At 73.9% G+C, this 459,782-nt stretch carries 417 protein-coding genes, 1 tRNA gene, 3 pseudogenes and 1 riboswitch (2 of these 422 cut by a window edge); of the genes and pseudogenes, 259 read left to right on the forward strand and 162 right to left on the reverse strand.

Annotated features, from left to right (window positions below; translation table 11 throughout):
* From pstC to FE634_RS21295, 13 genes are all read left to right on the forward strand, one after another.
* Positions 1-215, forward strand: the final stretch of a protein-coding gene (gene pstC, locus FE634_RS05445) for a phosphate ABC transporter permease subunit PstC (protein ID WP_246060970.1). It extends 811 nt beyond the left edge of the window; only the last 215 of its 1,026 coding nucleotides appear in the window; its start codon lies beyond the left edge, outside the window; the stop codon is at positions 213-215.
* On the forward strand, positions 215-1,432 hold the full coding sequence (pstA, locus tag FE634_RS05450) for a phosphate ABC transporter permease PstA (protein WP_148240404.1): 1,218 nt from the start codon (positions 215-217) through the stop codon (positions 1,430-1,432). Before pstC ends, pstA begins: the two co-directional genes overlap by 1 nt.
* Entirely contained in the window at positions 1,429-3,168 is a 1,740-nt protein-coding gene (locus FE634_RS05455) for a phosphate ABC transporter substrate-binding protein PstS (protein WP_148240405.1), read from the forward strand. The genes pstA and FE634_RS05455 overlap by 4 nt, the downstream gene beginning before the upstream one ends.
* A complete protein-coding gene (locus tag FE634_RS05460; RefSeq protein WP_148240406.1) occupies positions 3,165-5,798 on the forward strand; it encodes a hypothetical protein in 2,634 nt (877 codons plus the stop codon). The genes FE634_RS05455 and FE634_RS05460 overlap by 4 nt, the downstream gene beginning before the upstream one ends.
* A 2-nt stretch (positions 5,799-5,800) precedes the next feature.
* A complete protein-coding gene (locus tag FE634_RS05465) occupies positions 5,801-6,754 on the forward strand; it encodes a sortase domain-containing protein (protein WP_138875307.1) in 954 nt (317 codons plus the stop codon).
* Between the two features lie 94 nt (positions 6,755-6,848).
* Positions 6,849-8,420: a PstS family phosphate ABC transporter substrate-binding protein gene (locus FE634_RS05470; protein WP_148240407.1), complete on the forward strand. Its 1,572-nt coding sequence runs from the start codon at positions 6,849-6,851 to the stop codon at positions 8,418-8,420.
* Positions 8,421-8,517: 97 nt separating this feature from the next.
* Positions 8,518-9,345: a phosphate ABC transporter ATP-binding protein gene (locus FE634_RS05475; RefSeq protein WP_212721737.1), complete on the forward strand. Its 828-nt coding sequence runs from the start codon at positions 8,518-8,520 to the stop codon at positions 9,343-9,345.
* A 96-nt stretch (positions 9,346-9,441) separates the two neighbouring features.
* Entirely contained in the window at positions 9,442-10,167 is a 726-nt protein-coding gene (locus FE634_RS05480) for a siderophore-interacting protein (protein WP_262347587.1), read from the forward strand.
* A 205-nt stretch (positions 10,168-10,372) separates the two neighbouring features.
* Positions 10,373-11,830, forward strand: a complete 1,458-nt coding sequence (locus FE634_RS05485; protein WP_262347588.1) for a sugar transferase — start codon at positions 10,373-10,375, stop codon at positions 11,828-11,830.
* On the forward strand, positions 11,830-12,792 hold the full coding sequence (locus FE634_RS05490) for a glycosyltransferase family 4 protein (RefSeq protein ID WP_138875309.1): 963 nt from the start codon (positions 11,830-11,832) through the stop codon (positions 12,790-12,792). Before FE634_RS05485 ends, FE634_RS05490 begins: the two co-directional genes overlap by 1 nt.
* A gap of 139 nt (positions 12,793-12,931) precedes the next feature.
* Positions 12,932-16,504: a transcription-repair coupling factor gene (mfd, locus tag FE634_RS05495; protein WP_138877077.1), complete on the forward strand. Its 3,573-nt coding sequence runs from the start codon at positions 12,932-12,934 to the stop codon at positions 16,502-16,504.
* Positions 16,501-17,241 (forward strand): hypothetical protein, encoded by a 741-nt coding sequence (locus FE634_RS05500; protein ID WP_137294188.1) that lies wholly within the window; start codon positions 16,501-16,503, stop codon positions 17,239-17,241. The genes mfd and FE634_RS05500 overlap by 4 nt, the downstream gene beginning before the upstream one ends.
* A gap of 2 nt (positions 17,242-17,243) precedes the next feature.
* On the forward strand, positions 17,244-18,509 hold the full coding sequence (locus FE634_RS21295; RefSeq protein ID WP_262347589.1) for a MazG nucleotide pyrophosphohydrolase domain-containing protein: 1,266 nt from the start codon (positions 17,244-17,246) through the stop codon (positions 18,507-18,509).
* Positions 18,510-18,531: 22 nt separating this feature from the next.
* On the opposite strand, the gene FE634_RS05515 is transcribed toward FE634_RS21295, so the two are convergent.
* On the reverse strand, positions 18,532-19,785 hold the full coding sequence (locus FE634_RS05515; protein ID WP_138875310.1) for an APC family permease: 1,254 nt from the start codon (positions 19,783-19,785) through the stop codon (positions 18,532-18,534).
* 133 nt (positions 19,786-19,918) lie between these two features.
* Positions 19,919-20,776: a M12 family metallo-peptidase gene (locus tag FE634_RS05520; protein WP_138875311.1), complete on the reverse strand. Its 858-nt coding sequence runs from the start codon at positions 20,774-20,776 to the stop codon at positions 19,919-19,921.
* A gap of 234 nt (positions 20,777-21,010) precedes the next feature.
* Here FE634_RS05520 and eno point away from each other — a divergent pair, with 234 nt between their 5' ends.
* The 10 genes from eno to FE634_RS05570 all read left to right on the forward strand — a co-directional run bounded on the left by eno (position 21,011) and on the right by FE634_RS05570 (position 27,987).
* Positions 21,011-22,288, forward strand: coding sequence for a phosphopyruvate hydratase (gene eno / locus FE634_RS05525; RefSeq protein ID WP_138875312.1), 1,278 nt, complete (start codon positions 21,011-21,013; stop codon positions 22,286-22,288).
* A 31-nt stretch (positions 22,289-22,319) separates the two neighbouring features.
* Positions 22,320-22,964, forward strand: coding sequence for an FtsB family cell division protein (locus FE634_RS05530; RefSeq protein ID WP_138875313.1), 645 nt, complete (start codon positions 22,320-22,322; stop codon positions 22,962-22,964).
* Positions 22,961-23,458 carry a DUF501 domain-containing protein gene (locus FE634_RS05535; RefSeq protein ID WP_137294184.1) on the forward strand — a complete coding sequence of 166 codons (498 nt, stop codon included), beginning with the start codon at positions 22,961-22,963 and terminating at the stop codon, positions 23,456-23,458. The genes FE634_RS05530 and FE634_RS05535 overlap by 4 nt, the downstream gene beginning before the upstream one ends.
* Complete coding sequence (locus FE634_RS05540; RefSeq protein ID WP_138875314.1) at positions 23,451-24,380, forward strand: Ppx/GppA phosphatase family protein; 930 nt, start codon at positions 23,451-23,453, stop codon at positions 24,378-24,380. The genes FE634_RS05535 and FE634_RS05540 overlap by 8 nt, the downstream gene beginning before the upstream one ends.
* Positions 24,365-25,081, forward strand: coding sequence for a uracil-DNA glycosylase (locus tag FE634_RS05545; protein WP_262347590.1), 717 nt, complete (start codon positions 24,365-24,367; stop codon positions 25,079-25,081). Before FE634_RS05540 ends, FE634_RS05545 begins: the two co-directional genes overlap by 16 nt.
* Positions 25,078-25,608 carry a glycine cleavage system transcriptional repressor gene (locus tag FE634_RS05550; RefSeq protein WP_138875315.1) on the forward strand — a complete coding sequence of 177 codons (531 nt, stop codon included), beginning with the start codon at positions 25,078-25,080 and terminating at the stop codon, positions 25,606-25,608. The genes FE634_RS05545 and FE634_RS05550 overlap by 4 nt, the downstream gene beginning before the upstream one ends.
* Positions 25,605-26,195 (forward strand): peptide deformylase, encoded by a 591-nt coding sequence (locus tag FE634_RS05555; RefSeq protein WP_262347591.1) that lies wholly within the window; start codon positions 25,605-25,607, stop codon positions 26,193-26,195. Before FE634_RS05550 ends, FE634_RS05555 begins: the two co-directional genes overlap by 4 nt.
* Before the next feature lie 7 nt (positions 26,196-26,202).
* Positions 26,203-26,276: transfer RNA gene (locus FE634_RS05560), tRNA-Leu, on the forward strand.
* Between the two features lie 66 nt (positions 26,277-26,342).
* Complete coding sequence (locus FE634_RS05565; protein ID WP_137294181.1) at positions 26,343-26,975, forward strand: class I SAM-dependent methyltransferase; 633 nt, start codon at positions 26,343-26,345, stop codon at positions 26,973-26,975.
* A 154-nt stretch (positions 26,976-27,129) separates the two neighbouring features.
* Complete coding sequence (locus FE634_RS05570) at positions 27,130-27,987, forward strand: Bax inhibitor-1/YccA family protein (protein ID WP_138875316.1); 858 nt, start codon at positions 27,130-27,132, stop codon at positions 27,985-27,987.
* A 101-nt stretch (positions 27,988-28,088) separates the two neighbouring features.
* On the opposite strand, the gene FE634_RS05575 is transcribed toward FE634_RS05570, so the two are convergent.
* Positions 28,089-29,117, reverse strand: coding sequence for an SGNH/GDSL hydrolase family protein (locus FE634_RS05575; RefSeq protein WP_137294179.1), 1,029 nt, complete (start codon positions 29,115-29,117; stop codon positions 28,089-28,091).
* A gap of 44 nt (positions 29,118-29,161) precedes the next feature.
* Between FE634_RS05575 and FE634_RS05580 the strand changes: the two genes are divergently transcribed.
* The 7 genes from FE634_RS05580 to FE634_RS05610 all read left to right on the forward strand — a co-directional run bounded on the left by FE634_RS05580 (position 29,162) and on the right by FE634_RS05610 (position 36,019).
* Positions 29,162-30,568, forward strand: coding sequence for a cystathionine beta-synthase (locus tag FE634_RS05580; protein WP_137294178.1), 1,407 nt, complete (start codon positions 29,162-29,164; stop codon positions 30,566-30,568).
* A 113-nt stretch (positions 30,569-30,681) separates the two neighbouring features.
* Positions 30,682-31,323: an ABC transporter permease gene (locus FE634_RS05585; protein WP_137294177.1), complete on the forward strand. Its 642-nt coding sequence runs from the start codon at positions 30,682-30,684 to the stop codon at positions 31,321-31,323.
* On the forward strand, positions 31,320-32,507 hold the full coding sequence (locus FE634_RS05590; protein ID WP_137294176.1) for an ABC transporter ATP-binding protein: 1,188 nt from the start codon (positions 31,320-31,322) through the stop codon (positions 32,505-32,507). The genes FE634_RS05585 and FE634_RS05590 overlap by 4 nt, the downstream gene beginning before the upstream one ends.
* The gene (locus FE634_RS05595; protein ID WP_262347592.1) at positions 32,500-33,318 is read left to right on the forward strand and encodes an ABC transporter permease; all 819 of its coding nucleotides are present in this window, start codon (positions 32,500-32,502) and stop codon (positions 33,316-33,318) included. The genes FE634_RS05590 and FE634_RS05595 overlap by 8 nt, the downstream gene beginning before the upstream one ends.
* Complete coding sequence (locus FE634_RS05600) at positions 33,318-34,310, forward strand: glycine betaine ABC transporter substrate-binding protein (RefSeq protein WP_137294175.1); 993 nt, start codon at positions 33,318-33,320, stop codon at positions 34,308-34,310. Before FE634_RS05595 ends, FE634_RS05600 begins: the two co-directional genes overlap by 1 nt.
* Before the next feature lie 51 nt (positions 34,311-34,361).
* Positions 34,362-35,153, forward strand: coding sequence for an aminoglycoside phosphotransferase (locus FE634_RS05605; protein ID WP_138875318.1), 792 nt, complete (start codon positions 34,362-34,364; stop codon positions 35,151-35,153).
* A gap of 527 nt (positions 35,154-35,680) precedes the next feature.
* A complete protein-coding gene (locus FE634_RS05610; protein ID WP_138875319.1) occupies positions 35,681-36,019 on the forward strand; it encodes a GIY-YIG nuclease family protein in 339 nt (112 codons plus the stop codon).
* A gap of 318 nt (positions 36,020-36,337) precedes the next feature.
* Here the strand turns inward: FE634_RS05610 and FE634_RS05615 are convergent, their stop codons facing one another.
* The gene (locus tag FE634_RS05615; protein ID WP_316043824.1) at positions 36,338-36,715 is read right to left on the reverse strand and encodes a YchJ family protein; all 378 of its coding nucleotides are present in this window, start codon (positions 36,713-36,715) and stop codon (positions 36,338-36,340) included.
* Between the two features lie 109 nt (positions 36,716-36,824).
* Here FE634_RS05615 and FE634_RS05620 point away from each other — a divergent pair, with 109 nt between their 5' ends.
* Complete coding sequence (locus tag FE634_RS05620; RefSeq protein WP_148240408.1) at positions 36,825-38,213, forward strand: sigma 54-interacting transcriptional regulator; 1,389 nt, start codon at positions 36,825-36,827, stop codon at positions 38,211-38,213.
* Entirely contained in the window at positions 38,206-40,260 is a 2,055-nt protein-coding gene (locus tag FE634_RS05625) for a vWA domain-containing protein (RefSeq protein WP_137294171.1), read from the forward strand. The genes FE634_RS05620 and FE634_RS05625 overlap by 8 nt, the downstream gene beginning before the upstream one ends.
* A 103-nt stretch (positions 40,261-40,363) precedes the next feature.
* Here FE634_RS05625 and FE634_RS05630 read toward each other — a convergent pair whose 3' ends face one another.
* Positions 40,364-40,795, reverse strand: a complete 432-nt coding sequence (locus FE634_RS05630; protein WP_138875320.1) for a hypothetical protein — start codon at positions 40,793-40,795, stop codon at positions 40,364-40,366.
* A gap of 60 nt (positions 40,796-40,855) precedes the next feature.
* Positions 40,856-41,737 (reverse strand): cobalamin-binding protein, encoded by an 882-nt coding sequence (locus FE634_RS05635; RefSeq protein ID WP_138875321.1) that lies wholly within the window; start codon positions 41,735-41,737, stop codon positions 40,856-40,858.
* 35 nt (positions 41,738-41,772) lie between these two features.
* On the opposite strand from FE634_RS05635, the gene FE634_RS05640 reads away from it, so the two are divergent.
* From FE634_RS05640 to FE634_RS05660, 5 genes are all read left to right on the forward strand, one after another.
* Positions 41,773-42,552, forward strand: a complete 780-nt coding sequence (locus tag FE634_RS05640; RefSeq protein ID WP_138875322.1) for a sulfite exporter TauE/SafE family protein — start codon at positions 41,773-41,775, stop codon at positions 42,550-42,552.
* Positions 42,549-43,187, forward strand: coding sequence for a YigZ family protein (locus FE634_RS05645; RefSeq protein WP_137294167.1), 639 nt, complete (start codon positions 42,549-42,551; stop codon positions 43,185-43,187). The genes FE634_RS05640 and FE634_RS05645 overlap by 4 nt, the downstream gene beginning before the upstream one ends.
* Before the next feature lie 4 nt (positions 43,188-43,191).
* Entirely contained in the window at positions 43,192-43,992 is an 801-nt protein-coding gene (locus FE634_RS05650) for a VOC family protein (protein WP_138875323.1), read from the forward strand.
* Between the two features lie 40 nt (positions 43,993-44,032).
* Positions 44,033-44,674, forward strand: coding sequence for a DUF6518 family protein (locus tag FE634_RS05655; RefSeq protein WP_148240409.1), 642 nt, complete (start codon positions 44,033-44,035; stop codon positions 44,672-44,674).
* A gap of 118 nt (positions 44,675-44,792) precedes the next feature.
* Positions 44,793-45,293 carry a GNAT family N-acetyltransferase gene (locus FE634_RS05660; RefSeq protein ID WP_262347593.1) on the forward strand — a complete coding sequence of 167 codons (501 nt, stop codon included), beginning with the start codon at positions 44,793-44,795 and terminating at the stop codon, positions 45,291-45,293.
* Positions 45,294-45,296: 3 nt separating this feature from the next.
* Here FE634_RS05660 and FE634_RS05665 read toward each other — a convergent pair whose 3' ends face one another.
* Together FE634_RS05665 and msrA are read right to left on the reverse strand one after the other, a co-directional pair.
* Positions 45,297-46,637 (reverse strand): ABC1 kinase family protein, encoded by a 1,341-nt coding sequence (locus FE634_RS05665; protein WP_148240410.1) that lies wholly within the window; start codon positions 46,635-46,637, stop codon positions 45,297-45,299.
* 189 nt (positions 46,638-46,826) lie between these two features.
* Positions 46,827-47,471, reverse strand: coding sequence for a peptide-methionine (S)-S-oxide reductase MsrA (gene msrA, locus FE634_RS05670; protein WP_137294163.1), 645 nt, complete (start codon positions 47,469-47,471; stop codon positions 46,827-46,829).
* Positions 47,472-47,561: 90 nt separating this feature from the next.
* Between msrA and FE634_RS05675 the strand changes: the two genes are divergently transcribed.
* Genes FE634_RS05675 through ilvA (FE634_RS21305) form a run of 4 tightly spaced genes read left to right on the forward strand, consistent with a single transcriptional unit; the run spans position 47,562 to position 52,763 of the window.
* Positions 47,562-48,728, forward strand: coding sequence for a cystathionine gamma-synthase (locus FE634_RS05675; protein WP_212721732.1), 1,167 nt, complete (start codon positions 47,562-47,564; stop codon positions 48,726-48,728).
* A complete protein-coding gene (locus tag FE634_RS05680) occupies positions 48,728-50,095 on the forward strand; it encodes a glutamate mutase L (RefSeq protein ID WP_138875326.1) in 1,368 nt (455 codons plus the stop codon). The genes FE634_RS05675 and FE634_RS05680 overlap by 1 nt, the downstream gene beginning before the upstream one ends.
* The gene (locus FE634_RS21300; protein ID WP_262347594.1) at positions 50,092-51,549 is read left to right on the forward strand and encodes an AI-2E family transporter; all 1,458 of its coding nucleotides are present in this window, start codon (positions 50,092-50,094) and stop codon (positions 51,547-51,549) included. Before FE634_RS05680 ends, FE634_RS21300 begins: the two co-directional genes overlap by 4 nt.
* A complete protein-coding gene (gene ilvA, locus FE634_RS21305) occupies positions 51,546-52,763 on the forward strand; it encodes a threonine ammonia-lyase (RefSeq protein ID WP_137294161.1) in 1,218 nt (405 codons plus the stop codon). The genes FE634_RS21300 and ilvA (FE634_RS21305) overlap by 4 nt, the downstream gene beginning before the upstream one ends.
* 43 nt (positions 52,764-52,806) lie before the next feature.
* Here the strand turns inward: ilvA (FE634_RS21305) and greA are convergent, their stop codons facing one another.
* Both greA and FE634_RS05695 read right to left on the reverse strand, forming a co-directional pair.
* Positions 52,807-53,310 (reverse strand): transcription elongation factor GreA, encoded by a 504-nt coding sequence (gene greA, locus FE634_RS05690; RefSeq protein WP_137294160.1) that lies wholly within the window; start codon positions 53,308-53,310, stop codon positions 52,807-52,809.
* 150 nt (positions 53,311-53,460) lie between these two features.
* Positions 53,461-53,862, reverse strand: coding sequence for a DUF4307 domain-containing protein (locus FE634_RS05695; protein WP_138875327.1), 402 nt, complete (start codon positions 53,860-53,862; stop codon positions 53,461-53,463).
* 107 nt (positions 53,863-53,969) lie between these two features.
* Here FE634_RS05695 and mca point away from each other — a divergent pair, with 107 nt between their 5' ends.
* The 4 genes from mca (at position 53,970) to FE634_RS05715 (ending at position 58,439) form a co-directional block, all read left to right on the forward strand.
* Positions 53,970-54,845, forward strand: coding sequence for a mycothiol conjugate amidase Mca (gene mca, locus FE634_RS05700; protein WP_246060739.1), 876 nt, complete (start codon positions 53,970-53,972; stop codon positions 54,843-54,845).
* Position 54,846: 1 nt separating this feature from the next.
* Positions 54,847-55,185, forward strand: a complete 339-nt coding sequence (locus FE634_RS05705) for a hypothetical protein (protein ID WP_138875328.1) — start codon at positions 54,847-54,849, stop codon at positions 55,183-55,185.
* 111 nt (positions 55,186-55,296) lie between these two features.
* A complete protein-coding gene (locus FE634_RS05710) occupies positions 55,297-56,895 on the forward strand; it encodes a GMC family oxidoreductase (RefSeq protein ID WP_148240411.1) in 1,599 nt (532 codons plus the stop codon).
* Positions 56,892-58,439, forward strand: coding sequence for an aldehyde dehydrogenase family protein (locus tag FE634_RS05715; protein ID WP_148240412.1), 1,548 nt, complete (start codon positions 56,892-56,894; stop codon positions 58,437-58,439). The genes FE634_RS05710 and FE634_RS05715 overlap by 4 nt, the downstream gene beginning before the upstream one ends.
* A gap of 27 nt (positions 58,440-58,466) precedes the next feature.
* On the opposite strand, the gene FE634_RS05720 is transcribed toward FE634_RS05715, so the two are convergent.
* Positions 58,467-58,859, reverse strand: coding sequence for a thioredoxin family protein (locus FE634_RS05720; RefSeq protein WP_137294154.1), 393 nt, complete (start codon positions 58,857-58,859; stop codon positions 58,467-58,469).
* A 46-nt stretch (positions 58,860-58,905) separates the two neighbouring features.
* Between FE634_RS05720 and FE634_RS05725 the strand changes: the two genes are divergently transcribed.
* Positions 58,906-59,331 (forward strand): SRPBCC family protein, encoded by a 426-nt coding sequence (locus tag FE634_RS05725; RefSeq protein ID WP_138875330.1) that lies wholly within the window; start codon positions 58,906-58,908, stop codon positions 59,329-59,331.
* A 24-nt stretch (positions 59,332-59,355) separates the two neighbouring features.
* On the opposite strand, the gene trhA is transcribed toward FE634_RS05725, so the two are convergent.
* From trhA to FE634_RS05740, 3 genes are all read right to left on the reverse strand, one after another.
* Complete coding sequence (gene trhA, locus FE634_RS05730) at positions 59,356-60,099, reverse strand: PAQR family membrane homeostasis protein TrhA (protein WP_137294152.1); 744 nt, start codon at positions 60,097-60,099, stop codon at positions 59,356-59,358.
* Positions 60,100-60,185: 86 nt separating this feature from the next.
* Complete coding sequence (locus tag FE634_RS05735; RefSeq protein WP_148240413.1) at positions 60,186-61,115, reverse strand: ATP-binding protein; 930 nt, start codon at positions 61,113-61,115, stop codon at positions 60,186-60,188.
* Positions 61,116-61,204: 89 nt separating this feature from the next.
* On the reverse strand, positions 61,205-62,125 hold the full coding sequence (locus tag FE634_RS05740) for an AIM24 family protein (protein WP_138875332.1): 921 nt from the start codon (positions 62,123-62,125) through the stop codon (positions 61,205-61,207).
* 102 nt (positions 62,126-62,227) lie between these two features.
* On the opposite strand from FE634_RS05740, the gene FE634_RS05745 reads away from it, so the two are divergent.
* The 3 genes from FE634_RS05745 (at position 62,228) to FE634_RS05755 (ending at position 65,675) form a co-directional block, all read left to right on the forward strand.
* The gene (locus tag FE634_RS05745; protein WP_138875333.1) at positions 62,228-63,001 is read left to right on the forward strand and encodes an isoprenyl transferase; all 774 of its coding nucleotides are present in this window, start codon (positions 62,228-62,230) and stop codon (positions 62,999-63,001) included.
* A 344-nt stretch (positions 63,002-63,345) separates the two neighbouring features.
* Complete coding sequence (locus tag FE634_RS05750; protein ID WP_262347595.1) at positions 63,346-64,683, forward strand: PhoH family protein; 1,338 nt, start codon at positions 63,346-63,348, stop codon at positions 64,681-64,683.
* A 239-nt stretch (positions 64,684-64,922) separates the two neighbouring features.
* Positions 64,923-65,675: an aggregation-promoting factor C-terminal-like domain-containing protein gene (locus FE634_RS05755; protein ID WP_262347596.1), complete on the forward strand. Its 753-nt coding sequence runs from the start codon at positions 64,923-64,925 to the stop codon at positions 65,673-65,675.
* Positions 65,676-65,720: 45 nt separating this feature from the next.
* On the opposite strand, the gene FE634_RS05760 is transcribed toward FE634_RS05755, so the two are convergent.
* The 3 genes from FE634_RS05760 to FE634_RS05770 are packed head-to-tail and all read right to left on the reverse strand — an operon-like array spanning position 65,721 to position 68,370.
* Positions 65,721-66,320, reverse strand: a complete 600-nt coding sequence (locus tag FE634_RS05760) for a class I SAM-dependent methyltransferase (RefSeq protein WP_138875335.1) — start codon at positions 66,318-66,320, stop codon at positions 65,721-65,723.
* Positions 66,317-67,015, reverse strand: a complete 699-nt coding sequence (locus tag FE634_RS05765; protein WP_262347657.1) for a class I SAM-dependent methyltransferase — start codon at positions 67,013-67,015, stop codon at positions 66,317-66,319. Before FE634_RS05765 ends, FE634_RS05760 begins: the two co-directional genes overlap by 4 nt.
* 2 nt (positions 67,016-67,017) lie before the next feature.
* Positions 67,018-68,370 (reverse strand): class II fumarate hydratase, encoded by a 1,353-nt coding sequence (locus FE634_RS05770; RefSeq protein WP_137294199.1) that lies wholly within the window; start codon positions 68,368-68,370, stop codon positions 67,018-67,020.
* 107 nt (positions 68,371-68,477) lie between these two features.
* Between FE634_RS05770 and FE634_RS05775 the strand changes: the two genes are divergently transcribed.
* Genes FE634_RS05775 through FE634_RS05785 form a run of 3 tightly spaced genes read left to right on the forward strand, consistent with a single transcriptional unit; the run spans position 68,478 to position 69,956 of the window.
* A complete protein-coding gene (locus FE634_RS05775; protein ID WP_137294143.1) occupies positions 68,478-68,864 on the forward strand; it encodes an ArsR/SmtB family transcription factor in 387 nt (128 codons plus the stop codon).
* On the forward strand, positions 68,861-69,370 hold the full coding sequence (locus FE634_RS05780; protein WP_138875337.1) for an SRPBCC family protein: 510 nt from the start codon (positions 68,861-68,863) through the stop codon (positions 69,368-69,370). Before FE634_RS05775 ends, FE634_RS05780 begins: the two co-directional genes overlap by 4 nt.
* A gap of 22 nt (positions 69,371-69,392) precedes the next feature.
* Positions 69,393-69,956, forward strand: coding sequence for an NAD-glutamate dehydrogenase (locus FE634_RS05785; RefSeq protein WP_137294141.1), 564 nt, complete (start codon positions 69,393-69,395; stop codon positions 69,954-69,956).
* 39 nt (positions 69,957-69,995) lie between these two features.
* Here FE634_RS05785 and FE634_RS05790 read toward each other — a convergent pair whose 3' ends face one another.
* A complete protein-coding gene (locus FE634_RS05790; RefSeq protein ID WP_138875338.1) occupies positions 69,996-70,679 on the reverse strand; it encodes a spermine/spermidine synthase domain-containing protein in 684 nt (227 codons plus the stop codon).
* A gap of 180 nt (positions 70,680-70,859) precedes the next feature.
* Between FE634_RS05790 and FE634_RS05795 the strand changes: the two genes are divergently transcribed.
* Positions 70,860-71,342 carry a DoxX family protein gene (locus tag FE634_RS05795; protein ID WP_262347597.1) on the forward strand — a complete coding sequence of 161 codons (483 nt, stop codon included), beginning with the start codon at positions 70,860-70,862 and terminating at the stop codon, positions 71,340-71,342.
* On the opposite strand, the gene FE634_RS05800 is transcribed toward FE634_RS05795, so the two are convergent.
* On the reverse strand, positions 71,332-71,691 hold the full coding sequence (locus tag FE634_RS05800; protein ID WP_137294139.1) for a winged helix-turn-helix transcriptional regulator: 360 nt from the start codon (positions 71,689-71,691) through the stop codon (positions 71,332-71,334). The two genes, FE634_RS05795 and FE634_RS05800, sit on opposite strands and share 11 nt — an antisense overlap.
* A 95-nt stretch (positions 71,692-71,786) precedes the next feature.
* On the opposite strand from FE634_RS05800, the gene FE634_RS05805 reads away from it, so the two are divergent.
* The gene (locus tag FE634_RS05805; RefSeq protein WP_138875339.1) at positions 71,787-72,641 is read left to right on the forward strand and encodes an SDR family oxidoreductase; all 855 of its coding nucleotides are present in this window, start codon (positions 71,787-71,789) and stop codon (positions 72,639-72,641) included.
* Between the two features lie 53 nt (positions 72,642-72,694).
* Positions 72,695-72,883: a hypothetical protein gene (locus tag FE634_RS05810; RefSeq protein ID WP_137294137.1), complete on the forward strand. Its 189-nt coding sequence runs from the start codon at positions 72,695-72,697 to the stop codon at positions 72,881-72,883.
* Positions 72,884-72,960: 77 nt separating this feature from the next.
* On the opposite strand, the gene FE634_RS05815 is transcribed toward FE634_RS05810, so the two are convergent.
* The gene (locus FE634_RS05815; RefSeq protein WP_138875340.1) at positions 72,961-74,667 is read right to left on the reverse strand and encodes a fumarate hydratase; all 1,707 of its coding nucleotides are present in this window, start codon (positions 74,665-74,667) and stop codon (positions 72,961-72,963) included.
* Positions 74,668-74,735: 68 nt separating this feature from the next.
* Here FE634_RS05815 and FE634_RS05820 point away from each other — a divergent pair, with 68 nt between their 5' ends.
* Positions 74,736-75,368: a DUF1707 SHOCT-like domain-containing protein gene (locus FE634_RS05820; RefSeq protein ID WP_148240415.1), complete on the forward strand. Its 633-nt coding sequence runs from the start codon at positions 74,736-74,738 to the stop codon at positions 75,366-75,368.
* A gap of 72 nt (positions 75,369-75,440) precedes the next feature.
* Here the strand turns inward: FE634_RS05820 and FE634_RS05825 are convergent, their stop codons facing one another.
* From FE634_RS05825 to FE634_RS05845, 5 genes are all read right to left on the reverse strand, one after another.
* The gene (locus FE634_RS05825; protein ID WP_137294134.1) at positions 75,441-76,640 is read right to left on the reverse strand and encodes an ABC transporter ATP-binding protein; all 1,200 of its coding nucleotides are present in this window, start codon (positions 76,638-76,640) and stop codon (positions 75,441-75,443) included.
* A gap of 4 nt (positions 76,641-76,644) precedes the next feature.
* Entirely contained in the window at positions 76,645-77,478 is an 834-nt protein-coding gene (locus FE634_RS05830; protein WP_137294133.1) for a carbohydrate ABC transporter permease, read from the reverse strand.
* Positions 77,478-78,419, reverse strand: coding sequence for a carbohydrate ABC transporter permease (locus FE634_RS05835; RefSeq protein ID WP_246060721.1), 942 nt, complete (start codon positions 78,417-78,419; stop codon positions 77,478-77,480). Before FE634_RS05835 ends, FE634_RS05830 begins: the two co-directional genes overlap by 1 nt.
* Positions 78,416-79,666 (reverse strand): extracellular solute-binding protein, encoded by a 1,251-nt coding sequence (locus tag FE634_RS05840; RefSeq protein WP_170981595.1) that lies wholly within the window; start codon positions 79,664-79,666, stop codon positions 78,416-78,418. The genes FE634_RS05835 and FE634_RS05840 overlap by 4 nt, the downstream gene beginning before the upstream one ends.
* Before the next feature lie 272 nt (positions 79,667-79,938).
* Complete coding sequence (locus tag FE634_RS05845; protein ID WP_138875342.1) at positions 79,939-80,865, reverse strand: alpha/beta fold hydrolase; 927 nt, start codon at positions 80,863-80,865, stop codon at positions 79,939-79,941.
* 75 nt (positions 80,866-80,940) lie between these two features.
* Between FE634_RS05845 and FE634_RS05850 the strand changes: the two genes are divergently transcribed.
* The gene (locus tag FE634_RS05850; RefSeq protein WP_187366835.1) at positions 80,941-81,771 is read left to right on the forward strand and encodes an alpha/beta fold hydrolase; all 831 of its coding nucleotides are present in this window, start codon (positions 80,941-80,943) and stop codon (positions 81,769-81,771) included.
* A 419-nt stretch (positions 81,772-82,190) separates the two neighbouring features.
* On the opposite strand, the gene glpX is transcribed toward FE634_RS05850, so the two are convergent.
* Positions 82,191-83,225 carry a class II fructose-bisphosphatase gene (gene glpX / locus FE634_RS05855; RefSeq protein ID WP_138875344.1) on the reverse strand — a complete coding sequence of 345 codons (1,035 nt, stop codon included), beginning with the start codon at positions 83,223-83,225 and terminating at the stop codon, positions 82,191-82,193.
* A gap of 35 nt (positions 83,226-83,260) precedes the next feature.
* Positions 83,261-84,484, reverse strand: a complete 1,224-nt coding sequence (locus tag FE634_RS05860; protein ID WP_170981593.1) for an SLC13 family permease — start codon at positions 84,482-84,484, stop codon at positions 83,261-83,263.
* A 54-nt stretch (positions 84,485-84,538) separates the two neighbouring features.
* Here FE634_RS05860 and FE634_RS05865 point away from each other — a divergent pair, with 54 nt between their 5' ends.
* A complete protein-coding gene (locus FE634_RS05865) occupies positions 84,539-85,141 on the forward strand; it encodes a DUF4245 family protein (protein WP_187366836.1) in 603 nt (200 codons plus the stop codon).
* Here FE634_RS05865 and FE634_RS05870 read toward each other — a convergent pair.
* Genes FE634_RS05870 through FE634_RS05880 form a run of 3 tightly spaced genes read right to left on the reverse strand, consistent with a single transcriptional unit; the run spans position 85,113 to position 86,963 of the window.
* Positions 85,113-85,325, reverse strand: coding sequence for an exodeoxyribonuclease VII small subunit (locus FE634_RS05870; protein ID WP_137294126.1), 213 nt, complete (start codon positions 85,323-85,325; stop codon positions 85,113-85,115). The two genes, FE634_RS05865 and FE634_RS05870, sit on opposite strands and share 29 nt — an antisense overlap.
* Positions 85,322-86,578 (reverse strand): exodeoxyribonuclease VII large subunit, encoded by a 1,257-nt coding sequence (gene xseA, locus FE634_RS05875; protein ID WP_138875346.1) that lies wholly within the window; start codon positions 86,576-86,578, stop codon positions 85,322-85,324. The genes FE634_RS05870 and xseA overlap by 4 nt, the downstream gene beginning before the upstream one ends.
* Positions 86,579-86,588: 10 nt before the next feature.
* Entirely contained in the window at positions 86,589-86,963 is a 375-nt protein-coding gene (locus FE634_RS05880; RefSeq protein ID WP_246060719.1) for a GntR family transcriptional regulator, read from the reverse strand.
* 64 nt (positions 86,964-87,027) lie between these two features.
* On the opposite strand from FE634_RS05880, the gene FE634_RS05885 reads away from it, so the two are divergent.
* Positions 87,028-87,900 (forward strand): PfkB family carbohydrate kinase, encoded by an 873-nt coding sequence (locus tag FE634_RS05885; RefSeq protein ID WP_138875348.1) that lies wholly within the window; start codon positions 87,028-87,030, stop codon positions 87,898-87,900.
* Between the two features lie 24 nt (positions 87,901-87,924).
* Here the strand turns inward: FE634_RS05885 and FE634_RS05890 are convergent, their stop codons facing one another.
* The 3 genes from FE634_RS05890 to FE634_RS05900 form a co-directional block, all read right to left on the reverse strand.
* Positions 87,925-88,758 carry a helix-turn-helix transcriptional regulator gene (locus FE634_RS05890; RefSeq protein WP_138875349.1) on the reverse strand — a complete coding sequence of 278 codons (834 nt, stop codon included), beginning with the start codon at positions 88,756-88,758 and terminating at the stop codon, positions 87,925-87,927.
* A 32-nt stretch (positions 88,759-88,790) separates the two neighbouring features.
* Positions 88,791-89,579 carry an SDR family NAD(P)-dependent oxidoreductase gene (locus tag FE634_RS05895; protein WP_138875350.1) on the reverse strand — a complete coding sequence of 263 codons (789 nt, stop codon included), beginning with the start codon at positions 89,577-89,579 and terminating at the stop codon, positions 88,791-88,793.
* An 88-nt stretch (positions 89,580-89,667) separates the two neighbouring features.
* On the reverse strand, positions 89,668-91,332 hold the full coding sequence (locus FE634_RS05900) for an NAD(P)/FAD-dependent oxidoreductase (protein WP_137294120.1): 1,665 nt from the start codon (positions 91,330-91,332) through the stop codon (positions 89,668-89,670).
* A 199-nt stretch (positions 91,333-91,531) separates the two neighbouring features.
* On the opposite strand from FE634_RS05900, the gene truA reads away from it, so the two are divergent.
* Genes truA through FE634_RS05915 form a run of 3 tightly spaced genes read left to right on the forward strand, consistent with a single transcriptional unit; the run spans position 91,532 to position 93,498 of the window.
* Entirely contained in the window at positions 91,532-92,350 is an 819-nt protein-coding gene (truA, locus tag FE634_RS05905; RefSeq protein ID WP_138875351.1) for a tRNA pseudouridine(38-40) synthase TruA, read from the forward strand.
* Positions 92,343-93,005, forward strand: a complete 663-nt coding sequence (locus FE634_RS05910) for a class I SAM-dependent methyltransferase (protein WP_262347598.1) — start codon at positions 92,343-92,345, stop codon at positions 93,003-93,005. The genes truA and FE634_RS05910 overlap by 8 nt, the downstream gene beginning before the upstream one ends.
* Before the next feature lie 40 nt (positions 93,006-93,045).
* The gene (locus FE634_RS05915; protein WP_137294117.1) at positions 93,046-93,498 is read left to right on the forward strand and encodes a Clp protease N-terminal domain-containing protein; all 453 of its coding nucleotides are present in this window, start codon (positions 93,046-93,048) and stop codon (positions 93,496-93,498) included.
* A 66-nt stretch (positions 93,499-93,564) separates the two neighbouring features.
* On the opposite strand, the gene FE634_RS05920 is transcribed toward FE634_RS05915, so the two are convergent.
* Genes FE634_RS05920 through FE634_RS05940 form a run of 5 tightly spaced genes read right to left on the reverse strand, consistent with a single transcriptional unit; the run spans position 93,565 to position 98,403 of the window.
* Positions 93,565-94,884, reverse strand: a complete 1,320-nt coding sequence (locus tag FE634_RS05920; protein WP_138875352.1) for an ABC transporter substrate-binding protein — start codon at positions 94,882-94,884, stop codon at positions 93,565-93,567.
* On the reverse strand, positions 94,881-96,029 hold the full coding sequence (locus FE634_RS05925) for a branched-chain amino acid ABC transporter permease (protein ID WP_148240416.1): 1,149 nt from the start codon (positions 96,027-96,029) through the stop codon (positions 94,881-94,883). Before FE634_RS05925 ends, FE634_RS05920 begins: the two co-directional genes overlap by 4 nt.
* Positions 96,029-96,907: a branched-chain amino acid ABC transporter permease gene (locus FE634_RS05930; protein ID WP_148240417.1), complete on the reverse strand. Its 879-nt coding sequence runs from the start codon at positions 96,905-96,907 to the stop codon at positions 96,029-96,031. The genes FE634_RS05925 and FE634_RS05930 overlap by 1 nt, the downstream gene beginning before the upstream one ends.
* 12 nt (positions 96,908-96,919) lie before the next feature.
* The gene (locus FE634_RS05935; protein ID WP_148240418.1) at positions 96,920-97,621 is read right to left on the reverse strand and encodes an ABC transporter ATP-binding protein; all 702 of its coding nucleotides are present in this window, start codon (positions 97,619-97,621) and stop codon (positions 96,920-96,922) included.
* The gene (locus FE634_RS05940) at positions 97,621-98,403 is read right to left on the reverse strand and encodes an ABC transporter ATP-binding protein (protein ID WP_262347599.1); all 783 of its coding nucleotides are present in this window, start codon (positions 98,401-98,403) and stop codon (positions 97,621-97,623) included. Before FE634_RS05940 ends, FE634_RS05935 begins: the two co-directional genes overlap by 1 nt.
* A 160-nt stretch (positions 98,404-98,563) precedes the next feature.
* Here FE634_RS05940 and FE634_RS05945 point away from each other — a divergent pair, with 160 nt between their 5' ends.
* On the forward strand, positions 98,564-99,793 hold the full coding sequence (locus tag FE634_RS05945; RefSeq protein WP_137294111.1) for a PucR family transcriptional regulator: 1,230 nt from the start codon (positions 98,564-98,566) through the stop codon (positions 99,791-99,793).
* On the opposite strand, the gene FE634_RS05950 is transcribed toward FE634_RS05945, so the two are convergent.
* The 6 genes from FE634_RS05950 to FE634_RS05975 all read right to left on the reverse strand — a co-directional run bounded on the left by FE634_RS05950 (position 99,794) and on the right by FE634_RS05975 (position 106,305).
* Positions 99,794-100,951, reverse strand: a complete 1,158-nt coding sequence (locus tag FE634_RS05950) for an acyl-CoA dehydrogenase family protein (protein ID WP_138875355.1) — start codon at positions 100,949-100,951, stop codon at positions 99,794-99,796.
* 167 nt (positions 100,952-101,118) lie between these two features.
* Positions 101,119-101,910 carry an SDR family oxidoreductase gene (locus tag FE634_RS05955; RefSeq protein WP_138875356.1) on the reverse strand — a complete coding sequence of 264 codons (792 nt, stop codon included), beginning with the start codon at positions 101,908-101,910 and terminating at the stop codon, positions 101,119-101,121.
* Positions 101,911-101,923: 13 nt separating this feature from the next.
* A complete protein-coding gene (locus tag FE634_RS05960) occupies positions 101,924-102,676 on the reverse strand; it encodes an SDR family oxidoreductase (RefSeq protein WP_138875357.1) in 753 nt (250 codons plus the stop codon).
* Between the two features lie 10 nt (positions 102,677-102,686).
* Positions 102,687-103,841, reverse strand: a complete 1,155-nt coding sequence (locus FE634_RS05965; RefSeq protein WP_138875358.1) for an acyl-CoA dehydrogenase family protein — start codon at positions 103,839-103,841, stop codon at positions 102,687-102,689.
* Positions 103,842-103,853: 12 nt separating this feature from the next.
* Positions 103,854-105,002 (reverse strand): acyl-CoA dehydrogenase family protein, encoded by a 1,149-nt coding sequence (locus tag FE634_RS05970; protein WP_148240420.1) that lies wholly within the window; start codon positions 105,000-105,002, stop codon positions 103,854-103,856.
* 352 nt (positions 105,003-105,354) lie between these two features.
* Positions 105,355-106,305, reverse strand: coding sequence for an aminoglycoside phosphotransferase family protein (locus FE634_RS05975; protein ID WP_138875359.1), 951 nt, complete (start codon positions 106,303-106,305; stop codon positions 105,355-105,357).
* Positions 106,306-106,458: 153 nt separating this feature from the next.
* Here FE634_RS05975 and FE634_RS05980 point away from each other — a divergent pair, with 153 nt between their 5' ends.
* The 4 genes from FE634_RS05980 to FE634_RS05995 all read left to right on the forward strand — a co-directional run bounded on the left by FE634_RS05980 (position 106,459) and on the right by FE634_RS05995 (position 111,549).
* Entirely contained in the window at positions 106,459-107,007 is a 549-nt protein-coding gene (locus FE634_RS05980; protein ID WP_246060715.1) for a SigE family RNA polymerase sigma factor, read from the forward strand.
* Positions 107,008-107,118: 111 nt separating this feature from the next.
* The gene (locus FE634_RS05985) at positions 107,119-108,759 is read left to right on the forward strand and encodes a hypothetical protein (protein WP_148240421.1); all 1,641 of its coding nucleotides are present in this window, start codon (positions 107,119-107,121) and stop codon (positions 108,757-108,759) included.
* A 55-nt stretch (positions 108,760-108,814) separates the two neighbouring features.
* On the forward strand, positions 108,815-110,530 hold the full coding sequence (locus FE634_RS05990) for an ABC-F family ATP-binding cassette domain-containing protein (protein ID WP_148240422.1): 1,716 nt from the start codon (positions 108,815-108,817) through the stop codon (positions 110,528-110,530).
* Positions 110,527-111,549 carry a GNAT family N-acetyltransferase gene (locus FE634_RS05995; protein ID WP_138875362.1) on the forward strand — a complete coding sequence of 341 codons (1,023 nt, stop codon included), beginning with the start codon at positions 110,527-110,529 and terminating at the stop codon, positions 111,547-111,549. The genes FE634_RS05990 and FE634_RS05995 overlap by 4 nt, the downstream gene beginning before the upstream one ends.
* Positions 111,550-111,657: 108 nt before the next feature.
* Here FE634_RS05995 and FE634_RS06000 read toward each other — a convergent pair whose 3' ends face one another.
* Positions 111,658-112,968, reverse strand: coding sequence for a S1C family serine protease (locus tag FE634_RS06000; protein ID WP_148240423.1), 1,311 nt, complete (start codon positions 112,966-112,968; stop codon positions 111,658-111,660).
* Between the two features lie 124 nt (positions 112,969-113,092).
* Here FE634_RS06000 and FE634_RS06005 point away from each other — a divergent pair, with 124 nt between their 5' ends.
* Together FE634_RS06005 and FE634_RS06010 are read left to right on the forward strand one after the other, a co-directional pair.
* The gene (locus FE634_RS06005) at positions 113,093-114,670 is read left to right on the forward strand and encodes a long-chain-fatty-acid--CoA ligase (protein WP_137294101.1); all 1,578 of its coding nucleotides are present in this window, start codon (positions 113,093-113,095) and stop codon (positions 114,668-114,670) included.
* Between the two features lie 33 nt (positions 114,671-114,703).
* Positions 114,704-115,675 carry a YihY/virulence factor BrkB family protein gene (locus FE634_RS06010; RefSeq protein WP_222847677.1) on the forward strand — a complete coding sequence of 324 codons (972 nt, stop codon included), beginning with the start codon at positions 114,704-114,706 and terminating at the stop codon, positions 115,673-115,675.
* Here the strand turns inward: FE634_RS06010 and FE634_RS06015 are convergent.
* Positions 115,672-116,865 (reverse strand): FAD-dependent oxidoreductase, encoded by a 1,194-nt coding sequence (locus FE634_RS06015; RefSeq protein WP_187366837.1) that lies wholly within the window; start codon positions 116,863-116,865, stop codon positions 115,672-115,674. The genes FE634_RS06010 and FE634_RS06015 overlap by 4 nt on opposite strands.
* Positions 116,866-117,040: 175 nt before the next feature.
* Here FE634_RS06015 and FE634_RS06020 point away from each other — a divergent pair, with 175 nt between their 5' ends.
* The 4 genes from FE634_RS06020 to FE634_RS06035 all read left to right on the forward strand — a co-directional run bounded on the left by FE634_RS06020 (position 117,041) and on the right by FE634_RS06035 (position 123,703).
* Positions 117,041-117,508 (forward strand): EVE domain-containing protein, encoded by a 468-nt coding sequence (locus tag FE634_RS06020; protein ID WP_222847678.1) that lies wholly within the window; start codon positions 117,041-117,043, stop codon positions 117,506-117,508.
* Positions 117,505-118,395 (forward strand): alpha/beta hydrolase, encoded by an 891-nt coding sequence (locus tag FE634_RS06025; RefSeq protein WP_148240425.1) that lies wholly within the window; start codon positions 117,505-117,507, stop codon positions 118,393-118,395. Before FE634_RS06020 ends, FE634_RS06025 begins: the two co-directional genes overlap by 4 nt.
* Positions 118,396-118,481: 86 nt before the next feature.
* Positions 118,482-122,405 (forward strand): Pls/PosA family non-ribosomal peptide synthetase, encoded by a 3,924-nt coding sequence (locus tag FE634_RS06030; protein WP_222847679.1) that lies wholly within the window; start codon positions 118,482-118,484, stop codon positions 122,403-122,405.
* Entirely contained in the window at positions 122,402-123,703 is a 1,302-nt protein-coding gene (locus FE634_RS06035; RefSeq protein WP_138875365.1) for a M1 family metallopeptidase, read from the forward strand. Before FE634_RS06030 ends, FE634_RS06035 begins: the two co-directional genes overlap by 4 nt.
* A gap of 132 nt (positions 123,704-123,835) precedes the next feature.
* Here the strand turns inward: FE634_RS06035 and FE634_RS06040 are convergent, their stop codons facing one another.
* Positions 123,836-125,125: a citrate synthase gene (locus FE634_RS06040; protein WP_134764769.1), complete on the reverse strand. Its 1,290-nt coding sequence runs from the start codon at positions 125,123-125,125 to the stop codon at positions 123,836-123,838.
* 284 nt (positions 125,126-125,409) lie between these two features.
* Here FE634_RS06040 and rplM point away from each other — a divergent pair, with 284 nt between their 5' ends.
* The 7 genes from rplM (at position 125,410) to FE634_RS06075 (ending at position 131,274) form a co-directional block, all read left to right on the forward strand.
* Positions 125,410-125,853: a 50S ribosomal protein L13 gene (gene rplM, locus FE634_RS06045; RefSeq protein ID WP_134764768.1), complete on the forward strand. Its 444-nt coding sequence runs from the start codon at positions 125,410-125,412 to the stop codon at positions 125,851-125,853.
* A 38-nt stretch (positions 125,854-125,891) separates the two neighbouring features.
* Complete coding sequence (rpsI, locus tag FE634_RS06050; protein WP_134764767.1) at positions 125,892-126,401, forward strand: 30S ribosomal protein S9; 510 nt, start codon at positions 125,892-125,894, stop codon at positions 126,399-126,401.
* A 118-nt stretch (positions 126,402-126,519) separates the two neighbouring features.
* Positions 126,520-127,869, forward strand: a complete 1,350-nt coding sequence (glmM, locus tag FE634_RS06055) for a phosphoglucosamine mutase (RefSeq protein WP_148240426.1) — start codon at positions 126,520-126,522, stop codon at positions 127,867-127,869.
* A gap of 55 nt (positions 127,870-127,924) precedes the next feature.
* On the forward strand, positions 127,925-128,950 hold the full coding sequence (locus FE634_RS06060) for a GNAT family N-acetyltransferase (protein ID WP_138875366.1): 1,026 nt from the start codon (positions 127,925-127,927) through the stop codon (positions 128,948-128,950).
* Positions 128,951-128,981: 31 nt separating this feature from the next.
* Positions 128,982-129,530: an FKBP-type peptidyl-prolyl cis-trans isomerase gene (locus FE634_RS06065; protein WP_138875367.1), complete on the forward strand. Its 549-nt coding sequence runs from the start codon at positions 128,982-128,984 to the stop codon at positions 129,528-129,530.
* Positions 129,530-130,474 carry an ABC transporter ATP-binding protein gene (locus FE634_RS06070; RefSeq protein ID WP_138875368.1) on the forward strand — a complete coding sequence of 315 codons (945 nt, stop codon included), beginning with the start codon at positions 129,530-129,532 and terminating at the stop codon, positions 130,472-130,474. The genes FE634_RS06065 and FE634_RS06070 overlap by 1 nt, the downstream gene beginning before the upstream one ends.
* On the forward strand, positions 130,471-131,274 hold the full coding sequence (locus FE634_RS06075; RefSeq protein WP_138875369.1) for an ABC transporter permease: 804 nt from the start codon (positions 130,471-130,473) through the stop codon (positions 131,272-131,274). Before FE634_RS06070 ends, FE634_RS06075 begins: the two co-directional genes overlap by 4 nt.
* Positions 131,275-131,292: 18 nt before the next feature.
* Here the strand turns inward: FE634_RS06075 and coaA are convergent, their stop codons facing one another.
* Positions 131,293-132,291, reverse strand: a complete 999-nt coding sequence (coaA, locus tag FE634_RS06080) for a type I pantothenate kinase (protein WP_138875370.1) — start codon at positions 132,289-132,291, stop codon at positions 131,293-131,295.
* A gap of 67 nt (positions 132,292-132,358) precedes the next feature.
* Between coaA and glmS the strand changes: the two genes are divergently transcribed.
* The 8 genes from glmS (at position 132,359) to rimI (ending at position 140,408) form a co-directional block, all read left to right on the forward strand.
* Entirely contained in the window at positions 132,359-134,215 is a 1,857-nt protein-coding gene (gene glmS, locus FE634_RS06085; RefSeq protein ID WP_138875371.1) for a glutamine--fructose-6-phosphate transaminase (isomerizing), read from the forward strand.
* 31 nt (positions 134,216-134,246) lie between these two features.
* Positions 134,247-134,600 carry a holo-ACP synthase gene (locus FE634_RS06090; RefSeq protein ID WP_137294088.1) on the forward strand — a complete coding sequence of 118 codons (354 nt, stop codon included), beginning with the start codon at positions 134,247-134,249 and terminating at the stop codon, positions 134,598-134,600.
* 121 nt (positions 134,601-134,721) lie between these two features.
* Positions 134,722-136,125, forward strand: coding sequence for an NAD(P)H-hydrate dehydratase (locus FE634_RS06095; protein ID WP_138875372.1), 1,404 nt, complete (start codon positions 134,722-134,724; stop codon positions 136,123-136,125).
* A complete protein-coding gene (alr, locus tag FE634_RS06100; protein WP_137294086.1) occupies positions 136,122-137,306 on the forward strand; it encodes an alanine racemase in 1,185 nt (394 codons plus the stop codon). The genes FE634_RS06095 and alr (FE634_RS06100) overlap by 4 nt, the downstream gene beginning before the upstream one ends.
* The gene (locus FE634_RS06105) at positions 137,303-138,355 is read left to right on the forward strand and encodes an alpha/beta fold hydrolase (RefSeq protein WP_138875373.1); all 1,053 of its coding nucleotides are present in this window, start codon (positions 137,303-137,305) and stop codon (positions 138,353-138,355) included. Before alr (FE634_RS06100) ends, FE634_RS06105 begins: the two co-directional genes overlap by 4 nt.
* Entirely contained in the window at positions 138,352-139,263 is a 912-nt protein-coding gene (gene tsaE, locus FE634_RS21770) for a tRNA (adenosine(37)-N6)-threonylcarbamoyltransferase complex ATPase subunit type 1 TsaE (protein ID WP_138875374.1), read from the forward strand. The genes FE634_RS06105 and tsaE overlap by 4 nt, the downstream gene beginning before the upstream one ends.
* A 36-nt stretch (positions 139,264-139,299) precedes the next feature.
* Positions 139,300-139,938 (forward strand): tRNA (adenosine(37)-N6)-threonylcarbamoyltransferase complex dimerization subunit type 1 TsaB, encoded by a 639-nt coding sequence (tsaB, locus tag FE634_RS06115; RefSeq protein ID WP_138875375.1) that lies wholly within the window; start codon positions 139,300-139,302, stop codon positions 139,936-139,938.
* The gene (rimI, locus tag FE634_RS06120; RefSeq protein WP_138875376.1) at positions 139,935-140,408 is read left to right on the forward strand and encodes a ribosomal protein S18-alanine N-acetyltransferase; all 474 of its coding nucleotides are present in this window, start codon (positions 139,935-139,937) and stop codon (positions 140,406-140,408) included. Before tsaB ends, rimI begins: the two co-directional genes overlap by 4 nt.
* A gap of 17 nt (positions 140,409-140,425) precedes the next feature.
* Here the strand turns inward: rimI and FE634_RS06125 are convergent, their stop codons facing one another.
* Positions 140,426-141,862: a WXG100 family type VII secretion target gene (locus FE634_RS06125; RefSeq protein WP_148240427.1), complete on the reverse strand. Its 1,437-nt coding sequence runs from the start codon at positions 141,860-141,862 to the stop codon at positions 140,426-140,428.
* Positions 141,862-142,305: a hypothetical protein gene (locus FE634_RS06130; protein WP_148240428.1), complete on the reverse strand. Its 444-nt coding sequence runs from the start codon at positions 142,303-142,305 to the stop codon at positions 141,862-141,864. The genes FE634_RS06125 and FE634_RS06130 overlap by 1 nt, the downstream gene beginning before the upstream one ends.
* 160 nt (positions 142,306-142,465) lie before the next feature.
* Here FE634_RS06130 and FE634_RS06135 point away from each other — a divergent pair, with 160 nt between their 5' ends.
* Positions 142,466-143,089, forward strand: a complete 624-nt coding sequence (locus FE634_RS06135; RefSeq protein WP_138875379.1) for a hypothetical protein — start codon at positions 142,466-142,468, stop codon at positions 143,087-143,089.
* Positions 143,090-143,095: 6 nt separating this feature from the next.
* Here the strand turns inward: FE634_RS06135 and FE634_RS06140 are convergent, their stop codons facing one another.
* The 3 genes from FE634_RS06140 to FE634_RS06150 form a co-directional block, all read right to left on the reverse strand.
* On the reverse strand, positions 143,096-144,283 hold the full coding sequence (locus FE634_RS06140; protein WP_148240429.1) for a hypothetical protein: 1,188 nt from the start codon (positions 144,281-144,283) through the stop codon (positions 143,096-143,098).
* A complete protein-coding gene (locus FE634_RS06145; protein WP_137293131.1) occupies positions 144,280-144,804 on the reverse strand; it encodes a SigE family RNA polymerase sigma factor in 525 nt (174 codons plus the stop codon). Before FE634_RS06145 ends, FE634_RS06140 begins: the two co-directional genes overlap by 4 nt.
* Before the next feature lie 114 nt (positions 144,805-144,918).
* Positions 144,919-145,953: a hypothetical protein gene (locus FE634_RS06150; protein ID WP_138875382.1), complete on the reverse strand. Its 1,035-nt coding sequence runs from the start codon at positions 145,951-145,953 to the stop codon at positions 144,919-144,921.
* A gap of 214 nt (positions 145,954-146,167) precedes the next feature.
* Between FE634_RS06150 and FE634_RS06155 the strand changes: the two genes are divergently transcribed.
* On the forward strand, positions 146,168-147,268 hold the full coding sequence (locus tag FE634_RS06155; protein ID WP_137293133.1) for an S-(hydroxymethyl)mycothiol dehydrogenase: 1,101 nt from the start codon (positions 146,168-146,170) through the stop codon (positions 147,266-147,268).
* Positions 147,265-147,912 (forward strand): MBL fold metallo-hydrolase, encoded by a 648-nt coding sequence (locus FE634_RS06160; RefSeq protein ID WP_137293134.1) that lies wholly within the window; start codon positions 147,265-147,267, stop codon positions 147,910-147,912. The genes FE634_RS06155 and FE634_RS06160 overlap by 4 nt, the downstream gene beginning before the upstream one ends.
* A gap of 23 nt (positions 147,913-147,935) precedes the next feature.
* Here the strand turns inward: FE634_RS06160 and FE634_RS06165 are convergent, their stop codons facing one another.
* Positions 147,936-149,111: a class I SAM-dependent methyltransferase gene (locus tag FE634_RS06165; protein WP_138875383.1), complete on the reverse strand. Its 1,176-nt coding sequence runs from the start codon at positions 149,109-149,111 to the stop codon at positions 147,936-147,938.
* A 228-nt stretch (positions 149,112-149,339) separates the two neighbouring features.
* Here FE634_RS06165 and groES point away from each other — a divergent pair, with 228 nt between their 5' ends.
* From groES to FE634_RS06190, 5 genes are all read left to right on the forward strand, one after another.
* Positions 149,340-149,633, forward strand: coding sequence for a co-chaperone GroES (gene groES, locus FE634_RS06170; RefSeq protein ID WP_134765380.1), 294 nt, complete (start codon positions 149,340-149,342; stop codon positions 149,631-149,633).
* A 139-nt stretch (positions 149,634-149,772) separates the two neighbouring features.
* Positions 149,773-151,395 (forward strand): chaperonin GroEL, encoded by a 1,623-nt coding sequence (gene groL / locus FE634_RS06175; RefSeq protein ID WP_137293136.1) that lies wholly within the window; start codon positions 149,773-149,775, stop codon positions 151,393-151,395.
* 148 nt (positions 151,396-151,543) lie between these two features.
* Positions 151,544-152,098 (forward strand): hypothetical protein, encoded by a 555-nt coding sequence (locus FE634_RS06180; RefSeq protein WP_138875384.1) that lies wholly within the window; start codon positions 151,544-151,546, stop codon positions 152,096-152,098.
* Entirely contained in the window at positions 152,098-152,634 is a 537-nt protein-coding gene (locus tag FE634_RS06185; protein ID WP_137293138.1) for a hypothetical protein, read from the forward strand. Before FE634_RS06180 ends, FE634_RS06185 begins: the two co-directional genes overlap by 1 nt.
* Positions 152,635-152,713: 79 nt before the next feature.
* Positions 152,714-153,598, forward strand: a complete 885-nt coding sequence (locus FE634_RS06190; RefSeq protein WP_138875385.1) for a GNAT family N-acetyltransferase — start codon at positions 152,714-152,716, stop codon at positions 153,596-153,598.
* Positions 153,599-153,667: 69 nt separating this feature from the next.
* Here FE634_RS06190 and FE634_RS06195 read toward each other — a convergent pair whose 3' ends face one another.
* Entirely contained in the window at positions 153,668-155,482 is a 1,815-nt protein-coding gene (locus FE634_RS06195) for a glycoside hydrolase family 15 protein (protein ID WP_222847680.1), read from the reverse strand.
* On the reverse strand, positions 155,479-156,897 hold the full coding sequence (gene zwf / locus FE634_RS06200; protein ID WP_262347600.1) for a glucose-6-phosphate dehydrogenase: 1,419 nt from the start codon (positions 156,895-156,897) through the stop codon (positions 155,479-155,481). Before zwf ends, FE634_RS06195 begins: the two co-directional genes overlap by 4 nt.
* Before the next feature lie 87 nt (positions 156,898-156,984).
* Between zwf and guaB the strand changes: the two genes are divergently transcribed.
* Complete coding sequence (gene guaB, locus FE634_RS06205; RefSeq protein ID WP_137293141.1) at positions 156,985-158,487, forward strand: IMP dehydrogenase; 1,503 nt, start codon at positions 156,985-156,987, stop codon at positions 158,485-158,487.
* Positions 158,488-158,494: 7 nt separating this feature from the next.
* Here guaB and FE634_RS06210 read toward each other — a convergent pair whose 3' ends face one another.
* The gene (locus tag FE634_RS06210; RefSeq protein ID WP_148240431.1) at positions 158,495-159,223 is read right to left on the reverse strand and encodes a hypothetical protein; all 729 of its coding nucleotides are present in this window, start codon (positions 159,221-159,223) and stop codon (positions 158,495-158,497) included.
* 162 nt (positions 159,224-159,385) lie between these two features.
* Between FE634_RS06210 and rnhA the strand changes: the two genes are divergently transcribed.
* From rnhA to FE634_RS06250, 8 genes are all read left to right on the forward strand, one after another.
* Positions 159,386-159,859 (forward strand): ribonuclease HI, encoded by a 474-nt coding sequence (gene rnhA / locus FE634_RS06215; RefSeq protein ID WP_148240432.1) that lies wholly within the window; start codon positions 159,386-159,388, stop codon positions 159,857-159,859.
* Positions 159,860-159,943: 84 nt separating this feature from the next.
* On the forward strand, positions 159,944-160,207 hold the full coding sequence (locus tag FE634_RS06220; protein WP_138875388.1) for a hypothetical protein: 264 nt from the start codon (positions 159,944-159,946) through the stop codon (positions 160,205-160,207).
* A 25-nt stretch (positions 160,208-160,232) separates the two neighbouring features.
* Positions 160,233-161,339: a GuaB3 family IMP dehydrogenase-related protein gene (locus FE634_RS06225; RefSeq protein ID WP_137293295.1), complete on the forward strand. Its 1,107-nt coding sequence runs from the start codon at positions 160,233-160,235 to the stop codon at positions 161,337-161,339.
* Positions 161,340-161,546: 207 nt separating this feature from the next.
* Complete coding sequence (locus tag FE634_RS06230) at positions 161,547-163,481, forward strand: PPC domain-containing protein (RefSeq protein ID WP_148240433.1); 1,935 nt, start codon at positions 161,547-161,549, stop codon at positions 163,479-163,481.
* A 260-nt stretch (positions 163,482-163,741) separates the two neighbouring features.
* Complete coding sequence (locus FE634_RS06235; protein WP_148240434.1) at positions 163,742-164,704, forward strand: DMT family transporter; 963 nt, start codon at positions 163,742-163,744, stop codon at positions 164,702-164,704.
* Positions 164,705-164,714: 10 nt separating this feature from the next.
* Positions 164,715-165,476, forward strand: coding sequence for a serine hydrolase (locus FE634_RS06240; protein ID WP_187366838.1), 762 nt, complete (start codon positions 164,715-164,717; stop codon positions 165,474-165,476).
* Positions 165,473-166,609, forward strand: coding sequence for a dipeptide epimerase (locus FE634_RS06245; RefSeq protein ID WP_262347601.1), 1,137 nt, complete (start codon positions 165,473-165,475; stop codon positions 166,607-166,609). The genes FE634_RS06240 and FE634_RS06245 overlap by 4 nt, the downstream gene beginning before the upstream one ends.
* Entirely contained in the window at positions 166,606-167,175 is a 570-nt protein-coding gene (locus FE634_RS06250) for a C40 family peptidase (RefSeq protein WP_137293147.1), read from the forward strand. Before FE634_RS06245 ends, FE634_RS06250 begins: the two co-directional genes overlap by 4 nt.
* A 21-nt stretch (positions 167,176-167,196) precedes the next feature.
* On the opposite strand, the gene FE634_RS06255 is transcribed toward FE634_RS06250, so the two are convergent.
* Both FE634_RS06255 and FE634_RS06260 read right to left on the reverse strand, forming a co-directional pair.
* The gene (locus tag FE634_RS06255; protein ID WP_138875392.1) at positions 167,197-168,828 is read right to left on the reverse strand and encodes an acyl-CoA dehydrogenase family protein; all 1,632 of its coding nucleotides are present in this window, start codon (positions 168,826-168,828) and stop codon (positions 167,197-167,199) included.
* Between the two features lie 47 nt (positions 168,829-168,875).
* Positions 168,876-170,420 (reverse strand): sulfatase-like hydrolase/transferase, encoded by a 1,545-nt coding sequence (locus tag FE634_RS06260; protein ID WP_148240436.1) that lies wholly within the window; start codon positions 170,418-170,420, stop codon positions 168,876-168,878.
* 206 nt (positions 170,421-170,626) lie between these two features.
* On the opposite strand from FE634_RS06260, the gene FE634_RS06265 reads away from it, so the two are divergent.
* The 3 genes from FE634_RS06265 to guaA all read left to right on the forward strand — a co-directional run bounded on the left by FE634_RS06265 (position 170,627) and on the right by guaA (position 175,796).
* Positions 170,627-172,249, forward strand: a complete 1,623-nt coding sequence (locus FE634_RS06265) for a succinic semialdehyde dehydrogenase (protein ID WP_138875393.1) — start codon at positions 170,627-170,629, stop codon at positions 172,247-172,249.
* A gap of 1 nt (position 172,250) precedes the next feature.
* Positions 172,251-174,005: a GMC family oxidoreductase N-terminal domain-containing protein gene (locus FE634_RS06270; RefSeq protein WP_148240438.1), complete on the forward strand. Its 1,755-nt coding sequence runs from the start codon at positions 172,251-172,253 to the stop codon at positions 174,003-174,005.
* Between the two features lie 228 nt (positions 174,006-174,233).
* Entirely contained in the window at positions 174,234-175,796 is a 1,563-nt protein-coding gene (gene guaA, locus FE634_RS06275) for a glutamine-hydrolyzing GMP synthase (protein WP_138875394.1), read from the forward strand.
* Between the two features lie 22 nt (positions 175,797-175,818).
* Here guaA and FE634_RS06280 read toward each other — a convergent pair whose 3' ends face one another.
* Positions 175,819-177,168, reverse strand: coding sequence for a cation:proton antiporter (locus FE634_RS06280; RefSeq protein ID WP_137293154.1), 1,350 nt, complete (start codon positions 177,166-177,168; stop codon positions 175,819-175,821).
* A 192-nt stretch (positions 177,169-177,360) separates the two neighbouring features.
* Between FE634_RS06280 and FE634_RS21565 the strand changes: the two genes are divergently transcribed.
* Complete coding sequence (locus FE634_RS21565) at positions 177,361-178,596, forward strand: HNH endonuclease signature motif containing protein (RefSeq protein ID WP_137293155.1); 1,236 nt, start codon at positions 177,361-177,363, stop codon at positions 178,594-178,596.
* A gap of 81 nt (positions 178,597-178,677) precedes the next feature.
* Here the strand turns inward: FE634_RS21565 and FE634_RS06290 are convergent, their stop codons facing one another.
* Positions 178,678-179,151, reverse strand: coding sequence for a DUF5709 domain-containing protein (locus FE634_RS06290; RefSeq protein WP_137293156.1), 474 nt, complete (start codon positions 179,149-179,151; stop codon positions 178,678-178,680).
* Positions 179,152-179,172: 21 nt separating this feature from the next.
* On the opposite strand from FE634_RS06290, the gene FE634_RS06295 reads away from it, so the two are divergent.
* The gene (locus tag FE634_RS06295; protein ID WP_138875395.1) at positions 179,173-179,559 is read left to right on the forward strand and encodes a VOC family protein; all 387 of its coding nucleotides are present in this window, start codon (positions 179,173-179,175) and stop codon (positions 179,557-179,559) included.
* A gap of 82 nt (positions 179,560-179,641) precedes the next feature.
* Here the strand turns inward: FE634_RS06295 and FE634_RS20925 are convergent, their stop codons facing one another.
* From FE634_RS20925 to FE634_RS06305, 3 genes are all read right to left on the reverse strand, one after another.
* Positions 179,642-179,803 carry a GPGG-motif small membrane protein gene (locus tag FE634_RS20925; protein ID WP_167736421.1) on the reverse strand — a complete coding sequence of 54 codons (162 nt, stop codon included), beginning with the start codon at positions 179,801-179,803 and terminating at the stop codon, positions 179,642-179,644.
* A 120-nt stretch (positions 179,804-179,923) separates the two neighbouring features.
* Positions 179,924-182,497 (reverse strand): bifunctional FO biosynthesis protein CofGH, encoded by a 2,574-nt coding sequence (locus FE634_RS06300; RefSeq protein WP_138875396.1) that lies wholly within the window; start codon positions 182,495-182,497, stop codon positions 179,924-179,926.
* 67 nt (positions 182,498-182,564) lie between these two features.
* The gene (locus FE634_RS06305) at positions 182,565-184,733 is read right to left on the reverse strand and encodes an MMPL family transporter (protein WP_148240439.1); all 2,169 of its coding nucleotides are present in this window, start codon (positions 184,731-184,733) and stop codon (positions 182,565-182,567) included.
* A gap of 148 nt (positions 184,734-184,881) precedes the next feature.
* On the opposite strand from FE634_RS06305, the gene FE634_RS06310 reads away from it, so the two are divergent.
* Entirely contained in the window at positions 184,882-186,420 is a 1,539-nt protein-coding gene (locus FE634_RS06310; RefSeq protein ID WP_137293160.1) for an acyl-CoA synthetase, read from the forward strand.
* 7 nt (positions 186,421-186,427) lie between these two features.
* Here the strand turns inward: FE634_RS06310 and FE634_RS06315 are convergent, their stop codons facing one another.
* Genes FE634_RS06315 through FE634_RS06325 form a run of 3 tightly spaced genes read right to left on the reverse strand, consistent with a single transcriptional unit; the run spans position 186,428 to position 190,360 of the window.
* On the reverse strand, positions 186,428-187,270 hold the full coding sequence (locus FE634_RS06315; protein ID WP_137293161.1) for a class I SAM-dependent methyltransferase: 843 nt from the start codon (positions 187,268-187,270) through the stop codon (positions 186,428-186,430).
* Between the two features lie 5 nt (positions 187,271-187,275).
* Entirely contained in the window at positions 187,276-189,159 is a 1,884-nt protein-coding gene (locus tag FE634_RS06320) for an AMP-dependent synthetase/ligase (RefSeq protein WP_138875397.1), read from the reverse strand.
* Between the two features lie 52 nt (positions 189,160-189,211).
* Positions 189,212-190,360 carry an acyl-CoA dehydrogenase family protein gene (locus FE634_RS06325; RefSeq protein ID WP_138875398.1) on the reverse strand — a complete coding sequence of 383 codons (1,149 nt, stop codon included), beginning with the start codon at positions 190,358-190,360 and terminating at the stop codon, positions 189,212-189,214.
* A 68-nt stretch (positions 190,361-190,428) separates the two neighbouring features.
* On the opposite strand from FE634_RS06325, the gene FE634_RS06330 reads away from it, so the two are divergent.
* Positions 190,429-191,160, forward strand: a complete 732-nt coding sequence (locus tag FE634_RS06330; protein ID WP_138875399.1) for a MerR family transcriptional regulator — start codon at positions 190,429-190,431, stop codon at positions 191,158-191,160.
* A 78-nt stretch (positions 191,161-191,238) separates the two neighbouring features.
* Here FE634_RS06330 and FE634_RS06335 read toward each other — a convergent pair whose 3' ends face one another.
* Positions 191,239-192,267: an LLM class F420-dependent oxidoreductase gene (locus FE634_RS06335; protein WP_138875400.1), complete on the reverse strand. Its 1,029-nt coding sequence runs from the start codon at positions 192,265-192,267 to the stop codon at positions 191,239-191,241.
* An 80-nt stretch (positions 192,268-192,347) separates the two neighbouring features.
* Between FE634_RS06335 and npdG the strand changes: the two genes are divergently transcribed.
* A complete protein-coding gene (npdG, locus tag FE634_RS06340) occupies positions 192,348-193,025 on the forward strand; it encodes an NADPH-dependent F420 reductase (protein ID WP_138875401.1) in 678 nt (225 codons plus the stop codon).
* Between the two features lie 21 nt (positions 193,026-193,046).
* On the opposite strand, the gene FE634_RS06345 is transcribed toward npdG, so the two are convergent.
* From FE634_RS06345 to FE634_RS06365, 5 genes are all read right to left on the reverse strand, one after another.
* Positions 193,047-194,792: an ABC transporter ATP-binding protein gene (locus FE634_RS06345; protein WP_137293167.1), complete on the reverse strand. Its 1,746-nt coding sequence runs from the start codon at positions 194,790-194,792 to the stop codon at positions 193,047-193,049.
* The gene (locus FE634_RS06350) at positions 194,789-196,513 is read right to left on the reverse strand and encodes an ABC transporter ATP-binding protein (RefSeq protein WP_262347602.1); all 1,725 of its coding nucleotides are present in this window, start codon (positions 196,511-196,513) and stop codon (positions 194,789-194,791) included. Before FE634_RS06350 ends, FE634_RS06345 begins: the two co-directional genes overlap by 4 nt.
* Positions 196,514-196,592: 79 nt before the next feature.
* On the reverse strand, positions 196,593-197,147 hold the full coding sequence (locus tag FE634_RS06355; RefSeq protein ID WP_137293168.1) for a YbaK/EbsC family protein: 555 nt from the start codon (positions 197,145-197,147) through the stop codon (positions 196,593-196,595).
* Positions 197,144-197,443, reverse strand: coding sequence for a hypothetical protein (locus FE634_RS06360; protein ID WP_137293169.1), 300 nt, complete (start codon positions 197,441-197,443; stop codon positions 197,144-197,146). The genes FE634_RS06355 and FE634_RS06360 overlap by 4 nt, the downstream gene beginning before the upstream one ends.
* Positions 197,440-198,729: a PspC domain-containing protein gene (locus FE634_RS06365; protein WP_137293170.1), complete on the reverse strand. Its 1,290-nt coding sequence runs from the start codon at positions 198,727-198,729 to the stop codon at positions 197,440-197,442. Before FE634_RS06365 ends, FE634_RS06360 begins: the two co-directional genes overlap by 4 nt.
* A gap of 146 nt (positions 198,730-198,875) precedes the next feature.
* Between FE634_RS06365 and FE634_RS06370 the strand changes: the two genes are divergently transcribed.
* The 4 genes from FE634_RS06370 (at position 198,876) to pcrA (ending at position 203,868) form a co-directional block, all read left to right on the forward strand.
* Complete coding sequence (locus FE634_RS06370; protein ID WP_137293171.1) at positions 198,876-200,231, forward strand: ATP-binding protein; 1,356 nt, start codon at positions 198,876-198,878, stop codon at positions 200,229-200,231.
* A gap of 1 nt (position 200,232) precedes the next feature.
* Positions 200,233-200,916: a LuxR C-terminal-related transcriptional regulator gene (locus FE634_RS06375; protein WP_212721578.1), complete on the forward strand. Its 684-nt coding sequence runs from the start codon at positions 200,233-200,235 to the stop codon at positions 200,914-200,916.
* Between the two features lie 85 nt (positions 200,917-201,001).
* Positions 201,002-201,358, forward strand: a complete 357-nt coding sequence (locus tag FE634_RS06380) for a hypothetical protein (RefSeq protein ID WP_137293173.1) — start codon at positions 201,002-201,004, stop codon at positions 201,356-201,358.
* Positions 201,359-201,420: 62 nt separating this feature from the next.
* Complete coding sequence (gene pcrA / locus FE634_RS06385; RefSeq protein WP_137293174.1) at positions 201,421-203,868, forward strand: DNA helicase PcrA; 2,448 nt, start codon at positions 201,421-201,423, stop codon at positions 203,866-203,868.
* Positions 203,869-203,917: 49 nt separating this feature from the next.
* Here pcrA and FE634_RS06390 read toward each other — a convergent pair whose 3' ends face one another.
* On the reverse strand, positions 203,918-204,904 hold the full coding sequence (locus FE634_RS06390) for a M23 family metallopeptidase (protein ID WP_138875404.1): 987 nt from the start codon (positions 204,902-204,904) through the stop codon (positions 203,918-203,920).
* A 388-nt stretch (positions 204,905-205,292) separates the two neighbouring features.
* Between FE634_RS06390 and sucC the strand changes: the two genes are divergently transcribed.
* A complete protein-coding gene (gene sucC, locus FE634_RS06395) occupies positions 205,293-206,462 on the forward strand; it encodes an ADP-forming succinate--CoA ligase subunit beta (RefSeq protein ID WP_137293176.1) in 1,170 nt (389 codons plus the stop codon).
* A gap of 18 nt (positions 206,463-206,480) precedes the next feature.
* A complete protein-coding gene (gene sucD / locus FE634_RS06400) occupies positions 206,481-207,362 on the forward strand; it encodes a succinate--CoA ligase subunit alpha (RefSeq protein WP_137293177.1) in 882 nt (293 codons plus the stop codon).
* A gap of 127 nt (positions 207,363-207,489) precedes the next feature.
* On the opposite strand, the gene FE634_RS06405 is transcribed toward sucD, so the two are convergent.
* From FE634_RS06405 to FE634_RS06415, 3 genes are all read right to left on the reverse strand, one after another.
* Complete coding sequence (locus tag FE634_RS06405) at positions 207,490-208,791, reverse strand: hypothetical protein (RefSeq protein ID WP_138875405.1); 1,302 nt, start codon at positions 208,789-208,791, stop codon at positions 207,490-207,492.
* An 89-nt stretch (positions 208,792-208,880) separates the two neighbouring features.
* A complete protein-coding gene (locus FE634_RS06410; protein WP_138875406.1) occupies positions 208,881-209,666 on the reverse strand; it encodes a hypothetical protein in 786 nt (261 codons plus the stop codon).
* A 73-nt stretch (positions 209,667-209,739) separates the two neighbouring features.
* The gene (locus tag FE634_RS06415) at positions 209,740-211,611 is read right to left on the reverse strand and encodes a SigE family RNA polymerase sigma factor (protein WP_138875407.1); all 1,872 of its coding nucleotides are present in this window, start codon (positions 211,609-211,611) and stop codon (positions 209,740-209,742) included.
* 147 nt (positions 211,612-211,758) lie between these two features.
* On the opposite strand from FE634_RS06415, the gene FE634_RS20930 reads away from it, so the two are divergent.
* The 6 genes from FE634_RS20930 (at position 211,759) to FE634_RS06445 (ending at position 217,957) form a co-directional block, all read left to right on the forward strand.
* Positions 211,759-213,036, forward strand: a complete 1,278-nt coding sequence (locus FE634_RS20930; protein WP_187366840.1) for a cell division protein PerM — start codon at positions 211,759-211,761, stop codon at positions 213,034-213,036.
* A 10-nt stretch (positions 213,037-213,046) separates the two neighbouring features.
* Positions 213,047-213,679 (forward strand): phosphoribosylglycinamide formyltransferase, encoded by a 633-nt coding sequence (gene purN, locus FE634_RS06425; protein WP_137293182.1) that lies wholly within the window; start codon positions 213,047-213,049, stop codon positions 213,677-213,679.
* Positions 213,680-213,681: 2 nt separating this feature from the next.
* Positions 213,682-213,759, forward strand: a riboswitch (ZMP/ZTP riboswitch).
* Between the two features lie 26 nt (positions 213,760-213,785).
* The gene (purH, locus tag FE634_RS06430; protein ID WP_138875408.1) at positions 213,786-215,345 is read left to right on the forward strand and encodes a bifunctional phosphoribosylaminoimidazolecarboxamide formyltransferase/IMP cyclohydrolase; all 1,560 of its coding nucleotides are present in this window, start codon (positions 213,786-213,788) and stop codon (positions 215,343-215,345) included.
* A 136-nt stretch (positions 215,346-215,481) separates the two neighbouring features.
* A complete protein-coding gene (locus tag FE634_RS06435; RefSeq protein ID WP_138875409.1) occupies positions 215,482-216,723 on the forward strand; it encodes an MFS transporter in 1,242 nt (413 codons plus the stop codon).
* A 26-nt stretch (positions 216,724-216,749) separates the two neighbouring features.
* A complete protein-coding gene (locus FE634_RS06440) occupies positions 216,750-217,604 on the forward strand; it encodes a bifunctional methylenetetrahydrofolate dehydrogenase/methenyltetrahydrofolate cyclohydrolase (RefSeq protein WP_148240441.1) in 855 nt (284 codons plus the stop codon).
* A 5-nt stretch (positions 217,605-217,609) separates the two neighbouring features.
* Complete coding sequence (locus FE634_RS06445; protein WP_137293186.1) at positions 217,610-217,957, forward strand: DUF3017 domain-containing protein; 348 nt, start codon at positions 217,610-217,612, stop codon at positions 217,955-217,957.
* A gap of 97 nt (positions 217,958-218,054) precedes the next feature.
* Here FE634_RS06445 and FE634_RS06450 read toward each other — a convergent pair whose 3' ends face one another.
* Complete coding sequence (locus FE634_RS06450; protein WP_396954631.1) at positions 218,055-219,059, reverse strand: malate dehydrogenase; 1,005 nt, start codon at positions 219,057-219,059, stop codon at positions 218,055-218,057.
* 138 nt (positions 219,060-219,197) lie between these two features.
* Positions 219,198-220,319: an MIP/aquaporin family protein gene (locus FE634_RS06455; RefSeq protein WP_138875410.1), complete on the reverse strand. Its 1,122-nt coding sequence runs from the start codon at positions 220,317-220,319 to the stop codon at positions 219,198-219,200.
* A gap of 181 nt (positions 220,320-220,500) precedes the next feature.
* Here FE634_RS06455 and FE634_RS06460 point away from each other — a divergent pair, with 181 nt between their 5' ends.
* The 5 genes from FE634_RS06460 (at position 220,501) to FE634_RS06480 (ending at position 228,849) form a co-directional block, all read left to right on the forward strand.
* Entirely contained in the window at positions 220,501-222,699 is a 2,199-nt protein-coding gene (locus FE634_RS06460; protein ID WP_138875411.1) for an NADP-dependent isocitrate dehydrogenase, read from the forward strand.
* A gap of 184 nt (positions 222,700-222,883) precedes the next feature.
* Positions 222,884-226,456: an ATP-binding cassette domain-containing protein gene (locus FE634_RS06465; protein ID WP_148240443.1), complete on the forward strand. Its 3,573-nt coding sequence runs from the start codon at positions 222,884-222,886 to the stop codon at positions 226,454-226,456.
* Positions 226,457-226,538: 82 nt separating this feature from the next.
* A complete protein-coding gene (locus tag FE634_RS06470; protein WP_137293191.1) occupies positions 226,539-226,949 on the forward strand; it encodes a hypothetical protein in 411 nt (136 codons plus the stop codon).
* Between the two features lie 78 nt (positions 226,950-227,027).
* Complete coding sequence (locus FE634_RS06475) at positions 227,028-227,492, forward strand: SRPBCC family protein (protein ID WP_137293192.1); 465 nt, start codon at positions 227,028-227,030, stop codon at positions 227,490-227,492.
* A 103-nt stretch (positions 227,493-227,595) separates the two neighbouring features.
* The gene (locus FE634_RS06480) at positions 227,596-228,849 is read left to right on the forward strand and encodes an MFS transporter (protein ID WP_262347603.1); all 1,254 of its coding nucleotides are present in this window, start codon (positions 227,596-227,598) and stop codon (positions 228,847-228,849) included.
* 97 nt (positions 228,850-228,946) lie between these two features.
* On the opposite strand, the gene FE634_RS06485 is transcribed toward FE634_RS06480, so the two are convergent.
* Together FE634_RS06485 and FE634_RS06490 are read right to left on the reverse strand one after the other, a co-directional pair.
* A complete protein-coding gene (locus FE634_RS06485; protein ID WP_138875412.1) occupies positions 228,947-230,050 on the reverse strand; it encodes a GNAT family N-acetyltransferase in 1,104 nt (367 codons plus the stop codon).
* Between the two features lie 99 nt (positions 230,051-230,149).
* The gene (locus tag FE634_RS06490; protein WP_262347604.1) at positions 230,150-230,896 is read right to left on the reverse strand and encodes a maleylpyruvate isomerase family mycothiol-dependent enzyme; all 747 of its coding nucleotides are present in this window, start codon (positions 230,894-230,896) and stop codon (positions 230,150-230,152) included.
* Positions 230,897-230,934: 38 nt separating this feature from the next.
* On the opposite strand from FE634_RS06490, the gene trpS reads away from it, so the two are divergent.
* The 4 genes from trpS to FE634_RS06510 are packed head-to-tail and all read left to right on the forward strand — an operon-like array spanning position 230,935 to position 233,812.
* A complete protein-coding gene (trpS, locus tag FE634_RS06495; protein WP_137293194.1) occupies positions 230,935-231,996 on the forward strand; it encodes a tryptophan--tRNA ligase in 1,062 nt (353 codons plus the stop codon).
* 9 nt (positions 231,997-232,005) lie between these two features.
* Positions 232,006-232,527 carry a 2'-5' RNA ligase family protein gene (locus FE634_RS06500; RefSeq protein WP_137293195.1) on the forward strand — a complete coding sequence of 174 codons (522 nt, stop codon included), beginning with the start codon at positions 232,006-232,008 and terminating at the stop codon, positions 232,525-232,527.
* A gap of 5 nt (positions 232,528-232,532) precedes the next feature.
* Positions 232,533-233,585, forward strand: a complete 1,053-nt coding sequence (locus tag FE634_RS06505) for a YihY/virulence factor BrkB family protein (protein ID WP_138875413.1) — start codon at positions 232,533-232,535, stop codon at positions 233,583-233,585.
* Complete coding sequence (locus FE634_RS06510) at positions 233,582-233,812, forward strand: SCO4848 family membrane protein (RefSeq protein ID WP_138875414.1); 231 nt, start codon at positions 233,582-233,584, stop codon at positions 233,810-233,812. The genes FE634_RS06505 and FE634_RS06510 overlap by 4 nt, the downstream gene beginning before the upstream one ends.
* A 158-nt stretch (positions 233,813-233,970) precedes the next feature.
* Here FE634_RS06510 and FE634_RS06515 read toward each other — a convergent pair whose 3' ends face one another.
* From FE634_RS06515 to FE634_RS06530, 4 genes are all read right to left on the reverse strand, one after another.
* Complete coding sequence (locus FE634_RS06515; RefSeq protein ID WP_137293198.1) at positions 233,971-234,714, reverse strand: succinate dehydrogenase/fumarate reductase iron-sulfur subunit; 744 nt, start codon at positions 234,712-234,714, stop codon at positions 233,971-233,973.
* 67 nt (positions 234,715-234,781) lie between these two features.
* Complete coding sequence (locus tag FE634_RS06520; RefSeq protein WP_137293199.1) at positions 234,782-236,836, reverse strand: fumarate reductase/succinate dehydrogenase flavoprotein subunit; 2,055 nt, start codon at positions 236,834-236,836, stop codon at positions 234,782-234,784.
* 21 nt (positions 236,837-236,857) lie between these two features.
* Positions 236,858-237,532 (reverse strand): succinate dehydrogenase cytochrome b subunit, encoded by a 675-nt coding sequence (locus FE634_RS06525; protein ID WP_137293200.1) that lies wholly within the window; start codon positions 237,530-237,532, stop codon positions 236,858-236,860.
* A gap of 179 nt (positions 237,533-237,711) precedes the next feature.
* Positions 237,712-238,776 carry a glycosyltransferase gene (locus FE634_RS06530; RefSeq protein ID WP_137293201.1) on the reverse strand — a complete coding sequence of 355 codons (1,065 nt, stop codon included), beginning with the start codon at positions 238,774-238,776 and terminating at the stop codon, positions 237,712-237,714.
* Between the two features lie 166 nt (positions 238,777-238,942).
* Here FE634_RS06530 and FE634_RS06535 point away from each other — a divergent pair, with 166 nt between their 5' ends.
* The 10 genes from FE634_RS06535 (at position 238,943) to FE634_RS06580 (ending at position 252,961) form a co-directional block, all read left to right on the forward strand.
* Complete coding sequence (locus tag FE634_RS06535; RefSeq protein ID WP_187366841.1) at positions 238,943-240,457, forward strand: DUF1800 domain-containing protein; 1,515 nt, start codon at positions 238,943-238,945, stop codon at positions 240,455-240,457.
* Between the two features lie 6 nt (positions 240,458-240,463).
* Positions 240,464-241,729, forward strand: a complete 1,266-nt coding sequence (locus FE634_RS06540) for a DUF1501 domain-containing protein (protein WP_138875416.1) — start codon at positions 240,464-240,466, stop codon at positions 241,727-241,729.
* Between the two features lie 126 nt (positions 241,730-241,855).
* Positions 241,856-242,683: a hypothetical protein gene (locus FE634_RS06545; RefSeq protein ID WP_137293204.1), complete on the forward strand. Its 828-nt coding sequence runs from the start codon at positions 241,856-241,858 to the stop codon at positions 242,681-242,683.
* Position 242,684: 1 nt separating this feature from the next.
* A complete protein-coding gene (locus tag FE634_RS06550; RefSeq protein WP_148240445.1) occupies positions 242,685-244,544 on the forward strand; it encodes a fumarate reductase/succinate dehydrogenase flavoprotein subunit in 1,860 nt (619 codons plus the stop codon).
* A 10-nt stretch (positions 244,545-244,554) separates the two neighbouring features.
* A complete protein-coding gene (locus tag FE634_RS06555) occupies positions 244,555-245,331 on the forward strand; it encodes a succinate dehydrogenase/fumarate reductase iron-sulfur subunit (protein WP_138875417.1) in 777 nt (258 codons plus the stop codon).
* Between the two features lie 123 nt (positions 245,332-245,454).
* On the forward strand, positions 245,455-247,182 hold the full coding sequence (locus tag FE634_RS06560) for a methylmalonyl-CoA mutase family protein (protein WP_187366842.1): 1,728 nt from the start codon (positions 245,455-245,457) through the stop codon (positions 247,180-247,182).
* A complete protein-coding gene (gene scpA / locus FE634_RS06565; RefSeq protein WP_137293208.1) occupies positions 247,179-249,350 on the forward strand; it encodes a methylmalonyl-CoA mutase in 2,172 nt (723 codons plus the stop codon). The genes FE634_RS06560 and scpA overlap by 4 nt, the downstream gene beginning before the upstream one ends.
* 132 nt (positions 249,351-249,482) lie before the next feature.
* Positions 249,483-250,466, forward strand: coding sequence for a methylmalonyl Co-A mutase-associated GTPase MeaB (gene meaB / locus FE634_RS06570; protein WP_137293209.1), 984 nt, complete (start codon positions 249,483-249,485; stop codon positions 250,464-250,466).
* Positions 250,467-250,570: 104 nt separating this feature from the next.
* The gene (locus FE634_RS06575; protein ID WP_148240447.1) at positions 250,571-251,662 is read left to right on the forward strand and encodes a ScyD/ScyE family protein; all 1,092 of its coding nucleotides are present in this window, start codon (positions 250,571-250,573) and stop codon (positions 251,660-251,662) included.
* An 87-nt stretch (positions 251,663-251,749) separates the two neighbouring features.
* Positions 251,750-252,961, forward strand: coding sequence for an amidohydrolase (locus FE634_RS06580; RefSeq protein ID WP_137293211.1), 1,212 nt, complete (start codon positions 251,750-251,752; stop codon positions 252,959-252,961).
* 60 nt (positions 252,962-253,021) lie between these two features.
* Here FE634_RS06580 and FE634_RS06585 read toward each other — a convergent pair whose 3' ends face one another.
* From FE634_RS06585 to FE634_RS06600, 4 genes are all read right to left on the reverse strand, one after another.
* The gene (locus tag FE634_RS06585) at positions 253,022-254,323 is read right to left on the reverse strand and encodes an ABC transporter permease (protein WP_246060610.1); all 1,302 of its coding nucleotides are present in this window, start codon (positions 254,321-254,323) and stop codon (positions 253,022-253,024) included.
* The gene (locus FE634_RS06590; RefSeq protein WP_148240449.1) at positions 254,320-255,630 is read right to left on the reverse strand and encodes an ABC transporter permease; all 1,311 of its coding nucleotides are present in this window, start codon (positions 255,628-255,630) and stop codon (positions 254,320-254,322) included. Before FE634_RS06590 ends, FE634_RS06585 begins: the two co-directional genes overlap by 4 nt.
* Positions 255,627-257,141 carry an ABC transporter ATP-binding protein gene (locus FE634_RS06595; RefSeq protein WP_137293213.1) on the reverse strand — a complete coding sequence of 505 codons (1,515 nt, stop codon included), beginning with the start codon at positions 257,139-257,141 and terminating at the stop codon, positions 255,627-255,629. Before FE634_RS06595 ends, FE634_RS06590 begins: the two co-directional genes overlap by 4 nt.
* 211 nt (positions 257,142-257,352) lie before the next feature.
* Complete coding sequence (locus tag FE634_RS06600) at positions 257,353-258,438, reverse strand: BMP family lipoprotein (RefSeq protein WP_137293214.1); 1,086 nt, start codon at positions 258,436-258,438, stop codon at positions 257,353-257,355.
* A gap of 274 nt (positions 258,439-258,712) precedes the next feature.
* On the opposite strand from FE634_RS06600, the gene FE634_RS06605 reads away from it, so the two are divergent.
* Entirely contained in the window at positions 258,713-259,120 is a 408-nt protein-coding gene (locus tag FE634_RS06605) for a cytidine deaminase (RefSeq protein ID WP_137293215.1), read from the forward strand.
* Between the two features lie 10 nt (positions 259,121-259,130).
* The gene (locus tag FE634_RS06610) at positions 259,131-260,414 is read left to right on the forward strand and encodes a thymidine phosphorylase (RefSeq protein ID WP_137293216.1); all 1,284 of its coding nucleotides are present in this window, start codon (positions 259,131-259,133) and stop codon (positions 260,412-260,414) included.
* 6 nt (positions 260,415-260,420) lie between these two features.
* Here FE634_RS06610 and FE634_RS06615 read toward each other — a convergent pair whose 3' ends face one another.
* Positions 260,421-260,873, reverse strand: a complete 453-nt coding sequence (locus FE634_RS06615; protein WP_138875419.1) for a MaoC family dehydratase — start codon at positions 260,871-260,873, stop codon at positions 260,421-260,423.
* A gap of 56 nt (positions 260,874-260,929) precedes the next feature.
* Here FE634_RS06615 and FE634_RS06620 point away from each other — a divergent pair, with 56 nt between their 5' ends.
* A complete protein-coding gene (locus tag FE634_RS06620; protein WP_138875420.1) occupies positions 260,930-262,003 on the forward strand; it encodes an adenosine deaminase in 1,074 nt (357 codons plus the stop codon).
* On the opposite strand, the gene FE634_RS06625 is transcribed toward FE634_RS06620, so the two are convergent.
* The 5 genes from FE634_RS06625 to deoC all read right to left on the reverse strand — a co-directional run bounded on the left by FE634_RS06625 (position 261,972) and on the right by deoC (position 266,530).
* Positions 261,972-262,493 carry a hypothetical protein gene (locus FE634_RS06625; protein WP_138875421.1) on the reverse strand — a complete coding sequence of 174 codons (522 nt, stop codon included), beginning with the start codon at positions 262,491-262,493 and terminating at the stop codon, positions 261,972-261,974. The two genes, FE634_RS06620 and FE634_RS06625, sit on opposite strands and share 32 nt — an antisense overlap.
* Positions 262,490-263,107 (reverse strand): ATP-binding protein, encoded by a 618-nt coding sequence (locus FE634_RS06630; RefSeq protein ID WP_137293220.1) that lies wholly within the window; start codon positions 263,105-263,107, stop codon positions 262,490-262,492. The genes FE634_RS06625 and FE634_RS06630 overlap by 4 nt, the downstream gene beginning before the upstream one ends.
* A gap of 24 nt (positions 263,108-263,131) precedes the next feature.
* Positions 263,132-264,001, reverse strand: a complete 870-nt coding sequence (locus tag FE634_RS06635) for an aldehyde dehydrogenase family protein (protein ID WP_138875422.1) — start codon at positions 263,999-264,001, stop codon at positions 263,132-263,134.
* Between the two features lie 67 nt (positions 264,002-264,068).
* Positions 264,069-265,559 (reverse strand): aldehyde dehydrogenase family protein, encoded by a 1,491-nt coding sequence (locus FE634_RS06640; RefSeq protein WP_222847681.1) that lies wholly within the window; start codon positions 265,557-265,559, stop codon positions 264,069-264,071.
* An 8-nt stretch (positions 265,560-265,567) separates the two neighbouring features.
* On the reverse strand, positions 265,568-266,530 hold the full coding sequence (gene deoC / locus FE634_RS06645) for a deoxyribose-phosphate aldolase (RefSeq protein WP_148240450.1): 963 nt from the start codon (positions 266,528-266,530) through the stop codon (positions 265,568-265,570).
* 23 nt (positions 266,531-266,553) lie between these two features.
* Between deoC and FE634_RS06650 the strand changes: the two genes are divergently transcribed.
* Positions 266,554-267,156 (forward strand): hypothetical protein, encoded by a 603-nt coding sequence (locus FE634_RS06650; protein ID WP_138875423.1) that lies wholly within the window; start codon positions 266,554-266,556, stop codon positions 267,154-267,156.
* Positions 267,157-267,169: 13 nt separating this feature from the next.
* On the opposite strand, the gene FE634_RS06655 is transcribed toward FE634_RS06650, so the two are convergent.
* Positions 267,170-268,840 carry a phospho-sugar mutase gene (locus FE634_RS06655; RefSeq protein WP_148240451.1) on the reverse strand — a complete coding sequence of 557 codons (1,671 nt, stop codon included), beginning with the start codon at positions 268,838-268,840 and terminating at the stop codon, positions 267,170-267,172.
* An 18-nt stretch (positions 268,841-268,858) separates the two neighbouring features.
* Between FE634_RS06655 and FE634_RS06660 the strand changes: the two genes are divergently transcribed.
* Positions 268,859-269,413: a HEAT repeat domain-containing protein gene (locus FE634_RS06660; RefSeq protein WP_138875424.1), complete on the forward strand. Its 555-nt coding sequence runs from the start codon at positions 268,859-268,861 to the stop codon at positions 269,411-269,413.
* A gap of 39 nt (positions 269,414-269,452) precedes the next feature.
* Here FE634_RS06660 and FE634_RS06665 read toward each other — a convergent pair whose 3' ends face one another.
* The 11 genes from FE634_RS06665 to FE634_RS06715 form a co-directional block, all read right to left on the reverse strand.
* Entirely contained in the window at positions 269,453-270,451 is a 999-nt protein-coding gene (locus FE634_RS06665; RefSeq protein ID WP_148240452.1) for an aldo/keto reductase, read from the reverse strand.
* Positions 270,452-270,484: 33 nt separating this feature from the next.
* Positions 270,485-270,901, reverse strand: coding sequence for a MerR family transcriptional regulator (locus FE634_RS06670; protein WP_187366843.1), 417 nt, complete (start codon positions 270,899-270,901; stop codon positions 270,485-270,487).
* 41 nt (positions 270,902-270,942) lie between these two features.
* Positions 270,943-271,965, reverse strand: coding sequence for a YihY/virulence factor BrkB family protein (locus FE634_RS06675; RefSeq protein WP_137293226.1), 1,023 nt, complete (start codon positions 271,963-271,965; stop codon positions 270,943-270,945).
* 43 nt (positions 271,966-272,008) lie between these two features.
* The gene (locus tag FE634_RS06680; RefSeq protein ID WP_148240453.1) at positions 272,009-272,698 is read right to left on the reverse strand and encodes a biliverdin-producing heme oxygenase; all 690 of its coding nucleotides are present in this window, start codon (positions 272,696-272,698) and stop codon (positions 272,009-272,011) included.
* Between the two features lie 101 nt (positions 272,699-272,799).
* Complete coding sequence (locus FE634_RS06685) at positions 272,800-274,743, reverse strand: Ig-like domain-containing protein (RefSeq protein WP_148240454.1); 1,944 nt, start codon at positions 274,741-274,743, stop codon at positions 272,800-272,802.
* Positions 274,740-276,164 carry a hypothetical protein gene (locus FE634_RS06690; RefSeq protein WP_148240455.1) on the reverse strand — a complete coding sequence of 475 codons (1,425 nt, stop codon included), beginning with the start codon at positions 276,162-276,164 and terminating at the stop codon, positions 274,740-274,742. The genes FE634_RS06685 and FE634_RS06690 overlap by 4 nt, the downstream gene beginning before the upstream one ends.
* Positions 276,161-277,183, reverse strand: coding sequence for a hypothetical protein (locus FE634_RS06695; protein WP_148240456.1), 1,023 nt, complete (start codon positions 277,181-277,183; stop codon positions 276,161-276,163). Before FE634_RS06695 ends, FE634_RS06690 begins: the two co-directional genes overlap by 4 nt.
* Before the next feature lie 159 nt (positions 277,184-277,342).
* Complete coding sequence (locus tag FE634_RS06700) at positions 277,343-278,203, reverse strand: heme ABC transporter ATP-binding protein (protein ID WP_138875430.1); 861 nt, start codon at positions 278,201-278,203, stop codon at positions 277,343-277,345.
* On the reverse strand, positions 278,200-279,312 hold the full coding sequence (locus FE634_RS06705) for a FecCD family ABC transporter permease (RefSeq protein ID WP_137293232.1): 1,113 nt from the start codon (positions 279,310-279,312) through the stop codon (positions 278,200-278,202). Before FE634_RS06705 ends, FE634_RS06700 begins: the two co-directional genes overlap by 4 nt.
* A 9-nt stretch (positions 279,313-279,321) precedes the next feature.
* The gene (locus FE634_RS06710; protein WP_138875431.1) at positions 279,322-280,416 is read right to left on the reverse strand and encodes a heme/hemin ABC transporter substrate-binding protein; all 1,095 of its coding nucleotides are present in this window, start codon (positions 280,414-280,416) and stop codon (positions 279,322-279,324) included.
* Positions 280,417-280,560: 144 nt separating this feature from the next.
* Positions 280,561-281,379 carry a purine-nucleoside phosphorylase gene (locus tag FE634_RS06715; protein ID WP_148240457.1) on the reverse strand — a complete coding sequence of 273 codons (819 nt, stop codon included), beginning with the start codon at positions 281,377-281,379 and terminating at the stop codon, positions 280,561-280,563.
* A gap of 103 nt (positions 281,380-281,482) precedes the next feature.
* Between FE634_RS06715 and FE634_RS06720 the strand changes: the two genes are divergently transcribed.
* The gene (locus tag FE634_RS06720) at positions 281,483-283,111 is read left to right on the forward strand and encodes an NHL repeat-containing protein (protein ID WP_138875432.1); all 1,629 of its coding nucleotides are present in this window, start codon (positions 281,483-281,485) and stop codon (positions 283,109-283,111) included.
* A 17-nt stretch (positions 283,112-283,128) separates the two neighbouring features.
* Here FE634_RS06720 and FE634_RS06725 read toward each other — a convergent pair whose 3' ends face one another.
* Positions 283,129-283,626, reverse strand: coding sequence for a thioesterase family protein (locus FE634_RS06725; protein WP_138875433.1), 498 nt, complete (start codon positions 283,624-283,626; stop codon positions 283,129-283,131).
* 91 nt (positions 283,627-283,717) lie between these two features.
* A complete protein-coding gene (locus tag FE634_RS06730; protein WP_137293237.1) occupies positions 283,718-284,170 on the reverse strand; it encodes a gamma-glutamylcyclotransferase family protein in 453 nt (150 codons plus the stop codon).
* A 114-nt stretch (positions 284,171-284,284) separates the two neighbouring features.
* Here FE634_RS06730 and lpdA point away from each other — a divergent pair, with 114 nt between their 5' ends.
* Positions 284,285-285,682, forward strand: a complete 1,398-nt coding sequence (gene lpdA, locus FE634_RS06735; RefSeq protein ID WP_137293238.1) for a dihydrolipoyl dehydrogenase — start codon at positions 284,285-284,287, stop codon at positions 285,680-285,682.
* 101 nt (positions 285,683-285,783) lie between these two features.
* Entirely contained in the window at positions 285,784-287,166 is a 1,383-nt protein-coding gene (locus FE634_RS06740) for an NAD(P)H-quinone dehydrogenase (RefSeq protein WP_138875434.1), read from the forward strand.
* Between the two features lie 25 nt (positions 287,167-287,191).
* Here FE634_RS06740 and FE634_RS06745 read toward each other — a convergent pair whose 3' ends face one another.
* The gene (locus FE634_RS06745; RefSeq protein ID WP_170981513.1) at positions 287,192-287,695 is read right to left on the reverse strand and encodes a DUF305 domain-containing protein; all 504 of its coding nucleotides are present in this window, start codon (positions 287,693-287,695) and stop codon (positions 287,192-287,194) included.
* Positions 287,696-287,877: 182 nt separating this feature from the next.
* Between FE634_RS06745 and FE634_RS06750 the strand changes: the two genes are divergently transcribed.
* Together FE634_RS06750 and FE634_RS06755 are read left to right on the forward strand one after the other, a co-directional pair.
* The gene (locus tag FE634_RS06750) at positions 287,878-289,323 is read left to right on the forward strand and encodes an LVIVD repeat-containing protein (RefSeq protein WP_246060612.1); all 1,446 of its coding nucleotides are present in this window, start codon (positions 287,878-287,880) and stop codon (positions 289,321-289,323) included.
* 184 nt (positions 289,324-289,507) lie between these two features.
* Positions 289,508-290,734, forward strand: a complete 1,227-nt coding sequence (locus FE634_RS06755) for a SpoIID/LytB domain-containing protein (RefSeq protein WP_138875436.1) — start codon at positions 289,508-289,510, stop codon at positions 290,732-290,734.
* Positions 290,735-290,945: 211 nt separating this feature from the next.
* Here the strand turns inward: FE634_RS06755 and FE634_RS06760 are convergent, their stop codons facing one another.
* From FE634_RS06760 to FE634_RS06775, 4 genes are all read right to left on the reverse strand, one after another.
* A complete protein-coding gene (locus FE634_RS06760; RefSeq protein WP_148240458.1) occupies positions 290,946-294,332 on the reverse strand; it encodes a pyruvate carboxylase in 3,387 nt (1,128 codons plus the stop codon).
* Between the two features lie 87 nt (positions 294,333-294,419).
* Positions 294,420-295,319 carry a homocysteine S-methyltransferase gene (mmuM, locus tag FE634_RS06765; protein WP_138875437.1) on the reverse strand — a complete coding sequence of 300 codons (900 nt, stop codon included), beginning with the start codon at positions 295,317-295,319 and terminating at the stop codon, positions 294,420-294,422.
* On the reverse strand, positions 295,316-296,908 hold the full coding sequence (locus FE634_RS06770) for a PH domain-containing protein (RefSeq protein ID WP_148240459.1): 1,593 nt from the start codon (positions 296,906-296,908) through the stop codon (positions 295,316-295,318). The genes mmuM and FE634_RS06770 overlap by 4 nt, the downstream gene beginning before the upstream one ends.
* Entirely contained in the window at positions 296,905-297,405 is a 501-nt protein-coding gene (locus tag FE634_RS06775; RefSeq protein WP_262347605.1) for a PH domain-containing protein, read from the reverse strand. Before FE634_RS06775 ends, FE634_RS06770 begins: the two co-directional genes overlap by 4 nt.
* An 83-nt stretch (positions 297,406-297,488) precedes the next feature.
* Between FE634_RS06775 and FE634_RS06780 the strand changes: the two genes are divergently transcribed.
* A complete protein-coding gene (locus tag FE634_RS06780; protein ID WP_138875439.1) occupies positions 297,489-297,788 on the forward strand; it encodes a DUF1905 domain-containing protein in 300 nt (99 codons plus the stop codon).
* A gap of 45 nt (positions 297,789-297,833) precedes the next feature.
* Entirely contained in the window at positions 297,834-299,096 is a 1,263-nt protein-coding gene (gene ilvA / locus FE634_RS06785; RefSeq protein ID WP_148240460.1) for a threonine ammonia-lyase IlvA, read from the forward strand.
* 188 nt (positions 299,097-299,284) lie between these two features.
* Here the strand turns inward: ilvA (FE634_RS06785) and FE634_RS06790 are convergent, their stop codons facing one another.
* The 4 genes from FE634_RS06790 to FE634_RS06810 all read right to left on the reverse strand — a co-directional run bounded on the left by FE634_RS06790 (position 299,285) and on the right by FE634_RS06810 (position 303,378).
* The gene (locus tag FE634_RS06790) at positions 299,285-300,232 is read right to left on the reverse strand and encodes a hypothetical protein (RefSeq protein ID WP_187366844.1); all 948 of its coding nucleotides are present in this window, start codon (positions 300,230-300,232) and stop codon (positions 299,285-299,287) included.
* A gap of 88 nt (positions 300,233-300,320) precedes the next feature.
* Positions 300,321-302,003 carry an FAD-binding dehydrogenase gene (locus tag FE634_RS06800; protein WP_262347606.1) on the reverse strand — a complete coding sequence of 561 codons (1,683 nt, stop codon included), beginning with the start codon at positions 302,001-302,003 and terminating at the stop codon, positions 300,321-300,323.
* On the reverse strand, positions 302,000-302,572 hold the full coding sequence (locus FE634_RS06805) for a TetR/AcrR family transcriptional regulator (RefSeq protein ID WP_138875441.1): 573 nt from the start codon (positions 302,570-302,572) through the stop codon (positions 302,000-302,002). The genes FE634_RS06800 and FE634_RS06805 overlap by 4 nt, the downstream gene beginning before the upstream one ends.
* A 32-nt stretch (positions 302,573-302,604) precedes the next feature.
* The gene (locus FE634_RS06810; protein WP_138875442.1) at positions 302,605-303,378 is read right to left on the reverse strand and encodes a GntR family transcriptional regulator; all 774 of its coding nucleotides are present in this window, start codon (positions 303,376-303,378) and stop codon (positions 302,605-302,607) included.
* A 118-nt stretch (positions 303,379-303,496) separates the two neighbouring features.
* Here FE634_RS06810 and FE634_RS06815 point away from each other — a divergent pair, with 118 nt between their 5' ends.
* The 11 genes from FE634_RS06815 to FE634_RS06865 are packed head-to-tail and all read left to right on the forward strand — an operon-like array spanning position 303,497 to position 313,593.
* Positions 303,497-304,291, forward strand: coding sequence for an FAD binding domain-containing protein (locus FE634_RS06815; RefSeq protein ID WP_187366845.1), 795 nt, complete (start codon positions 303,497-303,499; stop codon positions 304,289-304,291).
* 19 nt (positions 304,292-304,310) lie between these two features.
* Positions 304,311-304,871: a (2Fe-2S)-binding protein gene (locus FE634_RS06820; protein ID WP_138875444.1), complete on the forward strand. Its 561-nt coding sequence runs from the start codon at positions 304,311-304,313 to the stop codon at positions 304,869-304,871.
* Positions 304,871-306,250, forward strand: a complete 1,380-nt coding sequence (locus FE634_RS06825; protein WP_137293251.1) for a xanthine dehydrogenase family protein molybdopterin-binding subunit — start codon at positions 304,871-304,873, stop codon at positions 306,248-306,250. The genes FE634_RS06820 and FE634_RS06825 overlap by 1 nt, the downstream gene beginning before the upstream one ends.
* A gap of 2 nt (positions 306,251-306,252) precedes the next feature.
* The gene (locus FE634_RS06830; RefSeq protein ID WP_137293252.1) at positions 306,253-307,272 is read left to right on the forward strand and encodes a xanthine dehydrogenase family protein molybdopterin-binding subunit; all 1,020 of its coding nucleotides are present in this window, start codon (positions 306,253-306,255) and stop codon (positions 307,270-307,272) included.
* Complete coding sequence (locus FE634_RS06835; RefSeq protein WP_138875445.1) at positions 307,272-308,138, forward strand: AAA family ATPase; 867 nt, start codon at positions 307,272-307,274, stop codon at positions 308,136-308,138. The genes FE634_RS06830 and FE634_RS06835 overlap by 1 nt, the downstream gene beginning before the upstream one ends.
* Positions 308,125-309,339 carry a vWA domain-containing protein gene (locus tag FE634_RS06840; RefSeq protein WP_138875446.1) on the forward strand — a complete coding sequence of 405 codons (1,215 nt, stop codon included), beginning with the start codon at positions 308,125-308,127 and terminating at the stop codon, positions 309,337-309,339. The genes FE634_RS06835 and FE634_RS06840 overlap by 14 nt, the downstream gene beginning before the upstream one ends.
* Entirely contained in the window at positions 309,332-310,255 is a 924-nt protein-coding gene (locus FE634_RS06845) for an amidohydrolase family protein (RefSeq protein WP_138875447.1), read from the forward strand. The genes FE634_RS06840 and FE634_RS06845 overlap by 8 nt, the downstream gene beginning before the upstream one ends.
* Positions 310,248-311,351 carry an XdhC family protein gene (locus FE634_RS06850; protein ID WP_148240461.1) on the forward strand — a complete coding sequence of 368 codons (1,104 nt, stop codon included), beginning with the start codon at positions 310,248-310,250 and terminating at the stop codon, positions 311,349-311,351. Before FE634_RS06845 ends, FE634_RS06850 begins: the two co-directional genes overlap by 8 nt.
* Positions 311,352-311,374: 23 nt before the next feature.
* Positions 311,375-312,220 carry a fumarylacetoacetate hydrolase family protein gene (locus tag FE634_RS06855; RefSeq protein WP_138875449.1) on the forward strand — a complete coding sequence of 282 codons (846 nt, stop codon included), beginning with the start codon at positions 311,375-311,377 and terminating at the stop codon, positions 312,218-312,220.
* A gap of 42 nt (positions 312,221-312,262) precedes the next feature.
* Positions 312,263-312,541, forward strand: coding sequence for a YciI family protein (locus FE634_RS06860; protein WP_137293258.1), 279 nt, complete (start codon positions 312,263-312,265; stop codon positions 312,539-312,541).
* Between the two features lie 41 nt (positions 312,542-312,582).
* Positions 312,583-313,593: a glycerate kinase gene (locus FE634_RS06865; RefSeq protein ID WP_222847682.1), complete on the forward strand. Its 1,011-nt coding sequence runs from the start codon at positions 312,583-312,585 to the stop codon at positions 313,591-313,593.
* A gap of 6 nt (positions 313,594-313,599) precedes the next feature.
* Here FE634_RS06865 and FE634_RS06870 read toward each other — a convergent pair whose 3' ends face one another.
* Together FE634_RS06870 and FE634_RS06875 are read right to left on the reverse strand one after the other, a co-directional pair.
* Positions 313,600-314,793, reverse strand: a complete 1,194-nt coding sequence (locus FE634_RS06870; RefSeq protein WP_138875451.1) for a benzoate/H(+) symporter BenE family transporter — start codon at positions 314,791-314,793, stop codon at positions 313,600-313,602.
* Between the two features lie 3 nt (positions 314,794-314,796).
* Positions 314,797-316,572, reverse strand: a complete 1,776-nt coding sequence (locus tag FE634_RS06875; protein WP_138875452.1) for an acetyl/propionyl/methylcrotonyl-CoA carboxylase subunit alpha — start codon at positions 316,570-316,572, stop codon at positions 314,797-314,799.
* 148 nt (positions 316,573-316,720) lie between these two features.
* On the opposite strand from FE634_RS06875, the gene FE634_RS06880 reads away from it, so the two are divergent.
* The 6 genes from FE634_RS06880 to FE634_RS21915 all read left to right on the forward strand — a co-directional run bounded on the left by FE634_RS06880 (position 316,721) and on the right by FE634_RS21915 (position 321,768).
* Entirely contained in the window at positions 316,721-317,392 is a 672-nt protein-coding gene (locus FE634_RS06880; protein WP_138875453.1) for a hypothetical protein, read from the forward strand.
* Positions 317,393-317,411: 19 nt separating this feature from the next.
* Positions 317,412-318,458, forward strand: coding sequence for a DUF695 domain-containing protein (locus FE634_RS06885; RefSeq protein ID WP_138875454.1), 1,047 nt, complete (start codon positions 317,412-317,414; stop codon positions 318,456-318,458).
* 52 nt (positions 318,459-318,510) lie between these two features.
* Entirely contained in the window at positions 318,511-319,683 is a 1,173-nt protein-coding gene (locus tag FE634_RS06890) for an acyl-CoA dehydrogenase family protein (RefSeq protein WP_138875455.1), read from the forward strand.
* Positions 319,684-319,726: 43 nt separating this feature from the next.
* Positions 319,727-320,197 carry a GtrA family protein gene (locus FE634_RS06895; protein WP_167736410.1) on the forward strand — a complete coding sequence of 157 codons (471 nt, stop codon included), beginning with the start codon at positions 319,727-319,729 and terminating at the stop codon, positions 320,195-320,197.
* A gap of 90 nt (positions 320,198-320,287) precedes the next feature.
* The gene (locus FE634_RS06900) at positions 320,288-321,670 is read left to right on the forward strand and encodes an OFA family MFS transporter (protein WP_137293265.1); all 1,383 of its coding nucleotides are present in this window, start codon (positions 320,288-320,290) and stop codon (positions 321,668-321,670) included.
* Positions 321,667-321,768 (forward strand): MFS transporter small subunit, encoded by a 102-nt coding sequence (locus tag FE634_RS21915; RefSeq protein WP_425464712.1) that lies wholly within the window; start codon positions 321,667-321,669, stop codon positions 321,766-321,768. Before FE634_RS06900 ends, FE634_RS21915 begins: the two co-directional genes overlap by 4 nt.
* Here the strand turns inward: FE634_RS21915 and FE634_RS06905 are convergent.
* The 3 genes from FE634_RS06905 to FE634_RS06915 form a co-directional block, all read right to left on the reverse strand.
* Positions 321,758-322,369: a Maf family protein gene (locus FE634_RS06905; protein ID WP_138875456.1), complete on the reverse strand. Its 612-nt coding sequence runs from the start codon at positions 322,367-322,369 to the stop codon at positions 321,758-321,760. The genes FE634_RS21915 and FE634_RS06905 overlap by 11 nt on opposite strands.
* A 1,100-nt stretch (positions 322,370-323,469) precedes the next feature.
* Complete coding sequence (locus FE634_RS06910) at positions 323,470-323,661, reverse strand: acyl-CoA carboxylase subunit epsilon (protein ID WP_212721591.1); 192 nt, start codon at positions 323,659-323,661, stop codon at positions 323,470-323,472.
* A gap of 29 nt (positions 323,662-323,690) precedes the next feature.
* A complete protein-coding gene (locus FE634_RS06915; RefSeq protein ID WP_138877096.1) occupies positions 323,691-325,268 on the reverse strand; it encodes an acyl-CoA carboxylase subunit beta in 1,578 nt (525 codons plus the stop codon).
* 120 nt (positions 325,269-325,388) lie between these two features.
* Here FE634_RS06915 and FE634_RS06920 point away from each other — a divergent pair, with 120 nt between their 5' ends.
* The 9 genes and pseudogenes from FE634_RS06920 to FE634_RS06955 all read left to right on the forward strand — a co-directional run bounded on the left by FE634_RS06920 (position 325,389) and on the right by FE634_RS06955 (position 332,345).
* Entirely contained in the window at positions 325,389-326,201 is an 813-nt protein-coding gene (locus FE634_RS06920) for a biotin--[acetyl-CoA-carboxylase] ligase (RefSeq protein WP_246060615.1), read from the forward strand.
* Positions 326,202-326,254: 53 nt separating this feature from the next.
* Positions 326,255-326,761: a PH domain-containing protein gene (locus FE634_RS06925; protein WP_138875457.1), complete on the forward strand. Its 507-nt coding sequence runs from the start codon at positions 326,255-326,257 to the stop codon at positions 326,759-326,761.
* Positions 326,762-326,913: 152 nt separating this feature from the next.
* Positions 326,914-327,042 (forward strand): annotated as a pseudogene (locus FE634_RS21570) (adenylate/guanylate cyclase domain-containing protein); the annotation flags it as partial.
* A 12-nt stretch (positions 327,043-327,054) separates the two neighbouring features.
* Positions 327,055-327,789 carry an adenylate/guanylate cyclase domain-containing protein gene (locus FE634_RS06930; RefSeq protein ID WP_262347658.1) on the forward strand — a complete coding sequence of 245 codons (735 nt, stop codon included), beginning with the start codon at positions 327,055-327,057 and terminating at the stop codon, positions 327,787-327,789.
* Positions 327,790-327,889: 100 nt separating this feature from the next.
* The gene (locus FE634_RS06935) at positions 327,890-328,207 is read left to right on the forward strand and encodes a winged helix-turn-helix domain-containing protein (RefSeq protein WP_137293269.1); all 318 of its coding nucleotides are present in this window, start codon (positions 327,890-327,892) and stop codon (positions 328,205-328,207) included.
* A gap of 83 nt (positions 328,208-328,290) precedes the next feature.
* Positions 328,291-329,412 (forward strand): 5-(carboxyamino)imidazole ribonucleotide synthase, encoded by a 1,122-nt coding sequence (locus tag FE634_RS06940; RefSeq protein WP_262347659.1) that lies wholly within the window; start codon positions 328,291-328,293, stop codon positions 329,410-329,412.
* 4 nt (positions 329,413-329,416) lie between these two features.
* Entirely contained in the window at positions 329,417-329,956 is a 540-nt protein-coding gene (purE, locus tag FE634_RS06945; RefSeq protein ID WP_137293271.1) for a 5-(carboxyamino)imidazole ribonucleotide mutase, read from the forward strand.
* Positions 329,934-331,088 carry a heparan-alpha-glucosaminide N-acetyltransferase domain-containing protein gene (locus tag FE634_RS06950; RefSeq protein ID WP_148240462.1) on the forward strand — a complete coding sequence of 385 codons (1,155 nt, stop codon included), beginning with the start codon at positions 329,934-329,936 and terminating at the stop codon, positions 331,086-331,088. The genes purE and FE634_RS06950 overlap by 23 nt, the downstream gene beginning before the upstream one ends.
* A 165-nt stretch (positions 331,089-331,253) precedes the next feature.
* Positions 331,254-332,345, forward strand: a complete 1,092-nt coding sequence (locus FE634_RS06955) for an acyltransferase family protein (RefSeq protein ID WP_187366847.1) — start codon at positions 331,254-331,256, stop codon at positions 332,343-332,345.
* Positions 332,346-332,360: 15 nt separating this feature from the next.
* Here FE634_RS06955 and FE634_RS06960 read toward each other — a convergent pair whose 3' ends face one another.
* The 7 genes from FE634_RS06960 to FE634_RS06990 form a co-directional block, all read right to left on the reverse strand.
* A complete protein-coding gene (locus FE634_RS06960) occupies positions 332,361-333,038 on the reverse strand; it encodes a response regulator (RefSeq protein ID WP_138875461.1) in 678 nt (225 codons plus the stop codon).
* A gap of 7 nt (positions 333,039-333,045) precedes the next feature.
* Positions 333,046-334,317 (reverse strand): sensor histidine kinase, encoded by a 1,272-nt coding sequence (locus FE634_RS06965; protein ID WP_138875462.1) that lies wholly within the window; start codon positions 334,315-334,317, stop codon positions 333,046-333,048.
* Between the two features lie 143 nt (positions 334,318-334,460).
* Positions 334,461-335,459 carry a D-alanine--D-alanine ligase family protein gene (locus FE634_RS06970; RefSeq protein WP_262347607.1) on the reverse strand — a complete coding sequence of 333 codons (999 nt, stop codon included), beginning with the start codon at positions 335,457-335,459 and terminating at the stop codon, positions 334,461-334,463.
* Positions 335,456-336,619 carry an alanine racemase gene (gene alr / locus FE634_RS06975; protein WP_137293276.1) on the reverse strand — a complete coding sequence of 388 codons (1,164 nt, stop codon included), beginning with the start codon at positions 336,617-336,619 and terminating at the stop codon, positions 335,456-335,458. The genes FE634_RS06970 and alr (FE634_RS06975) overlap by 4 nt, the downstream gene beginning before the upstream one ends.
* The gene (locus FE634_RS06980; protein ID WP_138875463.1) at positions 336,616-337,308 is read right to left on the reverse strand and encodes a M15 family metallopeptidase; all 693 of its coding nucleotides are present in this window, start codon (positions 337,306-337,308) and stop codon (positions 336,616-336,618) included. The genes alr (FE634_RS06975) and FE634_RS06980 overlap by 4 nt, the downstream gene beginning before the upstream one ends.
* Before the next feature lie 78 nt (positions 337,309-337,386).
* On the reverse strand, positions 337,387-337,809 hold the full coding sequence (gene arfB, locus FE634_RS06985) for an alternative ribosome rescue aminoacyl-tRNA hydrolase ArfB (RefSeq protein ID WP_138875464.1): 423 nt from the start codon (positions 337,807-337,809) through the stop codon (positions 337,387-337,389).
* Positions 337,806-338,231: a CoA-binding protein gene (locus FE634_RS06990; protein ID WP_246060617.1), complete on the reverse strand. Its 426-nt coding sequence runs from the start codon at positions 338,229-338,231 to the stop codon at positions 337,806-337,808. Before FE634_RS06990 ends, arfB begins: the two co-directional genes overlap by 4 nt.
* A gap of 326 nt (positions 338,232-338,557) precedes the next feature.
* Here FE634_RS06990 and FE634_RS06995 point away from each other — a divergent pair, with 326 nt between their 5' ends.
* Positions 338,558-339,277, forward strand: coding sequence for a sigma-70 family RNA polymerase sigma factor (locus tag FE634_RS06995; protein ID WP_246060618.1), 720 nt, complete (start codon positions 338,558-338,560; stop codon positions 339,275-339,277).
* 41 nt (positions 339,278-339,318) lie between these two features.
* Here the strand turns inward: FE634_RS06995 and FE634_RS07000 are convergent, their stop codons facing one another.
* Positions 339,319-340,194 carry a crotonase/enoyl-CoA hydratase family protein gene (locus tag FE634_RS07000; RefSeq protein WP_137293280.1) on the reverse strand — a complete coding sequence of 292 codons (876 nt, stop codon included), beginning with the start codon at positions 340,192-340,194 and terminating at the stop codon, positions 339,319-339,321.
* 88 nt (positions 340,195-340,282) lie between these two features.
* Positions 340,283-341,560, reverse strand: coding sequence for an LCP family protein (locus FE634_RS07005; RefSeq protein WP_137293281.1), 1,278 nt, complete (start codon positions 341,558-341,560; stop codon positions 340,283-340,285).
* 125 nt (positions 341,561-341,685) lie between these two features.
* On the opposite strand from FE634_RS07005, the gene FE634_RS07010 reads away from it, so the two are divergent.
* A complete protein-coding gene (locus FE634_RS07010; RefSeq protein ID WP_138875466.1) occupies positions 341,686-343,110 on the forward strand; it encodes an LCP family protein in 1,425 nt (474 codons plus the stop codon).
* A 243-nt stretch (positions 343,111-343,353) separates the two neighbouring features.
* Positions 343,354-344,352 (forward strand): IS481 family transposase, encoded by a 999-nt coding sequence (locus tag FE634_RS07015; RefSeq protein ID WP_148240464.1) that lies wholly within the window; start codon positions 343,354-343,356, stop codon positions 344,350-344,352.
* Between the two features lie 130 nt (positions 344,353-344,482).
* On the opposite strand, the gene FE634_RS07020 is transcribed toward FE634_RS07015, so the two are convergent.
* Positions 344,483-345,262 (reverse strand): inositol monophosphatase family protein, encoded by a 780-nt coding sequence (locus tag FE634_RS07020; protein ID WP_148240465.1) that lies wholly within the window; start codon positions 345,260-345,262, stop codon positions 344,483-344,485.
* A 49-nt stretch (positions 345,263-345,311) separates the two neighbouring features.
* On the opposite strand from FE634_RS07020, the gene FE634_RS07025 reads away from it, so the two are divergent.
* Both FE634_RS07025 and FE634_RS07030 read left to right on the forward strand, forming a co-directional pair.
* Entirely contained in the window at positions 345,312-346,223 is a 912-nt protein-coding gene (locus FE634_RS07025) for a glycosyltransferase (protein ID WP_138875467.1), read from the forward strand.
* Positions 346,220-347,128: a glycosyltransferase family 2 protein gene (locus FE634_RS07030; protein WP_138875468.1), complete on the forward strand. Its 909-nt coding sequence runs from the start codon at positions 346,220-346,222 to the stop codon at positions 347,126-347,128. The genes FE634_RS07025 and FE634_RS07030 overlap by 4 nt, the downstream gene beginning before the upstream one ends.
* Before the next feature lie 157 nt (positions 347,129-347,285).
* Here the strand turns inward: FE634_RS07030 and FE634_RS07035 are convergent, their stop codons facing one another.
* Positions 347,286-348,362, reverse strand: a complete 1,077-nt coding sequence (locus FE634_RS07035; protein ID WP_138875469.1) for a phosphatase PAP2 family protein — start codon at positions 348,360-348,362, stop codon at positions 347,286-347,288.
* 171 nt (positions 348,363-348,533) lie between these two features.
* Between FE634_RS07035 and glf the strand changes: the two genes are divergently transcribed.
* The 5 genes from glf (at position 348,534) to FE634_RS07060 (ending at position 355,839) form a co-directional block, all read left to right on the forward strand.
* Positions 348,534-349,760, forward strand: coding sequence for a UDP-galactopyranose mutase (gene glf / locus FE634_RS07040; RefSeq protein ID WP_212721594.1), 1,227 nt, complete (start codon positions 348,534-348,536; stop codon positions 349,758-349,760).
* A complete protein-coding gene (locus tag FE634_RS07045; protein WP_148240466.1) occupies positions 349,757-351,823 on the forward strand; it encodes a glycosyltransferase in 2,067 nt (688 codons plus the stop codon). Before glf ends, FE634_RS07045 begins: the two co-directional genes overlap by 4 nt.
* 10 nt (positions 351,824-351,833) lie before the next feature.
* Positions 351,834-352,724, forward strand: coding sequence for an ABC transporter permease (locus FE634_RS07050; RefSeq protein WP_137293289.1), 891 nt, complete (start codon positions 351,834-351,836; stop codon positions 352,722-352,724).
* Between the two features lies 1 nt (position 352,725).
* On the forward strand, positions 352,726-353,505 hold the full coding sequence (locus FE634_RS07055; RefSeq protein ID WP_137293290.1) for an ABC transporter ATP-binding protein: 780 nt from the start codon (positions 352,726-352,728) through the stop codon (positions 353,503-353,505).
* Positions 353,506-353,664: 159 nt separating this feature from the next.
* Positions 353,665-355,839, forward strand: coding sequence for an N-acetylmuramoyl-L-alanine amidase (locus FE634_RS07060; protein WP_148240467.1), 2,175 nt, complete (start codon positions 353,665-353,667; stop codon positions 355,837-355,839).
* Positions 355,840-355,868: 29 nt separating this feature from the next.
* Here the strand turns inward: FE634_RS07060 and FE634_RS07065 are convergent, their stop codons facing one another.
* Complete coding sequence (locus FE634_RS07065) at positions 355,869-356,600, reverse strand: TIGR03089 family protein (RefSeq protein WP_138875471.1); 732 nt, start codon at positions 356,598-356,600, stop codon at positions 355,869-355,871.
* A 44-nt stretch (positions 356,601-356,644) separates the two neighbouring features.
* On the opposite strand from FE634_RS07065, the gene FE634_RS07070 reads away from it, so the two are divergent.
* On the forward strand, positions 356,645-357,739 hold the full coding sequence (locus FE634_RS07070; RefSeq protein WP_138875472.1) for a mannose-1-phosphate guanylyltransferase: 1,095 nt from the start codon (positions 356,645-356,647) through the stop codon (positions 357,737-357,739).
* 510 nt (positions 357,740-358,249) lie between these two features.
* Here FE634_RS07070 and FE634_RS07075 read toward each other — a convergent pair.
* The 3 genes from FE634_RS07075 to cofD are packed head-to-tail and all read right to left on the reverse strand — an operon-like array spanning position 358,250 to position 361,081.
* The gene (locus tag FE634_RS07075) at positions 358,250-359,002 is read right to left on the reverse strand and encodes a DUF3105 domain-containing protein (RefSeq protein ID WP_137294899.1); all 753 of its coding nucleotides are present in this window, start codon (positions 359,000-359,002) and stop codon (positions 358,250-358,252) included.
* Positions 359,003-359,045: 43 nt separating this feature from the next.
* Positions 359,046-360,044: a coenzyme F420-0:L-glutamate ligase gene (locus FE634_RS07080; RefSeq protein ID WP_262347608.1), complete on the reverse strand. Its 999-nt coding sequence runs from the start codon at positions 360,042-360,044 to the stop codon at positions 359,046-359,048.
* 35 nt (positions 360,045-360,079) lie between these two features.
* A complete protein-coding gene (cofD, locus tag FE634_RS07085) occupies positions 360,080-361,081 on the reverse strand; it encodes a 2-phospho-L-lactate transferase (RefSeq protein WP_137294901.1) in 1,002 nt (333 codons plus the stop codon).
* A gap of 247 nt (positions 361,082-361,328) precedes the next feature.
* Between cofD and FE634_RS07090 the strand changes: the two are divergent.
* From FE634_RS07090 to FE634_RS07100, 3 genes and pseudogenes are all read left to right on the forward strand, one after another.
* A pseudogene (locus tag FE634_RS07090) lies at positions 361,329-361,585 on the forward strand (WhiB family transcriptional regulator).
* Between the two features lie 151 nt (positions 361,586-361,736).
* Complete coding sequence (locus tag FE634_RS07095) at positions 361,737-364,640, forward strand: glycosyltransferase (protein ID WP_148240468.1); 2,904 nt, start codon at positions 361,737-361,739, stop codon at positions 364,638-364,640.
* Positions 364,637-366,034 (forward strand): DUF5719 family protein, encoded by a 1,398-nt coding sequence (locus FE634_RS07100; protein ID WP_148240469.1) that lies wholly within the window; start codon positions 364,637-364,639, stop codon positions 366,032-366,034. The genes FE634_RS07095 and FE634_RS07100 overlap by 4 nt, the downstream gene beginning before the upstream one ends.
* Before the next feature lie 34 nt (positions 366,035-366,068).
* Here the strand turns inward: FE634_RS07100 and FE634_RS07105 are convergent, their stop codons facing one another.
* Positions 366,069-366,530: a metallopeptidase family protein gene (locus tag FE634_RS07105; protein WP_246060880.1), complete on the reverse strand. Its 462-nt coding sequence runs from the start codon at positions 366,528-366,530 to the stop codon at positions 366,069-366,071.
* Between the two features lie 49 nt (positions 366,531-366,579).
* Between FE634_RS07105 and FE634_RS07110 the strand changes: the two genes are divergently transcribed.
* From FE634_RS07110 to secA, 15 genes and pseudogenes are all read left to right on the forward strand, one after another.
* A complete protein-coding gene (locus FE634_RS07110) occupies positions 366,580-366,936 on the forward strand; it encodes a DUF3499 domain-containing protein (RefSeq protein WP_134764574.1) in 357 nt (118 codons plus the stop codon).
* Between the two features lie 42 nt (positions 366,937-366,978).
* Positions 366,979-368,349, forward strand: a complete 1,371-nt coding sequence (locus tag FE634_RS07115) for a phosphomannomutase/phosphoglucomutase (protein ID WP_137294905.1) — start codon at positions 366,979-366,981, stop codon at positions 368,347-368,349.
* A complete protein-coding gene (locus FE634_RS07120) occupies positions 368,346-368,585 on the forward strand; it encodes a Trm112 family protein (RefSeq protein ID WP_148240470.1) in 240 nt (79 codons plus the stop codon). The genes FE634_RS07115 and FE634_RS07120 overlap by 4 nt, the downstream gene beginning before the upstream one ends.
* 17 nt (positions 368,586-368,602) lie before the next feature.
* On the forward strand, positions 368,603-369,637 hold the full coding sequence (locus FE634_RS07125) for an SIS domain-containing protein (protein WP_137294907.1): 1,035 nt from the start codon (positions 368,603-368,605) through the stop codon (positions 369,635-369,637).
* Positions 369,638-369,701: 64 nt separating this feature from the next.
* On the forward strand, positions 369,702-370,655 hold the full coding sequence (locus FE634_RS07130; RefSeq protein WP_138875476.1) for a DUF808 domain-containing protein: 954 nt from the start codon (positions 369,702-369,704) through the stop codon (positions 370,653-370,655).
* A gap of 137 nt (positions 370,656-370,792) precedes the next feature.
* Positions 370,793-372,223, forward strand: a complete 1,431-nt coding sequence (gene ahcY, locus FE634_RS07135; RefSeq protein ID WP_137294909.1) for an adenosylhomocysteinase — start codon at positions 370,793-370,795, stop codon at positions 372,221-372,223.
* Positions 372,224-372,456: 233 nt separating this feature from the next.
* On the forward strand, positions 372,457-373,170 hold the full coding sequence (gene mtrA, locus FE634_RS07140; RefSeq protein ID WP_137294910.1) for an MtrAB system response regulator MtrA: 714 nt from the start codon (positions 372,457-372,459) through the stop codon (positions 373,168-373,170).
* 3 nt (positions 373,171-373,173) lie between these two features.
* A complete protein-coding gene (mtrB, locus tag FE634_RS07145; RefSeq protein WP_148240471.1) occupies positions 373,174-374,826 on the forward strand; it encodes an MtrAB system histidine kinase MtrB in 1,653 nt (550 codons plus the stop codon).
* 639 nt (positions 374,827-375,465) lie between these two features.
* Positions 375,466-375,579, forward strand: a pseudogene (locus FE634_RS21850) (hypothetical protein); the annotation flags it as partial.
* An 88-nt stretch (positions 375,580-375,667) separates the two neighbouring features.
* Positions 375,668-376,642, forward strand: a complete 975-nt coding sequence (locus FE634_RS07155) for an LpqB family beta-propeller domain-containing protein (RefSeq protein WP_138875478.1) — start codon at positions 375,668-375,670, stop codon at positions 376,640-376,642.
* A gap of 80 nt (positions 376,643-376,722) precedes the next feature.
* Entirely contained in the window at positions 376,723-377,481 is a 759-nt protein-coding gene (locus FE634_RS07160) for a ComF family protein (protein WP_262347609.1), read from the forward strand.
* A 391-nt stretch (positions 377,482-377,872) separates the two neighbouring features.
* The gene (gene hpf / locus FE634_RS07165) at positions 377,873-378,499 is read left to right on the forward strand and encodes a ribosome hibernation-promoting factor, HPF/YfiA family (RefSeq protein ID WP_137294914.1); all 627 of its coding nucleotides are present in this window, start codon (positions 377,873-377,875) and stop codon (positions 378,497-378,499) included.
* 111 nt (positions 378,500-378,610) lie between these two features.
* Positions 378,611-379,303, forward strand: coding sequence for a response regulator (locus FE634_RS07170; protein ID WP_262347610.1), 693 nt, complete (start codon positions 378,611-378,613; stop codon positions 379,301-379,303).
* 263 nt (positions 379,304-379,566) lie between these two features.
* Positions 379,567-380,769, forward strand: coding sequence for a winged helix-turn-helix domain-containing protein (locus tag FE634_RS07175; protein ID WP_262347611.1), 1,203 nt, complete (start codon positions 379,567-379,569; stop codon positions 380,767-380,769).
* Positions 380,770-380,809: 40 nt separating this feature from the next.
* A complete protein-coding gene (gene secA / locus FE634_RS07180) occupies positions 380,810-383,728 on the forward strand; it encodes a preprotein translocase subunit SecA (protein WP_222847683.1) in 2,919 nt (972 codons plus the stop codon).
* Between the two features lie 426 nt (positions 383,729-384,154).
* Here the strand turns inward: secA and FE634_RS07185 are convergent, their stop codons facing one another.
* Entirely contained in the window at positions 384,155-384,652 is a 498-nt protein-coding gene (locus FE634_RS07185; RefSeq protein ID WP_138875479.1) for an Rv3235 family protein, read from the reverse strand.
* A gap of 12 nt (positions 384,653-384,664) precedes the next feature.
* Positions 384,665-385,285, reverse strand: a complete 621-nt coding sequence (locus FE634_RS07190) for a LysM peptidoglycan-binding domain-containing protein (RefSeq protein ID WP_148240474.1) — start codon at positions 385,283-385,285, stop codon at positions 384,665-384,667.
* A gap of 97 nt (positions 385,286-385,382) precedes the next feature.
* On the opposite strand from FE634_RS07190, the gene FE634_RS07195 reads away from it, so the two are divergent.
* A complete protein-coding gene (locus FE634_RS07195; protein WP_138875481.1) occupies positions 385,383-385,916 on the forward strand; it encodes a hypothetical protein in 534 nt (177 codons plus the stop codon).
* 115 nt (positions 385,917-386,031) lie between these two features.
* Here the strand turns inward: FE634_RS07195 and FE634_RS07200 are convergent, their stop codons facing one another.
* From FE634_RS07200 to FE634_RS07215, 4 genes are read right to left on the reverse strand one after another with little or no spacing between them, the layout of a single operon-like run.
* Complete coding sequence (locus FE634_RS07200) at positions 386,032-386,367, reverse strand: sec-independent translocase (protein ID WP_137294918.1); 336 nt, start codon at positions 386,365-386,367, stop codon at positions 386,032-386,034.
* 9 nt (positions 386,368-386,376) lie between these two features.
* On the reverse strand, positions 386,377-387,540 hold the full coding sequence (locus FE634_RS07205; protein ID WP_137294919.1) for an Mrp/NBP35 family ATP-binding protein: 1,164 nt from the start codon (positions 387,538-387,540) through the stop codon (positions 386,377-386,379).
* Between the two features lie 12 nt (positions 387,541-387,552).
* A complete protein-coding gene (locus FE634_RS07210) occupies positions 387,553-388,221 on the reverse strand; it encodes a DUF1003 domain-containing protein (protein WP_222847684.1) in 669 nt (222 codons plus the stop codon).
* Positions 388,214-389,497 (reverse strand): magnesium transporter MgtE N-terminal domain-containing protein, encoded by a 1,284-nt coding sequence (locus tag FE634_RS07215; protein WP_137294921.1) that lies wholly within the window; start codon positions 389,495-389,497, stop codon positions 388,214-388,216. The genes FE634_RS07210 and FE634_RS07215 overlap by 8 nt, the downstream gene beginning before the upstream one ends.
* Positions 389,498-389,591: 94 nt before the next feature.
* On the opposite strand from FE634_RS07215, the gene FE634_RS07220 reads away from it, so the two are divergent.
* The 5 genes from FE634_RS07220 (at position 389,592) to FE634_RS07240 (ending at position 394,572) form a co-directional block, all read left to right on the forward strand.
* Positions 389,592-390,092 (forward strand): hypothetical protein, encoded by a 501-nt coding sequence (locus FE634_RS07220; RefSeq protein WP_138875482.1) that lies wholly within the window; start codon positions 389,592-389,594, stop codon positions 390,090-390,092.
* Positions 390,093-390,199: 107 nt separating this feature from the next.
* The gene (locus FE634_RS07225; RefSeq protein WP_138875483.1) at positions 390,200-391,603 is read left to right on the forward strand and encodes a phospholipase D-like domain-containing protein; all 1,404 of its coding nucleotides are present in this window, start codon (positions 390,200-390,202) and stop codon (positions 391,601-391,603) included.
* 9 nt (positions 391,604-391,612) lie between these two features.
* Positions 391,613-393,184: an L-histidine N(alpha)-methyltransferase gene (locus tag FE634_RS07230; RefSeq protein WP_138875484.1), complete on the forward strand. Its 1,572-nt coding sequence runs from the start codon at positions 391,613-391,615 to the stop codon at positions 393,182-393,184.
* A gap of 7 nt (positions 393,185-393,191) precedes the next feature.
* Positions 393,192-393,404, forward strand: a complete 213-nt coding sequence (locus tag FE634_RS07235) for a DUF6752 domain-containing protein (protein ID WP_134764552.1) — start codon at positions 393,192-393,194, stop codon at positions 393,402-393,404.
* Between the two features lie 55 nt (positions 393,405-393,459).
* On the forward strand, positions 393,460-394,572 hold the full coding sequence (locus FE634_RS07240) for a hypothetical protein (protein WP_148240475.1): 1,113 nt from the start codon (positions 393,460-393,462) through the stop codon (positions 394,570-394,572).
* Here the strand turns inward: FE634_RS07240 and FE634_RS07245 are convergent.
* A complete protein-coding gene (locus FE634_RS07245; RefSeq protein WP_138875487.1) occupies positions 394,547-395,608 on the reverse strand; it encodes a glycosyltransferase family 2 protein in 1,062 nt (353 codons plus the stop codon). The two genes, FE634_RS07240 and FE634_RS07245, sit on opposite strands and share 26 nt — an antisense overlap.
* A gap of 161 nt (positions 395,609-395,769) precedes the next feature.
* Between FE634_RS07245 and FE634_RS07250 the strand changes: the two genes are divergently transcribed.
* The 5 genes from FE634_RS07250 to FE634_RS07270 all read left to right on the forward strand — a co-directional run bounded on the left by FE634_RS07250 (position 395,770) and on the right by FE634_RS07270 (position 403,125).
* Entirely contained in the window at positions 395,770-396,813 is a 1,044-nt protein-coding gene (locus FE634_RS07250; protein ID WP_148240476.1) for an endonuclease/exonuclease/phosphatase family protein, read from the forward strand.
* Complete coding sequence (locus FE634_RS07255) at positions 396,803-398,953, forward strand: acyltransferase family protein (RefSeq protein WP_138875489.1); 2,151 nt, start codon at positions 396,803-396,805, stop codon at positions 398,951-398,953. The genes FE634_RS07250 and FE634_RS07255 overlap by 11 nt, the downstream gene beginning before the upstream one ends.
* Before the next feature lie 148 nt (positions 398,954-399,101).
* Positions 399,102-400,517, forward strand: a complete 1,416-nt coding sequence (locus FE634_RS20935; protein ID WP_187366848.1) for an endonuclease/exonuclease/phosphatase family protein — start codon at positions 399,102-399,104, stop codon at positions 400,515-400,517.
* Positions 400,518-400,565: 48 nt separating this feature from the next.
* Positions 400,566-401,723, forward strand: a complete 1,158-nt coding sequence (locus tag FE634_RS07265; RefSeq protein ID WP_148240477.1) for a hypothetical protein — start codon at positions 400,566-400,568, stop codon at positions 401,721-401,723.
* A gap of 127 nt (positions 401,724-401,850) precedes the next feature.
* Positions 401,851-403,125 (forward strand): hypothetical protein, encoded by a 1,275-nt coding sequence (locus tag FE634_RS07270; RefSeq protein ID WP_138875492.1) that lies wholly within the window; start codon positions 401,851-401,853, stop codon positions 403,123-403,125.
* Between the two features lie 22 nt (positions 403,126-403,147).
* Here the strand turns inward: FE634_RS07270 and FE634_RS07275 are convergent, their stop codons facing one another.
* The gene (locus FE634_RS07275; protein WP_170981657.1) at positions 403,148-404,194 is read right to left on the reverse strand and encodes an endonuclease/exonuclease/phosphatase family protein; all 1,047 of its coding nucleotides are present in this window, start codon (positions 404,192-404,194) and stop codon (positions 403,148-403,150) included.
* A gap of 141 nt (positions 404,195-404,335) precedes the next feature.
* On the opposite strand from FE634_RS07275, the gene FE634_RS07280 reads away from it, so the two are divergent.
* Positions 404,336-405,565: a hypothetical protein gene (locus FE634_RS07280; protein ID WP_138875494.1), complete on the forward strand. Its 1,230-nt coding sequence runs from the start codon at positions 404,336-404,338 to the stop codon at positions 405,563-405,565.
* A gap of 25 nt (positions 405,566-405,590) precedes the next feature.
* Here FE634_RS07280 and FE634_RS20940 read toward each other — a convergent pair whose 3' ends face one another.
* Positions 405,591-406,694 carry a hypothetical protein gene (locus FE634_RS20940; protein ID WP_187366849.1) on the reverse strand — a complete coding sequence of 368 codons (1,104 nt, stop codon included), beginning with the start codon at positions 406,692-406,694 and terminating at the stop codon, positions 405,591-405,593.
* Between the two features lie 111 nt (positions 406,695-406,805).
* Here FE634_RS20940 and FE634_RS07290 point away from each other — a divergent pair, with 111 nt between their 5' ends.
* From FE634_RS07290 to FE634_RS07315, 6 genes are all read left to right on the forward strand, one after another.
* Positions 406,806-408,011 (forward strand): acyl-CoA dehydrogenase family protein, encoded by a 1,206-nt coding sequence (locus FE634_RS07290; protein ID WP_138875495.1) that lies wholly within the window; start codon positions 406,806-406,808, stop codon positions 408,009-408,011.
* 55 nt (positions 408,012-408,066) lie between these two features.
* On the forward strand, positions 408,067-408,750 hold the full coding sequence (locus FE634_RS07295; RefSeq protein ID WP_138875496.1) for a dienelactone hydrolase family protein: 684 nt from the start codon (positions 408,067-408,069) through the stop codon (positions 408,748-408,750).
* A gap of 33 nt (positions 408,751-408,783) precedes the next feature.
* On the forward strand, positions 408,784-409,878 hold the full coding sequence (locus FE634_RS07300; RefSeq protein ID WP_138875497.1) for a DUF2332 domain-containing protein: 1,095 nt from the start codon (positions 408,784-408,786) through the stop codon (positions 409,876-409,878).
* A 57-nt stretch (positions 409,879-409,935) separates the two neighbouring features.
* Positions 409,936-411,240: a glycosyltransferase family protein gene (locus FE634_RS07305; protein ID WP_138875498.1), complete on the forward strand. Its 1,305-nt coding sequence runs from the start codon at positions 409,936-409,938 to the stop codon at positions 411,238-411,240.
* A 70-nt stretch (positions 411,241-411,310) separates the two neighbouring features.
* Entirely contained in the window at positions 411,311-411,499 is a 189-nt protein-coding gene (locus tag FE634_RS07310; protein WP_137294938.1) for a DUF5302 domain-containing protein, read from the forward strand.
* Between the two features lie 256 nt (positions 411,500-411,755).
* Positions 411,756-412,112, forward strand: a complete 357-nt coding sequence (locus FE634_RS07315) for a MaoC family dehydratase (RefSeq protein WP_262347612.1) — start codon at positions 411,756-411,758, stop codon at positions 412,110-412,112.
* On the opposite strand, the gene FE634_RS07320 is transcribed toward FE634_RS07315, so the two are convergent.
* Together FE634_RS07320 and FE634_RS07325 are read right to left on the reverse strand one after the other, a co-directional pair.
* On the reverse strand, positions 412,100-413,263 hold the full coding sequence (locus FE634_RS07320; protein ID WP_222847685.1) for an MFS transporter: 1,164 nt from the start codon (positions 413,261-413,263) through the stop codon (positions 412,100-412,102). The genes FE634_RS07315 and FE634_RS07320 overlap by 13 nt on opposite strands.
* 77 nt (positions 413,264-413,340) lie before the next feature.
* Positions 413,341-414,522: a right-handed parallel beta-helix repeat-containing protein gene (locus FE634_RS07325; protein ID WP_187366850.1), complete on the reverse strand. Its 1,182-nt coding sequence runs from the start codon at positions 414,520-414,522 to the stop codon at positions 413,341-413,343.
* A gap of 25 nt (positions 414,523-414,547) precedes the next feature.
* Here FE634_RS07325 and FE634_RS07330 point away from each other — a divergent pair, with 25 nt between their 5' ends.
* The 3 genes from FE634_RS07330 to FE634_RS07340 are packed head-to-tail and all read left to right on the forward strand — an operon-like array spanning position 414,548 to position 416,680.
* Positions 414,548-415,111 (forward strand): histidine phosphatase family protein, encoded by a 564-nt coding sequence (locus FE634_RS07330; protein ID WP_138875501.1) that lies wholly within the window; start codon positions 414,548-414,550, stop codon positions 415,109-415,111.
* Positions 415,112-415,143: 32 nt separating this feature from the next.
* A complete protein-coding gene (locus FE634_RS07335; protein ID WP_138875502.1) occupies positions 415,144-415,791 on the forward strand; it encodes a DUF6758 family protein in 648 nt (215 codons plus the stop codon).
* Between the two features lie 16 nt (positions 415,792-415,807).
* Positions 415,808-416,680, forward strand: a complete 873-nt coding sequence (locus FE634_RS07340) for a PHP domain-containing protein (protein WP_148240479.1) — start codon at positions 415,808-415,810, stop codon at positions 416,678-416,680.
* Positions 416,681-417,325: 645 nt separating this feature from the next.
* Here FE634_RS07340 and FE634_RS07345 read toward each other — a convergent pair.
* Positions 417,326-418,078, reverse strand: coding sequence for an SDR family NAD(P)-dependent oxidoreductase (locus FE634_RS07345; RefSeq protein ID WP_138875504.1), 753 nt, complete (start codon positions 418,076-418,078; stop codon positions 417,326-417,328).
* A 114-nt stretch (positions 418,079-418,192) separates the two neighbouring features.
* Between FE634_RS07345 and FE634_RS07350 the strand changes: the two genes are divergently transcribed.
* On the forward strand, positions 418,193-418,972 hold the full coding sequence (locus FE634_RS07350; protein WP_137294944.1) for a ParA family protein: 780 nt from the start codon (positions 418,193-418,195) through the stop codon (positions 418,970-418,972).
* Entirely contained in the window at positions 418,969-419,757 is a 789-nt protein-coding gene (locus FE634_RS07355) for a L,D-transpeptidase family protein (protein WP_137294945.1), read from the forward strand. The genes FE634_RS07350 and FE634_RS07355 overlap by 4 nt, the downstream gene beginning before the upstream one ends.
* Positions 419,758-419,866: 109 nt before the next feature.
* On the opposite strand, the gene FE634_RS07360 is transcribed toward FE634_RS07355, so the two are convergent.
* Positions 419,867-421,405, reverse strand: a complete 1,539-nt coding sequence (locus tag FE634_RS07360) for a DEAD/DEAH box helicase (RefSeq protein WP_396954632.1) — start codon at positions 421,403-421,405, stop codon at positions 419,867-419,869.
* A gap of 199 nt (positions 421,406-421,604) precedes the next feature.
* Here FE634_RS07360 and FE634_RS07365 point away from each other — a divergent pair, with 199 nt between their 5' ends.
* Positions 421,605-422,321, forward strand: a complete 717-nt coding sequence (locus FE634_RS07365) for a ferritin-like fold-containing protein (protein ID WP_137294947.1) — start codon at positions 421,605-421,607, stop codon at positions 422,319-422,321.
* Between the two features lie 108 nt (positions 422,322-422,429).
* Here FE634_RS07365 and FE634_RS07370 read toward each other — a convergent pair whose 3' ends face one another.
* Entirely contained in the window at positions 422,430-422,651 is a 222-nt protein-coding gene (locus FE634_RS07370; RefSeq protein WP_137294948.1) for a DUF3107 domain-containing protein, read from the reverse strand.
* A 33-nt stretch (positions 422,652-422,684) separates the two neighbouring features.
* Positions 422,685-423,317, reverse strand: coding sequence for a TetR/AcrR family transcriptional regulator (locus FE634_RS07375; RefSeq protein WP_170981659.1), 633 nt, complete (start codon positions 423,315-423,317; stop codon positions 422,685-422,687).
* A gap of 152 nt (positions 423,318-423,469) precedes the next feature.
* Here FE634_RS07375 and moeZ point away from each other — a divergent pair, with 152 nt between their 5' ends.
* The 7 genes from moeZ to FE634_RS07410 all read left to right on the forward strand — a co-directional run bounded on the left by moeZ (position 423,470) and on the right by FE634_RS07410 (position 429,243).
* Complete coding sequence (moeZ, locus tag FE634_RS07380) at positions 423,470-424,678, forward strand: adenylyltransferase/sulfurtransferase MoeZ (RefSeq protein WP_138875507.1); 1,209 nt, start codon at positions 423,470-423,472, stop codon at positions 424,676-424,678.
* A 119-nt stretch (positions 424,679-424,797) separates the two neighbouring features.
* A complete protein-coding gene (locus FE634_RS07385) occupies positions 424,798-425,553 on the forward strand; it encodes a DUF4129 domain-containing protein (RefSeq protein WP_138875508.1) in 756 nt (251 codons plus the stop codon).
* Complete coding sequence (locus tag FE634_RS07390) at positions 425,550-426,020, forward strand: hypothetical protein (RefSeq protein WP_137294951.1); 471 nt, start codon at positions 425,550-425,552, stop codon at positions 426,018-426,020. The genes FE634_RS07385 and FE634_RS07390 overlap by 4 nt, the downstream gene beginning before the upstream one ends.
* A gap of 59 nt (positions 426,021-426,079) precedes the next feature.
* Positions 426,080-427,039 (forward strand): AAA family ATPase, encoded by a 960-nt coding sequence (locus tag FE634_RS07395; protein WP_246060886.1) that lies wholly within the window; start codon positions 426,080-426,082, stop codon positions 427,037-427,039.
* On the forward strand, positions 427,036-428,376 hold the full coding sequence (locus FE634_RS07400) for a DUF58 domain-containing protein (RefSeq protein WP_148240481.1): 1,341 nt from the start codon (positions 427,036-427,038) through the stop codon (positions 428,374-428,376). The genes FE634_RS07395 and FE634_RS07400 overlap by 4 nt, the downstream gene beginning before the upstream one ends.
* Positions 428,373-428,906 (forward strand): hypothetical protein, encoded by a 534-nt coding sequence (locus FE634_RS07405; protein WP_138875510.1) that lies wholly within the window; start codon positions 428,373-428,375, stop codon positions 428,904-428,906. Before FE634_RS07400 ends, FE634_RS07405 begins: the two co-directional genes overlap by 4 nt.
* Before the next feature lie 10 nt (positions 428,907-428,916).
* On the forward strand, positions 428,917-429,243 hold the full coding sequence (locus FE634_RS07410) for an MGMT family protein (RefSeq protein ID WP_138875511.1): 327 nt from the start codon (positions 428,917-428,919) through the stop codon (positions 429,241-429,243).
* Here FE634_RS07410 and FE634_RS07415 read toward each other — a convergent pair.
* A complete protein-coding gene (locus FE634_RS07415) occupies positions 429,222-431,693 on the reverse strand; it encodes an SCO7613 C-terminal domain-containing membrane protein (protein ID WP_148240482.1) in 2,472 nt (823 codons plus the stop codon). The genes FE634_RS07410 and FE634_RS07415 overlap by 22 nt on opposite strands.
* Before the next feature lie 121 nt (positions 431,694-431,814).
* Here FE634_RS07415 and FE634_RS07420 point away from each other — a divergent pair, with 121 nt between their 5' ends.
* From FE634_RS07420 to FE634_RS07435, 4 genes are all read left to right on the forward strand, one after another.
* Positions 431,815-432,606 carry a GNAT family N-acetyltransferase gene (locus tag FE634_RS07420; RefSeq protein WP_138875513.1) on the forward strand — a complete coding sequence of 264 codons (792 nt, stop codon included), beginning with the start codon at positions 431,815-431,817 and terminating at the stop codon, positions 432,604-432,606.
* Between the two features lie 68 nt (positions 432,607-432,674).
* Positions 432,675-433,616 (forward strand): peptidoglycan-binding domain-containing protein, encoded by a 942-nt coding sequence (locus FE634_RS07425; RefSeq protein WP_138875514.1) that lies wholly within the window; start codon positions 432,675-432,677, stop codon positions 433,614-433,616.
* A 127-nt stretch (positions 433,617-433,743) separates the two neighbouring features.
* On the forward strand, positions 433,744-434,415 hold the full coding sequence (locus FE634_RS07430) for a lysophospholipid acyltransferase family protein (protein ID WP_246060935.1): 672 nt from the start codon (positions 433,744-433,746) through the stop codon (positions 434,413-434,415).
* Positions 434,416-434,568: 153 nt separating this feature from the next.
* Positions 434,569-437,826, forward strand: coding sequence for a M14 family metallopeptidase (locus FE634_RS07435; protein WP_222847686.1), 3,258 nt, complete (start codon positions 434,569-434,571; stop codon positions 437,824-437,826).
* A gap of 54 nt (positions 437,827-437,880) precedes the next feature.
* Here FE634_RS07435 and FE634_RS07440 read toward each other — a convergent pair whose 3' ends face one another.
* The gene (locus FE634_RS07440; protein WP_138875516.1) at positions 437,881-438,549 is read right to left on the reverse strand and encodes a response regulator; all 669 of its coding nucleotides are present in this window, start codon (positions 438,547-438,549) and stop codon (positions 437,881-437,883) included.
* On the reverse strand, positions 438,546-439,487 hold the full coding sequence (locus tag FE634_RS07445) for a sensor histidine kinase (RefSeq protein ID WP_137295421.1): 942 nt from the start codon (positions 439,485-439,487) through the stop codon (positions 438,546-438,548). The genes FE634_RS07440 and FE634_RS07445 overlap by 4 nt, the downstream gene beginning before the upstream one ends.
* Positions 439,488-439,677: 190 nt before the next feature.
* On the opposite strand from FE634_RS07445, the gene FE634_RS07450 reads away from it, so the two are divergent.
* The 5 genes from FE634_RS07450 (at position 439,678) to FE634_RS07470 (ending at position 449,576) form a co-directional block, all read left to right on the forward strand.
* Positions 439,678-440,238 carry an SPFH domain-containing protein gene (locus tag FE634_RS07450; RefSeq protein WP_137295422.1) on the forward strand — a complete coding sequence of 187 codons (561 nt, stop codon included), beginning with the start codon at positions 439,678-439,680 and terminating at the stop codon, positions 440,236-440,238.
* Positions 440,225-441,733: a potassium/proton antiporter gene (locus FE634_RS07455; RefSeq protein ID WP_148240483.1), complete on the forward strand. Its 1,509-nt coding sequence runs from the start codon at positions 440,225-440,227 to the stop codon at positions 441,731-441,733. The genes FE634_RS07450 and FE634_RS07455 overlap by 14 nt, the downstream gene beginning before the upstream one ends.
* A 64-nt stretch (positions 441,734-441,797) precedes the next feature.
* The gene (locus FE634_RS07460) at positions 441,798-445,058 is read left to right on the forward strand and encodes an ATP-dependent helicase (RefSeq protein WP_148240484.1); all 3,261 of its coding nucleotides are present in this window, start codon (positions 441,798-441,800) and stop codon (positions 445,056-445,058) included.
* A complete protein-coding gene (locus FE634_RS07465) occupies positions 445,055-448,330 on the forward strand; it encodes an ATP-dependent DNA helicase (RefSeq protein WP_262347613.1) in 3,276 nt (1,091 codons plus the stop codon). The genes FE634_RS07460 and FE634_RS07465 overlap by 4 nt, the downstream gene beginning before the upstream one ends.
* Positions 448,331-448,379: 49 nt before the next feature.
* The gene (locus FE634_RS07470) at positions 448,380-449,576 is read left to right on the forward strand and encodes an AAA family ATPase (protein WP_138875518.1); all 1,197 of its coding nucleotides are present in this window, start codon (positions 448,380-448,382) and stop codon (positions 449,574-449,576) included.
* Between the two features lie 12 nt (positions 449,577-449,588).
* On the opposite strand, the gene FE634_RS07475 is transcribed toward FE634_RS07470, so the two are convergent.
* Together FE634_RS07475 and deoD are read right to left on the reverse strand one after the other, a co-directional pair.
* Complete coding sequence (locus FE634_RS07475; protein ID WP_138875519.1) at positions 449,589-450,659, reverse strand: NAD(P)-binding domain-containing protein; 1,071 nt, start codon at positions 450,657-450,659, stop codon at positions 449,589-449,591.
* 28 nt (positions 450,660-450,687) lie between these two features.
* Positions 450,688-451,425, reverse strand: coding sequence for a purine-nucleoside phosphorylase (deoD, locus tag FE634_RS07480; protein ID WP_138875520.1), 738 nt, complete (start codon positions 451,423-451,425; stop codon positions 450,688-450,690).
* Between the two features lie 108 nt (positions 451,426-451,533).
* On the opposite strand from deoD, the gene nudC reads away from it, so the two are divergent.
* A complete protein-coding gene (gene nudC / locus FE634_RS07485; protein ID WP_138875521.1) occupies positions 451,534-452,445 on the forward strand; it encodes an NAD(+) diphosphatase in 912 nt (303 codons plus the stop codon).
* A gap of 155 nt (positions 452,446-452,600) precedes the next feature.
* On the opposite strand, the gene FE634_RS07490 is transcribed toward nudC, so the two are convergent.
* On the reverse strand, positions 452,601-452,870 hold the full coding sequence (locus FE634_RS07490) for a mycoredoxin (protein ID WP_137295428.1): 270 nt from the start codon (positions 452,868-452,870) through the stop codon (positions 452,601-452,603).
* Between the two features lie 80 nt (positions 452,871-452,950).
* Between FE634_RS07490 and FE634_RS07495 the strand changes: the two genes are divergently transcribed.
* From FE634_RS07495 to FE634_RS20945, 5 genes are all read left to right on the forward strand, one after another.
* Positions 452,951-455,005 (forward strand): ATP-dependent DNA helicase UvrD2, encoded by a 2,055-nt coding sequence (locus FE634_RS07495; RefSeq protein WP_138875522.1) that lies wholly within the window; start codon positions 452,951-452,953, stop codon positions 455,003-455,005.
* A 137-nt stretch (positions 455,006-455,142) separates the two neighbouring features.
* The gene (locus tag FE634_RS07500) at positions 455,143-455,391 is read left to right on the forward strand and encodes a hypothetical protein (RefSeq protein WP_138875523.1); all 249 of its coding nucleotides are present in this window, start codon (positions 455,143-455,145) and stop codon (positions 455,389-455,391) included.
* Positions 455,392-455,595: 204 nt separating this feature from the next.
* Positions 455,596-455,931 carry a WhiB family transcriptional regulator gene (locus tag FE634_RS07505; protein ID WP_137295431.1) on the forward strand — a complete coding sequence of 112 codons (336 nt, stop codon included), beginning with the start codon at positions 455,596-455,598 and terminating at the stop codon, positions 455,929-455,931.
* On the forward strand, positions 455,928-456,155 hold the full coding sequence (locus FE634_RS07510) for a hypothetical protein (protein ID WP_138875524.1): 228 nt from the start codon (positions 455,928-455,930) through the stop codon (positions 456,153-456,155). Before FE634_RS07505 ends, FE634_RS07510 begins: the two co-directional genes overlap by 4 nt.
* A 123-nt stretch (positions 456,156-456,278) precedes the next feature.
* The gene (locus FE634_RS20945; RefSeq protein ID WP_187366851.1) at positions 456,279-456,443 is read left to right on the forward strand and encodes a hypothetical protein; all 165 of its coding nucleotides are present in this window, start codon (positions 456,279-456,281) and stop codon (positions 456,441-456,443) included.
* Between the two features lie 22 nt (positions 456,444-456,465).
* Here the strand turns inward: FE634_RS20945 and FE634_RS07515 are convergent, their stop codons facing one another.
* Positions 456,466-457,227, reverse strand: coding sequence for a hypothetical protein (locus tag FE634_RS07515; RefSeq protein ID WP_138875525.1), 762 nt, complete (start codon positions 457,225-457,227; stop codon positions 456,466-456,468).
* A gap of 126 nt (positions 457,228-457,353) precedes the next feature.
* Positions 457,354-457,512 carry a DUF5679 domain-containing protein gene (locus FE634_RS20950; RefSeq protein ID WP_164519638.1) on the reverse strand — a complete coding sequence of 53 codons (159 nt, stop codon included), beginning with the start codon at positions 457,510-457,512 and terminating at the stop codon, positions 457,354-457,356.
* A gap of 160 nt (positions 457,513-457,672) precedes the next feature.
* Between FE634_RS20950 and FE634_RS07520 the strand changes: the two genes are divergently transcribed.
* Complete coding sequence (locus tag FE634_RS07520) at positions 457,673-458,467, forward strand: enoyl-CoA hydratase/isomerase family protein (RefSeq protein WP_138875526.1); 795 nt, start codon at positions 457,673-457,675, stop codon at positions 458,465-458,467.
* 335 nt (positions 458,468-458,802) lie between these two features.
* On the forward strand, positions 458,803-459,782 hold the 5' portion of the coding sequence (locus FE634_RS07525) for a PHP domain-containing protein (RefSeq protein WP_138875527.1). 97 nt of this gene lie beyond the right edge of the window; the window shows 980 of its 1,077 coding nt (coding positions 1-980); it begins with the start codon at positions 458,803-458,805; its stop codon lies off the right edge, out of view.

Consider the following 459,782-nt stretch of genomic DNA (forward strand, 5'->3'; position numbering starts at 1 on the left):
TCTCGCCGGCCTTCGACATCAAGTGGAGCCTGACGGAGGTCGGGTCGAGCAGCGTGAGCGCCCTCATCGCGGGCCGGTTCAGCGACGCCTCCGACGCCCAGCTCTCCGCCCTCCTCGCCGCCGGGTTCGCCCTCTTCCTGCTCACCCTGGCCGTCAACACCGTCGCCGCGCTGATCGTGAACCGGAGTCGTTCCGGCGAGGGGGTGGACGCCTGATGACGCTCGTCGTCCACACCCCGCCCACCACCGGTCCGGCCGCCCCGGCCGCCCCGGCCGGTCCGGCCGACCCGGCGCCGCGGACCCACCTCCCGTCGCACGACGCCGACGCACCGCCCCGCGCGCCGCGGGCCGGCCTCGGGCGGAGGTCGCCCGACGAGCTGTTCGTCCGGTTCGGCGCGTGGTTCTCGGCGCTGGGCCTGGCGTGGCTGATCACCCAGCGCCTCCTGCCCCTCGCGGGCATCCCCTGGTTCGTCGTCGTCTGGTTCGTCGCGGGCGTCGTCGTCACCGCCGTCGCGACGGCGATGACCGGGACGTCGGTCGACGTCAAGGACCGGGTCGCCGCGGTCCTCGTGCACGCCGCGATGGTCGTGGTGCTCGGTGCCCTGGTGAGCGTCGTGGTGTTCATCGTGCTGCAGGGCTGGCGCCCGCTGACCAACGCCAACTTCTTCCTCGACGACATGAGCGGGGTGGGTCCGCGCGACCCGTTCGACAAGGGCGGCGTCGGCCACGCGATCGCGGGCTCGCTCGTGCAGGTCGGGATCGCCGTCGCGATCACGCTGCCGCTCGGCATCGGCACCGCCGTCTTCATGACCGAGGTCGGGGGGCGCTTCGCGCGCATCGTCCGGACCGTCGTGGAGGCGATGACCGCGCTGCCCTCGATCGTGGCGGGGCTGTTCATCTACACGGTCTGGATCATCGCCCTGGGCCAGGAGCGCTCGGGGCTGGCCGCCGGCCTGGCCATCTCGGTGATGATGCTGCCGATCATCGCCCGGGCCGCCGACGTCGTGCTCCGGGTCGTCCCCGGCGGGCTGCGCGAGGCGAGCCTCGCGCTCGGCGCGAGCCGCTGGCGCACGGTGTGGCACGTGGTGCTGCCGACCGCGCGCCCCGGCCTGGCCACCGCACTGATCCTCGGCGTCGCCCGCGGGATCGGCGAGACCAGCCCGGTGCTGCTCACCTCGGGATCGGCGGCCTTCTACAACGCCGACCCGGCCCACGGCTCGATGACCTCGTTGCCGCTGTTCATCTTCGACAGCGTCCGCAGCGGCGACAACGCCCTGATGCAGCGCGGCTACGGCGCCGCCCTGGCCCTGCTGCTCCTCGTCCTCGTCCTCTTCGTCGTGGCGCGCCTCCTCGCGCGGCCCCGCGGCAACCGTCCGACCTTGCGCAGCCGCCTGCGCCGGTCCCCCTCCTCGCGCACCCGGAAGGCCTCATGAACGCCCACCTCCACCGCCGGCGGGCCACCGCGCTCGTGCTGGCCGCGGTCGCGCTGCTCGCCGCGGCCGTCCCGTCGGTCGCCGACGACACCCGCGACCCCGCACCCCGGGCGGCGGCCGGCGCGGGGCCGTCGGCCCCGGCGGCACCCACGTCCGGGCGGGCGGCGTACGCGACTATCGAGGGCACCGGCTCGACGTGGTCGAAGATCATGGTCGACCAGTGGATCGCCGACGTCGACTCCAGCGGCATCCGCGTCGTCTACTCCGGCGGTGGCTCGACGAAGGGCCGCCGCGACTTCGCCCTCAACACCAACGACTTCGCCATCTCCGAGATCCCCTTCCAGGGCACCGACGAGGACGGCAACGCCGACACGAGCAACGGACGCGAGTTCGCCTACCTGCCGATCGTGGCCGGCGGCACCGCGTTCACCTACCAGCTCAAGGTCGGCAACGAGCAGGTCAAGAACCTGCGGCTCTCGGGGGAGACGCTCGCCAAGATCTTCACCAACCAGATCACGACGTGGAACGACCCCGCGATCCAGGCCGACAACAACGGCCGCGGCTTCCCGGCGATCCCGATCACCCCGGTCGTCCGCTCCGACGGCTCCGGGACGACGGCGCAGCTCACCACCTGGCTCGACAAGGCCCACCCCTCGCTCTGGCGCCCGTACTTCGGCAAGTCCGGCCTCACGTCGTACTACCCGCGCAAGGGCCGGATGATCGGTCAGTCGGGCTCCGACCAGGTCATGTCGACGATCAAGGCGGCCACCGGCAACGGCACCATCGGCTACGTCGAGTACTCCTACCCGCGCGAGGCCGGCTACCCCGTGGTGAAGGTGCTCAACAAGGCCGGCTACTACGTCGAGCCGACCGAGTACAACACCGCCGTGGCGTTGACGAAGGCCCGGATCAACACCACCGACAAGAACAACCCGAGCACCTACCTCACCCAGATCCTCGACGGCGTCTACACCAACGCCGACCCGCGGGCCTACCCGATCTCGTCGTACTCCTACATGATCATCCCGACCGGTGCGGGCGACCGGCGGCTCGACTCGACCGCGAAGCGGCAGACCCTCGCCGACTTCATGTACTACTCCTTGTGCGGGGGGCAGGCCAAGGCCGGCGACTACGGCTACTCGCCGCTGCCGCTCAACCTGGTGCAGGCCGGCTTCGAGCAGCTCGCCAAGCTGAAGAAGGCCGACCCGGCCGTCGTGCTCGACAACCGCGACGTCACGACCTGCGCCAACCCGACCTTCGACGGCACGAACCCGAACAAGAACGTCCTCGCGGAGAAGGCGCCGATGCCCGCGGCCTGCGACCAGCAGGGGGCCGGGCCCTGCGGCACCGAGACCGGGACCGGCGAGCCCAGCACCGACGACCCCGCGGCCCCGAGCACCGACGGAGCCGGTAGCGGCGACGGCACGGGCACCGGTGGTGGCGGCGGTGCGCCGGCGCCCGGCGCGGGCCCGGGCGGCGCCACGCCGGACGCGCCCGGAGGCGGCGCCCCGGCACAGGTCGACCCCGAGACCGGGGCCGTCGTCGGCACCGCGGACGCCGGCGGCCCGACGACGGTGGACGAGATCTACGCGACCTCGACGCTCGTCGACGACCGCCCCACGGACGCCCGGACCTTCGGGTGGGTGGCCGTGGTCGAGCTGCTCGCCCTGGTGCTGGTGCCCGGCATCGTGGTCTCGGTGCTGCGTCGCCGCCGCCGCGAGGGGCAGGTCGCGTGATGGGCACCCCGACGCCCCGCTCCCGTCGCCGGCCGCTCGGTGCGCTCGGCGCGCTCGTCCTGGTGGCGCTCCTCCTGGCCGTGCCCAGCGGCGCCGCGGGCCGCTCGGCCCCCGCTGCCCCCGGTGCCCCCGGAGCGCCGGCCGCCGGCTACGAGAAGACCCGCACCCTCACCCGCACCTTCGTCGACGCCCAGGGCCAGCAGGTCGTCGACTCGACCTACGACGTCACCGTGACCGCCGACCAGACCACCGACCTGCGCGGTCGGCAACGGGTGGAGGTGTCGTGGAGCGGCGCCCGGCCCAGCGCGGGCCGCGCCAGCAACCCGTACGGCGTCGGCGGGCTCCAGCAGGAGTACCCGGTCGTCGTCCTCCAGTGCCGCGGGCGCGACGACGCGACCCTGCCCCCCGATCGGCAGCTGCGGCCCGAGACCTGCTGGACCTCGGCCTACGCCCAGCGCTCGCAGGTGCAGAAGTCGATCGCCGTCGAGTCGACCTGGACCAAGGACCTGTACGCCGACCCGGCCGACAAGCAGCGCGTGTCCGGCATGGAGCCGCTGCCCGACGCGACCGCGTGCCCGACCGCGGACACCGACGGCTTCGCGACCCACCTGACCGAGTTCGTGAGCGCCGCGGGCACGGTGTTCCCGGCGTGCGACGCCGAGCAGATGCCTCCGGAGGCCGCCGTCGGCGGTGCCTTCCCGCCCGCCGAGGTGGCGGCCTTCACCGACCTCGACGGCAACGGGTCGGTGCAGTTCGAGGTCCGCAGCAACGTCGAGAACGAGTCGCTCGGCTGCTCCCACGAGGTCGACTGCTCGATCGTCGTCCTCCCGATCGTCGGGCTCAGCTGCGACCAGGAGGCGGCCGAGCCGACCCGCCTGGACCGCGAGTGCCGCTCGTCCGGCGTCTTCGGGGCCGGGTCGAGCAACTTCACCAACCTCGGGGCCGCGCAGGCCGTCAGCCCGTCGCTGTGGTGGTCGGCGTCCAACTGGCGCCACCGGTTCACCATCCCGATCACCTTCGGCCTGCCGCCCAGCGTGTGCGACGTGCTCGACTCCCGCTCGCCGGTGGGCTTCTACGGCTCCGAGCTGCTCGCCCAGGCTGCGCTGCAGTGGGCCCCGGCGTACTGCCTGGACGAGGAGCGGTTCAAGTTCGAGCTCAACCAGATGTCGGACATCGCCGGCTTCAACCTCATGCAGGAGGGCCGGGCCCCGGCGGCGGTGGTCTCCTCCGAGCACGAGCGGACCGGCGGACCGGTCGGCTACGCGCCGACCGCGCTGACCGGCTTCGGCATCGGCTACGTCGTCGACCGGCCCGACAACGCCGGCGAGCTGACCGACCTCCGGCTGACCCCACGCCTGATCGCCAAGCTGCTCACCCAGAGCTACCTCGGCTCCGACCTCGGGCGCGGCCACCCCGGCATGACCGACAACTTGCTCGCGATCGTCGAGGACCCCGAGTTCCAGGCCCTCAACCGCGGCCTCAGCACCAACGCCCAGGAGGCGGCGGCCACCCTGCTCGCGCTCTCCGACGACTCCGACGTGATCCAGCAGCTCACCGAGTACATCGCCCAGGACCGCGCCGCGATGGCGTTCGTCCGGGGCCGGCCCGACGAGTCCGGCATGGTCGTCAACCCCAGCTACCGGGGCATCGAGCTGCCGCGCGCCGAGTGGCCGCTGCTCGACACCTACGTGCCGGAGACCCAGGACGTCTGCCGCACCGACAACCCGGCGGTCTACTTCAACCAGCTCGCCGCTCCCGTGACCCGGCTGCGGCAGGTGGCCGAGGCCGTCCTCGACGGGTGGCCGAACGTGCAGACCCGCTGCGAGCGCGACCCCGCGACCGGCAGGGACAAGACCGGCCGGGTCGACCAGCAGTCCTACGGCTCCCGGTTCATGCTCGGCATCGTCAGCCTCGGCGACGCCGCCCGCTACGGGCTGCGCGTCGCGCGGCTGCGGACCGCACCGGGCACCTTCGTCGCACCGACCGAGCGGGCGCTGGGCGCCGCGATCGGGATCTCCGAGCAGGCCGGGCCGCGCCGCCCGTTCGCGCTCGACCAGGCCGACGTCGTCCGCAACCGCCAGGCCTACCCCGGCACCATGGTCGTCTACACCGCCGCCAGGACCCGCGGTCTCGAGAAGGACGTCGCCGCCGACGTCGCCTCCTTCATCCGCATCGCGACGACCGAGGGACAACGGCAGGGGAGCGGGAACGGCCGGCTGCCGGGCGGCTTCGTGCCGATCCGGGCCACCGGGCCGACCGCCAAGCTGCTCGCCTCGGCCCGCGAGGTCGCCGACGCCGTCGAGGCCCAGACGCCGAGGCCGGCCGAGCCGACCGAGGAGCCGGACGTCGACGACGGCGGCGGCGGTGGGACGCAGCCGCCGGGGGTCACCCCCACCGAGGACGACCTGACGCCGCCGTCGGACCCCGTGCCGAGCGCGGCACCGACGACCACCGCGCCGGAGGTGGTCGCCGAGGTCGACGACGAGGTGGTGCCGACCGCGGCCACGGCCTCGGAGTCGTCGGGGCTGGCCGGCGCGCTCTTCCCGGTGCTGCTCGGGGTGGGCCTGCTCGCCCTGGTGGGCACCGTCGGGTCGCGCTTCTTCGTGCGGCCGCCGCGGAGCCTCTCGTGACGGTGACCAGCGACCAGCCGGCGGGCCCGGTGCCCGTCGAGGAGCCCGTCGACGCGGCGGCCGCGCCCGCGGCGGGCGCTCCGGGCCGTGCGCCGAGGGCGCCGCGGCCGGCCCGGCCGCCCGCCGAGGGCGCGCACGCCGTCGTCCAGACCACCCTGGTGATGGTCGCGATCGTCTGCCTCTGGACCTGCGCCCAGGTGCTCGTGCTCAGCGGGATCTCCCAGGACCGGGAGCAGAGCCTGCTCCACGACCGGTTCCGCACCCAGCTGGCCGACCTGACCGCGCCGATCGGCCCCGTCGTGCCCGCGGGCGACCCGGTCGCGCTGCTCAGCGTCCCCGCCATCGGGCTCGAGGAGGTCGTCGTCGAGGGCACCGCCTCCGGCGACCTCCGGGCCGGGCCCGGACACCGGCGCGACACGGTGCTCCCGGGGCAGGTCGGCGTCTCGCAGGTCTACGGCCGCGCCGGCACCTACGGCGGCCCGTTCCAGCGCCTCACCTCCCTGCAGGTCGGTGACACCGTCGGCCTCGTCACCGCCCAGGGCGAGCGCACCCTGCGGGTCATCGGCGTCCGGTACGACGGCGACCCGCTCCCGCAGCCGCCGGGCGACGGCGTCGCGCGGCTGACCCTCGTCTCCGCGGTCGGCGAGGGCCGGCTCTCGGCCCTGACCCCCGACACCACTGTCTACGTCGACGCCGAGACGACCGACGGCGCGCCTGCGCCGGGCGGGCGTCCCGTCGTCCTGCCGGAGTCGGAGCGGGCGATGGCCACCGACGGCGCCGCCCTGCCCCTGCTCGCCCTCTGGCTCGCCCTCCTGCTGGCGCTGACGCTCGGGGTCGTCGCCGCCCGACAACGCTGGTCGGCCGCCCTGGTCTGGGTGCTCGCGAGTCCGCTCGCGCTCGCCCTGGCCTGGATGACCACGGACACGCTCGTGCGTCTCCTGCCGAACCTGGTCTAACCGGCCAGCGTCGCTCCACCCGCACGACCAGCACCACCGCACCACCACTCCCGCACCACCCCACGCAGCACCATCTCTGAGGAGCTCACTCGTCATGTTCGTACGCAGGTCTCTCGCCGGCGTCCTGTCGGCCACCGTGGTCGGCTCGGCCCTCGTGCTCGTCTCCACCGGCACCGCCCACGCAGCCGTCGACCCCGACGACACCACCTTCACCCCGGTCGCCGCCGACCTCGTCGGCGTCGGCTCCGACACCAGCCAGAACGCGCTGTTCCGGCTGGCGAACGCCTACAACGCCACCACCCCGACCCCGGCCAACCGGCTCGTGACCCTCGCCGCCACCGGTGGGGGCGACATCACCCTGCGCGCCGGCGTCCAGATCGCGCGACCCAACGGCTCCGGCGCCGGCAAGGGCCGGCTGTACGGCGCGAACGACACCGCCGACGTCGACTTCGCCCGCTCCTCCTCCGAGCTCAACGCGGCGGAGGCCAACGCCGGCCTCCAGGCCTTCCCCTTCGCGCTGGACTCCCTGGGCGTCGCGGTGTCCGGCTCCACGGCCTCGAACGCCCCGGCCGGCCTGACCGGCGCGCAGATCCTCGGGATCTACAAGGGCGACCTCACCACCTGGAACCAGGTCGGCGGCACGAGCAGCGCCACCATCAAGCCGCTCATCCCGCAGGACGGGTCGGGCACGCGCTCCTTCTTCCTCAACGAGCTCAAGGCCCTCAACGGCGGCACCACCGTGACCCTCGGCGTGAACGTCGCCGTCGTCCAGGAGAACGACCCGGCCCCGCTCAGGAACGACGCCAACGCGGTCGGCCCGTTCTCCATCGGCCGCGCCGGCCTGCTCGGCGGCCAGCTGCGCATCCCGACCGGCTTCAAGGCCGACCGGGCGCTCTACAACGTCGTCCGCGGCACCGACGCCAGCAAGCCCGAGGTGACCAAGGTCTTCGGCCCGGCCGGCTTCGTCTGCTCCGACGCCGCGCTCCCGCTCATCGAGGCGGCCGGCTTCAAGCAGCTCGCCACGGCCGAGAACGACGGCGTGTGCGGTGAGGCCACCCAGGCCAAGACGACCGACTTCACCACCAACGAGCCGGTCGTCGCGGTCGACACCCGCACGACGGTCGCCGGCGTCAGCACCGCGGCGCGCGCGCTGCGCCTCACCGCCCGCGTCGCCGGTTCGTCGACGCCGGCCGGCAGCGTGCAGTTCCTCGCCAACGGCACCGTCCTCGGCTCCGTCGGCCTCAGCGGCGGCACCGCCGTCCTGAGCCGGACCGGCGTGGCGCCGGGCCGGTACGCCGTCACCGCCCGCTTCGTGCCCGCCAGCGGGTCGGCCTACGTCGCCTCGCAGGGCGCCGGCACGGTCACGGTCAAGGCCGCCTCGTCGGTCAAGGAGTCCTTCCCGGCCGCGGTGGCCAGGAAGGCGAAGGTCGCCAAGGGCGCCGTCACCGTCACGTTCGCCGGGACCTCGGCCAAGCCCAGCGGCAAGGTCACCCTCAAGGAGGGTGCCAAGACCGTCGGCACCGGCGTGCTGCGCAACGGCACCGTGACCATCACGCTGAAGCGGGCCAAGGTCGGCGCCGGCAAGAGCACGCTGAAGGCGGTCTACGGCGGCGACGCCAACGGCTTCGGCTCCTCGAAGAGCTTCACCGTCACCTTCAAGAAGTAGTCCCAGCACCCGGGGCCGGGCGGTCGCACCCCCGCGACCGCCCGGTGCCGGGCAGGACACGAGACAGCCACGAGATCGGACCCCGATGACCAGCCTGATGCCCGCCCAGACCGCGCCCGCCGACCCCGGTCCGGCACCCTCGAGCCCGGCCCTCGCCGAGATCGAGGGCCGTGAGATCAGCGCGTGGTTCGGCGACCGCAAGGTGCTCGACCGGGTGTCCCTGGTGATGCCGGCCGGCGGCGTCACCGCGCTGATCGGCCCGTCCGGCTGCGGCAAGTCGACCTTCCTGCGGATCCTCAACCGGATGCACGAGCTCGTCCCGTCGGCCGCGCTCGCCGGCGAGGTGCTGCTGGACGGCGAGGACATCTACGACCCCGGCAAGCGCCTCATCGACGCCCGCCGGTCGATCGGCATGGTCTTCCAGAAGCCCAACCCGTTCCCGGCGATGTCGATCCGGGAGAACGTGCTGGCCGGGCTGAAGCTCACCGGGACCCGGGCCTCGCGCAGCGAGAAGGACGACCTCGTCGAGTCCTGCCTGGTCAAGGGCGGGCTGTGGAACGAGGTCAAGGACCGGCTCGACGCCCCCGGCGGCGGCCTGTCGGGCGGTCAGCAGCAGCGGCTGTGCATCGCGCGGTCGCTGGCGATCAAGCCGCGCGTGCTGCTGATGGACGAGCCCTGCTCGGCCCTCGACCCCACCTCGACCCGCGTCATCGAGGAGACGATGCTCGACCTGGCCCGCGAGGTCACGATCGTCATCGTCACCCACAACATGCAGCAGGCCGCGCGGGTCTCCGACCAGTGCGCCTTCTTCCTCGCCTCCCACGGCACGCCCGGGGTGATCGTCGAGCACGGCGAGACCCAGGCCATGTTCGGGAGCCCCCGCGACCAGCGCACCAGCGACTACGTCAACGGCCGGTTCGGCTGACCCGGACGTCGGGGCGACCCGCCGTGCGGACGCCGTGCGGACGCCGTGCGGACGCCGTGTGGGCGGCCGTGTGGAGCGGCGGCGTAGGTTCGCGGGGTGCCAGGAACAACGACGCTCGAGGTGACCGCGACGCAACGACTGACCCCGGGGATGGTCCGGGTCAGGTTCCGCAGCGCCGACCTCTCGGCGTTCGCCGACAACGTCTTCACCGACCGCTACGTCAAGCTGGTGCTCGGCACCGAGGACGCGCCCGTGGTGCGCACCTACACCGTGGTGGAGCCCGACGTCGCCAACCGGACGCTGGCCATCGACTTCGTCGTCCACGGCGACGAGGGCGTCGCGGGGCCGTGGGCCGCCGCGGCCCGGCCCGGTGACCGACTCGAGGTCCGGGGTCCGGGCGGCGCCTACGCGCCCGACCCCTCCGCCGACTGGCACCTGCTGGCCGGCGACTCCTCGGCCCTGCCGGCGATCCGTGCCGCGCTCGCCGCGCTGCCGCCGCACGCCGTCGGCGACGTCGTCGTCGAGGTGCCGGGACCCGAGCACGAGCAACCGCTCGACGGTCCCGGTGGCGTGCGGGTCACGTGGGTGCACGGCGACCTCGAGGCCGCCGTCCGGGCGGTGCCGTGGCGCCCGGGCCGCGTGCACGCGTTCGTGCACGGCGAGGCCCGGGCCGTGATGCACGGCGTGCGGCCCTACCTGCTCAAGGAGCGCGAGGTGCCCCGCGCGGACGCCTCCGTCTCGGGGTACTGGCGGGCGGGCCGCACGGAGGAGGGGTTCCGCGCGTGGAAGTCGGAGCTCGCGGCCGCGGAGTCCGGGGGGTAGTGGTGGCCCGGCCCCGGTGCTGTGGATCACACGTAGCCCGACACGGGGTCGTTCGTTAACGTCCTGTGTAACCCGAATTTGGATGATGTATCCGAAGCGGTTGCAGTTCATGCTTCACACGTCTGGCGTCGGCTCGCCAGACGGGCCCCACTCACCGGGGTCTCATCGGGGGATATAGCCGGCAGGTCCTGGGGGGGATCATCAGATGGCTCAGATGTTCGACGTGTCGGAAATCCGCACTCACTTCGCGATCGAGCGCGACCGGACGGCCCACGAGGCCGCCGCGCCGCTCGAGCTCGGACCCGCGCCGCGGCTCGGGGCCCGGGTCACGCACTCGCTGCGGCGCCTGCCGTGGGTCACGCTCCTGGTGGGCTCGCTGGCGGTCGTCCTGACCGCCGTCGCGCTCACCGCGGACGTGCGGGCCGCGCTCGGCGTGCTCCTGCTCCTCTGGGTGCAGGTGCCCGCGGCCCAGCACCGCTCCGGCCCCGCGCCGGCCGCCGTGTCGGCGGCCACCGCACGCCACCTGGCGCTCGGTGCCGCCGTCCTGGTCGTGGCGCTGCACCTGCTCGCCGGGGGCCCGGCCGTCCTCGACGACGCGCTGGCCCTCGGAGCGGTGGGCCTCGTGGTCGCCACCGGCGGGGCCGCGCTGGGTGCCCGTCGGGCCCACCCGCCGCGCGTCCTCCTCGTCGGCGACCTGCCGCAGGTGCGCGGCATGGTCGCCCGCTGGATCGACGACGGCAGCGTGCGGGTGGTCGGCGGGCTCGCCCTCGGCGCCACCCCGGAGCGCGCGGCCACCGGCCTGGGCGACCTCGGGATCGCCGCGATCGCCACGCTCGACGACGTCGTCGAGCACGTCCGCCGCCACGCCACCGACCTCGTGGTCGTCGCGCCCGGGCTCGACGTGACCCCGGCCGACCTGCGGCGCCTGTCGTGGAACCTGCAGTCCACCGAGACCCGCCTGGCCGTCGTCAGCGCCACCGACGACGTCGCCCCGCACCGCATCGTGGTCGCCGCGGTCGGCGGCTCGACCGTCGAGCTCGTCGCCGCCCCGGGCGGCGGCACCACCTACGCCCTCGCGAAGACCGTCGCCGACCGCGTGCTCGCCGCCGCCCTGGTGGTCGTGGCCTCGCCCGTGCTGCTGGTCGCCGCGCTCGCCATCCGCCTCGACTCGGCCGGGCCGGCGCTGTTCCGCCAGGTCCGGGTCGGGCGCGACGGCGTCCCGTTCACGATGTACAAGATGCGCACCATGACCACCGAGGCCGAGCACCTGCGTGCCGAGCTCGAGGGCAACGACGACGGCAACGGCGTGCTGTTCAAGATGCACCGCGACCCGCGCGTCACCCGGGTCGGCCGGCTGCTCCGCAGCTCCTCCCTCGACGAGCTGCCGCAGCTGCTCAACGTCGTCCTGGGCCAGATGTCGCTGGTCGGCCCGCGGCCCGCGCTGCCGAAGGAGGTCGCCTGCTTCACCGACGGCGAGCGACGCCGGCTCGCGGTCAAGCCCGGGATCACCGGACCGTGGCAGGTCAGCGGCCGGTCGCTGCTGAGCCGGGAGCGCTCGATGCAGCTCGACACCGGCTACGTCGACAACGGCCGCGGCGTCGCGGACATCTCGATCCTCCTGCGCACCGTGAGCGCCGTGCTCTCCCGGAGGGGCGCTTTCTGATGCGCGTCCTCCACGTCGGCGGCATCGACCACCGACGGGGACTGCGCGACCGGTACCTCCTCGACCTTCTCGCCGGGCAACGCGCGGCCGGCCACGACGTCGACCACCTCGCCGACCCGACCGCCGCGGCGGTGGGCGTGCTGCGCCGCACCAGGCCCGACGTCGTGCACCTGCACCCCGCGTCGGTGCCGTCGCTCCTGGCGGCCGCGGCGGCGGCCTCCGCGGCGGGAGTGCCGACCGTCCTGGTCCTCGACCCCGACCTCGTGCCGACCCGGACCCCGCCGGTCGACGTGCTGCTCTGCGCGAGCGAGGCCCAGCGCCGCACCCTCGTGCAGCGGGGCCTCGACCCCGCCCGGCTGGTGCACCTCGACCCCGCCATCGACGTCGCTGCCGTCGCGCCGGCGAGCCGGGCGGGGCACGGCGTCCTGTACGTCGGCCGGCTCGGCCACGACGACGGCGTCGACGTGCTGGTCGAGGCAGTCCGCAGCCTGCCGCGCGGCCTGTCCGTGACGATCGCCGGCGACGGTCCCGCCCGTGCGGCCCTCGAGCGCCGGGCCGCCCAGCTGGTGCCCGGTCGCGTCACCTTCCAGCCCCGGCCCGGCGACGCCGCGCGGCACCAGCAGCTGCGCGACGCCGCGGTGGTCGTGGTGCCCGCGCGGGCCGACGAGTGCCGGCCCCGGGTGGCCCTGGAGGCCTTCAGCGCCGCTCGACCGGTGGTCGCCACGACGACGAGCGCCCTGGCCGGGCTGGTCGACGACGGCGTCACCGGCGCCCTCGTCGAGCCCGGCGACCCGCACGCGCTGGCCGAGGCGCTGCGGATCCTCACGATGGACCCGACCGTGGCCTTCCAGCAGGGCCGCGAGGCGCGCCGCCGGGCCGAGGAGCGCTTCGCGCTGGCCGGCCACGTCGCGGCCCTCGACCGGATCTACGTGGCCGCGCGCTCGCGCCGCCACGTCGCCTGACCCCGCGGTCGGCCCCGGTCCGCCCGGAGGTCCCGCGAGCGGGGGACTCGTCGGTGCCACCGCCTATCCTGTGACCAGGTCCCCCTCCCACGTCTGGGCGGGGGCGTTCGTGCTGCTCATCGATCCTCGGAGACCACCCGTGTCGCTGCCCGCCCTGGCCCGCCTCGTCCTGGCGACGCCGCCGTACGCCGCCCTGTCGCAGCGGGCGCGTGCCGCCGCGCCGGGCGACTCGGCCCTCGACCTCACCGGCCCGGCCGCGCTCCGCCCGTTCGTGACGGCGGCGCTGGCCGCCGCCGACCGCACCGTCCTGGTCGTCACCGCGACCACCCGCGAGGCCGAGGAGCTCACCGTCGAGCTCGGCGACCTCGTCGGACCCGAGGTCGTCGCGCACTACCCCAGCTGGGAGACGCTGCCGCACGAGCGGCTGAGCCCGCGCAGCGACACCGTCGGCAAGCGCCTGGCGGTGCTGCGCCGGCTGGTCCACCCCGGTGACGACGCCAGCAACGGCCCGCTCCGGGTCGTCGTCGCCCCGGTCCGGTCGGTGCTCCAGCCGCAGGTGAAGGGGCTGGCCGACCTCGAGCCGGTCGAGCTCTCCGTCGGCGACACCGTCGGCCACGACGCGCTGGTCCGGCGTCTCGCCGACGCCGCCTACTCCCGAGTCGACCTGGTCGAGCGGCGCGGCGAGTTCGCCGTGCGCGGCGGCATCGTCGACGTGTTCCCGCCGACCGAGGAGCACCCGCTGCGCGTGGAGCTCTGGGGCGACGACGTCGAGGAGATCCGCTCGTTCTCGGTGGCCGACCAGCGCACCCTCGACAAGGTCGAGCGCCTGTGGGCGCCGCCGTGCCGCGAGCTGCTGCTGACCGACGAGGTCCGCGCCCGCGCGGCCGAGCTCGGCCGCGCGCACCCCCAGCTCCTCGAGCTGACCGACAAGATCGCCGCCGGCATCGCGACCGAGGGCATGGAGTCGCTGGCCCCGGTGCTGGTCGATGACATGGAGCTGCTCGTCGACCTCCTGCCGGGCGCCACCCACGTGCTGGTCGTCGACCCCGAGCGGGTCCGCAGCCGCGCCCACGACCTCGTCGCGACCAGCGAGGAGTTCCTCGGCGCGAGCTGGGCGGCCGCGGCCAGCGGCGGCACCGCCCCGATCGACCTCGGTGCCGCGTCCTACCGCTCGATCGGCGACGTGCGCGAGCTGACCCTGGCCGCGGGTCGCTCCTGGTGGACCCTGAGCCCGTTCGGGCTCGGCGACGCCGCCGGCGAGGCCGGCGACACCGCGGTCGGCCGGCTCGACAGCGACGTCACCCTGACGGCGTCGCCGGTCCCGCCCTACCACGGCGACGTCGAGCGGGCGATGGACGACCTGGCCCGCTGGAGCGGCGAGGGCTACCACGTCGTCGCCGTCCACCCCGGTCACGGACCGGCCCAGCGGATGGTCGAGGTGCTCGGCGAGCGCGACGTGCCGGCCCGGCTCGTCGAGCCGGCCGACGCCGTCGACGCGGCCGTCGTCTCGGTGACCTGCGGGTCGCTGACCCACGGCTTCGTCGACGACCAGGCCCGGATCGCCATCGTGACCAGCGAGGACGTCTCGGGCCAGAAGGCCTCCACGCGCGACATGCGCAAGATGCCGGCGCGCCGCAAGAAGCAGATCGACCCGCTCGAGCTCAAGGCCGGCGACCACGTCGTCCACGAGCAGCACGGCGTCGGGCGCTTCGTGGAGATGAAGCAGCGCGAGGTGCAGGGTGCCACCCGCGAGTACCTCGTCCTCGAGTACGGCGCGAGCAAGCGTGGCGCCCCGCCCGACCGGCTCTACGTGCCGGCCGACGCCCTCGACCAGGTCACCCGCTACGTCGGCGGCGAGCAGCCCGCCCTCGACCGGCTCGGCGGTGCCGACTGGACCAAGCGCAAGAACCGCGCCCGCAAGGCGGTCCGCGAGATCGCGGCCGAGCTCATCAAGCTCTACGCCGCGCGGCAGGCCACCAAGGGCTACGCCTTCGGGCCCGACACCCCGTGGCAGCGCGAGCTCGAGGACGCCTTCCCCTTCACCGAGACCCCCGACCAGCTGAGCACCGTCGAGGAGGTCAAGTCCGACATGCGCCAGGTCGTGCCGATGGACCGGCTGATCTGCGGCGACGTCGGCTACGGCAAGACTGAGATCGCCGTGCGCGCGGCGTTCAAGGCGGTCCAGGACGGCAAGCAGGTCGCCGTCCTGGTGCCGACGACGCTGCTCGTCACCCAGCACCTGAGCACCTTCAGCGAGCGGATGAGCGGCTTCCCGGTCGTCATCAAGGGCCTGAGCCGGTTCCAGACCGACAAGGAGGCCAAGGAGGTCGCCGCCGGGCTGGCCGAGGGCAGCATCGACATCGTCGTCGGCACCCACCGGCTGCTCAACCCCGACATCCGGATGAAGGACCTCGGGCTGATCATCGTCGACGAGGAGCAGCGCTTCGGGGTCGAGCACAAGGAGCAGATGAAGCGGCTGCGCACGTCGGTCGACGTGCTCAGCATGAGCGCGACTCCGATCCCGCGCACGCTCGAGATGTCGATCACCGGCATCCGCGAGATGTCGACGATCACCACGCCACCGGAGGAGCGGCACCCGGTGCTCACCTACGTCGGTGGCTACGAGGACCGGCAGGTCACCGCCGCCGTCCGGCGCGAGCTGCTGCGCGACGGCCAGGTGTTCTACATCCACAACCGGGTCAGCTCGATCGACAAGGCCGCCAGCCGGATCCGCGAGCTGGTGCCGGAGGCCCGGGTCGCGGTCGCGCACGGGCAGATGAACGAGAAGCTGCTCGAGCAGGTGATGCTCGACTTCTGGGAGAAGACCTTCGACGTCCTGGTCTGCACGACCCTGGTCGAGTCGGGCCTCGACGTGTCGAACGCCAACACCATGATCATCGAGCGGGCCGACACCCTCGGCCTGTCGCAGCTGCACCAGCTGCGCGGCCGGGTCGGGCGCTCGCGCGAGCGCGCCTACGCCTACTTCCTCTACCCGCCCGAGAAGCCGCTCACCGAGACCGCCCACGAGCGGCTCGCGACCCTGGCCCAGCACTCCGACCTCGGCGGCGGCATGGCGATCGCGATGAAGGACCTCGAGATCCGCGGTGCCGGCAACCTGCTCGGCGGCGAGCAGTCGGGGCACATCGCCGACGTCGGGTTCGACCTCTACGTCCGGCTGGTCGGCGAGGCCGTCAACGAGTTCAAGGGCACCCCGGACGCCGACCAAGGACTCAACGAGGTCCGCATCGAGCTGCCCATCGACGCGCACCTCCCGCACGACTACATCGAGAGCGAGCGGCTGCGCCTGGAGATGTACCGCCGCCTCGCCGAGGTCCGCACCGACGACGACGTCGACGTGCTGGCCGAGGAGATGGTCGACCGCTACGGCGAGCCGCCGGTCGAGGTGCTGTCGCTGCAGCTCGTCGCGCGGTTCCGGGCCCGGGCCCGGCAGGCCGGCATCGGCGAGGTCACCATCGCCGGGCGCAACGTGCGGTTCGCGCCGGTCGTGCTGCCGGAGTCGCGCACCGTGCGGCTGGGCCGGCTCTACCCCAAGTCGATCGTCAAGCACGCCGTCGACACCGTCCTGGTGCCGCGACCGGGCACGCCGGGCGCCACCGGACGCCCGCTCGAGGGCATCGCCCTGCTTGAATGGGCGAGGGGCGTCATCGACAGCGTCCTGGACCCGAAGCCCACCCAGGAGTCGTCATCGTGAGTCGCCCGACGCGCCGTACCGGCGTCCGCCCGTCGTTGCTCGCCGTCGCGGCGGGCCTGACCGCCGCCGCCCTGCTCTCCGGGTGCGGTGTCTCCGACGGCGAGCTCCGTCCGGGCGTCGCGGTCTCCGCCGACGGCACCGACGTCTCGCTCACCGACGTCGACGACGCGACCGAGGCGGTCTGCTCCTACCTCGGCTCCGGCGAGGTCCAGCAGTTCACGCCGTTCCCGCGCGTCATCCAGCGGCAGACGACGGCCACCGTGCTGCTGCAGGAGGTGGCCCTGCGCGCGCTCATGGGCGAGCAGGACCTCGCGCTCCCCGACGACTACGGCCGGACGATCTCCGACCTCGAGGCGCAGTTCGCCGACCTCGACGACGACGTCCGCGACGAGGTCGTCGACTACGCCACCACCAACACCTACGTCGGCGCCGCCGCCTCCGCGGTCGGGTTCGCCGAGTTCGAGGCGGAGGACTCGGCCCCCGGCTCCGCCGACATCGCCCAGCAGCGCGGCCTCGCCGCCGCCGCCACCTGGCTCGAGGAGCACGACGCGGTCGTCAACCCGGTGCTGGGGCTGGACCTGACCGAGGCGGGCCCCGTGCCGGCCGACGACGACGTCTCGGTGGCCGCCAGCGACCGCGCCGTCGCCGGCGTCCTCGACCTCGAGGACCCGACGGTCACCGACAAGATCGCCGGGCTGGTGGCCACGCTGCCCGCCGAGCAGGTGTGCGGCGCCTGAGCGTGCCTGACCCCGGGCCGGGCTCGCCGGCGCTGCTCGAGCTCCTCGAGGTGATGCGGCGGCTGCGGGCCGAGTGCCCGTGGAAGGCGGGGCAGACCCACCGCTCCCTGGTGCGCTACCTCGTCGAGGAGCTGCACGAGGCCGTCGACGCGATCGAGTCGGGCACGCCCGACGACCTGCGCGAGGAGCTCGGCGACCTGCTGCTCCAGGTCTACTTCCACGCGGTGATCGCCGAGGAGACCGGCGACTTCACCCTCGACGACGTCGCGGCCGGCATCGTGGCCAAGATGCGCCGGCGCAACCCGCACGTGTTCGCCCCCGACGACGTCGCGACGCCGGCCGACGCGGCCGCCGTCAACGAGCTCTGGGAGTCGGTCAAGGCGGGGGAGAAGCGGCGCGACTCGGTCACCGACGGGCTGGCGCCGACCCTGCCCGCGCTGCTGTACGCCGACAAGGTCGTCGACCGGCTCGGCCGGGCCGGCGCACCCACCGCCCTGCCCGCGCCGGTGCTGCTGCTCGTGCCGAGCCCGCTCCTCGGCCCGGCGACGTGGGCGCCGGTGGCCTGGTGGCTGCGCGGCGCCGGCCACGACGTCGAGGTGGTCGACCTCGGCGACACGCCACGGACGCCGGCGGCCGTGGTCGAGGCGGTGGTGGCGGCGGCGGCCGGCCGACCCGTCGTCCTGGTGCCCCACAGCAACGCCGGCCTGTACGCCCCCCACCTCGCGACGCTGCTCGACGTCCGCGCGACGGTCCACGTCGACGCCGCCCTGCCGACGTCGGCTCCCACCGCGGCGCTCGCGCCGCCGGACCTGCTGGCGATGCTCGCCCCGCTCGCCGACGACGGGCTCCTGCCGGTCTGGACGCAGTGGTGGGACGACGTCGACGCGCTGTTCCCCGACGCGGCGTCGCGCGCCGCGGTGGAGGCCGAGCAGGTGCGCGTGCCGCTGTCCTACCTCCAGGAGCACGTCCCGGTCCCGGCGGGCTGGGCCGAGGCTCCCACCGCCTACCTCGCCCTCGGTGACACCTACGCCGAGGAGCGGAGCCGGGCGCGCGCCTCCGGCTGGCCCGTCCGCACCCTCGACGGCACCCACCTGCACGCGCTGCACGACCCGGCCGCCGTCGGCGCCGCCGTCTCCGGGTTGCTCGCCGACCTGCTCGGTCCCCGCACCGGCGAGCGGCTGCTCGACGTGGTGCGCGCGGGCCACGACGCCGGGGTGGACCCCGAACAGGCGCTCCGCGACGCCGTGCGCCGGCTGCTCCGGCGCTGAGGTCGCACGGCCGGCCTCGGGGTCAGCGCGTCCGCCGGTCGACACGCAGGCGGACGAGGCGGCCGGCGACCCCGACGGCGACCACGGCGAGCCCGGCGACGACGGCCGGCACCGGCAGGGAGGCGCCCAGGACCACGCAGCCCAGGAGCCCCGTGACGTTGACGGCGCGCGGCCACCGCCGTGCGGCGACCGGCTGGCGCAGGGCGGCCAGGTTGGCCACGGCGTAGTAGACGAGGACGCCGAAGGAGGAGAAGCCGATCGCGCCCCGGAGGTCGGCGACCAGCACGAGCCCGACGACCGCCGCGCCGACGACGAGCTGGGCGTGGTGGGGGACCCGGTGCCGGGGGTGGACGGCGGCCAGCCCCGAGGGCAGGTCGCGCTCGCGGGCCATCGCGAGCGACGTGCGTCCGATGCCGGCGAGCAGGGCCAGCAGCGCACCGAGCGAGGCGGCCGCGGCGCCCACCCGGACCACCGGCTCGGCCCAGGGTGCTCCGGCCGCCTCGACGGCCGCGGCCACCGGCTCGCCCGACCCGGCGAGTCCCTCGCCGAGCACGTGCAGCAGGGCCACGGCCACCAGGGCGTAGAGGACGACGACGACCCCGAGCGCCACCAGCACGGCGCGGCCGAGCGTCTCCGGCGTGCGGACCTCCTCGGCGAGGGTCGCGATCCGCGCGTAGCCGGCGAAGGCGAAGAAGAGCAGGCCGGCCGACTGCAGCACCCCGGGGAGGCCGCCGGTCGCCGTCCAGCCGCCGGCCGGCGCAGCCGCGTCGCCGCCCGCCACCACGACGAGGGCGACGACGAGGGTGAGGGCGGTCAGGCCGAGCAGGACCCGGGCGAGCAGGGCGGTGCGGGTGATGCCGCGCACGGTGGCGGCCGTCAGCAGGACCACGGCGGCCACCGCGGCGAGCCGGCGCACCCACTCCTCGCCCGGGACGGCGTACGCGGCGAAGGTCATCGCCATCGCCGCGCACGACGCCGTCTTGCCGACGACGAACCCCCACCCGGCCACGAAGCCCCACCACGGGCCGAGCACCTCGCGACCGAAGAGGTAGGCGCCGCCCGAGGCCGGGTGGGCCGACGCCAGCTGCGCCGAGGCGACGGCGTTGCAGGTGGCGACGACGGCGGCCAGGCCCAGCCCCACCAGCAGCAGCGAGCCGGCCGCCTCGGCCGCCGGGGCGAAGACCGAGAAGACCCCGGCCCCGATCATCGCCGTCAGGCCGACGACGACGGCGTCCCCCGTGCCGAGGCGGCGGGCCAGGACGGGCTGGTCGGTCACGCGCTCATCATGCTCGGCGCCGGCGCCGGCGCCGGCGCCGGCGCCGGCGCCGGCACCCACCCGGACGCACCGGACCCCGGTGAGCGCCGCTCACCGGGGTCCGGGTGGTTCGTGGGTCGCGCGAGGTCGGGGGTCAGTAGACCTCCTTCACGCCCTCGGCGTCGGTCGCGGAGAAGGTGAGGTCCTCCGAGCTCCCGTTGCACTGGGGGTAGTGCATGATCGAGGCCGAGTCGTACGGGGTGAGCGGGCGCCAGTTGTCGTCCTCGAAGCAGGTGCCGGACTCCGGGCGGGTGTGCTCGTGGCGGAAGCCCAGGGTGTGCCCGAGCTCGTGGGCCATGATGTTGGCCGGCGACCAGCCCGAACCGACCAGCGAGTCGGCGTTGACCAGCACGTTCATCTCGTAGTCCGAGGAGCTCGGGAAGAACGCCCGGGCGATGAACGAGGTGTCGGAGGTCGGCTCCACCGAGAACAGCACGTCGTCGTTGCTCGTGGTGCAGTCGGCGTCGGCCGCGGAGTCGTACACGAAGTCGACCGAGGGCGCCTCGGCCTCCCAGGTGGCCGCGCCGGAGCTCATCGCGCTGACCACGGTGGCCTTGTCGGCGCCGAAGTCGTCGCTGACGCAGTAGGTCAGGTTGCCGGCCTCGGAGGCGCTCCACAGGTCGTCGCCGGACGGACCCTGGTTGACGATCAGGCTGGTGGAACCGCCCTGGGCGCCGCCGTCGGCGACCATCCGGTCGTAGTAGGACCGCAGCTCGGCGCGGTCCGACAGCGCCTCGTCGCCGTTGACGATGTAGAGGCCCTTGTCGTCGCGGTGGGTCGTGGCGGCGAACTCCTCGAACGACGGGGGGTTCTCCGCCTTGACCGTTCCGCCGGGTGCCCCGGTCCCGCTGTCGGCACCGGACGCCGTCGGCATCACGCCACCGCCGAGGCCGGCGGCGACGACCGCGGCGGCAGCCAGTGCGATCTGGAAGGGGCGACGAGAGTGCTGCATGGTTGTCTCCTGGTGGGTTCGTCCATGTCGTGGTCGTCCGGGTGCTCCGGACGAGGTGGGTCCACCGTGTCCTCCGGCGCGGGGGCCGGGAACCGGGCTAACCCTTGCGACCTCCCTACGACTCCCGGCCGGACCTCGGACCGGGAGAGCGGGCGTCGGCGCGGACGGATACGGTGAGGTGACCGCCCCTGCGGCCCCACTCGTCATCACGACCCACCAGCACAGGAGCACACCGTGGCAGCCATCGAAGCCGTCGGAGCACGCGAGATCCTCGACTCGCGCGGCAACCCCACCGTCGAGGTCGAGGTCGCCCTCGACGACGGCGCGTTCGCCCGGGCCGCCGTGCCCAGCGGCGCGTCGACCGGAGCCTTCGAGGCGGTCGAGCTGCGCGACGGCGGCGACCGGTACCTCGGCAAGGGCGTCCTGCAGGCCGTCGACGCGGTGATCTCGAAGATCGCCCCGGCTGTCGAGGGCATGACGGTCGACGACCAGCGCCTCATCGACCAGACCATGCTCGACCTCGACGGCACCCCCAACAAGGCCGAGCTCGGCGCCAACGCCATCCTCGGCGTCTCGCTGGCCGTGGCCCGCGCGGCGGCCGACTCCTCCGGGCTCCCGCTGTACCGCTACGTCGGCGGCCCGAACGCCCACGTCCTGCCCGTGCCGATGATGAACATCCTCAACGGCGGGTCGCACGCCGACTCCAACGTCGACGTCCAGGAGTTCATGATCGCCCCGATCGGCGCTCCGACCTTCCGCGAGGCGCTGCGCCAGGGCGCGGAGGTCTACCACGCGCTCAAGTCGGTGCTGAAGAAGAAGGGCCTGGCCACCGGTCTCGGCGACGAGGGCGGCTTCGCGCCCAACCTCGACTCGAACCGCGCCGCGCTCGACCTGATCGCCGAGGCCGTCGAGGCCGCCGGGCTGTCGCTCGGCACCGACATCGCCCTCGCGATGGACGTCGCGGCCAGCGAGTTCCACGACAACGGCACCTACGCCTTCGAGGGCGGCTCCAAGAACAGCGCGGAGATGACCGCCTACTACGCCGAGCTCTGCGAGGCGTTCCCGATCGTCTCGATCGAGGACCCGCTCGACGAGGACGACTGGGACGGCTGGAAGACGATGACCGACCAGCTCGGCTCGAAGATCCAGATCGTCGGCGACGACCTGTTCGTCACCAACGTCGAGCGCCTGCAGCGCGGCATCACCGGTGGCAACGCCAACGCCCTGCTCGTCAAGGTCAACCAGATCGGCTCGCTCACCGAGACCCTCGACTCCGTCGACCTCGCGCACCGCAACGGCTTCCGCTGCATGATGAGCCACCGCTCCGGCGAGACCGAGGACACCACGATCGCCGACCTCGCCGTGGCCACCAACTGCGGCCAGATCAAGACCGGCGCCCCGGCGCGCTCCGAGCGCGTCGCCAAGTACAACCAGCTGCTCCGCATCGAGGAGGAGCTCGGCGACGCCGCGCGCTACGCAGGAGCTTCGGCTTTCCCGCGTTTCGCGCGCTGATCGCGGCCTCCCCCGGGGGAGGATGATCGGCATGTCGCAGTCCGGTGGTCGTCGCACGCCCGCGCGCGGACCCCGCACGACGCCCGGCGGCCGCAAGCCACGCGCCACCGCCCGACCCGCCCCGCGCGGGTCGGGCGGTCGGCCGTCGTCGACCGCGCCCACCAGGCCCACCACGCCGGCCAGGCCCGCCAGGCCCGCCGCCGCCCCGGCGGGGCCGCGTCCGCGGATCACCAGCCGCGCCGCCGTGCTGGTGGTGATCGTGGCGGTGCTGGCGGTCTCCTACGCCTCCTCGCTCAAGGCCTACCTGCAGCAGCGCGACCACATCCAGGACGCCCAGGAGCGGATCGCGGCGAGCGAGGCGACGATCGCCGACCTCGAGAAGGAGAAGCAGAAGTTCGAGGACCCCGCCTACATCGAGCAGCAGGCGCGGGCCCGCTTCGGCTACGTGATGCCCGGGGAGCGGCCCTTCGTCGTGCTGCGCGGCGGCGAGCCGATCGACGTCGAGGGCTCGCTCAGCGACCCCGACAGCATCGACCCGAGCGACCCGCCGCCCTGGTGGGACGACGCCTGGACCACGATGGAGATCGCCGGGGACCCGCCCCGCAAGACCGACCCGCCGCCGCTGACCCTCGTCGACGAGCCCGACGGCGCACCGGACCAGGAGGGCTCCCCGTGATCGACCAGGCCGACGAGGAGGCGATCCGCGCCCAGCTCGGGCGACCGCCGCGGGCGATCGCCGGCGTCGGGCACCGCTGCCCCTGCGGCAACCCCGACGTCGTCACCACCGAGCCGCGGCTGCCGAACGGCGACCCGTTCCCGACCACCTTCTACCTCACCTGCCCGCGCGCGGCGTCCCTCATCGGGACCCTCGAGGGCGGCGGCGTGATGAAGGAGATGCAGGCCCGGCTCGGCGACGACGAGGAGCTCGCCGCGGCCTACCGCGCGGCCCACGAGTCCTACCTGGCCTTCCGGGCCACCCTCGGCGACGTGCCCGAGATCGACGGCGTCTCGGCCGGCGGCATGCCCGACCGCGTGAAGTGCTTGCACGTCCTGGCCGGCCACGCGCTGGCCGCCGGACCCGGCGTCAACCCGCTCGGCGACGAGGTCCTCGAGCGGCTCGGCGACTGGTGGGCCGCGGGCCCCTGCGTCCCCACCGCCCACGATGACTGAGGTCCGGGCCCGGAGCTCCGAGCCGCTGGCCGCGATCGACTGCGGCACCAACACGATCAAGCTGCTGGTGCGCCGCGGTGACCGCGACGTCGTCCGCGTGGCCCGCATGGTCCGCCTCGGCCAGGACGTCGACCGCACCGGACGCCTCGCCGAGGAGGCGCTGGCCCGCACCTTCGCCGCGATCGAGGAGTACGCCGGCCTGCTCCGCGAGCACGGGGTCGGGCGGGTCCGGTTCTGCGCCACCTCGGCCACCCGCGACGCCGCGAACGCCGACGTCTTCCGCGCCGGCGTCCGCGAGCGGCTCGGCGTGGCGCCGGAGGTGCTGTCCGGGGCCGAGGAGGCCGCGCTGGCCTTCGACGGCGCCGTCCGCAACCTCGCCTCCGTCCCGGCGGCACCGGTGCTCGTCGTCGACATCGGCGGCGGCTCGACCGAGCTGGTCCTCGGCCGCACCCCCGGCGCGCCGCCGGACGCCGCGCACTCCATGGACGTCGGGTCGGTCCGCCTCCACGAGCGCCACGTGCGCCACGACCCCCCGACCGCCGCGGAGGTCGCGGCCGTCGTCGCCGACGTCGACGCCGCCCTCGACGGGTGTCTCGTCGACGCGGGCGCCGCGGTGACCGTGGTGGGCGTCGCCGGGACGGTCACCACGGTCGCGGCCGGCGTCCTCGGGCTGCCGGCCTACGACCGGGCGGCGATCGACCAGGCGGTGCTGTCGGTGCCCGACGTCGCCGCGCACGTCGAGGCCCTGGTCGCGATGACCGTCGCCGAGCGCCGCGCGCTGCCGTGGATGCACCCCGGGCGCGCCGACGTCATCGGCGTCGGCGCACTGATCCTCGCGCGGGTGCTGGCCCGCACCGGCGCCGAGCACCTCGTCGTGTCCGAGTCCGACATCCTGGACGGCATCGCGTGGTCGCTCGGCTGAGGTCGCTGTCCACCCTCGAGGCGCTCGACGCCCGCCTCGTCGACTGCCGCCGGTGCCCGCGGCTGGTGCGCTGGCGCGAGAAGGTGGCGGCCGAGAAGCGCGCCGCGTACGCCGACGAGGAGTACTGGGGGCGCCCGGTGCCGGGCTTCGGCGTCAGCGACCCCGCCGTGCTGGTCGTCGGGCTCGCCCCCGCCGCGCACGGCGCCAACCGCACCGGACGGATGTTCACCGGTGACCGCTCCGGCGACTGGCTCTTCGCCTCGATGCACCGCGTCGGGATGGCCAACCAGCCGACCAGCACGCACGCCGACGACGGGCTGCGGCTGCTCGGCACGCGGGTGACCGCGCCCGTGCGGTGCGCGCCACCGGAGAACAAGCCGACCACCGGGGAGAAGGAGCGGTGTGCGCCCTGGCTCGACGCCGAGCTCCGCCTGGTCGCGCCGTCGGTGCGGGTGGTGGTGGCGCTCGGGTCGATCGGCTGGGACTCCGCCCTGCGCGCCGTGCGCCGCGCCGGCTGGAGCGTCCCGACGCCGAAGCCCCGCTTCGGGCACGGCGCCGAGGCGGTGCTGGGCGGGCCGCACGGCGACGTCCTGCTGCTGGGCAGCTACCACCCGAGCCAGCAGAACACCTTCACCGGCCGGCTCACCGAGTCGATGCTGGACGACGTCCTGGGCCGGGCGGCTGCGATGATTCCCCGGTGAGCCAGCCCGCGACCTCCTACGCCATCACCGTCCTGGGCCACGACCGGCCCGGCATCATCGCCGAGACCACCGACCGGATCGCCGGCCTGGGCCTCAACCTCGAGGACTCGACGATGACCCTGCTGCGCGGGCACTTCGCGATGACGCTGGTCTGCGCCGGCGCCGCCTCGGACGCCGAGATCCGCACCGCGCTCGCCCCGCTGACCACCGACGGCACCCTCAGCGTGACCGTGCGCGAGGTGCCCGCCGAGGACGCCGCCGGTGGCCCCGGCGCGCCGTGGGTGCTGACCGTGCACGGCGGCGACCGGCCCGGGATCGTGTCGGCCGTCGTGGCCGAGGTGGCCCGCGTCGGCGGCAACATCACCGACCTCACCACCCGCCTGGCCGGCGACCTGTACCTGCTCGTCGCGGAGATCGACCTGCCCCTCGAGGCCGACGAGGCCGCCCTCGAGGCGGCGATCAAGGGTGCGGCGAGCGCCCTCGGCGTGGGTGCCACGCTGCGTCCCGCCGACGCCGACGAGCTGTGAGCACCCCACCGGCCAGCCCGCCGGCCACCCGACCCGCCTCCGAGCGCCTGCGGGCCTGGACCGAGGCCGAGCTGGGGGTCGAGGGCCGCGTGCTGGACGTCGTCCGCGCGCCTGCCGCGGTGCTCTCGACGCCCGGCGGTGCCGTCGACCCCACCGACCCGGCCGTCGTCCAGCTGGCCGCCGACCTGGTGGCCACCATGCGGGTCAGCCCCGGCTGCGTGGGCCTGGCCGCCCCGCAGGTGGGCCTCGCGGTGACCGTGTTCTGCGTCGACGTCTCGGAGCACCCCAAGACCCGCGAGCACCACGGCACCTTCGTGCTCTGCAACGCCGAGGTCGTCGAGTCCTCCCGCAACGACCGGGGCCGCGAGGGGTGCATGAGCGTCCCCGACCTCACCGGCGACGTGAAGCGGGCCTCCCGCGTCGTGGTCCGGGGCGCGCTGCCCGGCACCGGCGAGGTGGTCGAGGTGGCCGCCACGGCCTTCGAGGCGCGCGCCCTCCAGCACGAGATCGACCACTGCGCCGGCCTGCTCTTCCTGGACCGTGTCGCCGGCGCCCACGCCGTCTACGCTCGCCAGACCTACCTGTAGGCAGCCGGCCCCCGTATCCCAACCGGTAGAGGAAGTCGCCTTAAAAGCGACGAGGTGTGGGTTCGAGTCCCACCGGGGGCACGACGTACGACCGGTTCACCCGCGCGCACTTGTCCTCAGGTCGACCTGAAGTGCGACGGTGGACCCATGACCGATCTCCGCGACATGTTCACCCGTGAGTTCTGGGACGAGCGCTACGCCTCCTCCCACCGCATCTGGTCCGGCGAGCCGAACCGGCGCCTCGTCGACCAGGTCGAGGCGCTGGCGCCCGGCACCGCCCTCGACGTGGGCTGCGGCGAGGGTGCCGACGCCGTCTGGCTGGCCGCCCACGGCTGGACCGTGACCGGCGTGGACGTCTCCGGCGTCGCGCTGGAGCGGGCCGAGGAGCACGCCCGCGAGGCCGGCGTGGGGGAGCGGACGTCGTGGCTGCGCGCCGACGTCTTCGCCGGCGACGCGCTGCCGGTCGGGTTCGACCTGGTGTCGGCGGCGTACGTGCACGTGCCGCCGGAGGACTTCGCGGCCGTCTACACCGCGCTCATCGCCTCGGTCGCCCCGGGCGGCTCGCTGGTCGTGCTGGCCCACCACCCCGACGACGTCCACACCGGCCTGCGCAACACCGAGCTCTCCCACCTGCTCTTCGGCCCCGACGCCGTCACCTCGCTGCTCGACCCGGCGCAGTGGGACGTCGTGGCCGCCGAGACCCCGACCCGCCCGATCACCCACGACGGGCGCGAGCTCGAGGTCACCGACACCGTCGTCCGGGCCGTGCGGCGCGCCTGACCCGCCGGCCCGGCAGGTGCCTGAAGACCTGCTGAGAACGGAACTTTCTGCGCCGCCTCGCGCGTTCAACCAGGTGACCGGCCGTCTAGACTGACGGCAGATCAGAGGGTGAACCGTCACAGGGACGGTCACCACCGGCCTCCAAGGAGAGACCATGCAGAGCAACAACCCGGTTTTCCGTCGCTCGGAGGAGTTCAACCGGGCTGGCGGACAGACTCAGCAGACCTACGCCCAGCAGTCGCCGTCCACCTGGCAGACCAGCCCCGCCGGCGGCGCCTTCGGCTACGACGACGTCCGGCAGACCCCCGCCAACCGCGGCGGCGCCATGTCGATCGACTCGGTGGTCCAGAAGACCGCGATCACCCTGGGCGTGGTGATCCTGACCGCGCTCGCGACCTGGATCCTCACCCCTGACATCGACGGCTTCACCACCTCCTCCGAGCTGGGCACCATCTACGGCGCCGCGATGTTCGGTGCCCTCGGCGCCTTCGCGCTGTCGATGGTGAACTCGTTCAAGCGGGTCGTCAGCCCGGCCCTGGTCCTCGCCTTCGCCGCCCTCGAGGGCGTCGCGCTGGGCGCGATCAGCAAGGCCTTCGACGCCCAGTTCGGCGACGGGGTCGTGTCCGGCGCCGTCATCGGCACCTTCGCCGCCTTCGCCGGCACGCTGACCGCCTACAAGGTGTTCAACATCCAGGTCGGCGCGAAGTTCAAGATGTTCGTGATGGCCGCCGTCTTCGGCATGATCGGGCTCAGCCTGATGGAGCTCGTCCTGAGCCTCTTCGGTGCCCAGATCGGCCTCTTCGGCGTCAGCGGCCTCGGCATGGTGACGGCGTTCGCCGGCCTGGTCCTCGGCGTGTTCATGCTGATCATGGACTTCGACTTCGTCGAGCAGGGCATCCGAAACCAGCTCCCCGAGCGCGAGTCGTGGCGCGCGGCGTTCGCGATGACCGTGAGCCTGGTCTGGATCTACACCAACCTGCTGCGCATCCTGGCGTTCTTCAGCCAGGACTGACCACCCGCACCACCAGCGTCACCGCAGGGCCCCGGACGACGTCCGGGGCCCTGCGTGCGTCGGCGCGTGCGTCGGCACCGCGGGCGGCGCGGGGAGACGGGTCAGCGATCGGACGACGGAGCGCCGTGCTCGGCGTCCTGGGGCGCCTCGCCGCGCGTCTGCGGACGCCGGCGGCGGTGCCGCAGCTCGACCCACAGGCCCCGGACGCCGGCGCGGTTGCCGCCGACCTCGGTCCCGTCGAGCTCGGTGCCGGGCTCGTTGACCGCCTGGATCGCCGCCCGGGCGACCGGCATGACGCCCTCGCCGCGGTGGGTCTCGGGGCGGGCCTCCTCGTCGGGGGCCAGGCCGAGGCCGGCCAGCACCGACGGGAGCAGGATCCGCGCGAGGGCCCGGTAGCCCTCGGCGGAGGGGTGGAACTGGTCGGGCCCGAACAGCAGGGCGGGGGCGGCCAGGAACTCGGGGCCGAGGACCGAGCCGAGCGAGACCGTGCGGCCGCCCTCCTTGATCACCGCGATGGTCTGGGCCGCGGCCAGCCGGCGCGACCAGGCGCGCGCGACCTGCTTCAGCGGCGGGGCGATCGGCTTGATGGTGCCCAGGTCGGGGCAGGTGCCGACGACGACGTGGACGCCGGCCTCCCGCAGCCGCCGCACGCCCTCGGAGAGGTGGCGGACCGACTGCGACGGCATCGTGACGTGGGTGACATCGTTGGCGCCGACCAGGATGACGGCGAGGTGCGGCTCGATGGGCAGGGCCCGGTCGATCTGGCCCGCGAGGTCGGCCGAGACCGCGCCGACCTTGCAGAACTCGCGCAGGTAGACCCGGCGGTCGCCCTGCTCGGCGACACCGCTGCCCAGCAGCGCGCCCGGGACCTCCTCGACGCGGTCGACGCCGTACCCGGCGGCGCTGGAGTCGCCGAAGAGCGCGATCTTCAGCGCCGGACCCGGCCGGCCGCGGCCGTACCACCCGGTGGCGTCGGGGGTGGGGTCGGAGGACGCCTCGCCGATCGTCTTGCGGGCCAGCTTCGCCTCGGCGGTCAGGACGCCGTACAGGCCGGCGCCGAGCAGGGAGAGCCCACCGCCCCCGAACGCCGCCGCGGACGCGAGTTTGCGCGCCGCTCCCGCTTTCCCCACGTGCCGATCCTACGAACCCGACGGATTGGCTCTAGTTTGAGGGGGTGGAGTACGCGAACTCAGTCCTGGACCTCATCGGCAACACCCCGCTCGTCCGGCTGTCCCGGACCCTCGACCTGCCCGGCGCGGGCGACGGGTCCGCCGGCGGGCCCCTCGTGCTGGCCAAGGTCGAGTACCTCAACCCCGGTGGGTCGGTGAAGGACCGCATCGCCACCCGGATGATCGAGGCCGCGGAGGCCTCCGGGGCGCTGCAGCCCGGCGGGACGATCGTCGAGCCGACGTCCGGCAACACCGGCGTGGGTCTGGCGATGGTGGCCCAGCAGAAGGGCTACAGCTGCGTGTTCGTGTGCCCCGACAAGGTGAGCGAGGACAAGCGCAACGTGCTGCGCGCCTACGGTGCGGAGGTCGTGGTCTGCCCGACCGCCGTCGCCCCCGAGCACCCCGACTCCTACTACAACGTCTCCGACCGGCTCGCCTCGCAGCCCGGGGCCTGGAAGCCCGACCAGTACTCCAACCCGCACAACCCGCGCTCGCACTACGAGACGACCGGACCCGAGATCTGGGCGCAGACCGAGGGCCGGATCACCCACTTCGTGGCGGGGATGGGCACCGGCGGCACGATCAGCGGCGTCGGGCGCTACCTCAAGGAGCAGAACCCCGACGTGAAGGTGATCGGCGCCGACCCCGCCGGTTCGGTCTACTCCGGCGGCACCGGCCGCCCGTACCTCGTCGAGGGCGTCGGCGAGGACTTCTGGCCCGAGACCTACGACCGCGGTGTCGCCGACCGGGTCATCGAGGTCAGCGACGCCGACTCCTTCGCCTTCACCCGGCGCCTGGCCCGCGAGGAGGCGCTGCTCGTCGGCGGCTCCTGCGGCATGGCCGCCCACGCCGCCCGCACGCTCGCCCACGAGCTGGCCGGGACCCCCGAGGGCGAGGACGCCGTCATCGTGGTGATCCTGCCCGACTCCGGCCGCGGCTACCTCACCAAGATCTTCAACGACGAGTGGCTCGCCCAGTACGGCTTCTCCAGCGGCAACCAGGTGCCGTCGCAGACGGTCGGCGAGGTGCTGCGCGGCAAGTCGGGTCGCCTGCCCGAGCTCGTGCACACCCACCCGAGCGAGACCGTCGCCGAGGCCGTCGCGATCCTCCAGGAGTACGGCGTCTCGCAGATCCCCGTGGTCCGCGCCGAGCCCCCGATCGTGGCCGCCGAGGTCGCCGGCTCGGTCTCCGACCGCACCCTGCTCGACGCGCTGTTCGCCGGCCACGCCCGGCTGACCGACCCCGTCGAGCAGCACATGTCGCCGGCGCTGCCGACGATCGGCTCCGGCGAGGACGCCGACGCGGCCGTCGCGCTGCTCGAGTCGGCCGACGCCGTCCTGGTGCACGAGGACGGCAAGCCGGTCGGCGTCCTCACCCGCCAGGACCTCCTCGCGCACCTCGCCCGGGCCTGAGACCAACCGCCCGACGTCGGCGCGACACCCGCAGGGGTGACCTGGGCGGCCCGGCTTCGTGATGGGGTCGGTAGTTCCGTTTCGCCGAGGGTTTCGAGGGGTGCACCGAGAGCGTGTGGGACTTCATCGTCGAGCGTCGTGAGGCGCTGCTGTACAACACCTTCCAGCACGCCAACCTCGTCGTCCAGGCGGTGCTCGTCGCGACCGTCGTCGCCGTGCTGCTGGCCGTGCTCATCACCCGCGTCCCGCGGCTCGAGGGGCCGGCCAACGCCCTCAGCGCGATCGGGCTGACCATCCCGTCGTTCGCCCTCGTCAGCCTGCTGCTCACCTTCTTCTCGTTCGGCTCGCTGCCGGCGTTCATCGCGGTGGCGTTCTACGCGGTGCTGCCGGTGCTGCGCAACGCCGTCGTCGGCCTCCAGGGGGTCGACGCGACGCTGCTGGAGTCGGCGCGCGGCATGGGCATGAGCGAGCTGACCACCCTGCTGCGGGTGCGCCTCCCGCTCGCCTGGCCGGTGATCCTGGCCGGCGTCCGGGTCTCCATGCAGATGTCGATGGGCGTCGCGGCGATCGCCGCCTACGTCGGCGGACCCGGTCTCGGCACCTACATCCTCAAGGGCCTCACCCAGATCGGTGGGGCCAACGCCATCAACTACGCCCTGGTCGGCACGATCGGCGTCGTCGTCGTGGCGCTGCTCGCCGACCTCGTGCTGCTGCTCCTGGGCCGCGCGACCATCTCGAAGGGAGTCCGGGCATGACCACCGACCTGACCAAGGAGTCCGAGCCCGGCCCGGCCCCCGAGCAGGGCACCGCGGACATCAGCGGCGCCGAGATCGTCCTCGAGGACGTCGTCAAGAAGTACCCGGGGCAGAAGAACGCGGCCGTCGAGTCGCTGTCGCTGACGATCCCGGCCGGCGAGATCGTGATGTTCATCGGCCCCTCGGGCTGCGGCAAGACGACGTCGCTGAAGATGATCAACCGCCTCATCGAGCCGACCTCGGGCACGATCCGCATCGGCGGCGAGGACATCCGCGGGCAGAGCGAGAACGAGCTGCGCCGCAAGATCGGCTACGTCATCCAGGGCGGCAGCCTCTTCCCGCACATGACCGTGGCCAAGAACATCGCGCTGGTGCCCAAGCTGCTCGGCTGGGACGCCAAGCGGATCAGCACCCGCGTCGAGGAGCTCCTCGAGCTGGTCGGGCTCGACCCGAGCCGCTACCGCGACCGCTACCCGCGCGAGCTCTCCGGCGGTCAGCAGCAGCGCGTCGGCGTCGCCCGCGGCCTCGCGGCCGACCCGCCGGTGATCCTGATGGACGAGCCGTTCGGCGCCGTCGACCCGATCACCCGCCAGCGGCTCCAGGACGAGATGCTCAGCATCCAGCGCGAGCTGCGCAAGACCATCGTCTGCGTCACCCACGACATCGACGAGGCCATCAAGCTCGGCGACCGGATCCTGATCCTCCAGGAGGGTGCGCAGGTCGCCCAGTACGACACCCCCGAGGTCATCCTGGGCGCGCCGGCCAACGAGTTCGTCGAGGACTTCGTCGGCGCCGGCTCCTCGCTGAAGCAGCTCAGCCTGACCCGGGTGAGCGAGGTCGAGCTGCGCCGGCCGACCACCGCCGTGGTGGGGGAGCAGGTCGCGGAGGTCAAGCGCCGGGCCGAGGCCAACGGCGACCGCTCGGTCATCGTGCTCGACAGCCGCAACCGCCCCGTGGGCTGGCCGTGGCTGCGCCAGCTCAAGGGCGACGTCGTCCTCGAGCCGACCGAGGACCTGGTCAACCTCGACCAGCGCGCCACGCTCAACGACGCGCTCGACACCATGCTCAGCTCCAGCCACGGCGGCGCCGTCGTCACCGGTGACCGCGACCAGTACCTCGGCGTGGTCGTCTTCGACGCCGTGACCGACCACATCCGCTCCCTGGAGGAGCAGGCCCGTGGCTGACACCAGGGCCCCGGTGCGCGAGGAGCCCACCGGCATCGTGATGGAGGCCGAGCCGGAGGCCGGCAAGAAGCGGGGTCGCCGGGTCGACCGCGAGACCCTGCTCATGCTCACGGTGCCGCCGGCCCTGGTCCTCATCGCCTTCGCCGCGTTCGTCGTGTGGCGCCAGAGCGCGGAGTTCACCGAGACCGAGCTGCGCCAGCTCGCCTGGACCGAGATCCGCAGCCTGCTGTGGCAGCACGTCAAGCTCACCGTGACCTCGTCGGTGCTCGTCGTCGCGATCGCCGTCCCGCTCGGCATCGCCCTGACCCGCAGCGGGCTGCGCAAGTTCTCCCCGCTCGTCGTCGGCTTCGCCAACATCGGGCAGGGTGCCCCGTCGATCGGCCTCATCGTGCTGCTGGCGATCTGGCTCGGCTACGGCTTCTGGACCTCCGTGCTCGCCCTGACCCTCTACGGGCTGCTGCCCGTGCTGCGCAACACCATCGTCGGCCTGGACGGCGTCGACCCCACCCTGGTCGAGGCCGGGCGCGGGCTCGGCATGTCGGCCGGCTCGGTGCTGCTGCGCGTCGAGCTGCCGCTGGCGCTCTCGGTGATCATGGCCGGCGTCCGCACCTCGCTCGTGCTGGTGGTCGGCACCGCGACCCTGGCGACGTTCATCAATGGCGGGGGTCTCGGCGCGATCATCCAGACCGGGATCTCGCTGTTCCTGCCCAAGCTGATCGTCGCCGGCGCCCTGCTGGTCGCGCTCCTGGCCCTGTTCGTCGAGTGGCTCGGCCGGGTGCTGGAGTTCCTGGCCCGGCCGAAGGGAGTCTGATGAGGACCCGCCTCAGGAACGTCCTGGCCGCCGCGGCCGCCGGGGCCGTCGTCACCACCACCGCCGGCTGCGGGCTGGGCACCGCGGGCGGTTTCGTCCCAGACGCCCAGCTCGCGGGCCCGCTCGCCGACGCCCCGCGCCTCGACGGCGTCCCGATCACCGTCGGGTCGAAGAACTTCTCCGAGAACATCCTGCTCGGCAAGATGGCGCTGATCCTCTTCAAGGCGGCCGGCGCCGACACCGAGGACCTCACCAACATCCCCGGCAGCGCGCCCGCCCGCCAGGCCCACGTCGAGGGCGACGTCGACGCCATGTGGGAGTACACCGGCACCGGGTGGCTGGTCTACCTGGGGCACCCCAAGCCGGTGCAGGGCAAGGAGGAGCAGTACGACGCCGTCCGCGAGGAGGACCTCGAGGTCAACGGCCTCGACTGGCTCCCCCCGGCGCCGATGAACAACACCTACGCCTTCGCGGTCACGAAGGCCAGCCAGGAGAAGTACGGCATCACCAAGCTCTCCGAGATCAAGCAGAAGGTGCCGAAGGCCGAGCGCACGTTCTGCGTGGAGTCGGAGTTCCGCAACCGCGCCGACGGTCTCGAGGGCATGCTCAAGGCCTACGGCATCCCGCTGGGCAACGAGGTCCCGAGCGGCAACCTGCAGACCTACCAGACCGGCGCCATCTACGACGCGACCGCGTCCGGGCAGTGCCTGCTCGGCGAGGTCTTCACGACCGACGGCCGGATCCTGGCCCTCGACCTCCAGGTGCTCGAGGACGACAAGGCCTACTTCCCCAACTACAACGTCTCGCTCGTCGTCCGCTCGGGCCTCCTGGAGGACCACCCCGAGATCGAGGACCTGATGGCACCGGTCACCGAGAAGCTCACCGACGAGGTCATGAAGGAGCTCAACGCCGAGATCGACGTCGACGGCCGCGAGCCCGAGGACGTCGCCTTCGACTGGCTCAAGTCGGAGGGCTTCGTCAGCGACCCGTGAGCGGCGTCGCCTGACCGCGACGTCCGGCCGCACCCCGGTTACGGTCGTGGGGTGAGCTCGCCCCCCACCGAGGTCCTCGACCTCTTCGCCGTGCCCCACGTCGTGGAGCCGCTGCCGGGCGGCTCGGGTCGCAGCGTGCGCGCCGGCGACCTGGTGCTCTCACCCGGGCGCGACGAGGCGACGGCGGCCTGGCTCAACCCGGTGCTGGCCCGGCTCGCCGTGCGGCTCGACGAGAGCCCGACCCGGCGTCCGCGCGACCTGCGCATCGCCATGCCGGTGCCGGCGCGGGACGGGGCGTGGGTGGTCGCGGGGTGGGGCGCCAGCCGCTACGAGCCGGGCACGACCGGCTGCGACGACCTCGACGTCACCCTGGCCGCCGGGCGCCTGCTGCACGCCGAGCTCGCCTCCGTGGTCGGCCGGCCCCCGGCCGCGCTCGCCGCCCGCACCGACCGCGCGGCGCTGGCCGAGCGGGCGGCGTTCGGGGCGGTGGGGGAGCTGTCCGGTCCGGTGGCCGGTCGTGTCGCGCCCCTGCTCGACGACACCCCGCTGGGTCCCGACCAGCTCGTCCACACCGCCCTCCACGGCAACGTGCTCCTCGACGCCGCCGGCGCCCCGGTCGTCCTCGACGTCACCCCGGCCTGGCGCCCGACCCTCTGGGCCGAGGCGCTCGCCGTCCTCGACGCCGTGCTGGCCGCGGACGCCCCGCTGTCCGTGCTCCAGCGGTGGACGACGGCCCGGGAGCGCCAGGCGATGCTTCGCGCCCTGCTCTTCCGCGTCCTCGCCAACGACGTCCAGGCCCTCGCCCCCTACGCACCCGTGCTCGCCGTCCTCACCGGAGGGTGAGCAAGCGAGCCCCCGCGAAACCCACGCCGGAGGTCGAGCAAGCAAGCGCCAGCGAGCGCCGACGAAACCGGTCCCGCGCTGCCGGAGGTTGAGCAAGCGAGCGCCAGCGAGCGCCGACGAAACCGGTCCCACCCCGCCGGAGGTTGAGCAAGCGAGCGCCAGCGAGCGCCGACGAAACCTGCCGAACCGCTCCGTCCACGCCAGCCACCCCGCCGGAGGTTGAGCAAGCGAGCGCCAGCGAGCGCCGACGAAACCTGCCGAACCGCTCCGCCCGCGCCAGCCACCCCGCCGGAGGTTGAGCAAGCGAGCGCCAGCGAGCGCCGACGAAACCGGTCCCACCCCGCCGGAGGTTGAGCAAGCGAGCGCCAGCGAGCGCCGACGAAACCGGTCCCACCCCGCCGAAGGTTGATCAAGCGAGCGCCAGCGAGCGCCGACGAAACCCCGGCCAGCCGCGCGCCCAGCCCCCCCATCCACAGGCACGCACACCTGCAGTTTCAGCCCGCACCCCGACCGGGCACCGGTGACGCATGGCCTGGACCTACCTCCTCGAGTGCGCGGACGGCTCCTACTACGCCGGCAGCACGACCCAACCGCTGGAGACCCGCGAGTCCCAGCACAACCTCGGCCTCGGCTCCCGCTACACCCGCCGTCCTGGACGTCGACCGGTGCGGCTCGTCTGGCACGCCGAGTTCCCGCGGGTCGAGGACGCGTTCCGGTTCGAGAAGCAGATCCAGGGGTGGAGCCGCGCGAAGAAGCAGGCGCTGATCGCCGGCGAGCACGACCAGTTGCCCGGCCTCGCCCGCGGACGAGGTCGCCCTGCGCCGCCGTCCGCGCCTGCTGCGGGTGGGGGTGAGGACGGTGGTTGAGTCGGCGTCCTCGGCCCGGGGGTTTCGTCGGCGCTCGCCGGGGCTCGCTTGCTCAACCTCCGGTGGGAGCGAGGGCGGTGGTTGAGTCGGCGTCCTCGGCCGGGGGTTTCGTCGGCGCTCGCTGGGGCTCGCTTGCTCAACCTCCGGACGTCGGCCGGTTTCGTCGGCGCTCGCTGGGGCTCGCTTGCTCAACCTCCGGTGGTGCCGGTTTCGTCGGCGCTCGCTGGGGCTCGCTTGCTCAACCTCCGGTGGTGCCGGTTTCTCCGGGGCTCGCTTGCTCAACCTCCGGCGGTGCCGGTTTCGGCGGGGGTCGTTGGATCAACCTCGGGTGGGGTCGGGGAGGGCGTCGAGGTAGAACCAGCGGCCGGCGCGGTGCTCGAAGCGGCTGCGCTCGTGGAGGCGGCCGGGGCGGCCGTCCTGCTCGAATGTCGCGGTGAACTCGACCTCGTCGCCCGAGGCGTCCTCGACGACGAGACCGGTCCAGCGCAGGGTCGGGTCGGGGTTCACGTCGAGGGGGCGGGTGCGGGGGTGCCAGGTGCGCCAGACGTAGCCGCCGTCGCCGACGGCGTACGCGGCGTACCGGGAGCGCATCAGCTCCTCCGGCGTCCCGGCCTGGGCGGCACCGCGGTGCAGGCGGCCGCAGCAGGCGTCGTACGTCGCGCCGGTGCCGCAGGGGCAGTCGGGTCGCAGGCTCACGGGCCCCATCATCGCGCCGGCACCCGTCGAACCAGGCGTCCGCCTCGCCGACGGAGCCGCTTCGGAGCCCTGCCGGGGGACCGCGTTCGGACCGCGGGAGTAGCGTGAAATGGTGACTCGACCCACCATCTCCACCCTCGGCGAGCTGCGCGCCGCCGGGCACGTCCAGAAGTCCCTCCGCACCGAGATCCGCGACAACCTGCTGGCCAAGCTGGCCGCCGGGGAGGATCCCTGGCCCGGCCTCCACGGCTTCGAGAACACCGTCGTCCCGCAGCTCGAGCGGGCCCTCATCGCGGGCCACGACATCGTCCTGCTCGGTGAGCGCGGCCAGGGCAAGACCCGGCTGCTGCGCACCATGGTTGGCCTGCTCGACGAGTGGACGCCGGTCCTCGCCGGCTCCGACCTCGGTGAGCACCCCTTCGAGCCGATCACCCACGAGTCCCGTCGCCGCGCGACGGAGGAGGGCGACCGGCTGCCGGTCGAGTGGCGCCACCGCGACGAGCGGTACGCCGAGAAGCTCGCCACCCCCGACACCAGCGTCGCCGACCTGATCGGCGACGTGGACCCGATGAAGGTCGCCGAGGGCCGCTCGCTCGGCGACCCCGAGACCATCCACTTCGGCCTGATCCCGCGCAGCCACCGCGGCATCGTGGCGATCAACGAGCTGCCCGACCTGGCCGAGCGGATCCAGGTGGCGATGCTCAACGTGATGGAGGAGCGCGACATCCAGATCCGCGGGTACGTCGTGCGGCTCCCGCTCGACGTCCTCGTCGTGGCCAGCGCCAACCCCGAGGACTACACCAACCGCGGCCGGATCATCACCCCGCTCAAGGACCGCTTCGGCGCCGAGATCCGCACGCACTACCCGACCGAGCTGGACGCGGAGATCGCCGTCATCCGCCAGGAGGCCGACCTGGTCGCCGACGTCCCCGACTACCTCGTCGAGATCCTGGCCCGCTTCACCCGCCAGCTGCGGGAGTCGTCGTCGGTCGACCAGCGCTCGGGCGTCTCGGCCCGCTTCGCGATCGCCGGCGCCGAGACGATCGCCGCCGCCGCGCTGCACCGCGCGACCGTCCAGCACGAGGACGACGCGGTGGCCCGGGTGGTCGACCTCGAGACCGCCGTCGACGTCCTCGGCGGCAAGATCGAGTTCGAGACCGGCGAGGAGGGGCGCGAGGACGAGGTCCTCACCCACCTGCTCCGCACCGCGACCGCAGAGACCGTCCGGGCGCACTTCCGCGGCCTCGACCTCGGCGTCCTCGTGGCCGCCATCGAGAACGGCGCCATGGTCACCACCGGCGAGCAGGTCACCGCCCGCGACTTCCTCACCGGCCTGCCGGTGCTCGGCGAGTCCGAGCTGTACGACGACATCTGCGACCGTCTCGGCGCCTCCGACGACGGCACCCGCGCCGGCGCCATCGAGCTCGCGCTCGAGGGCCTCTACCTCGCCCGCAAGATCGGCAAGGACTCCGACGGATCCGAGACGGTCTATGGCTAGGACGCGCTCGAACCGGTTCAAGAAGTACGACGGCGGCGACCCGCTCGCCCCGCCGGTCGACCTGGCCGAGGCGCTCGACGCCATCGGCGAGGACGTGATGGCCGGCTACAGCCCCGAGCGCGCGATGCGGGAGTTCCTGCGCCGCGGTGGCCAGGACCAGCGCGGGCTCGACGACCTCGCCCGCCGGGTCGCCGAGCGGCGCCGGGAGCTGCTGGAGCAGCACGACCTCGACGGCACGCTGCAGGAGGTCCGCGAGCTGCTCGACAACGCCGTCCTCGAGGAGCGCAAGCAGCTGGCGCGCGACGCGATGATGGACGACGGCGACCGCGCCCTGCGCGAGATGCAGATGGACAACCTGCCGCCCAACACCGCCGCCGCGGTCAGCGAGCTCGGCGGCTACGACTGGCAGAGCAGCCAGGCCCGCGAGGACTTCGAGAAGATCAAGGACCTCCTCGGTCGTGAGCTGCTCGACCAGCGCTTCGCCGGCATGAAGCAGGCGCTCGAGAACGCCTCGGAGGCCGACCGCGCCGCCGTCCAGGAGATGCTCGGCGACCTCAACGAGCTGCTCGACAAGCACCGGCGCGGCGAGGACACCCAGCAGGACTTCGACGACTTCATGGCCGAGCACGGGGAGTACTTCCCGGAGGGCCCGGAGAACCTCGAGGAGCTGCTGGACACGATGGCCCAGCGGGCCGCGGCCGCCCAGCGGATGCTCAACTCGATGTCGCCCGAGCAGCGCCAGGAGCTGATGGAGCTCAGCGCCCAGGCGTTCGGGTCGCCCGAGCTGATGGACCAGCTCGCGCAGCTCGACTCCAACCTGCAGTCGCTGCGTCCCGGCGAGGACTGGGGCGGCTCGGAGCAGATGGGCGAGGGCGGCGAGGGGGTCGGGCTCGGCGACGGCACCGGGGTCTTCCAGGACCTCGCCGACCTCGACCAGCTCTCGGAGCAGCTCGCCCAGTCCTACGGCGGGGCGCGGCTCGACGACCTCGACCTCGACGCACTGTCCCGCCAGCTCGGTGACGAGGCCGCCGTCGACGCCCGCACCCTCCAGCAGCTGGAGAAGGCGCTGCGCGACGGCGGCACCCTGCGTCGCGGGTCCGACGGCCAGCTCAGCCTGACGCCGAAGGCGATGCGCCAGCTCGGCAAGGCGCTGCTGCGCGACGTCGCGCAGAAGCTCAGCGGCCGGCAGGGCCAGCGCGACCTCGACAGGGCGGGTGCCTCGGGGGAGCGCTCGGGGGCGACCCGCGAGTGGCAGTTCGGCGACACCGAGCCGTGGGACATCCCGCGCTCGGTGCTCAACGGCGTCCGCCGGCGCGCGACCGACCCGACCGACCGGCGCGCGCTGGCCATCGACGACGTCGAGGTGCAGGAGACCGAGGCGCGCACGCAGGCCGCCGTCGCGCTGCTGGTCGACACGTCGTTCTCGATGGCGATGGACGGCCGGTGGGTGCCGATGAAGCGGACCGCGCTGGCGCTGCACACGCTGATCCGCACCCGGTTCCGCGGTGACCACCTCCAGCTCATCGGCTTCGGGCGGCAGGCGGAGGTGATGGACATCGAGCAGCTCACCGCGCTCGACGCGATGTGGGACAAGGGCACCAACCTGCACCACGCCCTGCTGCTGGCCAACCGGCACTTCCGCAAGCACCCGAACGCCCAGCCCGTGCTGCTCGTCGTCACCGACGGCGAGCCGACCTCGCACCTCGAGGCCAGCGGCGAGGTCTACTTCTCCTACCCGCCGCACCCGATGACGATCGCCCACGCCGTCCGCGAGCTCGACAACTCGCGCCGGATGGGGGCGCAGACGACGTTCTTCCGGCTCGGGGACGACCCCGGCCTGGCCCGGTTCATCGAGCAGATGGCCCAGCGGGTCGACGGGCGGGTGGTGAGCCCCGAGCTCGACGACCTCGGCGCCGCCGTCGTCGGCTCCTACCTCGGCTCGCGCGATGCCGGCCGACCCGGGGGATCGGGCGGGATCATGTCCGGCCTCCGGTCGCACTACGGCGACTGGCTCGGGGGCCGCGGCTCCTGGGTCGGCGACGACTGAGCCGGCCCCGGCACGGCACGAGGCCCGCTCCTCCGTCGATCGACGGAGGAACGGGCCTCGGTTACGTGCTGGTCGTGCTGGTCGTGCTGGGCTGTCGCGAACGTCAGCCGGGGATGATGCAGCCGATGACCTTGGCGGTCCGGGCGTTGCGCGGCGTCTTCGCGGCGACGACCTCGAAGCAGTTGCCGATCCGGCCGTCGAAGGCGATGCGGAACTTGCCCTTGCCGTTGGTGCGGGCGGACTTGTAGGCGCGGAACGGCTTGTTCTTGCTGACGGCCTTCCGGAGGAGGACCTTCTTGTTCTTGAACGTGGGGATCTTGCCGAGGGCGGCGAACTTGCCGCCGCCGGTCTCCACCCCGCGGACGCTCTTCATCTTGTGGCGCGGCAGGGCCGCCTTGGCGGCCGGGGCGGCCGACGACGCGGAGAACCGGTCGGCGGACGGGGCGGCGGCGGTCGACGGCGAGGCGACCAGCGAGGTCATCGTGGCGGCCATGACCAGGGCGGCCACGGCAGCGATGGTGCGGAACATGCGCATGCGAAATCCCTTAGAACGAGTGAATGGGGTCGGAAACACCTTAGGCTTCGCGGCCCCGGTCTAAACCTCCTGGGTCCCACGAGCTTCGTCGCGGTGCCGGCGCAGCACCCCGGCCAGCTCCTCGATCCCGTCGACCAGGCGGGGTCCCGGCCGGGCCCACATCGCGTCGGCGTCCACGGCGTGCACGAGGACGCCGTCCGGGAGCGTGCCCGCCGCCACCAGCGCGTCGGCCTGGGCCTGCGCCCCCGCACGGTCGTAGCCGCACGGCGCGACCACGACGACGTCCGGCCGGGCGTCGAGGACGGCCGACCACGGCACCCGGGTCGACTTCTCGCCCGCGACGCCCAGCACGCACTCGCCGCCGGCCAGGGTGACCATCTCCGGGATCCAGTGCCCCGGGGCGTACGGCGGGTCGGTCCACTCCAGGACGACGACCCGCGGCCGGTCCGCGGCCCGCGCGACCCCCTCCCGGACGACGTCCAGGCGCCTGCGCAGGTCGGCCACGAGCCCCTGCGCCGCCGGGAGCCGGCCGGTGGCCTCCCCGAGCCGGAGCACCGAGGCGAGGACGTCGTCGAGGGTGTGCGGGTCGAGGGTGAGCACGTCGGCGGTGCAGCCGAGGTGGGCCAGGGCGTCGTCGACGAGGGTGACGTCGATGGCGCACACCGCGCAGAGGTCCTGGGTGACCACGAGGTCGGCGTCGAGGTCGGCCAGGGCGCCGGCGTCGAGGCGGTAGAGGTCCTCGCCCCGGGCGACGGCCGCGGCCACGTGGGCGTCGATCGCGGCCGGCGTCAGGCCCTCGGGCATCGACGACGTCGACACGATCCGGCGCCGTCGGGCCTCCGGCGGGTGGTTGCACTCGAAGGTGACCCCGACGACGTCGTCGCCGGCGCCGACGGCGAAGAGGATCTCGGTGGTGGAGGGGAGGAGGGAGACGATGCGCACCCGGCCACGCTACGGCCCACCACTACGGTGAGCCGGTGAGCGAGCCGACCCTGACCGTGCTCGCGCTGCTGGCGCTGGCCGGCCTGGTCGCCGGGTACGTCGACGCGGTGGTCGGCGGCGGCGGGCTGGTCCAGCTGCCGGCGCTGCTCCTCGGCCTCCCGGGCGCGAGCCCCGTCGAGGTCCTGGCCACCAACAAGCTCGGCTCGATCTGCGGGACGTCGGTCAGCTCGATCACCTACTACCGACGGGTGCGCCCGGACCCCCGCACGTTCCTGCCGCTGATGGGGTTCGCCTTCACCGGCTCGGTGCTCGGCGCGTTCGTCGCCAGCCACATCCCCCGCAGCGCCTTCGACCCGATCGTCCTGGTGGTGCTGGTGCTGGTCGGCACCTACGTCGTGGTCAAGCCCGACCTCGGCGACGAGACCACGCTGCGCTTCGGCGGCCACCGGCACACGCTGATGGCGGTGCTCACCGGCCTCGGCGTCGGGTTCTACGACGGCGCCCTCGGCCCGGGCACCGGGAGCTTCTTCGTCTTCCTGCTCGTGGGGCTGCTCGGCTACAACTTCCTCGAGGCCAGCGCCAAGGCGCGGCTGGCGAACTGGGCGACCAACCTGGCCGCCCTGTGCGTCTTCGTCCCGCAGGGCGCCGTGCTGTGGCACGTGGGCCTGACCCTCGGCGCGGCCAACCTGGTGGGCGGCTACCTGGGCGCCCGGACCGCCATCGCGAGGGGCGCGGGCTTCGTGCGCGCCTTCTTCATCGTCGTGGTCGCGGGCTTCGCCGTCCGGATCGGCGGCGGGGTCGTCGGCCTGTGGTGAGCGCCGGCTCGTACCTCACGATCGCCCGCGACACCCAGGCCGAGACCGAGGCCCGGCGGTCGCGCTTCCTCTGCACGCTCGAGCGGGTCGAGGACGAGGACGCCGCCCGCGCCGTCGTCGACCGCCTGCGTCGCGCCCACCACGACGCCCGGCACCACTGCTCGGCGTTCGTGCTGGGACCGCCGGGCGGCGGACAGGTGGTGCGCTCCAGCGACGACGGCGAGCCGTCCGGCACCGCGGGGGCGCCGATGCTCGAGGTGCTCCGCGGGCACGGGCTGGCCGACGTCGTCGCGGTGGTCACCCGCTGGTTCGGCGGCACCCTGCTCGGCGCCGGCGGGCTGGTGCGGGCCTACGGCGACGCGGTCCGCGCCGCCGTCGACGAGGCCGGCACCCTGCGTCGCGGGCTGCTCCGTGAGCTCGCGCTCGAGGTCGGGCACGACGTCGCCGGGCGGGTGGAGAGCGACCTGCGGGGCCGGGGGGTCGTCGTCCTCGACACGGCGTACGGCGCCGCGGTGACGCTCCGGCTCGGCGTGCCGCCCGCGGAGGAGGACGCCGTCCACGCGCTCGTCGCCGAGCTCTCCGGCGGCGCGGCCGAGGCGCTCGTGGTGGGGGAGCGGTGGGTCGACCTACGGTGAGGTCATGACGACTGACGCGACGAGCGCCGCGACGCCGACCGGGGCCGGGCCGACCTGGCTGACCGCCTTCCTCGACCTGGCGCCCGACGACTTCGAGCGCGGGGTGGTGTTCTGGGCCGGTGTCACGGGCTGCGAGGTCTCGCCGAGCCGTGGGCGCCACGACGAGTTCGCGACGCTGGTGCCCGCCGACGGCGACGCCCACCTGCGGCTGCAGTGCCTGCGGGCCGGGCGGTCCGACGTCCACCTCGACCTGCACGTCGCCGACCCGTGGGCGGCAGCCGAGCGGGCGGTCCGGCTCGGCGCGAGCGTGGTCGCCGACCGGGGCTACGTGGTCCTGGAGAGCCTCGCCGGCCTGACGTTCTGCCTGGTCCCCGAGCCGGGGTCGGCCCGGCCGGTGCCGGCCACGCCGGGGTCGTGGCCCGGTGGCCGCTCGCAGGTCGACCAGGTCTGCCTCGACGTCGGGCCGGCGGCCCACGACGCCGAGTGCGCGTTCTGGCAGGAGCTGACCGGCTTCGACCCGACCCCGGCGAGCGGCGCGGAGTTCCGCCGGCTCGACGCCCCCGGGATGCCGCTGCGCCTGCTGCTCCAGCGCCTCGACGAAGAGCGGCCGCCGGGGATCCACCTCGACCTGGCCGCCGACGACCGGGCGGCCGAGGTCGAGCGGCACCTCGCGCTCGGAGCCACCCCCGGTCCGACCCCGTCGGGACCCGACCGCGGCTTCACCGTGCTGGTCGACCCGGCCGGGTCGCGGTACTGCATCACCGACCGGGTGCCCGGCACCCGGGGCGCCGGCAGCGGTACCTGAGGTGGAGGTCGGCGGCGTCCGGGCTTCGTAGGTTCGGGGCATGACGCTGCTCCAGCCCGGCCCCCGCACCTCCTCCCCGCTCCGGGCCGACGACCGGTCCGCCGCCTCCGCGCTGTCCCTCGCCGTGGCGCTCGGCATCGCGCTCGGCGTGGTGGACCTCCTGCTCCAGACGACGCTGCCCTACCCGTGGGCGAACCTGGCCAACTCCTCGGCGGTCTGGGCCGTGGCGGCCTTCGCGCTGGCGCGGGTGCTGGCGCCCACGGCGGCCGTCGGCGCGGCCGCGGGCGCGGTGTTCCTCGTCGTGGCGGTCGAGGCCTACTACGTGGCGGCGATCGCGGTCGACCTGGCCTCGCCGTCCTCGCTCGTCGCGGCGTCGTCGCTGGCGTGGGCGTTCTTCGGCGTCGTCGCCGGTGTCGGGTTCGGGGTCGCCGGGGTCTGGTCGCGCGCCGGCGACACCTGGCCGGCGGCCGCGGGTCTCGGGCTCGCCTCGGCGGTCCTCGTCGCCGAGGCGTGGCTGCGGCTCGACACCCCCGGCACCGCCGTCCTCACCGGCACGGCTGGCGTGCTGGTCCTCGCGAGCACCGTCCACCGTCCCGTGCTGCTGCGCCGTGCCGCGTTGTGCGCCGGCGCGCTGGTGGTGCCGTGCCACCTCGCCTTCGGGGTCGCAGGCTTCGGGGGCTGAGGCTGCGCTCGCCGGCGCGGGCTAGCGTCACCCGGGTGAGGCTCCCCGAGCACGTCCGCACCGGCCCGCCCCCCGTCGCCGACCCGACCGCCGTCCGGCGGCACCCGGGGACCGGCGCGTGAGCGGCGGCATCCGGCCGATGACGCCGGACGACTGGCCCCGCGTGTGGCCGTTCTTCCGCGACGTCGTCGCCGCCGGCGAGACCTACGCCTACCCCCTCGACCTCACCAGCGAGCAGGCCCGCGACCTCTGGACGATGCGCCCGCCCGGTCTCACGGTCGTGCTCGAGGACGACGACGAGCCCGGGCGGCTGCTCGGCAGCGCGACGATGGGCCAGAACCGCCCGGGTCGCGGCGCGCACGTCGGCACGGCGTCGTTCATGGTCGCCCCGGACGCGCGTGGGCGCGGCGTCGGTCGCCGCCTCGGCGAGCACGTGGTCGCCTGGCACCGCGAGCAGGGCTTCGCCGCGATCCAGTTCAACGCGGTGGTGGAGACCAACACGGTCGCCGTCCGGCTCTGGGAGAGCCTCGGGTTCCGCGTGATCGGCACCGTGCCGGCGGCGTTCGACTCACGCGCGCACGGCCGGGTCGGCCTGCACGTGATGCACCTCGAGCTGTGAGGCTCAGGCGTCCGGCTCGGAGAACCCCGGGAGGAACTCGTCGAGGATGTCGCGGAACGGCGCCTCGGCGTCGAGCTGGCTCAGCACGCCGATGCCGCCGACCCAGGTGCGGTGGATCAGCAGGTACGACGGCGGCAGGTTGAGCTTGATGGCGATCGTGTAGGCGGGTTCGCGGGGGTTGTTGATGCGCTGGAACTGCGCGCGCATCCACTCCCGGCTGAACCGGAACCGCTCGACCAGGGTCGGCTCGACGAACGGCGCCAGGTAGTCCATCAGCAGCTGGGCGTCGAGCTTGATCTTCTCGCGCACGAAGCCCTCCGCGCGCAGCCCCTCGAGCACCCGGTCGGCGTCACCGGTGGCGCACAGCCGCATCAGGATGCCGATCGACTCGGGGAGCTGCTCGTCGGGCAGCCGCGCCACCGCTCCGTAGTCGAGGACGCCGAGCCGGCCGAGGCCGCCGTCCTCGGCCGGCATGATGCGGAAGTTCCCGGGGTGCGGGTCGGCGTGCAGCATGCCGGTGCGGGTGGGGCCGGAGAAGAGGAAGCGCACGAAGAGCTCGCCGTAGTGGTCGCGCTCCTCCGGGGTGCCCTCGGCGATCACCCTGGCCAGCGACGAGGTGGAGTCGAGCCACTCGGTGATCAGCACGGTCGGGCCGACCTCGACGACCGGCGGGACGACGATCTCGGGGTCGTTGGCGTAGGCCGCGGCGAAGGCGCGCTGCGCGTCGGCCTCGAGGGCGTAGTCGAGCTCGTCCTCGGCGCGGGCCTGCATCTCGTCGATCAGCGGCTTCACGTCGATGCCGGGGAAGAGCGGGCCGATCGTGCGGCCGAGCCGGGCGAGCTGGCGCAGGTCGGAGCGGAGCGCGTCACCGGCGCCGGGGTACTGGACCTTGACCGCGACGTCGCGGCCGTCGTGCCAGCGGCCGCGGTGCACCTGCCCGATCGAGGCGGACGCCGTCGGGCCCCCGTCGAGCCAGACCAGGCGCTGCTTCCAGTCGGCGCCCAGCTCGGCGGCGAGGATCTCGCGCACGGTCTGGGTCGGCATCGGCGGCGCGGAGTCCTGCAGCTTGGTGAGCTGCTCGCGGTAGGGGCCGGCGACCTCCTCGGGCAGCGCGGCCTCGAAGACCGACAGCGCCTGCCCGAACTTCATCGCCCCGCCCTTGAGCTCGCCGAGGGTGCGGAAGAGCTGCTCGGCGGTGCGCTGCTGGATCTCGGTCATCACCGCGTCGGCCGGGGCGCCGCCCATCCGGCGTCCGAGTCCGACCGTCTTGCGACCGGCGTAGCCCAGTGGCAGCGCGGCCAGCCGGGCGGTGCGGCGGACGGCCTTGCGAGGGAGATCGGCCATGTCCCCATCCTCGCGCACCCCACCAACCGGGCGTCTCACCCCACCGTCGTCCGGTCGTCGCCGGGTCGGGGCGGAGAAGCACGTACACGACGGCGCGCACGCGTCAGCCACACCGCGCTGACCTGCGGGAACGCGGGGTCGGCGGGAGCGGCGAGGCCGAGCTGTACGTGCTTCTCCGGCGCGGCAGGGTCAGCCGGGGAACCGCACGCCGGTGTTGGCGTGGCACCGGTAGCCGAAGGGGTTCTTGGCCAGGTACTGCTGGTGGGCTTCCTCGGCGTAGTAGTACGGCGTCTCGGCGGCCGGGCGGATCTCGGTGGTGATGTCGCCGAGGCGGCGCCGGGCGAGCTCGTCGCCGTAGACCTTGGTGAGGTCGCGGGCGACCTGCTCCTGCTCGGGGGAGGTGTAGTAGATCGCCGAGCGGTACTGGGTGCCGACGTCGTTGCCCTGGCGCATGCCCTGCGTGGGGTCGTGGACCTCGAAGAACGCCTTCACCAGGTCGGCGAAGGAGACGACGGCGGGGTCGAAGACGATCCGCACGGCCTCGGTGTGCCCGGTGCGGCCGCTGCAGACCTCCTCGTAGGAGGGGTGGCCGGTGTGGCCGCCGGCGTAGCCGACCGAGGTTGACCAGACGCCCTTCTTCTGCCAGTAGATCTCCTCGGCGCCCCAGAAGCACCCGAGGCCGAAGATCGCGACCTCGAGCCCGTCGGGCACCTCGTCGGTGACCACGGGCGTGCCCAGCACGACGTGCTGGTCGCTGCGCTGGAAGGGGTCGGAGTCGCGCCCGGGCAGGGCGTGCTCGGCGTCGACGAGGGTGGTCTTGGCGCGGGAGAACATGCCTCCATCATCCCAGGTCGGGCAAGTCCCCGCGGGGTGGTCCCCGACCGAGCAGGACACCGTCGCCCGGGGCTGGGTAGCCTCGTCCAGGTGACCCAGAACGAGATCTCCAAGGCCGGGTTCGAGACGCGTGCGATCCACGCCGGATACGAGCCCGACCCGACCACCGGCGCGGTGATCCCGCCGATCTACGCCACCTCGACCTACAAGCAGGACGGCGTCGGCGGGCTCCGTGGCGGCTACGAGTACAGCCGCTCGGCCAACCCGACCCGCACCGCGCTCGAGGGTGCGCTCGCCTCGGTCGAGGAGGGGGAGCGCGGCTTCGTGTTCGCCTCCGGCCTCGCCGGCGAGGACACGCTGGTGCGCTCGACCTGCAGGCCCGGCGACCACGTCGTCCTGCCCGACGACGCCTACGGCGGCACCTACCGCCTCTTCGACAAGGTCGAGCAGGCCTGGGGCGTCGAGCACACCCCGGCCGCCGTCTCCGACGTGGACGCCGTGCGCGCGGCGATCCAGCCCGGCCGCACCAAGCTGGTCTGGCTCGAGACGCCCACGAACCCGCTGCTCAACGTCGGCGACATCGAGGCGCTGGCCGCCGTCGCCCACGAGGCCGGCGCGCTGCTCGTCGTCGACAACACCTTCGCCTCGCCCTACCTCCAGCAGCCGCTGACGCTGGGCGCCGACGTCGTCGTCCACTCCACGACCAAGTACGTCGGCGGCCACTCCGACGTCGTCGGCGGCGCCCTGGTCGTGCGCGACCACGAGCTTGCCGAGCGGATCGCCTTCCACCAGAACTCGATCGGCGCCGTCCCCGGCCCGTTCGACTGCTTCCTGACCCACCGCGGCCTGAAGACGCTCGGCGTCCGCATGGACCGGCACTGCGACAACGCCGAGCGGGTCGTCGACTTCCTCACCGGCCACCCGGCGGTGACGCAGGTGATCTACCCGGGCCTGCCCGAGCACCCCGGCCACGCCGTCGCCAGCCGCCAGATGAAGCGGTTCGGCGGCATGGTCTCCTTCCGCGTCGCCGGCGGTGTCGAGCAGGCGCTCGCCGTGTGCGAGCGGACGAGCGTCTTCACCCTGGGCGAGTCGCTGGGCGGCGTCGAGTCGCTCATCGAGCACCCCGGGCGGATGACCCACGCGAGCGTCGCCGGCACCGAGCTCGAGGTGCCCGACGACCTGGTGCGGCTCTCGGTCGGCATCGAGACCGCCGACGACCTGCTGGCCGACCTCGACCGGGCTCTCGGTCAGAGGTAGTGCCGAGCGACCCCGGGCGCGAGCAGGCCGTCTGCGTCGACTTCGGCTCCACCTACACCAAGGCGACGCTCGTCGACCTCGTCACCGGCGCGGTCGCCGGCCGCACGGAGCACCGCACCACGATCGACACCGACGTCCTCGACGGGCTCGACGCCTGCCTGGCGACGCTCGGCCTCGCCGACGCCGTGGCCCGCGGTGAGGTGCCGGTGCTGGCCTGCTCGAGCGCCGGGGGCGGGCTGCGGATCGCGGTCGTCGGCAACGAGGAGCTCGTCACCGCCGAGGCCGGGCGCCGGGTCGCGCTGTCCAGCGGCGGCAAGGTGGTCGCCGTCGTGGCCGCGGCGGCCGGCCCCGTGCGGCTCGACGCGCTGGCCGACCCCGACGTCGTGCTGCTCACCGGCGGCACCGACGGCGGCAACGCCGAGGTGATCCTCGCCGCGACCCGCTCCCTGGTCGGCTCCGGCTGGCGGGGCCCGGTCGTCGTGGCCGGCAACGCCGACGCCGTCGAGGAGGTCTCGGCCCTGCTCGCCGACGTGCCGCACGTCGTCGCGGCCAACGTCGTCCCGCGGATCGGCGTCCTGCACCCGGACGGCGCGCGGGCGGCGGTCCGCGAGATGTTCCTGTCCCACGTCATCGGCGGCAAGGAGCTCAGCGCCCGCGGGGACGGCGGCGAGTTCGTCGCGATGGTCCGCGGCGCCACGCCCGACGTCGTCCTGACCGGGGTCGAGGTGCTCGCCGCGACCGCCGGCGACGTCGTGGTCGTCGACGTCGGGGGCGCGACCACCGACGTGCACTCGGTGGTCGAGCTCGACCCCGAGGACGGCGCCCTCGCGCGCGACGTCGTCGCCCCGACCGCCGTCACCCGCACCGTCGAGGGCGACCTCGGGATGCGCTGGTCGGCCGTCACCACCGCCGAGGCCTCCGGCGACGACGCCCTGGCCGCGCCCGCCGCCCGCCGCGCCGCCGACCCGGCCTACCTGCCCGGGAGCGACGCCGACCGCGACGACGACGAGGCGATCGCCCGGGCCGCCGCCGGGCTGGCCCTGCGCCGGCACGCCGGCCGCTCGCGCGTCGTGGTCGGCCCCGAGGGACGCGTCGTCGAGCGCACCGGCACCGACCTGCGCGAGGTCGACCTCGTCGTGGCCTCCGGGGGAGCGCTGCGGCACGGCCGTCCCGGCGTCGTCGACCGGGTCCTGGCCGGCAGCACCGGCCCCGACGTCGAGGGTGGGTGGCAGCTGCCCGAGCGGGCGCGCGTCGTCCTGGACGCCGACCACGTGCTCGCCGCGGTCGGCCTGCTCGCCGCCGAGCACCCCGGGGCCGCGCGGCTGCTGGCCGGCGGCCTGCTCGGCGCGCCTAGGGTGGCCCGGTGACCCCCGACGATCCCGAGGTGCGCGGCCTCGAGAAGCCCCCCACCGGTCCGCCCGCCGACCAGCCCGCCGCCCAGCCAGCTGACCGGTCCGCCGACCGGCCAGCCGACCGGCCCGCCGACGCCCTCGCCCACCACGAGCGGGTCGAGGAGGAGAGCAGCCGCCGCCGGCGCTGGCAGCGCGGCGCCGACCACGGCGCGGAGGCGCGCGAGCGCGAGCGCGAGGAGCGGGTGGTCGCCCGGATCGCCGCCCAGTGGGCGCAGATGCGGGAGGAGCGTCGCCACGACGCCGCCTCCACGCCGGCCGTCGCGGGCGGAGCCTCCAACTTCAGCCAGGCGCAGGTGCCATGGGGCCTCGACCTCGCCGCGGCGTGGGGCTGGCGCTTCCTGGTGATCTGCGCCGCGGGCTACGTCATCCTGTGGCTCACCGCTTTCTTCGCCGTGGTCACGCTGCCCCTCGCCATCGCGCTGCTCATCGCCGCGCTGTCCAGCCCCGTCGTCTCCGGGCTGCGCCGGCTCGGGGTCCCGCGCGGGCTCGCGGCGATCGTCGTCGTGGTCGGGCTGCTCGGCTTCATCGCGATGCTGCTCACCTTCGCCGGCCAGCAGGTGGCCAGCGGCGCCAACGACCTCGCCGACTCGACCGTCAAGGGGCTCGACGAGATCCGGGACTGGCTCAAGGACGGTCCGCTGCACGCCAGCGACACCCAGATCAACTCCTACATCGAGCAGGCCCAGAACACGATCACCGAGCGGACCCGCGACAACGACTGGTTCGCGCAGGCCACCGAGATCGGCAGCGCGCTCGGCCACGTCCTGGCCGGCTTCTTCATCATCTTGTTCTCGACCTACTTCTTCCTCGCCGACGGCGACCGCATCTGGTCGTGGCTGGTGCGGCTGTCCCCGCGCGCGGCGCGCGAGCGGGTCGACGCCTCCGGCCGGGTCGCCTGGATCTCGCTGACCCAGTTCGTGCGGGCCACGGTCATCGTCGCGGCGGTCGACGCGATCGGCATCATGATCGGCGCGGCCGTGCTCGACGTGCCCTTCGTGCTCGCCATCGGCGTGCTGGTCTTCCTCGGTGCGTTCGTGCCGATGATCGGTGCCACCATCGCCGGCACGGTCGCCGTGCTCGTCGCGCTCGTCGACCAGGGCCCGATCACCGCGCTCATCATGCTGGCCGTCGTCATCGGCGTGCAGCAGATCGAGGGACACATCCTCCAGCCGTTCCTGATGGGCCGGTGGGTGTCGGTGCACCCGCTCGGCGTCATCCTCGCGATCGCCGGCGGCGTGCTGGTGGCCGGCATCGCCGGCGCCCTCGTCGCGGTCCCGCTCGCCGCCGCGGTCAACGCCGTCGTGCAGCACCTGGCCTCCTACACCGAGCCCGGCTCGGACCCCGAGGAGGAGCTGGCCGAGGACTACGAGGAGTCCCGGGCGACGTCCGGAGTCGAGGAGCAGGCGTGAGCGCTCCGGGCGAGGGCATCGGCATCGAGGAGGTCCGTGCGGCCCGCGAGGTGCTGCGTGGCGTCGCGATCGAGACGCCGATGGAGGAGTCGCGCTGGCTCTCCGCGCTCGTCGGCGGCCCGGTCTCGCTGAAGTGCGAGAACCTCCAGCGCACCGGGTCGTTCAAGGCACGGGGCGCCTACGTGCGGATCTCGCGGCTCTCGCCCGACGAGCGGGCCCGCGGCGTCGTCGCCGCGTCGGCCGGCAACCACGCGCAGGGCGTCGCCCTGGCCGCCCAGCAGCTCGGGATCCGGGCCACCGTCTTCATGCCCGAGGGGGCGCCGATCCCGAAGGAGAAGGCGACCCGCGGCTACGGCGCCGAGGTGGTCTTCGAGGGCCGCTACCTGGAGGACGCCCTCGTCGCGGCCCGCCGTTTCGCGACCGAGACCGGCGCCGTGCTGATCCACCCCTTCGACCACGAGGACGTGATGGCCGGCCAGGGCACCGTCGGCCTGGAGATCCTCGAGCAGGTCCCCGACGTCGAGACGGTCGTGGTACCCACCGGCGGCGGCGGGCTGCTCGCGGGCATCGCGATCGCGGTCAAGGCGCTGCGGCCCGAGGTCTCGGTCATCGGCGTCCAGGCCAAGGGCGCCGCCGCCTACCCGGGCTCGCTGCAGCAGGGCGCCCCGGTCCCGCTCACCTCGATGAAGACGATGGCCGACGGCATCGCGGTCGGCATGCCGGGCGAGCTCACCTTCGCCGCGGTCCGGGACTTCGTCGACGACGTCGTCACCGTCACCGAGGAGGAGATGTCGCGCGCCCTGCTCGCGCTGATGGAGCGCGCCAAGATGGTCGTCGAGCCGGCCGGTGCCGCGGCCGTGGCCGCGCTGCTGGCCGACCCCGGCGCGTACCGGACGCCGGCCGTGGCCGTGCTCTCCGGCGGCAACATCGACCCGATCCTGCTGGGCAAGGTGATCCAGCACGGCATGGCCGCGGCCGGTCGCTACCTCAACCTGCACGTCAACATCCCCGACGTCCCGGGTGGGCTGGCGCGGCTGCTCTCCGAGGTGGGCGAGACCGGGGCCAACGTGCTCGAGGTCGCCCACGAGCGGATCTCGCCCTCGCTGCACCTCGACGAGGTCGACGTCCACCTCCAGCTCGAGACGCGCGGGCTGCCGCACGCCGAGCTGGTCACCGGGCGCCTGCGCGCCCGGGGCTACCGGGTCCTGGAGTAGCCCGGGCCCGGCCGGGCCCCGCGGGGGGCCGGCCGGGGGCCGCTCACTCGGTGTACGGCGCGACGTCGAGGACGACGACCTGCAGCGTCTTGCCGGTGGGCGCCTCGAAGGCCACGCTGTCGCCCTTGCTCGCGCCGAGGAGCGCCTCGCCGAGGGGGGCCTGCGGGGAGTAGACGTCGACGTCGACGTAGTCCTCGTTCTCGCGGGCGCCGAGGAGGAAGCGCTCGGCCTCGTCGTCGTCGTCGCCGTCGAACTTGTAGGTGATGACCTTGCCGACGCCGACGACGCCGTCGTCGTCGGGGTCGTCGGAGACGGCCTTGAGCAGGAGCTCCTCGAGCAGGCGGATGTTGCCCTCGTTCTTGCCCTGCTCCTCGCGGGCGGCGTGGTAGCCGCCGTTCTCCTTGAGGTCGCCCTCGTCGCGCGCCTCGCTGATGCGCGTCACGATCTCCTCGCGCACGGGCCCCTTGAGGTTCTCCAGCTCGGCCTTGAGCTGGTCGTGGGCGCGGCGGGTGAGCCAGGTGGTGCCGGGCTCGGTCGACTGGGTCATGGGGGTACTCCTGTGCTGCTCGGGGGTGCGTGGGTTCGTACGTCGAGAAGGCCGCCGCGGGCCACGAAGGGGGCCCAGCGCGGACGGCCGAATGATCGACACTACCAACTGGGGGTCACCCGGGGGCGCCCCAGCGCGGTCGGCGTGCGGTCAGCGCGGTCGGCTCTGCCCCGGGGCGGTGCACCCGACCAGCTCGACCGACGTCGCCCGGCGGTCGGTCGCGACGTCGCGCTCGACCGTGCCGCTGGTGCCGGGCTGGACCACGAACGACACCGTGCCGACAAGGTTGTGGTCCTCGGCGTAGGCCTTGAGCGTGCAGGTCGCCTCGACGTCGTCGTCCTTGTCGACGGTGAACCGCGCGGACGCCGTCCGGTCGTCGACGACGTCGAAGGTGAGCTGGCCCGAGGCGACGTCGGGGTCCGCCTGGCCCTTGATGATCCACCCCAGCACGGCCGCCGCGGCGAGGACCACGACCACCACCGCGGCCAGGAGCGCGGGACGCCGCCAGGTGGCGCGGGTGCCGTAGCGGTCGGCCAGGTCGGTGTCGCTCACCCCACCACTCTACGATTGGTCCCATGCCGCAGGACCCGCAGGACCAGCCCGACCAGCACCCGTCCCACCAGCCCGGTGACCCGGCGACGTACGCCGGGTTCCGCCTGATGCACGTGCACGCCCACCCCGACGACGAGTCGAGCAAGGGAGCGGCGTCCACGGCCAAGTACGTCAACCAGGGCGTCGACGTCCACGTCGTCACCTGCACCGGCGGCGAGCGCGGCTCGATCCTCAACCCGAAGATGGACCGGCCCGACGTGCTGGCCAACATCACCGAGATCCGGCGCCAGGAGATGGAGCGGGCCCGCGACATCCTCGGGGTGCGCCAGGACTGGCTCGGCTTCGTCGACTCCGGCTGGCCCGAGGGCGACCCGAAGCCGCCGCTGCCCGACGGGTGCTTCGCGCTGGTGCCGCTGGAGGAGTCCACCGAGCGGCTGGTCCGCCTGATCCGCAGCTTCCGCCCGCACGTGATGACGACCTACGACGAGCGCGGCGGCTACCCGCACCCCGACCACATCCGCTGCCACGAGGTGAGCGTGGCGGCCTTCGAGGCCGCCGCCGACCCCGAGCGCTACCCCGAGGCCGGGGAGCCGTGGCAGGTGCTGAAGCTCTACTACCACCACGGCTGGAGCTGGGAGAAGACGAACCGGCTGCACCAGGCGATGCTCGACCACGACCTGGAGTCGCCCTACGCCGAGCGGCTGCGCGACTGGACGCGCGAGCCCGAGTGGGACAACCGGATCACCACCCGGGTCCCGTGCGGTGAGTACTTCGGCGTCCGCGACCAGGCGCTGCTCGCCCACGCCACGCAGATCGACCCCGACGGCATGTGGTTCGCGATCCCGCGCGAGCTGCAGGTCGAGGTCTGGCCCACCGAGGACTTCGAGCTCGTGACCAGCCACGTGCCGAGCACGCTGCCCGAGGACGACCTGTTCGCCGGCATCCCCGCCCCCGTACCCACCCTCGACACCGAGAAGGTCTGACATGGCCGCCACCCTGACGCAGCTCGCCCAGGTCGCCGTGATGGCGGTCCCCGAGGACGAGGACGTCGTCGCCGGCTGGACGGCGTTCCTGATCTTCGGCCTGCTCATCGCCGCGGTCGTCATCCTCGGCTTCAGCCTCACCAAGCGGCTCAAGAACGTCGACCGGGCCGAGGAGGCCGGGCTCTACGACCCGACCGACAAGAAGCCGCGCCAGGGTGTCCCGCTGCGCGGGCTCGCCGCCGCGCGACAGGCGCGGGAGCAGGCGGCCGCCGAGGAGTCCGGCGAGGGCTCCGGCGGCACCACCCCGCGCCCCGGCACGGACGCCGACCCCGGCCGCTAGGACGGACCTCCGGGCACCCGCGCCGACGCGACGGCGGGCGCCGACGACGGGACGCGCACGGAGTTGCGCGACCCTCCTGACGTGCGCCCTACCGAGGAGTAGGTTCGCGTCGTGACCTACGACACGTACGACTACGTCATCGTCGGTGCCGGCAGCGCCGGCGCCGTCCTGGCGAACCGCCTCACCGAGGATCCCGCCACCACGGTGCTCCTGCTCGAGGCCGGTGGCACCCCCGACGTCGACGAGGTGGCCATCCCGGCGGCCTTCGCCGCCCTCGCCAAGACCAAGTGGGACTGGAACTACCAGACCACCGAGCAGAAGCAGCTGCACGGCCGCCGGGCGGCCTGGCCGCGGATGAAGGCGCTGGGCGGTTGCTCCTCGATCAACGCGATGATCTACATCCGCGGCAACCGGGTCGACTACGACGCCTGGCGCGACGAGCACGGCGCGACCGGCTGGGGCTACGACGACGTCCTGCCGTACTTCGTGCGGGCCGAGGCCAACACCCGCCTCGGCGGGCCGTTCCACGGCACCGACGGGCCACTCGTCGTCGAGGACCGGCGCTACACCCACGAGCTCTCCTCGACGTGGGTCGAGAGCGCGGTCGCGGCCGGGCTGAAGCGCAACGACGACTTCAACGGCGCCGAGCAGGAGGGCGCCGGCCCCTTCCAGGTCACCTGCCGCGGCGGGCGTCGCTGGTCGACCTACGAGGCCTACCTGAAGCCGGTCCTGGCGCGGCCCAACCTGACCATCGCCACCGGTGCGTTCGCCACCGGCCTCGACCTCACGACGCCGGCGCACGGGTCGACGCCGGTCGCCTCGGGCGTGACGTTCCGCCAGGGCGGGCGCGAGCACTCCGCCCGGGCCCGCCGCGAGGTGCTGCTGAGCGGCGGGGCGATCAACTCCCCGCAGCTGCTCATGCTCTCGGGCATCGGGCCGGCCGCCCACCTCGCCGAGTTCGGCATCACCGCCAAGGTCGAGCTCGGCGGCGTCGGCAGCGGGATGCAGGACCACCCCTACACGCCGATGGTGTGGCACACCCGCGACACCACCGACCTGGCCGAGCTGAACACGCTCGGGAACTTCCTGCGGTGGAAGACGCGCAAGCAGGGACCGCTGACCTCCAACATCGCCGAGACCGGCGGGTTCTGGCGCTCGCGCGAGGGCCTGCCCGCGCCCGACCTGCAGGCCCACGTGCTGCCCACCGGGCTCTTCGGCGACGGCATGGTCGAGCCGACCAGCCGGATGGTCACGGTGCTGGCCACCCTCGTCGGCACTGCCAGCCGCGGCAGCGTCCGGCTCCGCTCCGCCGACCCGGGCTGGCACCCGGCCATCGACGCGGCCTACTTCGACGACCAGACCGACCTCGACGCCATGCTCGCCGGCTGCCGCCGGGTCATGGAGATCACCCAGCAGGGACCGATGGCCGCGCTGGTCGACCGCCCGTTCGGGCTCGACGCGGCGCCGTCCGACGAGGAGCTCGTCGAGCACGTCCGCACCTACACGCAGACCACGTTCCACCCGACCTCGACCTGCGCGATGGGCAGCGGTGAGGACGCCGTGGTCGACGAGCACCTGCGGGTGCGCGGCGTCGCGGGCCTGCGCGTCGTCGACGCCTCGGTGATGCCCTCGGTGCCCCGCGGCAACACCAACGCCCCGACCATCATGGTCGCCGAGAAGGCGGCCGACCTCATCAGGAGCGCACGATGACGATCCACGACGACCGGCAGCCGACCCACGAGGCGGGCCCGCACCGCACCTTCGACTCGCTCAGCCCGATCACCGGCGACGTCGTCGCCAGCCACCCCCTGCACGGCGAGGAGGACGTCGCGGCCGCCGTCCTGGCCGCGCGCGACGAGGCCGCGTGGTGGGGCGCGCTCACCTTCGAGGAGCGCTCCGCGCGACTGGTGGCCTGGAAGGGCGTCATCACCCGCCGCCTGGCCCAGCTGGCCGACCTCGTGCACCAGGAGACCGGCAAGCCGCACGGTGACGCGCTGCTGGAGGCCTCGCTCGGCATCGACCACCTCGGCTGGGCCGCCACCCACGCCGCCAAGCACCTCGGCCGGCGCAAGGTGTCCTCCGGCCTGCTGATGGCCAACCAGGCCGCGACGGTCGAGTACCGCCCGCTCGGCGTCGTCGGGGTCATCGGCCCGTGGAACTACCCGGTCTTCACGCCGATGGGCTCGATCGCCTACGCCCTGGCCGCGGGCAACGCGGTCGTCTTCAAGCCCTCCGAGCTCACCCCCGGTGTCGGGGAGTGGCTGGCCCGCACCTTCCGCGAGGCCGTCGGGCGCCCCGTGCTCTCCGTGGTCACCGGGTTCGGCGACACCGGGGCCGCGCTCTGCCGCGCCGGCGTCGACAAGGTCGCCTTCACCGGCTCCACCGCCACCGGCAAGCGGGTGATGGCGGCCTGCGCCGAGACGCTCACCCCCGTCGTCATCGAGGCCGGCGGCAAGGACGCCGTCATCGTCGACCACGACGCCGACCTCGACGCCGCCGCCGACGCCACCCTGTGGGGCGCGTGCAGCAACGCCGGCCAGACCTGCACCGGCGTCGAGCGCGTCTACGTGCACGAGAAGGTCTACGACGAGTTCCTCGGCCTGCTGGTCGCGAAGGCCGAGGGGCTGCGGGCCGACGACTCCCTCGACTCGCCCCTCGGGCCGATCACGATGCCGAAGCAGCTCGACGTCATCCGCGCCCACATCGCCGACGCGCTCGACCGCGGCGGCCGGGCCCTCCTCGGCGGCGCGGACGCCGTCGGCGACCGCTACGTGCAGCCGACGATCCTGGTCGACGTGCCCGAGGACTCGCGCGCCGTGTGCGAGGAGACCTTCGGGCCCACCGTCACCGTGGCCCGGGTCGGCACGGTCGAGGAGGCGATCCGGCGCACCAACGCGACGTCGTACGGGCTCGGCTCGACGGTCTTCTCCAAGGCCCGGGGCATGGAGATCGCCGAGCAGATCCGCTCCGGCATGACCGCGGTCAACGGCGTCATCACCTTCGCCGCCGTGCCGTCGCTGCCGTTCGGCGGCGTGGGCGACTCCGGCTTCGGCCGCATCCACGGTCCCGACGGCCTGCGCGAGTTCACCTACGCCAAGGCGATCGCCCGCCAGCGCTTCAAGGCCGCCCTGCCGCTGACGTCGTTCACTCGCACCGAGAAGCACGAGCAGCAGCTGGTGCAGCTGATGACGATGCTGCACGGGCGCGGCACGACGCTGCCGAAGCTGGGCCGCAAGGTCAGGCGCGGCCGGTAGCGTCCCGGTCGGCCGCGCCGGGTGGCATCAGGCCTGCCCGGCCGGCTCCGTGCCCTCCGCCGCCGCGGCCTCGGCGACCTGTCGGCGCACGTCGTCCATGTCGAGGCCCCGGACGCCGGCGATCACCTGGTCGAGGCCGGCCGGCGGGAGGGCGCCGGGCTGGGAGAAGACCAGGATGCCCTCGCGGAAGACCATGAGGGTCGGGATCGAGCGGATGCCGGCGGCCGCCGCCAGCTCCTGCTGCTCCTCGGTGTTGATGGAGCCGAAGGTGATGTCGGCGTGGGCCTCGCTGGCCGCCTCGTAGGTCGGGGCGAACTGCTGGCAGGGGCCGCACCAGCTGGCCCAGAAGTCGACGAAGAGGACGTCGTCGTCCTGCACGTGCGAGGCGAAGTTGTCTCCGGTCAGCTCGATGGTGGCCATGCCAGCACGGTAGCCGGACCCTGGGGGAGCGCGAGAGACTGCCGCCATGAGCGAGGACGTCCTGCACCTGGACCGCACCGTCGACGCCCGGCCCGAGACCGTGTGGGCCGCGTGGACGACGTCCGGGGGGCTCGCGGGCTGGTGGTGGAGCCACTGGCCGGGCACCACCCACGACGTCGACGCCCGGGTCGGCGGTCGCTACCGGATCGAGGCGCGCGAGGCTGGCGTCGGCGTCACGGGGGAGTACCTCGAGCTCGACGCCCCCCGCCGGCTGGTGCAGACGTGGGAGTGGCTCGACGACGGCGTCCCGGGCGTCACCGACCGCGTCGAGGTGACCCTGACCGCCGCCGGCGGCGGGACCCGGGTCGACGTCGTCCACCTCGGGCCGGGGATGGACGCCGACTCGCGCGCCGACTACGCCTCGGGCTGGGCCTTCGTGCTCGACGCCCTGGTCAGGACCCACGGCACCTGAGGGACCCGCGCGCGACGGCCCGGCTCAGCGCAGGGAGTACGTCGCGATGGAGACGCCGACGTAGTGGCTGATGAACGCCAGGATCGTGAAGGTGTGGAAGATCTCGTGGAAGCCGAACCACTCCGGCCACGGGTCGGGCCGCTTGAAGCCGTAGACGACGGCGCCGATCGTGTAGAGCAGCCCGCCGGCCGCGACCAGCACCAGGACCGTGATCCCGACGCCGGTGCTCAGCACGGCGTTGGCGCCGTCGACGAAGCCGGGGATGAAGAACACCGCGGCCCAGCCGAGACCGATGTAGAGCGGGGTGTAGAGCCAGCGCGGCGCGTCGGTCCAGAAGACCCGGAACAGCACCCCGAGGACGGCGCACGACCAGACGGTCGTGAGCAGCACGACCCGTTGGGTGCCCTCCAGCAGCATCAGGGTCAACGGCGTGTAGGTGCCGGCGATGAGCACGAAGATGTTGGCGTGGTCGAAGCGCCGCAGGAACGCCCACACCCGCGGTGACCAGGTGCCGGTGTGGTAGATCGCCGACACCCCGAACAGCAGCAGGGCGCTGAGCGCGAAGACCGCGGACCCGACGCGGGTGGTCGCGGTGGGGGAGAGGACGACCAGCACGATGCCGCCGGCCAGGGCCAGCGGCGTCAGGCACAGGTGGAGCCAGCCGCGCAGCCGCGGCTTCACGGCGGCGAACTTCTCGGCGGCCTTGTCGCCGAGGGACTCCAGGCCGGCGCGCATCGCGTCGTTGGCGTCGTGGAGGGCCCGGTTCATGCTCGAAGGGTAGCCGGGTGCGCCGAGGGGCGCGGCGGTCGCGACGGATGAGATCTGTCACCGGCCCCGGCCGGGGTCGGCGGACGTCACGTCTCGGCGAGGAACCAGACGGTCGTGCCGACGACGTCGACCTCCGAGCCCCACCGCGCGGCCAGGGCGTCGACGAGCTGGAGACCGCGCCCGTGCACCCGCAGCGGCTCCTCGAGGACGGTCGCGCCGGCCTCGTCGCGACCGCTCGTCGGCCGGTGGCCGTGGTGGTTGCCGGCGTCGCGCACCGTCGTGGTGAGGACGCCGTCCTCGAGGGTCACCCGCAGCTCGGACGCCGTCCCGGTGTGGATGACGGCGTTGGTGACGATCTCGGACAGGCAGAGCACGACGGTGTCGATCGTGTCGTCGTCGACGCCCCACTCGCCCAGCCGCCCGCGGACGAAGCGGCGGGCCGCACCGACCGCGCGGGGGTGGCCCTCGACGTCGAGGTCGGCCACCAGGACGCCGTCGGGCACGGGCTCCTCGCTCAGCGCCGCGCCCTCGCGCGGGGAGCGGAGCTGGGCGCGCCTGAGCCGCTCGCCGAGGGCGGTGACGCCGGCGGTGAGCGCGTCGCGGCGCGCCGGCTGGAGGTCCTCGACGCTCTCGAGCTGCAGCAGGACGCCGCCCAGCACCTGGCCGTGCACCACCATCGGCGCGGCCACCACGGCCGCGGTCGGACCGTCGACCTGGCGGGCGATCCAGTCGGGGAACAGCGGGGCGAGGCTCTCGAGGGTGCCCGCGACCCGCTCGCCGGTGCGCACCGTCATGGTCAGCGGCAGGTCGTCGTAGGCGTCGATGTGGCACCACTCGACGGCGACGCCGGTGCGGTCGGACGCGGTGAACCGCAGCCGTCGGCCGCCGCCCTCGGTCAGGGCCAGGCCCGCGCGGTGCACGCCGGGGGCGGCGACGAGGTCGCCCAGCGCGGCCCGCGCGACGACGTCCAGCGGGACGAGGGAGGCACCGACGGTGGGTGCGCCGTCGTCCGCCATGGGGCGAGCCTAGGCCCGCAGGGGCGGTCGCGGGGCCGAACGAGCCGGTGGCCCCGCGACGCGCCGCCGGTGGCGACGACTGGCGCCGGCTACTGGCCGGGGACCTGCGGGCCCTCGGAGGGCTGCACGATGACGAAGCCCTGGCCCTGGAACGAGACCTGCACGGCCTCGCCCGAGCCGCGGCCGATGAGGGCGCCGGCGCTCATCGTCGACTTCAGCGAGGTGTCGAGGTGGGCCGACCAGGCGACGATCGCGTCGGTGTCGGCGAACGTCGGCGCCTCGCCGGCGTTGAGGACCACGGGCTCGCCGTCGGTGACGATCGCGACCCACCCGGTGCCGCGCAGGGTGGTGTTGAACAGTCCGCCGGCCATCATGCTCGCGCCCTTGACCCGCTCGATGTTCCACTGCAGCGAGGCCGAGAAGGCCAGCACGTTCTTGCCGTTGGCCGAGATCCCGGTGTTGGTGAGGTGCAGCAGGTGCACGTGCTTGGCGGTGTCGGCGATGAAGACGTCGCCCTGGCCCTCGACCCGCATGAGCGGCAGGCCCTCGCCGGTCAGCGCCTTCTTGATCACGCGGCCGGCGCCACCGCCCTGGAAGGCGAAGGTGACGTTGCCCTGGTAGGCGACCATCGAGCCCTGCCGGGCCATGAACGGCTCGGTGACCCGCACCCGCAGCATCTTGTTGTTCTGCAGCTGCGGGCCGGAGCCGGCCACCTCGGAGAAGCGGCCGTCGATGAGGTCGCCGGAGATCCCGTTGAACGCCTGCCCGGGCACCCCCTGCTGCCCGCCCTGCTGGCCGCTCTGCTGCCCGCCGTGCTGGCCCCCGTGCTGGCCGCCGTGCTGCTGGGCCGGCTGGCCGGCCTGCTCGGGCTTGGCCTGCCCGGAGGGCGCGGCGTCGAGCGGGGCGGTGGACTGCACGCCGTTGTCGACCACGTGCTCGGTCCACTGGGTGCCGTCCCAGTAGCGCAGCTCGTGTCGACCGGTCGGGTCCGGGTGCCAGTCAGCGTTCATCGTCGTGTCTCCTGTCGTGGGTGCGTCGACCGGGGACATCGTGACACCGCCGTGCCGACCGGACGACCAGCGGACCGGCGTGGGGTGACCTACGATCAGGGCGTGGCGGACTGGAAGCGGGGGATCGGGCGCGTGCTGTACCCGGCTTACGAGGCCCGGGTGCTGCGGCGCCTGCCCGGAAGCCTGCCCCAGCACGTCGGGGTGATGCTTGACGGCAACCGTCGCTGGGCCAGGGCGGTCGGCCGCGACACCTCGCAGGGCCACGAGGCCGGCGCCGCCAACATCGAGCCGCTGCTCGGCTGGTGCGACGAGGTCGGCATCGAGGTCGTCACCCTGTGGCTGCTGAGCACCGACAACCTCAACCGGCCGGCCGCCGAGCTCGAGCCGCTGCTCGCGATCATCGCCGACGCCGTCGACTCCCTCGCCGCCCGGCGCCGCTGGCGGCTGCACCCCGTCGGCGCGCTCGACCTGCTGCCCGACGACGTCGCGCGCCGCCTCAAGGCCGCCGCCGAGGCGACCGCCGACGTCGACGGCATGCTCGTCAACGTCGCCGTCGGCTACGGCGGGCGTCGCGAGATCGCCGACGCCGTCCGCTCGCTGCTGCACGAGCACGCGGCGATGGGCACCTCGCTGGAGGAGCTGGCCCAGATCATCGACGTCGAGCACATCGCCGACCACCTCTACACCAAGGGCCAGCCCGACCCCGACCTCGTCATCCGCACCTCGGGGGAGCAGCGGCTCGGCGGGTTCCTGCTGTGGCAGAGCGCCAAGTCGGAGTTCTACTTCTGCGAGGCCTACTGGCCCGACTTCCGCCGCGTCGACTTCCTGCGCGCCATCCGGGCCTACGCCCAGCGCGAGCGCCGCTTCGGTTCCTGAGGAGCGAGCGCAGCGAGCGTCTCGAAGGGCGGTTCCTGAGGAGCGAGCCCAGCGAGCGTCTCGACGGATGGTTCCCGAGGACTTAACACGCCGTTCACGCCGCGTCCTGGCGTGTCGGCCCGGAACCGCCCCGCGGCGGTCGTAGCGTCGACGTCAACAGCGGGTGGGGAAGCCCGCTGCATCGGGAGGCCCCAGCGTGAGCGATCACGACCACCACAGCGACGGTGCTCGCACCGCCGTGCGAGGACGCCGGCACTCCGGCGCTGGGGCATCTCTCCGGTCCATCCGCTCGAGCTAGGGACCGGGCGAGGAGTGCGCGCGCGGTCCGGATACAGGGGATCACCGTGGCCACTGCCGCAGCTCGCACCGACGCATCGACCGACGAGCAGACCCGCACCTACGTGCTCGACACGAGCGTCCTGCTCGCCGACCCCAGCGCCATCCGCCGCTTCGACGAGCACGAGGTCGTCCTGCCGGTCGTGGTGATCACCGAGCTGGAGGGGAAGCGGCACCACCCCGAGCTCGGCTTCTTCGCCCGCTCGGCCCTCCGCGCGCTCGACGACCTGCGGGTCGTCCACGGCCGGCTCGACGAGCCCGTGCCCGTGGGCGAGCACGGCGGCACGCTCCGCGTCGAGCTCAACCACACCGACCCGACGGCCCTGCCGTCCGGGTTCCGGCTGGGCGACAACGACACCCGCATCCTCGCCGTCGCGTGCAACCTGGCCGGCGAGGGTCGCGACGTGACCCTGGTCTCCAAGGACCTCCCCATGCGGATCAAGGCCTCGGCGGTCGGGCTGGACGCCCAGGAGTACCGCGCCGAGGCGATCTCCGACTCCGACACCGGCTACTCCGGCATGACCGAGCTCGACGTCGAGGCCGCGGCCCTCGACGAGCTCTACGACGACGGCGTCCTCGACCTCGCCGCGGCGCGCGACCTGCCGTGCCACCAGGGCCTGGTGCTGCTCTCCGACCGCGGGACGGCGCTGGGCCGGGTCGGTCCCGACAAGCAGGTCCACCTGGTGCGCGGCGACCGCGAGGCGTTCGGGATCCACGGCCGCAGCGCCGAGCAGCGGGTCGCGCTCGAGCTGCTGCTCGACCCCGAGGTCGGGATCGTCTCCCTCGGGGGGCGCGCCGGCACCGGCAAGTCCGCGATGGCGCTCTGCGCCGGACTGGAGGCCGTCCTGGAGCGCGGCCAGCACCAGAAGGTCGTCGTCTTCCGGCCGCTGTTCGCCGTCGGCGGGCAGGAGCTCGGCTACCTGCCCGGCTCGGAGACCGAGAAGATGTCGCCCTGGGGCCAGGCGGTCTTCGACACCCTCGGCTCGATGGCCTCCAAGGAGGTCGTCGAGGAGGTCCTGGCCCGCGGCATGCTCGAGGTGCTGCCGCTGACCCACATCCGCGGCCGCTCGCTGCACGACTCGTTCGTGATCGTCGACGAGGCGCAGTCGCTGGAGCGCAACGTGCTGCTCACCGTGCTGTCCCGCATCGGCGCCAACTCCAAGGTCGTGCTGACCCACGACGTCGCCCAGCGCGACAACCTGCGCGTCGGGCGGCACGACGGCGTCGTCGCGGTCATCGAGAAGCTCAAGGGCCACCCGCTCTTCGCCCACGTCACGCTGACCCGCTCGGAGCGCTCGCCGATCGCGGCGCTGGTGACCGAGATGCTGGAGAACGTCACGCACTGAGGCCGGGCCCCGGCCGGGCCGGGGCGGGTGGGACCCGTGTGACGCACGGGACCACTCGCCCCGGTGCCCGCAGTCCGGGATCGGTCCACGGACGCGCCGCCGGGTTTGCGCACAGCCACCCCAGGCGGCATGGTGGGTCGAGATCTTTCGTGGTCCAGTGCCGGACCCAGCCGATCGCCCCGCCCCGAGTGGCAACCGACTGTCGTCTATCCCCTGGGTCTGAGCTCTTGTCGAAGCACGTGAAGCACGTCCCGAAGCACCGCGGCGCCCCCGCGCGCCCCGCCGTCACCACCGCGGTCGCCGGTGCGGTCGCGGAGGCGCCCCGCAAGATCGTGGGCACCACGGTGATCCTGTCGTCGCTGGCCGTCGGCGCGACCGGCGTCACGATCGCCGGCGGACTCCTCGCCGGGTCGCCGGGCAGCACCGCCGCAGCGGTCGACCAGGCGAACCCGGTCGGCGCCGTCGACACCGCGGACGAAGCCACCACCGACCCGGCCGACGGCTCCCTCGACAGCGCGGAGCAGACCGCGGCCGACGTCGCCGCGCTGGCCGCCGCCGTCGAGCCGGCCACGCGCACCCCCGTCCTGTCGCGCTCGGCCGACCGTCGTCAGGCCACCGACCCGCTCAAGGAGGCCGCGCTCGCCGCCGAGGCCGCCGGGCCGGCCGAGGCGGGCAGCCAGGATCTCTCCGACGCCGACCCGCGCGACATCGCTCGCGCGCTGCTCGCCGAGTTCGGCTTCTCCTCCGACCAGTTCGGCTGCCTCGACTCGCTCTACACGCGCGAGTCCGGCTGGAACGTCTACGCCGACAACCCGTCGTCCTCGGCCTACGGCATCCCGCAGTCGCTCCCCGGCTCCAAGATGGCCTCCGCCGGCGCCGACTGGGCGACCAACCCCGTCACCCAGATCCGCTGGGGTCTCGGCTACATCGAGGACCGCTACGGCAGCCCCTGCGGTGCCTGGGCCCACAGCGAGTCGCACGGCTGGTACTGAGCCACCGACCCGTCGGGGTCGGTGCGGCAGGGCCGGGGCGTCCGCCTAGGTGCGGGCGACGAGCAGGTAGCGCTCGTCGGTGATCGGCCCGCCCCAGAACACCTCGTCGGGCATCGCGACGACGCGCACGTCGCCCACGTGGGCGCCGACCAGGCGCTCGGACTCCGCCGCGGTCAGGCCACCGCCGGTGTGCCACCGGCCCTCGACCAGCACCAGCCGGCCGCCGGGGCGCAGCAGCGCCGTCCAGCGCGCCAGCGCGGAGGCCGGGTCCGGCAGGGCCCACAGCACGTGCCGGCACAGGACCACGTCGGTCGAGCCCGGCTCGTACGGCGGGTCGGCGGCGTCACCGACGGTGAACGGCACGTCGAGGCCGGCGTCGCCCGCCTTGGCGCGGGCGCGCTCGACCATCCGCGGCGCGAGGTCGACCCCGCGCACGCGGTGACCGGCGTCGGCGAGGAGCAGGGCCAGGGTGCCGGTGCCGCACCCGACGTCGACGACGTCGGCCGGTGCCGCGGGCAGGTGGGCGGCCAGCAGCTGGCGCCACGCCTCCCGGGTGGCCGGGTCGCCGAGCCCGTGGTCGGGCTCGTCGTCGAAGCGCTCGGCCTCGCCGTCCCAGTAGGTCCGGTGGTCGTCGGGCCCGCTCACCGCGCCACGAAGACGGTCACGTGGCCGGCGTACTCGCGCGGACCCTCGAAGGGCGGCAGCGACCACGTGACGTCGTCGGGCCAGGACGCCAGGTAGGCCACGGCGGCGTTGTGGTCGGCGAAGAACGCGCGGGTGCTGAGGTCGTCGCGGGTCACCACGTCGAAGTGCTCGCGCAGGGCGGCCTCCCCGTTCTCGCTCGAGAACTGGGTGTGCAGCGGGGCGCCGCCGGCCTCGCGACGCAGGTCGCCGAGGTGGTCGTCGCCGTTGGTGACCGCGACCAGGATGCCGTCGGGTCGCAGCACGCGGCGCGCCTCGGCGAGCCCCCGGTGCAGGTCGGGCAGGTGGTAGAGCATCCACATCGCCGCGACCGCGTCGAAGGCGTCGTCGGCGAACGGCAGGTCGAGGGCGTCGGCGACCCGGGCCTCGACGCCGCGCGACGCCGTCAGCTCGACCAGGCGGGCCGACTGGTCGACGGCCACGACCTCGGCGTCGGGCAGCGCGTTCGCGAGGCGGCCGGCGAAGGCGCCGGTGCCGCAGCCGATCTCCAGCACCCGCCGGGGAGCGGCCGCGACGACGGCGGCCAGCGCCTCGGTGGCCGGGTCGCGCCCTTCGCGGGTCGGGTGCCAGACGGACTGACGGACCTCGAGGTGCACCTCCGTGCGGTACTGCTCGTGCACGTGGTCGCGATCGGTCATGCTCACGGGTGCGTCATCCCCTCGAGGTCGAGGGCGGCGTCGAGCTCGGCCTCGGTGAGCTCGCCGCGCTCGACGTACCCGAGCGCGAGCACGGTCTCGCGGATCGTGCGGCCCTCGGCGAGCGCCTGCTTGGCGATCGCGGCGGCGGCCTCGTAGCCGAGGTGCTTGTTGAGCGGGGTGACCACCGAGGGCGAGGACTCGGCGTAGCGGCGCATCCGGTCGGCGTCCGCGGTGATGCCGTCGACGCACCGGTGCGCGAGCAGGGTCGTCGACGTCGAGAGCAACCGCACCGACTCGAGCACGTTGCGGGCCATGACCGGCATCGCGACGTTCAGCTCGAAGCTGCCGCTGGCGCCGGCCGCGGTCACGGCGGCGTCGTTGCCGACGACCTGGAAGCAGACCATGAGCGTGGCCTCGGGCAGCACCGGGTTGACCTTGCCGGGCATGATGCTCGACCCCGGCTGGAGGTCGGGGAGGTGGATCTCGGCGAGCCCGGTGGTCGGCCCCGACGACATCCAGCGCAGGTCGTTGCAGATCTTGGTGAGACCGACCGCGACCGTGCGCAGCACGCCGCTGAGCTCGACCAGCGAGTCACGGGTGCCCTGCGCCTCGAAGTGGTTGCGGGCCTCGGTGAAGTCCTGGCCGGTGGCCTGCGACAGCACCTCGATCACGCGGGGCGCGAAGCCGGGCGGGGTGTTGATCCCGGTGCCGACGGCGGTGCCGCCCAGCGGGAGCTCGCGGACGCGGGGGAGGACCGACTCGAGGCGCTCGACGGCGTACCGGAGCGTGGCCGCGTACCCACCGAGCTCCTGGCCGAGCATCACCGGGGTGGCGTCCATCAGGTGCGTGCGACCGGACTTCACCAGGCCGCCGAACTCCTCGGCCTTCGCCTCGAGGGAGCCGGCCAGCGTGCCCAGGGCCGGGACGAGGCTGTCGACGACGGCGAGGGTGACGGCGACGTGGATCGCGGTCGGGAAGGTGTCGTTGCTCGACTGGCTGGCGTTGACGTGGTCGTTGGGGTGCGCCTCGACCCCGGCCCGCGCGGCGAGGGAGGCGATGACCTCGTTGGCGTTCATGTTGCTGCTCGTGCCCGACCCGGTCTGGAACACGTCGATCGGGAACTCGGCGTCGTGCTCGCCGGCCGCCACGGCCCGGGCGGCGGTGGCCACCGCCTCGGCGACCGCGGCGTCGACGACGCCGAGCTCGCCGTTCACGACGGCGGCCGCCGCCTTCACGTGGCCGAGCGCGTGCACGAGGGCCGGCTCGATCGGGGTCCCGCTGATCGGGAAGTTCTGGACGGCGCGCTGCGTCTGGGCGCGCCACAGGGCGGAGGCGGGAACCTCGACCTCACCCATGGAGTCGTGCTCGATCCGGACGGCGTCGGTGGGGGGCTGCTCGTTCACCAGGCCAACCTAACCTCTCGTCCTTGACAGAATCGTAACCGATCAGTTACCAATGAGTCGTGGACCCGTTCTCCGCCGTCGCCGACCCGGTCCGTCGCGAGCTGCTCCGCTCGCTGCTCGCCGGCCCGGCCCGGGTGGTCGACCTCGCGGCGTCCCGCTCGATCAGCCGGCCCGCCGTCAGCCGGCACCTGCGCCTGCTCGTGGAGGCCGGGCTCGCGACGGTCGAGGACCGGGGCCGCGAGCGCCACTACGCGCTGGACCCCGCCGGCCTCGCCCCGCTCCAGGGCCTCCTCGACGACCTCCGCCCACCGCCGCGCCTCGACGAGCGCCTGCTCGACGGGTTCGACGGTCTCGACCTCGAGGTCCGCCGCACGGTCCGCGACCACCGCGCCGAGGCCCCCCACCGATCCCGCACCACCCCCGACCCGCACGAGGAGACCGCATGAGCGCCACCCCCACCGGACGCCGGGAGACCCGGCGCGGACACGACAGCGTCGTCCTGGACCGCACCTTCCGCGCCCCGATCGAGTCGGTGTGGGCGGCGGTCACGGAGTCCGACCGCCTGGCCCGCTGGATCGGCACCTGGACCGGCGACCCGGCCTCCGGCTCGGTGCGGTTCCGCATGAACGCCGAGGGTGACGAGGTGGCCGCGGAGACCTTCACCATCGACGCCTGCGACGCGCCGCGCCACCTGGCCGTCACCTCGTCGTCCGAGGGCGGGGAGCAGTCGTGGGTCCTCACGCTCGACCTCGTCGAGGTCGACGGCACCACGACCCTCACCTTCAGCCAGTCGGTGCCGGACGCGTCGTGGGCCGGCGGCGTCGGCCCGGGCTGGGAGTGGTACCTCGACCGGCTGGTCGCCGCGGAGAGCGGTGGCGACGTCGCCGCCCTCGACTTCGGCGACTACCACCCCGCGATGGAGGAGGACTACCGGGAGATGTTCCGCGACTGACCCACGACACTAGGCTCGCCGCATGTCGCGCTGGCTGGAAGACCTGAGCACCCTCCAGGTGCTGCTCCTCGTGCTCGGCGTGCTGCTCGGCGGCTCCGTCCTCGCGGCCATCGTCGGCGGGGTGCTGGTGCGGCTGGGGATGCGGCGCCCGTGGGCCGTCGACCGCGCCAGCCGGCTCTCGATGCGGGCGCTCGGGCTGATCAAGCGGCCGCTCACGATCGTGGTGCTCGACGAGGTGGCCGCGGTGATCCAGACCGGCCACTACACGAAGAACATCTCCGACGCGCTGCTCGAGAACCACGACGAGATCAAGGCGATGGTGGCCGAGAAGGTCCGCTCCGACCCGAACGCGCGCATCGTCAGCCGGCTCCCGGGCTACGACACCATCGTCTCGGAGGTGTCCGAGACGGTGATGCGGGTGCTCATCGACATGCTGAGCGACCCGCGGATGGACGAGCTCGTCGCCGACCTGCTCCGCAACAACCTCGACCAGATCAAGAGCGCCGTGCGCGAGCGCGCGCACGAGAACGTCGTCGTCGTGCCGGCCGACCCGGTCCCGGCGTCGGCTCCGCGCCCGCGGCCCTGACGCGGGCGCGCGGCCGGTCCCGACCGGCCGGCGTCCGGCTCAGACCACGCCGACGTAGAGCCAGTAGTGCTCGTCGCGCTCCTGGAGCCGGACGTCGTGCCTCTCGCTGCGCGTCGTCGTGAAGACCGAGGCCAGCGAACGCTCCAGGTCCGGTGCCTCGGCGGCCGACCACACCGCGACGGCCCCGCCCGGTCGCAGCATCGCGCGCACGCTCCGCAGGAACGGCGCCTCGTAGAGCACGGCGTTCGCGTCGTGGACGAGGTAGCCGGGGCCGTTGTCGACGTCGAGCAGCAGCAGGTCGTAGGACGCCGGCCGGGCCTCCGCGACCGCGACCGCGATGTCGGCCACGACCACGCTCACCCGCGCGTCGGCCAGCAGGGCCGGGCCGTGGGCGATGGTGCCGTCGCGCATCCAGTCCACGAGCGCCTGCTCGACCTCGACCACCGCGCACGTCTCCACGCGGGAGTCGGCCAGCACCTGGTGCATGGTGAACCCGAGTCCGAGGCCGCCGACGGCCACCGCCCGCGGGTCGTCGACCACCGCGAGCGCGGCGGTGGCGAGCGCCTGCTCGGTCGCGACCTCGCGGGTGTCCATCACGAAGACGCCGTTGGCGCGCAGCTCGAGCGCGGTGGGCGCGCCGGCGTCGTCGGAGCCGGGACGGCGCTCGCGCAGCACCAGCTCCCCGCGCTCGGACTCGGCTCGGGCGATCTCGACGTGCTCCACGGGTGCCTCCACCGGTCGGGGTCGGTCCCAGGGTTCCACCCCGGGTCCGGGTTCGCCCACCGCGGGGTGCGGCCAGGAGGTCCCGGCTTTCCTCACGTGCCGGTCACGCTGCTCTCATCCTGACCTCAGACGGTGTTCCTAGCCTCGTGCAAACGTCAACCACCTGCTCGGAGGACCACTGTGAAGACCCTGTTCGGCATCCGCCCCACCGACGGCGCCCAGGACGTCGGGCTGCTCGTGCTCCGCGTCGCGCTCGGCGTCGTGATGATCGCCCACGGCTGGCAGAAGCTCGACGGTCAGGGCCTCGGCGCCACGGCCGACGGCTTCGAGGCCCTCGGGATCCCGCTGCCCGGTGCGGCGGCCGCCTACGCCACCGGCGTCGAGCTCGTGGGCGGGGTGCTGCTCCTCGTCGGGGCGCTCACGCCGCTGGTGGGCGTCCTCGTCGCCGCCGACATGGCCGGTGCGTTCTGGTACGTGCACCGCGACGCCTTCTTCGCCAACGAGGGCGGCTACGAGCTCGTGATGGTGCTCGGTGCCGCGGGTCTGGCCCTGGCCGCGACCGGTGCCGGTCGGCTCTCCCTCGACCGGCTCGTGCTCGGCCGTACCGGCGCGCCGGCGTCGCAGGCGGCCGGGTCGGAGGTGGCGGCCGGCGTCAGTCGTTGACGATCGCGTCGGCGTGCGCGGCGATCCAGCCCAGGAGCGGCGACATCGCCTCCACCAGGTCGCGGCCGAGGGGGGTCAGGCTGTAGTCGACGCGCGGCGGGATCGTCGCCTGCGCGTCGCGGACGACGAGGCCGTCGGCCACGAACGTCCGCAGGGTCGCGGCCAGCATCTTCTCGCTGATGCCGTCGACGGTGCGGCGCAGCTCGCCCCACCGCAGGGTGCCCTCGGCGAGGGCGGCCAGCACGAGCACGCCCCACTTGCTCGTGACGTGGTCGAGCACCACGCGGGTGGGGCACCCGTCGGTGAACGCCGTGGGTTCGTCGCCCCGGATCTCTCGCAGGCTCAGCACGGCCACCACCTTACCAAAAGGTGGGTACCTGCAACGGGGAAGTATCAGGCGGGAGTGGTCGTTCCTCCCGTGAACCGTCCACGAAAGGAACCTCCATGACTCTCCTCGTCACCGCCGCGTCCGGCCAGCTCGGCCGCCTCGTCCTCGACTCGCTCCTCGACCGCGGCGTCGCCCCGGCCGAGGTCCGGGCCGGTGCCCGCACCCCCGACCGGCTGGCGGCGTACGCCGAGCGCGGCCTCGACGTGGTCGCGCTCGACTACTCCGACCCGGCCTCGGTCGAGGCCGCGCTGGTGGGCGTCGACCGCGTGCTGCTCATCTCCGGCAGCGAGGTCGGCCAGCGGGTGGCGCAGCACACCACCGTCGTCGACGCCGCCCGGGCGGCCGGCGTGGACCTGCTCGTCTACACCAGTGCCCCGCACGCCCGCGAGGCCGACTTCGTCCTCGCGCCCGAACACCGGGCCACCGAGGAGGCGATCGAGGCGGCCGGCGTCCCGGCGACGATCCTGCGCAACAACTGGTACCACGAGAACTACGCCCAGGCGCTCGACACCGTCCGCTCGACCGGCGTGCTCGCGACCAGCGCCGGCGACGGGCTGGTGGCCAGCGCGGCGCGGGCCGACTTCGCCGAGGCCGCGGCCGTCGTCCTCACCACCGACGGGCACGCGGGCCGGGTCTACGAGCTCGGCGGCGACGTCGCCTGGGACCAGCCGACCCTCGCGGCGGCCCTCGGCGAGGTCCTCGGCCGCGAGGTCGCGGTCCAGCAGCTGAGCACCGACGAGCACGTCGCCCTGCTCGAGGGCGTCGGCCTCGACGCCGGCACCGCCGGCTTCGTGGCCGGCATCGACACCGGTATCCGCGACGGCGTCCTGGGTGACGCCGACGGCACGCTGTCGCGCCTCATCGGACGTCCGACCACGCCGCTGGTCGACGGTCTCCGCGCGCTGGTCTGAGTCCTACCGTCGGGGTGGACCGGGGCGATGCCCCGGTCTGCCACGGTGGAGCGATGAACAGCAAGAAGCCCGGGGACGACGACGGCCAGGTCTCGCAGGTCCAGAAGATGGACGCCGACGACGCCGACACCCCCATCGACGACAGCCAGGGCGTGGCCGGCAACCCCGACGCGCCGGCCCCGGACGAGCTCAAGGAAGCCGGGCCGAACGCGAACCCGCACGCCGACGAGGACACCCACTAGGCACGGCCGCCCAGCCGGGTCGGCGCTACGTCGCGACGTCGCGTCGGGCCGGCCCCGGGTCGGTGGACCGACCGGCGTCACTCGGCGCTGCGGACCCGGACTCCCGGCACGCCCAGCGAGCTCAGCGGGACCGTGACGGTGCCCGAGGGGTCGGTGAAGAAGTCGTTGCCCTTGTCGTCGACGACGATGAAGGCGGGGAAGTCCTCGACCTCGATCTTCCAGACCGCCTCCATGCCGAGCTCGGCGTACTCGAGGACCTCCTGGCTGCGGATGCAGTCCTGGGCCAACCGGGCCGCCGGCCCGCCGATCGAGCCGAGGTAGAAGCCGCCGTGGGTGGCGCAGGCCTCGGTGACGACCTTCGACCGGTTGCCCTTGGCGAGCATCACCATCGAGCCGCCGGCGGCCTGGAAGGCCTCCACGTAGGAGTCCATCCGGCCCGCGGTGGTCGGGCCGAACGAGCCGGAGGCCATGCCGGCCGGCGTCTTCGCGGGGCCGGCGTAGTAGACGGGGTGGTCCTTGAGGTAGGCGGGCAGGCCCTCGCCGGCGTCGAGCCGCTCCTGGATCTTGGCGTGGGCGATGTCGCGGGCCACGACGAGCGGACCGGTCAGCGAGAGCCGGGTCTTGACCGGGTGCCGGGACAGCTCGGCGAGGATGTCGGCCATCGGCTGGTGGAGGTCGACCTGGACGACCTCGCCGCCGGCGATGTCGTCGGCGACGCCGGCGTCGGGCATGTACTGCGCCGGGTCGGTCTCGAGCTGCTCGAGGAAGACGCCCTCGGAGGTGATCTTGCCGAGCGCCTGCCGGTCCGCCGAGCACGACACCGCGATGGCGACCGGGCAGGAGGCGCCGTGGCGCGGCAGCCGGACGACGCGGACGTCGTGGCAGAAGTACTTGCCGCCGAACTGCGCGCCGATCCCGAACGACTGGGTCAGCTCGAAGACCTGCTCCTCCAGCTCGAGGTCGCGGAACCCGTGCGCGCTCGCCGAGCCCTCGGTCGGGAGGTTGTCGAGGTAGTGCGCGGAGGCGTACTTGGCGGTCTTGAGGGCGAACTCCGCCGAGGTGCCCCCGATGACGACGGCCAGGTGGTACGGCGGGCAGGCGGCGGTGCCGAGGGAGCGGATCTTCTCGTCGAGGAAGCTCAGCATCCGCTTCGGGTTGAGGATCGCCTTGGTCTCCTGGAACAGGAACGACTTGTTGGCCGAGCCGCCGCCCTTGGCCATGAAGAGGAACTTGTACTCCGGTGCCTTCCCGGGGCCCCCCGGCGTCGAGTAGAGCTCGATCTGGGCCGGCAGGTTCGTGCCGGTGTTCCGCTCCTCGTACGTCGTGAGCGGCGCCAGCTGCGAGTAGCGAAGGTTCAGCCTGGTGTAGGCGTCGTGGACGCCGCGCGAGATGGCCTCCGCGTCGTCGACCCCGGTGAGCACGCCCTCGGACTTCTTGCCCATCACGATCGCGGTGCCGGTGTCCTGGCACATCGGCAGCACGCCGCCGGCGGAGATGTTGACGTTCTTCAGCAGGTCGAGCGCCACGAACCGGTCGTTGCCCGACGACTCGGGGTCGTCGATGATCCGGCGCAGCTGGGCGAGGTGCGCGGGGCGCAGGTAGTGGCTGATGTCGTGCATCGCCTCCGACGTCAGCAGCCGCAGCGCCTCCGGCGCGACCCTGAGGAACGTCTGTCCGTCGACCTCGACGGTCGAGACCCCCTCGGTCGACACGAGCCGGTACGGCGTCTCGTCGGCGCCCGTCGGCAGCAGGTCGGAGTAGAGGAACTCGGCGTCGGTGCTCACGAGCAGCCATCGTAGGTGCCGCCCCGCGGACCCGGACGCCGAGACCCGTGCGCCGTTAGGCTGGCCGGGTGGACGACGCCGACCGCAGCCCCGAGCTGCGCATCTCCGACGACGAGCGGCACGCCGTCGCCGAGCAGCTGCGCCAGGCGGCGGGGGAGGGCCGGATCGACCTCGAGGAGCTCGACGAGCGGCTCGCCGCCGCCTACGGCGCCCGCACCTACGCCGACCTGGTGCCGCTGACGCAGGACCTGCCCTCGACGTCGACCCCGGTGGTGCGGCGGGCGTCGTCGGGCTCCCCGGTGGCCGACCCCGGCCCGCTGCGCGGGATCGCGGTGATGAGCGGTTTCGAGCGCAAGGGTGTGTGGACCGCGCCCGCGTCGATGACCGTGGTCTGCGTGATGGGCGGTGCCACGCTCGACTTCCGCGAGGCGCGCTTCGCCGGGCCCGAGAGCGTGCTGACGATCAGCGCGGTGATGGGCGGCGCCGAGATCGTCGTCGGTCCCGAGGTCGAGGTGATCGTGGAGGGGGTCGGGATCATGGGTGCCTTCGTGGGGCCCTCGGACAAGGTCGGCGCCGAGCTCACCGCGGACTCCCCGGTGCTGCGGGTCAGGGGTTTCGCGTTCTGGAGCGGCATCAGCGTCACCCGCAAGCCACACCGCGACGACCTGCCGCCGGGTCGCGAACCGCACCGCCTGCACTGAGGACGCCGCACGCACGACGCGCCGCACCCGCTCCGGGGAGCGGGTACGGCGCGTCGGTGGGAGCGGGGTCGCTCAGACCGTGTTCAGGGCCCGCGACTCGAGCCGGCCGGCGTTCTCCTTGTCGACGGTGAGGTTCTCACCGGTCTGCGGGTCGAAGAGGTGGATCTTCTTGGTGTTGACCCAGATCTCCGCCTCGTCGCCGGCGGCGACCCGGCTCGTGCCGTCGAGCCCGACGACCAGCTGGGTGCGCAGCGACTCGCCGTCGAGGTCGCGCTCGAGCTGCTGGAGCTGCTCCTGCACCTCCGGCGGGGCCTCGAAGGGCAGGTAGGCGTAGGCCTCGTTGCCGAGCCACTCCACGACGTCGACCTTCGCGCGGAACGTCGAGCCGGTGCGGTCGGTGTCGACCACCGAGGCGTCCTCGAAGTCACCGGGACGGATGCCGGCGATGAGCAGGCCCTTGCCCTGGGCCTTCTCGGCCTTGTCTGCGGGGATCTCGACCGACCCGAACGGCAGCTTCACCGAGGTGCCCTCGACCGTCGCCGGCAGGAAGTTCATCGGGGGGGACCCGATGAAGCCCGCGACGAACAGGTTGCCCGGGTTCTCGTACAGCTCGCGCGGCGTGGCGAGCTGCTGCAGGATGCCGCGCTTGAGGACCGCGACCCGGTCGCCCAGCGTCATCGCCTCGGTCTGGTCGTGGGTGACGTAGACCGTGGTGATGCCCAGCCGCTTCTGCAGCCGCGCGATCTCGCTGCGCATCTGACCGCGGAGCTTGGCGTCGAGGTTCGACAGCGGCTCGTCGAAGAGGAACGCGTCGGCGTCGCGCACGATCGCGCGGCCCATCGCGACCCGCTGGCGCTGACCACCCGACAGGTTGCCGGGCTTGCGCTCCAGGTGCTCGTCGAGCTCCAGCGTCTTCGACGCCGCCCGGACCTTCTCGTCGACCTCGGCGTCGGGCGTCTTGGCCAGGCGCAGCGGGAACGCGATGTTCTCGTAGACCGTCAGGTGGGGGTAGAGCGCGTAGTTCTGGAAGACCATCGAGAGGTTGCGGTCACGCGGCGCGAGGTCGTTGACCCGCTTGTCGCCGATCATCATGTCGCCGGAGGTGATGTCCTCCAGGCCCACGATCATCCGCAGCAGGGTCGACTTGCCGCACCCCGACGGGCCGACGAGGATCATGAACTCCCCGTCCTGGACGTCGATGCTGACGTCGTTCACGGCCGGGAAGCCGTCGCCGTACTTCTTGACGATGTTCTTCATGTCGATAGCAGCCATTGGCTCAACCCTTCACTGCGCCGGAGGTCAGGCCGGCGACGATCTTGCGCTGGAAAATCAGGATGATGACGATGATCGGGATCGTCGAGATGACGGCGCCCGCCGCGAGCAGCGAGGCCGGCCGGTTGAACGGGTCGGCACCGACGAAGAACGAGAGCGACGCCGGGATCGGCCGCGCCGCCTCGGTCGAGGTGAGCGAGATCCCGAAGACGAAGTCGTTCCACGCGAAGAAGAACGTCAGGATCGCCGCGGTGAAGACACCGGGTGCCGCCAGCGGCACGATCACCCGCCGGAACGCCTGCCACGACGTGGCGCCGTCGACCTGGGCCGCCTGCTCCATCTCCCACGGGATCTCGCGGAAGAAGGCCGACAGGGTCCAGATCGCCAGCGGCAGCGTGAAGGACATGTAGGGGATGATCAGGCCGGGCCAGGTGTCGTACAGCCCGATCGCGCGCCACATGTCGAACAGCGGGCCCACCAGCGAGACGACCGGGAACATCGCGATGACCAGCGCCATCGTGAGGACCAGCTTCTTGCCCCGGAACTCCAGGCGCGCGATGGCGTAGGCGGCCAGCGTCGCGATGATGACCGACAGCGTCGTGGCGATCAGGCTGATGCCGATCGAGTTGAGGATCGCCCGGCGGAACTGCTCGTTGTCCCAGACGTCCTGGTAGTTCTGCCAGCCGGCACCCGCGCCGTCGGCGGGGAAGAATCCCGGGCTGCCGTTGGTGATCGCGGTCTGCGACTTGAACGACAGCGAGATGATCCACGCCACGGGCAGCAGGCACCAGGCCAGGATCAGCGCGACCCCGACGACCATTCCGATCTTCTGCTTCATCACTTCTCCTGCCGTGCGTCGGCGAGGTCGACGCGGAAGATCTTGACGATGAGGAACGCGATCACCAGCACCGACAGGAACAGCAGGACCGAGAGGGCCGAGCCGATGCCGATCTGGAACTGCTCGATCGTCTGCCGGTAGGTCAGGAAGCTGATCGACTCGGTGTTCTGCGCCCCCGCCGTCATCACGAAGATGTTGTCGAAGATGCGGTAGGCGTCGAGGGCGCGGAAGAGCACCGCGACCATGATCGCGGCCCGCATGTTCGGGAGGATGACGCGCGTCAGGCGCTGCGTCCACGTGGCACCGTCGACCTTGGCGGCCTCGATCATGTCCTCGGAGACCTGCGCCAGACCGGCGAGGAGGAGCAGCGACATGAACGGGGTGGTCTTCCAGATCTCGGAGACCATGATCGCGACCACCGCGGGCGTCGTCTCGCCGAACCAGTTGAAGTCCGCGGCGAGACCGGGGATCCAGCTGTTCACGAAGCCGTTCTGGTAGCTGAACGCGAACTGCCACGCGAAGCCGGAGACCACGGTGATGATGCCGTAGGGCACCAGGATCGAGGTCCGGATGACGCCGCGGGCGAAGATCACCCGGTGCATCACCATCGCGAAGGCGAAGCCGATGACCAGCTCGAAGGCCACGGTGACCACCATGTACAGCACGGTGATGCCGGTGGTCTTCCACAGCAGCGGGTCGGTCAGCGCGACCGCGTAGTTGCCGAACCAGATGAACTCGCGGTCGTCGGGCGCGGTCAGGGAGTAGTTGAACAGCGACAGGTACAGCGCCCGGAGCATCGGGAACGCGGTCACCACCAGCATCAGCACGATCGCCGGGGCGACCAGCTTCTGGCCGAGGCGGGCCTCGGCGCGCGACCGGTCGCTCTCGACCGGCTTGGCGGCGCGGCGGTCCTTCACGGGGGTGTCGGTCTGGGTCGTCACAGGAGCGCCTTTCCGTCGAGGACGTCCTGCAGGAACTTCGCGGACTCGGCCGGGGTCGAGTCGGGGTCGACCGCCGTCGGGGAGTGCCAGCGGCTCTGCACGGCCTGCGAGATCAGCGCGTAGTAGGCGCTCTTGGGCCGGGCCCCACCCTCGTCGAGGCTGGTCTGCCAGAGCTCGAGCAGCTCCGGCGGGTAGGCCTCCTGCAGCTCGGCGGAGTCGTAGTTGGCGCCGCGGGCCGGCATCAGGCCGGCGTCACGGGCCAGGGCGACCTGCGCCTCGTCGGAGGCGACGCACTGGGCGGCCTCCAGGGCGAACTCGGGGTACTCGGTGAACGCGCCGACGCCGATGTCGATGCCGCCGACCGGCGGGGCCGACGGCTCGCCCTCGACGGTCTGCGGGTAGCGGGCGAAGCCGAGGTCGTCGAACTGGTCCTGGGTGATGTCGCCGGTCTCGATGAGACCCTCGTAGTTCTTGTAGGCGAAGGTCCAGTTGAGCATGAACTCGCCCGGGCCCTCGGCGGGGAACATCTGGCCGAGGCTGGTGCCCTCGTTCGACACCGTCAGGTCGCTCTGGGCGGCGCTGGAGTCGGCGAGCTTCTGGATCACCGCGGCCGCGGCCTTGCCGGCGTCGGAGTCGATGTCGACCTGGGCGTCCTTGCCGGACTCTGTGTCGGAGACGATGTCGCCGCCGGCGCCGAGGATCATCGCGTTGATCCACACGACGTAGGCCTCGTAGCGGTTGGCCTGGACGCCGACGGTGCCGCCGTTGTCGGCGGCGGCGTCGATGACCTGGTCGAAGGTGACCGGCTGGCTCATGTCGAGGCCGGCGGCCTCGGCGAGCGACTTGCGGTACCAGAGGACCTGGGTGTTGGCCCACTGCGGAGCCGCGTAGACCTTGTCCTCCCACATCACGGTGTCGAGCGGGCCGTCGAGGATGCCCTCGGTCACCGCGTCGCCGGCCTCGCCCTCGAACTCCAGCAGCCAGCCCGCGTTCGCGAACTCCGGCACGAAGACCGGGTCGAGGCTCATCAGGTCCGTCGAGGAGTCCTCGGCGGCCAGGCGCCGGGCCAGCTGGGTGCGCTGGTCGGTGGCGCCGGACGGCAGCAGCTGGACCTCGATGTCGTACTCGTCGGTGCTGCACTCGGCGGCGTACTGGGTCAGCACCTCGACGCCGTCCGGGTTCACGTACCAGTTGAGCGTGGGCTTCCCGCTGCTGCCGCACGCGCTCAGCAGGGTCGCGGTCAACACCGTCACCGACCCTGCGGCCGCGGCTCTCCTGAGCCGACTGCGGCGGCGCCGTCTCGCGCCCTCTCCGACCTTCTGCATGTCTGGACACCCTCCCGTTGTGGTCTGCCCCACACCTTGTCCGGATTGCCGGGACGTGTCTAGTCCGTGCCGGGGTGGTGTCCACTTCGCGGCGAACCGGCCTCGCGCGGGGCTCAGGCCCGCGGTTGACCGTGATCGAGCCTGCTGGCGCTGGGGACGCTAGTCCACCGACCCGCGCCGTCGGCGGGCGGGCCTCAGGCGCTGCGGTCGGTCCCGGCGCGGTCGGCGTTGCGGCGGATCGTCTGCGCGAAGGTCTCGAAGAGGGCCGGCGGCATGTCGTGGCCCATCCCGTCGACGAGCAGCAGCTCGGCACCCGGGACGGCGGCCGCGGTGGCCCGCCCCCCGGACACGTGCACCATCCGGTCGGCCAGCCCGTGGACGACGGCCGTCGGCACGGGCAGCGCGCGCAGGCCCGGCGTCCGGTCGGGCTGGGTGACGATGGCGGCCATCTGGCGGGTCATCCCGGCCAGGGTGACGCCGCGGTCGTAGGTCTCGGCCGCCCGCTTCTCGGTGGCCTCCCGGGTGGTGGGGTAGCCGGGGGAGCCGATGAGCTTCCACGTCGCGACGTTCGACTGGATGTAGGCGGCGCGGCCGCTGCCGCGCGCCAGCAGGTTCCTGAACAGCACCGGGTGCTGCCAGCCGACCGTGCGGCGTCCGGTGGTCGACATGATGCTCGTCATCGAGCGCACCCGCGCGGGGTGGGCGATCGCCATCGCCTGGGCGATCATCCCGCCCATCGACACGCCGGCGACGTGCGCCGACTCCAGGCCGAGGTGGTCGAGCAGGCCGAAGACGTCGCCGGCCATGTCGTCGAGGGTGTACGGCGCCCGCACCGGCAGCCCGGCGAAGGCGCGGACCAGCATGGTCCGGGTGACGCGGCCCTTGCCGCGGCTCGACCGGCCGGCGTCGCGGTTGTCGAAGCGGACGACGTGGAAGCCGGCGCGCGCGAGCATCTCGCAGAGCTCGGGGTCCCACCAGGTCATCGGTCCGCCCAGACCCATCACGAGCACCAGCGGCTCGTCGGCGGGGTCGCCGTAGGTCTGGTAGCAGAGCTCGATGTCGGGTGAGACGGGGGCGAAGAGCTCCTCGGAGACGGTCACGGGCGTCGCGCTGGAGGTCATCCCCCCATCAAACCAAACGAGCGTTGGTGCGGTGATCCCCTCCAGGAGGCGAAACCTCCCCGTAACATGCGCCGCGTGACCGACAGCCCGCTCGCCTCCTTCCTGCTGCCCGACGGCTACGCCCGGCCGTCGCTGGCGGCGGTGCTGCAGGAGCGCACCGTGGTCGTCGAGGCCGGCCGGTACGTCGTCCGGGCCCGGCAGGAGCGCCGCGAGCGCCGGTCGCGGCCCTACACCGGCCGCTCGGCCGCGCGCGCGGTCGAGCCGGTCATCCTGGTGCCCGGCTTCACCGCCGGTGACGGCTCGCTGCGGCTGATGGCGCGCACCCTGCGCGAGCGCGGCTACCGCACCTACCGCTCGCAGATCCGGGCCAACGTCGGCTGCACGCTCAACGCCGCCGCTCAGCTCGAGTCCCGCCTCGAGGCGATCGCGCTGCGGCGTGGCACGCGGGTGCAGGTCGTGGGGCACAGCCTCGGCGGGATGATCGCCCGCGGCATCGCTGTCCGCCGCCCCGACCTGGTCTCCGGCATCGTCACCCTGGGCAGCCCGATGCTCGCGCCCGCCGCCCACCACGTGGCGCTGTCGTGGGGCGTGGAGACGCTGGTGCGGCTCAGCCGGGCCGGCGTGCCGGGCCTGATGGCGGAGGAGTGCGTCGCCGGCGTCTGCGCCCGCCAGAGCTTCGACGAGTGCCGCGCCCCGCTCTCGCCCGACGTCACCTTCACCGCGGTCTACTCCCGCCGCGACGGCGTCGTCGACTGGCGCGCCTGCATCGACCCGACCGCCGTCGCCGTCGAGGTCGGCTCCTCCCACCTCGGCATGGCCTTCGACCCCGCCGTCATCGACCACGTCAGCGCGGCCCTGCGCCGTGGCGCCGACGGGGTCGGCGTCCGCGGGCTGCAGATCGCCTGAGCTAATCCGCGCGATCGCGTGGTTTGGGTCGGGTTCTGGGGGGTCGACCGCACCGATCCGCGCGATTGCGCGGTTTGGGTCGGGTTCTGGGGGGTCGACCGCACCGATCCGCGCGATTGCGCGGTTTGGGTCGGGTTCTGGGGGGTCGACCGCACCGATCCGCGCGATCGCGCGGTTTGGGTCGGGATCTGGGGGGTCGACCGCACCGATCCGCGCGATCGCGCGGTTTGGGTCGGGTTCTGGGGGGTCGACCGCACCGATCCGCGCGATCGCGCGGTTTGGGTCGGGAATTGGAGGGCCGACCGGACCAAACCGAGCGATCGCGCGGTTTGGGTAGGTGCACGGGGACGGACCGCACGGACCCCGGGGTCCGGGCCCGTTCCGGCGGAGGGTCGGCTCGAGCTCGGGACCGACGTGGGTTACTGGCCGCCGAAGTCGATGGCCGAGAAGTGCCGGAGCTTCTCGAGGGCGTGGTCGGAGTGGATCGAGCGGATGGTGCCGCTGCGCGAGCGCATGACCAGGGAGTGGGTGCTGACGCCGCCGGAGGTGTAGCGCACGCCCTTGAGCAGCTCGCCGTCGGTGATGCCGGTGGCGACGAAGAAGCAGTCGTCGCCCGAGACCAGCTCGTCGGTCGTGAGGATCGTGTCGGGGCTCAGGTCGTGGCCGGCGTCGAGGGCGCGCTGGCGCTCCTCGTCGTCCTTGGGCCACAACCGGCCCTGGATGACGCCGTCCATGCACTTGAGCGCGCAGGCCGCGATGATCCCCTCGGGGGTGCCGCCGATGCCGAGCAGCAGGTCGATGCCGGTCTCGGGACGTGCCGCCATGATCGCGCCGGCGACATCGCCGTCGGAGATGAACTTGATCATCGCGCCGGTGGCGCGGATGTCGTCGACGAGCTGGCTGTGGCGGGGCCGGTCGAGCAGCACGACGGTGACGTCGGAGGGCCGCTTGCCCTTCGCCCGGGCGACCTGGCGGATGTTCTCCGCGACGGGGTAGCGCAGGTCGACGACGTCGGCGGCCTCGGGGCCGGTGACCAGCTTCTCCATGTAGAACACCGCCGACGGGTCGTACATGGAGCCGCGCGGCGACACCGCGAGCACGGCGACGGCGTTCGTCATGCCCTTGGCGGTGAGGGTGGTGCCGTCGATCGGGTCGACGGCGACGTCGCACTCCGGCCCGGTGCCGTCGCCGACCTCCTCGCCGTTGTAGAGCATGGGGGCGTTGTCCTTCTCGCCCTCGCCGATGACGACGGTGCCGCGCATCCCGATCGTCGAGATCATCACCCGCATCGCGTTCACCGCGACCTCGTCGGCGCCGTCCTTGTCGCCGCGCCCCACCCAGCGGCCGGCGGCCATCGCGGCCGCCTCGGTGACGCGCACCAGCTCGAGCGCGAGGTTGCGGTCGGGCTGCGACGGGTGGACCTCGAAGGGCCGGGGCGCGGAGGCGGGACTCATGGCCGGATCGTATCGGTCCGCCGGGGTCGCGACGGTCAGGCGAGGAGGTGGAGGGTGGTCACCGCGGCCAGGAGCGACACCGGCGTCAGCAGCAGCGCCACGCGGTGGAACTCCGCCAGCGGGGCGTGCTCCCCGGAGGCGTGCAGGGTGCGGCGCCACAGCAGGTTGGCCAGCGAGCCCGACAGCGTCAGCCCCGAGCCGACGTTGAGCCCGATCAGCGCGGCCAGCACCGCGAGGTCCCCGAGCGGGGCGACCAGCGGCACCAGCAGCAGCGTCGCCGACAGGTTGGTCAGCACGTTGGCCAGGGCGGTGGCCAGGAGCGCGACGACGAGCAGGCCGACGAACGACGTCGTGTCCGGGACGACGTCCGCCACCGCCTCACCCAGGAAGCCCTCCGCGATCGCCGCGACCACGACGCCCAGCGCGAGCACCAGCAGGGCGAACTCGGGGTGCGCCGACCGGGCGACGTCCCCGGCGGCGAGCAGGCCCCGCGCGGCGCCCCAGGCCACCAGCACCGCCGCGGCCGCACCGGCGACCCAGGCCGGGTCGACGCCGTACGGCGAGGTCGCGGCGAAGCCGACGAGCATGGCCGCCACGACGAGCGCCGGCACGACCGGGAACGCGACGTCGGGCGTCTCGCCCCCGGTCGCCGGGGCGGCCAGGTCGCGGCGGAACAGCAGCCGCAGGCCGACGTACTCGACCACGAGGACGACGACCAGGACCGGCGCCATCCGGGCCGCGAAGCCGGCGAAGGTGAGGTCGAGCGACGGCAGCGCGAGCAGGTTGGTGAGGTTGGAGACCGGCAGCAGCAGCGAGGCCGAGTTCGCCATCCGCAGGCAGGCGTAGGCACCCGGCCGGGGCAGGACGCCGTCGGCCCGCGCGGCGGCGACGACCACCGGCGTCAGCAGCACGACGGTCGCGTCGAGGCTGAGCACGGCCGTCACCGCGGCGGCGACCAGGAACGCGACGGTGAGCAGCCGGGTCGGGCCGCCGTGCCGCAACAGGCGCGCGGACGCCGCGAACAGGCCGGCCCGGTCGCACACGTGCGCGGTCACCAGGATCGCCACCAGGAACAGCACGACGGGCAGCAGGTCCAGGACGGTGTCGCGGGTCTCCTCGAGGGTGATCAGCCCGCAGACCAGGACGGTCGCGATCGCCGCCAGCGAGACCAGCGCCTCGACGCTGCGCCGGGGGTGGCGGTAGGCGACGACGAGCAGGGCGAGGAGCGCGGCCACGGCGGGCAGGTCGACCAGTGGCACCCCGGCAATCTAGTCCGCCCCACGCCTGGGACGATGGTCGCGTGGTGGACGTCGATGAGTGAGCGGGGCGGTCGCTACGAGCGTTCCTTCGGCGGGCTCGTCGGGGCGATGGTCGTGGCGGTCATCATCGTCCTGGTCCTGGTGGTGGCGCGCGGCCTGCTCAGCAGCGACGTCGACAACACCGACCGGCCGGCCGTCGACTACCTCGAGAACGTCGAGCAGCTGCAGCGCAGCGACATCGGGGTGGTCTACCCCGCCACCCTGCCGAGCGGGTGGAGCGTCACCTCCGTCGACGTAGCCGACATCGAGCGCCCTGGGGCCCTGCCCGCGATCGGCTTCGACCTGCTCACCGACGACGACAAGTACGTCGGCGTCAAGGTCGAGCAGGAGTCGGCCGAGGACCTCCTCGAGGAGTACGTCGACGAGGACCCCGCCGAGACCGACCCGCTGACCGACGCCGGGGGGCCGGGCCTGGCCACCGACTGGGCCGGCTGGGAGGACGACGGCGGCGACCGGGCCTTCACCGCGACCTACGGCGAGGACCGCACCGTGCTGGTGTTCGGGGCCGTGTCGGCCGACGAGCTCGCCGACCTGGTCGGGCGGCTGACCGACGCCACCCTGCCGGGGGTCACCCCCCAGGCTGCTCCTTCGTCATGACCGCCTCGAGGCGCTGACGCGCTCCGTCGAGCCAGTCCTGGCACACGGTGGCCAGCGCCTCGCCGCGCTCCCACAGCGCCAGCGACTCCTCGAGCGTCGTGCCCCCGGTCTCGAGCCGGCGGACGACGTCGACGAGCTCCTCGCGCGCCTCCTCGTAGCTGGGGGTCTGGTCGGTGGCGCTCATGGGGCGGGCTCCTCGCTCGGTGCTGCGGCGGCTGCTGCGGTGGTGGTGGAGGTGACGTCGGCGTGGACGCGGCCGTCGACGACCCGGACGCTGACGGCGTCGCCGCCGGCCAGGCCGGCGACCGAGGTGATCACGTGCCCGTCGGCGTCCTGGAGGACGGCGTAGCCGCGCTCGAGGGTGGCCAGCGGCGACAGCGCGCGGGCCCGGGCCCGCTGGTGGCCGATGTCGTCGGAGGCCCGGTCGAGCGCGTGCCGCAGGGTGCGGCGGGCCCGCTCGCGGAAGGTGGCGAGCTCCTCGGTGCGCCGGTCGACGAGCGTGCGGGGGTCGGCGAGGGCCGGCCGGGAGCGCAGCGCGTCGAGGCCGGCCTGCTCGCGGGCCACGGCGCCGAGCACCAGCGAGCGCAGCCGCTCGCGGGCCGAGGCGACGGCGTGGGCCTCCGCCGCGACGTCGGGGACGACGAGCTTGGCGGCGTCGGTGGGGGTGGCGGCGCGGACGTCGGCGACCAGGTCGAGCAGGGGGTTGTCCTGCTCGTGGCCGATCGCCGAGACGACCGGGGTGCGGGCCTTGGCCACCGCCCGCAGGAGTCCCTCGTCGGAGAAGGGGAGCAGGTCCTCGACCGAGCCACCGCCGCGGGCGATGACGACGACGTCGACGGTCTCGTCGCGGTCGAGCCGGGCCAGCGCCTCCATCACCTCGCCGGCGGCCCGCGGCCCCTGCATGGTCGCGTGCGCGACGGCGAACCCGACCGCCGGCCAGCGTCGCCGGGCGAGGTCGAGGACGTCGCGCTCGGCGGCCGAGCGCGGCGCCGTGACCAGCCCGACCTTGCCGGGCAGGAACGGCAGGGTGCGCTTGAGCGCCGGGTCGAAGAGCCCCTCCGCGGCCAGCAGCTGGCGGCGCCGCTCAATCTGGGCGAGCAGCTCGCCGAGCCCGACCATCCGGATCTCGCGGGCGTGCAGCGAGAGGGTGCCCCGGTTGGCGTAGTAGGACGGCTTGGCGTGCACGAGCACGCTGGCGCCCTCCACGAGCGGGGGGTTCATCGAGTCGAGCAGCGTGCGGGAGCAGGTGACCGGGACCGAGATGTCGGCGACGGAGTCGCGCAGGGTGAGGAAGACCGTCTGCAGGCCGGGCCGCCGGCTCAGCTGCGCGATCTGGCCCTCGACCCACACCGCGCCGAGCCGGTCGATCCAGCCCGAGATCGCGTTCGCGACCTGCCGGACGGGTGCCGGCTGCTCGGGTGAGGTGTCCAGGGCCATGCCGGGGAGGCTACTGGTGCCTCCCGACACCGTCGCCGGCCCACCGGGCCTCCAGCAGGCGCACCGCCTCGGCCAGGGTGAGGCCGAGCCGGCGGGCGGTGGCGGCGAACTCGTCGGCGGCGTCGGCGGCGTCGGCCGGGGCCGCGGGAGCGGCGACGAAGGTGCCCCGCCGGCCCTCGGTGACCACCACGCCGTCGGCCTCCAGCTCGGTGTAGACCCGCTGCACCGTGCGGACGCCGACGCCGAGCTCCTCGGCCAGCCCCCGCACCGTGGGCAGCCGGGTGCCCGCGGGCAGGTCGCCGGAGGCGGCGCGCCCGGCCACCTGGGCGCGCAGCTGCTCGTAGATGGGCGAGGAGGACTGCGGGTCGGGGGGCTGGATGCTCACGGAGTCACCGTACGCACGACCACGGACAACCGCACCGGCTCGACGGGCTGGTAGGAAGTGGGGCATGACCTACGTGCTGGTGGTCGGGGAGTCCCTGGTCGACGTCGTCACCGACGCGGGCGGGACGACGGTCGAGCGGCCCGGCGGGAGCGCGGCCAACGTCGCGGTCGCCCTCGCCCGGCTGGGGCGCCGCGCGCGCTTCGTGACGTCGTACGCCGACGACGAGCGCGGCCGGTCGGTCGCGGCGCACCTCGCGGGCTCGGGCGTCGAGCTGGCCACCGACCCGCACGTGCTCGGGCGCACGTCGAGCGCGGCCGCCACGATCGGGGCCGACGGCTCGGCCAGCTACGTCTTCGACCTCGACTGGCGCTTCGGGCCGGTGGGCGAGGAGACGCCGCGGTTCGTGCACGTCTGCTCGATCGGCGCCGTCCTCGAGCCCGGGGCCGACGACGTCCTCGCGCTGCTCGACCGGCTGGTCGCGGCCGGCGGCGCCGACCGGCCGACGGTCACCTACGACGTCAACGCGCGCCCGGCGATCACCGGCACCGGCCCCGAGGTCGTCGGCCGGGTCGAGGCCGTCGCCCGCCGGGCCGACGTCGTCAAGGCCAGCGACGAGGACCTCGCCGTGCTCTACCCGACGTTCGGCCTCGCCGAGGCGGCCGGCCACCTGCGCTCGCTCGGCCCCCGCGCCGTGGTGGTGACCCGGGGCGAGGGCGGGGCGACCTGGTTCGGCGACGGCGAGCCGCTGTCGGTCGCCGCGACGCCGGTCACGGTCGTCGACACCATCGGCGCCGGCGACACCTTCTCCGCCGGCATCGTCGACGCGCTCTGGGACGGGCTCGACCCGGCGGCCACCCTCGCCCACGCGGCGCGGGCCGCCGCCGTCACCGTCTCGCGCCCCGGTGCGGACCCGCCGACCCGCGCCGAGCTCGGCTGAGCCCACCGCGTCGGCCGGGTCCGCTCACAGCGACTGCGCGCCGATCACCCCGAGCAGCTTCAGCCGCTCCGAGCTCTCGGTGCCCGGCGTGGCGGTGAAGAGCAGCAGCCCCTGGTCCTGGTCGACGTCGTAGAGGGTCTGGCAGAAGACCTCGACCACGCCGACGTCGGGGTGCACGATCCGCTTGTGCTTGGAGTGCGGCCGGGCGACCTCGTGCTCGGCCCACACGGCGCGGAACTCCGGGCTGCGGGCCTCCAGGTCGGCGACGACCTCGGCGGCCAGGGAGCCCGCGCCGTCGCGGGTGACGGCGGCGCGCAGCTCGGCGGTGAAGGCGCGTCCGACGCCGTCCTGGTCCTCCGCGGGGTAGCGGAGCCGGGCCTCCGGCAACGTCCACCAGCGGTGCGCGACGCAGCGCGCGAGGCCCTCGTACGCCGTCTCGTCGCCCAGGAGCGCCACGCACGGCGGCGTCTGCACGAGCGTCTCGCCGGTGCTGCCGACCACCATCGCGGGGACGTCGACGAGCCGGTCGAGGATCCGCATCAGCCCCGCCTCGACGTGGTCACCGCGGCGGAGCCGGCCCGGGGCGACGTAGCCCCCGAGCCGGAACAGGTGGTCGCGCTCGGCCGTCGACAGGCGCAGTCCGCGCGCGAGCGAGGCGAGCATCTGCTCCGACGGCTTCGGCCCGCGCTGCTGCTCGATCCGGCCGTAGTAGTCGGCCGACATGTCGGCGAGGACGGCGACCTCCTCGCGGCGCAGCCCACCGGTGCGGCGGCGCGAGCCGCGGGGGAGGCCGACGTCCTCCGGCTGCAGCGCCTCGCGGCGGGTGCGGAGGAAGTCGGCGAGCTGGGCCCGGTCCATGCCACCCATCCTCTCCTGGTGGGCGGTCCCCGTCAGAGGTTCATCCCGCCGGAGGCCTCGACGCGCTGCCCGGTCACCCAGCCCATGCCGGGTCCGGCCAGGGCGGCGACGGCGGCGCCGACGTCGTCCGGGTCACCGACGTGGCCCATCGCGGTGAGCGCGCCGAGGTGGTCGCGGACGGCCTCGTCGTCGCGCAGGGAGCCGCCGCCGAAGTCGGTGCCCGTGGCGCCGGGCGCGATGGTGTTGACCGCGATCCGGCGGGGGCCGAGCTCCTTGGCCAGGTAGCGGGTGTAGACCTCGACCGCGCCCTTCACCGAGGCGTAGACCGAGTAGCCGAAGTCGCCGGTGAAGCGCGCCAGGCCGGTGGAGGTGTTGATGACCCGGCCGCCGTCGACGAGCATCGGCACGAGCTCCTGGGTGAGCAGGACGACACCGGTGAGGTGCACCGCGACGAGCTCGGCGATCGTGGCCGCGTCGGTGCCGCCGAGCGGCGTCGAGCGGGCGAAGCCGGCGTTGTTGACCAGGACGTCGAACCCCTCGCGCCCCCACGTGGTGCCCAGCGTCTCGCGCAGGGTCGCGGCGAGGGCGGCGAAGGTGTCGGGCTGGGTGGTGTCGAGCGGCAGCGCGACGGCGCGCCGCCCGAGCGCGGCGACCTCGGCGACGACGTCGGCGGCCTGCTCCCGGCCCGCGCGGTAGGTCAGCACGACGTCGGTGCCGCTCGCCGCGAGGGCGAGCACCGCGCTGCGGCCGAGGCCGCGGTTGCCGCCGGTCACGAGCGCGATCCGGCTGGAGGGGGTCTGGTGGGGGTTCTGTGTGGTCATGTCCCGAGCCTGCCGCCCGGCCGGCGTCCGGTGAAGGTCGTGCTCAACCGGGGATCGGCGGTCCCCGGCTACCGGTGACGCCGGGGCGTCAGGGGGCCAGCCAGGTGTGCACCAGCGGGACCACGCTCGCGCCCTCGCCGGAGGCCGAGGCGACCCGCTTCATCGACCCGGCCCGGATGTCGCCGACCGCGAAGACGCCCGGCACGGTGGTGGCCAGGTTGGCCGGCGGCCGGTCGTCGGCCCAGCCCTCGCGCGGCACGTCGCGCCCGGTGAGCACGAAGCCGTGGTCGTCGCGGGCCAGGTCATCCGGGAGCCAGTCGCAGTGCGGCGCGGCGCCCAGCAGCAGGAACAGCGCCTGGGCGTCGCGGCGGGTGACCCGGCCGGTCCCGACGTCGCGGACGTCGAGCCACTCGAGCCGGCCCTCGCCGCCGCCGTCGGCGACCTCGACGCAGGTCTGCACGGTGATCCGGGGGTTGTAGGCGATCTCGCCGACGAGGTAGGACGACATGGTCTCCTCGAGCGAGGCCCGGCGCACCATGATCGTCACCGTCCGCGCGAACTTGGCGAGGTGGATCGCCGCCTGGCCGGCCGAGTTGCCGCCGCCGACCACGACGACGTCGTAGCCCTCAGTCTCGCGGGCCGCCGTCATCGCCGAGCCGTAGTGGACGCCGAGCCCGACGAGGTCCTCGACACCGGGTACGCCGAGCTTGCGGTACGCGACGCCGGTGGCGACCACCACCGAGCGGGCCTGCACGAGGCCGCCGTCGGTGTGCAGCAGGTGGGTGCCGCCGTGCTCGGGGGCCGGCTCGAGCGCGGTGACCTCCCAGCCGGTGAGGAACCGGGCGCCGAACCGGATGGCCTGGTTGCGGGCCCGCTGGGACAGCCGCATCCCGGAGACGCCGCGCGGGAAGCCGAGGTAGTTGCGGATCATCGAGGAGGTGCCGGCCTGGCCGCCGACGGCCTCGGCCTCCAGCACCACCGTGGTGAGGCCCTCGCTGGCGCCGTACACGGCCGCGGCGAGCCCGGCGGGGCCGGCACCGACGATGGCCAGGTCGACCACCTCGTCGACCGTGGTGGTCTCCGGCGTCGCGAACAGGTGCAGCGCGACGTCGCGCACGGTGGCGGGGGTGTGGGTGCCGCGCGTCATCACCCGCAGCAGCGGGAACGACGTCGTCAGGCCGGCCGCCTCGTGCTCGGCGATGGTCTCGCGGCCCTCGTCGGTGTCGGGCGCGAACACCCGGGTCGGCATGCCCATCCGCTCGGTGTACTCGCGGATCGAGGCGGTCAGGGGCAGCCCCGGCGGAGCCACGATGCGCACCGTCTCGACCTCCGGGGCGGCCACCGTGGAGCCCCAGTCGGAGAGCAGCTCGGTGATCGCGCCGTGGAACTCCTCGTCGCGCACGCCGCGCGGCATCAGCAGGTAGGCGTCGTACTTGCCCTTGGCGAGGCCGGGGCGGAGCTCGGCGGCCTGCACCAGGAACCGCTCGTACGGCGCCGCGACCACGCGACGGGCGGTCGGCACCTTCGCGCGCCACTCGCCGAACGCGGCGAGGGGGTGGGCGTCGGGCAGGTCGCCGTCCTGGACGATCAGGGCGACCGAGCCGCCCGCCTCCCGGACGGCGTGGATCTCGGCCAGCGCGCCCGCGCTGGACCCGGCGGTGCGGAGGTCGTAGTCGCGGGCGTAGCGCCCGAACTCGTCGAGCAGGAAGTCGGCGTGCTGGGCCGAGACGATCAGGATCACGGGGTCGGACACGGGAGAAGTATGACGCGTGGGCCGCGAGGAGCGGGGTGCTCAGCCGGTCGGTGCTCCACGCGGAGGTGGACCCGCGGCGGCCCCGGTGGCCGCCGCGGGGTGCCGGCCGGGTGGGTGGTGCGGGAGGTGAGAGGACCGCGGACGCCTCAGCGTGGGATCAGCGTCCGGTCACAACGGCGTGGCCTGCGACAATCACCGGGTGCGCCTGCGGATCGATCTCGCCTACGACGGGACCGACTTCCGTGGCTGGGCGGCCCAGCCCGGGCTGCGGACCGTCCAGGGCGAGCTGACCGCCGCGCTGACCACCGTGCTGCGGGTACCCGGCGACGAACGGCTCGCCGTCGTGTGCGCCGGTCGCACCGACGCCGGCGTCCACGCCCGCGGCCAGGTGGTGCACACCGACCTGCCGCCCGGCGTCGAGCCGCTGCCGGCTCCCGAGCTGGACCGGCTCGCCCGCCGGCTCAACGGCGTCCTGCCCCCCGACGTCCGGGTCCGTCGCGCGCGGGAGGCCGCCCCGGGGTTCGACGCCCGGTTCGGGGCGCTGTGGCGGCGCTACGCCTACCGCGTCGCCGACGCCACCGACCTGCTCGACCCGCTGACCCGTCGCCACGTCCTCGCGTGGCCGCGCGCCCTCGACCTCGACGCGATGAACGCGGCCTGCGCGCTGCTGGTCGGCCAGCACGACTTCGCCTCGTTCTGCAAGCAGCGCGAGGGCGCCACGACGATCCGCACCCTGCTCGACCTGGCGTGGGTGCGCGACGACGCCGGTCTCGCGGTCGCGACCGTGCGGGCCGACGCCTTCTGCCACAGCATGGTGCGCGCGCTCGTCGGCTGCCTGCTGGCCGTCGGCGAGGGACGGCGCCCGGTGGCGTGGGTGGGTGAGGTCCTGGCCGCGACCAGGCGCGAGGGGGCGGCGGCCGTCGTCCACGCGCACGGGCTCACCCTGGAGGAAGTGGCCTACCCGGCCGACGACGACCTCGTCGCCCGGTCCGAGCAGACGAGGGCGAAGCGTGGCTGAGGAGATCGACGAGCAGACCGACGGGCAGACCGACGGGGGCGAGCACTACTTCACCGCCGACCCCGCGGTGCCGTTCAAGCGGGCGGCCGTGGTCGCCGAGGTGTGGGGGAGACGCCTCGAGCTCGCGTCGGGCTCGGGGGTCTTCGCCCGCGGGCGCCTCGACGTCGGGACCGCGATTCTGTTCCGCGAGACCCAGCCGCCGGTGCTGGCGCCGGGCAGCCGGGTGCTCGACCTCGGCTGCGGGTACGGCGTCATCGGGCTCGCGCTCGCCGTGTGCGTGCCCGGCGCCGTCGTGACCGCCGTCGACGTCAACGAGCGGGCCCTGCTCCTGACCCGCGAGAACGCCGCGGCGCTCGGCCTGGCCGACCGGGTCACCGCGGCCACGCCGGACGCCGTCGAGGCGGCCGGGCCGGGCGCGACCTACGACGAGATCTGGTCGAACCCGCCGATCCGGATCGGCAAGGAGGCGCTGCACGCGCTGCTGCTGACCTGGCTGCCCCGGCTGGCCCCCGGCGGCCGGGCGGTGCTGGTGGTCGGCAAGAACCTCGGCGCCGACTCGCTGCAGCGATGGCTCGGCGAGCAGGGCTTCCCCACCACGCGGCTGGCCAGCGCGAAGGGCTTCCGGGTCCTGGAGTCGCGACGGGCCGGCGACTGACCGGCTCGTCGTCGGCGCCGGCGCGTCGTACCGTGTCGGCGTGACCGACCGCAGGGACGTGCACCCGCACCACCTGCTGCGCGCGGTGCTAGCCGACCGGGCGGCGCGCGAGGTCCTCGCCGTGGTCGGGGTCGCGGCCGACGACCTGCTGCTCACCCTCGACGGGCTGTGGCTGGCGGCGTCGGACACGATCGACGTCGAGGAGGTGCAGGCGCGCGGGATCGACGTCGCCACCGTGCTCGCCGTCGTCAACCCGCCCTTCGACGGCGAGCCCGACTGGGGCGGGCGCCGGGTCACCGAGGCCACCCGCGACGTCCTGGTGCGGTCGCTGGCGATGCGGCGGACCGGGGGCAGGCCGGTGACCAGCGGGCACCTGCTGCTCGGGCTCCTGGCCAGCCGCGACCGGCTCGTCGCCGGCACGTTCCGTGCGCACGGCCTGCGGTTGCGCGACGTCCGGCCGGTCGTCGACCGGTTCGGACGCCGCGCCCCCTGAGCAGGCCCGCCCACGAACAGTCCCGCCCACCAGCAGGCACCCAGGACCAGGGCGGTCCGGGCCGGGCTACTCCGGCACGCCGCTCTCGGGCGGGGCGTCCTCGGCCTGCGCGGAGGGGTCCTCCTCGATGGCGGCGTCGCCGATGTCGGTCACGAGCACGGGGGTCTTCGGCTCGCCGACCCCGCCGCGGAGCGCGACCACCCGCATGCCGGAGATGCCGAGGTGGCTGTCGGCGCTGTAGCGGAACGGCGCGAGCTGCGGGCCCTCGGCGTCGCCCAGACCCTCGACGGCCTCCACCAGGCCGTCGCGCGTCAGGTCCTCGCCCGCGGCGGCCAGCGCCTGGACGAACGCGTAGGCCTGGGACATGCCGTAGATCCGGTAGTTGGTGAGCTCGCCGTCGGCGCCGTGCTCGTCCCAGACCTTCTGCCACAGCTGTACCCACGGGTCGTCGGCGGCGTCGACCCCGGCGATGTACTCGGTGGTCATCACGCCGTCGAGCGCGTCGGTGCCGCCCTCGACCGCGCCCTCGGAGAACTGGGCCAGCAGCCCGCCCACGAGGGTCGGGTCGGAGCCGACGTTGCTGTAGACCCACTGCGGCTGGTAGCCCAGGCCGAGCGCCGTCAGCTGGGTGAGCGCCGTGTAGGACGGGGTGTTGAACCCGATCACCACGTCGGCCCCGTCGGCCTGGAGCGCCGTCACCTGGGGCGCCACCTCGGTGTTGCCGGAGGTGTAGCGCTGCACCGAGACGATCTGGTCGTCGAGGAACTGGCGCAGGCCCTTCTCGCCGTCGGTCCCGAAGTCGTCGTCCTGGAGGAAGAGGCCGACCTTGGCGTCGGGCAGGTTCTCGGCGACGTACTGGCCGATGATCTTTCCCTCGCTCTCGTAGTCGGTCTGCCAGCCGAAGGTGTAGGGCTTGGCCTCGACGTCGTCACCCCACTGCAGCGAGCCGGAGGAGACGAAGAGGTCGGGTACCTCCTCCTCGTTGAGGAAGTCCACGACGGTGCGGTGGGTGGGCGTGCCCAGACCGCCGACCATCGCGAAGATCTCCTCGTCGAGCACCAGCTCGTTGGTGACCGCGCCGGTCTTGGAGGGGTCGTAGCCGTCGTCCTTGACGACGTACTCGATGGTGCGGCCGTTGATGCCGCCCGCGGCGTTGACGTAGTCGAAGTAGGCCTGCGCGCCGGTGGGGATCTCGGAGTAGCCGGGCGCCGCGACCCCGGTCAGGGGGAAGTGGGCGCCGATCTTGACGGAGGTGTCGGTGACCCCGACGGTGTCGACCTCCTCGCCGGGCTCGTCACCCTCCTCGCGTCCGCCCGCCCCGCACCCGGCGAGGACGAGCGCGGCGCAGAGGGTGCCGACGGCTGGGACCCAGGTGTGTCTCTTCATGGTGCTCCTTCATCGGTGGTGCGGGTGGGGGTGGCGGACGACGGGGCGGCGGACGACGGGGCGGCGGACGACGGGGCGGCGGACGACGGGCGCGGGCCGGGGGAGGAGCGGCGGCGCAGCCGGTGCGCCAGGCCGAGGAGGGAGCCGACCAGGCCGCGGGGCGCCAGCAGGATCACCAGCACCATGACCAGGCCGTAGACGAGGGGCGACAGCTCGGCGGCCCGGATGTCGCTGAGGCCGAGGTCGCTGCCGGCGTCGGTGACGACCTTGGGCAGGAAGGTCAGCAGCGCGGCCCCCACCAGGGCGCCGGTGAGGCTGCCGAGGCCGCCGAGGACGACGATCGCGAGCAGCGTCAGGCTCAGGGTGAGCGAGAAGGCGCCGGGGCTGACGCCGCGGTTCCACAGGGCGAGCAGCGCCCCGGCGGCGCCCGCGGTGGCCGCGCTCACGGTGAACGCGCTGATCCGGGCCCGGCCGAGGTCGATCCCCGCGAGCTCGGCGGCCACCTCGTCGTCGCGGACGGCGGCCCAGCGCCGTCCGACCCGGCTGCGGGCCAGGTTGGCGAGCAGCACGAAGACGACGATGAGCACCATCCACGCCACGAACGAGACGTACTTGCTCCGGGTGGGGTCGCTGCCGGTGAGGTAGTAGGCGGTGTCGGTGGCCCAGCGCGGGATCTCCGGCACGCTCACGCGGAGCCCCTGGTCGCCGCCGAGCCGGCCGTCGAAGTGCAGCGCGATGCCGGGCACCGCGATCGCCAGGGCCAGGGTGGCGCCGGCGAGGTACGGACCGTGCAGCCGGGCCGCGGCGACGCCGACCACGACGCCGACCACGACGGTCAGCGCGGTGGCGGCCAGGATCACCAGCGGCAGCGGCGTGCCGGCGTCCTGGTCGGGGAGCAGCAGCGCCGTCGTGTAGGCGCCGAAGGCCATCAGGGCGCCGTGCCCGAGCGAGATCTGGCCGTTGAGCCCGGTGAGGACGGTCAGCCCGCCCGCCGCGGTCGCGAGGTAGGCCATCTGGGTGAGCTGGGTGCTGCGGTAGTCGCTGACAGCGGTCAGCACCGCCACCACGACGACCACGGCGACGGCCGCCACGAGGAGGTGCCGCACCAGCGTCTGCTCGCGCACCCGCGCCAGGAGGGCCCGCATCAGACCCTCCTGGCCGGGGTCGTCGAGAAGAGCCCGCCGGGGCGCAGGGTGAGGACCGCGATGAGGATCATCAGCGCCGTCAGCGCGACCAGCTGCGACCCGACGTACCCGCTGACGAAGCTGAGGGCCACGCCGAGCAGCAGCCCCCCGACGACGGCGCCGAGCGGGCTGTCGAGACCGCCGAGCACCGCCGCGACGAAGCCGAAGACGACCACGGAGTCCATGTAGTTGGGGTTCACCAGGTCGCCGCCGGCGATGAGGATCCCCGAGAGCGAGCCGACCACCGAGGCCAGCGCCCAGCCCAGGGTGAGCATCCCGCCGACCCGGACGCCGAGCAGCCGCGCCACCTCGGGCTCGTGCGCGGCCGCCCGCATCCGCAGGCCGAGGTCGGTGAACCGGAACAGCAGCACCAGCAGGCTCATCGTGACCAGCACCGCCACGATCGTGAACATCCCGAACCCGGTGATCGCGTAGGTCGTGCCCCCGATCTCGGTGCCCCGCACGCCGAACGGCGCCGGGAACGAGCGGACGCCGTTGCCGAAGAGCAGTGCGGCGGCGGCGTGCAGCACGATGAACAGCCCCAGGGTGAGGATCACCGCGTTGATCTCGCTCTTGCCCTCGACGGGCCGCACGACGACGCGCTCGATGACGGCGCCGAGCACCAGGCCGCTGACCAGGGCGACGGCGAAGGCCAGCCAGAACGAGGCCCCGCCCTCGATCAGCTCCAGCGCGAGGAGCGTGGTCACCATCGCCATCGGCGCCTGGGCGAAGTTCACCACCCGCGTCGAGCGCCAGATCAGCACCAGCGCCAGCGCGAACGCGGCGTAGACCATCCCGAGCGTGAGCCCCCCGAGAGCGGTGTTGACGAGCTGTTGCACCGGTGCTCCTCCTCAGAATCCCAGATAGGCGTGTCGGAGCTTCTCGTCGCCGGCCAGCCGGTCGGCGACGTCGTCGGCCACCACCCGGCCGAGGTCGAGGACGACGCCGCGGTCGGCGACCGAGAGGGCGCTGCGGGCGTTCTGCTCGACCAGCAGCACCGTCAGCCCCTCCTCGCGCACCAGGTCGCGGAGCAGCCCGAAGATCTGCGTCACGATGCGCGGGGCCAGGCCGAGCGACGGCTCGTCGAGCAGCAGCAGGGCCGGTCGCGCCATCAGCGCCCGGCCGATGACGAGCATCTGCCGCTCGCCGCCCGACAGCGTGCCGGCCGGCTTGCCGCGGCGCTCGCCGAGCGGCCCGAAGAGGCCGTAGACCCGCTCCAGGTCCTCGGGGCGGACCCGCCCGCGCGCCAGCCCGCCGAGGCGCAGGTTCTCCTCGACGGTGAGCTCGACGATGACGCCGCGTCCCTCGGGCACGTGGGACATGCCGAGCGCCGGCATCCGCTCGGCGGCGGTGCGGGTGATGTCGCGGCCGGCCAGCCCGACGGTGCCGGCCCGGGCGCGGTGCAGGCCCGAGACGGTGCGCAGCAGCGTGGTCTTCCCCGCGCCGTTGGCGCCGAGGACCGCGGTGATCCGGCCCTCCTCCGCGCCGAGCGTGACATCGTGCAGCGCGGTGATCGGCCCGTAGCCGGCGGTGAGCCCCGAGACGGCCAGCATCAGTCCACCACCTCGCCGAGGTAGGCGGCGAGCACGGCCGGGTCGTTGCGGACGACGTCGGGTGTGCCGTGCGCGATCACCCGCCCGAAGTCGAGCACCGTGATCTCGTCGCACACCCGCATCACCAGGTCCATGTGGTGCTCGACGAGCATCACCGCCATCCGGTCGGTGAGTCCCCGGATCAGGTCGCCGAGGTCGCCCATCTCGTCCGACGACAGCCCGCTGGCGGGCTCGTCGAGCAGCAGCAGGTCGGGCTCGGCGACCAGCACCCGCGCCAGGGCGACCCGCTTGCGCACGGGGTAGGGCAGGCTCGGCGGGTAGCGGTCCGCGTGCTCGAGGACGTCGAGGGCGGCCAGGGCGTCGCGCGCCCTCCCGCGCAGCCGGCGCTCCTCGCGCGAGGAGCGGGGCAGGCCGGCCAGCGACCCGAGGAAGCCGGTCCGGGCGTGCCGGTCGGCACCGACGACGACGTTGTCGAGCACGGTGAGCCGGTCGAAGAGGCCGAGACCCTGGAGGGTGCGGGCCACGCCGAGCCCGGCCAGGTGGTGGGGCCGGTGGCGCCGCCGCTCGCCGCCGCGCAGCTCGAGCGTGCCCTCGTCGAGCGCGACGAAGCCGCACACCACGTTGAACAGGGTGGTCTTGCCGGCGCCGTTGGGCCCGATGACGCCGTGCACCGTGCGCGGCGCGACTGCCAGGCCCACCTCGGACAGGGCCGTCAGCCCGCCGAACCGCACGGTGGCACCGCGCAGCACGAGCTCCGGCGAGGTCGGGTCCGACGCATCCACGAGCGGCTCTCCAGTGGCTCTCGGCGGTGTGACGCCCACCACCTTGGTGCGCGGAGACCAGTCGCCGCATTGGGCGACGAGCACAGAGGTCGTTGGTGGATGCGTCCGGAATCGGGGCCGGGGCTGGTCAGAGTTGTGCACGGAGTGCGACGGTGCCCGCATGGTCTCCGAGACCGACCCCACCCGCGCGGCCCGGCTGGCGCACGCCTGGTCCCGGCTCGTCGACGGCTCGGACGCCATCGCCGACAGCATCACGCTGACCCTCTTCGAGCGCGACGTCGAGCTGTACGAGCGGATCGGGCCCGAGCTGCGTGCCGACGTCCGCGCCAGCTGCCGCCAGCACATCCGCCGTGGTCTGGAGATCCTCTCCGGCCAGAGCGCGAGCGGCTCGGCGAAGGACCTGTGGCGCGAGACGGGGCGGCGCCGGGCCCGCCAGGGCGTCCCGCTCGAGCTCGTGCTCAACGCCTACACGCTCGGTGCCCGGGTGCTGTGGGAGGCCCTGATCACCCACGAGTCGCGCACCGAGGGGGCGGTGGTCGACGAGGGCATGCTGCTGTCGGCGGCGCGGACGGTCTGGGGCAACCTCGACGTCCAGAACGCGCTGCTCATCGACGCCTACCGCCGCGAGAGCCGCCGGCTGCACCGCCAGGACCTCCAGCGCCAGCACGCGGCCCTCGACGCGCTGCTCGAGGGTCGCGGCGCCGACCCCGCCTACGTCGAGGAGGCGCGGACCGCCCTCGACGTCGGCCCGGACGACGGCCTGGCCTGCGTCACCGTGCTGCCCGGCGGGCAGGACCACGGCGCGGACCTCGACCACACCGACCGGCTCGGCGCGGTCGAGGACCGCCTGGACCGCGCCGGGCTGCGCACCCACTGGCACGTGCGCGACGGCGTCTCGTTCGGCCTGGTCTGCGGCGACCTGCCCGACGAGGCCGGGCTCGTCGCGCTGCTCAGCCCGCGGGCCCCGGCCCGGATCGGCGTGGCCCTCTCCGGCGACGGGCTGGCGGGCTTCGCCACGGCGTACCTGCTGGCGACCCGCGCGGCGCAGACCCTCGACCGGCACGACCGCCGCGCGGTGGCGGTCACCGACCGGCTCCCGGAGGTGCTCCTCGTGGGCAGCCCGCAGGTCGGCCAGCTGCTCGTCGACCAGACCCTCGGCGCCCTGCTGGCGCAGCCCGAGGCCCAGCGCGACTCGCTGCTGCTGACCCTGGCCGCGCTGCTGCGCCACGACGGGTCGCCCACGCACGCCGCGGCCGACCTGTTCTGCCACCGCAACACCGTCATCTACCGGCTCAAGCAGGTCGAGGCGCTCACCGGTCGCTCCCTGGGCGACCCGCGCGACAAGATGCTGCTCGGGCTCGCCCTGGCCGCGCACGGCCACGACGAGTGATCAGACGAACGCGCTGATGCCGGTCTCGTCCCGGCCGATGAGCAGCTTCTGGACCTGGCTGGTGCCCTCGTAGAGGGTCATCACGCGCGCGTCGCGGAGGTACTTCTCCGCGGGGTACTCATCGACGTACCCGGCGCCGCCGTGGATCTGGATGGCCAGGTTGGCGGCACGCACGGCGGCCTCGGAGGCGAACAGCTTCGCCTTGGACGCCGCCACGCCGAACGGCTCGTGCCGGTCGACGAGGTCGGCGCAGCGCCACACCAGCAGGCGCGCGGCGTCGGCGTCGAGGGAGATGTCGGCGATCATGTCCTGCACCAGCTGGAAGCCGGCGATCGGCCGCCCGAACTGCGTCCGGGTCGTCGCGTACCCGACGGAGGTCTCCAGGCAGCCCTGCACGATCCCGACGCAGCCGGCCGCGACCGCGAGCCGTCCCTTGTCGAGGCTCGACATCGCGATCTTGAAGCCCTGGCCCTCCTCGCCGAGCAGCGCCGAGGCCGGCACCCGCACCCGGTCGAGGAAGAGCTCGGCCGTGGCCTGGCCACGCAGCCCGAGCTTGCCCTTGATCTCGCGCGCCTCGAAGCCCGGGGCGTCGGTGGGCACGAGGAAGGCCGAGACGCCGCGCGGACCGCTGCCCGGCTCGCCGGTGCGCGCGAAGACCAGGGCGACGTCGGCCCAGGTGCCGTTGGTGATGAACAGCTTCTGGCCGGTGATCAGGTAGTCGTCGCCGTCGCGCTCGGCGCGGGAGGTGAGGTTGCCGGCGTCCGACCCGGTGCCGGGCTCGGTGAGGCCGAAGCAGCCCAGCTTGGTCGCCGACGCGAGCTGCGGCAGCCACTCCTGCTTCTGCTCCTCGGAGCCGAAGAACAGGATCGACTTGCCGACCAGCCCGCTGCTCACCGAGACGATCCCGCGCAGCGCCGAGTCGGCCCGTCCGAGCTCCTCCATGGCGAGGGCGTAGGTGACGTAGTCGCCGCCCACCCCGCCGTGCTCCTCGGGGATGGTCAGCCCGAAGAACCCGATCTCGGCCATCTTGGGCACGATCGCCAGGTCGACGGCCTCGTCGCGGTCCCACTGCGTGCGGTGCGGCACCGCCTCCCGGTCGAGGAAGTCGCGGGCCAGGTCGCGGAAGGCCTGCTGCTCGTCGCTCAGCGAGAGGTCCATCGTGGCTCCTGTGGTGGGTCGGGTGTGCCGGACGGGGCGGGAGTTTCACCGCTGGGGCGGTGAATCTCCCGCTTGCTGCATGAAACTTCGCGACAGAAGCGGGAGTTTCGTCATGCCGACGCCAGTTTCACCGCTCAAGCGGTGAAACTCCCGCGCCGACGCCGCCATCAGCCGAGCCCGTCGACCTTCGTCTGCAGTCGGCGCATGCCCGCCAGCCACCGGTCGGTGTCGGCGGCGCGGGCGGCGTAGTAGCCACCCACCTCGGGGTGGGGGAGCACGAGGAACCGGTCGTCGTCGAGGGAGTCGACCCACGCGGCGGCGACGGACTCGGGCGCCAGCGCCTCGTCGTGCGACAGCAGGTCCTTGAGCGGGCCGGCCTGGTCGAGCATCGCGGTCTGCACGCCCTGCGGGCAGATCGCCTGCACGGTGACGCCCCGGTCGCCGTAGGTGACCGAGAGCCACTCGGCGAAGCCGACGGCGGCGTGCTTGGTCGTCGAGTACGCCGCCGCGCCGATCATCGTGAGCAGGCCGGCCGCCGAGGCGGTGACCACGAACCGGCCGCCGCGCCCGTCGTCGAGCCACGACGGGACGATCGCCCGCGCGGCGCGGACGTGGCCCATCACGTTGACCTCGAGCATCCGGGCCCACTCGGCGTCCGGCAGCTGGAGGGGGTCGGCCGTGGTGCGGTCGATGCCGGCGTTGGCGCAGTAGACGTCGATCCGGCCGAGCGCGTGGGTCGCGGTGGCGACCAACGCCTCGACGCCGTCGGCGGACGCGGCGTCGCCCGCGACGGCGATCGCCCCGATCTCCGCCGCGGTGCCGGCCAGCTGGTCGGCGTCGACGTCGTTGACCACGACGCGGGCCCCCTCGGCGACCAGGCGGGCGGCCAGCGCGCGACCGATGCCGCCGGCGGCCCCGGTGACGACGACGCCGCGACCCTCGAGCTTCTCGTGGCCCATCAGCGCTGGCCCATCAGTGCTGGCCCTGGAGGGCGATGCCGCCGTCGGCGACGACCGTCTGACCGGTCAGCCAGGACGCCTCGTCGGAGAGCAGGAAGGCCACCAGCGAGCCGATGTCGTCGGGCTCGCCGAGCCGCTTGAGCGGGTAGGCCGCCGACGCCTCCTCCTCGCGGCCGACGTAGAGCGCCTCGGCGAACCTCGTCTTCACCACCGCCGGGGCGACGGCGTTGACCCGGATGCCGGGGCCGAGCTCCTGGGCGAGGGTCTCGGTGAGGCTGACGAGCGCGGCCTTGCTGGCGCCGTACATCGCGATGAACGGCGCCGGACGCACGCCGGAGAGCGACGACACGTTGACCACCGAGCCGCCGTGCGCCTTCATCCAGCCGCGGTGGACCTCCTGGGTCCAGCCGAGGGCGGCGACGACGTTGACGTCCATGATCTTGCGGGCGGCGTCGAGGTCGAGGTCCATCAGCAGGCCGAAGGCCGGGTTGATGCCGGTGTTGTTGACCAGCAGGTCGACGCTGCCGAACGTCGCGATCGCCGCCGCGACCGTCTCGCGCCGGTGCTCGGCGTCGGCGGCGTTGCCCGGGACGCCGAGCGCGTGCTCCGGCCCGCCGAGCGACTCCACGGCCTCGGCCAGCGCCTCGGGCTTGCGGGCGGTGATCACGACCCGCGCTCCCTCCTCGACCAGGCGCCGCGCGACGCCGAGGCCGATGCCCCGGCTCGCGCCGGTGACGATCGCGGTCCGGCCGGCCAGCCCCCTCACGACCGGTCCCTCACGCCGTCGCCGCCCGGTCGAGCGGGTCGATGACGCCGTGGTCGCCGAGCCTCGCGTCGAGGGCGCGCAGGTGGTGACCGGCGTCGCCGAGGAGGTGGTCGAGCGCGGTCAGGTGGGCGGTGAAGGTGCCCACGTTGTACTCCGCGGTCATGGCGATGCCACCGTGCAGCTGGATCGCCTCCTGACCGACGTGCCGGCCGGCCCGGCTGACCTGCAGTCCGGCGCGGGCGGCGGCGTCCGCGACCTGCGCGGGGTCGCCGGCCGCGACGACCATCGTGGCCCAGTCGACCATGCTGTGGGTCAGCTCGACGCTGGTGTACATGTCGGCCGCCCGGAACGTCAGCGCCTGGAAGGTGTTGAGCGTGACGCCGAACTGCTTGCGGCTCTTCAGGTACTCCGTGGTCGCCCGCAGCTGGGTCTGCATCGCGCCGAGCGCCTCGTTGGCGGCCATGATCCGGGTGATGTCCTGCACCGTGGCGATGCTCGTGGTGACGTCGGCCGCCGCCGCGCCGAGCGGCGTCGCGGCCGTGGCGTCGAAGGTGATCCGGGCCGCGCGCCCGCCGTCGAAGGTCGGGTAGCCGGAGCGCTCGACCGAGGCCAGCGCGTCGCCGGTCACGAGGAAGAGCCCGGTGCCGCCGTCGGGGAGGACGGCGCTGACGACCAGCACGTCGGCGCGGGCGCCGTGCAGGACGCCGTCCTTGGTGCCGGTCAGGGCGCCGGAGGCGTCGGCGGTGACGTCGTGCGCCTCGGCGCTCCAGCGGTGGCCGGGCTCGTCGTGGGCGAAGGCCAGCACGCTCTCGCCGCCGGACAGGGCGCCGAGGAGCTCCTGGCGCTGCTCGGGCGTGCCGACCGCGGAGACGAGTCCGCCGGCCAGCACCACCGAGGAGAGGTACGGCTCGGGCGCGAGCACCCGGCCGAGCTCGCGGCACACGATGCCGATCTCGACCGGCCCGGCGCCGACGCCGCCGTCGTCCTCGCTGAAGGGCAGGCCCAGCAGGCCCATCTCGGCCATCTGGGTCCACAGCTTCTCGTCGAAGCCGGGGTCCTCCTTGGTGGCGCGCCGGCGCTGCTCGTAGTCGGCGTAGGCCTTGCCCACCAGGCCGCGCACGGCGTCGCGGAGGGCGGTCTGCTCGTCGTCGTAGGTGAAGTCCATGTCAGCCCTCTCTCAGAGACCCAGGATGTTGCGGCTGATGATCTGGCGCTGGATCTCGTTGGACCCGCCGTAGATCGACGCCTTGCGGAGGTTGAGGTACGTCGGCGTCGAGCGCCGGTACCACTCGAGCGTCGCGTCGCCCTCGCCGCTGGCGAGGGTGGCCGGCCCGCCGAGGTCGACGACCAGCTCGCTGACGGCCTGCTGCAGCTCGGTGCCCTTGAGCTTGAGCACCGAGGACGCCGGGTGCGGCTCGGCGCCGGCGGAGTGCGCGGCGACGCGGAGGGCGGTGAGCTCGAGGGCGAGCAGCTCGTTCTCCAGCTCGACGACGCGGGCGCGCAGCAGCGGGTCGTCGGCGAGGATGCTCGCGCCGAGCTCCTTGGCGCGGGCCAGGACGCGCTTGGTGGCGCCCACCGGTGCGACGCCGACCCGCTCGTTGCCGAGCAGGAACTTGGCCTGCGTCCAGCCGCTGTTGACCTCCCCGACGAGGTTCTCGCCGGGGACCCGGACGTCGGTGAACCAGACCTCGTTGACCTCGTGGCCGCCGTCGATGAGCTCGATCGGCCGGACCTCGACGCCCGGGCTGGTCATGTCGATGAGCAGCATCGAGATGCCGGCCTGCTTCTTCACCTCGGGGTCGGTGCGCACCAGGGTGAAGATCCAGTCGCCGTACTGCCCGAGCGTCGTCCAGGTCTTCTGGCCGTTGACGACCCAGTCGTCACCGTCGAGGACGGCGGTGGTGCGCAGCCCGGCGAGGTCGGAGCCGGCGTCGGGCTCGGAGAAGCCCTGGCTCCACCAGATGTCGAGGTTCGCGGTCTTCGGCAGGAACTTCTCCTTCTGCTCCTGGGTGCCGAACTGCGCGATGACCGGGCCGATCATGCTGGCGTTGAAGGCGAGCGGGACCGGCACGGACGCCGCCTGCATCTCCTCGTGCCAGATGTGGCGCTTGAGCTCGCTCCAGCCGCGGCCGCCCCACTCCTCGGGCCAGTGCGGGACGGCGAGGCCCGCGGCGTTCAGCGCCTGCTGGCTCTCGACGATCTGCTCCCGGGTGAGCTCGCGCCCCTCCTCGACGGTGCGCCGGATCTCCTCCGGGAACGTCGTGGTGAAGAACGTGCGCATCTCCTCCCGGAACGCCTGGTCGTCCTCGGTCAGTGCGAGCTGCATGCGGGGTGCCTCCTGCGACATCGACGGGTGGTGCGCGCGGTCACACCCATCTAACTCGCCAGTAGCAAGACCGCGCCACCGGCCCCGGGCAGCAGACCGCGCCCACCCCGGACGTTGAGCAAGCGAGCCCCGGCGAGCGCCGACGAAACGTGTGCCCACCCCGGACGTTGAGCAAGCGAGCCCCGGCGAGCGCCGACGAAACGTCCGGCCCTGCGCTGCCAACCCGCCCCGTCGTCGGTCCGGCCTCGGCGGGCCAGGGGTTTCGTCACGCGGGCCGCGACCTCGTTCCTCGGTCGCGCCGCTCGCTTAACCTCCGTCGAGCCGACTTCCCTCGCGGGCTCGGGCGGCCAGCTCAGGGCCGGCCGTCGGCGTACATCCGTAGCCGGCTCACGGTGCTGGCGGGGTCGGCGTCGACGTGGCCGTTGACCGCGCGGCTCGCCCAGCCCAGGCGGGCTCCGAGGTCGGCGGCGTCGGCGAGGGCGGCCACCGACGTGCCGAGGGCCGCGGCGAACGGCGCCAGGTAGGTGTCGCGGTAGGGCGCGACGTCCTCGGACCCGGGCTCGTCGTCGACGCCCCACGCGACCACGCCGAGCAGCGTGACGGCGAGGCTGAGGAACGGGTGCGAGACGCAGGCGTCGCCCCAGTCGAGCAGCCGGTGCCGAGCGCCCGGCGCGCCGTCGGGGGCCACGAAGACCTGGCCGTCGTGGAGATCGTCGTGCTGGACGGTCTCCTCGATGCCGTACGACGCCAGCCGGTCGACCATCGGCCCGACCCGGTCCGCGGCGTCGCGCAGGCGGGGCTCGACGACGTCGTCGCCGAGGCGCCCGACCAGGTCGGCGTACCCGGCGGCGAGGTCGTCGAGGCGGTGGTGCGGCATCCCGGTGGCGAGCAGCGCCGGCACGTCGGCCCGGGAGGCGAGCTGCACGCGGGCGTAGCCGTCGAGCGCGTCGTGCCAGCGGACCAGGCTGCGCTCCTCCGCGACGACCTCCCGCAGCCGGCGCCCGGCGTCCGCGGCGAGCAGCCAGCCGCGGTCGAGGTCGGCGGCGAGCAGCGGCGGCACCCGCTCCGGGGACCGCGCGGCGAGGATGGTGTGCACCGCCGCCTCGTGCTGCAGCGCCGGCTCGGTGGCCTTGAACCACAGCGTGCCGCCGTCGGTCGGCACCCGGAGCACGGTGCCCCACGAGCGGACGTGCGGCTGCTCGATCGCGCCGGTGCGGTGCCGGCCCAGCGCGCCGAGCCGCTCGTCGATCCAGCCGTGCGCCGTCGCCAGCCAGTCGGGGTCGGTCCAGGCCGTCTCGCTCACGGGCAGCCAGCCTGGGCGGTCCGGCCCGGGGTCGGCAACCGGGTTGTCGCCGTCGGACGTACACAGAAGCGGCGCGGGCGGCACCCGGACGACGAATGCGTACGTCCGCCGCGTGCGTCGCAACACGAACCGGGCCTCGAGCGTTGAAGATGCGTGACGACGGTCGACCGGGTGCGCGAGGAGGCGGCAGTGGGGGTGCCGGACTTCGACGCGTGGGTCGCCGCGCGCGGCCCGGCCCTGCTCCGGCTGGCCCACACGCTGACCGGCGACGCGGCCGACGCCGAGGACGTCGTCCAGGAGGCGCTGTCGCGCGCCCTCCCGCGGTGGGAGCGGATCCGCCGGGTCGAGGACGTCGACGCCTACCTGCGCCGGATGGTCGTCAACGCCCACACCTCGCGCTGGCGGGCCTGGCGCCGCCGCGTGTCGCCGGTCGAGCGGGTCGCCGACGTCGCCGACCGCGCGGTCCTCGACGAGCCGGGCGTCGAGCACGACGAGCGCCGTCGCATCTGGCTCGCGTGCCGCGCCCTGCCGGAGGACCAGCGCACCGCCGTCGTCCTGCGCTTCTACGAGCAGCTCGAGTACGCCGAGATCGCCGCGCTCACCGGCGTCCGCGAGGGGTCGGTGCGCTCGCGGGTCTCCCGCGGGCTCGCCGTCCTGCGCGCGGAGCTGGGTCCGGCGACCGGGGAGGAGAACCGTGGGTGACTTCGAGGACCGGCTGGCCGACGCCCTCGCCGAGGGCGCCGAGGGGGCACCGCACGCCGGCGGCCTGGCCGCCGCCGCCCGCGCCGTGCGCGGGTCCGGCGCCGTCGCCGGGTGGCGGTCGGTGCGGTCGCGGCGGTGCTCGCCGGCACGGTGCCGGTGGCGGTCGTGGCGTCGCTGCGCGACGACCCGTCGGCCGGCCCCCCGCCCGCGGATCGGACGGCGGAGCCCCTGGTGACCTGCGGCGTCGGCTCCTGGCCGGTGTCGGTCATGGACGGCGGCCTCCCCGAGGTCGCCGCCGACCCCGAGGTGCGTGCGGCCGTCGAGGCGTTGCCCGCGCAGCTCGGCATCGACAGCCCGGACGTGTCGCGGTGGATCGTCCTGGCCGCCGACGACGACGGCGTCACGATCGGGACCGGCGCCTGGTCCGCGGCGAGCGGACCGTCGCGTCGCGCCGAGACGGTCCGGCTCACCCGCGCCGACGACGGCGCCCTGAGGCCCGCGGGCGGCGGCGACTGTCGGCTCGCGGTCGTGACGCCGCCGGGCCGGTGGCAGGTGGACCTCGCGGCGCCGGGTGGCGGCGTCGACCCCACCACCGACCGGCCGGTGGTGCTGGCCACGGAGCGGCAGTGCACCAGCGGGCGCGACCCGCGGCCGTACCTGTCGGACCCGGTGGTCGTCGAGACCGCCGACCGCGTCGTCGTCACCCTCACCTCCCGGGGCGACGACGAGGCCCACACGTGCGAGGGCAACCCGAGCGTCCCGGTCGCCCTCGACCTCGAGCAGCCCCTCGGCGACCGGGAGGTCGTCGACGGCGGCACCTGGCCGCGGACGCCGCTCGAGGTGGCCGACGACGGGGTCGAGGCGCCGTGGCGGACCGTCGAGCACGCCGGCGTCGCGGTCGACGTGCCGGCCGACTGGCGCGAGCTCGACCGCACGACCTGCCCGTCCGACACCGCGGGGTTCGAGGTCGGGCTCCCGCGACCGCAGACCTCGGGCCTCCACCCCTGCGACGCGACGACCGGACTCCGGATCGGGTCCGCCGCTGCGCTCGGCGCCGCCGGCCCCCACCACGACGGTGACGCCGCCGTCGCGGGCCAGGTGGTGCGTCTCCAGGTCACCGACGCCGCGACGACGCGCCGGATCCTGGCCTCGGCACGACCGGCGGGGGAGCCGGCACCGCCCGTGGACGGGTGGCGGACCGCCGACGTGGACGCGACCCTCGTCGCCGACGTGCCGGTCGGCGCCGGCGTCCGGATCGACGTGTCGGCCGGTTACCCCGACTGCGCCGCGGACACGACTCCGGCCCGGCCGGAGGGTGACGGGACCTGGCGGGCCGGCTACTGCGTCGACCGCGTCGTCACCGTCACCGCCCCGACCCAGGCCCTGGCCGACCTCGTCGTCGCCTCGATCCGCCCGACCGACCGGTCCGGGCGACCCGACCCGTGGCGGGTGGCCGTCCTCGGCGACGTCCTCGTCGAGCTGCCCGGCGACTGGGCCTCCCCGCCCGGCTGCTCCGGACTCGCCGCGGCCGCGCCGCAGTGGGGTCCCGCGGACGGCGGGGCCGACTGCCGCGAGGTCCCCGGCGTCTCCGGCCACGCAGCGGGAACGTTCGACGCGGCCGAGGGACCGGGCCTGCGCCCCTGCGACGTCGGCTACTGCGGCTACCGGCGGCTCGGCGACGCGGTGGTCGTCGTCCGCGCGCCCGACGAGGCGACCGCGCAGCGGGTGCTCGACTCGGCCACCCCCACCTGACCCGGGGCGATATCGGGGTGCGCCCGGCGCGCGCCATGACGGACAATGCTCCGTCGTGGGACACGTCGACGTCAGTGGAGTCCGGTTCGAGCTGCCCGACGGGCGGGTGCTGCTCGAGGACGTCTCGTTCCGGGTGGGCGAGGGGGCCAAGGTCGCGCTGGTCGGGGCCAACGGCGCCGGCAAGACCACGCTGCTCAAGATCATCACCGGCGACCTGCAGCCGCACGCCGGCGCGGTCACCCGCACCGGCGGCCTCGGCGTGATGCGCCAGGACGTCAAGCAGGGGCTCTCGGCCGAGCCGACCGTCTCCGAGCTGCTGCTGAGCGTGAGCCCGCCGCGCATCCGCGCCGCCGCCGCGCACGTCGACCGGTGCGAGCTCGCGCTGATGGAGACCGACGACGAGAAGTCCCAGATGCGCTACGCCGAGGCGCTCCACGAGTACGCCGACGCCGGGGGCTACGACCTCGAGGTCACGTGGGACGTCTGCACGATCAAGGCGCTCGGCGTCCCCTACGACCGCGCGAAGTACCGCGAGCTGCGCACGCTGTCCGGGGGCGAGCAGAAGCGCCTGGTGCTGGAGTACCTGCTGGCCGGGCCCGACGAGGTGCTCCTGCTCGACGAGCCCGACAACTACCTCGACGTCCCCGGCAAGGTGTGGCTCGAGTCGAAGATCCGCGCCTCCGACAAGACCATCCTGTTCATCAGCCACGACCGCGAGCTGCTCGACAACACCGCGACCCGGGTCGTCACCGTCGAGCTCGGCCACGCCGGCAACCTGGTGTGGACCCACGTCGGCGGCTTCGCGAGCTACCACGCGGCCCGCAAGGACCGCTTCGAGCGCTTCGAGGAGATGCGCAAGCGGTGGGACGAGGAGCACGCGAAGATCAAGGCGCTGGTGCTGCGGCTGAAGATCAAGTCCGAGTACAACGACGGCATGGCGAGCCAGTACAAGGCCGCCCAGACCCGGCTGCGCAAGTTCGAGGAGGCCGGACCGCCGGTCGAGCAGCCGCGCGAGCAGCAGGTCTCCATGCGGCTCAAGGGTGGACGCACCGGCAAGCGGGCCGTGGTCTGCACCGACCTCGAGCTCACCGGTCTGATGCGCCCCTTCGACCTGGAGGTCTGGTACGGCGAGCGGGTCGCCGTCCTGGGCTCCAACGGGTCCGGCAAGTCGCACTTCCTGCGCCTGCTGGCGATCGGGGGCAGCGACCCGGACGTCGAGCACCAGCCGGTCGGCGACGTCGACATCAAGGCGGTGCCGCACCGCGGGACCGCCAAGCTCGGCGCCCGCGTGCGCCCGGGCTGGTTCGTGCAGACCCACGAGCACCCGGAGCTGGTCGGACGGACCCTCGTGGAGATCCTGCACCGGGGCGAGGGTGGCCGCGTCGACGCCGACGGCCGGATGGCCGGGCGGATGGGGATGGGCCGCGAGCAGGCCAGCCGGGTGCTCGACCGCTACGAGCTCAGCGCGCAGGCCGAGCAGCGGTTCGAGACGCTCAGCGGCGGCCAGCAGGCCCGGTTCCAGATCCTGCTGCTCGAGCTGTCCGGCGCCACCCTCCTGCTGCTCGACGAGCCGACCGACAACCTCGACGTCCAGTCGGCCGAGGCGCTGGAGGAGGGGCTCGACGCCTTCGACGGCACCGTCCTCGCCGTCACCCACGACCGGTGGTTCGCGCGCGGCTTCGACCGGTTCCTGGTCTACGGCTCCGACGGGGAGGTCTACGAGTCCGACGGCCCGGTGTGGGACGAGGGCCGCGTGGAGCGCGCCCGGTGAGCGGGCTCGAGGTCGCGCGGCTCGACCCGTTCGACGACGCGACGTTCGCGCTGTGGCACGCGACCCGCGCCGCGGCCCTCGAGGACGCCGTGGGCGTGGCCGCCGCGCAGGTCTACGACCTCGCCGAGACCCGGGTGCAGTGGCAGGAGCCGTCCGACGGCAAGGAGCGGGTCGGCTACGTCGGGCGGGCCGGCGGCGAGGTCGTCGCCGTCGGGGTCCTCGTGCTGCCGCAGCGCGACAACCTGACCAAGGCCTTCGTCGAGGTCGCCGTCGCGCCGGCCCACCAGCGCCGCGGGCACGGGCGCACGATGCTCGAGCACGTCGAGGCGGCCGCGGTCGCCGCCGGCCGGTCGCTGCTCGACGCCGAGGTGCCCTGGCGCCACGAGCACGGCACCGACGGCACGGGGTCGCGCGACGTCGCCTTCGCCCGGGCGGCGGGTTTCGCGCTCGGGCTCAGCGACGTGCAGCGCTGGCTCGACGTGCCCGCCGACGCCGTCCTGCTCGACGCGCTCGCCGCCGAGGCCGCGCCGCACCACCGCGGCTACGAGCTCCGGTCGTGGGTCGGCGACGTCCCCGACGAGCTGGCCGAGGGCTGGCTGGTCCTCGACGCGAGCCTGGCGACCGAGGCGCCCACCGGCGACATCGAGGTCGAGGACCCCGACGTCGACGTGGCGCTGCTGCGCCAGATCGAGGCCAACGTCGCCCGGCAGGGCCGGACGTCGTTCCACACCGTCGCCCTCGACGCGGCCGGCACCGTGGTCGCCTACTCGATGATCGTCCACGGCCGCTCCACCACGGCCTTCCAGTGGGGCACCCTGGTGCACCGCGACCACCGCGGTCACCGGCTGGGCACGGCGGTGAAGGTCGCCAACCACCGCCTCCTCGAGGCCGAGCGCCCCGACGTCGTCCGCGTCTCCACCTGGAACGCCGAGGTCAACGACCACATGATCGGCGTCAACGACCGGATGGGGTTCCGCCCCGTCTCCCGCATGGGCGAGTTCCAGAAGCGCCTGACCTAGCCGTGGCGCGGTCGCACCGGGCCCCTGGTTCCGTGCAATTGCCGCGAATCGGCCAGCTCGCGGCCGGGAAGTCGAGCCGATCGCGGCAATTGCACGGACGGGGCCAGGTCAGGAGGTGCCGGCGTCGGAGTCGAGGGTCAGGTCGACCGTCTGCTCCTTGCCGTCGCGCAGGTAGGTGATCGTCACCTGGTCGCCGGGGCGGTAGGACCGCACGGTCGCGATGAGCGAGTCGGAGCCGGTGACGGCGGTGTCGTCGACCTTGGTGATGACGTCGCCGTCCTGGAGGCCGGCCTGCCCGGCGGCCGAGCCGTCGCTGATCTGGGAGATCTGCGCGCCGTCGACGACGGCGGCGCCGGCCTGCGAGCCGGGCGTGGCGGCGACGTCCTGCACGGAGACGCCGATCCGGGCGTGGGTGGGCGTCTCGCCGGCCTTCATCTGGTCGATGACCGGGAGCACCTCGTCGATCGGGATCGCGAAGCCGAGGCCGATCGAGCCCGCCTCGCCGCCCGCGGACGCCGTGGACCTGATGGAGGAGTTGATGCCGATGACGTGGCCGGCCAGGTCGACCAGCGGTCCGCCGCTGTTGCCGGGGTTGATCGCGGCGTCGGTCTGGATCGCCGGGTAGACCGTGGCGTTGCCCTGCTCGTCGGAGCCGACGTCGACCGGTCGGTCGAGGGCGCTGACGATGCCCGAGGTGACCGTGGCGTCGAGGCCGTAGGGCGACCCGATCGCGACGACCTGCTCGCCGACGTCGACCTGGCCCGACTCGCCGATCGTCGCGGGGGTGAGCCCGTCGACGTCCTCGGCCTGCACGAGCGCGGTGTCGGTCAGCGGGTCGGTGCCCACGATGGTGGCCCGTGCGTGGCTGCCGTCGGAGAACGACACGGTGATGCTCCCGCCGTCGCCCGCGACCGAGGCGACGTGGTCGTTGGTGAGGATCAGCCCGTCGGAGCTGAGGATGATCCCCGAACCCGAGCCGGACTCGCTCGCCCCGGAGACGTCGAGCTTGACCACCGACGGCAGCACCGCCGCGGCCACCTGCTCGACGCTGCCGTCGGCGGCCGGCTCGTCCGGGCTGCTGACGACCTGGCTGGTGCCGACCGAGGAGGCGTAGCCGCCACCGGTGGCGTCGCCGTCACCGGCGAGGGCGTCGTAGGCCGCCGCGCCACCGAGCCCGGCGCCGCCGCCCACGACGAGGGCGGCCGCCACGACGGCGGCCGCGAAGCCCTTGCGCCCGCGTCCGGGCGGATCCGCCGACGGACGGCCGGGGCTCCCGGGGTGGGCGGGCGCCTGCACCGGCAGGGCCTGGGTGCCGAAGGGGCTGGGGACGGCGTCCGGCCGGTACGGCGGCGGCGGGGGCGGGACGTCGCGGTAGTCGTCGAAACCCGGGTGCTCGGGGCGGGAGGGCGTGTCGTTCATGCTCTCGAGGTTGCTCCGCGCTCCTGTGACTGCGCTGAGACGCTGCTGGGGGAGAGGGAAGAAGCTGTCTCGAATCGGCGCCCGCTTGTGGCGCGGCTCACACCCGCCCCGCCATGATCGCGCCATGAGCGCTCCCGAGCCGCAGTTCGTCGACGACCGCATCGCCCACTGGGCCACCGAGACCCCGGACGCCGAGGCGGTGACCTACCTGTCGCGCACCTTCACCTGGCGCGAGTGGGACGACCGCGTCCGCCGCAACGCCGGCGGCCTGCGGGCCCACGGGATCGGCCGCGGCGACGTCGTCGCGTTCCTCGACAAGAACCACCCGGCCTGCGTGGAGACCTCGCTCGGGGCGGCCTCGCTCGGCGCGGCCAACGCGATCGTCAACTGGCGCTCGGCCGGCGACGAGGTCGACTACGCGCTCAACGACTGCGGCGCCCGGGTGCTGTTCGTCGGCACCGAGCTGATGCCCACCATCGAGAGGATCCGCGACCGGCTGACGAGGGTCGAGCGGATCATCGAGGTGACCCCGGACGGCGTCGACGACGAGTACGAGGCGTGGCTGGCCGGCGCGACCCCGGTGTCGCGCCAGCCCGACGTCACGCCCGAGGACACCTGCCTGGTCATGTACTCCTCCGGCACGACCGGCCGGCCCAAGGGCGTCCTGCTCAGCCACCGCAACATGGTCAGCCACACCCGCAACGCCCACGACGGCTGGCGCTTCGAGCCGGGCGACAAGTGCATGGTGTCGATGCCGCTCTTCCACGTCGGCGGGTCCTCCTACGTCCTGTTCCCGATCAACGACGGCGTCCCGAGCGTGATGACCCGCGACCCCGACGGCGCCTCCCTGGCCGGGGCGATCCTCGCCGGCGCCAACCGGACCTTCCTCGTGCCGGCCGTGCTCGCGCAGGTGCTCCAGTCCGGGCCGGACGCCGTGAAGCTGTTCGGTGCGCTCCGGACCTACACCTACGGGGCCGCCCCGATGCCGCCGCCGCTGCTGCGCGCCGCGATGGAGGCCTGGCCCGACACCGACTTCCTCCAGGTCTACGGGCTGACCGAGGTCGGCGGCGTCGCGACCCAGCTGTCGTCGGAGGACCACCGCACCGCCGTGGCCGACGGGCACCCCGAGCGGCTGGTCTCGGCGGGCCGGCCGATCCCCGGCGTCGAGGTGAAGGTCGTCGACCCCGGCACGCTCGAGGACGTCGCCCCCGGCGAGCACGGCGAGCTGTGGCTGCGCACGCCGCAGGTCTTCCAGGGCTACCTCGGCAAGCCCGAGGAGACCGCCCAGGTCATCACCGAGGACGGCTGGTTCCGCACCGGCGACCTCGGCAGGGTGGACGCCGACGGCTACGTCTTCGTGCAGGACCGGCTCAAGGACATGATCATCAGCGGCGGCGAGAACATCTACTCGCCCGAGGTGGAGCGGGTCCTGGCCGAGCACCCCGCCGTGATGGAGGTCGCGATCATCGGGATCCCCGACGACACCTGGGGTGAGTCGGTCAAGGCGGTCGTGTCGCTCCACGAGGGCGCCAGCGCGACCGAGGCCGAGCTGATCGCCTTCTGCCGCGAGCACCTGGCGGCGTTCAAGTGCCCCCGCTCGGTCGACATCACCGGCCCGCTGCCGCGCAACCCGACCGGCAAGATCCTCAAGCGCGACCTGCGCAAGCCCTACTGGGCCGACCGCGAGCGCCAGGTCAACTGAGGATCCCCGAGAGGGGGAGGCCATGCTTCTCCCATGACCACCGCCCGGCTCGTGCCCGTCACGACCGAGATGGACGGCGAGGAGCTCGACGCCGAGGACGCCTGGCACCTGGCCCGCCAGCACGGGCTGGTCGCGGTGCTGCGGGGCGCCTTCGTCCGGTTCCGCTACGGGGACGGGTTCACCAACAGCCGCGCGCTGGCGCTGCAGACCTGCCTGGGCGTCGTCCCGTTCCTGCTGGCGGTCACCGGCCTGGCCGCCGACGTGGACGACGACCGCTGGGCCCGGGTGATCGCCCGGACCGTGGAGGCGGTCTCGCCCGGCGGCGACGGCGAGGACGCGCTCGCCGGCGCCGTCTCGGGCGGTTCCGAGCGGGCCGGTGAGGTGGCCCTCGTGCTGGGCCTGCTGCTGGCGCTGGTCTCGATGACGACGGCGATGGCCCAGGTCGAGCGCGGCAGCAACCGCATCTACGGCATCCGCCGCGACCGGCCCGCCCCGGCCAAGTACGGCCGTGCCGCGGTGCTGACGGCGGTGCTGGTCCTCCCGGTCGGCCTCGGGTTCTTCCTGCTCGTCGCCGGCGGCGCCTTCGGTGACGCGATGGTCGCGGAGTACGGGTGGTCCGGCACCGCCCACGCCACCTGGCAGGTGCTGCGGTGGCCGGCCGGGCTGGTGCTGCTGGTCACCACGATCGCGATCCTGCTCGACCACGCACCGCGCCGCCGGCAGCCGGCGCTGTCGTGGCTGGCCCTCGGCTCCGGGGTCGCCGTCGCCCTCAGCACGGTCGCGGCCGCGGGTCTCGCGCTGTACGTCAACGTCAGCGGCTCCTTCGGCAGCACCTACGGGCCGCTCGCCGGCATCGTGGCGCTGCTGCTGTGGAGCCTGATGTCGGCGATCTCGTTGTTCCTCGGGGTCGCGGTCTGCGCCCAGCTCGAGGCCCTGCGGGCCCACCAGCCCGACCCGGCCGACCCGGACCCGGGCCGCCCGCACGAGCGGGTCGTCGAGGGCTAGCCAGGGACCGACGCAGGACCGAGCGACCAGGTCGTCCACGGCGAGGTCCGGTCCCCGCACAGCGTGCCGACCAGCAGCGGCGCCACGCCGGGGACCCGGGTGAGGAGCGGGGCGAGCCCGTCGCGCGGCACCGCCAGCGGGGCGAGGTCGCTCTGGAAGACCGGCATCATCAGCCGGGTCGCCCACTGGTACCAGCGCAGGTGCGCGGCGCGGTCGCGGGCGTAGGCGTCGAGGGCGTCGCCGAGCGCGGGCCGGGTGGCCAGGGCGTGGGCCAGCGACCACGCGTCGGCCAGGGCCAGCGACGTGCCGGTGCCGAGCTGCGGGCTCATCGCGTGCGCGCTGTCGCCGACCAGCGCGGCGCCGTGGCGGCCCTCGACCCGCACCGGCGTGCGCACCACGACGTCGCGGTAGGTCGCCGGCATCAGCTCGGTGACCCGGTCGAGGAGGGCGGCGTGCGGGCCGGCGTACGGCGCCGCCGCCGCCCGCCAGGCCGGGAGGCCGGCCGCGAGGACCCGGGCGGTGTCGCGGGTGCGGACCGACCAGAACATCGACGTCCGGCCGCGGCCGGTCGGAAGCACGCCGAGGTAGGCCGAGGTGCCGCCCAGGCACTGGAACAGGGTGTCGGTGGCGCTCTCCCCGGGGTCGTCGACGACCGCCCACAGCGCGCCGTAGGTGTAGGGCTTGTCGCGCGTGGTCACGTTCATGCTCCGGCGCACCGGCGAGCGGACGCCGTCGCAGCCCACCACCAGGTCGAACGCGCCGAGGTCGCCCGCGGCGGTCTCGACGGTCATCCCGGACGCCGTCGGCCGCACCCCGGTGACCGGCACCCCCAGCCGGACGTCGACACCACGCGCCAGCACGGCGTCGTGCAGCACCGAGAACAGCGCCCCGCGGTGGACGCCGAGCGCCGGCGTGGCGCCCGGCAGGGCGTCGTACCCGAGGTCGACGAGGCGGCGTCCGGACGAGGTCACGATGAGCACCCGCTCCACCGGGCGCGAGACGGCGCGCAGCTGCTCCAGCAGGCCGAGCCGGGCCAGCACCTCCTGACCCAGCGCCTGCAGCCAGATGCCCGCCCCGACCGGGCGCGGGTCGGTGGCCTGCTCGACCACGGTGACGTCGTGGCCGGCGTCGGTCAGCAGGCAGGCGAGCGTCGTCCCGCCGGTCCCGAGCCCCACGATCCCGATCCGCATGGCGCCCATCATCGCGGGTCGGGCCGGGGGGCGGGGTTTCCCCGGTCGACCGGGGAAACCTGAACCTGGGGGCCGGGATCCCGGCCGACAAGTTCAGGTCTCGGCCCCCCAGTCGCGCCCGGACGACGTCGGCACGGGTCGGCGACCGTCCCCGCCCCCTGCTTGGCTGGACGACGTGCCGCGCCACTGGATCAACACGATCAGCCACGACCACGTCCTGCTCGGGGTGGAGGGCGGCTTCACCCAGGCCGGTCACGGCACCGACACGCGGCTGCGGCGGCTGGCACGGGGCGACGGGATCGCGTTCTACTCGCCGCGGGAGTCGATCGGGGCCGCCCGGCCGCTGCAGCGGTTCACCGCGCTCGGGGTCGTCGCCGACGACGAGCCGTACCGCGTCGAGGTGGGCCACGACCTCCACCCCTGGCGTCGCCGCGTCGAGTTCGAGCGGGTCGTCGCCGTCCCGGTGCGGCCGCTCCTGCCGGTGCTCGGGTTCGTCGACGACGAGGAGCACTGGGGGCTGCCGTTCCGGCGGGGGCTGTTCGAGGTGCCGGCCGGGGACTTCGCCGCCGTCGCGGGCGCGATGCGCGACGCCGCGTGGGCCGCCGATGAGTCCGCCCGGGTGATCGGGTCACCACCGTCATGAGCACCACCACCCTCGTCCCGGTCGGCGACGTCGAGCTCTGCGTCGAGGCGTTCGGCGACCCGGCCGACCCGCCCGTCGTGCTGCTCGCCGGGGCGGCCGGCTCGATGGACGGCTGGTCGCCCGACTGGTGCACGACGCTGGCCGCCGCCGGTCGCCACGTCGTCCGCTACGACCACCGCGACACCGGCCGCTCGACCACCAGCCCGCCCGGAGCGCCGGACTACGACGGCGGCGTGCTCGACCGCGACGCCGAGGGGCTCCTGGAGGCGCTCGGGCTCGGGCCCGCCCACCTCGTCGGGGTCTCGATGGGCGGCGGCATCGCGCAGTCGGTCGCCCTGCGCCGACCGGACCTGGTCGCCTCGCTGACGCTGGTCGCCACCAGCGCGGTCGGCGGGGTCGACGCGCCCCTGCCCGGCCCGACGCCGTCGGCGGCGGCCTGGTTCGCGGACCCGCCGCCCGACCCCGACTGGACCGACCGCGACGCCGTCGTCGCCTGGTCGCTGGCCGCCGAGCGCGCCTTCTCCGGGGCGCTCGGCGTCGACGTCGACGACGCCCGGGCGGCCGCCGGGGCGACCTTCGACCGCAGCCACGACGTCGCGGCCGCCGGCAACCACTGGCTCGTGCTTGGCCACGACGACAGCGACGACAGCGACGACAGCGACGACAACCGGCCGGCGCCCGACGTCCACCACCTCGCCGTCCCGACCCTCGTCGTCCACGGCAGCCACGACCCGCTCTTCCCGCTCGCCCACGGCGAGGCGCTGGCGGCCGCCGTGCCCGGCGCACGGCTGCTCGTCGTCGAGGGCATGGGCCACCAGGTGCCACCCCGCTCGACCTGGGACGTCGTGCTCCCGGCGATCCACGCCCACACCGCGACCCCCGCCTGACCCGGCCGCCCACCACGGCCCTGCACCACCGCCCACCACCCGGGCGCGTCACCTCCCGTTCACCCGCGTGGGGGAGGGTGGGTCCAGTGAACGACGATCCCGGCGACCCCCTGCTCCGGGGCGCGCACGCACCGCCCCCGCGCACCCTCGTCGAGATCTTCCGGGAGAGCGTCGCGCAGGCCGCGGACGAGCCCGCGGTCGACGCCGGCACCGGCGTCCTCACCTACGCCGAGCTCGAGGAGGCGGCCGACGAGCTGGCCGCCGAGCTCGCCGCCCTCGGCGTCGGCCCCGGCGACAAGGTCGGGGTCCGCGTCTCCTCCGGCACCACCGACCTCTACGTCGCCATCATCGGCATCCTGCTCGCCGGCGCCGCCTACGTGCCGGTCGACGCCGACGACCCCGAGGAGCGCGCCCGGCTCGTGTTCGGCGAGGCCGACGTCGCCGCGGTGGTCGGCAACGACCTGGTCGTCGTCCCGCGTCGCCCGGCCACCGACCCCACCACCGCCCCCACCACCGCCCCCACCACCGACCCCACCACCGCCACCGAGCCCGACCCCGACCGGCCCGACCCCGGCCTGGACGACGACGCGTGGGTCATCTTCACCTCCGGCTCGACGGGCCGGCCCAAGGGCGTCGCGGTGACCCACCGCTCGGCGGCGGCGTTCGTGGACGCCGAGTCGCGGATGTTCTGCCAGGACCGCCCGCTCGGCGTCGGCGACCGGGTGATGGCCGGCCTCTCGGTCGCCTTCGACGCCAGCTGCGAGGAGATGTGGCTGGCCTGGCGCTACGGCGGGTGCCTGGTCCCCGCCCCCCGCGCGCTCGTGCGCAGCGGCATCGACGTCGGGCCGTGGCTGGTCGCCAACCGGGTCACCGTCGTCTCGACCGTGCCCACCCTGGTCGCGCTCTGGCCGGCCGCCGCACTCGCCGACGTCCGGCTCCTCATCATGGGCGGGGAGGCCTGCCCGCCCGAGCTGGCCGCCCGCCTGGTCGCCCCCGGCCGGGAGGTCTGGAACACCTACGGCCCCACCGAGGCGACGGTCGTGGCCTGCGGCACCGAGCTCACGGGGGAGGGGCCGGTGCGCATCGGCCTGCCGCTGGACGGCTGGGACCTGGCCGTCGTCGACGCCGAGGGCCACCGCGTGCCGGAGGGCGCCACCGGCGAGCTGATCATCGGCGGCGTCGGCCTGGCCCGCTACCTCGACCCCGCCAAGGACGCCGAGAAGTACGCCGCCATGCCGACCCTCGGCTGGGACCGCGCCTACCGCAGCGGCGACCTCGTGGTCCACGACCCCGCGGGCCTGCTGTTCGGCGGTCGCGCCGACGACCAGGTCAAGCTCGGCGGCCGCCGGATCGAGCTCGGCGAGATCGACAGCGCCCTGCTCGCGCTGCCCGGCGTCCACGGTGCCGCGGCGGCCGTGCGGAGGTCGGCGGCCGGCAACAGCCTGCTCGTCGGCTACGTGTCGGCCGACGACGCCTTCGACCCCACCGCGGCCCTCGCGCTCCTGCGGCGCGACCTGCCGGCGGCCCTGGTGCCCCGGCTCGCCGTGGTCGACACCCTGCCCACCCGGACGTCGGGCAAGGTCGACCGCGACGCCCTCCCGTGGCCGCTGCCCCGCTCCACCGACCCGACGGCGTCCGGCTTCAGCGCCACCGAGGCCTGGGTCGCGGAGCTCTGGCTCGACATCCTCGGCTCGGGCGCCGAGACGCGCACGGCCGACTTCTTCGACCTCGGCGGCGGCAGCCTGTCCGCCGCCCAGCTCGTCTCGCGGCTGCGGGCGCGCTTCCCCGACGTCGTGGTCGGCGAGCTCTACGAGCACCCCACCCTCGGTGACCTCGCCACGCACCTCGAGGGCATGGCCGCCGCCGGGCCCGCCTCCGACCGCAGCGTGCGCCCGACGCCGCTCAAGACGCAGGCCGGTCAGGTCGTGGCGACGGTGCTGGTGCGCTGCCTGGCCGTGCCGCGCTGGGTTTTCTGGGTCGGTCTGGCCTGCCTGCTGCTCGGCACCCTCGACGGACTCGCCTGGCTGCCCGGCGTCCCGGCCTGGCTGCTGGTCGTGCTCGGCGCGGGCTTCGTCGCCCCACCGGGCCGGATGCTGCTCGCGGCCGGCGCCGCGCGCCTGCTGCTCCGCCCGGTCGAGCCGGGCGACCACCCCCGCGGCGGCAAGGCCCACCTGCGGCTCTGGCTCGCCGGGCACGTCGCCGACGAGCTCGGCGCGGTCGGGCTGGCCTCCGCGCCGTTCATGACCTGGTACGCCCGGCTGCTCGGCGCCCGGGTCGGGCGCGACGTCGACCTGCACTCGGTGCCGCCGATCACCGGTCTGCTCACCCTCGGCCGGGGGTGCTCGATCGAGCCCGAGGTCGACCTGTCGGGCTACTGGGTCGACGGCGACGTCCTGCACCTCGGCGCGGTGCGCGTGGGCGCCCGCGCGCGCGTCGGGGCGCGGTCGATGCTCTGCCCCGGCGCCCACGTCGGCGCGGACGCCGAGGTCGGTCCCGGCTCCGCGGTGTTCGGGCGCGTGCCCGACGGCGGGTTCTGGTCGGGCTCGCCCGCCGAGCGGATCTCCGACGACGCCCGCGGCCCCTGGTCCGACCGGCCCAGCAACAGCCGGTGGTGGGTCGCGGCCTACGGCGCGGTCGCGCTGCTGCTCGCCTCCCTGCCGGTCGTCGCGGTCCTCGCGGGCGCGCTGCCGCCCCTGCTCCTCGCCGACCGTCCGGACGACGCCGCCGGGCTGCTGGGCCTCCTCGCCTGGCTGCCGCTCTCGACCGTCGTCGGCCTGGTCGTCCTGGCGCTCCTCGTGCTGGCGGTGGTCCGCGTGGCGGGCCGGGCCGTCGTCGCCGGCGTCCACCCGGTGCGGAGCCGTGCGGCCCTGGCCGTCTGGACGACGATGCGGGTGCTCGACGAGGCCCGCACCTGGCTCTTCCCGCTCTACTCCTCGACGCTGACGCCGCACTGGCTGCGCGCCCTCGGCGCCCGGATCGGCAGGGACGTCGAGGCGTCCACGGTGCTGATGATCCCCTCGCTCACCCAGGTCAACGACGAGTCGTTCCTCGCCGACGACACCCTCATCGGCGGCTACGAGCTCGGTGGCGGCTGGCTGCGCGCCGAGCGGGTCAAGATCGGCAAGCGCGCCTTCGTGGGAAACTCCGGCATGGCCGCCCCCGGCCGCCGGGTGCCGAAGGCGTCCCTCGTCGCGGTGCTGTCGGCCGCGCCGCGGCGCCGGACGGCGTCCAAGGGGGAGTCCTGGCTCGGCAGCCCGCCGGCCCCGCTGCGCCGGACGGCGGACGCGGCCGTCGACCACCGCACCTTCGACCCCCCGACCCGGCTGCGGGTCTACCGCGCGCTGGTCGAGCTCTGCCGCCTGCTGCCGGCGGTGGTCGGCTCCGGGCTCGCCGCGCTGGTCGCGATCGGCGTCGTCGCCCTGCTCGACGGACCCGGTGTCGTGGCCGCGGCACTGCTCACCGGGCCGCTCCTGGTGGCGGCGGGGCTCGTCGCCGCGCTCGTCGCGGTCGCCGCGAAGTGGGCCCTGGTCGGCCGCCTGCGGCCCGGCAGCCACCCGCTCTGGAGCGGCTTCGTGTGGCGCAACGAGCTCTCCGACACCTTCGTGGAGGTGGTCGCCGCCCCGTGGTTCGCCCGCACGGTGAGCGGCACCCCGATCCTCAACGCGTGGTTCCGCCTGCTCGGCGCGAGGATCGGGCGCGGCGTCTGGTGCGAGACCTACTGGCTGCCCGAGACCGACCTCGTCGAGCTCGGCGACGGGGCGACGGTCAACCAGGGCAGCGTGGTGCAGACCCACCTGTTCCACGACCGGCGACTGGCCACCGACGTCGTCACCCTGGAGCGCGGTGCGACCCTCGGTCCCAACAGCGTGATCCTGCCCGCTGCGACCCTCGGCCGGCACGCTACGGTCGGCCCCGTGTCGTTGGTGATGAGGGGCGAGTCCGTGCCGGACCGGACGACGTGGATCGGCAACCCGATCGGGCCGTGGGACGGCGGGCACCAGCCGCGATGAGGAACCTGCCCACCGCCGACCCCTACCTCCCCGACCACGGCGACCCGAGCTGGAGCGCCGAGCACTACGACCTCGACCTGGCCTACGACCTGGTGCGCAACCACCTGCGCGGCCAGGCCGAGATCCGGGCCCGCGCCACCGCCGACACCGAGCGGGTCGTGCTCGACCTGGCCCACCTCACCGCCACCAAGGTCACCCTCGACGGCGCGACGCCGCGCTTCACCCAGCGCGGCCACCGTCTCGTCGTCACCCCGCGGACGCCGCTGGCCGCCGGGGCGTCGTTCACGCTCCGCGTCACCTACGCCGGCAACCCCCAGCCGCTGGTCGCCAAGCACCTCGGCGACGCCGGGTGGGAGGAGCTCACCGACGGCGTCATCGTGGCCGCCCAGCCGCACGGCGCGCCGACCTGGTTCCCCTGCAACGACCGGCCCGACGACAAGGCCTCCTACCGGATCGCCGTCGCCGCACCGCACGGCTACACCGTCGTCGCCAACGGCACGGAGACCAGCCGGCAGCGCGGCGCGAGCGCCACGACCTGGGTCCACGAGCAGGTCGAGCCGATGGCGACCTACCTGGCGACGGTGCAGATCGGCCGGTACGACGTCCGCCAGCTCGGCACCGACCCGCCGGTGACCGCCGCGGTGCCGGCCGACGCGGGGGAGGGCTTCGAGGCCGCCTTCGGCCGCAACGCCGAGATGCTGGCCACCTTCGCCGAGCTGTTCGGGCCCTACCCGTTCCCGGCGTACGCCGTCGTCGTCACCGACGACGACCTGGAGATCCCGCTGGAGTCGCAGAGCCTGTCGACGTTCGGCCGCAACTTCATGACCGGCGACTGGGACTGCGTGCGGCTGGTCGCCCACGAGCTCGCGCACCAGTGGTTCGGCAACGCCGTCACGCTGCGCCGCTGGCAGGACATCTGGCTGCACGAGGGCTTCGCCTGCTACAGCGAGTGGCTCTGGTCGGAGGCCTCCGGCGGCGACAGCGCCGACGACCTGGCCACCCACCACCACGACCGGCTCTCCCGCCTCGACGAGGACCTGCTGCTCTCCGACCCCGGTCCGGAGCTGATGTTCGACGACCGCGTCTACAAGCGCGGCGCGCTCACCCTGCACGCCCTGCGCCGCACCGTCGGCGACGACGCGTTCTTCGACCTGCTGCGCGGCTGGGTCGCCGACCACGCCGGCGGCAACGTCACCACCGCCGACTTCGAGCGCGAGGCCGCCGAGCGCACCGGCCACGACCTCGACGCCCTCTTCGAGGCCTGGCTGCACCGCACCGACCTCCCCGACCTCCCGTGACCCGCTGACCCGTCGCTGATCAGCGACGGGTCAGCGGGAAAACTGCACTGACCCGTCGCTGATCAGCGACGGGTCAGCGCGGGGTCCGGGCGGTGGGCCCGGGTCCGGTCAGCTCAGGTCAGCTCGGGTCAGTCACGCCCAGCGCTCGGAGGCGGGGGTGAAGGTGAGCTGGCGGTCGCCGGTGTAGATCTGCTTCGGCCGGGCGATCTTCTGCTCCTTGTCCTGGACGAGCTCGAGCCACTGCGCCAGCCAGCCGGGCGTGCGGCCGATGGCGAAGAGGACCGTGAACATCTCGGGCGGGAACTGGAAGGCCTCGTAGATCAGGCCGGAGTAGAAGTCGACGTTCGGGTAGAGCTTGCGGCTGACGAAGTACTCGTCCTCGAGCGCGATCTTCTCGAGCTCGAGGGCGATGTCGAGCAGCGGGTTGGTGCCGGTGACGTCGAAGACGTCCTCGGCGGCCTTCTTGATGATCCGGGCGCGCGGGTCGTAGTTCTTGTAGACCCGGTGGCCGAAGCCCATCAGCCGCTCGTTGCCGTCCTTGACGCCCTGGATGAAGGCGGGGATGTTCTCCTTCGACCCGATCCGCTTGAGCGAGCGCAGCACGGCCTCGTTGGCGCCGCCGTGCAGCGGGCCGTAGAGGGCGCCGACGCCGGCCGCGACCGCGGAGTACGGGTCGACCTGCGAGGAGCCGACCGAGCGGACGGCGTTGGTCGAGCAGTTCTGCTCGTGGTCGGCGTGCAGGATGAAGAGCACGTCGAGGGCCTTGACGAGGCGCTCGTCGGGCTCGTAGCGCTGCTCGCTCATCTTGAACAGCATCGAGAGGAAGTTCGCGGTGTAGCTGAGCTCGTTGTCGGGGTAGACGAACGGCTTGCCCTGCGCGTTGCGGAACGACCAGGCGCCGAGGGTCGGCATCTTCGCGATCATCCGGACGATCTGCATGTGCCGGTTGTCGGCGTCCTTGATGTCGGCGGCCTCGGGGTAGAACGTCGAGAGTGCCCCCACCGACGCCATCAGCATCCCCATCGGGTGCGCGTCGTAGCGGAAGCCCTCCATGAACGTCTTGACGTTCTCGTGGACGAACGTGTGGTAGGTGATCTCGTGCACCCAGGCGTCGTACTCGGCCTTGGTGGGGAGCGCTCCGTGCACCAGCAGGTAGGCCACCTCGAGGAAGCTGGACCCCTCGGCCAGCTGCTCGATGGGGTACCCGCGGTACTCGAGGATGCCCTTGTCGCCGTCGATGTAGGTGACGGCGGAGCGGCAGGAGGCGGTGTTGACGAAGCCTGGGTCGTAGACCGCGAGGCCGGGGGTCTCGTCGTCGGTGCGGATCTTCCCGAGGTCGGCGGCCTTGATGGTGCCGTCGGTGATCGGGACGTCGTACTCCGAGCCGGTGCGGTTGTCGCGGACGGTGAGAGAGTCGGTCACCCCCTCAACTTAGTCCGCTGCCCGGACGCCCGCTCACCCGGCACCGCCTGACGGACGCCGGAGGTGGCGGCGAGGTCCCGAATTGCCGTTCGCCGCGCGGGGACCGTATCTTGGTGGGTCGAGTCTCCTGCCGCGTCCCGACCGCCGTACCCACGGTCGAGATGCAGATCCGGACGAAGAGGAGCCGGACAGAGTTCGTCAGAAGACCCACGCACCCGAGTCGCTCGGGCGCATCCCGCCAGGGCACCCCCTGCCGGACCCCACGAACGAGAATGAGCACCCACATGCGTACCTACGCCCCCAAGCCCGGTGACATCGAGCGCACCTGGCACGTCATCGACGCCCAGGACATCGTCCTGGGCCGCCTCGCGGTCGTGTGCGCCACCCTCCTGCGTGGCAAGCACAAGCCGACCTACGCCCCGAACGTCGACGGCGGCGACTTCGTCATCGTCGTCAACGCCGAGAAGGTGGCCCTGGCCGGCAACAAGGCCACGACCAAGAAGGTCTACCGCCACTCCGGCTTCCCGGGCGGCCTCACCGAGACCGCGATCGGCGACGTCCTGGCCAAGGACGCCCGCAAGGTCATCGAGCGCGCCGTGTGGGGCATGCTCCCCAAGAACAAGCTCAGCCGTCAGCAGCTCACCAAGCTGAAGGTGTACGCCGGCCCCGACCACCCGCACGCCGCTCAGAAGGCCGTGCCCCACGAGATCGTCCAGATCTCCCAGTAACACGACCTTCCACGACGAGCAGAGCAGGTAGAGAACAGATGTCTGAGAACACCACCGAGGTCACCGAGGTCGAGGAGACCTTCGAGACCGACGAGTCCGGCGTTGCCTACACGTCCGAGAGCGCCGCTGGCGCCGACACCCCGGCCCGCCCGGCCACCATCGCCCCGGCCGCCGCGACCGGTCGCCGCAAGGAGGCCGTCGCCCGCGTGCGGATCGTCCCCGGCACCGGCAACTTCCGGATCAACGGCCGCACGATGGACTCCTACTTCCCCAACAAGCTGCACCAGCAGGTGGTCAACGAGCCGTTCGCCGCCCTGCAGCTCGAGGGTCGCTTCGACGTCATCGCCCGCATCCACGGCGGCGGCATCACCGGTCAGGCCGGCGCGCTGCGCCTCGGCATCGCCCGGTGCCTGAACGAGATCGACCTCGAGACCAACCGCGCCACGCTCAAGAAGGCCGGTCTGCTGACCCGCGACTCGCGCGTCATCGAGCGCAAGAAGGCCGGTCTCAAGAAGGCCCGCAAGGCGCCCCAGTTCAGCAAGCGCTGATCGCCGGCCGCGGCGCTGGTCCCCAGCACCGCGGCGGCACCCACATCGGTCGGCGGCCCGCTCCGGGCCGCCGACCGACGTGCTTTTCGACCGCTGTCAGCATGGGAGAACGATCCTGATGACCCGCATCTTCGGAACCGACGGCGTCCGCGGCCTGGCCAACGGGCTCCTGACCGCCGAGCTCGCGCTCGACCTCGGCGTCGCGGCCGCGCGCGTCCTGGTCGACCGCGGCGACTACTCCGGCCCGCGCCCGCTCGCGGTCGTCGGCCGCGACACCCGCATCTCCGGGCAGTTCCTCGAGCACGCGGTCGTCGCCGGGCTGGCCTCGGCCGGCGTCGACGTCCTGCGCCTGCGGGTGCTGCCGACCCCCGGCGTCGCCTACTTCACCGACGCCCTCGGCGCCGACGTCGGCGTCGTCATCAGCGCCTCCCACAACGCGATGCCCGACAACGGCATCAAGTTCCTCGCCCGCGGCGGCGTCAAGCTCGACGACGCCCTCGAGCGCGAGATCGAGGCGCACCTCGGGCAGGAGTGGGACCGCCCCACCGGCGGCGACGTCGGCCGCGTGCGCCCCTACGCGCCCACGGTGGAGGAGTACGCCGCCCACCTGGCCCGCACCCTCGACGGCACCATCGGCCCGCTGCGCGTCGTCCTCGACTGCGCGCACGGCGCGGCCAGCGACGTCGGGCCGCGCGCCTTCGCCGACGCCGGCATCGAGGTCGTCACCATCGGTGCCGAGCCCGACGGGCTCAACATCAACGACGGCTACGGCTCCACCCACCTCGACCGGCTGCAGCGCGCCGTCGTCGACCACGGCGCGCACGCCGGTTTCGCCGTCGACGGCGACGCCGACCGGTGCCTGGCCGTCGACGCCACCGGCGCCGTCGTCGACGGTGACCAGATCCTCGCGATCCTGGCGCTGGCCCTGCGCGACGCCGGCCGGCTGGTCGACGACACCGTGGTCGCGACCGTGATGAGCAACCTCGGCTTCGTCAGGGCGATGACCGACGCGGGCATCGTCGTGCGCCAGACCGGCGTGGGGGACCGCTACGTGCTCGAGGACATGAACGCCGGCGGCTACAACCTCGGCGGCGAGCAGTCCGGCCACGTCATCATGCGCGACCACGCCACCACCGGCGACGGCGTCCTGACCGCCCTGCACGTGCTGCAGCGGATGGTCACCACCGGCCGCTCGCTGCGCGACCTCGCCGCCGTGGTGACCCGCTTCCCGCAGGTGCTGGTCAACGTGCCCGGCGTCGACAAGGCGCGCTGCAGCACCGACGAGGTGCTCGCCGCCGCGGTGGCCGCCGAGGAGGCCGCGCTGGGCGAGGAGGGCCGGGTGCTGCTGCGCCCCTCGGGCACCGAGCCGCTGGTGCGGGTGATGGTCGAGGCCGCCACGCAGGAGCGGGCCGACGACGTCGCCCACCGCCTCGCCGACGTCGTCCGGGAGCGGCTCAGCCTGTCGTAGGCGCGGACCCGTACCTGGCCCCCTGACCCCGGGCCCGGTCGTAGGGTGGGCGCCTATGAGCGGCGACGGGATCCAGGTCCTCGGCTTCCCGGTGACCAGCACGCCGTTCCTGCACGCCTGGTGGCACGTCGCGCTGTGGTCGCGCGAGCACGTCCGCCTCGACACCTTCCCCGCCTGGCCGGACGCCCAGCGGCACTGGACGACGCCCCACCCCGACCGCGAGCAGCACCACCTGCTCGCCCGGCGCGACGGCGAGCCGGTCGGCGCCGCCTCCGTGAGCACCGTCGGCCGCGACAACCCGCACCTGGCGTTCCTGGAGGTCTACTGCCTGCCCGGCAGCCGCCGCCTCGGCGTCGGCACGGCGCTCCTGCGCGAGGCCGAGCACCTGGCCCTCGGGCTGGGCCGCCGCACCCTCCTGGCCGAGACGATCGCGCCGCCGGGACAGGAGAGCCCGGGACTGGCCTTCGCCGGGGCGCACGGCTACCGGCGGGCCGGCCTGGAGGAGAAGAAGAGCGTCGACCTGGCCGCCACCGAGCACCTGTGGGACGACGTCGACGCCGAGGTCGCCGGGCCTTCGGGCGGCCACGACGTGCTCTGGTGGGGCGACACCACGCCCGAGGACCAGGTCGAGCGGGTCTGCGCCCTCTACACGCGCTTCCTCGGGGAGATCCCGCTCGGGGACGTCGACCTCCGACCCGAGACCTGGGACGCCGAGCGGCTCCGCGCCGCCGAGGCCCACCAGGCCGCCGTCGGCCGGCAGCGCCTGCTCGTCGCCGCGCGGGCCCCCGACGGGAGCCTGGTCGGCTACAGCGAGGCCGTCCGCGCGCTCGCCGCCCCGCACCGCTGCGGCATCTCCGGCACCCTGGTGCTGCCCGAGCACCGCGGGCACGCCCTCGGTCTCGCCCTCAAGGTGCGGCTGCACCGCCTCGTGCGCGAGCAGTGGCCCGACTGCGCCACGGTGCTGACCGGCAACGCCGGCGGCAACGCCGCGATGAACGCCGTCAACGACCGGCTCGGCTACGTCGCGGTCGAGGACGGCCACGAGCTCCAGAAGGTGCTCCCGGCACCCCCGTCCGGCTGACCGGGGGGCGGCGCCCAATATCCTCGGCGCCATGTCCCACACCGCTGCCCGGTCCCGCCGAGTCCTCCGAGTCGTCGCCGCGCCGGCGCTCGTGCTGAGCCTCGCCCTCTCCCTCACCGCGTGCGGCGGGGACGACGACGAGGACCAGACGGCGTCCGACACCACGGGCGAGACGTCGGGTGACTGGGCGCCCGCGATCGAGACGAACGAGGAGGGCGACGTCACGGGTCTCGACTTCTCCGGCACCGCCGAGCCCGGCGACGAGCTCGAGGTGCGGGTCGTCGAGGAGGGCGACGGCGCGGAGGTCACCGCCGGCCAGACGATCCAGGCCGACTACTGGGGCCAGGGCTACGGCACCGAGGAGCCCTTCGACGAGAGCTACAGCCGCGAGCCGTTCACCGCGCAGATCGGCGTCGGCCAGCTGATCCAGGGCTGGGACCAGGGCCTGGTGGGCGTGCCGGTCGGCAGCCGCGTGCTGCTCGCCATCCCGCCGGACCTCGGCTACGGCGACCAGGACCAGCCGGGCATCCCCGGCGGCTCGACGCTGTACTTCGTGCTGGACATCCTCAGCGCCGCCTGATGGCCGGGACCGCCCCGGCGGTCGCCGCCCCCTCGCTGGCGGTCGCCGGACTCACGAAGACCTTCGGGCCGGTGCGCGCCGTCGACGACCTGACCTTCGAGGTGCGCCCCGGCGCCGTGACCGGGTTCCTCGGCCCGAACGGCGCCGGCAAGACCACGACGCTGCGGATGCTGCTGGGGCTGGCGACACCGACGTCCGGCAGCACCCGGGTCGGTGACCGCCCGTACGCCGCGCACCCCCAGCCCGCGCGGGTCGTCGGTGCCGCCCTCGAGGCCACCGGGTTCCACCCCGGCCGCACCGGCCTGGGGCACCTGCAGGTCTACGCGCCGCAGGTCGGGGCCGACCTCGACCGGTGCCACGAGCTCCTCGAGACCGTGGGGCTCACGGCGGCGGCCGGACGTCGCGTCGGGCAGTACTCGATGGGCATGCGGCAGCGCCTCGGGCTCGCGACCGCGCTGCTCGGCGACCCGCCCTGCCTCGTGCTCGACGAGCCGACCAACGGGCTCGACCCCGAGGGCATCCGGTGGCTGCGGACCCTGCTGCGCGGCTTCGCGGCCGAGGGTCGCACCGTGCTGGTCTCCAGCCACCTCCTGGGCGAGGTCCAGAACACCGTCGACGACGTCGTGGTCATCGTCCGCGGCCGCCTCGTGCACGCCTCGTCGCTGGCCGACCTGGCCGCGCTGGCCGAGCCGGGCGCCTACGTGGTCTCACCGACCGCCGACGCCGTCGCCGACCTGGCCCGGCGGGAGGGCTGGTCGGTGCGGGCGCACGAGCGCGGGCTCGTGGTCGACGGCGTCACCGCGGGCGCGGTGGGCGCGGCGGCGCACCGCGACGGCGTCGAGCTGCACGAGCTCACGCCGCGGGGCACCGACCTGGAGGACGTCTTCCTCCGGCTCACCGCGAGCGGGCACGACCTCGCCGGGCCGCCGGGAGCAGCCCGGTGAGGGCCGCGCTCCGGTCCGAGCTCCGCAAGCTCCTGAGCACGCGGCTGTGGTGGGTGCTGCTGCTGGCGATGGCCGCCTACCTGGTCTTCATCGGCGCCACCCTCGGGCTCGCGCTCGCCCTCGGCGGCGACGTCGGGGAGTCGGGCGGCGCGCCGGTCCTCGGCGGGGTCGCCGCCGCCACCACCGTCTACAGCCTGGTCAGCGCAATCGGCTACGTCTTCCCGCTGGTCGTCGGCAGCCTCGCCGTGACCACCGAGTTCCGCCACCACACGATCACCCAGACCCTGCTGGCCGAGCCGCGGCGCGGCGTCCTGCTGGCGGCCAAGCTGCTGGCGACCGTGCCGGTCGGCTTCCTGTACGGCGTCGTCGGGGCCCTCGCGATCGTGCTCGGCGGCGCCCCGGCGCTCGCGGTCGCGGGCGACGGGGCGTTCCTGACCGACGGCGACGTCGTGCAGGTCCTGCTCCTCGACGTCCTGGTCACCGTGCTGTGGGCCCTGCTCGGCGCGGCGTTCGGCCTGCTCGTCACCCAGCAGGTGGCCGCGATCGTGGTGATCCTGGCCTTCACCCAGTTCGTCGAGCCCGTCGTGCGGCTCGCGCTCGGTGCGGTCGACGCGCTCGCCGGCGTCGCGGCGTTCCTGCCCGGCGCCGCCGCGGACGCCCTGATCGGGGCCAGCTTCTTCGGCGAGCTGGGGTCGGGCGACCTGCTCCCGCGGTGGGCCGGGGCGCTGGTGCTGCTGGCCTACATCGCCGGGTTCGCGACGATCGGCCGGCTCACGACGCTGCGCCGCGACGTCGCCTGAGCGACGACGGCGGTCGGCTCAGAGCTTGCGGAGCCGGACGTAGCGCACCGAGTGGTCGCGGTCCTTGCGCATCACGAGCGTCGCGCGCGACCGGGTCGGCAGGATGTTCTGCACCAGGTTGGGGCCGTTGATGGTCGCCCAGATGCGCTCGGCCTCGGCGACGGCCTCGTCGTGGGTGAGCTCGGCGTACTTCGAGAAGTAGGAGTCGGGGTCGCGGAACGCCGTCTCGCGCAGCCGCAGGAACCGTGAGACGTACCAGTCGCGGATCTTGTCGCGGCCGGCGTCGACGTAGATGGAGAAGTCGAAGAAGTCGCTCAGCGTCAGCCCGGCGCTGCCGTCGTCGCGGACCCGGGCCGGCTGGAGGACGTTGAGGCCCTCGATGATGACGATGTCGGGCCGCTTGATGGTGATCCGCTCGTCGGGCACGACGTCGTAGACCAGGTGGGAGTAGGTCGGGGCCTCGACCTCGTCGCGGCCGGACTTGATGTCGACGACGAACCGCAGCAGCGCGCGCCGGTCGTAGGACTCCGGGAACCCCTTGCGCTGCAGGAGCCCGCGCCGCTCGAGCTCGGCGTTCGGGTAGAGGAAGCCGTCGGTGGTGACGAGGGCGACGTTGGGGTGCTCGGGCCAGTGGGCCAGCATCTGCTGCAGCACCCGCGCGGTGGTCGACTTGCCCACGGCCACCGAGCCCGCGAGCCCGATCACGAACGGCGTGCGGGGCGGCGTCGTCTGGTGGAGGAACCGCTCCTGGTCGCGGTGCAGCTGACCGGCCGAGCCGACGTACAGGCTGAGCAGCCGCGACAGCGGGAGGTAGACCTCCTCGACCTCGCGCAGGTCGAGGGAGTCGCCCAGCCCGCGCAGCGTGCGGACCTCGTCGGCGCTCAGGGGGCTCTCGGTCTCGTGCGCGAGGGCGGCCCAGGCGCTGCGGTCGAGCTCGATGTAGGGCGAGGACTCCCGCGCCGCCTCCCGCCCCAGCGGGTCGGTGTCATGGCGCCGACCGGCACCCGCGTGGGACATGGCGGCGATTCTTGCAGCAGCCGTGCCTGCCGGAGGCGGCAGTCCGTCTCTCGTAGGCTGGCGCGCTATGTGCGGAATCGTGGGTTACGTCGGACCGAAGCAGGCCCAGGACGTCGTGGTCGAGGGGTTGCGGCGGCTCGAGTACCGGGGCTACGACTCGGCCGGGGTCGCGCTCGTGATCCCCGGCGGGGCGTCGGGCGTGATCGCCGAGGCCAAGAAGGCCGGCAAGCTGGCCAACCTCGAGAAGGTGATCGCCGACAGCACGCTGCCGCCGTCGCACACCGGGATCGGGCACACCCGCTGGGCGACGCACGGGGCGCCGACCGACGCCAACGCCCACCCGCACCTGGGGAGCGAGCGCCGGGTCGCGCTGGTGCACAACGGCATCATCGAGAACTTCGCCGAGCTGCGCACCCGCCTCGAGGACGACGACCACGTGCTGCTGTCGGAGACCGACACCGAGGTCGCAGCCCACCTGCTCGAGCTCGCGGTGGCCGCCGGCGCCGACCTGACGACGGCGATGCAGCAGGTCTGCCGCCGGCTCGAGGGCGCCTTCACCCTGGTGGCCGTCGACGCCCACGACCCCGACCGGGTGGTCGCGGCGCGGCGCAACTCGCCCCTGGTCGTCGGCGTGGGGGAGGGCGAGCACTTCCTGGGCTCCGACGTCGCGGCGTTCATCGAGCACACCCGCGAGGCGCTCGAGCTCGGCCAGGACCAGGTCGTCACCATCACCCGTGACGCCGTCGCGATCACCGACTTCGACGGCCGCCCCGGCGAGGGACGGGCCTACCACGTCGACTGGGACCTCTCGGCCGCCGAGAAGGACGGCCACGACTGGTTCATGCGCAAGGAGATCTTCGAGCAGCCCCGCGCCGTGGCCGACTCGCTGCTGGGCCGGCGCTCGACGTCCGGGCTGCTCCAGCTCGACGAGATGCGGCTCTCCGACGACGAGATCCGCGACATCGACAAGATCATCATCATCGCCGCCGGCACCTCGTTCTACGCCGGCATGGTCGCGAAGTACGCCATCGAGCACTGGACGCGGATCCCGGTCGAGGTCGAGCTCAGCTCGGAGTTCCGCTACCGCGACCCGATCCTCGACCACTCGACCCTCGTCGTCGCGATCAGCCAGTCCGGCGAGACCGCCGACACCCTGCAGGCGATCCGGCACGCGCGCTCGCAGCGCTCCAAGGTCCTCGCGATCTGCAACACCAACGGCTCGACCATCCCGCGCGAGTCCGACGCGGTCATCTACACCCACGCCGGGCCCGAGATCGGCGTCGCCTCGACCAAGGGGTTCCTGACCCAGCTGGTCGCCTGCTACCTGCTCGCGCTCTACGTCGCCCAGGTCAAGGGCACCCGCTTCGGCGACGAGATCGAGGAGGTGATGAGCCAGCTCGAGGCGATGCCCGACCACATCGCGACGGTGCTCGCCGGCGCCGAGCAGGTCTACGACCTCGCGCGCGCCCACACCGGCACCCGCTCGGTCCTCTTCCTGGGTCGGCACGCCGGCTACCCCGTCGCGCTCGAGGGCGCGCTCAAGCTCAAGGAGATCGCCTACCTGCACGCCGAGGGCTTCGCCGCCGGCGAGCTCAAGCACGGCCCGATCGCCCTGGTCGAGCAGGGGCTGCCGGTGCTGTGCGTCGTCCCGCCCCGCGGGCGCGACCAGCTGCACGAGAAGATGATCTCCGGCATCCAGGAGGTCCGGGCCCGCGGCGCGCAGACCATCTGCCTGGCCGAGGAGGGCGACACCCGGATCGAGCCGTACGCCGACGTCCTCATCCGGCTGCCGAAGGTGCCGGTGCTGCTCCAGCCGCTGGTCGCCGTCGTCCCGCTCCAGCTCTTCGCCTGCGAGCTCGCCACCGCGCTCGGCCACGACGTCGACCAGCCGCGCAACCTGGCCAAGTCAGTCACGGTCGAGTGATGACGCCCTCGCCCGCGACCGGGAGCACGCCGTGGCCGTGATCGGCGTCGGCATCGACGTGTGCGACCTCGACCGGTTCGCCGCCTCGATGGAGCGGACGCCGGGCCTGCGCGACCGGCTCTTCACCCCGGCCGAGGCCGCCCGCCCGCTGGCCTCGCTCGCGGCCCGGTTCGCCGCGAAGGAGGCCCTCGCCAAGGCCCTCGGCGCCCCGGCCGGCCTCGCCTGGCACGACGCCGAGGTGTTCTCCGAGGAGTCCGGCCGACCCCGCTTCGACCTCCGCGGCACCGTCCGCGCCCGCGCCGACCAGCTCGGCGTCGTCCACGTGCACGTCTCGCTCTCCCACGACGCCGGCATCGCCTCCGCCGTCGTCGTCCTGGAGTCGTAGCCCGGGTGGGATTTCCCCGGTCGACCGGGGAAGTCTGAACTGGGGGGCCGGGATATCGGCCGACAAGTTCAGGGATCCCCGGTCGACCGGGGAAATCCCGGCCACTGGCTACGGTGGGCGGATGAGGCGGGCACACACGGTCGACCAGGTGCGGGAGGCCGAGCGGGCGCTGATGGCGCGGCTGCCGGACGGCGCGCTGATGCAGCGGGCCGCGCACGGGCTGGCGCACGCGGTGCTCGACCTCCTCGGGACGGCGGGGACGGTCTACGGACGCCGGGTGCTGCTCCTGGTCGGCTCCGGCGACAACGGCGGGGACGCCCTGCACGCCGGCGCGGTGCTCGCCCGGCGCGGGGTCGCGGTCGAGGCGTGGCTGCTGTCCGACCACGCCCACCGGGCCGGCCTCGAGGCGCTGCGGCGAGCCGGCGGCCGCGTGGTCACGACGGCGCCGCGCACCCGACCCGACCTCGTCGTCGACGCGATCGTCGGCATCGGTGGCCGGCCCGGGCTGCGGCCCGGGGCCCGCCAGGCGCTGGACGCCGTCGCGGGCGTGCCGGTCGTCGCGGTCGACGTGCCCAGCGGGGTCGACGTCGACACCGGCGAGCTCGACGGCCCGCACGTCGAGGCGGCGCTCACCATCACCTTCGGCACCCACAAGTTCGCCCACCTGCTCGACCCCGCCGCGCGGGCCGCCGGCACCGTGCACCTCGTCGACCTCGGCCTCGACCTGCCGGCGCCGGCCGCGGAGGCGCTGCAGGACGCCGACGTCGCCGCCCTCCTGCCGCGACCCGGCCCCGACGCCCAGAAGTACTCCCGCGGCGTCGTCGGCGTCCGGGCCGGCTCCGACGCCTACCCGGGCGCCGGGCTCCTCTCCGTCGCCGGGGCGAGCTGCGGCCTCGCCGGGATGGTCCGCTACGTCGGCGACCGCGGCGTGCTCGACCTGGTCCACGCCCAGCACCCCGAGGTCGTCGGCGCCGGCCGGGTGCAGGCGTGGGTGGTCGGCAGCGGCAGCGGCGACGGCGCCCCCGGCACCCTGGCCGAGGCCCTCGCCGACGCCGTCCCGACCGTCGTGGACGCCGACGCGCTGGCCCACGCCCCCCGCGGCGGCGGCCACGAGTCGCTGGTCCTCACCCCGCACGCCGGTGAGCTGGCCCGGATGCTCGACGTCGACCGCGTCGACGTCGAGGCGCGTCCCCTCGAGCACGCCCGCCGCGCCGTCGAGACCTACGGCGCCGTGGTGCTGCTCAAGGGTCGCCACACGCTCGTCGTGCACCCCGACGGCCGGGTGCGGGTCACCACCACCGGCACGCCGTGGCTGGCCACGGCGGGGGCGGGCGACGTCCTCGGCGGCGTCATCGGGGCGCTGCTCGCCGCCGGCCTCAGCCCCTTCGACGCCGCGTCGGTCGGCTCCTGGCTGCACGGCGCCGCCGCGACGGCCGCCGCCGCGGACGGTCCGATCACCGCCGGTGACGTCGCGCGTGGCCTGCCACGCGTGCTCGGGTCGCTGCTGCGAGAATCGACGACATGACCCGAGCCGAGATCGTCGTCGACCTCGCGGCGATCCGTCACAACGTCCGGCTGCTGCGTGAGCTCGTCGGCACCACGATGATCACCGTGGTCAAGGCCGACGCCTACGGCCACGGGATGGTCGAGGTCGCCCGCGCCGCCCGCGACGCCGGCGCCGAGTGGCTCGCCGTCGCCACCCTCGACGAGGCCCGCGCGCTGCGCGCCGGCGGCGACACCGGCCCCGTGCTCACCTGGCTCACGGTCCCCGGCGAGCGGTACGACGACGTGGTGCGCGCCGGGATCGACCTCACGGCCTACTCCGTCGCCGAGCTCGACGAGATCGCCGCCGCCGACGCCGGTGTCCCGGCCCGCGTGCAGCTCAAGGTCGACACCGGGCTGGGGCGCGGGGGAGCGATCCGCGCCGACTGGGAGCGGTTCTTCGCCCGCGCCCGCGCCGGCGAGGAGGCCGGTGCCTGGACCGTCACCGGGATCTGGTCGCACCTGGCCTGCGCCGACGAGCCCGACCACCCCGCCAATGACGCCCAGCAGGCCGCCTTCGACGATGCCCTGGCGCTCGCCGCGGCGGCCGGGCTGCGCCCCGCGCTGCGCCACCTCGCCAACTCCGCCGCCGCCATCCTGCGCCCCGGCGCCCGCTACGACGCCGTCCGCGTCGGCCTCGCCAGCTACGGCCTCGACCCCGCCCCGAGCGTCGAGCACGGCACCGACCTGCGCCCGGCGATGACCGTGCGCGCCGAGCTCGCGCTGGTCAAGCACCTGGCTGCCGGCGACTCCGTCTCCTACGGCCACACCTGGACCGCCGCCGCCCCGACGACGATCGGCCTGGTCCCCGCCGGCTACGCCGAGGGCGTGCCCGTCGCGGGCAGCGGCCGGCTCGAGGTCGCCGTCGACGGCACCCGGCGCCCGCTCCGCGGCCGGGTCTGCATGGACCAGGTGCTGGTCGACCTCGGCGGTGACGAGCCGCCCGCCGGCACCGACGTCGTCCTGTTCGGCCCGCCCGGCGAGGGCCGCGCGACCGCCCAGGACTGGGCCGAGGCGTGCGGCACCATCAGCTACGAGATCGTCACCCGGGTCGGCGGCCGGATGCCGCGCCGCCACGTCGACCCCGACCGCGACCCCGACCGCGACCCCGACCACGACCTCGACCCCGAGTCCGACCGTGACGACGACCGGGGGCCCCGATGAGCACCAAGGGCAGGGTGATCGGCTCGATCGGCGGCGCCCTCGGCGTCGCGGCGGCCGGCACCGCCGTCGGCATCCTGCGCCAGCACCGCGCGATCAGCCGGGTCGCCGGCGCCGACGTCCCGTTCGGCTCGCTGCGCTCGCCGGCCACCACCGTGGTCGCCGAGGACGGCGTCCCGCTGCACGTCGAGGTCGACGAGGTCGACCCCGGCACCACGCCGCCGGTCACCGTCGTCTTCGTGCACGGTTACTGCCTGAACCTGGACTGCTGGCACTTCCAGCGCGCCGCCTACCGCGGCCTGGTCCGCAGCGTCTACTACGACCAGCGCTCCCACGGCCGCTCCGGCCGCTCCGACCGCGAGCACGCCACGATCGACCAGCTCGGCCGCGACCTCGCGCAGGTCATCGCCGAGGTCGTGCCCGACGGCCCGGTGGTGCTGGTCGGGCACTCGATGGGCGGCATGACCGTGGTGACCCTCGCCGAGCAGCTCCCCGAGCTGATCGGCACCAAGGTCATCGGGGTCGCGCTGATCTCGACCACCGCCGGCGGGTTCGACCCCAGCCGGGTCCTGCTCCCCATGCTGCCCGCCCGCCTGACCGGGCGGCTGACGCACCGGGCGATGGCGACGCTGCACCGCGGCCACGGCGCGATCGACTCGGCCCGCCGCGTCGGCCGGGCGGTCGCCAACGTCGCGACGCGGCAGTTCGCCTTCGGCGGCGACGTCCCGCGCTCCTACGTCTCCTTCGTCGACGACATGCTGTCGCAGACGCCGTTCGAGGTGGTCGCCGACTTCTTCCCCAGCTTCCGCGACCTCGACAAGTTCGACTTCGTCGAGGTGCTCGACGAGGTCCCGGTCTCCATCATCTGCGGCAACGCCGACAAGCTGACCTCGATCGGGCACTCGCGCAAGCTGCACGTCCGGATCCCCGGCTCCCGGCTGCTGGAGTGCGACGGTGCCGGTCACATGGTGCCGCTCGAGCGCCACGACCAGGTCAACGCCGAGCTCGACCAGCTCATCACGGCGGCCACGACCCGGGCAGCCGGCCGGTGAGCGAGGTCAGCGTCCGTCGCGTCGGCCCCGAGTCAGCCGCGGCGGTGCTCGCGATCGTGCGCGACGCCTTCGGCAGTCGCCCGCCGCTGCACCCGCCGGCCGACGCGCTCACCGAGACCGAGGCCTCCATCGCCACCCGGCTGGCCCTCGGTGGCGGCCTGGTCGCCCGGGTCGACGGCGTGCCGGTCGGTGCCCTGCTGCTCGACGCCGTCGGCGACGCCGTCTACCTGCGCCGGTTCGGCGTGGTCTCGGCCGCGCGGGGCCACGGCGTCGCGGGCGCGCTGATCCAGGCGGCGTCCGAGGCCGCCGTCGGCCGGCCGTGGCTGCGGGTGGTCGCACGCGAGGAGCTGCCGGCGACGATCGCCTTCTGGGTGCGCCGCGGGTTCGTGCAGACCGACCGTCGCTCGCCCTACGTCGAGCTGGTCCGGCCGGTGCCGGTGTTCCACGAGGTGCCCACCGCCGACGACATGCGGGCGCTCGGCGCCCGCGTGGCCCGCACGCTGCGCCCCGGCGACCTGGTCGTCCTCACCGGCGACCTGGGGGCCGGGAAGACCACCTTCACCCAGGGCCTGGGCCGCGGGCTCGGCGTCGAGGGCGCGGTGACGTCGCCGACGTTCGTCATCGCCCGCGAGCACCGGTCGACCTCGGACGGCCCGGAGCTGGTGCACGTCGACGCCTACCGCCTCGGCGGCGCCGCCGAGCTCGACGACCTCGACCTCGACACCTCCTTCGACGACGCCGTCACGGTGGTCGAGTGGGGCGAGGGGGTCGCCGAGGACCTCGCCGACTCCCGCCTCCAGATCCGCATCACGCGCTCCGCGGGTGCCGGCGGCCAGGGGGCCGACGGCGAGCTCGACCCGCGCACGGTCGAGATCCTGCGGCTCGGCCCGCGCTGGGCGACGTCGTGAGCCCGGCCCCGCCCGCCATGGCCTAACGTCGTCACCGTGCTGCTCGCGTTCGACACCGCCTCGCCCACCGTCACCGTCGCCCTCCTCGACGACGGCGAGGTGCTGGCCGAGCTGGTCTCGGAGGAGACGATGCGGCACGGCGAGCAGCTGGCGCCGCTCATCGACGAGGCGCTGCGCCGCTGCGACGCGCTGCGCTCCGACGTGACGGCGGTCGCGGTCGGCGTCGGCCCGGGCCCGTTCACCGGCCTGCGGGTCGGCCTGGTCACCGCCCGCACGCTGGGCTTCGTCCTCGAGGTCCCCGTCTACGGCGTGTGCAGCCTCGACGCGCTGGCCGTCGAGGCGGTCGACACCGGCGCGGTCGGTGCGAGCTTCGTGGTCGCCACCGACGCCCGCCGCAAGGAGGTCTACCTCGCGGCCTACGACGAGGACGGCGTCCGCACCGGCGGCCCGGCCGTCGACCGGCCCGCGAGCGTGGCCACCACCGTCCCGGTCGTGGGGGAGGGCGCGGTGCTCTACCCCGAGGCCTTCCCGAACCGGCTCGGCCCGCTGCGTCCGTCGGCGGGGTGGCTGGGTCGCGCGGTCACGGAGGAGCGGGTCGAGCTGCTCGACCCGGAGCCGCTCTACCTGCGGCGGCCCGACGCCGTCGCGCCCGGCGCCGCCAAGCCCGTCTCGTGAGCCCGGCCGGCCCGGCGAGCGCCCCGACGATCCGGGTGGCCGGCCCGGACGACGCCGCCGCGGTCGCCGACCTCGAGGCCGAGAACCTCGGCGGCGACGCGTGGCCGTTCGGACTCGTGGCCGCGGGGGTCGCGGGTGAGGCGCCGACGGTGACCTACCTCGTCGCCGACCTCGACGGCGTCGTCGTCGGCTACGCCGCCGCGAGCGTCGTGGCCGACATCGCCGAGCTGCAACGGGTCGCGGTCACGCCGCGGCACCGTCGCGCGGGGGTCGCGGGGCTGTTGCTCGACGGCGTCGTCGCCCTGGCCCGCTCCGGCGGGGCCGACCGGGTGCTGCTCGAGGTCCGGGAGGACAACGAGGCCGCGCTGGGCTTCTACGCCCAGCGCGGCTTCGGGGAGATCGACCGTCGCCGCCGGTACTACCGCGACGGCGCGACCGCCGTGGTGATGCTGCTCCCGGTCGACCGGTGAGGCCGTCCCGGGGGTGCTCAGTCGAGGACCTCCGGGGCCACGCCGTCGTCGTCGATCCAGTCGCGACCGTCGTCGAAGAGGTCGCGGTCGCGGCCCTGCTCGTCCTGGTCGCGGCCCGAGCGGCGTCCGGCACCGGCGGCTCCGGCGCCGCCCGGCCCACGGCCCCCGGCCGTGCCCCGGGTGCCCTTGGCGCTGCCGTTGCGCGACCCGGCCGCCCCGGCGGTGCCGGCCGCCCCGCGACCGGTGCCCCGACCCGCGGTGCCGCGTCCGGCCGCACCGGTGCCGCGGCCGGCGGAGGAGCGTGACCCGGGAGCGGACCCCACGGCGCCGCCCCGGCCACCCGCCGGCCGCGAGGTGGGCACTGCTCCCGCCGCGCCGCCGCGACCCAGGGCGCCGGCCGTGCCGGCCGGCCGGCCGCTCGCGCCGATGGGGCGGGCCCCGGCCGGGGTGCCGGGCGTGACGACGCCCGGACGGACGCCGGCCCCGATCGCGGCACCGGCGGCGGCGCCGCCGGCACCGATCCCCGCTGCCGCGGCGGGCGAGACGCCTCCCGGCGCCCCCGCCGACCCGGGGCTCGGCGGCATCGCCGAGGGCGAGAGGGGCGAGATCGGGGCCATCGGGGTGGTCGACCCCGGTGTCGTCGGGCCGACCGGCGCGGGAGGGGCGGGTGCCCCCGGCGCGATCGGGGAGGTGGGTGCGCCGGGTCCCTGGGGCGTGCCCGGGGTCGGGCCCTGCGGGTAGCCGGGCTGTGACGGGTTGCCCGGCGGGGAGCCCGGCGGGATGCCTGGCGGCGGCGAGGTCGGGGGCGAGGTGGGCGTACCGGGAGGCACCGACGTCGGCGGGCGGGAGATCGGCGCGTCGGGGCTACCGCCCCCCGGGCCGGTCGGGCCGGTCGGGGGTAGCTGCTCGGGCGGCCGGACGGGCTCCTGCTCGCCGTGGATCCGCTTGATGTCGCCGAGCTCGGAGCCGAAGACCTCGTCGAGGCGCCGGGTCCACTCCCCGGAGATCCGCTCGCGGGCCTCGAGGTTGTCGTTGTACTCCTTGACCGACTCACCGTGCTTGCGCTGCTCGGTGACGTCCTCCGGCGTCGCCGGCCCCACGGGACGGCGGTAGGGGCCGGGCTTGTCGAGCTCGGGGCTGCTGACGTCCATCTGGCGCCGCGCCTCCCGGGCCTCCCGGATCGCCCTCGCGGTCCGGTCGAGCGCCCGGCTGCCGTCGCGCAGCAGCTGCACGCGCTCGTCGAGACCCCGCGCCGTCTCCACGAACGAGCGGCCCATCGCGGGACCCGTCTCGCCGCCGATGACGTGGTCGCGCTGGGCGGCCTGGCGCATCGACGCGGCCACCACGTTGAGCAGCTCGGCGCACCGGTACCACTCCGCGGACCCCTCGTCGATCTGCTCGTGGTCGGCGCCGTCGAGGTAGCGCCGGAACTCGATCTCGGACGGTCCGGGCATCAGCCCTCCTCCTCCGCCGGGATCTCGCAGGTGGTGTTGGTGAAGTCGGGCGGGGCGGCGCAGCCCTCGACGGCCTCGAGGGTCGGGACGGGCGCCCCGGCCACGCGGTCGGTCGAGCGGCGCGAGCCGTCGCCGCTGGTCTCGTCGGTGAAGACCATGTCGTCGTGGAAGCGGTGGATCTTGACGACGTAGCCCTCCAGCCCGACGACCAGGTCGCGCATCGCCTCGGTCACGTGCTGGTGGGCGAGGTTCACGTGGTGCCCGAACTGCTGCCCGGGGTCGGAGGCGCCGAAGACGGCCGGTGCCACGCCCTTCGGGCGGGAGTTGCGGTCGACGTCGTCGGCGTTCTCGGTGAGGATCTTGACGATCTCGCGGATCGTCGCCTCCTCGACGTTGATCGCGCCCAGCGCTGCGCCTGCCTGTGCGGCCAGACCGATGCTCATCCGTGAACTCTCCTCTGCTGCTCTGCTGCGGGCCGAGACGCGGTTCGCCTACCCCTCGCCCACACCGGTAAACCTGCGGGCGCCCGCCCCACGCCCGGCACGCTACTCGTTAGGGTCGGGGTAGTCCCGATCTCGGAAAGGGGTCCCGATCGTGCGATCCGTGTCCCGCAGCAAGGCCGTCCCCGCCGCCGTCCTGGTCGCCGTCCTCGCCCTCGCGGGCTGCGGCGGCGGTGGCGACGACGGTGGTGACGGCGGTGCCGGGAGCGACGGCCCGGACCCGTCGGCGAGCGCCACCTCCTCCGCGGCGGGCTCCCCGTCGCAGGCGCCGAGCCCCACGGAGCCGACCGAGGCGGCGGTGGTCCCGGCCTCCGGACCCGAGCTGGCGATGGACGTCGCCACGGTGCGGCTCCCGGAGGGCTGGAGGCTCACCGAGGGCCAGGCGAGCTTCCTGGCCACGGGAACCGACCCCGGGGCCGGCTCGACGAGCTTCATCGGGCTCTCGCAGTTCCCCTCGACGACGTCCGACCCGACCGCGGCCGAGCTCGAGGAGACGGTGCTCGAGGGCGACCTGCGCGGTCGCGGGATGGTGCAGGACCCGGTCGAGGTCGACGGGGTGGAGATGCGCCGGGTGACCGGCCGGGACGGCGCGTCGTCGATCGAGGTCCTCATCGCCCTCGTCGACGGCGACCTGGTCACCCTCAAGGTCCGGCAGGGCAAGGACATCCCCGGCGCCGAGCGCGCCGAGGTCGTCGCGAGCGTCCTGGCCAGCTTCCGCTGGTCCTGAGCCGGATCAGTCGGACAGGACGAACGGCGGGTCGAGGTCCTCGCCCGGCACCGGGCCGAGCACGGTGGTGGGCTCCCCGCCGACGTCCTGGGTGAGCACCGTCCAGGCCCCGTCGTAGGCGGTCGCGAGGATCGTGTCCTCGTCGAGGAACCGCACGTACGGCACCGAGGTGTCCTCGATCTCGAGTCTCGCGACCTCGGTGAGGTCGGTGTCGAGGACCGCGACCCACCGGTTCCCGAAGCCGTCACCCTGGGGGTCCCCTGCCAGGAGGTAGCGGCCGTCGGGGGAGACGTCGAGGAACTTGTAGTCGCAGGTCTCCTCGATCACCGCCTCCTGCTCGGCCGGGTCCCACAGAGCGCTGCAGCCGGTGAGGTCGTCGTCGAGCACCCGGGTGACGACGGTGACCAGGTCGCCCTCGGACGTCGCGCCGGTCACGCTCAGGACGCCGGGAGCCGGGCTGCTCTCGCGGCCGTCCTGGTTGACCTCGATCGGGTCGTCCTGGCTCTGGTTGAGGAAGACCCGGCAGCTGGTGACGCAGTCGTCGCCGGTGGCGACCATCGGGAACTGCAGCTCGGGGTCGAAGCCGTCGGCGATCACCTTCTGGCCGTCGTCCCCCACGGTCTGCAGCTCGCCGTCGAGGGTCATGAAGACGACGTAGGTGCCGGTGACCGAGGCGATCGGCGGGTTGAAGGCCGAGTAGCTCTCGACCACGGCGCCGTCCTCGACGACGTCGACGACCGTGTCGCCGTTGTCGGCCTGGGCGGTGGCCACGATCCGGTCGCCGAGGTCGGTGGCGGAGGTGTAGTCGCCGGGCAGGGCGACGACGCTGCCGTCGGCGCGGTGCAGGTCGCCGTCCTGGAGGTAGGCAAAACCGGGGCCCTCGGGCTCCGGCGGGGCCGGGGTCTCGGTGTCGACGGCGGTCGGGGTCTGGGTGGCGACCGGCGGCCCGCTGCTGCGGTCGGTGCCGAAGCCGCCGCTCGAGGCGACGGCGACGGGGGTGATGACGGCCGCGGCGGCCACGAGGCTCGCCGCGACGACGGTACGGCGACGTCGCTTGATGCTCACGGCTCTGCCTCTCACGTGCTCGAAGGTCAACGGGGACTCGCGGAGGTCGCGGACGCGGCGGTCGAACTCGCTGCTCATCTCGCTCTCCCAGTCCTGGTCGGGGTGCTGGTCGGGTCGGTCCTCGTTCATCGGTCCTCCTCCGGTCGTCCGGGGTGCAGGTCGGCGGGCACACGCTCACGCAGCGCCGCGATGGCCCGGCTGCACTGCGACTTCACGGTGCCGACCGAGATGCCGAGGACGTCGGCGGTCTCGGCCTCGCTCAGCTGCTCGTAGTAGCGCAGCACCACGACGGCGCGCGCCTTCGGTGGCAGGGACGTGACGACGTCCCACAGCGCGGCGCTGCGGCCCTCGTCGTAGGCGTCGAGGTGGGGGCTCTCGGGCAGCACCTCGGTGGCGTGCTCCTTGCGCTTCCAGGCCCGGCGCCACAGCGAGTTGTTCTCGTTGACCATGATCCGGCGCACGTAGGCGTCGACCGAGGCCCGGTCGTTGACCTTGTCCCAGGCCAGGTACAGCTTGGCCAGCGACGTCTGCAGGATGTCCTCGGCCTGGTGCCGGTCGCCGGTGAGCAGGTACGCGGTGCGCAGCAGGCTCGGCTGGCGTGCCTGCAGGTACGCCGTGAACTCGGCGTCGCGGCGTCCGTGCCGGGTCATGTCTCCAGTGTCGGGTCTGTCCCGTCCGTGCAGCAGCATCATCACGGCTCCTCCCTCACGTTCACGACACCAAGACGCGAACGGTGCGGAGAAGGTTGCAACCGGCCGCCGACGTCAGTGGGCCAGGAGGTAGCCGGTGCGCCGGCCCGGCCGGACCACCGGCGTGGTCCGCTCGATCGAGCCGTCGAGCCCGAGCCGCACGATCGCCTGGCGACTCCCGCCCCGAGGCGGCCGGGCGACGCCGAGCAGGTGCCGTCGGTCCTCCCACACCAGGCCGTGGATCCCCAGCCCGCGCGGGACGGCGAGGACGTGACGCACCGCGCCCGTGCGGGCGTCGCGGACCGTCCACCCGCCGCGCCGCGACCAGCCGAGGAGCCGGCCACCCGGGCCCAGGGCGACGGCCCCCCAGCGCCGGTCGTGCCAGAGCCGGCGACCGGCCCGGGTGTCCAGGACGACGACGCCGCGGCCGTCCGTGTCGGGGACGCCCACCAGCAGGCCGGAGCGCCCGTCGACCGCGCGCACCCCGGCGAGGCCGGTGATGCGGCGCGGCGCCCCGACCAGGTCGGACCGGAGGACCCCGCGCGTGCCGGAGCCCCGACTGAGGAGCACGTCGCCGTCGAGCAGGCCGACGACGGCGGTGAGCACGCCCTGCCCCGGCCGGTCCTCCAGGCGCTGGGTCCGCTCGCCGTCCGCCGTGCGCAGGTGCAGCACCGTCGGCGCCGGCACCCCCGACTCGGGGCACGCGAACGTCGCCCAGGCGACGGTGTCCCCGTGCGCGGCCCCACCCCCGCTCGTGCACCCGTCGAGCTCCTCGACGCCGTCGGCGGTGACCACGCTCAGGCCGCTGGTGCCCTCGAAGTACCGGCCGTCGTCGACCAGCAGGCCGCCGCGGAACGCGTCGACCCCACCCAGGGCGAAGCGGCTCGGCGGCAGCTCGAAGCCGCCGCCGCGGGCGACGTACGTCGTGCCCACGACGTGGCCGGTGCGGGGCGGGGGCCCGACCGGGAGCTGCTGCAGGGCCGCCCGCGCGGGGGCCGGCGCCGAGGTGGCGGGGCCCGGGGGCGCCGGGGCCGGGGGCGGTCGCCCGGCGTCCGGGCCGGAGCAGGCGGCGAACGCGACGAGGACCAGCGCGACGGCGAGCGGCTTCACCCCGGTACGACGCCCGACGACGCCACGGGGTTGACCCGCACGGGGGCCCGGCGGCACGTCGCAGTTCCGGGACGCCGCGGGCGCGGCTGCGCGCGCCTGACTACGGTGGGGACGATGCTCACGCGGCGTCCGTGGCTCCCGGGAGCCGGGCGCGGCGTCACGTCGCCCGTGACGCACCGAGCGTCGTCCACCGAGTCAGAGCAGGGGAGCACGCATGCAGCAGGTCAAGGCCGTCGTCGCGAAGGCCAAGGGAGAGCCCGTCGAGCTGGTCACCATCAACGTGCCGGACCCGGGACCGGGTGAGGCCGTGGTCAAGGTGCAGGCCTGCGGTGTGTGCCACACCGACCTGCACTACCGCGAGGGCGGGATCAACGACGACTTCCCGTTCCTCCTCGGCCACGAGGCCGCCGGCGTGGTCGAGGCCGTCGGGCCCGACGTGACCGGGGTGGCGCCGGGCGACTTCGTCGTCCTGAACTGGCGCGCCGTCTGCGGGCAGTGCCGCGCGTGCAAGCGGGGCGAGCCGCAGTACTGCTTCGCCACCCACAACGCCACCCAGAAGATGACGCTCGAGGACGGCACCGAGCTCTCGCCGGCCCTGGGGATCGGCGCGTTCGCCGAGAAGACCCTGGTCGCGGCCGGGCAGTGCACGAAGGTCGACCCCGAGGCGCGGCCGGCGGCCGTGGGCCTGCTCGGCTGCGGCGTGATGGCCGGCATCGGCGCGGCGATCAACACCGGCGCCGTGACCCGCGGGAAGTCCGTCGCGGTCATCGGCTGCGGCGGCGTCGGCGTCGCGGCGGTCGCGGGCTCCGCGCTGGCCGGGGCCAGCCCGGTCATCGCCGTCGACATCGACCCCAAGAAGCTCGAGGCGGCCACCCGCCTGGGCGCCACGCACACCGTCGACTCCAGCAAGGTCGACGCCGTCGAGGAGATCAAGCGGATCTGCGCGGAGACCTACGAGGGCGCCGACGGCGCCGACGTCGTGGTCGAGGCCGTGGGTCGCCCGGAGACGTGGAAGCAGGCCTTCTACGCCCGCGACCTGGCCGGCACCGTCGTCCTGGTCGGCGTCCCGACGCCCGACATGACGCTGCCCGACCTGCCGCTGATCGACGTGTTCGGCCGCGGCGGCTCGCTCAAGTCGAGCTGGTACGGCGACTGCCTGCCGAGCCGTGACTTCCCGATGCTGGTCGACCTCTACCGCCAGGGCCGGCTCGACCTCGACGCGTTCGTCACCGAGGAGATCGGCATCGACGACGTCGAGGCCGCCTTCGCCAAGATGCACGACGGCGACGTCCTGCGCTCGGTGGTGATCCTGTGACGGCCACCCGGGCCAGGGTCGACCACGCGGTCTCCTCGGGCACCTTCAGCCTCGACGGCCAGACCTTCGACGTCGACAACAACATCTGGGTGGTCGGCGACGACGCCGAGTGCGTCGTCATCGACGCCCCGCACTCGGTCGAGGACATCCTGGCCGTGGTGGGCGACCGCACGATCAAGGCGATCGTGCTCACCCACGCCCACGACGACCACTGTCGTGTCGCACCGGCGCTCCGCGCGGCCGCCAACGGCGGGTCCGGGGCGCCGATCATGCTGCACCCGGCCGACCGTCCCTTGTGGGAGCTCACGCACGGCGGTCCCGACGACGAGACCGCCACGCTGTGGGACCTCGACCTCGCCGACGGCGTCACGATCGAGGTCGGCGGGACGACGCTGCAGGTGCTGCACACGCCGGGTCACGCGCCCGGCGCGGTCTGCCTGTACGCCCCCGACCTGGGCTGCGTCTTCACCGGCGACACCCTGTTCAACGGTGGTCCGGGCGCGACCGGGCGCAGCTTCAGCGACGAGGACCTGATCAAGGACTCCATCCGCGCCCGGCTGTTCGCCCTCCCGGCCGGGACCGTGGTGCACACCGGCCACGGCGACGACACCACGATCGCGGCGGAGCAGGCCGGCCTCGGCTGAGCCCTGCCGGCGGCGTCCCGGGGTCAGAGCGGTTCGACGAGGTACGCGGCGCCCCGCCCGGCGACCCGGGTCAGCACGATCGTGGCCTCGGCGGCACCGGTGAGGGCGAGCCGCTTGCGCAGCTGCTCGGGGACGACGTCGACGCCGCGCTTCTTGATCGTCAGCGTCCCGACGCCGCGCTCGCGCAGCGCCGCCCTCAGCTGCTTCTCGCGGTAGGGGAGCTCCTCGAGCACGCGGTAGCCGCGGGCGAACGGCGTCCGGGAGGAGTCGTCGGAGGTCACGTAGGCGATGTGCTCGTCGACCAGCCCACCGCCGACCGCGGCCGCGACCGCGGTCACCAGGCCGGCGCGGATGACGGCGCCGTCGGGCTCGTAGAGGTAGCCGCCGACGTCGCGGACGCCGACGTGGGCGGCGCCGGGGTCGTCGTCCTCGGTGAGGGTGGCCAGGCCGCCGTCGCCGATGACGGTGGCCCGGCGACGGGTCGAGGCCAGGCTGCCCGACCACAGGGCGGCCTCCTTGACCTCGCCGCGGTCACTGACCCACTCGGCCTCGACGCCCTCGGGTACCAGGTCGTGGGGGATTCCGGGGGCCACCTTCACGCAGGCGTCGCGGGCGAGGAGCCGCTCGACGAAGGTCCAGGGCGGCGTCCAGGCGTCGGGGCTCCAGGTGCGGCCCGCCCCGGAGCGGCGCGCGGGGTCGGCGAAGGCGACGTCGAAGGGCGAGGTGTCGATCCGGGTGGCGTCGGCCACGCTCACCGCCCCCGGGAGGCCGAGGGCGGCCAGGTTGGCCCCGGCCACCGCGACCCGGACCGGGTCGAGGTCGATGCCGACGCAGGTGATGCCGGCCTCGGCGGCGGCGAGCAGGTCACCGCCGATGCCGCAGCCGAGGTCGACCAGGGTGCGGGTCGCGAACGCCGTCAGCCGGCCGGCCCGGTGGCGCGCGACCGCGGCGCGGGTGGCCTGCTCGAGCCCGTCGGGGGTGAAGTACAGCAGCGCGGCCCGCTCGCCGAGCTTGGCCTCGGCGCGCCGGCGCAGCGTCACCTGGGTGAGCGCGGCGGCGACCCGGTCGGGCGTCGCCGTCCGGCGCAGCGCCGTCTGGACCGCGAGCTCGTCGTCACCGCCGGCTACGAGGGCGGTCGCCGTCGCCAGCAGGGCCTGACCGTCGTCGGTCAGCAGCCAGTGGAAGGCGTCGAGGTCCATGTCCTGATCTTCGCAGGCGGCTCCGGCCCGGCGGGCGCGACGGGCGCCCGGCCGGTCGACCCCCACCCTCCCTGGCACTCGTCAGGGGGGAGTGCTAGTTTCGGAACTGGCACTCTCGACCCGAGGGTGCCAGCGCTTGCGAAGAGGTACGACCCCCGCGACGGCGTACCACCGAGCAGGCCCACCACGTGAGCCCGCAGAGTTACAACGAAAGTGGAGGTCGACATCGTGTCGGTCAACATCAAGCCTCTCGAGGACCGGATCGTCGTCAAGCCCCTCGAGGCCGAGCAGACCACGGCCTCCGGCCTGGTCATCCCGGACACCGCCAAGGAGAAGCCCCAGGAGGGCGAGGTCGTGGCGCTGGGTCCGGGTCGCATCGACGACAACGGCAACCGCGTCCCGCTCGACGTCGCCGTCGGCGACAAGGTCATCTACAGCAAGTACGGCGGCACCGAGGTCAAGTACGCCGGGGACGAGTTCCTCATCCTCTCGGCGCGCGACGTCCTCGCCGTCGTCTCCTGATCACTTCCTGATCCTTCCAGATCAGCTGCGCGGGTCGTCCGCCTGACGAGCGCCTCGTGCGTGAAGTCGGCGGGCGACCCGTTCGCCGTCCTGGCCCTGAACCACACCCCGCACCACACCCGGCAAGGAGCACCACCGCATGCCCAAGATCCTGGAGTTCGACGAGAACGCCCGCCGCGCGCTCGAGCGCGGCGTCGACGCCCTCGCCAACGCCGTCAAGGTCACCCTCGGCCCGAAGGGCCGTTACGTGGTCCTCGACAAGAAGTGGGGCGCGCCGACCATCACCAACGACGGTGTCACCGTCGCCCGTGAGATCGAGCTCGACGACCCCTTCGAGAACCTCGGCGCCCAGCTGACGAAGGAGGTCGCCACCAAGACCAACGACGTCGCCGGTGACGGCACCACCACCGCGACCGTGCTCGCCCAGGCGATGGTCCACGAGGGCCTGCGCGCCGTCGCGGCCGGCGCCAACCCGATGGGCCTCAAGCGCGGCATGGACCTCGCCGCCCAGGCCGTCTCCGACGCCCTGCTCGAGGCCGCCCGCGAGGTCGAGACCCGCGCCGACATGGCCTCGGTCGCCACCATCTCGAGCCGCGACGCCCACATCGGCGACCTGCTCGCCGACGCCTTCGACAAGGTCGGCAAGGACGGCGTGATCACGGTCGAGGAGTCCAACACCATGGGCACCGAGCTCGAGTTCACCGAGGGCATGCAGTTCGACAAGGGCTACATCAGCCAGTACTTCGTCACCGACCCGGAGCGCATGGAGGCCGTCCTCGACGACCCCTACATCCTCCTGCACCAGGGCAAGATCTCGGCGATCTCCGAGCTCCTCCCGCTGCTCGAGAAGGTCATCCAGGCCGGCAAGCCGCTCTTCATCCTCGCCGAGGACGTCGACGGTGAGGCGCTGTCGACCCTGGTCGTCAACAAGATCCGCGGCACCTTCAACGCCGTCGCGGTGAAGGCCCCGGCCTTCGGCGACCGCCGCAAGGCGATGATGCAGGACATCGCGACGCTGACCGGTGGCCAGGTCATCGCCCCCGAGGTCGGCCTCAAGCTCGACCAGGTCGGCCTCGAGGTGCTCGGCACCGCGCGTCGCGTCGTCATCACCAAGGACAACACGACCATCGTCGACGGCGCGGGCGACTCCGCCGAGGTCGAGGGCCGGGTCAACCAGATCAAGGCCGAGATCGAGAACACCGACTCCGACTGGGACCGCGAGAAGCTCCAGGAGCGCCTCGCCAAGCTCGCCGGCGGTGTCTGCGTGATCAAGGTCGGCGCCGCCACCGAGGTGGAGCTGAAGGAGAAGAAGCACCGCATCGAGGACGCCGTCTCCGCGACCCGCGCGGCCATCGAGGAGGGCATCGTCCCCGGCGGTGGCTCGGCGCTCATCCACGCCGTCGCGGTCCTCGACAAGGACCTCGGCCTCACCGGCGACGAGGCGTTCGGCGTCCGCGTCGTCCGCAAGGCCGCCGACGAGCCGCTGCGCTGGATCGCCGAGAACGGCGGCGTCAACGGCTACGTCGTGACCTCCAAGGTCCGCGAGCTCGGCCTGGGCAACGGCTACAACGCCGCCGACGACACCTACGGCGACCTGGTCGCCCAGGGCGTCCTCGACCCGGTCAAGGTCACCCGCTCGGCCCTCATCAACGCGACCTCCATCGCCGCGATGCTGCTGACCACCGAGACGCTGATCGTCGAGAAGCCCGAGGACGAGGACGAGGCCGCCGCCGGCGGCCACGGCCACGGCCACGGTCACTGATCCACCCCGCCGGTCCGCCGGCACCGTTCCGACCCGTCGCGGGTGACCGCGGCGGGTCGGTCCGCTTTTCGGTGCCCCAGATCCGCGCGGGGGGCGACTGGCTCTGACAGGGTGGGCGGGCACCGTGCCGACCTGGGGAGGGAGGGCGATGGACCACCACGCGCCGGACCGGCGACCGGCCGGGGGCTCCCGCCTGCTCACCGTCGTCCTCGCGGTGCTGCTGCTCGCCGTCCTCGCCACCTCGACGGTGCTCGTCCTCGAGCGCCGCAACGAGCCCGACGTCTCCCCGCAGCGACCCGCCGACATCGGCGCGGCCCGCTGGCAGGACGACGTCGCGGGCCGTGCGGTCCTCGCCGCGCGCCGCGCGGCGCGGACCTACTTCACCCTCGACCACCGACACGTCGAGCGCGACATGGACGCGATGCGCGCCCTGGGCACCGACGAGTTCGTCGCGTCCTACGACGCCGGCGCGGCGGCCCTCGCCGCCCGGGTCTCCGAGCAGCGGCTGCGGCTCAGCGCGGCCCTCGAGCCCGACGGCGCCGCCACCGAGCTCCTCGTCGCCGACCGGGCCCAGGTCCTGGTCACCCTCGACGTGACGACCGTGGCGCCGACCGGACGGCGCACGGCCCCGTACCGGACCCGCGTGGTGCTCGACCTGGTCGACGACGAGTGGCTGGTCGCGGCGTTCGAGGAGGTGCGCTGATGGGCCCGCTGCGTCGTCGCGTCGTCGTCCTGCTCGCCCTGGTGCTGGCGGGCTCGGGCCTGACGGTCGCGCTCGCGCTCACCCGCCCCGACGTCGCCCCGAGCGCGCCCGACAGCCGCGGCGACTACGAGGTCGCCGACCTGCTCGGACCCGGCGGCGACGGGCTCGAGGCGGCGGTCGCGGCCGTCCCGCTGGCCTTCGGCTACGACCACGCCGACCTCACCGGCAGCCTGAGGGCCGCCTCGGAGACCATGACCCCGGCCTACGCCGCCCGCTTCGCCCGGGTCTTCGGCCGCGAGGTCCGCCCCTTCGCCCGCGAGCGCGAGGCCGTCACCGAGGCGCGGGTGCGTGGAGCAGGGGTGGTCCGCACCGGCGGCGGGGAGGACGTCGTCTGCCTCCTCTACGTCGACCAGGTGCTCGTCTCCGGGCGTGGTCTCGCGGCCGGCGAGAGCGAGGTGCTCGGGCGCAACCGGGTGCTCGTGGACGTCGTCCTCACCGACGGGGTCTGGAAGGTCGACGACATCCAGGTCCTCTGAGCCGGACGCCGGGCTGGATGCAACCTCACCGCAACCCGGGGGACTTGCGGGTGCAACGACGGCCGAGGACGCTGGAGGCATGCTGTGGAGAGTGCGCGTCACCCTGCCCGACCGCCCGGGCGCCCTGGCCGAGCTGGCGGCGGAGTGCGGCAAGGCCGGCGCCAACATCGTCGGCGTCCAGGCCTTCCCCGACAACGACCGGGTGACCGACGAGCTCGTGCTGCGGACCCCCGACGAGTGGACCGCCGAGGACCTCGTGGTCCTGCACGAGCGCTCCGGCGGCCGGGACGTGGTGGCCGCGACCTGCACCGAGGAGGCGCTGCTCGACCAGCCGACCCGCTTCGTGCAGGCGGCCCGCTCGGTGCTGGCCCAGCCGGCGTCGTTCCCCGACGTCGTGGCGCACCTCTTCGACGCCGACGTGCTGCCCGGCGAGGGACCGCAGGACGTGATGGAGATGGTGGTCGGCGACGTCCAGGTGCAGATCCGGCGGGTCGCCCCGTTCACCGCCGTCGAGCACGCCCGCGGCGCCGCGATGGCCGAGCTCGTCAGCGACGTGCTCGGCCGCGAACGCCCGGCCTTCGCGCCGTCCGGTGGACGACGGATCGGGGCCGGTGCGGTGCCGACCTACGTCGTCGACGGCGGCACGGTGACCGCGCTCGCCGACGGCGTCGCCGCCGGCCGGGCCGTGGTGGTCGCCAGCACCGAGGACCCGACGGTCTTCACCGTCGACATCCGGGTCGACGCCGCCTGGCAGCGCCGCGGCATCGGCACCCGGCTGCTGGGCGACTCCGCCCGCCTCGCGCGCGGCCTCGGCGCCTCCGAGATCGTGCTCACCACCGCCCACGACAACCGTGCGGTGATGCCGATGGTGCTCTCCGCAGGCATGCGCGGCCGGATCCGGATGGCCGGCGAGACCCTGACCGTCCGCATCTCCGTCACCGAGCTCCGCCCCCTCGACCGCTGACCCGTCGCTGATCAGCGACGGGTCAGCGAGTCCTGGGCCGACCCGTCGCTGATCAGCGACGGGTCGGCGTCAGGTGAGGCGGCGGTCGAGGTTCATCGCGGCGCTGATGAGGGACAGGTGGGTGAAGGCCTGGGGGAAGTTGCCGAGCTGGTCGCCGGTGAGCCCGACCTGCTCGGCGTAGAGCCCGAGGTGGTTGGCGTAGGTGAACATCTTCTCCAGCGCCAGGCGGGCGTCGTCGAGCCGGCCGGCGCGGGTGAGGGCCTCGACGTACCAGAACGAGCAGAGCGAGAACGTGCCCTCCGGCCCGTCGAGGCCGTCGGTGGTGTGACCCAGGTCGTAGCGGAAGACCAGGCTGTCGGAGACCAGCCGCTCCTCGAGCACCCGCAGCGTCGAGAGCCAGCGCGGGTCGTTGGGCGCGAGGAACTTCACCAGCGGCATCAGCAGGACGCCGGCGTCGACGGTGTCGGCGCCCTCGGCGGACATGAACGCACCGACCTCGTCGTCCCAGCACTCCTCGACGATGCGGCGCTGGATGGCGTCGCGGGCCTCGCCCCAGCGCGTCAGGTCGCCGGGCAGCCCCCGCTGGCGCGCGGTGCGCATCATCCGCTCGATCGCCACCCAGCACATCAGGCGCGACACGGTGTGCGGTCGCGGGTCGTCGCGGATCTCCCACATGCCGGCGTCGGGGCGCTCCCAGTTCTCGATCAGCCACTCGACCACCCGGGTCAGGTCGGACCACGCGTCGAGGCTGATGCCGGCGCTGTACTTGTTGAACAGGTAGACCGAGTCGATCAGCTCGCCGTAGATGTCGAGCTGGAGCTGCTCGGCGGCGGCGTTGCCGACCCGCACCGGGCGGGAGTCGGCGTAGCCGCGCAGGTGGTCGAGCTCGTGCTCCTCGGCCGGGACGCCGCCGTCGATGTCGTAGAGGTTGCGCAGCGGGCCGACGTCGTCGTTGCCCTGGTCGTCGCCGAGCCGCTCCGACAGCCACCGCATGAAGGACTCGGCCTCGTCGGTGAAGCCCAGCCGCAGCAGCGCGTAGAGGCTGAACGCCGCGTCGCGGATCCACACGTAGCGGTAGTCCCAGTTGCGCTCGCCGCCGATCTCCTCCGGCAGGCTGGTCGTCGGGGCGGCGACGATCGCGCCGCTGGGCTCGTGGGTGAGCAGCTTCAGCGTGATGGCGGAGCGGTCGACCATCTCGCGCCAGCGGCCGCGGTAGGTCGACTGGGCCAGCCAGCCGCGCCAGTACCGCGCGGTGCGGTCGAGCTCGTCGGTCACGTCGTCGTCGGGCAGGTCGGCGCCGTCCTCGAGCACGTGCAGGGAGAACCGGGCCTCCTCGCCGGCGCGCAGCACGCACTCCGCCGAGAGGACGTCGTCGCCCACCTCGACGTCGTGGCTCGCGCTCAGCCCGAGGCGCAGGTCGCCGGACGTCAGCAGCAGCCGGCGGGGCGCGAGCACCTCGACGTCCGGGACGACGCGCCCGTAGTCGGGTCGCGCCCGCAGCTCGGTGCGGACCCGGACCGTCCCGCGGACGGCCATGATCCGGCGCACGATCCGCTGGCGGTGGTCGGGGTCGTGGGCACGCTCGACCGGGAAGAAGTCGTGCACCTCCGCGACGCCGTCCTCGGTGAGGAACCGGGTCACCAGGATCGCGGAGTCGGGCAGGTAGAACTGCGTCGTGCGCGTGTGGCCGTCGACCACCCACGTCCGCCAGGAGCCGGCGTCGGGGTCGAGCAGCCCGCCGAAGACGCTGGGTGCGTCGAAGCGGCCGGCGCAGAACCAGTCGATGGTCGCCTCGGTCGACACCAGGGCGCAGGTGCGCAGGTCGCCGATGACGCCGTGGTCGGCGATCTCGGCCTGCGCGTGACCGTGCTCGGCCGGGCTCACCGCAGCCGCCACCCGCCCTCGGCGAGGTCGAGCGCGGCCTGGGGACCCCAGGAGCCCTGCTCGTAGGGGTGCACCGGGGGCCGCTCGTCGAGCAGCGGCTGCACCACCTGCCAGAGCCGGTCGACCTCGTCGGAGCGGGTGAAGAAGGTCTGGTCACCGCGCATCACGTCGAGCAGCAGCCGCTCGTAGGCCTCGAGCGGGTCCGACACCTCCGCCGGGACGTCGTCGGCGAGCGCCAGGTGGAAGGAGCCCTCGACGAGGGCGAGGTCGGGACCGGGTCGCTTGGCGCGGACGTCGACGCGCACCTGGACGTCGTCGGTCAGCTCGAGCACCAGGTCGTTGGGCGGCTGCGCGGCGAGCGCGGCCGGGTCGCCGAACAGCGAGCCCGCGGCCTCGCGGAACCGGAGCGTGATCGTGCGCCGGGTCTCGGCCAGCGCCTTGCCGGTGCGCAGGTAGAACGGGACGCCGCGCCAGCGCTCGTTGTCGACGTACATCTCGAGGGCGACGAAGGTCTCGACGTCGGAGTCGGCGTCGACGTCGTCCTCGTCGCGGTAGCCGTCGTACTGGCCGTAGACGGCGCGGCTCGCGTCGAGGGGCCGCACCGCCTCGAAGACGGCGGACTTCGCGTCGCGCACGGCCTGCGCGGTGAGCTCGGCCGGCTCCTCGAGCGCGATGAAGCCGAGCAGCTGCGACAGGTGGGTCGAGACCATGTCGCGCAGGCAGCCGGTGGACTCGTAGAAGCTGCCGCGGCCCTCCATCGCGAGCGTCTCGGGGACGTCGATCTGCACCGACGCGATGCTGCGCCGGTCCCACGCCGGCTCGAAGAGGCCGTTGGCGAAGCGCAGCGCCAGGATGTTCTGCACCGCCTCCTTGCCGAGGAAGTGGTCGATGCGGAAGACCTGCTCCTCCGCCACGACGTCCTTGAGGGCGGCGTCGAGGCTGCGCGAGCTCTCGAGGTCGAGGCCGAACGGCTTCTCCACGACGACCCGGGCCCGGTCGGTGAGACCCTCGCGGCCCAGCATCGCGATCATCGGCTCCATCGCGGCCGGCGGGACGGAGAGGTAGACCAGCCGGCGCACGTCGTCGCCGCCGAGGCGGTCCTCGGCGTCGCGGACGGCGGCCGCGAGGTCGGCGCCGTCGTCGGCGTCCGAGGTCTGGAAGCGCACCCGGGCCAGGAGGTCGTCGGCGACCTCGTCGTCGAGGTCGTCGACGCTCTCGGCGAGGGCCTCGCGGAGCTGGTCGCGGAACTCGGCGTCGGTGCCGGGGGAGTGCCGCCCGGAGCCGATGACGGCGTACTCCTCGGGCATCCGGCCGGCCGCGGCGAGGCGGTAGAGACCGGGGAAGAGCTTGCGTGCCGCGAGGTCGCCGGTGGCGCCGAAGAGCACGAGGACGTGGGCTGGGAGCTGGTCGGTCACCCGACCAGCCTGACGGCGGGCCGCGGCGAGCGGTTCATCCAGAAGGCCACGACCGGTGCGGCGCGGGTCACGCCGTAGGCTGGGAGCGTGGAGGTTCCTGAGAAGTTCGCCGCCCTCGGTCTCACCTACGACGACGTGCTGCTGCTGCCCGGTCATTCCGACCTCGCGCCCGACGACATCGACACGACCACGCGCCTCACGCGCGAGATCAGCCTGCGGGTGCCGATGCTCAGCGCGGCGATGGACACGGTGACCGAGTCGCGGATGGCGATCGCGATGGCGCGCCAGGGCGGGCTCGGCGTGCTGCACCGCAACCTGTCGATCACCGACCAGGCCTACCAGGTCGACCTCGTGAAGCGGACCCAGACCGGGATCATCTCCAACCCCGTGACGATCGGCCCCGACGCGACGCTGGAGGAGCTCGACCGGATTTGCGGCGAGTACCGCGTCTCCGGGCTCCCGGTCGTCGACGCCGACAACCGGCTGCTCGGCATCTGCACCAACCGGGACCTGCGCTTCACCCCGGTCGCGGAGTGGGCGACGACGAAGGTCGACGAGGTGATGACGCCGATGCCGCTCGTCACCGGCGCCATCGGCATCTCCCGCGAGGAGGCGACGCTGCTGCTGCGCCGGCACAAGCGCGAGCGGCTGCCCCTCGTCGACGAGCAGGGTCGCCTCGGCGGGCTGATCACCGTCAAGGACTTCGTCAAGGGCGAGCAGTTCCCGCTGGCCTCCAACGACGGCCACGGCCGGCTCATGGTCGGCGCCGCGATCGGCTACTTCGGCGACGCGTGGCTGCGCGCCACCACGCTGGTCGAGGCCGGCGTCGACGTGCTCGTGGCCGACACCGCGCACGGCAACGTGCGGATGCTGCTCGACATGGTCCAGCGCCTCAAGACCGACCCGGCGACCAGGCACGTCCAGGTCATCGGCGGCAACGTCGCCACCCGCGAGGGCGCGCAGGCGTTCGTCGACGCCGGGGCCGACGCGATCAAGGTGGGGGTCGGCCCGGGCTCGATCTGCACCACGCGGGTCGTCACCGGGGTCGGCGTCCCGCAGGTCACCGCCGTCTACGAGGCGTCGCTGGCCGCCCGTCCGGCCGGCGTCCCGGTGATCGCCGACGGCGGCATGAAGCACTCCGGCGAGATCGCCAAGGCGATCGTCGCCGGCGCCGACAGCGTCATGGTCGGCTCCCTGCTCGCCGGCTGCGACGAGTCGCCCGGCGACCTGGTCTTCGTCAACGGCAAGCAGTTCAAGTCCTACCGGGGCATGGGCTCGCTCGCGGCCATGTCGAGCCGCGGCAAGAAGTCCTACTCCAAGGACCGCTACTTCCAGGCCGAGGTCACCAGCGACGACATGATCGTGCCCGAGGGCATCGAGGGCCAGGTCGCCTACCGCGGCCCGCTGTCCGCGGTCGCCCACCAGCTCATCGGCGGTCTCACGCAGTCGATGTTCTACGTCGGCGCGCGCACCGTCCCCGAGCTGCAGGAGAAGGGCCGGTTCGTCCGGATCACCTCCGCCTCGCTCAAGGAGAGCCACCCGCACGGCGTCCAGATGACCGTCGAGGCACCCAACTACACCGGCGCCTAGGCCGGTCTCAGGCGGCCGCGGTGCCGACGTACCAGACGGTGCGCACGTGGCGCCGCACGAGCGTGCCCTGCTCCTCGAGCAGCAGCCGCACCCGCCAGGCGTCACCGGTGCGGTCGATCCCGTCGGCCAGGTCGGGCGGACCGTAGACCGAGGCACCCTGGGTGCAGGAGTAGTAGCCGATCCAGTCGGGGTGCTGCGGCGGCGCGCCCCACGCGCCGCCGACGCGCGACAGGCACCGGCGGCCGCCGTCGAGGGCCAGCGTGACCGGCGTCGGCTCGGTGGGAGCCTGCAGGCCGCGCGGGAAGCGGCCCTCGTGGCGGACCCGGAACAGCTGCCGGCCGCGGGCGTCGCGCACGCAGAGCACGGTGTGGCCCGTCGACCGCCAGCAGGCCTGCAGGCCGTAGGCGGTCGGGTAGCACCCGGCGATGCGCGGGTCGACCGCGCCCGGCGCCGCTCCGTCGCAGGTCACCGAGCCGCTCAGCCGGGACGTCGTCCACCCCGGCGCCGGCCGACCCTCGCTGGTCACGGGGCGGACGACCACCGCCCTGGTGGCGGGTGGCTGAGCGGGCTCGCCGGTGCCGCTGGCGGTGCTCCCGGCGGTGCTCGCGGCGGTGCTCCCGGCGGTGCTCGGCTGGGCGGCGGCCGGGCCGGTGGCCGGCAGCGAGGTGAGGGTGACGACGACCGCGAGGGTCGCGACGAGGGCGAGGAGGGCGGTGAGGCTGGGGAGACGGCGCACGGCGACGTCCTTCCGGGTCCGAGAACAGGGTCAGGTGCTACGAGGGAGACGCAGCCCGGGCCCGATGGGTTGCACCGGGGCGGCACCGGATCCCACGGAGTCTCACCGGGTCCCTTCGGGTCCCGTCGGGTCCCGCCGGGGGCAGGCCCTACGCTCGCCCCCGTGAGCGAGGTCGTGATCTACACCGACGGAGCCTGCGTGCCCAACCCCGGCCCCGGCGGGTGGGGCGCCTTCCTGCGGCACGGCGTCCACGAGAAGGAGCTGTGCGGCGGCGAGGCCGGCACCACCACCAACAACCGGATGGAGCTGCTGGCGCCGATCATGGCGCTGGAGGCGCTCACGCGACGATCGAGGGTCGAGCTGTTCACCGACAGCGTCTACGTGCGCAGCGGCATCACGACGTGGGTCGCCGGCTGGCAGCGCAACGGGTGGAGGACCTCGGCCAAGCAGCCGGTGAAGAACGTCGACCTGTGGCAGCGGCTCGTCGCCGCGTGCGCCGAGCACGACGTCGAGTGGCACTGGGTCAAGGGTCACTCCGGCATCGACGGCAACGAGCGCGCCGACCGGCTCGCCAGCCGCGGGCTGCGCGAGGCCGTCGCGGCGGGCACCGCGGGCACCGCGGGCACCGCGGGCTGAGCCTCGTCCCGTCCGCGCCCGTGACGGCGGCCGCACCGCCCTCCGCGGCCCGGGTCGCGATCCCGGAGCCGTTCGTCGCGATCGGTGGCGCCGTGGTCGCGGCCCGACTGCGTCGTCCGTCCCGTCGACGACGCCCGGGCCCGGGCCGTCGGCGTGCTGGTCGTCGGGTACCGGGTGCCCGAGTGGCGCGTCGGAGGCTCGGCGTTCTCCTCCAGCGGCACCGGCGGCACCGGCGGCGGCCTCGGCTGGCTGGCACGGAGCACCCGCGTGGGCGGCACGCTCGAGGTGCGCGGAGTCGGCCGCGACCCCGTCGGCGGGCTCGTCGTCGTCCCTCGGTGGCTGCGGTGAGCGTCGGTCGTGGGAAAGTGGGGGCATGACCGAGATCCAGATCGGCCAGGCGAAGCGCGCCCGGCGTGCGTACTCCTTCGACGACATCGCGATCGTGCCCTCGCGGCGCACCCGCGACCCGGAGGAGGTCAACATCGACTGGCAGATCGACGCCTACCGCTTCGAGCTGCCGGTGCTCGCCGCCCCGATGGACTCGGTGATGTCGCCGGAGACCGCGATCGCCCTCGGTCGCCACGGCGGGCTCGGCGTCCTCAACCTCGAGGGCCTGTGGACCCGCTACGACGACCCGCGCGACCTGCTCGCGGAGGTCGCCGGCCTGGAGGGCATCGAGGCGACGGCGCGGATGCAGGAGATCTACGCCGAGCCGATCCGGCACGAGCTGATCACCGAGCGCCTGCGCGAGATCCGCGACGCCGGCGTCACCGTCGCCGGCGCGCTGTCGCCGCAGCGCACCAAGGAGTTCGCCAAGGTCGTCGTCGACGCCGGCGTCGACATGTTCGTGATCCGCGGGACGACGGTCAGCGCCGAGCACGTCTCGAGCCAGGTCGAGCCCCTGAACCTCAAGGAGTTCATCTACGAGCTCGACGTGCCGGTCATCGTCGGCGGCTGCGCGACCCACCAGGCCGCGCTGCACCTGATGCGCACCGGTGCCGCCGGCGTCCTGGTCGGGTTCGGCGGGGGAGCGGCCCACACGACGCGCACCGTGCTCGGCGTGGCGGTACCGATGGCCAGCTCGGTCGCCGACGTCGCCGCCGCCCGCCGTGACTACCTCGACGAGTCCGGTGGCCGCTACGTCCACGTCATCGCCGACGGCTCGATCGGCAAGTCCGGCGACCTGGCCAAGGCCATCGCCTGCGGCGCGGACGCCGTCATGGTCGGCTCGCCGTTCGCCCGCGCGACCGATGCCCCCGGGCACGGCTTCCACTGGGGCACCGAGGCCCACCACGAGGCGCTGCCCCGTGGTCGCCGCGTCAAGCTCGACCAGGTCGGCTCGCTCGAGGAGATCCTGTTCGGCCCCTCGCGCGTCGCCGACGGCACCATGAACCTGATCGGCGCGCTGCGTCGCTCGATGGCCACGACCGGCTACACCGACCTCAAGGAGTTCCAGCGCGTCGAGGTCGTCCTCGGCTGAGTCCCCAGCCCCCGTCGATTTCCGGCGCCCACCCCTGGCGCTCGACGGCCCCGACGGCCTACGTTCGGGATCCGGGCCATCGGGGGCCCGCCTGATCCGTGACGACGTCGACCGTCGTCCCGGCGTGCGTTCCTCCGTGGCCACTCTCTACTCGGAGGGACACCGCACATGGCTCGTTCTCGTCGTCGATCTCGCACGATCGGCACCGTGGGTTTCACCCTGACCGCGCTGGTGGTCTCGGGTGCAGCCCTGGCCGCCCCGGCCCCGCAGGACCTGACCGCCGACCAGGAACGGGCCCTGGCGGCCGGCTTCCAGGTCGCGCCCAAGGCCGCCCCGAACGCGCGCGGCGCGATCGGCGTCAACCCCTACATCGCCAACGTCGCCGACGCCACCGCCGCCGACTACGCCGCGTGGCGCACGCGGATGGCGGCGAGCGCCGACAAGCGGGTCGCCACGCAGACCTACCGGTCGGCGCGCACCCGGGCCAACCAGGTCACGCCGGCCGCCGCGGCGGTCGTCGTCCACGACGAGGAGGAGTCCGACGGGACCTCGGGGTCGAACGACTCGCTCGCCAACGCCGAGCGGATCAGCGCCTTCGGCACCGCCAAGGCCAAGAACAACGTCGTGCGGATCATCGGCTCCCAGGCCGAGCTGCCCGTCCCCGCGGCCGAGGAGCTGGAACCGGTCCCGGAGGACAACGGCTCGATCCCGCTCGCGGGCGACTCCGGCATCGACGGCGTCTCGGCGGTCACCACGACCGGCGTCCTGGGGGACGGACCGCACGGCTCCACCGGTGACGGCACCAACGACTTCGACGTCTACTCCGTCGACCTCGAGGCGGGCCTGTCCCTGGTCGCCGACACCTCCGGCCAGACCACCGACACGATCCTGGCCCTCTACGACGCCGCGGGCGAGCTGGTCGCCGCCGACGACGACGGCGGGGTCGGCGTCGCGAGCCTCCTGGAGTACTCCGCCGAGGCCGACGGCACCTACTACCTGCTGGTCGGCGGCTACTCGCCGGCCGGCCCGCTCCCGGAGGACCCGGCCGACAGCGGCTCGGGCGCCGGCGGGGCCGACGAGGGGCCCTACGACCTCGCGATCACCCAGACCGAGGTCGACCGCGACTTCTACGCCGTCAAGCTGCGTCCCGGGGACGTCGTGGGCGGCGTCGCGAACGGCAACGCCGACGGGCTGACCGTCTTCCGCCCCGACGGCGACCAGGCGGTCGGCGCCCCCGGCGTCGACGCGTCCTCGCTGTACGCGCCGGAGTCGCCGCTGCCCGGCGGCGGCAACACGACCTTCGCCTACGTCGCGGAGGAGGCCGGCTGGTACGTCCTCGACGTCTCCGGCCTGGTCGGCGACTACTCGGTGCAGGTCGAGGGCTACCGGCCCGGGGCCCAGCTCGACCGGAACAAGAGCCAGACCGTCTACCTCGACTTCGAGGGTGGCCGGGTCAACACCGGTCTGTGGGGCGGTCCCGGCGTGCGCCAGCTGTCCCCGTTCTCGGCGTTCCTCGGCAAGTGGGGCATCGCCCGGGCGCGGGAGCGGGCGATGATCAACAAGATCACCAACGCCGTGCGACGCAACCTCGAGGAGGTCGGGGAGCACGGCGGCCTGAACGACCCGAGGGTCACCGTCGTCAACTCGCGCAGCCACCCCGAGCTCGCGGGACGGACGAACGTCTCCCGCGTCGTGGTCGGCGGCACGATCGACGAGTCGGGCATCTCGACGATCGGCATCGCGCAGTACATCGACCCGGGCAACTACGGCCACGAGGACACCGCGCTGGTGCTGCTCGACGTGCTGAGCGACCCGTCCGGGCCCGCGTCGCTGAACACCTACCTCACCGACGCCAGCGACGTCGAGGCGTTCGTGGCCAACGGCGTCGGCAACGTGACCGCCCACGAGGTCGGTCACATGATCGGCAGCTACCACACCGACAACCTCTCGGAGGTGGTCAACCTGATGGACTCCGGTGGCGCCAACTTCCAGAACCTGTTCGGTGTCGGGCCCGACGGCGTGGGCGGGACCGCCGACGACCTCAACGTCCGGTTCGTCGAGGACACCTACTCCCCGGCCGAGGGCTTCACCGGGACCGAGGACACCCAGAACGTGACGGCGTGGGCCTACCCCGGCTACTGAGCCGGGGCGGACCCGCCGACCGCGTCACTGACCGACTGACCGACTGACCGACCGATCCGACGACGGCTGCGGCCCGGGACACCCTGCGGGGGTCCCGGGCCGCAGGCGTGTCGGCGCGACCGCTCCCCGAGGTGCCAGACTGATCCCCATGACGTTGCGCTGCGTGCTCCCGCCCCCGGTCTCCTGACCCGGAGCGCGACCCCGGTTGCTCCGGAGAAGCCGTGTCCGACCGTCTCCGACAGCACCGTGAAAGCACCGTCATGTCCTCCTCCCGGGCCCGTGCGGGCCTGCTCCAGATCTGTCTCGCCGGCGTCCTGTGGGGCACCGGCGGCCTGGCCGTCCAGGTCGTCCGCGACCACGCGCCGCTCTCCGTGCTGACCATCAGCGGGTGGCGGACCGGCCTGGCGGCCGTCGTCCTGCTCGCCGCGGCGCTGGTGGCCGGTCGGCTCGGCGAGGTCCGCCGGCTGCTGCGCGCGCGCCCCGGCCGGGTCGCCGTCGTCGGCCTCTGCACGGCCGCGTACCAGGCGCTGTACTTCGCCTCCGTCGTGCTGGTCGGCGTCACCGTCTCCACGGTGGTCAGCCTCGGCCTCGCGCCGGTGCTGCTCGTGGCGCGCGACGCCGTCGTGGCGCGGTCCCGCCCGCGCGGCGTCCTCCCCGTGCTCGCCGCGCTGACCGGCCTGGTGCTCGTCAGCACCGCGGCCGGCCCGGGCGAGACCGGGCCCACGCCGGTGCTCGGCGTCCTGGCCGCCGTCGCCTCCGGGACGGCGTACGCCGCCGCGACCGCGCTGGGCGAGCCGCTCGCCCGTGGGAGCGACCCCCTCGCGCTCACCGCCGCGACGACGACGGTCGGCGCGGTCGGGCTGGTGCCGGTCGCCCTGCTGCTCGGCGGCCCGGCCGGCACCTCCGACCCGGTCGCCCTTGCGGTGCTGGTCTACCTCGGCACGTTGACCTTCGCGCTCGCCTACGCGCTCCTGTACGCCGGCCTGCGGACGACGTCGAGCAGCGCGGCCGTCGTCGCGACCCTGGTCGAGCCGGTGACGGCGGGCCTGGTGGCGGCGGTCTTCCTCGGCGAGCGGCTCGGGGTGCTCGGCGTCGCGGGGATGGTGCTGGTGCTCTCGGCGATCGCGTCGCTCCCACGGGCCGGACGGGCCGGACGGGCCGGCGCGCGGGGGCTCCCGGCGTCGGGTCCGGTCGTCGGCGGGCCTCCCGGCACGACGGCCTAGGGTGGACGACGTGGCAGATCTCGTGGCGTGGTGGCTCGGGCCCCTCGACGGCCGGGCCGCCGGCGACGACGGCTGGTGGGAGCAGGACGCCGACGAGCCGGCCTACGCGGCGAGCCTGGTGAAGGTGCCGCTCGCGGTCGCCGCCGAGGACGTCGACCTCGACCGGGCGGTGCTGGTGCACGCCGACTTCGCCTCCGCGGTCGGTGGCCGGTTCACCCTCGACCGCGACGACGACCAGGACGACGCCACCTGGGACGCCGTCGGCGAGCACGTCACCCTCCGCGAGCTGCGGCGCCGGGCGATCGTCGAGTCCAGCAACATCGCCACGAACCTGCTGCTCGAGGAGGTCGGGGTGCCGGCGGTGCAGCGGGTCCTCGCCGCCGCCGGGTGCAGCGACCGCACCACCGTGACCCGCGGCATCGGCGACCTCGCCGCCCGCGACGCCGGGCTGGCCAACGACGTGACCGCCCGCGACCTGGCCCGGCTGCTGCGGCGGGTGCCGCCCGCGGTCGAGGACGTCATGCGCGGGCAGGCCCACCGCGAGGCGATCCCGGCCGGGCTCCCCTCCGGTCCCGACGCGCCCGTGGTGGCCAACAAGACGGGCTGGGTCGACGGGATCACCCACGACATGGCGATCGTCCGGCCGGTCGACGCCGAGCCGTTCGTCCTGGTCGTCCTGACCCGCACCGACGAGTCGCACGAGGCCGCCCAGGAGCGGATCGCCGCGATCGCCGCCGAGGCGTGGCAGCGCGCGGGGGAGAGGCGCCCGTGACCGGCTCGAGCACCATCCGCGAGGTGCGCACCCGGCGGCTCAGCGTGCCGCTGCACACGCCCTTCGTGACCGCCCTGCGCCGCACCACCACGATCGAGACCGTGCTGGTCGAGGTCGTCGACAGCGACGGCGTCAGCGGCTGGGGCGAGGCACCCCAGGTCTGGCAGGTCACCGGTGACTCGCTCGCCGGGTCGCAGGCCTGCCTCGACGGCCCGATCGCGGACGCCGTCGTCGGCCGCGACGCCGACCCCCGCGCGACCGCGTCGCTCGTGCAGAGGTGCGTGGTCGGGAACAGGTCGGCGAAGATGGCCGCCGACGTCGCCCTGCACGACCTCGCCGCCCGTCGCGCCGGCGTCCCGCTCGCCGCGCACCTCGCGTCCTACGCCGGCGTCGCGGGCCCGGCGGCCACGCAGGTGCGCACCGACGTCACGCTCTCGGCCGGCAGCGCCGACGAGCTCGCGAGGGCCGCGATCGCCCGCGTCGCCGACGGCTTCGGCACCCTCAAGCTCAAGGTCGGCACCGACGCCGCCACCGACCTCGACCGGGTCCGCGCGGTCCGCGAGGTCGTCGGCCCGCACGTCGCGCTCCGCCTCGACGCCAACCAGGGCTGGGACGCCTTCGAGGCGGTCCGGGTCATCACCGCGCTCGAGGACGCCGGCGCCGACGTCGAGGTCGTCGAGCAGCCGGTGCCCGCGCGCGACGTCCTCGGGCTGGCCCACGTCACCGCCCACGTCGAGACGCCGGTGATGGCCGACGAGTCGCTGTTCGTGCTGGAGGACCTGGTCGAGATCATCCGGCTCGACGCCGCCGACCTGGTCAACGTCAAGCTCGCCAAGTGCGGCGGCCTGACCCCGGCGCTCGAGCTGCTGCGCGTCGCCGGCCTGCACGGGTTCGGCACCTTCGTCGGCTCGATGATGGAGTCGCACGTCGGGCTCGGTGCCGCGGCCTCGCTCGTCGCCGCCGTCGGCACCACCAGCCTGCCCGACCTGGACGCCGCGTGGTGGGCCACCGCGTCGCCGTACGCCGGCGGCCCGCACTACGTGGGCGACCGACTGGTCCTGTCCGCCGCTCCCGGGCTGGGCATCGACGGCCTGCAGCCCGGGGGAGAACCGACCGAGGGAGAACGAGCATGAGAGCCATCCGCGCCACCGGGGTCCTGGCCGGGCCGGCCGCCGACGCCGAGCAGGTCACCCAGCTGCTGGCCGGCGAGCGGGTCGAGGTCCACGACCGGGAGGGCGACTGGCTCAGGGTCACCGTCCCGGGCCAGTGGTCCTCGAAGGACGCGATGGGCTACCCCGGCTGGGCGCTCGCCGCCGACCTCGCGCACGACGAGGACAGCGTCGTCGAGATCGCCCGCACCTACCTCGGCACGCCCTACGTCTGGGGCGGGCTCACCCACGACGGGATCGACTGCTCGGGACTGGTGCACGCCTCCTTCCGCGCCGTCGGCACCGCCGTGCCGCGCGACGCCTTCGACCAGGCCGCCACCTGCGAGCCGGTCGAGCTGGGCAGCGAGCGACCCGGCGACCTCTGGTTCTTCGCCCGGGGCGGCCCCGGCACCCGGATCACCCACGTCGGGTTCGTCACCGCGCCCGGCGTCCTCCTGCACGCGCCCGACTCCGGGCCGCGCCGCTACGTGGTCGAGGAGGAGCTCCCCGACGAGCGCCGGCCCACGCTGGTCGCCGCGGGCCGCTTCTGAGCCTCGGCCGGGCCGGTCGTGTCAGTCGACCGGCTCGACGACGCCCCGCTCGATGATCGCGTCGAGGTCGAGGCCCGTCGGCAGGGTGCCCAGCGCACCGCCCCAGTCGCGGTCCAGGCGGGAGGCGCAGAAGGCGTCGGCGACGGCGGCGGGGGCGTGCCGCACCAGCAGCGAGCCCTGCAGCACGAGGGCGAGCCGCTCGACCACGCGGCGCGCGCGCAGCTCCAGGTCGTCGTGGTCGGAGAGCTCCTTCCTGACCGTCGCGACGGCGTCGTCGAGGCGGCGGTCGGCGCCGGCGGCGAGGTCGACCTCGGCGAGGAACCGCTCGACCGACTCGGGCTCACGGCCCATCGCGCGCAGGGCGTCGAGGGCGGCGACGTTGCCGGAGCCCTCCCAGATCGACAGCAGCGGGAGCTCGCGGTAGATGCGGGGCAGGCCCGACTCCTCGACGTAGCCGTTGCCGCCGAGGCACTCCATGGCCTCACCGGCGTGGGCCGGGCCGCGCTTGCAGACCCAGTACTTCGAGACCGCGAGGCCCATCCGTCGGAACGACGCCTCGTCGAGGTCGCCGCGCACGGCGCGGTCGGTGGCACCGGCCAGCCGCATCGCGACCGTGGTGGCGGCCTCCGACTCGACGACGAGGTCGGCGAGCACGTTGCGCATCAGTGGCTGGTCGACCAGGCGTCGCCCGAACGCCGAGCGGTGCCGCGCGTGGTGGACGGCGAGGACGGTGGCGTTGCGCATGCCCGAGGCCGTGCCGAGGGTGCAGTCGAGACGGGTCAGGTTGACCATCTCCACGATGGTGCGCACCCCGCGGCCCTCCTCGCCGACCAGCCAGGCGGTCGCGCCGTCGTACTCGATCTCGGCCGAGGCGTTCGACCTGTTGCCGAGCTTGTCCTTGAGCCGGACCAGGTGCATCGCGTTGCGGGTGCCGTCGGCCAGCACCCGCGGCACCAGGAAGCACGACAGGCCGCCGGGGGCCTGGGCGAGGGAGAGGAACAGGTCGCTCATCGGCGCCGAGGTGAACCACTTGTGCCCGGTGAGGCGGTAGGACCCGTCGGGCTGGGGCACCGCGCGCGTGGTGTTGGCGCGGACGTCGGAGCCGCCCTGCTTCTCGGTCATCGACATGCCGGCGACCAGCCCGACCTTGCCCGCCGGCGCCCGCAGCCCGGGGTCGTAGGTGGTCGAGGTGAGCAGCGGCTCGTACGTCGCGGCCAGGTCGGGGGCGGCCCGCAGCGCCGGCACCACGGCGTAGGTCATCGAGATCGGGCAGCCGTGGCCGGCGTCGACGTTCCAGACGAGGAACTTGGCCGCGCGCGCGACGTGGGCACCGGGCCGCGGGTCGGCCCACGCGGCGGCGTGCAGGCCGTGGCCGACGGCGGTCCCCATCAGCGAGTGGTAGGCCGGGACGAGGTCGACCTCGTCGACGCGGTGGCCGAAGCGGTCGTGGGTGCGCAGCACCGGTGGCACCCGCTCGGCGAGCCGGCCCCACTCCTGTGCCTCCTCGGTGCCGGCGAGCCGGCCGAGGGCGTGCACCTCGTCGCTCGCCCAGCCGGCGCCCTCGCGCTCGAGCGCGGCGAGCAGGGCGGGGTCGTGGGCGGTGTCGTGGCCGACCAGCGGCGGAGGCTGGTTCGTGACCTCGTGGGTGGGCATCGGCTCCTCCTGGGACGCGGCGTGGACGGTGGGTCGCCGGCGGGCGCTCAGCCGCAGGCTCGGGGCGAGCCGGCCTCGACGGTGCCCCGGCAGCTCCCGTGGCGCTGGAGCAGCCGGCGGAACTCCCGGATCTTCGCAGGCGAGGGCGCGTCGGCGTCGCGGGTGTGGAACAGCTTGTTCCTGGTCATCGCCCGGGCGGTGTAGAACTCGCGGAAGACCGTGCGACCGCGGGGGTCGTACCACTCGACGTAGGACTCCCGGCCGCGGCGCACCATCCGCCACGAGCGCAGGTTCGAGGTCCGGGGGCCGGACTCCTGGCGCACCAGGCCGTTGGCCTCGGCGTAGAACTCCCCGTAGACGACCTTGCGCTCGTGGTCCCCGAGCAGGGAGTGACCGTCGAGCAGGTGGCCCGGCGTGACGTCGAGGAGGTCGTAGAGCGTGGGCGCGACGTCGACGAGCGCGACGTCGCGCAGGTCGGTCGCCGGCGCGCGACCGGGGTAGTAGGCGAGCATCGGGACGTTCATCGCCGCCGGGTAGGGGATGGACTTGCCCTCCCAGTTGACCTCGCCCTGGTCGGTGTAGCCGTTGTCGCTGACGAAGAACACCGCGGTCTCGTCGAGCACGCCGGTGTCCTCGAGCCGCTGGAGCGCGATCGCCATCTGCTCGTCGACGCCCAGCAGCGAGCGGGCCCGCGCGGTGAAGAGCTGTCGGTAGTAGGCGCGGTCCTGGTCGGGGCGGTGGAAGAGCGGCAGCTTGTCGCGGGCGAAGCGCTCGGGCGCGTAGCGGAACGGCGGTACCGGTGCGGAGGCGAACTCCCGGGGGACCGGCGGCATGTGGCGGGGGGCGAAGCGGGCGCCCTGCTTGTGCGGGGCGAAGAAGGCGTCGTAGACGAAGAACGGGTCGCCGCTCACGAGCTGGCCGTCGAGGAAGCCCGAGAGGTAGGCGCCGTTGGTCTCGGTCGAGTTGAGCTGGTTGTCGGGGAGGTAGCGGCGTCCGGTGTCGTCGTAGAGGCGGAACCTGCCCGGCCGGCCCTGGTAGGAGTTCCAGAAGTCGAAGTCCTCGAAGCCGGTGCGCAGCGGGGTGCGGCCGTAGTACTCGCGCGGCTTGACGCCGTTGAGGTTCTTGCCGATCCCGTAGGTGCTCAGGCCCGCCCGGCCGAGGTCGCGCTGCACGGTGTCGTCGACCGTCAGCAGGTGCGCGGCCTTCTGGCGGACCACCTTGTTGTTGTGGGAGTACTGGCCGGTCTGCAGCTGGGCGCGGGCCGGGCAGCAGACCGGTGTCGACGTCGTCGCGTGCTCGTAGCAGGTACCCCGGTCCACCAGCCACGGACTGCTGCGGGGCAGGTAGGCGCCGGCCTCGGCGCAGGAGAAGTCGTGCATGTCGTCGACGAGGAACACGATGGCGTTGCGCACCGACCCGGGGTCCTGGCCGGTGGTGGGCTCGGCCGACGGGGCGTTCGACGTGGCCCCCGCGCCGAGGGACAACCCGAGGTCGACGCCGGCGGGGTCGTCCGCCGCCCGTTCCCGCGCGACGTTGGCGACGACCGCGCCGCACACCAGCAGGACGACGACCAGCACGGTGGCCACCTGCATCCCCCGGCTCCGGGCAGGGGTCGGCGCAGCGTCGTCCGGGCGGGGAGGCAGCTCCGGTGGGCGTCCGAGTGGCACCGCGGAAGTGAATCATCCCGGGGCAAGCGCCCGGTGAACGGGCAGCGGCACGGGTGCGGCGGCGGAGCCGGGATCCGAGACGAAGTGACCGACGGGTAGCAGGGATGGCCCCCGTCACATACTGTCGGTATATGAGTGGCTCCCCGAATCCGACGCCCGGCCGACCCCTCGTCGCCGGCCCGGCCGACCCCGAGCACGACCCGACGGCGGCCTACGCCCTCGACCGCGCCTACGTCGACCGGCTCACCACCCGGCTGCTCGCCACCTCGGGCGCCACGTCGTCGGTCACCAGCCCGCTCGACGGCGCCCCGCTGGCGCACGTGCCGCAGTCCAGCGAGGCCGACGTCACGGAGGCGTTCGTGCGGGCCCGCCGGGCCCAGGCGGCGTGGGCGCGGGTGCCGCTCGACGAGCGGTCGGCGATGCTGCTGCGCCTGCACGACCTGGTCCTGGACCGGCAGGACGAGATCGTCGACCTGATCGTGCTCGAGTCGGGCAAGGCGCGCAAGCACGCCTCCGACGAGCCGCTGCACATCGCCCTCACCGCCCGCTACTACGCCCGCACCGCGCACCGGCACCTCGACACCCGGCGCCGGCTCGGCGTCGTCCCCGGGTTGACGCGGGTCGAGGTGAACCGGGTCCCGAAGGGGGTCGTCGGGATCATCTCGCCCTGGAACTACCCGTTCACGATGGCGCTCTGCGACGGTCTCCCGGCCCTGCTCGCCGGCAACGCCGTGGTCGTGAAGCCCGACGCGCAGACGATGCTGAGCGCGCTCCTCGGTGCCCGGCTGCTCGACGAGGCCGGGTTCCCGCCCGACCTGTGGCAGGTCGTCGCCGGCCCCGGCCCCGACCTCGGGCCGGCGCTCGTCGGCGGCTCCGACTTCGTCTGCTTCACCGGCTCCACCGCGACCGGACGGATCATCGCCCGGCAGTGCGCGGAGCGGCTGATCGGCTGCTCGCTCGAGCTGGGCGGCAAGAACCCGCTGCTGGTGCTGCGCGACGCCGACCTCGAGCGGGCCGCCGAGGGCGCCGTCCGGGCCTCGTTCTCGAACGCCGGCCAGCTGTGCGTGTCGACCGAGCGGCTGTTCGTCGCCGACCAGGTCTACGACCGCTTCGTCGAGCGGTTCGTGGCCCGCACCGAGGCGATGACCCTGGGCGCCACGCTCGACTGGGTCAACGACATGGGCTCCCTGGTCAGCCAGGACCAGCTCGACACCGTCGTCGCCCACGTCGAGGACGCCGTCGCCCGCGGCGCGCGGGTGCTCGCCGGTGGGCGGGCCCGCCCCGACCTCGGCCCGTACTTCTTCGAGCCGACCATCCTGGAGGGCGTCACGCCGGAGATGACCTGCTTCGGCCAGGAGACGTTCGGCCCGGTCGTCTCGCTCTACCGCTTCCACGACGAGGCCGACGCCGTGAGCCGCGCCAACGAGGGCGAGTACGGCCTCAACGCCTCCATCTACAGCCAGGACGGCGCCCGGGCGCGCGCCATCGCCCGGCACGTCAGGTGCGGGACGGTCAACGTCAACGAGGCGTTCGGGGCGACGTTCGCCAGCATCGACGCCCCGATGGGCGGGATGCGCGAGTCCGGCTCCGGACGGCGCCAGGGTGCCGAGGGCATCCTGCGCTACACCGAGCCGCAGTCGGTCGCCACCCAGCGCCTGGTGCGCCTCGCGCCGGTGCTCGGCATGTCCGACGAGACCTACGCGAAGGTGATGACCACCAACCTCCGCCTCATGAAGAAGCTGGGGAGGGCCTGACGTGGCCGGGAACGCGGACAACCTCGACCTCGACCTCGACCTCGACCTCGACCTCGACTTCGACGTCCTGGTGATCGGCTCCGGCTTCGGCGGGTCCGTCGCCGCGCTGCGGCTGACCGAGAAGGGCTACCGCGTCGGCGTCCTCGAGGCGGGGCCGCGGTTCGAGGACCACGAGTTCTCCTCCGGCACCCTCGACGTGCGGAGCTACCTGTGGGCACCGGCGCTCGGGTGCTACGGCATCCAGCGCATCGACGCGCTCCGCGACACCCTGATCGTCGCCGGCGCCGGCGTCGGCGGCGGCTCGCTGGTCTACGCCAACACGCTCTACGAGCCGCTGGAGCAGTTCTACGCCGACCCGCAGTGGGCCGGCATCACCGACTGGCGCGACGAGCTGGCGCCCTACTACGACCAGGCCAAGCGGATGCTGGGCGTCGTGGAGAACCCGGTGCGGACGCCGGCCGACGACGTCATGGAGAAGGTCGCGACCGACATGGGCGTCGCCGACACCTTTCACCCGACGCCGGTCGGCGTCTTCTTCGGCGGACCCGGCCAGCAGCCCGGCGAGGAGTCGGCGGACCCGTTCTTCGGGGGCGAGGGACCGGCGCGCAACGCCTGTCTCAACTGCGGCGAGTGCATGTCGGGCTGCCGCCACAACGCCAAGAACACCCTGGTCAAGAACTACCTGTACCTCGCCGAGAAGCGCGGCGCCACCGTGCTGCCGCTCACCACGGTCACCCGGGTCAGCCCCCGCGACGGCGGCGGGTACGACGTCGCGGTCCGCCACACCAAGGCCCGGCGCGCCACCGCGCGCAGCACCCGCACCCTGACCGCGGAGCACGTGGTGATGGCGGCGGCGTCCCTCGGCACCCAGAAGCTGCTGCACCGGATGAAGGACGAGGGCCACCTGCCCCGGCTCTCGGAGCGGCTCGGCTTCCTCTCGCGCACCAACTCGGAGTCGATCCTCGGCGCGATCGCGCCGTCCTCGGACCCCACCGACTACTCCTACGGCGTCGCGATCACCTCGAGCTTCCACCCCGACGAGCACACCCACATCGAGCCCTGCCGCTACGGCAAGGGCTTCAACACGATGGCGATGCTGCAGACGGTGCTCACCGACGGCGACGGCGACGAGCCGCGCTGGCGCACGTGGTCGAGGGCGATGTGGGAGCAGCGGCGCAACCTGTTCGAGCTCTACGACCTCAAGCACTGGTCGGAGCGGGCCGTGATCGCGCTGGTGATGCAGAGCCTCGACAACTCGATCACCACCTACGGCAAGAAGGGCCTGTTCGGCTGGCGGATGACGTCGCGCCAGGGCCACGGCGCGCCGAACCCCACGTGGATCCCGGCCGCGAACGACGCCGTCCGCCGGATCGCCGGCGTCCTCGGCGGGACGCCGGGCGGCAACATCGGCGAGCCGTTCAACATGCCGCTCACCGCCCACTTCATCGGCGGCTGCGCGATCGGGACCGAGCCGGCCAACGGCGTCATCGACCCCTACCAGCGGGTCTTCGGCCACCCCGGGCTGCACGTCGCCGACGGCTCGGCGATCTCGGCCAACCTCGGGGTCAACCCCTCGCTCACCATCACCGCGCAGGCCGAGCGGGCGATGGCGCTGTGGCCCAACAAGGGCGAGCCGGACCGGCGACCGCCGCTGGGGGCGGACTACCAGCGGATCGAACCGGTCGAGCCCCGGCACCCCGCCGTCCCGCCGCACGCCTCGGGGGCGCTGCGGCTGCCCATCGTCGGCGTCTCCTGACGCGGCCGAACTCGTCCGGCCTTGAGGCGTAACCGGGGGCCGACGTCGTCGTTGTCAGGGCGGACCCGTGTTGGATGCTGCTCCCTCCTGAGGGACGGGTCCGTCGTCGGAGCCGGTCTCTCGACCGGCTCCGGCGCTCAGGGCCCCGCCTCCTCCCCCCCCTCCCCGGCGGGACCCTGCAGCACGCCCGGAACGGCGACGACGGCCGCGTCTCGATAGGCTCGCGGCATGACGTCGCCCGAGCACGACCTGGTCCTCGTTGTCGACTTCGGGGCGCAGTACGCGCAGCTCATCGCGCGGCGCGTGCGCGAGGCCCGGGTCTACTCCGAGATCGTCCCGCACCACGTCCCGGTCGCCGAGATGCTGGCCCGCAACCCCAAGGCGATCATCCTGTCGGGCGGCCCGTCGTCGGTCTACGCCGAGGGCGCGCCGGCGATCGACCGGTCGATCTTCACCGCGGACGTGCCCGTCTTCGGCATGTGCTACGGCTTCCAGCTGATGGCCGAGGGTCTCGGCGGCGAGGTCGCCGCGACGGGCGCGCGTGAGTACGGCCGGACGCCGGTGACCGTCAGCGCCGGCGGCGCCCTGCTGGCCGACGTCCCCGAGCAGCACACGGTGTGGATGTCGCACGGCGACTCGGTCGTCGCGGCGCCGTCCGGGTTCGACGTCCTGGCCTCCACCGCCGGGACGCCGGTCGCGGCGTTCGAGTCCGTCGACCGCCGGATGGCCGGCGTCCAGTGGCACCCCGAGGTGCTGCACAGCGAGCACGGCCAGCTCGTCCTCGAGCACTTCCTCCACGACATCGCCGGTTGCCGCCAGACCTGGACGATGCTCAACATCGTCGAGGAGCAGGTCGAGACGATCCGCGCCCAGGTCGGCGAGGGGCGCGCGATCTGCGCGCTGTCGGGCGGCGTCGACTCCGCCGTCGCCGCGGCGATCGTGCAGCGCGCGATCGGCGACCGGCTCACCTGCGTCTACGTCGACCACGGGATGATGCGGCAGGGCGAGACCGAGCAGGTCCGCCACGACTTCGAGGAGGTCTTCGACGTCCTCGACGTCGTCGACGCCGCCGACCAGTTCCTCGACGCTCTCGCGGGCGTGCGCGACCCGGAGGAGAAGCGCAAGATCATCGGCCGCGAGTTCATCCGTACCTTCGAGAACGCCGAGGCGCGCGTCTTCGGCGACGCGCAGTCGGGCACGACGGCCTACCTGGTCCAGGGCACGCTGTACCCCGACGTCGTCGAGTCCGGCGGGGGAGCCGGCGCCTCCACGATCAAGTCGCACCACAACGTCGGCGGGCTCCCCGACGACCTGAACTTCGAGCTCGTCGAGCCGCTGCGCGCGCTGTTCAAGGACGAGGTCCGCGCCGTCGGCGAGCAGCTCGGCCTGCCCTCGACCATGGTCTGGCGCCAGCCGTTCCCCGGTCCCGGCCTCGGCATCCGCATCATCGGCGAGGTCACCCGCGACCGCCTCGACATCCTGCGCCAGGCCGACGCGATCGCGCGCGAGGAGCTCACCCGCGCCGGCCTCGACCGCGACATCTGGCAGATGCCGGTGGTGCTGCTCGCCGACGTCCGCTCGGTCGGCGTCCAGGGCGACGGCCGCACCTACGGCCACCCGGTCGTGCTGCGCCCGGTCACCTCCGAGGACGCGATGACCGCCGACTGGGCCCGGCTGCCCTACGACCTGATGGAGCGGATCTCGACCCGCATCACCAACGAGGTCGCCGAGGTCAACCGGGTCACCGTCGACATCACCTCGAAGCCGCCGGGCACCATCGAGTGGGAGTGACGCCGGCGTCCGCGCCCTGACGTCACGCCTTCTCGGGCACCGGCTCCGGGGTGTCCTCGATCCGTCGCATGACCGGGGTGGCCGCCACGCCGTGCACCAGCACCGAGAACGCCACGGTGAAGCCGACCGTGGCCCAGACCCAGGCGGCGTCGGTGAACTCCGCGTGGCTGGTGGCCCAGGCGATGTAGTACAGGCTGCCGACGCCGCGGATCCCGAAGAAGGCGACCGCGAGCCGGGCCCGCCGGTCGAGGCCGCCGGCCCGCTCGCCGGTGCGGGGCAGGACGCTGAGCGAGAGCCACGCGGTGAGCGGACGGATGAGCAGCACCAGGGCGGTCCCGGCGACGACGCCGCGCCAGTCGAGGGCGTCGAGCAGACCTGACGACAGGGCGATCCCGAGCAGCAGCAGGATGACCAGGGTGAGCAGCCGCTCGAGGCGCTGGACGACGTCGTGCATCGCGCGGTGGTACTCGTGGCGGTGCTCGGCGGCCCGCAGCGCCATGGCGCAGGCGAAGACGGCGACGAACCCGTAGCCGCGGACCAGCTCGGCGACGCCGTACGTCGTGAGGAGGGCGGCGAGGGCGAGCAGCGGCTCACCCTGCTCGGCCAGGCGGAGCGACGACGACCGGGCGCGGAAGGCGAGGCGGCCCAGGCCCCGGCCGACGAGCACGCCGACCAGGACGCCGAGGACGAGCTTGCCGACGACGTACCAGCTCACCCACTCGGCCGCGCCGGTCAGGAAGGACCCGCCGGCGACGACCAGCACGGCGGCGTGCACGAACGGGAACGCGAGCCCGTCGTTGAGCCCGGCCTCCGACGTCAGCGCGAACCGGATCTCGCTCGACTCCGTCGACGTCGTCTGGTCCTCGGCGTAGGGCGTCTCGTCGGGCTCGTCGTCGGCGATGGAGGAGCCGGGCCCCCCGACCTGGACGTCGGAGGCCAGCACCGGGTCGGTGGGGGAGAGGACCGCACCGAGCAGGAGCGCGGTCGCGGGTGCCAGTCCCAGCGCCGCCCAGCCGAGCAGCGCGACCGCCGCGACGCAGGCGGGCAGGGCGAGGGCCAGCAGGCGCCAGGTCGGCGACCAGGTGCGCCACGTCGACGGGCGGAGCAGGTCCAGCGGCCGGTCGATCGCCAGCCCGACGCCCATCAGCGCCACCAGCACCGTCAGCTCGGTGACGTGCTCGACGAGGGCGCGGTCGTGGTCGTCGGCGACGTCGAGGACCAGCCCGTCGCTGAGCGGGGTCAGCCCGACCACCACGCCGACCAGCAGCAGGACCATCGCCGGCGACACGGCGTAGCGGTGGAGCAACGTCGGCAGCGCGACCGCCACGAGGAGACACGTGCCAGCGAGGAGGAAGTAGCCGGCGGGGTCCATTCCACCCTGTGTAGTGCACCGGTGCCCGCTCCTGGCAGACCCCTGGGGGCGGTGTGCCGCGGGCGTTCCCTCTGGTCGACGCCGCGGACGCCGTCACGCGTCCGTCGGCGGCCCTGGAGGGGGTGCTGCAACCACCGGTGACGTTGTTCGAACACAGTGGCGATTGTCCGTCGTTCGAGGTAGAATCAGGGCATGACCGCAGCCCCCGCCACCCAGCTCGCCGAACCGGCGCTGGAGCGGGTGCGCGCCCGCCAGGCCGCCGCCCGGGCGGCGGAGGTCCAGACCCTCCTCGCCGTCCTCGACTGGGCTGTCGACCACACCACCGACGACGACCCCGACGTGGTGACCTTCGGCGAACGCCCCCTCCCGCTCGGCGGGATCGGGTGCCCCGTGATCGAGGAGTTCGCCGCCTACGACCTCGCCGCCGCCCTCGGCATGAGCACCGACGCCGGGCTCGGCTACCTCGGCCGCGCCCTCGAGCTCCGCCACCGCCTCCCGCGGCTGTGGGCCGCGGTGCTCGACGGGCGGCTCCCGGTGTGGAAGGCCGGCAGGATCGCCGAGGCCACCATGCGGTTGCCGGTCGCCGGTGCCGCCGACGTCGACCGCCGGCTCGCGCCGGCGGTCCGCACCATCAGCCTCGCCCAGGTCGGCCGCCTCGTCGAGGAAGCCCTCGCCCGCCACGCGCCCGACGACGTCGCGCCCGCCACCGACGAGCGGCACGTCTGGATCGACCTCGGCCAGCCCACCCTCGACGGTCACGTCCGTCTCGACGGTCTCGTCTCGGTCCCCGACGCGATGGACCTCGAGGACGCGTTGCGCGCCGGTGCCCGGAGGCTCGCGGACGCCGGGTGCGGGGAGGCCCTCGACGTCCGACGCTCCCGGGCCCTCGGCGACCTCGCCCGCGGCGACCAGTCCCTCGACCTCACCCCGCCGACGACCCGGCCCCTGGTGGTCCACCTCCACCAGGACAGTCCCGACGTCGCCCGCTGCGAGACCACCCGCAGCCCGGTCACGGTCGAGACGGTCCGGGGCTGGTGCGGGGCGGCGGGTCGGGTGTTCGTCAAGCCGGTCGTCGACCTCGCCGAGCACGTCCACGTCGACGCCTACGAGGCACCCGACCGGCTCCGCGAGCAGATCGGGCTCCGCGACCTCCACTGCGTCTTCCCGCACTGCCGGCGCCCGGCCACGGCCTGCGACCTCGACCACATCGACCCGTACGACGCCGGCGGCACGACCAGCAGCGACAACCTCGCCCCGCTGTGCCGGCGCCACCACCGCGCCAAGACCCACGGCCGCTGGCGCTACACGACGACCGGGCCGGGCACCTACCACTGGACCGCACCGTCGGGGCTGACCTACCGGCGCGACCACCACGGCACCCGGGCCCTCGACCCACCCGCCGACCCATCCACGCAGCCCGAACCCTGACCACCCCGCTCCGCGACCCCGCCCCCGGGCGGGGCCGTCGGTGCGTCCGGGCGAAGGTTCGGTTGGACGAGCGGGTCCGCGTCAGTCGTCGAGGTCGAGGTCGTCCTCGTCGACGACGTGCATCGCGGCCTCCTCGGCCGAGGCAGCGGCGCCGTCGATGCCGACGTCGCGGCCGACCAGGTCGGACTCGACGTCCTCGCCGAGACCCTGGTCGGGGGCGACCAGCCGGCCGGCGCGCACGCGGCCGACCTCGCCGCCGTCGATCGCGGCCTCGGCCTGCTCGTCCGGCTCGTCGAGGACGCCGTCCGGGTCGGTCGTCGGGTCGGGCTCCTCCTGGGCGAGGCGCTGGTCGAAGGACTCCCCGACGGCCTCCTCGTACGGCGTGTTGCCGAACCCCTGCGCGGCCGACCAGGTCTCCGGCGGCGAGTAGCCCCGGTCGAGCTCGTCGGCGACGTCGTTCGGGGCGCCGTCCGAGCCGAGGGTGTCCTCGCCGGGGAGCTGGTCCTCGTCGTCGGTGCTGTAGGTGCCGTACTCGCCGTTGCTCGACTCGCTCATGCCGCCACCGTACGGTGAGGCATGCCTCGCGCGATCCACCACTGGGACCTCTGGGTGAACGACGCCGCGCTGGCGGCCGACGAGTGGGGGTGGCTGCTGGGGGAGGTGGGCTGGGAGATCGACCTGCCGGGCCAGTCGTGGGTGCACCCCGACGGCACCTACCTCTTCGTCGAGCGGTCGCCCGACCAGGTCGACGAGCTCCACGACCGGCTCCGCCCGGGGGTCAACCACCTGGCGCTGACCGTCGGGACCCGGGAGTTGCTCGACCGCGTCCGCGCGGAGTCCACGGCCCACGGCTGGCACGAGCTGTACGCCGCGCGCTACCCGCACGCCGGCGGCGACGACCACGTCGCGCTCTACCTGGAGAACTCCGAGGGCTTCGAGGTCGAGGTCGTCCTCGCGCCCTGACCTCGGGCGCCCTGACCTCGGTGCGAACGCACGAGGGGCACCCCGCGAACGGGGTGCCCCTCGGAGTGACTGCGCCGTGCGGTCAGGCGCGCGACTTGCGGCTGTTGAAGATGCTCCAGCCACCGGGGCCGACCGCGAGGCCCACGACGATGCAGACGACACCGAGCAGGATCTGACCCTGGATGAGCTGCACGACGCCGAAGACGACGAGGATGACAGCGAGGATCCACAAGAGGAAGCCCATGGTGTGCTCCTTGACTACTAGCGGGCCCCCAGAGGTCGGGGACCGACGACCCGGATCTCGGGCCTCTAGGAGACTGTCGTGATGCGCGCCGGAGGGATTCACCCGCCGGGGTGCGTGCCCCTAGGGGTGTAATCCGTACGTCGTCGTGCGTTCGCGTACGGGTCGGCCGATGCCGGCGCCGATCTCCACGAGCTCGGCCACGGTCTTGGCGGAGCCGTGCTCGGAGCCGGCCATCCGCGAGATGGTCTCCTCCATCAAGGTGCCGCCGAGGTCGTTGGCGCCGGAGCGGAGCATGGCGCGGGTGCCCTCGACGCCCAGCTTGACCCAGCTGGTCTGGATGTTGGCGATCCGGCCGTGCAGCAGGATCCGGGCCAGGGCGTGGACGGCGAGGTTGTCGCGCAGGGTGGGCCCCGGCCGCGCGACGCCGGCGAGGTAGATCGGCGCGGAGGTGTGCACGAACGGCAGCGGGACGAACTCGGTGAACCCGGTGCGCCCGGCCTCGAGCGACTCGTCCTGGATCCGCGACAGCACCCGCAGGTGGCCGACCCAGTGCCGCGGGTTGTCGACGTGGCCGTACATCATCGTCGACGTCGTGGGGATGCCGATGCGGTGCGCGGTGGAGACGATCTCGATCCAGGTACGGGCCGGCAGCTTGCCCTTGGTGAGCACCCAGCGGACGTCGTCGTCGAGGATCTCCGCGGCCGTGCCGGGCAGCGAGCCGAGGCCGGCCTCGCGGGCCTTGATGAGGAAGTCCTCGACCGAGAGCCCGGTGCGGGCGGTGCCGTTGACGATCTCCATCGGGCTGAAGGCGTGCACGTGCATGTCGGGGACGCGCTGCTTGACCGCGGAGACGAGGTCGAAGTAGGCGGTGGCGGGGAGCTCGGGGTCGATGCCTCCCTGCATGCAGACCTCGGTCGCGCCGAGGTCCCAGGCCTCCTCGGCGCGGTCGGCGACCTCGTCGAGGGAGAGCGAGAACGCGTCGGCGTCGGTGCGGCGCTGGGCGAAGGCGCAGAACCGGCAGCCGACGTAGCAGACGTTGGTGAAGTTGATGTTCCGGTTGACGACGTAGGTGACGTCGTCGCCGACGGCCTCGCGGCGCAGGTCGTCGGCGAGCCGGCAGACCTGGTCGAGCAGCGGTCCCTCGGCGGTCATCAGCGTGAGCGCGTGCTCGTCGGAGAGGTTGCCCGGGTCGGCCTCGGCCGCGGCGAGCGCCTCGCGGCCCTCCGCGTGCAGCACCGACGGCGCGCCGTCGATGAGCGAGGTGTCGGCGGCTGCGTCCTTGACCTGGTCCCAGTCGCCGTAGACGTCGGCGAAGTCGGTGCGCCGGTCCTCGGTGCGCCCCTCGGTGTCCACCGACGCGTGCAGGTCGGTGCGCCCGACCGAGGCGAACCCGCCGTCGGGCTCCTGCCACGGCAGCCCGGCCGGCCGGACGTCGGGGATCGCGAGGCCGTCGTCGGTCGCGAGGGCCGCGACGTGCGCGGAGACCCGCGGGTCCAGCCAGGGCTCCCCGGCGCGCACGTACTCTGGGTGGACGGTGAGCCGGGCCCGCAGGTCGAAGCCGCACTCGGCGGTGATCGAGCGGAGCCGCTCGATCGAGGGCCAGGGGCGCTCGGGGTTGACGTGGTCGGGCGTGAGCGGGGAGACGCCGCCCCAGTCGTCGACGCCGGCGCCGAGCAGGGCGCGGCACTCGGCGAGATCGACCAGGTTGGGCGGGGCCTGGACGCGCGCCTTCGGGCCCAGCACGAGCCGGGTGACGGCGATGGTGGCGCGGTACTCGTCGAGGCCGAGGTCGTCGGCGTGGCGCATCGCGGTGTCGGGCTTGGCCCGGAAGTTCTGGACGATCACCTCCTGCACGGCGCCGAACTGCGTCGACACCTTCCGCAGCGCGAAGATCGTCTCGGCGCGCTCGGTGAGCGTCTCACCGATCCCGACGAGCAGGCCGGTGGTGAAGGGGATCGAGAGGCGACCGGCGTCCTCGAGGACGCGGAGGCGGACGTCGGGGTCCTTGTCGGGGGAGCCGAAGTGGGCCTCGCCCTTGGTCTCGAAGAGGCGCCGCGAGGTGGTCTCGAGCATCATCCCCATCGACGGCGAGACGGGCTTGAGCCGGTTCATCTCCTCCCACGACATGACGCCGGGGTTGAGGTGCGGCAGCAGCCCGGTCTCCTCGAGCACCCGCACCGCCATCGCGCGGACGTAGGCCAGGGTGGAGTCGTAGCCCTGCTCGTCGAGCCACGCCCGCGCCTCGGGCCAGCGGTCCTCCGGGCGGTCGCCGAGGGTGAAGAGCGCCTCGAGGCACCCGAGCGCCGCCCCCTGGGAGGCGATGTCGAGGATCTCGTCGGGGGACAGGAACATCGCGTGCCCGGCCCGGGTCAGCGCACCGGGGCTCTCCACGAACGTGCAGTAGTGACACCGGTCGCGGCACAGCTTGGTGACCGGGATGAACACCTTGGGGGAGTAGGTCACGACCCCGCGGCCGTCGGTGCTGCGGCCGGCGGCCACGAGGCCGGCGTCGCGCACCGCAGCCGCGGCCGCGGTCAGCCGGTCGAGGTCGTCGCCGGTCGCTGCCAGCAGCACCGTGGCCTCGCCGACGTCGATGCGGGCGCCCCGCTCGACCCGGGCCAGCGCGCGACGGACCTGCTGCGGCGTCGGACCGGTGGCGCGTGGCGCGCCGGGCGTCGTACGGGACTCACTCACCCACGCCACGGTAGCCACGCGTGCGCAGGACCGGGGGGCCTGCCCACGCGACGGCGCGTGATCCGGGTCACGCCGGCCCGGTGGCGCTGGTCGTCGCCGGCTCCCTCGCCGGCTCCGGCTCGGGCGCCAGCGGCCGGTCCTCGGTGTCCAGCTTGCTGGGCCACCAGATCTTCCCGCCGAGGTCGAGGTTGAGCGCGGTGACCAGCACCGAGCGCACGATCATCGTGTCGAGCAGGACGCCGAGGGCGACCGCGATGCCGAGCTCGGCGAGGAAGACCACCGGGATCGTGCCGAGCACGAGGAACGTCGCCGCCAGCACCAGTCCGGCCGAGGTGATGACACCGCCGGTGGAGGCCAGCCCGACCAGGGTGCCGCGCCGGGTCCCGCGCGCGACGGTCTCCTCGCGCACCCGCGTCATCAGGAAGATGTTGTAGTCGATCCCGAGCGCCACGAGGAACACGAACGCGAACAGCGGGAAGCCGGGGTCGACGTTCGCGCCGTCGGGCCACTGGTCGAAGACGAGCGGGAGCACGTGGTCGAAGAGCATCGCCGAGATGCCGAGGGCCGCGCCGAACGACAGCACCACCGTGCCGATGAGCAGCACCGGTGCGACCAGCGAGCGCAGCAGGCCGACCAGGATCAGGAAGACCACGGCGAGCACGATCGGGATGATCACCTTGTTGTCGCGCTCGGAGGCCACCTTCGTGTCGAGGTAGAACGCCGAGCCGCCGCCCACCAGGGCGCCGGCGCCGTCGATCCCGTGGACGGCGTCGCGGGTGTCGGCCACCACGGTGAACGCCGCCGGCGAGGAGATGTCGTGCTCGATCGTCGCCTCGAGGTACGAGCGCCCGCCCCCGACCTCGGTCGGCTCGGTGGCGTCCCCGAGGCCCTCGACGTCGCCCAGCGCGGTGGCGACGTCGTCCATCGCGTCGCTCGCGGCGACGACCTGCACGGTGTTGGAGGTGTCCTGGAGGCCGTGCTCGACGAGGACGGCCTGGCCCCGGATGGAGTCGAGCTCCTGGGTGTAGGTGTCCTCGGTCGACAGCCCGGAGGTGTCGAGCTTCAGCACCCCGAGGCAGGCGATGAGGAGCAGCCCGGCGGTCACGGCCCACACCGCGCGCGGCCGCGGGGCGATCCTGCCCCCGACACGGGCCCAGAAGCCGGTGGCGGTGGGCTCGGCGGAGCCGAAGGCGGGACGCTTGGGCCAGAAGAGCCAGCGGCCGCAGATCACCAGCAGCGCGGGCAGCAGGGTCACCATCACCAGGAACGTGACCGCGACGCCCACGGCGAGCACCGGACCCAGGCCAGCGGTGGAGTTGAGGTCGGCCACGACCAGGCACAGGAGTCCGACCACGACGGTGGCGGCGCTCGCCAGGATCGCCGGGGCGGCCCGGTGCAGCGCGAAGGCCATCGCCTCGTGGCGGTCCTCGTGGCGGCGCAGCTCCTCGCGGTAGCGCGCGACGAGCAGCAGGGCGTAGTCGGTGCCGGCGCCGATGACCAGGATGCCGAGGATCGCCTGGCTCTGGCCGTTGACGGTGAGGTCGGCGTACCTGGCGAGCAGGTAGACCACGCCGCCGGAGATCGTGTACGACACCACGGCGCTCAGGATCGGCAGGATCCACAGCACCGGGCTGCGGTAGGTGAGGAGCAGGATGACGACCACGACGCCGAGCGCCGTCAGCAGCAGGGCGCCGTCGATGCCCTCGAAGGCCTCGGCGGCGTCGGCGGCCTGTCCGCCGTAGCCGGCGAGGTGCACCTCGCCGCCGTCGAGCATCGCGATGTCGCGGACCTGCTCGGCGGCGTCGGGCACCTCGGTCCACCCGTCGGGCCCGAAGTCCCAGACGAAGGGGACGAAGGCGGCCCGGCCGTCGGGGGAGACCACCACCGGCGGCTGCGGCCCGGTGAGCAGGGCCTGCGACTCCTCGGTCACCCCGTCGACGCCGGCCAGCTCGGCGGCCTGCGCAGCGATGCCGGCGAGGTCGTCGGGGGTGAGCCCGGAGCCGCGCTCGTAGACGACCAGGGTCGGGATCTCGTTGGGGTCGAGGGTGCCGGACAGCTCCTTGGAGACCTTGGTCGACTCGGCCGAGCCGGGCAGCCACGAGGCCGCCTCGTTGTTCTGCACCTCGGTGAGCTTGCTGCTGAACGCGCCCATGCCGGCGGTGGCCACGACCACCACGGCCAGGACGACCCACTTGGACACTCGGCCGGTCAACCGGCCCGCGATCTGACGATGCATGTTCAGGACTCTCTCAGGATCGGGCGGCACCGGGCATCCGGATTTCCCCCTACTGACCCCTGGGGTGGTGACATTTCATCGGTCTTGTGTAGACGGGCATTTCGGACAGGTGCTGGAACGTCGACCGGAGGCCTGCCAGAGTCGGCCCATGTACCCCGGAACCTGGGCCCGGACCAGCCCCGACAAGCCCGCCCTCGTGATGGCCGGCTCCGGCCGCACCCTCACCTACGCCGAGCTCGACGACCGCAGCCTGAGGCTCGCCAACCGCCTCCGGGCGGCCGGCCTGCGCCCCGGTGACGTCGTGGCCCTGCTCAGCGACAACACCCCCGAGACCTACGAGGTCTACTGGGCGGCGCTGCGCTCGGGCCTCTACATCACCGCGGTCAACCACAACCTGAGCCCGGACGAGGCGTCCTACATCGTGCGCGACTGCGACGCCCGGGCGCTGGTCGTCTCCGCGGCCAAGGCCGACCTCGTGGCCCGGCTCGACGTCGACGTCGAGGAGCGCCTCGCCTACGGCGGCCCGGTCGAGGGGTACGGCGACTACGAGGCCGCCCTCGCGGGCGCCGGCGACGACCCGCTCCCCGCGCAGCCGCACGGCGACGACCTCCTCTACTCCTCCGGCACGACCGGCCGGCCCAAGGGCATCAAGCTGCCGCTGCCCGACTACGCCGTCGACGAGCCCGGCTACAAGTACGTCGCGATCTTCGGCGGGCTCTACGGCTTCGACGAGTCGACGGTGTACCTGTCGCCGGCACCGGTCTACCACGCCGCGCCGCTGCGCTTCGGGGGCGTCGTCCACGCCCTCGGCGGCACGCTGGTGATGATGGAGAAGTTCGACGCGGAGGGGTTCCTCGCCGCCGTCCAGGAGCACCGGGTGACCCACACCCAGATGGTGCCGACGATGTTCGTGCGGCTGCTCAAGCTGCCCGACGACGTGCGCGGGTCCTACGACGTCTCCTCGCTGCGGTGCGTGGTGCACGCGGCCGCGCCGTGCCCGGTCGAGGTCAAGCACCGGATGATCGAGTGGCTCGGTCCGATCGTGAACGAGTACTACGCCTCCACCGAGGCCAACGGCGGCACCATGATCAACAGCGAGCAGTGGCTGGCCCACCCCGGCTCGGTCGGCGTGCCCCTCATCGGCCGGCCCCGCGTCTGCGGCGAGGACGGCGCCGAGCTGGCCGCGGGGCAGGTCGGCACCCTGTACTTCGAGCGCGAGGAGTTCGAGGGCGCGCCGTTCGAGTACCACAAGGACCCCGAGAGGACGGCGTCCACCCAGCACCCGCACCACCCGAACTGGACCACCGTCGGCGACCTCGGCTACCTCGACGACGACGGCTTCCTCTACCTCACCGACCGCAAGGCGTTCATGATCATCAGCGGCGGGGTGAACATCTACCCGCAGGAGATCGAGGACCTCTTCAGCCTGCACCCCGCGGTCACCGACATCGGCGTCTTCGGCGTCCCCGACGAGGAGATGGGGGAGCGGGTGGTGGCGTTCGTGCAGCCCGCCGTGCCGGGCACGCCCGAGCTCGCGGCCGAGCTGACCGCCTACGCCCGGGAGCGGATGGCGCACTTCAAGGTGCCGCGCGAGATCCACTTCCGCGCCGAGCTGCCGCGCACGCCCACCGGCAAGATGGTCAAGGGCAGGCTCAAGGACGAGTACGCCGCGGGCGCCCGGCGCTAGCCGGGCGCTAGCCGGGTGGGGCCGGCCTGACGGCCTGCAGGGTGTAGGTGAACGGCACCCGCCACGGCCGGTCGCGCAGCCGGAGCTCCCCGGGCTCGGCGGCCGGCTCGGTGTAGCCCGGCAGCGCGTCCCACGGCGCGCTGTCGTGCTCCTCGAGCGACGTCACGACCAGGCCCGCGTCGAGCACCGCGGTGACGACCTGGCCGAGGCCGTGGTTCCACTCGTGGGTGACGTGGTGCTCGAAGGTGGTGTCGGTCTCCACGTAGGTGCCCGGCTCGTCCCACACCGTCGCCCCGGCGCGCTCGACGTAGGGGTGCTCGACGGTGACGAGCCCGTCGGGCCGAGGGTCGCCGAGCGCCCACAGCATCGGGTGGCCCTCCCGGAGGAAGAGCCGCCCGCCCGGGCGCAGCAGCCGGGCGACGACGTCGGCCCAGCGCGCCACCGACGGGATCCAGCACAGCGCACCGATGCCGGTGAAGACCAGGTCGAACCCACCCGCGGGCAGGACGTCGGCGGCGGCGTACACGTCGGACTCGACGAAGTCGACGTCCGCGCCGGCCTCGGCCGCCAGCCGGCGCGCCTGCTCGAGGGCGGGGCCGCTGAAGTCGAGACCCGTCATCTCGGCGCCGAGGCGGGCCAGGGAGATCGTGTCGGTGCCCAGGTGGCACTGCAGGTGGACGCCGCGCAGCCCCTCGACGCTGCCCAGCCGCGGCAGGTCGAAGCGGACGACGTCCGACAGGTGCGCGGGGTCGTCGCGGAAGCGCTGGAGCGCGTAGTCGGGGGAGACGGCGTGCGCGGGCGCGCGCTCGTCCCAGCTGGCCCGGTTGAGCCGGAGGTACTCCTCGCTCACGGCGCTCAGCCGTAGAGCCGGTCGAGGACGTCGGCGTACTTGGCGTTGACCACGCGGCGCTTGAGCTTGAGGGTCGGGGTGAGCTCCTCGGACTCCGCGGTCCACTCGGCCGGCAGCAGCTCGAAGGCCTTGACCTGCTCGGGGCGGGAGAGCCGCGCGTTGGCGGCGTCGACGGCGGCCTGCGCCAGCGCGAGGACCTGCGGGTGGCGGGCCAGCTCGGCGAGGTCGGTGACCTCGATGCCCATCGACGCCGCGACGATCGGCGCGATCTCGCCGTCGAGGGTGAGCACCGCGACGACGTAGGGACGGGCGTCGCCGACGACCATCGCGTGGCCGATGATCGGGGACTCCTTGAGGAGGTTCTCGATGTTGGAGGGCGCGATGTTCTTGCCCGACGAGGTGATGATGAGCTCCTTCTTGCGGTCGACGATCGCCAGGAACCCGTCGTCGTCGAGGGTGCCGATGTCGCCGGTGTGCACCCAGCCGTCGGCGTCGATCAGCGCCGCGGTCTGCTCGGGGTCCTCGTGGTAGCCCGACGTCGTCACCGGCCCGCGCACCAGCACCTCGCCGTCCTCGGCGATCCGCACCTCCATGCCCGGCGTGGCGCGGCCGACCGTGCCGAGCCGGAAGCCGGCGGGACCGTTGGCGGTGACCGCGCCGCAGGTCTCGGTCATCCCGTAGACGTCGTAGACTTTCAGGCCCAGGCCGGCCATGAACCGGGCGACCTCGAGCGGCATCGGCGCGGCGGCGGAGGCCGCCCACTGCACCTGGTCGAGACCGAGCACGAGGCGCAGGAACCCGAGGATCGCGGCGTCCGCCTTGGCGTGGGCCCGCTCGATCTCGGGCGTCATCGTGGCGCCGACCTGCTGCGCCTCGACCCAGGCGAGGCCGGCCGCCATCGACTGCTCGACCATCGCGCGACCCGCCGGGTCGGGCTCGGCGGCGAGCTTGGCGGAGATGCCGGTCTTGATCTTCTCCCACACGCGGGGGACGCCGAAGAACAGCGTCGGGTGCACCTCCCCGAGGGCCGTGAGCAGCTCGGCGGGGTCGCCGATGGCGTGGGTGTGGCTGCCCAGGAACTGCGGGATGTAGATCCCCAGCGTGCGCTCGGCGATGTGGGCCAGCGGCAGGTAGCTCACCGAGCGCTGCGGTCCGTCGAGCTGGGCGTCCTCGAGCGTGCTGACCGCCTCGTGCATGACGTTGCGGTGCGACAGCACGACGCCCTTCGGGTTCCCCGTGGTGCCGGAGGTGTACAGGATGGTCGCCGGCGCGTCGGGGGACAGCTCGGCGGTGCGCGCGGCGACGGCGTCCGGGTGCTGGGCGCGGTGGGCGCGGCCGCGCGCGACGAGGTCGTCCCAGGTGAGGTGCCGGTCGTCGGTGCGCGCGGCCGGGTCGACGAGGACGACGGTCAGCGCGTCGCCGGCCTCGTCGATCGCGCGCTGCCAACGGGCGAGGTGGTCGGCGTCCTCGAGGATCGCGACCGACGGCCTCGACTGGCCGGCGATGAAGGCGACCTGCTCGACCGACAGCGTGTTGTAGATCGACATCGGCGTCGCCGCCGCGTGCACGACGCCGATGTCGGCGACGACGTGCTCGATGCGGTTGGTGGCCATGATCGCGACCCGGTCGCCGGTCGCGACGCCGAGCGTGAGCAGCCCGGCCGCGACGTCGAGGCCGAGCTCGCGGGTCTGGCGCCAGCTGAGCGTCCGCCAGCCGCCCTCGTCGTCGCCCTCGTGGCCGGCGTCCTCGGCCCCGCGGTGCCGGTCCGAGAACGCCGGCGCGTCGGCGTGCTCGGCCACGGTGGCCGCGAGCACGTCGGCGAGCGTGCGCTCGCCGACCGCCTCCGCGATCCGGGCGCGGGTGGTCAGGACGGCGGCGTCGACGCTCATGGGCGCCAGTGTGACGGGCGCCACACGTCGCCGACAAGCACGAGCGGTCCGCTCAGATGCCGAGCATCCGCCCGATGATCTCCTTCTGGATCTCGGTCGTGCCGCCGTAGATCGTCTGGATCCGGGAGTCGGTGTAGGCCTTGGAGATCGGGTACTCGCTCATGTAGCCGTAGCCGCCGTGCAGCTGCACGCCCTGGTCGGCGAACTTCTTCTGCAGCTCGGTGGTCCACCACTTGGCCATCGAGGCGAGCGCGGTGTCGACCTCGCCTGCGTTCAGCTTGAGGATGCAGTCGTTGACGAAGAGCCGGGCGATGTAGACCTCGGTGGCCATCTCGGCGAGCATGAACCGGTTGTGCTGGAACTTCCCGATCGGCTTGCCGAAGGCCTCGCGCTCCTTGGCGTAGCGCAGGCACAGCTCCATGATGTGCTCCATCGCGGCGACGGCGATGGCGGCGATGGAGACGCGCTCCTGCGGGAGGTTGACCATGAGGTTGACGAAGCCGGTGCCCTCCTCGCCGAGCAGGTTCTCCTTCGGCACCACGACGTTGTCGAAGAACAGCTCGGCGGTGTCCTGGGCCTTGAGCCCCATCTTGTCGAGGTTGCGGCCGCGCTCGAAGCCCTCCATGCCGCGCTCGACGACGAGCAGGCTGATGCCCTGGTGGCCGGCGTCGGGGTTCGTCCGGCACACCACGACGACCAGGTCGCTCATGATGCCGTTGGAGATGAAGGTCTTGGACCCGTTGAGGACGTAGTGGTCGCCCTTGTCGACGGCGCTGGTGCGCACGCCCTGGAGGTCGGAGCCGGCGCCGGGCTCGGTCATCGCGATGGACGAGATGAGCTCGCCGCTGACCAGCCCGGGCAGCCAGCGCTGCTTCTGCTCGTCGGTCCCGAGCTGGCTGATGTAGGGGACGATGATGTCGGTGTGCACGGGGAAGCCGAGCCCGCTCGCGCCGACCTTGCTGATCTCCTCGGCCACCACGGCGTTGTAGCGGAAGTCGCGGATCCCGGCGCCGCCGTACTGCTCGTCGACGTCGAAGCAGAGCAGCCCCATCTCGCCGGCCCTGGTCCAGACCTCGCGGCTGACCTGCCCGTCCTTCTCCCACTGGTCGTGGTGCGGCACGACCTCCTTCTCGAGGAACGAGCGCACGGTGGCCCGGAAGTCCTCGTGCTCCTGCTCGTAGATCGACGGGGTCTCGGGCATGGGGTGCTCCTCGGGTCGGGTAGGTCGGTACTCGCCAGTACTGGTGTGACAGTAATACTGTGATCCTCATGGCGACACCCCCTGCCGACCTCGCGGACGAGCTGCTCACCATCGACGAGCTCGCCGCCGCGGTCGGGACGACGGTGCGCACGACGCGCTACTACGCCAGCCTCGGGCTGGTGCCGGCGCCGCTGCGCCGGGGACGGGTCGCCTACTACGGCCCCGTGCACCGGGCGCGGCTCGAGCTGGCCCGGGCCCTGCAGGACCACGGGTTCACGCTCCAGGCCGTCGAGCGGGTGCTCGCCGCGATCCCGGCCGAGGCCGGCGTCGAGGACCTCGCCCTCCAGCGGGCGATGCTCACGTCGTGGACGCCCGAGCCCGCCGCCGTCCTCAGCCGCGAGGAGCTCGAGGCGCGGGCCGGCCGGGCGCTGGACGACGCCGACGTCCGGCGGCTCGTGACGGTCGGGGCGGTCGAGCCCGATCCCGCCAGCGGCGGCTACCGGGCCCAGCCGCACCTCGCGGTCGGCGTCCAGGTGCTCGACGTCGACGTCCCCGACGAGAGCCTCGGCCTCGCCGACGCCGCCATCCGGCGGCACATGGACGCCCTCGCCGACGAGCTGACGACGATCCTGCACACCCAGGTGCTCGAGCCCTACCGGCGCACCGCGACGTCCCCGGAGGACGCCGTCCGGCTCGAGCGCACCGTGGCGCAGCTGCGCCGGCTCACCCTCGAGGCCGTCGTCTCCGGCTTCCAGCGGGCCGCGAACGCCGTCATCCAGCGCTCCCTCGACCGCCCCTGACCGCCGAGTCGGCGCTCGCGCTGAGCGCGAACGCCGACTCGGCGGGAACTGACTTCAACTCAACGCCGACTCGGCAGGTCAGAGCCAGTTCTTGACCTGGGCGACGGTGGCGGCGGGGTCGTCGGTGGCGGGCAGCACCTGCAGGTGGGTGACGCCGGCCTCGCGGAAGGCGGCGATCCGCTCCTTGACGTAGGACTCCGGGCCGACGAGGTTGCCGGCCTCGAGCCACTCGTCGGGAACCAGTGCCTCGGCCTCCTTCTTCTTGCCGGAGAGGTAGAGGTCCTGGATCTTGGTGGCCGCCTCCTCGTAGCCGTACTGGCAGGCGAGGTCGTTGTAGAAGTTCTTGCCCTTCGCGCCCATGCCGCCGACGTAGAGGGCGTACATCGGGCGGGCGAGGTCGAGCATGCCCTTGACGTCCTCGCCGATGGCCAGCATGCCCCCGGCGGTGACCTGGAGCGGGCCGAGCTCGGGGGAGCGCTTGGCGGCACCGGCGGCGAGCGAACTGCCCCAGACGTCGGCGGCCTTCTCCGGGAAGAACAGGTGCGGCATCCAGCCGTCGGCGACCTCGGCGGTCATCGCGACGTTCTTGTCGCCGAGGGCCGCGACCCAGAGCGGCACCTGCGGCCGCTCGGGCCGGGTGAGCAGCTTGAGGGGCTTGCCGAGGCCGAGGCCCTGGTCGGCGGGCAGCGGCAGGGTGAAGTTGCGGCCGGTGTGCTCGAGCGGCTCGCGGCGCAGGCCCTGGCGCAGGATGTCGATGACCTCGCGGGTGCGGCCCAGCGGGCGCTCGTACGGGAGGCCGTGGAAGCCCTCGATCACCTGCGGGCCCGAGGCGCCGAGGCCGATGACCGCGCGGCCGGCCGAGACGTTGTCGAGGCCGGCGGCGGTCTGGAGCAGGGCGCCGGGGGTGCGGGAGAAGACGTTGAGGATGCCCGAGCCGATCTCCACGGTCTCGGTCCTGGCCGCGAGGTAGCCCATCAGCGTGGGCGAGTCGAAGCCGTAGGCCTCGGCCACCCAGACCAGGTCGAGGCCGGCCTTCTCGAGGGCGGTGACCTGGTCGGCCGCCGCGCGCGGGTTGCCGTCGTACATCAGCATCGTGGTCAGCTTCATGTGGTCCAGCACTCCTGCGGTCGACTCTGACAGTGGTTGTGTCACGATAGCCGAACCAGACCGACCGAGAGGAACCACCTGTGAGCGAGCCCACCTCCTACCGCATCGCCGTGATCGGGGGCACCGGCCCGCAGGGCAAGGGCCTCGGCTACCGCTTCGCCCGGCACGGCCACGGCGTCGTCCTCGGCTCGCGCTCGGCCGAGAAGGCCGAGCCCGTCGCGGCCGAGGTCACCGAGCGGCTGGCCGGGGTCGAGGGCGCCGGCGAGGTCACCGGCGCGACGAACGCCGACGCGGTCGCGGCCGCCGACGTCGTCCTGCTCGCCGTCCCCTACGACGGCCACGACGAGCTCGTCGCGACGCTGCCGCTGGCGGGCAAGACCGTGATCTCCTGCGTCAACCCCCTGGCCTTCGACAAGCGCGGCGCGCACGGCCGGGTCGTCAACGGCGGCGAGGGCTCCGCGGCCGAGTCGGCCCAGGAGCTGGCCCCCGAGGCCACCGTCGTCGGTGCCTTCCACAACGTCTCGGCGGTGCTGCTCTGGGGCGAGGAGGAGTTCCTCGACGAGGACGTCCTCGTCGTCGGCGACGTCGTGGAGGCCAAGGAGGTCGCCATGGACCTCGCCGCCGCCGTCACCGGACGCCGCGGCATCGACGCCGGCAAGCTGCGGCTGGCCCGCCAGCTCGAGCCGTTCACCGCGGTGCTGATCTCGATCAACCGCAGGTACAAGACCCACGCCGGCGTGCGGATCTCCGGGCTCTGACCCGGCCCGGGTCGCCGCCGCTCAGGACCCGTTCCAGCTGCGCCACAGCGCGGCGTAGGAGCCGTCGGCGGCGACCAGGTCGTCGTGCGAGCCCAGCTCGGCGATGACGCCGTCCTCCACGACGGCGACCCGGTCGGCGTCGTGGGCGGAGAACAGGCGGTGCGCGATCGCGATGACCGTGCGTCCCTCCAGGACGGCGGCCAGCGACCGCTCCAGGTGTCGTGCGGCGCGCGGGTCGATGAGCGAGGTCGCCTCGTCGAGGACCAGGGTGTGCGGGTCGGCCAGCACCAGGCGGGCCAGCGCGACCTGCTGGGCCTGCGCCGCGTGCAGCGTGTGCCCGCCGGACCCGACCTCGGTCGAGAGGCCCTCGGGGAGGGCGTCGGCCCAGTCGAGGGCGTCGACGGCGGCGAGCGCGGCCCGGACGTCGTCCTCGGTCGCGCCCTCCGGGGCGGCGAGGGCGAGGTTCTCGCGCAGGCTGCCGACGAAGACGTGGTGCTCCTGGGTGACCAGGGCGACGTGGCCGCGCAGGTCGCCGAGCGGCAGCTCGACCAGCCCGACGCCGCCGACGGTGACCTCGCCGGTGCGCGGCGGGTGGATGCCGGCGAGCAGCCGGCCCAGGGTCGACTTGCCGGCCCCGGACGGGCCCACCATCGCGATCCGCTCGCCCACGCCGACGTCGAGGTCGACGCCGTGCAGCACGTCGCGGCCCTCGACGTAGGAGAACCGCACGTCGTGCGCGGCGAGCTGCTCGCCGGCCGGCTCGCGCCCGCTGACCTCGCGGTCGTCGGGCACCTGCGCGACGCCGAGCAGCCGGGCCAGCGACGCGGCCCCCATCTGCAGCTCGTCGAGGATGGCCACGACCCGGTCGACGGGGTCGATGAGCATCTGCACGTACAGGACCGCGGTCGTCACGTCGCCGAGCGAGACGCTGCCCTGGCTGTAGAGGTAACCGCCGTAGAGCAGGGTCAGCACGGTCGGGATGATGTAGCTGATGTCCATGCTCGGGAAGAACACCGTGCGCAGGTGCAGGGTGTAGCGCTCCGCGGCGTAGGAGTCGTCGATGTCGGCGTCGATGGCGGTGACCCGCTCGCGGCCGAGGCCGAGCGCCTCGACGGTGCGGGAGCCCTCGACGGTCTCGGTGAGGGTCGCGCTGATCTGCGAGTACGTCGCCGACTCCCGCAGGTAGCCGTCCTTGGCGCGGGCCAGGTACCAGCGCAGGCCGACGACCAGCGGCGGCACCCCGAACAGGCACGGGAGCGCGACCCACCAGCCGACCGAGAGTGCGGCGGCGAAGGTGAGCACGGCGGTGACGCACGCGATCGTCCACTCGGGCAGCGCCCACCGCACCGACCAGCCGAGCTGCTCGACGTCGCGGCTGGTGCGGGTGAGCAGGTCGCCGGACCCGGCGGACTCGACGACGCCGACCGGCAGGGCCAGCGAGTTCTGCACGAAGTCCTCGCGCAGCTCGGCCAGCACCTGCTCGCCGAGGACCTGGCTGACGTAGCGGGCGTAGCGGGTGAGCACCGTCTGCAGCACCAGGAAGCCGAACAGCGCCAGCACGACGCGGTCGACGTGGGACGTCGTCGACCCGGTCTCGACCGCCTCGACCAGCCCGCCGAGCAGCCGGGGCGCGGCGAGGCCGGCGACGGCGGCCAGCACGTGCAGCACCAGCGCGGTCCAGAGCAGCCGCGGGTGGCGGCGGGCCAGGTCGACGGCGTAGCGGCGCAGGGAGCCGCCGTCGGCGACGGGCAGCGTGGTGTCGCTCATGCCGGCGCCACCTCCTCGCGGGTCACGACGGCGCGGTAGGCCGCCTCGGTGTGCATCAGGTCGGCGTGGGTGCCGGTCGCGACGACCCGGCCGTCGCGCAGGAACGCGACCTCGTCGGCGGCGTCGAGCATCAGCGGACTGCTCGTCGTGACGACGGTGGTGCGCCCGGCCCGGTGCGTGCGCAGCCGGGCGGCGATCCGGGCCTCGGTGTGGGCGTCGACGGCGGACGTCGGCTCCACCAGCACCAGGACGTCCGGGTCGACGGTCAGCGCGCGGGCCAGCACGAGCCGCTGCCGCTGGCCGCCGGAGAAGCTGCGGCCGCGCTCGGTCACCACGGTCTCGAGCCCCTCGGGCAGGGCCTCGAGGATGTCGTCGGCCGACGCCGTCGCCAGGGCCCGGTCGACGCGCCCGTCGGCCTGCCGCCCGCCGGTCACGTCGAGCCGGTCGCCCAGCCGACCGGAGAACAGCGCCGCCCCGGGGTCGGAGACGACGACGCGGCGGCGCACGTCCTCGCGACGGAACGCCGTCAGCGGGAGGCCGCCGAGGGTGACGTCGTCGTCGACCTCGGCGGCGCACATGCCCAGGCGGTCGGCCAGCGCGGCCGACTCCTCGGCGGGCTCGCCGACGATCGCGGTCAGGCTGCCCGGGCGCACCGTCAGCCCGCTGCGGGAGTCGGCCAGCACGCTGCCCTCCGGCGGCAGCTCGTGCGGCGAGGCGGGGTCGTGGACGTCGGGCTCGAGCGCCAGCAGCCGGCAGACCCGCACGGCGGAGACCCGGGCCCGGATGACCTTGTTGGCGTACTCGGTCGCCGTGCGCAGCGGGATCATCAGGAACGCGGAGTAGCCGTAGAACGCGACGAGCTCGCCGGGAGTGATCCGGCCGGTGACGGCGTAGCGCGCGCCGAGCCAGACCACGACGACCACGAAGAGCCCGGGCAGCAGCACCTGCAGGGCGTCGAGCACCGACTGGATCCGCGCGACCGCGACGCCGGCGCGCCGGGTCTCCTGCGACTCGCGGCGGTAGCGGGACAGGAAGACCTCCTCGCCGCCGATCCCGCGCAGCACGCGCAGCCCGCTGACGATGTCGGTCGCGGTGTTGGAGAGCCGGCCCATCAGCTCGCGCTGCTCTGCGCTGCGCCGCTGCAGCGGCGAGAGCAGCGGCCCGACGAGGAGCATCAGGCCGGGGACGCCGAGCAGGACCACGAGCCCGAGCGTGACCGAGGTCTGCAGCAGGATCACCGCGACCAGGACGAACGACACCACCGCCCCGCTGAAGCGTGCGGTGACGTCCATGACCTGCCCGAGGTGGGAGATGTCGCTGTTGCCGATGGCGACGACCTCGCCGGTCGACACCTTCCGCGGCAGCGTGCCGCCCAGGTGCACCGTGTGCCGGCCGGTGAGCTGGATCGTGCGGTAGGCCGCGGTGAGCCAGTTGGTGACCGCGAAGCGGTGCCGCACGATGCCGCTGCCGGCCTGGACGAGGCCGATCGCGAACATCACCCCGGCCAGCGTCAGCAGCGCGGACCGGTCACGGTCGGCGACACCCTGGTCGATCGCGCGCCCGATCACCGCCGGCATCACCGCCTGGCTGCTCATCCAGACGATGCCGAAGAACATCCCGCCGAGCAGCGTCTGCCACTGCCCCTTCGCGAGCCACCACAGGAACCTCATCGGGGAGCGGTGGTCGGCGGTACCCGGGTGGTCGAGAGGCAGGTGGCGCACCCGCTGACACTACGGACCCGGGGGCCCCAGGAGCCACTCGATTACCTCGGTCGCCGGTCGCCGGTCGCCGGCCGCGGCATCAGGAGGCGAGGCCGTCGACGACCTCGGCGCCGGGGAGGTCGGCGAGCAGCCGGCCCGGCACGAGGAGCTTCGAGCGACGCAGGCCGGAGCCGAGGACGGCGACGTCGACGTCGAGGACGCGGGTGTCGACGAGGAGCCGCCAGCCGGCGGCGACGGGGAGGCCCACCGGCGTGATGCCGCCGTGCTCCATGCCGGACTCCGCGACCGCGCGGTCCATCGCGAGGAAGGAGCACTTGCGGACGTCGAGCAGCCGCTTGACCAGGCCGTTCACGTCGGCGCGGGTGTCGGCCCGGACCAGGCAGGCGGCGATCCGCTCCTGGCCGTCGCGGCGACCGGCCACGACGACGCAGTTGGCGCCGGTGTCCATGCCGAGGTCGTGGGCCTCGGCCATCGCGGCGGTGTCGGCGACGGCGGGATCGATCTCCACGACGCCGACCGCCCCGGCCTGCTCCCAGCCGGCCAGGGCGGAGGCCACGGGCGGGGCGAGCAGGTCGGGGCGGTCGAGCGCGGGGACGGTGGTGAGCCGGCCCAGGGTCGGCGGGGTCGTCGTCACGGCTCCATCGTGCCGGAGTCGACCCAGCCGGTGCGGCGGGAGGCGACCCGGCGCCGGTCGGCGACGACCAGCCCGACCAGCCCGGCCACCCCGGCGAGGACCCACGGCACCGGCATCAGCCAGCGGACGTCGTCGCCCTCGACCACGTCGCCGGCGAGCAGGGCCCACACCAGGGTCATCCCGGCGAAGGCGACGCCCATGACCAGGTGGCTGATGCTGACCGGGTGCCGGCCCTCGGCCAGGAAGCCGGTCGGCTCGTCGGTGGGGACGACCCGGGTCGTCGTGTCGTCGCTCATCGTCGGACTCCCTCGCGGTGGATGTCGATCTCGCCGAACGTCATCTCGACGTCGAGCCGGAGCTCGGGTGCGTCCAGGACGCCCCCGGCGAGGCTGGTGGTGGTGTGGGCGCTGTCGTCGAGGTCGTCGCCGAGGACGCGGTGGTCGCCCTCGTCGAGCCGGGAGTCGACGACGACGTCGACCCCGTCGGGCACGACGACCTCGATCCGGCCGGCGAAGTCGACCTCGACCTCGATCGTGCGTCCGTCGAGGTTCTCGGGGTCGCTGACCTCGCTGAGGTCGAGCCTGATCTCGCCGACGGTGAGGTCGTAGCGGTCGGAGACCGCCGCGGCCGTCGTGGGCGTCTGGTCGACCCGGCCGGCGTCGACCTCGTCGGCCACCAGCGCGCCGGCCGTGGCGACCGCGGAGACCAGCCCGAGCAGGATGATGCCGCCGGCGCGGCCCCAGAAGGCGCCGAGGAGCAGCATCGCGGCGCTGACGCCGAGCGCGAGCGCCGGGTAGGCGGAGTCGGCCACCGCGGCACCGGCCAGGTCGGCCATCCCGAGGACGCCCAGCCCGGCGGCGATGAGCGCGAGGGCGTACCAGAACAGCACCGGGCCGCGGCGGCGCGGGCGGGCCGGGGGCAGCACGTGGGTCGAGGTCGGGGGGACCCACGACCCCGGCGGGGGCGGGGTCGGCCCGCTCGCCGGCGTCTTCGCCAGCGAGGGTGCGCCCGGTGCGGCCACCGGCCCGGTCGTCGGGTCGTACGTCGGGTCGTACGCCGGGTCGTACGTCGGGTACGGCGGGGGAGTGCCACCGGGTCGGAGCAGCGGGTGCACGCGCGGGCCGTTGCCGCGCACCAGCATGAAGGCGAGCAGCAGGGCGCCGGCGACGGCGAGCGGCCACGGGAAGCCCCAGCCGCCGAGGCTGTCGCCGAGGACCGCCAGGCCGGCCAGCCCGAAGGCGATCACGACCGCCACCGTCCGGCTGCGGTCGTCGAGGCGGACCACGACGTCCTCGGTCTCCTCCTGCGGCACGACCAGCCACAGCGCGGCGTAGAGGATGATGCCGCCGCCGAAGAAGATCAGCACGGCCAGGACCACCCGCGGGATGATCGGGTCGATGTCGAAGTGCCGCGCCAGGCCTCCGGCGACGCCGGCGATCTTGCGGTCGTGCCGGGTGCGGCGCAGGTTCGCGAGGTCGCGGAGCTGGTCGCGGTTCGCGGGGCCCGGGTCGCGGGGGCCGGGACCGCCCGGGTCCTGGCCGGCGTCGGCCGGAGCGGGGCCCGGCGGGGGTGTGGTGTTCATGTCGTCCAGCGTGGTCGAGAAGTCGGCTCCCCACCATCGGGGACGTCCCTGATCCTGCCGACCCCCGAGGGGCCCCGTCCCTCAGGGTCGGGCAGGGGGTTCACCTCATGGGGAGGCCGCTCGCGCTGTGTGACGATGGAGGCACCATGAGCACGCCGACGTACGACGGCCGCGCCGCCGTCCGCGGCCCGCACGGACAGCCCGCGCCCGCCACCCCCCGCGCCCCGCGCCGGGCGACCCGCGACCTCGACGCGTCGGTGGTCGGCGGCGTCGCGTCCGGGCTGGCCGCGCACCTTGGCGTCGCCGTGCTCTGGGTGCGCCTGGCGTTCGTGCTCTGCACGGCGCTCAGCGGACTCGGGCTGGTGCTGTACGCCGTCTTCTGGGTCGCGCTGCCGGCCGGGTCGCAGTTCGTGGCCGCCGCTCCGGGGCTGGAGAGCGCGTCGCGCGGCGGCCGTCGTCCGACCGTGCGCCGCCGGCTGACCGACGTCGGCCCGGTGGTGGTGCTCGGCGTGCTCGGCGTCGCCGCCCTCTTCACCGTGGAGGCCGTCTTCGGCAGCGGCGCGGTGTTCTGGCCGGTGGCCATCGCGGTCGTCGGCGTGGCGCTGCTGTGGCGCCAGGCCGACGAGGTCCAGCGCGAGCGCTGGTTCGACGGGGGCAGCCGGGTCAACCCGGTGCGGATCGTGTTCGGCAACGGCGGCTGGGCCTCCTTCGCCCGGGTCGCGACCGGCCTGGTGCTGCTGCTCTCCGCCCTGTTCGTCGTCGGCATCGACCAGGGCTCGCTGCGCGAGGCCCGCGGCGTCGTCATCGCCGGCGCGATCGGGATCGCCGGCATCGCGGTCGTCGTCGGCCCCTGGGTGTGGCGGTTGGCCACCGAGCTGTCCGACGAGCGCACCGAGCGGGTCCGCACCCAGGAGCGCGCCGACGTCGCCGCCCACCTGCACGACTCCGTGCTCCAGACGCTGGCGCTGATCCAGAAGAACGCCGACGACGGCGCCGTCGTCTCCCGGCTCGCCCGCGCCCAGGAGCGCGACCTGCGCGCCTGGCTCTACGCCGGTGAGTCGCAGGACGACAGCACGGTCGCCAGCGCCCTGCGCGCCGTGGCCGCCGAGGTCGAGGACGCCCACGCCATCTCGGTCGACGTCGTCACCGTCGGCGACGTCGACCTCGACGAGTCGTTGCGACCGATCGTCGCGGCGACCCGCGAGTCGGTGACCAACGCCGCCAAGCACGCCGGCGTCGGGCAGGTCGACGTCTACGCCGAGATCACCGCGGGTGGGGCGGGCGGCGCGGGGGCCATCGACGTGTTCGTCCGCGACCGCGGCGCCGGCTTCGACGTCGCCGCCGTGCCGGAGGACCGGCACGGCGTGCGGCACAGCATCGTCGACCGGATGCGCCGCCACGGCGGCTCGGGCGAGGTCCGCTCGACGCCCGGCGAGGGCACCGAGGTGCGCCTGCACCTGCCGGTCAGCAGCACCGGGCACCACGAGGAGAAGGATGTCTGACATGAGCACGTCGTCCACAGAGCCGGGCCAGCCGGCCGCCGCCCTCGTGAGCGTCGTCGTCGTCGACGACCACGCGATGTTCCGGCGCGGGGTCCGCGCCGAGCTCGAGGCCGCGGGTGCCGGCGTCGTCGACGTGCTGGCCGAGGCCGCCGACGTCGACGAGGCGGTCCGGGCGGTCGCCGCGCACCGGCCGGCCGTCGTCCTCCTCGACGTGCACCTGCCCGGCGGTGGGGGAGTCGAGGTGATGCGCAGGTCGCAGTCACCGGAGACCCGGTTCCTCGCCCTGTCGGTCAGCGACGCCGCCGAGGACGTCATCGGCACGATCCGCGGCGGCGCCCGCGGCTACGTCACCAAGACCATCACCGGGCCCGAGCTCGTCGCCGCGATCCGCCGGGTCGCCGAGGGCGACGCGGTGTTCTCGCCGCGGCTCGCGGGCTTCGTCCTCGACGCCTTCGCCGGCTCGATCCAGGTGGCCGCCGTCGACGAGGACCTCGACCGGCTGACCGAGCGCGAGCGGGAGGTGATGCGGCTGATCGCCCGTGGCTACGCCTACAAGGAGGTCGCCAAGGAGCTGTTCATCTCGATCAAGACCGTCGAGACCCACATGTCGTCGGTGCTGCGCAAGCTGCAGCTGTCCTCGCGCCACGAGCTGACCCGGTGGGCGACCGACCGACGTCTGCTCTGAGGCGGCGGCCGGCGGTCACCGCCCGCCTGGTCGGCGCCGCGACCGGGCGCCGACCCGCACCGGGCGCGCCGATACCCTGCGGCGTGTGGAGACCCTGCGCCTGATCCTGCTCGTCGTGCACGTCCTCGGGTTCTCGGCACTCATCGGCGGGCTGCTGGCCCAGGCCGGCCCGGGCGAGAAGAAGGTCAACGGCGCGATGCGCGACGGCGTCGGCACCGCGTTCGTGGCCGGCCTGGCGCTGGTCGGCGTCCTCGAGGGCCTCGACGTCGACCTCAACCACGCCAAGATCGCGGTCAAGACCGTGATCGGGCTGGTGCTGCTGGTCCTCGTCATGGCCAACACCCGCAAGCCCCGGATCCCGCAGGGGCTGTGGGCTGGGCTGCTCGCGCTCTCGGTCGTCAACGTCGTCGTCGCGGTCGTCTGGTCCTCCGCGCACGCCTGAGCCGCCCCGGCGGCCACGGCGCCGCGGCCACTGTCGGGGGCCCGCCGTAGGCTGGGGCCAGCATGAGCGCACAACCATTCCTCGAAGGTCTCGGCGTCGAGGGCACCGCCCCCGCCGAGGCTCGGACGACCCGTCGCGGCCCCACGCCCGACGAGCTGCTGGAGGGTCTCAACGAGCCCCAGCGCGAGGCGGTGAAGCACGCCGGGCGCCCCCTGCTGGTCGTCGCCGGCGCCGGGTCGGGCAAGACGCGGGTGCTGACCCGGCGGATCGCCTGGCTGATCTCCGAGCGCAAGGCGCACCCCGGCTCGATCCTGGCGATCACCTTCACCAACAAGGCCGCCGCCGAGATGAAGGAGCGGGTGGAGGAGCTCGTCGGACGGCGCGCGCGGCTGATGTGGGTGAGCACCTTCCACTCGGCGTGCGTGCGGATCCTGCGCAAGGAGATCACCGTGCTCGAGCAGGAGGGCCGGGCCTACAAGTCCAACTTCTCGATCTACGACGCCCAGGACCAGAAGCGCCTGATGACGCTGGTCATCAAGGACCTCGACCTCGACCCGCGGCGCTTCCAGCCCGGCCCGGTGCTGCACTGGGTCAGCAACCACAAGAACGAGCTGCGCGACGACGAGGACGCGGCCAAGGACGCCAAGAACAGCGTCGAGGAGGCCTACGCCAAGGCCTACACGCTCTACCAGCGCCGGCTGCGCGAGGCCAACGCCCTCGACTTCGACGACCTCATCATGCTCACGGTGCACCTGCTGCAGACCAACCCGCTGGTCCGCGAGACCTACCGCCGGCGGTTCCGGCACGTGCTGGTCGACGAGTACCAGGACACCAACCACGCCCAGTACGCGCTGATCCACCAGCTCTGCGCCGACACCGTCGACGACATGGCCTCGCTCGACGACGGCGAGCGGATCGAGCCGGCCGAGCTGATGGTCGTCGGCGACGCCGACCAGTCGATCTACGCCTTCCGCGGCGCCAACATCCGCAACATCCTCGACTTCGAGCAGGACTTCCCCGACGCCACCTCGATCCTGCTCGAGCAGAACTATCGCTCCACCCAGACGATCCTCACCGCCGCCAACTCCGTCATCAGCCGCAACCAGGGCCGCAAGGAGAAGCGGCTGTGGTCCGAGGCCGGCGACGGCGAGCACATCGTCGGCTACGTCGCCGACGACGAGCGCGACGAGGCCCGGTTCGTCAGCGACGAGATCGACAAGCTCACCGACGACGGGCTGCGCCCCGGCGACGTCGCGGTCTTCTACCGCACCAACGCCCAGTCCCGGGTGCTCGAGGAGGTGTTCATCCGCACCGGCATGCCCTACAAGGTCGTCGGCGGGGTGCGCTTCTACGAGCGCCGGGAGGTCCGCGACGCGCTGGCCTACCTGCGGATGCTGGCCAACCCCGACGACTCGGTGTCGCTGCGCCGGATCCTCAACGTGCCCAAGCGCGGGATCGGCGACCGCGCCGTCGCGTGCGTCAACGCCCTGGCCGAGCGGGAGCGGATCGGGTTCTGGGAGGCGCTGCGCCGCGCCGACGAGGCGCCCGGCCTCGCCACCCGCTCGCTGACCAACATCCGCGGCTTCGTCGGGCTGGTGACCGAGCTCCAGTCGATGGTCGACGCGGGGGAGCGGCCCGACGTCGTCCTCGACTCGGTGCTCGACAAGTCCGGCTACCTCGCCGAGCTCGAGGCCTCCGACGACCCGCAGGACGCCACCCGCGTCGAGAACCTCGGCGAGCTCGTGGCCGTGGCGCGCGAGTTCTCCGACGACCCGGTGGCCGGCCCGTCGGCCGACCCCGCCGACGTCGACGCCGACCTGGTGACGCCGGGGCTCGGCGACTTCCTCGAGCGGGTCGCGCTGGTCGCCGACACCGACCAGATCCCCGACGACGAGGCCGAGGCCCAGGGGGTCGTCACGCTGATGACCCTGCACACCGCGAAGGGCCTCGAGTTCCCGACCGTCTTCCTCACCGGGCTCGAGGACGGCGTCTTCCCGCACTCCCGCTCGCTCGGCGACCGCCCCGAGCTCGAGGAGGAGCGCCGGCTCGCCTACGTCGGCATCACCCGCGCCCGCGAGCGGCTCTACATCTCCCGGGCCGTCGTCCGCTCGGCCTGGGGTTCGCCGTCGCACAACCCCGCGAGCCGGTTCCTCGACGAGCTGCCCGTCGACCTCGTCGACTGGCGCCGCACCGAGGCCGCCCAGACGCAGTGGGGCCGCCCCGACTGGGCCTCGTCGTCCCCGGCGGCCAGCGGCTACGGCCAGCAGACCGCCGCCGGCCGGCGCAACTTCTCCGCCGCCGCGGCCCGCGCCGACGCCGCCGCCAAGGCCAAGCCGGCCCGCCAGATCCCCAGCCTCGACCCCGGCGACCGGGTCCTGCACGACTCCTTCGGCATGGGCACCGTCGTCGCCCTCGAGGGCACGGGCGACAAGACCGTCGCCTCGATCGACTTCGGTTCCGAGGGCGTCAAGCGCCTGCTGCTGCGCTACGCCCCGGTCGAGAAGCTGTAGCGCCGAGCCGGCGAGGCGCTCGCAGGCTCGGGCTGGGCCGGCAGGCGACTCAGGGCGTGACGCCGTGCTGGACGAACGCGGCGTAGGGGTCGACCGGGTCGCCGCCGCCGGGGCGGACCTCGACGTGGAGGTGCGAGCCGGTGACGTTGCCGGTCGTGCCGACGGTGCCGATGACGTCGTTGCCGTTCACGACGTCGCCGACGGAGACGTACTGGTCGGTCTGGTGGCAGTACCAGATCTCGGTGCCGTCCTCGAGCGTGACGACGGTCTTGTTGCCGTAGGACCCGTCGTAGCCGACGAAGGTCACGGTGCCGTTGGCGATCGCGTGGATCGAGTCACCGGTCTCGCCGTTGAAGTCGAGCCCGGTGTGGTAGCTGGCCCACAGCCCCGTCTGACCGAACGTCGCGGTCGTGATCGACGGGTTGAGCGGGAGGAACCAGCGGTTCTCCTTGATCTTGGCGGCCTGCTTCTCGGCCTGCGCGGCGAGCTCGCCGAGGGCGGCGTTGCGCTGCTCGGCCTGGGCCTCAGCGGCGGCGAGGAGGTCCTCGTCGCCGTTGGCCTGGTCGAGGGCGCCGCGGTCGGAGGAGCGACTGACGTCGGCGCGCAGCCCGTCGACGGTGCCGGTGCCGCCCGAGCCGCTGAGCGCGGTGGCCGGGCGGACGTCGTTGACGACGACGGTGCGCGCGAGCTGCTGGTCGGTGTCGGCGGCACCGGAGGTGAGCACACCGCCGACGGCGACGGCCAGGGTCGCGACGCCGAGCAGCAGGGGCGGGGACGGCAGGCCGCGGAACAGCGAGCCGCGCGCGCCGGCGTGCTTGACCGCCTTGCGCTTGCCCGGCGTGGCCTCCCGCACCAGCGGGATCTCGGCGGTGAGGTCGAGGTCACCGAAGTAGTGGGTGCCGGTGTGCGTGCCCGTGCCGGCGGCCGGCGTCGAGGGCGGGGTCGGCACCGGAGCCGCGAGGGGCTCGACGTGGGCGACCTGCTCGAGCGGCGTGGTCGGCTCGACGGGCTCGGGACGAGCAACACGGCGGCCCACGTAGGGAGTCTCCGGTCGGGTCTCCGGGCGTCGAGGCGCGCGGCGATCCGCTCGGTGGTTTCCCATAGGTCAGACGACTCCGTTGGTTGCTGGTGCTGCACGCGTGGGGGGAGACGTGCCGAACAGTGGTGGTCGAGCGAACGACGAGTCACTCTAGCCGAGTCCGCGACCTGCTCGAAATCACCGCTCACCCCCAGTGTGGACGACGCCGGCCGGACGCGCGGCGGAATCACGCAGGTGCGGTGATCCGGACCTCGGCGCGGCTCCGCGCCGCGACGGGACTAGGGTGCCACGAGGAAGCACGCCACGTGCGCGGCTCGCCCCCTCGAGGCCGGACCGGGCCGCTCGCCCCGACGCGTGACAACCCTCTCAAGAACGTGGTGAACCAGTGGACCTGATGGAGTTTCAAGCGAAGGAGCTCTTCGCCAAGCATGGTGTCGCGACGACCCTCGGTGTCGTCGTCGAGACCGCTGAGGCCGCCAAGGCCGCTGCCGAGCAGATCGGCGGCGTCACCGTCGTCAAGGCCCAGGTCAAGGCCGGCGGACGTGGCAAGGCCGGCGGCGTCAAGCTCGCCAAGACGCCCGACGAGGCGTTCGAGCACGCCACCAACATCCTCGCCCTCGAGATCAAGGGCCTCCCGGTCAACCGGGTGCTGGTCACCCCGGCCACGCCCCCCGAGGAGGAGTACTACTTCTCCTTCCTGCTCGACCGCGCCAACCGCCAGTACCTCTGCATCGCCAGCGTCGAGGGTGGGGTGGAGATCGAGGAGGTCGCCAAGACCAACCCCGACGCCGTGAAGCAGATCGCGATCGACCCCGGCGCCGGCGTCGACGAGGCCAAGGCCCGCGAGATCGCCACCGAGGCGAAGTTCCCCGAGGCCGTCTACGAGCAGGCCGTGGCGATGATCCAGTCGCTGTACCGGGTCTTCGTCGAGGAGGACGCCACGCTGGTCGAGGTGAACCCGCTCGCGCGGCTCGCCGGCGACAAGCTCGAGGCGCTCGACGGCAAGGTCTCGCTCGACGAGAACGCCTCCGAGGTCCGGCACCCCGACCACGGGGCCTTCGAGATCAAGGACGAGACCGACCCGCTCGAGGCGAAGGCCAAGGAGAAGGGCCTCAACTACGTCAAGCTCGACGGTGCCGTCGGCATCATCGGCAACGGCGCCGGCCTGGTCATGTCGACCCTCGACGTCGTCGCCTACGCCGGTGAGGCCCACGGCGGCGTCAAGCCGGCCAACTTCCTCGACATCGGCGGCGGCGCGAACGCGCAGGTGATGGCCGACGGGCTTGACGTCATCCTCGGCGACGAGCAGGTCCGCAGCGTCTTCGTGAACGTCTTCGGCGGCATCACCGCCTGCGACGAGGTCGCCAACGGCATCAAGGGTGCGCTGGAGATCCTCGGCGACGCCGCGACCAAGCCGCTCGTCGTCCGCCTCGACGGCAACAACGTCGACAAGGGCCGAGCGATCCTCGACGAGCTGAACCACCCGCTGGTGACGCAGGTCCCGACCATGGACGGCGCGGCCGACAAGGCCGCCGAGCTCGCCAACAACGCCTGAGACCGGAGAGATCACGACGTGTCTATTTACCTGAACAAGGACAGCAAGATCATCGTCCAGGGCATCACCGGTGGCATGGGCGCCAAGCACACCACCCTGATGCTCCAGTCCGGCAGCAACATCGTCGGCGGCGTCAACGCCCGCAAGGCCGGCACCACGGTCGAGCTCGACGGCAAGGAGCTGCCGGTCTACGGCACCGTCGAGGAGGCGATGCGCGAGACCGGCGCCGACGTGTCGGTGGCGTTCGTGCCGCCGGCGTTCACCAAGGACGCCTGCATCGAGGCCATCGACGCCGGCATCGGCCTGCTCGTGGTCATCACCGAGGGCGTGCCGGTCCAGGACACCGCCGAGGTGTGGTCCTACCTGCAGGGCAAGTCGACCCGGATGATCGGGCCGAACTGCCCCGGCATCATCACCCCGGGCGAGTCGCTGGCCGGCATCACGCCGCACACCATCGCCGGCACCGGCCCGATCGGCCTGGTGTCGAAGTCGGGCACCCTGACCTACCAGATGATGTACGAGCTGAAGGACTTCGGCTTCTCGACCGCCATCGGCATCGGCGGCGACCCGATCGTGGGCACCACCCACATCGACGCCCTCGCGGCGTTCGAGGCCGACCCCGACACCAAGGCGATCGTGATGATCGGCGAGATCGGTGGCGACGCCGAGGAGCGGGCCGCGGCCTACATCAAGGACAACGTGACCAAGCCGGTCGTCGGCTACGTCGCGGGCTTCACCGCCCCCGAGGGCAAGACGATGGGCCACGCCGGCGCCATCGTCTCCGGCTCCTCGGGCACCGCGGCCGCCAAGCAGGAGGCCCTCGAGGCCGTCGGGGTCAAGGTCGGCAAGACGCCGTCCGAGACCGCCGCCCTGATGCGCGAGATCCTGCAGAGCCTCTGACCGCACCGCCCACCCGGACGGTCCGACGACGGCCCGCCACCTCGACCGAGGTGGCGGGCCGTTCGTCGTCGTCGTCGGCGGCGTCGTCGTCGTCGGCGGCGTCGTCGTCGGCGGCAGGCGGCGTGGGTCAGCAGCCGGCCTCGGTGAAGGCGCACATCGCGGCGACGACGTCGCCGGACTCCTCGGCCATCGCGTCGGCCAGGGCGTGCGCCGCGGCCTCGTCGCTCGCGGATCCCTCCGTCGACACCGTGTCGAGGAGGACGGCGCTCCCGACCCGGACCACCTGGAGCGCGCTCACCCCGATGGCAGGGTGGGCGTCGTGCTCGGTGCTGCGGACGACGGCGAACGACTGGCCGCCGACCGCGGTGTCGAAGGTGCGCACCGGGTGGGAGAAGCCGTCCACGGTCCGGGTGGGGCAGGCGGCGTAGAAGTCCCGGAGGCCGGCCACGTGGGCGACCGCGGCGTCCGCGTCGGCGAAGGTGAGCAGCTCGCGGGTGAGGTAGGTCTCGACGTCGGAGAACTGACCGCGCACGACCTCGGTCGGGTCACCGGCCGGCGCCGGGGCGTCGCAGGCGTGGTCCGCGAACGAGGCATCGAGCTCGTCGACGGGCACCTCGACGCCGGCGCTGCCGGCCTCGACGGGCCCGGTCGGCCACCCGGCCGCGAGCGGGACGTCGGCAGCCTCCGGCGTGGTGTCGGGCGTGTCCGCACCGAGGTCGGACATCGCCTCCACCACCGGGCGGGACGACCTCCGGGCCTCCTCGACCGACGACGCGATCGTCGCGGGGCTCCCACCGCCCTCGCCGTAGTACGACGCCAGGTACAGCGCCGGCCCGACCTGGACGACCTGGATGACCTCGAGCCCCGTGTCGAAGCTGCCCTGGTAGCGGTAGCGATGGGTGTAGGTGACCGCACCCCGACCGCTGGCGACCTCCTCGTAGACCTGGTCGGTGCCGCCCACGGTGCCGGCCGGGCAGGCGGCGAACGCGTCGCGTGCGCGGTCGAGGGCCGCGGCCGCGGCGGCGTCGTCGGCGTAGAGCGCGAGGGTGCGGCCGCGGAAGTCCTCGGCCTCGCCTGCGTAGGTGACCCCGGCGACGTCGAGCGTCTCGTCGGGCGTCCAGGCCTGGTCGCCACACAGCTCGACGCCGTCGGTGCCCGGTCGATCCGTCACCCGGACCGGCGTGCCGTCGTCACCGTTGGTGGCGGGCAGCGCGGCGGCGAGGGGGAAGTCGTCGGGGAGCCGGGCAGCAGCGTCCTCGCTCGTCGGGGCGGACTCCGCCACGGCGGTCGCGGTCGCGGACCGGTCGGCACCCTGGTCGCGGGTCGTGTCGTCGGTGCGGGCGTCGCCGCAGCCGGTGAGGGCGAGCGGGACGAGGACGGCGGTGGCGGCGGCCAGTCCTGGGGCGAGACGGCGGTGTCCGGCGTTCATCGGGTGCTCCTTCGGCTGGGGTCGTCGTGCAGGGGTGGGACGGTCGGCCGGTCCGAGAAGTTGTCGGCCGCCGCCTCGGGTCGGGCGGCTCAGCAGCAGCCCGGCTCCGGCCCGACGCCCCCGGACATCCGGGTGATGACGACGTCGTCGGGCGCCCACGTGGGGCGCTCGCTGTCCCAGGTGCCACTCAGGCGCCACGCGCCGGCCCCGTCGAAGATGCCGGGCCACGGCGGGGTGCCGACCACGAGGGACGCGCCTTCACCGCCGCCGGCCTCGGCCCCGGGGTAGGCGGCACGGAGGTCGGCCCAGGTGTCGCCGAGTCGGACGCCGCTCCCGGCGAGGGCGATCCGCGGCGCGGTGGGGTCGGCGTCGGCGTCGGCGTCGGCGTGCTCGTTCCAGCGCTGGAACGCCGACACCTCCCACCCGACGAAGGCCGCGTCCGAGGGCGACCCGCCTCCGAAGATCGAGCACAGCGACTCCCAGCACGCCGCCCGGAAGTAGCGGTGCTGCCAGGAGTCGCCGAGCGGGTCGTCGTCGCGGTACCAGCCGTCGTGGCCGTCGAGGCGCCGGAACTCCTCCCAGCCGGTGTCGACGTCGGCCTTGCCGAGCGAGCCGGTCATGGACTCGAGGGCCGGCCCGGCCGGGTCGCCGAAGTCCCACTCACCGAGTCCGTCGTCGGAGGCGGCCATCCGGGGTGCGGTGGTCGGGGGCTCGGTCTCGACGACCGTGGCGGCCTGCGCGGCGGACCCGGCGGTCCGCTCGTCGCGCTCGCCAGCGTCGTCCTGGTTGCCGCACCCGGCCAGCGTGAGTGGGACGACGAGGGCGACGAGTGCGGCCGTCATGGTGCGGCGGGGTCGTGCGGAGCCTGCGTCCACCGGGTCCTCCTCGGCTGGGGTCAGCGTGCGGAGGTGGGACGACGTCCGGTCCCGGGAAGTTGTCGCGGGGTGCTCAGCCCCGGTCGGGTGCGGGCAGCTGCCGCAGCCGGGCCTGGGCCCGCTCGGCGAGGTCGACGAAGACGTCGGTCCCGATCGAGGCGTCGCGGGTCGGCACGAAGGTGAGCTGGGCCACCGAGGTGCCGGTGCGGATGACGGCCATCAGGTAGGTGACGGTGCGCTCGTCGGTGACCCTGACCTCGAGGCGCCAGGCGGTGAGCGCGTCGGCGCCGTCGGTGCGGTCGACGAGCCGCTCCACGTCGGTGTTCAGCTCGCGCTCGGGACAGCTGGCCAGGCGGTCGCGGACCTGCTCGACCAGGCCGGCGGCGCCGGCGGCGGGCAGCGCCCCGACGGTCTCGGTGAGCCCGAACTCCCGGGGGAGGTCGGCCCCCGGCACCAGGAAGGTGCGGGTGGCGTTGCGGGTGAACCGCGCCCCGCCGAAGCGGCCGGCGAACGAGGTGGTGTCGCACCCCGTCGCCGCGGCGTTCGTGGTCGCGCGCCGCGGCTCGGTGCCGACCCACGGGTCGTCGACGCCCGAGACCGGCGGCAGGTCGATCTCCGACACCAGGGCCGGCTGCCGCCCGGCCGGGACCGGCTCACGGTCGGCGAGGGTGGGCCGTGACGGCGCGCAGGCGCCCGCGCCGGGCAGGGCGCACAGGCCGCCGACGCCGGCGGCGAGCACGGCGGCCGCGGCGTCGCGGTCGGGCACATCGTCGCCCGGGGTCTCCACGACGGTGGTCGTCGTGAAGAGGCCGGTGCGGGCGACCCCCACGACGTAGGTGGTGACCGGGGCCGCGAAGGAGCGCAGCACCAGCTGGACGGCGTCGTCGCCGACCCCGGTGGGGGTGCGGGTGGCGAGCAGCTGAACACGCTGGTCGGTGCAGCCGGCGAACCAGGCGGTGGTGGCGCGGAAGGTGCGCTGGGCCGCCCGCGGGCGGGCCGAGGCCTCCGTGAGCTGCACGGCGGTGGCGGCGGGCTGCCGGTCCGCGGTGGCGCGGAAGGTCCGGACCAGCGCGGCGGTGCCGGCCGGGTCGGCGTAGCGCGCCACCTGGCACGGGAGCACCATCCCGCTGCCCTCGCTGTTGTCGACGGTGCGCCGCTCCGACCAGGTGCGGCCGGGGTAGGCCGTCTCGATCGTGGCGACGTCGAGGAGCGCGGTGTCCGGGAGGGTGACGGTGACGCCGGACTCGACCTCGGCCTCGACGACCGGCGCGGGCGTGCGGGCCGGCTTGTCGGGCTGGGCGTGCAGCGTGGGCCGGACGCCGCCGGCGTCGGTCACCAGCGAGCCGGTGACGACCAGCGCCGCGACGGCGCCGACGGCGCCGAGCAGGGTGTGGCCGCGGCGGCGGGTGTTGCCCGTGCGACGCACGATGGGCGCCCGCGGGAACCGGCCGCGGTCCTGCACGGAGGTCGCGAGGGCGTCGAAGACCGCCCGCAGCTCGCTGGCCTGGACCTCGCGCTCGAGCGAGAGGGCCGTCGTCCCGGCCTGCAGCTCGATCTCGGCGCGCTCGAGGGTGAGCCCGATCTCGCGGGCCATCTGCGGCATCGAGACCGCGGCGAGCTGGGTGAGCACCAACGCCTTGCGCTGCGGCGTCGACAGCTTGCCCAGCGCGTCGAGGGTGGCCCGGACGTCGGGGTCGATGTCGCGCTCGCGGTGCCACACGCGGGCGGTGTGCCGGCGCTGGGCCAGCCGCCAGGCGTGCGGGCGGACGACGTCCTCGGGCCGCTCGAGGCGCGAGAGCTTGCGCCAGCGCTGCCAGGCGACCGCGAAGGCGTCACGGACCGCCCGGCGCGAGGCGCCGAGGTCGCCGGTCATCGCGTAGGTCTGGGCGAGCAGGCGGTCGCGGGCGTCCTTGTAGAACTCGTCGAACTCGTCGGGCTGCCTCATCGCCCGTCCACGGTAGACGAGGGGGCACGTCGACGCCGACTCGGCGCGGGCCCCGGGTCCGGCGCCGGGCCGGTGCCGGTGCCGGCCCGGGCGGGGTCGGCGTGGGAGCACGATCGGGGCCGGGCGCCGGGCCACGATGGACCGGTCATGACCTCACTGCTGCCCTCCGAGACCCGACGCGGCCGCACCGCCGAGCAGGTGCGCGACGACCTCGCCACCCGCCGTCCGCTCGCGCTGGTCGCGACCGCCGGTGGGCTCGCGGCCGCGACGTCGACCCTGCTGGTGTGCCTGGCCATGGGCGTCGCCGGCTGGTTCCTCACCGACGGCGGGTCGCACGGCGCTCCGCGCGACGGGCTCCGCACGGGTGCGCTGGCCTGGCTGATGGGCCACGGCTCGGGCGTGCGGATCGAGGGGACGCCGGTCACCGCGGTGCCGCTGGGCCTGACCCTGCTCTGCGCCTGGGCGCTGTGGCGGATCGGCCAGCGCGTCGGCGCCTCGGTCTCCGGCCACGGACCCGACGCCGACGGCGTCCTCGACGGCCGGCGCGACCTCGTGGTCCCGGCCGCGGGGCTCCTGCTCACCGTCGGGTACGTCGCCACCGCGGTCGTCACCCTCACCCTCGCCTCCACCCCCGCGACGGCGCCGAGCCTGCCGCGGGTGGTGCTGTGGGCGGTGCTGCTGTGCCTGCTCGTCGGGGTGCCCGCGATCGCCGTCGGCTCCGGCCGGGCCGCCATCTGGGCCGGCTACCTCCCCACGACCGTGCGGGCCAGCGCCCACGTCGTGCGCCGAGTCGTGGTGGCCTGGACGCTGGTCTCGCTGCTGGCCTTCGTGGTCGCCCTCGTGGTCGACCTCAGCACCGCCGCGAACGTGATGGGCCAGCTCGGCGGGGGTGGGGGAGCGGTCGTGCTCGTCGTCGCCCTCGGCCTGGCCCTGCTGCCGAACGCCGTCATCTTCTCGGGCTCCTACCTGCTCGGTCCCGGCTTCAGCGTCGGCACCGGCACCCTGGTCACCCCCGGGCTGGTCGTGCTCGGCCCGCTCCCGGCGTTCCCGGTGCTCGCCGCCCTCCCCGACGACGGCCCCACCCCCGGCTGGACCGGCTGGCTGATGCTCCTGCCGCCCCTCGTCGCCTGTGCCGCCGCCGCGTGGTCGCAGCGGGCCTGGCCGACGGCCTACTACGTCGAGGGCGCCGTCCGCGGGGTCGCCGGCGGCGTCGTCGCGGGGGTGCTGTTCGCGCTGGCCGCCTCGGTGGCCGGCGGTGCCGTCGGGCCGGGCCGGATGGCCGACGTCGCGCCGTTCACCTTCGACGTGCTGCTGCACGCGCTGACGTCGTTCGGCCTCGGCGGTCTCGTCGGCGGTGCCGCGATGACCTGGTGGCAGCGTCGGAGCATGCCGGTGGAGGTCTCGCTCGAGGAGCCCGGCCAGTAGGGTCTGCGCCGTGCCTCGCCGTCCCCGCCGTCTGGTCGTCCTCGTGTCCGGCAGCGGCACCAACCTCCAGGCCCTGCTCGACGCCTGCGCCGACCCCGCGTACGGCGCCGAGGTGGTCGCGGTCGGTGCCGACCGCGACGGAGTCGAGGGGCTCGCGCGGGCCGAGCGGGCCGGCGTCCCGACGTTCGTGCTGACGGTCGCGGGCTGCGCGGACCGGGCCGCCTGGGACGCCGAGCTGGCGCGCCTGGTCGGCGAGCACCGGCCCGACGTCGTCGTCCTGGCCGGGTTCATGAAGCTGGTCGGCGATGCCTTCCTCGCCGCGCACGGCGGTCGCACGGTCAACACCCACCCGGCCCTGTCGCCGGCGTTCCCCGGCATGCGCGGCCCGGCCGACGCGCTCGCCTACGGCGTCAAGGTGACCGGCTGCACGCTCTTCGTCGTCGACGCCGGGGTCGACACCGGCGCGATCGTCGCCCAGACCGCCGTCCCGGTCGAGGACGGCGACACCGAGGCCTCCCTGCACGAGCGGATCAAGGTCGCCGAGCGGGCCATGCTCGTCGACGCCGTGGGCCGGATGGCGCGCGAGGGGTTCGCCGTCGAGGGCCGGACGGTCCGGTTCGGCGCGGACGTCGAGGACCGATAGTCTGCCGGCACACGACTGGCGCAGGTGGGTGACCACCGGGGAGTGAACGTCGGGGGTCATCGTCCGCCTGGGTGGCCCCTCCGTCCCGACGCAGGAGCGCTCTGACATGGCTGACCAGATCTCGATCAAGCGGGCCCTGGTGTCCGTCTACGACAAGACCGGCCTCGAGGGCCTGGTCCGCGGCCTGCACGACGCCGGGGTGGCGCTCGTCTCGACCGGCGGCTCGGCCGCGCTGATCGAGGGCCTCGGCCTGCCGGTCACCAAGGTCGAGGACCTCACCGGGTTCCCCGAGTGCCTCGACGGCCGGGTCAAGACGCTGCACCCGCGCGTGCACGCCGGCATCCTCGCCGACCGCCGCCTCGAGAGCCACGTGCAGCAGCTGGCCGACCTCGAGGTCGAGCCGTTCGACCTCGTCGTGGTGAACCTGTACCCGTTCCGCGAGACCGTCGCCTCGGGCGCCGCGCCCGACGACGTCGTCGAGCAGATCGACATCGGCGGCCCCTCGATGGTGCGCGCGGCGGCCAAGAACCACCCCTCGGTCGCCGTGGTCGTCTCGCCGTGGGCCTACGACGACGTGCTCGCCGCCGTCGGCGCCGGCGGCTTCACCCTCGAGCAGCGCCGCGCGCTGGCCGCCGAGGCGTTCGCCCACACCGCCTCCTACGACGTCGCGGTGGCCGAGTGGTTCTCGGGCCAGGTCGCGGGGGAGGTCGCGGGCGCGTGGCCGACGTTCGGCGGACGGACCCTGCGGCTGCAGACCTCGCTGCGCTACGGCGAGAACCCGCACCAGCAGGCGGCCCTCTACGTCGACGGCACCGGTGGGCTGGCCGCCGCCGAGCAGCTGCACGGCAAGGAGATGTCCTACAACAACTACGTCGACACCGACGCCGCCCGCCGGGCCGCGCTGTCGTTCGACGAGCCCGCGGTGGCGATCATCAAGCACGCCAACCCCTGCGGCATCGCGGTCGGCGCCGACGTCGCCGAGGCGCACCGCCGCGCCCACGAGTGCGACCCCACCTCGGCCTTCGGCGGCGTGATCGCCGTCAACCGCCCGGTGTCGGTGGCCATGGCCGAGCAGGTCGCCGAGGTCTTCACCGAGGTGATCGTCGCCCCCGACTACGAGGAGGGCGCCGTGGAGATCCTCCAGGGCAAGAAGAACATCCGGATCTTGCGCTGCGCCGTCGACGCTGGCGACCGCGCGGCCGCCGTCGAGCGCCGTCCGGTCTCCGGCGGCGAGCTCGCCCAGCAGGTCGACCACGTCGACGCCCCCGGCGACGACCCGGCCGCCTGGACCCTCGCCACCGGCACCCCCGCCTCGCCGGAGGTGCTCGCCGACCTCGCCTTCGCCTGGAAGGCCTGCCGCCACGCCAAGTCCAACGCCATCCTGCTCGCCAGGGACGGCGCCTCGGTCGGCGTCGGCATGGGGCAGGTCAACCGCGTCGACTCCTGCCGGCTCGCGGTCTCCCGCGCCGGCGACCGCGCCGCCGGCTCCGTGGCCGCCTCCGACGCCTTCTTCCCCTTCGAGGACGGCCCGCAGATCCTCATCGACGCCGGCGTCACCGCGATCGTCCAGCCCGGCGGCTCGGTCCGCGACGAGCTGACCGTCCGCGCCGCCGAGGCGGCCGGCGTCACGATGTACTTCACCGGCACCCGCCACTTCGCCCACTGACGCTGACCCGTTGCTGATCACCGACGGGTCGATGGGACTGACGCTGACCCGTCGCTGATCAGCGACGGGTCGATGGGATTGACGCTGACCCGTCGCTGATCACTGACGGGTCAGCGGGGACGAGAGGGGTTCGACGGTGGGGTGGGGGACCGGGCTGGTGCCGCCGACGCGGCTGGAGCGCGACCTGGCGCTGCAGTGCGTGCTGTCGGCGTTCGCGACGGGGTCGTTCCTCACCGGGACGGCGGTCTTCTTCACCCAGATCGTCGGGCTGACGGGGTCGCAGGTCGGGCTGGGCATGTCGGTGGCGGCCGGGGTCAGCCTGCTGCTGTCGATCCCACTCGGGCGGCTCACCGACGTCGTCGGGGCCAAGCTGCTGTGGGTGGTCGCCTCGCTGCTCGAGGCGGTGCTCTACCTCGCCTGGCCCGCGATCGGCACGTTCGCGACGTTCGTGACGATGCTCGCCGTGCTGGCCTCCATCGAGACGGCGGGCCGCTCGGCCAGGGAGGTCTACCGGATCGCGATCTTCCCGCGCGAGACCCGGGTCCGCTCGATGGCCTACATGCGCGCCGCGCGCAACGTCGGCTACACGCTCGGCGCCGGGGCCGGCGGCGTGGCGCTCGGGATCGGCAGCCGCGAGGCGATCATCGCCGTCCCGCTGCTCACCGGCGGGCTGCTGGTGCTGAACGCCGTGATGATCGCCTTCCTGCCGGCGGTCGAGCGTCCGCCCCGGGCCTCGGGTGGTCCGCTGGAGAAGATGGGCCCGGCAGCGCTGCGCAACCCCGGCTTCGTCGTCCTCTCGCTGTGCAACGGCGTCCTCGGCTCCAACCAGATCCTGCTGAACGTCGTCGTGCCGCTGTGGCTGGTCGAGCGCACCGACGCCCCGCAGCAGCTGCTGGCCTGGCTGTTCGGCACCAACACCGTGCTCGCCGTGCTGCTCCAGGTGCGCGCCTCGCGCGGGTCCGAGACCGTCGCCGGCTCGCTGCGGGCGGTGCGCTGGTCGGGCTGGGCGTTCGTGCTGTCGTGCCTGGTGCTCAGCGTCACCCACGAGACGACCGGGTGGATCTCGATCGTCCTGATCTGGGTCGGCCACATCACCATCACCGGTGCCGAGCTGTGGCAGTCGGCGTCCGGGTGGGGGTTCGCCTCCGAGCTCTCCGACCACCGGCGCCTCGGCGACTACCAGGGCGTGTGGGGGATGGGCTACCAGGTCGAGTCGATCGCCTTCCCCGCCCTCTACACCTTCCTGGCGCTGCAGTGGGGCGCCCCGGGCTGGGCGGTGATCGCCACGATCGCGGTCACCGCGGCCGTCGTGTCGCACCCGGCGGCGCGGGCCGCCGAGCGCCACCTGGTCAAGGTCGGGGCACCGGTCGGGTCCTGAGGCCCGACCTCCCTAGACTGGCCTCCGTGACTGCGCAGCGGCTGGACGGCACCGCCACCCTCAAGATCATCAAGGCCGAGCTCAAGGAGCGGGTCGCCCTGCTGCGGGAGCGGGGCGTCGTCCCCGGCCTCGGGACCGTGCTGGTCGGTGACGACCCCGGCTCGCACTGGTACGTCGGCGCCAAGCACAAGGACTGCGCCGAGATCGGGATCGAGTCGATCCGCCGCGACCTGCCCGCGACCGCCACCCAGGCCGAGGTCGAGGCCGTCATCGACGACCTCAACGCCGACCCCGCCTGCACCGGCTTCCTGGTGCAGCAGCCGACCGGGCTCGACGAGTTCCGGCTGCTCTCGCGCGTCGACCCCGAGAAGGACGTCGACGGCCTGCACCCCGTCAACCTCGGCAAGCTCGTCCTCGGCGAGCCCGGCGCCCTGCCGTGCACGCCGATCGGCTGCATCGAGCTGCTCCGCCGCCACGGCGTCGAGCTGAACGGCGCCGAGGTGGTCGTCGTCGGCCGCGGGCTCACCGTCGGCCGCCCCCTGGGCCTGCTGCTGACCCGCCGCTCGGAGAACTCGACCACGACCCTGTGCCACACCGGCACCCGCGACCTGGCCGCGCACACCCGCACCGCCGACGTCGTCATCGCCGCCGCCGGCGTCCCCGGCCTGATCACCGCCGACATGGTCAAGCCCGGCGCCGCGCTGCTCGACGTCGGCGTCTCCCGCGTCGACGGCAAGATCGCCGGCGACCTCGCCGACGACGTCTGGGACGTCGCGGGGTGGGTCTCGCCCAACCCCGGCGGTGTCGGCCCGATGACCCGCGCGATGCTCCTGAGCAACATCGTCAGCCGCGCCGAGCAGGCGCTCGAGACGTCGTCCTGAGCGCCGTGACCGAGCCCGAGCCGACCGGGGGGACCGGCGATCCCGAGGTCGTCGGGGCGCCCGGGGCCTGGCAGCCGCGCCGCTACCCCTCGACGGTCGGCGGCGGGTTCTACCTGGCGATCCTGCTCACCGCGAGCACGGCGATCGGCATCGTCGTCACCGGCGACTGGCGCCTCGGCGTCCGGGTGCTCGCGGCCGCCCTGGCGGCCGCGGCCCTGCTGCGCCTGGTGCTCCCGCGGCGCGACGCCGGCATGCTCGCGGTGCGGCACCGGGTGCTCGACGTGCTGATCCTGGCCGGCGTCGCCGCGGCGCTGTACTGGCTCGCGGGCTCCATCCCGGACCAGCCGGGCTAGACCCGGACGAGGTCGCGGCGGGTCCGCGCCGCCACGAACCGGACGCCACCCCGGGAGGTCCCGAGGTGGCGTCCGTGGTGCTGCTGGTGGGTGCGGCTCAGATGAGGCCGAGCTCGGTGACCGCGGCGCGCTCGTCGGCGAGCTCGGCGGTCGAGGCGTCGATGCGGGCGCGCGAGAAGTCGTCGATCTCGAGGCCCTGGACGATCTTCCAGTCGCCGTTCTCGGTGGTGACCGGGAACGAGGACACGAGGCCCTCGGGCACGCCGTAGGAGCCGTCGGAGACGACGGCCATGGAGACCCAGTCGCCCTCGGCGGAGCCGTAGAGCCAGTCGCGCGCGGCGTCGACGGTCGCCGAGGCGGCCGAGGCGGCCGAGGACGAGCCGCGGGCCTCGATGATGGCGGCGCCGCGCTTGGCGACGGTCGGGATGAAGGTGTTCTCGAGCCAGTCCTGGTCGCCGACGGCCTCGGCGGCGTTGCGGCCCGCGACCTCGGCGTGGAAGAGGTCGGGGTACTGGGTGGCGGAGTGGTTGCCCCAGATCGTCATCTTGGTGATGTCGGTGACCGGGGCGCCGGTCTTCGCGGCGAGCTGCGAGATGGCCCGGTTGTGGTCGAGGCGGGTGAGCGCGGAGAACCGCTCGGCCGGGATGTCGGGGGCGTTCTTGAGCGCGATCAGCGCGTTGGTGTTGGCCGGGTTGCCGGTGACGCCGATCCGGACGTCGTCGGCGGCGGCCGCGTTGAGGGCCTTGCCCTGGGCGGTGAAGATCGCGCCGTTGGCCGAGAGCAGGTCGCCGCGCTCCATGCCGGGGCCGCGCGGGCGGGCTCCGACGAGGAGGGCGAGGTTGACGCCGTCGAAGATCTTCTCGGCGTCGTCGCCGATCTCGACGCCGGCGAGGCCGGGGAAGGCGCAGTCGTCGAGCTCCATGACGACGCCCTCGAGCGCCTTCAGCGCGGGCGTGATCTCGAGCAGGCGCAGCTCGATCGGGCGACCGCCCGTGAGCGAGCCGCTGGCGAGACGGAAGAGGAGGCTGTAACCGATCTGGCCGGCGGCACCGGTGACGGCGACCTTCAGCGGAGCTGAGCTCACGACGACTCCTTGAGTCATTTGAGGTGGGTTGGGACGTCGCTCCCGACGCTAGCAGCGGGAGCGGACAGCAGTGCGGCCGGTCCCGAGGGCGAGCTCGGGACCGGCCGCACCGGTCTGGGTCGGCGGTTCGCCGTCAGCAGGGGCCGAGGTGCCCGCTCACTGCCCGTCGGACGGGCGGACCTGGGTCTGCTCGCCCGAGCCGGGGCTCGGCCAGCCGCTGCCGCCGGCCGGCGGCTGCTGCTGCTGGGCCGGGATCCACTGCTGGGCCTGCGGGTCCCACTGCCACCCGTCCTGGATGATCGGCTGCTCCTGGGCCGGCTGCTGCGCGGCCTGCGGAGCGGCGTACCCACCGGCGGCGGGCTGCTGGTAGGCGCCGTGGGCGCCCTGGCCCTGGTCGTGCGCGCCGAACGCGGGGGAGGCGCCGGGCTGGTTCCACTGCTGCTGGAACTGGTCGGGGGCGCCGTAGCCGGGGACCGCGCCACCGGACTTGGCGCCGAAGTTCATGCCCGAGCCGGGGACGGGCTCGCCGGCGTGGCCGAAGATCGCCGGGTAGGCGAAGCCGGCCAGCGCGCCGCCGAGCAGCGGGGCGAGGATGAACACCCAGACCTGGATGAGCGGGTCGGAGCCGGAGAAGAGCGCCGGGCCGATCGACCGCGCCGGGTTGACCGAGGTGCCGGTGGCGGGGATCGCGACGAAGTGGATGATCGCGAGCGTGAGGCCGATGGCGAGCGGGGCCAGGGCCGGGTGCTCGTTGCGCTCGTCGGTGACGCCGAGGATCGTGAAGACGAAGATCGCGGTCAGGATCAGCTCGAGCAGCAGCGCGGCCCACAGCGCGTAGCCGCCGCCGTCGTCGCCCCAGCCGTTGGTGCCGAGGGTGTCGGTGAAGGCGTCGAAGCCGTCGAAGCCCATCGCCACGACGAGCAGGCCGGCGCCCGCGACGATCGCGCCGGCGAGCTGGGCGCCGACGTAGAGCGGCACCTGGGTCCAGGCCATCCGGCCGCCGAGCGCCGCCCCGACGGTGACCGCCGGGTTGAAGTGACCACCCGAGATGCGGCCGACGGTGTAGACCATGACCGTGACGGCCAGGCCGAACGACAGGCCGATCGAGACGATCGAGGCGATCTGGGTGAGGGTCGCGATCGAGTCGGTGGCCCCCCGGGCGCTCTGCGTCGCCAGGACGACCGAGCCGCAGCCGATGAAGACGAGCACGAACGTGCCGATCGCCTCGGCCAGCAGCTTCTGCACGGTGGTGGGTGGAGCGGGAGTGGTGGTGTCCATGTGGGCGGACCTGCCCTTTCGCGGTGGGACGAAACCTGGGAGAGCAGCACTCTAGACCGGTCGGGGGACCGTCGACCGGCTGGCCCGCGGGACCGTCGGGGTGCAAGTCTGGCGGAGGCAGGGACGTCAGGTATCTTGACGTCAAGAAACCCATCGTCGCCGCAGGAGCTGATGACCACCCATGACCGACCAGTCGAAGATCATCTACACCCACACCGACGAGGCGCCGCTGCTGGCGACGTACTCGTTCCTGCCGATCATCGCGGCCTACGCCGCCAAGGCCGGCGTCGACGTCGAGACCCGTGACATCTCGGTCGCGGCCCGGATCCTTGCGCAGTTCGGCCTCGCCGACGACGCGCTCGCCGAGCTGGGCGACCTGGCCACCACCCCCGAGGCCAACATCATCAAGCTGCCCAACATCTCCGCCTCCGTGCCGCAGCTCAAGGCCGCGATCAAGGAGCTGCAGGAGCAGGGCTTCGACCTGCCCGACTACCCCGAGAACCCCTCGACCGAGGAGGAGCGGGCGACCGCGGCCACGTACGACAAGGTCAAGGGCTCGGCGGTCAACCCGGTCCTGCGCGAGGGCAACTCCGACCGGCGCGCGCCCGCGGCGGTCAAGAACTACGCCAAGAAGTACCCGCACCGGATGGGCGCCTGGAGCAGCGACTCCAAGACGAACGTCGCCACGATGGGCGAGCACGACTTCTTCTCCAACGAGCTGTCGGTGATCATCCCGGCCGCCGACACCCTGACCATCAAGCACGTCGGCGTCGACGGCACCGAGACGGTGCTCAAGGACGACGTGGCCGTGCTCGAGGGCGAGGTCGTCGACGCGACGTTCATGGACGTCGCCGCGCTGCGCCGCTTCCTCACCGAGCAGATCGCCCGGGCCAAGGCCGACGACGTCCTGTTCTCGGTGCACCTCAAGGCCACGATGATGAAGGTCTCCGACCCGATCATCTTCGGCCACGTCGTGCAGGCCTTCTTCCCGACCCTGTTCGAGCAGTACGGCGAGGTCCTCGCCGCCGCCGGCATCTCGCCCAACGACGGGCTCGGCGCCCTGCTGGAGGCGGCCGGGTCGCTGCCCGAGGGCGAGGCGATCCGGGCCGCCGTCGCCCAGGGCCTCGCCGAGGGTCCCGCGATGGCGATGGTCGACGACCGCAAGGGCATCACCAACCTGCACGTGCCCTCCGACGTCATCATCGACGCCTCGATGCCCGCGATGATCCGCACCTCCGGCCACATGTGGGACCCCCAGGGCGAGGAGGCCGACACCCTGGCCGTCATCCCCGACTCGTCCTACGCCGGGGTCTACCAGACCGTCATCGACGACTGCCGCGCCCACGGCGCCTACGACCCGGCCACGATGGGCTCGGTGCCCAACGTGGGGCTGATGGCGAAGGCGGCCGAGGAGTACGGCTCGCACAACAAGACCTTCGAGGCGCCGTCGGCCGGCACCATGCAGGTCGTCAACACCGCCGGTGAGGTGCTCATCGAGCACACCGTGCAGCCCGGTGACATCTGGCGTGCCTGCCAGACCAAGGACGCCCCGATCCGCGACTGGGTCAAGCTCGCCGTCACCCGGGCCCGCGCCTCCGACACCCCGGCCGTCTTCTGGCTCGACGAGGACCGCGCCCACGACGCCAACCTGATCGGGCTGGTCCGGACCTACCTCGCCGAGCACGACACCGACGGCCTCACCATCGAGATCATGGCGCCGGCCGCCGCGTGCGCGTACTCGATCGAGCGGATCCGCCGGGGCGAGGACACCATCTCGGTGACCGGCAACGTGCTGCGCGACTACAACACCGACCTGTTCCCGATCCTCGAGCTCGGCACGTCGGCCAAGATGCTCTCCGTCGTCCCGCTGATGAACGGCGGTGGCCTGTTCGAGACCGGCGCCGGCGGCTCGGCGCCCAAGCACGTGCAGCAGCTCGTCAAGGAGAACTACCTGCGCTGGGACAGCCTCGGCGAGTTCTTCGCGCTGGCCGCCTCGCTCGAGCACCTCTCCGACCACGCCGGCAACCGCGGCGCCAAGGTCCTCGCCGACACCCTCGACAAGGCCACCGGCACGTTCCTCGAGAACGACAAGTCGCCGACGCGTCGCATCGGCGGCATCGACAACCGCGGCTCGCACTTCTACCTCGGCCTGTACTGGGCCCAGGAGATCGCCGCGCAGACCGAGGACGCCGACCTGGCGGCGGTCTTCGCGCCGTTCGCCGAGTCGCTCGCCGCCGACGAGGAGAAGATCGTGGCCGAGCTGAACGCCGTCCAGGGCAGCCCGGCCGACATCGGCGGCTACTTCCGCCCCGACGCGACCAAGGCCGACGCCGTGATGCGGCCGTCCGCCACGCTGAACGCCGCCCTCGCGGCGCTGTGACACCCGGCCGCCCCCGGCGGCCGTGACGACGGCGGCGGATCCCCTGCGGGTCCGCCGCCGTCGTCGTGCCCGCGCCGTGTGGGCGCCACCGTGCCCGCCCTCGCGCGGGCACGCACGAGGAGTGCACGAGGAGTGAGGAAACCCAGGTGAGAGTGTCGGTGCACCGGCGTAGCGTCGCTCAGCGATGAGCACGTCGACCACGACCCAGCCCGACGCGCGACCGGCCCCGGACGGGAGTCCCGCCGTCGTCGCGCCCGTCGGCGACCCGGCCCGCCGCATCGACTGGCGCCGGCTGCGCCGTCCCGTCACCGGGTGGGCGCTCGTGTGCTCCTTCGTGGCCGCCGTGGGCCAGACCCTCGGCACGGTCGTGGCCGGCCACCTGGCCGAGGCGCCGACGTCGCGCCTGGTGTGGCTGCTGGCCTCCTGCGTGGTCGGCGCCGCGCTGCTCGACACCGTCGGCCGCACCGTGTGGGCCGGGGTGGTCGACCGGGCCGAGGGCCGGCTGCGCGCCGACCTGCTCGACGCCGCCCTGCACCAGCCGCTCGCCTCGCTCGACGAGCAGGCCGTGGGCGAGGTCCTCGACCGGATCGACGACGACACCCACGAGGTCGGCGCGCTGCTGAGGCGCCAGGTCTGGGACGCGCTGCGCACCGTGTTCGCCGCGGTGCCGATGTGGATCGTCGCCGGCCTGACCTGGTGGCCGGCCTGGCTGCTGTTCCCACTCTTCGCCGGCGCCGCCTTCGCCGTCGTGCGCCGCAAGCTGCCCGAGATCGCCGAGCGGACCCTCGTGGAGGAGATGGCCTGGACCGACCACGCCGCCGTCATGGAGGAGGGCGTCACCGGCCGCGACGACCTGCGCACCAGCCTCGGCCAGGCCCACGTCGTGCGACGGCTGGCGCTGCTCTCCGCGACCGTGCACCGCCGCTTCGACGCCCTGCTGCAGCTCGAGGTCTGGGTCACCCGTCGCAGCGGCCTGCTGCTCCACGCGCTGCTGGGCGGGGTCGCGGTCGGCGGCGTCGCCGTGGTGATCGAGGGCGAGCTGTCGGTCGCGCGCCTGGTGACGCTGTTCCTGGTCACGAGCACCTTCGTCGGGCAGATCGACCGGATGGCCCAGCACCTGCCCGAGCTCCAGGCGGGGCTCGGGGCGGTCGTGCGCCTGCGCCAGCTCGCCGCCAGCGAGTCCGAGCCGGTCGGCGGCCTGCCGCTGCCGGGCACCCAGCTCGACCTCGAGCTCCGCGACCTGCACTTCTCCTACGCCGAGGGCACCTTCGCGCTGCGCGACGTCGACCTCCTGGTCCCGGCCGGGCAGACCTGCGCCCTCGTCGGCCGCACCGGGTCGGGCAAGTCCACGCTGGCCTCGTTGATCTCGCGCGCCGTCGACCCGGCGCCGGGCACCGTGCTGCTCGGGGGCGTCGACGTCCTCGACCTCGACCTGCAGCAGCTGCGGGCCGCCGTCGGCGTGGTCACGCAGCGCACCGAGATCCTGGTCGGCACCCTCGCCGAGAACGTCGCCCTGTTCGTCGACCTCCCGCGCGAGCAGGTCGCCGCCGCCATCACCGAGCTCGGGCTCGACGAGTGGGTCGCGGGACTGCCCGCCGGCCTCGACACCCCGCTCGGTCCCGGCGGCACCACCCTGTCGGCGGGGGAGGAGCAGCTCGTCGCCTTCGCGCGGCTCCTGGTCCGCGACGTCGACGTGGTGATCCTCGACGAGGCGACCGCCCGGATGGACCCCCTCACCGAGGCCCTCGTCGTGCGCGCCTCCGACCGGCTGCTCCGGCGCCGGACCGGCCTGCTGGTCGCGCACCGACTCTCGACGGTCACCCGGGCCGACCTGGTCGCCGTCCTCGACGCCGGGCGCGTGGTCCAGCAGGGCCCGCGGTCCCGGTTGGCCGTGCAGCCCGGCCCGTTCAGGTCGTTGCTCGAGGCCGGCGGGGGCGACCTGCTCGACGAGCACCTCGGCGCGGTCGACGACGGCGAACCCGCCGGCGCTCCGGTGCTCGCCGCGGGCCCGGTCGGGGGCACCCGCCGCAGCGGTCCGCCGCCGGTCCTCGCCGACCCCGGCGACGGCCCGAGCCTGGCCCGGGGCATGGTCTCGGCGCTGACGACCAAGCCCTGGTGGGGCGCGTGGGCGGCGTTCCTGTTCCTGCTGACCTCGGTCCTGGGCGCCTTCGGCGTCGTCACCGGCTTCCTCTGGGGCACCCTGGTCGAGCGGCTCCAGGACGGCGCCGGCTGGAGCCCCGCCACGGTGCTGCTGTGCCTGGGGGTGTCGGCCTCGCTCATCGCGGCGCCGCTGGTGCTCGCCGCCGCCATCCGGCGCTACCCGCGCTGGTGGATCGAGGTGATGCTGCGGGTGCGGATGTCGGTGCTGGTCGGCCAGACCCAGCAGCACCGGCTCGAGCGCACCCCGCCCGGCGAGGTCGTGGCCCGGTCGATGGACGCCGACCGCTACGTCCGCTACGCCGACCGCTGGGTCGACTTCCTCAACGGCGCGCTGATCGTCGTCATCACCGCCGTCGCCGGGCGCAGCCTCCTGGCCGGTGCGGTGCTGCTCGCGGTGATGGTCGGCTCCGCGCTGGCCTCGGCCCTGGGCCGGCCGATCGCGGGCCGCTCGGCCGCGGCGTCGTCCGCGGCCCGGGCCGGGTTCGGCCGCTCGCTGGTCTCGGCGCTCGAGTCGGCCCGCACCGTCAAGCTCGCGGCCGCCACGCCTGCGGTGCACGCCCACCTGCGGCGCGTCGACGGTGGCCGGGTCCGGGCCGCGGTGTTCGAGCACCGCGTGCAGGCCGTCCTCGACGGCGTCCCGGTCGTGATGGTGCAGTGCGGCGTGGTCGCGGCCTGGCTCACCTACTTCCTGGGCGGCTGGGGCCTGTCCACCGCCATCCTCGTCGCCGGGGCCGTGACCGGCTTCGACTGGTTCGGCCGGGTCGCCGGCGCCGTGGTCACCGAGGCGCCCGGAACCCGGGCCTGGCAGCAGGCCACCGGACGACTCGCCGGCGGGGTCGACCTCATGCACCTCCCGCCCGGCGTCGACCTCGTCGCGGGCACCGCCCCGGAGCCCGCGGTGCCGGGCCGGGTGCCGTTGCGGCACCTGTCGCTGCGGGGGGTGGGCGCGGTCCACGACGACGGCACCCGCGGTGTCGACGGCGTCGACCTCGACGTCGACGCCGGCGAGCTGGTGCTCCTGCTCGGCCAGGTCGGCTCGGGCAAGTCGAGCCTGCTCGGCGCCCTGGCCGGGCTGCTCGAGCACACCGGGTCGATCCGCTGGAACGGCGTCGAGGTCGACGAGGCCCAGACGTTCCTGCGCCCCGGGCAGGTCGCCCACGTCTCCCAGGTCCCGCGGGTCCTCTCCGGCACCTTCGACGACAACATCCGCCTCGGCCACGAGCGCGACGTCGGCAGCGCCGTCGACGACGCCCGCCTCGGCCTCGACGTCGCCGACGCGGGCGGCATCGACGCCGTGGTCGGCCACCGCGGCGTCCGGCTGTCGGGGGGCCAGGTCCAGCGGGTCGCCCTCGCCCGCGCCCTGGCCGCCGACACCGAGCTGCTCCTGGCCGACGACGTGTCCAGCGCCCTCGACGCCACCACCGAGGTCGAGCTCTGGTCGGCGCTGCGCTCCCGCGGCGCCGCCGTCATCGGTGCCACCTCGAAGCGGGCTGCGCTCGCCCAGGCCGACCGCGTCGTCGTCCTGGTCGAGGGTGAGGTCGCCGCGATCGGTCCCTGGAGCGAGCTGGCGCCGGCGTGGAGTCACCTGGCCGGCTGAGCGACGTCCGACGTCGGCGTCGTGGGGGTGCGGGGTCGCCCCGGTCGGCGGCCCGCTGGAGCGCCCCTGGCACCCTGGAGGCATGCGCACCGTCGTCCTCGCCACCGTGTCCCTCGTGGCCGCCCTGGTCCTCGCGGCGTGCTCGGACCCCGAGGCCGCCGTCCGCGACGCCACGTCGGACGCCGCCTGCTCGCTGGCCCGCGAGGCCGTCGACCGGGCCGGCACGGAGGCCGGCACGGCCGTCGACGAGATCGGCGCCGACCCGCGCGCCGCGCAGCAGGAGCTCAAGGCCGCGCGCGACGTCCTCACCGTCGCCCAGAAGGGCGTGTCGGGCGACGTCAAGAGCAAGGTCGGCGACGCCCGGGCGGCGGTCGAGGAGCTCCTCGACGAGGCGAGGAAGGCCGCCGAGGGCGCCGACGTCGACGTCCAGCTGGTGGAGCGGGCGCGCGGCGAGCTCGACCGGGCGATCGCCGACGTCCGCGACGTCTGCTAGCGCTTCCGGTCGTCCGCGCCCGTCGTCCAACCCCCAGGGGTGGTGAACCGTGCCGGGTGACCTGACCATGGTGGAGCCATGAGCGACGACAAGCGGATCACTGTCCAGCGCACCATCGACGCGCCGACGACCGCGGTGTTCGACGTGTTGTCGAACCCGCAGCGCCACGCCGACCTCGACGGGTCGGGGTTCGTCATCTCCGACGACCGCTCCGACCGGATCACCGCCACCGGGCAGACCTTCCGGATGAACATGAGTGGTGACCACATGGGCGGCGACTACCAGACCGACAACCACGTGACCGGCTACGACGAGAACAAGCTCCTCGCCTGGCAGACCGCGCCCGCCGGCGTTGAGCCGCCCGGATGGGAGTGGGTCTGGGAGCTCGAGGCGAACGGGCCGGACGCCACCGACGTCACGCTCGTCTACGACTGGAGCAACGTGACCGACCCGGCCATCCTGCAGAAGGTGAGCTTCCCGCTCGTCTCGCAGTCCCAGCTCGAGGACTCCCTCGCGAACCTGGCGGAGTCCGTCTCCGGCTGAACATCGGCCGATCGTCGGCTGATTGCGGGCGGGCGGCGGGCGGGCGGTGGTGACCGGTCACACCCCGGCGCGGAATAGGCGTGCCTCGCGACCCGGTTGGAGGATGAGGAACGTCCCCGACCCGGAAGCAGTGATGACCACCACCGCCCCGCCCTCGCCCGTCGCACCCGCGACGCGCGCTCCCCACTACCTGCTCGCCGTGCTCGCCCTGGCGATGGGTGGGTTCTCGATCGGCACGACCGAGTTCGTGACGATGGGGCTGATCCGGGAGATCGCCGGGGGCGTCGACGTCTCGATCCCGAGCGCCGGCCACGTCATCTCCGCCTACGCGCTGGGGGTGGTCGTCGGCGCTCCGGTGCTGGCCTTCTTCGGGGCCAGGTGGCCGCGGCGCGGCCTGCTCATCGGCCTGATGGCGACGTTCGGCATCTTCAACGCGCTCAGCGCGGTCGCCACCAGCTTCTCCTGGCTGATGCTCGCCCGGTTCCTGGGCGGCGTCCCGCACGGCGCGTACTTCGGCGTGGCCTCGCTCGTGGCGGCGAGCCTGGCCCCCGCCGACCGCAAGGGCCGGGCGGTCGCGAGCGTCATGCTCGGGCTGTCGGTCGCCAACGTCGTGGGGGTGCCAGCCGCTACGTGGCTCGGCCAGCACCTCGGGTGGCGCTCGGCGTACTGGGCGGTCGCCGCCCTGGCCGTCATCACCGTCGCGATGATCGTCGCGTTCGTCCCGTCGTGCCCCGGCGACTCCGAGGCGACCGGACGCCGTGAGCTCGGCGCCTTCGCCCAGCCCCAGGTGTGGCTGACGCTGCTGGCCGGCGCGATCGGCTTCGGCGGCATGTTCGCCGTCTTCTCCTACGTCGCACCCACCGTCACCGAGGTGGGCGGGCTGGGTGACGGCGCGGTCCCGGTGTTCCTGCTCGTCTTCGGGCTCGGCATGGTCGTCGGCACCTGGGCGGCCGGCGAGCTGGCCGACTGGTCGGTCTACCGCTCGCTGCTGCTGGGCTCGGCGGGCATGGGCGTCGCGCTCGTCGCGTTCTACCTGCTCGCCCCCACCGGCTGGGGCCTGCTGCCGGTCGCGTTCGCGGTGACGGCCCTCGGCTCGGTGCTGGTGGTCAACCTCCAGCTCCGCCTGATGGACGTCGCCGGGGACGCCCAGACCCTCGGCGCCGCCATGAACCACGCCTCGCTCAACGCCGCCAACGCGCTCGGCGCCTGGCTCGGCGGCGTCGTCATCGCGGGTGGCTACGGCTACCGCGCCCCGGCCCTGGTCGGCATCGGCCTCTCGGTCGCCGGCTTCGCCGTGATCGTGCTGTCCGCCGCGCTCCAGCGCCGCACGAACCACGCTCCGGCCCCCACCCGCTGACACCCCGCCGACCCGTCAGTGATCACTGACGGCTCAGCGCTGACCCGTCGCTGATCAGCGACGGGTCAGCGACGGCTCAGCGCCGACCCGTCGCTGATCACTGACGGGTCGGCCACTCGGGGGCGAGGACGTCGTAGAGGGCGACGTCGGCCAGGCCGGTGCGCACGCGCGTCGCGAGGCGCTCCTCGCCGGTGCGGCGGAACCCGCACGCCTCGGCCACGTGGCACGACGCGGCGTTGTCGACGGCGGCCACGATCCGGACCCGGCTGAGCCCGAGGTCGGCGAACGACCACGACGTGACCGTCTCGACGGCCGCCCGCACCACGCCGCGGCCCCGGGCGTCCGGGTGCGCCCAGTAGCCGATCTCGCACTCGTCGTCGTCGACGTCGAAGATGCTGATCGCCGCGAGCAGCCGGTCGTCGTGGGGGTCGGCGACCGCCCACGTGGTGCCCCGGCCGGTCGCCTGCTTCTCGGTGGACGCCTCGATCCACCCCAGCGCGTGCTCGGCGGTGTACGGCGAGGGCATGGCACCGAGCCAGTGCTGGGTGCGCGGGTCGGAGCACGCCTCGACCACCCGCGGGACGTCGTCCTCGCCGACCGGGCGGAGCCGGACGCCGGCGCCCTCGAGCACCGGCGAGGTGAGCCAGCGGGTGGTGGGGGAGCGCGGCTCGTCGGCCAGCAGGGTGCCGACCCAGGCGTCGACGAGGGCGCCCCGCGACACCTGCGAGTGCCGCAGCACGCCGTCGACCCGGAAGCCGAGGCGCCAGGCGAGCTTGCGGGAGGCCCAGTTGCCGACGTTCGCGCGCCAGACGACGGTCTGCACGTCCCGCACGCCGAAGCCCCACCCGAGCAGCAGCCGCAGCCCCGCCTCCATCGCGCCGGTGCCGCGGGCCGCGGGGTGCGCCCCGAAGGCGATCTCGGCCCGCCCGTGGCCCTCGTCGCGCAGCGCGATGTTGCCGGCGTAGCGGCTGCCGTCGGCGAGCGGGTGGTCGACGCAGAAGATCCACTGCGACCCGTCGGCCCACGCGGCGGGGGCGATCTCGTGCACGAAGTCGACGGCGTCCTGGACGCCGAAGGGCACCGGCACCTGGGTCCACGCGATCGAGACCGGGTCGAGGCACTGCTCGAGGACGCCGGCGACGTCGCGGTCGGCGAGCGCCCGGATCGTCGTGGTGCCGTTGGTCAGGGTCGGGGTGTCCATGGGACGACCCTGTCACGCGAGGCCCGGGCCCCGCCCCGGGTTATCCCCGCCCGGTGCGGGCGGCCCCGGCGGCCGTCCCACCGCCCGTCCCGGTGGGCCTCAGAGCACCGCGCTGTCGCGCCACAGGGGCCAGAGGTCGGAGTCGAGCTCGTCGCTGCGGTGCCAGAGCGCCAGGTACACCTGGACGGCGGTGCCCTCGACCGAGCGGTCGCCCTCGACCGGCCCGTCGTGCCGGACGACGACGGGCGGCTCGTCGCTCACCCGCACGGTGTAGCCGTGCGCCGCGTCGGTGAGGGTGACGGCGAGGGTGAGCGGCGTCGTGGAGCGCAGCCGGGACCGCGAGCGGGGCACGAAGCCGAGGAGCAGCTCGTCGACGCCGTCGAGCGCGACGTCGGCGTCGATCCACGTCTCGTCGGCGCGGGGCAGGCGGCCGAGCCGGGCGGCGAGCACGTCGACGGCGTGCACGGTCGTCTCGTGGCACTGGCGGCGGGCCCAGAAGCGGCGTGGCGGCGGCGCGTCGTGCAGGAAGGTCGGCGCGGACACGTCGGCGGGAGCCGCGACCAGGGTGCGGACCAGCTCGATGGCCCCGTCGCGGAGCCACTCGACCGGGTCGGGGCTGCTGCGCCCGGCCTTCTCGAGCGGCTCCCACGCCAGGTCCTGGCCGCGGAGGCTCGCCGCGGCCCAGCGGTGGACGGCGCCCTGGTGGCCGATCAGGCGTCGCACGGTCCACTCCGGGCACGACGGGACGTCGACGTCGAGGCCGCCCCGACCGGCGTGCCGGGCCAGCTCGGTCATCGCCGTGTGGAAGCCCGCGAGGTGCTGCTCGAACGTGAGGTGGGTGGGCACCCGCCGATGGTCTCAGGTCGTCGGCAAGAATGGCGTCCATGCCTGCGGTGACCGAGACCGAGACGGCCGTCCCGACGGCCGCCACCGGCGGCGCGCGCCCGCGCGTGCTGTCCGGGATCCAGCCGACCGCGGACTCGTTCCACTTCGGCAACTACCTCGGCGCGCTGCGCCAGTGGGTCGACCTCCAGCGCGACCACCAGCCGTTCTTCTTCATCGCCGACCTGCACGCGATCACCGTGGAGCAGGACCCGAAGGTGCTGCGCGAGCGCACCCTGCGCGCGGCGGCGCAGCTGCTCGCCATGGGCATCGACCCGGCCCGCTCGGCGATCTTCGTGCAGAGCCAGATCCCCGAGCACGCCCAGCTGTCGTGGGTGCTCCAGTGCCTCACCGGCTTCGGCGAGGCACGCCGGATGACGCAGTTCAAGGACAAGTCCGCGAAGGGCGGGGAGGGGGCCGCGTCGGTCGGGCTGTTCACCTACCCGATCCTCCAGGCCGCCGACATCCTGCTCTACCGGCCGCACTACGTGCCGGTGGGCGAGGACCAGCGCCAGCACCTCGAGCTGACGCGCGACGTGGCCCAGCGGTTCAACCACCGCTACAAGAAGACCTTCCGGCTGCCCGAGCCCTACATCCTCAAGGCCACCGCGAAGATCGCCGACCTGCAGGACCCCACCTCGAAGATGTCGAAGTCGGCGTCCTCCCCGGGCGGGATCGTGGAGATGCTCGACCAGCCCTCGGTGAGCGCGAAGAAGATCCGGTCGGCGGTGACCGACTCCGAGGCCGAGATCCGCTTCGACGTCGAGACCAAGCCGGGCGTCAGCAACCTGCTCACCATCTTCTCCGCCCTCACCGGCACCGGCATCGCCGACCTCGAGGCGGAGTACGCCGGCCAGGGCTACGGCGCCCTCAAGGGCGACCTCGCCGACGCCGTCATCTCCTTCGTGACGCCGTTCCGCGACCGCACCCTCGAGCTCCTCGACGACCAGGAGCACCTGTCGAAGGTGCTCGCCCAGGGCGCCGAGCAGGCCGGCGAGGTCGCGCGGGCCACCCTGCGGGACGTCTACCAGCGGGTGGGCTTCGTCGCTCCCACCGCCCGCTAGGGTCGGGCAATGCCGACGATCGGAGTGGCCGTCGCGATCCCGGAGCCCTGGGCCACCGAGCTGCAGGACTACCGCACCGCCGTGGGTGACACGACGGCGACGATGATCCCGACGCACATCACCCTGGTGCCGCCGACCGAGGTCGAGGGCGACCTGTCCTCGATCGAGGAGCACCTGGCCGAGGCGGCCGCCGCCGTGCCGGCCTTCGACGTCCACCTGCGTGGCACCGGCACCTTCCGCCCGGTCTCGCCCGTGGTGTTCGTGACGCTCGTCGAGGGCATCTCGCAGTGCGAGCAGCTCGCCGCCGCCGTGCGCCGGGGACCGCTCGGGGTCGACCTCGACTTCCCCTACCACCCGCACGTCACCGTCGCGCACCACCTCGACGACGTGCTGCTCGACCGGGCCTTCGAGGACCTCGCCCGGTTCGAGTGCGAGTTCACCGTGACCGACTTCCACCTGTACGTCCACGACGACGAGCACGGGTGGCAGACCTCGCACGACTTCGCCCTCCGCGCCGCCCTGGGAGGCTGAGCCCGATGCCGTCGGTCAAGCAACGCATCACCGACGCGCGCGAGCGTCGTCCCGGCCTCGACCACGTGCTGCGGATGCAGGAGCACTACGGCGCCGCGAAGGCCGGCCAGCAGGCCGGCGCGGTCACCTACTTCGCGTTCCTGTCGTTCTTCCCGATCCTCGCGCTGGCGTTCTTCGTGGTCGGCGTCGTCGCCGAGGTCTACCCCGAGGCCAACGCCAACCTGACCACCGCCATCGAGTCGGTGCTGCCGGGCCTGATCGGCAGCGGCGAGAGCCAGATCTCCCTCGACGACGTCCAGTCGTTCTCCGGCATCGCCGGTGTCGTCGGTGTGCTCGGTGTGCTGTACGCCGGCCTCGGCTGGGTCTCGGCACTGCGCGACGCGCTCGTGGTCGTCTTCGACACCCCCCGGCGCGAGCTGCCGTCGTTCGTGAAGGGCAAGCTGCGCGACCTGGTCGCGCTGGTCTCGATCGGCTTCGTGCTCGTCGTCGCGGTGGCGGTGACCGGCTTCGTCTCGGGCTTCTCCGAGGACGTCCTGGGCTGGATCGGCCTCGGGTCCGAGCTGGCCTGGCTCGTGCAGGTCCTCGTCGTCGTCCTCGGTCTCGCCGCGAACGCCGTGCTCTTCTTCACCCTCTTCAAGCTGCTCGCCGAGCCGCGGGCGCCCAGCCGCTCGCTGTGGTCCGGCGCGCTGCTCGGCGCCGTGGGCTTCGAGGTCCTCAAGCAGGTCTCGGGGCTGCTGCTCAAGAGCACGCAGGGCCAGCCGGCCTTCCAGGCCTTCGGGATCGCGCTGATCCTCCTGGTCTGGATCAACTACTTCTCGCGCCTGGTCCTGTACGCCGCCTCGTGGGCCCACACGACGCGCGCCGCCCGTGCGCTGCGGCAGTCGGAGCCGGTCGACCCCGTGCAGGGGCCGGTCACGCCCGACCTCACCCGTCTCGCCGGCGGCAAGGCCGTGGCCGACGTCGCCGTGGCCGGGCGCTCCTGGCCGACCCCGTTCGCCGCCGGTGCGGGCGCGATGCTCGCGCTGGTCGCCCTCATCCGTCGCAGGAGGAACCCGTGAGGTTCGAACGCAAGCACGCCCTGATCCTCCTGGCCGTCGCGGCCTGGAACGTGATCACCTTCGGCAACTTCGCCAAGCGCCTCTACACCGCCTACGAGGCGGGGGAGGACCGGGCGCTGGGCTACTGGGTGGCCCACTCGGTGCTGGTCGTGGTCAACGTCCTGATCGCCGGCGTGCTCGGCTCGATGGGCTGGAAGGCCCTGAAGGCCACGAAGTCCGAGCGCTGACCAGCAGCGACCGACCACGCCGGGCCACCGGAGGTTGAGCAAGCGAGCGCCAGCGAGCGCCGACGAAACCGGACGCCGCCCCACCCCGGAGGTTGAGCAAGCGAGCGCCAGCGAGCGCCGACGAAACCGGACGACGCCCGCCAGCCCCCGACCGCTGACTACTTGCCGTGACGCAGGGCGGCGTGCAGGTCCCAGTTGAGGCGGGAGATCACGTCGAGCGGGATCTCCTTGGGGCACGCGGCGGTGCACTCGCCGATGTTGGTGCAGCCGCCGAAGCCCTCGGCGTCGTGCTGGGCGATCATGTTGACCACGCGGGTGTCGCGCTCGGCCTGACCCTGCGGCAGCTCGCCGAGGTGGGTGATCTTGGCGCCGACGAACAGCGACGCGGAGCCGTTCGGGCAGGCCGCGACGCAGGCGCCGCAGCCGATGCAGGTGGCGACGTCGAAGGCCCGGTTGGCCTTGTCCTTCGCGACCGGCGTCGCGTGGGCGTCGGGAGCGGCACCGGTGTTGACCGAGATGTAGCCGCCCTGCTGGATGATCCGGTCGAACGCGCTGCGGTCGACGACGAGGTCCTTGACGATCGGGAACGCGTCGGCGCGCCACGGCTCGACGGTGATGCTGTCGCCGTCGCGGAAGGAGCGCATGTGCAGCTGGCAGGTGGTGGTGACCTCCGGGCCGTGCGCCTCGCCGTCGATCATCAGGCTGCACTGGCCGCAGATGCCCTCGCGGCAGTCGGAGTCGAACGCGATCGGCTCCACGCCCTCGGCGTTCAGCTGCTCGTTGAGCACGTCGAGCATCTCGAGGAAGCTCATGTCCTCGGAGATGTCGTCGAGCTCGTAGGTGTGGATCCCGCCCGGCGTGGTCGCGTTCTCCTGGCGCCAGATCTTGAGGTTCAGCTTCATCGGGGTCCTTCCAGGGCAGCGGTGCTCGACAGGGGGGCGAGCCGGAGGCGACGGGGCAGCGGGGCGGTCACTTGTAGCTCCGCTGCTTCATCTCGACGAACTCGTAGGTCAGGTGTTCCTTGTGCAGGATCGGCTTCTCGTCCGCGCCGCCCCACTCCCAGGCCGCCACGTAGGCGTACTGGTCGTCGTGGCGCAGGGCCTCGCCCTCGTCGGTCTGCGACTCGGACCGGAAGTGGCCGCCGCACGACTCGCGCCGGTTGAGCGCGTCGATGCACATCAGCTCGCCGAGCTCGAAGAAGTCGGCGACGCGGCCGGCCTTCTCCAGCGACTGGTTCATGCTCGCGGCGCTGCCGAGCACCCGCACGTTGCGCCAGAAGTCGTCCTTCAGGCTGCGGATGAGGTCGATCGCCTTGCGCAGGCCGTCCTCGGAGCGCTCCATGCCGCAGTACTCCCACATGATGTGGCCGAGCTCGCGGTGGTAGGAGTCGACGCTGCGGGTGCCGTTGGTGGTCATGAACCGCTCGATGCGCGAGTGCACCGCCTGCTGCGCCTCGACGACGGCCGGGTCGTCCTCGGCGATCTTCTCGAACGGGCCCTCGGCGAGGTAGTCGCGGATGGTGTTCGGAAGGACGAAGTAGCCGTCGGCCAGGCCCTGCATCAGCGCCGAGGCGCCGAGGCGGTTGGCGCCGTGGTCGGAGAAGTTGGCCTCGCCGGTGACGAACAGGCCCGGGATCGTCGACTGGAGGTCGTAGTCGACCCAGAGCCCGCCCATGACGTAGTGGACGGCCGGGTAGATCCGCATCGGCGAGGTGTAGGGGTCCTCACCGGTGATGCGGGCGTACATGTCGAAGAGGTTGTCGTACTTGTCCTCGATGGCCTTGCGGCCGAGCCGGTCGATGGCCTCGGCGAAGTCGAGGTAGACCCCGCGCCGGACGCCGTCGACCTCCGGGCCGACGCCGCGGCCCTCGTCGCACATGTTCTTGGCCTGGCGGGAGGCGATGTCGCGGGGGACCAGGTTGCCGAAGGCCGGGTAGATCCGCTCCAGGTAGTAGTCGCGGTCCTCCTCCGGGATCTCGCGGGGGTCCTTGGCGCAGTCGGCCTGGTTCTTCGGGACCCAGATCCGGCCGTCGTTGCGCAGCGACTCCGACATGAGGGTCAGCTTCGACTGGTGCGGGCCCGAGACCGGGATGCAGGTCGGGTGGATCTGCGTGTAGCAGGGGTTCGCCATCAGGGCGCCCTTGCGGTGCGCGCGCCAGGCGGCGGTGACGTTGCAGCCCATGGCGTTGGTGGAGAGGAAGAAGACGTTGCCGTAGCCGCCGGAGGCGAGCACGACGACGTCGGCGAAGTAGGTCTCGATCTCGCCGGTGACCATGTCGCGCACGATGATCCCGCGGGCGCGGCCGTCGACGACGATCAGCTCGACCATCTCGTGGCGGGTGTAGCACTTGACCGTGCCGGCCGCGACCTGGCGCTCGAGGGCCTGGTAGGCGCCGATGAGCAGCTGCTGGCCGGTCTGGCCGCGGGCGTAGAAGGTGCGGGAGACCTGGACGCCGCCGAAGGAGCGGTTGTCGAGCAGGCCGCCGTACTCGCGCGCGAACGGGACGCCCTGGGCGACGCACTGGTCGATGATGCTGGTGCTGACCTGGGCCAGGCGGTAGACGTTCGACTCGCGCGAGCGGTAGTCGCCGCCCTTGATCGTGTCGTAGAAGAGCCGGTAGACCGAGTCGCCGTCGCCCTTGTAGTTCTTCGCGGCGTTGATGCCGCCCTGGGCGGCGATCGAGTGCGCCCGGCGCGGGGAGTCCTGGTAGCAGAACGACTTCACGACGTAGCCGGCCTCGCCGAGCGTCGCGGCGGCCGAGGCGCCGGCCAGGCCGGTGCCGACGACGATCACCGAGAGCCGGCGCCGGTTGGCCGGGTTGGCGATGCGCGCCTCGAACTGGCGGGTGTTCCAGCGCTCGTCGAGCGGGCCGCCGGGGGCCTTGAGGTCCTGGATCGGGTCGCCGTCGATGTAGTAGCCGGCCGCGTCGTCGGTCAGCTGGGAGCCCTCGCGGTCGGCCAGCTGGTCGGCGTCGAGCGTGCGCGAGGAGTCGAAGGAGTTGGTGGTGTCGGGCAGGTCGGTCATGGGGTCCTCGAACCTCTCAGATCAGTCGATGACGCCGGCGAGCACGAAGATCGGGACCAGCGAGAAGCCGCCGGCCACGACCACCGCGAGGATGGTGCCGATCGCCTTGGCGTTGCGGCGCGACGTGGCGTTGTTGGTGAGGCCGAGGGTCTGGGCGGCGCTCCAGGTGCCGTGGTGCAGGTGCAGCGCCAGGGCGACCATCGCCAGGAGGTAGATGGCGGTCAGCCACGGCACCTCGAAGCTCTGGACCATCAGCGTGTAGGGGTCGCCCGCGGCGTCGCCCGTCTCGCCGGTGTTGACGTTGATGCGGCCCACGGTGAAGTTCAGCAGGTGCCAGACGATGAACAGCAGCAGCGTGATGCCGCCCCACCGCATCCAGTGCGAGGAGAAGCTGGAGTGCTTGTTCTTCTTCACCACGTACTTCGTCGTGCGGGCCCTCCCGGCCCGTCGCCACAGGGCGATGGCGCAGTAGACGTGCACGAAGAGCGAGAGGAGCAGCACGACGCGGGCGATCCAGAGGAACCCCTCGTGCGGCAGCAGCGGCTCGCCGAGCTCGCGCAGGTGGTGCGCGTAGTCGTTGAACGCCTCCTGCCCGGAGAACGCCTTGAGGTTGCCGTACATGTGCGCCACCACGTAGCCGACGAAGATCAGGCCGCTCACGGCCATCAACATCTTCAGCGCGATGGTCGAACGCATTGCGCGAGAGCCCTTGACGAGGGCCGGACGGGTCGTCATCACCACGATCGTCACTCTACGGTCATCGTGACCTGCGGCTTCACCCGACCGGTGTGACATGCGTCGCCCGTGGCCCCCCGCGGCGTGTCGCGTGGCGCGGAACGACCCGTCGGCCGCCCGTCCGGCCGCGTCGCGCGGTGTCAGGCGGCGTGGGCCTGCGTCGTGACCAGGTGCTCGGCGACCAGCTCGTCGACCGCGTCGGACCAGCTGCGGCGCCGCGCGACCTCGCGCCCCTCCGAGCCGAGGAGGCCGCGGTGCCGGTCGGCGACGACCGCCTCGACGGCCCGCCGGAACGCCCGCGGGTCGGAGGGGTCGTAGAGCAGACCGGTCTCGAGGTGGCGCACGACGTCGGGCGCGCCGCCCGAGCGCGGCGCGACGACGGGGACGCCGGCCGCTGCTGCCTCGCGCAGGGTGTGGGCGCAGGTCTCGTGCTCCCCGGGGTGCACGAGCAGGTCGAGGGTCGCCATCGCCACGGTCAGGTCGCCGGTGCCCATCGAGCCGGTCACCTTCGCCCCCGGCAGCCGCGACTCCAGCCACTCGCGCTGGGGGCCGTCGCCGATCACCACCGGGCGGACGCCGTCGAGGGCGGCCAGCTCGGCGAGGCGGCGCACGCCGTGGCGCTTGTGCAGCCCGCCGACGTACCCGACGACCACCAGCGGGGGCCGGCCCGCGCGCGCGGTCGAGCGGGCGCGCGACCACGAGTCGTGCAGCCAGCCGTCCCGCAGCGCGGGGGTGAACGCCGCGGTGTCGACGCCCGGGCGCCAGAGCCCGGCGTCCACGCCGAACTCCGCCATCCGGTCGACCATCCAGGTCGAGGTGACCAGCACCCGGTCGGCGCGGTCGGCGACGCGCGAGCGCCAGTAGTCGGCGCTGACGTCGAGCACGGGGGACTGCTCGACGACCAGCGAGGGGACACCGGTGCGGTGGGTCAGCTTCAGGGCCTTGCGACCCAGCACCCCGGGGGAGGTGACGTGCACGAGGTCCGGGCCGAACTGGTCGAGGGCCGCGCGCACCTGCGGACCGGCCGGCTCCAGGGGACGGACCCGCACCACCTGCGAGGTCCGGTACGTCGTCAGCCCGGGTCCGGGGGTGATGATCCGGACCGTGTGGCCGAGGTCCACGAGCCGGTCCGCGACGGCCTTCAGCGTCGTCGTGGTGCCGTCGACCGCGGGGTAGAACGTCTCGGTGACCAGGGCGATCCGCATGTCGCGAGCCTCGCCGCCACGTCCGTCGCCGCCACCACCGCGACCCGTCCCGTCGGTGCACACCAGGTGAACGCGTGGGTGGGCACCGGCGGCGGGAGGCCCTACGGTGGTCGCGCTCCCTCCTGCGTGCCCACCCCTCGACGCCAGGAGTCCCCGGACGATGTCCGTGACCGCTTCCTCCACGAACGCCCCCGCCCCCGCCGCCGGCCAGGCCGCACCCGACCCCCGGGCCCGGGGCGTCGTGCGCCTGCTGCCGCCGGCCGAGCGCCACCTGGTCAGCCGGTTCTCCTACGGCATCACCCCCGAGCTCGCGCGGCGGGTCCGCGCCGCGGGCGGGGCCGCGCGCTGGTTCGAGCAGCAGCTCTCGCCGGGGTCGGTCCGCGACCCCCAGGCCGACGCCGTCGCCGGGTGGTTCCCGAGCCTGCGGCGCGGGCCGGCCGAGCTGTGGCGGCGCCAGGTGCAGGACGTCGAGGGCGGGTGGGAGGTGATGGAGGACTACGCCCGCTGGCTGCTCGTGCGGCGGACCAGGACCCGCCGCCCGGTGCTGGAGATGATGACCGAGCTGTGGGAGAACCTGCTGCACGTGCCGGCCTCCGGCGACGAGCAGTTCACCCACCGCGTCGACTACGGCGCCACGATCCGGCGCCACGCCCTCGGGCGCTACGACGAGCTCCTCGTGGCCGCCATCACCCACCCCGCGATGCTCATCCACCTCGACGCCGCCGAGTCCACCAAGGAGCACCCCAACGAGAACCTCGGGCGCGAGCTCCTCGAGCTGCACACCGTCGGCGTCGGCCAGTACACCGAGGACGACGTCCGCGACTCGGCCCGGATCCTCACCGGCTGGTCGGTCGACCTGTGGGAGAGCTGGCGCCCGGAGTACCACCGCGAGGAGCACCACGTCGGCCGGGTGCGGGTCAAGGGCTTCGTCGACGCGAACAGGTCCGACGACGGCCGCGCGGTCACCCGCCGCTACCTGCGCTACCTCGCGCACCACCCGCAGACCGCCCGGCGGGTCGCGCAGCGGCTCGCGGTGAAGTTCGTGGGCGACCGCCCGCCGGCGTCCCTGGTCGACCGGCTCGCCCGCGTGTACCTGGAGCACGACACCGCCATCAAGCCGGTGCTGCGGGCCCTGGTCGCCTCGTCGGCGTTCGCGCGGTCGGCCGGCGCCAAGGTCCGCGACCCCGGCGAGGACGTCGTGGCCACCTACCGCGTGCTCGGGAAGTCCATCTCCCGGCCGCCGAGCGGGGAGGCGCGCGGACGGTCGGCCGCCGAGGCGATCCTGTGGCAGGCCAGCTCGATCGGCACCTCGCCGTACGCGTGGCCGGCACCCGACGGGCAGCCCATCGACAGCGCGTCCTGGTCCTCGCCGTCGCGGCTGCTCGCCTCGATGCGCTTCCACCTCGACCTGGCGGGGGGCTGGTGGCCCGACGTCGCGGTCGGCCACCGCGAGCCGCGGCAGTGGCTGCCGCGCCCGGAGGTCCGCTTCGACGACCTGGTCGACCACGTGTCGCGCCTCGTGCTGCACCGTCCCGCCTCCGACCGGCTCGTCGAGGCCTGCTCCCGGGCCACGGGCGTGGGGCGCCGCGAGCGGGTCGACGCCGAGCACCCGCTCGTGCAGTGGATGTTTCCGACCTTCCTCGCCGTGTTCCTCGACAGCCCCGCCCACCTGAGCAGGTAGCCCGCCATGACCTCGACCCACCAGCCCACCCAGCACCCCCGCTCCTGCTGCGACGAGTACGCCGGTGTGCAGGCCGCCGTCTCGCGCCGCGGGCTGATGCGGGGTGCGCTCGCCCTGGCCGGGGCCAGCACCGTCGTGGGCGGCGCGGTGGTCACCTCCTCGCCCGCGTCGGCCCGGACGGCGTCCTCGGTGCTCGTCGTGCTGTCGCTGCGCGGTGGGGCCGACGGGCTCTCGCTCGTCGTGCCCCACGGCGACCCGGTCTACTACCGCGCCCGCCCGGGCATCGCGGTCCCCTCCGACCGGTTGCTGCACAAGGACGCGATGTTCGGGCTGCACCCGGCCCTGGCCCCGCTGACGCCGCTGTGGCAGGCGGGCAGGGTCGCCGCCGTCCACGCCACCGGGCTGCCGGTCGCCAACCGGTCGCACTTCTCCGCGATGGAGGAGGTCGAGGACGCCGACCCCGGCTCCTCGACGCGCGTGGGGTGGCTCAACCGCCTGGTGGGCACGACGCCGGGCGGCTCGCCGCTGCAGGGCTTCGGCGTGGGCGGCGGCGTCCTCCCGACGTCGCTGCACGGGGCCTCGCCGGTGATGTCCGGCGGCGACGTCGACGCCCTCACCATCCCCGGCTCGAACGGCGACGGTCGCAAGAAGGCCTCGCTCCGCACCCTGTGGAAGGGCGAGGCGACCCCGCTGGGGCGCAGCATGCGCTCGGTGTTCGACGCCGTCGCGGACGCCGGCCCGATCCGCGCCGCGGCCGACCACGGCGACGCCTACCCCGCGACCGACCTCGGGCGCGCGCTGTCGACGGCGGCCCGGATCGTCCGCGGCGACGTGGGGGTCGAGGTGATCACCGTCGACCAGGGCGACTGGGACATGCACGTCGGCACCGGCGGCTCCGACGACGGGTGGCTGGCGCGCAACGCCCGCGACCTGGCGGCGTCGATGGCGGCGTTCCTCGGCGACCTCGGCGACCAGGCCGGCAAGGTCACGCTGGTCACGATCAGCGAGTTCGGGCGCCGCGTCGTCGAGAACGACAGCGGCGGCACCGACCACGGTCACGGCAACGTGATGCTCCTCGCCGGTGCCGGTGTCCGCGGCGGCTACCACGGCCGGTGGCCGGGGCTGTCGACCGGCTACGAGGCCGACCTGCGGGTCACCACCGACCACCGGCAGGTGCTGGCCGAGATCGGCGCGGCCCGCTTCGGGGCCTCGCCGGCGACGGTGTTCCCGGGCCTGCGCCACGCACCCCTGGGCGTGGTCGGCAGCGGCTGAGCCGGCCCACCCAGCGCCCGGAGGAGCGGGCCGGGAACCGCCGGTCCGGTGTGACCTCTTTCACATTCGGCCCGGTTCGTCCAGACTCGGCGCACCACCGGCTGACTGCACGAGCAAGGGGCGCGGATGAGCACTGGCCAGGGAAGCACCGGCGTACGGGGCCCGACGCGGGCCCGGATCGCAGCCAGGACGCTCCGCACGGACCGGTGGTGGCAGGCGCCGCTGGCGACGTTCGTCGTGTTCTCCGCCTTCGTCGTCTACGCGACGGTGCGGGCCTTCACGGGCGCCGACTACTACGCGAAGCCCTACCTCTCGCCGTTCTACTCGCCGTGCCTGGGCGACTGCGTCGAGGGCGCCTCGGACTTCGGCCAGCCGTTCGGCTGGTTCCCGCTGTCGGCGGCGCTGATCATCCTGGTCTTCCCGCTCGGGTTCCGGATGACCTGCTACTACTACCGCAAGTCCTACTACCGGGCCTTCTGGCTCTCCCCGCCGGCGTGCGGGGTCGCCGAGCCGCACGCGGCCTACAGCGGGGAGTCGCGCTTCCCGCTGGTGCTGCAGAACGCGCACCGCTACTTCTGGTACGCCGCGGTCGTCGTCGGCCTGGTCCTCACCTTCGACGTCGTCCTGGCGTTCCGTCCCATGCCGGGCGAGTACGCCGTCGGCGACGGCGAGACCAGCGGCGTCCACATGGGCCTCGGCACGCTGCTGATGATCGTCAACATCGTGCTGATCTGGCTCTACACGCTCTCGTGCCACTCGTGCCGGCACGCCGTGGGTGGGCGGCTGCGGCACTTCTCCCGGCACCCGGTCCGCTACCGGCTCTGGACGTGGGTGTCGCGGCTCAACGCCCACCACGGCCGGTTCGCCTGGTACTCCCTGTTCTCGGTGGCGCTGGTCGACCTCTACGTCCTCCTCCTCGCCACCGGCACGATCCAGGACCTGAGGTTCTTCTGACATGGACGAGTCGAGCACCCGGCACCCGATGACCGGCAACGAGATGTCCGGCGCCGCCGAGGGCGGCACGGAGCGGCACACCTACGACGTCGTCGTGGTCGGCGCCGGTGGTGCCGGCCTGCGGGCCGCGATCGCCGCGCACGAGGCGGGCGCGCGCACCGCCGTCGTCTGCAAGTCGCTGCTCGGCAAGGCGCACACGGTGATGGCCGAGGGCGGGATCGCCGCGGCGATGGGCAACCGGTGGCCCGAGGACGGCTGGGAGGTGCACTTCCGCGACACCATGCGCGGCGGGAAGATGCTCAACCACTGGCGGATGGCCCAGCTGCACGCGCAGGAGGCGCCCGAGCGGGTGATGGAGCTCGAGGACTGGGGCGCGCTGTTCGACCGCACCGAGGACGGGCTGATCTCGCAGCGCGACTTCGGGGGTCACAAGTACGCGCGCCTGGCCCACGTGGGAGACCGCACCGGGCTGGAGATGATCCGGACGCTGCAGCAGCGCACGGTCGCGCTCGGCATCGACGTCTTCATGGAGTGCACCGTCACCGACGTCTTCAAGCAGGACGGCGTCGTGTCGGGGGCGCTGGCCTACTGGCGCGAGACCGGCCGGTTCGTCGTGTTCGACACCCCGACGGTCGTGCTGGCCACCGGCGGCATCGGCAAGTCGTTCAAGGTCACCTCGAACTCGTGGGAGTACACCGGCGACGGCCACGCCCTGGCCATGCGCACCGGGGCGTCGCTGATCAACATGGAGTTCGTGCAGTTCCACCCGACCGGCATGGTGTGGCCGCCGTCGGTCAAGGGGCTCCTGGTCACGGAGTCGGTGCGCGGCGACGGCGGCATCCTGCGGAACTCCGAGGGCGAGCGGTTCATGTTCGACTACATCCCCGAGTACTTCCGGGCCGAGACGGCCGACACCGTCGAGGAGGCCGACGCCTGGTACGAGGACAAGAAGAGCAACCGCCGACCTCCCGAGCTGCTGCCGCGCGACGAGGTGGCGCGAGCCATCAACTCCGAGATCAAGGCCGGGCGGGGCACGCCGCACGGGGGCATCTACCTCGACATCGCCTCGCGCCGGAGCCCGGAGTTCATCCGCAAGCGGCTGCCCTCGATGTACCACCAGTTCAAGGAGCTCGCCGACGTCGACATCACCCGGGAGCCGATGGAGATCGGCCCGACCTGCCACTACGTGATGGGCGGGGTCGAGGTCGACCCCGACACCCAGGAGAGCGCGGTCACCGGCCTGTACGCCGTGGGGGAGTGCTCCGGCGGGATGCACGGCTCCAACCGGCTCGGCGGCAACTCCCTCGGCGACCTCCTCGTCTTCGGCAAGCGGGCCGGCGAGTCGGCCTCGGCCCACGCCGCCGGGCTGGGCGCGCGGCGTCCGCAGGTCGACGAGGACCACGTCCGCGCGGCCCGGGCCAGCGCGCTGGCGCCGTTCGAGGTGGAGGGCGGCGAGAACCCGTACTCGATCCAGGCCGACCTCCAGCAGTCGATGAACGACCTGGTCGGGATCATCCGCACCGGCCCGGAGCTGCAGGAGGCGCTGCGCGCGATCGAGGCCCTCAAGGTGCGGGCGGCGTCGATGAAGGTGGAGGGCCACCGCCAGTACAACCCGGGCTGGCACCTCGCCCTCGACCTGCGCAACATGCTGGTCGTCAGCGAGGCGGTCGCGCGGGCGGCGCTGGCCCGCGAGGAGTCCCGCGGTGGTCACACCCGCGACGACTTCCCCGGCCCCGACCCGGCGTGGGGCACCAGGAACCTCGTCGTGCGCCTCGACGCCGCCGGCACCGGCGTCGAGCTGCACGAGCAACCGCTGCCGGTGATGCCGGACGAGCTCCAGCAGTACTTCGAGAGCAAGTGAGGGAGCGACCATGGGCTACGAGCTGAAGCTGCGGGTGTGGCGCGGCGACCAGGACGGCGGCGACCTCGGCGACTACGCCGTCGAGGTGTCCGAGGGCGAGGTCGTCCTCGACGCCCTGCACCGGCTGCAGGCCACCCAGGCCGGCGACCTCGCGATCAGGTGGAACTGCAAGGCCGGCAAGTGCGGCTCGTGCAGCGCGGAGATCAACGGCCGGCCCCGGCTGCTGTGCATGACCCGGCTCTCCGACTTCGACCCCGCCGAGACGATCACGGTGACCCCGATGCGGACCTTCCCGGTGATCCGCGACCTCGTCACCGACGTCTCGTTCAACTACGAGAAGGCCCGCGAGCTGCCGTCGTTCGCCCCGCCGCCGCGCGACGCCGACGGCCGGCGCCGGATGGCGCAGGTCGACGTCGAGCGCGGCCAGGAGTTCCGCAAGTGCATCGAGTGCTTCCTGTGCCAGGACGTCTGCCACGTCGTCCGCGACCACGACGACAACAAGCCGGCCTTCGCCGGGCCGCGGTTCTTCCTGCGCTACGCCGAGCTCGACATGCACCCCCTCGACACCCACGACCGCCGCGAGCTCGCCCAGGGCGCCGCCGGCCTCGGGATGTGCAACATCACCAAGTGCTGCACCGAGGTCTGCCCCGAGGGCATCAAGATCACCGACAACGCGATCATCCCGCTGAAGGAGCGCGTCGTGGACCGCAAGTTCGACCCCCTGGTCTGGCTCGGCGCCAAGATCGGCCTCCGCGCCAAGGACGACGACGGCCGCACCGAGGTCTGACCGCCGGCGCCGACCCGGCCGGAGATCCGGGGCGCGGGTACGGGGGTGGCGGCAGCCGAACGGTCGTACGGCAAACATCACAGTGGGTGGCCGTCGTCACGTCGGGTGCCTAGGGTGCCGAGCATGACCATCGAGGGGACCGCCGTCGAGGGCGGCCTGGACGAGCCGACCGAGCTGGAGCCGGAGCAGGGCTCGCTCGAGCTGGCCCAGGCCGAGGACCGGCACACCCGCGCCGACTGGGAGCGCGAGACCGCCAAGGTGCTCCGCAAGGCGCGCCGGATGACCGACGAGGACGACGACGCGCTGGTCTGGGAGAAGCTGACCCGCACCACGCTCGACGGGATCCCGGTCGCGCCGCTGGGCACGCCCGAGCTGCTCGAGGACCTGCAGACCGCGGGCCGCCCGACCCGGGCGGGTGACTGGGACGTCCGCTCCCACGTCGCCGCCGGCCCCGCGCGGGCGGCCAACGAGGAGATCCTCGGCGACCTCGAGGGGGGCGTGACGTCGACCTGGCTCGAGGCGGGCCCGGACACCGACTTCGAGACGCTGCTGGACGGCGTCCTGCTCGACCTCGCCCCCGTCGTCCTCCAGCCCCCGGCGGACGACGCCGCGGCGACCGCCCGCGCGTTCCTGGCCCGCGTCGGCGACGTCGCGCTGCACCCCGGCACCAACCTCGGCGCGCCCGCCTTCGACGCCGACGTCGCCGCGGCCGCGCGCGCGGCCGGCGTGCTGGGCTTCGTGCTGGACGCCACGGTGGTCCACGACCGGGGCGCCTCCGACGCCCAGGAGGTCGGCGCGGCGATGGCGGCCGCGGCGGGCTACCTGCGCGCCGCCACCGACGCCGGCCTCACCGTCGCCGAGGCCGCCGCCCTGGTCGAGTTCCGCCTGGCCGTCACCGACGACCAGTTCGCCGGCATCGCCAAGCTGCGGGCCGCGCGGCGGCTGTGGGCGCGGCTCCAGGAGCACTGCGACGCCGAGCCGGTCCCGATGCGGCTGCACGCCGTCACCAGCCGGCCGATGATGACGCGCTACGACCCCTGGGTGAACATGCTCCGCACCACCGTCGCCGCGTTCGCCGCGGGCGTGGGCGGCGCGGACGCCGTCACGGTGCTGCCGTTCGACTCCGCGCTGGGTCGCCCCGACGCCCTCGGACGCCGCAACGCCCGCAACACCTCCGCGCTGCTGATCTCCGAGGCGCACGTCGCTCGCGTGGCCGACCCCGCCGGCGGGTCCTACGCCGTCGAGAGGCTCACCGACGACCTCGCGGTCGCCGCCTGGGCCGTCCTCGGGCGGCTCGACGACGGCGCCGACCTCACCGAGGAGATCGCCGCCGTCGCCCGCGAGCGCGAGGAGCAGGTCGCCACCCGCCGGCGTCCGCTGACCGGCGTCACCGAGTTCCCGAACCTCGCCGAGACGCTGCCCGAGCGGTCCGGCGACGGGCTCGCGGCGGCCGGCGTCCGGTCCTACGCGGCCAGCTTCGAGGCCCTGCGGGACGACCCGCCCGCCGAGCACGTCTTCCTCGCCACCCTCGGGCCCGTGTCCGCGCACACCGCGCGGGCGACGTTCGCGGCCAACCTCCTCGCGGCCGGGGGTGTCGCCACCGACCCCGCCGGCGCGACCGACGGCGTCGAGGCCCTGCTCGCGGCCTACGCCGGCCAGCGCGTCGTCTGCCTCGCCGGCACCGACGCCGCCTACGCCGAGTGGGGCGCGGCCGCGGCCGCCGCCCTCCGCGAGGCCGGCGCGACCCGCGTCGTGGTCGCGGGCCGGCCCGCCGACCACGCCGACGACTCCTGCGCGACGGGCGTCGACGCCCTCGCCTTCCTCAGCCGCACGCGAGAGGCCCTGTCATGAGCGTTCCGAGCAGCTTCGCCGGCCTGCCGCTGGGCGGCGGCGCCCCGTCGGGCGCGACGGCCGGCACGGGTGGCGGCGAGGCGTGGGCCAGCCCGGAGGGCATCGACGTGCTGCCTGTCTACGGCCCCGAGCACCTCGCCGGCCTCGACGCCCTCGACACCTGGCCCGGCCTGAGCCCGTTCCTGCGCGGGCCCTACCCGACGATGTACACGACCCAGCCGTGGACCGTGCGCCAGTACGCCGGCTTCTCGACCGCCGAGGCCTCCAACGCCTTCTACCGGCGCAACCTCGCCGCCGGCCAGAAGGGCCTCAGCGTCGCCTTCGACCTCGCCACCCACCGCGGCTACGACTCCGACCACCCGCGGGTGCGCGGCGACGTCGGGATGGCCGGCGTCGCGATCGACTCGATCTACGACACCCGCACGCTCTTCGACGGGATCCCGCTCGACGAGATGTCGGTGTCGATGACGATGAACGGCGCCGTGCTGCCGGTGCTCGCGCTCTACATCGCCGCGGCCGAGGAGCAGGGGGTGCAGCCGGAGCAGCTCGCGGGGACGATCCAGAACGACATCCTCAAGGAGTTCATGGTCCGCAACACCTACATCTACCCGCCGGCGCCGTCGATGCGGATCATCTCCGACATCTTCAGCTACACCTCGGCGCGGATGCCGCGGTTCAACTCGATCTCGATCTCGGGCTACCACATCCAGGAGGCGGGGGCGACCAACGACCTCGAGCTCGCCTACACCCTCGCCGACGGCGTCGAGTACATCCGCGCCGGCCTCGGGACCGGCATGACGATCGACCAGTTCGCCCCGCGGCTGAGCTTCTTCTGGGCGATCGGGATGAACTTCTTCATGGAGGTCGCCAAGATGCGCGCGGCTCGCGCGCTGTGGAGCCGGCTGGTGCGGGAGTTCGAGCCGCAGAACCCCAAGTCGCTGTCGCTGCGCACGCACAGCCAGACGTCGGGCTGGAGCCTGACCGCGCAGGACGTCTTCAACAACGTCCAGCGCACCTGCATCGAGGCGATGGCCTCCACCCAGGGTCACACCCAGAGCCTGCACACCAACGCCCTCGACGAGGCCATCGCGCTGCCCACCGACTTCAGCGCCCGGATCGCCCGCAACACCCAGCTGCTGCTGCAGCAGGAGAGCGGCACGACCGGCACGATCGACCCGTGGGCCGGCTCCTACTACGTCGAGCGGCTCACCCACGACCTCGCCGAGCGCGCCTGGGGCCACATCCAGGAGGCCGAGCGCGCCGGCGGGATGGCCAGGGCGATCGAGCAGGGCATCCCGAAGATGCGCATCGAGGAGGCCGCGGCCCGTACCCAGGCACGCATCGACTCCGGCGCGCAGAAGGTCATCGGCGTCAACACCTACCGGCTGGCGGCCGAGGACAGCCTCGACGTGCTCAAGGTCGACAACGACGACGTCTACCGCCAGCAGCTGGCCAAGCTGGAGCGGCTGCGCGCCGAGCGCGACGACGACGCCGTCGCCTCGGCCCTCGAGGCGCTGACGAACTCGGCGGACCGCGGCGCCGCGAGGGGGAGCCTCGACGGCAACCTGCTCGCCCTGGCCGTCGACGCCGCGCGCGCCAAGGCCACGGTCGGGGAGATCTCCGACGCGCTGGAGAAGGTCTACGGCCGGCACCAGGCGGTGATCCGTACGATCTCGGGCGTGTACCGCGACACCGCAGGCGAGGGCGACGGCACCCTGCTGCGGCAGGTGCTCGACGCCACCGAGGCCTTCGACGAGGCCGAGGGACGGCGTCCGCGCATCCTGGTCGCGAAGATGGGCCAGGACGGCCACGACCGCGGCCAGAAGGTGATCGTGTCGGCCTTCGCCGACATGGGCTTCGACGTCGACGTCGGCCCGCTGTTCTCCACGCCGGAGGAGGTCGCGCAGCAGGCCGTGGACGCCGACGTCCACATCGTGGGGGTCAGCTCGCTGGCCGCGGGCCACCTCGCGCTGCTGCCCGCCCTCAAGCAGGCGCTCGCCGAGCAGGGGCGGCCCGACATCATGACGGTCATCGGCGGCGTGATCCCGCCCGACGACGTCCCGACGCTGCGGGAGATGGGTGCGGCCGCGGTCTTCCTGCCCGGCACCGTCATCGCCGAGTCGGCGCTCGACCTGCTCGCGAGGCTGCGCGAGCAGCTCGGGCACTGATGGTGGGCGCGAGGTCTCGACCCGCGGTGACGGCGTCCCCACGGCTCGACCACCGGAGCCGTCCGTCGGTCGAGCCGGGCGAGCGCCAACGAGCCCGGGTCGAGACCCTCCCCGTCGACGAGCGGGCCGGCGATGCCTGACGTCGAGGCCCTGGTCGCCGGGATCCGCGAGGGCCGGCGCGCGGCGGTCGCGCAGGCGATCACGCTCGTGGAGTCGGCGCTGCCGGCCAAGCGGGCCGCGGCGCGCGAGCTGCTCACGCTGCTGACCACCGACGCCGGCGCCGGCGTCGGCTCGCCCGCGGTCCGGGTCGGCATCAGCGGCGTCCCGGGCGTGGGGAAGTCGACCTTCATCGAGGCGCTCGGCTCGCGGCTGACCGCGGCCGGGCACCGCGTCGGCGTCCTGGCCGTCGACCCGAGCAGCGTGCGCACCGGCGGCTCGGTGCTCGGCGACAAGACGCGGATGGCGCGGCTCTCGGCCGACCCGCACGCCTACATCCGCCCGAGCCCGAGCGCGGGCACGCTCGGCGGCGTGGCGCGGGCGACGGTGCAGGCGATGACGGTGCTCGAGGCCGCGACCTACGACGTGGTGCTGGTCGAGACCGTCGGCGTCGGGCAGTCCGAGGTCACCGTCGCCGGGATGGTCGACACGTTCCTGTTCCTCACCCTGGCCCGCACCGGCGACCAGCTGCAGGGCATCAAGAAGGGCATCCTCGAGATCGTCGACGTCGTCGCGGTCAACAAGGCCGACGGCGAGCACGAGCAGGAGGCGCGGGTGGCCGCGCGCGAGCTGGCCGGCGCGCTGCGGCTGGTGCGCGGGCACGGGGAGTGGGCGCCGCCGGTGGTCACCTGCTCGGCCCTGCACGACGTCGGCGTCGACGACCTCTGGCAGCGTGTCCTCGGGCACCGCGACCACCTCGGCGTCGAGGGCCTCGCCGCCAAGCGCGCCCAGCAGCAGCTCGCCTTCACCTGGGCGCTGGTGCGCGACGAGCTCGACCAGCGGCTGCGGCACTCACCCGGCGTCCGGGCGATCCGCGACGACGTCCGCGCCGAGGTCCTGGCCGGCGACCTGCCGGCCACGGTCGCGGCGGACCGGCTGCTGGCCGCCTACGACGGCTGAGCCGTCCCCAAAGCCGGGGTAAAGGTGCATCGATCCTGCCCGGCGGCGCCGGGGGCGAGCAGCATCGGTGGTCGTCCTGCCCGACCCCACGAGAGGCGCACTTCATGCCCACCACCACCGCGACCCGTGCAGCGGTCGCCGGCCTGGCCGTCGCCCTGGCCGCCCCGTTCCTCACCTCGGCGCTCGCGACGTCCTCCGCCGCCGACGACACCGCGGGGTCCCCGGCCCCGCCCCGCGCCGTCACCCTCGTCCCCGGGCTGGTCAGCCCGCTGAGCGTCGCGGTCGGCGGCCGGCAGACCCGCTGGTTCAGCCAGAACTTCACCGGCACGCTGATGCGCCAGCGCGGCGACCGGCCGGCCCGGCCGGTCTACCAGGCCGAGCGCGGCGTCGAGGTCGGCGCCGTCTCGGTGCACCGCGGCACCGTCGTCTTCGCCACCACCCTGCGGCGTCAGACCCACCTGATGAGGCTGGGTCGTGGGGGTGCGGCGAGCGAGCTGGCCGACCTCGGCGCCCACGAGCGGCGCACCAACCCCGACGGTGGCGTCCGCTACGGGTTCCGCCGGCTCGGGGCCGACTGCGCCTCGCAGCTGCCCGAGCGGTTCCCGGCCCGCTACCGCGGCATCGTCGAGTCGCACCCCTACGCGACGACCACCGCCGGCGGCCGCACCTGGGTCGCCGACGCCGCCGCCAACGCGATCCTCGAGGTCGACCGGCGCGGCCGGGTCAGCACGACCGCCGTGTTGCCGCCCGTGCCGGTCAGGATCACCCGCGCGGCCGCGGAGGCCAACGGGATGCCGGCCTGCACCGTCGGCCACGTCTACGTCTTCGAGGGCGTGCCCACCGACGTCGAGGTCGGACCGCGGGGCCAGCTCTACGTCTCGGCGCTGCCCGGCGGCCCCGAGGACGGCAGCACCGGCGCCCAGGGCCGGGTGTTCCGGGTCGACCCGGCCTCCGGCGAGGTCACCCTCGTCGCCAAGGGACTGGTCAGCGCGACCGGCCTCGCGGTGACGCCGCGGGGCGCGGTGTACGTCGCCGAGCTGTTCGGCTCGAGGATCTCCCGGATCGCCCCCGGCGCGCGGCGGGCGCGACCGTTCCTGCCGATCGGGATGCCCGGCGACGTCGAGCTCCACCGCGGTCGCCTGTTCGCGACCGCCGACGTGCTGGCCGAGGGACGGCTGGTCGCGATCCGGCGCTGAGTCCCGACGTTCGCCCGAGGGGGTGGTGGTGTCGCTCGACCCGGTCCGGGCCGAGGGGCGCCACCGCCGGGGGATAGGTTGGACCGGATGCCCGACCACCTCTCCTCGCTCATCGCCGACGTCGTCACCAAGTACGCCGGCGAGCTCGTCGACCTGCGCCGAGACCTCCACGCCCACCCCGAGCTCTCGTGGGCGGAGTCCCGGACGACCGACCTGGTCGCGCAGCGCGTCGAGGCCGCGGGCTGGCGGGTCACGCTGCCGTCGCCGACCGGCGTGGTCGCCGACATCGGCCCCGCCGAGGGAGGCCCGGCCATCGCGCTGCGGGCCGACATCGACGCCCTGCCCGTCCAGGACGTCTCCGACGTGCCCTGGCAGAGCACCGTGCCGGGCGTCGCGCACGCCTGCGGCCACGACGTCCACACCACCAGCCTCGTCGGGGCCGCGCTCGCCCTCGGGGAGCTCCACGAGCGCGGTGAGCTGCCCGGCCGGGTGCGGCTGCTCTTCCAGCCGGCCGAGGAGGTGATGCCGGGCGGTGCCCGCCAGCTCGTCGCCGACGGCCACCTCGAGGGGATCGACCGGATCTTCGCCCTGCACTGCGACCCGAACGTCGACGTCGGCCGGGTCGGCCTGCGCTCCGGCGCGCTGACCAGCGCCGCCGACAAGATCGAGGTCCACCTCGAGGGCACCGGCGGACACACGTCGCGGCCCCACCTCACCGGCGACCTCACCTTCGCCCTGGCCAAGGTGACCAGCGAGCTCCCCGCCGTCCTGAGCCGCCGGATGGACCCGCGTGCCGGGGTCAGCGTGGTGTGGGGCGTCGTCCGGGCCGGCTCGGCGCCCAACGTCATCCCCGACCGCGGGCTGGTCGCCGGCACCGTGCGGATCCTCGACGCCGTGGCCTGGTCCGAGTGCGAGGCGATCATCCGCGAGGCCATCCACGACATCGTGCGCCCCTACGGCGTCACCGCCACGGTCAACTACCTCCAGGGCGTGCCGCCGGTGGTCAACGACGCCGGCTCCAACGCGATCCTGGCCGCCGCCGTCCGCGAGGCGCTCGGCACCGCCGGCCAGACCGCGGTGCCGCAGAGCCTGGGCGGCGAGGACTTCGGCTGGTACCTCGAGCACGTCCCGGGCGCCATGTTCCGCCTCGGCACCCGCACCCCCGGCGGGGCGACCTACGACCTGCACCAGGGCAACCTGCAGGTCGACGAGCGCGCCATCGGCATCGGCGCGCGGGTGCTGGCCGGGGCGGCGCTCGGCTCGATCGTCTCGCCCGGCCTGGGCTCGGGCTCGGCCTAGACGTGCCGGACGCCCCGTCCTCGCGGGGAGGACGGGGCGTCGCGGGCGGTGCTGCGGGCGCTAGGCCTTGCGGTAGGGCAGCCCCACCGCGGCCGGCCCCCGCGAGCGGCCCACCAGGCCGGCGACGGCGAAGACCGTCACGACGTAGGGGAGCATCAGCATGAACTGGCTCGGCACCGGCGAGCCGATGACCGACAGCACGCCCTGCAGGTTGGAGGCGAAGCCGAACAGCAGGGCGGCCAGGGTGGCCCGGATCGGGTCCCACTTGCCGAAGATGACCGCGGCGAGCGCGATGTAGCCCGCGCCGCCGGTCATCTCCCGGTTGAAGCCCTGCACCGAGACGAGGGTGTAGAACGCGCCGCCGAGGCCGGCGATCGCGCCCGCCAGCAGGATCGTCTTGTAGCGCGTCGCGACGACGTTGATGCCGACCGTGTCGGCGGCCTTCGGGTGCTCGCCGACGGCGCGGACCCGCAGGCCCCACCGCGTCTTGTAGAGCGCCCAGGTGACCACCGCGACCGCGACGTAGAGCAGGTAGACGATGACCGTCTGCCGGAACAGGATCGCTCCCACGACCGGGATGTCGCCCAGGACCGGGATCGTGATCGCGCTCAGGCGGGGCGGGGAGTTGAGCGACTCGGCGTTGGGGGCGAGGACCTGCGAGAACATGAAACTGGTGACGCCGATGACGAGCACGTTGAGCACGACGCCGACGATGACCTGGTCGACGTAGTAGCTGATCGCGAAGACCCCGAGGATCACCGCGACCAGGGCGCCGGCCACCATCGCACCGAGCATGCCGGCCCAGGTGGAGCCCACGACCGAGGCGGTCAGCGCCGCGGCGAAGGCCCCGGCGAGCAGCTGGCCGTCGATGGCGATGTTCACCACGCCGGCCCGCTCGCCGAGCACCCCGCCGAGGGCGCCGAACACGAGGGGGACGGCGAGGGCCACCGACCCGCTCAGCAGGCCCACGAGCGGCACCGTGCCGCCGGCGGCGGCCCAGGTGAGGAACCCGGTCATGGCCACGACGGCGAAGACGATCGGCAGCCACGTCGGCACCCGGAGCCGGGCGAGGTAGCGGCGCACCGCCTCCGCGGTGCACAGCGCCATCACGACCAGCGCGGCGATCGCGGTGCCCATCACCGGCACCGTGATCTCGGGCAGCTCGAAGAGGTCGTCGCGGGAGGCGAGCCGGTAGGTGGTGTCACCGCTCTGCGAGCCGAGGAACACCGCGAGGCCGAGGCCGACGGTCAGCAGCCCGAGCACGACGGCGACCTTGGGGCTGACGACGGTGACGACCCGGGCCTCGTCGGTCACCGGCTCGTCGGGGATCTCGACGGCGGGGCCGTTCTCGGTCGTGCTCACATCGCCTCCTTGGCGGGTAGACGGAACAGCGCCCGGACCAGCGGCGGTGCGGCGATGAAGAGCACGATGAGGGACTGGATGACCAGGACGATGTCGACCGGGATCCCCTCGGCGGCCTGCATCGAGAAGCCGCCGGCCTTGAAGGCGCCGAACAGCAGCCCGGCGCCGAGGATGCCGATCGGGTGGGAGCGGCCCAGCAGCGCCACGGTGATGGCGTCGAAGCCGATCCCGGCGTCGAGGCCGGTGGTCACGCCGTCGGGCACGGTGCCGAGCACCTGGTTGGAGGCGGCGAGCCCGACGAGGCCGCCGGCCATCAGCATCACCACGACGTACATCCGGCCGACGTCGATGCCGGCGGTGCGCGCGGCGTGCGGGTTCTCCCCGACGGCGCGGAACCGGTAGCCGAGCGCGGAGCGGTTGAGGATCCACCAGACGACCGCCACGGCGACCAGCGCCAGGACGAAGCCGAGGTGCAGGCTGAACTGGTCGCCGAGCAGGCGCGGCAGCACGGCGTCCTCGGGCATCGGCAGCGACTTCGGGTTCACCGAGCCGGGCTGCTGGAGGATGCCCTGCTTGGAGAGGGCGTAGAAGACCAGGTAGAAGCCGACGTAGTTGAGCATGATCGTCACGATCACCTCGTGCGCCCCGGTACGGGCCTTGAGGAGACCGGCGATGCCGGCCCACAGCCCGGCGCCGACCATGCCGGCGAGCACGGAGAGCACGAGCAGCAGCGGCCCGGAGACCTCGACGTTCAGCGCCACCCAGCCGGCGGCGGCGCCGCCGAGCAGCATCTGGCCGCGGCCGCCGATGTTGAACAGCCCGGCGCGGAAGGCCAGGCCGACGCCGAGGCCGGCCATGATCAGCGGGCCGGAGAACTTGAGGGTCTCGGTGAGCGGGCGGATCCTGCCCTCGGACGTCGGCGAGAGGTTGTTGTAGATCGAGCCGCGGAACAGCGCGGTGTAGGCGCCGCTGATCGCGTCCCACGAGGCGCTGAAGAAGTCCTGCGGACGGGCGGTGATGTAGGACGCCGAGTCGCGCACGGCCTCGTCGGTGAACATGATCATCAGCGAGCCGACGATCAGCGCGAGGACCACCGAGAGCACCGCGACCAGGGCGTTGCCGGAGGTGATGGACCGGACCACCGGGTACCAGCCGGGGGACTCCGGACGCCGGGCCTCCTCGACGACGACGGGCGCGGTGCCCTGCGGGTCGACCGGGTCGGTCGGGCCGGTCGGGCCGTCGGTCGGGCCGGCGTCGTCGGGCGGCGTCGTGGAGGCCTTGGCGAGGTCGGGCTTGTCGTCGCTCATGCGACCACCTCGGCGGGACGCTCGCCGGTCATCATCAGGCCCAGCACGTCGCGCGGGGTGTCGGCCGGCACGATGCCGACGATCTGTCCTCGGTACAACACCATGATCCTGTCTGCCAGCGCGACGACCTCGTCGAGCTCGGTGGAGACCACGACGACCGGGATCCCGGAGTCGCGCGTGGCCACGACCTGCTTGTGGATGAACTCGATCGAGCCGACGTCGACCCCGCGGGTCGGCTGGGCGGCGACGAGCAGGCGCAGGTCGCGGGACAGCTCGCGGGCCACCACGACCTTCTGCTGGTTGCCACCGGAGAGCGTGCCGGCCTTCGCGGAGATGCCGGGGGCGCGGACGTCGTACTCGGTGAACTTCTCCCGGGCGAACGCCGCGAGCCGGCCGCGCTGCACTGAGCCCAGCTTGACGAACGGCGCACCGAAGCTCCGGTCGAGCATCAGGTTCTCGGCGACCGAGAACGTGCCGACCAGGCCGTCGACCTGCCGGTCCTCGGGGATGAACCCGACGCCGGCGTCGAGGATCTGGCGCACGGAGCGACCGTGCAGGCGCTTGCCGTCGAGGGTGATGGAGCCGCGGACGTGGGTCTGGAGCCCGAGCAGCGCCTCGGTCAGCTCGGTCTGCCCGTTGCCCTGGACGCCGGCCACGGCGAGCACCTCGCCGGCGCGCACCGAGAAGCTGACGTCGTTGACGTGCACCAGCCCGTGGAGGTCGGTCACGGTGAGGTGCTCGACGACCAGGGCCTCCTTGCCGAGCTCGGGCTGCTCCTTGTGCACCGTCAGCTCCACGGGCCGGCCCACCATGAGGGCGGCGAGTTCGGCGTTGCTGGCGGCGGGGTCGGCCTCGCCGACCACCTTGCCGCGCCGGATGACGGTGATCCGGTCGGCCACGGCGCGCACCTCGCGCAGCTTGTGGGTGATGAAGACGATCGCGACGCCCGACTCCTTGAGCTGGCGCATGATCCCCATGAGCTCGTCGGTCTCCTGCGGCGTCAGCACGGCGGTCGGCTCGTCGAAGACGAGGACGCGGGCGTCGCGGGAGAGAGCCTTGATGATCTCGACGCGTTGCTGGACGCCGACGGGGAGGTCCTCGACGACGGCGTCGGGGGAGACGTGGAACCCGAAGCGGTCGGAGATCTCGCGGACCCGGCGCCGGGCGGCGTCGAGGTCGAGGGAGCCGGCGAAGCCGGTGGACTCGTTGCCGAGCATCACGTTCTCGGCGACGGTGAAGACGGGGACCAGCATGAAGTGCTGGTGGACCATGCCGATGCCGGCGGCGATCGCGTCGCCCGGGCCGGAGAAGTGCTGGACCGTGCCGTCGAGGACGATCTCGCCCTCGTCGGCCTGGTAGAGGCCGTAGAGGACGTTCATCAGCGTCGACTTGCCGGCGCCGTTCTCCCCGAGCAGGCAGTGGACCTCGCCCGGCTCGACGGTCAGGGAGATCCGGTCGTTGGCGACGAGGGCACCGAAGCGTTTGGTGATGTCGCGCAGGGCGAGCTGCATGGGGCGCATCCTAGTGGTGTGCGTGCGTGAGGCGTGGGTCGTCGGACGGGCTCGCGGAGCCCGTCGCGGGCGGCGTCGCGAGGTGCCTACCACGGCTGCGCGACGCGGCACAAGGACGCGTGGGGGTCACCGAGGTGCTGGGCGACCGCTCCGGGAAAGGCAGGAGGGAGGCCGGCCGGGGCCGGACCTCCCTCCTGTCCTCAGCGGTGGATCAGGGGGTCAGGTACGACGTCACCGGGATGGAGCCGTCGATGATGCCGGCCTTGATCTCGTCGAGCTCGCCCTGCAGCGACTCGTTGACCTCGGTCTCGAAGTTGTGGAACGGGGCGATCGCGACGCCGTCGTTCTCGAGGGTGCCGACATAGGCCTCGGCGTCGAACTCGTCGTTGCCGGCGGCCATGATGGCGTCGTAGGTCGAGACGTCCATGTTCTTCATGATCGAGGTCAGGATGACGTCCTGCGTCTTCGGGTCGCTCTCGAAGACGTCGGCGTCGGTGCCGACCATGACGGCGTCGGAGCCCGAGTCGGCGATCGCGGTGAGCGCGCCCTCGTAGATCGGGCCGCCGACGGGCAGGATGACGTCGACGTCCTGGCCGAGGATCTGGGTGGCGGTGTTGGTGGCCTTCTCGTTGGCCTCGAAGCCACCGGTGAAGGAGCCGTTCTCGCCGTCCCAGCCGGCGACCTTGACGTCGGCGCCCTTCTGCTCGTTGTAGTACTCGACGCCCTGGCGGTAGCCGTCCATGAAGATCGTCACGGTCGGGAACGGCTGGCCGCCGTAGGTGCCGACGGTGCCGGTCTTGGAGTAGTCGGCGGCGGCGTAGCCGGCCAGGAACGCGGCCTGGGCGGTGTCGTAGAGGAGCGGCTTGATGTTGTCCGCGTCCTTGGTGCCGTCGAAGTCGTTGTCGGCGGCGTCGTCGATGAGGATGTACTCGATGTCGGGGTTGGCCTTGGCCGACTCGACGGTGGCCGCCGAGAGCGCGAAGCCGACGGTGACGATGGCGTCGCAGCCCTGGTCGACGAGGTTGGTGAGGTTGGGGGCGTAGTCGTTCTCGCTGTTGGACTCGACGTCCTTGTACTCCGCGCCGAGCTCGTCGGCGGCCTTGACCAGGCCCTCGAAGCCGAGCTGGTTGAAGGACTTGTCGTCGAAGCCACCGGCGTCGGAGACGATGCACGGGAGGAAGTCGGTCTTCGTCTCGTCGTCACCGGCCGAGTCGTCGGGGGCGTCGCCACACGCGACGAGGGCGCTGGCCAGGGTGAGCGCCGAGATTCCGCCGAGGACGGACTTCCTGATCTTCATACGTGGTGCCTCCAGATCTCCTGCCCCCGGAGTGGGTGCAGCGCGGTCGGTCACGCTACGCGATATCGCGGCCGAAAGTCTTCCGAAGGCGCGATGTATCGAAACGTTTACCGTACTGGGATCTTCGGGCCCTCCCGCGGGCTCCGTCGCCCGCCCCGGGACGGCCGCGACGAGGTCACCGGGCGGGGTCGGCACGGGTGGCTTGTGCCGGTCGCCGTCGTGCGTCAGGGTGTGTCGCCCGGCGCGAACCGCGCCCCGCCCAGAGGAGCCAGCTGTGAGTGTCGAGCCCGGAGCACCCGTCGACTGGAGCGCGCTGCGCGCCGCCGCCGTCGAGATCGCGCGCCACGCCTACGCGCCCTACAGCCGGTTCCGGGTCGGCGCCGCCGCGCTGGTCGACGACGGCCGGGTGGTCGTGGGGTGCAACGTCGAGAACGCCGCCTACGGCGTCACCCTCTGCGCGGAGTGCGGGCTGGTCTCCTCCCTGCACGCCGGCGGCGGCGGCCGGCTGACCCACTTCGTCTGCGTCAACGGCGACGACGACGTGATCATGCCGTGCGGCCGGTGCCGTCAGCTGCTCTGGGAGCACGGCGGCGCCGAGCTGCTGGTGGAGACCCCGCGCGGGGTGCTGACGATGGCCGAGGTGCTGCCGCAGGCCTTCGGACCCGAGGACCTCGGCCAGTAGGGTCGCGCCCATGAGTGCCCACGACGCCGTCGAGATCATCACCGCCAAGCGCGACCGCGGGGAGCTGAGCGACAGCCAGATCGACTGGGTGGTCGACGCCTACACCCGCGGCGACGTCGCCGACGAGCAGATGTCGGCCCTGGCGATGGCGATCCTGCTCAACGGCATGGAGCGGCGCGAGATCGCCCGCTGGACCGCCGCGATGATCGCGTCGGGGGAGCGGATGGACTTCTCCTCCCTCTCGCGTCCGACGGCCGACAAGCACTCGACCGGTGGGGTGGGCGACAAGATCACGCTCCCGCTGGCGCCCCTCGTGGCGGCCTGCGGCGTCGCGGTGCCGCAGCTGTCGGGGCGCGGCCTGGGCCACACCGGCGGCACGCTCGACAAGCTCGAGTCGATCCCGGGCTGGCGCGCGGCGCTGTCGAACGACGAGATGATGGCGCAGCTGGAGTCGGTCGGCGCCGTCATCTGCGCCGCCGGCGACGGGCTGGCGCCGGCGGACAAGAAGCTCTACGCGCTGCGCGACGTGACCGGCACGGTCGAGGCGATCCCGCTGATCGCCTCCTCGATCATGAGCAAGAAGATCGCCGAGGGCACCGGGGCGCTCGTGCTCGACGTCAAGGTCGGCAGCGGCGCCTTCATGAAGGACGTCGCCCGCGCCCGCGAGCTCGCCGAGGTGATGGTCGCGCTGGGCAAGGACGCCGGGGTCACCACCGTCGCGCTGCTCACCGACATGGGCACCCCGCTCGGCCTCACCGCCGGCAACGCCCTCGAGGTCGCCGAGTCGGTGGAGGTGCTCGCCGGCGGGGGGCCCGCCGACGTCGTCGAGCTCACCGTGGCGCTGGCCCGCGAGATGCTGACCGCGGCCGGGCGCGACGACGTCGACCCCGCCGACCGGCTCGCCGACGGCTCGGCCATGGATGCCTGGAAGGCGATGGTCCGCGCCCAGGACGGCGACCCGGACGCCGCGCTGCCGACCGCCCGCGAGTCACACGTCGTCGTGGCGCCGGCGTCGGGCGTGCTGACCCGGCTCGACGCGATGGCCGTCGGCATGGCCGCCTGGCGCCTCGGCGCCGGCCGTGCCCGCAAGGAGGACCCGGTGCAGGCCGGCGCCGGCGTCGTGTGGCACGCCCGCCCCGGCGACGAGGTCACCGCCGGCGAGCCGCTGTTCACGCTGCACACCGACGAGCCGGCCCGCTTCGAGCGGGCCCTGGCCTCCCTCGACGGCGGCTGGGAGGTCGGCGACGCCGCCGACGTCGTCAAGCAGGACCTGCTGATCGACCGGATCGCCTGAGGCGCCTCAGGGCAGCAGGACGACGACCGTCTCGGCCACGCAGGCCGGCTTGTCGACGCCGTCGATCTCCAGGACGTGCCTCAGGGTGAGCTGCTTGCCGGCGGGCAGGTCGTCGACGGCGACCAGCGTGACGTGGGCGCGCAGCCGCTGGCCGACCTTGACCGGGTGCGGGAAGCGGACCTTGTTGAGGCCGTAGTTCAGCTTGGCGCCGGGGGTCTCGAGCGCGAAGACGCTGGTGCCGAGGTGCGGGATCAGCGACAGCGTGAGGTAGCCGTGCGCGACCGGGGCGCCGAAGGGGCCGGCGTTGGCCCGCTCGACGTCGACGTGGATCCACTGGTGGTCGTCGGTGGCGTCGGCGAACAGGCCGACCCGGTCCTGCTCGATCTCCAGCCAGTCGCCGGTTCCGAGCTCCTCGCCGACCGCGGCGTCGAGCTCCTCGAGGGTGGTGAAGGTGCGCATGGCGGGGCCTCCGTGCCGCGGCAGCGGCGGGCAGACGGGGTGGTTGGATGATCGGCATGGAACCTACACGCGAGCAGGTCCGCTCGGCCCCCAAGGTCTTGCTGCACGACCACCTCGACGGCGGCCTGCGGCCCGCGACGATCCTCGAGCTGGCCAACGAGATCGGCCACCGGCTGCCCACCCACGAGAGCGCGGAGGCGCTGGGTGCCTGGTTCGCCGACGCGGCCGACTCCGGCTCGCTGGTGCGCTACCTGGAGACCTTCGACCACACGGTCGCGGTGATGCAGAACGGCCCCGCGATCACGCGGGTCGCGCGCGAGTGCGTCGAGGACCTCGCCGCCGACGGCGTCGTCTACGCCGAGGTCCGCTACGCCCCCGAGCAGCACGTCGAGCAGGGCCTGACCCTCGACGAGGTCGTCGCCGCCGTCCAGGAGGGCTTCGAGCAGGGCGTGGCCGCCGCCGGCGGCAGGATCGTGGTGCGTCAGCTGCTCACCGCGATGCGGCACCAGGCCCGGTCGATGGAGATCGCCGAGCTGGCCGTGGCCTGGCGCGACCGGGGCGTGGCCGGCTTCGACATCGCGGGGGCCGAGGCCGGCTACCCGCCCACCCGTCACCTCGACGCCTTCGAGTACCTCCAGCGCGAGAACTCCCACTTCACCATCCACGCGGGCGAGGCCTTCGGGCTGCCGTCGATCTGGCAGGCGATCCAGTGGTGCGGCGCCGACCGGCTCGGTCACGGCGTGCGGATCATCGACGACATCACCGTGCACGACGACGGCTCCGTCGAGCTGGGCCGGCTGGCGTCCTACGTGCGCGACCAGCGGATCCCGCTCGAGATGGCCCCGGCGTCCAACGTGCAGACCGGGGCGGCGGCCAGCATCGCCGAGCACCCGATCGGGCTGCTCACCGAGCTGCGGTTCCGCGTCACCGTCAACACCGACAACCGGCTGATGAGCGGCACCTCGATGACCGACGAGATGGTCGCGCTCGTGGAGGCCTTCGGCTACGGGTTCGCGGACCTGCGCTGGTTCACGATCAACGCGATGAAGTCGGCGTTCCTGCCCTTCGACGAGCGGCTCGCGATCATCGACGAGGTCATCAAGCCCGGCTACGCCGCCCTGACGGGCTGAGGACGAACCAGACCGTCGTCCAGCGCCCGAACGGACGCCGCCGCGCGAGCGCCGCGGGGTCGACCTCGACGACCCGGCCCCGCGCCGGGTCGTAGCAGCGCACCGGGTCGTGCCCGACCACCAGCACCACGTGGCGGGGCAGCCAGCGGTCGCCGACGTAGAGGGCGGCGACGTCGTCCCCGCCGGGCGGGCGCCGCCACCGGACCAGGCGGGTGCGGTGCCGGACGCCGGTCAGTGCTGTCAGCTCGCGGGTCACCGCCCAGGGCGGGGTGCCGAGCGCGCGGGGCCACGGCACCTGGAGCCGGCCGCGCAGCCGCGGCCGGGTGAGCCGGCGGTGGGTGCCGAGCACCTCGGCGGCGAACCGCGGGCGCACCCGCTCGGCGTAGGACGGGTCGGCGAGCATCCGGGCCACCACCGCGACCGTGGCGCCGCAGGAGCGCTGGTCGGGCTGGCGCAGGCCGGCGGGGTTCATCGACGCCTCCGCACTCACGTGACCGGGGTGGACCGGATCCGGTCGACGTCGGCGACCGCCTCGTCGGGGGTCATCGGCGTGCAGCCCTTGCGCACGGCGTCCTCGACGACGCCGCGCTGGGCGCGCGCCAGCGCGAGGCCGCGGCGCACCAGCACCAGCGGCGGCTTGCGGCGCTCCCTCAGGTCGCGGGTCAGCCGCAGCCAGAACGTCGCCACCGCCGAGCGGCGGATGCAGTAGGCCGCGGCGAGCAGGCCCTCGGCGCGGCAGGCCGCGACGACGTCGGGGGCGAAGATCCCCTCCGCGACGAAGAGGTCGGCGCCCGCGAGGTCGAGGGTCTGCCAGCCGCACCGCCCGTTCTGGGAGATCTCGTAGACCGGCACGTCGGCGACCCCGGTGGCGCACAGGGTGCGCAGCGCGGCCATGGCGTCGTCGGGCAGCCACGAGTCGGGGTGGTCCCAGTCGACGAGGCCGGCGTTCGAGCCCTCGGTGATGCGGGGGAGCGTCGGGTCGTCGCCGGACTTGTAGAAGTCGTCGAGCCGCAGGACCGGGAGCCCGAGCCGGCCGGCCAGCCGGGACTTGCCCGACCCGGAGGGTCCGGCCAGCACGATCACGCGGGCGGTCGTCCGGGGCACCCGCAGATCATGCCGCACGCGGCCTCAGACGCCCATCGGGTGCCAGACCGTCTTCAGCTCGAGGAAGTCGGTCATCGTGTCGAGCCGCGGGGTGACGGTCCAGTCGGGCTCGGCCGCCGGTGCGCGCCGCACCCGCTTGAGGTTGTCGGCCGCGGCGACCTCGAGGTCGGTGGCCAGCGCGTCGTCACCGGCGACGCCGACCAGGTCGATGGCGTTGACGTCCATGTGCGAGGCCAGCCACGGCGCGACGGTGGCCGCGGAGCCGGTGAGGATGTTCACCACGCCGCCGGGGACGTCGGAGGTGGCCAGGACCTCGGAGAACGTGACGGCCGGCAGCGGCCGCTCGTGGGAGGACACGACCACCGCGACGTTGCCGGTGACGACGACCGGGGCGACCACGCTGACCAGGCCGAGCAGCGAGGAACCCTGGGGCGCGAGGACGGCGACGACCCCGGTCGGCTCGGGCGTGGTGAGGTTGAAGAACGGCCCGGCGACGGGGTTGGCGTTGCCGACCACCTGGGTCAGCTTGTCGGCCCAGCCGGCGTACCAGACGAGCCGGTCGACGGCGGCGTCGACGGCGGCGCCGGCCCGCGTGGCGCTGAGCCCCTCCGACTGCTGGACGGCGGCGACGAACTGGGGGCGGCGGTCCTCGACCAGCTCGGCGACGCGGTAGAGGATCTGGGCGCGGTTGTAGGCGGTGCGCCCCGCCCAGCCGCCGGCGGCCTTGCGGGCCGCGACGACGGCGTCGCGGGCGTCCTTGCGGGAGGCGAGGGCGGCGTTGGCCACGAACTTCCCCTTCGCGTCGTTGACGGCGTACGAGTAGCCGGACTCGGAGCGCGGGAAGGCGCCGCCGATGAAGAGCTTGTAGGTCTTGCGGACGTCGATGCGACTCATGCGGGGTCCCTGCGGTGTGGTTCGACGGAGGAGCGGAGCGGGGCAGACGAGGAACAGCGTGGGGTGGTCACAGGTCGCCACCCCTCAGGTAGGCGGCCAGTCCGTGCCGGCCGCCCTCGCGGCCCTGGCCGGACTCCTTGAAGCCCCCGAACGGGCTGGCCGGGTCGAACTTGTTGAACGTGTTGGCCCACACCACGCCGGCCTTGAGCGCGCCGGCCATGTGCAGGATGAGCGAGCCCTTCTCGGTCCACACGCCCGCGGACAGGCCGTAGGGGGTGTTGTTGGCCTTCTCGACCGCCTCGGACGGCGTGCGGAAGGTCAGCACCGACAGCACCGGGCCGAAGATCTCCTCCCGGGCGATCCGGTGGGCCTGCGTGACGCCGGTGAACAGCGTCGGCGGGAACCAGAAGCCGCGCTCGGGCAGCTCGCACGGCGGCGACCAGCGGCCGGCCCCCTCGTCCTCGCCGACCTGCGACAGCTCGCGGATCCGCTGCAGCTGCTCGGCGGAGTTGATGGCGCCGACGTCGGTGTTCTTGTCGAGCGGGTCGCCGACGCGCAGGGTGCCCATCCGGGTCCGGAGCTTGGCGAGCAGCTCCTCGGCGATCGACTCCTGCACCAGCAGTCGGGAGCCGGCGCAGCAGACGTGGCCCTGGTTGAAGAAGATGCCCTCGACGATGCCCTCGACGGCCTGGTCGAGCGGCGCGTCGTCGAAGACGATGTTGGCGGCCTTGCCGCCGAGCTCGAGGGTGACCTTCTTGCTCGACCCGGCCACCGCGCGGGCGATCGCCTTGCCGACCTCGGTGGAGCCGGTGAAGGCGACCTTGTCGACGTCGGGGTGCGCGACGAGCGCCTGGCCGGTGCCGCCGGCGCCGGTGACGATGTTGACGACGCCGGGCGGGAGGTCGGCCTGCTGGCAGATCTCCGCGAACAGCAGCGCCGTCAGCGGCGTCGTCTCGGCCGGCTTGAGGACGACGGTGTTGCCGCACGCCAGCGCCGGGGCGACCTTCCAGGCCAGCATCATCAGCGGGAAGTTCCACGGGATGACCTGGCCGGCGACGCCGAGCGGGGTGGTGCCGTAGCCGGAGTGCTCGAGCTTGTCGGCCCAGCCGGCGTAGTAGAAGAAGTGGGCCGCGACGATCGGGACGTCGACGTCGCGCGACTCCTTGATCGGCTTGCCGTTGTCGAGCGACTCCAGCACGGCCAGCTCGCGGCCGCGCTCCTGGATGATCCGCGCGATCCGGTAGAGGTACTTGGCGCGCTCGCTGCCCGACATCCGCGACCACACGCGGGTGTGGGCGCGGCGGGCGGCCCTGACCGCGGCGTCGACGTCGGCGTCGTCGGCCTCGGCGACCTCGGCGAGGACCTCCTCGGTCGCGGGGTTGATCGTCTTGAACGACGACCCGTGGCCGTCGACGAACTCGCCGTCGACGAAGAGCCCGTAGGACGCCCGGAGGTCGACGATGCTGCGCGACTCGGGGGCGGGGGCGTACTCGAACACGGTGCCGGTCCGGGTGCCGGCCGGAGTGCTGGTCGGGGTGCTGGTCGGCTCGTTCGTCATCGTCGTCCTCAGTCCAGCGTGAAGTAGTCGGGGCCGGAGTAGCGGCCGGTGGTCAGCTTGGTGCGCTGCATGAGCAGCTCGTTGAGCAGCGTGGAGGCGCCGAAGCGGAACCAGTCGGGGTCGAGCCAGTCGGTGCCGGCGACCTCGTTGACCATCACCAGGTACTTGATGGCGTCCTTGGAGGTGCGGATGCCGCCGGCCGGCTTGACGCCGACCATCTGGCCGGTGGTGTCGCGGAAGTCGCGCACCGCCTGGAGCATCACCAGCGTGACCGGCAGGGTCGCGGCCGGCTGCACCTTGCCGGTGGAGGTCTTGATGAAGTGCGCCCCGGCCAGCATCGCCAGCCAGCTCGCGCGGCGGACGTTGTCGAGGGTCTGCAGCTCGCCGGTCTCGAAGATGACCTTGAGGTGGGCGCCGGTGCCGTCGGCGCGGGTGCACGCCTCGCGGACCGCGACGATCTCCTCGAAGACCTGCAGGTAGCGCCCCGACAGGAACGCCCCGCGGTCGATGACCATGTCGATCTCGTCGGCCCCGGCCTCGACGGCGTCGCGGGTGTCGGCGAGCTTGATGTCGAGCGCGGCGCGACCGCTGGGGAACGCGGTGGCCACGGCGGCGACGTTGATGCCGGAGGACCCGAGGGTCTCCTTCGCGATCGCGACCATGTCGGGGTAGACGCACACGGCGGCGACCTGCGGGCAGGTCGGGTCGGCCGGGTCGGGGTGCACCGCCTTGGAGGCCAGGGCGCGGACCTTGCCCGGCGTGTCCTGACCCTCCAGCGTCGTCAGGTCGACCATCGAGATGGCCAGGTCGATGGCCTGGGCTTTGGCGGTGGTCTTGATCGAGCGGGTGCCGAGCGAGGCGGCGCGCGCCTCGGCGCCGACCTGGTCGACGCCGGGGAGCCCGTGCAGGAAACGACGCATCGAGGCCTCGGACCCGGTCACGTCGGCGAACTCCGTGGTGGGGGTGGGCATGGGGTGAGCATATGGTTCCTGGCGTGACCGGCGACAAACCGCGAGGCGAGACCTTCGTGCCGACGAGCGGACGGGTCCAGGGCGTGGCCGTGGTGCTGATCGGGCTCGCGTGCGCGGTCCTCGCCGTCGTCGGCGACGGCCCGGTGACCTGGTGGGCGGTCGCGCTGGGCGTGGGCTTCGCCGCGCTGGGCTGGGCGGCCCTGCTGCGCCCCGGGGTCGCCGTCAGCGACGACACGCTCGTGCTGCGCAACATCGTCCACACCGTGCGGATCCCGCTCGCGGCGGTCGAGGAGGTCGCCGTGCGCCAGGTCCTCGCGGTCCGGGCGGGGGAGCGGCGCTACGTCTCCGCGGCGATCGGGCGGGGGCGCCGCCAGCTGCGGCGCGACGACCGGGCGCCGCGCGGCGGGTCGGGCGACGTCGTCCGGATGGCGGAGGAGTCCTACGGGCTCTTCGTCGAGGAGCGGATCCGTCAGCTCGCCGAGCAGGCCCGCGCGACGCGCGGCATCAAGCTCTACGGGCCCGAGCAGGCCGCCCTGGCCGCCGAGGTGCGCCGCGAGCCGGCCGTGCCCGTGATCGTCCTGCTCGCCGGCTCGGCGCTCGCGCTCGTCGTCGCCCTCGTCGTCTGACCGTCCCCGGCCGCTACAGGCCGGCGGCGGCCCTGATGTCGGAGCCGAGGGCGTCGAGGCGGCCCGCGGCGTTGATGCGCGCGGCCTGGACGCCGTCCTCGGCGCCGGCCTCGACCGGGACGACGACCTCGAGGTAGCACTTCACCTTCGGCTCGGTGCCGCTCGGGCGGACGATGACGCGGGCGCCGCCGGCGAGGTGGTAGCGCAGCCCGTCGGTCGGCGGGAGCTCGGCCGAGCCCGTGCTGAGGTCGTCGACGCCCAGCACGTCGAGGCCGCCGAGCGCGGTCGGCGGCTGGTCGCGCAGCCGGGCCATCGCGGCGGTGATGAGAGCCGGGTCGGCGACCCGCGCCGAGACCTGGCCGGTGGCGTGGAGCCCGTGCTCGCGGGCGATGTCGTCGAGGAGGTCGGTGAGCCCGCGACCCTCGGCCTTGAGGGCGGCGGCGAGCTCGCACAGCATCAGCAGGGCCGAGACGCCGTCCTTGTCGCGCACGTGGGCCGGGTCGACGCAGTAGCCGAGCGCCTCCTCGTAGCCGAAGGCCAGGCCCTCGACGCGGGCGATCCACTTGAAGCCGGTGAGGGTCTCCTCGTAGGGCTGGCCGGCGGCCCGGGCCTGCTTGCCCAGCAGCGAGGAGGACACGATGGAGGCGGCGTAGGTGCCGGTGGTGCCGCGCGCGATCAGGTGGTGGGCCAGCAGGGCGCCGACCTCGTCGCCGCGCAGCATCCGCCAGCCGCCGGGGCCGGGGACGGCGGCCGCGCACCGGTCGGCGTCCGGGTCGTTGGCGACCACCAGGTCGGCGCCGGTCCGCTCGGCGAGGGCGAGCGCGAGGTCCATCGCGCCCTCCTCCTCGGGGTTGGGGAAGCCGACCGTCGGGAAGTCGGGGTCGGGCTGCTCCTGCTGCTCGACGACGCGCGGCGCCGCGAAGCCCGCCGTCTCCAGCACCTGGAGCACCGACGTGGCCCCGACGCCGTGCAGCGGCGTGTAGACGATGTCGAGGTCGCGCGGGCCGTCGCCGGCGAGGCCGGCGACGGTGTCGAGGTAGTGGTCGACGATGTCCTCGCCGAGCACGGTGCCGGGGCCGCCGCGGGCGATGCTCGCGAGGGGGCCGACGGCCTCGATCCGGGCGGCGATGCCGGCGTCGGCGGGCGGCACGATCTGGCTGCCGTCGCCGAGGTAGACCTTGTAGCCGTTGTCCTGCGGCGGGTTGTGGCTCGCGGTGACCATGACCCCGGCGGCGCAGCCGAGCTCGCGGATCGCGAAGGCGAGGATCGGGGTCGGCAGCGGTCGCGGCAGCAGCCACGCGGTGAGGCCGGCGCCGGTCATCACCGCGGCGGTGTCGCGCGCGAACACGTCGGAGTTGTGGCGCGCGTCGTAGCCGATCACGACGGAGCGGTGGCCGCCGCCGGACGGGTCCTGGTCGACGAGGTAGGCCGCCAGCCCGGCCGCCGCGCGCTGGACGACGACCCGGTTCATCCGGTTCGGCCCGGCGCCGAGCGCACCGCGCAGCCCGGCGGTGCCGAACTCGAGGGTGCCGCGGAACCGGTCGGCGAGCTCGGCGCCGGCCTCGGCGTCGCCGCTCGCGGCGGCGGACACGACGGCCTCGAGCTCGGCGCGGGTGCGGTCGTCGGGGTCCTCCGACAGCCAGGCGCGGGCGCGGTCGAGGAGGACGTCGACGTCGGGACTCATGTGAGGAAAGGTAGCGCCATGGCTCCCGACGGCCCCGACCGCGAGCCCGTCGCGGCCTCGATCGCCGCGCTGGCCGAACGGATCGGCCGACCGGCGTTCACGGCGGTCTGCGTCGACCTGCTCGCGGGGGCGCCGCGCGAGCGGTACGTCGTCGAGCTGCGGGCGCTGACGGGGCACGGCTGGCAGCCCGGGGACGCCGTCCTCGACCGGGACAGGTGGCGCGACCACTGGGTCCGCACCTGGGGTGCGCGCGGGCTGCTGCACGTGTGGGACGACGCCGCGACCCCGGCGGTCGTGCGGGGTCTCGCCGACCAGCACCACCGGCCCGCCGAGATGTGCCTCAAGGTCGGCGCCCGCCACGACGTCGCCGGCACCGGGCCCGGCGCGGCCGCGCTGGCCGCCCACCCCCTGCCGCGGGTGCGGGTCCAGGCGGTGCGCTGCCTGGCCGTCACCGGCGACACCGAGCACGTCGCCGCGCTCGCCGCCCGCCTCGACGACGAGCACCCCGACGTCCGGCGGCAGGCGGCCCGGGCCCTCGAGACGCTGCGACGCCGCCTCGACCTCGACGCCTGAGCGCCGACCCGTCGCTGATCAGCGACGGGTCGGCGGGCATCACTCCTCGATCGAGCTCATGTCGCCGTAGCGGTCGCCGACGACGGCGTGGGCCGGGACCGCCTCGGCGATCCGGTCGAGCTCCTCGCCGGTGAGGACGACGTCCGCGGCGCCCACGTTCTCCTCCAGGTAGCGCACGCGCTTGGTGCCGGGGATCGGCGCGACGTCGTCGCCCTGCGCGAGCACCCAGGCCAGGGCGAGCTGGCCGGGCGTGCAGCCCTTCTCCGCAGCGATCTGCTTGACCTGCTCGACCAGGCGCAGGTTGGCCTCGAGCGCCTCGCCGTGCAGGCGGGGGAAGCGGCTGTTGCGCGAGTCGGAGGCCTCCAGCGAGCCCGCCGAGATCGCGCCGGTGAGCAGGCCGCGGCCCAGCGGCGAGTAGGGCACCAGGCCGATGCCGAGCTCGCGCAGCACCGGGAGGACCTGTGCCTCGAGGTCGCGGGTGAACAGCGAGTACTCGGACTGCAGCGCCGTGATCGGGTGGACGGCGTGCGCGCGCCGGATGGTGTCCGCGCCGGCCTCGGACAAGCCGAGGTGGGTGACCTTGCCGGCCTCGACGAGCTCCTTCATCGCCCCGACGGTCTCCTCGATCGGGACGGTCGGGTCGACGCGGTGCTGGTAGTAGAGGTCGATGTGGTCGACGCCGAGCCGCTGGAGCGAGGCGTCGCAGGCCGAGCGCACGTAGTCGGGGGAGCCGCTGATGCCGAGGAAGCCGCCGTCCTCGCCGCGGACGTTGCCGAACTTGGTGGCCAGCACGACGCCGTCACGGCCCTGGGCGCTGGAGGCGATGGCCTTGCCGACCAGGCGCTCGTTGGTGAAGGGGCCGTACATGTCGGCGGTGTCGAGGAAGGTGACGCCGAGGTCGAGCGCGCGGTGGATGGTGTCGAGGCCGCCCTGCTCGTCGGGGGTGCCGTAGAACTCCGACATGCCCATGCAGCCCAGGCCGAGGGCCGAGACGGTCAGGGAGGAGGTGGTGCCGAGGGTGCGTTGCTGGAGGGTCATGGACCCAGCCAACATCCTGGAGTGCGGTCCAGGTCAAGCGGCGCCGTCGGCACGCTCCAGGAGGTCGGTGTAGATGCCGATCTTGTGGTCGATGGCGCCCAGGTGCTCCTGCACCTCGGCGAGCTGGACCAGCACGGCGCGGCGGTGCTCCTGGAGCAGGGCGAGCCGCTCGGGCTCGTTGCCGGCGCCGGCGCGCACCAGGTCGGCGTAGCGCCGGACGTCGCGGATCGGCATCCCGGTCGAGCGGAGCCGGGTCACCAGCTCGACCCAGCGCAGGTCGGGTCCCTCGTAGCGCCGGTGCCCGCTGGTGGCGCGACGGACCGGGCGCAGGAGCAGCCCGTCCTTCTCGTAGTAGCGCAGCGTGTCGGGCGTCAGGCCGAGGTGCGCGGCGGCCTCGGCGATGCTCATTCCGCTGGCGGGGGCCGGGTCGGTGGCGGTGGCGGTGTCCATCCGCCCAGTAGACCCTGGAGCGGGCTCCAGGATCAAGCGGGTCACGGGTCGCGACGGATCCGACCGGCCTCCTCGGCGGCGGCGCGCTCCTTGGCCTCCTTCTTCTCGAGGTTCCGGGTGTCGCGGTGCGGCAGCAGGATGTCGTCCTCGGCCGGCTCGCCGCGCTGGAGCTCACGACCCCGCTCGAGCTCGGCGTCCAGCTCGGCGCCGAGCAGCAGGGCGAGGTTGGTCAGCCACAGCCACAGCAGGAACACCACGACGCCGGCGAGCGCGCCGTAGGTCTTGTCGTAGGAGGAGAAGTTGGCGACGTAGAGCCCGAACGCGGCGCTGGCCAGCACCCAGACCACGATGGCCAGGACGGCGCCGACGCTGGTCCAGCGGAAGCGGGGCGGGTGGACGTTGGGCGTGAAGTGGTAGAGCAGGGCCACGATCAGCACCACGACGGCCAGCAGCACCGGCCACTTGGCGATGTTCCAGACGGTCACGGCGGTGCCACCGAGGCCGATCGCGTCGCCGACCGCCTCGGCCGCCGGGCCGGTGAGGATCAGCGCGGCCAGCACGAGCGCGACGAGCACGACCAGGACGGCGGTCAGCAGGAGCATCGCGGGGCGGAGCTTCCAGATCGGGCGGCCCTCGCCCTTCTCGTAGATCCGGTTCATCGCCCGGCCGAACGCACCGACGTACCCGCTGGCCGACCACAGCGCGCCGGCGAGACCGAGCACGAAGCCGAGGCCCGCGGCCTGCGAGGTGGCGAGCTCGCGCAGGGTCGGGCCGATGGAGTCGACCACCCCACCGGCGCCGATGGTGCCCAGGATGTCGAGCACCTCGTCGACCGCGCTCGTGCCCTGCCCGACCAGGCCGAGCACGGAGGTCAGGGCGATCGCCGCCGGGAACAGGGCCAGGACGGCGTAGTAGGTGAGCGCGGCCGCGAGGTCGGTGCACTGGTCGTCGAGGAACTCGCTCAGCGTCTGGCGGGCGACGAACTTGCGGGTGCGGGGGGTGAGGTCGGTGGGGTCGTCGACGTCCTGGGGGTCGTCGGCGTCGTTGCTGCGGGTGTCCGTCATGGCCCCCGGTACCCACAACGGGCCGGTTCCGTGCAGCGGCCCCTCAGCGCCGGTAGGCGGGGAGCTGCCGGCCGAGCTCGGCGAAGAGCGCCTGGTTGAGGGTGAAGGCGACCTTGACCTCCTCCACGACGCGGCGCACGCCGGCCTCGTCGAGCCCGAGGCCGTCGAGCCGGGCCCGGTAGGCGTCCTTGTAGGGCTTCGGCTTCGCGATGGCCGGGAAGGCGTAGAAGTCGACGCCGCCGCCGTCGGTGAGGTCGAAGGAGCGGCTCAGGATCCGCCCGATCGCCTGGCCGCCCGAGAGGTCGCCGAGGTAGCGGGTGTAGTGGTGCGCCACCAGCGCGCCGCCCCAGCCCTCGGCGGCCTGCCGGCGCGCGGCCCGCAGCCGGTCCGCGTAGGCCTCGGCGGCGGGGGAGGCCGGCGCGCCGAGGTCGGCACCGCCCGGTGTCCGGGCGGTCCAGTAGGCCAGGTCGGCGTCGAGGGCGGCGAGCCGCTCGAGCGACGGGTCGTGCACCGCGGCGACCATCGGGTCGTCGGCGGTCGCGCGGACGGCGTCCTCCATCGCCTCGTAGGCGGTGCGCAGGCGCAGGAGGTAGTCGACGTAGCCGCGCTCGTTGAGCCGGCCGTCGAGCAGCTCGGCCATGAACGAGGAGCCCTCGGCGGCCTCGTGCTCGGTCCGGGAGCCGTCGCGCATCGCCGAGGCCAGGGACGGCGCGGTGGTGGTGGTGATGGTCATGGGGGTGTCGGTGCCCTGTCTGGTGGTCTCGGGTGGTGCGGGGGCGGTGCTGACGGGTCCGTGGGGCCGGGCGCGAGCCCGGCCCCACGGACCAGGATGGATCAGGCGACGGTGAAGCGGACCGTCTTCGTCGAACCGGTGATGTTGGCGGTCCCGGCGTAGGTCACGACGAGCTGGTGGGTGCCTCGCGCCTTCCTGCCGAGCCGGGGCACCGTCACGGTCACGACGCCGTTCGGCTTGAGCGTGCCCTGGGCGCGCCGGACGACCTTGCCGGCCCTGCGGACCTGGACGGTGACCTTGCCGGTCACCGTGGTGGTCGGGGAGGTGACGGCGACCCGCGCCTTGCCGGCCCGCTGCCGGCCCGGAGCCCGGTTCAGCGCGACGGCGCTCCTGCTGGTGGCCCGGGAGACCGTCAGCGAGCCGGCGGCCCGGGCGGCGAGCGAGTTCGGGTTGCCCTCGAACGAGGCCGTCAGCGCGTGGGCGCCGGCCGGGAGGACGCCGAGCGGGAAGGTCGCCGTGCCGGCGGTGAGCGGCGCGGTGCCCACCGTGGTGGTGCCGCGCCTCAGGGTGACGGTGTCGCCCTCGGCGGCACCCTCGTTGGCGACGGTGACGGTCGCGGTCGCGGCGCGGCCGTAGGTGACCGACGACGCCGCGACGGTGACCGCCGGGGCCGCCCGGGTGAAGGTGATCGGCGTGTAGGTCTCGAACGCCGCGTTGACCGCGCCGCTGCCCGGGTAGGTGTAGACGCCGTAGCCGACCAGGCTGGGGTCGGTCGCCACCGCGTCGATCGCGGCCTTGTCGACGGTGAGGGTGGTCGTGAACGTGCCGGCCGGGGTCAGCTCGACGGCGCCGGCGGCGGGACCGCCGACGGTGCCCATGTCGGCGGCCGGGACGGCCCACCTCTGGCTGGTGTTCTTGCGGGAGGCCGACGGCGCGCCCGCCGAGGGGCGCCAGGTCTCGGCGAACTTGCCGAAGACGACGTAGGTGCCGCCGGACCGGCCCGCCAGCGGCGGGCGGGTGCCGACGACGGCGCCCGGGTCGAAGTTCTCACCCTCGACGGTGACCTCGTAGCTGCCGTTCGGCAGCAGGTCGGTGTCGGAGACGGTGACCGAGGGAGCGGTGTTGAACCTCACCTGCAGCGGGTTCGCGACCTTGCGGGGGTCGGCCGCGCCGCCGGTGGAGTACCAGTACGGCCCCTGGCCGACGTCCTGCTGGAAGTCGACGAAGTCCTGGGGGAAGGAGCCCCAGCTGCTGCCCGTGACGGCCTGCGGCGACGACGTCGCGGGGGCGTCGTAGGCGACCTCGCGGTAGGTCGGGGTGGTGGTGACGCCGAGCGCGGTGACGTCGACGTCGGCCAGGGTGGCCACGGTGACCTCCTCCTCGGGCAGCGCCTGCCACTGGGTCGGGTCGTCCATGGACGTGGCGTAGCCGCCGACGGTCGCCGTGACCGTGCCGGTGCCGTCGGCCTCGACGCTCAGCTCGGGGTCGGAGAGGTGGAAGAACGTCATGCCGGAGTAGAAGAGCAGCGTCGCGTCGCCGTCCCAGGCCACGGACGCGGTGCCGGCCGCGGCGTCGACGGTGCCGGTGCCACCGGTGAACTTGAACCGGGTCTCGCCGCGCACGCCGGAGGTGTTGGCGTTGGCGCCCGCGGTGTTGGTGCGGGTCGACCCGAAGGTCGCGGGGGCGTAGGTGCCGTTGGCCTGGAGGTCCTCGACGGTCACGTTGCCGGCGGTGGCCGACCAGCCGGCGGCCGCGCCGTTGCTCCAGGTGGCACCGTCGTCGGCGGCCCTGAGCGTCATCCCGCCCGCCCCGGGGTCGCCGATCCTGCCGGCCGACATCAGGTTCCACGTGCCGGGCGCGAAGGCGCCGCTGGTGGACTCGTTGTTGAGGTCCCACGTGAAGGTGGCGTTCGTGACGTCGACCTCCGCTGCCCGGGCGGGCGTGGCCGTGGCGACGCTGCCGACGACGGCGAGGCCGGCGGCGGCGACGCCGAGCGAGGTCACGGCGCCGAGGACTCGCCTCGGTCGATGGGTCGTGCGGTTCATGCTGGTCCTTTCACGCGGTTGCTGAGCAGGGTGACTGCGGCTGCTGCGAGCAGCAGCGCGCTTCCGGCGAACCACGTCCAGTGGAGGCCGGAATGGGGGCCCGGTGCCGTCGCGGTGTCCGACGAGGCGTGGGCGTAGACGGTGGGCGCGGCGTGTGCCGGTCCCGGGGCGGAGGTCGCGGCGGCGGCGCTGCCGCCAGGACCGGTCAGGTCGGGGGGCGGGGTGCTCGCCGACGGCTGTGGGGGGAGTGCGGGGGCCGGCGGCCGGGCCGGCACCGAGGGGGACGGCGAGGGCGGCGGCGTCGGGTTGACCGGGGTCGTGGGGGACGCCGTCCCGCCGGGCTCCGGCGTCTCGGTGACCGGGTCGGTGGGCGGCTCGACGGGCGCGCCGGCCTCGTAGCTGACCGCGATCGGCTCCGGCACCTTGTGGGCGTCGGCGGAGCCGCCGCTGGAGTACCAGTACGCCGCCGAGCCGACGTCGCGCATGAACGCGAGGTACGAGGCGGGGAAGGCGCCCCAGGCGGGGCCGGTCCGCACCTGGGCGGGGTCGTCGCCCGTGCCGTCGTGGCGGACGCCGAGGTACCTCGGCGTCGCGACGAAGCCGCCCGCCCGCCCCAGGTCGACCCGCGGCAGGTTCGCCAGGTCGACCTGCCGCGGCGGGACCGGCCGCCAGATGCTCTGGTCCTCCATCGAGGAGGCGTAGCCGGCGAGGGTGGCGCGCAGGGTGGCGCCGGTGCGGGTCACGGTCAGGACCGGGTCGCTGACGGTGAAGAACGTCATCCCGGAGTAGTAGACGACCGAGAACGAGCCCCTCCAGGTGATCGTGGCCGTCCCGGCGTCGGCGTCGACCTGCCCCGTGCCGCCGTCGAGCACGACCTGGTGGCCGGAGAACGGCCCGTTGGTGCCGGACATCGTGGTGCCGGCGACGGTGGTCGACAGCCCGGGCCAGGTGGCGGTGGCGAAGCCGCCGTCGGGCCGCTGCTTCTCGATCCGGACGTCGCCCGCGGTGGCCTGCCACGCGCGGGTGCCGGTGCCGCGCCAGGCGCCGTCGACGATCGTCTGTCCGCCCCTGCCGGGGTCGGGGACCTTGCCGGCCGAGAGGAAGTTGACGGTGCCGGGGGCGAAGGCGCGGTTGTTGGTCTCGTCGTTGACGGCCCAGCGCAGCTGCGCGTCGTCGACCTCGAAGGCGCCGGTCTGCGGGGTCGCCGGGCTGGTGGTCGCCGGCGGGTCGGTCGGGTCGGCTGTCGTGCTTGCCGTGTCGGTCGGGCTGCTGGAGGGGGCGGCGGCCGGGGCGCCCGGGGCGCCGGCGGCGGCGGTGGCGGCGACCAGGGCCAGCGGGAGGCCGAGGACGACGACGCCCGTCAGGAGCGCGGCGACGACGGCGTGCCGGGCCCGGGCCCGGACGTCGTGCGCGGCGCTCACGCCGGCACCTGCGCGGGGCGGCGCCGCACCCGACCGAGCACGAGGCCGCCGACGGCGAGCAGCAGGACCGCGCCGGCGACGCCGAGGAAGACCCACCCGGCGGGCTGGCCGTCGTCGCGGGTGCTCGCTGCCTCGGTGGCGACCGGCTCGGTGGCGGCGGCCGTCCCGGCCGTGCCGCCCGCGCCGACGGGGAAGCGCTGGGCGACCTCGGTGCCCGACGCGGCACCGGACAGGCGGAGCTCGTGGGTGCCGACGCCGAGGTCGACCGGCAGCTGCAGGACGCCGGCGACCTCGCCGGAGGCCCCGGCCTGCATCGGCCCGATGGCCGCGATCCCGTCGTCGAGGACGGCGACGACCTGCTCCCCGGGTCGGAAGCCCTGCCCGGAGAAGGCCATCGCCCGGCCCTGGACGGCGGTGGCCCGGTCGACCAGGACGGCCGCGACGCGGGCGGCCGCCGGGCGCCGGCCGGCCTGACGGGTCCCGGTCGCACCGGCCGCGGTGCCGGACCCGGCGGTGCCCGCGCCGGTGCCGGTGTCGGTGCCGCCGGTGCCGTCGGTCGAGCCGCCGGTGGCCCCGGGGTCCGGGTCGGCGGTCGGCGCCTGGTCGTAGACGTCGCCGAAGTCGACGGGCGTGAACGACTCGTTCGCGGGGTTCTTGACGCCGTGCGCCCCGATGGTGATGACGCCGCACTGCACGCGACGGCAGTCGACCTGCGCGACGGCGCCGCTGCGGTCGACGCTCTGGAAGACCGGCCCGGGGATGGTGATGTCGACGGTGAACGAGCCGTCGGCCGCCAGCACCGCGCTGGCCTCGGACGCCGTCGAGCTGCCCGGGAACGCCACGAAGCTGAGGTAGCCCTTGTTGTCGGCGGCGTCCTCGGCGTCGGGGATGTACTGGTAGTCCTGGCCGGTCAGGCCGCCGTTCGAGGGCCGCCAGCCGCCGCCGCGGGCGTCGCGGACCCAGCCGAACATGACGTAGACGCCGCCGAAGCCGCCCTCGACGACCCTGGAAGCCGGCACCGCGCAGGGTGAGCCTCGTCTGGTAGGTCGCGTCGGCCTGCGAGCCGCCGCGGTCGTTGGTCACGGTGACGCGGGAGTCGGCGTGCGCCGGGGCCGGGGCCAGGACGCCGCCGCCGAGCAGCAGTCCGGCGAGGGCGAGCGCGGCCGTGGTCAGGTGCTTCACGGGGTCTCCTCGAGGGGTGCGGTGCGGGCCGCCGAGCGGTCGGCCAGCACGAGCAGCTCGCCGGTGACGGGGTGGGGCAGGACGTCGACGGGGTAGCGGTAGACCTCGCTCAGCAGTGGCGCCCGCAGGACGTCGGCGGGCGTGCCCTCGGCGGCGACGCGGCCCCGGTCGAGCAGCACCACCCGGTCCGACCAGGCCGCGGCCAGGCTCAGGTCGTGCAGGACGACGACCACGGCGGCGCCGGCGTCGGCCTGCGCCCGCGCGCGGGCCAGCACCGTCTCCTGGTGCCCGAGGTCGAGCGCCGCGGTGGGCTCGTCGAGCAGCAGCACGCCGGTGCGCTGGGCCAGGACCCGGGCGAAGGACACCCGGCCCTTCTCGCCGCCCGAGAGCACGCCGAACGGGCGGGCCGCGAGGTGGGTGACGTCGGCGACGCCCATCGCCTCGGCGACGGCCAGGTCGTCGTCGTCCTCCTCCGGGCGGCCGCGCCACGGCGACCGGCCCATCCGGACGACGTCCTCGACGGGGAACGGGAACGACACGTGGTGCTCCTGCGCGAGCACCGCGCGCTGGCGGGCCAGGTCGCGCAGCCGCCACTCCCCGAGCGGGCGCCCGAGCACCTCGACCGTGCCGTCGGTGGTGCCGACGTCGCCGGTGAGGACGCCGAGCAGGGTCGACTTGCCGGCGCCGTTCGGGCCCACGAGCGCGAGCACCGCGCCGTGCCGGACGTCGAGGTCGACCGCCTCGAGGACGGTGGTGGCGCCGTACCGGACGGTGACGCCGCGGGCCCGGAGGGCGGTCGTGCCGCGTGGGGTCGGAGCCGGGGAACGGCGTGGGGTGTCCAGCCGTGGGGTGCTCATGCCCACCCGCCGGCGGTCCTGCGGGTGCGGCGGAGCAGCCAGAAGAAGAACGGTCCGCCGACGATCGAGGTGAGCATGCCCAGCGGCAGGTCGGCGTTGGCCACGAACGAGCGGGCGGTGGTGTCGGCCACGACGAGCACGAGCGCGCCGGCGAGCATGGAGGCGGGGATCAGGACGCGGTGGCCGGGGCCGGTGACCATCCGCACCAGGTGCGGGACGACGAGGCCGACGAAGGCGACGATCCCGCAGAAGCTGACCGCGGCGGCGGTGAGCAGCGCGACGACCACGATGAGGAAGATCCGCAGCCGCTCGACGTCGACGCCGAGGTGCCGGGCCGGGCGCTCGCCGAGCGCGAGCAGGTCGAGGGAGCGGGCGCAGAGGAGGGCGACGAGGATGCCGACCAGCGCGAGCGGGGCCACCACGGCCACGTAGGGCCAGCGGCTGCCGTTGAGGCTGCCGAGCTGCCAGAAGACGATCTGCTCGCGGGCCTGGGTGTCGCCGACGAAGAGCAGGAACGCCAGGGCGGCGCCCGCGACGGCGTTGACCGCGATCCCGGTCAGCACCAGGGTGACGACCTCGGTGCGACCGTCGGCGCGGGAGAGGGCGTAGACGGCCAGGGTGGTGACCAGGCCGCCGACGAAGGCGCAGGCGGCGACGGTCCAGTCGCCGGCGAAGGTCCACGAGAACGCGATCGAGGCGGCCGCCGCGACCGCCGCGCCCGCCGAGACCCCGACGACGCTCGGCTCGGCCAACGGGTTGCCGAAGACGCCCTGCATGAGGGCCCCGGCGACGCCGAGGGCGGCGCCGACGACGATCGCCATGGTCACCCGCGGGAACCGGACGGCCCACAGCGTGTCGTCGCCGCGCGGGTGGGTGGGCATCGGTCCGAGGTCGAGGCCGAGCCGGTGCAGGAACGAGCCGAGGACCTCGTCGAACGGGATCGCGAGCTGGCCCGAGCCGGCCGCGGCGAGGCCGGCGACGACGACGCCCACGGTGAGCCCGACGAGGAGGAGGGCCGACCGGGCCCGGCGGCGGGGGCCCGGCTGCGGGTGCGGGTCCTGCGCGACGGCGCGGGGCGCGGCCGCCTGGGCGGGGACGGTCTGGGTCACGGTGGCGGCCTAGAGCGCGTCGGGTGCGTAGAGCGCGACCGCGAGGGCGTTGAGGACGTCGGCGGTGCGCGGACCGAAGCTGAGCACCTGGTCGTCGTCCATCGCGATGATCCGCTCGTGCTCGCCGGCCGGGGTGTTGGCGAGGGCGGGGAAGCGCTCGAGCAGCCCGTCGGCACCGCCGACCGAGTCGAGTCCCTTCGTCATCATCAGCAGCACGTCGGGCGCCGCGTCGATCAGCGCCTCGTCGGTGACCGGCTTCATGCCGCTCCAGTCGATCTCCTCGGCCACGTCGTAGCCGCCGGCGGCGGAGATGAGCGAGTCGGCGCCGGAGCCCTCGCCGAACATGTAGTAGACGCCGGCCTGGCCGCGGACGTAGAGGAAGACGGTGCGCAGCTTGCCGGTGACGTCCTGTGGCGCGACCTCGGCGATCGCGGCGGTGGTGTCGGCGGCCTCCTGCTCGAGCCGGTCGCCGAGCCGCCTGCCGGCCTCCGGGACGCCGAGGGAGTCGGCGACGAGCCGGGTGAGCGAGGCGATGTTGTCGAGGCCGCGGTGGGAGTCGGTGACCACGACCGGGATGCCGGCGTCCTCGAGCTGGAGGACGACGTCCCACGGGCCGAGCGAGGTGTCGGTGAGGACGACGGTCGGGTCGAGCGCCAGGATCGCCTCGGCGTTGAGCTCGTGCCCGTTCTGGGTGACCAGCGGGCGGTCGGCGATCTCGGGGAACTGCGCGGAGACGTCGCGGCCGACGACGTTGTCGCCGAGGCCGAGCTCGAAGACGGTGTGGGCCAGCGTGCCGTAGATGTCGAGCGCCAGGATCCGGCTGACGTCGTCCACGACGACCTCGTCGCCCTGCGCGTCGGTGACCGTCGCGGGAAGCCGCGGCGCGGGGGAGTCCTCGACCGGGTCGATGACCGGGTCCGGCAGGTCGACCTCGACGACGCCGTCCCACGCGCGCGGGTCCGCCAGCGGCGTCACCTCACCCAGCCTCGGGACGCTGGTCCCGGCCCCCCGGTCGTCGTCGCCGGCGGCGGGGTCGACGACCGGGCCGCAGCCGGCCAGGACGAGCAGGGCGGTCGCTGCGGTGGCGATCGGGAGGCGGAGCATGCGCGACGTCATTTCTCGAGGAAGGGTTACCTAAGTGAGGCAAGGGTAACCTTAAAAAGGGTTGCCTTACCTAACTGGGTGCTCCGTGGACGAAAAAGTGGCCCGCCCCGGCCGGGGCCGGGGCGGGTCGGGTCGTGGCGTGGGTCAGATGCGGGGGACGATCCGTCCGAGCAGGTCGCCCATGCGGGAGGCGGCGGCGCGGCCCGCCTCGAGGACCTCGGCGTGGTCGAGGGGCTCGCCGCTGATGCCGGCGGCCAGGTTGGTGACCAGGCTGATGCCGAGCACCTCCATGCCCGCCTCGCGGGCCGCGATCGCCTCGAGCGTGGTACTCATGCCGACCAGGTGGCCGCCCATGATGCCGGCCATCCTGACCTCGGCCGGCGTCTCGTAGTGCGGCCCGGGGAACTGGACGTAGACCCCCTCGTCGAGCGAGGGGTCGACGTCCTGGCACATGGCGCGCAGCCGGGGGGAGTACAGGTCGGTGAGGTCGACGAAGGTCGCGCCCTCCAGCGGCGAGCGGCCGGTGAGGTTGATGTGGTCGCTGATGAGCACCGGCGTGCCCGGCGTCCAGCTCTCCTTGAGGCCACCGCAGCCGTTGGTCAGCACGATCGCGCGGCAGCCGGCGGCGGCCGCGGTCCGGACGCCGTGCACGACCGCGGCGACGCCCTTGCCCTCGTAGTAGTGGGTGCGGCTGAGGAAGACCAGCAGGTTGGTGTCGCCGGAGCGCACCGAGCGGATCTTGCCGCTGTGCCCGGCCACGGCGGCCGCGGAGAAGCCGGGCAGGTCGGTCGTGTCGATCTCCGCGGTCGCCTCGCCGAGCGCGTCGACCGCCGGCAGCCAGCCGCTCCCGAGGACGAGCGCGACGTCGTGGCTCTCGACGCCGGTCAGCTCGGCGAGCCGGGCGGCGGCGGCGCGGGCGAGGTCGGCGGGACTGGGCGTGGTGGCGGCGTTCGTGTCGGTCACGGGCGCGACTCTAGTGCGGCGCCCGCACCCGATGCCGCACCCGATCCCGCACCCGATCCCGGGCCCGCGTTTTCCTGCGGCCCGGGCCGGGCAGGGTGCGGAGGTGGACCCCGAGACGACCTACGCCGAGCTCACCTCGGGCGACGCCGGGGTCGTCGAGCAGGTGGGCGCCGACGCCCAGGACCTGTCGCGCTCGGTGGACGCCGACGCCCGCGCGATCGTCGACGCCGTCTCGCGCCCGGTCTGGGCGGGCGCCGCCGCCAAGGACTCCTTCGAGACCGAGGGCCTGGTGGCCTACCTCGCCGCCGCGATGGCGGCCTTCCGTCTCTACCGGGCCGGTGAGGTGCTCGAGGTGGTCGCCGCCGACTACCGCGCGACGTGCCGCTCGGCCGACCACGCGATCGGGATCTGGCGGGGGCGGCCCGGGGGACCGGGTGCCGTGCTCACCGACCCGCTCTACGAGGCCGTCGTCCTGGGGGCGCTGCGGGTGGCCGAGTCCTACTGGGAGACGTCGCTCCTCGCCGGGACGGCGGCCCTGGAGACGGTCGAGGCGGAGATCGAGGAGTGGGTGGCGCGCGGCGCCGTCCTCGACTACGTGTTCTACGTCGACAACGACGCCCTCCCGGGCCCGCGCATCCCCGACTCCGGGATCAACGGGGTGCCGGGCGGGTGGACCCAGCAGGGTCTGGCCTACGACCCCGGCACCGACCGCTACTACGTCTCGTCCTACGACGAGGACGGCGGGGCCCAGGTCACCACGATCGACGCCGGCACGGGTGCGCCCGGCGCGTCGGTCCCGCTCGCCGGTCCGGGCGGGTCGGCGCCGCCGAACCACGTGGGCGGGATCGTCGTGCAGGGCGACCAGGTGCTGGTGACCTCGACCGAGGGTGACCACAGCTACGTCTACGTCTACGACCGCGCCGCGTTCGAGGCCGGCGACGGGCAGCCCGTGAACGCCCTGGACCGGATCGAGGCGCCCGCGTCGTCGTACGCCACGATCGGCCCGGACGGCTCGCTGTACCTCGGCGACTGGGACGGCAACGAGCTCCACCAGGTCGCGCTGGTCAACGGCGAGTACCAGACCGTCGAGTCGTGGAACACGCCCGCGGGCTCGAACGGCGTCGTGGTGCAGCCCGGCGGGGTCTTCACCTTCGGGGTCCAGACGGGTCGCGACGAGCGCGGCCAGCTCGTCACCGTCGACTCCGGGGGCGACGGCGGGAACAGCCCGGCGGACCTCGACGGCGCCACGACGATCGACGTCGGCAACATGGTCCAGAACCTCGTGGTCGTCGACGGACGGGTCGTCAGCATCACCGAGGCCGGGGCGACGCAGTACGGGCCCGGAGACCCGGGCTCCACCAACCCCGGCGCGCTGTGGGGGCAGACGCACCTCAGCGAGCTCGTCAACGGCGGCGCCGGCTACGACGTCGAGCCCCGCACCTTGACCGAGGCCGCGCAGGCGCTCTCCGCGGCCCAGGCGGGGATCTCCGACGAGGTCGGCCGGATCGCGGGCCTGCACCTGCCGAGCGCCGTCCTCGGTGACGTCCCGGGCGCCCCCTCCTTCGCCAGCGGGGCGACGGCCTACCTCGACCTGACCTCGTCGCGGCTGCTCACCTCCGCCGACTCGATCGACGTGTCGGTCACGGGGCTGCTCGCCGCCCGGACGCTCTACGAGGAGACCGACACCGCCGCCGCCGCGGAGGCCCTGACCATCGTCGAGCGGATGGTCTGACCCCCGCGTCCGGGCCCTCAGCGCAGGGCGAGGCACCCCGACGTCGGCGAGTCGAACGGGAGGCCGGCGTCTGAGGCGATCTGGCGGTCGAGGTTGGCCGCGACGTCCTCGGGCCAGGGCGCGGTCTTGCGGGTCTCCATCTCGATGTGGAGGAAGACCTCCTCCATCACGTAGCTGACCCGCTGGTGGGTGTCGTCGAGCAGGTACACCAGCACGTGCGCCGCCCGCTCGGACCGCCCGAGCAGCCGCACCCGCGCCGACATCGTGTCGCCGGTGCGCAGCTCGGCGAGGTAGGTGCAGTGGTGCTCGGCCGAGAAGCACGCGTGACCGGCCGTGATCGGCCACGTCTGGGGGATGCCGAGCGACACGAGCGACTCGTCGAGGCCCTCGCTGGCGATCCCGATGTAGTGACGGACGTTGAGGTGGCCGTTGATGTCCTCGAACGGCATCGGCACGGGCTGCACGGCGTAGGCCGGCAGGGCCGAGAGCTGCTCGTAGGTCGGTTGGGTGCTCATCGGCCGGACACTACTGCGTGCCGCGCCCAGGGGCACCTGCTGCGGCACCCGCTGCCGGAGCCCGCTGCCGGAGCCCGGGGCGGGTGCGTCCCTACAGCCCGGTCGACCGGCAGGGGCGCCGGCGCAGGGCGCCCACGTAGTCGGCGGGGGCGTCGGCCGCCTCGGCGGCGTCGGCGAGGACCCCCAGGGTGACCGCGGAGGGCAGGCCGCCCTCGTAGGCGTCGAGGACGTAGGTCCAGACGACGAGCTCACCGGTCATCGTCGCGACCCGCACCTTGGTCTTGCGGTAGAGACCGGAGTCGGCCTGCTCCCAGCCGTCGAGGGCGTCCTCGTCGGTCGGGACGACGTCGTACACGGCGACGAAGACCTGCTCGAAGGGATCCTGCACCAGGGTCGGGAGGGCGCCGTCCCACCCGTGCTCCTCGCCGCCGAAGGTCAGCCGCCAGCCCGTCAGCCAGCCGGTCGTCTGGAGCGGCGAGTGCGGGCAGCGCTCGCTCATCCGGGCGGGGTCGAGGTTGCTCCCGTAGGCGGCGTAGAGCGTCATCGGCGGGCCTGGGGCGGTGCGGGCGCGGCGAGCGGCGTCAGGGGGGCGAGCATCACGGAGAGCACAGTAATGCCCGAGGCGGAGGCGTCCCGCCACGCGGACTAGGCTGCACTCGTGAGCCACTTCGATGTCCTCGTCCTCGGTGCCGGCCCCGGTGGGTACGTCGCCGCGATCCGCGCAGCCCAGCTCGGCAAGTCCGTTGCCGTGGTGGAGGAGAAGTACTGGGGCGGTGTCTGCCTCAACGTCGGCTGCATCCCCTCCAAGGCGCTGCTCAAGAACGCCGAGCTGTCGCACGTCCTGACGCACGAGAAGGCGAAGTTCGGCATCGAGGGCGACGCCACGATGTCGTTCGGCCCGACCCACAAGCGCAGCCGCCAGGTCTCCGCGGGCATCGTCAAGGGCGTCCACTTCCTCATGAAGAAGAACAAGATCACCGAGATCGACGGCTGGGGCACCCTCACCGGCCCGACCTCGGTCGACGTCAAGGGCAAGGACGGCGAGACCACCAGCCACACCTGCGACGACCTGATCATCGCCTCGGGCGCGAAGGTGCGCCTGGTCCCCGGCGTCACCCTCAGCGACAACGTGGTGACCTACGAGGAGCAGATCCTCGACGAGAACCTCCCCGGCTCGATCATCATCGGCGGCTCCGGCGCGATCGGTGTGGAGTTCGCCTACGTCATGAAGAACTTCGGCGTCGACGTCACCATCGTCGAGTTCGTCGACCGGATGGTCCCCACCGAGGACGCCGACGTGTCCAAGGAGCTCGCCAAGCACTACAAGAAGCTCGGCGTGAAGGTGCTCACCTCGACCGCCGTCAAGGGCGTCGAGGACACCGGCTCCGGCGTCCGGGTCACCGTCGCCCCCGCCGGCGGTGGCGACGAGCAGGTGCTCGAGGCCGACAAGTTCCTCGCCGCGTTCGGGTTCGCGCCGCGGGTCGACGGCTACGGGCTCGAGGCCGCCGGCGTGCAGGTCACCGAGCGTGGCGCGATCGAGGTCGACGGCCGCGGCCGCACCAACGTCGAGCACGTCTACGCCATCGGCGACGTCACCGGCAAGATGATGCTCGCCCACGCCGCCGAGGCGATGGGCATCGTCGCGGCCGAGACCATCGCCGGCGCCGAGACCATGGAGATCGACTTCGACATGATCCCGCGCGCCACCTACTGCCAGCCGCAGATCGGCTCCTTCGGCTACTCCGAGCAGCAGGCCAAGGACAAGGGCTACGACGTCAAGACCGCGACGTTCCCGTTCTCGGCCAACGGCAAGGCCCAGGGTCTCGGCGACACCGCCGGTTTCGTGAAGATCGTCGCGGACGCCGAGCACAACGAGATCATCGGCGCCCACCTCATCGGCCCCGACGTCACCGAGCTGCTGCCCGTGCTGACCCTGGCCCAGCGGTGGGACCTCACCGCCGACGAGGTCGCCCGCAACGTCTTCGCCCACCCGACCCTCGGCGAGTCCGTGAAGGAAGCCGTGCACGGCATCGCCGGCCACATGATCAACTTCTAGTCCGGTCGCGGACCGGACTGCTCCGTGCGCCTTGTGGTCGACGGGCACGTCGGGCCACCCAGGCTGTCCGGGCCCGGCCCGGTGCTCGATAGCCTGGGGTCATGAGCACTGACCGCGTTGTCATCCTCGGCGGCGGGCCCGGTGGCTACGAGGCCGCCCTCGTCGCCGCCCAGCTCGGCGCCGACGTCACCGTCGTCGACTCCGACGGCATCGGCGGCTCGGCGGTCCTCACCGACTGCGTGCCCAGCAAGACCCTCATCGCCACCGCCGAGGTGATGACGCAGGTCGCCGCCGCGGCCGAGCTCGGCATCGACTTCCACGACTCCGAGGGCGACGCCGCGACCACGATCCGGGTCGACCTCGCGCGGGTCAACGCGCGGGTCAAGCAGCTCGCCACCGACCAGTCCGAGGACATCGCGCGCCGCCTCGACAAGGAGGGCGTCACCGTCGTCCGGGGCCGCGGCCGGCTCGCCGGGCCGGGCCGGGTCGTCGTCGGCGACACCACGTACGACGCCGACGCCATCCTGGTCGCCACCGGCGCCGCACCGCGCACCCTGCCGAGCGCCCAGCCCGACGGCGAGCGGATCCTCACCTGGGAGCAGGTCTACGACCTCACCGAGGTGCCGACCGAGCTCGTCGTCGTCGGCTCCGGGGTCACCGGCGCCGAGTTCGCCAGCGCCTACCTCGCGCTCGGCATCCCGGTCACGCTCGTCTCCAGCCGCGACCGCGTGCTCCCGGGCGAGGACGCCGACGCCTCGCTCGTGCTCGAGGAGGTCTCCACACGCCGCGGCATGACGGTGCTGTCGAAGTCGCGGATGGAGTCGGTCACCCGTGACGGCGACGTCGTCACGGTCCGTCTCACCGACGGCCGGGAGGTGCGGGCCAGCCACTGCATCCTGGCCCTCGGCTCGGTGCCGAACACCCGCGACCTCGGCCTCGAGGAGGCCGGCGTCGTGCTCGACGACGGCGGTTTCGTCAAGGTCGACCGGGTCTCGCGCACCGCCGCGCGCGGCGTGTACGCCGCCGGCGACTGCACCGGCGTCCTGATGCTGGCCAGCGTCGCCGCCATGCAGGGCCGGATCGCGATGTGGCACCTGCTCGGCGACACCGTGCACCCGCTCGACCTCAAGAAGGTCTCCTCCAACGTCTTCACCGCGCCCGAGATCGCCACCGTGGGCTGGTCGCAGCAGGCCGTCGACGCCGGCGAGATCCAGGCCGAGTCGGTGATGCTGCCGCTGGCCGGCAACCCGCGCGCCAAGATGCAGGGCGTCCGCGACGGGTTCGTGAAGCTCTTCTGCCGCCCGGGCACCGGCATCGTCGTCGGGGGAGTGGTGGTCGGGCCGCGAGCCAGCGAGCTCATCCACGCGGTCGCGGTCGCCGTCGGCGAGTCGCTCACCGCCGACCAGCTGGCCCAGGTCTTCACCGTCTACCCGTCGAACAGCGGGTCGATCGCCGAGGCCGCGCGCCGCCTGCACCACGTGTAGCACCGCTCACCGGACCGCGGGAGGCTCACGGCAGCGCTCGGAGCAGCTCCCGCATCCGGGTGATCTCGGCGCTCTGGCCGGCGATCACGTCGCTGGCCATCTCGGTGGCCCGGAGGTCCTCGCCCTCGACGACCTGCTGCTCGGCCATGCCCACGGCGCCCTGGTGGTGCTGGATCATGTCCTCGAGGAAGCGGCGGTCGAACGCCGTCCCGTCGGTCGCCGCGAGCGCGTCGACCTGGGCGGTGGTGAGCATGCCGGGCATGCCGACCTCGGTCATGGCGGCCACGCCCTCGACGGTGGGCTCCGGCAGGTCGTGGTCGACCAGCCAGGCCGCCATCACCAGGACCTCGCGGCCCTGCCCGGCGTCGATGCCGGCGGCGAGCCGGCGCACCCGTGGGTCGACGGCGCGCTCCGCGGCGAGCTCGGTGAGGTCGATGGCCTGGCTGTGGTGGGCCACCATCATCGTCAGGTAGGTCGCGTCGGCGGCGTTCCAGTCGGCCGACGCGGGTGGCTCGGGGACGGCGTCCATCGCGTGCCCGTCACCGGCGTGGGTGTGGACAGCGGAGGGCGGGTCCGTCGTAGGCTGCTCGCCAGCACAGCCCGCGACGAGCACGAGGCAGAGCGCCGTACCAACGGCGAGTGCGCGACTCGGGTCCATGCCCAGCACCTTAGAACGGTGTGGGTGAGCGCCCCTCAGGCAGGAGAATCTCGGTGAAGCTGCTCGTCGCCCTCGGCTCGTTCGTCCTGGCGGCCGGTCTGGCCGTCGCCCCCGCGTCCGCGGACCCCGACGACCCCCCGACCCTGGAGAAGCGGCCGGCCCTGCCCGGCCACGACATCGCCCGCACCGACCCGGCGGTCCCGCGCGTCACCAGCGGCCAGGTCGACCGCAGCCGGGCCATGCGCCAGGTCGCGCGGGTGCCGCTCGCCGCCGAGCTGGCCGAGGACGGTGCGTTCGGCACCGACCTGGCGTTCAAGGGCGACTACGCCTTCGCCGGCAACTACGCCGGCTTCGCCGTCTACGACATCTCGCGGCCGCGCAGCCCGAGGCGTGTCGCCCAGGTCGTCTGCCCGGGCGCGCAGAACGACGTCTCGGTCTACCGCAACCTGCTCGTGCTCTCCGTCGACGCCGTGCTCAGCGACAACAGCTGCGACGCCGACTACGCCGAGCCGGGTGGCGACGAGGCGGCCACGTGGGAGGGCATCCGGGTCTTCGACATCTCCGACCCCCGCTCACCGCAGCTGCTGACGTCGGTCGCCACCTCGTGCGGCTCGCACACCCACACCCTCGCCCCCGACCGCGATGGCCGCAACGTCTACGTCTACGTCTCCTCCTACGGCCCTGCGCCGGGTCTCAAGGGCTGCAAGCCCCCGCACGACTCGATCAGCGTCGTCAAGGTGCCGACGAACGACGGCGCGGCGGCCCGCGTGGTCCGCACGCCGGTGCTCTTCCCCGGCGGCGGCACCCGCGGCGACGACTACAGCAGCAACACCAGCGGCTGCCACGACATCACCGCCTACCCGCGCAAGAACCTCGCCGCCGGCGCGTGCATGGGCGACGGCATCCTGCTCGACATCAGCAACCGCGCCCGCCCGAAGGTCATCGACCGCGTCAAGGACCGGCGCAACTTCGCCTTCTGGCACTCCGCGACCTTCAACAACGCCGGCACCAAGGTCGTCTTCACCGACGAGCTCGGCGGCGGCGGCGGCCCGATGTGCAACAACGACGTCGGCCCGAAGCGCGGAGCCAACGGCATCTACGACATCGTCCGTCGTGAGCTGAAGTTCCGCAGCTACTACAAGATGCCGCGCGTGCAGTCGGACACCGAGAACTGCGTGGCCCACAACGGCTCGCTGATCCCGGTCAAGGGCCGCGACATCATGGTGCAGGCCTGGTACCAGGGCGGCACGTCGGTCTTCGACTTCACCAACTCCCGCAAGCCGCGCGAGCTCCAGCACTTCGACCGGGGCGCGATCTCCGACCGCCGCCTCGAGCTGGGCGGGTCGTGGTCGTCGTACTGGTACAACGGTTTCGTCTACTCCAGCGACATCACCCGCGGGCTCGAGGTCTTCCAGATCCGCACGCCGTGGGCCCGCCGGGCCGCCAAGGTGCGGCTCTCGAGCTTCAACGCCCAGTCGCAGCCCTCCTACAACGGCTGAGGGCTCCGGGCCACCACGGGTGCACCCGTGGTGGCCCGGACCCGCTCGATCGAGGGGCTCCTGCCGCCGCCGTCGTGGCTCAGGCGCGCGCTGCCGCGGGTGAGCACCTGGTAGCGGCCGCGCGCGGTCGGGTTCCCCGACTCCCGCCACGGCTCGTCCAGGCAGCACGTAGTCTCGACCGCCGGTGCCCTCGACCCCCCTGGAGTTCCCGGTGAAGCTGCTCGTCGCCCTCAGCACGCTCGTCCTGGCCGCGGGGCTCGCCGCCGGCGCTCCCGCTCAGGCCGGCGACGCGGCACCCGCCGAGCGGGCGGTGCCGTCCGTGCGCATCACCGGCAACGGCTACGGGCACGGGCACGGCCTGTCGCAGTATGGCGCCCAGGGGGCCGCCGGCCAGGGCCTGAGCCACCGGCAGATCCTCGGCTTCTACTACCCGGGCCTGACCTGGGGGAGCGCCGGGGGCAACGTCTCGGTGCTGCTGACCGCCGACACCAGTGCCGACGTCGTGGTCGTCGACCGGGCCGGCCTGCGGTACCGGAGCCTCGGCGACGGGCGCACCTTCCGACTCACCAGGCCGAGGGCCGCCCGGCTGTGGCGGATCACCCCGTCGGCGGGGGGACGCACGAGCACCCTGGCCTGGAGGGGCCAGCGCGGGCGCTGGACGACGGTCCGCACCACGCCGGGCGAGGCCCAGTTCACCGCCCGCGGGAAGCCGATCACCCTCGTCACGCCGTCGGGACGCCGGGCCTACCGCGGCGTGCTCCGCTCGGCGGGCGCGACCGCGACGACGATCCAGCGCGACACCGTGAACGTCGTCCCGCTCGACTCCTACCTCAAGGGCGTCGTGCCCCGGGAGATCCCGGCGTCCTGGCGCGCGGCGGCGCTGCGGTCCCAGGCGGTGGCGGCGCGCACCTACGCGGCCTTCGACCGTCGCGACGGCGCGGCGCGGCACTACCAGATCTGCGACACCACCAGCTGCCAGGTCTACGGCGGCTTCACCGACGAGCACCCGGCCACCAACCGCGCCATCGACGCCACCCGCGGCCAGGTGCTCCTCGACGCCGACGCGCTGCCGGCGTTCACCCAGTTCTCGGCCAGCAACGGCGGCTACCGGGCCGCCGGCTCGCAGCCCTACCTGGCCGCCGGGCGCGACCCCTACGACACCGCCTACCGCGGCTGGACGGCGACCGTCAGCGCCGACCTGGCCCGCCGGGTGGCCGCGGCCAACCCCGACGACCCCACCGACATCGGCACGTTCCGGTCGTTGACCGTGCTGGGCCGCGACGGCGGTGGCGCGTTCGGCGGCCGGGTCACCTCGATCCGGATCACCGGCACCGCCGGCTCCACGGTGCTGACCGGCGAGAACTTCCGCTACCTCGCCGCCCTCCGCTCCACCCTCTTCACGCTCTCCTGACGCCGACCCGTCGCTGATCACTGACGGGTCACCTCACCTGGAGCGCTGACCCGTCGCTGATCACTGACGGGTCACCTCACCTGGAGCGCTGACCCGTCGCTGATCACTGACGGGTCACCTCACGCGGTGCGCTGACCCGTCGCTGATCACTGACGGGTCACCTCACGCGGAGCGCTGACCCGTCAGTGATCGCTGACGGGTCAGCGTGGGGTCAGGTGAGGACGACGACCAGGTCGCCGCCGTCGACGGCCTGGGTGCCGCTGAGGGCGACCCGCTCGACCGTGCCGGCGACCGGGGCGGTGATCGAGGCCTCCATCTTCATCGCCTCGATGGTGGCGACGGTCTGGCCGGCCTCGACGGCGTCGCCCGCGGCCACGGCGAGCGTGACGACGCCCTGGTAGGGCGCCGCGACGTGGCCCGGCTTGGCGGGGTCGGCCTTCTCGGCGACGGCGACGTCGGAGGCGATCGAGCGGTCGCGCACCGAGATCGGCCGCATCTGGCCGTTGATGGTGGTCATCACGGTGCGGATGCCGCGCTCGTCGGGCTCGCTGATCGCCTGGAGCCCGATCAGCAGCGTGACGCCGGGCTCGAGCTCGACCTCGTGCTCCTCGCCCTGGCGCAGGCCGTAGAGGTAGTCGCGGGTCGGCAGCACCGAGATGTCGCCGAAGGTCTGCCGGGACTCGTCGAACTCGCGCGTCGGGCCGGGGAAGAGCAGCTGGTTGAGGGTGCGCCGCCGCGTCGGCGCGGCGCCGGCCAGGCCGGCGGCCTGATCGTCGGTGAGGTTCTCCGCGGGCGCCTTCCAGGTGCGGCCCTCGAGGGCCCGCGACCGGAACGGCTCGGGCCAGCCGCCGGGCGGGTCGCCGAGCTCGCCGTTGAGGAAGCCGATCACGGAGTCGGGGATGTCGTAGCGCGACGGGTCCTCGGCGAACTCGGCCGGGTCGGCGCCGATGCCGACCAGCGCGAGGGCCAGGTCACCGATCACCTTCGAGGACGGCGTCACCTTCGGCACCCGGCCGAGGATGTCGTTGGCCGCGGCGTACATGTCCTCGACCTGCTCGAACTTCTCGCCCAGGCCGAGGGCGATCGCCTGCTGGCGCAGGTTGGAGAGCTGACCGCCGGGGATCTCGTGGCGGTACACGCGGCCGGTGGGGGCGGGCAGGCCCGACTCGAACGGCGCGTAGACGCGGCGGGTCGCCTCCCAGTACGGCTCCAGGGCGTTGACGGCGGCCAGCGACAGGCCGGTCTCCCGCGGGGAGTGGTCGGTCGCCGAGACCAGGGCCGACAGCGCCGGCTGGGACGTCGTGCCGGCCACCGCCGCGCAGGCCGCGTCGACGGCGTCCACCCCGGCGTCGATCGCCGCCAGGAGCGTGGCGAGCTGCCCGCCCGGGGTGTCGTGGGTGTGCAGGTGCACCGGGAGGTCGAAGCGGTCGCGCAGCGCGGAGACCAGGGTGCGGGCGGCCGGCGCGCGCAGCAGGCCGGCCATGTCCTTGATCGCCAGCACGTGCGCGCCGGCGTCGACGATCCGCTCGGCCAGGCGCAGGTAGTAGTCGAGGGTGTAGAGGTCCTCGTCGGGGTTGGACAGGTCGCCGGTGTAGCAGAGGGCGACCTCGGCGACGGCGGTGCCCGTGGCGCGCACGGCCTCGATCGCCGGTCGCATCTGCTCCACGTCGTTGAGGGCGTCGAAGACCCGGAAGACGTCGATGCCGGTCGCCGCGGCCTCCTCGACGAAGGCGTTGGTGACGGCGGTCGGGTACGGGGTGTAGCCCACGGTGTTGCGCCCGCGCAGCAGCATCTGCAGGCAGATGTTGGGCACCGACTGCCGCAGCACGGCCAGCCGCTCCCACGGGTCCTCGCCGAGGAAGCGCAGCGCGACGTCGTAGGTCGCCCCGCCCCAGGCCTCGAGCGACCACAGCTCGGGCGTCGTGCGGGCCACGTGCCCCGCGACGGCGTCCAGGTCGCGGGTGCGGACCCGGGTGGCCAGCAGCGACTGGTGGGCGTCGCGGAACGTGGTGTCGGTGACGGCGACGCGGTCCTGGGCGCGCAGCCGGCGGGCGAACTCCTCCGGGCCGACCTCCAGCAGCAGCTGGCGGGTGCCGTCGGGGGCCGGGACCTCGAGGTCGACCGAGGGCAGCTTGCTCACCGGGTCGATGCTCACCGGCGCGGCGCCGTGCGGCTGGTTGACCGTGACGTCGGCGAGGTAGGTCAGCAGCTTGGTGCCGCGGTCGCCGGAGCTGCGGGCGCTCAGCAGCTGCGGGTGGGTCTCGATGAACGACGTCGTCACCCGGCCGGCGGCGAAGTCGGGGTCGTCGAGCAGCGCCTGGAGGAAGGGGATGTTGGTGGAGACGCCGCGGATGCGGAACTCCGCCACCGCGCGCTTGGCCTTGGCGACCGCGCTCTCGAAGGTGCGGCCGCGGCAGGTGAGCTTGGCCAGCATCGAGTCGAAGTGCGCCGAGACCTCGGCGCCGGTGTAGACCGTGCCGCCGTCGAGCCGGATGCCGCCGCCGCCGGGGGAGCGGTAGGTGGTGATGATGCCGGTGTCGGGACGGAAGTTGTTGGCGGGGTCCTCGGTGGTGATCCGGCACTGCAGGGCGGCGCCGCGCAGCTGCACGGTCTCCTGCGACAGGCCGAGGTCGTCGAGGGTCTCGCCCGCGGCGATCCGCAGCTGCGACTGCACGAGGTCGACGTCGGTGACCTCCTCGGTCACGGTGTGCTCGACCTGGATGCGCGGGTTCATCTCGATGAAGACGTAGTTGCCCGCCGGGTCGAGGAGGAACTCGACGGTGCCGGCGTTGCGGTAGCCGATCTCGCGGGCGAAGCGGACGGCGTCCGCGCACATCCGCTCCCGCAGCTCGGGGTCGAGGTTGGGGGCCGGCGCGATCTCGACGACCTTCTGGTGCCGGCGCTGCACCGAGCAGTCGCGCTCGAAGAGGTGCATCACGTGGCCCGCGCCGTCGGCGAGGATCTGCACCTCGATGTGGCGCGGCTCGACGACGGCCTGCTCGATGAAGACCGTCGGGTCGCCGAAGGCGCCCTCGCCCTCGCGCATGCAGGTCGCGACCGCCTCGCGCAGGTCCCGGGGGTCGTCGACGCGGCGCATGCCGCGCCCGCCGCCACCGGCGACGGCCTTGACGAACAGCGGGTACGGCAGGTCCGCGGCCGCGGCGACGAGGGTGTCGACGTCGGTGCCGGGCTCGACGCTGGCCAGCGTCGGGACGCCGGCCGCCTTGGCCGCCGCGATCGCGCGCGCCTTGTTGCCGGTCAGCTCGAGGACGTCGGAGGTCGGGCCGACGAAGGTGATGCCGGCGTTCGCGCAGGCCTCGGCCAGCGCCGGGTTCTCCGAGAGGAACCCGTAGCCGGGGTAGACGGCGTCCGCGCCCGCCCGGAGGGCGACCGCCACGATCGCGTCGGCGTCGAGGTAGGCGCGCACGGGGTGGCCGCGCTCGCCGATCTCGTAGGCCTCGTCGGCCTTGAGGCGGTGCTCGGACCAGCGGTCCTCGTAGGGGAACACCGCCACCGTCTTCGCGCCGAGCTCGTAGGCGGCGCGGAAGCCGCGGATCGCGATCTCGCCTCGGTTGGCGACCAGGACCTTGGAGAACATGGCCGCAAACCTAGTGGCGGCGGGGACCGTCCCGGTCACGAGTCTCATGGTGCGGGTGGTGCGCGCGCCGGCGTGGCGCCGCCCGGCTCACGCGTCGCGGGGTCGGACGTGCTCGGCCAGGGCGGCGATGTCGGAGGGTGCGGTGCCGCAGCAGCCGCCGACCAGCCGCGCGCCGGCGTCGACCCAGGCGTCGACCAGGTCCAGGTCGAGACCGCCGGCGCCCTCCCACTCCCGGGTCGCGCTGTTCCAGGTGCCGCCGCGGTTGGGGTAGACGACGCCGGGCAGCCCGGTGACGGCGACGCTGGTCGTGACGGCGTGCAGCACGTCGCCGGGTGCGGAGCAGTTGACGCCGGCGGCCACCAGCGAGGTGCTGCCGCGCAGCACCGCGTAGGCCTCCTCGAGCGGCTGCCCGGCGGCGGTCGTGGTGCCCCGGACGACGTAGCCGAACCAGGCGGGGATGCCGATCTCGTCGAGCAGCGGCACCAGCACGGCCGCCTCGTCGAGGTCGGGGACGGTCTCGACGGCGAGCAGGTCGGGCCCGGCGGAGGCCAGGAGCTCGAGGCGCGGACCGTGGAAGTCGCGCAGCTCGCGCGCGGTGCGGCCGTAGCGGCCGCGGTACTCCGAGCCGTCGGCCAGCACGGCGCCGTAGGGCCCGACGGACGCCGCCACCCGCAGCCCGGTCCGGAGCGTGTCGGTCGCCTCGTCGCGGGCGACGCGGGCGAGCTCGACCGCTGCCACGACCAGCCGCCGCGCCTCGGCCTCGTCGTGGCCGGCGGCGACGAGGCTCGGGACGCTCGCCTGGTAGCTGGCCGCGGTGGCGACCTCGGCCCCCGCCTCGAAGTAGGCCCGGTGGGCCGCGACGACCCGGGCCGGGTCGTCGCGCACCAGGCGGGCGGTCCACAACGCCGAGCCGAGGTCGGCGCCGAGCTCCTCCAGGGCCGTGGAGAGGCCGCCGTCGAGGATGGTCGTGGTGGTGGTCGCGGTCATGCGGAGAGGCTAGGGCGTCCCGGGCCGGGCTCGAGGAACTGCTCGACCAGCCCGGGGACGGCGTCGGCGGCCAGCGCCACGGCGGCCGGCTCCGGCACGTCGGGCACGGTGACCGACCCGCCACCGCCCGCTGTCGTCGCCACCAGCGTGGTCAGCCCGGCCCGGCGCTGGAACCAGGTGGCCCGCAGGTTCCAGCCGATGACGTGCTCGACACCGAGCGCCTCGCGGCGCCGGGTCAGGCTCCCGGAGCGGACGACGACGTGGCGCCCGGCGAGCACGTGCCCGAGCCCGGCGACCCGGTCGGCGGCGAGCACGGCGGAGCCGGCGAGGGCCGCGGTCGCGACGACCACCGGCCACCACCAGCCGGTGGCGACCACGAGGACGACGGCCGCGGCGACCACGGGCAGCGCGCCGAGCAGCGCGCGGGTCCAGCGTCGCCGCGACGCCCGCGGGCCGTGCCCGACGAGCGGGGCGTCGACGGGTGCGGCCGAGCCGACCAGCTCGCGGGCGACCCGGGTCGCGACGGCGGCGGGGGAGGGCGGGACCAGGGTCGAGCTGCCGCTCTCGCTGCGGTCGACGCCGGTGACGATCGCCTGGAGGTGGCGGCCGCCGGCGAGGCGGAGGGCGAGCGGCTCCCCGAGCGCGACGCCGGCGAGGCGGCCCTCGTCGATGCTGGTCTCGCGGGTGGTGAGCAGCCCGCGCCGCACGTGCCAGGCGCCGGCGGCGCGGGTGAGCCGGTAGCCGCCGTTGGTGACGAGGTAGCCGAGCACCGAGGCGGTCACCAGCACGACGAGGGCGCCCACGACCAGCACGGCGATCCCGAGGAGGGAGGGCACGGCGACGTCGCCGACGTCGAGGCGCTCCCAGAGGTCGAGCGAGTCGAGCACCTGGCTCAGGCCGCCCACGGTCGCCGCGACGACGACGGCGCCGGTGGCGGTGAACGGCGCGAACCGCAGCCAGCGCACGTCGAAGGTGGCCAGGGTCCGCGGCGCCGCGAGGTGGGCGCCCGCCGGGTCGACGTCCGCGCCCTCCGTGCCGTCGGTCGCGGCGGGTCCGACCGGCGCGGCGTGCAGCAGCTCGGCGCGCAGCGCGTGCGCCCGGGCGACCGGGAGCCCGTCGAGGTCGAGCGACTCACCGTCGTCGCTGCTGGCCAGGCCGGTGCCGATGCGCAGGGTGGTCAGGCCGAGCAGCCGGTGGATGAGGGAGGCGGTCAGGTCGACGGTGCGCACGCGCGCGACCGGCGTCGACGTGACCCGGCGGCTCAGCAGGCCGCGGCTGAGCTCGACGCGTCCGTCGGCGACCCGGAACCGCGTCGTGAGGTAGCGGAAGATGCCGTACGCGATCGGCGCGACGACGCCGAGCAGCTGCCACGGGGGGCCGCCGGAGGCCGAACCGGCGATCAGCAGGCCGACGAGGACCGGCAGGAACCGGACCAGCTCGCGCACCGGGTGGACCAGGAGCATCCGGGCGTCGAGGCGCTGCCAGCCCTGGTCGGGGGACGCGGACGGGTCGGGCGGCGGGGGCGGGCCGGGTGGCGCGGGCGGCGGGGGCGCTGGGGGCGGGCCGGGTGGCGCGGGCGGCTCGCTCACGTGGCGTCGCCCTCGACGGCGTCGGCCCGGAGGGTGAGGTCGTCGACCAGGCGGCGCGCGGTGTCGCGGTCGAGGCCGTCGATGCTGATCGCGCCGGCGGCCGAGGCGGTGGTGATGGTGACGCGGGCGAGGCCGAAGAGCCGGGCGACGGGCCCCTCGGCGTAGTCGACGGTCTGGATCCTGCTCATCGGGGCGATCCGCCGCTCGCGCGCCCACCACCCGGTCTGGGTGTACACGGCGGTCTCGGTGGTCTCCCAACGGTGCACCAGGTAGCGCCACCGCGGGACGACGGCGGCCCACCCGACCTGCACGACGGCCAGGGCGGCGATCGTCCAGGCCGGCACGCGGTCCCAGAGCAGGACGGCGCCGGTGAGCAGCGCGACCGCGAACACACCCTCGACGACCGCGCTCAGGTGCCACATCGTGCGCGCCCGGGGGCTGACCCGGTGGGCGGGCTCGCGCAGGCTGATCCCGACCGTCGTCCCTGCTGCACCCACGTCGGCGAGCGTAGTGGGCGCAGCGGCACCGCCGGGCCCGGCGGGCGGGCTGCACGTGCCGGCCGAGCCCCTACGCTGCCGCCATGGACCTGGTGGTCGTCGGCGAGGTGTGGTGGTGGCGCGGGCCGTCGCCGTTCCACTTCGTGAGCGTGCCCGCCGAGGAGTGCGCCGAGCTCGCCGAGGTCGCCCCGATGGTGTCCTACGGCTGGGGGATGGTCCCGGTGACCGGTCGGGTCGGTGGCACCGGGTTCACGACGTCGCTGTGGCCCCGGGACGGCGGGTACGTCGTCCCGCTCAAGGACGCCGTCCGCCGGGCCGAGGGCGTCGGGCTCGGCGACGTCGTCACGGTGCAGCTCACGGTCCGGATGCCGCACGAGCGGTAGCCCGTCCCGCGCCGCGCCGCGGGACGCCGCGTAGGTTGAGGCACCGTGAACGAGCAGCCGCCCCTCGCGCCCGTCTCGGCCGACGCGATCGAGGAGTCCGCGCGCCGCGTCGCCGGCGTCGCGGTGCGCACCCCGCTGGAGCGGAGCACCCGGCTGTCGCGGCTGACCGGGCTCGACGTCTGGCTGAAGCGCGAGGACCTCCAGCCGGTGCGGTCCTACAAGATCCGCGGCGCCTACAACTTCATGGCCCAGCTGAGCGAGGAGACCCTGACCCGCGGTGTGGTGTGCGCGAGCGCCGGCAACCACGGCCAGGGGGTGGCCCTGGCCTGCGGCCGGCTGCGCGCCGAGGGGCGGATCTACGTCCCGAAGACGACCCCGCGGCAGAAGCGCGACCGGATCGCCGCGCTCGGCGGCGGCAGCGTCGCCGTCGTCGTGCTCGGCGACACCTACGAGGAGGCGAGCGCCGCCGCCGCGGCCGACGCCGCCCGCACGGGCGCGACCCTGGTGCCGGCCTTCGACGACCCGCGCACGATCAACGGCCAGGGCACCGTGGCACCGGAGATCGTCGAGCAGCTCGGCCACGCGCCCGGCGCCGTCGTGGTCCCGGTCGGTGGGGGCGGCCTGCTGGCCGGCACGGCGACGTGGCTGCGCGAGCGCGGTCACACCACGCGCATCGTCGGGGTCGAGCCGGCCGGCGCGGCCTGCCTGGCCGCCGCGATCCGCGCCGGTGGCCCGGTGGACCTGCCCTCGGTCGACACCTTCGTCGACGGTGCGGCCGTCGGCCGTGCCGGCGCGCACACCCACGCCGCGGTCCGCGACAGGGGCGTCGACCTGGTCACCGTCGAGGAGGGCCGGGTCTGCACCGAGATGCTCGACCTCTACCAGAGCGACGGGATCATCGCCGAGCCCGCCGGCGCGCTCGCCACGGCCGCGCTGCTCGCCCTCGACCTGCTGCCGGGCTCCGACGTCGTGTGCGTGGTCTCCGGGGGCAACAACGACGTCAGCCGCTACGGCGAGGTGCTCGAGCGCTCGCTCGTGCACCGCGGGCTCAAGCACTACTTCCTGGTCTCGTTCCCGCAGGAGCCCGGCGCCCTGCGCCGCTTCCTCGACGAGGTGCTCGGCCCCGACGACGACATCACCCTGTTCGAGTACGTCAAGCGCAACAACCGGGAGACCGGCCCGGCCCTCATCGGCGTCGAGCTCGCCGACCCCGGCGACCTGACCGGCCTGCTCGAGCGGCTCGAGGTCAGCCCGGTGAGCGTCGAGCCGGTCGAGCCGGGCAGCCCGTTCTTCCAGTTCCTCGTCTGAGCCCCGGCCGGGCCGGGACGCAGCCGGCGGGGTCCCGCCGGTCCACCTCGACGGGTGGACCGACGGGTCGGCGCCACGAGCACGCTGTCCAGATGAAGTACATCCTGCTGCTCGTCATCCTGGTCATCGTCGCGGCGCTGGCCTACCGGTTCCTGCTCGCGGGACGCACCCGCCGCTGACCGGTCCGCTCAGGCGAACTCGTGGGCCGCGATCGCGGCCTGCAGCGCCTCGTCGTCGATGCTGCTGTAGGCACGGCCGTCCTCGATGAAGGCGATGAACGGGCAGCTGGCCTCCGGGGCCTCGAGGTCGGGGGCCGTGCCGAGGTCGCGACCAGTCGCCGCCTCCGCGAACCGCAGCGAGTACGGCACGGTGACGTAGGTGTAGGTGATCGGCTTGTCGTCGGCGTCGGTCGACTCGCACTTGACCTGGTCGGCCGGCTCGCCCGGCGTCAGGCAGGCGACCACGCTCACCTTCTCGAAGTCCTCGTAGTCGACGTAGTAGGGCTTGTCGGAGGGCACGTACTGCGACAGCCACAGGTCGTTGCCGGGCAGCTGCTTGAACGGCGAGATCTTGGGCGACGCCGGGTCGTAGGCGGCGGCGTTGGACATCGCGCCGCCGTCGCACACGTCGCCGACGTCGGAGCCGTACTCCGCCGTGAACGGCGTCCCCGTGCCCTCGGCGGGCTCGGTCTCGGTCGGCTCGACGGGCGAGGGCTCGGGCTCCTCCGGCTCGGTGGGGGAGTCGCTCTCGGCCGGCGTGCTCGGGTCGGCGGGGGCGGAGGTGTTGTCGTCGCGCGCGGTGTCGTCGCCGTCGCCGTCGTCGTCGCCCGAGACGACGAAGCCGATGGCGGTGCCCACGCCGACCACGAGGACCAGGGCCAGCACGCCCAGGCCGATCCACAGGCCGCGGCGCGACCCGCCGCCGCCGGGGCCCCCGGGGCCGGGCTGGCCGTACGGCGGCTGTCCGCCCCACCCGGGCGGCTGGCCACCGTAGGGGGGACCGCCGTAGGGCGGGCCGCCGTAGGGCGGGCCGCCGTAGGGCGGACCGCCGGGCGGGGGACCGGACGGGGGACCCTGGGGCGGGTACCCGCCGCCGGGCGGGGGCGACATGGGCGGGGGCGGCACGTGACCGGACATCGACAACTCTCCTGGGGCTTGCTCGGGGACCGCAGCCTGTCCGGTGGGCGGGCCGGACAAACCCATCGGGGCGGGCCGGTCGGACTGCTCAGCCGGCGGACGCGACGGCGCGCCCGGCCGCCCGGCCGGAGAAGATGCAGCCGCCCAGGAAGGTGCCCTCCAGCGCGTTGTGGCCGTGCACCCCGCCGCCGCCGAACCCCGCGACCTCACCCGCGGCGTACAGGCCGGGGACGGGCTCGCCCGAGGCGTCGAGGGCCCGCGACGACAGGTCGGTCTGGATCCCGCCGAGCGTCTTGCGGGTCAGGATGTTCAGCCGGACGGCGATGAGCGGGCCGTGCGCCGGGTCGAGGATCCTGTGCGGCTTGGCGACGCGGACCAGCTTGTCGGTGCGGGAGCGGCGGGCGTTGGCGACCAGCATCAGCTGGGCGTCCTTGGAGAAGCCGTTGTCGAGCTCCCGGTCGCGGGCCGCGACCATCGCCTCGACCTCGGCGGCGTCGAGCTGCGGCCCGCGTGCGATGGCGTTCATGCCGGCGACCAGCTCGGCGACCGAGTCGGCGACCACGAAGTCCTCGCCGTGCTCCTTGAACGCCTCCACCGGCGACGGCGCGCCCTTGGCCAGCCGCTCGCGCAGCAGGACCCGGAGGTCCTTCTCGGTCACGTCGGGGTTCTGCTCGGAGCCCGAGAGCGCGAACTCCTTCTCGATGACCGACTGGGTGAGCACGAACCAGGAGTAGTCGTGGCCGGTCGCGAGGATGGCGCGCATCGTGGCGAGGTTGTCGCAGCCGGGGAAGTTCGGTGCCGGGAACCGCTTCCCGTGCGCGTCGAGCCACAGCGACGACGGCCCGGGGATGATCCGGATCGCGTGGTCGGGCCAGATCGGGTCCCAGTTGTGCACGCCCTCGGTGTAGTGCCACATCCGGTCGCGGTTCACGACGTGGGCGCCGGCGGCCTCGCTGATGGCGAGCATCCGCCCGTCGACGTGGGCCGGGACGCCGGAGATCAGGTGCTCGGGCGCCGGACCCATCCGCTCGGTCGGCCAGGTCTGCCGGACGAGGTCGTGGTTGCCGCCGATGCCGCCCGAGGTGACGACCACCGCCGGGGCGCGCAGCTCGAAGGTGTCGACGACCTCGCGCGCGGACCTCACCCCGCGGTCCTCCTCGCTCGGCACGAGCACGGAGCCGCGGACGCCGACCACCGTCGGTCCGGCCGGTCCGTCCTCGACGACGACCTCGTCGACCTGGTGGCGGAAGGCGAAGGAGACCAGGCCGCGCTCCTCGGCGGCGAGCACCGGCTCGGCGAAGACGCGGACGACCTCCGGGCCGGTGCCCCAGGTCAGGTGGAAGCGCGGCACGGAGTTCCCGTGGCCCTGGGGGTCGGCGGCGCCGCGCTCGGCCCAGCCGACCATCGGCACCGAGCGCAGCCCGAGCGCGTGCAGGTACTCGCGCTTCTCGCCGGCGGCGAACTCGACGTAGGCCTCGGCCCACCGGCGCCCCCAGTGGTCCTCGGGGCCGTCGCCGAAGCCCGCGGAGCCGAACCAGTCCTGGAGGGCGAGCTCCCTCGAGTCCTTGATGCCCATCCGGCGCTGCTCGGGGGAGTCGACGAGGAACAGCCCGCCGAGCGACCAGAACGCCTGGCCGCCGAGGTTGGCCCGGTTCTCCTGGTCGAGCACCAGGACCTTCCGGCCGGCCAGCACCAGCTCGTGGGTGGCCACGAGGCCGGCCAGGCCGGCGCCGACGACGATCGCGTCGGGCTCGAAGGGGGGCAGGGTCACGGGGTCTCCTCGAGGAGTGGGCGGAGCAGGTCGGCGAGGACTCTCAGGCTGGCCTCGTCGCGGTCGGGGTCGGGCAGGACGTGGGCGACGGCGGCCTCGCCGTCGAGGTAGTTGACGACGACGCGGAGCGCCGCCTGGTGGGCCGGGGTCCACGGCCGGTCGGCCGGCGTCATGGCGACCACGGCGGACCCGGTGCGCCGGTGGTACTCCCGCAGGGCCGGGGCCAGGTCGGCCCGCAGCTCGGCGTCGGTGCGCGCCGCCCGCACCAGCTCATGCCAGACCTGGTTGGGCCTCGAGCGCACGAGCGCACGGAGGTGGCGCAGGGACTCGAGCAGCCCGAGCCCCGCGGGGACGTCGTCGGTCTGGCGCTCCGCAACCCGGCTCGCGGTGGCGACCAGCAGGGCCCGGCGGTGCGGGAAGTGCCGGAACAGCCCGCCCTGGCTGACCCCGGCCTCGGCGCACACGGCCGCGATGGTCGTGTCGGCGTAGCCGCGCTCGTGGACGACGACCTCGGTCGCGTCGAGCAGGCGCGAGATCGTCGCGGCGCGTCGCTCGACCTGGGTGGGCACGGGCCGACCCTAACTTGGCGAGCGGTTGCTCGCTAACTCCGGTGGTCGCCGCTCCGTGCCGCGGGGGTGTCGGCCCGGTCGTCGGCCCGCGCGTCGGCCCGGGGGGTGGCCTGCGTGGTCGCCGGGTGGGCGACGCCGTGCAGGTCGTGGGGCAGGTCGGCGTAGGCCCACTGGTGCACGCGGGCGTGCAGGCAGGCCCGGTCGACGTCCCCGGCCCGCAGGACCTCGAGCAGGTCGGCGTGCTCCACGGCGACGCGGTTCAGGTCGGGCGCGGCGACGACCAGCGCGATGGCGGTGCGCGCCTCGATCTGCAGGCCCTCCCAGGCGCGGTCGAGCAGCAGGTTGCCGCTCGCCTGGACGATCCGCCGGTGGAACCGGCTGCTGGCGACCCCCATCGCGTGCAGGTCCTCGCCCTCGGCGCTCCGGTACATCTCGACGACGTCCGCCTCCAGCGCCTCCCAAGGGAGCTGTCCGCCGATCAGCGCCAGCCGGGTGGCCGCCTCCTCCAGGGCGGCGCGCACCACGTAGGCCTCGCGGAGCGTCTGCTCGACGAAGGGGAGCACGTGCCTGCCGCGGCGCGGGCGGCTCTCGATCAGGCCGAGTCCCTCGAGCTCGCGCAGCGCCTCGCGGACCGGAGCCTGGCTGGTTCCGTAGTCGGCGGCGATCTTGGTCTCGACCAGCCGCTCCCCGCTCTCCAGATCGCCGGAGACGATCGCCTCGACGAGGCCGTCGCGGATCCGCTCGCTCAGGGTGGGCTTGGCGACCCGGCCGGCGGGGGCGCGCGGCGCGGGCACGGAGGTCGTCATGCGTCAGGGCTCTTCTTCCGGTGGCGGAGGTGTGGCCGTCGCACGACGCCGGACGGCGGCATTGACCAGCATAGGGGGAACCAGTACGGTCATTATCGATATCGATAATGGAGGGCAGATGCTCACCGAAGTTCACGTTCCCGACGATCTGTCCGAGGCCCTCCGGCTCCTTGCCGGGGGAGCCCGGGTGCTGGGTGGCGGCACGAGCCTGATGCCGCGGCTCAACGACCACGCCTCGGCGCCCACCGAGCTGGTGAGCCTGCGCCGGGCCGGCCTGGCCGGCGTGCGCGTGGACGGGTCCACCGTCCGCATCGGCGCCACGACCACGCTGGCCGCGCTCGAGCACGACGACCGGGTCGCGTTCCTGTCGCCCGTGGTGCGCTCGATCGCCTCGGTCCCGGTGCGCAGCCTGGCGACCGTGGGGGGCAACCTGTTCGCCGAGCAGCCCTACGGCGACCTGACCGTCGCGCTGGTCGCGCTGGACGCCCGGGCCTCGGTGCTGGACGCCGCGGGCCACCGCGAGGAGCCGGTGGCCTCGCTGGCCGGACAGCACCCGGGGCTGGTCACCGAGCTGGTGCTGGAGGTCCCGGCCCCCTCCGCCTTCCGCTACCTCAAGGCGACCCGACGCCGGTACAACTCGGCCTCGATCGTGACGGTCGCCGCTGTCGTCGAGCAGGCCGACGGCGTCGTGTCCGCCGCCCGCGTCGCCGTCGGGGGAGTCGGGCGGCAGGTCGTCCGCGCGACCGCCGTCGAGGAGGCCCTGCTGGGCCGGCCGCTCGACGAGGCCACCGTGGCGGGCGCCGCCCAGGCCGGTCTCGACCAGCTCGACCCGCGCGACGACGCCTACGCCTCGGCCTGGTACCGAGCCCGCGTGTTCCCCGTCCACCTGCGCCGAGCCCTGCTCGGGCGCTGACTGCGAAGAAGGTCCCGCGATGACGGTCAAGATCGTCAACCTGAAGCTCAACGGCGTCGACAAGGCCTTCATGGCCCGACCCGAGACCACGCTGCTCCTCGGCCTGCGCGAGCAGCTGGGGATGATGGGCGCGAAGCGCGGCTGCGCGCAGGGCGCCTGCGGCTCCTGCACGGTGCTGCTGGACGGCGACCCGGTGGTGTCGTGCCTGGTGCCCGCCGTCACGGTCGACGGGTCCGCCGTCGGCACCATCGAGGGCCTGGCCGACGGCCAGGTGCTCAGCCACGTGCAACAGGCCTTCCTCGACGGGTTCGCCACGCAGTGCGGCTTCTGCACGCCCGGCATGATCATGTCCGCGGAGGCGCTCCTGGAGCGCAACCCCGACCCGACGACCGAGGAGGTCCAGGAGGCGATCAGCGGCAACGTGTGCCGGTGCACCGGTTACGAGCCGATCATCACCGCCATCCTCGACGCCGCCGCCCGTCGTCGGGCCGCGACCGCCACCACCACCCCGGAGACCGACGCGGGTCCACCGCCGACCACGGCGTACGAGTCCTCCGAGGGAATGCGGGCGGACGTGTGATGGCCAAGATCAACGAGATCGACACCGAGTTCTTCGCCGACGAGCGCACGTCGGACTTCACCGTCATCGGCACGCCCGCCCAGCGGTCCGACGCGCTCGGCCACGTCACCGGGCGGACCGAGTTCTTCGAGGACCGTGCCTTCCCGGACCTGGCCCACGTCAAGATCCACCGCTCGGTGCACCACCACGCCCGGATTGACGACATCGACTGCTCCGAGGCCCTCGCGGTCCCGGGCGTGCTCCGGGTCATCACCCACCACGACGTCCCGGCCAACTGGTACCTGGTGCTGCGGCTGATCGGCGTCGAGCCCCTCGACGAGCCGGTGCTGGCCGAGGACCGCGTGCTCTACGTGGGGGAGCCGATCGTCGCCGTCGTGGCCGACACCGAGGCGGCGGCCATCGAGGGCGCCAGCCGCGTCAAGGTGTCCTACACCGAGCTGCCCGCCGTCCTCGACGTCGAGGAGGCGCTGTCCCCGGACGCGCCGGTGATCAAGAAGGACGGCACCAACTACTTCGTCTACGAGGGCCACCACGCCCGCCGCATCCGCTTCGGCGACGTGGAGGAGGGGTTCGCGCAGGCCGACCACGTCTTCGAGTGGCGCTACAGCTCGGCACCCATCGAGCACGCGCCCACCGAGACGACCGGGTGCATCGTGGTCCCGCAGAGCGGCAACCGCCTGCTCATCCACTCCAACACCCAGGCGGCGTTCTTCACCCTCGACAACACCGCGCTGATCCTGGACCGCCCCTTCACCGACCTCCAGGTCAAGGGCGGCACCGTCGGCGGCGGCTTCGGGGGCAAGGTCGACGTGATGGTCGAGCCGCTGGCCTGCATCGCCGCGACCCTGACCAACCGGCCGGTCAAGTTCGTCTACTCCCGCGAGGAGGAGATGCAGGTCTCCTCTCCCCGGGCCGCGGAGCGGATCTACATCAAGGACGGCGTGATGGCCGACGGGCGGATCGTGGCGCGCAAGGTCATGCTCTACGTCGACTCCGGCGCCTACTCGCGGCACACGCCGTACGGCACCACGAAGGCGGCAGCCCACCTGCCCGGTCCCTACACGATCCCCAACGTCCACGCCGACTGCCACTGCGTCTACACGAACCGGACGCCGTCCAGCGCGATGCGCGGCTTCGGGGTCACCATCGCCGACTTCGCCATCGAGTCGCAGATGGACCGCATCGCGCGGGCCCTCGACATCGACCCGCTCGAGCTCCGGCTGCGCAACGCCTACCGCGACGGGGACATGAAGGCCCACCGCAAGGTCGCCTCGGGCACCGCCCTGATCGAGGTCATCCAGCGGGCCGCGGCCCTGGTCGGTCACGACCTGCCGCCGGAGTACCTGGCCCTGTCGTCGTCCACCCCGAGGGAGGCCTGAGCATGGCCCTGCTGCGTGGACGCGGCTACGCGTCCGTCAACTACCCCACCGGCATGAACCTCGGCGGTGATCCCTCCCAGGCGCTGATCCACGCCACCACCATGGGCGGCTTCGTGGTCAGCCTCTCCTCGGTCGACCTCGGCCAGGGGCTCAAGACCATCGCGGCGCAGTGCGCGGCCGAGACCCTCGGCATGCCCATGGACAACGTCATCGTCGACACCGCCGACACCGACACCGGCCCGCACTGCATGGGCACCTTCGCCAGCCGCGGCACCCACCGGGTCGGCAACGCCGTGGTCATGGCGGCGCGCGAGGCCCGCGAGGTGATGCTGCAGGTCGCCGCCGAGGAGCTCGAGGTCGACGCGGACGACCTCGAGACCGACGGCTCGGGCTACGTGCGGCTCAAGGGCAGCCCGGAGACGAAGATCCACGTCCAGGACATCGCCCTGGCCGCCCACTTCAAGCAGGGCAGGACCATCTCCGGGCGCGGGATCTTCCTCAAGGAGCGCAGCTACCCGGTCCCCGAGACCGGTGAGATGGACCCCGACTCGGCCCAGGCGCACGCCTGCACGGTCGCCGAGGTCGAGGTCGACGACGAGACCGGCATCGTCACCGTCCTCAGCCTGCACAACGCCTACGAGATCGGTCGCGCCCTGAACCCGGCGATGGTGACCCAGCAGGTCGAGGGCGGCGCGTGGATGGGTGTCTCGCACGCCGTCTTCGAGGCGACCGAGCCCTACTACCCGAGCTCCCGGGCCCACGGTCCCGTCGACTTCAGCGAGTACCTGATGCCCGGCCCGGCCGAGACCCCCGTCCAGACCAGCGTCATCCTCGAGCGGCCCGCGGCCAACGGGCCGTTCGGGGCCAAGGGCATCGGCGAGATGACGGCCAACGCCCCGATCCCGGCGGTGGCCAACGCCATCTTCGACGCCTGCGGCGTGCGGATCACGGTGATGCCGTTCACCCCGGAGTCGATCCTGCGGGGCCTCGACGAGCTGCGTGACGCGGAGCCGTCGGCCTGATGCTCATCGACCACGCCACGCTGGACCGGCAGCTGACCGAGCGCCGCTACCTCGCGGACGAGGGTCTGCTGACGGCGGTCCGCCTGGCCGTCGCGCTGGGGCGACCGCTGCTGCTGGAGGGTGAGCCCGGGGTAGGCAAGACCCAGGTCTCGCACGTGCTCGCCGACGTGCTCGGGCGCGAGCTCGTCCGCCTGCAGTGCTACGAGGGGATCGACGTGTCCCAGGCGCTCTACGAGTGGGACTACCCCAAGCAGCTGCTGAGCCTGCGCGCCGCCGAGGTCACCGGCGCCGTCGTCGCCGACCTGTACGACGACGCGTTCCTCCTGGAGCGGCCGCTGCTCAAGACCCTGCGGAGCCCCACCGGGGCGGTCCTGCTGATCGACGAGATCGACCGCGCCGACAGCGAGTTCGAGGCCTTCCTCCTGGAGTTCCTCGACGGGTTCCAGATCACCATCCCCGAGATGGGCACGGTGACCGCGACCGTGCCCCCCGTGGTGGTCCTGACCTCCAACCGGACCCGCGAGCTGCACGACGCGCTGAAGCGCCGCTGCCTCTACCACTGGATCCCGTTCCCCGAGCCGGAGCGGGAGCGGGCCATCGTCGAGGCGCAGGCGCCGGGGCTGAGCGCGCGCAGCGCCGAGCAGCTGGTGCGCTCGGTCAACGTCATCCGCGCCCTGGGCCCGGCCAAGCGGCCCGGCATCGCGGAGTCCATCGCGTGGGCCCAGGGCTCCGTGGCGCTGGCCGAGGACGGCACCGCGTGGGGCGAGGCGCTGCGGGCCTCCCTCGGGCTCCTGGTCAAGAACGAGGAGGACGTCGAGCTGGTCGGGGCCCACGACCACGAGGTGTTCACCGATGCCGACGGCTGACCCCGGGGTGCGTGTGTCGGTCGACCCGCGCCTGGTCGCCCGGACCCGGGACCACCTGGCCGCGTTCCTGCGCGCCCTGCACGACGCGGGCCTCAGCGTGCCGGCCACCAAGCAGCGGGACTTCCACGCCGGGATCGAGGCCGTGGCGCCGTCCACCACCGGACAGCTCTACTGGGTCGGCGTCGCGACGATCGTCACCTCCGAGTCCGGGCACCCGGTCTTCGACGAGGTCTTCCGCCGCTTCTTCGGCTCTCCGGAGGACGCCGTCCTCGTCGTCGACGAGCCCGCCGAGGCTCCCGAGGAGCAGGACGGGGACGACGACGAGGAGGAGCAGGGCTCGGCTCCAGCAGGGGACGAGGTCGAGGACCTCCTCGTCACGGAGACGAGCGGGTCGGGACTCCGAGCCGGACTGGGCAGCCCCGAGCTGCCGAAGCGCTTCGGGCGCACCTCGGCGTCGGCGCACGCGGTGATGCGCGAGATCGCCGCGGAGCTGCCCCGCGCGGTTCCCCGGGCGCGCTCGCGCCGCCACCGACCCGGACGCCGCCGCCACCGGGTGGACCTGCGTGCGGTCTACCTGGAGTCCCGGCGCACGCAGGGCGAGATCGTCCGGTTGCGGTGGCGGCACCGGCCGACGCAGCCGCGTCGTGTCCTGGTGCTCATCGACGTCTCCGGCTCCATGAAGCAGCACAGCCCCGACCACCTGAGGTTCGCCCACACCGTGCTCGCGACCTGCTCGGGCGCGGAGGTCTTCACCTTCGGCACCCGGCTGACCCGGGTGACCGCGGCCCTGCGGCACCGCGACGTCGACGAGGCGCTCGACTCGCTGGCTCCGCTGGTCCTGGACGCGGACGGCGGGACGCTGATCGGCGAGAGCCTGACGGAGCTCCTGGCCGACCCCCACGTCGTGACCATGGCCCGGGGCGCGCTCGTGCTGGTCCTCTCCGACGGCCTCGAGCGGGGGGACTGCACGGCCATGGTCGGGGCGGTCGGACGGCTCTCCCGCCTTGCCCACCAGCTCACCTGGTGGTCACCCCTGGCCTGCGATCCCGCCTACCGGCCGCTGACCCGCGGCATGGCCGCGGTGGTCGGCGACCTCGACGCACTGGCGGGGGTCCGCGACCTGGAGACGGCGCTGGCCCAGGTGCGCAGCTCGTTCTCCCACGCCCCCGCGCACCACCCCAGGAGGAGGAACCATGACTGACGAGCTCTACGACGGCGACATCGTCGACGCGCACCACCACGTGTGGCGCCAGGCGGACATGCCGTGGCTCTCCGGCCCCATGGTGCCCCGCATCTTCGGACCCTACGAGCCGATCCGCCGGGACTACCTCGTCGAGGAGTACGTCGAGGACGCCCGCTCGGCCGGCATCGGGACCTCGGTCTACGTGCAACCCAACTGGCCGCTGGACCGGGTCGTCGACGAGGTGCGCTGGGTCGCCGAGCTGCACGGGAGGACCGGCTGGCCGATGGCCGTGGTGGGCTGCGCCGACCTGTTCTCCGAGGACGCCGTCGAGGTGATGCGGACCCAGCAGGCGCTGAGCCCGCTCGTCGTGGGGACGCGACTCCAGCTGCACTGGCACGAGCGCCCGGAGTTCCGGTTCGCCGACGGCCCCGAGCAGATGAAGGACCCGGTCCTCGACCGCAACCTCGCGAGCCTGCCCGACCTCGGCTGGCTCTTCGAGCTCCAGGTCTTCGCCGGCCAGATGTCCGACGCCGCTGCGCTGGTCCGGGCGCACCCCCAGGTCACCTTCGTCCTGGTCCACGCCGGCATGCTCGTCGACCGGGACGACGCCGACGAGCTCGGCCGGTGGCGTCGGGGCATGGACGGCCTCGCCGCCCTCCCGAACGTGGTGGTCAAGCTGACCGGGCAGGGCACGTTCGTGCACCGTCTCGACGAGGACCTCCTGCGCCTCGTCGCCGACGAGGTGCTCGACCGCTTCGGGTCGGACCGCGCGATGTTCGGCACCAACTTCCCGGTCGAGAAGCTGTGGACCTCGATGCCCGAGCTGACCCGCGCGTGGAAGCGCGCGGTGAGCCACCGCACGCCGCAGGAGCAGGCCGACGTCTTCTCGCGCACCGCCCGGCGCACCTACGGGCTGGGGCCGGCTGGTGCGTGACATCCTGCCCTCCCTGGAGAGGTGGACGAGCGCCGCGGTGCCCTACGCCACGGGCACCGTCGTCGGGACCTGGAGCTCCGCGCCCCGCCAGCCCGGTGCCTCGATGGCGGTGGCCGCCGACGGCGAGGTCGTCGGCAGCGTCTCCGGCGGCTGCGTCGAGGGCGCGGTCTACGAGGAGTGCCGCGACGCGCTCGAGACCGGGGTGCCCCGGCTGCTGCGCTACGGGGTGTCCGACGACGACGCCCTCGCCGTCGGGCTGACCTGCGGCGGGATCCTCGACGTCTTCGTCCAACCGGTGACCGCCCAGCAGTCGGCCCTGCTCGACCAGGTCGCGGCCCTGGTGCGGGACCGGCGGCCGGTGGCGCTGGCGACGGTGGTCGCGGGGGAGTCGATCGGCCGTCAGGTCCTCCTCACCCCGGACGGGTCCGTCGGTGACCTGGGCCCGGCCCGCCTGACCGAGGCCGTGGTCGACGACGCCCGCGGCCTGCTCACCCGGGGTTCGAGCGCCACCCTGACCCTCGGCGCCGACGGGCAGCGCCGCATGGAGGAGCTCTCGGTCTTCGTCGAGTCGTTCGCCCCGCCGCCGCGACTCATCGTCTTCGGAGCCATCGACTTCGCGGCCGCGGTCGCCCGGATCGGGAAGTTCCTCGGCTACCACGTCGTCGTGTGCGACGCCCGTCCGGTGTTCGCGACGGCCACCCGGTTCCCGGACGCCGACGAGGTGGTCGTCGAGTGGCCCCACCGCTACCTGGAGCGGGCCGACGTCGACGCGTCGACGTCGCTCTGCGTGCTGACCCACGACCCCAAGTTCGACGTGCCGCTGCTCGTGGCGGCGCTCCGGACGCCGGCGGCCTACATCGGCGCGATGGGCAGCCGGCGCACCCACGACGACCGGGTCCGCCGGCTCCGGGAGGAGGGCGTCCCACCGGAGGCACTGGCGCGGCTCCGCTCGCCCATCGGCCTCGACCTCGGCGCCCGCACCCCCGAGGAGACGGCCGTCTCGATCGCGGCCGAGATGGTCGCCTCGACGTGGGGTGGCAGCGGACGTGCCCTGACCGGGACCCGACAGCCCATCCACGCCCCCAGCGGGCCCTGAGCACCACGAACCCAGGAGACGACATGGAACTGCTGCGACTCGGCCCTCCCGGCGCCGAGGTCCCCGCCCTGCGGGTGGCCGACACGATCCTCGACCTGAGGAGCGTCACCGACGACATCGACCCGGACTTCTTCGCCACGGGCGGTGTCGACCGGGTGCGCGAGGCCCACGACGCTGGTCGGCTCGACGTGCTCGACGGGGCCGACGGCCTGCGCGTCGGCGTCCCGGTCGCCCGGCCGGGCGCGGTGCTGTGCATCGGGCAGAACTACGCCGCGCACGCGGCGGAGTCCGGGAGCGAGCCCCCGCGCGAGCCGATCCTCTTCCTCAAGGCCCGCAGCTGCCTGGTCGGCGCGAACGACGACGTCGTCCTGCCGCCGGGGAGCGCCCAGAGCGACTGGGAGGCCGAGCTGGTCGTCGTGATCGGCGCCCGGGCCAGCCGGCTCGACTCCCCGGCGGAGGCCGCCGGGGTGATCGCCGGCCTCACCGTGGGCAACGACGTCTCCGAGCGGTCCTGGCAGCTCGGCAAGGACGGCGGCCAGTGGTCCCAGGGCAAGAGCTTCGCGACCTTCGGTCCGCTCGGGCCCTCGATCGTGCTCGACCCGGTCGACCACGGCAGCCTCGCCATCAGGTCCTGGGTCAACGGCGAGCCGCGCCAGGACTCCAGCACCCAGGACATGATCTTCGGCGTCGACCACCTGGTCTGGTGGCTCTCGCAGGTGCTGGTCCTCGAGCCGGGCGACGTCGTGTTCACCGGGACCCCGGAGGGGGTCGCCCTCTCCGGGCGCTACCCCTACCTCCGCGACGGCGACGTCGTCGAGATCTCGATCGACGGCCTCGGCCGTCAGCGTCAGTCGGTCGTCGCCGGCTGACCCCCCTGTTTCCCCTGTGATCCACCTACGAAAGGAACGACCATGGCCTACTTCGTCCTCACCTACGGCTACCACGACACCCCCCTCCGGGCCGAGCGGCGCCCCGACCACATGAGCCACCTCGCCCGGCTCGAGGAGGCCGGGTCCGTCGTCCTGGCCGGTCCGCTGGCCGACCTCACGGGCGGCATCATCGTCTTCTCCGCCGAGGACCTGGACGCCGCGCAGGCGCTCGTGGACCAGGATCCCTACACCCAGCTCGACGTGACCAAGGACCGCACCCTGCAGGAGTGGAAGATCACCGTCGGTCCGTTCGCCGCCTGATGGGAGCGGCCGCCGGGGCCGAGCGCGGTGTCCGTGTGCTGGTGGCCCCTGACTCGTTCAAGGGCACCCACGCCGCGGACGTCGTGGCCGCCTCGGTGGCCGCCGGGCTGCGGGCCGCCGGCGTCGAGCCGGTGAGCATGCCGCTGGCCGACGGCGGCGAGGGCACGCTCGACGTGCTCCGTGGTGCCCACGGCGGGACGGTGCACGACGTGCCGGTGACCGGCCCCCTCGGGGCACCGGTCACCGGTCGCCTCCTGGTGTCCGCCGACCGGCGCACGGCGGTGGTCGAGACGGCGTCGGCCAGCGGCCTCACCCTCGTGGTGCCGCATCCCCTGGGGGCCTGGAACGCCAGCACCCGCGGCACCGGCGAGCTCGTCGCGGCGGCCGTGGCCAGCGGTGTCGGACGCATTCTGCTCGGCGTCGGCGGGAGCGCCACCACGGACGGCGGGGCCGGGGCGATCGGGTCGATCCTCGAGCACGGGGGGTTGCGGGGGACTCACCTCGAGGTTCTCTGCGACGTGACCACGCCGTTCGAGCGGGCCGCCGCCGTCTACGCGCCCCAGAAGGGCGCCGACGCGGCGACCGTCGCCCGGCTGGAGGAACGTCTCGAGGCCCTGGCACGACGCCTGCCGCGCGACCCGCGAGGCGTGCCGCGCACCGGGTGTGCCGGCGGGCTGTCGGGCGGGCTGTGGGCCGCGCTCGGCGCGGAGCTCAGGCCCGGCATCGAGGTGGTCCTCGACGCGCTCGGGTTCGACGAGGCCGCCGGTGGCTGTGTCGCGGTCGTCACCGGGGAGGGACGTCTGGACGGCCAGACCCGGGAGGGCAAGGTGGTGGCCGGCGTGGTCGAGGCGTCCGGCCGGTCCGGCGCAGGCCTGCCGATCCACGCCGTGGTCGGTCAGAGCCTGCTGGGCGACGCCGAGTCACGAGCCCTCGGTCTGTCGTCGGTCACGGTGGCCTCGACCACCGCTGAGCTCGTGGAGGCCGGTCGGCGACTGGGCCGGCGGATCCTCGACGAGCACCGCGCAGCCTCGCCGGGCGCCGGCGGCCGCTGAGCGTCGTCAGCGCGAGGCCGGCGGCGCGGCGCCGACCCGCACCACGAGCAGGAACACACCACCGGCCAGGAGGGCCCAGAACGCCGCTCCCACGCCCGCGACCGTCAACCCGGACGCCGCGACGACGAACGTGACGGCGGCCGCCTCGCGGAAGTCCTCGTCGCCCAGGGCGGAGGCGGCCGCCGAGCCGAAGGTGCCGATCAGGGCCAGTCCGGCGACCGTGGCGATGACCCCGGCCGGGGCCACGGCCGACACCGTGGTCACCAGGGCGGTCAGGGGACCCAGCAGCATGTAGGTGATCCCCGTGGAGACGCCGGCCACCCAGCGCCGGGTCGGGTCCTCCCCGGCCGTCGGGCCGGCCGAGATGGCCGCGGTGATCGCCCCGAGGTTGATCGAGAAGCCGCCGAGCGGCGCGGTGGCGACCGTCGCGACACCGGTGTACCTCAGGGCCGGGGCCAGCGGGGCGCGGTAGCCGAACGAGCCGAGCACCGCGACCCCGGGGATGTTCTGGCTCGTCATCGTCACCAGGTAGAGGGGGACGCCGATCGCCACCATGGTGGCGAGGTCGAAGGCCGGCGTCGTCCAGGTGAGGGTCGGGGCGAGGTCGCCGGCGGCGACCTCTGCGAGCGACCCGGAGGCCACGATCACGACGATCGCGGTGGCGAACGCACCGGGCACGGCCCAGCGGCGGGCCACGCGCAGGAGCACGAGCCAGACCACGAGCACGGGGGCCACGGCGCCCGGCTCGTCCACGACGGCCAGGAACGGCTGGACGCACAGCGTCAGCAGGACGCCGGCGAGCATCGCGTTGGCCAGCGACGTCGGGATCCGGCGCACCAGGTCGCCCAGCGGCCGGACCAGGCCGGTCGCCACGTAGAGGAGCCCGGCCAGGGCGAAGGCGCCGACGGCGTCGGCGTACCCGCCGTCCGGCACGGTCGCCCCCGCGAGCAGGGCCGCGCCCGGGGTGGACCAGGCGATGGTCACCGGGATCCTCGTGCGCCAGGAGAACAGCAGGCACCCCAGACCCATGGTCGTCGTGACGACCAGCAGCCCGGAGGCCGCGTCACCGGGGGAGGCGCCGACCCGGTCCAGCCCGGCGAGGACGACCGCGAAGGAGGAGGTGAACCCGACGACGGCGGTGATGACGCCGGCGACGACGGACTGGCCCAGCTGCGGGTCGCGGGAGGAGTGGTGCTTGATGCGTCAGTCCTTGAGCTCGCAGAGGGTCTGGCCGCTGGTGACGGTCGCCCCGACCTCGGCCACGAGCCCGGTGACGGTGCCGGCCCGGTGCGCCTTGAGCGGCTGCTCCATCTTCATCGCCTCGATGACCACGATGGTGTCGCCCTCGGCGACCTCCTGGCCGTCGGTGACGACGACCTTGACGATGGTGCCCTGCATCGGGCTGGTGACGGCGTCGCCGGACGCCGCGGCGCCGGCCTTCCTGCCGGCCGCGCGCCGGGGCTTCCTCGCGCCGGCGCTGCCGCCGCCGGCCGACAGGCCGCCGAGGCCGCCGGGGATGACGACCTCGAGGCGCCTGCCGCCGACCTCGACGACGACGCTCTGGCGCTCCTCGGGCTCGCCGGCCTCGGCGGGGGCGCCGGCGTACGGGGTGATCTGGTTGTCGAAGTCGGTCTCGATCCACTGCGTGTAGATGCTGAAGCCCGCACCGTCGCCGACGAAGGCGGGGTCGCGGGTGACCGCGCGGTGGAACGGGATCACCGTCGGCATGCCGTCGACGACGAACTCGTCGAGGGCGCGGCGCGAGCGCTCCAGCGCCTGGGTCCGGTCGCGGCCGGTGACGACGAGCTTGGCGATCAGGGAGTCGAACGAGCCGGGGACGGTCTCGCCGTTCTCGTAGCCGCCGTCGAGCCGGACGCCGGGGCCCTGCGGCGGGCTCCAGGCCGACAGCGTGCCGGGGGCGGGCATGAAGTTGGCGCCGCCGTCCTCGGCGTTGATGCGGTACTCGATGGAGTGGCCGGTGACCGTGGGGTCGTCGTAGCCGAGCTCCTCGCCGGCGGCGATGCGGAACATCTCGCGCACCAGGTCGATGCCGGTGACCTCCTCGGAGACGCAGTGCTCCACCTGGAGGCGGGTGTTGACCTCGAGGAAGGAGATCGTGCCGTCGGCGGCGACGAGGAACTCGCAGGTGCCGGCGCCGACGTAGGCCGCCTCGCGCAGGATCGCCTTGGACGAGGCGTAGAGCTCGGCGACCTGCTCGTCGGTGAGGAACGGCGCTGGTGCCTCCTCGACGAGCTTCTGGTTGCGGCGCTGCAGCGAGCAGTCGCGGGTCGAGACGACCACGACGTTGCCGTGCTGGTCGGCCAGGCACTGGGTCTCGACGTGGCGCGGCTTGTCGAGGAACTTCTCGACCAGGCACTCGCCGCGGCCGAACGCGCTGACGGCCTCGCGGACCGCGGACTCGTAGGCGTCCGGGATCTCCTCGAGCGTGCGCGCGACCTTGAGGCCGCGGCCGCCGCCGCCGAAGACGGCCTTGATGGCGACCGGCAGCCCGGCCTCCCTGGCGAACGCGACGACCTCGTCGGCGTCCTTGACGGGGTCCTTGGTGCCGGGGGCCAGGGGGGCGTTGGCCCGCTCGGCGATGTGCTTGGCCTTGGCCTTGTCGCCCAGCGCCTCGATGGCCGCGGGCGGGGGACCGATCCAGACGAGCCCGGCGTCGAGGACGGCCTGGGCGAAGTCGGCGTTCTCGGCGAGGAAGCCGTAGCCGGGGTGCACGGAGTCGGCGCCCGACTTCTCGGCGACCGCGATGATCTTGGCGATGTCGAGGTAGGACTCGGCCGGCGTGGCGCCGCCGAGGGAGTGGGCCTCGTCGGCGAGCCGGACGAACTGGGCGTCGCGGTCGGGGTCGGCGTAGACGGCGACGCTGCCGATCCCGGCGTCCTTGCACGCCCGGACGACCCGGACGGCGATCTCGCCGCGGTTGGCGATCAGGACCTTCTGCAACGGCTTGACGTCGGGCACGCGTGGCTCCTGTGGTGCGAGGGATCGGTCGGCAGCCGCGGTCGTGTCGTGGGCGCCGCCGGGCACGTTACCGCTCCCGGCGCCGTCCGGAGCGGGTGGGCCGAGGGGCAGACCCCGCGGCGCGAGGCCCCCTGTCTATGCTCGGGACGTGTCCGAGTACCAGCAGGAACGCAAGGGGTTCTGGTACGAGGCGAGCGGCGTCGCCACCTCCGAGCCGATCGCCCTCGAGACCTGGGCCCGAGCCGCCCACCCGATCCTGGAGGAGGCCGCCGCGTCCTACCACGCGGTGGTGCGCGAGGCGGTGCTCGCCGAGCGGCTGCAGGTCGACTCCGGCATCCGCACGACCCGCTCCCACGACCGCTGGCTCGGCAAGGTGCTGCTGCCCCTGGTGCACCTGCACGCCCGCGACGGCTACCCGCCGCTGACGGCGCTGGTCGTCGACGCCAACGGACGCGTGGGGGAGCGCTACGACGCCGTCCTCGAGGCCGCGGAGGAGCGTCCGGTCACCGAGGCCCTGGCGCGCGAGCGGCACGCCGCGGAGTCCCGGCTGCTGTGCTACCAGTGGGCCGGGTCCGCGCCCGAGGACGGCGGCGTCCCCGACTCCGTCTACCGCACCTCGACCCGCGCGGCCCGCGCTCCTCGCGCCGCGGCGGCGCCGCGCACGCCGCGCACCCCGGGCGAGCCGCGAGCACCGCGTGAGCCGCGCGAGCCGAAGGTGGTGGCGCCCAAGCGGGTGGCGGTCACCGACCGGCCGGTCAACGTCTGCCCGCGCTGCTTCATGGCGATCCCGGCGACCGGCCTCTGCGACAACTGCGACTGAGCCCTCCTAGAGTCACTGCGTGACTTCCTCCGGCGCGCAGCAGGTCCCCGAACCCGATCCCGGCTCCGGCGACCCGACCGAGTTCTGGTCGTGGTGGGCCGAGGAGGGCGCGGGCGCCTGCGAGGCGGCCATCGAGAGCCGGTCCTTCGAGGCCGTCACCGACGAGATCAACGCGCGCGTCCACGCCGTCGACCCCCGCCTGGTCTGGGAGCTCGGCCCCGGCCGGGAGGCGCGCCACGTGCTGGTCGTGACGTCGGAGGGTGACGCCGGGGCCCGCGCCGTCGCGCGGCGGTGGCTGCGGGCCGCGCCCGCACCCTCGGCCACCTGGGAGTACGCCGACGCGCGGCAGGCCGAGGTCGACGTCGACGCGATGGTGCTCAAGGTCGGCGAGACGGAGGTCGACTTCGCCGCCGTCCGGGTGGTGGCCGAGCGGGTGGGCAACCACGTCGACGTCGTCGTGCACCACCCGGCGATGGCCTCCCTGCCCGAGCAGGCGCGCAACACCGTCGCCTTCCTCGCCCTCGACGCGACCCTGGGGGAGAACGACTGCGAGACGTGGGTCGGCGCGGTCGAGGTCGCCCTGGCGCCACCGGTCGGGGCCACCCTGCTGGCGGCGCTGCGCGAGGTGGTCGCAGAGGTCCGGGACGACTCCGTCGACGAGCACGGGACGCCGGTCTGGGTGCTGCTGCGCGGCGAGGTCGACGGCGCGCCGATCATGGCCGCCGCCCAGGTGCCGCTCGCCGGCAGCTGGGCCCCGCAGCTCGACACCCACGTCGCCGTCGCGGTGCCCTACCGGCGCGCGACCGAGCAGGGGCTGCCCGACCCCGGCACCCTGGAGTCGCTGCGCGCGCTCGAGGACCACCTCGGCGAGCGGCTCGGCGACTCCGCGCGGCTGGTCGCCCACGAGACCTCCTCCGGCACCCGGACCCTGCACTTCTACGCCGACTCGACCACGCCCGCCGCCGCCGTCCTGCAGGCCGCGGTCACCGGCTGGGACCAGGGTCGGGTCACCGTCGCCGCCCAGCCCGACCCGGCCTGGCACGCCGTGCGGCACCTGCGCACCTGAGCCGACCCGTGCCGGTTAACAAGCGCTAACCAATCGGGCTACGATCGCAGGCATGACGTTCGAGCTGACCCGTGAGCACGAAGAGTTCCGACGCAGCGTCCGCGAGTTCGCGGAGGCCGAGATCGCGCCGCACGCGGCGCGGTGGGACCGCGACCACCACTTCCCGGTCGACGTGGTGCAGAAGATGGGCCGGCTCGGGCTCTTCGGCCTGACCGCCCCCGAGGAGTTCGGCGGCGCCGGCGACGACGGCGACTTCACCAGCCTGTGCGTGGCGATCGAGGAGCTCGGCCGGGTCGACCAGTCGATGGGCATCACGCTCCAGGCGGGCGTCGGCCTGGGCATCAACCCGATCCTCACCTACGGCACCGCCGAGCAGAAGGAGCGCTGGCTGCCCGCCCTCGTGGCCGGCGACGCGCTGGCCGGCTTCGGCCTCACCGAGCCCGGTGCCGGCTCCGACGCCGGCGCCACCGCCACCCGGGCCGAGCTGGTCGGCGACGAGTGGGTCGTCAACGGCGCCAAGCAGTTCATCACCAACTCCGGCTCCGACATCACCAGCCTGGTCACCGTCACCGCCCGCACCGGCACCCGCGACGACGGCCGCCCGGAGATCAGCGCCATCACGGTGCCGAGCGGCACGCCCGGCTTCGTCGCCGAGAAGGCCTACGACAAGCTCGGCTGGCACGCCTCGGACACCCACCCGCTCAGCTTCGACGACTGCCACGTCCCGGCCGACGCGCTGCTCGGCGAGCGCGGCCGCGGCTACGCCCAGTTCCTCGCCACCCTCGACGACGGCCGCGTGGCCATCTCCGCGCTCAGCGTCGGCTGCCTCCAGGCCTGCCTCGACATGGTCGTCCAGTACGCCGGCGAGCGGCAGACCTTCGGCGGCCCGATCGGTCGCAAGCAGGGTGTCGCCTTCCAGATCGCCGACCTCGAGGTGATGCTGCAGGCCTCCCGGCTGCTCACCTACAAGGCGGCCGCCCTCAAGGACGCCGGAGCGCCCTACCGGCAGTTCAAGCAGGCCGCCGCGGTCGCCAAGGTCTACTCGACCGAGTCCGCGGTCACCGGCACCCGGATCGCCACCCAGGTCTTCGGCGGCTACGGCTTCATGGAGGAGTACCCCGTCGCCCGCTTCTACCGCGACGCGAAGGTGCTCGAGATCGGTGAGGGCACCTCGGAGGTGCAGCGGATGCTGATCGCGCGCGGACTCGGCCTGCCGGTCGAGTGACGCCTGCGCGGAACCCCGGTTCCCGTCTCCTACCATGGTCGGTGTGACCGACCCCTGGAGACGCCGTCTCGGTGAGGTCGCGCGGTTCTTCGTCGTCGCCCAGGCGGCCACCTGGGTCTCGTTCGTGCTGTTCAACGTGCTGCTGCACGGGATGTTCGTCGGCGACGCGCTGCTGGAGGACCAGGCCATCCCGGCCTACGTGCTGGCCAACTGCGTCGGCATGGTCATCAGCTTCCACGGCTCGCGCGGCTGGGTCTTCCCGCACCGACCCCCGCGCCAGGCCGACGGCGGCCTGACGGCGTACGTGGTCATCAACCTGGCCGCGATGGTGCTGCCGGTCGGCTGCCTCTACCTCAGCCGCGAGGTCCTCGGCCTCGACAGCGCGCTGGCCGACAACCTGTCCGCGAACGGCATCGGGCTGGTGCTGGCCTTCGGGGCCCGGTTCCTGCTGTTCAAGCGGTTCGTCTTCCCGCTCCCGGCCGAGTCGACGCCCGACGCCGTCGCCACCCGCTGACCCCGGCGACCGGCTCGGGGGACCCCGCGGGGTGAGGCACCGCCCGGCAGCGGGTGTGAGCGTGTGTCGCGCCCACCACTAGGAGGACCAGTGCTCCCGTCGTTCCTGGCGCGCGACCGCATCGTCGCCGGCCCCGGCTACAGCCGGTGGCTCATCCCGCCGGCCGCCCTGGCCGTGCACCTGTGCATCGGACAGGTCTACGCCACCAGCGTCTACAAGAACGCGCTGGTGGCCCACTTCGACAGCAGCCTGACCACGATCGGGTTCATCTTCTCCCTCGCCATCGTCATGCTCGGCCTGGCCGCCGGGTTCGGCGGCACGTGGGTCGACCGCAACGGCCCCCGCGCCGCGATGGCGGCCTCGGCGGCGTTCTGGGTCACCGGGTTCCTGGTCGCCGCGCTCGGGATCACGCTCGGGTGGCTGTGGCTGGTCTTCCTCGGCTACGGGGTGATCGGCGGCATCGGCCTCGGCATCGGCTACATCTCGCCGGTCTCGACGCTGATCAAGTGGTTCCCCGACCGGCCGGGCCTGGCCACCGGGATGGCGATCATGGGCTTCGGGGGTGGCGCGCTGATCGCGAGCCCGCTGAGCGGTCGCCTGATGGGCCTCTACGACTCCGACTACGACGCCACCGACCCGACCTCGGTCGCCGACGGCCACGCCGTCGCGCTGCTCTTCGTGACACTCGCCGCCCTCTACCTCGTCTTCATGTCCTTCGGCGCGTTCACGGTGCGGGTCCCGGCCGACGACTGGGTGCCGGAGGGCTGGGACCCCTCGGAGGTGCGGAGCAAGAAGCTCGTCACCACGGCCAACGTCTCGGCCGACAACGCGATCCGCACGCCGCAGTTCTGGCTGCTGTGGGTGGTGCTGTTCTGCAACGTCACCGCCGGCATCGGGATCCTCGAGCAGGCGGCGCCGATGATCCAGGACTTCTTCCGCGAGGGCGGGACGTCGAGCGTGAGCGCCGCGGCGGCCGGCGGGTTCGTCGGCCTGCTGTCGATCGCGAACATGTCGGGCCGGTTCGTGTGGTCCTCGACCTCCGACGTCGTGGGTCGCAAGCCCATCTACCTGCTCTACCTCGGGGTGGGGCTGGTCCTCTACGCCCTCCTCGCGACCGTCGGGTCGTCGTCCACGGCACTGTTCGTCTTCCTGGCCGCGGTCATCCTGACCTTCTACGGCGGCGGGTTCGCGACGATCCCGGCCTACCTGCGCGACCTGTTCGGCACCTTCCAGGTCGGCGCCATCCACGGCCGGCTGCTGACGGCGTGGTCGGCGGCGGGCGTGGCCGGGCCGTTCATCGTCAACCGGTTCCTGGACGCCCAGGGCGAGCCGGGAGCGCTCACCGCCGACGCCTACCGCCCGGCGCTGCTCACCATGGTGGGGCTGCTCGCCGTCGGCCTGGTGGCCAACCTGCTCGTCCGCCCGGTGGCGGAGAGGTTCCACGAGACGTCCCACGAGGGGAGCAAGGCATGAGAGCGCGCATCGCGGTCGCCTGGGCGCTGGTCGGCATCCCGCTGGCCTACGGCGTGGTGGAGACCATCCGCAAGGCGTCCAGCCTGTTCAGCGGCTGACCCAGAGGTCGGTCCAGCGGTGCCCGAGGTCGGCGACCAGGGTGCGCAGGAGGGGCAGCGAGACGCCGACGACGTTGTGCGGGTCGCCCTCGATGCCGGTCACGAAGGCGCCGCCGAGGCCGTCGAGGGTGAAGGCCCCGGCCACCTGGAGCGGCTCGCCGGTCGCGACGTAGGCGGCGACCTCCTCGTCGGTGACCTCGGCGAAGTGCACGGTCGTCGACGCCGTGGCCCCGGTCGAGCGCCCGGTCGCGGTGTCGCGCAGGACGTGTCCGGTCCGCAGCACCCCCGAGCGTCCGCGCATCGCGCGCCACCGCGCCGTCGCGGTGGCGGCGTCACCGGGCTTGCCGAGCGCCTCGCCGTCGAGGTCGAGCACCGAGTCGCAGCCGAGCACCAGCGCGCCGCCGGTCAGGGCCGCGACGTCGGCGCGCCCGGCGACGGCGTCGCACTTGAGCCGGGCCAGCCCGAGGGCGAGCTCGCCCGGGTCGAGGTCGACCAGCTGCGACTCGTCGATGCCGGACACGACGACGGTCGGCTCGATCCCCGCCGAGCGCAGGGTGGCGAGGCGGGCGGGGGAGGCGGAGGCGAGGACCAGCTGCGGCATGGTGGCGACCCTAGATCGACGCCGGCGGCGGTCTCGACTCGGCTCGACCAGCGCGTCCTCCGGTGGTCGAGCCGCGGGGACGGAGTCACCGCGAGTCGAGACCTCCGGGTGGCCGGGTGGTCTCGACTCGGCTCGCTGGCGGATAGGCCGGGTTCTCCGGAGGGGTCCTTCGGTGGTCGAGCCGCGGGGACGGAGTCACCGTGAGTCGAGACCTCCGGGCTGGCGAGTGGTCTCGACTCGTCTCGCTGGCGCTCGCCGGCTCGACCAGCGGGGTGCCGGGGGTTCGCGGGAGGGTTCTCCGGTTTCTCGACTCCGCTCGTCCGAGGGATAGGCCGGGTCCTCCGGTGGTCGAGCCGCGGGGACGGAGTCACCGCGAGTCGAGACCTCGGGGTGGCCGGGGTGGTCTCGACTCGGCTCGCTGGCGCTCGCCGGCTCGACCCGCGGAGGCCGGTCTCGACTCGGCTCGTCCGGCGGATGGGCCGGGTTCTGCGGAGGGTCCTCCGGTGGTCGAGCCGCGGGGACGGAGTCACCGCGAGTCGAGACCTCCGGGCTGGCGAGTGGTCTCGACTCGGCTCGCTGGCGCTCGCCGGCTCGACCAGCGGAGGCCGGTCTCGACTCGGCTCGTCCGGCGGATAGGCCGGGTTCTGCGGAGGGTCCTCCGGTGGTCGAGCCGCGGGGACGGAGTCACCGCGAGTCGAGACCTCCGGGCTGCCGGGGTGGTCTCGACTCGGCTCGCTGACGCTCGCCGGCTCGACCAGCGGGGTGCCGGGGGTTCGCGGGAGGGTCCTCCGGTGGTCGAGCCGCGGGGACGGAGTCACCGCGAGTCGAGACCTCCGGGCTGCCCGGGTGGTCTCGACTCGGCTCGCTGACGCTCGCCGGCTCGACCAGCGGGGTGCCGGGGGTTCGCGGGAGGGTCCTTCGGTGGTCGAGCCGCGGGGACGGAGTCACCGCGAGTCGAGACCTCCGGGCTGCCGGGGTGGTCTCGACTCGGCTCGCTGACGCTCGCCGGCTCGACCAGCGGAGGCCGGTCTCGACTCGGCTCGACCAGCGGAGGGGCCGGGAATCTCCGGAGGGTCCTCCGGGTCGACCGGTGGGGGAGGTCAGTGCGGGAGGGTGCTGGTGCGCCACCCGCCGGGGCCGTGGGGCAGGGTGCGGCGCACCTGGCGGTGCGGGCTGCCCCACGCGGGACGACGGCGCGGGGCGGGCGCCTCGCCGCCACCGAGCGCGCTGAGGACCGCGACGAGGGCCGCGACCTCCTCCGGCGTCGCGTCGGGGTTGACGATGCGGAACACCGGTGGGGTGGACGCTTCGCTGGCGCCGCTCACAACGGGATGTTCCCGTGCTTCTTGGCCGGCAGGGTCTCCCGCTTGGAGCGCAGCAGGCGCAGCGCGCGGACGACCTCGAGGCGCGTCTCGTGGGGGTGGATGACGGCGTCGACGTAGCCGCGCTCGGCCGCGATGTAGGGGTTGGCGAGCGTGGTCTCGTACTCGTCGATCAGCTCCGCGCGCTTGGCCTCGACGTCACCGCCGTCCTGCTCGATCTTCGCCAGGGTCTTGCGGTGCACGATGTTGGCGGCGCCCTGGGCGCCCATGACGGCGATCTGGGCGGTCGGCCAGGCCACGTTGACGTCGGCGCCGAGGTGCTTGGAGCCCATCACGTCGTAGGCGCCGCCGTAGGCCTTGCGGGTGATCACGGTGATCAGCGGGACGGTGGCCTCGGCGTAGGCGTAGATGAGCTTCGCGCCGCGGCGGATGATGCCGTTCCACTCCTGGTCGGTGCCGGGCAGGAAGCCGGGCACGTCGACGAAGGTCAGCACCGGGATGTTGAAGGCGTCGCAGAACCGCACGAACCGCGCGGCCTTCTCGGAGGCGTCGATGTCGAGGCAGCCGGCGAACTGCAGCGGCTGGTTGGCCACGACACCGACCGAGCTGCCCTCGACGCGACCGAAGCCGACGACGATGTTGGGCGCGAAGAGCTCCTGGACCTCGAGGAACTCGCCGTCGTCGACGACGCCGGTGATGACGTCGTGCATGTCGTAGGGCTGGTTGGACCCGTCGGGGATGAGGGTGTCGAGGGTGCGGTCGAGGTCGGTGATCTCGGGGTCGGCCGGCTCGTCGAACCGGGGCACCTCGTCGAGGTTGTTCTGCGGCAGGTAGGACAGCAGCGCCTTGGTGTACTCCAGCGCGTCGGCCTCGTCGGCACCCATGTAGTGGGCGTTGCCCGACTTGGTGTTGTGGGCCCGCGCGCCGCCGAGGTCCTCCATCGAGACGTCCTCGCCGGTGACGGTCTTGATGACGTCGGGGCCGGTGATGAACATCGCCGAGGTCTTGTCGACCATGATCGTGAAGTCGGTGACCGCGGGGGAGTAGACGTGGCCGCCGGCGCAGTTGCCCATGATCAGGCTGATCTGGGGGATGACGCCGGAGGCGTGCACGTTGCGCCGGAAGATCTCGCCGTAGAGGCCGAGCGAGACGACGCCCTCCTGGATGCGGGCGCCGGCGCCCTCGTTGATGCCGATGATCGGGCAGCCGGTCTTGATGGCCAGGTCCATGACCTTGGTGATCTTCTCGCCGTAGACCTCGCCGAGCGAGCCGCCGAAGACGGTGAAGTCCTGGCTGAACACGCAGACCTGGCGCCCGTCGATGGTGCCGTAGCCGGTGACCACGCCGTCGCCGTAGGGGCGGTTCTTCTCGAGCCCGAACGCCGTGGAGCGGTGCCGCGCCAGCTCGTCGAGCTCGACGAAGGAGCCCTCGTCGAAGAGCGCCGCGATCCGCTCCCGGGCGGTCTGGCGGCCCTTCGCGTGCTGCTTCTCGATCGCCTTCTCCGAGCCGGCGTGCACGGCCTCGTCGAGGCGCCGCTCGAGGTCGGCGAGCTTGCCCGCCGTGGTGTGGAGGTCGATTCCCGACCCGGCGTCGGGGACGTCGGTGCCCTCTCCCGGCTGTGCGCTCACGGCTCTCCTCACCTCACCCGTCTGGCGGGCTGCTTGGACTTGGCGGATCGGTACGACAGGCTAGACCCCGTGACCACGGACTCGACCGAGCGCCCACCACTCGACAAGGCCCGCCTGACGAGCGAGCACCCGGAGCTGATGCCCGACCTCACCGTCGAGGTCGTCGACGTCCTCGAGTCCTCGAACGCCGTCGCCGCCGAGCGTGCGCAGGAGGGGGCGCCCGACGGTCTCGTGATCGTCGCCGACCACCAGAGCGCCGGGCGCGGCCGCCTCGACCGCACCTGGGAGACGCCGCCCGGGACGGCGGTCACCTTCTCGGTGCTGCTGCGGCCCGACGCCCCGACCCGCTCGTGGCCCTGGCTCCCGCTGCTCACCGGCTACGCCGTCGACAAGGCCCTGAAGTCCCACGGTCTCGAGGCCGGGGTGAAGTGGCCCAACGACGTCCTGGTGGGCGAGAAGAAGGTCGCCGGCATCCTCGTGGAGCGCCTCGAGACGCCGACCGGCCCGGCCGCGATCGTCGGCGTCGGCATCAACGTGGGCCTCCGCGCCGACGAGCTGCCCGTCCCGACGGCGACCTCGCTCGAGATCGAGCTCGGCCGCCCCGTCGACCGCACCGACGTCCTCGTCGAGGTGCTCAACGCGATCCGCGAGGCCGTCGACGCCTGGGAGCTCGGGGGTGACCTCAACGGCATGCGGCTGCGCGACTCCTACGCCGCCGCCTGCGTCACGGTCGGACGCGACGTCCGCGTCGACCTCCCCGACGGCTCCGTCCTCGAGGGGCGCGCGGTCGAGATCGACCCGACCGGGCAGCTCGTCGTCGAGCACGACGGCGTGCGCACGCCGGTCGCGGCCGGCGACGTCGTGCACGTGCGGACCGCCTGACCGCGGCCCCGCACCTCCCTCCACCCCGGACGGAGAAGTGCAATGATCCGTGCGTGGTCATCTCCTCCAAGCTGCTCAACCCGGGTGAAGAGATCGTCGTCAGCACCCGCACCCACGCCAAGGCGCTGCTGCTGCCGCTGGCGACCCTGGTGGTGCTGCTCGCCCTCGGCGTCCTCGCCCAGACCTTCGTCGACCAGGGCACCGTCACGCTGGTGGTGTGGGTCGTCCTCGCGCTGCTCGCGGTGTGGCGCGTGGTGTGGCCGTTCCTGGAGTGGCTCACCGCGTCGTACACGATCACCAACCGCCGCCTGATCACCCGCCACGGCGTGATCACCCGCCGCGGCCACGACATCCCGCTGGGCCGGATCAGCGACGTCGCCTACGAGCGCGACCTGATCGACCGGATGCTCGGCTGCGGCACGCTGGTCATCAGCGACGCCAGCACCAACGGTCAGGTGCTGATCTACGACATCCCGCGGGTCGAGGACACGCAGCGGCGGCTCAACCACCTGCTGCACGGTCTCCACGGCGGCGAGACCCGGACCCACGAGGGGCACTGATCAGCACCCCGGACCGGCCCGACGACCGTCCCGCAGCGGCGGCGACGTCGGCCGAGCGCACCTGGAGCGACCCCGGCCAGATCGTCCGCGCGATCCTGCGGGAGGACCCGATCTACTCCGCCGCCGACGTCGCGGCCGAGTCGGGCATCTCGCTGGACCAGGCGCGCCGGCTGTGGCGGGCCCTCGGCTTCCCCGAGGCCGACGGCAACGCCGTCTACACCGCCTCGGACGCCGGTGCCCTGCGCGCCCTGGGCACCTCGATCGAGTCCGGCCTGCTCGACTTCGACCTGGCGGTGGCCATCACCCGGGCCCTCGGCCAGACGATGGCCCGGCTCGCGGACTGGGAGGTCGGGGCGCTGACCCACCGGGTCGACGAGATGCACCACGCCGGCCCGGCGCCCGGTGACCGCGTCGACACCGCGCTGCGGATGCTGGACGACCTCAGCGACGGCTTCGAGGCGCTCATGGTCTACGTCTGGCGACGCCACCTCGCCGCGGCGGTCTCGCGGATCATGGCCCTCGACCCCGACGACGACCTGAACACCACCGAGCTGACCGTCGGTTTCGCCGACATCGTCAGCTTCACCGCGCTGAGCAACGACCTGTCGCGGCAGCGGATCGGCGACCTCGTCGAGCTGTTCGAGTCACGCTGCGCCGACGTCGTCGCCGGCCAGCGCGGCCGGGTGATCAAGAGCATCGGCGACTCGGTGCTCTTCGTCAACGACGACCCGATCCGGGCCTACGACACCGCCGAGGGCATCATCAACGTGATCGGTCGCGACAGCCGGATGCCCGACGTCCGGCTCGGCCTGGCCACCGGGGGCGTGGTGATGCGGCTCGGCGACGTGTTCGGCCCGCCGGTCAACATGGCGGCCCGGCTGACCGCGGTGGCCCGGCGCAACCGGATCATCGTCGACGCCGCGATGGCCTCGCTGCTGCCGCCCGACCAGTTCGAGACCCGGCGGCTGCCGGCCCGGCCGGTGCGCGGCTTCGGGCTCGTGGAGCCGGTCGCCGTCCGCCGGCACTGACCGCGGGAGCCGGCACCGGTCGGAGCAGGTGGTCTAGAACAATTGGTGAAATACCGGGCCAACCGGTGTCGCGGGCTCCCGGCCTTCCTACCGTGGTCGGGTGCACGAGTTCCAAGGGGTCCGCGTGGATCCCGAGGTGCGCGGGGTCTGGCTGCAGGGCGAGCCCGTGACCCTCTCGCGCAAGGAGTTCGACCTCCTGCTCGCGCTGATCTCGCGCGCGGGCCAGGTCGTCACGCGCGAGGAGCTGATGCGCGACGTGTGGCAGACGACGTTCTGGACGTCGTCGAAGACCATCGACGTGCACCTCGGCTGGCTGCGCCGCAAGCTCGGTGACGACAGCCGCCACCCGCACCTGATCACCACGGTCCGCGGTCGGGGGCTGCGGTTCGAGACCGAGGCGCCCGTCCCGGCGGAGTGACCGGGGCCCGGAGCCCCTAGGGTTGGGGGGTGCCTGGGTCCGCTCCTCTCGTCGCGGTCATCGGCGGCGGTCAGCTGGCCCGGATGATGGCCGAGCCCGCCGCCGCGCTCGGCATCCCGCTGCGCCTGCTCGCCGAGGCCCCCGGGGTCTCCGCTGCCCAGGTGATCGTCGACCAGCAGGTCGGCGACCACACCGACCTGGCCGACCTCCGGTCGGTGACCGCCGGCGCCGCGGTGGTGACCTTCGACCACGAGCACGTGCCCACCGCCCACCTGCGGGCCCTCGCCGGCGACGGCGTCGCCGTGCGGCCCGGGCCCGACGCCCTCGTGCACGCCCAGGACAAGGGCGTCATGCGCGAGCGCCTCGGCGCGCTCGGCGTGCCCTGCCCGCGCCACGCGATCGTCGCCTCGGTCGCCGACGTCGAGGCGTTCGGCTTCCCGTGCGTGCTCAAGACCACCCGCGGCGGCTACGACGGCAAGGGCGTCTGGGTGGTCCGCTCGGCCGACGACGTCCCCGGTCCGCTCGCGACCGCCGAGGCCAACGGCGTGCGGCTGCTCGCCGAGGAGCTCGTCGACTTCCGCCGCGAGCTGTCCGCGCTCGTCGTCCGCGCGCCGAGCGGCCAGGCGGCCGCCTACCCCGTCGTGGAGTCGGTGCAGCGCGACGGCGTCTGCCACGAGGTGGTCGCCCCGGCGCCCGGGCTCGACCCCGCGCTGGCCACGCACGCCCAGGAGGTGGCGCTGCGGGTGGCCGGCGAGCTCGACGTCACCGGCGTCCTCGCGGTGGAGCTGTTCGAGACCGCCGACGGGCGGATCCTGGTCAACGAGCTGGCGATGCGGCCGCACAACACCGGCCACTGGACCCAGGACGGGGCGGTGACCTCGCAGTTCGAGAACCACCTGCGCGCGGTGCTCGACCTGCCGCTCGGCTCGCCCGCGCCGCGCGAGCGGTGGACGGTGATGGTCAACATCCTCGGCGCACCCGAGGGGCCCGAGGGCGCCGGGCAGCCGGGGCGCCTCTACGACGGCTACCCGCACGCGATGGCCCGCGACCCGCGGCTGCGCGTGCACCTCTACGGCAAGGACCTGCGCCCCGGGCGCAAGGTCGGCCACGTCAACGCCTACGGCGACGACCTCGACGACTGCCTGGAGCGGGCGCGGCACGCCGCCGCCTGGTTCCGGGGCGACCTGGGCAACGAGAGCGAGTGAGCAGATGAGCCAGCAGACCAGCGCGCCGACCGGGGGTCCCCGCGTCGGGATCGTGATGGGGTCCGACTCCGACTGGCCGGTGATGAAGCTCGCCGCGCTCGCGCTGGAGGAGTTCGACGTCGCCCACGAGGCCGACGTGGTCTCGGCCCACCGGATGCCCGAGGAGATGCTGGCCTACGGCAAGGAGGCCGCGGCCCGCGGACTGTCGGTGATCATCGCCGGCGCCGGCGGCGCCGCGCACCTGCCCGGCATGCTCGCCTCGGTCACCCCGCTGCCCGTGATCGGCGTCCCCGTGCCGCTGAGCAACCTCGACGGTCTCGACTCGCTGCTCTCGATCGTGCAGATGCCCGCCGGCGTGCCGGTCGCGACCGTCGCCGTCGGCGGCGCGCGCAACGCCGGGCTGCTCGCCGTCCGGATCCTCGCGACGTCCGACCCGGCCCTGCGCGAGCGGATGGTGGCCTTCCAGGCCGACCTGAAGCGCTCGGCGCAGGAGAAGGGTGCGGCCGTGCGCGGGGAGAGCGGTGGCCGGCGCCTCGGCTTCTAGCCCCACGCACCCCGGCGCGCGGCTCGTCGGGATCGACGTCGCCCGCTGCGTGGCGCTGCTCGGCATGGTGGCCACCCACGTCCTGGACGCGCGCACCCCCGCCGGTGACGTGGCCGCGTCGCAGTGGCTGGCCGGCGGCCGCGCCTCGGCGCTGTTCGCGGTGCTCGCCGGGGTCTCGCTGGCGCTCGTCACCGGCCGGCGGACGCCGTTCGCGGGCCGCCGGCGGCTCCGGGCCACCCGGGCGGTCGTCGTCCGGGCGGTGCTGGTGGGCCTGGTCGGACTGCTGCTCGGCGAGCTCGACACCGGGCTCGCGGTGATCCTCACCTACTACGCGGTCCTCTTCGTGCTGGCCCTGCCGTTCCTCGGGCTGCGGGCTCGGCCGCTGCTGGTGCTGGCCGTCGGCTGGGCGGTCCTCGCCCCCGTCGTCAGCCACCTGGTGCGTCCCGGCCTGCCGGACCGCGGCACCGCCAGCCCGGCCCTCGACCAGCTCGCCGAGCCCGGGCGCCTGCTGTCCGAGCTGCTGCTCACCGGCTACTACCCGGCCGTGCCGTGGCTGGCCTACCTGCTCCTCGGCCTCGCGCTGGGCCGCCTCGACCTCGGGTCGGCCCGCGTCGCCGCGCGGCTGGTGGGGGTCGGGCTCGCGGTCGCGGTGGGCGCGACCCTCCTCTCGGGCCTGCTGACCCGCGACCGGTTCGGCGCCGCCGAGCTCGACCGCGTCGCCACCGGCATGTGCGGCCAGACCCCGACCGACGACGGCTGGCGCTGGCTCCTCGTCGTCGCGCCGCACTCGACGACGCCGTTCGACCTCCTCCAGACCGGCGGCAGCGCCGCGGTCGTGGTCGGTCTGTGCCTGCTGCTGGTCGCCGCGGTCTCGGCCGTGGCCGGGCCGGGGGAGCGGGCGGTGCAGGTGCTGTGCGGGGCCGGGACGATGACGCTGACGCTCTACAGCCTGCACGTCGTCATGCGCACCGACGCCGTCTGGCCGGCCGAGGAGCCGGACAGCCTCGTCTGGCACGTGCTGGTGCTGGCGTGGGTCGGCGCGCTGTACGCCGCCCTCGACCGCTCGGGACCACTCGAGCGGGTCGTCGCGCTCGCCTCGCGGCGGGCCGGCGGCACCACCGGTCGCGGATGACGTCGGCACCGTGAGCCCGGGACCGTGAACCCGGCACCGTGAGCCCGGCACCGGCGACGGCCGGGCCCGCCCGCCGGTGGCGCCGCCGCGACGTCGTACCAGCGGGCGGTGCCCCGGTACCTGCGGACGATCCGGGCCGCACCCCCGGGCCGCGACGATCCTCGGGTGCCCGAGACCTCGCTGCCGCCCGTCCCACGACCTGACCCGCGCCCGGCCCGCGAGCAGTGGGCCGACGTCGCCAAGGGGGTCTGCATCGTGCTCGTCGTGCTGTGGCACGTGACGCGCAAGGACTACCTCGTCCTCCCGTGGGACGTCGGGGTGCCGGTCACCGGTGCCTGGGGCCGGGCCTCGGAGCTCCTGCTGCCCGTGCGGATGCCGCTGTTCTTCCTGATCTCCGGGCTCTTCGCGGCCCGGCAGGTGCAGCGGCCGTGGCCGGAGGTGTGGCGGCGCCGGGTGGCCCCGCTGGTGTACCTCTTCGTGCTCTGGACGCTGGTCCACACCGTCGTCCTGCAGGCCACGCCCGGCTTCGACACCGCGATCGCCGACGGTCCCCGCGCGCTCCTCGTGCAGCTGAGCGTGACGCCGGGCAACCTCTGGTACCTCCTGGCCCTCGCCCTCTACGTCGCCGTGGCCCGCGCGACCCGGTCCGTCCCGCACTGGGCGCTGGCCGGCGCCCTCGTGCTCAGCGCCGTGGCGAGCGCCGGACTGGTGCCCACCCCGGGGAACCGGGCCGGTCTGCTGGTCAACCTGGTCTGGTTCCTGCTCGGCGTCCGGGCCGGGCGACCGGCGGCCCGCCTCCCCGCCGTGGGCCGGCTCGCCCGCGCGCGCCCGCGGGTGGTGCTGGCGGTGGGCGCGGTGTTCGCCGGGGCGGCCGGGCTCTGGCAGGCGCTGGACGCCGACGCCTGGGTCGGCGTCCGGCCGGTGCTCGGCCTGCTCGGCATCCTCGCCGGCGTCGCCGCCGCCGGCGTGCTGGCCCGCTCCTCGGCCGGGCCGGCCCTGGCCGCGCTCGGCCGGCGCACCCTGCCGGTCTACGTGCTGCACCTGCCGCTCGTGGCGCTGGTGCACCTGGCCGCGGCCGACCTCGTGGCCGGCCCGGTCGCGCGGTCGCTGCCGCTCGCCGTGCTCTACCCGGTGCTCGTCAGCGCCGTGGTGGTCGTGGCCTGCCTCGCCCTGCACCGGCTGGCGGGGGCGCTCGGGGCGTGGTGGCTGTTCACCGCGCCGTGGTCGGGGCGGGCGGCGCCGGCGCGGGCCACCTGAACAGCCCCGGGACGCTCAGCGACCGACGAGGCCGTGCTCGTGGGCGTAGACGACGATCTGGACCCGGTCGCGCAGGCCGAGCTTGCGCAGGATCGCCCCGACGTGGGTCTTCACCGTCGACTCGGAGGCGAAGACCAGGCCGCCCACCTCGGCGTTCGAGAGCCCGCGCGCCACGGCGGCGAAGACCTCCCGCTCCTTGTCGGTGAGGTCCAGGTACGCCGCGGGGGTCGGCGTCGGCGGCGTGAAGCTGCCCGCCAGCAGCGAGGTCAGGTCGCCGGGGGCCAGCACGGCGTTGCCGGCGTGGACGGTGCGGATGGCGTCGGCCAGCATCGGCGGCGTGGTGTCCTTGAGCAGGAAGCCGCTGGCGCCGTGCCGGATCGCGGTCGCGGCCCGGTCGTCGAGGTTGAACGTCGTCAGCACGACCACCCGCACCGGCCGCGCCCCGGTCGCCGCGCGGCGGGCGACCCGGTCGGGAGCGAAGATCTGGCGGGTCGCCTCGACGCCGTCCATCTCGGGCATCCGGACGTCCATCAGGACGACGTCGGGGACGAGCTCGTCGACGAGCCGGACGGCCTCGAACCCGTCACCGGCGGTGCCGACGACGCCCATGCCGTCCTGGGCGTCGACGATGACCCGCACGCCCTCGCGGAACAGGTCCTGGTCGTCGACGAGGAGCACCCGGATGTCGGTCACGGCCCCATCATCCCGGGGCGCCCGCGCCGTCTCGGAGCCGGCTCACGGGCAGCCAGGCGGTCACGGTGAACGTGACGACGGCGTCCTCGTCGCGGCGGCGGACGTCGAGCCGGCCGCCGACCGCCTCGAGCCGCTGGCGCATGCCGTCGAGGCCACGACCGGTGTCGTCGACCTCGCCGGTCCCCTCGGGCGGCGCGGCGAGGACGGCGTTGCGGACCTCGATGCGCAGGTCGCGGGCGTTGGTGCCGTCGGGCCAGTGCCGCTCCACGAAGACCGGCTCGTCGCGGCTGCCGTGCTTCACGGCGTTCGTCAGCATCTCCTGCAGCACGCGGTAGGCGACGACCTCCAGCTCGGGCGGCAGCGGCTGCGGCGTGCCCAGCTCGCGCGAGACGACCTCGTGGCCGCCGGCCCGCACGCCCTCGACCAGGGTGTCGAGCGGGCGCGGTGCGGCGCCGGCGACGGAGTCGGGCGTGAGCACCGCGCGCACCTCCTGCAGCGAGGAGCGCGCGGACGTCGCGATGGTCGCCATCGTCTGCTTGAGCCGGGCGGGGTCGTCGTCGGGCAGGTACTGCGCCGACTCCGCCTGGGCCAGGATGACGGCGAGGGAGTGGCCCACCACGTCGTGCACGTCGCGGGCCAGCCGGGCCTGCTCGTCGCGCAGCCGGGCGATCTCGAGGGCCTGCCCCGACTCGCGGACCGCGCGCGCGGCCTCCTCCTCGGCCCGGGCCTGCGAGACCTGCGAGGCGCGGGCCCGGTCGCTGAACCGCATCGCGATACCGGCCAGCCAGGGCAGGCCGAGCAGGCCGACCACGATGACCACGGCGCCGATGCGCCAGGAGTCGCCGAAGCGCGAGGCCGTGTCGAGCAGGGCCTGGTAGCCGACGACGTCGAGCAGCGGCAGGTAGTCCTGGGTGGCGACCAGGAGCACCAGGCAGGACGCCGCCCCCGGCACCGACAGGGCGCTGGCGGCCACGGTGAGCGGGTGGCCCCAGCGGGCCGAGGCGAAGGCGACGACCACGAAGGCCGACTGCACCAGCATCAGCTGGGTGTCGCTGGCCAGCTGCAGCAGCAGTATCAGCCAGGCCAGCGCGAGCGCCGGCCCCGGGAAGCGGCGGCTCGCCGCCACCGCGCCCGCGGTCGCGACGGCCACGAGCGCCAGGGCACCCCGTCCGTGGGTGCTGTAGACGTAGGGCGTCGAGACCGCCTCGGCCAGGCCGAGCGCCAGGACGAGCACGCCGAGGGCGATCGTCGGCGCCCACCGCCTCACCCGGTCGTCCATGCCCCCGCCTCGGGTGGGTGGGTGGGCGGGCTCATGACCGGGCCATCGAACCACGCCGGCGCCGACCACCGGCGCCGACCACCGGCTCCACACCCGGGGCGGGACCGGGGCGCGGCCGGGGCGCGGCTGGGCTCACCCGGCGCTCACCCGGGCCGGCCCGGCGCCAGCGCGTCGCGGACGAGCAGGTCGAGCAGGTCGGCGTAGGGCAGCCCGGCGGCGGCGAACATCCGCGGCACCTGGGACCGGGCGGTGAAGCCGGGCATCGTGTTGACCTCGTTGAGCACCGGCCCGGCCGTCGACCCCGGGGCCACCTGGTCGGGGAGGAAGAAGTCGACGCGGGCCACGCCGGCACAGCCGAGCGCGTCGTAGACGGCGACGGCGGCGTCCTTGAGGCTCTTGCGCTCGGTCTCGGAGATCGCGGCCGGCAGCCGGAAGTCGGCGTGGCCGCCGTACTTCTCCTCGAAGCCGAACAGCCCGTCGACGACGATCTCCAGCGCGGGCGAGACCACCCGCGAGCCGTCGGGCCGGCTGAGCACGGCGACGTCGACCTCCCGGCCCACCACGAGGTCCTCGACCAGGACCCGGTCGTCGAGGGCGAAGGCCGCGGCGAGCGCGTCGTCGAGGCCCGCCGGCTCGTCGACGAGCGTGACGCCGTGGCTGGACCCCGCGGCGACCGGCTTGACCACGACGGGGTGGGTCCAGCGGTGGCCGGCGCGGGTCGCCGGCGTGAGGAGCACACCGGGGGCCGTGGCCACCCCGACGGCGTTGGCGACGAGCTTGGTCGTCCACTTGTCCATCGCCAGCGCCCCGGCGCGCACGCCGGAGCCGACGTAGGGCACCCCGGCGAGGTCGCAGAGCGCGGCCAGGGTGCCGTCCTCGCCGTGCGGGCCGTGCACGACGGGCAGCACCACGTCGCACCGGCGCAGCAGGCACGCGGCGCCGGTGAGCCCGACCGGGCGCCCCTCGCGGTCGAGCCAGGTGCCGTGCGGGTCGATGGTGAGCCGGACGACGTCGTAGGCCGCGGTGTCGAGGTGGTCGGCGACCGAGGCCGCCGAGGCGAGCGAGACGTCGTGCTCGCAGCTGGCCCCGCCGCCGATGACGGCGACGCGGATCCGGCCGGCGCCCACGGTGGGGGCGCTCACGACCGCGCCACCCGGGCGCCGATGCCCGTGACGATCTCGTGCTCGATGGTGCCGGCCCAGCCCGCCCACTCGGAGACGGTGGGCTCGCCGGCGCTCCCGGGCCCGAAGACGGTGGCGACGTCGCCCGGCTGCACGGCCTCGTCGCCGACGTCGACGACGACCTGGTCCATCGAGATCCGGCCGACGACCGGGTGCCGGCGCCCGCGCAGGGCCACCTCGGCGCGCCCGGACGCCACCCGGGGCAGCCCGTCGGCGTACCCGAGCGGCAGCAGCGCCAGCGTCGTGGCCCGGCCGGCCGCCCACGCGTGGCCGTAGCCGACGGCGGTGCCGGCGGCGACCCGGCGGACCCCGACCACCGGCGCGGTGAGGGTCAGGGCGGGGGAGAGGCGGGTGCTGCCGCTGGGGTCGATGCCGACCAGACCGGCGCCGACGCGGCTCATCGTGTGCAGCGCGGCGGGGTCGGTGAGGGTGGCCGCGGTTGCGGCGAGGTGGCGCAGCGGCGGTCGCAGGCCGGCGGCGCGGGCCTCACCCAGGCCCCACGCGAAGACGGTCCGGGCGGCGGCGTTGGCCGGGTCCTCGGGGACGTCGGCGCAGCCGAGGTGCCCCATCACCCCGACGACCCGCACCTGCCCGGCCCGCTCGGCGCGGCGGGCGGCGCGGCACAGGGCGGCCCAGTCGGACGGGGCGGCGCCGTCGCGCGCCATCCCGGTGTCGAGGTGCAGGTGCACCCGGGCGCCGACGCCGGCGCGGGTCACGGCCGCGAGGTGCGCCGCGCTGGGGACGGCGACGTCGACCTGGTGGCCGATCGCGGCGGTGAAGTCGGCGCCGACCGGGTTCAACCAGCTCAGCACCGGCGCCCGGACGCCGTCCGCGCGCAGGGCGAGCGCCTCGTCGAGGCTGGTGACCCCGAGCCAGGAGGCGCCGTGCGCGAGCGCCGTCCGGGCCACCGCGGCGGCGCCGTGGCCGAAGCCGTCGGCCTTGACGACGGCCATCAGCGCGCCGGGGGTCCGTGCCGCGAGGAGGGCGGTGTTGGCCGCGACGGCGTCGAGGTCGACGTGCAGCCGGGCCCCGGTGGAACGGATGGCCGGGACGGACCGCACGGCCGGTCGCGGTGCCGTCGGCGGCGTCGCGCCGCGGTGGTCGGTCGCGGGCTGGCTCATGCCGCGACCGCGATCTCGACCGGGCCGTGCAGGGCGTGCGGCGCCCCGGTGAGCAGCGCCCAGTAGCGGTCGCCGTAGGACCAGTGCCACCACTCGGTCGGGTAGTTCACCAGCCCGGCGCCCCGCAGGACCAGGGCGAGCAGGTCACGGTGGGCACGGGCGTCGGCCCCGATGCCGTCGGCGTCGAGGTAGCAGCGGCCCTCGCTCTGCTCGGGGGTCGCGTCGATCGGCGTCCCGAGGTCGAGCTCGTCGCCGCAGGCGTCGACGAGGGTGACGTCGACCGCGGCGCCGGCCACGTGCGGTGCCACGTCGACCGGTGCCACGAAGCGGCTGGTGAGCACGTGCAGGTCGGTGGCCGAGATGCCGGGGTGCCGGGCGCAGAGGTCGGCGGCGTAGGTGGCGATGATCGCGCGCTGCTCGGCCACGGTGCGGTGGCCCTCGACGACCTTCAGGCCGACGCCGGCCGGCAGGGCGGCCGCCGCGGCGGTGAGCCGCCCGGCGAGCCCGGCCCGCACCAGCGCCCGGACCGGGGAGAGCGCCTCGGGCAGCCGCACCAGCGGCTCGCCGGTGTCGTGGACCGGCACGGCGCCGACGCGGGGGTCGGAGAGCAGGATCGTCGTGCTGCTCCCGGCGGCGTCGCTCGCGGCGCGGCGCGGCGGGGGAGCGGGGGAGGTCGTGGCGCGGGTCATGGGGGGAACGCTAGGAAGCCGCGGCGGCGGCGCCCTCCACCTGAGGTACCGGTGCGCCGACCTGCGGTACCGGGCGGCTCAGTCGCCCTCGACCCGCCCGCGCATCGACTTGGTCCGCCCGCGCTGCTTCTTGGCCTCCAGCCGGCGCCGCTGCGAGCCCTTGGTCGGCTTGGTGGGTCTCCGGGTCGGGGCGGGCGCGGCCAGCGCGGTGCGGAGCCGGTCGACGAGCCGCTCGCGCGCCGCCACCCGGTTGCGGTGCTGGGAGCGGTGCTCGGAGGCGACGACCACCACCGGCGAGCCCACCCGGCCCACGACGCGGGCGCGCTGGGCGTCGGTGAGGGCGGTGGAGCCGAGCACGTCGTACTCGAGCTCGACACGGCTGTCGGTGGTGTTGACCGACTGCCCGCCCGGACCGGAGGACCGGCTGAACCGCTCGACGAGCTCACCGGCGGGGATCGTGACGCCGGGCCCGACCCGCAGGTCCGCGCCCGGAGCGGTCACGGCGCGTCGCCGCGCCGGCGCCACTCGATCGCGGGGCAGGTGTCCATCACCATCGGGACGCCGGCCGCGGTCGTGCGGGCGTGGGCCGCCTCGTCGACGACCCCGAGCTGGAACCACACCGCGCGCGCCCCGACCGCGACGGCCTGGTCGGCGAACTCGCCGGCCGCCTCCGAGCGACGGAACACGTCGACGACGTCGATGCCGAAGGGGACCTCGGCCAGGGTGCGGTACCCCTGCTCGCCGAGCACCTCGGCGCCGTCGGGGTTGATCGGCACCACCCGCTTGCCGCGCTCCTGCAGCAGCGCGGCGATCGAGTACGCCGTCCGGGCGGGGTTGGGGGTGAGCCCCACGACCGCCCACGTCTCGCAGTCGTCGAGCATGAAGCGCACGGCACCGGGGTCCTGCCAGTCGGGGTTCGCCACACCGTCACGGTACCGACCCCGCTCCCGGACCCGTCCCGCATGACGTCGCCAGCACGGGGTACGGCGGTGGCGAGGAGCCGCCGAGATCCCCCCGCTCGGCGGCTCCTCCTCGCCCGGGGGCGTCGATGCGGCGGTGTGCCGCAATCCGCCCGAAATCGCTGGACACATGTCAAACTGATGCCGGCACGGGTGTTGTGGGTCACACGAAACTGGTGTCAGCATGCAATGGCACTGGGGGGCCCGATGGACAACCTCCGGAAGGTAGCTCGCACATGGGGTCGAGTCGCACGATGAATGAAGCCACACGTCGATTGGAGACGGCCAGGTTGCTGTCACGCGCCCGCGCCAGCCGCGGGGATGCCCGCGCCGGCTACGAGGACGAGGTCATCCGCCTCAACATGGTCGTCGCCACCGACGTCGCCCGTCGCTACCACGGCCGCGGGGTCCCGGCCGAGGACATCGACCAGGTGGCCTACCTGGGCCTGGTGAAGGCGGTCCGCGGTTTCGACCCGGCCGTCGGGCACGAGTTCCTCAGCTACGCCGTCCCGACGCTGCGCGGTGAGATCCAGCGCTACTTCCGCGACGCCGGGTGGACGATCCGGCCACCCCGCTCGGTGCAGGAGGTGCAGGCGCGGGTGACCCGGGCCGATGCCGAGCTCACCCAGCGGCTCGGGCGCGCACCCCGCCCGCACGAGGTCGCCGAGCACCTCGACGTCACGGTCGAGCTCGTCGTCGACGCGCTGGCGGCCACCGGCTGCTTCAGCCCGCAGTCGCTCGACGCGCCCCGCCCCGACGGCGAGCAGGCGACCAGCCCGCTCGACCGGCTCGGCGGTGTCGACCCGGCCTTCGCGACGGCCGAGGCCAGGCTCGCGCTGCAGCCGCTCATGGCCGAGCTCTCGGACCGGGAGCGGCTGATCCTCGAGCTGCGCTTCTTCGAGCACCGCACCCAGGCCCAGATCGGGCTCGAGCTCAGCGTCAGCCAGGAGCAGGTCTCCCGGCTGCTCTCCGGCATCCTCCGGCGACTGCGGAGGGACCTGGCGGCCTGACTGGAGCAGCGGTCGGAGGCCGGCGGTCGGAGGCCGGCAGGTCAGGCCTCGGGGAAGATCCGGGGCAGGTCGGAGGCGCGCCCGGTGAACTCCGGCGGCCGCTTCGCCAGGAACGCCGCCACACCCTCCTTGCCGTCGCCCACCGCGGCATGCCACATCGCCAGCGAGTCGGACAGGTGCGCCTCGAGCGGGTCGGCGGCCGCGGAGTTGCGGTAGACCAGCTGCTTGGCCAGCGCCAGGGCGGTGGGGGAGCGGTCGACGACGAACGAGCGGGCCAGCCCGAGCGCGGTCGGCAGCAGCTCGTCGGGCTCGTGCACCGAGCGGACCAGCCGGCCGGCCAGGGCGGCCTCGGCGGTGAGGATCTCGGCCGAGTAGACCCACTCCAGCGCCTGCTGCACCCCGACGATCCGCGGCAGGAACCAGCTCGACGCAGCCTCCGGCACGATGCCGAGGCGCCCGAACACGAACCCGATCCGGGCCTTGGTGGAGGCCAGGCGGAGGTCCATGGCGAGCGTCATGGTCGCGCCGATGCCGACCGCGGCGCCGTTGATCGCCGCAATCACCGGCTTCGGCAGCGCGTGGATCGCGAGCGTCACCTTGCCACCGGTGTCGCGGACCCCGTCGACGTAGACGGGGTCGTCGAAGCGCTCGCGGATCGACTCCGGCGTCGGGTCCTGGGTCTCGTCGAGCCCGAACACGTTGCCCTCGGCCGACAGGTCCATCCCGGCGCAGAAGGCGCGACCCTCACCGGTGACCACCACGGCCCGGACGGCGTCGTCGCGGGCGTCGGTGGTGAAGACCTGGAGCAGCTCGCGCGCCATGGTCAGGTCGAAGGCGTTGAGGGCGTCGGGTCGGTGCAGCGTGAGCAGGGCGACGCCGTCCGCGTCGACCTCCCAGCGCAGGGTCTCGTAGGCCATGCCCGTCATCCTGGCGGCCGGCTCCCCGCCGCGGGGCGGCGGGGTGGGGTCCGCGCGCCGACCCGACGGGGCCGGCCGACGTCGGCGGCTACGGGCGGGGGATGCCGTTCGGGGTGCACTGGGCCTTGGTGATGTCGCCGGTGCTGTCGTCGATGATCGCCTGGAAGAGCGGGTCGGCGCGGTCGCGGTCCCAGGTCTCGGCCGACGGACTGGTGACCGGCATGGTGCAGGTGAGGTTGTCGCCGGTGCCGGTCTTGGTCATCGCCAGGGCCCAGCGGCCGGCGTCGATGGAGCTGGTGCCCTCGCCGAAGCCGAAGAACGTCGGGACGGCGCGGTTGAGCTTCCACCAGCGGACCGGGTTGGCGACCGACCACGGCGAGAGCACCTTGTCGCCGATCGCGCCGATGACCTCGCGCTGGCGCTCGACGCGGGCCAGGTCGCCGAGGGTCGACTGCTTGCGGGAGCGCGAGTAGGCCAGCGCCGTCGCGCCGTCGACCTCCTGGCAGCCCTTCGAGATCTTCAGGCCGGCCAGCGGGTCCTGGATCCGTTCCTTCGGGCAGACCTCGATGCCGCCGACCGCGTCGACGACGTCCGCGACGCCGCCGAGGCCGATCTCGACGTACTTGTCGATCCGGATGCCGGTCTCGTTCTCGAGGGTCTGCACGAGCAGCTCGGGCCCGCCGCGCGAGTAGGCGGAGTTGATCTTGCCCTGCCCGTAGCCGGGCATGTCGACGATCGAGTCGCGCGGCACCGACAGCAGCACGCTGGGGCCGTCGCCGGTGTGCAGCAGCATGATCGTGTCGGTGAGCTCGGACTTCGGGTTGCCGGTGCTGAGCTCCTTGCGCTCCTCGGCGCTCAGCCCGGCGCGGGAGTCGCTGCCGACGAGCAGGTAGGTCGTCCCGTCCTGCTCGGCGGGGCGGTCACCGTCGGGCTCGAAGGCGACCTGGTCGGCGCTGCGCCAGGTCACGAAGGGCACGGCGACGGTGTAGACCAGCCACAGCAGGAGCAGCACGAGCACGGTGCGGATCCAGAAGCGGGGCCGGCGCACGCGGCGGGCCCAGAAGCCACCGCCGCCGCCGCGACGGCTCGGCTCGCCGGGACCCGGCGGGACGGGTGGGCCGGCGGGTGTCAGGGGCTGCTGCGGCGGGGCGTCGTACGGCGTGGGGGCGGGCTGCACCGGGCGCGGCGTGGTCGGCCGCGCGGCCGTGGGCTCGGGACGCTGCTGGACCGGCATCATCCGGGTGGCCTCGGGCGGCGGCTCGTCGGCGGGCTGCCCGGGAGGTCGGTCGGGGTTGCGGTTGCCTCCGTAGAGCCAGCCGAACTCCGGCCCGTCCTGGGGGCCACCGTTCCCGGGGCGGTCGGTCATGGGGCAAGACCGTACCCGTCCCGGGTGCATCGACCCTTGTCGGCGTGCCGTGAGCCCTGTGACCGGTGTGACTGGTGATACTGGCGTTCCGTTCTGCTTCCTTCCCCAGCAGAAAGATTGTTCCCATGTCGCCCGTTTCGGAGCGAGCCGCCCAGGTGCGGTTCCGTCGTGCGCTGTCCCTGATGGCCATGACCCTCGTCGCACCCGGTTCCGCCCAGCTGATCGCCGGCAACCGGCGCGTCGGGCTGATCGCCTTCTGCAGTGCCGCCGGTCTGCTCGTCACCGCGGTGCTGGGCGGCCTGCTCGCCCTCGTGCACCGCCCGTTCGCCTACTGGGTGGCCACCAGCCCCCCGGCCCTGTTCTGGATCTACCTGGTGCTCACCGCCGCGGCCGTCGGCTGGGCGGCGCTGTTCATCGACGCCTGGCGCATCGGCGAGCCCCTGTCGTACTCGATGACGCACCGCCGGATGGCGGTGGGCGTCAACGGGCTGCTCTGCTTCTCCGTCGCCGGGACCCTGCTCGTCGGGGCGCACCTGGTCGGCGTCCAGCGCGACTTCATGAACGCCACGTTCGGCGACGGCGAGGCGTCCGGCGCCCACCACGGCCGCTACAACGTCCTGATCATGGGCGGGGACGCCGGCGCCGGCCGCTGGGGCCTGCGCCCCGACTCGATGACCGTGGCCTCGGTGGACGCCGAGACCGGCAAGACCGTGCTGATCGGGCTGCCCCGCAACATGTCGCACTTCCCGTTCCGCGAGGGCTCGGTGATGGACGAGCAGTTCCCCGACGGCTTCGACTGCGACGGCTGCATGCTCAACGGCGTCAGCACGTGGGCCGAGGACAACACCGAGCTCTTCGGCAAGGCCGAGGACCCGGGCGTGGACGCCACGATCATGGCGATCGAGGGCATCACCGACCTCAAGATCAACTACTGGGCGATGGTCAACCTCGAGGGCTTCAAGGACCTCGTGGACGCCGTCGGCGGCGTCACCCTCAACGTGCGGCAGGAGATCCCGATCGGGCTGCCGGGCGACAAGGTCACCGGCACCATCGAGCCCGGCACGCGCAAGCTCGACGGCTTCGAGACCCTCTGGTACGCCCGGGCCCGCGACGGGTCGGACGACTACTCGCGGATGGCGCGCCAGAAGTGCGTGATGAACGCGATGCTCGAGCAGATCAGCCCCCAGTCGGCGCTGCGCAACTTCCAGCGGATCGCGAAGGCGTCCTCGGAGATGGTCTCGACCAACCTGCCGTCGTCCGAGGTCGACCGGTTCCTCGACCTCGCCATGAAGGCCAAGGGCCAGAAGCTCGCGACGCTGTCGCTGGTGCCGCCGATGATCGCCACCGCCGACCCCGACATCGACCTCGTCCACGCCAAGGTCGCCGAGGCCATCGACCGGGCCGAGGGCCGCGCGCCCGCGACCTCCGACGACGGCGCCAAGAAGCCGAGCAGGAAGAAGGAGTCGACCAGCGTCACCGGCGGCTCGGTCGGCTCCCTCAAGGAGGGCTACGCCGCCAACGACTCCGAGGACCTCGGCGCCGCCTGCTGACCCCCCGGCCGCGACACCACCACAGCGTCGGGGTGCCAGGTCCGTGCAATTGCCGAGATCGGCTCGATTCTGGCCGCCCGGACCGCCCAATCCGCGGCAATTGCCGAGGTTGGCTCAGTCCCGGCCCTAGGTGTGATGCCCAGGCACGTTGTGCGATCGGGTACGGCGAGTCCGTAGATAGGTGAAGGCCTCCCGCGGTGGAGTGGAGCTGTCTAGAAACCGCTTCACCGCAAGGAGGCCTTCATGTCCCACGCTAACGCCGCACTCACTCCACGACACCGTCTACGCCTGGCCAGGTTGATCGTGGAGGACGGTTGGCCGCCCTCACGGGCTGCTGAGTTCTTCAACGTCACCTGGCGAACCGCCGACAAATGGGCTGAGCGCTACCGCGCCGAAGGACCGGCCGGGATGAACGACCGATCCTCAGCCAGGCGCACCCAGCACGCCAAGACCCCGGCCCCGGTGGTCCGCAAGATCGTCCACCTGCGGTGGAAGCAACGCCTCGGCCCGGTCCCGATCGCCGCCAAGCTCAACATGCCGGCCTCGACGGTGCACGCGGTGCTGACCCGGTGCCGGTTGAACCGGCTCTCCCACATCGACCGGGTCACCGGGCAACCCGCACGCCGCTACGAACGCGAAGGCCCCGGGGAGCTGATCCACGTCGACGTCAAGAAGCTCGGCAACATCCCCGACGGCGGCGGCTGGCGCTACCGGGGCCGGGCAGCGGGAAAGAAGAACCGGATCCTGACCAAGGACCGCACAGGCGTCGCGAACATCTACGGCAACCCCAAGGTCGGGACCTGCTTCGTGCACACCGTGATCGATGACCACACCCGCCTGGCCTACGCCGAGTGCCATGACGACGAGACCGCCGCGACCGCCGTGAAGGTCCTGCAACGCGCCGTGACCTGGTTCGCTGAGCGCGGCGTCACCGTCGAGCGAGTCCTCTCCGACAACGGAAGCGCCTACAGATCCCACCTGTGGCGTGATACCTGCGCCGACCTCGACATCGCGGTGAAGAAGACCCGGCCCTACCGTCCCCAGACCAACGGCAAGATCGGGCGCTTCCACCGCACCCTGGCCGACGGCTGGGCCTACCGCCGCCTCTACAACTCCGAGAACACCCGCCGAGCAGCACTGGCAGGATGGCTCCACCAGTACAACCACCACCGGCCCCACTCAGCCCTCGCAGGCCATCCACCCATCACCCGGTTGGACAACCTGGCTGGGCATCACACCTAGGACCGACCGATCCGCGGCAATTGCCGCGATCGGCTCGGTCTCACGCCGCCGAACTGGCCGATTCGCGGCAATTGCGCGGCTGGGGCCAGTTCCGTCGGGACCAGGCCCAGGACTGGCCGAGGTCGCGCCCCTAGAAGGACCAGCTCGCGACGACGTCGGCGTGGACGTCGTCCGACGCGGCGGCCACCAGGACGCCGGGGTGCGGGGTGCGGGGGTCGTAGGCCTCGCCGGACGGCGTCCGCAGGGTGCCGCCGGCCTCGGTGAGCAGGAGCCCGCCGGGGGCGTGGTCCCAGGGCATGGTGCCGCCGTAGAGCAGGTAGTCGGCCGCCCCGGACACCAGCTGGGGGTAGTCGACGCCGCAGCACACCCACGACAGCTCGAGCGGGCGGCGCCCCTCGAGGGCCTGCCCGACCCAGGCCCGGCGCGAGGTGACCCCGCGCCAGGTCGACGGCGGACCGGCCGGCGGCGTGACCACGAGCGGCTCGCCGTTGCGCGACGCGCCGGCGCCGAGCTCGGCGACGTAGGCGACCTCGTGCTGCGGCTGCCAGATCCACGAGCGGACGACGACCCCGTCGCGCAGCTCGGCGGCCATCACGGCGTGGTCGGGGGAGCCGTTGACGAAGTTCTTGGTGCCGTCGACCGGGTCGACGGTGAAGGCGTGCGCGGCGGTGGCGTACCGGTCGCCGAGGCTCGGGTCGGCCGCGAAGGCCTCCTCGCCGAGCACGACGGCGTCCGGGTAGGCCTCCAGGAGCGCGGCGGTGATGAGCACCTCGGCCTCGTGGTCGGCCACGGTCACGAGGTCGCCGGGCTTCTTCTCGCTGATCTGGTCGGCGTCGAGGGAGCGGAAGCGAGGCGTGATGACCTCGGCGGCGACGTCCTGGAGGAGAGTGGTGATGGCGTCGGTCTGCACGCCACCACAGTAGGGCCGCCCCTCCGGACCACCCAGTAGGGTCGGCGTCGTGCAGGTCGTGGCGGTGGTGGTGACGTTCAACCGGCTGCCCCTCCTCGAACGGCTGCTCGACCGGCTCCTGGAGGTGCGGGAGGTCGCCGAGGTGCTCGTGGTCGACAACGCCTCCACCGACGGCACGGGGGAGTGGCTGCGCGGCCGGTTCCCCCACGGCGGCCCCGACCGCGTCCGGACCCGGACCCTCGACTCCAACACCGGCGGCGCGGGCGGCTTCGCCACCGGGCTCACCTGGGCGATGGAGCGCGACGCCGACCGCGTCTGGCTGATGGACGACGACGCCGTGCCGGAGCCCGACTGCCTCGCGCTGCTCCTCGAGCGGCCCGACCTCGACTTCTGGGGCCCGGCCGTGGTCGCGGAGCAGGACGCCTCCCGCCTGTGCTTCCCGATCCGGCTCCCCGGCGGCACCCGGGTGGTGCACCGGATGGCCGAGGTCGAGGCCGCCGCGCGCGACGGGCTGATCCCGGGCGTGGTGATCCCGTTCAACGGCGTCCTGGTGACCCGCGAGCTCGTCGAGCGGATCGGCGTCCCGCGGGCGGAGTTCTTCATCTGGGGCGACGACGTCGAGTACCTCTGGCGGGCCGAGCGGGCCGGCGCCCGGATCGCGACCGTCGTCGAGGCGATCTTCACCAACCCGGCCACCGACGACCTCGGCACCCCGATGATGTTCGGCCGCACGACGTACAACCACACGCCCAGCGACCTCAAGCACTACTGCATGGCCCGCAACAACACCGTCAACCTGCGCGACTACCGCGGCTGGCCGTTCGTGCTGATGTTCTGGGTCAAGACCGTCTGGTTCTACCTGTTCACCCGCCGCCGGCCGGGCCGGATCGCGATGAGCGCGCGGGCGGCGTGGGCCGGGCTGCGCGGCGACTTCACCGGGCACCGGAAGTACCTGGCGTGAGCGCGGCCGAGACGGTCGCGGTCGTCGTGGTGACCTACAACCGCGCCGACCTGCTCGAGGGCATGCTCGCCGGCCTGGCCGCGCTCGAGCCGGCGCCCGACGCGGTGATCGTGGTCGACAACCACAGCGACGACCACACCGCCGACGTCCTCGCCCGGGCCGGTCTCCCGGGGCTGCAGGTGCTCCGCACCGACGACAACCTGGGCGGTGCCGGCGGCTTCCACCTCGCCGTCCGCACGGCCCACGAGCAGGGCTACGACCGGATCTGGCTGATGGACGACGACGTCCTCCCCGCGCCCGACTGCCTGGCCAGGCTGATGGCGGTCGACGAGGCCTGCCTGACGTCGGTGCGCGAGGACCGCAGCGGCGCCCTGGTCGAGAAGGCCGCGACCCGCTTCGACCTACGCAACCCGCTAGCGATCAAGCCGAAGACCGCGATGGTCGAGACCGACTTCGGCACCCGCGCGGCGATGCCCGAGCTGGTCGAGGTGCAGAACGTCGCCTTCGAGGGCTTCCTGGTGCGCCGCGAGGTCGTCGACGCGATCGGGCTGCCCGACCCGGCCTACTTCATCTTCTACGACGACGTCGACTTCGCCGTGCGCGCCCGTCGCGCCGGGTACCGCATCTGGGCGGTCCGCGACGCCGTCCTGGTGCGCCGGCTCGACTTCGACCAGCAGCACGACCTGGCGGGCTGGAAGGGGTACTACATGTACCGCAACCTGTTCGTCGTGCACCGCCGCTACGGCGAGAACGCGCTGGTGCGGGCCAAGCCGTGGCTGATCGCGCTGGCCGTCGTCCTGCTCAGCCCGCTGCGCGGTGGCCGGGCCGAGGCCCGCAACGTCGTCCGCGCGGCCCGGGACTCGCGCACCCTGACCCGGCTCTCACCCGAGGCCCGCCCCCGCTGACCCGTCCCTGATCAGCGACGGGTCGGCACCAAACTCGCGCTGACCCGTCAGTGATCAGCGACGGGTCGGCACGAAAAGCCCGCTGACCCGTCAGTGATCAGCGACGGGTCGGCACCAAATCCGCGGTGACCCGTCAGTGATCAGCGACGGGTCAGGGTCAGGCGACGGGGGTGGAGGTGACCTCGTCGGTGACCTCGGCGCGCTTGAGCCGGGGACGGAGCCCGTCGTGGTTGCCGGTGGCGAGGGCGGCGAGCCAGACGGTGACCGACCCGAGGGCGACGCCGCCGAGGACGTCGACGAAGTAGTGCCAGCCGAGGTAGAGGGTGGCCACGATCGTGAGGCCGAGGAAGACCCACGACACCACGCGGATCCAGCGCGCCAGGCCGACGTACTGGGCGAAGACGCAGATCGTCACCATGATCCCGGTGTGCAGCGACGGGAAGGCCGCGATCGTCTGCAGGGTGCCGGAGCCGAAGACGTCGCCGACGACCGCGACGCGGTCGTCCCACATGCTGTTGGCGAGGTCGGTGTTGTAGGTGTGGTCGAGGGCGTCGAACTGGCCGCGCTGGGCGGTGGTGTACACCGGGCCGACCGACGGCAGCATCAGGTAGACCGCCGCGCCGAGCAGCCAGTCGAAGGCCACCGCGGTGACGTACCACGAGCTGGCGGTCCGCGACCGGGTCCAGACCAGCGCGATCGCGATGCTCACCGGCACCAGGGCGATCCAGATGAAGTAGACGCCGGAGAAGACGTGCGAGGCGATGCCGGTGCCGAAGAGGTCGTGCATCAGGACGGCGGGGTCGTGGCCGAACCACAGCACCTGGTCGATCTTGCGGAACTCGGCGTCCCAGTTGTGGCCGTTGACGAACGGCACGAAGCTCTTGAGGTTCCGGAAGGCGGCGTAGGTGAGGTACCAGGCGCCGATGCCGCTCAGCGCGAAGAGCCAGTGCGCCTTGGTCCAGCGCTCGCGCATGATCCCGCGCAGCGTCTCGACCGCGCCCCGGGAGCCGTGGGTCAGGCGCCAGACCAGCCGCGGCAGGACGTCGAGCGCGATGGCGCCGAAGACGATCGCCGGGAAGCGGATGTAGCCGGGCACGAAGTTGTCGGGGTCGCGGATCGGCAGCTCGGCGACGGCGGCGAACACGACGGTCGCGACCGCCATGGCGATGCCGGCCGCCCAGGCGTACCCGAAGTTGCGCTCGAGAACGGCGCGCACGCCCACAGACTCCTGCATGGGCCCGAGTTTACGCGTCGTGGCCCGCCACGACGGCATCCTCGGACCCGGCGTGGGCGGGGTCACGCCCGGTCGCGCCCGCGCCCGCGCGGGCGCCGAACCGTGGTTGTGACACGGTCGTGGGCGTTGCGGAATCGGGGGAGGCTGGTGGCATCCGTAGACTGACCGATCGTGTCTGCCGCAACGACTGACCCCGCCCGGTCCGCTCCGTCCGCCCAGCCCGACCTCGTCGTCGTCGGCTCGGGTTTCTTCGGCCTGACCATCGCCGAGCGGTGCGCCGCCGAGCTGGGCCTGAAGGTGCTGGTGATCGAGCGTCGCTACCACCTCGGGGGCAACGCCTACTCCGAGATCGACCCGGAGACCGGGATCGAGGTGCACAAGTACGGCACCCACCTGTTCCACACCTCCAACAAGAAGGTGTGGGACTACGTCAACCGGTTCACCGACTTCACCGGCTACCAGCACCGCGTCTTCGCCAAGTACCAGGGCCAGGTCTACTCGTTCCCGATGAACCTGGCGCTCATCAACCAGTTCTTCAACAAGGCGCACACCCCCGACGAGGCCCGGGCGCTGATCGCGGAGCAGTCGAGCGAGATCGACACCAAGGACGCCGCCAACCTCGAGGAGAAGGCGATCAGCCTCATCGGGCGCCCGCTGTACGAGGCGTTCGTGAAGGGCTACACCGCCAAGCAGTGGCAGACCGACCCCACCGAGCTGAGCGCCGACATCATCACGCGCCTGCCGGTCCGCTACACCTTCGACAACCGCTACTTCAACGACACCTACGAGGGCCTGCCGGTCGACGGCTACACCGCGTGGCTCGAGCGGATGGCCGACCACCCCAACATCGAGGTCCGCGTCGACACCGACTTCCTCGACGCCTCCAACGGCCTCGCCGAGCAGTACAAGGGCAAGGTGCCCATCGTCTACACCGGCCCGGTCGACGAGTACTTCGGCAACAGCGAGGGGCGGCTGTCGTGGCGCACCGTCGACCTGGTCCAGGAGACCGTCGACGTCGACGACTACCAGGGCACCGGCGTCGTCAACGCCAACGACCAGGACGTGCCGTGGACCCGGGTGCTGGAGTTCAAGCACCTGCACCCCGAGCGCACCTACCTGCCGGGCAAGAGCATCGTCGTCCACGAGTACTCCCGCTTCGCCGAGGACGACGACGAGCCGTACTACCCGATCAACACCGCCGAGGACCGCGCCAAGCTGCTGCGGTACCGCGACCTGGCCAGGCAGGAGCCGATGGTGCTCTTCGGCGGGCGCCTGGGCACCTACAAGTACCTCGACATGCACATGGCGATCGGCTCGGCGCTGTCGATGTACGAGAACAAGCTCAAGCCGCACTTCGCCGACGGCGCCCAGCTGACCAGCGGAGGAGTCGAGGGATGAGCGTCACCCACACCCAGACGACCGAGGACGCCACGTCGCACGCACCCGGGACCGCCCGGGTCCGGCTGATGCGGCAGATCATGCCGGCCGACCGCGACACCGACGTGATCAGCCTCTACGTCGACCCCGACCCGCTGGCCCTGGACGCCGACAAGTTCGACATCGGCCACACCCGCGCGGCCCAGGAGGCCAACGCGATCACGACCCGGATGGCCACCGCGGCCAAGGGCGTGCGCGTCGTGCACCCCGACCAGATCCTCTCCCGCACGGCCTTCAAGGTCGAGCAGGGCGAGACGATGTCGTTCGGGAGCTACTTCAACGCCTTCCCGGCCTCCTACTGGCGCCGACACACCGTGGTCTCCGAGGTCCGCCTCACGGTGCGGCTCGAGGGCGAGGGCGCCAGCGTCATCGTCTACCGCTCGATGGCCAACGGCCGGTCGCAGCGCGTCGACTCCGGCGCCGTCGAGGGTGACGCGGGGGAGTTCTCCTTCGACCTCACGCTCAAGCCGTTCACCGACGGCGGCTGGTACTGGTACGACGTCGTGGCCACCGACGAGGACGCCGTCGTGCGCTCGGCGGAGTGGACCGCGGAGGTGCCGCTCGACCGGGCCCCGAAGGGCACCGTCACCATCGGCATCACCACCATGAACCAGCAGGACTTCTGCGCCAAGCTGCTCACCCAGCTCGGCAGCGCCGAGGAGCTCGACGACCTCGTCGACGAGGTCCTGGTGATGGAGCAGGGCACCAAGAAGCTCGTCGACTCCGAGTTCTTCCCCGCCGCCCGCGAGGCGCTGGGCGACACCCTGCGGATCATCGAGCAGGGCAACATCGGCGGCTCCGGCGGGTTCGCGCGGGCGCAGTACGAGGGCCTCAAGGCCGGCCGGTCGACCTACGTGATGATGCTCGACGACGACACCGAGTGCGAGCCCGAGGGCGTCGTCCGGGCCGCCACCTTCGGCGACCTGTGCCGCAAGCCGACGATCGTCGGCGGCCACATGTTCTCGATCTACCAGAAGGCCCAGCTGCACAGCTTCGGCGAGAAGGTCGAGCCCTACACGTTCTGGTGGGGCTCGGCGCCCGGCGTCGTCCCCGGCTGGGACCTCAACGAGCGCAACATCCGCTCGACCCGCTGGCTGCACGCCCGGATCGACGTCGACTACAACCCGTGGTTCATGTGCCTGATTCCGACGACGGTGCTGCGCGACATCGGACTGTCGCTCCCGCTCTTCATCAAGTGGGACGACTCCGAGTACGGGCTGCGGGCCAAGGAGGCCGGCTACCCGACGGTGACGCTCCCGGGCGCGGCGGTGTGGCACGTGCCGTGGACCGACAAGAACGACGCCCTGGACTGGCAGTCCTACTTCCACGTGCGCAACCGCTTCATCGCCGCGCTGCTGCACTCGAAGTACCCGCGCGGCGGCCGGATGGTGCAGGAGAGCCTCAACCACCAGATCAAGCACCTGGTGTCGATGCAGTACTCCACCGTGGAGCTGCGGCACCGCGCGCTGGTCGACGTCCTCGCCGGCCCCGAGGGCCTGCACGACCTCCTGCTCACGACGCTGCCCGAGCTCAAGGAGTCGGTGAAGGGCTTCGACGACGCCACCTACATCACCGACCCGGGCCAGCTCCCGGAGGTGCGCCGCCACAAGCTGCCCCGCAAGGGACGCGAGCCCTCCCCGGTGATCTCCGGCCGGGCCGCCACGATCCAGGCGCTGATCCAGCCGATCCGGCAGCTGCGGCAGCCGCGCGCGGTCTCCCAGGTCAACCCCGAGGCCGAGATCATGGGCCAGGACGCACGCTGGCACAAGATCGCCCGCTACGACTCCGCCCTGGTCACCCTGCCCGACGGTGCCTCGACGGCGTTCTACAAGCGCGACCGCGCCAAGTTCGTCGACCTGGTGAAGCGGACCCTGGCCGTGCACCGCGAGCTCGCGAGCAGCTGGGACGAGCTCGCCGAGCGCTACCGTGCCGCGATGGACGACATGACGTCGCCGGCCGCCTGGGAGAAGACCTTCCAGCCGTGGCTGACCGACGCCAACCCCGAGCCCGGGTCCGACGACTGAGCGAGATGCGATGACCGACACCACCACCGACGCGGCGCGGGCGCAGGCCGAGAAGGACCTGCCGCCGCTGGCCCCGCCGACGGCCGACAACGGGCTCAAGGCGGTCTTCCAGCGGCGCTACCTGCTCAAGCTGCTGGTGACGCGCGAGATCAGTGCGCGCTACCAGGGCTCGGTGCTCGGTCTGCTGTGGTCCTACATCAACCCGCTGTCGCAGTTCTGCATCTACTTCTTCATCATGGGCACGATCTTCGCCCTGCACCGGAACGTGCCGAACTTCGCCATCCACATCTTCTCGGCGCTGATCATCGTCCACTTCTTCAACGAGACGTTCAACGCCGGCACCCGCTCGATCGTGCGCAACCGCCAGATCGTGCAGAAGATGGCGATGCCGCGGGAGATGTTCCCCGTCGCCTCGATGCTGGTCTCTCTGTACCACGTGCTCCCGCAGGTGGTGATCCTCGTGGTGGCCTGCCTGTTCTCCGGCTGGCGACCCGACGTCACCGGGGTCGTCTGCTTCTTCATCGCCCTGGTCCTGATCAGCGTGCTCGGCACCGGGCTGGCGCTGATGTTCAGCGCGGCCAACGTGTTCTTCCGCGACGTCGGCAGCGTGGTGGCCATCCTGACCAACGTGGTGCGCTTCGGCGTGCCGATGATCTACAGCTACGAGATGGTCGACCAGCGGTTCGGCAGCTTCGCGCCCTACTACATGCTGAACCCGCTCGCGAACGCCGTGATCCTGTTCCAGCGGGCGTTCTGGACCGGCAGCACGACGCAGGAGACGGTCATGCCCGACCACCTCGTCGAGCGGGGGCTGGTGATGGTCCTGGTCTCCGTGGTGGTGCTGGGCATCGGCCAGCTGGTGTTCAGCCGGCTCGAGAACAAGATCCCCGAGAGGCTCTGACGTGGTCGACTCCATCCGCGTGGAGCACGCGACGAAGACCTTCACCAAGCGCTACCAGCGCACCCTCAAGCAGATCACCGTCGCCAAGCTGCGCGGCAACCAGACCATCGCCGAGTTCAACGCCGTCGACGACGTGTCGTTCACCGTCGAGCAGGGCGAGTCGATCGGCCTGATGGGCCTCAACGGCTCCGGCAAGAGCACGCTGCTGAAGATGATCAACGGCGTGATGCGACCCGACACCGGCTCGATCCTCACGCGCGGGCGGATCGCCGGGCTGATCGCGACCGGGGCGGGGTTCCACCCGCAGCTCACCGGCCGCGACAACCTCGAGCTCAACGCCGCCATCCTCGGCATGACCGAGAAGGAGCTGGCCCGCAAGTTCGACGCGATCGTCGACTTCGCCGGGCTCGAGGACAAGCTCGACACCCAGGTCGGCCACTACTCCTCGGGACAGAGCGCGCGGCTGGGCTTCTCGATCGCCATCCACGTCGACTCCGACATCTTCCTCGCCGACGAGGTCCTCGCGGTGGGGGACCGGCCGTTCAAGAAGAAGTGCCTGGCCCGGATGGGCGAGATCCGCGACAGCGGTCGCACCCTGTTCTACGTCTCGCACTCGGCCGGCTCGGTGCGCCGGATGTGCTCGCGCGTCCTGGTGCTCGAGGAGGGCCGGCTGGCCTACGACGGACCGGTCGACGCCGGCATCCGCTTCCTCGAGTACGACGACGACGTCACGCCCGAGAACGAGGAGGAGATGGACGAGGAGCTCGGCGCCGACATCTGAGTCGGCCCGACCCGCAGAGTTGACAAATCTCTGGTCCAGCGGCGTGTCGAGTGGAAATTACAGTCGTGTAGTTACTCAGGTTCTCTTCCCAACTCCTGTGACTGATGTGAAAGTTGCGTCTCGTGTGACTCTTCCCCTCGCACTGGAGCTGCTGAAAACATGTCATCTGAGAACGTCACGACCACCCACCCCAAGCACCCGCGGTTCGTCACCGCGTGCCAGCAGCTGCTGGTCCTCGGCGTCATCTGCGCCGTCCTGACGCCCGCCGCCCGGGTCATCTCGATCGAGCTGGGCCCGGCCCCCGACGGCGCCGGATCGACGCCGTCCGGCACGGCCGCGGCCACCCCCTCGCTCGAGTTCGCCGCCTACGCCGCGGCCCAGCAGGTCCCGACGCTGGTGCCCTCCGAGGTCGTCGACCCGACGGTGCGCGAGGTCCCGCTGACCGCGCCCCGCGGCGCCCGGATCGCTCCCGGCATGCTCGCCGCGCGGGCCACCCTGAAGCGCGGCGGTGCGACCGAGCTGGTCAGCACGCCGCAGAAGGTCACCGGCTACGGCGCGGTCGGCGTGACGTGGGAGCACGGCGCCGTCGTCCCCGACGACGAGATCGCCATCCAGGTCCGCACCCGCGACGAGGCCGGCTGGTCGTCGTGGCTCGACATGGAGTACCACGACGACCACGGTCCCGACCCCGACAGCCGGGAGGCCAGGAAGGCCCGTCCCGGCACCGACGAGCTGCTCGTCGGCGAGGTCGACGACGTCCAGGTGAAGATCGTCAGCGACGCCGCCGCGCCGCCCGACGTGAAGCTCGCCGTCATCGACCCGGGCGTGGCCGAGGAGTCGGCCAAGGAGCTGCCGACGATCGAGACCGGTCCCAGCCAGGGCACCGGCGGTACCGGAACCGGCAGCGGCACCGCGGCCCCCGCCAGCACGACCGGGGACGGCGCCATGGCGTCGTCGGCCGGCGACCTCGAGCTCGCCGCCGCGACCTACACCCCCCGGCCGGTCATCTACTCCCGCGCCCAGTGGGGCGCCGACGAGCGGATGCGCGACGCGAGCTCGCTGCACTACTACGAGGTCCACGCGGGCTTCGTGCACCACACGGTGAACGCCAACAACTACAAGGCCAAGGACGTCCCCGCGATCCTGCGGGGCATCTACGCCTACCACACCCAGTCGCGCGGCTGGAGCGACGTCGGCTACAACTACCTCGTCGACCGGTTCGGCCGCATCTGGGAGGGCCGCTACGGCGGCGTCGACCGCGCCGTCGTCGGGGCGCACACCCTGGGCTACAACGACGACTCGTTCTCGATGTCGGCGATCGGCAACTACGACGTCGCCCAGCCCTCGCAGGCCATGGTCCAGGCCTACGGCGTGCTGTTCGGCTGGAAGCTCTCGCTGCACGGGGTCAAGGCGTCCTCGACGAAGCAGTTCGTCACCTCGCGGAACTTCGCGGCCATCAACGGCCACCGCGACGCCGGCTCCACGGCCTGCCCGGGCCGGTACCTGTACGCGAAGCTGCCGCAGATCCGCTCCCTGGCCGCCCAGGCCCAGGCCGGGTTCTCCGGGCGGCAGCTGGAGTCGAACCTCGCCGGCTCCGACCAGCCCGACCTGGTGCTGCGCCGCAAGTCCGACGGGCGCGCGGTCGTCGTCCCCCTCGACAAGCGCGGCTCGTCGGTCGTCGCGGGCAAGCCGATCGCCACGGCGGTCAGCCTGGCCGGCTCGACCGCCTTCTTCAACGCCGGCGACTGGGACCGCGACGGCTTCTCCGACCTCATGGTCCGCGGCCGTGACGGGAAGCTCTACCTCGCCAGCGGCAACGGCAAGGGCGGCTTCCGCACGGGCGTGCCGATCGCCACCGGCTTCGCCGGGGTGCGGATGCTCTCGGCGCCCGGCGACGTCACCGGCGACGGCTGGCCGGACCTGATGGGCCAGCCCAAGAACGGCTCGATGCGGATCTACCCCGGCGCCGGCGGCAAGGGCGTGGGCGCCAGCTACGTGGCCTACAGCGCCGTCGCGGCGTACCGGCACATCCCGGTCGGCCTCTGGGGTGCCGACGGCGCCCCGGACAGCATCTTCCGCACCGGCAACAGCCTGAGGATCCTGCACGGCAACGGCCCCGGCGGCCTGACCGGCTCGATCAAGACGATGAAGTTCGACATGAGCCCCTACGACATCGCCAGCGGGATCAGCGACGTCGACCTGGTCGGCCACCCCGACCTGGTGGTGCGCAAGAAGGGCACCGGCGAGATGTACCTGGTGCGCGGCTACCGCAAGGGCTTCGGCGCGCCGACCCTGCTCGGCACCGGCTTCGAGCTCTACGACCGGATCGGGTGAGGCCCGAGACCCCCAAGGTGTCCGGTCGCTCAGGCAGGGAAGCGGGCGGTGGCGCGCTCGGCGACGTAGGTCGCCTCGAGACGCTCCCGTCCGGCCTGGACGACCAGGACGAGCGAGCCGCTGCGTGCCAGCGGCTCCGTGAAGGAGGCGACACCCGGTGGGGAAGCCGGGTTCGCCTCCGACAGGAGGCGGCCGCCGTCGGTGACGAGAGTCCCGGCGGCGGCTGCTTGCCACAGCCGGGCCTGCGTCACCGCGGTGCCCCCGAGGTCGTGGGCGACGTCGTCACCGGTGGGCGGGTCCCACGCGGTGAAGGCGTCGGGCTGCGACCAGATCTCGGTGCCGACGTCGTGGACGCCGGGCGGGACGCCGCCGGCGAAGCGGACCCCCATCGGGAGCAGCGCGCAGGCCAGCACCACCCGGTCCTCGGCCTGGGGCGCCCACCGCTCGAGCGAGTCCGGCCCGCACACGACGGCGTCCGGGGCGTCGTCGTCGGTGACCACGAGCCCGGCGGTCCAGGCCGCGCCGAGGAAGACGGTGCCGAGCCAGTGCGGCGGCAGGTCGACCCGCAGCGTCGCGCCGCGCTCGAGGTCGAGCTCGTCGACCAGCAGGGAGGCGGCCTTGGCCACCCAGTTCGCGTACGTCGTCACCGAGAGCTCGACGCGCTCCCCGGTGCCCTCGTCGTAGAACGTGACGAGCGGACGCCCGGCGTCGTGGCGCAGCTGGGCGGTCAGGACGGCGGCGAAGGTCGTGGCAGGAGGCACTCCTGCAGTCTCGCGCAGTCCGGTGACTGGCTAGTCTCCGCCCCATGACGACGCCCGGGCCCGCCCTCGACCGATTCTGGGCCGTCGTGCCGGCCGGGGGAGCCGGCACCCGGCTCTGGCCGCTCTCGCGCTCGTCGGCGCCGAAGTTCCTGCGCGACCTCACCGGCAGCGGACGCTCGTTGCTCCAGGAGACCCACGCCCGCCTCGCGCCGCTCGTGGAGGACCGCTTCCTCGTCGTCACCGGCCGCGCGCACCGCGACGCCGTCGTCGAGCAGCTGCCCGGCCTCCCCGACGGCGCCGTCGTGGCGGAGCCGTCGGCGCGCGACTCGATGGCCGCCGTCGGCCTGGCCGCCGCCCTCCTCGAGCGGCGCGACCCGGACGCCGTCCTGGGCTCCTTCGCCGCCGACCACGTCATCGGCGAGCCGGAGGCCTTCGCGACGGCCGTGCGGGTCGCCGTCCGCGCCGCCGAGGACGGGTGGCTGGTCACCCTCGGGATCGAGCCGACCTCGGCCTCCACCGCGTTCGGCTACATCCACCTCGGGGAGCCGCTCGCCGGGCACCCCGGCGCCGCGCACGTCGCGGCGTTCGTGGAGAAGCCGTCGGCCGACGTCGCCGAGCGGTACCTGGCGACGGGGGAGTTCCGGTGGAACGCCGGCATGTTCGTCGTCCGGCCCACGGTGCTGCTCGACCTGCTCGCCGCCGGTGACCCCGGGTTCGCCGCCGCGCTGCGCGCGATCGCGGCCGACCCCGACACCCTCGACGACGTCTGGCCGATGCTGCCGCGGATCGCGCTCGACCACGCCGTCGCGGAGCCGGCCGCCGCGGCCGGCCGGGTCGCGGTGGTGCCGGCCGCCCTCGGGTGGGACGACGTCGGCGACTTCGACTCCCTCACCGGCCTGCTCGGCGACCCCGACCGCGCGCGGCTCTCCGTGCTGGGCGACGACGCCCTCGTCGTGGGTCGCGACGCGACCGGGCTCGTCGTCCCGGCATCGGGTCGGGTGGTCGCCGTCGTCGGTCTGGACGACGTCGTCGTCGTCGACACCCCCGACGCCCTCCTGGTCACGACCCGCGAGCGCGCCCAGGACGTCAAGGCCGTCGTCGCAACCCTGCGCGACCTCGGCCGCGACGACCTCCTCTAACCCTGTACGCGGAGGCTGAGCAAGCGAGCGCCAGCGAGCGCCGACGAAGCCGGGCACCGCTCCCGGAGGCTGAGCAAGCGAGCCCTGGCGAGCGCCGACGAAGCCTCGTCACTGTCGGAGGCTGAGCAAGCGAGCCCTGGCGAGCGCCGACGAAGCCTCGTCACTGTCGGAGGCTGAGCAAGCGAGCCCTGGCGAGCGCCGACGAAGCCCGGCACCGCTCCGCGGGAGGTAAGCGCCGGGACGCTGGCCGATGACGACCTGCGGCTTCGTCGGCGCTCGCTGGCGCTCGCTTGCTCAGCCTCCGGAACGCGGACTGCGGGCGTGGCTTCGTTGGCGCTCGCCGGGAGGCGTTGGCCGATGACGACCTGCGGCTTCGTCGGCGCTCGCTGGCGCTCGCTTGCTCAGCCTCCGGAACGCGGACTGCGGGCGTGGCTTCGTCGGCGCTCGCTGGCGCTCGCTTGCTCAGCCTCCGGAGCGTGGACTCCAGGCGCGGCTTCGTCGGCGGGCGGGCTAGATGATGGTGGCCTCGGGGGCGTCGGTGTAGGGGTAGGTGTCCATGAAGGTCTCGAGGGCCTCGCCGCTGACGTCGCCGCAGTACTGCCAGACGCCGGTGGACTCCTCCGTGGTGCCCTTCCAGTGCGTGAATGCGACGTGCTGGCCGTCGGGGAACTTCGCGCCGTCCTCGTCGGAGTCGAGCCACGGGGCCGCGATGAACTTGTTGCGGTAGTTCTTCGCGTCGCCGCTTTCCTTGAACTTGTTGGCGATCGCGCGGATCTGGCCGAGCTGCGTGGCGTCGTCGGCGATCGTCTCGTCGTACCAGAGGATCGTGTAGCCGTGCTCGAGGTTGTGCACGAGCTGCTCGAGCTCGGGCCGGTCGTCGGCGTCGTAGAACTTGTCCTCGAACGGCGCCGGGGCGCCGATGGCGTTCCAGTGGGCGCCGTAGGCCGGCGGCGCGGCGTCGTAGGTGACCTGCTGCGGCTCGTCGACGTGGTTGCCGACGTCGCTGCCGGCCTTCTCGACGACGTCCTGGCAGGTCGAGGCGGCCGCGCCGATCTGGTTGAGGGCGTCGTCCTCGTACTTGGACTCCTCGAAGGCACCGCGGGCCATCGGGTAGGTCGCGACGCCGATGATGGCGACGGCGATGGCGATCGCGACGAGCACGATCGCGTTGCCGCGCTTCTTCTCGGAGGTCCGCTGCTTCTTGAGGGTCTCCTCGATCAGCTTCTGGCGCTCGGTCTTCTGGGACTTGGACGACTTGGCCACGGGTCGGCTTACCTCATTCAACGGGTCGGGAGTCGCGCAGAGTCTACGGAGTGCCCCTGCGGATGTGTCGAGCGGCACCGTCCCCGGCGTCGTCGCCCCCTCCGGGAGCCAGGTGCCAGCCGAAGGCGAAGGCCACCACGGCGGCCAGCGGAGCGGCCGCGGGCGGGACCGTGAGGGTGTCGTCGTCGACGTGCGCGGCGCTGACCCCGAGCGCGTCGAGGAGCGCGCCGGCGAGCTCGACGGCGGGCGCGGGGCGGCCGAACGGCGTCCGGTCGGCCGGGTCGCCGCGCGCGCGGACCACCGCCTCGCGGGCGCCGAGGCGACGAACATGTCGGCGTCCTCGGCCCGCACGAGGGCGCGCGCGCCGGGCCCGGCGTCGCCGTCGGGGAGCCACCAGGTCGGCCCGCCCGCGGACGACGGCGAAGGGCCGGCCGCCGAGCTTGCCCTGGGCCAGCTCGGCGAGCCCGGCGATCTCGTCGGCCACCGCGGGGGCGGTGACGGCGAGCTCGTTGCCGTGCGCGTCGACGCGCCCGGCGAAGTCCTCGGCCACCAGGACGCCGGCCGCCCCGACCGCGATGTCGGTCTGGCCCTCGCGCCAGGCCCGCCCGGCGGTGTCGGTGACGACGACGCCGAGGGTGCGCCCGGTGCGTGCACGGAGCGCGGCGCGGAGCCGGCGGGCCGAGGCGTCGGGGTCGACCGGGAGCAGCACGGCCCGGCCGCGCTCGACGTTGGAGCCGTCGATGCCGGCGGCGGCCAGGGTCAGGCCGTGGTGGGTGCGCGCGATGGTGGTCGGCCCGCGGCGGGCCACGACGCGGGCGGTCTCGGCGGCGAGGTGCTCCTCGCGCGTGCCGTCGACGACCCGGCCCTCGGACTTGCTGACCGCCTTGCTCGTCACCACGACGACGTCGCCGTCGAGGAGCCCGCCGGCCGGCCCGGTGCCGAGGACGGCCAGGAGGAGCGTGGCGAGGTCGTCGCCGGCCCGGACCTCGGGGACGCCGTCGGGGGCGAACGCGGTGACGCTGCCCCCCGCGCTGCCCCCCACGCTGGCCCCCACGTCGGCCCCCGGGCCCGTCCCGGTCACCGGACCAGCTCGACGGCGGCCGCCGCCATCGCGGCCGTGGCGTCGAGGTCGGTCATCATCAGCGGGACGGCGGCGCAGGCCAGCCCGGCCGCCCGGACCGCGGCGACCTGGTCGGCGTCCTGCTCGTCGACGAGCCAGCCGTCGAGCACGCCGCCGGCGTCCCCGGCGCGGGAGCCGTAGTGCAGCCCGACGGCGCCGGCGGAGACCTCCACGCCGATCGAGGTGAGCATCTGGTGGGCCATGCCGCGCACGTGGGTGCCGCCGACGATGGGGGAGAGGCCGACGACCGGGGCCTCGGTGGCGCGCAGGGCGTCGCGGACGCCGGGCACCCCGAGGATCGTGCCGACCGAGACGACCGGGTTCGACGGCGGCAGCAGCACCAGGTCGGCGCCGGTGACCGCGTCGAGGACGCCGGGCGCCGGCGTGCTCTCCTCGAGCCCGACGACGACGACCGTCTCGGCGGGCACCGCGGCGCGCAGCCGCACCCAGTACTCCTGGAAGTGCACGACCCGGCGGCCGCTGGGGGCGCTCGGGTCGGCGATCGCGACGTGGGTCTCCACCCGGTCGTCGGTCATCGGCAGCAGCCGGACGCCGGGACGCCAGCGGTTGCAGAGCGCGCCGGTGACCGCCGAGAGCGGGTAGCCGGCGTCCAGCATCTGGGTGCGCACGAGGTGGGTGGCGATGTCGCGGTCGCCGAGGCCGAACCAGGTCGGCTCGACGCCGTAGGCGGCCAGCTCGTCCTTGACGCTCCACGACTCGTCGCGCCGGCCCCAGCCGCGCTCCTGGTCGATGCCGTCGCCGAGGGTGTACATGACGGTGTCGAGGTCGGGACAGATCTTGAGCCCGTGCATCCACAGGTCGTCGGCGGTGTTGGCGACGACGGTGATCTCGGCGTCCGCGGCGACGCCCGGCAGGGTGCCGGCCGCGACGGCGTGCCGCAGTCCCTGCAGGAACCGGGCGCCGCCCATGCCGCCGGAGAGCACCGTGATGTTCTTCATGGCCCCTACTCTGCCGCCCCCCGCCGCCGCGCCGGACCCACGGGTCCGGACCAGACCGGACCCCGGCACCGCCGGCGATACCAGACATCCGCTTGACTTCCCTGCACGACAGGCATGTAATTCCAACATTGTTGTTCCGGGATCTCCCACCAGCTGGACGGGTCACCCGGCACGGCGTGGCACCAGATCGTTGGTGGCGACATCGCACGGGTCGAAGTGTGAAGAAGCGGGTCGAGAGGTGGGAACCATGAGGGAGCTCTTTCTCCTGGCTCCGGACACGGACGAGGCGGGATGGCAGGAGCGCGCGCTGTGCGCTCAGACCGATCCCGAGGCGTTCTTCCCGGAGAAGGGTGGGTCGACGCGCGAGGCCAAGAAGGTGTGCCTCACGTGCGAGGTGCGCAACGACTGCCTCGAGTCGGCGCTGATGAACGACGAGCGGTTCGGGATCTGGGGCGGGCTCTCCGAGCGCGGGAGCGGCGCAAGCTCAAGAAGCGCGTGGTCTGACGCAGCACCACCAGAGGGACGCCCCGGTCGACGACGGCCGGGGCGCCTCTGCTTTTCCGGCGGCCTCCGTGTCGGTGGGGAGGAGGCGGCGGCGAGGGTCGGCCGGTGAGGACTGCGGGGCCCGTGGACCGTTGGCCTAGGCTCGCAGATCGTGTCCGCCCCGTCTGTCCCGTCCGCGCCGTCGGGCCGCGTCGTCGCCCTGCTGGTGACGCACGACGGCACCCGCTGGCTGCCCGGGGTCCTCGACGGGATCGCCGAGCAGGGCGCCGCCCTGTCCGGGGTCGTCGCGGTCGACACCGGCAGCACCGACGGCAGCCGCGACCTGCTGCCCGGGGGCTACGACCTCGTCGAGGCGACGTCGTCGGCGTCGTACCCGGACGCCGTCCGGCTCGGCCTGGAGCGGGTCGCCGCCCTCGCGCCGGACACCGAGTGGGTCTGGCTGCTGCACGACGACTCCCGCCCCGCGCCCGGCGCGCTGGCCGCGCTGCTCGCGGCCGCCGCGCGGCGTCCCGACGTCGACGTCCTCGGCCCCAAGCTGCGGGAGTGGCCCTCGCTGCGCCGCCTGCTCGAGCTCGGCGTCACCCTGTCCGGCACCGGGCGCCGCGAGACCGGCCTCGAGCGCGGCGAGTACGACCAGGGCCAGCACGACGAGGAGCGCGAGGTCCTCGCCGTCAACAGCGCCGGGATGCTCGTGCGCCGCCGCGTGCTGGAGGAGCTGGGCGGCTTCGACCCGCGGCTGCCGATGTTCGGCAACGACCTCGACCTCGGCTGGCGCGCCGCGGCCGCCGGCCACGCCACCCTGGTCGTCCCGGACGCCGTCGTCTTCCACGCCGAGGCCGCCCACCGCGGGCTGCGCCGCACCGCCCTCACCGGGCGGCACACCCACTACCAGGAGCGGCGCGCCGCGCTCTACACGCTGCTCGTCAACAGCAGCGCCGCCGCGCTGCCGTGGCGGGTGCTGCGCCTCACGCTCGGCACGCTGGTCCGGATGGTCGGCTTCCTCCTCGTCCGCTCGGTCGGCGAGGCCCTCGACGACCTCGCCGCGCTGGTCGCCGTCGTCCTCCGGCCGGGCCAGGTGCGCGCCGGTCGCCGCGAGCGCCGCGACCGCGCCGCCGCGGGCGGCCCCGACCGGGAGCGCGTCAAGCGGCTGCTCCCGCCGCCGTGGCTGCCCTACCGCCACGGTCTCGACTTCGTCGGCGACGTCGTCTCCGCCGTCACCCAGCAGGCCTCCGACGTCGCCGAGCGCCGCCGCGTCGCGGCCGCCGAGCTCGACCCGTCGTCCCAGGCCGCGACCCGGCTCCGCGCCGAGCGTGAGCGCGACGAGGACGACGACCTCGCCGACTCCGGCGCCATCGCCCGGTTCTTCACCAACCCGGTCGCCCTGACGATGACGCTCGTCGTGGCCGTGATGGTCGTGGCGGCGCGCACCGCGCTCGGCCAGGTCAGCGGCGGCGCCCTCGCGCCGGCCCCCGACGGCGCCGGGGCCTGGTGGTCGCTGCACCTCGCCTCCTGGCACGAGCTCGGGTTCGGGACCGACGTCCCGGCGCCCCCGTACGTCCTCCCGCTCGCCCTGCTCGGCACCGTGCTGGGCCCGACCGGGGCGGTCAGCCTGCTGCTGGTCGGGTCGGCGCCGTTCGCGCTGTGGGGGGCGTGGCGCTTCCTGAGGGTCGCCGGGCGACTGGTGAGCCCGCGCGGCGCGCCGCGCTGGATCCTGGTCGGCGGCGCCACGGCCTACGCCGTCGCCCCGGTCGCCGCCGGTGCCTGGGGACACGGGCGGCTCGGCCTCGTGGTCGCCGGTGCCCTGCTGCCGTGGCTGGCCCACGCGGCGCTCGGCTTCGCCGAGCCCGAGCCGGACCGCCGCCGCCGCGCCGGCTGGCGGGTCGGGCTGCTGCTCGCGCTCACCACCGCCTTCGCGCCCACGACCTGGCTGGTCGCCGCGGTGCTGGTCCTGGTCGTCCTGGGCGCCGGTCTGCTGCTCGCCCGCGGCCTGGTCAGCGCCCGCGACGTGTGGCTCCCGCCGCTCACCGCGATCCTCGTCCCGCTGGTGCTCCTCGGACCCTGGTGGGTCCCCGCGCTCAGCACCGGCTCGGGCGCCGCGCTCCTGCTCGACGCCGGGCGCCCGCCCTCCGACGGCGTCGGGGCGCTCGACCTGCTCGCCGGCCGGCTCGGCGACCTGGGCGCCCCCACCTGGGCCGGCCTGGCCCTGGTCGTCCTCGCCGTGCTCGCGCTGCTGCCCCGCGCGACGCGGATCCCGGTCACCCTGTGCTGGCTGGTCGTGCTGGTCAGCGCCACCGTCGGCGCCGTCCTCGGCACCGTGGACCTCACCCTGACCGCGACCGACACCCCCGCCGGGCTCGGCGGGCCGATGCTGGCGGCGCAGGCGGGCCTCGTGGTCGCGGTCGTGCTGGGCGCCCAGGGCGCGACCCGGGCCGGGCTGGCGGGTCCGCTGCGGGCGGCCGGGATGGTCGCGGCCGCGGCCGCGGTCGTCGTCCCGCTCACGGGGATCGCCTGGTGGCTCACCGGCGACGACGACCTCACCTCCGCCGACGCCTCCGTGGTCCCGGCCTACATGGTGCAGCGCTCGACCACCGGCCCCGAGCACGGCGTCCTGGTGGTCGACGGCAGCGTCGCGACCGGCCTGACCTACACGGTGCGCCGCGGCGACGGCGTGACCGTGGGCGAGGACGAGGTGCTCGCCCCCAGCGACGTCGACCCCGCCGACGCGGCCACCGTCCGCGACTTCCTGTCCCGCCCCACCGGCGACGTCGTCGACCGGCTCGGCGGCCTCGGCATCGAGTACGTGCTGCTCACCGCCCCGGTCGACGGCACCGTGGCCGCGGCCCTCGACGCGACGTCCGGCCTGGTCCAGGCCGGCTCCGACGCCGGCACCCGCGCCTGGGAGGTCGACCGGCCGCTCGACCCGGACGCCGTCGCCGGCGACGACAGCGGGTCGCGGGTCGTGCTGCGGGCCGTGCTGCTCGCCGTCCAGGGGATCGGCGTGGTGCTGGTGCTCGTGCTCGCCGCCCCGACGCTGCGAGCGAGGAGACGACCGTGAGCGACCCGACCCCCACCCCCGGACGCCGGGCCGCCACCGGCGGGCGCGCCGCGCGCGCCCGCTTCGACGTGACCACCCTGGCCGCCGTCGTGCTGCCGCTGCTCGCCGTGCTCGCCGCCCTGCTCGTCGACACCGGGTCCGAGCCGCGTCCCGCCGTCGCGCCCCGGGAGACCGCCCTGTCCACCGCGAGCGTCGTGTGCCCCGCCGGCGGCAACGGCATCCAGGTCGCCTCGACGTCGGGCGCCAGCGGCGACCTGACCGTGCGCAGCGGCCGCCGCGACGACCGCGACGTCGCCGTGGCGCCGGGGCGGTCCACCGAGGTTGACACCGGTGAGCGCGCCGCCGTCGTCCTCGGCGAGGGCGACCTGGCCGCCGGGCTGGTCGCGGCGAGCTTCTCGCGCCCGCTCGCCAGCTTCGACTGCCGCGCCCCGGTCTTCGACCACTGGTTCACCGGGGTCGGCGCCGGCGCCCGCCACCAGTCGATCCTCCAGCTGGTCAACCCCGACGAGGGCCGTGCCGTCGTCGACGTCGAGGTGCTGGGCAGCGAGGGCGTCGTGGACGCCCCGGGTCTGCGGGGGGTCGCGGTGCAGGGCGGGGAGTCGCGCAGCATCGACCTCGCCGCCACCCTGCCGCGGCGCGACGAGCTCACCCTGCACGTCAGCGTCGTGCGGGGCCGGATCGCGGCGAGCGTGCGCGACACCGTGCGCGGCATCGGCGGGAGCCGGGCCGGCGACGACGGGCTCGGGTCGCAGGACGCGCCGGCCACCGAGAACCTGCTGCTCGGCGTGCCCGGGGGCAGCGGACCGCGGATCCTCTTCGTCGCGAACCCGGGCCCGACCCAGGAGCGCGCCACCGTCAAGGTGGTCACCGCCGACGCCGCTTTCACCCCGTCCGGGCTGGAGGAGGTCGTGCTCCCGCCCCAGTCGGTCGTGCCGGTGCGGCTGACCCGCGTGCTCGCCGAGGTCGGCACCGGCGCGGAGCGGGCGCTGGGGGTGCTCGTGGAGTCCACCGTGCCGACGACCGCGAGCCTGCAGATGTTCTACCGCGGCGACCTGGTGCGCTCCTCGCCCGTCGCGCGCCTCGACGGGCCCGGCACCGCCGTCCTGCCCGCCGGCAGCAAGAGCCTCGTGCTCGGCGGCGCGGCCGGCCCGGGCGCGGTCACCGTCACGGCGTCGGACGAGGGCGGCGCGGCCCTGCCCGAGCAGCGGGTCGAGGTCGCCAGCGACCGGGCGACCGTCGTCGACCTGCCGGACGGCGCCCGGCTCGTGACGGTCACCGGCGTCGCGACGACCTCCGTCGTGCTGGTCACCAACGACGACGGCGCCACCCTGGTCCCCGTCCGGGCCCCGGTCACCACCGGGCTGGTGCCCGACGTCGCGCCCGGCCTGCCCTGACGCCGGCCCGGCCCGGCCCGCGGGCGCGGTCGGCTCAGTCGTCGGTGTCGTCGAAGCGCGGGTCGACCTGCTCCGGGTCGATGCCGAGCAGCTCGGCGACCTGCTCGACGACGACGCGGTGCACGAGGGCCTCGAGCTCGCCGCGCGAGGAGCTGCGGTGCTCGATCGGGCGCCGGAAGACCACCAGCCGGGTCGGCCGGGTGCCGGTGCCGCGCACCAGGGAGGAGAGCGGCACGGTGCCCGACTCCCAGTCGTCGGGCACCTGTGGGGCGTCCTCGACGGCGTACTCGACCAGGCCGAGGTGCTCCTGCCAGCGGTCCTCGATGTCGGCGACGACGGCGAGCACCAGGTCGTCGAAGCGGTCGCGGCGGGTGCGGAGCTCGGGCGTGCGGGGGTCGCGGGGCAGCACCGCCGGCCCGCGCATGCCGCGGTCGCGCCGGTCCCTGGTCCGGGTGCGTCGTCGACCGGTGTCCCCGGGACCTGCGTGCTGTGCCACCCCGCGAGCCTAGGCGGCAACCACGGCCTCCACGGGTACCGTCTCCTCCGTGAGTCTCCGGCGCTGTTCGCGCACCCCCTGCGGTCGTCCCGCCGTGCAGACCCTCACCTACGTCTACGCCGACCAGACCGCCGTCCTCGGCCCGCTGGCGACCTTCGCCGAGCCGCACGCCTACGACCTGTGCGCCGTGCACAGCGAGCGGCTCTCCGCGCCCCGGGGGTGGGAGGTGCTCCGCCTGGCCTCCGACGTCCGCGACACCGGGCCCAGCTCCGACGACCTGCTCGCCCTCGCCGACGCCGTCCGCGAGGCCGGGCGACCCGCGCCCGTGGAGCGCACCCGCCCGGCCGAGGAGGGTGGTCGCGAGACCAGCCGCCGCGGTCACCTGCGGGTCCTCACCACCGACTGACCGGCTGGGGGCGGGGCGCCGGACCCCACTAGGCTGCGCGACATGGCACTCGACCCCGGCACGGTCCACGCCGTCTTCAAGGCCTACGACGTGCGGGGCACCGTCCCCGACCAGGTCGACGAGGAGCTCGCCGCGGCCACCGGTGCGGCGTTCGTGGAGGTCGTCGGGGCCCGGGAGGTCGTCGTCGGCTACGACATGCGGCCGAGCTCGCCCCGTCTCGCGGGCGCCTTCGCCGACGGTGCCAACCGGGCCGGCGCCGACGTGACGCTGATCGGGCTGGCCTCCACCGACCAGCTCTACTTCGCCTCCGGGCTCCTCGGCCTGCCGGGCGCGATGTTCACCGCCAGCCACAACCCGGCGCAGTACAACGGCATCAAGCTCTGCCGCGCCGGGGCACAGCCGGTCGGCACCGACACCGGGCTCACCGCGATCCGCGACCTGGTCGCCGCCGGGCACGCGCCGAGCGGCCCGGGCGGCGGGTCGATCACCGAGCACGACGTGCTGGAGGCCTACGCCGCCCACCTGCTCTCGCTCGCCCCGGTCACCGGCCGGCCGCTCAAGGTCGTCGTGGACGCCGGCAACGGGATGGCCGGGCACACCGCGCCCGCCGTCTTCGAGCGTCTCGGCGCGCAGGTCGAGCTCGTGCCGCTCTACTTCGAGCTCGACGGCACCTTCCCGAACCACGAGGCGAACCCGATCGACCCCGCCACCCTGGTCGACCTCCAGCAGAAGGTCGTCGAGGTCGGCGCCGACATCGGCCTGGCCTTCGACGGCGACGCCGACCGGTGCTTCCTCGTCGACGAGCGCGGGGCGGCGGTCTCGCCGTCCGCGCTGACCGCCCTGATCGCCGAGCGCGAGCTCGCCCGGCACCCGGGCTCGGTGGTCATCCACAACCTCATCACCAGCCGCGCCGTGCCCGAGATCGTCACCGAGCTCGGCGGGCGCCCGGTGCGCACCCGGGTCGGCCACTCCTACATCAAGGCGACGATGGCCGAGACCGACGCCGTCTTCGGCGGCGAGCACAGCGGTCACTTCTACTTCCGCGACTTCTGGCGCGCCGACTCCGGCATGCTCGCCGCCCTGCACGCCCTCGCGGCGCTGGCCGGCAGCGACCGGCCGCTGTCGGCGCTGATGGCTCGCTACGACCGCTACCCGCTCTCGGGCGAGATCAACTCGACCGTCGCCGACCCGGCCGCCGCCGTGGCCGCGGTCGAGGAGGCCTTCGCCGGCCGGCCCGGCGCCACCACCGACCACCTCGACGGGCTGACCATCAGCCACGCCGACTGGCAGCTCAACCTCCGGATGTCCAACACCGAGCCGCTGCTGCGGCTCAACGTCGAGGGCGCCGACCACCGAACCATGACCGCGACGCGCGACGAGGCGCTCGCCCTGATCCGCGGAGGAAACCGATGACCGACACCACTGGCAGCAGCACGGGCGGCCCGACGGGCGGCCCGACGGGCGGTCCGACGGGCGGGATCGACCCCGCGCTGCTCGAGATCATCGTGTGCCCCGACTGCCGCGGCGACCTGGCCGTCGTGACGGCGTCGGGCGCCACCGAGCTGGTGTGCCAGGCCTGCGGCCTCGCCTACCCGGTGCGCGACGACATCCCGGTGCTGCTCGTCGACGAAGCCCGCCGCCCGGCCTGACCGGGGAGGACGACGCGATGACCTGGTTCGACGAGTCCCGTCTCGACGACGAGATGGCCCTGGGCGCCTCCGACCTGCGCCTGCGCACCCTGGCCGAGTCCGGCGCCCGGGTGCGCCGGGAGGCCGAGAACGCCGCCGCCGCGACCGCGGTCGCGGTCGAGCGCGCCCAGGACGCCCGCCCGCGCGCGGTGATCGCCGCCGGCCCCGACTCGCGGCTGCTGCGCGCGGTCCTCGAGCCGTGGTGCCCGGTGCCCTTCGTCGCCTGGCCCGGGCAGGGCCTGCCGGGCTGGGCGGGCAGCCTCGACCTGGTCGTCGTCCTGGCCCCGAACGGCTCCGACACCGGGACGGCGTCCGCGGTCGCCGAGGCCGTGCGCCGCGGCTGCCAGGTCGTCGTGGCCTGCCCGCCGGCGTCCATGGTCGCCGAGCACGCCGACGGGCGCTGGAGCACGCTGCTGCCGACCGTCGCCGACGACCAGCTCGCCACGGCCGTCGTCATGCTGACCTACCTGCACCGCGTCGGCCTCGGTCCCGACGCCGCCCCCGACGGCGTCGCGCAGGCCCTCGACGACGTCGCGATCGCCTGCTCGCCGCACCGCGACATCTCGATCAACCCGGCCAAGATGCTCGCGATCTCGCTCGCCGACGCCAACCCGCTGGTCTGGGGCGGCTCGGTCCTCGCGGCCCGGGCCGCGCGCCGCGTCGCGGAGTCGATCCGCCGGTCGAGCGGTCGCACCGCCCTGGCCGGGGACGCCGAGCACCTGCTGCCGGTCCTGGAGGCGACCCGGCCCCGCGACGTCTTCGTCGACCCCTTCGCGGGCGAGACGGGCTCCGGGGGAGACCTGCGTCCCGTGCTCGTCGTCCTCGACGACGGCGCCGACGACCCCGTCGTGCGCGAGCACCGCGGCCGGCTCGGCGCCGCGGCCGACGGGCGCGGCGTCCGGGTCGAGACCGTCACGAGCGAGGCCCCCAGCGAGGTCGCGCGCTACGCCTCGCTGCTGCTCACCGGCACCTACGCCGCGGAGTACCTGCGCCTGGGCATCGTCGAGGACTGAGCCGGACGCCGCCGGGCCGGACGGGCGCGCGGGTGCGACCGCGTGCTCGTATAACCTCTGCCGCATGAGCGCTGGGCTGTTCGGACTCCTCGACGACATCGCCGTGCTCGCCAAGCTGGCGGCGGCCTCGGTCGACGACGTCGGCGCCGCGGCGGCGCGGGCCAGCGCCAAGGCCGCGGGCGTCGTCGTCGACGACACCGCCGTCACGCCCCAGTACGTGCAGGGAGTCGCGGCGAAGCGCGAGCTGCCGATCATCAAGAAGATCGCGATCGGCTCGCTGCGCAACAAGCTGCTCTTCATCCTGCCCGCGGCGCTGCTGCTCAGCGAGTTCGCGCCCGACTGGGTGCTGCCGGTCATCCTCATCTGCGGCGGCACGTTCCTGGCCTACGAGGGCGCGGAGAAGATCTGGGAGCGGGTCAGCGGCCACGGCGCCGAGGCCGACGACGCCCCCGCGGCCGAGATCAGCCCCGAGCAGGAGAAGACGATGATCGCCGGTGCGGTGCGCACCGACTTCATCCTCTCCGCCGAGATCATGGTGATCGCCCTCAACGAGGTCGCCGCCGAGGCGTTCGTGGCCCGCGCGGTCATCCTCGCGGTCGTGGCCGTCGGCATCACGATCCTCGTCTACGGCGTGGTCGCGGCGATCGTGAAGATGGACGACGTCGGGCTGAGCCTGGCCCAGCGCTCCTCGGCGGCCGCCCAGCGGATCGGCCTCGGCCTCGTCAAGGCGATGCCCCGGCTGCTGGCCACCATCTCCGTCGTCGGGATCGCCGCGATGCTCTGGGTCGGCGGGCACATCCTGCTCGCCCAGCTGCACGAGCTCGGCGTCGACCCGCCCTACGACGCGGTCCACCACCTCGAGGTGGCCGTCCACGACGCTGTCGGCGCCCTCGGCGGCGTGCTCGGCTGGCTCACCAACACCGCGGCCTCCGCGGTCGTCGGCCTGGTCGTCGGCGCGATCGTCGTGGCCGTCGTGCACGTGCTGCCGTTCGGCAGGAAGCACGGCGCCGCGCACTGAGCCCGGCCCCGGCCGCCCACTCCGCCCACTCCGGTATCACAGGGGTGTGGTGCTCCAACGATTCTTCGTACGGCGATGCGCAGTCCTAGCCTTGTACCACGCGCTTCATCCGCATCGAACAGCACACAGGAGCACCCGTGGACTTCAAGGTCGCCGACCTCTCCCTGGCCGACTACGGCCGCACCGAGATCCAGCTCGCCGAGCACGAGATGCCCGGCTTGATGGCGATGCGCGAGCGCTACGGCGACTCCAAGCCGCTGGCCGGCGCGCGCATCGCGGGCTCGCTGCACATGACCATCCAGACCGCCGTCCTCATCGAGACGCTCACCGCGCTCGGCGCCGAGGTCCGCTGGGCCTCGTGCAACATCTTCTCGACCCAGGACCACGCCGCGGCCGCCGTCGCGGTGGGTCCCCACGGCACCGTCGAGGCCCCCGCCGGGGTCCCGGTCTTCGCGTGGAAGGGCGAGACGCTGGAGGAGTACTGGTGGTGCACCCAGCAGATCCTCGACTGGCCCGGCGACACCTTCGCCAACATGATCCTCGACGACGGCGGTGACGCGACGCTGCTCGTGCACCTCGGCCTCGACATGGAGAAGACCGGCGTCGCGCCCGACCCGGCCTCGGCCAAGAGCCACGAGCAGAAGGTCATCTTCGACGTCCTCAACGCCTCGCTCGCCGAGAACCCGGGCCGCTGGACCCCCATCGCCGCCGAGATCAAGGGCGTCACCGAGGAGACCACCACCGGTGTGCTGCGTCTGTACGACATGATGAAGGAGGGCTCGCTGCTCTTCCCGGCCATCAACGTCAACGACTCGGTGACCAAGTCGAAGTTCGACAACAAGTACGGCTGCCGGCACTCGCTCATCGACGGCATCAACCGCGCCACCGACGTCCTCATCGGCGGCAAGGTCGCCGTCGTCTGCGGCTATGGCGACGTCGGCAAGGGCTGCGCGGAGTCGCTCCGCGGCCAGGGCGCCCGCGTCATCGTCACCGAGATCGACCCGATCTGCGCGCTGCAGGCCGCGATGGACGGCTACCAGGTCGACACCCTCGACAACGTGCTGCCCATCGCCGACATCATCATCACCGCGACCGGCAACAAGGACGTCGTGACCGTCGACCAGATGTCGCGGATGCGCCACAACGCGATCCTCGGCAACATCGGCCACTTCGACAACGAGATCGACATGGCCGGCCTCGAGGCCGAGGGCGTCGCGGTCCGAAAGAACGTCAAGCCGCAGGTCGACGTGTGGACCTTCCCGGCGGGCAACGCGATCATCGTGCTGTCCGAGGGCCGCCTGATGAACCTGGGCAACGCCACCGGCCACCCCTCGTTCGTGATGTCGAACTCCTTCACCAACCAGGTCCTCGCGCAGATCGAGATCTTCACCAAGCCCGAGGAGTACCCGGTCGGCGTCTACGTGCTGCCCAAGCACCTCGACGAGGAGGTCGCCCGGCTGCACCTCGACTCGCTCGGCGTGAAGCTGACCACCCTCAGCGACGACCAGGCCTCCTACCTCGGCGTGGCCGTCGAGGGGCCCTACAAGGCCGAGGCCTACCGGTACTGACCCAGCACGGGGTCGACCCGCGTGTCGGGACCCCGTGAGCCAGGAGCCGAACGCCACCACGGACCCCCGTGGTGGCGTTCGGCTTCTCCGGCTCCGGGGTCTCGGCGGCGCTCGCCCGCGCCCGCCTGCCCGGCCTCCGTGGTGACCCGGGCCGTCGCCCGCGGGCGCGGCCGCGGCTGCCGCCGGGTACCGGCGGGTAGGGCCTGCTGGTGGGTGCTGTCAGAATGGGGTCCATGACCGAGTCGTCGAACGACCTCGCGACCAACGGTCGCGTGCTGGTCGTCGACGACGACGCGGCGCTGGCCGAGATGTTGTCGATCGTGCTGCGGCAGGAGGGTTTCGACTCCCGCACCGTCAGCCGGGGCGACCGCGCCATGGAGGCCTTCCGCGACTACCGGCCCGACGTGGTGCTGCTCGACCTGATGCTGCCGGGCCGCGACGGCATCGACGTCTGCAAGGAGATCCGCGCCGAGTCCGGCGTCCCGATCGTCATGCTCACCGCCAAGGGCGACACCGTCGACATCGTGGTGGGGCTCGAGTCCGGTGCCGACGACTACGTCGTCAAGCCGTTCAAGCCGAAGGAGCTGGTCGCGCGGATCCGGGCCCGCGTGCGCCGCAAGGAGACCGCCGGCCCCGAGCAGGCCGACGCCCTGGCCATCGGTGACCTCGAGATCGACGTCGCGGGCCACGCCGTGAGCCGGGCGGGCGAGCCGATCGGGCTGACCCCCCTCGAGTTCGACCTGCTCCTGTGCCTGGCGCGCAAGCCGTGGCAGGTCTTCACCCGCGAGATGCTGCTCGAGAAGGTGTGGGGCTACCGCCACGCCGCCGACACCCGCCTGGTCAACGTGCACGTGCAGCGCCTGAGGTCCAAGGTCGAGCACGACCCCGAGCACCCCGAGATCGTGGTGACCGTCCGCGGGGTCGGCTACAAGGCCGGCAAGGCCTAGGACGTGCGCGCCCCGCGGGTGCCGTCCCGACTGCGGCGGCCGCCCACCTTCTGGCGGCGCTCCATCCAGGCCCGGGTGGTCGCGAGCACCCTGGTCCTCTCGGCCGTGGTGATCTGCGCGGTCGGGTGGTACCTCCTGCGCCAGACCCGCGACGGGCTGCTCGAGAACCGGGTGGACGCCGTGCTCGCCGAGTCGGCCTCGGCCACCCGCGACGCCCAGGGACGGCTGCAGGCCGCGCCCGTGGGTGGCACCGACGCCGCCAGCCAGGTGCAGGACCTGGCGCGCGAGATCATCGGGCGCGCCGACACCCGCGGCTACCAGGTCGTCATCACCGGCCCGGTCGACGCCGGGGTGCCGCTCAGCGACGCGGTCGCGACCTACAGCGCGGGCCTCGACGTCGTCGCCACCCTGCCGACCGCCCTGCTCGACCGGATGTCGACGGTCGGAGCCGGACCCGCCTGGACCTACACCGAGGTGATCTCGGACCGCACCGGCGAGACCGACGTCATCAGCGACCAGCCCGAGGACGGCTCCGTCCCCGGCATCGTGGTCGCCTCGCAGCTCCGGCTGCCCGCCGACGGCCGCACCTACGCCCTCTACGTCGTCTACCCGCTCGCGGAGGAGCAGGAGACGCTCGGCCTGGTGACCCAGGCCCTGCTGACCGCCGCCGTCCTGCTGCTGGTCCTGGTGGCCGGCATCACCTGGCTGGTCACCCGCCAGGTCGTGACGCCGGTCCGGCTCGCGCGTCAGGTCGCCGAGCGGCTGGCCGCCGGCCGGCTCCAGGAGCGCCTGCGGGTCACCGGCGAGGACGACCTCGCGCGGCTCGCGACGTCGTTCAACCAGATGGCCAGCAACCTGCAGCGCCAGATCCGCCAGCTCGAGGAGCTCAGCCGGGTGCAGCGCCGCTTCGTCTCCGACGTCTCCCACGAGCTGCGGACGCCGCTGACGACGGTGCGGATGGCCGGCGACGTCCTGCACGACGCGCGGTCGAGCTTCGACCCGGGCACGGCCCGCGCGGCCGAGCTCCTGCAGACCGAGCTGGACCGCTTCGAGACGCTGCTCGCCGACCTGCTCGAGATCAGCCGGTTCGACGCCGGCGCCGCGGTGCTCGACCTCGAGGACGTCAACGTCGGCGACGTCGTGCGCCGCGTCGTGGACTCGACAAGGGCCCTCGCCGAGCAGCGGGGGGTCCGCATCGCCGTCGAGGACGCCGACCGGCCCTGCCTGGCCGAGGCCGACGCCCGGCGGGTCGAGCGGATCGTGCGCAACCTGGTCACCAACGCCATCGACCACGCCGCCGTCGGGGGCCGCGACCCCGGCATCGTCATCCGGCTCGGCGTCGACGAGGACGCCTCGGCCGTCGCCGTCCGCGACTACGGCATCGGGCTGGAGCCGGGGGAGTCGGCGATGGTGTTCAACCGCTTCTGGCGCGCCGACCCGGCCCGCGCCCGGACCAGCGGTGGCACGGGGCTCGGGCTCTCGATCGCGCTGGAGGACACCCACCTGCACGGCGGCTGGCTCCAGGCCTGGGGCCGCCCCGGCCGCGGGGCCCAGTTCCGCCTGACCCTGCCCCGTCGCAGCGACCACGCCCTGCGCCGCAGCCCGCTCCCGCTCCAGCCCGACGACGCCACCGACCGCGACGAGGTGACCGCGTGAGCGCCCGATCCGCCCGGCCCTCCCGACCCGCCCGGCCCGCCCGACACCCCCGGCCCGCCCGGCCCACCCGGCGGTGGCCGGCCGTGCTGCTCGCGCTGGTGTGCCTGCTGCCCGTGACGGCGTGCACCGGCCTGCCCGACTCGGGTCCGGTCGTGGAGGCCGGCACCGAGTCGCAGGTCAACGAGCGCGAGCCCGACGAGGTCAACGCCGTCCCGCCCGCCGAGGACGCGACCCCCGACGAGATCGTCCTGGGCTTCCTCAAGGCGATGACCGCCTGGCCGACCGACACCGAGGTCGTCGAGCAGTACCTCTCCGCCTCGGCCGCGGGGGAGTGGGACCCCGCCGCCGCGACCATCACCTACGTCGGCCAGCCGCTGCCGCGCGAGGACAACCTGCGCTTCACCCTCACCCTCAACGACGCCGAGCGGATCGGCCGCGACGGCGTGTGGGCCGGCCGGCTGCCGCCGGAGGAGCAGCAGCTGGCCCTCGACCTGACCATCGAGGACGGCCAGTACCGCATCCTCGACCCGCCGGACGCCCTCGTGGTGCCCCGACTCGTGGTTCGCCCAGCGCTTCCGCGTGGCCTCCCTGTACTACTTCGACCCCAGCGGGCGGATCCTGGTCCCGGAGCCGATCTACGTGCCCCGCGGGGAGCAGCTGACCTCGACGATCATCGAGCGGCTCCTGGCCGGGCCCGGTCCCGAGCGGCGGCGGGTGATGCGCTCCTTCGTGCCCCCCGGCCTGCGGGTCGAGGTGTCGGTCCCGGTCTCCGCCGACGGCGTGGCGACGGTCCCGCTGGTCGGGGAGGCCGGCGTCCAGACCCGGCGACTCGGTCGAGCGGATGCTCGCCCAGCTCGCCTGGACGCTGCGCCAGGACCCCACGATCGACGCGGTGCGCGTGACCCTCGGCGACCAGGTGCTGGCCGGTCCCGGCGGGCAGGAGGAGTACCGCGTCAGCGACGCCGACCGGTTCGACCCCGCCGGGTCCCCGGCGACCGACGGGCTCTTCGGCATCCGCAACGGGGCCCTGGCCGAGCGCGACGGCAACGAGCTGGTCCCGGTGCCCGGGCCGTTCGGCACCGGCCAGCTCGCGCTCGAGGGCGCCACGGTCGACATCGCCGGCGGGTCCGCCGCCGGGGTCACCGCCGACGGCCGCCTGCTGGTGGTCGCCCCGATCGTCGAGTCCGAGGAGGACGTCGCGCTCCCGGTGCGCCGGCCCCTGCGCGGCACCGAGCTCCTGCGTCCTACCTGGGACTTCGCCGGACGGATCTGGACCGTCGACCGCACCAGTCTCGGCGCGGTCGTCCAGGTCGTCAGCAACGGCCGGGTCCGCCGCCTCGAGGTGCCCGGGGTCAGCGGGCGCGACGTCCGGTCGTTCCTGGTGTCGCGCGACGCGACCCGGTTCGTCGCGGTCGTGCGCGAGCCGGGCGGCGACGAGCTGCGGATCGGCCGGGTCCAGGTCGACGACCGCGGCGCCCTCGCCGGCGTCGACCGCACCGAGCAGATCGCGGTCGAGTCGGGCTCCGGCGTCCGGATCCGCGACATCGCCTGGACCTCGCCGACCACGATCGCGCTGCTGAGCCCCCTCGACCCGGGCGCCATCTACGACGTCCGGGTGGTCAGCGTCGACGGGTCGCCGGCCAGCTCGGAGCCGCTGGCGGGCCCCCTCACCGACCGGGTGCTCGGGCTGGCCGGCACCCCGGTGACCGGCCTGCCCACCTACGGCCTCACCCGCAGCGGGCTGATCGACCTGAGCGACCGCAGCACCTACGGCTTCGTGGGCGACCCCGCGACCGACATCGGCTACGCCGGCTGACCCGGGCGCCGGTCACCGGCCCTCCACAGGTGGCCACGAGCCGGTGGCGGGCCGGGCGTCCCGGCTGGTGCGATGGCCCGGTGACCGGGCTGCGCGACGCCACCCTCGACCTGCTCCTGGGCGGCACCTGCGTCGGGTGCGGCCGGCCCGGCCGGGTGCTGTGCCCGGGCTGCCTCGAGGGGCTGCCCGTGGGCGCGCGGCCGTGCGCGCCGTCGTCCCCGCCGCCGGGCCTGGCCCCTGCCTGGGCCGCCGCCCGCTACGAGGACGTCGTCCGCGAGGTCGTCGCGGGGCACAAGGAGCGTCGTCTGCTCGCGCTCACCCCGGTGCTCGGGCGGCTCCTGGCGCAGGCGGTGGTGGCGCTGCTCGACGACGTCCTCGGCACGTCCGTCGGGGCGTCCGTGGGGGCCGGGGTGGTGCTGGTCCCGGTGCCGTCGCGGGCGGGCGTCGTCCGGGCCCGCGGCCACGACCCGACCCGGGCCGTCGTCGTCCGGGCCGCCCGCCGCCTGAGCGCCGACGTGGTCCCGCTGCTGCGCTCGCGGGTCGGCGTCGTCGACCAGGCCGGTCTCGACCTCGAGCACCGGCGCGCCAACCTCGCCGGCTCCATGGCCTGCCGCGCCGGTCCGCTGCGGGCGCTGGCCCGGCGCGACACGCCCGCGCACGTCGTGGTCTGCGACGACGTCCTCACCACCGGCAGCACCGCGCGCGAGGCCCAGCGCGCCCTCGAGGCGGTCGGGGTCGTCGTCGCCGGCATCGCGTGCGTGGCCGCCACCCCACGGCGCGGCCCGTCCTCAGCGCCTTCACAGCCACCGGAGGTTCCACCGGTCGGGGTGACCCACTAACGTCTGTGTATGGAGTCCGTCCGGGTCCGTGGTTGCGTCGTCCGGGGTGTACGCCCCGCACGGCTAGCCGATGCCAGTCGCAGGCGAAACGGCCCACGTAACTCGGTGCCCGGTGCCACTGGCGCCGCGCACACCCCCGCCCCGGCGGGGGCACGAGGATCACGGTGCGGCTTAGAGGTAAGTCCTGCCCCGTCCCGGCCGTCACATGCGGCCAGCCCTCGCCGGCACGCCGGCGCGGGCGTCGGGAGAAGGCCAGTAGTGGCAGAGAAGCTGCGAACGTCTCAGCAGGCGGTTGTGGGGTCGAAGACCAGGTCGGCCGGGCGGACTCCAGCTGTACCGGCAGCGTCAGCTGTCGCGACCTGAGAAACCAGCTGCTAGCGGGAGGTTCACCATGGACGTCGTCGTCACCGGTCGACACTGCGAGATCACCGACGCTTTTCGGGGGCACTGCGCCGAGAAGCTCGAGAAGCTCGAGAAGCACGACCACCGCATCATCCGGGTCCACGTCGAGGTCGACTGCGAACCCAACCCCCGCCAGCACGACAAGTCGATCCACGTCGAGCTCACCGCGTTCTCCAAGGGCCCCGTGGTCCGCGCCGAGGCGGCCGCCGACCACCAGATGGGCGCCCTCGACCTGGCCCTGGACAAGATGGCCTCGCAGATGCGCCGCGCCGCCGACCGGCGCCGGGTGCACCGCGGCCGTCGCGCCCCGGTCTCGGTCGGGCAGGCCCTCGCCGACGTCGTCCCCGACCTCGGCGAGACCGTTGAGGCCACCGAGCCCGACGACGCCCAGGACCGCTCGGTCGGACCGATCGACGTCACCGGCGACGGGCCCCTCGTCGTCCGGGAGAAGACCCACCCCGCGACCCCGATGACCCTCGACCAGGCCATGTACGAGATGGAGCTGGTCGGCCACGACTTCTACCTCTTCGTCGACAAGGAGAGCGAGCGCCCCTCGGTCGTCTACCGCCGGCGCGGCTACGACTACGGCGTCATCTCGCTCGACCTCGAGTCCTGAGCGCGTCCGGCGGCCGGCCCGGTGGCCGGCCGCCGGACCCCGGGTCCCGGCGGCGTCGCCGCGCGGCGGGATGCGCTGACGCCCCGACCTCCCCCGTGCGATGATCCGGGGGTGGCCGACGTCGTGGGGACAGCAGCAGTGCCCGATCGCGAGCCGATCCGGGTCCTGGTCGTCGACGACCAGCAGCTGTTCCGCCGGGGACTCACGATGCTCCTGGCCGTCGAGCCCGGCCTCGAGGTCGTCGGCGAGGCCGGCGACGGCGTCGAGGGCACGCAGCTGGCCGAGACGGCCGCACCCGACGTCGTCCTGCTCGACGTGCGGATGCCCAAGCGCTCCGGCATCGAGGCGTGCCGCGCGATCAAGGAGTCGGTCCCGACCGCGAAGATCATCATGCTCACCGTCTCCGACGAGGAGGCCGACCTCTACGAGGCGGTCAAGAGCGGCGCCTCCGGCTACCTGCTCAAGGACTCCTCCATCGAGGAGGTCGCCCAGGCGATCCGCGTCGTGGCCGACGGCCAGTCGCTGATCAGCCCGTCGATGGCGATCAAGCTGATCGACGAGTTCAAGCAGATGTCGCGCCCCGAGCGCGAGACCGGCCCGGCGCTGCGCCTGACCGAGCGCGAGCTCGACGTGCTGCGGCTCGTGGCCCAGAGCCACAGCAACAAGGAGATCGCGGCGCGGCTCTTCATCAGCGAGAACACCGTGAAGAACCACGTGCGCAACATGCTCGAGAAGCTCCAGCTGCACTCGCGCATGGAGGCGGTCATGTACGCCGTCCGGGAGAACCTGCTCGAGCTTCCCTAGCGGGGACGCCCGAGGGACGAGGGCGCACCCGCTGCTGGTGATCGAGCGAGCGGCGCGCCCGAGGACGAGGTCGCGACCCGCGTGTCGAGATCTCGGGCCCACCGAGGCCACGCCGCCCGGGGGCGAGCTGGCTTCGGCGGGTGGCGCGGAAGGCCGGGGCTTCGTCGGCGCTCGCTGGCGCTCGCTTGCTCAGCCTCCGACGGGCCGGGCGGCGGGGGAGGTCGCGGCGACGGGTTGTCGGCGGTGTCCGGTAGAACGGTGGCGTGACCCCACGACCGCAGTCGCTCTCGCGCGCGCAGGCGCGGCGGATCGCGCTGGGGGCGCAGGGCTTCCTCGACAAGCCGCACGACCCGCCGACGATGCGCACGCTCGCGCGCACCGTGGCCCGCACCGGGGTGCTGCAGGTCGACTCGGTCAACGTGCTGGCGCGGGCGCACCTCATGCCGCTGTACTCGCGGATGGGCCCCTACGACCGCTCGCTGCTGGAGCGGGCCTCGACCGGGCGCCGCGACCGGCGCCTGGTGGAGTACTGGGCGCACGTGCAGGCGTTGATGCCCGTCGAGCTGTGGCCGGCGATGGCCCACCGGCGCGAGCACCACCGCGCGCGCCGCGGCAAGTGGTCCTTCGTCGCCGAGGACGACGCCCTCGAGGCCCGGCTGCTCGCCGAGCTCGCCGACCGGGGCGCGTGCACCGCGCGCGACCTCGACGACGGGCTGCCGCGCAGCAAGGACCACTGGGGCTGGAACTGGTCGAACACCCGGCGGGTGCTCGACTACCTGTGCTCGGCCGGGGTCGTCGCGATCGCCGGGCGCAACCAGCAGTTCGAGGTGCTCCACGACCTGCCCGAGCGGGTGCTGCCCGACGCGGTGCTCGCGGCCCCCGACCTGACGACCGAGGAGCAGCACCTCGCCCTGGTGCGGCGCGCCGCGCTGTCCCACGGTGTCGCGACCGTGCGCTGCCTGGCCGACTACTACCGGATGAGCACCGCCGACACCGCCCGTGCGGTGGCGGTCATGGTCGAGACCGGTGAGCTCGAGCCGGTGACGATCGAGGGCTGGAGGCGTCCGGCCTACCTGCACCGCGACGCCCGCCGGCCGCGGGCGGTCGGTGCCCGCGCCCTGCTCAGCCCCTTCGACCCGGTGGTCTGGGAGCGCGAGCGCACCGAGCAGCTCTTCGACTTCCACTACCGCATCGAGATCTACACCCCGGCCGAGAAGCGGGTCTTCGGCTACTACGTGCTGCCGTTCCTGCTCCGCGACGAGCTGGTCGGGCGGGTCGACCTCAAGGCCGACCGCGCCACCGGGCGGTTGCTGGTCAGGAGCGCCCACGCCGAGGACGGCGCGCCCGACGACACCGCCGCCGAGCTGGCCGCCGAGCTGCGCCGCATCGCCGGCTGGCTCGGCCTCGACGACGTCGTCCTCGACGGCGGGGGAGACCTCGCCCCCGAGCTGCTCGCCCACCTCTGACGCGGCACCGCGGAACCGCGTGCTGGTCCTGATCGTTAGGATGGTCGACGGCCGTGCCGACGCACGCCGCACCCCCGAGCTCCAGGAGTACACCGACGTGCCCGCGATCATCGACAAGCTGCTCCGCATCGGCGAGGGCAAGACCCTGCGTCAGCTCGAGGCCGTGGCCAAGGCGGTCAACGCCATCGAGGACGAGTTCAAGAAGATGAGCGACGCCGAGCTCCAGGGCATGACCGGCGAGCTCAAGGAACGACTGGCCGGCGGCGCCACGCTCGACCAGATCATGCCCGAGGCCTTCGCCACCGTGCGGGAGGCCTCGCGCCGGGTCACCGGCATGCGGCCCTTCGACGTCCAGGTGATGGGCGGCGCCGCGCTGCACCTCGGCAACATCGCCGAGATGAAGACCGGTGAGGGCAAGACCCTGGTCGCCGTCCTGCCGTCCTACCTCAACGCGCTGGCCGGCAACGGCGTCCACGTCGTCACCGTCAACGACTACCTGGCCAAGTTCCAGTCCGAGCAGATGGGCCGGATCCACCACTTCCTCGGCCTGACCGTCGGCGTGATCCTGCCGTCGATGCGTCCCGCCGAGCGTCGCGTGGCCTACAACTGCGACATCACCTACGGCACCAACAACGAGCTCGGCTTCGACTACCTGCGCGACAACATGGCGGGCTCGATCGAGGAGTGCGTCCAGCGCGGCCACGCCTTCGCCGTCGTCGACGAGGTCGACTCCATCCTCATCGACGAGGCCCGGACCCCGCTCATCATCAGCGGCCCGACCCAGGACGAGGTGAAGTGGTACGGCGAGTTCTCCAAGATCGTCGCCAAGCTCACCCTCGACGAGGACTACGAGGTCGACGAGAAGAAGCGCACCATCTCGGTCCTCGAGCCCGGCATCACCAAGGTCGAGGACCACCTCGGCATCGAGAACCTGTACGAGTCGGTGAACACGCCGCTCATCTCGTTCCTCAACAACGCGATCAAGGCCAAGGAGCTGTTCCGCAACGACAAGGAGTACGTCGTCATGAACGGCGAGGTGCTCATCGTCGACGAGCACACCGGCCGCATGCTCGCCGGTCGCCGCTACAACGACGGCCTGCACCAGGCCATCGAGGCCAAGGAGGGCGTCACCGTCCGCGAGGAGTACCAGACCCTCGCCACGATCACCCTCCAGAACTACTTCCGTCTCTACGAGACGCTCTCGGGCATGACCGGCACGGCCATGACCGAGGCCTCGGAGTTCGACAAGATCTACGGCCTCGGCGTCGTCCCGATCCCCACGAACCGGCCGATGGTGCGCCAGGACCAGCCCGACCTCGTCTACCGCACCGAGGAGGCGAAGTACGACGCCGTCGTCGAGGACATCGCCGAGCGGCACGAGAAGGGCCAGCCGGTCCTGGTCGGCACCGTCTCGGTCGAGAAGTCCGAGCACCTCTCCACCAAGCTCAAGGGCCTCGGCATCCCGCACAGCGTGCTGAACGCCAAGGTGCACGCCGACGAGGCGAAGATCGTCGCCCTCGCCGGCCACAAGGGCGCCGTCACCGTCGCCACCAACATGGCCGGTCGTGGTACCGACATCATGCTCGGTGGCTCCGTGGAGTTCCTCGCCGACGCCGAGCTGCGCAAGCGGGGCCTCGAGCCGACCGGCGAGACCGCCGACGAGTACGAGGCCGCGTGGCCCGGGATGCTCGACGAGATCAAGGCCCAGGTCAGCACCGAGCACGACGAGGTCCGCGAGCTCGGCGGCCTCTACGTCGTCGGCACCGAGCGGCACGAGTCGCGACGCATCGACAACCAGCTGCGTGGTCGTTCGGGTCGCCAGGGCGACCCGGGTGAGTCCCGGTTCTACCTCTCCCTCGAGGACGAGCTGATGCGGCTGTTCAAGTCGGAGTGGGTCGACCGCGTCCTGACGATGCTGAAGATCCCCGACGACGTCCCGATCGAGAACAAGCGGGTCACCAACGCGATCGCCAACGCCCAGGGCCAGGTCGAGTCGCAGAACTTCGAGTCCCGCAAGAACGTCCTCAAGTACGACGACGTGATGGACCGCCAGCGCAAGGTCATCTACAGCGAGCGCCGCGAGGTGCTCGAGGGCGCCGACATCGAGGAGCAGATCCGCAGCTTCGTCGACGACGTCGTCGAGGGCACCGTCCGCGGCTCCCTCGAGGAGTTCGCCGAGGAGTGGGACCTCGAGCAGCTGTGGACCGACCTCAAGCAGTTCTGGCCGGTCTCCCTCGACCGCGAGGCGCTGGTCGCCGAGGCCGGTGGCGAGCAGAGCGACCTCGACAAGGAGGAGCTGATCGCCAAGCTCCAGGTCGACGCCCAGGCCGCCTACAACGCCCGCGAGGAGGAGGTCGGCGCCGAGGTCATGCGCGAGCTCGAGCGCCGGGTCCTGCTGTCGGTCCTCGACCGCAAGTGGCGCGAGCACCTCTACGAGATGGACTACCTGCGCGAGGGCATCTACCTGCGGGCCTACTCGCAGCGCGACCCGCTCGTGGAGTACCAGCGCGAGGGCTTCGACATGTTCGCCGCGATGATGGACGGCATCAAGGAGGAGGCGGTCGGCTTCCTGTACAACCTCGAGGTCCAGGTCGAGGAGGACGACGACGAGGGCGACGAGCTCCTGCTCGAGGGCGAGGGTGAGGACGAGGTCGAGGAGCCGCTGCGCCGCGAGCTGCCCTCCGAGGCCCAGCCCGCCGCGGCCCCGGTGCTCACCAAGAACGCCCCGCAGGTCAAGGCCAAGGGTCTCGAGAAGCAGGCGCTGCCCTCGAACCTGAAGCTGTCGGCGCCCGACGAGGACGGCGAGGTCGTCGAGTCCGGTGACCCCGTCACCGCCGGCGACGACCCCTACGCCGGGATCGGCCGCAACGCCAAGTGCCCCTGCGGCTCGGGCAAGAAGTTCAAGCAGTGCCACGGCGCCCCCGGTGGCCCCACCGGGATCACCGCCCGCATCGGCTGACCCGCACCTCCCCGACGGCCACCTGACCCCCTGGGTCCGGTGGCCGTCGTCGTCCCCGGGGGTTGAGCCAGCCTCGCCGGAGGTTGAGCAAGCGAGGCGCCAGCCAGCGCCGACGAAACCCCGTGACGCCGACAGACCGAGCCATCGCGCCGGAGGTTGAGCAAGCGAGCGCCAGCGAGCGCCGACGAAACCGGCCCCGGAGGTTGAGCAAGCGAGCGCCAGCGAGCGCCGACGAGACCCCGCGACGCCGACGGCTACCCGTCCCCCCAGGTCGGGTAGCCGTCGACCCCGCGCGTCTCGACACACGAGCCACGACCTCGTTCCTCGGTCGTGCCGCGTGCGTCTCGACACACGAGCCACGACCTCGTTCCTCGGTCGTGCCGCGTGCTGGACGATCATCGACACGCCTGCCCTCGGGCAGCCTCGTCACGCGAACTCGAGGGCGGTGCAGAGCCACCGCCCGCCCCGCCGTTCGAACCGGGCGGCGACCGCGCGCGAGCGCTGGCCGTAGCGCACGTGCACGCTGACCTCGGCCACGTCGGGCGCGGTGAAGCAGCTGTGCACCGACCGCACCCGGGGCCGCACCGGCTGCACCCGGGCGACGCCGGGGTTGTGGCCGCCGGCGCGGGCCACGAGCATCGCGCGGCGCTCGAGGTCCTGCTGCACCTCGCGGCTGGTCCAGCGCAGGAGCTGGCTGGCCGGGCGGTCGCCGCCGACGATCTCGACGGCGGCCTGGGCGAAGCGGTGCGCCCACCGCTCGACGTCGCGACGTCGGCGCAGGTCCGGCCCGGCCACGGCCGGTGGGTCGAGCCGCGGCTGCAGGTCGAGGGCCAGCGTGCCCTGCACCGCGGTGAGCGGCGCCGGCAGCCGCAGGGGCACGACGTTGTCGTGGAACGGGCTGGCGCGGTGACGGGTCGGTGTCACGGTGGTCTCCTCTCAGTGGTCCGGACGCCGCTCGGGCGCCCGGAGGTGCAGGCCGGGGTGGATCAGGTCGGGGTCGGGCCCGACGACGTCCCGGTTGGCGGCGTAGAGCTCGGCGGTCGCGCGGGCGACGGCGGCGTCGTCGGCCGCGGGGTCGATGCGCGAGCGCGCGATCGCCCACAGGGTGTCGCCCGGGCCGACGACGACCGGCCGGGTGGCGGAGGCCGGGGGCCGGGCGGGTCCGGTGGCGCGGTCGGGGAGGGGCAGCCCGTCGAGGGACGGCGGTGCCGCCGGTGCCGGACCGTGGGAGCCGTCGGCACCCTGGCCGGGGGCGGTTGTCAGGACGGCAAGCCCGCACGCGACCAGGACCGCGCGGGCGGCCCAGGTGGGCACGCCCCGCACCGGGCGCCGGGGGCCCGGGTGCGCGCCGGCCCGGAGCGCCTGGGCCAGCACGGCGGAGGTGACCAGCCACGCCCAGCCGGCGCAGAGCGCGAGCGCCACCGTCGCGAGGTCGACCAGGACGACGTCGAGACGCGCGTCGAGCGTGACTCCGCCCGCGGCCGAGCGGGCGGACACGGCCGTGAGGGCCGCCGTGCCCGCCCACACGAGCGCGCCGCGCAGTACCGAAGTGATCATCCCGAGAACCTCTGCGTTTGCGTCTGTTTGCGTCACTCAACGCCTGTTGACGCACGTCGTCAAGCGGTCCTCCACAGGATCCGGCTAGGGTCGGGCGATGGGGTGGGAGGCCGATCTCTTCGGCGCGCTCGACGACCTCGAGCAGCAGGCCGAGGCGATGTACGACGCCGAGCGCGCGCCGGAGCTGGCCGACCGGTCCCGGGCCGAGTACCAGCAGGTGCCGCTGGCGGCTCGGCTGATGGCCTCCGTCGAGCGGGAGGTCACCCTCCACGTCACCGGGCTCGGCGCCGTCGCCGGACGCCTCGACCGGGTCGCCCACGACTGGTGCCTGGTCGCCGGTCCGACCGGCGACTGGGTGGTCCCGCTCGCCGCCGTGGCCGCCGTGGACGGCGCCTCCGAGCGCGCCGTGCCCCAGGTCGCCTGGTCACCGCTCGCGCGGCTCGGCCTGGGCTCCGCCCTGCGGCGGCTCGCCGACGCGGGGGAGCGCTGCGTCCTGCACCGCCTCGGGGGTGCCCGCCACGACGGTGTCCTGCGGCGGGTCGGTCAGGACTTCGTCGAGGTCGTCGAGGGCGACCCGCCGCACGTGACGCTGGTGGCCTTCACCGCCCTGGTGGCGGTGCAGAGTCGCTGACCGGTCTCGGTGGGCCAGGTCTCGACACGCGGGTCGCGGCTTCGTTCCTCAGCCGCGCCGCTCGCTCGACCACCGTCGACGAGGGTTCGCGCTCGCTCCGCTCGCGCGACCCTCGTCAGGTCGCGTCGGTGTCGAAGGGGGGAGCCTCGTGCTGGAGCAGCGGCCGGGCCGAGCGTCGGCGGGGCTTGGTGGCCTCGTCGCCGGCGTCCTCCATCGCCTCGATGATGTGCTTGCGCACGATCGCGCGGGGGTCGAGGTCGCGCAGCTCGAGGTCGGCGTACTCGGGGCCGAGCTCGCTGCGCAGGTCGTCGCGGGCGGAGTTGGCCAGGGTCTTGACCTTGCGCGCGAGCGCGCCGGCCTGCCGGGCCAGCTCGGGGAGCTTGTCGGGACCGAAGACGAACACGGCGACGAGCGCGAGGACCGTCAGCTCCGGCAGGCCGACCCCGAACACGTCAGCCCCTCAGAACCGGTTGCTCGGGGTGAGGCCCAGCTGCATGCCGGCCAGGCCGCGGCTGCGACCCGAGAGCCGGTCGGCGATCGCGGTCAGCTCGAGCGCGGCCGGCGCGGTCGGGTCGGCGTCGACGATCGGCTTGCCGACGTCGCCGCCCTCGCGGAGGGAGACGTCGATCGGGATCCGGCCGAGCACGGGCACGTCGTAGCCGAACCGCTGGCCCAGGGTGGCCGCGACCCGGTCGCCACCGCCCGAGCCGAAGATCTCCAGGCGGTGCTCCTTGCCCTCCGCGGAGCAGTGCGGGCAGGGCAGGTGGCTCATGTTCTCCACGACGCCGACGACGCGCTGGTGCATCATCGAGGCCATCGTGCCGGCCCGCTCGGCCACCTCGGCCGCGGCCTCCTGGGGGGTCGTCACGACGACGACCTCGGCACCCGGCAGGTGCTGGCCCAGCGAGATGGCGACGTCGCCGGTGCCCGGCGGCAGGTCGAGGAGCAGCACGTCGAGGTCGCCCCAGTACACGTCGGACAGCATCTGCACGAGGGCACGGTCGAGCATCGGGCCGCGCCACGCGACCACCTGGTCGCGGCGGGGCTTGAGCATCCCGATCGAGATCACCGACACCCCGGACGACGTCGGCACCGGCATGATCAGGTCGTCGACCTGGGTGGGGCGCGAGTCGGCCACGCCGAGCATCGCCGGCACCGAGTGGCCGTAGATGTCGGCGTCCACGACGCCCACCTTCAGCCCCTGCTTGGCCATCGCGATCGCGAGGTTGACGGTGACCGAGGACTTGCCGACCCCACCCTTGCCGCTGGCGACCGCGAAGACCTTGGTGAGGTTGCCGGGCTGGGAGAACGGGATCTCCCGCTGGGCCTGGCCGCCCTGCAGGACCTCCTTGAGGCCGGCGCGCTGCTCGGTCGTCATCACGCCGAGCGTGAGGTCGACGTCGGTGACCCCCGCGACCCGGCCGAGCGCGGTGTTGACGTCGCGGGTGATGGTGTCCTTCAGGGGGCAGCCGGCCACCGTGAGGAGCACGGTGAGGCGCACCAGACCGTTCTCGGTGATCTCGACGGTGTCGACCATCCCGAGCTCGGTGATGGGCCGCTTGATCTCGGGGTCCTGCACGGTCGCCAGGGCGGCGTCGACCTGCTCGCGGAGGGAAGAAGTCATGGTGCTCACAGTCTAGGTTCCGGGTGGTCCCGGACGGTCGGCGGCGTCGTCGTGACCCGGCCCACGCCCGGCACCGACCTCACGGGCGGACTCCCGGGCGGACTCACGGGCGGACTCCCGGGCGGACTCCCGCGCGGACTCCACGACCACGGCCCGCGCGGTCTCGGTGGTGCGCTCGTCGAGCTCGGCGAGCAGCGAGCGCAGCTCGGAGCGCACGTAGTCGCGGGTGGCGACCTCGCCGACGGCCATCCTGAGCGAGGCGACCTCGCGGGCGAGGAACTCCATGTCGGCGTGCGCCCGGGCGTTGGCCTGCCGGTCCTGCTCGTTGATGACCTTGTCGCGCTGCTCCTGACGGTTCTGCGCGAGCAGGATCAGCGGGGCGGCGTAGGACGCCTGCAGGCTGAGCATCAGGGTCAGGAAGATGAACGGGTAGCCGTCCCACTGCGCGCCCGAGGGCGCCAGCGCGTTCCAGCCGACCCACAGCACGACGAAGAGCGTCATGTAGGCCAGGAAGGTCGCGGTGCCCATGAAGCGCGCGAACTGCTCGGCGAAGACGCCGAACGAGTCGGAGTCGTAGGCCGGGCGGCGCACGAGCTGGCGGCGGTTGTCGCGCGGGGTGTCGAGCCGCTCGCGACGCTCGGGCCGCTCGGTCCGGTCGGTGCGCTCGGGACGCTCAGCCACGACGTCCGCCCTCGCTCAGGGCGCGGTCGCGCCAGTTGGCTGGCAGCATGTGGTCGAGCAGGTCGTCGACGGTGACCGCGCCGAGCAGGTGGCCGTTCTCGTCGACGACGGGGGCGCAGACCAGGTTGTACGTCGCGAGGTGGGCGGCGACCTGGTCGATGGTGGCCTCCGGGCGCAGGTTCTCCATCGACTCGTCGAGCGCGCCGGCGACCAGCGTGGAGGGCGGCTCGCGCAGCAGCCGCTGGATGTGGGCCACCCCGACGAGCCGGCCGGTCGGCGTCTCGAGCGGCGGCCGGCACACGTAGACCAGCGCGGCCAGGGCCGGGGTGAGGTCCGGGTTGCGCACCCGGGCCAGCGCGTCGGCGACGGTGGCGTCGGTGCCGAGCACCACCGGCTCGGGCGTCATCATCGCGCCGGCGGTGTTCTCGACGTACGACATCAGCCGGCGGACGTCCTCGGCCTCCTCGGGCTCCATCAGGTCGAGCAGGATCTCGGCGGTCTCCGGCGGGAGGTCGGCGATGAGGTCGGCGGCGTCGTCGGCCGACATCTCCTCGAGGACGTCGGCGGCCCGCTCCGAGTCGAGGTGCTCCAGGATCTCGACCTGGTCCTCCTCGGGCATCTCCTCCAGGACGTCGGCCAGCCGCTCGTCGTCGAGGGCGGCGACCACGGCGGCGCGGCGCTCCGGCGGCAGGTCGTGGATCATCGTGGCCGCGTCGGCCGGGCGCATCTCGTTCAGCGCGTGCAGCAGGGCGGTCGCCCCCTGCGTGTCACCGCCGGGGCGGGTCAGGCCGTGGACGTCGCGCCACTCGACGACGTGGGTCTGCCCGCGGCGGCGCAGCGCCTTGGCCGGTTCCTGGACGGCGACCCGGCTGAGCACCCAGTCGCGGGTGCGGCCCTGCTCCATCGCGACGTCGTAGATGGTGCCGGTGATCGTGCCGCCGCCGCCGGGCCCGCCCGGCCCGCCGGGGATCGTCACCTGCCGGTCGAAGAGCTGGCCCACGACCAGCGTCTCGGTGGAGCGCTGCTCGAAGCGGCGCATGTTCAGCAGGCCGGTCGTGTACACCTGGCCGGCGTCGACGTTGGTGACCCGGGTCATCGGCACGAAGATCCGGCGCCGTCCGAAGACCTCGCTGACCAGGCCCAGGACCCGGGGCTGGCTCGCCTCCGAGCGCATCGCGACGACGAGGTCGCGCACCTTGCCGACCTGGTCGCCCTGGGGGTCGAAGATCGGCAGACCCACCAGACGGGCGACGTAGACGCGCGAGGGACTGCTCACGGTGTCGCACGCTACCCGTGGACGCCGGTCCGGACGACGCGACGGTCCGAGCGAGGTCACGCCGATCGGCGTGGACGGCACCTAGACTCCTCCCATGGCGCTCACCCCCACCCTCCGCCCGCGCGCCGGCGCCGCGATCGTCGCGCTCCTCCTCGCCGGCGTGGCCCTGACCGGGTGCGGCTCCGACGACGACGGCGACGCGGGCGAGCCCACCTCGGGCTCCCCGTCCGCCTCCGCGAGCGAGACGCCCGGCGACACCCCCAGCGAGCCCCCGAGCGACCCCGAGGCGCCCGGCGGGTCCGCGACGCCGTCCGAGACCGGTGAGCCGACCCCCTCGACGACGCCCGTGCCGGAGGGCACGCCGGCCTGCGCCGAGGTCTGGGTCGACGGCGCGAGCCTGCCGCGCACCTACGCCGGCTGCGCCGAGGGCGAGACGTTCGTGGCGCCCGACCGGCTCGGCTGCTCCTCGGGCCAGCGCATCGTCCGCTACGCCGACCGGTTCTACGCCGTGGCGGGCAGCGACGTCACCGAGACCTCCGGTCCGCTGGCGCAGGACCCCGACTACGGCGACGCCGTGGCCCGGTGCCGTGGCTGACACCGGAATTTTCCGATCGGGAGGACTTGACACACAATCTCCCACCAGTGCCCGTCCGCCCCGGACCGGCACTGATCGACACCCCGACCCGATGGGATGACCCGGCTGTGGCCAAACTTCTCGCGCTGATCGTTGCCGTCGCGGCGCTCTCGGTACCCGCCTCCCCGACGTCCGCGAGCGCTCCCGACCCCGCCGGGAAGGGCGGGCGCGGCGCCGTCGCCGGCGCCGAGCCCGACGCCTTCCGTGCCCCCACCCCGGACAACTTCAACCCCCGCCCGGGCGCGACGTTCAACAGCCCGGTGGGTGGCGTGACCGAGCGGCGCACCATCTTCCGCAAGATCATCCGGTCGATCGACTCCACGCCCAAGGGCGAGCAGATCAACTTCTTCACCTGGAACTTCCTCACCAGCGAGGGCACCGACGCGCTGCTGCGCGCCCAGGGCCGTGGTGTCCGGGTGCGTCTGCTCATGGACAACCGCAACAACGTCGAGATCCCCAACCAGCCCTTCCGACGGCTGAAGGCCGAGCTGGCCAAGAACAACAAGAAGCGCAAGGACGGCGTGCGCAGCTGGGCCCGCGTCTGCAAGGGCTCGTGCCGCGGCGGCACCGGCTCGTCGCACTCGAAGTTCTTCATGTTCTCGCGGGCCGGCAAGGTCCCGCGCGTCGTCATGCAGGGCTCGGCCAACCTGACGCTGGCCTCGACCAACAACCAGTGGAACGACATCTACACCCACACGCGGAGCAAGAACGTGTGGCGCTTCTACTCCAAGATCTTCCGTGAGTCCTCGAAGGACCGCCGCGCCGCCAAGCCCTACGTGTCGCAGCGCTTCGAGAGCGGCTTCCGCCTCATCCAGTTCCCGATGGCCACCTCCCAGGACCCGGTGATGCAGCTGCTCAACCAGGTGCGCTGCTCGGGTGCGAAGAACACCGCGTCGGGCCGGACCCGGATCCGCATCGCCCCCGACGTGATCCGCCAGGACCGCGGCATGCGCCTGGGCAAGAAGGTCCGCGCCCTGTGGAACAACGGCTGCGACATCCAGATCGGCTACACGGTGCTCGGCATCGACGTCGGCCGGATGCTGCGCGCCCCCGGCCCCCGCGGCCCGGTGCCGCTGCGCCACCTCGTGCAGGACGTCGACGACGACGGCGAGTTCGACAACTACTTCCACCTCAAGGCGATGTCGGTCGTCGGCAAGCTCGGCAAGGACGCCTCCGCCTACGCCGTCCTGAACGGCTCGGCCAACTGGTCCGGCCTGTCGGCGGTCAGCGACGAGAACCTCGGCGTCTACCGCAGCAAGCGCGACACCCTGCGCTACGAGTCCCACATCCAGTACTGGTACGGCCGCTTCGGCAGCGCCAGCGCGCGGACGATGCCGAGCTTCCGCGGCGCCACCACGCCGCCGTCCGGCGACCGCCTCGTCTTCGGCTCCGGCCCGAACGCCGTCTACGAGGACGGGACGCCGTACAGCACCACCGGCGTCGACCCGTACGCCAACATGACCGGGAACTAGGGCCCGGTGGTGCGACTGGGTCCCGCCGTCCGGATCCGGCGCGTCGACGACGACGGCGTCTCGCTCCTCGTGGGCGAGGACCGTCCCGTCGACGTCTGCTTCGACGGACGGCGGGTCTGGACGTTCTGGAGCCGGCGCGACAGCGACCCCGTCGGGGCCGACTGGATCCGCGGGCCGTGGCCGCTGCGGCACGCGCCCTGGCCCCGGCCGCTGCGCGGTCACCTCCACGGCAGCAGCCAGGTGAGCGTGCGCGACTCGGTGACCGGCCGGGTCCTCCACGACCGGCGGCTGACCCTCGGCGACGGCGAGGGCACGATCGCGATCGAGAACCGGCGCGGTGTCGAGCTGGGCATCGACAAGTCCGGACGCCTGGTCCCGACCTTTGCGACCCGCACCGAGCGCGACATCGACGCGCTGCTCGACGCCACCGACGCCGTCCTGGCGGCCCTGCGCGAGACCGGCGTCGAGCCGTTCATCGCCTACGGGACGCTGCTCGGCGCGGTGCGCGAGGGCAGGGTGCTCGGCCACGACTCCGACGCCGACCTCGGCTACGTCAGCCGGTTCACCACGCCGGTCGAGGTGGCCCTCGAGTCCTACCGGATCCAGCGCCACCTCGCCGAGCGCGGCTACGCCATCGCGCGCTACAGCGGGGCGTCGTTCAAGATCTCGGTCACCGAGAAGGACGTCACCCGCGGCCTCGACGTCTTCGGCGGCTTCTTCGACGGGGGCCGGCTGCACCTGATGGGCGAGATCAACACGCCCTTCGAGCCGTCGTGGATCACCCCGCTGGGCACCGCCCGGCTCGACGGCCGGCCGATGCCGGTGCCCGCGCGACCCGAGAGGCTGCTCGAGGCGATGTACGGCCCCGGCTGGCGGGTGCCCGACCCGGCGTTCAAGTTCACCACCCCGGCCCACACGATCCGTGCCTTCGACGACTGGTTCCGCGGCACCCAGCCCGGCATCCGCTACTGGGACCGGCGCTCGCACCACACCAAGCGCAAGCCGACCCGCACGGAGCCGAGCGCCCTCGGACGGCGCGCCTCGGTCATCGCCCGCGACATCGGCGCGGCCGAGGTCCTCGACGTCGGCGCCGGCCGCGGTCGCGACAGCCTCTGGCTGGCCCGCCAGGGCCTCGCGGTGACCGCCTACGACTACGTGCCGCGCGGGCTCGACCTGGTCGCGGCGCAGGCGGAGGCGGAGGCGCTGCCGCTGGAGGTCCGACACCTCAACCTCACCGACCGGCGCTCGCTGTTCGCCGAGGGCGCGCGCCTGGCCCACCGGCCCGGCAAGCGGGTGATCCTCGCCCGGCACGTGGTCGACGCGACGTCGGCCCACGGGCGCGAGTCGCTGGCGCGGCTGTGCTCGATGGCGCTGCGCGAGGGCGGTCAGCTGCTCGCCGAGTTCCACCCGGCGGTCGTGGAGCGCGGCGAGCCGGACCCCACCCGCGAGGAGTGGATGCTCGGCCGGCCCGACGTCGACGTCTTCGTCGCGCTGCTGCGCGACGCCGGTGCGAGGACCGTTAGGGTCGTCAACCGGAGGGGTCCCGCCCGTCCGGTCGTGCGAGTCGTAGGAGTGTGGTGACGTGCAGGTGAGTGATCTCCGACCGGGAGGCTCGCGAGCGACGATCAAGCGTCTCGAGGAGCGGGTCGCCGACCTCGAGACCGACCTGACCGAGCTGCGCCGGCACCAGGTGCGGCTCGCCGAGCTCGCCGACGTCGTCCAGGAGCTGCTCGTGCCGCTGGCCACGCGCGACGAGGCCGCCGTGGCGGAGGCGATCGAGCGGTTCCAGAGGTCGCTCTAGTGACCCACGGGCACGCCGGCGACGGGGGCGACGGCTAGTGGTCGACACCGTCTTCGTGCACATCGGTCTGCCGAAGACCGCGACGTCCTACCTCCAGACCATCATCTGGGCGCACCGCGACACCCTCCGCGAGCGGGGCGTCGTCGTGCCCGGCCGCGAGCGCCGCGACCACCTGTGGGCCTCGCGCACCGTGCGCGAGGAGCGCAAGCAGGAGCGGGCGCCCGAGCCCCAGCGCACGGCCTGGGACCGGGTGCGCCGCGAGCTGGCCGCCGCCGGCGGCACCGGGCTGGTCAGCCACGAGTTCTTCGCCGCCGCCAGCGCCGCGCAGGCCCGCGCGATGGTCGCGGCCCTCGCCCCGGCCGAGGTGCACCTGGTCGTGACCGCCCGCGAGCCGCTCGGCCTCTTCGCGGCCAGCTGGCAGGAGAGCCTGAAGAACGGCGCGACGACGGCCCTGCCCGACTACGGCCGCACGGTGTCGCGGCGACCGAGCGACATCTGGAACTGGCGCACCCTCGACCTCGGCCTGGTGCTGCGGCGCTGGACCGAGGCGGTCCCGCCCGAGCGGGTCCACGTGCTGGCCCTCGACCCGACCGCGCCGCGCGAGGACGTGTGGCACCGCTTCGCCGGCATCGTCGGCTTCGACACCGGCGGCATCGACCTGGCGGCGTCCTTCCCGAACTCCTCCATGGGCGTGGCGCAGGCCGAGACGCTGCGGCGGATCAACGCCCGCCTCGACGGGTTCGGCAGCGCGTTCGACCGCGGTGTCTACCTGCGCACCTACCTCGCCGACGAGCGGCTGGTGCCGCAGGGCGGCGAGCGCTTCTGGCCAGAGCCCGACCAGGTCGCCGACTGCCGCGAGCGCGGCCGGGCGAGCGTCGAGTACCTGCGCAGTGCCCCGTTCGACGTCGTCGGCGACCTCGACGACCTTTTGGTCCCCGACGAGCTCGACGAGCGCCGGGTGCCGGCCTCGGTCACCGACGCCGAGGTGGCCGCTGTCGCGGTCGACCTGGTCGCCTCGATGCTCGACGACGTCCGCAGCCTGCGGCAGCGCCGGGGTGCCGGGGCCGGCGACGACTCCCCGGGCCGGCTGGCCCGGCTGCGCGGCCTGGCCGGACGCGCGGGGGAGCGCGCGCGAGCGCGCGTCAGCCGCGACGACCGAGCGGGTTGAGCCGGCCCAGCTGCTCCTTGCGGCTCGGCCGGGCGGCGTCGCCGCCCCGGGCGTCCTCGACGAGGTAGCCGGCCTTCGGCCCCTCCGCGAGCTCGGCGACCCGGTCGGCGAGGGCGCGGCGCTGCGCGTCGTCCAGGGGGCGTGGGCTCAGCCCGCGGCCCACGGGGTCGGCCTCGACCAGGAGACCGAGCTCGGCGAGGGTGGCGACGTCGTCCTGGGTGGTGCGCTCGTAGATCTCGCGCAGGTAGCGCGCGCGGACGTCGTCGGGCAGGTCGCGGGTCACCAGGGTGCGCAGCGCCTGGGCCGAGGGCGCCCGCGACGCGCGGTAGCGCGCCGGACCCGCGTGGGCCAGCGCGGTCCACTTGCGCACGAACTCCTCGCCCGACGGCGCGTCGTAGTGCAGCACGCTGAGCCGCGGGTCGTGGTGCCGCTCCTGCTTGTGGCCGTCGGGGGAGACCGCGTCGTGCAGGGTGAGCCCCAGCCCGGAGCCGGGGCGCACCCCGGACTTGCCCATCACGTGGCCGTGGAAGTAGGCCTGGTTGGTGGGCTCCTCGATCCGGCCCAGCACGTGCAGCAGCGTGAGGTCGGGGTCGTCGAGCAGGGTCTTGAACCGCGTGGGGCGGGTGCTGTCCCAGGTGCTCACCGCCTCCCACGGCGGCAGCCAGACCGCGTCGTGCGCCGCCGGGACGGCGTCCAGGGCGTCGCGGTCGAGGCGCGCCACCTCGTCGCCGTCGACGTGGAAGAGCCACTGCGCCCACCCGAGGGGCTCGAGGACGGCGCGCGCCCAGTTCGCGTTGGTGCGCTGGCGCACGTTCAGCCCGGCCGGCCGGTCGCCGTCCCACCAGCCGCCGCGGGTCGTCGGGAGGCAGGTCACGTGGGGGTGCCCGGCCAGCGAGGCGGCCACCTCGCGCTGCCCGGGGTCCTTCGGCGCGTCGAGGAACACGAACATGTGGTCGACGCCCGAGGCCAGGTTCGCCGCGACGAAGAAGGCGACGTTGTCGGCCGAGTCCTTGATGGTCGAGGCGGTGAAGAACATGGTCGCCACCGTAGTCAGCGCGCCGGCGGGCGCGCTCGCGAACCCCGGCGCGGCAGGCCCCGCGTGTTAAGGTCCGGCACGTGGTCCAGCCCTCCCATCGCGCCCCCGAAGGTGCTGCGAGAGGTCCCCGCCGAGGTCTCCTCGGCCTGGTCGGACTCCTCGTGGTGGCCCTCGTGCTGGCCGGTCTGTTCCTCGCCGACCGGGAGCCCGGCACCCCGACGGCCGAGGACCCGGCACCCACGAACCCGCTCGCCCCCGACGACGAGGCGACCCGCGCCACCGACGACGCCGAGGCCGAGGCGGAGGCCCTGGCCGCCGAGGAGGCCGAGGCCGCGGAGCAGCAGCGGGTCCAGCGGGTGGTGGCGCGCAAGGCCGAGGCCCGCGCCGAGCAGGTCGACGAGAAGCAGGACGTCGCCGCCAGGGTCGCGCGCCGCGAGGCCCGCCTGGCCCGCATCGAGGCGTTGAGGAACCAGCCCTTCGACGTCCGGGTGGGCTCCTTCAACGTGCTGGGCAGCCAGCACACCGGCCCCGGCGGCCCCCGTCCCTACCCGGCGGCGTCGACGCGGTCGGTCGGTGCGGCCAACCTGATGGCCAAGCACGGCGTCGACATCGTCGGCACCCAGGAGCTCCAGGACGACCAGCTGCGCGCCATCCAGGGCCGCACCGGGATGGCGGCCTACCCCGGCTTCGCCTGGGGCTCGAAGGAGACCGACAACTCGATCCTCTACGACGACGGCCGCTTCGAGATGATCGGCGGCGACCGCTTCACCATCACCTTCATGGGACGCCCCCGGCCCCAGCCGATCCTCAAGCTGCGGGTCCGCGAGACCGGCCGGGAGTTCTACGTCGTCAACACCCACCCCTCCGCCGGGGGCGGTCGCTACGCCGCCGAGCGGGCGCGCGGGCGGGCGACGCTGATCGGCGTCGTCAACGGGCTGAAGTCCGAGGGGCTGCCGGTCTTCGTCACCGGCGACATGAACGACCGCGAGCCCTTCTTCTGCCAGGGGGTCGCCGTCGGCGGGCTGGTCTCCTCCAGCGGCGGCAGCTACGGCGGCGGGTGCAACCCGCCCCCGGGCCCGATCCCCGTCGACTGGGTCGTCAGCACCCCCGACGTGAGCTGGACCGGCTACTGGCGCGACACCGCCGCCACCGACAACCGGATCAGCGACCACTTCTTCATCAGCGCCATGGCCCATGTCGGCTGAGGCCACCGGAGCGACCAGGACCACCGCAGCCGCACCGGGATCGCCCCCGGGCTCCTCGGGCTTCCGGCCCGACATCCAGGGCATCCGGGCCCTCGCGGTGCTGCTGGTCGTCGTCAACCACCTCTTCCCGGGCCGGCTCGCGGGTGGGTTCATCGGCGTCGACGTGTTCTTCGTCGTCTCCGGCTTCCTGATCACCTCGCTGCTGCTCAAGGAGGGACGGCGCGAAGGACGGATCTCGCTCGTCGACTTCTACGCCCGCCGGGCCCGGCGCATCATCCCGGCGGCCGCGGTCGTGACGCTGGCGACCGTGCTGGTCGCGCTGCTGACGCTGCCGCTGCTGCGGGTCAAGGACATCCTCTCCGACGCCGTGTGGGCGACGTTCTTCGCCGCGAACGTCCGGATGGCGCGGGTCGGCACCGACTACTTCGCCGAGGGCCAGCCGCCCTCGCCGCTGCGCCACTACTGGTCGCTGGCGGTCGAGGAGCAGTTCTACCTCGTCTGGCCCGCGCTGCTGGTGCTGCTGCTCGTGGTCTTGCGCCGCCGCGGCGACGCCGGGCTCGACCGCCGCTTCCGGCGGGCGGCGAGCGTGCTCATCGGCGTCGTGATCCTCGCCTCCCTCGCCTGGTCGGTGTGGGCGACCTACGAGTCGCCGGTCACCGCCTACTTCTCCTCCTTCACCCGTGCCTACGAGCTCGGGGCCGGCGCGGCCTGCGCGCTGCTGCCGCGGCTGGGGATCCTGACCCGGCTCGCGCGGAACCTGCTCGGCGGCGCCGGCCTGCTGCTCGTCGTCTACACCGCGCTCACCTTCACGGGGAGCACGGCGTTCCCGAGCTGGCACGCCGCCCTCCCGGTGCTCGGCACCGTCGCCCTGATCGTCGCCGGCGGGTCCGGCCAGCCCGGCCAGGAGACGGCCGTGGGGCGCCTGCTCTCGCTGCGCCCCGCGGTCGTGATCGGCGACTGGTCCTACTCCCTGTACCTGTGGCACTGGCCGGTGATCGTGCTGCTGCGCAGCAACCTCGGCGGCGAGCGGTTCGGCACGGTGCCGGTGCAGCTGGCCACGCTCGCGCTGATCTTCCTGCTCAGCTGGGCGAGCTACCGCTGGATCGAGAACCCGTTCCGGCGGGGCACCTGGAGACGGACCGGCCGCTCGCTGCTGATCTACCCGGTGAGCATCGCCACCGTGGTGGCCGCCGTCCTGGTGAGCAACCAGGTGGTGCGCTACCAGCTGGGTGAGTTCGACGACAACCCGGCGATCACCGTGGCCGAGTACGCCCCCGACGGGGCCGGCGACGACGAGTACGTCGCGCTGGTCAAGGCCTCCGTGGCCGCGGCCAAGGACGGTGCCGCCGTCCCGAGCGACCTCACCCCGGGGCTGATCGACCTGCGCAAGCAGACCGCGTCGCTCGGCGACTGCGACTACCGCACCGGCACGACCAAGCTGTGCGCCATCGGCGACCCCGACGCGGACCGCTCGATCGTGATGCTCGGCGACTCCCACGCGCGGGCCCTCTCGCCGGCGTTCGAGAAGATCGGCGCCGAGCTCGGCTACCGGGTCTACGTGCTCGTCTACAGCGGCTGCTCGGCCACGAGCCTGACCCAGATCGACCGGGAGACCGACCGTGCCTGGGAGGGCTGCGAGGACTTCAAGGAGTTCGCGCTGGGCACGATCGAGGACCTCCAGCCCGACCTGACCGTCATCGGCACCGACGTGGGCCGGTTCACCGACCCCGCGTCCGGCCGGACCGTCGGCGGCGACGACCCCGGCTACTTCGAGGCCCTCGACCAGGGCTGGCGCGAGCTGTTCACGACCCTGCTCGAGTCCTCCGACCGGGTGGCGGTCGTCGGCAACACCCCGAAGCTGCCCACCGAGGTCGGTACCTGCCTCACCGACGGTGACCCGGACCTCGGCGACTGCGCCTTCGCGCCGGGGCCGTACTCGGAGAAGGTGGCCAAGGCGTCGTTCGCGGCCGCCGAGGCCGTCGGCGCCGACCGCGTGAACGCCAAGCGGTGGTTCTGCGCCGAGGGGCTGTGCCCCGCGGTGGTCGGCAGCTTCATCGCGATGCGCGACTCCGAGCACGTCACGCCCGACTACGCACGGTGGCTCGCGACCCCGCTGGCCGAGGCGCTCGACCTGCGCTGAGCCCCGCCGTCCGGGCGGCCGCGACACGCCGAGGAGAACTACATTCGCGTAGTTCGCCCGTTTGTGTTGTATGTGGCTGGTGGGAGTGGTGTGATTCGTGGTGCTCCGGCCCATGCAGGGCCGCGCCCCCTCCCGAGGAGCCACACGCATGGGTGCACGACGCTCGCTGACCACCGCCACCGTCCGGGTCCGGACCGCCGTCGCAGCGGCCGCCGTGGCCGCCGTCGCGCTCACCACGGCCGCGGTCCCGACCGGTGCGGCCGCCCCGGCCGCAGCCCCCGCCAGCGCCCCGGCGACGGCGGCCCGCGCGGCGGCGGTGACGCCGAGCCCGATCATGATGACCCACGCCAACATCTACACGGGGCTCAACGTCAAGCGGTTCCAGGCCGACGTGCGGACCGTGCTCGCGCCGCTGCCCGACTTCGTCACCTACAACGAGGTGCCCTTCCGCACCGACGCGGTGATGGCCCCGTCCGGCTACGACATCCACCGCAGCTCGACCAACCGCTACACCTCCGCCACCGCGGTCGCCTGGCGCACCGACCGGTGGACGATGGTCGCCGAGGGCACGTACCGGTTGTCGAACTGGCGGGGCAAGCCCCCGGGCCGGGTCACCGAGCTGGGCCGCCGCTTCGCCAACTGGGTCACCCTCCAGGACCTCGAGGGCCGCACCCTGTCCGTGGTCGCGGTGCACGTCGCACCCAACGTCCGCGGGATGCCCGACCTGGCCCGTCCCTCGGTGACCCGCCTCGGCGGGCTGGTCGAGAAGCTCGCGCCGTCGGGTCCGGTCCTGGTCGGCGGCGACTTCAACTTCCACTACCGCAGCTCGCGCTACCCCTCCGACCTCCTGTCGGCCGCGCAGCTGGAGCCGACGTTCGACACCCTCGGCTCCTACTTCGCCACCGGCGACCACCACGGCGCGACGATCGACTACATCTTCAACCGCGGCGCCGGGGTGCTGGCGCCCGACCAGCACTTCAGCACCGAGCTGAACTCCGACCACGACGCGGTCACGGCGGGCTTCCACTGGCTCGGCGACGCCCCCACCGACACCCAGGTGGTGACCAACGACCCGAGCGGTGACGAGGCCGCCCGCCGCGCGGTGCTCCGCAGCCTCACGACCGGGATCCGCTCCGCGCAGTCCGGCGACGTCGTCCGGGTCGTGACCAGCCGCCTCGACCTGTACTTCCTGGTCAAGGAGCTGCGCCGGGCCGCGAAGCGCGGCGTGCAGGTCCAGTTCGTCAAGCTCGGCCGGGCGTGGGCGCCCCGGGAGCAGAAGCTGGACGGCCTCCTCACCCGTCGCGGGGTCCGCGGCAGCTGGGTCCGCCAGTGCACGCGCACCTGTGTCCAGGAGTGGAAGGGGCAGGCCCGGGCCACGACCGGCTCGATGAACGGACTGCTCCAGGTGCGCCTCGCGAGCGGCTCCGAGGTCCGGTGGGACACGAGCCGGCAGTTCTCCACGCCGCTGCTGACCGAGGCGTCCTCGGTGCGGGTCAGCACCGGCGCCGAGGCCCTCGACGAAGGGCGGCGGCTCTTCGCCCTCGTCGCGCGCAACGCCGGCTGAACCCCGGCCGGGTTGCCGCGCTTCTCGGTGACCCGCCAGAGTGTGGCCATGTCGCGCGCCCGTCAGCAGCTGTTCGTGCACGTCGGGATGCAGAAGACCGGCACCTCCTACCTGCAGGACGCGATGCTGCGCAGCAGCGACCGGCTCGCCGCGGCCGGCACGGACCTGGTGCCCCCGACCAAGCGCGAGTGCTTCGACCTGATGGTCGTGCTGCGCGACCGCTACGAGGGACGTCGTGACCCGGCCACCGACCGGGCCACCCTCGAGCGGTTCGCCAAGCGGCTCGCGCGGGCCGGCGGGGAGCGGGCGGTCTACAGCCAGGAGTCGCTGGCCGGGGCCGGTCCGCGCCAGATCGCCCGCCTGCTCGAGCTCTGCGGCGAGCGCGAGGTGCACGTCGTCGTCACGGTCCGCGACCTCGCCCGCCAGCTGTCCTCGTCGTGGCAGCAGGAGCTGAAGGCCGGCAGCACCGTCGACCTCCCGGCCTACCTGCGCCAGCTGCGCCGCGCCCAGCGCGCCGGCAAGGGCGGGCACCCGTGGATCCACCTCGACCCGGCCCTGGTGCTGTCGCGGTGGGCGGAGGTGGTGCCGGCCGAGCGGCTGCACGTGGTGACCGTCCCGCCGAGCGGGGCCCCGACCACCGAGCTGCTGGAGCGCTTCGCCCGCGCCGTCGGCTTCGACCCGGCGCACGTCGAGCCGGAGGACCGGCCCAGCAACTCCAGCCTCGGTCTCGTCCAGGCCGAGGTGCTGCGCCGCGTCAACGCCGAGCTGCCCGCCGAGGTGCACCGCCGGTGGATCTACGCCGAGGTGGTCAAGCGGGGCTTCAGCGCCGGCGTCCTGGTGCGCCAGCAGCCCCGCAAGATCCTGGTGCCCCGGCGCTTCGAGGCGTGGTGCGACGAGGTCACCGCGGCGCAGCGCGCGGCGTTCGAGACCGGCGGCTACGCGCTCGAGGGCTCGCTCGACGACCTCGCGTGCCCCCGCGAGGCGTTCACCGACGAGCCGGTGGTCGCGCTGGAGGAGGAGGTGGCCACGGCCTCCGTCGCCGCGCTGGCCACCATCCTCACCCGGCGCGGCGAGGAGGTGGCGCGCGTCCGCGACGGCCGGATCGGCGCGGGCCCCGTGCCCGACCGCGACCCGCTGTCGGGCGCCCACGACACCGACGACCCGACCGGGGTGGTCGGCCGGATCCGGCGCCGGATCGGCCGGTGACCCGACCCGTGGGCGACACCGGCCCGACGCCGGCCGTTCGCCGGTCCCCACTAGGGTCGGCGTGCCGTCGCTCCCGTCCGGAAGGTCACCGCATGCCAGCCACCCGCCCGCCGAGGAGCGCGACGCGATGACCTCCCCGACGAGCGAGGTCGAGGACACCGCGGCCGACGCCTCCGTCGAGGTCGAGGCCGCGCCCGAGCCGACCCGCCGGCTGTTCCTGCACATCGGCCTGCCCAAGAGCGGCTCGACGTTCCTGCAGTCGCTGCTCGGCGAGAACCGCGGCCTGCTGCGCGAGCACGGGTTCACCTACCCCTACGTGCGCCAGGAGGGGATGTTCCACGCGGCCCTCGAGATGGCCGGCAACCCCACCCAGTGGGGCGTGGACCGCGACCGGGTCGAGGGCACCTTCGACCACCTGGTGCGGCGCGGCCGGCGGCTCGGGGGCGACGTCGTCCTGAGCCACGAGATCTTCAGCGCCGCCAACGGCACCCAGGCCAAGGCGATCCTCGACCGGGTGCCCGACTACGAGGTGCACCTGGTCATCACGGTCCGCAACCTCGCGCAGACCCTCACCGCCCAGTGGCAGGAGCGGGTCAAGAACGGCCACGACCAGTCCTTCGCCTCCTTCGCCGACGACATCCTCGCCGGCGTCCCCGACGAGATGGACGACGACATGGTCGGGTTTTGGCGCGGCCAGAACCTGCTGTGGGTCATCAAGCGGTGGAAGCGGTTCCTGCCACCCGACCGGATCCACCTGGTCGTGACGCCGCCCGGCGGCACCGGTCCCGACGTCCTCTGGCGCCGGTTCTGCTCGGCCATCGGGATCCCGTCCGACCTCGTCGACGTCGCGAGCACGCCGCGGCACAACGAGTCGCTCGGCGTCGCCCAGATCGCGGTGATGCGGCACGTGCTGGCCGGCCTGGAGGAGATCGGGGAGGCCGAGGACAACCGCCTCGAGCAGCCCTGGTACTCGGTGGTCGCCAAGCGCTGGTTCGCCCAGACGGTGCTCAGCGCCGCGCGCTCGGGCAAGCCCCAGGCGCCGGCCGCGGTCGGTGACCGGCTGGTCGACGTGACGCGGCACTGGATCGAGGTCGTCGAGCGGGTCGGCTACCCGGTGCACGGCGACCTCGCGGAGCTGTTCCCGGGCGACGCCGCCCCCGACGCGCGGCACCCCGACGACGTCGCCGTCGAGGACATGTACGCCGGGCTGCCCCGGGTCCTCGCGCGGATGCTGCTGCACGTCCGCGACCTGCGCGTCGCCGTCCGGGACCGCGAGGTCGAGCTGGGCGAGCTGACCCGGGAGCGCGACGAGCTGGCCGCCCGGGTCGCGGAGCTCAGCGGCACCGTCGAGGAGCTGCAGGCCCAGCGCCGGCGCTGGCCGTTGCCGCCGCGGCGCGCGTGACCCGGCCGCGCGCCCATACGCGCTAGGGCGCGTCGCCGGGGAAGACCGGCACGCAGACCTCGCCGTCGTCGACGAGCACCCGGTAGTCGGCGACCAGCGGGAGGTGGTCGGAGGCCCGGGTGGGCACCACGCGCACCGTCGTGGGCGTCACCTCGCCGCGCGTCCCGCTGCCGAAGAAGAGGTAGTCGATGCGGATCCGGGGGTTGCCCGACGACGCGGTGAACCCCGCGCCCGACCCCACGACGCTCCAGGTGTCGGTGAGCGTGCCGCGGAGGGGGGCGAGGGTGGGCGAGGAGGGGGAGGTGTTGAGGTCGCCGCCGAGGAAGACGGGGTTCGGGTCGGCCCGGATCGTGTCCATGGCCCGCCGCATCTGCGCCTCGCGCGCGCCGGGCGCGCCCGGCTCGAGGTGGGTGTTGTAGAAGCTCGTCGCGATGCCGTCGACGTCGATCGTCGCGTGCAGCAGACCGCGCTGCTGGGTCGACCCGGGGCGGGGGAGCGCGATGTTGACCGAGTCGGTGATCGGGTGGCGCGAGAGGATCGCGGTGCCGTAGAGGTTGGTCGGCGAGCGGCGCACGTTCGCACCGAACGCCCACGACATGCCCAGGCGCTCGGCCAGCACGACCGGCATGTCGACGCCGTAGGTCCACGCGCGTCCCCGGTCGACCTCCTGGAGGAGGACGACGTCCGCCTCCAGCCGGGCGATCTCGTCGCTGATCCGGTCGAGCCGGCTGCCGCCCTCCCAGGGCCGGGCCGAGTGGATGTTGTAGGTGACGACCCGGAGGTCGACGCTCGACTCCTGCGGCACGCACACCGTCTGCGGCTCCCCGGGCGCCGTGGGCTGCAGGGTGCGCGTCCCCTCGGGCTCCGGCGGCGAGGTGGTCGTCGTCGGGACCGAGGTGGACGCCGTCGTCGGGTCCACCGGCGAGCTCACCGAGCCGGCCGGGCTGGTGACCGCGGCGTCGGGCGCGTCGTCGTCCGGGGCCAGGACCAGGACGGCGAAGGCGCCGACGACGAGCAGCACCACGAGGGTGACGGTCGCGGGGGCCGCGGACCAGCTCTTCGGTTCCACCGGCCCTCGCACTGCCTCTCGTCGTCGTCTCGTCGGGTCTGCGAGGCAGAACTGTACGGGGGGAGCCGGCACTCCCCGGACTGCTATCGTCGCCGAGGTTTCGCGCGAGCGCCCGCGACCGTCGAGGAGAACCGCACCAGCATGTCAGCGAGCAGCACCGCGACCGGGTCGGCGCCGCGCCTGGTCCTCCACATCGGGGCGATGAAGACCGGCACGACCTTCGTCCAGGACCTCCTGATCGCCAACGCCGAGACCCTGGGCGGACTCGGGTGGTACGTCCCCGACCAGCGCGTGGTCGTGCGCGCCACCCGCGAGCTGCTGGCGCTGACCGACGCGGCCGTGGGCTCCTCGCGGGCCGGCGCGCCGCCGACCCTGGCCGACGCCCCGCGCTGGGTGGCCCTGATGGACGACGTCCGGGCCCGCACCGCGGAGCCGGGCTGCCACGGCGCGATCGTGTCGATGGAGTTCCTCAGCTACTCGAAGCGACCCGGCGTGCAGCGGGTGCTCGAGAGCACCCACGGGCTCGACCTGCACGTCGTGCTCACCGTCCGTGACGCCGTCCGGGCGCTGCCCTCGCAGTGGCAGAGCCTGGTCCGCAACGCCCACCGGAGCTCGTGGCCGGAGTTCGCGGCCGCGGCCCGGGTCCGCGGCAAGCGCCCGCCGCACCCGGGGACCCGGGCTTTCCGCCGCACCCAGGACGTGCCCCGGATGGTGCGCACCTGGGGTGAGTCGCTGACCCCGGACCGGTTCGCCGCGGTGACCGTGCCGGCCGGTGCGGGCCGCCCGCGCACGCTGCTGTGGGAGCGGTTCCTCGGCGTCGTCGGCATCGACGCCGCTCTCACCGACACCGACGCCGCCTTCGACAACCCGCAGCTCGGGTACGGCTCGTGCGACCTGCTCCGGCGGGTCAACGACGCCGGGCTCGCGGCCGAGCCCCCGAGCGCCTACCGCCGGGTGCTGCGCCGCCTGACCCACGACCGGCTGCTCGCGCTGCGCGAGCACGAGTCCCGGCCGCGCGTCGACGCGGTCACGGCGGCCTTCGCCCTCGACCTCAACGCCCGCAGCCTGGCCGCGATCGCGAGGCACGCGACCCTCGTCGGGGAGGCCGGCGACCTGCCGGTCGCGCTCGCCCCCGACGCCGTCGTCGACCCCGGCGACGTCCCGGCGCAGGTCGCTGACGAGGAGGTGCGCCGCGCGGGTGACGCCCTGTTCGCCGGCGCGCTCGCCTGGTGCGAGGAGGAGGGGCTGCACCTGCCCGCCGAGCTCACCGCGCCGCTCCCGGACGACCTCGACGCCGCCGTCACCCAGGTCGCGACCGTGCTCGGCGTCGCGATCTCCGGAGACCCGGCGCACCGCCTGGACCGCTCCTGACGGACCGGGCTGACGGACCCGGCTGCTAGGGCCGTCCCGGCTGCTGCTCGCGCCGGACGTCGGCGGCGCGGCGGGGCGCGGCGCCGGACTCCTCGCGCCGGCGGGCACGCAGCTGCATGACGGCCATGTCGGCGATGGTGCTGATCGCGGCCTCGGCGATCTCGTCGTCGCGCAGCTCGGGGAGCGGGCGGCCGGCGTCGGCGTCGGGCACCAGGGCGTCGAGGTCGCCGTGGGCGCGGATCCCGGCGTCGCGCACGGCGGCGACGTGGTCGTGGGCGACGTCGCGCAGCCACGCGACGGCGTCCGGCGGGACGGTGATGCGGGCACTGGCGCCGCGGGTGAGGGCGCCCCGGACGAGCCAGGTGCGCAGCCCGGGCACGTAGTCGGTCTCGTAGGAGGGGAGCCGGTTGCCCAGCGCGGCGTTCGCGCGGCGGTAGACCTCGGCCTCGGTGTAGCCCCACGACGCGTTGATGTCGTCGGTCGGCCAGCTCATCAGCGTCGGGTCGAAGCCCAGCAGCGCCCCGAAGTGCCGGTAGAGGCCGTCGGGGTCGGTGGCGCGGTCGGGCGTGACGACCACGTCGAGCCGGTCGGTGCCCACCACCGAGCCCCAGCGCTGCAGGGTGGCCGCGACGTCCTGGCGCTGCCAGAAGTGCTCGGCCCACGGGCCCTCGCGCGTGCGGAGCCGCTCCAGGAAGGTCGGGTAGTCCAGCGTCATCCGGTGCTTGAGGAACTGCTGCCACTCCGAGGGCACCACCGAGGTGATCACCCGCACGCTCAGGACGACGCGGGTGTCGAGGCCGGCGTCGTCGGCGATGTCGACGAAGCGCTGGATGCGGTCGACCCGCGCCTCGCACAGGTCCTCGTTGGTGACGAGCAGGCGATCACCCGGGGTCCGGCGCAGCCGGCGCCCGATCCGGGCGACCCGTGCCTCGTCGAACGGCTCGGCGAACCCGCGGGCCGTGCGCCAGCCGAAGGGACGCAGGATCCCCTTCAGCGACTCGTCGCGGCTCAGGTACGGGAGGCCGATCCCGGCGGCCCCGAGCTGGGCGGCGGAGTCGAAGAGCCCCCGCTGCAGCGCCGAGGTCCCGGTCTTGCTGGCCCCGATGTGGAGGATCAGGTCGCGGCGCATGGCCAGAACCCTAGAGGTTGTGATCGTCGTCTCATCGAGGGCCGCCACCCGTCAGGAGGGGGGTGGCGTCGGTACATTGCCCTTACTGACCAGTAAGGGAGACACCGGGCGATGCCGCGACTGTGCCAGACCGACGGACTGACCGACGACCAGGGCGAGATCCTCAAGGCGGTGCGCGTCTTCGTCGAGGAGAAGATCCTGCCGGTCGCCACGGAGCTCGAGCACGCCGACGAGTACCCCCAGGAGATCGTCGACGGGCTCAAGGAGCTGGGGATCTTCGGGCTGATGATCCCCGAGGAGTACGACGGCCTCGGCGAGTCGCTGCTGACCTACGCCCTGTGCGTGGAGGAGATCGCACGCGGCTGGATGAGCGTGTCCGGCGTGATCAACACCCACTTCATCGTGGCCTACATGCTGATGCAGCACGGCACCGAGGAGCAGAAGCGGAAGTACCTGCCGCGGATGGCCACCGGCGAGGTCCGCGGGGCGTTCTCGATGTCCGAGCCGGGCCTCGGCTCCGACGTCGCCGCGATCAAGACCAAGGCCGTGCGCGACGGTGACGACTACGTGATCGACGGCCAGAAGATGTGGCTGACCAACGGCGGCACGTCGACCCTGGTCGCGACCCTGGTCAGGACCGACGAGGGCCACGCCGACGACGTGTCGGTCTACAAGCGGATGACGACGTTCCTGGTGGAGAAGGAGCCCGGCTTCGGCGAGACCGCACCGGGGCTGACCATCCCGGGCAAGATCGACAAGATGGGCTACAAGGGCGTCGACACCACCGAGATGGTGCTCGAGGGCCACCGCGTGTCCGCCGAGCAGGTCCTCGGTGGCGAGCCCGGCCGGGGCTTCTACCAGATGATGGACGGCGTCGAGGTCGGCCGCGTCAACGTCGCCGCCCGTGCCTGCGGCATCGCCAACCGGGCCTTCGAGCTCGCCATCGCCTATGCCCAGCAGCGCGAGACCTTCGGCAAGCCGATCGCGGAGCACCAGGCGATCCTGTTCCGGCTCGCGGAGATGGCGACCAAGGTCGAGGCCTCGCACGCGATGATGGTCAAGGCCGCCCGGCTCAAGGACAAGGGTCAGCGCAACGACGTCGAGGCCGGGATGGCCAAGATGCTGGCCGCGGAGTACTGCAACGAGGTCGTCCAGGACTCCTTCCGGATCCACGGCGGCTACGGCTACTCCAAGGAGTACGAGATCGAGCGGCTCTACCGCGAGGCGGCGTTCATGCTCATCGGCGAGGGCACCAGCGACATCCAGAAGATGATCATCGGCCGCGCGCTGCTCAAGGACTACCAGCTCAAGGGCTGAGCCCCCGCGTGGTTCGCGGACGCGCATCGTCCGCGGAGTCGGGGAGCATGGCGCCATGGACACCGAGACGACCGACCTCACCCTCGACACCCCGGCCGGTGCGGCCGCCGCCCACCTCGCCGCACCCGTAGGCGCCGGCAGCGCGGGCCCGGGCGGCGGTGGCCCCGCCGTGCTGGTGCTGCACGCCTGGTGGGGGCTCAACGACGACTTCCGCCGGTGGTGCGACGACCTCGCCGCGGCCGGGTTCACCGCACTGGCGCCCGACCTGTTCGGCGGCCGGGTGGCCACCACCGTCGACGAGGCCGACGCGCTGCGCCGCACCGTGCCCCACGACACCGCCCGGGCGATCGTCGAGGCGGCGCGCGACGAGCTGCTGGCCCGCACCGGGCGGGACGCGGTCGCCGTCGTCGGCGCCTCGCTCGGCGCCGGCTGGGCGGTCGAGCTGGCCGAGGCCGATCCCGCGCACGTCGACGCCGTCGTCCTCTACTACGGCGCGGCCGAGGCCGAGTGGTCGAGGCTCCGGGCCCGGGTGCTGCACCACTTCGGGGACCGTGACGAGATGGACCCGCTCGAGTACGTCGAGCAGATGCAGCAGGCGATGGTCGACGCCGGCCTCGACGCGACGCTGGAGGTCTACGCGGGCGCCGAGCACTGGTTCGCCGAGCCCGGGCGGCCCGAGCACCACCCGGAGCACGCGGCGACCGCCTGGGCGCGGACGGTGGCCTTCCTCGGGGGCTGACCGCCGGGCACGCGGGCGTGCCAGGGTGGGCGGGTGGACCTCGAGACCGCGTTCCGGAACCAGGCCGAGGCGTGCGGACGCCTCGGCTCGCCGATGTACGCCGAGCTGCTGTCCCGGGCCGCCGACGACGTCGTCGACGGCGGCCCGACGGCGGCCGTGCTGGCCGGGTACGAGGACGAGCCCGGCCCGTCGGCGCTCGCGCTGCGGCTGGCCGGCTCGGTGCACCGGCTGGTGCTCGAGCGACGCGCCGGCGCGGTGGCGGCGTACTACCCCAGCGTGGGCGGCACCTGGGCCGACGAGCCCGGGTGGGCGGCGGTCCGCGAGCTCCTCGCCGACCAGCCGGACGCCGTCCGCGAGTGGCTCGACCGGCCGCCGCAGACCAACGAGGTGGGCCGCTCGGCGGCGCTCCTGGGCGGCCTGCTGGAGCTGAGTGCCGCCTGGCCCGGCCGCCCGGTCCGGCTCCTCGAGCTCGGCTCGTCGGGCGGGCTGAACCTGCTCGCCGACCGCTACCGCTACCGCACCCGCGACGGCCGTGACGTCGGGCCGCGCGACTCGCCGGTCGTGGTCGAGGACGCCTGGACCGGGCCGGTCCCGACCGACGCGGCGTGGCCGCGCATCGTCGAGCGCACCGGGAGCGACGTCCTGCCGGTCGACGTCGCGACGACCGAGGGGCGCCTCACGCTCACCGCCTACGTCTGGGCCGACCAGGTGCACCGCCACGAGCGGCTGCGCGGAGCGCTCGCGGTGGCCGCGCAGGTGCCGCCGCAGGTGCGGGCGCAGTCGGCCGGCGACCTCGTCGACGCGATCGACCTCGAGGCCGGGCCCGACGGTGCCCTGACGGTGGTGTGGCACAGCGTGATGTGGCAGTACCTCGACCGCGCCGAGCAGGACCGCGTTCGCTCCCGCCTCGACGCGCTCGGCGCCGCCGCCTCCGACGACCGACCCTTCGCCCACCTGTTCCTCGAGCCGACCCGCAGGAGCCCGGACGAGGACCACGAGTTCTGGGTGGTGCTCGAGTCGTGGCCCTCGGGCGGGGCGCCGGTGCGCCGGTTCCTCGGCCGCTCGCGGGGTCACGGGGTGCCGTGCGACTGGGAGCGCGCGGGTGCCGGCGACCCGGCCCCGGCCTGACCTCGACCCCGGCGGGCCGAACCGCGTGACGGGCCTGAGTCGTGGTTGGATCGCCGCATGCCCGGGATGATCGTCGCTGTCAGCACGGTGAAGGACACGGCCGGCAACGTCCGCCGCTACGTCACCCGCAACCTCGCCAACGGCATCGACCACCTGGTCGTCTTCACCGAGGACACCGGGGCCGAGGCCGAGGCCTTCCTCGACGCCCACCCCCACGTCACCCACGTGCCGACCGGCCGCGGCTGGTGGGGCGAGCACCGCTCGGACGACCTGAACGTGCGGCAGCGCACGGCGGCCAACCTGACCCGCGTGCTGCTGGCGCCCTTCGACTGGGCGGAGTGGATCGTCCACATCGACGGCGACGAGATCGCGCTGATCGACCGGGACGTGGTCGCCGCCCTCCCGGCGAACACCCGCTCCTTCAAGCTCGACCCGCTCGAGGCGGTCTCCCGCGAGGCGTGGCCGAGCGGCGAGGTCACCCACTTCAAGCGGTTGCTGCGCGACGGCGAGCTCAACGTGCTGCGGGTGCTCGGCCTGGTCGCGGAGCCGACCAACAAGGCCTACTTCCACGGGCACGTGCGCGGCAAGCGCGGCGTCCGGGTCCGCGACGACGTGCGGATGGGCCTGCACGTCGTCAAGAACGGCGCGGGCCGGTTCGCCAGCGCGGCCACCGACCCGGGCCTGCGGATGCTGCACCTCGACTCCGCCACCGCCGAGGAGTTCTCGCGCAAGTGGATGACCCTGGCCACGTCGAAGTCGCGGGCGGTCTACCGCACCAGCCGGATCCCGGTCGTGCGCGCGCTGCGCACGCTGTCGCGGCTCGACGTGTCCGACGAGGTCCGCGAGCGCTACCTGCGGCGCATCTACGCCCTCACCACGCTCGAGGACTTCGACACGCTCAACGACCTCGGCTTCCTCGTCGAGGTCGGGCCCGAGGACGGTTCGCACCAGCCCCAGGCCGCGCCGGCGCAGGACCTGGAGGTGCTGGCCAGGCTGCTCGCCGCGGCCGCCGACCACCCGCGCGCGACGCTGACCCTGCACGACCACGAGGGCGGCTTCGACGTCCTGCGCGACCTGCTCGCCACCACCGGCGTCCCGGTCGGCGCGGCGGCCGGGATCCTCGAGCAGGTCGCCCGCAAGCCGGCCCGCGAGCTCGGTCCGACCCGCGGCCAGGGCGGGCCCGGCCCGGGCCAGGGCAAGAACAACGGTGGTCAGGGCCAGGGCAAGGGCAAGGGCCAGGGCAAGAACAAGGGTGGTCAGAACAAGGGCGGCCAGGGCGGCCAGGGCGGCGGGGGTGGGAAGGGCGGCAAGGCCGGCCCGAGGCGCACCGGCGTGCGGGCGCGGCTGCGACGTCGTCCCTGAGGCACGCCGCCGTCGTCGACGACCCGAAAGCCGGTCGACGGCCGCGGACGCCCGTGCCAGGGTGGAGGGCATGACGGATGCCCCGGGTTCCAGCAACGACGACCTCAAGGCCAAGATGCGCGAGGCCCTCGACCGCAAGAACACGCACGAGAAGGGTGTGCACCAGGACGGCCCGCTCCACGAGAAGGCCCACGGTTCGGAGGTCAGCGACAACGCCCCGAAGATGCACCGGCGCAAGGCCGGTGGGGGTGGCAGCTGACCCGACGCCGACCTGACAGACTCACGACGTCGTACCCGCCGGTAACCGTCGGGATCCCCGTGAGTGAGGAGAGCATCGTGCAGTTCGGGCGCAGCTACGAGGAGTTCGAGGTCGGGGCCACCTACCGGCACTGGCCGGGCAAGACGGTCACCGAGTACGACGACCACCTGTTCTGCCTGCTGACGATGAACCACCACCCGCTGCACCTCGACGCGCACTACGCGGGGGAGAGACCACCCAGTTCGGCCGGAACGTCGTGGTCGGCAACTACGTCTACTCGATCCTGCTCGGCATGTCGGTCGCCGACGTCTCCGGCAAGGCCATCGCCAACCTGGAGGTCGAGTCGCTGCGCCACGTCGCGCCGACGTTCCACGGTGACACGCTGTACGGCGAGACCACCGTGCTCGCCAAGACCGAGAGCCGGAGCAAGGACGACCGGGGCGTCGTCCACGTCGAGACGATCGGCTACAACCAGGACGGCACGGTCGTGTGCATCTTCCGCCGCAAGGTGATGGTCCCCAAGGACAGCTACCTCCAGGCGCGCGGCGGCGAGCAGCCCGGCCGGCCGGTGCCCCAGCCCGACAGGAACTGGCCCGGCCCTCAGGCCGACTGACGCCCCGGCTCGTCGGCGGCGAAGGCCCGCGCCAGCGGCACCAGCGCGAGCACCAGGACCGCGGGGACGGCGAACCCGACCCGCAACGAGTCGCTGCCGACGACGCCGGTGAGCACGGCGCCGAGCAGCGCGCCGAGGTAGTTGAACTGGTTGAAGCGCGCGACGACGGCGTCGACCTGGGCCGGCGAGCCGCCGGCGATCCGCGCCGCGGCGGAGAAGCTCAGCGGTGCGACCACCGCGACGCCCGCGCCGGTGACCGTGAAGCCGAGGACGGCGACCGGCCAGGCCGGGGCGAGCACCACGGTGACGAGCCCCACGCAGGCCACGACCGCGCCGGTGCGCAGCACCACGACCACGCCGTGGGTCTGCACCAGCCGGTCGCCGGCGAGCCGGACGACGAGGCTGGCCAGCAGGTAGGGGAGGGTCGCCAGCGCGACCAGGCCCGACGGCGCGACGACGGTGTCGTCGAGGTAGGTCGCGCCCCAGGTCGTGGCGGCGGTGTCGACCATGTAGAAGACGACCATCCCCAGCCCGACCAGCACGATCGGGCGCCACGGCACGGTGACGGCGACCCCCTCGCCGGGCACCTCGGCCCGCGGCAGGAAGCCGGCGGTGACGGCGACCGCGAGCGGCAGGGCGGCCACGGCGGCCGCGGACCCGCTGGGGAGCCCCGACGTCGCCAGGGTGAGCGTCGCGCCGACCACGCCGCCCGCCGTCCACGCCCCGTGGAACGACGGCAGGATCGGCCGGCCGTAGCCGTGCTCGATCGCCACGGCCTGCATGTTGGCGGTGGCGTCGACGACGCCGAGCGCGACGCCGTAGGCCGCCAGCCCGAGGACGAAGGCCGCGTGGGCCGGCGCCAGCGCGAGCGTCGGCACCGCGACGGCGGTCAGCAGCAGCCCGGCCCGCAGCACGGTGGCGCTGTCGCGGCGCGCGGCGAGCCGCTCGGCGGCGACCGAGCCGACGCCGGCGAGCAGCACCATGAGCAGCAGCAGCAGCGACAGCTCGAGCTCGCCGAGGTTCCACCGGTCCGCGAAGTCGGGCAGCCGGGTGGTGAGGCTGATGAAGACCAGGCCCTGGCTGGCGAAGGCCAGCGCGCTCGCCCGGCGGTGCCGGCCGAGGCCCGCGGACACGACGGTCGGTGGGGTCACGCGCCGATCGTCGCACCGACCGGGACCGCGCGGGCGGAGATCGGGCGACCGGCCCCTCAGCACGCGGCCGGGGGACCTCAGCCCGCGGCGGGTCGGCGGCGGCGCGGCACGAACTCGTACGCGCCGACGTCGAGGCGACCGGCGCGGGGGCGGGGAGCGGTGCGGAGCGGGGCGACGTAGACCCAGCGGGCGCGCCAGCGGCGGGGCGGCCGGACGCCGCGGTCGCGGGCGGGGGACCGGGCGCGCAGCCGGAAGTCCTGGGCGGCGGCGTCGACGAAGCCCCGCACGCCGACGCGCCGGTTGCCGCGCCGCTCGGCCGCGCCGTCGGTGAGGTCGCCGGGACCGACGAGGAGGTTGTTCCAGAGGTGCGCCTCGGCGCCGGCGTCGGGGAGCGCGACGAAGGTGCCCGAGGCGCGGCGGTTCACGAAGGTGTTGTTGACCACCCACAGCCGCGACCGCGGGTGGGTCAGGCCCTCGGCGCCGTAGGCCACGAGCACGGGGTTCTGCGAGGCGGCGCCCTGCTCGACGACGTTGCCGGCCACGAACGTCTCGCCGCCGTTCGGGACGTCGATCGAGTAGCTGGCCGTGCCGGCGCCGTCGACGATCCGGTTGCCGGTCACCACCGTGCGCAGCGCACGCGACTTGAGCTCGTGCCCGACCGACGCGCCCGCCAGGACGCTGCCGGTCACCGTGAGCGAGCGGACCGCGCCGACGTAGAGGTTGTGCGAGTAGCCGTCCCCGGCGCCGTTGGCCTGGAAGCGCGACCGTTCCACCCGGATGTCGCTGGCGGCGTTGGCACCGGCCAGGATGCCGTTCTCGTTGTGGTGGAAGACCGAGCCGACGACCGTCAGCCCGGCGCCCTCCTGGCGGATCCCCGCGCCGTTGCGGTCGGGCACGGCGGCGCCGCTGAACTCGATCCCCTCGACGCGGGTGCGGTCGCCCGCGACGACCCAGATCGCCTTGCCCTGCGCGCTGTTGCCGTCGGCGGGCAGGCGGACCCGGCCACCGACGGCCCGCAGCGTGACGTCGTCCTGGGTCCAGGTGGCGACGTCGCCCGGGTAGCTGCCCGCATCGATGAGCACCGTGTCGCCGTCGCGGGCCACGGCCGCGGCGGCGCTCGGGGAGGCGAGGGCACGGTCGGGGCCGACCCGCCAGGTCCGCGGACCCGGCTCCGGGCCGGCCTGCGCCGGGGCAGGGGCGGGCACGGCCGCGGGGGACGCGGCCAGGAGGGTCACGAGCAGGAGGTGGACCGGTCGCACCCGAGGATCGTGACAGACTGCGGCGGTGACTGGGAACGAGCTCTGGATCGTCCGCCACGGCCCCACCGAGTGGAGCCGGTCCGGCCGGCACACCTCCGCCACCGACCTGCCGCTGCTCGAGGACGGCGAGGACGACGCCCGCGCGCTGGGCGAGCGTCTCGCGGACGTCGACGCGGCGCTGGTCCTCACCAGCCCGCGGCTGCGCGCGCGTCGCACCGCCGAGCTGGCCGGCTTCGCCGACGCCCAGGTCGACGACGACCTCACCGAGTGGGGCTACGGCGAGTACGAGGGGATCACGACCCCGGCGATCCGCGAGCAGCGACCCGGCTGGGACATCTGGACCGACGGCTGCCCGGGCGGGGAGAGCCCCGACGAGGTCGGCGCGCGGCTGGACCGCGTCGTGGCCCGGGTGCTGGCGGCGTCCGGCCCGGTGATCGCCTTCGCGCACGGGCACTCGCTCCGCGTGCTGACGGCCCGCTGGCTGGGGCTGCCCGTGAGCGAGGGCCGGTTGTTCAAGCTCGACACCGCCACCGTCTCGCTGCTCGGCCACGAGCGCGACTCGCCGGTCGTCGTCCGCTGGAACTCTTGACGCGAGCCCCCCTCCCCGCGACCGTGGACGGCATGTCGCTCTCGGCGGGCTGTCCTCGGTGCGCGGCCCCCGTCACGCAGACCGCGGCCGGGTGGGCCTGCCTCGAGCACGCCGACATCGAGCCGCTGTGGCGCCCCGCCGAGGTCACCTACGACGCGTTCGCCGAGCACCTGAACCGCTCCCGCGCCGTCCCGACGTACCTGCCCTGGCCGCTGAGCCCGGGCTGGGGCGTCACCGACTTCGCGGTCGTCGGCTCCGACCCCGAGCGCACCCGCGCCACGATGGCCTGCACCTCCGGCCCCAGCGCCCTCGACGGCCCGGTCGACGTCCTCGTGGTCACCGAGGAGGCCGGCACCGGTCTCGGAGCCCGGGTCGCGGGCACCGTGCACCAGGACCCCGGGCCCGAGATCGGGGCCGGGACGCCGGCGGTGCGAGTCCGCCTCGACACCAGGGTGGTGCCGCTGTGGGCGGTCTCGACGAGCCCCGGGCCCGACGTCGCCGGCCGGGAGCAGGACCGGTCGGTGCTGGCGGGCGAGGCACACGGCCGCTGGCTGTGGATCGTGCTGCGCCCGGCGTCGGCGCTGCTGCTGCTGCGCGAGGAGTGGATCCTGCGCGACGCCTCACGGGTGGGCCCGTCCCTGGTCTGGCTGCCGTTCGGGGGGCCGGCGCCCGCCTGGTGACCCCTAGGCTGCCCGGGTGCGCATCGACCTCCACACCCACTCCCGGGTCAGCGACGGGACCCAGACCCCCACCGAGCTCGTCGTCGCCGCGCGCGCGGCCGGGCTGGACGTCGTCGCCCTCACCGACCACGACACGGCGGCCGGGTGGGACGAGGCGGCCGACGCCGCGCTGGCGGTGGGCATCACCCTCGTGCGCGGCATGGAGATCAGCACCCGGCACCGCGGCCAGGGCGTCCACCTGCTCGCCTACCTCCCCGACCCGGAGCACCCGGGGCTGCGCGCCGAGCTCGAGCGGATCGTCGACGGCCGCGGCAGCCGGGCGCCCGCGATGCTCGCCGCGACCCACGCCCTCGGCATCGAGCTCACCCTCGACGACATCGCCACCGACGGCGTCCCCGGACGCCCGCACGTCGCCGACGCGCTCGTCCGCGCCGGTGTCGTGGCCAGCCGCGACGAGGCGTTCGCCCGCTACCTCGACGAGGGACGACCCGCCTACGTCGACCGCTACGCCGCGCCGCTGACCGGCACCATCGAGGCGGTCACCGCCGCGGGCGGCGTCAGCGTCGTCGCGCACCCGTGGGGCCGCGGCCGCCGGGCCGCGCTGCCGCCCGAGGAGCTCGCCGCCCTCGCCCGGCTCGGGCTCGCCGGTGTGGAGGTCGACCACCAGGACCACGACCCCGGCGTCCGCGAGGAGCTGCGCGCGCTGGCCCGCGACCTCGACCTCGTCGCCACCGGCTCCAGCGACCACCACGGCCTCGGCAAGACCGACCACGACCTCGGCTGCCACACCACCGCCGTCGCGGAGTACGAGCGGCTCCTCGACCGCGCCGCCACCGCCGCGACCGCCTCCGCCCGCGCCGTCCCCGCCCTCGTCACCCCCGCCGGCTGATCCCGGAGGCTGAGCAAGCGAGCCCCAGCGAGCGCCGACGAAACCGGCCCCCGCCCCGGAGGTTGAGCAAGCGAGCGCCAGCGAGCGCCGACGAGACCGGCCCCCGCCCCGGAGGTTGAGCAAGCGAGCCCCAGCGAGCGCCGACGAAACTCCGGCCGCCGCCCCGGAGGTTGAGCAAGCGAGCGCCAGCGAGCGCCGACGAAACCGGCCGGACGTCGCCCGCTCCCCGCCGGAGGTTGAGCAAGCGAGCCCCAGCGAGCGCCGACGAAACCCGCGGGACGTCGCCCGCGCCCCGCCGGAGGTTGAGCAAGCGAGCGCCAGCGAGCGCCGACGAAACCCCGGCCCCCGCCCCGGAGGTTGAGCAAGCGAGCGCCAGCGAGCGCCGACGAAACCCCGGTCCCCGCCCCGGAGGTTGAGCAAGCGAGCGCCAGCGAGCGCCGACGAAACCCGCCGGACGTCGAGCGCCCGCCCCGGAGGTTGAGCAAGCGAGCCCCAGCGAGCGCCGACGAAACCCCGGCCCCCGCCCGCGCCCCGCCGGAGGTTGAGCAAGCGAGCCCCAGCGAGCGCCGACGAAACCCCGGCACCCAGACCGATCCGCCCGACGACCGACGAAGCGCCCCCCAGCTCGCCCCTCGCCGGACCGGGCTACCGCCGCCCGATGGACTGGTAGGCCTGCAGCGCGCGGTTCGGGACCAGCCGGGTCAGCGCGATGACGGTCTTGTACTGCGCCCCGGGGACCGAGATGATCCGCCCCTTGGCGTAGTCCTTGAGCGCCCGCTCGACGAGGAAGTCGACGTCGAGCCACATGAAGCCGTCGCCGCGCTTGACCTCCATCCGCTCGTGGAACTCGGTCTTGGTGAACCCCGGGCACAGCGCCATCACGGTGACGCCCTGCGCGCGGTACTCGTTGGCGGCCCACTCGCTGAAGCTGTTCACCCACGCCTTGGCGGCGGAGTACGAGCCGCGGGGGAGGAACGCCGCGACGCTGGAGACGTTGATGATGCCGCCGCTGCCGCGCTCGGTCATCGCGCCGAGGGCGGCGTGGCTGAGCCGGAGCACCGCGGTGACGAGGACCGCGAGCATCGCCTCCTCGGCCTCGACCGGGTTGTCGAGGAACCGCTTCTTCAGGCCGAACCCGGCGTTGTTGACCAGCAGGTCGACCGCGCGCTCGCGGTCGGCGACGCGGGCCTCGACCCGGGCGAGCTGGTCGGGCTCGACGAGGTCGGCGACCAGGACCTCGACGTCGACGCCGTGCGCGGCGCGCAGGTCCGCCGCCACCTGCTCGAGCCGGCCGGCGTCGCGAGCGACCAGCACGAGGTCGTGCCCGTGGCGGGCGAGGTGGACGGCGAAGGCGTGGCCGATGCCGGCGGTGGCGCCGGTGACGAGTGCGGTGGGCATGGCAGGCATCGTCGCAGGACGGCGATCGCCGCGCACGACACAGGTCGGGTCGCCGGGCAGCACGCCGGGGGACGTGCGCGGCTCGGGGGCCGCGGTCGGGCATGATGGGAGCCGATGACCACGACCCTCGCGATCGCCAACCAGAAGGGCGGCGTCGCCAAGACGACCAGCGTCGCCTCCATCGGTGCCGCGCTCGCCGAGCTCGGTCACTCCGTCCTGCTGGTCGACCTCGACCCCCAGGCGTGCCTGACGTTCTCCCTCGGCATCGACCCGGAGGACCTCGAGCTGTCGGTCCACCACGTGCTGACGAAGGGGCTCGACCCCACCGAGGTCGTGCTCCAGACCGACGACGGCGTGGCGCTGATGCCCGCGACGATCGAGCTGGCCCGCGCCGAGGCCGACCTGCTGACCCGTACCGGCCGCGAGCACGTGCTGCGCTCCATGATCGAGGACCTCGCCGCCCGCGGCAGCCACTACGACTGGATCCTGCTCGACTGCCCGCCCTCGCTCGGGGTGCTCACGGTCGCGGCGCTGACCGCCGCCGACGGCGTCCTGGTGCCGCTGCAGTGCGAGACGCTGTCCCACCGCGGCGTCGGCCAGCTCCTCGACACCGTCCACGACGTCAAGCGGTTCACCAACCGCGACCTCGTGGTCTGGGGCGTGCTGCCGACGCTGTACGACGGCCGCACGACCCACGCGCGCACCGTGCTGGAGACCATCTCGGAGACCTACGACCTCGAGGTCGTGGAGCCGCCGATCCCGAAGACGATCAAGTTCGCCGAGGCGCCGGCCGCCGGCCGCTCGATCCTGGCGACCAGCCGCAGCAGCAAGGGCGCCGCCGCCTACCGGGCGGTCGCGGCCAACCTGGTCACCCGGGCGGGGCGCGCGTCGTGAGCCGGCACCGGATGGACCCGCCGCCGCGCTACCGCGCCCGGCAGGGCCGCTTCGTCGTCCTGGGCGTCTCGCTGGCCACGACGGCGGTGGCGCTGCTCGGCAGCACCGGCGTCCTGCCCTCGGCCGCCGACGACGAGCCGCGGGGTGGGAACCGGGCCGCCGTGGCCGCCGCCGACGTCTCGGACGACCGGAGCGCCCGCGACGCCGTCGCGACCGCCGACCCGACTGCTGAGCCGACGTCCGAGCCGACGTCGGAGCCCACGTCGGAGCCGACGTCCGAGCCCACGTCGGAGCCGCCCGCACCGACGTCCGGGGCGGGGGAGTCCGACGAGGAGTCGACGTCCGGGGCGGAGGGTCCGTCCGCGGAGGAGACGGCCACGGTGCTGCCTGCCGACAGCGGCACCGGTCGGCGCGTGGTCTTCAGCGAGGGACGGCAGCGGGTCTGGCTGGTCGGCGGCGACGACGAGATCGAGCGCACCTACCTGGTCTCGGGCAGCCTGACCGACAACCTCGACCCCGGCACCTACGAGGTGTACTCCCGCTCCGAGGATGCCATCGGGATCGACGACTCGGGCACGATGGAGTGGTTCGTCCGGTTCACCCAGGGCGACACCGGTGCGGCGATCGGGTTCCACACGATCCCCGTCGACGACGGCGCCCGGGTGCAGACCAAGGCGCAGCTCGGCACGCCGCAGTCGCACGGCTGCATCCGCCAGGCCACGCCCGACGCGCTCGCGCTGTGGGACTTCGCCCCGCTCGGCACCACCGTCGTCGTCACCGACTGACCCGAGCCGCCGAGGGGCTGGGCGGCGCCCGCGCCGTCGCGCGCGGTCGCCCGAAAACTGGCAGGAGCCCCCGGCGGACCGGGGACTCCTGCGTGTCGGTGCGGGCGGGTCAGCCCTCGTTCGTGCCCTCGCTGGTGGCCGACGCGGCACCCGAGCCGGAGCCCGAGCCGCCGCGGCGACGGCGGCGGCGCGGCCGGGTGCCGGCGGGAGCACCGGAGGCGGTGACCTCCTGCGCCTCGCCGGCGGTCACGGGTGCGCCCTCGGGCTTCGAGTCGGCCGAGCCGGCGCCCGAGGCGACGCTCTCGCCCGAGCGGGTGCGGGTGCGCGACCGGTCGCGGTTGCGCGGCGCGCGCTCGCGGCGCTCGCCGTCGCGGCCCCCGTCACGGCCGCCGTCACGGCCACGGTCCTCGCGCGGCTTCCGCTCGACCGGCTTCTCGGGCACGATCCGGCCCTTGGTGCCGGGCGCGATGCCCTGGTCGTGGAAGAGGTGCTCGGAGGTCGAGTACGTCTCCTGCGGCTCGTCGAAGGGCAGGTCGAGGGTCTTGTTGATCATCTTCCAGCGGTGCACGTCGGCCCAGTCGACGAACGTGATCGCGGTGCCCGAGGCGCCGGCGCGGCCGGTGCGGCCGATCCGGTGGACGTAGGTCTTGTCGTCCTCGGGGCAGGTGTAGTTGATGACGTGCGAGACGCCGCGGACGTCGATGCCGCGGGCGGCGACGTCGGTGGCGACCAGGACGCGGATCCTGTCCTCGCGGAACTTGGCCAGCGCCTTCTCGCGCGCGACCTGCGCCATGTCGCCGTGCAGCGGGCTGGTGGCGAAGCCGCGCTCCTCGAGGTCGTCGGCGATCCGCTGCGCCTGGCGCTTGGTGCGGGTGAAGACGATGAACTTCTCGGCGTCCTCGGCCTGCAGGATCCGGCCGATGATCTCGGGCTTGTCGAGGTCGTGGGCCTGGTAGATGAACTGCGCGGTGGCCGGGACCATGGTGGTGTCGTAGGACGACTCGGCGCGGATGTTCATCGGGTGCCGCATGTGGGTGCGGGCCAGCGCCACGATCGCGGCCGGCATGGTCGCCGAGAACAGCATCGTCTGGCGGGTCTCGGGGGTCATGCTGAGCAGCCGCTGCACGTCGGGCAGGAACCCGAGGTCGAGCATCTCGTCGGCCTCGTCGAGGACGACGGCGTGCACGTGCGACAGGTCGAGGGCCCGGCGGTTGGCCAGGTCGATGAGGCGCCCGGGCGTGCCGACGACGATGTCGACGCCGCTGGCCAGGGTGTCGAGCTGGGTGTCGTAGCCGACGCCGCCGTAGACGGTGAGGACCCGGAGGCCGAGGTCCTTGCTGGCCAGGTGCAGGTCGTTGGAGACCTGGAGCGCGAGCTCGCGCGTCGGGGCCACGATGAGGGCCTGCGGCTTGCCCTGCGGCAGGTCGGCGTAGGCGGCATCGGTGGAGACGACGCTGCGCTGCAGGACCGGGATGCCGAAGGCGAGGGTCTTGCCGGTGCCGGTGCGGGCCTGACCAATCAGGTCGGTGCCCATCAGCGCGACGGAGAGGGTCATCTCCTGGATGGCGAAGGGGGTTGTGATGCCGGCGCGCTCGAGCGCGTCGCAGATCTCGGGGAGGACCCCGAGCTCACGGAAGGTGGTGGTCAATGTTCTGCTTTCCATCGGTCAAGCCAGGCAGCCGATTGCGATCGTGTCGACGAATCTGTGCGGCCGGCCGACCGGTGTGGCACCGGGCCGTGGGCGAGGCTGACCGCGCACATACGGGAGCGGGAATCGGGCGCGTCAGGTCGTGGACCTGGGTCTGCGCTCCCGCTCGTGGGGCCAGTCTATCGAATAGGGTGCGCCCATGTCCGAATCCCCCGACCCCGCGCCGCGTCCCGACGACGGGGCGGCCCCGGTCGACCCGGTGTACCGCGACGCGGTGGTCGACCTGCTCGGCGTCATCTCCTACGGCGAGATCACCGCCTTCGAGCGGCTCGCCGACGACTCCAAGCTCGCCCCGACGATGCAGGACAAGGTGGCGCTGGCCACGATGGCGGCCACCGAGCTCGGCAAGGTCGGGCGGCTGCACCAGCGGATCAGCGAGCTCGGCGGGGACCCGTTCGCGGCGATGGCCCCGTTCCGGGTCGCCATCGACTCCTTCCACCAGCACACCGCGCCGTCCGACTGGCTCGAGGGACTCGTGAAGGCGTTCGTCGGCGACGGTCTGGCCAACGACTTCTACCGCGAGATCGCGGCCTTCCTCGACCCCGGCACCCGCGACCTCGTCCTGGCCTCGCTCGACGACGACGGCGGCCACGCGGCGTTCGTGGTCGAGCGGGTGCGCGAGGGCATCGCCACCGACCCGCGCCACGGCGGGCGGCTCGCGCTGTGGGGCCGCCGGCTGATGGGGGAGGCGCTCACCCAGGCCCAGCGCGTCGCGGCCGACCGCGACTCGCTCACGGCGCTGCTGACCGGTGGCGTCGACCGCCCCGGGCTCGACCTGGCCGCCCTCGGCCGGATGTTCACCCGGCTCACCGAGCGGCACGCCGAGCGGATGAGCGAGCTCGGCCTCGACTCCTAGCCGGCCCGCGACGTCGGACTGGGCGGCCGAAACCTGAACTTGTCGGCCGGGATCCCGGCCGACAAGTTCAGATTTCCCCGGTCGACCGGGGAAACCCCGGCCCCGGTCTCAGCTCCGGAAACCGACGGCGCCGGAGACACCGCCACCGATCTCGATGTAGGCGATCTTGCCGGCCGGGACGATGACCTTGCGGCCCTTGCTGTCGGTGAGGGCGAGGACGCCGTCCGCCTGGACGGCGTCGCTCACGAGCCTCTCGACACCCTCGGCGGACTCGTCGGTCTCGACGACGAGCTCACGCGGCGAGTGCTGGACGCCGATCTTGACCTCCATGGTCAGGGCTCCTTCTGTAGGTCGTGCGGGTGTTCAGTCGGTGAGGGGGTAGCCCCGGATGCCCCGCCAGGCGAGGCCCGAGACCAGCGCGGTGGCCTGGTCGCGGTCGAGGCCGCCGGCCTCCGAGAGCCAGAACCGAGCGCTCACCTGGGCCATTCCCACGAGGGAGACGGCGAGCAGGCGGGCCGCGGTGTCGGGCAGGCCGGTGTCGTCGCGGATGACGTCGGCGATCTGGGCCGCGCACTCGGTGGTGACCCGGTCGACGTGCTGGCGCACGGCCGGCTCGTTGGTGAGGTCGGACTCGAAGACCAGCCGGAACGCGCCGGTCTCGCTGCCGACGTAGTCGTAGAACGCCGAGATGGCGGCCGCGACGCGCTGCTTGTTGTCGTGCGTCGACTCGAGCGCCAGGCGGCAGTTCTCGATGATCGCGTCGCAGGAGCTGTCGAGGAGCGCGAGGTAGAGGTCGAGCTTGCCGGGGAAGTGCTGGTAGAGCACCGGCTTCGACACCCCGGCCCGCTCGGCGATGTCGTCCATCGCGGCGGCGTGGTAGCCGTGGCGGACGAAGACCTCGAGCGCGGACTCCAGGAGCTGCACGCGGCGCTCCCGACGGGGGAGCCGGCCGCCGCGGGGCCGGGCGCCGTCGATCTCGGGAGGTGTCGGTGCCACGGCGCGAGCCTATAGGTGGGGGGTTCCCACGGAGCGGGCGGCTGTCGGGAGGCTCACCCGGCCCGGGGAACAATGGACGGCGACGGCGACGTTGCCCCGCTGTCGACGCACGACGATCGACCCACACACCGTCACACCCCAGGAGTGAACCCGTGAGCCTTCCCGCGCTGGTCGAGCCGGCCGCCGAGCTGACCATCGACGAGGTCCGCCGCTACAGCCGCCACCTGATCATCCCCGACGTGGGGATGACCGGGCAGAAGCGGCTCAAGAACGCCAAGGTGCTCGTCATCGGCGCCGGCGGCCTCGGCAGCCCCGCGCTGCTCTACCTGGCCGCGGCCGGCGTAGGCACGCTGGGCATCGCGGAGTTCGACGAGGTCGACGAGTCGAACCTGCAGCGCCAGATCATCCACGGCCAGTCCGACATCGGCCGCCCCAAGGCCGAGTCGGCCCGCGACTCGATCCTCGAGGCCAACCCCTACGTCGAGGTCGTCGTCCACAACGAGCGCCTCGACAACGACAACGTGCTGTCGGTCTTCGAGGGCTACGACCTCATCGTCGACGGCACCGACAACTTCGCGACCCGCTACATGGTCAACGACGCCGCCTACTTCCTGAAGATCCCCTACGTCTGGGGCTCGATCTACCGCTTCGACGGCCAGGCGAGCGTCTTCTGGCCCTCCAGCGGCGACGAGGCGCCCTGCTACCGCTGCCTCTACCCCGAGCCGCCGCCGCCGGGCATGGTCCCGAGCTGCGCCGAGGGCGGCGTGCTCGGCGTCCTCTGCGCCAGCATCGGCTCGATCCAGGTCAACGAGGCCATCAAGGTCCTCACCGGCATCGGCGACCCGGCCGTCGGCAAGCTCGTCATCTACGACGCCCTCGAGCTGGAGTGGCGCAAGCTCAAGGTCCGCAAGGACCCCAGCTGCGCGCTGTGCGGGGCGAACCCGACGGTCACCGGCCTGATCGACTACGAGGCCTTCTGCGGCGCCATCTCCGACGAGGCCGCCGACGCCGCCGCCGGGTCGACGATCTCGGTCGTCCAGCTCGAGCACATGCTCAAGGAGCGCGCCGAGGGCACCCGCGACTTCGTCCTGGTCGACGTGCGCGAGCCGAACGAGTTCGAGATCAACCGGATCCCCGGCTCGGTGCTGATCCCCAAGGGCGACTTCCTCAACGGCTCGGCCCTCGAGCAGCTCCCGGGGGTCGACTCCGGCACGCAGGTGGTCATGCACTGCAAGTCGGGCGTGCGCTCGGCCGAGACCCTCGCCGTCGTCAAGGGCGCCGGGTACGACGACGCCGTGCACGTCGGCGGCGGGGTCGTGGCCTGGGTCAACCAGGTAGACCCCAGCCAGCCCACCTACTGACAGCGCACCACCCACCCACCTCGCCGAGTCGGCGTTCGGACTGAGTCCGGACGCCGACTCGGCTGCTGTGCACTTGCACTTCACGCCGACTCGGCAGGGGCTGGGGTACGGTGCCGCGCATGTCCTCGGCCCGGCCCCGACAGGGCGCCCCGCTGGTGGCCCTGCTCGGCGCCGCGGGGGTGGTGCTGGTGCTGCTGGTCGGCCTCTGGGCCGCGACCGCGGGGCCCGACGACGCCTTCCGCAGCGACGGGCCCGACCCGGACCGGATCACGACGTCCTCGCCGACCGAACCGCCCTCCACGTCGGCGTCGGCGCCCCCCGAGGCCGACGACGACGGCGCCCTCGACGACTCCGACGCCGGTTGGCTCGGGGTCGTGCTCGGCGGCGTCATCTTCCTGGCGGCCGCCCTGGTGGTGCTGGCGGCGCTCGCGCTCGCCCAGGGCGGTCTGCGCCGGCTCCGCGAGCCCGCGCGCCGGGACCGACGCCCCGACGACGACGACGAGACCGGCGACCTGACCGTCGTCGAGGCGATCACCGAGGACGCCGCGGCGCAGGAGGAGATCCTGGCCGCCGGCGGCACGACGCCGCGCAACGCCATCGTCGAGTGCTGGCACCGCTTCGAGGCGCAGGCCGACCGCGCCGGGATCCCGCGCGAGCCGTGGGAGACCTCCTCGGAGTTCACCCTCCGCCTGCTCGACCTTGCCGGCGCCGACGGCCGCGCCGTGGCGAGGCTCGCCGAGCTCTACCGCGAGGCACGCTTCTCCGAGCACGAGGTCGGCGAGGAGCACCGCGCCGCCGCCCTCGAGGCGCTGCGCCGCATCCACCCGGCGCCCGGGACGGCGGCCCGGCCCCGCGGCGCCGTGGAGGACCCGTGAGGCGCCGTTGGGCCCGCCGGGCCGGCGGCGTCCTGGCCGGCGTCGTGGCCGTGCTCGTCGCGACCCAGGTGCTCGGTTTCGAGCCGCACCCGCTCCGCGTCGCGCTGCTCGGCGCCGTCCTCGGCGCCGGCGCCGGCCTGCTCCTCGACGCCGTCCCCCAGACCCCGTTCGCCTGGACGACGCCGGCCCCGGCGGCGGCCGTCACCCGCGACCGGGACGCCGTGACGCAGGCCCACCTGCGCCGGCTGGAGAACCACCAGTCCGCGCGGACGCCGGACGCCGCCGTGCGCGACCGGCTGCGCGAGGTCGCCGACCGGGTGCTGCGCGCCCGCCACGGCGTCCGGGTCGACTCGGAGGCCGGCCGCGCCCTGCTCGGCCCCGACCTCCGCGCCGTGCTGGACGGGCCCGTCGTCCGCATGAAACCACGCCGCATCGACGAGGTGCTGCGCATGATCGAGGAGTTGTGATGCCCGAAATCGGTACTCACCCGGAACCCGGCACCCGCCCGGAGCCCGAGGCCCAGCCGATGCCGGTGCGGGAGGCCGCCGACCTCGCGAACCGGGTCCTCGACGAGGTCGAGCGGGCCGTGGTCGGCAAGCGCCGCCCCCTCACGCTGGTGCTGGCCGCGATCCTGGCCAAGGGCCACGTGCTCATCGAGGACCTCCCCGGCCTGGGCAAGACCCTGTCCGCGCGCTCCCTGGCGCAGGTGCTCGGGCTCGACTTCGCCCGCGCCCAGTTCACCCCGGACCTGCTCCCGGCCGACCTGACCGGGTCGTTCCTCTACGACCAGCGCCGCAGCGAGTTCGAGTTCCGCCCGGGGCCGGTGTTCGCGGGGCTGCTGCTGGCCGACGAGATCAACCGGACGCCACCCAAGACCCAGTCGGCGCTGCTCGAGGCGATGCAGGAGCGCCAGGTCACCGTCGAGGGCCGGACCTTCGCGCTGCCCGACCCCTTCTGCGTGCTCGCCACCGCGAACCCCGTCGAGTACGAGGGCACCTACCCGCTCCCGGAGGCCCAGCTCGACCGGTTCCTCCTGCGGGTCGGCTTCGGCTACCCCGGCGCCGACGACGAGTACGACGTCGTGGCCCGCCGCGTGGCGCGGCGGCGCGAGGACACGGTGCTCGAGCCGCTCACCGACGCCGCCGGGCTGCGCGCCCTGCAGGCCACCGTCGAGACCGTCCGCGTCGACGAGAGCGTCGGGCGCTACTGCGTGGAGCTGGCGGCAGCGACCCGCACCCACGCCCACGTGCAGGTCGGCGCGTCGCCCCGCGGCTCGCTCGGCCTGGCGCTGGCCGCCCGCGCCTTCGCGGTCGTGCGGGGCCGCGACTACGTCGTGCCCGAGGACGTCAAGGCCGTCGCCCGCCCGGTCCTGGGCCACCGGATCTCGATCAAGCCCGAGCTGTGGATGTCGGAGGCGTCCGGCACCAGCGTCGTCGACGAGGTCCTGAAGCGGGTGCCCACCCCGGCCACCCTCGAACGCCGGTGACCCCGCTGGAGGCACCGGTCGGGACGCCCCGCGTGACCGGCGCACCCGGCCCGGTCGGCGGCACCTCCTGGCGTCCGACCGGCGCGCTGGTGCGCGGCGTCGTGGTCGGGCTGGCCGGGCTCGTGGTGGCGGTCGTCGCGGGCGAGCCGGTGCTCCTGGTCCTCACCGCGCCGGTCCTGCTGACCGCCGTCCCGGCGGTCCTGCGTCGCCCGCGCAGCGCGCCGCGGCTCACCGGCGGCGTCGGGCACGCCTCGCTGCACGAGGGCCAGGCGGCCGAGGTGGCCCTGCGTCTCGACGACGACACCGACGTCGAGCAGGTCACCCGCGTCGTCGCGGCCGTGCCCCACGAGCACGCGGCTCCCCACGGCGGCCGGTTCACCGTCCGGCTCGCCGACCTGGCCCGGGTGTCCCTGGTCGTGAGCCCGCGCCGCTGGGGCTCGCGCGTGGTCGGGGAGGAGCGGGTCGTGCTCACGAGCGGCTGGGGCGGCTACCGCTGGGGTCCGGTGCTGGTGTCCGGACGCCGGGTGCGGGTGCTGCCCACGACGTCCTACCGCTCGCGCGCGGAGTCGCCGCACCCGCGCGGCCTCGTCGGGGCCCACCGGTCGACGCGGTCCGGCTCGGGCACCGAGCTCTCCGGGATCCGGCCCTTCCAGCCCGGCGACCGGTTGCGCCGGGTCAACTGGCGGGTCTCGGTGCGCACCGACGCCCTGCACGTCACGACCACCCGGGCCGAGCAGGACGCCGGGCTGCTGCTGGTGGTCGACCTGTTCGCCGACCACGGCGCCTCCGGCGGCATCGACGGCCGGGCCAGCAGCCTCGACCTCACCGTCCGGGCCGCGGCCGCCCTCGCCGAGCACGCGACCCGCACCGGCGACCGGGTCGCGCTGCGCCCGATCGGCGGCCGGGCCCGCTCGGTGCAGATGGGCGCCGGTCGAGGTCACCTGCAGCGACTGGTCGGCACGCTGGCCGAGGCCCGGACCGCCGACGCGCACGGCGACGAGGCGAGCCGGCTCGACCTGCGGGTCGGCGCCGGCACCACCGTCGTGCTGCTCTCGCCGCTGCTCGTCGACGCGGTCGCCACGGCCGCCGTCGACCTGACCCGGCGGGGCCTGCCCGTCGTGGTCATCGACACCCTGCCGCCCGACGCCGCCCCCGACGCCGGCGACTCCGACCCGCGGCTGGTCGACCTCGCGTGGCGGATGCGGCGTCTCGAGCGCGAGCAGGTGCTGCACGCCCTCGCCGCCGCTGGCTGCCCGGTCGTCGCCTGGCGCGGTGCCGGCACCGTCGACGAGGTGCTGCGCCGGCTGTCGCGACGTCGTCCCGGGGGTGCGGCATGAGCGACGCCCTCGCCGTCCTGCGCTCCTGGTCTGTGTCCCAGCGCGGCCTGCGCGCCGTCGTGGTCCTCGGCCCCGTCGTCGCCCTGCTCGCCGCCGGACCGGCCGGCGAGCCGCCGCCGTGGTGGTGGGTGGCCGCGGTCGTCGTGTCGGCGGGCTGGCACGCCGTCCTCCCCGACTCCGGGGCCGGCCTCGTCGCGCTGCTGCTCGCGGTCGGCTGGTGGGTGCGCGTCCCCGACGACGGGCTGCCCGCCTCCTCGCTGGTCGCGGCCGCGGCGGTCCTCGCCGCCCACGTCGCCGCCCTGGTGGCCGCCTCGGCGCCGCCCGACGGCCGCGTCGACGGCGGCGTGCTGCGCTCGTGGACGCTGCGCGCGGTCGCGGTGCTCGCCGCGGCACCGGTGCTGTGGGTGCTCGCACGGGCGCTGGGGGAGCAGGGCGCCCCGCCCGGGCTCTGGCCGGCCGGCCTGCTCGCGGTGGTGCTGGCCGTCGCGGCCGCCACGAGCGCGTTCCCGTCGGGCGGGCGGCCCGGCTAGCGTCGTCGCCGTGCGGGCCGACGACGACTTCGTGGAGGCGGTGCTGACGATCGTGGAGTCGGTGCCGCGCGGCCAGGTGACGACCTACGGCGCCATCGCCGACGTCGTCGGCAGCGGACCCCGGCTGATCGGGAACGTGCTGGCCCGCCACGGCGGCCCGGTGCCGTGGTGGCGGGTGGTGCGGGCCGACGGGTCACTGCCGCCCAGCCACCAGGACGAGGCCCGCCACCGCTACCTCGAGGAGGGCACGCCGCTGCGGCGCTCGGGCTCGGCGGTCGACATCGCGCGGGCGTTCTGGTCGCCCGTCGACCCCGCTCAGCGCAGCCGGCCGACGTAGGTCGCGGCGCGCCGGAGGTCGACGACCCGGCGCTCCCAGGTGACGCCCACCACCACCAGCAGCGTGCCGGCCAGCCCGATCGTCACCCACTGCGGCGTCCGGGCCGCGTAGGGCGACAGCTCGACCAGGGTCAGCAGGGCACCGACGACGGCGCCGACGACCAGCGGGGCGCTCCACCGCAGGCGGGCGCCCGCGAGCACCAGCGCCAGGCACGCCGCGCCGAGCAGCAGGGCCCGCAGGGAGACCGGGTCACCCACGAGCAGCTGGAGCAGCGACGGCACCAGCGCCAGGCCGAGGCCCGGCAGGAGGGTCGTGCGGGTGGAGGCCCGACCGTCGCGGCTGAGCCGGTGCAGGCCCAGGAGCACCAGGGCGACCGCGGTGGGCAGCGTGTAGGGCTCGGGCGCCTGGACGCCGAGGTCGGCCAGCCGCACCCACGTCGCCAGCACGAGCAGGGCCGTGCCGACCCAGGCCAGGGCCCGGCGCGAGCGGTGGACCAGGGCGGAGGCGGTGACCAGCGCCCCGGCCAGGGTGAGGTGCAGGGCGAGCGACACCGCGACGTCGCCGGCCAGCGGCACCGCGGCCGCAGCGGCGAGGAGCGCCACGACGACCGCCGGCACCTCGAGCACGGGCCGGGGGAGCAGCACGGCCAGGGCACCGAGGACGACGAGCACCGGCACGGCGGCCAGCGCCGGGTCGAGCCCGACGACGTCCGCCGTCGTCCAGAGCAGGGCGGCCGTGGCCGGGCCGAGCGCCAACCCGCCCACCCCGGCCGCCGCGGGGAACCGGCCCAGCACCAGGACCGCGGCCGCGGCCGCGGTCAGCAGGGCCAGCGGCAGGAGCAGCAGGCCGGCGTCGGGCAGGGCGAGCCCGGCGGCACCGGCGAGCGCCGCTCCGGCCCCGAGCACCTGGACGAGGGCGGCGGCGCCGTCGCGGCGCAGGGCCTCGACCGCGAGCGCGACCGCGACGACGCAGACCGCGACCACCACGGTCCACAGCGGCACGGGGTGCAGGGACAGGGTCGTCGTGGCGCCGGCCGCGACGGCCGCCAGGCTCCCGCGCACCCAGGCGCCGAGCGGTCGCGGGGCCAGCACCGTCAGCAGCAGCGCCAGGGCCACCAGCATCGTCGGGACCACGAGCCACGGCGAGGCGAGCAGGCCGGAGGGGTCGAGGCGCAGGTCGTCGTCGGGCGCGGTCGCCGCGTCGAGGGCCTGCAGCACGAGGCCGAGGGCGATCGCCAGCGACGGCACCAGCGACAGGGCACCGGGCACGACGGCGGCGATCCGGAGCCGCAAGGGGGCGGCGTGGGCCGCGGCGGCCCACAGCGCTCCGGCCACGAGCGAGGCGACGGCGACGCGGGTCACGCCGTCGTCGAGGACGGGCAGGACGGCGACGGCGGTGAGGGCGGTGCCGGCGGCGGCCAGGCAGCCGACGACGGCGTGCCGGGGGCGCCGCACGGCGAGTGGGGCGAGCAGCAGCAGAGCCGCGGCGGCCAGGGCGACGCCGTCCGCGGAGCCCCACAGCCCGGCCACGGTCAGGGCACCCGCGCGGTCGGCCGTCGTCAGGACCCCGACGAGCGCGGTGCCGAGCAGGTCGCACCACGCCGCCACCGCCGCCACCGCGGACGACACCACCAGGGCGGTGCGACCGGCGCGCTGACCGAGCGCGGCGAGGGCGGTGAACCCGAGGACGGCGAGGCCGGCCACCGGCAGCGCCGCCCCCTCCAGGGGCTCGAGCGAGGGGAGGGCCGCCTGCACGACGAACAGCCCGGCCACGAGCGCCGGCGACGGCACCGCCAGGCGCCGCTCCACGGCCCACAGGACGCCGCCACCCACGGCGAGTGCCGCGCCGAGGGCGCAGGCCAGACCCGCGCCGGTGGGGTCGCCGAGCCACCCCGCGCCCCGGGCGCCGAGCACGTCGAGGAGCAGCAGTCCGAGCGCGACCGTCACGATCGCCTCGGCGGCGACGCGCAGGTCGCGACGCCGCAGCAGCACGCCGCCCACGCCGGTGGCGGCGGTCAGGCCGACGAGCACCGCGGTGCGGCCGCCGACCCCGAGCCACGACCACGCGACCGCGAGGAAGGCCACGGCCGCGACCAGCAGGCACAGGGCGCCGAGGCCGAGCAGGATCGCCGGCACCGACGACGTCCGGACACCGGTGCGCCCGGGACCCTCCGGCAGGGACGACGTCCACACCGGGACGGGCGTCCGTGGTGCGACCGGAACCGCCGGGACGGGCGCAGTCACCGGCGCCGCCGCGGCGAGCCGGAGCCGCCCGGTGAGCCGGTCGACGTCCTGCAGCGCCGCGAACGCCTCGACCGCGAGCTCGTGGTCGAGCGGCACGCCGCAGTGGCGGCAGAGCCGGTCGGCCCTGGTGGGGGTGACGAGCGACCCGCGGCACGACGGGCAGGAGCGCGGGTCGGCGTAGAGGTGGGCAGGAGCGGCGGCAGGCATGGCGTCAGTCCACCACCGCGGCCGGCTCGGGTGACCCCGGTGGCTGCTCATCCGCCCTGAGCGCGCAGGCTCATCCGCCACCGCGCGACGGGTCGCGGGGACGGGGGCCGAGAATGGCGCGATGGCCACCCGCGCGGAGCTCCTGCACGCCTACGACACCCAGCTGCGGGGCGTCGCCGAGACCGCCGGGGCGCTCTCCTGGGACCGGGTGGGGCCGCTGTGGCGCGCGATCCACCGCCACGACGAGGAGCTGCAGGGCTTCGTGAGCCACGAGGAGCTCGCCGGCCACGACGTGCCACGGCTCGTCGCGGCCACCGCCGCCTGGTTCCGCGACGAGACCGGCGTGGCGTCGTTCGAGTGGAAGACCCGCGGCCACGATTCCGGCGCAGCCGGGCTGGACGCCGCCCTGCGCGCGCACGGCCTCGCGCCCGGCGAGCCCGAGACGGTGATGGTGGGGGAGGCGACGGCCCTGGCGGTCGACGTCCGGCTCGACGAGGGCCTCTCGGTGCGCCGCCTCGACGACGCCCCGGACGCCGCCGCGCTGCTGGCCGAGGCCAGCGACGTGCAGCGCCGCGTCTTCGGGCGCGGGGGCGACCTCGCGCAGCGGGTGGCCGCCGCCGGGCGGTGCGAGGTCTGGGCCGCCCTCGACGGCGAGCGGGTCGTGTCCGTCGGCCGTCTCGAGGTCGTCGACGACACCGGGTTCGCGGGTCTCTGGGGCGGTGCGACGCTCGGGGGCCACCGGGGCCGCGGCCTCTACCGCGCGCTCACCGCGGCCCGCGCCCGCGCGGCGCTCGCCCGCGGCGTCCGCCTGCTGCAGGTCGACTGCAGCCCGATGTCGCGCCCGATCCTCGAGCGCTCCGGCCTGGTCGCGGTCACCACGACGACGCCGTACGAGTGGACCCGGCCGGGCTGAGGCCGCTCGTGCGCCCGGCGAGGGATTGCCCGCTACCGGGGCGTGCGCCGCCCTGGTGACGTGGGGGCATGCGCCGTCTCCTCGTGCTCCTGGTCGCCCTGGTCACCCTCGCCGCCACCACGGCCACCCTCGCGGTCACCGCCGCGCCGTCGTACGCGGCGACCTACCCGACGCTGAGCAGCGGGGCGACCGGCGCGAACGTGACCTCGTTGCAGTACCTCCTGACCTCCCGCGGCTTCTCGACCGCCGCCGACGGGGCGTTCGGCACCGGCACGAGGGACGCCGTCGTGGCGTTCCAGTCGTCGGCCGGGCTGGCCGCCGACGGCGTGGCCGGACCCCAGACCCTCGCGGCGCTCGTGCGCCCGCTGCGCGAGGGCGACCGCGGTCCCGCGGTCCAGGCGCTGCAGGTGCAGCTGAACAAGCACGGCTCCACCCTCGACACCGACGGAGCCTTCGGGCCGGCCACGAGCGCCGCCGTCCGGTCCTTCCAGTCGGGCAACGGCCTCGGGGCCGACGGCGTCGCCGGGCCGGCGACCTGGACGACGCTGCTCGGCACGGGCGGCGGCGGGACGGCGCCGGGCACGACCTATGACTCGCTGTCGGAGGCGCAGAAGGCCAACGCCCGCACCATCATCGGCGTCGGCCGGGGCGCCGGCGTCCCGGAGCAGGGCTGGGTGGTCGCGCTGGCCACCTCGATGCAGGAGTCGACGCTGCTCAACATCGACTACGGCGACCGCGACTCGCTCGGTCTCTTCCAGCAGCGCACCTCGCAGGGCTGGGGCACCGAGGCCCAGATCCTCGACCCGGTGGCGTCGAGCAAGGCGTTCTACGGCGTCGCCCCGCACACGCCGAACCCCGGCCTGCTCGACATCGCCGGGTGGGAGTCGATGTCGGTCACCCGGGCGGCGCAGGCGGTGCAGCGCTCGGCCTACCCCGACGCCTACGCCCGGTGGGAGGGCCTGGCCCGCGACGTCGTGGCCCACGAGTCCGGGGCGCCGGCCATCCCCTGACGCGCGGTCCTCCGACCCGCCGTCCCGCGACCCGCGACCTCCGACCGGCCGCCCCCGACCCGTCCACCCGCTGGGCACGAGGCGCCCGGGAGTCGGCTGACCGGCGGGTAACCGACAGACTGGCGCCGTGGTGCTCTACCAGGTCCTCCACTCCGTCGTCCCGCCCGTGGCCAAGGCCGTGTGGCGGCCCACGATCACGGGCCTGCACCACGTGCCCGCGACCGGTGGCGTGATCCTCGCCAGCAACCACCTCAGCTTCATCGACTCCGTGGTCATCCCCGTCGTCGTGCCGCGCACGGTGGTCTTCCTCGCCAAGTCCGACTACTTCGAGGGCTCCGGCGTGAGGGGCGCCTTCACCAAGGCGTGGTTCGAGGGCCTCGGCATGCTGCCGGTCGACCGCGACGACACCCGGGCCGCCATCGCCTCGCTGGACGTCGCGCTGGAGGTGCTCGGCCGCGGTGACGCCTTCGGCATCTACCCCGAGGGCACCCGCTCGCGCGACGGCCGCCTCTACCGCGGCCGCACCGGCGTCGCCCACCTCGCGCTGACCGCCGGCGTCCCGGTGGTGCCCGTGGGGCTGGTCGGCACCGAGAGGATCCAGCCGGTCGGGTCCCGGCTGCCGCGGGTGGTGCCGGTGAGCATCACCTTCGGCGAGCCGGTCCAGGTCGCCGGTCGCTTCGACGACGTCCCGCTCGGCAAGGCCCGTCGCCTGCTCACCGACGAGGTCATGGAGGCGGTCCGGGCGCTCTCGGGCCAGGAGCCGGCCGGCGTCTACAACGAGCGCGCGCCCGACGGCTGAGCCCCTCCCGGACCCGCGCACGGCCCGGCAGAACCGACCCCCGGCTGTAACACGACCGTGACGAACCACGAAACATTGTCAGACACTCTGACGAACGCGTCGCCGACCGTCGACGTGCTTTCCCCCACCACAGGAGTCCCGTTGAAACGCACGTTGGCGACCTTGAGCTGCTCGGCGCTGCTCGCCTCTGCCCTGGCCCTCCCAGCCACCGACGCGGGTGCCGCCGTCCCGTTCGCGGGCCGCACCGCGACGGCGGCCGCGCCCGACCCCGACAGCGCCGGCCGCGGTGCCGCCACGGCGACCCGGGTCGCGCCGCTGGAGAAGGCCGAGGTGGCCCGGCGGGCCGCCGCCGCGCCGGTCTCGGGCGACCCGCTGGAGATGCCCACGTCCTACCCGTACCAGCCGGAGCTGCGGCTCTACCGCGACAACCCCGACGACGCCGCGCACACCGCCGAGCTGCTCGGGCACCCCGACCTGGCCCCGCAGCTGCTCGACTGGATGGCCGAGAGCGACCGCATCTCCACGCAGGTGGTCGGGCAGTCGACCGCGGGCCGCGACCTCTACCTGGTCACCGTCACCGCCCCCGAGCGGGCCGAGGACACCGCGCAGCAGACGGCCTGGAAGGAGGAGCTGAAGGACGACCCGGAGGCCGCCTCCGACAACGCCGAGCTCCTCGCGCAGTACAAGACGCCGGTCTGGGTCAGCGCCAACATCCACGGCAACGAGTGGGAGGGCACCGACGGCGTCATGCAGTACATCGACTGGCTGGTGCACGCCCCGACGTCCGAGGTCGGCAGCATCCTGCGCAACAACCGGCTCTACTTCTCGCTGTCGCTGAACCCCGACGGCCGCACCCTCGCCACCCGCGCGACGGCGCTCGGCCTCGACCCGAACCGCGACATGATCACCAACACCACGCCGGAGACCCGGTCGTTCGTGCGCACCGCGCAGGCCATCCAGCCGCTCTACAGCGCCGACCTGCACGGTTACACCAACGTGCTCCAGGTGGAGCCCTGCGGCCCGCCGCACGGCTCGAACTACGAGTACGACCTCTACATGCCGCACAACTACGCGATCGCCCTCGACGTCGAGGCCGACGTGGTCGCCGCGAACATCCCCGGCAACACCTACTACAACATCGCCACCGGCCAGACGAGCCCGACCAACACCGGCCCCGAGACCGCGCACATCAAGATCCCGTACCGCGACACCGCGTCGGGCTGGGACGACTTCCCGCCGATCTTCACCGCGCAGTACGCCGCGTTCTACGGTGCCGCCACGGCCACCGTCGAGCTGCCGCTGACCCGCGGCGCCAGCGGCGGGCGGCAGACCCCGGCCCGCGCCGTCGTCAACACCGCCGTCGCCGTGCAGACCGTCAAGAGCATGGTCGAGTACATGAACGTGCCCACGAACGCGCGCGAGATGCTGCTCAACCAGGCCGAGGTCTTCCGCCGCGGCGCCTCCGGTGAGGCGAAGGTCTCGATGAGCACCGAGAACATCGCCGACGTCCCCGGCCCCACGCAGTGGAAGCCCCTGTGGGACGTCGCCGACGACCAGGAGCCGGTCTCGCTGCCGCGCGCCTACGTGATCCCGGTCGGCGACGACCAGCGCTCGGCGTCCGACGCCTCGTCGCTGGTGGAGAAGCTGCTCTTCCACGACATCGAGGTCGGCACGCTGGACGCCGCCGCGACCGTCGGCGGGACGACCTACCCGGCCGGCAGCTACGTCGTCGACATGCACCAGCCGCTGCGCGGCCTGGCCAACTCGCTGCTCGACCTCGGTGACGACATCTCGGACAAGGTGCCCTCGATGTACGACATCTCGGCGTGGAGCTACTCCTACCTGTGGGGCGCCACGGTCGACAAGGTCGGCGCCACCACCGACGCGGCCCTCGGCGCCGTCACGCCGGTCACCGCGCCCACCTCGGTGGCCAGCATGCCCGCCGACGGGTACCTCACCTTCGAGGCCGCCGGCCTGGCCGACATGCAGGCCGTCAACGCGCTCCTCGACGAGGACGTCGCCGTCTCGATGCTGGCCGACGGCTCCGTCGTCGTGGCGCCCGGTGACCGCGACGCGGTCGCCGAGGTGGCGGACGGGTTCGACATCGCCGTCGAGAAGGCCACCCCGGCCGACGTCGCGGCGCTGGACGACGAGTCGACCAAGGCGCTCAGCGACCTCACGATCGCCTACGCCGGCACCCAGGACGACCGGCTCTCGCTGGGCGAGCTCGGCTTCGACGAGCTCGTCAGCGTCACCGCGGCCGGCATCAACACCGCCGCGACCAGCGGCACGGCCACCGGCCTCGAGGACGCCGACGTGCTGTGGATCGGCTCGACGTTCAACCTCACCGCCGGATCGCCCGGGCGCCTGGCCGTCCAGGCCTTCGTCGACGGGGGTGGCTCGGTGCTCGGCCGCGGCAGCGCCGCGTTCAACGCCGCCGCCGCCTACGGGCTGGTCACCGGCACGGCCGTGACCGGCAACTCCGGCGGCAACGGGATCGTCGCGGTCGACACGCCGGCCGACTCGCTCCTCGCGCCGTACGCCCAGGACACGTCGTTCATCTACCCGGCCACCTGGTTCACCGGCCTCGGCGCCGGCACCGAGGTCGAGCAGACCTACGGCGCCGACCCGCTGCTGGCCGGCCACTGGCGGGCGAGCGGGGCCGGCGTCAACGGTCCCGACAACGCCGCGAACCAGCCCTCGGTCGTCTCCGGCGAGGTCGCCTCGGGTGCGCGCTCGGTCGTCTTCGGCACCTCGGTGCTGTTCCGCACGCACCCCAAGGGCGGGCTCAGCCAGGCCGCCCGCGCCCTGCTCTGGGCCGGTCCGGAGGGTCTCGGCGTGCCCGGCCCCGAGGCCACCACGATCTCGCTCGAGGCCACCACGCCGGTGGTCTACCCGGCCAAGGTCGCCTTCGACGTCGAGGCCGCGACCGCGTCCGGCCCCGCCGCGGGCAGCGTCGCGATCCTCGACGCCGCCGGCAGGACGGTCGGGTCCGCGGACCTGGCCGCCGGCAGCGCGACCGTGTCGGCCGCCGTGCTCCCCGGCACGACGAGCTACACCGCCGTCCTGACGCCGGCCAGCGCCGCCGTCGAGCCGGCCACGAGCTCGCCGGTCACGGTCACGGTCGCCAAGGCGTCCTCGACGACGAGCCTCAAGGCGCGCAAGGTCGGGCCCCGCAAGGTCCGGCTCACCGTCGGCCTCGTCGTCCGGGGGCTGCGTCCGGTCGGCCCGGTGACCATCACCGACGGCGGCAGGAAGATCAAGGTCGTCTCGTTCGGCGGCTCCGCGACCACGCGCACGTTCGTGGTCCGGCTGCCGCGCGGGCGGCACTCCCTGCGGGCGGTCTTCGCCGGCACGGCGGTCGCCGCGGCCAGCAAGTCCGCGCCCGTGGTGGTGCGCATCACGCGCTGACCACGTGACACGCAGGCGGGCCCGGGGGAGCGATCCCCCGGGCCCGTCGCTGCGTCAGGGCTCGATCAGGCCGGCCCGGATGGCGTAGCGGGTCAGCTGCGTCCGGTCGCGCATCCCGAGCCGGGCCAGGATGTTGGCGCGGTGCCGCTCCACGGTCTTGACGCTGATCGTGAGGGTCGCCGCGATCTCCTTCGACGACGCACCCTCGGCGATCAGCTTGAGGACCTCGTCCTCGCGCTCGGTGAGCACGGTGGACGGGACGGTCTCGCCGCGCCGCAGCCGGCCGAGGTAGTCCACGACGAGGGCGCTCATCGCGCCCGGGTAGACGAACGTCTCGCCCCGCACCGCCGCGCGGCAGGCCTCGACGAGGTCCTCGTCGGCCACCGACTTGAGCACGTAGCCCGACGCGCCGACCCGCAGGGCCTCGAAGAAGTACTGCTCGTTGTCGTGCATCGACAGCATCAGCACCCGGGGTGGGTCCCGCCGGCGGGCGATCTCCCGGGCCGCCTGCAGACCGGTCATCCGCGGCATCGCGATGTCGAGGACGACCAGGTCGACCTCGGTGCCGCGCAGGAGGGCGACCGCCTCGGCGCCGTCGCCGGCCTCGGCGACGACGGTCAGGTCGGGCTCGCGCTCGAGGATCAGGCGGACGCCGCGCCGCACCAGCGCGTGGTCGTCGGCCAGGAGGATGCGGGTGGGGCCGGTCCGCGTCGCGCCGGTCACGGGAGCGGCACCGCCAGGCGCACCGTCGTGCCCCGGCCCTCGCGACCCTCGACGCTCAGCCGTCCCCCGACCAGCAGCGCCCGCTCGCGCATCCCGGCCAGGCCGGTGCCCGGCGGGCTGTCCCGGGTGCCGACGCCGTCGTCGGCGACCTCGAGGACGACGGCGTCGCCGACGCGGCCGAGGGAGACCTCCACCTGGGAGGCCCCGGCGTGCCGGGCGACGTTCGTGAGCGCCTCCTGGGCCACGCGGTACAGCACCAGCTCGATCTCGGGGGTCAGGTCGGGCAGGCCCGGCGCGACGCTGCGGCGCACGTGGCGACCGGCGGCGGAGAACTCGGTGGCCAGGGCGGCCAGGGCGCTGTGCAGACCGAGGTCGTCCAGGACGCCGGGGCGCAGCTGCCGGGCCACCCGCCGGACGTCGTCGAGGCCGGCGCGGGCACTGTCGCGGACCAGCGCGAGCTCCTCGACGAGGCCCGGCGGGGCCAGGCCCTCGACCTGCTTGAGCCCGAGCAGGACGACGGTCAGCGACTGCCCGACCTGGTCGTGGAGGTCCTGGGCGATGCGGTGCCGCTCGGCCTCCTGCGCGGCGAGCGCGCGCTGGCTGCTGCTCGCCCGCTCGGCCTCGAGCCGGTCCAGCATGCCGTTCCAGCTGCGGACCAGCACCGCGCCGGGACCCGCGCCGCCGGCGTCCCCGAGCCGGCGTCCGCCGCCGGGGCTCTCGAGCACCCGCATCTCCCTCACCACGCGGTCGACCGGGCCGAGCGAGGCCCGGAGCAGGGCTGCGTTGACCAGCAGCATCGCGGCCAACCCCAGCGTGAGCACCACGAGCTCGGAGACGAGCGGATCCTGCGACACGCTCGCGGGTGACAGCACCAGGGCCGCGGTGCCCGCGCAGAACACGGCTCCGTTGACGAGGACGACCTTCCAGTACAGCGGCACCGTCACAGCCTCACAAACGTCCGGTCCTGCGTCCACGGACCCGCTGCGTCCGCGGCCGGTCCTCGGCACAGATGGGTGGTAGCACCCATTCCGAGGAGGGTGCTACCCCAGAAGACTGGGGACGTCGCCGCCGGATTCAGGGATCCGACACCGCCGAACCCGGTGGGAGAGCCGATGAGGAGGCCAGGACGTGGAGGAGCACCCGGACACCGTGCTGTGGCTGCTCCTCGCCGTCCCGGTCATCGGCCTGCTCGCGGCGACACTGCTGCGCTGGGTGCCCACCGGCCACCTGCTGGTGGTCACCCGGCGCGGCGTCGTCTCGCGGGTGGTGAGGCCGGGCGTCGCCGTCCGCGGCCCGGCCGGCGACGCCGTCCTCGTGCCGACCGAGCCCGAGGAGGTGCCGCTGCACGTGCGGGCCACGACCCGTGACGGCACCGCGGTGCGGATGCTGGTGCGGGCCGAGGTGCGGCTGGTGCCGCCGACGCCGCTCGAGCGCTACACCGACCCGGTCCGGGCCGCCGTCCCGTCCGCCGAACGCGTGCTGCAGGCCGCGATCGAGGACGACCCGCACGGCGACCTCCACGACCTCCCGGTCCGCCTGCGGCGGTCCTGGCCACGCCTGACCGCGCTGGCGGACCGGGAGACCACCCCCCGGGGGCTCCGCATCCTCTCCCTCGAGCTCGCCGAGCTCGACGCCGTGCTGGTCCCCTCCCTCGTCGACCTGCCGGGCGACGGCGTTGGACCCCGCTGACCTGGACCTCGTGGTGCTGGCCGTGGCCGGCGTGGTGCTGGCCGCGGTCGTCGCGGTCCGCGTCTCCAGCCGCCTCGGCCTCCCGAGCCTGCTGCTCTACCTCGCCCTGGGCCTGGCGATCGGGGAGGCCGGGCTGGGCCTGGAGTTCGAGGACGCCGACCTCACCCAGGTCCTCGGAACCGTCGCGCTCGCGGTGATCCTGGCCGAGGGCGGGTTCACGACCGACTGGCGCGTGGTCCGGCCGGTCGCCCCGCTGGCCAGTGTCCTGGCCACCGTCGGCGTCGCCACCAGCGTGGCGGTCACCTCGACGATCGTGCACGTCGTCCTCGACGTCGACCTGCGCACCGCGATCCTGCTCGGGGCGGTGGCGTCCTCCACGGACGCCGCCGCCGTCTTCTCCGTCCTGCGCGCCCTGCCCGTGCGGTCCCGGCTGCGCTCGACGGTCGAGGCGGAGTCCGGGTTCAACGACCCGCCGGTGATCATCCTGGTCACCGTCGTCGCCTCCGACGCGTGGGGCACGGCCAGCGGGCTCAGCATCCTCGGCGAGGTCGTCGTCCAGCTGGTGCTCGGCGTCGTCGTCGGGGTGGTGGTGGCCCGGATCGGGCTGTGGGTGCTCGCGCGCAGCGCGCTGCCGGCGTCCGGGCTCTACCCGATCGCCACCCTGGCGTTCGCCTTCCTCGCCTTCGCGGTCGCCGGGGTGGCCGGCGGCAGTGCGCTGATGGCGATCTACGTCGCCGGGCTGGTGCTCGGCAACGGAACCCTGCCCCACCGCACCTCGACGGCCGGCTTCGTCGGGGGACTGGCCTGGCTCGCCCAGATCGGGCTGTTCATCCTGCTCGGCCTGCTCGCCAGCCCCGGGCGGCTCTGGGACGCGCTGCCCCACGCCCTCGTCGTGGGTGGCGCCCTCACGCTCGTGGCCCGACCGCTGTCGGTGGCGCTGTGCGCGACGCCGTTCGGCGTGCCGTGGCGGGAACAGGTGTTCGTCAGCTGGGCGGGGCTGCGCGGCGCCGTCCCCGTCGTGCTGGCGACGATCCCGCTCAGCGCCGGGCTGCCCGCGGCCGAGCGGGTCTTCGACGTCGTGCTCCTGCTCGTCGTGGTGTTCACGCTGCTGCAGGGACCGACCCTGCCCTGGGTCGCCCGCGTCACCGGCGCGGCGAGCGCGGAGAACCCGCGCGACGTCACGATCGAGTCGGCGCCGCTCGACGACCTGGGGGCGACGCTGCTCCAGCTCACCGTCGCCCCCGGCTCCCGCCTGGCCGGGGTGGAGGTCGGCGAGCTGCGGCTGCCCCCGCGCGCCGCGGTGTCCCTGGTGCTCCGCGCCGGCGAGGTCTTCGCGCCCAGCCCCACGACCGGCCTGAGGGTCGGCGACCACGTGCTGGTGGTCGCCCCGCGCGCGGACCGGGCGCCGGTCGAGCGCCGGCTCCGGGCGGTGAGCGCCTCCGGCCGCCTGGCCGGCTGGTACGCCGCGCTGCCGGGCGAGGCGGTCCGTCGGTGATCGCCGCCCGCGGCTGACCCGAGGTTCCGCGCCGACTGTCCCCGGCGTGTGGTGAGGTTCTGCCATGACCACCTCGGCCCCGACGTACCGCCTCGTGCGCGAGCACGTGGCCGTCGACGTCCCCGTGCTCGACCCGCAGCAGCAGGCGGTCGTCGAGCACCGGGAGGGGCCGCTGCTGGTGCTCGCCGGGCCCGGCACCGGCAAGACGACGACGCTCGTCGAGGCCATCGTCGACCGCATCGAGCACGTCGACGGCGTCACCCCCGACGACGTCCTGGCCCTCACCTTCTCGCGCAAGGCCGCCGAGCAGCTGCGCGACCGGGTCACCTCCCGCCTCGGCCGCACGATGGCCACCGGGCTCAGCTCGACGTTCCACTCCTTCGCCTACGGCCTGGTGCGGCGCTACGCCCCGGCCGAGCTCTACGTCGCGCCGCTGCGGTTGCTCTCGGCCCCCGAGCAGGACGTCGTCCTCCAGGAGCTGCTCACCGACGCGCCCGAGTCGGTGCGCTGGCCCGACGCGCTCCGGGCCGCGGTCGGCACCCGGGGTTTCGCGCGCGAGGTGCAGGCCGTGATCGGCCGCGCCCGCGAGCGGGGCCTCGACCCCGACCAGCTCGTCGAGCTCGGCCGGCGCGACGGGGTCGTCGAGTTCGAGGCGGCCGGGCTGTTCCTCCAGCAGTACCTCGACGTCCTCGGCGACCAGGCGGCCATCGACTACCCCGACCTCATCGCGCGGGGCGTCATCGAGGCCGAGCGGCACCGTGCCGAGCTGCGCGAGCGGTATCGGCACGTGTTCGTCGACGAGTACCAGGACACCGACCCCAGCCAGGTCGCGCTGCTGCGCGCGCTCGCCGGCGACGGCGGCAACCTCACCGTGGTCGGCGATCCCGACCAGTCGATCTACGGCTTCCGCGGCGCCGACGTCCGCGGCATCCTCGACTTCCCGGCCGAGTTCCGGGCCCGCGACGGCTCGCCCGCGACCGTCGTCGCCCTCGGCACCACCCGGCGCTTCGGCTCCCGGCTGCTGCGCGCCTCGCGCACCGTCGCGGCCTCGATCGGGGTCTCGGGTTCCATCCCCGCGGACCAGTACGCCGCCTTCCGCAATCCCGAGGCCGCCCCGCACGGCCTGGGCCGCGGGTCGGTCGAGGTGCTCACCTTCGACACCGCCCGCGCCGAGACCGAGCACGTCGCCGACCTGCTGCGCCGCGCCCACCTCGCCGACGGCGTCGCCTGGTCCGACATGGCCGTGCTGGTGCGCTCCGGGCGCGCCTCGATCCCGGCCCTGCGCCGGTCGCTGGCGGCCTCGGGCGTGCCGGTCGAGGTGGCCAGCGACGACACGCCGCTGGTGCGTGAGCCGGCCGTCGTCCCCCTGCTCTCGGCGCTGTCGGTGATCCTGCACGCCCGCCCGCCCCGCTCGACCACCGACGACGCCGCCGCTGACGACGACGCCGACGTCGACGACCCGGAGGACCCCGACTTCGTGGGCGCCGACGTGGTCGAGGGGCTGCTGACCTCGCCGCTCGGCGGCCTCGACGCCACCGACGTGCGGGCGCTGACCCGCGCGCTGCGGGCCCGCGACGAGGAGACCCGCGCGCGTGACCTCGTCCGCGCCGCCATCCTCGACCCGTCCCGCCTGGAGGGGCTGAGCGGCCCCGGCGTGCGCCGCGCGGCCCGGCTCGCCACCCTGCTGCAGCAGGGGCGTGAGGCTCTCGCAGGCGGGGCGACGGTCGAGGAGGTCCTCTGGACCGTGTGGGAGGGCAGCGAGTGGGGCCCACGCCTGCGCCAGGGCACGCAGTCCGGCGGTCACGCCGCCCGGCTGGCCCACCGCGACCTCGACGCGATCTGCGCGCTCTTCGAGACCGCGGCGCGGGCCGAGGAGCAGAGGGGGCACACGAGCGTCTCGTCCTTCGTCGAGACCCTGCGGGCCCAGGAGATCCCGGCCGACACCCTCGCCGAGCGCGGCGTCCGCGGCGACGCCGTCCGGCTGCTGACGGCCCACCGGGCCAAGGGCCTGGAGTGGCGCCTGGTCGTCGTCGCCCACGTGCAGGAGGGCGCCTGGCCCGACCTGCGCCGCCGCGACTCCCTGCTGGGCGCCGACCGGATCGGCGCCGACCGCTTCGGCACCGGCGAGCTCCTCCCGCCCCTCACCCGTCGCGCGATGCTCGCCGAGGAGCGCCGGCTGTTCTACGTCGCGGTCACCCGCGCCCGGCAGCGGCTCGTCGTCACCGCGGTGCGCTCGCCCGACGACGACGGCGAGCAGCCCTCCCGCTTCGTCGACGAGCTCGGCCGCAAGCCCGAGCACCGGATCGGCCGCCCGCCGCGGCCGCTCTCGATGGACGGGCTCGTCGCCGAGCTGCGCCGCGTGGTGGCCGACCCCGCCCAGTCCGAGACGCTGCGCCGGGCCGCCGCGGTCCGGCTGCGCCGGCTCGCCGGCACCGAGGTCAACGGCCACGCGGTCGCGCCACAGGCCGACCCGGTGTCCTGGTGGGGCCTGCGGGCCCCGTCCCGCTCGGAGCTGCCGGTGCGACCCGACGGCGAGCCGCTCGTGCTGTCGGCCAGCGCGCTGGAGGGGCTGCTCACCTGCCCGGCGCAGTGGTTCCTCCAGCGCGAGGCCGGCGGCGCCGTCGTCAGCTCGACCAGCCAGGGCTTCGGCAAGGTCGTGCACGCCATCGCCGAGCGCATCGCCAAGGCCGACCTGCCGCCCGACGCCGACCTCGACGTCCTGGTCGACGAGGTCTGGTCGCGGATGGAGTTCCGCACGCCGTGGTCGGGCGACCGCGAGCGCGAGGCGGTCGCGGCCGTGCTGGCCCGCTTCGTCGCCTGGCACGGCCGTCCCGACGCGCGCACCGTCATCGCCGTCGAGCCGAAGCTGCGGGCCGAGGTGACCCTGCCCGACGGCGAGGTCGTGCGGCTGCACGGCTACGCCGACCGGCTCGAGCTCGACGAGAGCGGCCGGGTCGTCGTCGTCGACCTGAAGACCGGCAAGTACCCGCCCACCGGCGCCGAGGTCGCCGAGCACGCGCAGCTCGGGCTCTACCAGCTCGCCGTCGACCACGGGGCCGCCGACGAGGCCGCCGCCGAGCACGTCGAGGGGCCGGTGCGCACCGGCGGGGCCGAGCTCGTGCAGCTGCGCCACGGCGACGTCCTGCCGAAGGTGCAGCAGCAGCCCGCGCCGGGGGAGGGCCCCCGCCTCGCGGTGACCCAGCTGGCCCAGGCCGTGGCGACGCTGCGCGCGGAGGACTTCGTGGCCCGCCCCGGCAAGCAGTGCGACCGGTGCTCGTTCCAGGCGATCTGCCCCGACAAGGCCTCCGGGACGGTGCTGTCGTGACCCTCACCTCCGACCCGACGTCCGGCCCGACGTCCGGCCCGACGTCCGGCCCGACGTCCCGGCCCTCCCTGGTCGTCGACACCCCCGAGCGGCTGCGCGACCTGCTGGGGGAGTCGTGGACCTTCAGCGAGGCCCAGTTCACCGCGATCACCGCGCCGCTCGAGCCGGCGGTCGTCATCGCCGGCGCGGGGTCGGGCAAGACCTCGGTGATGGCGGCGCGGGTGGTGTGGCTGGTCGCGACCGGCCAGGTCGCGCCCGCGGAGGTGCTCGGCCTCACGTTCACGACCAAGGCCACCGCCGAGCTCGAGACGCGCATCCGGGAGAGCCTGCGGGGCGCCGGCCTGCTGCCCGAGCGCTCGGCCCCGCGCGACGACGACGACGAGGAGGTCGAGGAGCCGACCGTCTCGACCTACCACTCCTACGCCTCGGCGCTGCTCTCCGAGCACGGTCTGCGGATCGGCCACGAGCCCGACACCCGCCTGATCACCGACGCCAGTCGCTACCAGCTCGCGGCGCGGGCGGTCCAGCGCTACACCGCGCCGGTGGCGCACCTGACCGACTCGCCGCTGCACGTCGTCCGCTACCTGCTCGCGCTCGACGCCGAGATGAGCGAGCACCTGGTGAGCCCCGCCCAGGTGCGCGCGCACGACGCGGCGGCCCGGCCGCTCTTCGAGGCCGGGATGCTCACCGAGCACCGCTCGACCTACCGCGCGAAGAACGAGAAGGCGATCGCGACCATCGACGCGCGCGCCGAGCTGCTCGGCCTGGTCGAGGCCTACCGCGGCCTCAAGGCCCACCTCGGCCTGATGGACTTCTCCGACCAGATCGCGCTCGCCGCCCGCCTCGCCGAGACCTGCCCCGAGGTGGGCGAGGTCGAGCGGGGCAAGTACCGCGTGGTGCTGCTCGACGAGTACCAGGACACCTCGGTCGCCCAGGCGCTGATGCTGAGCCGGCTCTTCTCGGGGGCCGAGGGGCAGCCCGGGCGCGGCCACGCCGTGACCGCCGTCGGCGACCCCAACCAGGCCATCTACGGCTGGCGCGGGGCATCGGTCTCCAACATCCTCGAGTTCGGCCAGGACTTCCCGGCCGTCGACGGCGCCACCACGACCTACCCGCTCGTGGTCAACCGCCGCTCCGACCGGCGGATCCTCGCCACGGCCAACCACCTGGCCGCCGACCTCTACGCGCTGCGCAGCGACCTGCTGCCGCTCGAGCCGACGCCGGGCGCGGCCGAGGGCGACGTCCGCGCCATCGTGCACGAGACCTCCCTCGACGAGCTCGACTGGCTCGCCGAGCAGGTCCTCGCCACCCACGCCGAGCTCGCCGCCGCCCGGGAGGGGCCGGTGTGGAAGGAGATCGGCGTCCTCACCCGCGACAACGCCACCGCGGCAGCGGCCTTCGACGCCCTCACCGCGCGCGAGGTGCCGGTCGAGATCGTCGGACTCAAGGGGCTGCTCCGGCTGCCGGAGGTGGCCGAGGTCGTCGCCACCCTCACCCTGGTCCAGGACGTCACCGCCAACGCCGCCCTGCTGACCCTGCTGGCCGGCCCGCGCTGGGCGATCGGCCCACGCGACCTGGCGCTGCTCGGGCGCCGGGCCGGCGAGCTCGCCGGCGCGCGCACCGGGGCCGAGACCTTCCCCGACGTCCACGAGCAGCTCGTGGCGGCGGTCGAGGGCGCCGACCCGACCGAGATCCCGTCGCTGTGCGACGCCCTCGAGGACCTCGGCGACGCCGGCTACTCGGCCGAGGCCCGCGAGCGGTTCGTCCTGCTGGCCGCCGAGCTGCGCCGGCTCCGCTCCGCGATCGGCGAGCCGATCCTCGACCTGGTCCGCCGGATCATCGACACCACCGGCATCGACGTCGAGCTCGCCTCGTCGGTCAGCCCGGCGGCCGCGGCGCGGCGCGACAACCTCGACCTCTTCGTGCAGGCCGTCGCCGAGTTCCAGGCCGTCGACGGCCAGGTCACCCTCGCCGCGCTGCTCGCCTGGCTCGAGGCCGAGGACGAGCACGGCCAGGGCCTCGACGTCGCGACGCCGTCCGAGGCCGACTCGGTCAAGCTCCTCACCGTCCACCGTGCCAAGGGGCTCGAGTGGGACGCCGTCTTCCTGGTCGGCGTCACCGACAAGAAGTTCCCCACCAGCCGCGGCCGGTCGAGCTGGCTGACGGTGTCGTCGGTGATGCCGACCGCCCTGCGTGGCGACGCCCGCGACCTGCCGCAGCTGGCGGGCCACACGCCCGCCGACATCGCCGACGTCGCCCGGCGCGCCAAGGCCCACGACGCCCTCGAGGAGCTCCGGCTCGGCTACGTCGCCTGGACCAGGGCCCGGCACCTGCTGTGGGTCTCGGCCTGGCGCTGGGCGCCGCACCTCAAGACCGGCAACGGTCCCTCGCCCTACCTCGTGCGGACCCGGGAGGCGATGGCCGGGTGGGGCGGCGAGCCCGACGCCTGGGGCGAGGTCGTCGCCAAGGGCGAGGTCAGCCCCTTCGCCGGGCGGGTGGTCGACCAGCCCTGGCCGATCTCGCACCACACGCCCGAGGTCGAGCGGCGCCTCGACGCCGCCGCCCGGGTCCGGGCCGCCGACCCCGACGCCGGCGACGACCTCGAGGACGTCCTCGAGCTCGACCGGGTCCAGCAGTGGGACGACGAGATCGAGCGGCTCCTCGACGAGGCCGCCCGCGAGCGGGCCTCCGAGATCGTCGTGCCGCTGCCCTCGAGCCTCTCGGCGACGTCCGTGGCGCGGCTGCGCGACGACCCCGACGCCTTCGCCCGCGACCTGGCCCGCCCGATGCCCCGCGCCCCCTCGCCGGCGGCCCGCTTCGGCACCCGGTTCCACGCCTGGGTCGAGGCGCGCTTCGGCCAGCAGCTGCTGCTCGACCCCGACGACCTGCCCGGCCGCGCCGACGCCGGTATCGAGGACGACGCCGACCTGCAGGAGCTCATCGCCGCCTTCGAGCGAGGGCCCTTCGCCGAGCGTCCGCCGCTCGTGGTCGAGCCGTCCTTCGCGCTGGTGCTGGCCGGGCAGGTCGTGCGCGGCCGGATCGACGCGGTCTACGCCGAGGGCGAGGACTTCCTCGTCGTCGACTGGAAGACCGGCCGCGGCGGCGGCACCGACCCGTTGCAGCTGGCGCTGTACCGGCTGGCCTGGGCCGAGCTGCGCGGTGTCGACGTGGAGCGGGTGCGGGCGGCGTTCTACCACGTGCGCAGCGGCCGGCTGGTCGAGCCGGCCGACCTCCCCGGCCGCGACGAGCTGACGAGGCTGCTCGATCTGTGATCGCTAGTTATACTTGCGCGAAGTATCAAGGCGTATCACGGAGGCCGTCATGACGACACCACCCGCGACCGAGGCCCTGCCCGACCCGTACACCCCCGGCCAGGTGCCGCGCGTCCTGGCCGGCCGGGCGGTGGAGCTCGGCCGGATCCGCGACCGCCTCGGTCGCGTCGCCTCCTTCGGGGAGCTGGCCGGGCCGCTGCTGGTCTTCCACGCACCCCGGGGGCTCGGCAAGACCTCGCTGCTGCGCACGGCCGAGCGCGAGGCCGCCGCGATCGGCTTCGCCAGCGCGTGGCTGGCCTGCTCCCGTGAGCGTCCCTTCCTGCCCGAGCTGGTCCGCAGCGTCGAGCGCGCCCTCGACCGGGTCGACCTGCGGGTCGAGTCGCGCCGGCGGTGGCGCGACCGGCTCACGAGCCTGTCGGTCGAGCTCGGCGTCCTCGGGGTGTCGGTCGGCGGCGAGGTCGACGCCACCGGCGACCGCTCGCCCGACGCGGGGGCCGCGCCCATCGGGGCCCTCGAGGACCTCCTGCACGAGGCGGCCCGCGCGGTGCGCGACCGCGGCGGCGCCGGGCTGGTCGTCTTCATCGACGAGCTCCACGCGGCGTCGGCCGACGACCTGGCCACCCTGCTCAACGCCGTCCAGAACCTCGACGGCGACCGCGACGACAACCCGCTGACCGTGGTCACCGCGGGACTGCCGGTCACCCCCGAGGCGATCATCCGGGCCGCCACCTTCGGCGAGCGCAGCGCGTTCGTGCCGCTCGACGTCCTCAGCGACGACGACGCCCGGCAGCTCCTCGTGCTCCCCTCCGACGCCCTCGGCGTCACGTGGGAGGCCGACGCGCTCGAGGCCGTCGTGCGCCGCGTCGGCGGCCATCCCTACCTGCTCCAGCTCGCCGGCAGCTGCACCTGGCAGGCGCTGCGTCCGCGCGCGGGTGCGGTGGTCGACGAGGCCGCCGTCGACGCCGGCCTCCCGGCCGCCGAGGTGCAGCTGACCGCGATGCACGCGGCCCGCTGGGGGTCGGCGACCGAGCTCGAGCGCACCTTCATCAGCGCGATGGCCTCGGTCGGACCCGGCAACGTCACCCGCGCCCGGATCGCCGCGGCGATGGGGGTCGACTCGCGCTCGATCAGCGTCCCGCGCGAGCGGCTCATCGAGAAGGGCATCATCGAGCCCGTCGGACACGGGCTGGTCCGCTTCACCATGCCGGGCTTCGACGCCTGGGTGCGAGCGCGCGGGCAGGACTGAGGCGGTCCTCGCTCAGGCGCCGAGGGCGTCGGCGTCGAGCGTGCCGGCGTCGGAGGCGAGGGCGGCGACCACCCCGCGGGCCGCCACCCGGCCGGCCCGGTTGGCGCCGATGGTGCTGGCCGAGGGGCCGTAGCCCACGAGCTGGACCCGCGGGTCGGCGACGGCGGTGGTGCCCTCGAGCCGGATGCCACCGAGCGGGCTGCGCAGGTGCAGCGGGGCGAGGTGCCCGACGGCCGGTCGGAAGCCGGTGGCCCAGAGGATCGCCTGCGCCGGCTCGAAGGAGTCGGGCCAGCGCACGCCGTCCGGCTCGACGGAGGAGAACATCGGGCGCCGGACGTAGGCGCCGACCGCCTCGGCCGCCCGCTCCTGCTCGCGGAGCGCGAGCCCGGTCACGCTCACCACGCTCGCCGGCGGCAGGCCCTGGCGCACCCGCTCCTCGACGAGCGCGACGACGGCCCGGCCGACCTCGGGGGTGAAGTCGTCGGTGCGCCACACGGGCGGACGCCGCGTCACCCAGACGGTGTCGGTGACGAGCGCGACCTCCCCGAGCAGCTGCACCGCGGACGCGCCGCCGCCCACCACGACGGTGCGCAGGCCGCGGAACGCCTCCGCGCCGGGGTAGTCGGCGGTGTGCCACTGCGGGCCCGCGAAGCCCGACGCCCCGGGGTAGTGCGGCACGAACGGCTGGGACCAGGTGCCGGTCGCGTTGACCACCGTGCGCGTCGTCCACGTCCGCTCGCCGGCGCGGACGACGAGCAGGCCCTCGTCGGTGTCGTCGACCCGGTCGACGCGCACCGGACGGACGACCGGCAGGTGGTGCTCGCGCTCGTACGTCGCGAAGTACGCCGGGACCGCGACGTTGGCCCGCTCCCCGCCGTCGGGCTCCGGGCGGGCGCTGTCGGGGAGGGCGGCGACGCCGTGCACGTCGGCCATCGAGAGGGAGTCCCAGCGGTGCTGCCAGGCACCACCCGGTGCGGCGTCGGCGTCGAGGACGACGTGCCGGACGTCGCGCCGTTGCAGGTGGTAGGACGCCGAGAGCCCGGCCTGCCCGGCCCCGATGACGACGCTGTCGTAGACCTCCACGTCCTCTGGAACGCCGCCGCCGCGCGGCTTACTCCCCGTGGCCCCCTTCGCCCCCGGCGCCGGGAGCGACGCCGCTCCCGAGCGCCGCGGTGAGGGCGACCTCGACCATCCGGCCGAAGGTCTGCTCGCGCTCGTGGGCCGTGGTCTCCTCCCCGGTGACGACGTGGTCGGAGACGGTGCAGACGGCCAGCGCGCGCCGGCCGTGGCGGGCGGCGATCGTGTAGAGCGCGGCGGCCTCCATCTCCACGGCGAGGACGCCGTGGTCGACCATCCGCGTGGCCAGCTCGGGGCGCGAGGCGTAGAACGAGTCGCTGCTGAACACCAGCCCGACGTGGGCCTCGGGCGCGGCGGCCGCGGCGTCGCGCAGCAGGCCGAAGTCGGCCACCGGCGCGTAGTCGAGACCCTCGAAGGTGATCCGGTTCATCGAGGAGTCGGTGCAGGCGCCGGAGGCGATCACCAGGTCGCGGATGCCGAGCCGCTCGGTGAGCGCGCCGCACGAGCCGACCCGGACGATCGTCTGCACGTCGTACTCGCGGATGAGCTCGGTGGCGTAGATCGCGCACGAGGGCTGACCCATGCCCGAGCCCTGCACCGACACGTGGTGCCCGCGCCAGGTGCCGGTGTAGCCGTACATGCCCCGGACCTCGGAGTAGCAGGCGACGTCGTCGAGGAAGGTCTCCGCGATCCAGCGGGCCCGGAGCGGGTCGCCGGGCATGAGGACGACGGGGGCGATGTCGCCGGGGGCGGCGCCGATGTGGGTGCTCACCGGGGCAGCCTCTCACCCCCGTCGTCCGGCGGGCCCGGGCCGGGAGGTCGCGGTCGGGTGGGGACGGGGCGCCGGGTGCCCGTTGGGCGCGGCTCCTAGGCTCGGCTGGTGACCTACCCGCACCAGATGCTCTCCGCCGAGCCCCACGACCGCCTCGGGGAGCACCGCAACGACCAGGGCTGGCTCGACACCCGCTGGGCCGACCCGACCTCCCGCGTCCTCGTCGTCTCGGGCACCCGCGTCCGCCCGGTCGAGGGTGCGCTGCCCTGGGTCGCGACCGACGAGGCCCCCGACGGCGTCCGCGTGCTGCTGGGCGAGCGCGACGGGACGACGTCCTGGGCGGTGATCGTGGGACCCGAGGCGGCGGCGTCCCAGGAGGGGGAGTGGTACCCGCTGCGCGGGCTGCTGCCGGCGCTGGCCGGGGGGACCCGCGCCGACGCCCCGCTGGTCTTCCACGCCCTCGGCCTCGCCGAGTGGCACTGGGCCACCCGGCACTGCCCCCGCTGCGGTGGCGCGCTCGCCTCTCGCGCCGCCGGGCACGAGCTGCGGTGCACCGAGTGCGGCAAGACGCAGTTCCCGCGCACCGACCCCGCGGTCATCATGCTGATCAGCACCGGCGAGCCCGGCACCGACGAGGAGCGCTGCCTGCTCGGTCGGTCGCCGCAGTGGCCGCCCGGCCGGTTCTCCACCCTGGCCGGCTTCTGCGAGCCGGGGGAGAGCCTCGAGGACGCCGTGCGCCGCGAGGTCGCCGAGGAGGCCGGCATCGTCGTCGGCGAGGTCGCCTACTTCGGCAACCAGCCGTGGCCGCTGCCGCAGAGCCTGATGCTCGGCTTCCTCGGGCGCGCCGTGTCGACCGACATCCAGGTCGACGCCCGCGAGATCGAGGACGCCCGCTGGTTCACCCGCGCCGAGATGCGCGACCAGGCCGAGGCCGGCACCCTCGTGCTGCCCGGCGGCATCTCGATCAGCCGCTCCCTCATCGAGCACTGGTACGGCGGAGAGCTCCCCGGCCAGTGGTGACCCGTCGCTGATCACTGACGGGTCGACGAGAAACCTCCGCTGACCCGTCGCTGATCACTGACGGGTCAGCGAGCAATCCCTGCTGACCCGTCGCTGATCACTGACGGGTCGGCGAACAAAGCCCGCTGACCCGTCAGTGATCAGCGACGGGTGGGTCAGGCGAGGCTGGCGACCTTGGCCTTCACCTGGGCGAGGGAGGGGTTGGTCTGGGCGGTGCCGTCGGAGTAGACCAGGGTCGGGACGGTCTGGTTGCCGTTGTTGGCGGTCTCGACGATCTTCGCGGCCTCGGGGTGCTGCTCGATGTCGACGACGTCGTAGGTGATGCCCTCGCGGTCGAGCTGGCTGCGCAGGCGGTGGCAGTAGCCGCACCACGGCGTGGAGTACATCGTGAAGTTGGTGCTGGCCTGGTCGGCGTTGTCCGGCATGCTGGAGTGTCCCCTCGGGCGTCTAGGGTCGGATCGTTCGTCACCGAAGCCAACCACGCTCGCCGAGGAGTTGTTCCACCGTGCCGCCGTCCAGCGACGACCTGCTCTCCGCGCTCGACCCCGAGCAGCGCGAGGTCGCCGAGACGCTGCGCGGTCCGGTCCGGGTGCTCGCCGGTGCCGGCACCGGCAAGACCCGCGCGATCACCCACCGCATCGCCCACGGCGTCGCCTCCGGCGTGTACGTGCCCACCGAGGTGCTCGCGGTCACCTTCACCACCCGGGCGGCCGGCGAGATGCGCGCCCGGCTGCGCCGGCTGGGCGCACCGACGGTGCAGGCCCGCACCTTCCACTCCGCCGCGCTGCGCCAGCTGCGCTACTTCTGGCCGCACGTCCACGGCACCGAGCTGCCGACGCTGGTGGAGTCGAAGATCCCGATCGTGGTCGGGGCCGCCCGCCAGCTGCGGATGCGCACCGACCAGGCGATGCTGCGCGACCTCGCCTCCGAGATCGAGTGGGCCAAGGTGAGCAACGTGCGCCCCGACGACTACGTCGAGGTCGCCGCGGCGCGCGGCCGGAGCGTCGCCCAGCTCGAGGCCGACCAGGTCGCGCGGGTCATCGGCGCCTACGAGGACGTCAAGCGCGAGCAGGGCCGGATGGACATGGAGGACGTCCTGCTGCTCACCGCCGGCGTGCTCGCCGAGGACGAGCGGGTGGCCGCCCAGGTCCGCCGCCAGTACAAGTGGTTCGTCGTCGACGAGTTCCAGGACGTCTCGCCGCTGCAGTCGGCGTTGCTCGACCTGTGGCTCGGCGGGCGCGACGAGCTCTGCGTCGTCGGCGACCCCGCCCAGACGATCTACTCCTTCGCCGGCGCCAACGCCGACTACCTGCGCGACTTCCCGCGCAAGCACGCCGGCACCACCTCCATCGAGCTGGTCCGCAACTACCGCTCGACCCCGCAGGTCGTCGGCGCCGCCAACACCCTGCTCGCCGGCACCGGGAGCACCAGCGTCCAGCTCCGCGCACAGCGGCCCGCCGGAGCCGCGGTGACCTACACCGGTCACCCCGACGAGGTCGCCGAGGCCACCGACGTCGCCGGCCGGGTGGCGGCGCTGCGCTCGGCCGGTCGTCCGCTGTCGGAGATCGCGGTGCTGTTCCGCATCAACGCCCAGTCCGAGGCCTACGAGGAGGCCCTGACGGAGGCGAAGATCCCCTACGTCATCCGCGGCGCCGCCCGGTTCTTCGACCGTCCCGAGGTCCGCGAGGCCGTCACCCGCCTGCGCGGGGCCGCCCGCTCCGGCGCCCAGGCGGCCGACGGCGACACGTGGGTCGACCTGGTCCGCGACACGCTCGCCGGCATGGGCTGGACGACCGAGGCTCCCACGGCCCGCGGCCAGACCCGCGACCGCTGGGAGTCGTGGCAGGCGCTGGTCAGCCAGGCCGAGGCCTTCGCGGGCGAGGCCGCGTCCGGGGGCGACGGGGGGCTCAACGCCTTCGTCGACGACCTCGACCGCCGCGCTGCCGAGCAGCACGCGCCGGTCGCCGAGGGCGTCACCCTGGCCACCTTCCACGCCGCCAAGGGCCTCGAGTGGGACTCGGTGTTCCTCGTCGGCCTCCAGGACGGCACCCTGCCGATCACCTACGCCCAGACGCCGGCGGCGATCGAGGAGGAGCGCCGACTGCTCTACGTCGGCATGACCCGGGCCCGGGTCGACCTCGCCGTCTCGTGGGCCGCGGCGCGCAACCCCGGCCAGGCGGCGCGGCGCAAGCCGTCGCGGTTCCTCGACCCGCTGCTGCCCGACTCCGCGCGCCCGGTCGCCCGCGGCAAGGCCAGGGCGAAGGGCGCGCGCACCTGCGTCGAGTGCGGCAAGCCGCTGTCGACGGCCGAGCGCACCCGGTCGCGATGCTCCGACTGCCCGGTGCCCTACGACGAGGCGCTGTTCGAGCGGTTGCGCGAGTGGCGCAAGCAGCGGGCCGCGGAGGAGGAGATCGCGGCGTTCATGGTCTTCAGCAACGCCACCCTGGAGGCCGTCGCCGAGCGCCGTCCGACGACGCCGAAGGCGCTGCTCGCGATCAGCGGCGTGGGGCCCGAGAAGCTCGAGAAGTACGGCCAGGAGCTCCTCGAGCTGGTCTCCTGAGGAAAAATCTCGAAAGAGTCATTAAATAGTTTGCTCCTTACATCGAGACCGGCGTAACGTCCCATCTCGACAACCAAGTCCGCGCACCAGGGCCCTGACAAGGCCCGCGCCCGCAAGCAGTGAAGGAGGTGGCCCCGATGGAGAACATCATGACGATGACGACGAGCACGACCAGCAACCCGTGCCAGACGTCTGACTTTGGCATGCCCACTCGCGGCCGCCGCGCCAACATCGCCGGCGAGCAGCGGTTCCCGACCACCGGTCTGTCCATCACCGGACCGATCGCTCGGGATCTCCGCGACCGCAAGGACCTGGCTGCCAAGGGACACGTGGCTCTCGTCGCCTACGTCCCGGGGATCCACGCCTGGAGTCCGCCTCTCTGTTGACACTCGACAGCTGAGCAGCCTCCAGGCCGCGGAACCCGATCACCGGGATCCGCGGCCTTTTCTGTTTCCCCGTGACGTCCCATCACCCGGACCGGGTGGAGGCCCACCGAAGTCGAGGACATGCATCCCGCCACCAGCGCCACCGCGCAGCACCACCCGCTCACCCGCACCACCCACCGCGATCACGAAGCAAGAGGTGACACCATGACCACCAGCGTTCTGACCCGCAGCGACGGCAAGCTGCTCGAGTTCCAGTCCACGTCCGGCCTGGGCGACCTCCACGACGAGGCCGGCAAGGTCGACGAGGCGCTCCTGCCCTGCCGGGCCAACAACCCCGAGCTCTGGTTCGCCGAGCTGCCGGCCGACGTCGAGTTCGCCAAGGCCCTGTGCCAGACCTGCCCCGTGCAGCAGATCTGCCTCGGCGGCGCGCTCGACCGGAGCGAGCCGTGGGGCGTGTGGGGCGGTGAGCTGTTCCTCCAGGGAACCGTCATCCCCCGCAAGCGTCCCCGCGGCCGGCCCCGCAAGGACGCGGTCGCATGACGTCCGCGACCCGATCCATCCAGCACACCCAGACCACTGACCCGAACGGGAGCACCACGATGAACACCATGCAGGAAGACCTGGCGAGGGCACACATGTCCATGCGCCTGGGAGAGGCGCAGTCGATGCGTGCGGGCCACCAGCTCGCCCGCGCCCGCCGCTTGAGCCGCAAGGCCGAGCGCGCTGCGCAGCAGGCTCGCCTCGCCCTCGCTCGCGCTCTGTAGGACCTCGGAGGACTGTCACCTCCGGAGCACCCTGATCGCGGGTGGACCACCGGGAGCCGGGCACGACACACGTCGTGCCCGGCTCCTGTCATTTTTCTGCTGCGGCGGGCCTAGGATTGCTGGATGGCCCTCTCGACCTGCGACTTCTGTGGTCGCCGGGCCGAGGAGGAGACCACGCTGACGTGGAGCACCTCGGTCGAGCGCGGCCGGCGGCAGCGCTACTGCGACACCTGCTCGCGCGAGCACCTGCGCGCCATGGAGGGCAAGCTCGACACCGAGCACTGGTGAACGCCGGGCCCGCGGGCAGCGCTCAGTAGGGGACGTCGTCCCACCCGCACCCGCAGTGCGGGTGCCGGTCCCACGTGCGGACGACGGGCGACGGCCCGTCGAGGTCGACGGTGCCCGACCAGGTCACCGGACGCCGCCCGGCGAGGAAGTCGACGGCGTCGCGCGCCGCCCAGGCGGTCGCGAGCGCGACGACCCGCCGGTCGACCGGCGCCGCGGGCAGGGCCGCGAGCTGCTCGACGAGCAGGGGCCGGCGAGGGTCGTGCGTGGCCTCGTGGGCGTCGACGCACCGCAGGCACGCCGTCGTGCCGGGCTCGACCAGCGGGCCGACGCGCAGGCCCCCCGGTCGGCTGGTACCGGCCACCACGAGGTGGGGGGCGCCCTCGCCCACCCACCCGTCGACGACCGCCCGGGGCAGGGGCCCGGGCGTGGCGACGACGTAGAGGTCGGGGAGGGGGTCGCTGCGGGTCACGGTGAGGCCGGCGTCCTCGAGCAGGACGCCGAGCGGGGCGAGGTCGAGCCCGCGCGAGACCAGCCGCACCGAGCCGGTGGGCGCCGTCTCCGGCACCACGAGCAGGCCGGCCGCCGCCAGGTCGCGGACGACGGCCGCCCCCTCCGGCGTGGTCGGGGCCGGGGGCAGCCCGGCGGTGAGCCGCTCGAGGACCCGGGCCACCTCCGGGCGCCGCGCCACGATCACCCGCGCCGGCGGGTCGAGGCCGAGCTGCACGTGGTCGGCGTCGCGGACCACGACGTGGACACCGGGTCGGAGGCGGGGCGGGGCGGGCACGGGGCGAGCCTCACACGAGGCGCGGCCCCGGCGCCGACGTCCTCCACAGGCGCGGGTGCGCGGGCCGGGACGCAGCGACGGCGGCCCCCACCAGGGGGACCGCCGTCGCGTGGGTCGGTGGGCCGGTCAGGCCTTGCCGAGGATCCGGTTGAGGTTGGTGCTGCAGACGGGGCACACGGCCTTGGCCATGCGCGTGCCCTTCTCGTTCACCTTCACCTCGCCCTCCGCCTCGCGCTTCTCCTTGCACTTCACGCAGTAGAACTCACCGCTCCAGGTCTCCGCCATGACGGCCTCCTTGCCCTCGGTCTTCGGTTGGTCGCCGCGGCGGAGAGGTACGGGGAAGTCCGCTGGGCCGGTCCCGACCCTACGACAACCGTGGCGTGTGTCACGCCGCGCCGCGCGGTGCCCCGGGGGTGAAGCCGCCGGCCTGCGTAGGGTGCGATCCATGCCCGAACTCGCCCACCTGCGCCTGCTCCGTCCCTCGGACGGCGTCGTCCTGCTCGTGCTCGACAACCCCGACCAGCGCAACGCGATGTCGCCGGAGATGACCTCCTCGTGGGTCGCGGCGATCGACCAGGTCGCCGCCGACCGGTCGGTGCGCGCCGTCGTGGTGACCGGCGAGGGGACGGCGTTCTGCTCCGGGGGCGACACCGCGTGGCTCGCGGGGGAGCCCAACGCCACCGTGGACCACCTGCGCGACCGGATGCTGCCGTTCTACCGGGCCTGGCTTTCGATCCGCCGGCTCGAGGTACCGACGATTGCCGCGATCAACGGCCCCGCGATCGGGGCCGGTCTCTGCCTCGCGCTGGCCTGCGACCTCCGGCACGCGGCGGCCGGGGCGAAGATGGGCGTGCCCTTCGTCAAGCTGGGCCTGCACCCCGGGATGGCCGGCACCGCCCTGCTGCCCGACGTCGTCGGGGCCGCGGCGGCGCGCGACCTGTTCCTCACCGGCCGGATCGTCGACGCCGACGAGGCCCTCGGTCTGGGGCTGGTCTCCCGCGTGGTCGACCCGGAGACGTTCCTGGACACCGTGCTGGAGACCGCGGCCCAGGTCGCGGCCACGGCCCCGATCGCGAGCCGGCTCACCAAGCTCGCCCTCGCCGGCGGCGGGCACGCCGACGTCGAGACCGGCCTGCAGTGGGAGGCGCTGGCCCAGCCGGTCACGCTCGCGACCGACGACCTGCAGGAGGGGCTGCGCGCGGCCCGCGAGCGGCGGGCCCCGGTCTTCCGCGGCCGCTGAACGACGGCGCCGGGACGGTCACGGGAGCGGGGACGGACAGGGCCCCCGCACCGCGTCCTCGACACGTGCCTTCCCCTTGCTCGTGTCGACTCGGCGGCCCGGGGGCCACTGCGCGCCAGGCTAGGCAGTCGCCGCCCGCGGGGTCAACCGTCTCGGGGCACGCGCCGGCCGGGCCTGTGGACAAGGTTGTGGACAACGCTGTGGAGAACCCCCGAAACCCGTGGAGACGCGCCGGAACTGCTCCACCGCGCCTGTGGAGGAAGCGCACGCCCAGGAGGCCGTAGGCTGCTCTGACCTGCGGTGATCGCCGTCCACCGCCTGTGGAGGAAAGACAGATGAACGCGTCAGACGAACCGTACGAGGCCGGCCCCGTCGCCGCCCTGCGGCGGATCGCCTTCCTGCTCGAGCGGGCCCGCGAGGACACCTACAAGGTCAAGGCGTTCCGGGGGGCCGCGGCCACGATCCTGCCGCTGCCGGCCGAGGACGTCGCGCGGGCCGTGGAGGCCGGCACGCTCACCGACCTGCCCGGCATCGGTGCGAGCTCGGGCAAGGTGATCGCCGCGGCCGTCCGGGGCCAGGTGCCGGAGCGACTGGCCCGGCTCGAGGCCGAGCACGCCGGGCCGCTGACCGACGGCGGCGCCGCGCTGAGGGCCGCGCTGCGCGGCGACTGCCACTCGCACTCCGACTGGAGCGACGGCGGCTCGCCGATCGAGGAGATGGCGATGACCGCCATCGAGCTCGGCCACGAGTACCTCGTGCTCACCGACCACTCGCCGCGCCTCAAGGTGGCCCGGGGGCTGAGCGCCGAGCGGCTGCAGCGCCAGCTCGGCGTCGTCGACGCCGTCAACGAGCACCTGGGCGGCGGCGCCGACGGGGGCGGGGCGGGCGGCGAGCCCGGGTTCACGCTGCTCAAGGGGATCGAGGTCGACATCCTCGACGACGGGTCGCTCGACCAGTCCGAGGAGATGCTCGACCGCCTGGACCTGCGGGTGGCCAGCGTGCACTCCAAGCTCGCGATGGACGCCGGCGCGATGACGAGGCGGATGATCGGCGCGGTCCGGCAGCGGCACACGAACGTGCTGGGCCACTGCACCGGCCGCCTGGTCACCGGCGGCCGCGGCACCCGCCAGCAGTCGAGCTTCGACGCCCGGGCGGTCTTCGAGGCCTGCGCCGAGAACGACGTCGCCGTCGAGATCAACTCCCGGCCCGAGCGCCGCGACCCGCCGTTCGCGCTGCTCGCGCTGGCCCGCGACGCCGGCTGCGTGTTCTCGATCGACTCCGACGCGCACGCGCCCGGGCAGCTCGACTTCCTCCA

Source organism: Nocardioides sp. S-1144 (genome assembly GCF_005954645.2).
Taxonomy (GTDB): Bacteria; Actinomycetota; Actinomycetes; order Propionibacteriales; family Nocardioidaceae; genus Nocardioides; species Nocardioides dongxiaopingii.

Bases quoted from the DNA above. Each gene is read 5' to 3' on its own strand.
- pstA (WP_148240404.1), top strand. From the start codon at position 215: ATGACGCTCGTCGTCCACACCCCGCCCACCACCGGTCCGGCCGCCCCG.
- FE634_RS05455 (WP_148240405.1), top strand. From the start codon at position 1,429: ATGAACGCCCACCTCCACCGCCGGCGGGCCACCGCGCTCGTGCTGGCC.
- FE634_RS05470 (WP_148240407.1), top strand. From the start codon at position 6,849: ATGTTCGTACGCAGGTCTCTCGCCGGCGTCCTGTCGGCCACCGTGGTC.
- FE634_RS05475 (WP_212721737.1), top strand. From the start codon at position 8,518: ATGCCCGCCCAGACCGCGCCCGCCGACCCCGGTCCGGCACCCTCGAGC.
- FE634_RS05485 (WP_262347588.1), top strand. From the start codon at position 10,373: ATGGCTCAGATGTTCGACGTGTCGGAAATCCGCACTCACTTCGCGATC.
- FE634_RS05490 (WP_138875309.1), top strand. From the start codon at position 11,830: ATGCGCGTCCTCCACGTCGGCGGCATCGACCACCGACGGGGACTGCGC.
- FE634_RS05520 (WP_138875311.1), bottom strand. From the start codon at position 20,776: ATGCAGCACTCTCGTCGCCCCTTCCAGATCGCACTGGCTGCCGCCGCG.
- FE634_RS05530 (WP_138875313.1), top strand. From the start codon at position 22,320: ATGTCGCAGTCCGGTGGTCGTCGCACGCCCGCGCGCGGACCCCGCACG.
- FE634_RS05540 (WP_138875314.1), top strand. From the start codon at position 23,451: ATGACTGAGGTCCGGGCCCGGAGCTCCGAGCCGCTGGCCGCGATCGAC.
- FE634_RS05565 (WP_137294181.1), top strand. From the start codon at position 26,343: ATGACCGATCTCCGCGACATGTTCACCCGTGAGTTCTGGGACGAGCGC.
- FE634_RS05570 (WP_138875316.1), top strand. From the start codon at position 27,130: ATGCAGAGCAACAACCCGGTTTTCCGTCGCTCGGAGGAGTTCAACCGG.
- FE634_RS05590 (WP_137294176.1), top strand. From the start codon at position 31,320: ATGACCACCGACCTGACCAAGGAGTCCGAGCCCGGCCCGGCCCCCGAG.
- FE634_RS05600 (WP_137294175.1), top strand. From the start codon at position 33,318: ATGAGGACCCGCCTCAGGAACGTCCTGGCCGCCGCGGCCGCCGGGGCC.
- FE634_RS05610 (WP_138875319.1), top strand. From the start codon at position 35,681: ATGGCCTGGACCTACCTCCTCGAGTGCGCGGACGGCTCCTACTACGCC.
- FE634_RS05620 (WP_148240408.1), top strand. From the start codon at position 36,825: ATGGTGACTCGACCCACCATCTCCACCCTCGGCGAGCTGCGCGCCGCC.
- FE634_RS05625 (WP_137294171.1), top strand. From the start codon at position 38,206: ATGGCTAGGACGCGCTCGAACCGGTTCAAGAAGTACGACGGCGGCGAC.
- FE634_RS05630 (WP_138875320.1), bottom strand. From the start codon at position 40,795: ATGCGCATGTTCCGCACCATCGCTGCCGTGGCCGCCCTGGTCATGGCC.
- FE634_RS05650 (WP_138875323.1), top strand. From the start codon at position 43,192: ATGACGACTGACGCGACGAGCGCCGCGACGCCGACCGGGGCCGGGCCG.
- FE634_RS05655 (WP_148240409.1), top strand. From the start codon at position 44,033: ATGACGCTGCTCCAGCCCGGCCCCCGCACCTCCTCCCCGCTCCGGGCC.
- FE634_RS05665 (WP_148240410.1), bottom strand. From the start codon at position 46,637: ATGGCCGATCTCCCTCGCAAGGCCGTCCGCCGCACCGCCCGGCTGGCC.
- msrA (WP_137294163.1), bottom strand. From the start codon at position 47,471: ATGTTCTCCCGCGCCAAGACCACCCTCGTCGACGCCGAGCACGCCCTG.
- greA (WP_137294160.1), bottom strand. From the start codon at position 53,310: ATGACCCAGTCGACCGAGCCCGGCACCACCTGGCTCACCCGCCGCGCC.
- mca (WP_246060739.1), top strand. From the start codon at position 53,970: ATGCACGTGCACGCCCACCCCGACGACGAGTCGAGCAAGGGAGCGGCG.
- FE634_RS05705 (WP_138875328.1), top strand. From the start codon at position 54,847: ATGGCCGCCACCCTGACGCAGCTCGCCCAGGTCGCCGTGATGGCGGTC.
- FE634_RS05715 (WP_148240412.1), top strand. From the start codon at position 56,892: ATGACGATCCACGACGACCGGCAGCCGACCCACGAGGCGGGCCCGCAC.
- FE634_RS05720 (WP_137294154.1), bottom strand. From the start codon at position 58,859: ATGGCCACCATCGAGCTGACCGGAGACAACTTCGCCTCGCACGTGCAG.
- FE634_RS05725 (WP_138875330.1), top strand. From the start codon at position 58,906: ATGAGCGAGGACGTCCTGCACCTGGACCGCACCGTCGACGCCCGGCCC.
- trhA (WP_137294152.1), bottom strand. From the start codon at position 60,099: ATGAACCGGGCCCTCCACGACGCCAACGACGCGATGCGCGCCGGCCTG.
- FE634_RS05735 (WP_148240413.1), bottom strand. From the start codon at position 61,115: ATGGCGGACGACGGCGCACCCACCGTCGGTGCCTCCCTCGTCCCGCTG.
- FE634_RS05740 (WP_138875332.1), bottom strand. From the start codon at position 62,125: ATGAACGCTGACTGGCACCCGGACCCGACCGGTCGACACGAGCTGCGC.
- FE634_RS05765 (WP_262347657.1), bottom strand. From the start codon at position 67,015: ATGACCGATCGCGACCACGTGCACGAGCAGTACCGCACGGAGGTGCAC.
- FE634_RS05770 (WP_137294199.1), bottom strand. From the start codon at position 68,370: ATGGGTGAGGTCGAGGTTCCCGCCTCCGCCCTGTGGCGCGCCCAGACG.
- FE634_RS05780 (WP_138875337.1), top strand. From the start codon at position 68,861: ATGAGCGCCACCCCCACCGGACGCCGGGAGACCCGGCGCGGACACGAC.
- FE634_RS05785 (WP_137294141.1), top strand. From the start codon at position 69,393: ATGTCGCGCTGGCTGGAAGACCTGAGCACCCTCCAGGTGCTGCTCCTC.
- FE634_RS05805 (WP_138875339.1), top strand. From the start codon at position 71,787: ATGACTCTCCTCGTCACCGCCGCGTCCGGCCAGCTCGGCCGCCTCGTC.
- FE634_RS05810 (WP_137294137.1), top strand. From the start codon at position 72,695: ATGAACAGCAAGAAGCCCGGGGACGACGACGGCCAGGTCTCGCAGGTC.
- FE634_RS05825 (WP_137294134.1), bottom strand. From the start codon at position 76,640: ATGGCTGCTATCGACATGAAGAACATCGTCAAGAAGTACGGCGACGGC.
- FE634_RS05830 (WP_137294133.1), bottom strand. From the start codon at position 77,478: ATGAAGCAGAAGATCGGAATGGTCGTCGGGGTCGCGCTGATCCTGGCC.
- FE634_RS05845 (WP_138875342.1), bottom strand. From the start codon at position 80,865: ATGACCTCCAGCGCGACGCCCGTGACCGTCTCCGAGGAGCTCTTCGCC.
- glpX (WP_138875344.1), bottom strand. From the start codon at position 83,225: ATGAGTCCCGCCTCCGCGCCCCGGCCCTTCGAGGTCCACCCGTCGCAG.
- FE634_RS05865 (WP_187366836.1), top strand. From the start codon at position 84,539: ATGAGTGAGCGGGGCGGTCGCTACGAGCGTTCCTTCGGCGGGCTCGTC.
- FE634_RS05870 (WP_137294126.1), bottom strand. From the start codon at position 85,325: ATGAGCGCCACCGACCAGACCCCCAGCTACGAGGAGGCGCGCGAGGAG.
- xseA (WP_138875346.1), bottom strand. From the start codon at position 86,578: ATGGCCCTGGACACCTCACCCGAGCAGCCGGCACCCGTCCGGCAGGTC.
- FE634_RS05885 (WP_138875348.1), top strand. From the start codon at position 87,028: ATGACCTACGTGCTGGTGGTCGGGGAGTCCCTGGTCGACGTCGTCACC.
- FE634_RS05890 (WP_138875349.1), bottom strand. From the start codon at position 88,758: ATGGACCGGGCCCAGCTCGCCGACTTCCTCCGCACCCGCCGCGAGGCG.
- FE634_RS05895 (WP_138875350.1), bottom strand. From the start codon at position 89,579: ATGACCACACAGAACCCCCACCAGACCCCCTCCAGCCGGATCGCGCTC.
- FE634_RS05920 (WP_138875352.1), bottom strand. From the start codon at position 94,884: ATGAAGAGACACACCTGGGTCCCAGCCGTCGGCACCCTCTGCGCCGCG.
- FE634_RS05925 (WP_148240416.1), bottom strand. From the start codon at position 96,029: ATGCGGGCCCTCCTGGCGCGGGTGCGCGAGCAGACGCTGGTGCGGCAC.
- FE634_RS05935 (WP_148240418.1), bottom strand. From the start codon at position 97,621: ATGCTGGCCGTCTCGGGGCTCACCGCCGGCTACGGGCCGATCACCGCG.
- FE634_RS05945 (WP_137294111.1), top strand. From the start codon at position 98,564: ATGGTCTCCGAGACCGACCCCACCCGCGCGGCCCGGCTGGCGCACGCC.
- FE634_RS05950 (WP_138875355.1), bottom strand. From the start codon at position 100,951: ATGGACCTCTCGCTGAGCGACGAGCAGCAGGCCTTCCGCGACCTGGCC.
- FE634_RS05955 (WP_138875356.1), bottom strand. From the start codon at position 101,910: ATGGGCCACGAGAAGCTCGAGGGTCGCGGCGTCGTCGTCACCGGGGCC.
- FE634_RS05965 (WP_138875358.1), bottom strand. From the start codon at position 103,841: ATGGACTTCACCTACGACGACGAGCAGACCGCCCTCCGCGACGCCGTG.
- FE634_RS05970 (WP_148240420.1), bottom strand. From the start codon at position 105,002: ATGCAGCTCGCACTGACCGAGGACGACCAGGCGTTCCGGGAGGAGATG.
- FE634_RS06000 (WP_148240423.1), bottom strand. From the start codon at position 112,968: ATGAACGACACGCCCTCCCGCCCCGAGCACCCGGGTTTCGACGACTAC.
- FE634_RS06005 (WP_137294101.1), top strand. From the start codon at position 113,093: ATGAGCGCTCCCGAGCCGCAGTTCGTCGACGACCGCATCGCCCACTGG.
- FE634_RS06010 (WP_222847677.1), top strand. From the start codon at position 114,704: ATGACCACCGCCCGGCTCGTGCCCGTCACGACCGAGATGGACGGCGAG.
- FE634_RS06015 (WP_187366837.1), bottom strand. From the start codon at position 116,865: ATGCGGATCGGGATCGTGGGGCTCGGGACCGGCGGGACGACGCTCGCC.
- FE634_RS06025 (WP_148240425.1), top strand. From the start codon at position 117,505: ATGAGCACCACCACCCTCGTCCCGGTCGGCGACGTCGAGCTCTGCGTC.
- FE634_RS06035 (WP_138875365.1), top strand. From the start codon at position 122,402: ATGAGGAACCTGCCCACCGCCGACCCCTACCTCCCCGACCACGGCGAC.
- rplM (WP_134764768.1), top strand. From the start codon at position 125,410: ATGCGTACCTACGCCCCCAAGCCCGGTGACATCGAGCGCACCTGGCAC.
- rpsI (WP_134764767.1), top strand. From the start codon at position 125,892: ATGTCTGAGAACACCACCGAGGTCACCGAGGTCGAGGAGACCTTCGAG.
- glmM (WP_148240426.1), top strand. From the start codon at position 126,520: ATGACCCGCATCTTCGGAACCGACGGCGTCCGCGGCCTGGCCAACGGG.
- FE634_RS06060 (WP_138875366.1), top strand. From the start codon at position 127,925: ATGAGCGGCGACGGGATCCAGGTCCTCGGCTTCCCGGTGACCAGCACG.
- FE634_RS06065 (WP_138875367.1), top strand. From the start codon at position 128,982: ATGTCCCACACCGCTGCCCGGTCCCGCCGAGTCCTCCGAGTCGTCGCC.
- FE634_RS06070 (WP_138875368.1), top strand. From the start codon at position 129,530: ATGGCCGGGACCGCCCCGGCGGTCGCCGCCCCCTCGCTGGCGGTCGCC.
- coaA (WP_138875370.1), bottom strand. From the start codon at position 132,291: ATGTCCCACGCGGGTGCCGGTCGGCGCCATGACACCGACCCGCTGGGG.
- glmS (WP_138875371.1), top strand. From the start codon at position 132,359: ATGTGCGGAATCGTGGGTTACGTCGGACCGAAGCAGGCCCAGGACGTC.
- FE634_RS06095 (WP_138875372.1), top strand. From the start codon at position 134,722: ATGAGGCGGGCACACACGGTCGACCAGGTGCGGGAGGCCGAGCGGGCG.
- alr (WP_137294086.1), top strand. From the start codon at position 136,122: ATGACCCGAGCCGAGATCGTCGTCGACCTCGCGGCGATCCGTCACAAC.
- FE634_RS06105 (WP_138875373.1), top strand. From the start codon at position 137,303: ATGAGCACCAAGGGCAGGGTGATCGGCTCGATCGGCGGCGCCCTCGGC.
- FE634_RS06125 (WP_148240427.1), bottom strand. From the start codon at position 141,862: ATGCCCGGACCGTCCGAGATCGAGTTCCGGCGCTACCTCGACGGCGCC.
- FE634_RS06130 (WP_148240428.1), bottom strand. From the start codon at position 142,305: ATGAGCATCGGTCTGGCCGCACAGGCAGGCGCAGCGCTGGGCGCGATC.
- FE634_RS06140 (WP_148240429.1), bottom strand. From the start codon at position 144,283: ATGAACGAGGACCGACCCGACCAGCACCCCGACCAGGACTGGGAGAGC.
- FE634_RS06145 (WP_137293131.1), bottom strand. From the start codon at position 144,804: ATGACCCGGCACGGACGCCGCGACGCCGAGTTCACGGCGTACCTGCAG.
- FE634_RS06155 (WP_137293133.1), top strand. From the start codon at position 146,168: ATGCAGCAGGTCAAGGCCGTCGTCGCGAAGGCCAAGGGAGAGCCCGTC.
- FE634_RS06165 (WP_138875383.1), bottom strand. From the start codon at position 149,111: ATGGACCTCGACGCCTTCCACTGGCTGCTGACCGACGACGGTCAGGCC.
- groL (WP_137293136.1), top strand. From the start codon at position 149,773: ATGCCCAAGATCCTGGAGTTCGACGAGAACGCCCGCCGCGCGCTCGAG.
- FE634_RS06180 (WP_138875384.1), top strand. From the start codon at position 151,544: ATGGACCACCACGCGCCGGACCGGCGACCGGCCGGGGGCTCCCGCCTG.
- FE634_RS06185 (WP_137293138.1), top strand. From the start codon at position 152,098: ATGGGCCCGCTGCGTCGTCGCGTCGTCGTCCTGCTCGCCCTGGTGCTG.
- FE634_RS06190 (WP_138875385.1), top strand. From the start codon at position 152,714: ATGCTGTGGAGAGTGCGCGTCACCCTGCCCGACCGCCCGGGCGCCCTG.
- FE634_RS06225 (WP_137293295.1), top strand. From the start codon at position 160,233: ATGACCGAGATCCAGATCGGCCAGGCGAAGCGCGCCCGGCGTGCGTAC.
- FE634_RS06235 (WP_148240434.1), top strand. From the start codon at position 163,742: ATGTCCTCCTCCCGGGCCCGTGCGGGCCTGCTCCAGATCTGTCTCGCC.
- FE634_RS06250 (WP_137293147.1), top strand. From the start codon at position 166,606: ATGAGAGCCATCCGCGCCACCGGGGTCCTGGCCGGGCCGGCCGCCGAC.
- FE634_RS06255 (WP_138875392.1), bottom strand. From the start codon at position 168,828: ATGCCCACCCACGAGGTCACGAACCAGCCTCCGCCGCTGGTCGGCCAC.
- FE634_RS06260 (WP_148240436.1), bottom strand. From the start codon at position 170,420: ATGCAGGTGGCCACCGTGCTGGTCGTCGTCCTGCTGGTGTGCGGCGCG.
- FE634_RS06265 (WP_138875393.1), top strand. From the start codon at position 170,627: ATGAGTGGCTCCCCGAATCCGACGCCCGGCCGACCCCTCGTCGCCGGC.
- guaA (WP_138875394.1), top strand. From the start codon at position 174,234: ATGACGTCGCCCGAGCACGACCTGGTCCTCGTTGTCGACTTCGGGGCG.
- FE634_RS06280 (WP_137293154.1), bottom strand. From the start codon at position 177,168: ATGGACCCCGCCGGCTACTTCCTCCTCGCTGGCACGTGTCTCCTCGTG.
- FE634_RS21565 (WP_137293155.1), top strand. From the start codon at position 177,361: ATGACCGCAGCCCCCGCCACCCAGCTCGCCGAACCGGCGCTGGAGCGG.
- FE634_RS06290 (WP_137293156.1), bottom strand. From the start codon at position 179,151: ATGAGCGAGTCGAGCAACGGCGAGTACGGCACCTACAGCACCGACGAC.
- FE634_RS06295 (WP_138875395.1), top strand. From the start codon at position 179,173: ATGCCTCGCGCGATCCACCACTGGGACCTCTGGGTGAACGACGCCGCG.
- FE634_RS20925 (WP_167736421.1), bottom strand. From the start codon at position 179,803: ATGGGCTTCCTCTTGTGGATCCTCGCTGTCATCCTCGTCGTCTTCGGC.
- FE634_RS06305 (WP_148240439.1), bottom strand. From the start codon at position 184,733: ATGCATCGTCAGATCGCGGGCCGGTTGACCGGCCGAGTGTCCAAGTGG.
- FE634_RS06310 (WP_137293160.1), top strand. From the start codon at position 184,882: ATGTACCCCGGAACCTGGGCCCGGACCAGCCCCGACAAGCCCGCCCTC.
- FE634_RS06320 (WP_138875397.1), bottom strand. From the start codon at position 189,159: ATGAGCGTCGACGCCGCCGTCCTGACCACCCGCGCCCGGATCGCGGAG.
- FE634_RS06325 (WP_138875398.1), bottom strand. From the start codon at position 190,360: ATGCCCGAGACCCCGTCGATCTACGAGCAGGAGCACGAGGACTTCCGG.
- FE634_RS06330 (WP_138875399.1), top strand. From the start codon at position 190,429: ATGGCGACACCCCCTGCCGACCTCGCGGACGAGCTGCTCACCATCGAC.
- FE634_RS06335 (WP_138875400.1), bottom strand. From the start codon at position 192,267: ATGAAGCTGACCACGATGCTGATGTACGACGGCAACCCGCGCGCGGCG.
- FE634_RS06345 (WP_137293167.1), bottom strand. From the start codon at position 194,792: ATGAGCGACACCACGCTGCCCGTCGCCGACGGCGGCTCCCTGCGCCGC.
- FE634_RS06360 (WP_137293169.1), bottom strand. From the start codon at position 197,443: ATGAGCGACGACACGACGACCCGGGTCGTCCCCACCGACGAGCCGACC.
- FE634_RS06365 (WP_137293170.1), bottom strand. From the start codon at position 198,729: ATGAACACCACACCCCCGCCGGGCCCCGCTCCGGCCGACGCCGGCCAG.
- FE634_RS06370 (WP_137293171.1), top strand. From the start codon at position 198,876: ATGAGCACGCCGACGTACGACGGCCGCGCCGCCGTCCGCGGCCCGCAC.
- FE634_RS06375 (WP_212721578.1), top strand. From the start codon at position 200,233: ATGAGCACGTCGTCCACAGAGCCGGGCCAGCCGGCCGCCGCCCTCGTG.
- pcrA (WP_137293174.1), top strand. From the start codon at position 201,421: ATGAGCGCACAACCATTCCTCGAAGGTCTCGGCGTCGAGGGCACCGCC.
- FE634_RS06405 (WP_138875405.1), bottom strand. From the start codon at position 208,791: ATGAACGCCGGACACCGCCGTCTCGCCCCAGGACTGGCCGCCGCCACC.
- FE634_RS06415 (WP_138875407.1), bottom strand. From the start codon at position 211,611: ATGAGGCAGCCCGACGAGTTCGACGAGTTCTACAAGGACGCCCGCGAC.
- FE634_RS20930 (WP_187366840.1), top strand. From the start codon at position 211,759: ATGACCTCACTGCTGCCCTCCGAGACCCGACGCGGCCGCACCGCCGAG.
- purH (WP_138875408.1), top strand. From the start codon at position 213,786: ATGGCTGACCAGATCTCGATCAAGCGGGCCCTGGTGTCCGTCTACGAC.
- FE634_RS06450 (WP_396954631.1), bottom strand. From the start codon at position 219,059: ATGACTCAAGGAGTCGTCGTGAGCTCAGCTCCGCTGAAGGTCGCCGTC.
- FE634_RS06455 (WP_138875410.1), bottom strand. From the start codon at position 220,319: ATGGACACCACCACTCCCGCTCCACCCACCACCGTGCAGAAGCTGCTG.
- FE634_RS06460 (WP_138875411.1), top strand. From the start codon at position 220,501: ATGACCGACCAGTCGAAGATCATCTACACCCACACCGACGAGGCGCCG.
- FE634_RS06465 (WP_148240443.1), top strand. From the start codon at position 222,884: ATGAGCACGTCGACCACGACCCAGCCCGACGCGCGACCGGCCCCGGAC.
- FE634_RS06470 (WP_137293191.1), top strand. From the start codon at position 226,539: ATGCGCACCGTCGTCCTCGCCACCGTGTCCCTCGTGGCCGCCCTGGTC.
- FE634_RS06475 (WP_137293192.1), top strand. From the start codon at position 227,028: ATGAGCGACGACAAGCGGATCACTGTCCAGCGCACCATCGACGCGCCG.
- FE634_RS06480 (WP_262347603.1), top strand. From the start codon at position 227,596: ATGAGGAACGTCCCCGACCCGGAAGCAGTGATGACCACCACCGCCCCG.
- FE634_RS06485 (WP_138875412.1), bottom strand. From the start codon at position 230,050: ATGGACACCCCGACCCTGACCAACGGCACCACGACGATCCGGGCGCTC.
- trpS (WP_137293194.1), top strand. From the start codon at position 230,935: ATGCCTGCGGTGACCGAGACCGAGACGGCCGTCCCGACGGCCGCCACC.
- FE634_RS06500 (WP_137293195.1), top strand. From the start codon at position 232,006: ATGCCGACGATCGGAGTGGCCGTCGCGATCCCGGAGCCCTGGGCCACC.
- FE634_RS06505 (WP_138875413.1), top strand. From the start codon at position 232,533: ATGCCGTCGGTCAAGCAACGCATCACCGACGCGCGCGAGCGTCGTCCC.
- FE634_RS06515 (WP_137293198.1), bottom strand. From the start codon at position 234,714: ATGAAGCTGAACCTCAAGATCTGGCGCCAGGAGAACGCGACCACGCCG.
- FE634_RS06520 (WP_137293199.1), bottom strand. From the start codon at position 236,836: ATGACCGACCTGCCCGACACCACCAACTCCTTCGACTCCTCGCGCACG.
- FE634_RS06525 (WP_137293200.1), bottom strand. From the start codon at position 237,532: ATGCGTTCGACCATCGCGCTGAAGATGTTGATGGCCGTGAGCGGCCTG.
- FE634_RS06530 (WP_137293201.1), bottom strand. From the start codon at position 238,776: ATGCGGATCGCCCTGGTCACCGAGACGTTCTACCCCGCGGTCGACGGC.
- FE634_RS06540 (WP_138875416.1), top strand. From the start codon at position 240,464: ATGACCTCGACCCACCAGCCCACCCAGCACCCCCGCTCCTGCTGCGAC.
- FE634_RS06545 (WP_137293204.1), top strand. From the start codon at position 241,856: ATGAGCACTGGCCAGGGAAGCACCGGCGTACGGGGCCCGACGCGGGCC.
- FE634_RS06550 (WP_148240445.1), top strand. From the start codon at position 242,685: ATGGACGAGTCGAGCACCCGGCACCCGATGACCGGCAACGAGATGTCC.
- FE634_RS06555 (WP_138875417.1), top strand. From the start codon at position 244,555: ATGGGCTACGAGCTGAAGCTGCGGGTGTGGCGCGGCGACCAGGACGGC.
- FE634_RS06560 (WP_187366842.1), top strand. From the start codon at position 245,455: ATGACCATCGAGGGGACCGCCGTCGAGGGCGGCCTGGACGAGCCGACC.
- scpA (WP_137293208.1), top strand. From the start codon at position 247,179: ATGAGCGTTCCGAGCAGCTTCGCCGGCCTGCCGCTGGGCGGCGGCGCC.
- meaB (WP_137293209.1), top strand. From the start codon at position 249,483: ATGCCTGACGTCGAGGCCCTGGTCGCCGGGATCCGCGAGGGCCGGCGC.
- FE634_RS06575 (WP_148240447.1), top strand. From the start codon at position 250,571: ATGCCCACCACCACCGCGACCCGTGCAGCGGTCGCCGGCCTGGCCGTC.
- FE634_RS06580 (WP_137293211.1), top strand. From the start codon at position 251,750: ATGCCCGACCACCTCTCCTCGCTCATCGCCGACGTCGTCACCAAGTAC.
- FE634_RS06590 (WP_148240449.1), bottom strand. From the start codon at position 255,630: ATGAGCGACGACAAGCCCGACCTCGCCAAGGCCTCCACGACGCCGCCC.
- FE634_RS06595 (WP_137293213.1), bottom strand. From the start codon at position 257,141: ATGCAGCTCGCCCTGCGCGACATCACCAAACGCTTCGGTGCCCTCGTC.
- FE634_RS06600 (WP_137293214.1), bottom strand. From the start codon at position 258,438: ATGAAGATCAGGAAGTCCGTCCTCGGCGGAATCTCGGCGCTCACCCTG.
- FE634_RS06610 (WP_137293216.1), top strand. From the start codon at position 259,131: ATGAGTGCCCACGACGCCGTCGAGATCATCACCGCCAAGCGCGACCGC.
- FE634_RS06615 (WP_138875419.1), bottom strand. From the start codon at position 260,873: ATGCGCACCTTCACCACCCTCGAGGAGCTCGACGCCGCGGTCGGCGAG.
- FE634_RS06620 (WP_138875420.1), top strand. From the start codon at position 260,930: ATGGAACCTACACGCGAGCAGGTCCGCTCGGCCCCCAAGGTCTTGCTG.
- FE634_RS06635 (WP_138875422.1), bottom strand. From the start codon at position 264,001: ATGAGTCGCATCGACGTCCGCAAGACCTACAAGCTCTTCATCGGCGGC.
- FE634_RS06640 (WP_222847681.1), bottom strand. From the start codon at position 265,559: ATGACGAACGAGCCGACCAGCACCCCGACCAGCACTCCGGCCGGCACC.
- deoC (WP_148240450.1), bottom strand. From the start codon at position 266,530: ATGCCCACCCCCACCACGGAGTTCGCCGACGTGACCGGGTCCGAGGCC.
- FE634_RS06655 (WP_148240451.1), bottom strand. From the start codon at position 268,840: ATGAGTCCCGACGTCGACGTCCTCCTCGACCGCGCCCGCGCCTGGCTG.
- FE634_RS06660 (WP_138875424.1), top strand. From the start codon at position 268,859: ATGGCTCCCGACGGCCCCGACCGCGAGCCCGTCGCGGCCTCGATCGCC.
- FE634_RS06665 (WP_148240452.1), bottom strand. From the start codon at position 270,451: ATGACCCTCCAGCAACGCACCCTCGGCACCACCTCCTCCCTGACCGTC.
- FE634_RS06670 (WP_187366843.1), bottom strand. From the start codon at position 270,901: ATGGACACCGCCACCGCCACCGACCCGGCCCCCGCCAGCGGAATGAGC.
- FE634_RS06675 (WP_137293226.1), bottom strand. From the start codon at position 271,965: ATGACGGACACCCGCAGCAACGACGCCGACGACCCCCAGGACGTCGAC.
- FE634_RS06680 (WP_148240453.1), bottom strand. From the start codon at position 272,698: ATGACCATCACCACCACCACCGCGCCGTCCCTGGCCTCGGCGATGCGC.
- FE634_RS06685 (WP_148240454.1), bottom strand. From the start codon at position 274,743: ATGAACCGCACGACCCATCGACCGAGGCGAGTCCTCGGCGCCGTGACC.
- FE634_RS06700 (WP_138875430.1), bottom strand. From the start codon at position 278,203: ATGAGCACCCCACGGCTGGACACCCCACGCCGTTCCCCGGCTCCGACC.
- FE634_RS06710 (WP_138875431.1), bottom strand. From the start codon at position 280,416: ATGCTCCGCCTCCCGATCGCCACCGCAGCGACCGCCCTGCTCGTCCTG.
- FE634_RS06725 (WP_138875433.1), bottom strand. From the start codon at position 283,626: ATGAGCACCCAACCGACCTACGAGCAGCTCTCGGCCCTGCCGGCCTAC.
- FE634_RS06730 (WP_137293237.1), bottom strand. From the start codon at position 284,170: ATGACGCTCTACGCCGCCTACGGGAGCAACCTCGACCCCGCCCGGATG.
- FE634_RS06740 (WP_138875434.1), top strand. From the start codon at position 285,784: ATGAGCACTGACCGCGTTGTCATCCTCGGCGGCGGGCCCGGTGGCTAC.
- FE634_RS06745 (WP_170981513.1), bottom strand. From the start codon at position 287,695: ATGGACGCCGTCCCCGAGCCACCCGCGTCGGCCGACTGGAACGCCGCC.
- FE634_RS06760 (WP_148240458.1), bottom strand. From the start codon at position 294,332: ATGTTCTCCAAGGTCCTGGTCGCCAACCGAGGCGAGATCGCGATCCGC.
- mmuM (WP_138875437.1), bottom strand. From the start codon at position 295,319: ATGACCGCGACCACCACCACGACCATCCTCGACGGCGGCCTCTCCACG.
- FE634_RS06780 (WP_138875439.1), top strand. From the start codon at position 297,489: ATGGACCTGGTGGTCGTCGGCGAGGTGTGGTGGTGGCGCGGGCCGTCG.
- FE634_RS06790 (WP_187366844.1), bottom strand. From the start codon at position 300,232: ATGTCCGGTCACGTGCCGCCCCCGCCCATGTCGCCCCCGCCCGGCGGC.
- FE634_RS06810 (WP_138875442.1), bottom strand. From the start codon at position 303,378: ATGACGACCTCCGTGCCCGCGCCGCGCGCCCCCGCCGGCCGGGTCGCC.
- FE634_RS06815 (WP_187366845.1), top strand. From the start codon at position 303,497: ATGCTCACCGAAGTTCACGTTCCCGACGATCTGTCCGAGGCCCTCCGG.
- FE634_RS06820 (WP_138875444.1), top strand. From the start codon at position 304,311: ATGACGGTCAAGATCGTCAACCTGAAGCTCAACGGCGTCGACAAGGCC.
- FE634_RS06825 (WP_137293251.1), top strand. From the start codon at position 304,871: ATGGCCAAGATCAACGAGATCGACACCGAGTTCTTCGCCGACGAGCGC.
- FE634_RS06830 (WP_137293252.1), top strand. From the start codon at position 306,253: ATGGCCCTGCTGCGTGGACGCGGCTACGCGTCCGTCAACTACCCCACC.
- FE634_RS06835 (WP_138875445.1), top strand. From the start codon at position 307,272: ATGCTCATCGACCACGCCACGCTGGACCGGCAGCTGACCGAGCGCCGC.
- FE634_RS06840 (WP_138875446.1), top strand. From the start codon at position 308,125: ATGCCGACGGCTGACCCCGGGGTGCGTGTGTCGGTCGACCCGCGCCTG.
- FE634_RS06845 (WP_138875447.1), top strand. From the start codon at position 309,332: ATGACTGACGAGCTCTACGACGGCGACATCGTCGACGCGCACCACCAC.
- FE634_RS06855 (WP_138875449.1), top strand. From the start codon at position 311,375: ATGGAACTGCTGCGACTCGGCCCTCCCGGCGCCGAGGTCCCCGCCCTG.
- FE634_RS06860 (WP_137293258.1), top strand. From the start codon at position 312,263: ATGGCCTACTTCGTCCTCACCTACGGCTACCACGACACCCCCCTCCGG.
- FE634_RS06890 (WP_138875455.1), top strand. From the start codon at position 318,511: ATGACGTTCGAGCTGACCCGTGAGCACGAAGAGTTCCGACGCAGCGTC.
- FE634_RS21915 (WP_425464712.1), top strand. From the start codon at position 321,667: ATGAGAGCGCGCATCGCGGTCGCCTGGGCGCTGGTCGGCATCCCGCTG.
- FE634_RS06905 (WP_138875456.1), bottom strand. From the start codon at position 322,369: ATGCCGCAGCTGGTCCTCGCCTCCGCCTCCCCCGCCCGCCTCGCCACC.
- FE634_RS06940 (WP_262347659.1), top strand. From the start codon at position 328,291: ATGATGGCCGAGCCCGCCGCCGCGCTCGGCATCCCGCTGCGCCTGCTC.
- purE (WP_137293271.1), top strand. From the start codon at position 329,417: ATGAGCCAGCAGACCAGCGCGCCGACCGGGGGTCCCCGCGTCGGGATC.
- FE634_RS06965 (WP_138875462.1), bottom strand. From the start codon at position 334,317: ATGGACGACCGGGTGAGGCGGTGGGCGCCGACGATCGCCCTCGGCGTG.
- alr (WP_137293276.1), bottom strand. From the start codon at position 336,619: ATGAGCCAGCCCGCGACCGACCACCGCGGCGCGACGCCGCCGACGGCA.
- FE634_RS06980 (WP_138875463.1), bottom strand. From the start codon at position 337,308: ATGACCCGCGCCACGACCTCCCCCGCTCCCCCGCCGCGCCGCGCCGCG.
- FE634_RS07000 (WP_137293280.1), bottom strand. From the start codon at position 340,194: ATGGCCTACGAGACCCTGCGCTGGGAGGTCGACGCGGACGGCGTCGCC.
- FE634_RS07005 (WP_137293281.1), bottom strand. From the start codon at position 341,560: ATGACCGACCGCCCCGGGAACGGTGGCCCCCAGGACGGGCCGGAGTTC.
- FE634_RS07010 (WP_138875466.1), top strand. From the start codon at position 341,686: ATGTCGCCCGTTTCGGAGCGAGCCGCCCAGGTGCGGTTCCGTCGTGCG.
- FE634_RS07015 (WP_148240464.1), top strand. From the start codon at position 343,354: ATGTCCCACGCTAACGCCGCACTCACTCCACGACACCGTCTACGCCTG.
- FE634_RS07035 (WP_138875469.1), bottom strand. From the start codon at position 348,362: ATGCAGGAGTCTGTGGGCGTGCGCGCCGTTCTCGAGCGCAACTTCGGG.
- FE634_RS07045 (WP_148240466.1), top strand. From the start codon at position 349,757: ATGAGCGTCACCCACACCCAGACGACCGAGGACGCCACGTCGCACGCA.
- FE634_RS07050 (WP_137293289.1), top strand. From the start codon at position 351,834: ATGACCGACACCACCACCGACGCGGCGCGGGCGCAGGCCGAGAAGGAC.
- FE634_RS07060 (WP_148240467.1), top strand. From the start codon at position 353,665: ATGTCATCTGAGAACGTCACGACCACCCACCCCAAGCACCCGCGGTTC.
- FE634_RS07070 (WP_138875472.1), top strand. From the start codon at position 356,645: ATGACGACGCCCGGGCCCGCCCTCGACCGATTCTGGGCCGTCGTGCCG.
- cofD (WP_137294901.1), bottom strand. From the start codon at position 361,081: ATGAAGAACATCACGGTGCTCTCCGGCGGCATGGGCGGCGCCCGGTTC.
- FE634_RS07115 (WP_137294905.1), top strand. From the start codon at position 366,979: ATGGCACTCGACCCCGGCACGGTCCACGCCGTCTTCAAGGCCTACGAC.
- FE634_RS07120 (WP_148240470.1), top strand. From the start codon at position 368,346: ATGACCGACACCACTGGCAGCAGCACGGGCGGCCCGACGGGCGGCCCG.
- FE634_RS07125 (WP_137294907.1), top strand. From the start codon at position 368,603: ATGACCTGGTTCGACGAGTCCCGTCTCGACGACGAGATGGCCCTGGGC.
- FE634_RS07130 (WP_138875476.1), top strand. From the start codon at position 369,702: ATGAGCGCTGGGCTGTTCGGACTCCTCGACGACATCGCCGTGCTCGCC.
- mtrA (WP_137294910.1), top strand. From the start codon at position 372,457: ATGACCGAGTCGTCGAACGACCTCGCGACCAACGGTCGCGTGCTGGTC.
- FE634_RS07155 (WP_138875478.1), top strand. From the start codon at position 375,668: ATGCTCGCCCAGCTCGCCTGGACGCTGCGCCAGGACCCCACGATCGAC.
- hpf (WP_137294914.1), top strand. From the start codon at position 377,873: ATGGACGTCGTCGTCACCGGTCGACACTGCGAGATCACCGACGCTTTT.
- secA (WP_222847683.1), top strand. From the start codon at position 380,810: ATGGTCGACGGCCGTGCCGACGCACGCCGCACCCCCGAGCTCCAGGAG.
- FE634_RS07190 (WP_148240474.1), bottom strand. From the start codon at position 385,285: ATGATCACTTCGGTACTGCGCGGCGCGCTCGTGTGGGCGGGCACGGCG.
- FE634_RS07195 (WP_138875481.1), top strand. From the start codon at position 385,383: ATGGGGTGGGAGGCCGATCTCTTCGGCGCGCTCGACGACCTCGAGCAG.
- FE634_RS07205 (WP_137294919.1), bottom strand. From the start codon at position 387,540: ATGACTTCTTCCCTCCGCGAGCAGGTCGACGCCGCCCTGGCGACCGTG.
- FE634_RS07220 (WP_138875482.1), top strand. From the start codon at position 389,592: ATGGCGCTCACCCCCACCCTCCGCCCGCGCGCCGGCGCCGCGATCGTC.
- FE634_RS07245 (WP_138875487.1), bottom strand. From the start codon at position 395,608: ATGTTCTTCACCGCCTCGACCATCAAGGACTCGGCCGACAACGTCGCC.
- FE634_RS07255 (WP_138875489.1), top strand. From the start codon at position 396,803: ATGTCGGCTGAGGCCACCGGAGCGACCAGGACCACCGCAGCCGCACCG.
- FE634_RS20935 (WP_187366848.1), top strand. From the start codon at position 399,102: ATGGGTGCACGACGCTCGCTGACCACCGCCACCGTCCGGGTCCGGACC.
- FE634_RS07265 (WP_148240477.1), top strand. From the start codon at position 400,566: ATGTCGCGCGCCCGTCAGCAGCTGTTCGTGCACGTCGGGATGCAGAAG.
- FE634_RS07270 (WP_138875492.1), top strand. From the start codon at position 401,851: ATGACCTCCCCGACGAGCGAGGTCGAGGACACCGCGGCCGACGCCTCC.
- FE634_RS07280 (WP_138875494.1), top strand. From the start codon at position 404,336: ATGTCAGCGAGCAGCACCGCGACCGGGTCGGCGCCGCGCCTGGTCCTC.
- FE634_RS20940 (WP_187366849.1), bottom strand. From the start codon at position 406,694: ATGCGCCGCGACCTGATCCTCCACATCGGGGCCAGCAAGACCGGGACC.
- FE634_RS07290 (WP_138875495.1), top strand. From the start codon at position 406,806: ATGCCGCGACTGTGCCAGACCGACGGACTGACCGACGACCAGGGCGAG.
- FE634_RS07295 (WP_138875496.1), top strand. From the start codon at position 408,067: ATGGACACCGAGACGACCGACCTCACCCTCGACACCCCGGCCGGTGCG.
- FE634_RS07305 (WP_138875498.1), top strand. From the start codon at position 409,936: ATGCCCGGGATGATCGTCGCTGTCAGCACGGTGAAGGACACGGCCGGC.
- FE634_RS07310 (WP_137294938.1), top strand. From the start codon at position 411,311: ATGACGGATGCCCCGGGTTCCAGCAACGACGACCTCAAGGCCAAGATG.
- FE634_RS07335 (WP_138875502.1), top strand. From the start codon at position 415,144: ATGTCGCTCTCGGCGGGCTGTCCTCGGTGCGCGGCCCCCGTCACGCAG.
- FE634_RS07345 (WP_138875504.1), bottom strand. From the start codon at position 418,078: ATGCCCACCGCACTCGTCACCGGCGCCACCGCCGGCATCGGCCACGCC.
- FE634_RS07350 (WP_137294944.1), top strand. From the start codon at position 418,193: ATGACCACGACCCTCGCGATCGCCAACCAGAAGGGCGGCGTCGCCAAG.
- FE634_RS07365 (WP_137294947.1), top strand. From the start codon at position 421,605: ATGTCCGAATCCCCCGACCCCGCGCCGCGTCCCGACGACGGGGCGGCC.
- FE634_RS07370 (WP_137294948.1), bottom strand. From the start codon at position 422,651: ATGGAGGTCAAGATCGGCGTCCAGCACTCGCCGCGTGAGCTCGTCGTC.
- FE634_RS07385 (WP_138875508.1), top strand. From the start codon at position 424,798: ATGTCCTCGGCCCGGCCCCGACAGGGCGCCCCGCTGGTGGCCCTGCTC.
- FE634_RS07395 (WP_246060886.1), top strand. From the start codon at position 426,080: ATGCCGGTGCGGGAGGCCGCCGACCTCGCGAACCGGGTCCTCGACGAG.
- FE634_RS07405 (WP_138875510.1), top strand. From the start codon at position 428,373: ATGAGCGACGCCCTCGCCGTCCTGCGCTCCTGGTCTGTGTCCCAGCGC.
- FE634_RS07415 (WP_148240482.1), bottom strand. From the start codon at position 431,693: ATGCCTGCCGCCGCTCCTGCCCACCTCTACGCCGACCCGCGCTCCTGC.
- FE634_RS07420 (WP_138875513.1), top strand. From the start codon at position 431,815: ATGGCCACCCGCGCGGAGCTCCTGCACGCCTACGACACCCAGCTGCGG.
- FE634_RS07425 (WP_138875514.1), top strand. From the start codon at position 432,675: ATGCGCCGTCTCCTCGTGCTCCTGGTCGCCCTGGTCACCCTCGCCGCC.
- FE634_RS07460 (WP_148240484.1), top strand. From the start codon at position 441,798: ATGACCACCTCGGCCCCGACGTACCGCCTCGTGCGCGAGCACGTGGCC.
- FE634_RS07470 (WP_138875518.1), top strand. From the start codon at position 448,380: ATGACGACACCACCCGCGACCGAGGCCCTGCCCGACCCGTACACCCCC.
- FE634_RS07490 (WP_137295428.1), bottom strand. From the start codon at position 452,870: ATGCCGGACAACGCCGACCAGGCCAGCACCAACTTCACGATGTACTCC.
- FE634_RS07500 (WP_138875523.1), top strand. From the start codon at position 455,143: ATGGAGAACATCATGACGATGACGACGAGCACGACCAGCAACCCGTGC.
- FE634_RS07505 (WP_137295431.1), top strand. From the start codon at position 455,596: ATGACCACCAGCGTTCTGACCCGCAGCGACGGCAAGCTGCTCGAGTTC.
- FE634_RS07510 (WP_138875524.1), top strand. From the start codon at position 455,928: ATGACGTCCGCGACCCGATCCATCCAGCACACCCAGACCACTGACCCG.
- FE634_RS20945 (WP_187366851.1), top strand. From the start codon at position 456,279: ATGGCCCTCTCGACCTGCGACTTCTGTGGTCGCCGGGCCGAGGAGGAG.
- FE634_RS20950 (WP_164519638.1), bottom strand. From the start codon at position 457,512: ATGGCGGAGACCTGGAGCGGTGAGTTCTACTGCGTGAAGTGCAAGGAG.
- FE634_RS07520 (WP_138875526.1), top strand. From the start codon at position 457,673: ATGCCCGAACTCGCCCACCTGCGCCTGCTCCGTCCCTCGGACGGCGTC.